Source organism: Mycobacterium sp. NGS54 (genome assembly GCF_059812465.1).
On record NZ_JCALCS010000001.1, the window covers coordinates 1 to 453,234 of the forward strand.

Sequence of the window (453,234 nt, forward strand, 5' to 3'; positions counted from 1 at the left end):
GCAGCCGGGAGACCGCGACATGGGTGTAGAGCTGCGTGGTCGCCAGGCTGGAATGACCCAGCAACTCCTGGACAACCCGCAGGTCGGCCCCGCCTTCGAGCAGGTGGGTTGCCGCGCTGTGGCGCAGGCCGTGCGGTCCCATGTCGGGCGCGCCTTCCACCGCCGCGACGGTTTGGTGCACGACGGTGCGCGCCTGGCGCACGTCGAGCCGCCGGCCGCGCGCGCCCAGCAGCAGCGCCGGCCCGGACTCCGCGGTCGCCAGGGCCGGGCGTCCGTCGGTCAGCCACGCGTCCAGCGCGCCGGCGGCCGGCGCCCCGAACGGCACGGTGCGCTGCTTATTTCCCTTGCCGAGGACCCGGACCAGCCGATCGCCGGCGTGCACGTCGTCGACGTCCAGGCCGCACAGCTCGCTGACCCGGATCCCGGTGGCGTAAAGCATCTCGACGATCAGCCGGTCCCGCAACGCCAGCGGGTCCCCTTGTTGGGCACCCGATTTCGCGGCAGCCATGGCCTGCAGCGCCTGGTCCTGGCGCAGCACCGAGGGCAGGGTGCGGTGCGCCTTGGGCACCTGCAGGCGCGCGCCCGGGTCCCCGTCGAGCAGGCCGCGCCGTGCCGCCCACGCGGTGAACGCCTTGACCGACGAGGTGCGGCGGGCCAGCGTGGTGCGGGCCGCGCCCGCCCCGGCGGCCGATGCCAGCCACGCCCGCAGCACCGGCAGGGTCAGGGCCTCGAGACCCCGGCCGTCGAGGAACGCGAACAGCGAGCGCAGGTCGCCCAGGTACGCGCGGCGGGTGTGCGCCGACCGCCCGCACTGCAGCGCCAGGTACTCGTCGAACTCCTCGAGGATGGCCTCCACGCCCTTACGGTCGCAGGCGCGGTCGGTTCGGCTCAGCTGACGCGCCGAAGCGTGTCCGGGGTGAGATCTTTGCGCGTCGGATACCCGTCGACCGCCATGATCAGGTCGGCCTCGGCAAGCATCGTGCGCAGCACGTGCACGAGGCCGTCGATGCCGCCGAGGGCCAGCCCGTAGGCGTACGGACGGCCGATCCCCACCGCGGTGGCTCCCAGCGCGAGGGCCTTGATGACGTCGGCGCCGCTGCGGATGCCGGAGTCGAAGAGCACGGGCAGCCCGCCGGCCGCCTCGACCACCCCGGGCAGGCAGTCGATCGCGGGCAGGCCGCCATTGGCCTGCCGGCCGCCGTGGTTGGAGCAGTAGATGCCGTCGACGCCGCCGTCCCGGGCGCGCCTGGCGTCGTCGGGGTGGCAGATGCCCTTGACGAGCAGCGGCAGGTCGGTCAGCGAGCGCAGCCAAGGCAGGTCATCCCAGGTCAGGGGGTTTGCGGAAATTGGCTCCCAAAAAATAACCGCTGGTAGATGGCCTGAGAGATCTCCCCCCGGCCCACTGAGCAGCTGCTTTAGATCTCCTGCGTGATCGCGCAGGTCTTTTGTTTGCATCCCACAAAACAGCTGATAGGAGGCTGGAATTGACCACGCTTGCATTTCAATGGTCGGTCCCTAATCGTTGCGGCGGAACCGATCTGAACCCGGCGCTCATTCCCTACCTCGACGTTGCGGCGGTGATGCTCGTCGTGCTGCTGGCGGCTTACCTGGCATGGGTCCGCTGGCGCGGATGAGCCTGCGGATAGTGCCTATCACCTTCCGCGTAGCCAAAGAGTTTGTCGCCCAGGTCCACCGCCATCACAAACCTCCGGTCGGTCACAAGTTCAGCATCGGGCTGCAGAAGGACGGGCAGTTGGTCGGCGTGGCAATGACCGGTCGGCCGGTGGCGCGCAACTACGACGACGGGTTCACCTTGGAGGTGACCCGCACGGCTACGGACGGCACCGACAACGCCAACTCCATGCTGTACGGAGCGGTGCGGCGTGCCGCGAAGGCGATGGGGTATCGAAGGGTGATCACCTACACCCGCGAGGATGAATCCGGCGCCTCGCTGCGGGGGGCCGGCTGGGTCAACATCGCCACGCGTCGGGCACGGAGGGGATGGGACACGCCATCCCGGCCGAGGGACGACGACAGCACCGACCACGGCATCGGCCGAGAGCTATGGGAGGTCCGGTTTGAGGCCGCGTAACCGCTGGTTGTGGATAACTTGTGTAAACAACTGTTAATGATGATGCAAATGTGACCGTGTCCCTACGTGACGACTTTGGGATTTCCCACTACAGTTCACAGTGCGCCGGGCTATAACATTTCTATAAGAATGCTGTAGGTCTGCGCGCCTTGCCGGGGTGCGGAAGGGGCCGGAATCGAACCGAAAACCTTGCGACGGATTTCAGCCGTTTATCAGACGGCGCCGACCGACCAGGTCGGAACCCCTTCCGTTACTCCCGGCAAGACCGCATAGTCAGGCGGACGCTCCAATGGGGCGCCCGCCTGACGCAGGTCATGCCAAGCAGATCCTATCTGGCGCGTAGACCAAATTGGGCTCTAAGACGTGTCGTGTCGCAATTTCTAAAGCGGTAGTTCCCCCCGCCCCAGTTCGACCCACTGCCGCATACCCTCCTCGTCCAGCAGGGCCGCGTGTTCTGGTGGCAGGTGTCCGAAGGCGATTTGCAGGACTAGCGCATCCAGTTTGAAGTGCTCAGCGAATCGGCCCAGCTCCTCAAAGGTGGGGAAGTCGTCGGCCTGCTTGCGGCGGCTGTAACTGCTCGTGGGTATGCCGAGGGCTGCGGCGAGGTCGCCGTCGAGGAGGTGCTGGTTGGTCAACCAGCTGAGTACCAGCTTGATCTCCCTGCCGTCTGCCATGCGTGGCACGACTGGCAGCGTAGGTCTTGCATCCCCTTGAGATATGCCTTTCGTCCATCTTCGGGTTTCCGAAGACCTGAATCCAGCGCAGGGTCGCCGCTTGGCGGTCCTCCTCCGGCGGGCGTTGCAGGCTCGCGCGGAAGACCGGATCGCTGAAGTAGTTGGCCAGGCAGTGCCCGCGCAGCTGGGGGAAGTTCGACGTGCTCAGGTCGCGCGGGCGCCACCCCGTGACCCAGGTGTCGAGCGTGACGACGATGCCCTTGAAGCCGGCCGCCTCGGCGCGCTGCACCAGGCTGGCGGCCAGGTCGCGGTCGGTCGGTGTGTACAGCTGGAAGAACCCGGGCGTCTCGCCGAGGGCGGCGGCGACGTCTTCCATCGGGTCGACGGTCAGCGTCGAGGCCACCATCGGCACGCCGGTTCGGGCGGCCGCGCGGGCGGTGGCCAGGTCGCCGTGGCCGTCCTGGGCGCACAGGCCGATCACCCCGATGGGCGCCATGAACAGCGGCGACGGCAGCGTCATGCCGAACACGTCGACGGAAAGGTCCCGCTTCGCGGCGCCGACGAACATGCGCGGGATCAGGCCCCAGCCTTCGAAGGCCGTGCAGTTGGCGCGCTGGGTGCGCTCGTCGCCGGCCCCGCCCGCGACGTAGGACCACACCGACGGCGGCAGGGCGGTTGCGGCCTTGGCTTCCAGCTCGGCGAACGCCATCGGCAGCGGCGGCACGATTCCGGCCAGTCCCTGCAGGTAGATCTCGTTCTGGTAGTCCCCGAAATGCGCCATGCCCGTCTTAAGCCCCCGCCTCCGCCTCGGCCAGCTCCTTCTTCCACTGCCGGAACGTCTCCTCGGTGCGGCCGCGCCGCCAGTACCCCGAGATCGACGACGCCCACTTCGCGTCCACGCCGCGCTCCTGGCGGATGTAGGGCCGCAGGTTGTGCATGACGGTCTGCGCCTCGCCGTGGATGAACACGTGCACCTGCCCGGGCAGCCACTGGGCGGTGGTGACCGCCTCGATCAGCGGCGCGAAGTCACCGGCGCGGTCCTCGGGCACCAGGTCGGCGCGCCCGCCGCGGTAGACCCAGCTCACCTCGACGTTGTCCGGCGCGGTCAGCGGGAGCTCGTCTTCCTGGCCGGCGACCTCGATGAACGCCTTGCCAACGGCGTTGGGGGGCAAGGCTTCCAGGGCGGTCGCGATGGCCGGAAGCGCCGACTCGTCGCCGGCCAACAGGTGCCAGTCGGCGGCCGGGTCGGGGGTGTAGGCGCCGCCGGGTCCCATCAGATAGATCGGCTGGCCGGGTTGGGCCGACGCCGCCCAGGCGCCCGCCACCCCGTGCTCGCCGTGCACGACGATGTCGACCGTGAGCTCGCCGGCCGCGACGTCGACGCCGCGCACGGTCATGGTTCGCACCGACGGCTTCTTCTCCGGGGGCAGGTCGGCGAAGCTGTCCAGGGTCAGCGGCTGCGGCAACCGCGCCACGTCGACGTCCTCGGGAACGAAGGCCAACTTGACGTACGAGTCGGTGAACTTGCTGGGCGCGAACGTGTCGAAGTGATTGCTGCCCAGCACGACCCGAACCATGTGCCGGGTGAGCTGCTCGGTGCGGATTACTCCGAAGCTTTGTAGAGGTCGACCTGCCACTTATCCTCCTGTCGGGGACCCGACCCCCCGTCGACTATACGAGCCGCGCCGTCGAACCCCGGGCCGCGCCGGCGCGGACGATTCGCCACCGCCCGTCGTCGCGGCGCGCCAAACCGGCCATCTCGAGCATCGCCAGCGGCCCGAGTACCTGCTCGGGCGGCAGCGCCGACGCGACGGCGATCTCGTCGACCGTGGCGGCGCCGCGACCGGGCAACGCCTCGTACACCCGGCGCTCGGCGTCGCCCAGCCCGTCGAGCGGCGTGGTGGGGTGCGGTTCTTCGGACGCCAGCTCACCGATGCGGCCGACGAGCTCGACGACGTCGTCGGCGCGGGTGACCAACTGGGCGCCGTTGCGCAGCAGCGCATGGCAACCCGACGACGCCGACGAGGTCACGGGGCCGGGCACCGCGGCTACCACCCGGCCCAGCACCCGCGCCCAGGCCGCGGTGTTCGCCGCGCCGCTGCGCAGGCCGGCTTCGACCACGACCGCGGCACCCGACACCGCGGCGACCAGGCGGTTGCGGGTGAGGAACCGGTGCCGGGCCGGGCGGACACCCGGCGGGTATTCGGTGAACACCAGCCCCTGCTGACCGATCCGGTGCAGCAGTCCGGAATGACCTGACGGATAAGGGATGTCGAGCCCGCCGGCAAGCGCGGCCACGGTGATTCCGTCGCCGTTCAGTGCCGCGCGGTGCGCCGCGCCGTCGATGCCGTAGGCGCCGCCGGAGACCACCGCCACGTCGCGCTCGACCAGCCCGGCGGCCAGGTCGTCGGCGACCTGCTCGCCGTATCCGGTCGACGCCCGGGTTCCGACCACGGCCGCCGCGCGTTGGGCCACCTCGTCGAGGCGCGCCGGACCCATCGCCCACAACACCATCGGCGGCCCGCCGCGGGCCCTGACCTCGGCATTGCCGAAGGCGGCGAACGCGAGCAGCGGCCACTCGTCGCAGTCGGGTGTGATCAGCCGGCCGCCGCGGTCGTCGAGAAGCACGAGATCCGCCGCGGCGCGGTCTATTTCGCGCCTGGCCTCGGTGTGGCGTGCCAGCTCGGCGTCGACCGATCCGCGCCGGACCCGTTCGGCGGCCTCGACCGGGCCCACGCGTCGCACCAGGGCGGCGAGCGGCGCGCAGGGCGGTTCGGCCACCCGGGACAGGTAAGCCCACGCCAGCGACACGTGATCGGTCATCGCTGCGCCCCCGGTTGGCGGAAGCTGAGCGCGGCCGCGACTTCCTCGAGGCCCGGCATCGGCCGGCCGGCCAGGTCGGCCAGGCTCCACGCGACCCGGAGCGTGCGGTCCAGGCCGCGGATGCTGAGCAGCCCACGGTCCAGCGCCTTGCGCAGCGGCTCCATCGCGGCGTTGCTGGGACGGAACTTCCGCCGCAGCAGGGTCCCACTGACCTCGGCATTGGTGCGGAATCCATGTGGCCGCCAACGCTCGGCGGCCGCGTCGCGCGCCGCCGCCACCCGCCGGCGAACCTGCGCGGTCGTTTCGCCGTCGGTGACCGAGATTGCCCCGGCGCGCACCGGATTCATCTGCACTCGCAGGTCGACGCGGTCCATCAGCGGCCCGGACAGCTTGCCCAGGTAGCGGCGTTTGGCCGCGGCCGCGCAGACACAGTCGCGCGGATCGGCCGGCGCGCACGGGCAGGGGTTGGCGGCCAGCACCAGCTGGAAGCGGGCGGGGTAACACGCCACTCCGTCGCGGCGGGCGAGGCGAATCTCCCCGTCTTCCAACGGCGTTCGCAGCGCTTCCAGCGCGCTGACGCTGATCTCGGCGCATTCGTCCAGAAACAACACCCCGCGGTGCGCCCGGCTGACGGCGCCCGGGCGGGCCATCCCCGATCCCCCGCCGACGAGCGCGGCGACGGTCGAGCTGTGGTGCGGCGCCACGAACGGCGGCCGGGTGATCAGCGGCGTGTCCGCCGACAGCAGCCCGACCACCGAGTGAATCGCGGTGACCTCCAGCGACTCGTCCTCCGACAGCGGCGGCAGCAGCCCCGGAAGGCGTTGCGCCAGCATCGTTTTGCCGATTCCCGGGGGCCCCGTCAGCATGAGGTGGTGCGCCCCGGCGGCCGCAACCTCCACGGCGAACCGCGCCTGCGCCTGCCCGACGACGTCGGCCAGGTCGGCCGCCGGCTCCGGCTCGGTGACTCCCCCGCTGATCCGGCGGTCCAGGCCGCCCGAGCCGCCGAGCCAGCGCTGCAGTTGCCGCAGCGTGCGTACGCCCCAGACCTCGATCCCGTCGATCAGGCTGGCCTCGGCCAGGTTGTCGGACGGGACGACGACGGCCGGCCAGCCGTCGCGTTTGGCGGCCAGCACGGCGGGCAGCACCCCGCGCACCGGCCGCACCCGGCCGTCCAGCGACAGCTCACCCAGCAGCACCGTCTTCTCCAGGCGCTCCCACGGATGCTTGCGCTGCGCCGAAAGCACCGCGGCCGCAAGCGCGATGTCGTAGACGGAGCCCATCTTCGGCAGCGTGGCCGGCGACAGCGCCAGCGTGAGCCGGGCCTGCGGCCAGTCGTTTCCGCAGTTGGTGACGGCCGCCCGGACCCGGTCGCGCGACTCCTGCAGGGCGGCGTCGGGCAGCCCGACCAGGTGCACGCCCGGCAGGCCGTTGGTGATGAATGCCTCGATTTCCACCGTGGCGCCGTCCAATCCGCGCACCGCTACCGAGAACGCACGCCCCAGCGCCATCAGCCGATTCCCTGCAGGTGGGTGATCTCCGGGGTGCGGCCTGAATTTTTAGGCCCGACCCGCACGCCGATCACGTCGATCCGGAGAGCCGCCCAGCGCGCGTCCTGGCCGGCCAGCCAGAGCCCGGCCAGCCGGCGCAGCCGCCACACCTTGCGCGGGGTCACCGCGTACGCCAGCCCGCCGTAGCCGTCCCCCGTGCGGGTCTTCACCTCGACGAAAACCGCGGTGCCGGTGGCTTCGTCGGCCGCGATCACGTCCAGCTCGCCATAGCGGCAGCGCCAGTTGCGGGCCAGGATCCGCAACCCCATCCGCGTCAGGTGATCCACCGCGAGCGCCTCGCCCATCGCGCCCAGCTGCACCCGGGTCATGCTCTGTTCGGTCGTCATGGGGCCAAGGTGCCCGGCGGCGCTGACACGCGCAGTCCCGTCGGCGGCCTGGAGCTCGGTGCGGCGGCGAGTTATCCCCAGTCAGGCGTCCATCCACAGCCGCGCACGGGAAGCTAGCTCCAGTGCGGCGGCGCGTCGTTGCCCGGGCAGTCGGCGGACCGGCAGTGCACGTCGCGCACCCGCCGGCTGGTGACGTTGCCGTCGCTGTCGTAGGTGTACTCGACCGTGGCCTCGGCCTCGCGCCGGCAGGCGGGGCAGGTCGCCATTTCCGTCTTGAACCGCGACATCGCCCTACCGGATCCGGTCGGCCCGGGTGTAGACGTTCATCGAGTCCTCCCGCAGGAACGCGACCAGCGTGACGCCGGACTCCTCGGCCAGCGACGCCGCCAGCGACGACGGCGCCGACACCGCGGCCAGCACGGGAATGCCCGCCAGCACGGCCTTTTGCGTCAACTCGAACGACGCCCGCCCGCTGACCAGCAGCACGCACCCCTGCAGCGGAACGCGCCCGTGTTCCAGTGCCCAGCCGACGACCTTGTCGACCGCGTTGTGCCGGCCGATGTCCTCGCGCACCACCAGCGGCGCGCCGTCGACCCCGAACAGCGCCGCGGCGTGCAGCCCACCGGTGCTGTCGAAAACCTTTTGCGCGGAACGCAATTGGCCCGGCATCGCCTGGAGCGTGGCCGCGGAGACGGTCGCCGGATCCGAGCCGGGCGAGAAGCGCCCGATCAACCGCACCGCGTCCAGCGACGCCTTGCCGCAGACCCCGCACGACGACGTGGTGTAGAAGTTGCGGGTGACGTCGAGGTCCGGTGGCGCGACATCGGGCGCCAAGGTGACGTCCAGGACGTTGTAGGTGTTCGGCTCAACGCCCGCGCCGCAGTAGCGGATGGTGTGCACGTCGTCGCGCCCGCCGATGACTCCCTCGGTGAGCAGAAAGCCTTGCGCCAGTTCGAAATCGGAGCCGGGCGTGCGCATGGTCACCGTGACCGGCGCGCCGTTGACGCGGATCTCCAGCGGCTCCTCGACGGCCAGGGTCTCGGGCCGGGTGACGGCACGGCCGGCGGTGAGATGCCGCGCGCGCCGGCGCGCCGTTACTTGGCCCACGCACTCAAACTACCTCGGCCAGCGCCGCCAGGGTCTCCTCCGCGGAGTGGACCGGCCGCCACCCCAGCTGGGTCCGCGCCTTGGTGGTGTCCATCACCACCGACGTCCGCGCGGAGTGCAGCCATTCCAGCATGGACGGGACGAACGGCACCTTGGAAATCGCCGCCGAGGCCGCCGAGGCGGCGATCGCGGGCACCCGCACCGGCCGGCCACCGAGCGCCTTGGCCACCTCCGACACCGTGACCACCCCGTCACCGGCGATGTTGTAGGCCCCCGGCGGGGCGGGAGCCGTCGCCGCCAGGGCGATCGCCTCGGCGACGTCGTCGTGGTGGACGAGCTGCAACGGGATCCCCGGATCCGGGACGATGGGCTTCAGTACCGGCGCCACCTTGGTGACGGCGCGCACCGGCGCGGGCAGCTGGTTCCAGGGCATCGCGTCGGCCAACGCCGTCGCCCGGGGCCCGGCGACGATGCACGGCCGCAGGACGAACACCTCGAGCGACGAGCCCTCGGTGATGTCGGCGAGCAGCGCCTCGCACGCGGCCTTCTGCGCCGAGTAGTAGTGCTCGGCGGTCCCCCGCGCCGGCACGTCCTCGGTCAGCGGGACGGGATTGTCGGAGTGGTAGCCGTAGGCCGCCACCGACGACGTGTACACCAGGCGCCGCGGCCGCTGCGCGGCGACGGTCGCCTCGAACACGTTTCGGGCGCCTTCCAGGTTGATGCGTTGGCTCTCGTCGCGCGAGCCCATGATGATGAACGCCAGGTGGACCACTACGTCAGCCTCGGCGACCAGGGCGTCGACGGCCCCCCGGTCGGTGATGTCGCCCTGCTGGTAGCTGGTTTTCACCCAGCCACACGACGCCGGGTCGAACGGCCGGCGCGCCATCCCGATAATCGTCTCCACCGCGGGCTCGCGCTCGAGCGCCGTCACCGCCGAGACACCGATCTCCCCGGTTGGCCCGGTCACCGCCACAGTCAGCCCCATGCCAGAGGTCCTTCCCTCCCCCACAGGTCTGAAACCCGAGATGACAAACCCCTGGATCGATACGCTCGCAGAAGGGCCAGCTAGCGTGGTTTCGACACCGACACCGCGGGAATGAGGCAAAGCGTGGTAGAACACTCGCGTTCACCAACGGGCGGGGAGAAGGCCGACCCGGCGACGGTCTTCGCCGCCCTCGCGGAGATCATCTACCAAGGCTCGGACGTCAAACAGATGTACGCCGCCATCTGCATCGCCGCGACCCTGACCGTGCGCGGCTGTGACCACGCCAGCCTGCTGGTGCGCGAAGGCGACCGCTATGTCACCGTCGGCGCAAGCGACCAGATCGCGCAGCAAATCGACGAGATGGAACGGCGATCCGGCGACGGCCCGTGCATCGACGCGATCGAGGAGGAGACCCCCCAGATCGACACGGACCTGACCTCGCCGTCGCTGTGGCCCAGGCTCGCCAAGGTCCTCGTCGAGGAGACGCCGGTGCGCGGCGCCATGGGCTTTCGGCTCCTGGTCGACAAGCGCAAGGGGGCCGCGCTGAACCTGTTCAGCGACACCCCCAACCTGTTCGACGCCGAATCCGCCGGCCGGGCCGCGGTGCTGGCGTCGTTCGCCAGCGTGGCCATCAACGCGGTCGCCAAGGGGGAAGACGCCGCGAGCCTGCGCCGGGGGCTGATGAGCAACCGGGAGACCGGCAAGGCGGTCGGCATGTTGATGCTGCTGCACGACATCACCGAAGACCAGGCATTCGACCTGCTGCGCCGGCACTCCCAGGCGCTGAATATCAAGCTGGCCGACGTGGCGCGCGCCGTCATCGACAATCGTGGCCAGCTGCCGGCCGGCGGCGACGATCAGGTTCCGCCCAGCGCATAGCGACGCCGGCAGCTACTCCGGCAGCCGCAACTCGGGTTTCTCGACCTCTTCGATGTTGACGTCCTTGAAGGTGACCACACGCACCTGCTTGACGAAGCGGGCCGGCCGGTACATGTCCCACACCCAGGCGTCGGACAGCCGCAGCTCGAAGTACACCTCGCCGTCGGCGTTGCGGGGCGTCATCTCCACGCTGTTGGCCAGGTAGAAGCGCCGCTCGGTTTCCACGACGTAGCTGAACTGGCCGACGATGTCCTTGTATTCGCGGTACAGCGAGAGCTCCATCTCGGTTTCGTACTTTTCGAGATCTTCTGCACTCATCTGCTCAGACGTCCTTCTGCATGACGTGGGAACCTGGTCCCATCTTTCCTCACTGGTCTTCGCCAGGCTCGGCCGGAGGGTCCGGTTTGCACTCCGCGACCACGCGCGCACCGGATCCGGTCGCCACGCGCCGGACGTTGATGAACGAATAGCGGTGCTGAGCGCAGGGGCCGAGCTCGGTCAGCGCCGTCGAATGCGCCGGGGTGCTGTAGCCCTTGTGGTCGGCGAAGCCGTAGCCGGGGTGATCGGCGTCCATCGCGACCATCAGCCGGTCGCGGCTGACTTTGGCCAGCACGCTGGCCGCGGCGATGCACGCGGCGACGGCGTCCCCACCGATCACCGGCAGCGACGGCATCGGCAGGCCGGGCACGCGAAACCCGTCGCTGAGCACGTAACCGGGGCGCACCGCGAGCCCGGCAACCGCGCGCCGCATGCCCTCGATGTTGGCGACGTGCACCCCGCGCCGGTCGACCTCCTCCGACGAGATGAAGACGACGTGGTACGCCAGGGCATAACGGCGGATCAAGGGGAACAGCTTCTCCCGCATCTTTTCGGTGAGCTTCTTCGAGTCATCAAGGGCCGCAAGGCTTTCCAGTCGGCTCGGGCCGAGCACGCAGGCCGCCACCACCAGCGGGCCGGCGCAGGCGCCGCGGCCCACCTCGTCCACCCCGGCCACCGGACCCAGGCCGCTGCGATACAGGGCCGACTCCAGGGTGCGCAACCCGGACGATTTGCGGATGACGGTCCGCGGCGGCCACGTGGTGGCCATGGCTACTGACTCTGCTGGGGGTTCACCGACCTGACGCCGCCCCACCTCGACGGCGGCCACACGATGAACTGGGCCTTGCCGATGACGTTGGCGACCGGGACGGTTCCCGAATTGGGGTCGCCGGTGCACAGGATGCCCTTGAGGGCTTCGATCGGGACGCTGGTGCAATGGGCCCGGGAATCGGCCGAGTGGGTCCGGTTGTCCCCCATCACCCACAGCCGCCCCGCCGGAACGGCGACGGGCCCGAACTCGCTGCCCAGGCAGGGGTACTTCGACGGGTCGGCCATCATCGTGTTCGGATCCAGATACGGCTCCTTGAGCGGCTTGCCGTCGACGGTCAACCCCGTCTCGGCCCGGCAAGCCACCGTCTGCCCTCCCACCGCGATGACCCGCTTGACCAGGTCGTTCTCGTCGGGGGGCACGAAACCGATGAACGACAGCGCGTTCTGCACCCAGCGCAGCGCGGTGTTGTTCGACCGGATCGACTTGTAGCCGGCGTTCCACGACGGCGGCCCTTTGAAGACGATCACGTCGCCGGGGTGCGGCTGGCCGAACCGGTAACTCAGCTTGTCGACCATGATCCGGTCGCCGACGCAGCCGGTGCAGCCGTGCAGCGTGGGCTCCATGGATTCCGACGGAATCAGGTAGGGGCGGGCGACGAACGTCAGCATGACGTAGTAGAGGACCACGGCGATCACCGCGAGAAGCGCGAGCTCGCGCAGCGTGGACTTCTTCTTGGGCTCCGGCTCGGCCGCCTCGGGCGAGGCTTCGGAGGGAGCGCCGGGGTCGGCTGTGGAGACCTTCGGCTCTGGCTGACCAGCGTCGGGCTGGCGCTCGGGTGAGTCCGGGGTATCGGTCACGAGATCAGCGTAGCCAGCGTGGTTTGTGGGCCGATAAACCGCGCCCGGTCAGCGCTTTTCCTTGATCTTGGCCTTCTTGCCGCGGAGTTCACGCAGGTAGTACAGCTTGGCGCGGCGGACGTCGCCACGGGTCACCACCTCGATGTGGTCGATGTTCGGCGAATGCACCGGGAAGGTCCGCTCGACGCCGACGCCGTAACTCTCCTTGCGCACGGTGAACGTCTCGCGGATGCCTCCGCCCTGTCGGCGGATCACCACGCCCTTGAACACCTGGATACGCTCCTTGGCGCCCTCGATGACCTTGACGTGCACATTGATGGTGTCGCCCGGGCTAAAGGCCGGGATGTCGTCGCGCAGCGACGTCTGGTCGACGAAGTCCAGCCGGTTCATCGTAGGAACACTCTTCCTTGCGGTCGCGGCCTGCGACGGCTGCCCACACGCGGGCGCGTGGGCGGTCATCAAGCCGATGGTTTTCGGGCTTTTAGTGCTTATCTCGCAGCCGCCGGGAAACGGCAAGGCCCGCTGACGGGTTCGAGACAACTGAACAATTGTGCCAGACGGCCCGCGTGCATTGAAAATCACATGTAAACGTCGCGGTTTGAACCGCCCCGAAAGAGCCAGTGAGTGGTACACATAATTCGGGTCAAAACGGCCCCGCCACGTGCGCGTTTAACGTTCGCGCAAACCAAGGAGACCGACACATGCGCACCCGCCCGCTCGCCGTGCTCGCCGCCGTGGCGGCGGTGACGCTGGTGCTGGCCGGGTGCGACGAGGCGTTGGTGGAGCCGCAAAGCCAATCGAAGCCGTCCGGCCACCCCGAACGCACCGAGCCCGTTCGGCTGTCGCAAACGCAGCCGGAGACGGTTCAGCTGCTGCTGGACACCCTGCCGATGCACGGGCCCCCGCAGGCGCTGTCCGGCACGGTGTTCGGCGGCCTGCCGGCGCGCATCCAGCAGGCCATCGACGAGGCGGCCGGCGCCGGGGCCGCCCTATCGGTCGCCGTCCTGGACCGCAAGACGCATGAGCTGGTCTCCAACGGCAACAGCCAGGTCGTCGGCACCGCGTCGGTGGCCAAGCTCTTCATCGCCGACGATCTGTTGCTGGCAGAGTCCCAGGGCCGCACCACCCTGTCCCCCGGCGACCGCCAGGCCCTGGACGTCATGTTGCAGTCGTCCGACGACGGCGCGGCCGAGAAGTTCTGGGGTCAGGGCGGCGGCGACAACATCATCACCCAGGTCGCGAGCCGGTACGGGCTGTCCTCCACCACTCCGCCCAGCGACGGGCGCTGGTGGAACACCATGAGCTCGCTGACCGACCTGATCCACTACTACGACGCGCTGCTCGACGGGTCGGGCGGCCTGCCGACCGAGCGGGCCGCGATCATCGTCAACGATCTGGCCCGGTCCACGCCGACCGGCCTCGATGGCTACCCGCAGCGGTTCGGCATCCCCGACGGCCTGTTCGCCGAGCCGGTGGCGGTCAAGCAGGGCTGGATGTGCTGCATCGGCGCCGACTGGGTGCACTTGTCGACCGGTGTGATCGGCGCCGACCACCGCTACGTGATGGTGGTGCAATCGTTGCAGCCGTCCGACGACGCCACCGCGCGACAGACGATCACCCAGGCCGTCAAGACGATATTTCCCAACGGCCGGATCTAGCTCTCTGCAGTGTTCGCCGGGCCCTGTCCGGTCACCAGGTCGGGACGGCGCTCGCGGGTGCGCTGAAGCGAAACCTCGCGGCGCCAGGCCGCGATGCGCGCATGATCACCGGACAGCAGCACCTCGGGCACGTCGAGGCCACGCCAGCTCGGTGGGCGGGTGTAGCTGGGGCCCTCCAGCAGCCGGTCCAGGGCGGGCGAGTGCGAATCGTCCTGCAGTGACGCGGGATTGCCCAGCACCCCGGCGAGCATCCGTAGCACGGCTTCGATCATCACCACGGTCGCCGACTCCCCGCCGGGCAGCACGTAGTCCCCGATCGAGACCTCCTCGACCCGCATCCGTCGGGCGGCGTCCTCGATGACCCGTTGGTCGATGCCCTCGTAGCGGCCGCACGCGAACACCAGGTGTTTTTCGGCGCTCCAGCGCTGGGCGGTCGCCTGCGTGAACAACTTGCCGGCCGGCGTGGGAACCACCAAAAGCGTTTCACCCGAACAGGTTTCGTCTAGTGCCTCGCCCCAGACCGGGGCCTTCATCACCATCCCGGGTCCGCCGCCGTAGGGTGCATCGTCGACCGAGTGGTGGACGTCGTAGGTCCACCGGCGCAGGTCGTGCACCTGCAGATCGACCAGGCCCGACGCAATCGCCCTGCCCGGCAATGACTCTCGCAGGGGATCCAGGTACGCCGGGAAAATCGTTATGACGTCGATTCGCACTTTTGTCCGGCACCCCTCCCTACAATTCCAGCAGGCCCTGGGGCGGATCGATCTCGATCAGCCCGTCGTCCAACGACACCGACGTGACGATCGCGCTGACGAACGGCACCAGCACCTCACCGGATTCGCGCCGCACCGCCAGCAGCTCACCGGCCGCGGTGTGCAGCACCTCGGCGACCATTCCGACGTCGAGCCCCGCCGTCGTCCGGACAGCAAGTCCTTCGAGCTGGTGGTCGTAGTAGGTGTCCGGCTCGTCGATCGGCGGCAGCTCGTGGGAGTCCACGACGAACAGGCTGCCCCGCAGCGCGTCGGCGGCGTCGCGGTCGTTCACCCCGGCAAATCGCACCAGCAGCCGGCCGCCATGCTCACGGACTTGGTCGACGACGACGGTGCGCTCCTCGCCGCTACGGGAGTTCTTGGCGCGCAACGCATTACCCGGAGCGAATCGCGCTGCGGGATCGTCGGTGCGGATTTCCACGACCACCTCGCCGCCGATGCCGTGCGCCTTGACCACGCGCCCGACCGTTAACTCCAAGGGGCGCTCCGCTACTGGTCGGTGTCCACCACGTCGACGCGAATGCCGCGGCCACCGATGCCGGCGACCAGCGTGCGCAACGCGGTCGCGGTGCGTCCCCCGCGACCGATCACCTTGCCCAGGTCGTCGGGATGGACGTGCACCTCCACGGTGCGCCCACGCCGACTGGTGACCATGTCCACCCGGACATCGTCGGGATTGTCGACGATCCCGCGGACCAGGTGCTCGACAGCGTCAACGACGACGGTGCTCACCTCGGTCAGCCTTCCTGGGCCGGCTCGGACTGCTCGGGCTGCTCACCGCTCTCGGCCGGCGCGGCCTCGGCGGCCGGCTCGGCGGCGGCTTCGGCGGCCTCGGGCGCCTCGGCCGCCTTGGCGGCCTTCTTGGCCGGGGCCTTCTTCTTCGGCTTGGCCGCCTCGGTGGTGGGCGCGCCGTCCGCCTCGGCCAGCGCGGCGTTGAACAGCTCCAGCTTGGACGGCTTGGGCGCGGCGGTCTGCAGGCTGCCCTCGGCGCCGGGCAGCCCCTTGAACTTCTGCCAGTCGCCGGTGATCTTCAACAGCTTGAGGACCGGCTCGGTCGGCTGGGCGCCCACCGAAAGCCAGTACTGGGCGCGCTCGGAGTTGATCTCGATCAGGCTCGGGTCTTCTTTGGGGTGGTACCGGCCGATGACCTCGATCGAGCGGCCGTCGCGGCGGGTCCGAGCGTCGGCGACGGCGATGCGGTATTGCGGATTGCGGATCTTGCCAAGCCGGGTCAGCTTGATCTTCACAGCCATGGTTAAGCGACTTCTCCTGTGTGTGTCACGCTGCAATTCAGCGATCCGGGCGGGATGCCGGGGTCCGGTTTTGCCTCGCGTGTGTGACCCCCGAGCAGCCGTAGTTGCGCGGCGGACAGCCGCCCATTGTGCCAGAACGGGGCGATCAGCCGGAAATTCGCCTACATCACCTTCTGGAAGGTCTTGGTCTCCACGCGCCGCGTCATCCGCCAGCCCTCGGGGGTGCGGACGAACTCGTCGTCGTACCACAGGCCGCAGAACAGGATCTGGTCTTGTTTCGCTTGGGGGTCGCCGCCCAGCACCATCGGGTTGAAGCAGATCACCCGTGATGAGGCCTTATCCCCGTCGATGGTCACCGAAAAATTGCCGAGCATGTGCGCGTACACCGGGAAGTTCGGCAACACTTCCGACAGCCATTTCTTGACCTCCGGATAGTGGCCCTCGATGCCGCCGAGGGCGGTGTAGTCGATGTAGGCGTCGGGCGTGAAGACCTTGTCCAGGTCGTCGAAGCGGCGGTTGTCGATGGCGGTGGAGTAGTCCACCAGCAACTGCTGGATCTCTAGTCGGTCGGATATTTCTGCCAGGCTCAACATGCATCGATTGAACACCGCGGGTTGGGATCGGTAGCGACGCGGGCGTTGTCCACTTGCCGCAGGACCGCCAGCAACGAAGGAGCCCGACATGAGCCAAGCGCCGCGATTCTCCCGTTTTCGCAGGACACCAGTGGCCGCCGAGGGGAATAATCCCCTGGGTATGAGAGCAGCAATCGCGGGATTAGCAACGGCGCTGTTGATGTTCGGCGGCGCGGGGCTGGCCGCGCCCTCCGCCCAGGCCGCGCCGTGCCCGGCCGGGAAATCCTGCCAGCACTGGTGCCCCGGCGACGTCCTCCCGGCGGGCCGGCCCGTCCCGTGGGACGGCAACATCTGCCACGACTACTACTGGGACTACTACGGCGTGCACGACATCGGCGACGGCGCGAACTACTCCTGGCGCGACATGCCGTGGCACTAGGCCGCTAACAAGCCCGGAAGTTAAACTCTGCGGCCATGCGGAAGCTCATGGCCGCAGTCGCGGCCCTGCTGACGGTCGCGGCCGCCCTCGGCGCCAACACGGCCGCGGCCGACAGCACGCAGCCGATCGGCTCGGTGCCCATCCCGGACGGTCCCGCGCAGACCTGGATCGTGGCCGACCTGGACAACGGTCAGGTGCTGGCCGCCCGCGACGCGAACGTCGCCCACCCGCCCGCGAGCACCATCAAGGTGCTGTTGGCGCTGGTGGCGCTGGACCAGGTGAGCCTGGACTCCACCGTCGTCGCCGACGTCGCCGACACCCAGGTCGAGTGCAACTGCGTCGGCATCAAGCCCGGCCGCACCTACACCGCGCGCCAATTGCTGGACGGGCTGCTGCTGGTTTCCGGCAACGACGCGGCCAACACCCTGGCTCACCTGCTGGGCGGCCCCGACGCCACCGTGGCCAAGATGAACGCCAAGGCCGCGTCCCTGGGGGCGACGAGCACCTTTGCCGCGACCCCGTCCGGGCTGGACGGACCCGCCGGCTCCGGGGCGTCGACGGCGCACGACCTGGCCGTCATCTTCCGGGCCGCCATGGCCAACCCGGTGTTCGCGCAGATCACCGCCGAGCCGTCGGCGATGTTCCCCGGCGACCACGGGAACGAACCGATCACCAACCAGGACGAGCTCTTAGCGCGCTATCCCGGCGCCATCGGCGGCAAGACGGGCTTCACCGACGCCGCGCGCAAGACCTTCGTCGGCGCCGCCGCCCGCGGTGGGCGCCGGCTCGTGATCGCGATGATGTACGGGCTGGTGAAACAGGGCGGACCCACGTATTGGGATCAGGCCGGCAGCCTGTTCGACTGGGGTTTCGCGCTCAACCCCGAGACGGGGGTGGGCTCGCTGTAACCGCGTTCAGCAGCGCGGTCAGCACGGGTATCCGCCGCTCCGCGATCGCCGGCTGCGGCAGCACCCCCTCCACAACGGCGGCCCCATCGAACACGTTCGTCATCAGCGCGACGACGACCGGGAACGTCTCCTCCGGGAAGCCCTCGGCGCCCGGCAGCGCCCGCGCGGCGTCGACGATCTTCGCCGAGTACTGCCCGAGCTCGTGTTGCAAAGTGTCCCTGAGCTTTTCGTCGGTGCGCGCGGCGATCAGCAGTTCGTAGACCACCGCGTTGGTCGGGGCGCTGGTGATGTCGCGCAATATCGCCAGCGCGGCTTCGAGCGCCGGCCGGTCGGACGGAATTTCGGCGACGCGCTTGGTGAACGACTCCAGCTGACGGCGCAACACCTCGGATGCGGTGGCCGCCATGAAATCGCCCATGGTCTCGAAGTGGCGGAACAGGGCGCCGACGGAGACCCCCGCGCGCTTGGTGATCACCGCGGCCGACGCCCGCGCGTAGCCGACCTCGATGATGGTGTCGATGCACGCCTCGAGGAGCCGCCCGACGGTCTCCTCCCGGCGCTCCTGCTGAGTCCTGGCCATCTCAGGCCCCGACCTTCTCCACGCTGCGGCCGCGGCTGCGCTCGCCCGCCCGCAGGTAGCGGCCGGACTTCACGGTGCGTCCGTAGCCCTCGCGGAATTCGCCCTTTCCGAAGACGACGGCGCCACCGACGCCGGTCGCGATGACGGTGGCGTCGTTGCGATTGACCATGCGCCGCAGGCCGCCGTAGAACGGCACCTCTTCCTCGTGGTAGCCGTCCACCGATTCGTTGAGGCCGGCGGGGTCGATCACGACGAAGTCCGCGCGATCACCCTCGCGCAGCGTGCCGGCGTCAATGCCGAACCACTCCGCCAGTTCGCCGGTCAGCCGGTGCACCGCGTGTTCGGTGGACATGAACGGCGCGCCGGCGCGGTGGGCGTCGCGGGTGCGCTTGAGCATCTTGAGCGGAAAGTTGTAGAACGCCATGTTGCGCAGGTGCGCCCCCGCATCGGAGAAGCCCATGTGGATGCTGGGGTCGGCGGCAAGCCTGTTGAGCTGCTTGGGCCGATGGTTGGCCACGACGGTCGTCCACCGGACGTTGCGCTCACCGTTTTCGACCAGCACGTCGAGGAACGCGTCGAGCGGGTGCAGCCCGCGTTCGTCGGCGATCGCACCAAAACTCTTGCCGATCAACGACTTATCGGGGCATTCGACGATGACCGCGTCGTGGAAGTCCCGGTGCCACAACGAGGGCCCCAGCTTGATGCGGTCGAACTCGCGCCGGAACTTGCGGCGGTATTCCTTGTCGGCCAGCAGCTCGTTGCGCTCCAGTTGGTCACGCAGGTGCAGAGCGGCCGTCCCGGCGCCGAACTCCTCGAAGACCGGCAGGTCGATGCCGTCCGAGTACAGCTCGAACGGCACCGGCAGGTGCTGGAACCGCACGCTCGAGCCCAGGAACTTGTTCAGCAGCCGAGTGCCGAGCCCGAAGGTGTACACGGCGAGCGGCATGGACTTAGCGTCCGCGGACACCAGCATACTCATCCGAACTCCCTTGCCCCGGCCGAAGATTCGGCTGCTGGTGAGGAAGAACATCAGCCCGGACGCCGGCCTCTCGACGTCGGGCGCGCTCTGCAGCATCCGCCCGCGCTTGCGCAACACCTTGATCAGCCGGCGCCGCTCCCGCCACGTCGCGAACGTCGACGGCAGGGCGCGTGACCGGAAGCGGTCGCCGTCGAGTTTGTCGATGGCCGCGTCCATGCCGGACATGCCGAGCATCCCGGCGTCGAGCGCCTCGGAAAGCAGCGCCGACATCTTGTCCAGCTCGGCCTCGGTGGGCTTGACGGTCTCGTCGGTGGCGCGATCCAGCCCCAGCACCGCGGTCCGCAGGTCCGAATGACCAAGCAGCGAGCCGACATTGGGACCCAACGGCAGCGCGTCGAGCGCCCGGACGTAGTCCGCGGCCGTCGACCACGTCTTGTTGGAATGCAAAGCGCCGTAGACGTATTCGCGGGGCACGGCCTCGACCCGGCTGAACAGGTCGGCGGCGTCCTGGGAATCGGCGTACACCGTCGACAGCGAGCAGTTGCCCAGCAGCACGGTCGTGACGCCGTGTCGCACCGACTCCCGCAGCCCGGGGTCCAGCAGCACCTCGGCGTCGTAGTGGGTGTGCACGTCGATGAAGCCCGGCACGACCCACTTGCCCGCGGCGTCGATCACCTCGGGGCAACCGGTCTCGTCCAGGGGCGTGCGGGACACGGTGGCCACCACGCCGTCGCGGATGCCGAGCGTGCGAGTCTGCGGCGCGCGGCCCGTGCCGTCGAACCACAGTCCGTCGCGAATGATCACGTCGTAGGTCACCGTTGCCTCCAAGCTGGTCGGGTTGCCACGCACCGTAACATAGATAGCAAGTACTCGCAATCTTTTCTGCAGGCGTGCCTGGTAGCGAGAAAGTGCCTGGTCAAGTCAGCGAGGGGGGTCGGGCACCGTCACACCGGGCGGCACGTCGCCGCCGCGGGTCGCCTGCACGGGCGCCCGAAGCACGGCGCCCTGCTGGCCGCACTCGTTGCTGCGCACGATGACGGTCATCCCGCCGGCGAACCCGCCCTGCGGGCGCGGCCGCAGCGCGAGCAGCTGCGTAGTCGCCTGCGTCCGTTCGGCGCCGTTCGGCCCGACGCACGGGAATGTCGAATGTTCCGGGCGCGACAGCCAACGGCCGTCGCGGAATTCCAACACGGCCGGCTCCCCGCCCGGCGACTTCGCGTGCGTGTGGTCGCCGTCGTCCAGCGGCATTCCGACGGCCGTGCAAGAGGCGGGCGAGCAGGACGAACGGAAGGCCCACCACGTGGTCACGTCGGGTGGTTGGGGGTCGGGGGTGGCGTTGAACGTCTGCCGGGTGCGCAGCACCTTGAGGCGGTACGTGCCGTTGAGCGGGACCGGCGCGCTCGTGGTCGGGGCGCTCGTCGTCGGGGCGCTCGTCGTCGTGCGGGCCGCCGGGGCGACGGTCGCGCTGGTCTTGCGCCCGGCGACGAAGCCAACCGCGAGCAGCGCCGCGACGAGCACGACCGCCGCGGCGCCCAGGACGAGCTTGCGGCGGCGGTTGCGCTTCGGTGCGGACACCGCGGGCGCGCCAGCGGCGGGTGCGGGCGCCTCGGCGGATTCCCCGGCAAAGTCGTCGGGGCGATCGGCCAGCGGCGCCGCCGCGGGCGGGAGGGGACGAGCGTAGGCCGGGTACTCGGCCACCAGGACGGCCTCGGGGCTGGGATCGCGGCTACGGACGCCCGCCTCTTCGTTCAACGCCGCGGCGAACTCGAGGCAGGTCTCGAACCGGTCGGCGGCGCTCGAGGCGAGCGCCCGGGTGAACACGCCGTCCAGGCGCGCGAGTTCCGGGCGCTGATCGCTGAGCCGGGGCGGCGCGGTGCCGGATGGGGGCGGCGCCCCGGCCAGCAGGTGGAACGCGGTGGCCGCCAGCGCGTACTGGTCGGCACGCCCGTCGGCGCCGGCGCCCGCCAGTTCGGGCGCGCCATAGCCGGCCGTGCCGAGACGGCCGGCTATGCCGAAGTCGGTCAACAGGGTCCGCTGCTCGCCCTCCCCGCGGCCCGTCAGCAAGACGTTGGCGGGCTTGACGTCGCGGTGCAGCAGCCCGCGCTCGTGCGCGTAGTCCAGGGCGCCGGCGACGGCGGTCACGATGGAGCACACCTCGCCCGCGGGCGAGACGGCCGGGAATCGATCGGCGATGAGCCGCGCGGCGTTGATGCCCTCGACGTACTCCATCGCGACGTACAACTCGTCGTCGAACTCGCCCCGGTCGCGGACCTCGACGATGTTCGGGTGATAGAGGTTCGTCGCGATCGGGTTCTCCGCCCAAAATCGCCGGCGAAACTCGCCGTCCGTCGACAGCGGCGCCAGCACCTTCAACGCCTGCCAGCGCGACGAACGGGGGTCCTGGACGAGATAGACCACACCAGTCGCTCCAGAACCCAGCCTCCGCGCGACCTGGTAACCGGCGAAGGTCGCGCCGCTGGCCAACGCCATCACGCGATCCTAACCACGATCGCGGTGCCGCGCGCGCCTAGCCACGTGGCCGAAAGGCCTTGCCGCGCAATATCACCAGGCCCGGCCGGTTCAGCACGCCGGGGCCTTGTCTCGGGTCCTCGGAGTAACACAACAGGTCGGCCGACGCCCCGTGTTCGAGTCCGGAGCGGCCCAGCCAGCGACGGGCGTCCCAGCACGCCGCGCCCAACGCCTCGGTGGGGCTCATCCCGACGCTCTTGAGGGCCTCGACCTCGTCGGCGATCCGCCCGTGCGCGATCATGCTGCCGGCATCGGTGCCGGCGTACACCGGCACGCCGGCCTCGCGCGCCGCGGCGATCCGTCCGCGGCACCGGGCGTGCAGGTCGCGCATGTGCGCGGCGTAGGCCGGGTAGCGGGCCGCGGAGTCGGCGATGCCCGGGAAGTTCTCGAGGGTGTTGATCAGCGTGGGGACGAGCGCGGTCCCCTGCTCGAGCATCAGGGCGATGGTCTCGTCGGTGAGACCGGTGCCGTGTTCGATGCAGTCGATGCCGGCGTTGATCAGGCCGGGCAGCGCGTCCTCGCTGAAGACGTGCGCGGTGACCCGCGCGCCGTGGGCGTGCGCGGCGTCGATCGCGGCCTTGAGCACGTCGTCGGACCACAGCGGGGCGAGGTCGCCGACGCCGCGGTCGATCCAGTCGCCGACCAGCTTGACCCAGCCGTCGCCGCGCCTGGCCTCCCGGGCCACCGCGTCCGGCAGCTGGGATTCGTCTTCGAGTTCGTCGGCGAAGCCCCGCGAGTAGCGCTTGGGCCTGGCCAGGTGCTTGCCGGCGCGGATGATGCGGGGCAAGTCGTCGCGGTCGTCGAGGCTGCGGGTGTCGGTCGGTGAGCCGGCGTCCCGCAACAGCAGCGCGCCGGCGTCGCGTTCGGTCTCGGCCTGGCCGATGGCCTCCTCGAGCGGGATCTCGCCGTCATCGCCGAGCCCGACGTGACAGTGCGCGTCCACCAGACCGGGCACGATCCAGCCGCCGTCGAACAGGGTGTCGGCTCCCGCGACCGGTTCGGTGCTGATGCGGCCGTCGACGACCCACAGCTGGATCTCGGTCTCGCCGGGCAGCTCGAGGCCCCGAAGGCGCATCCGCACGGCGGGGTTTAGTTCTTGCCCGGGTTGCCGGGGAACTTGAGCTTGGACAGGTCGAAGTCGGCCAGGCCGGGTGGCAGCTCGTCGAGGCCCTTGGGCATCTGCGACAGGTCGGGGAAGCCGGCGGGCATGCCCTGCATCAGCGGGTTGCGGGCCTTGGGCGGCGTCGGGCCCCGTCCGCCCTTCTTGCCCTTCTTCCCCTTCGCGCCCTTGGCCTTCCGGGTCGAGGATTTGCGGCCCAGGCCGGGGATGCCCATGCCGCCGAGCATGGACGACATCATCTTGCGGGCCTCGAAGAAGCGGTCGACCAGCTGGTTGACCTCCGACACCGTCACGCCCGAGCCGTTGGCGATGCGCAGCCGCCGCGACGCGTTGATGATCTTCGGGTCGGCGCGCTCCTGCGGCGTCATCCCCCGAATGATCGCCTGCAGGCGGTCGAGTTGCTTGTCGTCGACCTCGGCCAGCGCGTCCTTCATCTGGCCGGCTCCGGGCAGCATGCCCAACAGGTTGCCGATCGGGCCCATCTTGCGGATGGCCAGCATCTGTTCGAGGAAGTCCTCCAGCGTCAGCTCGCCCGTGCCGATCTTGGCGGCGGCCTCCTCGGCGCGCTGCGCGTCGAAGACCTGCTCGGCCTGCTCGATCAGGGTCAGCACGTCGCCCATGCCCAGGATGCGGCTGGCCATCCGGTCCGGGTGGAAGATGTCGAAGTCCTCGAGCTTCTCGCCGCTGGAGGCGAAAAGGATTGGGACGCCGGTGACCTCGCGGACGGACAGCGCGGCGCCGCCGCGGGCGTCGCCGTCGAGCTTGGTCAGCACCACCCCGGTGAAGCCGACGCCCGCGCCGAACGCCTCGGCGGTGGCGACGGCGTCCTGGCCGACCATCGCGTCCAGGACGAACAGCACCTCGTCGGGGTCGACGGCGTCCCGGATGGCCGCGGCCTGCGCCATCAGCTCGTCGTCGATGCCGAGGCGCCCTGCGGTGTCGACGATGACCACGTCGAAGTGCTTGGCGCGGGCCTCCGCCAGCCCCGCCGCCGCGACGGCGACCGGGTCACCGGGCCCGGACTCCGGCGACTCTCCGGGATGCGGCGCGAACACCGGCACCCCGGCGCGCTCACCGGTGACCTGCAGCTGGTTCACCGCGGCCGGGCGCTGCAGGTCGCAGGCCACCAGCAGCGGCGTGTGCCCCTGGCCGCGCAGCCAGGCGGCCAGCTTGCCGGCCAGCGTGGTCTTACCGGAACCCTGCAGACCGGCGAGCATGATCACCGTCGGCGGCGTCTTCGCGAACGCCAGCTGGCGAGTCTCGCCGCCCAGGATGCCGATCAGTTCCTCGTTGACGATCTTGACGACCTGCTGCGCCGGGTTCAGCGCGCCGGAGACCTCGGCGCCCTTGGCGCGCTCCTTGATCCGGCCGACGAACGCCCGCACCACGGGCAGCGACACGTCCGCTTCCAGCAGCGCCAGCCGGATCTCGCGGGTGGTGGCCTCGATGTCGGCGTCGGTCAGACGACCCTTGCCCCGCAGCCCCTGCAGGGCACCGGTCAATCGGTCGGACAGCGATTCAAACACCCCGCCAGCCTAATGGTTGCGTCGTGAATGCCGAGCGTGCGGCTGGCCGCACGCTCGTCGGGCCGCAGGGGCTTGACGCCGCGACGCGGGCAAAGAAAAGTCGGCTCATGCTCGAGGTGATCGACAAGGGGTCCTGCACCGACGCGCACCCGGTGCCGCTGCTCTTCGTGCACGGCGGCTGGCACGGCGCGTGGTGCTGGGACGACGGTTTCCTGGACTTCTTCGCCGACGCGGGCTATCGCGCGGTCGCGATGAGCCTGCGCGGGCACGGCACCAGCCCCACCGACAAGCCACTGCCAAAGGTCTCCATCGAGGACTACATCGACGACGTCCGTTCGGTGGCCGACGACCTGGGCGGCGCGCCGGTGCTGATCGGCCATTCCCTGGGCGGCTACACGATCCAGCGCTACCTGGAAGACCGGGCGGCGCCGGCCGCGGTGCTGGTCGGCTCCCTGCCGCCGTCGGGCGTGCTCGGGGCGGCGCTGCGCGTCTGGCGCCGGCGGCCGTGGATGACCGTGCACTCGTTCAACGACCCCACGCTGGTCAAGTTCCTCCGCACGTCGGGACTGGCCCGCGCGTACCTGTTCTGCGCGGACACGCCCGAGCACATCGTCCAATCCTGCTGGCACCGCGCCGGGCCCGAGAGCATCCGCGCCGCGATGACCGACCCGATGTTCCGCCGGGTCAAAACCCAGCGCGTCACCACCCCGATGCTGGTGCTCGGCGCCGTGCACGACGGCTTCGTCAGCGTGGGCGCGGTGCGCGCCACGGCGCGCGCCTACCGGACCGAGCCGGAGTTCTTCCCGATGGGCCACAACATGATGCTCGAACCGGGATGGGCCGACGTCGCCAAGCGCATCCACACCTGGCTCGACGCCCGCGACCTGGCGGGCCAAGCCGGCTAACGACGGGAGTGGCGCCCCGGAACCGAAACCGCGCCGGTTCGCACGCGCCACGCACCGAACGAGACCACGGCGATGACGATGAAGCCGGGCATACCGAAGGCGAAATAAAGCAATCCAGAGCTAGCCGTATACGCGCCGCCGCCACGTACGTGGACGTTCACCACGGTGCCTCTGGGATAACCGCCGAAATGTCCCGAGATCGTGCCGGTGTGTGACTCTCCGCCGTCGCTCCACGTGGCCGTGCAGGTTGGGATAACGCTGCGGGTGCCCTCCTTGTGGCAGCGAATGATCGTCGCAGTCGTCGGTGTGCCGGAGACGTACATGTACATGATGTGCGCGCCGATGCCGAACGGTATAAGCCCCACCACGATAAAGACTGTGGCTGCGGCGCGCCGAAATCCGTCGCGCCACCGTTGACGGCCTGACCGGGCGTGGGGCGGTTGCGGTCCAATATCGGCTGGGTCGCCCATCGCGGGCTTCACGTGATCTTGGACAAAGCCGTTGGTCCGGATCAGCTGTTGTCCGACCCGCTCGAGGAATTCGTCGACTTCATCCTGGTCGTAGCCGCGTTTTCCGATGGCTGGCTTCGAGAAAGTCACCCTGCCGACCTCGGCGGCTGTCAATCCGCCCACCGCGTCCGGGTTTCTGAGCCGTTGTTCGACGTTGTCGCGGAACGCCTCGACTTCATCTTCGTTGTAACCACGTCTTCCCCCAGCCGCTTTCGAGAAGGCTATGTTGTGGACGTCATCGGCTGTCAGGTCACCTGGCCGGGACTGCGGCCAACCCTGCTGACGTCGCAAATCAGCGATACGTTGCTCGGCTTCGTCCACCAGCAAATGGTGCCGACAATCGCTTTCGGGGTGCAAGTGGTTGTCCATCGCGGTTCCTGTCGCCGTTGTCGGGCCGTAGGTTAATGCCAACCATTTGCGAAATCCTTGCGTCTGCTTCGCTATCAGGTCCCGTCCCACATGCCCGGCGCCTGAGGGCCTTCCCGTCCTGCGATTGGGTCGCCACGCCGGGTAGTTCGCGTCGCTGCTGCGCCGAAAAGCGTTGGCATGCTACATTTCACACCCGCCGCCGAACCGAGCCGGCCGTGTCGAGGATGCAACTTTGGGGGGAGCTGTTTCGGTGCAGGCGGGCAGCGACACCGGCTTGGCATTGCGTGGCTGGCAGCGGCGGGCGCTGGTCAAATACCTCGCCGCCCAGCCGCGCGACTTCCTGGCCGTCGCCACTCCCGGCTCGGGCAAGACGACGTTCGCGCTTCGGGTGGCGGGCGAGCTGCTCGCCCAGCGCGCCGTCGAGCAGGTCACGGTCGTGGTGCCCACCGAGCACCTCAAGGTGCAGTGGGCACTGGCGGCGCAGCGCCACGGCCTCGCCCTGGACCCGCGGTTCTCCAACACCAGCCCGCAGACCTCGCCGGAGTACCACGGCGTGATGGTCACCTACGCACAGGTCGCCGCGCACCCGACGCTGCACCGGGTGCGCACCGAGCAGCGCAAGACGCTGGTCATCTTCGACGAGATCCATCACGGCGGCGACGCCAAGACCTGGGGCGAGGCCATCCGGGAGGCCTTCAGCGATGCGACCCGCCGACTCGCGTTGACGGGCACGCCCTTTCGCAGCGACGACAGCCCCATCCCGTTCGTCAGCTATACGTCCGGCGCCGACGGGGTGCTGCGGTCGCAGGCCGACCACACCTACGGCTACACCGAGGCCCTCGCCGACGGCGTGGTGCGGCCGGTGGTGTTCCTCGCCTATTCCGGGCAGGCCCGCTGGCGGGACAGCGCCGGCGAGGAGCACGCCGCGCGACTGGGCGAGCCGCTGTCCGCAGAGCAGACCGCGCGGGCGTGGCGCACGGCGCTCGACCCCGCCGGCGAATGGATGCCGGCGGTGATCGCGGCCGCCGACGAGCGGCTGCGCCAGAAGCGGGTCCACGTCCCCGATGCGGGCGGCATGATCATCGCCTCCGATCGCACGGCGGCCCGCGCGTACGCCGCCCTGCTGACGAAGCTGACCGCGGAGGCGCCGACCGTCGTGCTGTCAGACGACCCCGGATCGTCGGCCCGCATCACCGAATTCGCCGAGAGCACCAGCCGCTGGCTGGTCGCGGTGCGCATGGTCTCCGAAGGGGTCGACGTGCCCCGGCTGTCGGTCGGGATCTACGCGACCAGCGCCTCGACACCGCTGTTCTTCGCCCAGGCCATCGGCCGGTTCGTGCGGTCGCGCCGGGCCGGCGAAACCGCGAGCATCTTCGTGCCGTCGGTGCCCAACCTGCTGCAGCTGGCCAGCGAGCTGGAGGCCCAGCGCAACCACGTGCTCGGCCAACCGCACCGCGAGGACGACGATCCCCTCGACGGTGACCCCGCCGCGCGGACACAAACCGAAAAGACGGAAACGGAAAAGGGTTTCACCTCGCTGGGCGCCGATGCCGAGCTGGACCAGGTCATCTTCGACGGGTCTTCCTTCGGCACCGCCGCCCCGGCCGGCAGCGAGGAGGAGGCCGACTATCTCGGCATCCCCGGGTTGCTCGACGCCGAGCAGATGCGCGCCCTGCTGCACCGGCGCCAGGACGAGCAGCTCAAGAAGCGGGCCGCCAACGGGCCGCTGGCCCCGGTGCCGTCGATGCACGGCCAGCTACGCGACCTGCGTCGCGAGCTGAACACCCTTGTCTCGGCCACCCACCACCGCACCGGCAAACCGCACGGCTGGATCCACAACGAACTGCGCCGCCGCTGCGGGGGGCCACCGATCGCCGCGGCGACGCGCGAGCAGATCCAGGACCGCATCCAGGCGCTGAGGCAGCTGAACTCCGAGCACTCGTGAGGACTTGTCCACAGTTGCGGTTTTATCCACAGATTGGCCTCGGGCTGGCCTGATTCGCACGTTTGTTCGATAGATTCGTGGTGTGGGTTTCATCGGCGGCGAGGCGGCACAGCAGCGAATCAGCGCTGCTCTGGACGCGATCGACGCCGCCCACGATGTCCTACGTAGCACTTCGACAGACCTCGTCGGCAATGACTTTCGGGTTGAGGTGGCCGAGCGTTTGGAGACCCAGGGGCGGGTGAACCGGGGTTTGATGTATCGGGTGTTCGGGGAGATCGCCGAGCCCCCCGACGGCGCCGAATCCACCCCGGGTCTGCGGGGCCGGGTGTGTGCGCGGCTACGTATCACGCCGGGGGAGTTGACGCGCCGGTTCAAGTTGGCCGCCCGGATCCGCCCGCGGCGCTCGCTGACCGGACCACCGCTGCCGCCCGGGCTGGCGGAGGTGGCGGCGGCCATGGAGGCCGGCGCGCTCGGGGAGGACCACCTCCGGGTGATCTGTCACGCCCTCGATGTGCTGCCCGCCGCCGTGTCCGCGCCCGACGTCGAGGAGGCCGAACGCGTCCTGGTCGAACACGCCACCAAACTCGACTCCGCGGTCCTCACCCGGTTAGGGCAACGCATCGCCGACTACCTCAACCCCGACGGGCATTTCACCGACGCCGACCGGGCGCGGCGCCGCTCGGTGCGGCTGGGCCCGCAAGGCCCCGACGGCATGTCACGGCTGTCCGGGCTGCTCGACCCCGAGGCCCGCGCCTACTTCGAAGCCATCGAGGCCGCGGTCCGCCCCGGACGCCACCACCCCGACACCACCGACCCCGAGGAGCGCGACACCCGCAGCGCCGCCCAACGCGCCCACGACGCCCTCAAACTCGCGATGAAAACCGCCATCGGCTCCGGGGACCTCGGCACCCATCGCGGCCACCCGGTCACCGTGGTGGCCACCACCACCCTGGCCGAACTCAACCAAGCCGCCCACGCCGCCGTCGACCCCGCGGTGCCGATGCCGGCGCCGGCGCGCACCGGCGGCGGCTCACGATTGCCCATGTCGGATCTGATCCGCATGGCCGCCGACGCGATTCACTACCTGGCCGTGTTCGACGACCACATCGGCCGCCCGTTGTATCTGGGCCGGCAAAAACGCATCGCCACCGCCGACCAACGCCTCATCTGCTACGCCCGCGACCGCGGCTGCACCCGCCCCCACTGCCTGGTGCCCGGCTACTACTGCGAAGTGCACCACGCCCCCGACTGGGCCCATGGGGGACAAACCGACGCCGACAAACTCTTCTTCGCCTGCGGCCCCCACCACGCCGACGCCAGCCGCGGCGACCAACACACCACCGCCACCGACACCGGACGCCTCGCCTGGACCGACGGCACCGGCCCCCCACAAACCAACCACGCCCACCACCCCGACGAACTGCTCCACAGCGATCCCGACCCACCCGATGAAGAGCGACCGTGAGCGCGCCTAGGCCTCCAGGCCGCCCAGCACCGCCAGCAGCTGCTTCTCCACCGCCGCCTGCGCGTCCGGCTCGTCGGGCAGCTCCACGCAGAACACGTCGGCCGCCGTCGACCCGAACGTGTGAACCTTCGCCCACGCGATGTCAGCGCCCGCGCGCTCCAGCGCCCGGGCCAGCAACGCGAGCAGGCCCAATCGATCCATGGCACGGACCTCGACAAGAGGCTGCCCGGACGCGGCGGGGTCGAGCCACTGGATGTGGGGCGGGGCGGTCGACCGCGTCACGGGAACGCCGACCTGGATCTCGCCGGCCCGTTCCGTCGCCGCGCCGGCGGCGTCGCTGTCGCGCTTCTCCAGCGTGCCCAGGACGTCGACGTCGCCGCCCAGAGCGTTGGTGAACTGCTGGCGCAGCAGGCCCGCCTCGGGTGGCGAACCGAACAGGGGCGACACCACGAATTCGATGACCGCCACGCCCTCGTGCGTGTTGACCGACGCCGAATGGATGCGCAGCGAGTTCAGGGCGAGCACGGCGGCGGCGTTCGACACCAACCCACGCTGGTCGGGCGCGATCATCACCATGTTCAGGCGCTCGCCACCGCCCGGCTCGATCTGCACATGCACCCCGCGGTCGGCCGCCAGCGAAAGATATTGCGGCGCAGTCGGTTCCGCCTCCGGCAGTGGCTCGCCCGCCATCACCAGCCGGCAGCGGCGCACCAGCTCCTCGATCAGCGAAGCCTTCCAGTCGCTCCACACCCCGGGCCCCGTCGCCTTCGAGTCCGCCTCGGTCAGCGCGTGCAACACCTCCAGCAGAAGCGGATCCCCGTCCAGCGCCTCGGATACGGCCTCGATCGTCTTCGGGTCGTTGAGGTCGTTTCGGGTGGCCGCAACCGGCAGCAGCAGGTGGTGGCGGACCAGCTTCGACAGAAACTCGGAGTCTTTGGGCGAAACCCCGAGCCGCGGACCGATTTCGAGGGCCATCTCGGCCCCGAGCACGCTGTGGTCGACTCCCCTGCCCTTGCCGATGTCGTGCAGCAGCGCACCCAACGCGAGCAGGTCGGGCCGTGACACGCGGGTGGCCAGCGGCGCCGCGTTGACGGTGGTCTCGACGACGTGGCGGTCCACCGTCCACTTGTGCGCCACGTCTCGGGGCGGAAGGTCGCGGATCGCAGCCCATTCCGGCACCAACCGCTCCCACAGCCCGGTGCGGTCGAGCGCCTCGACCGTCGCCACCGCGGTGGGCCCCGCGGAGAGAACGACCAGCAAATCGTCCAATGCCGTACTGGGCCAAGGGATTGGCATCTCGGGCGCGGCTACGGCCAGGCGACTCAGCGTGGCCGCGCCGATCGGCAGCCCGGTGTCGGCCGAGGCGGCGGCCACCCGCAGCACCAGCCCCGCATCGGTTTCGGGAGCGGCGTCGCGGGCGAGCACGATCTCACCGGCGTACTCGACGACGCCCTCGTCCAGCGGGCGGCGCTTGGGCCGCCGCACCAGGGCCGACACGCCGCGGCGCGGCAACGCGTTCTCCGCGGTCCGCAGCCCCGTCTCGGCGTGGTAGGCGATGGTGCGACCGGCGTCGGACAGCTTGCGGGACAAGTCGAATCGGTCACCGATGTGCAGGGCGGCGCTGATCTCGTCGGCGTACTGGGCCAGCAGTTGATCGCGGCCACGCCCGGAGACCCGGTGCAACTCGGTGCGCACGTCGAGGAGCGTCAGGTAGGCCTCGTCGAGCGAACCGCCCGGCGTTTCCGGGCGCGCCATGCCGTGGCGGTCGATGAGCTGGGCCACCCCGAGCGCGTCGAGCAGTTGCACGTCGCGAAGGCCGCCGCGACCCGATTTCAGGTCCGGTTCGGCGCGCTGCGAAATGCGGCCACAGCGCTGCCAGCGGGCCTGGGTGATTTCGACCAGCTCACCCATTCGGGAGCGAATCGCGCTGCGCCACTGCTTTCTTGCGCCCGCGATCAATTCCTCGGACAGGCGCGCGTCGCCGGCGATGTGGCGGGCGTCCAGCATGCCCAGGGCGGCGATCATGTCGGTGTTGGCGACGCCCAGCGCCCCGGAAACCGTTCGCACGCTGTGGTCGAGCCGAACGTTGGCGTCCCACAACGGATACCACAGCTTGTCGGCGACTTCTTGCAGCACCTCGGCGGGCTTGTCGTCGTGCAACAACATCAGGTCCAGATCGGAATACGGCAGCAGCTCGTGGCGGCCCAGTCCGCCGATCCCGACGATCGCGAAGCCACTGGCGTCGGTGATGCCGATCTCGTCCGCCTTGGCGGTCAGCCACGACTCGTGCAGATCCTGCCACGCGTGCCGCAACTCGGCCGCCCCCAACTCGCGACCATCCGACAGCAACCGGCGCCGCGCGGCAACCAAATCGCTTGCCCCGCCGGCTTTTTCCGTGCCCGGTCCAGATGACCCGGACGGGCCGGGTGGGTCCTCTTTCATACCCTCCCGGCCCGTCCGGCCTGAATCAGCAAGCTACGGTCAAGGTCAGAGGGCATCGGTCCCGCGTTCACCCGTGCGCACCCGCACGATGGTTTCCACGGGGCTCACCCAGACTTTGCCGTCCCCGATCTTGCCGGTGCGGGCCGCCCGGACGATGCTGTCGACGACCTTGTCGACGATGGAGTCGTCGACGACGACCTCGATCCGCACCTTGGGCACGAAGTCGACCGAGTATTCCGCACCCCGGTAGACCTCGGTGTGGCCCTTCTGCCGTCCGTAGCCCTGGATTTCGCTCACCGTCATCCCCAGGACGCCCGCCTCCTCGAGGGCGGTCTTGACGTCGTCGAGGGTGAACGGCTTTACGATCGCGGTGACTAGCTTCATGAAGTCTCTGCCTCCACTTTCTTGGCTGCGTCGTCCTGTCCGTTGGGGCTTTCCTCCGCGCCGCCGATCCGGTGCGGAATGGACGAGGCCCCGACAGCTGCGAACTCGTAAGCGGTTTCTGCGTGCTCCGACTCGTCGATGCCGCCAGCCTCGGCTTCCGCACCCAGCCTAATCCCGATGGTGTACTTCAGGATAAGGGCCAGGATAAGCGTCACGATGAACGAGTAGAACAGGACGCTGAACGCGCCGACCGCCTGCCGCTCGAGCTGAGACCAGCCACCGCCGTAGAAGAGGCCCTTCGAAACCCCAGTCACGCCGTTGATGGCCGTGCTCTCCGGGGCCGCGACCAGACCGACCAGCAGCGTGCCCGTCAAACCGCCGACCATGTGGACACCGACCACGTCCAGCGAGTCGTCGAAGCCGAACCTGAACTTCAGCCCCACCGCCAGCGCGCACACCGCGCCGCCGACGAAGCCGATCACGATCGCGCCGAGCACGTTGACCGACGAGCACGACGGCGTGATGGCCACCAGCCCGGCGACGATGCCCGAGGCCGCGCCCAGCGTGGTGGGATGCCCGTCCCGGATGCGCTCGACCAGCAGCCAGGCCAGCATGGCCGTCGCGGTTGCGATCGTCGTCGTCATGAAGGTCGACCCGGCGGAGCCGTTGGAGCTGGTCGCCGATCCGGCGTTGAACCCGAACCAGCCAAACCACAGCAACCCGGCGCCGAGCATGACGAACGGCAGGTTGTGCGGGCGGAACAGCGTCGTGGGCCAGCCTTTGCGCTTACCCAAGACAATCGCCAGCGCCAGGCCCGCCGCACCGGAGTTGATATGGACCGCCGTTCCACCTGCGAAGTCGATCGCATGCAGCTTGGTGTTGATCCAGCCGCCGTGCTCGGACGCGAAGCCGTCGGCCGCGAACACCCAGTGCGCCACCGGGAAGTAAACCAGCGTCGCCCACAGCCCGGCGAACACCAGCCAGGCGGTGAACTTCAGCCGGTCCGCCACCGCGCCCGAGATCAGGGCGACGGTGATGATCGCGAACATCAGCTGGAAGGCCACGAACACCGTGGCGGGCATGGTGCCGGCCAGCGGGATGTCCACGGCCGCCTGCGCCTTGCTCGGGTCGGCCTTGACCGCGTTACCACCGATCAGGCCCTTCAAGCCCCAGTAGTCACCCGGGTTACCGACGACGCCACCCTTGCTGTCGCCGAACGACATCGAGTAGCCGTAGAGCACCCACAGCACGGTGACGACGCCCATCGCGCTGATGCTCATCATGATCATGTTGAGCACGCTTCGGGTACGGACCATGCCGCCATAGAAGAAGGCAAGGCCCGGCGTCATTAACAGCACCAGAGCAGAACTCGCCAACATCCAGGCGGTGTCGCCCGTATCGGGTTGGCCCAATTGCGGGAATGCCACGCGCTATCACCTCCGGTCGCACAGGAAAGGCCGTCAGACGTCCGTCCGTGGCCTGCGAGAACCATGCGCAATTGTTGTTTCGGCGATGGTGCCGCCATGTTTCGGCGGTATTAACGTCGCGAGTGGCGTGTAAGCGACTTCAGCCGAGCAGGGCGTCCACGAATGCGGCGGGTTGGAACGGCGCCAGATCGTCGGGGCCTTCGCCGAGTCCGACCAGCTTCACCGGCACCCCGAGTTCTTGTTGGACGCGGAAAACGATGCCGCCCTTCGCCGTTCCGTCCAGCTTGGTCAGCACCGCGCCGGAGATGTCGACGACGTCGGCGAACACGCGCGCCTGCGCCAGCCCGTTCTGCCCGATGGTGGCGTCGAGCACCAGCAGCACCTCGTCGACCGCGGCGCGCCGGGTCACCACGCGCTTGACCTTGTCGAGCTCGTCCATCAGCCCGACCTTGGTGTGCAGCCGCCCGGCGGTGTCGATGACGACGACGTCGGCGCCGGCCGCGATGCCCTTGTCGACCGCGTCGTAGGCCACCGACGCCGGGTCGGCGCCCTCGGCACCGCGCACCACGTCCGCGCCCACCCGGGCGGCCCAGGTTTGCAGCTGATCGGCGGCCGCGGCCCGGAAGGTGTCGGCCGCGCCGAGCACGACGCGGCGCCCGTCGGCCACCAACACCCGCGCCAGCTTGCCGACGGTGGTGGTTTTTCCGGTGCCGTTCACGCCGACGACGAGCAGCACCGAGGGATGGTCGGCGTGTGGCAGCGCCCGGATCGAGCGGTCCATGTCGGGTTGCAACTCGTTGATCAACACGTCGCGCAGCACGGCCTTCGCGTCGGCTTCGGTGCGCACGCTGCCGCTGGCCAGCCGGCTGCGCAGCTGCGTGATCACCGACTGGGTGACCACCGGGCCCAGGTCGGCGACCAGCAGCGTGTCCTCGACGTCCTGCCAGGATTCCTCGTCCAGGTCGCCGCCGCCGATCAGGCCCAGCACGCTGCGGCCGAGCGCGTTCTGCGAGCGGGCCAGCCGGCCGCGGAGTCGCTCCAGCCGCCCTTCGGGTGGGGCGATGGCCTCGATCTCCGCGGCCTCGGCCGACGGCGCGGCCTCCCGGGCCGGCGCGGCGGGCGGTGGCGCGTCCTCGGGCGGTGGCGCGGCCTCGGGGGCCGGCGCGGCGGGCGGTGGCGCGAACGTCTCGGGCTCGGGCAGTTCTACGTCGGAGATCGCGCGCCGCGGCGCGTCGCGGGGCACGGTCGCGTCGTCGCCTACCGCGGGCAGGCCGGTGGTGTCGAGGGTGGGGGTCCGGCTGAACGTGATCCCCGAGGACGCGGTGTAGCCGCCGGAGCGGTCGAGCGCCCCGGGCTCGGGCCGCGCGATGCTGATCCTGCGGCGGCGGTACCGCACCAGGCCTGCGACCAGCGCGGCGATGACGACCAGGGTGGCGGCGACCGCGATCGCGATCCAAAGACCTTGGGACACGCTGGCATTCTTTCAGGGACCCTCCGGCCCACCGAACACAGCCGGACAACCGGGGCGCATTACGGCAAGGCCGTCAGCCGCCGAGTCCCTTCTTGACGGCCGCGTCCTGCTTCTGGCCGACGTCGACGACGAAGTCGGGCGGCGGGAGCGGGTCCACCGGGCCGATGAACTCCAGCGTGACGAAGGCTCGGCCCTCGGTGAACAGCAAGACCGTCACACCCTTTGAACCATCCGGAGACTTGCCCGACATCGTGGTTCCCCCGGTGCCGACATGTGCTGGGGCCGTTTCGGGATTCGTGACCATGCCCTGTCCCGCCTTCGCCGAGTTCAGCGCGCTCGTGGCAGCGGCCGCATCCGGCAGGACCTGGATGGTGTCGCGGATATGGACCTCCTTGACCGTGACGCCGTCCTGATCCGCGGGGTGGGGTTGGGTGCTGAAGGTGATCGCAGCGCCCGGTTGGCCGTTGGGGTTCGTTGTCGGCTGGCCGGCGACGAAGGGAATCGGCGCATCGATATCTGCCGTCTGGATCAACAACCGGGTGTAATCGCTGGGCTGTGCCGGCGGCGACGAAGTCGGAGCCGGGATCGCGGTTGAGGGGGCCACGGTTGTGCTCATCAGGGCGGCCGATGCTGACGTCGCCGTGGGCGACGACGAAGTGCCGCTGCAGCCGGCCAGCGTCGCCGCCAGCGCCGCCGCCGCCATGGCACCGGCGGCGATGCGGTTGGTCTCCATTGGGGGACTTCCTTTCTGCCCGCCCGGCGGACCCCCCGAGTTCACAAGCGTCGGCTCGCTACCGATCCCAACAAAACACTGTGCTCAGGACGGGTTGCCGACCAGCTGCTCCACCTGCTGGCCGCGCATCCGCTGGGAGATCACCGCGGTGATGCCGTCGCCCTGCATGGTCACGCCGTACAGGGCGTCGGCGACCTCCATGGTGGGCTTCTGGTGGGTGATGATGATGATCTGCGAGCGGGCCCGCAGCAGTTCGAACAGGCTGATCAGCCGGCGCAGGTTCGTGTCGTCGAGCGCCGCCTCGACCTCGTCCATGATGTAGAACGGCGACGGGCGGGCCCGGAAGATCGCCACCAGCATGGCGACCGCCGTCAGCGCCTTCTCACCGCCCGACAGCAAAGACAGCCGGGTGATCTTCTTGCCGGGCGGACGCGCCTCCACCTCGATGCCGGTGGTGAGCATGTCGCCCGGATCGGTCAGCCGCAGCCGGCCCTCGCCCCCCGGGAACAGCACGGCGAAGACCTCCCGGAATTCGCGTTCGACGTCGACGAACGCGTCGTTGAAGACCTGCAGGATGCGCGCGTCGACGTCGGCGATGACGTCGAGCAGGTCCTTGCGGGCGGCCTTGACGTCCTCGAGCTGGGTGGACAGGAAGTTGTAGCGCTCCTCCAGCGCGGCGAACTCCTCCAGCGCCAGCGGGTTGACCCGGCCGAGCTCGGCCAGTTCCTTCTCGGCCCGCTTGGCCCGGCGCTCCTGGGTGGCCCGGTCGTACGGGATCGGGGCGGGCGCGAACACCTGCTCGCCGCGCTCCTTGGCCTGCTCGTACTCGGCCATCTCCAGATCCGTCGGCGGCAGCTGATTCTCCGGCCCGTACTCGGCGATCAGGTCGTCGGGCGACATGCCGAACTGCTCGAGCACCATCTGCTCGAGCTGCTCGATGCGCATCGCCGCCTGGGCGTTGGCCACCTCGTCGCGGTGCAGCGAGTCGGTGAGCTTGGCCAGCCGCGCCCCCAGCGCGTTGACCTCGTCGCGCACCGTCGCCATCGCGGCCGTGCGCTGCTGGCGCTCGGCGACCAGCGCGTCGCGCATCGCCGATGCCGCGTCGACCACCCGGTCCAGCCGTGACGCCAGCAGCCGCCCCGCGTCGGCGACCGCGCCCGCCACGGCGGCGGCGTGCAGCCGCGCCGCGCGCGCCTGCTGGGCCCGCAGCCGCGCCTCGCGTTCGGCCGCGGCCGCGCGCCGCAGGGAGTCCGCCCGCCCGCGCACCGCGTTGGCGCGCTCCTCGGCGGTCCGCACCGCCAGCCTGGCCTCCACTTCCACGCCGCGGGCGCTTTCGGCGGCGGCGGCGATCTGCAGGCGGTTGGCGGGTTCGGCGGCCTGCACGTGCTGGGTCTCCTGGGCGTTGCGCAGCCGGGTCTCCAGCGCGGTGACCTCTTCGACGGTCTGCGCGCGCCCGGCCTCGGCCTCCTCGCGCTGGCGCAGCAACCGGCTCCACTCCTCCTCGGCGGCCCGGGCTTCCTGCCCGAGCCGACCCAGCTGCTCGTACATCGCCGAGATGGCGGTGTCGGACTCGTTGAGCGCGGCCAGCGCCTGCTCGGCGGAATCCTGCCGCGCGATCTGCTCGGTCAGCGCGCCGGACAGGGCCGCGCTGAGCTGCGCCACCTGGGCTTCGGCCGCCGTCAGCTCAGCGCCGGCCTTGTCGATCTCCGAGGTGAGCTCCAGCGTGGACAGCTTGCGGTCGGATCCCCCGCTCACCCAGCCCGCGCCCACCAGGTCGCCGTCGAGCGTGACCGCGCGCAGCTGTGGGCGGGCCGCGACCAGGTCCAGTGCGTCGCCGAGTTCGCCGACGACCGCGACGCCGGACAGCATGGCCGTCATCGCCCCGCGCAGCCGTTGCGGCGTCTCGACCAGATCGAGCGCCCAGAGGGCGCCGCCGGGCAGCGCGCCGGCGGGCGGGTGCTGATCGGCCGGCCAGTCGCCCAACACCAGGGCCGCGCGGCCGCCGTCGGCCTGCTTGAGGGCGGCGACCGCGGAACGCGCGGCACCGAAGCTGTCGGCGGCCAGCGCGTCGGCCGCCGAGCCGAGCACCGCGGCCAGCGCCGTCTCGTAGCCGGACCGCACCTTGACCAGCTTGGCGATCGGGCCGAAAAGCCCTGTGCCGGCGTGGTTTTGCGTGAGCCACGCCGCGCCGTCCTTGCGCTCCAGCCCGACCGAGAGCGCGTCGATGCGGGCCCGCAGCGACGCGACTTCCCGTTCGGCGCCGCGCTCGGCGGCCTGCAGCTCGGAGACGCGTTCGTCGGCCGACCGCAACGCGGCCACGGTCCGCTCGTGGTGCTCGTCGAGGCCCACCTCGCCCTGGTCCAGCTCGCCGACGCGCGCCTGCACCGTCTCGAACTCCGCGCGGGTCTGCTGCGCGCGGGTGGCGGCCTCTTCGATGCGCTCGGAGAGCTTCGCGACGCTGTCGTCGATCGATTCGACGCGCGCCCGCATGGTCTCCACCTGGCCGGCCAACCGCGCCAGGCCCTCGCGCCGGTCCGCCTCGGCGCGCACGGCCGCCAGGTGGGCGCGGTCGGCCTCGGCGGCCTGCGCCTCGCGCTCGGCCAATTCGGTGCGGGCGGCGTCCAGGCGGGTGCGCGCGCCGGCCAGCTCGGCCAGCAGCCGCTGCTCGGTCACCTCCACCTGCTGGGCCTCGGCCTCCAGCGCCTCGGGATCGGTGTCCCCGGTCGCCACGGGCTCGACGTCGAGATGCTGCGCGCGTTCGCTGGCGATGCGCACCGTGGCGGCGACGCGCTCGGCGAGCGCGGACAGCCCGAACCAGGTGTGCTGGACCGATTCGGCCCGCCCCGAGAGCTCGGCGAGCGCCGTCTCGTGCGCGGTCAGCTCCTGCGAGGCCACCTCCAGGCGGGCGGCGGCCTCGTCGTGTTCGCGGCGCATCAGGGCCTCGGCCTCGAAAATCGCGTCGCGCTCCACCTGGCGGCTGACCAGGTCGTCGGCGGCCAGCCGCAGCTTCGCGTCGCGCAGGTCCGCCTGGATGGTCTGGGCGCGACGGGCCACCTCGGCCTGGCGGCCGAGCGGTTTGAGCTGGCGGCGCAGCTCGGTGGTCAGGTCGGACAGCCGCGCCAGGTTCGCCTGCATCGCGTCGAGCTTGCGCAGCGCCTTCTCCTTGCGCTTGCGGTGCTTGAGCACGCCCGCGGCCTCCTCGATGAAGGCGCGGCGGTCCTCGGGTCGCGACTGCAGGATCTCGTCGAGCTTGCCCTGCCCGACGATGACGTGCATCTCGCGGCCGATCCCGGAGTCGCTCAGCAGCTCCTGGACGTCCATCAAACGGCAACTGCTGCCGTTGATTTCGTATTCGCTGGCGCCGTCGCGGAACATCCGCCGGGTGATCGACACCTCGGAGTATTCGATGGGCAGCGCGTTGTCGGAGTTGTCGATGGTGACGGTGACCTCGGCGCGCCCCAGCGGGGCCCGCGACGAGGTGCCGGCGAAGATGACGTCCTCCATCTTCCCGCCGCGCAGCGTCTTCGCGCCCTGCTCCCCCATCACCCACGCCAGGGCGTCGACGACGTTGGACTTGCCCGAGCCGTTGGGCCCGACCACGGCGGTGATGCCCGGCTCGAAGCGCAGAGTCGTCGGCGAAGCGAAGGACTTGAAGCCCTTCAGCGTCAGACTCTTGAGGTACACAGCGCGCCAGACTACCGCTCAAATCGCCGGCGCCAGGCTTCCCCGAGGGGTGTCGGTGCGCTTCAAATTCGCCTGACGTTCACACTCCGACGCACTGGCCACAGTGGTCACACCAGTCACTACGGGGCCGCGTCAGCGCTCGACGAAACCGACGAAACGCTGCGCGGGTTCCGACCAGTCGGCGACGACCTTGTCCACCCGTCCCGGCCTGGTAGGCCACGCGGTTCCGCCTTCCAGCAGCCGCAACAACTCCTCGGCGGCCGCGCGCGGACCCTGCGCCACCACCAGCACCCGGCCGTCGGGCTGGTTGGCCGCGTACCCGGTGAGCCCGAGCTCCAGCGCCCGGGACCGCGTCCACCAGCGGAAACCGACCCCCTGGACGCTGCCGTGCACCCAGGCGGTGAGCCGGGCGTCAGGCTGGGGCATCTGAGGCATCGGCGATCTCGAAGTTGACGGTGGTACCGGACTTCAGCGTGCGCCCGACGGTGCAGACCAGGTCGACCGCCCGGCTGGCCACCGCCAGCACGCGTTGCTTCTCCTCGTCGGAGAGCCCGGACAGGTCGAGCTCGAGGGTCTCCTCCAGCAGCGGATAGCGCTCCTGCTCGCGGTCGGCGGGGCCGGAGACCTTGATCACGGCCTGGTAGTCGTCGCCGAGCCGGCGGGCCAGCGGCTCGTCCGTGGACATGCCGCTGCAGGCGGCCAGCGCGATTTTGAGCAGCTCGCCCGGGGTGAACACGCCCTCGACGTCCTCCGAACCGACGAGCACCTGAGCGCCGCGCGAGCTGTGCCCGGTGTAGCGGCGCGTCCCGGTGCGTTCGACCCACAGTTCCGTCATGGCTTCTTTTCTACCGGGCGGCCTTTGCGGCCGGGCGGGCATACTGCGTTGCATGGCGACCGTCGTCGCATTCCACGCCCACCCGGACGACGAGGTGATTCTCACCGGCGGCACGCTCGCTCGGGCTGCGGCGGCCGGGCATCGCGTTGTCCTCGTCACCGCGACCGACGGCCGTGTGCACAATGACGACGGCGATCTCCGGTTGAACGAATTGCGTGCGAGCGCAAGCATTCTCGGCGTACACCGGTTCGAGTGCCTTGGCTATGCTGACAGCGGCTACGGCCCCGTTTTCTACCCCGATCCGCCCGGGCGGGTCAGGTTCGGCCGGGCCGACGTCGACCAGGCGGCGGGGCGGCTCGTGGAAATACTGCGCGATGAAGCCGCGGATGTGCTGCTCAGCTACGAGCGCAACGGCGGCTACGGCCACCGCGATCATGTCCAGGTGCACCACGTAGGCAAGCGCGCCGCCGAACTCGCAGCGACGCCGCGAGTGCTCGAGGCGACGATGCCGCGCGAATTGCTGGTGCGCATCGGCGATCTCGCCCGCCTGCTCCGACTGCCGGCGCCCTACGAACCGGAAGTCGCCCGCACTGCCTACACGCCGACGGGCAGCATCACCCACCGCGTCAACGTCTTCGGTTTCGCGCGGCACAAGCGCGACGCGATGGCCGCCCATCGCTCCCAAATCGGCGACTCCGGCCTCGCGGCACGCGCGTTCGACGTGCTCCTTGCGCTGCCGCCGCAGGCGTTTGGCCTGCTATTCCCTCGTGAATGGTTCGTCGACCCCGCGCTACCGCCGGGAACCACGCACCGCGACATCTTCGACTGACTCGCCGGCGGCTTTTCAGTGTGAGCCCACGGCCGCGACACGCCCGTCAGCGCACAGTCGAAACCCGCGGGCGCGGTTGGCATCTCGGGCAGTAGAACGAGGAGCGGTTCATGAACTTCTCCCGGCGTATCACCGCGCCGCAGCGCCGGCAGGGTTCGCCTTCGCGGCCATAGGCGTCCAGCGATCGGTCGAAGTATCCCGACTCGCCGTTGACGTTGACGTAGAGCGAGTCGAACGAGGTGCCGCCCTTGCCCAACGCGTCTCGCATCACGTCGGCGGCGGCGTCCAGCACGGCGGTCAGCTGGCGACGGCTCAGCGTGTCGGCGATGCGCGCGCCGTGCACCTTGGCCCGCCACAACGCCTCGTCGGCGTAGATGTTGCCGATCCCCGAGACAACGGTCTGATCGAGGAGCTGCCGCTTGATCTCGGAATGCTTGCGCCGCAAGACGTTTACCACCGCGTCGCGGTCGAAAAGCGGGTCAAGCGGGTCGCGCGCCAAGTGCGCGACGGGCTGCGGAACCACGCTGCCGTCGACACTGACCAGGTCGGCGAGCATCCACCCCCCGAACGTCCGCTGGTCGGCGAAGCTCAGCACGGTCCCGTCGTCGAGCAGCGCGGAGATGCGTACATGGTCGGCGCGGGGCACCTTGCCGAGCAACATCTGCCCGCTCATGCCGAGGTGAACGACGAGCGCCGCGTCGGGGTCGTCCAGCAGCAGCCACAGGTACTTGCCGCGCCGGTCGGTCCCGGTGATCTTCGCCTCGAGCAGCCGGGCGGTGAGGTCGGCCGGCCCGGCCTCGTGGCGGCGCACCGCGCGGGGATGATGCACCCGGACCGCGGTGATCGTCTTGCCCACGACATGGGCCTGCAAGCCGCGGCGCACCACCTCGACTTCGGGCAGTTCGGGCATTCAGCGGGTCATCAAACTACGCGGAGGTCTTGCCCGCGGTGTCCAGCGTCTCGAGCACTTTCCAGGTTGCCGCCGCGGCCTTCTGCTCGGCCTCCTTCTTGGAGCGGCCGACACCCGACCCGTATTCGGTCTCCATCACGACGACCACCGCGGTGAACTCCTTGTCGTGGTCCGGTCCGGTGGAGGTGACCACGTAGGACGGCGCCCCCATGCCGCGCGCGGCGGTGAGCTCCTGCAGGCTGGTCTTCCAGTCCAGCCCGGCGCCCAGCGTCGGCGCGGCGTCCAGCAGCGCGCCGAACAGCCGCAGGATCACCTCACGCGCCGTGTCGATTCCGTGCTGCAGGTAGATCGCGCCCAGCAGCGATTCCATGCCGTCGGCCAGGATGCTCGACTTGTCGGCCCCGCCGGTGTTCGCCTCGCCGCGGCCGAGCAGCAGGTACACGCCGAGACCGTCGTCGGACAGCTTGCGCGCGACGTCGGCCAGCGCCTGGGTGTTGACCACGCTGGCCCGCAGCTTGGCGAGGTCGCCCTCGGACCGGTCGGGATGGCGGTGGTAGAGCTCGTCGGTGATGGTCAGGCCCAGCACGGCGTCGCCCAGGAACTCCAGGCGCTCGTTGGTGGGCAGGCCGCCGTGCTCGTAGGCGTAGCTGCGATGCGTGAGGGCCAGCGACAGCAGCTCGTCGGGCAGCCCGACGCCGAGCGCCTCGAGCAGGGCTTGCCGCGACGTCACCGCTGGTCCCCCGCGGTGTCGTCCGGGTCGGGCGGCTCGGGCAACATCTCGGCCAACTTGGACCACCGCGGGTCGATGCGGTCGTGGTGATGGCCGGGCTCCGCCGCGAGCGCGACACCGCAATCGGGGCACAACCCCGGGCAGTCCGGGCTGCACAGTGGCGCGAAGGGCAGCTCCAGCCCGACGGCGTCGATGATGGGCTGCTCCAGGTCGATGGTGTCGTCGACGATGTGACCGACCTCATCTTCCTCGGTGGTCGCCTCGGTCGTGCTGTCCGGATAGGCGAACAGTTCGGTCAGCCGGACCTGCACCCGCCCGGTGACCGGCGTCAGGCAACGGGAGCATTCGCCGACGGTGGGCGCGTCCACGGTTCCGGTAACCAGCACGCCCTCGGACACCGACTGCACCTGCAGGTCCAGCTCCAACGGGGCGCCCCGGTCGATCGCGATCATGTCCAGTCCGATGCGCGCCGGGCTGGGCACGGTCTCGCGCAGGGTGACCATCGCGCCCGGGCGCCGACCCAGCCGGGTGATGTCGACCGTCATCGGCGACGTCGAACGGCGCTGCGTGGTGCTGCTATGCCGCGTCATAGAGGAAATCCTACGGCGCCGTGCGCGTAATGAACGTAATGAAAGGGCGCGAACGGGCGGCTAGCCCGGATGGCGGCGACCCGCTTCCCCCGGTCCCCCGCAAGCGGGTGGCCCCCAACGCGCGCTCGCGATCGCCGCTACCGGGTCGGCGGCGACCCGCTTCCCCCGGCTGGCGCCGCGCTCGCGATCGCCGCTACCGGGTGGCGTAGTCGTGGGTGCCGGCGGCCGTGCGCAGCTGGTGGCGACCCCGGCCGACCGACCGCAGCGTGCCGTTGAGGAATTCCTCGAACTCGGCGAGCTTGTTGTCGACGTAGACGTCGCACTCGCCGCGCAGCCGGTCGGCCTCGGCGTGCGCGGTGTCGATGAGGCGGGTGGCCTCGGCATTCGCCGCCTCGACCACGCTGTTCTGCGAAACCAGGCGCTGCTGCTCCTTGATGCCCTCTTGCACGGCCTTCTCGTAGGAGATGTTGCCGTTCTCGATCAGCCGGTCGGCCTCGGCCTGGGCGCGGCTGACGCTGGCCTCGTACTCGCGTTTGGCCGCCGTGGCGATGCGAATCGACTCCTCGCGGGCCTCCCCGACCATCCGCTCGCTGTGCTGGCGCGCCTCGTTGACCATCCGGTCGGCCTGCGCCTTCGCGTCGGATAGGAGCCGGTCCGCCTCGGCACGGGCGTGGTTGAGCATCGACTCCGATTCGGTGGTCGCTGAGGAAACCATGGATTCGGCGTGCGACTTGGCGTCATGCAGCATGGAATCGCGCGCGTCGAGCACGTCCTGGGCGTCGTCCAGTTCGCCGGGGATCGCATCCTTGATGTCGTCGATCAGCTCCAGCACGTCACCGCGGGGCACGACGCAGCCGGCCGTCATGGGCACGCCACGCGCCTCTTCGACGATGGCGCCCAGTTCGTCCAGCGCTTCAAAAACTCGGTACACGGCCATACCCTCCTGGCGTCTTGCCAAAAAATCTCGTTGTTACCAGTGTGCCTGTTGTTACGTCTGTGACAGCGGTGGCGACGCGGTGTGTCGGGCATTTGCCCTCCGCGCCCGCTCGCCGCCTGGGAAATCCATAGAAAATGCCCGTTCACGCCGTTTCCGCGGGCCCGACCGCCGCGCGAGGTTGCTCCGTCCATATTCTTTGCCGGCCCCCGCACCGATTTGCAGCCATTCTAGGGATCGCGGCCGTTCCCGCGCGCAAACGGCCTTCGCTCACGTTGACAGATACCCCCTAGGGGTATAGTCTGAGCGCCGGAAATCACCGGATCACGCAAACCGAAGCGGAGGCCTCGATGAGAGCGCTGGCAGCGGTCGGTCACGCCCTGGGCTTGGCGGGGTCGATGACATGGGAAATCCTCTGGGCACTGATCCTGGGCTTCGCCCTGTCGGCGGTGGTGCAGGCCGTCGTGCGCCGATCGACCATCGTGACCCTGATGGGCGACGACCGGCCGCGCACGCTGGCGGTGGCGGCCGGGCTGGGGGCCGCGTCGTCGTCGTGCTCCTACGCCGCGGTGGCCCTGGCCCGCTCGCTGTTCCGCAAGGGCGCCAACTTCACCGCCGCGATGGCGTTCGAGATCGGTTCGACGAACCTCGTGGTCGAGCTGGGCATCATCCTGGCCCTCCTGATGGGCTGGCAGTTCACCGCCGCGGAATTCGTGGGCGGCCCGCTGATGATCGTGGTGCTCGCCGTCCTGTTCCGGCTGTTCGTGCGCTCCCGGCTCGTCGATGCGGCCCGGGAGCAGGCCGAGCGTGGCATCGCGGGCTCGATGGAAGGCCATGCCGCCATGGACATGTCGATCCAGAAGGAGGGCTCGTTTGGCCGACGGCTCTTCTCCCCGCAGGGCTTCACCTCGGTCTCGCACGTGTTCGTGATGGAGTGGATGGCGATCCTGCGCGACCTCGTCCTGGGCCTGCTGATCGCCGGTGCGATCGCGGCGTGGGTGCCCGAAAGCTTTTGGCGAATCTTCTTTTTGACCGATCACCCGACCTGGTCGGCGGTGTGGGGCCCGCTGGTGGGGCCGATCGTCGCGATCGTGTCGTTCGTCTGCTCGATCGGCAACGTGCCGCTGGCCGCGGTGCTGTGGAACGGGGGCATCAGCTTCGGCGGCGTCATCGCGTTCATCTATGCCGACCTGCTGATCCTGCCGATCCTGAACATCTACCGGAAGTACTACGGCACCAGGATGATGCTGACGCTGCTCGGCACCTTCTACGCCGCGATGGTCGCCGCCGGTTATCTGGTCGAATTGCTGTTCGGCACAACGGGTCTCATTCCAAGGCAGCGTAACGCCACGGTGATGGAGGCGTCGATCTCCTGGAACTACACCACCTGGCTCAACATCGCCTTCCTCGTCATCTCGGCGGTCCTCATCGTGCGATTCGTCACCTCGGGCGGAGTCCCGATGCTACGGATGATGGGCGGCTCCCCCGCCGCGAGCGAGGGTCACCACGATCACAGCCATCACTGCGACTGAGGGCTGTGGCGCTGGGTTGAGCGGGCCGCCATCCATTCGTCGGCGCTGATCGTGCTTCGCCAGTCCACCGGGAGACCGTCCAGGGCGTCTTCGATGCAATCCCAGATCGACTCGAGGGGGGATGCGCCCGGGGCCGCGGCGGCAATCCGGTCCTCCACAGCGTAATTCGGCTCGTGCGACGCGTCGCTGAACGGCGCGAGCGCGTTGATGGCATCCATGACACGGCGCCGGCGATCGGCGTAGGGCCAGCCGGCCACCTCGTCGGGCATGATCGGCCGGCCGAAGATGTAGTCCTGCGCCGCATGCCGATAGGGCACCTCGAGCTTGTGATCCACCGGTTCCTCGGGCAGGCCCCCGGCGAAGTACACCGGCACGATCGGCAGCGACGTGGCGATCGACAGGTCCAGCAGCGTGGAGGTCAGCCGCTCGACGCGCTGGCCGGAGCGCACCGCTCGGGTGCCGTCGGCGTGCACCATGGTGGACACCCCGTGGGCGGCGACGTCGCGTTTGATCTCGTCGATCAGGCTCAAGAACTGTTCGGGGTTGCGCTGGTCGAAATACCGGGTGCTGCCCGGCTTTCCGTTCATCGCGACATCGGCCAGCCGGGTGAGAGCACCGACCCAACGGGTTTCGTGCTTGGCGTGCGCGATCGTCACGACCTTCGTGTCGGTCAGCCACGACGCGATGGACGTGCCCAGGATCGATTCGACCTGCACCTGGTGGTTGCCCAGCAGCAACACGGGACGGCCCCGAACCGCCGCCATCGCCACGGGATCCGTGACAATGACGTGCCGGACATAGCGCGACAGCAGGGCCCAGTGGACAAGGTCGGCGAACCCGCCCGGCTGAATCCCCAGCCGGTCGGTCGACCAGCTGCGCACCGGTTGCCAGTCCGTTTGCAACGACGCGTTCGCCCGGCATTCGCCCGTCCCCGTTTGCTCGAGTTCGACGGAGATCCGCTCCAGCGGCAGTGCGGGGCAGCCCACCTCCCCCTCGACGATGCGCACCTGTGCCGGGTGGATCGCGCCGTGGGCGGCGTCCGCGACGGCCTCCTTGACGGCGATGTCGGCGATCAGCGAATCGCCTTGGCTTTCGGTGTCATACACCGCCCGCAAGGTGCCCTTGAACCAGTCCTGTGTTGCCGCGCGCGCCGGATCGAGGGTCACCGTGCCGGCGCCGACCCGGTCGCTCAACGACATCCCGGGCACCGCGCGCAGCTCGGCAATGAACGCGCGCCGCTTTGCGCCGCCGACCTGGACGAGATGCCCCTTGTCCAGAAGGAATTCGACGACGCGCAGGTAGGCCCAGGGCTTGCCCGCGACGCTGAGCCAGAGATCGACGATCGGCAGTCGGTCGTCGGCGTCGTCGAACCCGACGAACCGGGTCTGCACGTCGACGGTCCCCTGCAGCGGGGCGTCGCTGTAGAAGCGCGCCCAGATCACGCGGCGCGGGAATCCGACGGTCGTGTCCGCGGCGTCCGCGTAGGACGCGACATCCGAACCGTCCGTGGTCCATACGCTCATCGCGGTGTGGGGAACGATGTGGAACGCGCCGTCGAGCAGCCCGGGGTGTTGCTGACTCGCGGGGACCTTGCAGCGGTCGACCGCGAGCGTCCCCGACGAGCCGTTGCGGCCGATTCGGGCGCCGCCCATCAGCGTCTGGAAGGCGGGACCGTGGAACACCGTGCCGTCGTACGGGCTGGTGTAGGGCACCGCGTCCCGCAACGGGGCGGGCGTCACGGGTTGGCCCGAATAACGGGCCGCGGTGAAGATCACGGCCTCCGCGTGGGTCTCCCAGCGCGACAACTCCGCTCTGGGCGCGTCGCGCCACACCTGTAGGCGTCCGTCGAAGCGGCCCGGGTCGACGGGCTCGACCAGCACGCGTAGCCGCGTCGGCGCGTCGACGACCACCCAGCGCATCAGGCGCAGGTCGCTGATTTCGACCACCTTGGCCCCGGCGGTCGCCCGGCTGGCCGCCTGCGCGAACAGGTCCAGCACCGACATCATTGGCAGGGACGGGATCACGTAGGTCGGGCAGTGATCGAGGACCCAAGCGTCCCGCGCGGGATCGATGGTGATCTCCATCGTGGTGGCCGAGCCGGCGTCGAGCGCGGGTCGACCGTCCGGGGCACCGGGTGCGATGCGCATGGCCAGATTTGTTGCGCTGTATATCCGTATCCCGTCGCACCACAGGGAGGCGTCGGCCACCGCCAGGATGCCGGCATCGCCGCGCCCGACGCGGGTGATTTCGATCTCCGCGGTGATCTGCGTGTTCGTGGGCACGATCTGCCCGCGGTATCGCCAGGTGATCGCTTCTCCGATGGCCACCGGTTCGAAGCGTGCCGAGGGGCCCATTTCCGCGCCGAAGCCGAGATCGAGCATCGCGAATTGCAGGAGCTGGAGCAGCATTTCGATGCCCAGCGATCCGGGCTGCACCGGGTCGCGGTAGAAGTGCGCCTTGAAGTACCACTCGGCGGGGTTGATGTCCTTGACGGCACGCCACCGGCCCAGGCCGGCGCCGCCGGCGGTGGGCCAGCGGCCCGTGACCCGGTCGATCATCAGCAGCATCGGGTCGGCGAGCCGCGCTCCCGGGCCGAAGAATGCCGCCGGGCGCGCGCCCAGGTCGACGACCGGTGCCTCGCAGGGCAGCTCCAGCAGGGCGCGCTGTTCCCCGCTGACCGGGAGCCCGACCTGCTGCTGCAACGCTTCGAGCCGGAAGTAACCGAACACCGTGTCGAACGTGTAGACGATGCCGTCGTCCGCGGAGATTTCGCCGTCGAAGGTCACGATGATGGTCCCGCCCGCCTGGGCGACGTTCTTCAGCACGGCCTTGATCCGTAGCGTCCCGGTCGAGGGTGTGATCTCCCGGTGCTGGATGCCGGTTCCGTCGAGGTTGCGGAAGAACAGGTCCACGTCGAAGTCCAGCGGGCAGCCGGCGTAGGCCCCCAGCCAGCCGCAGGGCTGCAGCGCGATTTCCATGAGGACCGCGTTGGGCATCGTCGGTGTCGCGTTCGCACCCTTGTTCTCGGCGAAATACCAAGCATCGCTGGGGATGTCGTATTCCGCGACGACCTGCGCGCCGGGTTTCGCGACGCCGAGCTCGCCGACGACCTCGGTGACCCGCGACATGAAGTGGTAAGGCGGCCCCGGCAGCCGCGCGACCCTGCGGTGGGTGTCGAATTTCTCGTAGAGCGGACCGAGCGCCAGGGAGGGCTTGGCGATGGCGCAGGCCAGCATCGCGGCGTAGTCGAACTTGACCCCGTGGCCTTCGGCGACGGGTTTGGGTTCGACGTAGCCGTCCAGTTCCTTGACGCCCATGTCCATCGGGCAGCCGGGTGAGAGCCGCAGCCCCATCCGGCGGCAGTGGAAGGCCGGCAAACCGTCGACGGTGCACAGCAGGTCGGCGAACAGTGTCGGCTCGGGCCCGGCGACGACCTCGCGCACGAACACCTCGTAGACCAGCTCGCGCGATCGGGGCGTGACCTGGCCGCGGCAGACCAGTTTGTACGTCTCGAACGGCACCGGTTCGAAGCGCCACCCGTCGCACTCCAGCGTCATGCCGAGGGCGGTCATGTAGATGGCCATCGTCTGCATCGTGGCCTCGTACATCAGCGTGCCGGGCATGCAGGGATCGTTCTTGAAATGGCCCGCGAAATACCAGGTTTCGGGCGTCACGCGCGCGACCGCGCGCAGATAGCCGCGGCCCCACGGCCCGCCGGCGAAGTCCAAATGGGTCACCTCGTCGACGAACAGCATGTCGCCGGCCGAAATGCTCGGCGTGCGGGTGTGGCTGGCCCCACGCTCGAAGCCGGGTCCCAGCGTGTGCCAGATCTCACCCGCGGCCAACGCTTCCAGGTCGGCGCGCTGCAGCGACGCGCGCGATGTTCGCGCCGGTGTCGATTCCATTGGCCCGCTGACGGTCTCGTCCTCGGGGCGCCAGAGGATCCCGCCCGACGCCGCCAGCTCCTCGTCGGAGAAGAACCCGGCCTGGCCGTTGCGCATGGACATCCGCTCGACACCGTCGATCGTGCAGTCGTAGTGGAAGAAGAACATGCGGATGTCGCCCTGCCTGGCGTGGCCGTCCACATGGATGTCGAAGCGCAGCGTGTCGCCGATCTCGGGCAGGCCGCCCAGGTAGGTCACCTCGCAGCCCAGCAGGCGATACACCCGCTCGCCCTTGTTGGCGAAGTCCGCGCCCATCCAGGAGATGAGCATCAGGTCCGCCTGCCCGGCCTCGATCATGATTCCGGCCGGCATCCGGCCCTGGTGCAACCACCAGGCGTCGGCGGTGACATCGGTTTCGGTCCACAGCGTTCCGGTCCCGTCCTTGCCCGGCTCGGCGTCGATGCCCAGCAGCCGATCCGCCAGCAGCAGCGGCGGTTCCGGCATCCGTACCTGCCGCGCGTGGTCGTCCTGCACGGTGAACGCCGGGCCGAAGATCTCGGATATCTTGCCCGACGCATGCTTTCGCAGGCCATCCTTGTCCAGCGTGAGGCCCACCGGGGCGCGCTTGACCGTGGGCTTGGGCGGCTCCTTGCCGGGCGGCGGGGACGGCTGGGTCGCCCGGTAGGCGCCCGCGTCGGGCCGCTGGCCGACACCGTTGTGGGTCAACGGTTTTGGTTCGTCCGTCGACGGTTGGGGCGACGGCGCCCGGTTGACGCCGATCGACAGCGGCTCGGGCGGCGTCTGCCCGAGCAGGTGCGCGCCCAGCGGTACCCGCGCCGCTGCGTCCGCGGCCTTGGGCAGAGCCGGCGGGACGGGCAGGTGTGTTGTCATGGGCCGCTCCAGTCGAGAGATGGCATGGCGAGTGGGGATGCGAGTCGGCAGCCGGGCGTCGGGCAGGTGGGCGGGAAACCGCAGCAGTGCGTGTTTCCCCGGGTGTGGCGGGGACGACAGCTCCCCGGGTGCCGTTGGCGCGAGCACGATTTGCTGCTGTTGGCCGCCGAGGGCCGTCAGCGCGACGACGACCGACCGCTCTTCGGCCGTCCATGGCGTGCCGTCGGGACACACGCCCAGAACGCCGTAGAGCGCGCCGGCCGCGACGTGCAACAGACCCGACGCGGCGTGCGCGTGACCCAGTACCGACGACAGGTTCAACGCGCCGGACGCGGTGCCGAGGTGAAGGCACTCGCCGCGTGGCTGCTGATCCGCGGGCAGGGTGGCCAGGACCGTGTCGCCGGCACGGCGCGCGTCGCCGGCCCGCTTGAGCACGACGACGACGGCGGCGTCGCCGGGCGTCTGCTCGCCGGGTCCGAGCAGCGCACGCGCCGCGGCCTCGTGCACCGGCTCGCAGCTGAGGTCCACCGCGCCGACGACGGCCGCGTCGATCTCGCCCCGCCGCAGGGCGCGGGCGGCCATCTCCAGCGCCGTGGTGCCGGAGAGTTCTTCCCTGGACACCGTGAAACTCGGGCCCCGCAGGTCGAATTGCCGATTCAGGCGGTTGGCGACGATGTTGGGCATGGCCCCGACGACGCCGGCGGCCGTCCACCCTGGCGCGACGGCGTCGCGCGCCGCCGCCAGTTCGGCCGGGTCATCGATCTCGTCGGCCAACCGCCATCGCACCCCCAGCCGCGTGATCTCGGTGTCGCAACCCATCCCGACGATGACGCTGGTCCGGTCCGGCGGCAGGCCGGCGATCAACGTCTCGATGTTGACGGCCGCACCGAGCAGGGCCAGCTGCTGGGGCAACGTCTGTTTGAGATCGGCAGGGGGAAAGCGTGTTTGCGCGACGTCCAGGCGGACCTCGGTCGCCCGGGCCCTGCGGGTGCCGTCGGTCTCGCGAGTGGGAATCGGTTCGGAGGCCTTGAGATGCTCCGCCACCGAGGCGGTTTCGTCGTCTCCGACCAGCAGGCTGACGCCCACGATCGCGATGTCGTCCTCCGCGCGGGAGACGACGACCCGCGGCCGGTCGGGGCGGCCGTCGACGGGCCGGACCCATTCCTCGAGCAGCAGGTGGGCGTTGTTGCCGCCGAAACCGAAGTTGTTGACCGCGGCGCGGCGCGGCCCGCTGCACACCCAGGGTTCTGCCTGGGTGAGCAGGCGGAACGGCGACTCGGCGAGGAACGGCAACGGGTCGTCGGCGTGCAGCGTCGGGGGCCGGATGCCCGCCCGCATCGCCGCGAGCACCTTGATCGCCCCCGCGGCGCCCGACGCCGTGATGGAGTGTCCCAGATTGGATTTCAGCGATCCGATGGGTAGCTCCGACATGCCCCCGAAGATGCACGCCATGCTCATCAGCTCGGTCAGGTCGCCCCGCGAGGTTCCGGTGGCGTGGCACTCGACGAGCGAGATGTCCCGCGGCTGCAGCTCGGCCATCTCGTAGGCGAGCCGCATGGCCCGCTCCTGCCCCTCCTGCGACGGTACGAGCGGGCCCTGTCCCCGGCCGTCGTTGCTGAGCCCGACCGCGCGGATGACGCCCAGGATGGGGCCGGCGCCGGCGATCGCGTCGTCGAGCCTTTTGAGCACCAAAAATGCCGCGCCCTCGGCGGGCACCAATCCGTCGGCCCCGCGGTGGAAGGGGCGCGACCTGCCGGTGCGACTCAGCGCCTGCAGCGCGCTGAAGCCGACGTGCAGCAGCAGGTCGCTGGCGCCGTTCACGCCGCCCGCCACCATCACGTCGGCGGTGCCGTCGTGGAGTCGGTCGCACGCCAGCTTGATCGCGTACAGCGACGACGCGCACGCGGCGTCGAGGGCGGTGGCGCCCCCGGCCAATCCCAGCGCGTTGGCGATGAGGTGGGCCGGCAGGCCGGACATGAAGCGGTTGCGCCAGTCGATTCCGTGTTCTTCTCCGCGCCAGACCTTTTCGGCCAGGTCGATCATCGATTTCGTCGGGTAGCTCAGATTGCCCAGGACGACCCCGGCCCGACCGGGGACTGCACCCGGGCGCCAGCCGGCGCTTTCCAGCGCTTGCCGGGCGGCCTCGACGGCCCACAGGTACAGCGGGTCGAGACCGCGGAATTCGTCGGCGTCGAGCAGGAATCGGCGGGGGTCGAAGATCTCGTCGAAGCCGCGCACGTATCCGCCGCGGTCCGACCAGGCGTGGTCGAGGAAGGGGGCGCTCTTCTCGTCGCGGACGATCCGCTCCGCCGATACCCTCCAATAGCCGGGCCGCGGTGAGCCGAGCGCGTCTCGGCCCTCGCGCACGGTCTGCCATAACTCGTCGGGGCTCAGGCCGCCGGGCAGCACGCAGCCCTGGCCCACGATCGCGATGGGCTCAAACATCAGCCGCCGTAGGGGTACAACTCGAGTCGTTTCAGGCTGGCCACCACCCGGTTCTGGGCGTCGACAAGGTCCAGGTCGCAGACGGCCCCACGGTTCTTGGCGTCGCCGTTGGAGAGCACACAGCGCAATCCGTCGCCCAGCGCCCCGGCGCGGTAACGCACGATCTCGCCCACCCGCAGCGGCAGCACGGTGCGCCCGAGCTGTTCGTAACTCCACACCAACGCCAATTGCAGGCAGCCGTCGAACGCGGCGGAATCCGTGGCCCAACCTTCGCCCTGCCAGCCCGCGGTGGTCAGGCCGTGCAGCGCTGCCGTTGCGCTCGTGGCCTGGCATTCGACGTCCTCGAGGACCTGGAACGCGGGCCCGTGGAAGAGCGCGCCGTTGCCGTAACAGGCCTCGCGGTTCAGCCGGTGACCACCGACCGGCGCCGTCGGTCCGGTGGGTGCAACGGTTGGGGCCGAATCCATTTCGGCCGTCGCGCAGTAATAGGCGGTCGCTCCCGAGATGTCGGACAGCGTGCAGGCGAGCCGATCCGGCCGATCGTCCGCCGGCGCGGCGCGCACCAGCATCGGGTCGCCCTGTTGGTCGAAGTCGTGCAGGGTCACACCGCGCAGCACCTTGAGGTCGAGAAGACGCTGCACGAGTTGTCCGGGCCGGCACGCCTCGGCCATCCGCACGAACCACTCCAGGACCTGCACCACCGGCAGCACGACGTTGCCGCGGACGCGGTGATCCGCCAACTGCGGCTGCCGTCGCACATGGGCCAGCACGCGCGCGATCCGGCCTTCGGCGGGCAGCGCGCCGGCCGACACGCCGTCTCCGAGGGTGACCTCGGGATCGTCGGTCTTCCCGTCCAGCACGTCGGAGACGAATGCCTGCGCGCCGTCGGCGAGCGGGATCAACCCGATGCCCCGGGACTCGAACATCGCCTTCAGGCCGGGCGTCACCATGCCGGAATCCCAAGGGCCCCAACCCAAGGCGCGGACGAGGCAGGCCGGGCCGCGTCGGGCCTGCTCCGCCAGGGCCACCTTGTTCAGGATCTCGTTGGCCATGGCGTAGTCGCTTTGGCCGGTGTTGCCGCTGCGCGCCGCCACCGATGAAAACAGGCAGATGACCTTCAGCGGATCGCCGGCCGTGGCGTCCAGCAGCGCGCACAGGCCGCCGACCTTCGTCTCGAAGACCCGGTCGAACCCGTCGAGGGTCTTCTTGTGCAAGGGCGCGTCGGCCAATACGCCGGCGCCGTGCACCAATCCGGTGATCGGCCCGAATTCGGCTCGCACACTTTGCAGGAGGGCGCCGAGCGCAGACGCGTCGCGCACATCGGTCGCGGCATAACGGACCCGGGAGCCCGCGGCGGTCAGGGCGGCGACGGTCGCCCGCACCTCGCGATCCGCGAGGATGCGCCGCACCTGCTGTTCCAACTCTCGGGGGGTGGGCTTGAGCCCCCGCGTCACGGCGGCGCTGAGCAGCGCCCGCTTGAGTTCGGCGTCGGTCGTCAGCCCCTGCGCCTCCGGCGGTTCGTCGGAAAGTTCTGTGCGTCCGAGCAGGACGAAGCGGGCCTGGGTCTCCTGCGCCAGCGCGATCACCGACGCCGCGGTGACGCCGCGGCCCCCGCCCGACACGACGATCACGTCGCGATGGTCGATGCGGCGCGCGCGGGAAGTCACCTGGCTGGCGTCGGCGACGACCGTGACGCGGCCGTGCCCGCTGCCCAGGCCGACTTCCAGCTCGGCCCCGCCGGCAAGCAGCTCCTGCGCGAGCTGTTCGGCGACCGCGAGCGGCGACTGCCGTTCGACCGCGATATCGATCGCTTTGACCTGCGCCTGGGGCCACTCTTGCGCGGCCGTCTTGGCGAGGGCGGCGACACCGCCGGTCCAGGCGCGCGGGCCGGGGTCGGCGAGCAGGCCGAAGGTGCCACCGGTGTCCTGGACGGTGACGAAGACGCCGCCGTGTTCGGCGAACCTCGCCGCGACGCGCTGGGCGTGCGCGAAGACCGTTCGGTTGATAGCCAGCGTGTCTTCGCGGGTGGCGGTTCGCCGCAGGCCGCCGAGGAGGATCACCGCCTCGGCATTCGCGCCCGGCTCGGACACGATCGTCGCGTTGATGCCGTGCGTGCGCAGGATCGCGGCCAGGGCGTCGGCGGTGGCGTCGTCCGGCGCGGTGACGATCTCCACACTGGTGGCGGTGTAGAGGCCGGGCATCCCCATCCCACTAGCCGGAGCAGGAATCGCACGCACCGCATAGCGCGCGATCCCCGCTCCGGCTAAGTCAAAAGGGAGGCGATCACCGGCCTCGGTCGGGGCCGTCAGGCCGTGTAGGTAGTCGATGATCTCCTGCAGGGTGCCCAACGTCGCCATCGTGGCGGCCTCCACCTCGGGCAACGCCGGCACCCGCTGCTGCACCGCCGACAAAATCTCGACCCGCTTGATCGAATCAATACCCAGGTCGGCCTCCAACGCCATCGACAAATCCAGCATCTCCACCGGATAACCCGTCTTGTCCGCCACCACCTCGAGCATCTGCGTCACCAACTCACCACCGGCAACCGAAACAGCCACCGGCGCAACCGCACTCACCGGCGCGCCATTACCGACGGCCAGACCCGTCAAGCCCTGCAGGTAGTCGATGATCTCCTGCAGGGTGCCCAACGTCGCCATCGTCGAGGCCTCCACCTCGGGCAACGCCGGCACCCGCTGCTGCACCGCCGACAAAATCTCGACCCGCTTGATCGAATCAATACCCAGGTCGGCCTCCAACGCCATCGACAAATCCAGCATCTCCACCGGATAACCCGTCTTATCGGCCACCACCTCGAGCATCTGGGTCACCAGCTCACCACCGGCAACCGAAACAGCCACCGGCGCAAGCGTGCTCACCGGGGCCGCCGTCCCGTTGTGGCCCGCCGCGGTGCCGTTGTGGGCGGCCGGGACGGCCGGGGCCACCGGTGCCGCCGGCATCGACGGCCCGCCGTTGCGGATGGCCGGGGCCGGCGGCGGGGTGGGCATCACCGGTTTCCCGTTGGGGATGACGGGGGGCGCGGGGGACGGCGACGCGACGGCCTGCTCCGGCACGAGAGCTTTGAGGAGACGTTGTATTTGGCCGATCCCCTCCTGCACGGTTCCCACCGCGGCGATCAGCTCCGTCACCACGTCGGCGCCGAGGTGGAGCGCCGGCACGGGAGAGGCGACGGGCGCGTGGGCGCCGGCGCCATTGGTCGGGATTGCGGTCGTGTACGACTCGGGTGGCGCCAATTTGTGCTCCGATTCGGTCCGGTGTCCGTTGCTTCGAACACTGTGGTCGCTGGGGGTTTCGGTGGACCGTTGGACAGGCTCGTCGCTCGTCTGCGGGCGTCCATAGTTGGATCCGTTGATCTTGAGGGTCAGCTTCGGCCGCTCACGGGTGCGCGGGTCGTCGACGACGCGGTAGTCGGCCCAGAGGGCGTCGAAATTCATCGGGACGCCGGCGGCCGCGAGTTGCGCGAGCCCCAGCCACAGCGAGCGAATGCCGTTGCGGCCCTTGATATCCAAGGACACCGCGGAGTGTTCCTCGCCGGCCAGACACTTACCGACCAGACCCGTCAGCACGCTGCCGGGACCGACCTCGACGAAGGTGCGCGCGCCGGCCTGCCACATCGCCTGAACCTGTTCGGCGAACCGCACGGGCTGCGCGATCTGGTTGGCAAGCGTGTTCCGCATCTGGTGGGCGTCGCTGGCGTACGGCTGTGCCGTCGCGTTCGCGTAGACCGGCACCTCGGGCACCCCGAAGGGGATCTCCGCGAGGAACGAGGCGAACGGAACCGCGGCCGGGGTGACGATGTCGGAGTGGAAGGCGGTGGCGACGTCCAGGAGCCGCGCGTTGATGCCGACCGCGCTAAAGCGTTGGGCGGTATGGTTGATCGCCGTGCTGTCGCCCGACAGCACAATCTGGCTGGGCGCGTTGTGGTTGGCGATGACGACCGGGAGCCCCCAGTCTTCGATCAGGTGGCGGACCTGCTCGACGGGTGCGGTCACCGCGCACATCGCCCCGTCGCTGTTGGTCGCGGCTTCGGCCATTAGCGCGCCACGCGCGCGTGCGATCAAAAGGGCGATTTCGGCGTCGAAAACGCCGGCCGCACACAGCGCGGTGACCTCGCCGAAGCTGTGTCCGCCGACGGCCACGGGCGCGATGCCGAGCGCGCGGATGACCGACAGCAGGCTCAGGCTGTGCGCGCCGATGCCCGGTTGCGCCCACTCGGTCCTGGTCAACTCGCCCGCCTGCAGCGCGCGCTCGTCGTCGCTGAACGCCGTTCTGGGCCAGACAACCTGGTGCAGGTCGCGGTCGGCGTTCAACCGTTCGGCGCGGGCCAGCTCCCACGGAGACAGCGCCGGCTCGTAGAGCTGCGGCAGGTCGGCGCCCATGCCGACGTACTGGCTGCCCTGCCCCGGGAACAGCAGCGCGACCGGGCCCGGGCATTGCGCCGAGTAGTAATAGCCCCGTGGCGAGCTGAACGACGCTGCCAGGTCCGGGGTTTGGAGTTTCGCCGCGGCTTCGTCGAGCATCGTGCGTAAGTCGGCCACGCCGTCGGCGACGACGGCCAGGCGGTGCGGCGCCGTTGCGTCATAGGCGGATTGGGTGCTGCGTGCGAGGTAGCCGAGCATGTCGGGATCGTCGACCAGTGACGCGCACAGCCCAGCGGCCTGCTCGGAAAGCGCTGCGGCCGAGGGCGCGCCGAGCACCACCAGTTCCGCGTCCCAGGACCGGTAGCGCCATGCGCGCTTTCCGGTGCCGGTGTACTCCTCGACCGCGACGTGAAAGTTGGTGCCGCCGAAGCCGAACGAGCTGACGGACGCGCGCCTCGGGACGCCGTCGGCGGCCACCCACGGCTTCGCCCGCGTCGAGAGGTAGAACGGCGACTGCTCGATTTCGAGGGCGGGGTTGGGCCGGTCGACCTTGATGGTTGGTGGCAACGTCTTGTGGTGCAGCGCCAGCACGGTCTTGAACAGGCCGCAGGCCCCGGCCGCGCCCTTGGTGTGGCCGACTTGAGACTTGACGGAGCCGAGCGCGCACCATTGCCGGTCCGCGCGCCCCGAGGAGTCGAAGACCTCACGCAGCGCGGTGAACTCGGCGACGTCGCCGGCTTTGGTCCCGGTGCCGTGCGCCTCCACGAGCCCGACCGTTTCGGGCCCGTAGCCGGCGGCGGCATAGGCGCGGCGAAGGGCCTTGGCCTGGCCGGCCGGGCTGGGCGCATAAATGCTCTTGGCCCGGCCGTCCGAAGACGTACCGATGCCGCGAATCACGGCGTAGATCCGGTCACCGTCGCGTTCGGCGTCGTCGAGACGCTTGAGCGCCAGCATCGCCAGCCCCTCGCCCAGCATGGTGCCGTCCGATTGGTCGGAGAAGGGGCGGCAGTCCCCGGTGGGCGACAGCGCGGTGACTTTGGCGAAGCACATGAACATCAAGATGTCGTTGAAGGCGTCGACCCCACCGGCGATCACCATGTCCGACTCGCCGAGATACAGCTCGTGCAGCCCGACCTCCAGCGCGGCCAGCGAGCTCGCGCACGCGGCGTCGATCACGCAGTTCGTCCCGCCGAGGTCGAAGCGGTTGGCGATTCGCCCGGCGATGACGTTGCCGAGAAGGCCCGGGAACGTGTTTTCCTGCCACGGCGTGTACCCGGACGCGACGCTCTCGCTGAACGCGGTGATCTCAGCCTCGGCGAGCCCGGCGGCGCGCAGCCCGCGCTCCCAGACCGGCCGGTGCAGGCTGCCCGCCATGTAGTTGGTCATTTCGGTGCCGCCGGACGCACCCAAAATCACGCTGACGCGCTCGCGATCCAGCGCGGAAAAATCACCGCCCGCGACATCCTCTAATACCTGCTGCGCGACCCGCAGACCAAGCAATTGGGCGGTATCCGTCGCGGGCACGACATTCGGCGGAATTCCGAAATCCATCGGCGAGAAATCGATATCGGGTAAGAATCCGCCGCGGCGGGCGTAAACCTTGTCCGGCGCACTCGCAGAGGGGTCGTAATAGTCGTCAACACTCCAGTGCGACGCCGGAACGTCGGAGAACAGGTCGGCGCCCCCGACGATGTTGCGCCAGAAGCGCTCGGCCTCGGGAGACCCGGGGAACAGCGCGCTCACCCCGACCACGGCAACGGGGGGATGCTTGGATACCACCGGTCTCCTTCGCGTCGATAACACGTACCGCACCGCCTGTCAACCCGGTTCGCGAAGACTGACCGTTAGGTTTTACCGGATTGATCAGCCAAGACGGGTCGAACGCTCGCCGGACGATACCAGAGCATAGGCGGTCGTATTGACGGAATGTCAATAACCTCTGGTTGTCCTCGGGGCGAGCGGATGCCCGCCCAGACGGGAGCCACCGGGCCCCGCGGTGCGCGCGGGCAAGCTGGCCGGACGCGGGCGGGAAAAACTACCAGTAAGTAATATTTGCCGCGCGGTCACCATTCCGCGGCGGCGAATTCTCCCGCCCCGGCAATTCGAGCCGAGTAAGGCGGGACGGTCAGGTGGACACCGCACCGTCGCGCGCAATGGATAATGGCTGCGGAATATAGCGGAATGCACTTACTCCGACGGGCACACCGCACGTTCGGGCCTGCTGCGCGCGGCTGATTCGGGCGGCTCCCTCGAGCAGATTTAGCGCCACTTGGTCGACGTTGCGGTGAGCGCAGTCCTCCAGGTAACTGCCCGCCACCCAGCTGTTGAACGCGCCCATGGATGGGCCGCACCAGATCTGGTAGTCCAGGACACGCTCGGGATCACCGTCGATCGCCCACCGGCTTGATTTGCCCAGATACCAGCGGAACACCAGCGCCATCCGATACTTCGGGTCTCGGGCCGCGAGTTCGAGCACCGCCGGCTCCCGCTGCTCCCAATACTGCTTTGTTTCGGCCCAGACGTCGTCGACGCTATTGCCAAGGATCTTCTCCAGCTCCGCGCCGTGTTCGCCCGTCACCGCCGCCAGGTCCGGGTAGCCGGCGTACCACCCGTAGAGCTTCCTCGCCCGCGGGCCGAACATCGTGCCGCGCTTGAGCACCTGCAGGTTCACGCCCATCTCGAACATGTCGGAAGCGGGGGCCATCATCACGTCCGCCACCGACGCCTTGGCGAGCATTTCGCGCGCCCGTGCTGACAGCCCCGACTCGACGCACGACTGGTTGACCGAGCCGGTGACGACGTACGCGGCCCCCATCGCGAACGCGCCGGCAACGGACTGCGGCGTGCTGATGCCGCCGCCGGCGCCCACCCGCACTCGGCCGTCCAAGCCGTGCTGTTGCGCCAGCTCGTCGCGCAGCAGCACGATCTCGGAGAAGAGCGACGCCAGCGGGCGGTTGTCGGTGTGCCCGCCGCTGTCGGCTTCGACCGTGATGTCTTCCGCCACCGGCACGTGCCGGGCAAGTTCGGCTTCTCGCGCCGTCAGCTTGCCGGCCGATTCGAGCGCCGACACCATCGCCGCCGGCGCGGGTTCCATGAACATGCGGGCGACCTCGGGCCGCGAGATCTTCGCCATCACATGGTTTTTCCGGACGATCGCCCCGGCCGGATCGGTCGTCAGACCGGACAGCGCGTAGTGGACCACCGCGGGGGTCAGTTTCATGAACGCCGACGCCTCGACGACGCGGACGTCCTGCGCGATGAACAGCTCCGCCACCCGCGCCTCGAGGGCGGGCTCGGTAGGTGAGTGGATCAGGTTCGCGCCCCACGCGAGTCCGGGCCGGCCCGCCAGCCGCGCCCGGATGTCGGCCACCCCGCGCTCCACCGCGGCGTACGCGAGGCCGCCCGCGCCGAAGAAGCCCAGCATGCCGGCCTGCGCCATCGCCACCACGAGTTCCGGTGTCGCGATGCCGTTGGCCATCGCGCCGGTGACGTACGGGAAACGGGTCCCGTGGGCCTCGCAGAACTCACGGTCGCCGAGCCACTCCGGGTATATCGGAGGCAACGTCGCGACCAGCGATATCTCCGACGCGCCGACGCCCACCAGCTCGCCGCCCATGGCCAGGCCCAGCTGCCCCGTCGCCGCCTCACGGACCACGTGCACCGGGTGGCGAACGAATTCAAGGATGCGAGCGATGTCCGGCGGCGCAAACGCCGGCGGCGCAGTGGTCGGGCGCCACCCACCCAGCACCGGGGTCACCCCGGCGTCGGTGCGAGGCTCCAATACGACGGCAGGTCGCTCCTCCACTGCCAATTCCCTTCAATATGTGTGCCGGGGAAATCCAGCATGGAGTTTCTCACGGACGACGGTTATGGGCGTCAAAACTTCGAGTTTCCGAGTTCTGATTCCGTCCGCGCTACCCGGCGCGCTCTAGGTCCGCTGCGAAAGCTTTTCGCGCAAGCGGCGATTCACCGGTTCGGGCAGCAGCTCCGCCACGTTTCCGCCCAGCATCGCGACCTCTTTGGCCAGCGACGAGGACACGAACGAATAGCGCGGCGTGGTGGCGACGAAAAACGTGTCCACACCGGCGATGTGCTTGTTCATCTGCGCCATCTGGAGCTCGTATTCGAAGTCGGTACCGGTGCGCAGGCCCTTCACGATCGCGGTCATGCCGCGCGCCCTGACGAAGTCGACCACCAGGCCCTGCCCGGCCTCCACCCGCAGGTTGGGCAGGTGCGTCGTCGACTCCTCGATCATGGCGATCCGCTCGTCGAGTTCGAACATGCCTTTCTTGGCGGGGTTGACCAGGATCGCGACGACCACCTCGTCGAATTGGGCCGAGGCGCGTTCGAAGACATCGATGTGGCCCAATGTCACCGGGTCGAAGGAGCCGGGGCAAACCGCGCCGCTCATGTGGAACGACGCTACACGGCCGGCTCACCCAAATTCGGCCAGCTCGAGGCGGGTGTCGCCGTAAACGCGCTCGGGCCACACCGACCAACCCGCGGGCCACGTCAGCGCCGCGCCGCCGGCCGCACGCTCCACCGCGGCGACGGTTCCGTCGCGCACCCAGCCGTGCGCGGTCAGCGCCGCCACCACGCCGTTCACCTCCGCGGCGTCGACGTCGTACGGCGGGTCGGCCAGGACCAGGTCCACCGGGGACGCGGCCCCGGTCGCCAGGACGGACGCCACGGCGCCCCGGCGCACGGTCGCGCCGGGCAGTCCCAGGGCGTCGATGTTGCGCGCGATGACCGCCGCGGTGCGCTGGTCGGATTCCACGAACAGCGCGGAGGCCGCCCCGCGCGACAGCGCCTCCAGCCCGAGCGCGCCCGACCCGGCGTACAGGTCGAGCACCGCCAGCCCGGCCAGGTCGCGGCGCGCGGTGACGATGTTGAAGAGCGATTCGCGCACCCGGTCGGTGGTCGGCCGGGTTCCGCGCGGCGGGACGGCGATGCGCCGTCCCCCGGCGACGCCGCCGATGATCCGGGTCACGCGCAGGCGTTCACAACAGCGTCGACCAGTAGTCCCAGAACCGCGCCATGATCAGCAGAAACACCGCCGTGAACCACAGCGCGGCGATCGACCACCGCCACTGGTAGACCACCCACACCGGACCGCCCTGCCGCCGTTGCAGGGCCGGACGAAACGCGATCGACGCGGCCACCACCAGCAGCGCGATGGTGACCACCCAGACCACCATGCAGTACGGGCACAACGCCCCGATGCGATACAGGCTCTGAAAGATCAGCCAGTGCACGAACGCCGAACCGAGCAGCACCCCGACCGTCAGACCAACCCAATACCATTGCGGCAGAGGAACTTTCGCGACGGCCAACACGCCGGTGACGATCACCACGGAAAAGCCCACCAGCCCGAGCAACGGGTTGGGGAATCCCAGCACCGACGCCTGCGGCGTCACCATCACCGACCCGCACGACACGATCGGGTTGATGTTGCACGTCGGCACGTACGCCGGGTTGAGCAGCAGCTGGATCTTCTCCACCGTCAGCGTCATCGACGCGGCCAGGCCGATCACCCCGGCGATGAGGACCCACCACGCGCTGGGCGCGGGCACCCGGCTCGGCGAATCCGGCGTCGTCTCGCCGCCATCCTCGGCGGGTTGCGCGGACACCGGGGCGGTCGTCACGCCGCGGGAGCGACGGCGGAGTCCAGGCCCGGCACGTCGCCGACTATCGACTTGATCTTGGCGACCAGCGCGTCGGGCGTCGACGGCTCGTAGTCCTCGCCGTTGATCTTGATGGTCGGCGTGGCGTTGATCTTGGCGGCTGCCGCCTCGCCGGTGACCTTGGAAAGGTACTTGCCGCTGTTGATGCAGTCGGGAACCTTGCCGACGACGCCGGCTTCGCGGGCCAGCTCGATGAGCCGCGCGTTGTCGGGAAAACTGGTGCCGCGCTCGTTGGGCTGGATGTCGGTGCTGTAGAGCGCGCTATGGAAACGGCGGAACGCGTCCATGGATTCGTCGGCGACGCACAGGGCCGCCGCCCCCGCCCGCGACGAGTAATTCTGGTTCCGCTGGCTGTCGAGAATCGCCACCATGGAGTAATCGGCCGCGATGGCGCCCACGTCGATCAGCTTGGAAACGGTGGGCCCGAAGTTGCGCTCGAAATTACCGCAGGCCGGGCACAGGAAGTCCTCGTAGAACGTCACCACGGCCTTGGGGTTGCTGGTCCCCGGCTGGGTGACCAGCTTGCTGGACGTCACCCGCACCGTGTCGCCCTCGCCGGTGGCGCCGCCCTTCTTGTGCTGCGACGTCACGATGTAGAAGACGATGCCGACCAACAGGAGTACGACGAACGCGGTGCCGCCGATCTGGAAGAGGCGACCGGATTTCCCGTTGCCGGACTTCAGGTCGTAGCGCGGGGGGCGTTTGGGTTTGTCGGCCACGGGTTCGCTGATCCTTCGGGACGGTGATGACGCTTGAGAGGCGCCTCTAGCGTACCGGCGTGCCGCCCGATGACTCAGGCGCGGCTCAGATGGGCGCGCAACGCCGAAATCAGTTCGCTGGTCGCGACGGCGCTGTCGCCGCCGAGCTGGAACAGGTTCACGAAGCCGTGGGTCAGCGAGCCGAGGTAACGCAGGTCCACCGCGGTCCCGGCCGCCTGCAGCGCCGCGGCGTACGCCTCGCCCTCGTCGCGCAGCGGGTCGAAGCCGCCGACCGCGATCAGCGCCGGCGCCAGACCCGACAGCGACTCGGCGAGCAGCGGCGAGAGCCGCGGATCCGTTTGATCGACCCCCGAATCCCTCAGGTACTGCGCCTGGAACCAATCGATGTCGCGCCTGGTCAAAAGGAAGCCGCGGGCGAACAGGCTCATCGACCGGGTTCGTGCCGTGAAGTCGGTCCGCGGGTAGATCAGCCACTGCAGCACCGGGCCGGGGCCGCCCTCGTTTCGCGCCAGCTGGGCGACGACGGCGGCCAGGTTGCCGCCGGCGCTGTCGCCGCCGACCGCGACCCGCCCGGGCGCCGCGCCGAGTTCGGCGGCGTGCTCGTGTGCCCACCGGAAGGCGGCGTAGGCATCCTCGACCGCGGCGGGCGCCGGGTGCTCGGGAGCCAGCCGGTAGTCGATCGACAACACGTGGATGCCCGCGTCACGGCACGTCAGCCGGCACAGCGGGTCGTAGGTGTCCAGGTCGCCGATCACCCATCCGCCGCCGTGGTAGAAGACCAGCAACGGCGCCTCGGCCCCGTCGGCCGGGCGGTAATGGCGGGCGCGGATCTCGCCCGCCGGTCCGGGCAGCGAGATCTCGTCCACCTCGACGTGAACCTGAGGTCCAGGCAAGGCCGCCGTCGTCTCGCGCAGCTGGGCCCGGGAGGCGGCCGCGTCGTCGTCGACGACCAGGCCGTCGATGCCGACGGCGTGCAGCCCGGACAGCATCAGCTGCAGCGTCGGGTCCAGCGTGTTGCCGTCGATGATGACCGAGCGCCCGCCGAACAGCGCCCGCTTGGCGGGGGTCGGAATCCACGGAATGACCTTGACGCCGATGGTGGAAACGGCGCCCTGCACGCGGCTCGTCCACCGCATCGATGCGCGTTTGGCTCCGAGGTCGAGCTCCGCCGCGAGACTCTTGGCCATCACTTTCTCCTGCTCCCCTAGTCACGCTGACAACGGTTGTCCGATACCCGTCTGCACCCGGCGCGCCGTGCGACCAACTTTACGGGCGTCGCCGAGGCGTGCGGGCCAGGGGATGCCCGCGCGGGCATTGCTTACGTGGCGTTTGCGGCTGGGTAATATCGTGATCCCCAAGTCGGTGAACCCATACGGATTGCGAGTAATTCCGCGGCGGATCCGGATCCACGAACTTCAATTTCACAGGTAGGTGAATGACGTTGACTCGCGAGTCGGGCGCCGCAGTACCGTCAATAGCTCTCAATGACGAAAACACCATCCCGGTGCTCGGCCTCGGAGTCGCCGAATTGTCGGAGGAGGACACCGAGCGCGCGGTGTCGGCCGCGCTGGAAATCGGCTGCCGGCTCATCGACACCGCCGCCGCCTACGGGAACGAAGCCGCCGTGGGCCGCGCGATCGCCGCTTCCGGGATTCCACGCGCGGAGCTTTTCGTCACCACAAAGCTGGCCACCGCGGACCAGAGTATTTCCAAGGCCCCGCTGGCCTGCAGCGCCAGCCTGGAGCGTCTCGGCCTGGACTACATCGACCTCTACCTGATTCATTGGCCGGCGCCGGCGCAGGGCCAGTACGTCGACGCCTTCGGCGGCTTGATCCAATGCCGCGCCGAGGGCCAGGCCCGCTCGATCGGGGTCTCCAACTTCACCGAGGACCAGCTCTCCACGGTGATCGACCTGACGTTCGTCACGCCGGCGGTCAACCAGATCGAGCTGCACCCGCTGCTCAACCAGGACGATATGCGCAAGGCCAACGCGCAGCACAACGTCGTCACCCAGTCCTACACGCCGCTCGCGCTGGGCAAGCTGACCGATAACCCGACAGTGACCTCGGTGGCCGCCGAATACGGCAAGACGCCGGCCCAGGTGCTGCTCCGCTGGAACGTGCAGCTGGGCAATTCGGTCGTTTTCCGCTCGAGCAACCCCGAGCGGATCGCCGGCAATTTGGACATCTTCGATTTCGAATTGGCCGGCGAGCACATGGACACGATCAACGCCCTCAACGACGGCACCCGGCTGCGCCCGGACCCGGACACCTACGACGGCGCTTAACCGGCGGGCTATCCCGCCGGGCAGGTGGCCGCGGCCTGACGCAGCACCGCCGCCGACGGCTGGTCGACGGGCAACTGGTAACCGCGCAGCACGGCGATGAACTGCATCGCGTACTGGCAAGCGAACGCGGTGTTGGGCGGCATCCACTGGGCCGGCGGCGAATCGCCCTTGTCCTGATTGGCCTGCCCCTCGACGGCCAGCAGGTTGGCCGGATCGTTGGCGAAGCGCAGCCGCTCGGGGTTCGGCCAGGCGTAGGCCCCCATGTCCCAGGCGTAGGCCAGCGGGACGATGTGGTCGATCTGCACCGCCTCGCCGACCTTGGCGCCGCGCGCAAACGTCACCGTGGTGTTGGTGTACGGGTCGTGCAGGGTTCCGGTGGCCACCGCGTTCGGGCACCGCTTGATCGACACGTAGGTCTTGTCGACGAGGTCGCGGTCGAGGATGTCGTCGCGGGTGTCGCACCCGTTGTGCCCCAGCGGGGCGTCGTTGTCGTCGTCCCACGCGTCGCCGAACGCCGGGCGGCGGTAGTCGTAGCGGTGGACCCGCTCCGGCAGCACCCCCACGCCCGCGAGCACATCGGCGCCGGGTTGCACCGTGGGCACGTCGGCGCGGGCGGCGACTTCGGCGTGCTTGGACGAGACCGATCCCAGCGTCTGGTAGGCGACCAGCACCGCGAGCGCCGCGGCCGCCGCCAACCACAGCAGCAGCTTCTTGTTCAAGCCTTGTCCAGGTATTCGATCCGGTCGGTGTCGGTGAAACGCGCCGCAAGCAAACGCAATTCGGGGTTGGCGGGATCGCGCGCGTAGGTCCGCACGCAGAAGTCGCGGGCGGCTTCGATGTACGTCCCGTGGTCGGCCAGCGACAGCAGCCGCAACGTGACGGCCCGGCCGGATTGGTTGCGGCCCAGCACGTCTCCCTCGCGCCGCTCCTTGAGGTCCAGGTCGGCGAGGGCGAAGCCGTCCATGGTCTCGGCGACGGCGCGCAGCCGCCGCCCGGCCTGCGATTCCGGGGGGACCCAGCTGGCCAGCAGGCACAGGCTCGGATGCTCGCCCCGGCCGATGCGCCCGCGCAGCTGATGCAGCTGGCTGATGCCGAACCGGTCGGCGTCCATCACCAGCATGATCGTGGCGTTGGGGACGTCGACTCCCACCTCGATGACCGTGGTGCACACCAGCACATCGACGTCACCGGCGCGGAAGGCGGCCATCGCGGCGTCCTTCTCGTCGGCCGACAACCGCCCGTGCATCAGGGCCAGCCGCAGGTCCGCCAGCTCCCGGGAGCGCAATCGCTCGAACATCCCCACCGCGGTCGACGAGGGACGACGGCCCTCCTCTTTTTCCTTTTTTTCTTTTTCCGGGTCGTCGGTCTCGTCGATTCGGGGCGCCACCACATAAACCTGGCGCCCCGCGGAGACCTCCTCGATGATGCGGTGCCAGGCACGCTCGAGCCACGTGGGCTTGTCGTCGACGAAGATGACACTGGTGCTGATCGGCTGGCGTCCGCGCGGAAGTTCGCGCAGCGTGGAGGTCTCCAGGTCGCCGTACACCGTGAGCGCGACGGTCCGCGGTATCGGCGTCGCGGTCATCACCAGCAGGTGCGGCGTGATGCCCTCGGGAGCCTTGGCGCGCAGTTGATCTCGCTGCTCGACGCCGAACCGGTGCTGTTCGTCGACCACCACCATGCCCAGGTTGTGGAAGTTCACCGCGTCCTGCAGCAGCGCGTGGGTGCCGATGACGATGCCGGCGTGACCGCCGACGACCTCGTCGCGGACCTGCTTCTTCTGCGCGGCCGTCATCGAGCCGGTGAGCAGCGCCACCCGCGTCGCGTTGTCCGCCCCGCCCAGCTGGCCCGCCATCGCCAACTCGCCGAGGACGTCGCGGATCGACCGGAGATGTTGTGCAGCAAGGACTTCCGTGGGCGCCAACAGCGCGCACTGGTAGCCCGCGTCGACCATCTGCAGCATCGCCAGCACCGAGACGATCGTCTTGCCGGAGCCGACCTCGCCCTGCAGCAGGCGGTTCATCGGGCGATTCGCGGCCAGGCCCTCGGACAACACGCCGAGCACCTCGCGCTGACCCGCCGTCAGCTCGAAGGGCAACCGCCGCAACAACTCCGCCGCCAGGCCGTCGTCTCGCCGCGGCGCAGCGGGCCCGGATTGCGACAACTCGCCGTGTCGGCGGGCGACCAGCGCCCACTGCAGGCCGACGGCCTCGTCGAACGTCAATCGCTCACGCGCCCTTTGGCGTTCGCGCTCGTCCTCGGAGAGGTGGATCGCTCGTAGCGCCTCGTCCTCGGAGATCAGGCCGAGTTGGGCGCGCAGGTCTTCCGGCAGCGGATCGGGCACCGGGTCGAGGACGTCCAGCACTTGGCGCACGCAGCCGAAGATGTCCCAGCTCTGCATCTTCGTGCTGGCCGGATAGATCGCGAAGAAGCGGCCCTCGTACGCCGACGTCACCTCTTCGCTGCTGACGGCCTGCGAGGCGACGGCGATCTTCTTCAGCGACCGGGTGCCGTAATTGCTTCCGCCCGGCGACTCGATGATGAGAAACGCCGGATGGGTCAGCTGCATGGCGCCTCTGAAATAGCCGATCTCTCCCGACAGCATCACCTTCGTGTCTTTGACGAGGTCCTTCTTGAGATAGTTCGCGTTGAAGAAGGTGGCGGTCACTTTGCCGCGGCCGGAGCCGACGGTGATGCGGTGACACAACCGGCGGGGGGTCTTCTTCATCGGAAACGTTTCCGTCGCCGTGATCGTGTCCACGATGGTGATGTGCTGGCCCTCTTCCGGCCGCTCGTCGCCGGCGCCCCACCGGGCCGCGCCTTCGGTGTAGCTGCGCGGGTAGTGGCGGAGCAGGTCGTCGACGGTCCGGATGCCGAATATCTCGTCGAGCAGCTTGACCGCCTTGCCGCCCACCACGAAGGTCAACCGGTCGGACAGCGACGCCACGGCTACTCGACCCCGACCAGCAGGACGTCGCCGCGGTGGCCGGTGCGGTAGGTCATCAGCTCGGTCCCCGGATGGTTGTCGTGCACGTGGTCCTGCAGGACCTCGCCGACGGTAAGGCCGTCGGCCTCCGTCATGCCGGCGCCGATCAGCACGGTCACCAGGTCGCCGCCGGATGCCAGCAGCAGGTCGAGCAGGCCGATCGCCGCCGCGGCCACGTCGGCGGCCACGATGAGCACCTCGTCGCCCGCGATGCCCAGGCCGTCGCCCGGCTGGCAGCGACCGGCCCACGTCAACGCGCTCTCGGTCGCGACACGCACCGACCCGTGCCGGGCCGCACCGGCGGCGCGGGCCATCGTGAAGCCGTCGTCGACCGCCTGCCGGTCCGTCTCGTGCACGGCCAGCGCGGCCAGCCCCTGCACCATCGACCCCGCGGGTATCGGCACCACGTCGATCCCCCACCCGATGGCCGCCGTGCAGCCGGCCACCAGCTCCTCGGCGGCCACATACCCGTTGGGCAGCACCATCACCTGGGCGGCGCCGGTGTCGACCACGGCCCGCACCAGCTGGTGGGCGCTGATGTCGCCGATGTCCGGATCGGGCCGCAGCACGCAGGCGCCCTCGCCGGAGAACAGCTCGGCGGCGCCGTCGCCGTCCACGACGGCCAGCACCGCGCGTTCGCGCGTCCAGCCGCCGGCGGGCATCCCGGTGGCACCGGAGGTCAGCGCCGAGATGACGATGCGGCTGAGGCGCCCGGCCGCCAGCCCGGCCTCGACGGCCGCCCCGGCGTCGTCGGTGTGCACGTGCACCGAGTAGCTGTCCAGCGTGGTGGCTTCCTGCGCGGCCGCCGCGGCGATGGCCACGGATTCCCCGAGGCCCTCGAGCCGATTCCGCAGCGCGTCCGCGGCCTCGGAATCGCAGCCGTCCAGCCGGTACATCACCTCGAACTGCGGTGCCGGCTGTTCGGTGGCCGTTTCGGGCCAGTGCGCGCGCGGCGACGGCGCGTACACCGCGCGGCGGGGCGCCTGACCCGTGACGGCGCAGCGCAGCGCGTCCAGCAGGACGAGCAGGCCGCGCCCGCCGGCGTCCACCGCGCCGGCGTGGGCGAGGACATCGAGCTGCTCGGGGGTCTTTTCCAGCGCGATCACCGCCGCATCGCCGGCGGCGGTGATCGCGGCGGGCAGCCCTTCGGCGGCGCACTCCCCGACGGCCTCGGCGGCGGCCCGCAACACCGAGACGATGGTCCCCGGGACTTCGGCGCCGCCCATCGACTCGATGACCAGCTCCACGCCGCGCCGCAACGCGTCCCCGAGGACGGCGGCGTCCATGTGGGCCAGCTCGCCGCCGGACTCAGCGGCCGCGGTCGCGGCGACATCGGCGATGCCACGCAGGATCTGCGACAGTATCACCCCGGAATTGCCGCGGGCGCCGTTCAGCGCACCGGTCGACAGGGCCGCGGCCACCCGGGCCACGCACCCGTCGCCGCCGGCCCCGCCCGCTCCTGCAGAGGCCTCCGCCAGCGCGGAACGCATGGTGAACAGCATGTTGGCGCCGGTGTCGGAATCGGCGACCGGGAAGACGTTGAGCCGATTGATCTCGTCGATGTGGGTGATCAGGTCGCTGACGGCGGTGTGGGCCCAGTGCCGCAGGGTCGCGGCGTCCAGTAGCGCCTCTGACGTGCCCAAGCGACCCACCTCCCTCGGAGCCTCTCAGCGGCCAGCCAGGACGGCGCGCCCACTGCCTGAGTGCGCCGACCCATCGAGCCTAGCCAGCGCGGGCGACAATGCCGGGTCTGCGTCGCCGGACGGGTGTTGATCGTTTTGGTGGTTGCCCATGTCAGTCGGTATCCTGGGCTGGCCCGAGTCATTGCGGGCTGTCCCGGCCCTTGCCAGACCGCCGAGCCGGACCCCTGAACATTTGAGGAGTTTGAACAATGGCCGCTGTGTGCGATATCTGCGGGAAAGGCCCCGGCTTCGGCAAGTCGGTGTCGCACTCCCACCGCCGCACCAGCCGCCGGTGGGACCCCAACGTTCAGACCGTGCACGTCGTGACCCGTCCGGGTGGCAACAAGAAGCGGCTGAACGTCTGCACGTCCTGCATCAAGGCCGGCAAGGTCGTCCGCGGCTAATCCCGCACGACGAGGACGGTCTTTCCCGCGCGCCTGCCGGGACGCTGACCGCTCTCGAACGCTTCGCGCCCCCTGTCGAGCGGGAAGGTCGCCGCGATTTCCACCTGCAGCCGGCCCGTGTCGACGAGGTCGGCTAGCTCGGCGAGCTGAACCCGATCGGGCGTCACGATAAAGAAGGTGGCGCTCACGCCGTAGTCGTCGGCCTTCCCCGCCGGCGGTGGTGCCGAGAGGGTGATCAGCCGTCCCCCCGGACGCAGCACTGCGAACGACCGGTCCAGCGTCTCGCCGCCGACGGTGTCGATGACGACGTCGTACGCGGGACCGTCGTCGTCGAACGCCTCGGTGCGCACATCGATGACCCGTTGCGCGCCGAAGCCGGCGACGAGCTCGCGCGCGTCGCTGCGGACGGTGGCGGTGACCCGCGCGCCGAGGATGGCGGCGAGCTGAACCGTCAACGCGCCGACCCCGCCCGCCCCGCCGTGCACCAGGACCTCTTCCCCCGGCCGGACGGCGGCATGGTCGACCAGGGCCTGCAGTGCGGTGAGCCCGGCGAGCGGCAGCGCGGCGGCGGCGACGTGCGACGCCGTCGACGGCTTGGCGGCCAGGTCGGCCGCCGGCACCGCGACATATTCGGCGGCAGCGCCGTCGCGGTCGAATTGGATCAGGCCGTACACCTCGTCGCCGGCAGCGAAAGCGGCCACGCCCGAACCGATTTCGGAGATCACGCCGGACACCTCGTGGGACGGGATCACCGGGGTCCGGTCGGCGCCGCCGCGGGTCCAGGTCTCCTCCCACGTCAGCTCGTCGAACGTGATGGCCGCCGCGTGCACCGCGATCAGCACTTCCCCGGGCGCCGGCACCGGGACGGGCGCGCGCTCGACGACCAACACCTCGGGGCCGCCCCGCCGATGTGCGCGCAGGGCGGTCATCTCGGTCACGGCAGCCGCCAATCGATCGGGTCGGCGCCCATCCCCGCCAGCAGCTCGTTGGCGCGGCTGAACGGGCGCGAGCCGAAAAAGCCGCGAGACGCCGACAGCGGCGACGGGTGCGGCGACTCGATCGCCACGCAATTGCCTTCGGCCAGCATGGGTTTCAGCGTCGACGCGTCGCGGCCCCACAGGATGGCCACCAGCGGCAGCGAGCGCTCGGCCAGCGCGCGTATCGCGCACTCGGTCACCGCCTCCCACCCCTTGCCCCGGTGCGACGCCGGGTTGTTGGGCCGCACGGTCAGCACCCTGTTCAGCAGCATCACGCCGCGCTGCGCCCAGGGCGTCAGGTCGCCGCACGCCGGCTGGGGGTGGCCCAGGTCGGCGGCGTACTCGTCGAAGATGTTGGCCAGGCTGCGGGGCAGCGGACGCACGTCGGGCGCCACCGAAAAACTCAGGCCCACGGCGTGCCCGGGCGTCGGATAGGGGTCCTGACCGACGATCAGCACCTTGACGTCGTCGAACGGATAGGTGAAGGCGCGCAACACGTTTGGCCCGGCCGGCAGGTACCGGCGACCCGCGGCGATCTCGGCCCGCAGAAACTCCCCCATCTGGGCGACCTGGTCGGTGACGGGCTTGAGCGCGGTGGCCCAGCCCGGTTCGACGAGCTCGCTCAGCGGGCGCGCGGTCATTGCAGCCCCTTGACGAGCAGCACCACCGTGTCGGCGCCGGCGCGCCGGTCCTTCGAGATCTCCCGATATTCCGGTGATTGCGCCCAACCGCGGAACGCGGCCTCGTCGGGAAATGACATCAGCACCAGCTTCTCGCGGTCCCAGTCGCCCTCGACGACCTCGGGCGACTCGTCGGCGGCGAGCAGCGTTCCGGGGTGATGACGGAAGACCTCCATGAACCTCGCCTGGTACCGGTCGTAGGCTGCCCGGTCGGTGAACCTGAGTTGGGCGATCGCGTAGACGGTCACCGCGTCACACTAATACGACTGCCAGCCCGCGTAACCGCTCCACTCCGAGCCGTCGACGAGCACGCGGGCCGGGCCGTCGAGCACGCGGCCGATCACACGCCAGCCGGCCGGCGCCGGGCCGGCGAAACAGGCCGCCAGGGCGTGGTCCTCACCGCCGGAGAGGACCCACGCCAATGGGTCGGCGCCGACGACGTGACCGGCGGCAGCAAGCGCATCGCGGTCCGCGCCCAGCGCCGCGGCGGACAAGTCGATGCCGACCCCGGACGCCTCGGCGACGTGCCGCAAGTCGGCGATCAGCCCGTCGGATACGTCGATCATCGCCTCCGCGCACGCGGCCGCGGCGACGGCGCCCTGGCCATAGGGCGGTTCCGGCACCAGGTGGCGGCGCCGCAGCTCGTCGAAACCCTCAATCCCGTTCTGCCACAGGGAATATCCGGCAGCGGAGCGGCCCAGTTCACCGGCGACGGCGATCACCGAGCCGGCCTTCGCCCCGGACCGCAGCACGGGGGCGCGGCCGTCGAGGTCACCCAGCACCGTCACCGACAGCACCCATTGCGGGCAGCTGACCAGGTCGCCGCCGGCGATGCCGGCGCCCATCCGCCCCGCCTCGTCCCACATCCCGTCGACCAGCGCGTCCACCTGCGCGGCCGGTGTGTCGCCGGGCGCCGCGAACCCGACGACGAAGGCCGTGGCCCGCCCGCCCATCGCCTCGATGTCGGCGGCGTTCTGCGCGATCGCCTTGCGGCCGACGTCGTGGGGCGTCGACCAATCCAGCCGAAAGTGCCGGTCCTGCACCAGCACATCGGTCGAGACCAGGGTGCGGCCGTCGCCCGCCGACACCAGCGCCGCGTCGTCCCCGGGCCCGACCAGTACCGCGTCGGGTTGCCGACGGCCGCGCACCGCCCGATCGATGACGGCGAACTCGCCGAGCCGCGCCAGCGTGGGGGACTCCCCCGATGTGTCGTCGCGCACGCCACCTCCTCCGGCCCTCTGCGGTCGCCCCGACCTGCGGTAAGTTGGGTCTCTGCCCGATCGCGCCAGTGTAAGAGAAGGAGGTGCGCGGGCGGTGAACGCCGAACCCGATACCCGTTCCGCAACCGACGCCGGACCACCGCGTGCCGTGATGATCGCGGCGATCGCGCTGGCCGTCGTGGCGATCGGGGTGATCCTGGGCATCGCGGCGACCCGCCAGACGCCGCCTCAGCCGGTTACGGTCGCGGCCTTCCCGGCGCCGCAGGCGACCAGCGCCGCCTGCCGGGCGCTGGCCGACGCGCTGCCGCAGCGGCTCGGCGATTACCAGCGCGCGCAGCTGGCGCAGCCGGCGCCCGACGGCGCGGCGGCCTGGCGGACCTCGCCCGACAGCCAGCCGGTGGTGTTGCGCTGCGGGCTCGACCGCCCCGCCGAGTTCGTGGTGGGGTCCCCGATTCAGATCGTCGATCGGGTGCAGTGGTTCGAGGTGGCCGCCGGCCAGCAATCCGCGGGCGAGGCCGGCAGGGCCACGTGGTACACGGTCGACCGGCCGGTGTACGTGGCGCTCACGCTGCCCGCGGGATCGGGACCGACGCCCATCCAGCAGCTCTCCGACGCGATCGACCACACCATCGCGGCCGTGCCGATCGACCCGGCACCCGCACGGTCCTAGGCCGATAGTGGCGACCCGCCGCGCCCGGCTACGCCGCGCTTGCGATCGCCACTAGCGCAGGCCCACGCCCCGCGCCAGGGCCGTCTCCACCATGATCGCGAGCAGGGCGGGATAGTCGACTCCGCTGGCCGCCCACATCCTCGGATACATCGAGGTGGTCGTGAAGCCCGGCATCGTGTTGATTTCGTTGATGATTGGCCCGTTGTCGGTGAGGAAAAAGTCGACCCGGGCCAGGCCCTGGCAGTCGATGGCCTTGAACGCCCGGATCGCCAATTGGCGCACCGCGTCGGCGATGTCGTCCTCGACCTTCGCGGGCACGTCCAATTCGGCCGCGTCCTCGAGGTATTTCGTCGCGAAGTCGTAGAACGAGTCCTCGCGGCCCCGCACCCCGGCCACCCGGATCTCGCCCACGGTGCTGGCTTGCACTGTGCCGTCGGGCATTTCGAGGACGCCGCACTCCAGCTCGCGACCGTTGATCGCCGCCTCGACGATCACCTTCGGATCGTGCCGACGGGCGTTGGCGACCGCGGCGGGCAGCTCGTCCCAGCTCGCGGCCCGGCCCACGCCGATCGAGGAGCCGCCGCGCGCGGGCTTCACGAACACCGGCAGGCCCAGGCGCTCGCGCTCGCCGAGGCTCAGCTCCGCCAGCGGCGGGCGCAGCACCGTGTGCGGACCGACCGGAAGTCCCTCGGCGGCAAGGAGCTTCTTCATGAACTCCTTGTCCATGCCCGCGGCGCTGGCCAGCACCCCGGCGCCCACGTAGGGCACGCCGGCGAGCTCCAGCAGCCCCTGGATCGTGCCGTCCTCGCCGTAGGGGCCGTGCAGCACCGGGAACACCACGTCGACGGACGTCAAAACTTCACCGGCCCCTGGCGACAGCGAGACCAGCTCGCCGCCGCGCCGGGGATCCGCCGGCAGGGCCAGCTCGGTGCCCGATTCGGCGGTCACCTCGGGCAACTGCCGATCGGTGATCGCCAGGGCATCCGGGTCGCCCTCGGTGAGCACCCACGAACCCTGCGGGGTGATGCCGATCGGGATCACCTCGAAACGCCGGGGGTCGAGGTTGCGCAGAATGCTGCCCGCCGACACGCACGAGATGGCGTGCTCGTTGCTGCGACCGCCGAAGACGACGGCGACGCGCACGCGCTGGCTGGCATTCACAACCTGGAGAGGCTACCGGTTGAGGGGCCCCGGGGTCGGGCACCGGACCGCCAGCTGGGCTTTCGCTAGCCGGAGCGCCTCATTCGGGCTTGGTGCTGCGGCCCAGCAGCAACGCCATCGCCTCGTCCACCGACAGCCCCTTGTGGCAGACCCGGTGCACGGCCTCGGTCAGGGGCATCTCGACGTCGTAGCTGGCCGCCAGCGCGAGCACGGCCTCGCACGACGTCACGCCCTCGACCACGTGTCCCTCCCCCGCCTGCGTGGCCGACTCCATGGTCCCGCCGCGGCCCAGGCATTCGCCGAACGACCGGTTGCGCGAATGCGGCGAGGTGCAGGTGGCCACCAGGTCTCCGACGCCGGCCAGCCCGGCCAGCGTCGCCCCCTTGGCGCCGAGGGCTATGCCCAACCGCATGATCTCCGCGAGGCCCCGCGTGATGATCGCCGCGGCCGTGTTTTCGCCGAGCCCGACGCCGGCCGCCATTCCGCAGGCGAGCGCGATGACGTTCTTGCAAGCCCCGCCGACCTCGGTGCCGACCACGTCGCTATTGGTATAAGGACGGAAGTAGCCGCTGTTCAGCATGCGCTGCACGGCAACCGCGCGGCCGGAGTCGCTGCACGCGACGACCGTGGCGGTGGGCTGGCACTGCGCGATCTCACTGGCCAGGTTCGGCCCCGAGATCACCGCGACCTGAGTCGGGTCCACGCCGGTCACCGAGATGATCACCTGGCTCATCCGCATGAGCGTGCCCAGTTCGATGCCCTTGGCGAGGCTGACGAGGGTGGCGCCGTCGGCCACCAAGGGCGCCCACCGCTCGAGGTTGCCGCGCATCGTCTGCGCCGGCACCCCCAGCAGCACCGTCGTCGCGCCGGCCAGCGCCTCGCTCGCGTCGGCGGTGGCACGGATGCCCGGCGGCAACAGCGTGCCGGGCAGATAGGCGGGGTTGTAACGAGTGGCGTTGATCTGGTCGGCGACGTCGGAGCGCCGCGCCCACAGCGCGACTTCTACTTCCGGCCCTCCCGCGTCGGCCAGCACCTTGGCCAGCGCCGTCCCCCAGGCACCGGCACCCATCACCGCGACGGCGCCCTCCGAACCGGCAACCGTGCTGGCCATGTGATCCCCAATCTGTGACGCGACGGTGTTCCGTCACGCTACCGCGACGCCGGGCCGCACCGATCGCGCTGGCAGGATGGCGGGATGAGCGGCACACGGGCCGACGGGGCGGACGACGGCGCGGGTGACGTCGCGTTGATCATCGCCGTCAAGCGGCTGGCCGCCGCCAAGACCCGCCTGGCCCCGGTCTTCTCGGCGCCCACGCGGGAGAAGGTGGTGCTGGCCATGTTGGTCGACACCCTGACCGCCGCGTCGGGCGTCGAGGCGCTGGGCTCGATCACAGTCGTCACGCCCGACGACGCCGCGGCGGCCGCGGCGGCCGAGCTCGGCGCCGGCGTGCTGGCCGACCCGACACCCGATGGCGACCGCGACCCACTGAACAGCGCGATCGCCGCCGCCGAACGAGCGGTAGCCGCGGCATTCACCAATATCGTTGTGCTGCAAGGCGATTTGCCCGCGCTGCAAACCCAGGAGTTGGCCGAGGCCATTACCGCCGCCCGCCAGCACCGGCGCAGCTTCGTCGCCGACCGGCTGGCCACGGGAACCGCCGCGCTCTGCGCGTTCGGCGCCCCGCTGGATCCGCAGTTCGGCCCGGATTCGTGCGCGCGGCACCGGCATTCGGGCGCGATCGAGCTCACCGGCGCCTGGCCCGGCCTGCGATGCGACGTCGACACCCCCGCGGACCTGGCGGCCGCGCGTCGCCTCGGGGTGGGGACGGCGACCGCCCGGGCCATCAAATAGCACGAGCGCAGCACTAACCGAACCGCGCAACAGCAAACTTGTACAGCTGATGAACGGCGCGCCAACTGCGAATGGATGTCCGCCGAGCGCTAGCAGCACCAGCGGGTGATGAGCGATGATCGCAGGGTGACCGAAACCGAAGCCGAGGCGCGGCCCGACGAGACCACATGGCATTCAGGCGAGGCCAACGTGGCGGCCCCACCCGCGGCCACCCCCGCCGCGATCTCCGACGAGCTGCCCGAGGACCGTTACCTCAACCGGGAACTGAGCTGGTTGGACTTCAACGCGCGCGTGCTGGCGCTCGCCGCCGACAACTCGCTGCCGCTGCTGGAGCGCGCGAAGTTCCTGGCGATCTTCGCGTCCAACCTCGACGAGTTCTACATGGTGCGGGTGGCCGGCCTCAAGCGCCGCGACGAGATGGGCCTGTCCGTCCGGTCGGCCGACGGCCTGACCCCGCGCGAGCAACTGGCCCGCATCGGCGAGCAGACCCAGCGAATCGCCACCCGGCACGCGCGGGTGTTTCTCGATTCGGTGCGACCGGCGCTGGCCGAGGAGGGCATCCACATCGTCACGTGGGCGGATCTCGATCAGGCGGAGCGCGACGAATTGTCGACCTATTTCACCGAACAAGTCTTTCCCGTCCTGACCCCGCTGGCGGTCGATCCCGCTCACCCGTTCCCGTTCGTCAGCGGGTTGAGCCTGAACCTGGCGGTCATGGTGCGCCAGCCCGAGGACGGTGGCCAGCACTTCGCCCGGGTCAAGGTGCCCAACAACGTCGATCGCTTCGTCGAGCTCGACGCCCGCGGTGTTTCCGACGACGGCCCGGGAATCGTCCGCTATCTACCGATGGAAGAACTGATCGCGGCCTTCCTGCCCGAGCTGTTCCCGGGTATGGAAATCGTTGAGCATCACGCCTTCCGCATCACCCGCAACGCGGACTACGAGGTTGAAGAGGACCGCGACGAGGATCTGCTGCAGGCGCTGGAACGGGAGCTCGCACGCCGGCGGTTCGGTTCGCCGGTGCGGCTCGAGATCGCCGACGACATGACCGAAAGCATGCTGGAACTGCTGCTGCGCGAACTCGACGTGCATCCCGGTGACGTCATCGAAGTGCCCGGCCTCCTCGACCTTTCGTCGTTGTGGCAGATCTACGGGATCGAGCGGCCCGCGCTCAAGGATCCGACATTCGTTCCGGACACCCACCCCGCCTTCGCCGACCGCGAAACACCGCGCAGCATCTTCGCGACGCTGCGCGAAGGCGATGTGCTGCTTCATCATCCGTACGACTCGTTCTCGACCAGCGTGCAGCGCTTCATCGAGCAGGCCGCCGCCGACCCCAACGTGCTGGCGATCAAGCAGACGTTGTACCGCACCTCTGGTGATTCACCGATCGTCCGGGCGCTGATCTCCGCGGCCGAGGCCGGAAAGCAAGTGGTGGCCATGGTGGAGATCAAGGCGCGCTTCGACGAGCAGGCCAACATCCGCTGGGCGCGCGCACTTGAGCAGGCGGGCGTGCACGTCGTCTACGGGTACGTCGGGCTGAAGACACACTGCAAGACCTGCCTCGTGGTGCGCCGCGAGGGTTCGGCGATCCGTCGGTACTGCCACATCGGGACCGGCAATTACAACGGGAAGACGGCGCGGCTGTACGAGGACGTCGGTCTGCTCACGGCGTCCCCCGAAATCGGCGCCGATCTGACCGATTTGTTCAATTCGCTTACCGGCTACTCGCGCAAGGTTTCGTATCGCAATCTCTTGGTCGCCCCGCACGGTATTCGCACGGGCATCATCGAACGCGTCGAGCGCGAGATCGCCGCCCACCGCGAACACGGGGGCGGCCGGATCCGGATGAAGATGAACGCTCTGGTCGACGAGCAGGTGATCGACGCGTTGTATCGCGCGTCGCGGGCCGGTGTGCGGGTCGAGGTGGTGGTCCGCGGTATCTGCGCGCTGCGCCCGGGCGCGGAGGGCTTCTCGGAGAACATCTCGGTCCGTTCGATCCTCGGCCGCTTCCTGGAGCACTCGCGGATCATGCATTTCAACCGCATCAACGAGTTCTGGATCGGCAGCGCCGACATGATGCACCGCAACCTCGACCGGCGGGTCGAGGCGCTGGTTCAGGTCAAGGATCCGCGGCTCACCGCATATCTGGACGACTTGTTCACCTCCGCGCTGGACCCGTCGACCCGGTGCTGGGAACTAGGTCCCGACGGGCAGTGGACCGCGTCGCCCCAGGAGGGTCAGACCGTGCGCGACCATCAGGTATGGCTGATGGAGCGGCACCGCAGCCCCTGACGCCGTGTGGTAGCTTCCAGGTCGCATCCACGACCGCGAGCGAATTGACCTGCAGGAGTTTAGGTGTCGAACCAGACCTCATCGGCGGGTCGGCGGTCGGGAAGCCGGATCGTGTACGCCGGGGGCGCGGTGCTGTGGCGGACCGGCGGCGACGATCCGGCGGGCGCCAGCCTCGAGGTCGCGGTGATCCACCGCCCCCGTTACGACGACTGGTCGCTGCCGAAGGGCAAGGTGGATCCCGGCGAGACGGCCCCCGTGGCGGCGGTCCGCGAGGTGTTCGAGGAGACGGGCCACCGCGCCATCCTCGGCCGGCGGCTCGACATGGTGAGCTATCCGATCGAGCAGGGCGTCAAGAAGGTCTACTACTGGGCGGCGCGCGACACCGGCGGCGAATTCACGCCGGGACGCGAGGTCGACGAGTTGGTGTGGCTGCCGGTCGCCGCGGCGAAGGACAGACTCACCTACCCGCACGATCGAAAGATGTTGCGCCACTTCGCGAAACAGCCCGAAGACACGCGAACCGTGCTGGTGGTCCGGCACGGCACCGCCGGCCGGAAATCCCGTTTCAAAGGCGACGACACCAAGCGCCCGCTCGACAAGCGGGGACGCGCGCAGGCGGAGGCACTGGTTCCCCAGCTGCTGGCTTTCGGCGCCACCGAGGTGTACGCCGCGGACCGGCTCCGCTGTCACCAGACCGTCGAACCGCTCGCCGAGGAACTCGGTGTGACGATCCACAACGAGCCCGCCCTCACCGAGGAGTCATACGCAAAGAGTCCCAAGCGGGCCCGCCACCGGATGCTGCGCATCGCCGAGGAGGCGGCCGGCACTCCCGTGATTTGCACGCAGGGCAAGGTGATTCCGGACCTCATCGCCTGGTGGTGCGAACGCGACGGGGTGCGCGCCGATAAGTCGCGCAACCACAAGGGCAGTACGTGGGTGCTGTCGCTGTCAGGCGGCCGTCTGGTGGCGGCCGACCACATCGGTGGTGCGCTGGCCGCGAACGTGCGGGCCTGACACACAAATACCCTCCGGGTGGCATTGCGCCACCCCGAAGGGTATTCGCGTGTGGAACTTCCTACCGGCGACCGCGCCGAGCGGCGGCCTTCTTGGCAGGAGCCTTCCGGGCCGGAGCCTTGCTCGCCGCCTTCTTCGCCGGGGCCCTCTTCACCGCGGCCTTCTTGGCCGGAGCCTTCTTAACCGCGGCCTTCTTGGCGGGAGCCTTCTTCACGACCTTCTTGGCCGGAGCCTTGGTCGCGACCTTCTTGGCCGGGGCCTTCTTAACGGCGGCCTTCTTGGCCGGGGCCTTCTTGGCCGCAGCCTTCTTGGCCGGAGCCTTGCTCGCCGCCTTCTTCGCCGGAGCCTTCTTCGCCGCCTTCTTGGCTGCGCCGGCTGCTACCACACCACGTTTCACTGCAGGTCCTTCCGCCGGGAGGCGCTGTGCGCCAGACACAACCGCTTTGAATTGAGCACCGGGCCGGAACGCTGGGACCGATGTCGGCTTTACCTTTACCGTCTCGCCCGTGCGCGGATTGCGGGCCACCCGCGCCGCGCGCCGGCGCTGTTCGAAGACACCGAACCCGGTAATGGTCACACTGTCGCCCTTGTGCACCGCGCGCACAATGGTGTCGACAACATTCTCGACGGCGGCGGTTGCCTGCCGACGGTCCGAGCCCAATTTCTGTGTGAGCACATCTATGAGCTCTGCTTTGTTCATCCAAACCCTCCGAAGCCAGTGGTCCCATTTTTGGGAACCGACTTCGAACACGGTAAACCCTCACCCAGCAAATTTCCAAGAGCCACGCGCAATTTCAGGACCGAACGAACGAATTTTTCGCAATCCGGTTGCCGCCCTTGACCGGTGGCGCGGGGGCAAATTAAGACGGGCTACCTAAACCGTCGGTGGCGAAATCACCCTCCCGATCGACCCGTCAGGAGGCGGACAGAGTGCGCGGTTTCCAGTCCGGACGCGCCGCCTCGAAGGCCTCGATCTTGTCGAGTTTCCGCAGCGTAAGGCCTATATCGTCGAGACCCTCGAGCAATCGCCAAGCGGTGTGGTCGTCAATCTTGAACGGCAGCACCGTCGTTCCGGCGGTGATATTTCGATCTTGAAGATTGGCAGTGATTTCCAAGCCCGGGCTGCCCTCGATGAGCTTCCAAAGCAGTTCCACGCCGTCTTGAGAAACTTCCGCCGCCAGCAGGCCCGCCTTGCCGGCGTTGCCCCGAAAAATGTCACCGAATCGAGACGAGATGACCACCCGGAACCCGTAGTCCATGAGGGCCCACACCGCATGCTCGCGCGACGAGCCGGTGCCGAAATCGGGTCCGGCCACCAGAACCGAGCCGCGGTCAAAGGGGCTGAGATTGAGCACGAATGACGGATCGGAACGCCACGTGGCGAACAAGCCGTCCTCGAAACCGGTTCGGGTTACCCGCTTCAAGAACACCGCCGGAATGATCTGGTCGGTGTCGACATTGGACCGCCGCAGGGGCACACCGATGCCCGTGTGGGTGCGAAAGGCTTCCATTTCGTCCTCGATTCAAAATCAGTTGGAGTTCAAGTCGGCCGGCGCGGACAGCGTGCCCCGCACCGCCGTCGCCGCGGCGACCGCCGGGGATACCAGGTGGGTGCGGCCGCCTTTGCCCTGCCGCCCTTCGAAGTTGCGGTTGGACGTCGCGGCGCACCGCTCCCCCGGGGACAGCTGATCGGGGTTCATGCCCAGGCACATCGAGCATCCCGCCTGGCGCCACTCGGCGCCCGCGGCGGTGAAAACCTCGCCCAGCCCTTCGGCTTCGGCCTGCGCGCGCACCCGCATGGAGCCCGGCACGACGAGCATCCGCACCCCCGGTGCGACCTTCCGTCCCCGCAACACGTCGGCCACCGCCCGCAGGTCTTCGATACGGCCGTTGGTACAAGAGCCGACGAACACGGCGTCGACGCCGATCTCGCGCATCGGCGTGCCGGGTCGAAGGTCCATGTACGCCAAGGCTTTCTCGGCGGCCTGCCGCTCGGCGTCATCGGCCATCAGTTCGGGGTCAGGCACCGCCGCGCCCAGGGGGACCCCCTGTCCGGGGTTGGTGCCCCACGTGACGAACGGGCTCAACGAGGCCGCGTCGAGGTAGACCTCGGTGTCGAAGACGGCGCCGGCGTCGGTGCGCAGCTGCCGCCAGTAGGCCACCGCGGCGTCCCACTGCGCGCCGGTCGGCGCGTGCGGGCGGCCACGCAAGAACTCATACGTGGTCTCGTCCGGCGCCACCATGCCCGCCCTGGCTCCCGCTTCGATGCTCATGTTGCAGACCGTCATCCGGCCTTCCATCGACAGCGATTCGATGGCGCTGCCCCGGTATTCGATGACGTGACCCTGCCCCCCGCCGGTGCCGATCTTCGCGATCAGCGCGAGGATGATGTCCTTGGCGGTCACGCCGGCGGGCGACTGCCCGTCGACATTGACCGCCATCGTCTTGAACGGCCGCAGCGGCAGCGTCTGGGTGGCCAGCACGTGCTCCACCTCCGAGGTGCCAATCCCCATGGCCAGCGCCCCAAATGCGCCGTGCGTGGACGTGTGACTATCGCCACACACGATCGTCATCCCCGGTTGGGTGAGGCCCAACTGCGGCCCGACGACGTGCACGATGCCCTGTTCGATGTCGCCCATCGGATAGAGCCGGACGCCGAATTCCGCGCAGTTGCGCCGCAACGTCTCGACCTGGGTGCGCGACACCGGGTCGGCGATCGGCTTGTCGATGTCGACGGTGGGCACGTTGTGGTCCTCGGTGGCCAGCGTCAGGTCGGGGCGCCGCACTCCGCGGCCGGCCAGGCGCAGGCCGTCGAACGCCTGCGGGCTGGTCACCTCGTGCACCAAATGCAGGTCGATGTAGATCAGGTCGGGGGCCCCGGCCCGTTCGGAACCGCCCCCGGGCGCCACAACATGGTCGTCCCAAACCTTTTCGGCCAGGGTGCGCGGCTTGGCTTCGGATCCCATATCGAATTAGCCCCTATCCGGTCTTTCGGCTGGTCATCTCAGAATGCGAGACGCTAGTATCTCCTTGTGAGACAGCATAGCGGCATCGGCGTCCTCGACAAAGCGGTGGGCGTGCTGCATACGATCGCGGAATCCCCGTGCGGCCTGGCCGAACTCTGCGAGCGGACCGGGTTGCCGAGGGCCACCGCCTACCGGCTGGCGGCCGCCCTGGAAGTTCATCGGCTGCTGGCGCGCGACGACGAAGGGCGTTGGCGGCTCGGTCCGGCGGTCACCGAACTCGCCGCCCGCGTCAACGATCCGCTGCTGGCCGCCAGCGCGGCGGTGCTGCCCGGCCTGCGCGAGACCACCGGCGAAAGCGTCCAGTTGTATCGCCGCGAGGGCACCTCACGGGTCTGCGTGGCCGCCCTGGAACCGGCTGCGGGTCTTCGCGATACGGTCCCGGTCGGCGCGCGCCTGCCGATGACGGCGGGGTCGGGGGCCAAGGTGCTGCTCGCCTACGCCGATGCCGCCACTCAGAAGGCCGTGCTGCCGACGGCGAAATTCACCGACCGGACGCTGGCCGAAGTGCGCCGGCGCGGTTGGGCGCAAAGCGTGGCCGAGCGCGAGCCCGGGGTGGCGAGCGTGTCGGCGCCGGTGCGCGACGGCCGCGGTGCCGTCGTCGCCGCGATTTCGGTGTCCGGACCCGTCGATCGCATCGGGCGCCGCCCGGGGGCCCGTTGGGCCGCCGATCTGCTGTCCGCCGCGGAGGCCCTCGCCCGCCGGCTCTAGATAGCGCGGCGAGTGTGACGTCAGGGCGCAGATTGTGCGTACCGGGCGCCCTGCACGCACACCGAAAAGCGACCTGACAAACTGACGGCCATGGGAACCAATCAGCGCGCGAGCATCGTCATGTCGGAGGACGAGATCGCCGATTTCGTCGTCAAGAGCCGCACCGGAACGCTCGCCACCGTCGGCCCCGACGGCCAACCGCACCTGACCGCAATGTGGTACGCCGTCGTCGACGGCGAGGTGTGGCTCGAGACCAAGGCCAAGTCGCAAAAGGCGGTGAACCTCACCCGCGACCCGCGGGTGAGCTTTCTGATCGAGGACGGCGACACCTACGACACACTGCGCGGGGTGTCGTTCGAGGGCGTCGCGGAGATCGTCGACGATCCCGACGTCGCGCACCGGGTGGGCGTCAGCGTGTTCGAGCGCTATACCGGCCCCTACACCGACGACATGAAGCCCTTCGTCGAGCAGATGATGAACAAGCGGGTGTGCGTGCGCATCGTGGCGAGCCGCGCGCGTTCGTGGGATCACCGCAAGCTGGGCTTGCCGGCCATGCCGGTGGGCGGATCGACAGCCCCGGCGGTACTGCGGACCGGCCAGTAGTTGTTTGTAGCCCCGATGGGATTCGAACCCACGCTACCGCCGTGAGAGGGCGGCGTCCTAGGCCGCTAGACGACGGGGCCTGAACCGATCCGAGCTGCCAGCATAGCTCACCGGAGAAGGGCGACCTAATCGCAAGCCGTGCCGCGATTTTGCTGGGGTACCAGGACTCGAACCTAGAATGGCTGAACCAGAATCAGCTGTGTTGCCAATTACACCATACCCCATTGGCTGCCTAAAACCGCTGGTCACAACGGTTCTGCGGTTTCCCGCGCCGCCATGGCCGGCCGTCGTCGGCCTTTGTCAAACCGCTGTGCAGACTACCAAAAAGTTAGACCGCCCCGTCGCGCGCGGCCCGCAACCGCGCCAGGCTGCGCTCGCGGCCCAGCAGCTCGAGCGATTCGAACAGCGGCGGGCTGATCGTTGTTCCGGTCGCGGCGACGCGGATCGGGCCGAACGCCTTGCGCGGTTTGAGGGCCAGCCCGTCGATGAGCGCGGACTTGAGCGCGCCCTCGATGCGCTCCGTTGTCCAGTCCGTCACACCGTCCAGCGCGGCCAGCGCGGCCTCCAAGACCGCCATGCCGTCCGGGCCGAGCTCCTTGGCGGCGGCCCTCTCCTCGATCGCGTATTCGTCGTCGTTGAGGAACTTCAGCAGCTCCCACGCGTCGCTCAGCACCACGATGCGCGTCTGCACCAGCTCGGCGGCCTCGGCGAATCCGGCGTCATCCAGCCCGGTGTCGTGGCCGTGCGCGTCGAAGTAGTCGCGCAGCCGGGCGGTGAAGTCGGCGGCGTCCAGCATCCGGATGTGCTCGGCGTTGAGCGCGTCCGCCTTCTTCTGGTCGAATCGGGCCGGGTTGGAATTGACGTCGACGACGTCGAAGGCGGCCACCATTTCGTCGAGGCTGAACAAGTCGTGGTCGTCGGCGATCGCCCAGCCCAGCAGCGCAAGGTAATTCAGCAGACCCTCGGGGATGAAGCCGCGGTCGCGGTGGGCGAACAGGTTCGACTGCGGGTCGCGCTTGGACAGCTTCTTGGTTCCCTCGCCCAACACGGTTGGCAGGTGCGCGAATTGCGGTGTGCGCTCCGCCACACCAATCCGCATCAGCGCCCGATACAGCGCCAGCTGGCGCGGGGTCGACGGCAGCAGGTCCTCGCCCCGCAGCACGTGGGTGATCTTCATCAGCGCGTCGTCGACCGGGTTGACCAAGGTGTACAACGGATCTCCGCTCGCGCGGGTCAGCGCGAAATCGGGCACGCTGCCCGCCGCGAAGGTGGTCGTGCCGCGCACCAGGTCGTCCCACGCGAGGTCGTCGTCGGGCATCCGCAACCGCACCACCGGCTGCCGGCCTTCCGCCAGGAACGCCGCGCGCTGCGAATCGGTCAGCTGCCGGTCGAAGTTGTCGTAGCCCAGCTTGGGGTTGCGGCCCGCGGCGATGTGCCGCGCCTCGACCTCTTCCGGCGTCGAGAAGGCGTAGTAGGCCTCGCCGGCCTCGAGCAGCTGCGCCACCACGTCGCGGTAGATCTCGCCGCGCTGCGACTGCCGGTACGGCCCATAGGGTCCGCCGACCTCCGGCCCCTCGTCCCAATCCAGGCCGAGCCAGCGCAGCGCGTCGAGCAGGGCCAGATAGCTTTCCTCGGTGTCGCGCGCCGCGTCGGTGTCCTCGATGCGAAAGACGAAGGTGCCGCCGGTGTGTCGGGCGTAGGCCCAGTTGAACAGCGCGGTGCGCACCATCCCGACGTGCGGGGTGCCGGTGGGCGACGGGCAGAACCGGACTCGGACGGTCACGACTTTCCTTTTCGGACAACTGGATTGACGAGGCTGCCGATGCCCTCGATGGTGATGGATACCGTGTCGCCGTCCTCGATCGGTCCGACGCCGGCCGGCGTGCCGGTCAGGATGAGATCGCCGGGCAGCAGCGTCATCACGGCCGAGATCCACTCGATGATGGCGCCGACGTCGTGGATCATCAGCGAGGTGCGGCTGTGTTGCTTCACTTCGCCGTTGACCTCGGTGCGCAGTTCGAGATCCGCCGGGTCGACATCGGTGACGATCCAGGGCCCGACGGGGCAGAAGCTGTCGTGGCCCTTGGCGCGGGTCCATTGGCCGTCGGCCTTTTGTTGATCGCGCGCCGACACGTCGTTGGCGATGGTGTAGCCGAGGATGTTCTCGGCGGCCCGGGCGGCCGAAACGTCCTTGCAGGGCCGGCCGATGACCGCCGCCAACTCGCCCTCGAAGTGCACCGGTGATGCGTTGGCGGGCAGTCGAATCGGCACGTTGGGCCCGATGATCGCGGTGTTGGGCTTGAGGAATATCACCGGGTCCGCCGGGGCCGGGCCGGTTTCGAAGCCGCCCATTTCCGCGATGTGGTCGGCGTAGTTCTTGCCGACGCAGACCACCTTGCCGGCCAGCATCGGCGCCAGCAGCCGGACGTCGGCCAGCGGCCACGACCGGCCGGTGAACGTCGGGGTGCCGAACGGGTGCTCGGCGATCTCGCGGGCGATCATCGCGGCGGGATCGTCGAGTTCGCCCTCGATGCTGACGAAGGCGACACCGTCCGGGCTGGCGATTCGACCGAGGCGCATTCGCCCGAGCCTAGTGATGGTCGCGAGCGGCTCCCGCAACCGGTGCCGTGCTTGTGCAAGCATGGACGGATGCCCGAGGGGCGCCCTGCCGTCGTCGGCGCCGGCAAGCGGTGGTCGATCATGATCGTGTCGCTGTTCGTGACGACCAGTTCTTTCCTATTCATCAACGGCGTCGCCTTCCTGATCCCGTCGCTGGAGGCCACGCGCGGCACCCCGCTGGCCGAGGCCGGCTTGCTGTCGTCGATGCCGAGCTGGGGCATGGTGGTCACGCTGATCGCGTGGGGCTATGTGCTCGATCGCGTCGGCGAGCGGCTGGTGCTGACTTTGGGCTCGGGGCTCACCGCGGCGGCCGCCTACGCCGCGGCGTCGGTGCACTCGATGGTGTGGGTCGGCGTCTACCTGTTCCTCGGGGGCATGGCGGCCGCGAGTTGCAACACCGCCGGCGGCCGGCTGGTGTCCGCGTGGTTTCCCCCGCAGCAGCGCGGCCTCGCGATGGGGATCCGGCAGACCGCGCAGCCGTTGGGGATCGCGGCGGGCGCACTGGTCATGCCCGAGCTGGCCGAGCACGGCGTGCACGCGGGGCTGATGTTTCCCGCGCTGGCGTGCACGGCGGCCGCGGTGGCCAGCGCCCTCGGCATCGTCAACCCGGTGCGCAAGCCCCGGGAGACGGCGACCAAGGAGGAGCTGGCCAGCCCCTATCGCGCGTCACCGGTGCTGTGGCGGATCCACGCCGTCGCGGGCCTGCTGATGATGCCGCAAACGGTGACCGTGACGTTCATGCTGGTCTGGCTGATGAACCACCACCACTGGTCGGTCGCCGCGGCCGGCGGCCTGGTCACCCTGTCGCAGCTGCTCGGCGCGGTGGGCCGCGTCGCGGTGGGCCGCTGGTCCGATCGCATCGGCTCGCGCATGCAACCGGTCGCCATCATCGCCGCCGCCGCCGCGCTGACCCTGTTCCTGCTGGCACTTTCGGACCATCTCGATTCGCGGTTCGACATCCCGCTGATGGTCACCATCTCGGTGTTGGCCGTGCTCGACAACGGGCTGGAGGCGACCGCCATCACCGAATTCGCCGGGCCGTTCTGGAGCGGGCGCGCCCTGGGCATCCAGAACACCACCCAGCGCGTGATGGCCGCCGTCGGCCCCCCGTTGTTCGGTGTGCTGATCGGCGCGGCCCGATACCCGTCGGCGTGGCTGCTGTGCGGGTTGTTCCCGCTGGCGGCGGTGCCGCTGGTGCCGGTGCGGCTGCTGCCGCCCGGCCTGGAAACTACAGCGCGGCTGCGATCCGTTCGCCGACTTCGGTGGTGGCGCGCCGTTCGCTCCCACGAGTCGCCAGATAGGTCTCGACGGCCCCGTCCACCCGGGCCGCCGCAGCGTCCTCGCCGAGATGGGAAAGCAGCAGCGCCACCGACATGATCGCCGCGGTCGGGTCCGCGACGCCCTGACCGGCGATGTCGGGGGCGCTGCCGTGCACCGGCTCGAACATCGAGGGGTTGGCCCGGGTGGCGTCGATATTTCCGCTGGCGGCCAAGCCAATTCCGCCGCACACCGCGGCGGACAGGTCGGTGATGATGTCGCCGAACAGGTTGTCGGTGACGATCACGTCGAACCGTCCGGGGTCGGTGACCATGAAGATGGTGGCGGCGTCGACGTGTTGGTAGGCGACCTCGACGTCGGGATATTCCGCGCCGACCTCGGCGACGATCCGCGTCCACAGCTTCCCGGCGAACGTCAGCACGTTGTTCTTGTGCACCAGCGTCAGGTGGTTGCGGCGCAGCCGGGCCCGCTCGAACGCGTAGCGCACCACGCGCCGCACCCCGAACGCGGTGTTCACGCTGACCTCGGTGGCCACCTCGTTGGGCGTTCCGGCGCGGATCGCGCCGCCGTTGCCCGTGTAGGGGCCCTCGGTGCCCTCGCGCACCACCACGAAGTCGATCTCGGGGTTTCCGGCGAGCGGACTGCTCACCCCCTTGTACAGCCGGCCCGGCCGCAGGTTGACGTGGTGGTCGAGCTCAAAGCGCAGGCGCAGCAACAGACCTCGCTCCAGGACGCCGCTGGGCACCGACGGGTCGCCGACCGCCCCGAGCAGGATGGCGTCGTGCTCGCGCAATTCGGCGAGCACCGAGTCCGGCAGCAGCTCGCCGGTGGCGTGGAAACGCCGGGCGCCCAGGTCGTAACTGGTCTTTTCGACGTTCGGCACGACCGCGTCGAGGACTTTGACGGCCTCGGTCACCACCTCGGGCCCGATCCCGTCGCCACCAATGAGCGCGAGCTTCACGACAGGTCGACCACTTCCAGCTTGTTGGCGCCCACGGCCGCCGAGATCGCCGCGCGCACGTCCTTGGGCACGTCCTGGTCCAGCCGCAGCAGCACCGTCGCGCCCGGGCCCTCCGCGTCCTCGGACAGCTGCGCCGCCTGGATGTTCACGCCGGCCGCGCCCAGCAGGGTGCCGATCTTGCCCAGCGCGCCGGGCTGGTCGGCGTAGTTGATCACCAGGTTGGTGCCTTGGGCGCGCAGGTCGAAGTTGCGGCCGTTGATCTGGACGATCTTCTCCACCAGCTGCGGCCCGGACAGCGTGCCCGCGACGTTCACGCAGGACCCGTCGTGCGCGACGGCCCGCACGTCGACGACGCTGCGGTGGTTGGGGCTTTCCGAAGCGGTGCTGATCTCGGCGGAAACGCCGCGCTCGGCGGCCAGCGCCGGCGCGTTGACGAACGTCACCGGCTCGTCGATGACCGCCGAGAAAAGGCCGCGCAGCGCCGAAAGCCGCAGCACCTCAACGTCTTCGGAGGCCAGCTCGCCGCGCACCTGCACCGACAGCGACACCGGCACCTCGCCGGACAGCGCGGCGGCCAGCAGGCCGAGCTTGCGCACCAGGTCCAGCCAGGGCGCCACCTCCTCGCTGACCACTCCCCCGCCGACGTTGACGGCGTCGGGAACGAACTCCCCAGCCAGCGCCAGCCGCACGCTCTCCGCGACGTCGGTGCCGGCCCGGTCCTGCGCCTCGGCGGTCGACGCCCCGAGATGCGGTGTCACCACCACCTGCGGCAGCTCGAAAAGCGGGCTGTCCGTGCACGGTTCGGTGGAGAAGACGTCGAGGCCGGCGGCGCGGACGTGGCCGCTGTTGATCGCGTCGGCCAGCGCCGCCTCGTCGACCAGGCCGCCGCGCGCGGCATTGACGATGATGACGCCGGGCTTGGTCTTGGCCAGCGCCTCCTTGTCGATCAGGCCCGCGGTCTCCGGGGTTTTCGGCAGGTGCACCGAGATGAAGTCGGCGCGGGCCAGCAGGTCGTCCAGGGAGAGCAGTTCGATGCCGAGCTGCGCGGCACGGGCCGGCGCCAGGTACGGGTCGTAGGCGACGACGTGGGTGCCGAAGGCCGCGATCCGTTGCGCGAACAACTGGCCGATCCGGCCCAGCCCGACGACACCGACGGTCTTGCCGAAGATTTCGGTGCCCGAGAACTTCGACCGTTTCCAGGTGTGCTCCCGCAGGGTGGCGTCGGCCGCCGCGATCTGGCGAGACGCCGCCAGCAGCAGCGCCATCGCGTGTTCGGCGGCGCTGTGGATGTTCGACGTGGGGGCGTTGACCACCAGCACACCGCGCGCGGTCGCGGCGTCCACGTCGACGTTGTCCAGACCGACCCCGGCGCGGGCGACGATCTTCAGCTTGGGGGCGGCCGCCAGCACCTCGGCGTCGACGGTGGTGGCCGAGCGCACCAGCAGCGCGTCCGCCTCGGGGACGGCGGCCAGCAGCTTGGGCCGGTCGGGGCCATCCACCCAGCGCACCTCGACCTGGTCCCCCAGCGCGGCGACGGTTGATTCGGCGAGTTTGTCGGCAATAAGTACAACAGGCAGATTCACCCGGACAGCCTATCGGCTGTAATTGACGGGTGGACGTCACCGTCATCGGCAGCGGACCCAACGGGCTGACCGCGGCGGTCATCTGCGCCCGCGCGGGGCTGAAAGTGCAGGTCATCGAGGCCCAGCCCACCTTCGGCGGCGGCGCCCGCACGGCGCCCGACCCAGATTCTCCGGGAGTCTTACACGACGTGTGCTCGGCGGTTCACCCGCTGGCGCTGGCGTCGCCGTTTTTCGCGGCGTTCGACCTGCCCGCGCGCGGCGTGCGACTGGCGGTCCCGGAGATCTCCTACGCGAACCCGCTGCCGGGCCGCCCGGCGGTGATCGCCTACCGGGATCTCGAGCGCACCTGCGCGGAACTGGAGCACGGCGCGTCCTGGCGGCGCCTGCTGGGCCCGTTCGTCGAGGATCCCGCCGGCGTGGTCGACTTCGTGTTGAGCGACAAGCGCTCCGTGCCCAGGCATCCCGTCACCGCCCTGCGAGTGGTGGTGCGGATGCTCGAACAGGGCACGCCGCTCTGGGGAATGCTGCGGGGCGAGGACGCCCGCGCTGCTCAGCGGCGTGGCTGTCCACGCGGTTGCGCCGATGCCGTCCGTAACCACCTCTGCGCTCGGCATGATGCTGGCAATCCTGGGCCACGCCGGCGGCTGGCCGGTCCCGGTCGGTGGCAGCCAGGCGATCGCAGACGCGCTGTTGCACGACTTCACCTCCCACGGTGGCGAATTGGTGCTCGGCGAGCCGGTCACAAGCCCCCCGCCAGGAGTGGTGATCTACGACACGCCGGCCAGGGCGTTGCTGGACATCTACCGCGATGCGCTGCCCCCGAGGTATGTAAAGTCGTTGCGACGCTTGCGAACCGGCGCCGGAGTGACCAAGGTCGACTTTGTGCTGTCCGACGAGATCCCGTGGACGGACGATCGCTTGCGCAGGACAGCGTCGTTCCATCTCGGCGGGACGCGTGGTCAGATGGCGTTTGGCGAAGCGGAGGTCGCGGCGGGGCGGCACGCCGAATGGCCGATGATCCTGGCGGCGACTCCGCATGTGGCGGACCCGAATCGAGTTGACGCACAAGGCCGTAGACCGTTCTGGACATACGTGCACGTGCCTCACGGCTCGCCGCGGGACCAGACCGAGACGGTGCTGGAGATCGTGGAGCGATCCGCGCCCGGGTTCCGCGATGTCGTGTCGGCTGTGCGGTGCGTGCCCGCCGTCCGATTGGCCGAGCACAACGCCAATCTGGTCGGCGGCGACATTACCGGCGGTGGCAACAGCGCCTGGCGGGCCCTGGCGGGGCCGACGCTGCGGTTGAATCCGTGGAGCACCCCGATCCCGAAGGCCTACCTGTGCTCGGCAGCGACCCCACCCAACGGCGGCGTGCACGGCATGTGCGGCTACTACGCCGCGCGCACGGTGCTACGCCGCGAGTTCGGCATCACCGAGATGCCTAAGCTGGCACCGTGACGAAACTCGCGATCATCTACTACTCGGCCACCGGTCACGGCACCGCGATGGCCAAGCGCGTCGCCACGACGGCCGAGTCGGCGGGCGCCGAAGTGCGCGTGCGGCACGTCGCCGAGACCAACGACCCGGAATCGTTCGCGCACAACCCGGCGTGGACCGCGAACTACCAAGCGACCAAGGACCTCCCCGCGGCCACCGGTGACGACATCGTGTGGGCCGACGCGGTGATCTTCGGCTCGCCGACCCGCTTCGGTTCCCCCGCAGCGCAATTGCGCGCGTTCCTGGACTCGCTGGGCGGACTGTGGGCAGAGGGCAAGCTCGCGGACAAGGTCTACGCGGCCTTCACGTCGTCCAACACGCTGCATGGCGGCCAGGAGACCACGCTCGTCGCGCTCTACTACACGCTGATGCATTTCGGCGGCATCATCGTGCCGCCGGGTTACACCGACCCGATCAAGTTCGTCGACGGCAACCCGTACGGGGTGAGCCTGGTGTCCACGCACGACAACATCGACGAATTCGACGAGGCCACGAACAATGCCCTCGACCATTTGGCCCGCCGGGTAGTTGCCGTCGCCGGGCGGCTCCGCGCGCCGAGCGTCACGCCAGAGTGACCACCGTCGTCGAGCGCCACTCTGGTGTGACGCTCGACGCGGAAGCTATGCCGTCTCGGTGATCGGGCGGTCGACCCAGCTCATCAGGTCGCGCAGCTTCTTGCCGGTGACCTCGATGGGGTGCTCGGCGTTCTCCTTGCGCAACTGCTCGAGCTGCTTGTTGCCGCCCTCGATGTTGGCCACGAGCTTCTTGACGAAGGTACCGTCCTGAATCTCGCGCAGGATGTCGCGCATCCGGTCCCGGGTGCCGGCGTCGATGACGCGCGGGCCGGACAGGTATCCGCCGAACTCCGCGGTGTCGGACACCGAGTAGTTCATCCGGGCGATGCCGCCCTCATACATCAGGTCGACGATCAGCTTGAGCTCGTGCAGCACCTCGAAGTAGGCCATCTCCGGCGGATAGCCCGCCTCGACCATCACGTCGAAGCCGGCTTTCACCAATTCCTCTGTGCCGCCGCACAACACGGCCTGCTCACCGAACAGGTCGGTCTCGGTCTCGTCCTTGAAGGTCGTCTTGATGACGCCGGCCCGGGTGCCGCCGATGGCCTTGGCGTACGACAGGGCCAGCGCCTCGCCCTGACCGGTCGGGTCCTGGTCGACGGCGATCAGGCACGGCACGCCCTTGCCGTCGACGAACTGGCGGCGCACCAGATGGCCGGGCCCCTTGGGGGCGACCATCGCGACGGTGACGTCGGCGGGCGGCTTGATCAGGTCGAAGTGGATGTTGAGCCCGTGACCGAAAAACAAAGCGTCGCCGGCCTTCAGGTTGGGCTCGATGTCGTTCTTGAAGATGTCGGCCTGAGCGGTGTCGGGGGCCAGCAGCATGATGACGTCTGCCCACTTGGCGACCTCGGCCGGGGTGTCGACGTCCAGGCCCTGCTCGGAAACCTTGGCCCGGGACTTCGACCCCTCCTTGAGCCCGACGCGCACCTGCACGCCCGAGTCGCGCAGGCTCAGCGAGTGCGCGTGCCCCTGGCTGCCGTATCCGATGACGCCGACCTTGCGGCCCTGGACGATCGTCAGGTCTGCGTCGTCGTCGTAGAACATCTCTAGTGCCACGGTGAACTTTCTCCTTGTTTGCTATTTGGCTGTGCCGATACCGCGCGGACCGCGGGATAGCGACACCATTCCGGATTGAGCGATTTCGCGGATGCCGAACGGCTCCAGCACGCGCAGGAACGCCTCGATCTTGCCGCGGTCACCGGTCGCCTCGATGGTCAGCGATTCCGGTGACACGTCAATCACCTTGGCGCGGAACAGGTTCACCGCCTCGATGACCTGGCTGCGGGTGCCGGCGTCGGCCCGCACCTTGATCAGCGACAACTCCCGGGACACCGAGTTGTCGTCGTCCTGCTCGATGATCTTGATCACGTTGATCAGCTTGTTGAGCTGCTTGGTGATCTGCTCGAGCGGGGTCTCCTCGGCGGAGACCACGATGGTCATCCGCGACATGTCCTTCTGCTCGGTGGCGCCGACGGCCAGCGACTCGATGTTGAAACCGCGCCGCGAGAACAGCGCGGCCACACGGGCGAGCACACCGGGTTTGTCCTCCACCAGCACCGAGAGCGTGTGCGTGTGCATCAGGCGTGCCCTTCGCTTTCGTCGTCGAACAGCGGGCGGATCCCGCGGGCGGCCTGGATCTCGTCGTTGCTGGTGCCGGCGGCAACCATCGGCCACACTTGCGCGTCGGCGCCGACGATGAAGTCGATCACCACCGGGCGGTCGTTGATCGCCCGCGCCTGGTTGATCACGTCGACGACGTCTTCCTCACGCTCGCAACGCAATCCGACGCAGCCCAGCGCCTCGGCCAGCTTCACGAAGTCCGGGATCCGGTGCGAGTGCGTGGCCAGGTCGGTCTGCGAGTAGCGCTCCTGATAGAACAGCGTCTGCCACTGGCGCACCATGCCCAGGTTGCCGTTGTTGATCAGCGCCACCTTGATCGGCGCGCCCTCGATCGCGCAGGTGGCCAGCTCCTGGTTGGTCATCTGGAAACACCCGTCGCCGTCGATGGCCCAGACCTCCGCGTCCGGGCGGGCGAGCTTGGCGCCCATGGCCGCCGGGATGGCGAAGCCCATGGTGCCCAGCCCGCCGGAATTGAGCCAGGTGCGCGGCTTTTCGTAGGAGATGAACTGCGCGGCCCACATCTGGTGCTGGCCGACGCCGGCGACGTACACCGCGTCGGGGCCGGCGATCTCGCCCAGCTTCTCGATCACGTATTCCGGGCTCAGGCTGCCGTCGCTCTGCGGTCCGTAGCTCAGCGGGTAGGTCGACTGGACGCTGCGCAGGTAGGCCCACCAGTCGGTCATCTCGATGTTGCCGGGGATGTCGTGGTGCGCCAGCATCGCGATGAGGTCGGTGATGACGGCCTTCACGTCGCCGACGATCGGCACGTCGGCGTGGCGGTTCTTGCCGATCTCGGCCGGGTCGATGTCGGCGTGGATGACCTTCGCCTCGGGAGCGAAGGAGTCGAGCTTGCCGGTCACCCGGTCGTCGAAGCGGGTGCCCAGCGCGATCAGCAGGTCGCTGCGCTGCAGCGCCGCCACCGCTGCCACGGTGCCGTGCATGCCGGGCATGCCCAGGTTCTGCGGGTGGCTGTCCGGGAACGCGCCGCGCGCCATCAGCGTGGTGACCAGCGGGATACCGGTCAGCTCCGCCAACTCGCGCAGCTGCTCGGTCGCCTCGCCGCGGATGACGCCGCCGCCCACGTACAGCACCGGTTTGCGCGCGGCCGCGATCAGCTTGGCGGCCTCGCGAACCTGCCGGTTGTGCGGCTTGGTGTTCGGCTTGTAGCCGGGCAGATCCATCCGCGGCGGCCAGCTGAACGTGCACTGACCCTGCAGCACGTCCTTGGGGATGTCGACCAGCACCGCGCCCGGACGTCCCGAGCGGGCGATGTGGAAGGCCTCGGCCAGCACCCGGGGAATGTCGTCGCCGGAGCGGACCAGGAAATTGTGCTTGGTGATCGGCATCGTGATGCCCGAGATGTCGGCCTCCTGGAAGGCGTCGGTGCCGATCAACCCGCGCCCGACCTGCCCGGTGATGGCGACGACGGGGATCGAGTCCATCTGCGCGTCGGCCAGCGGGGTGACCAGGTTGGTGGCGCCGGGACCCGAGGTCGCCATCATCACACCGACCTTGCCGGTGGCGTGCGCGTAGCCGCTGGCGGCGTGGCCGGCGCCCTGCTCGTGGCGAACCAGCACGTGCCGCAGCTTTTTCGAGTCGAACAGCGGGTCGTAGACCGGCAGCACGGCGCCGCCGGGAATCCCGAAGATGACCTCGACGTCGAGTTCCTCCAGCGACCGGATCACCGACTGTGCACCGGTAAGTTGCTCCGGGGCAACGCGTTTCGGTTGTGCGGCGGGGGTTTTCGCGGCGGGTTTCACGGCGTCGGTGGCGACGCTGGCCGCATCCTGCGCCTGCGTGGCGGGTGGCCTGGTGGGAGCGCTCACTGTCCTTGGGTCCTATTCACTCTTGAAAGTTTCGTTGCTGCGCAAGAAAAAACCCCCGTCAGCTCATCGGCTGAACGAGGGTTGCGCGTTGGTGCTGGATCGCTTCAAATGCTGAAGGGCTCAGTCACGCACCAACGCGCTGACTAAGTACTACGAGCATCCCGGGCTTTCCGGCGGTTTCCATAACGTCCGACGGTAGCCTTCGCACAGCTCAACAGTCAAATCCGGTCGCGCCGTGGACCGGCGCGGGGCGATGCGATGATGCCAGGGTGGTTACCGATTCGCCCGTCGTGATCAAAGTGTCCCCGATGGCCCACTTCGCCGTCGGGTTCTTCGCCCTCGGCCTGCTGATACCGGTGCTGGCCTGGCCGGTGAGCGCGCCGCTGCTGGTCATCCCGGTGCTGTTGTCCGCGTTGATCATCCGGCTGCGCACGGTCGCCGACGAGAATGGCGTGACCGTTCGGACGCTGCTGGGCAGCCGGACGGTGCGCTGGGAAGAGATCGACGGGCTGCGCTTCAACCGCGGGTCCTGGGCGCGGGCCCGCCTGAAAAGCGGCGCCGAACTGCGCCTGCCCGCGGTGACTTTCGCCACGCTGCCGCAGCTGACCGAGGCCAGCGCGGGGCGGGTCCCCAACCCCTACCGGTGAGGGTCAGGCGATCGGGTTGACCCCGTTGAGCATGACCCAGACCGCGACTCCGGCGGCGATGCCGGCCAGCAGGGCCACGAACGACCCGATGAAGGGGCGGTGGGCCCAGCCTCGGCCGGCGTCCAGGCCGTAGCGGCCCGGTCCGCACAGGATGACCGCCACGGCCATCACGATCAGGGTGATCTGGTATTCGTGCCCGTCGGGCAGGAAGTACGCGAAGGTGTTCGAATGCGGCCGGGCGGAGATGGTCGCGAGCAGGCCGTTGATCAAAAACGCCAGCGCGCCCGCCGCGGCGATCGGGGTGAACAGCCCCAGCACCAGCAGCACGGCGGCCACGGTCTCGCCCCCGGCGCTCACGTAGGCCAGCACGTCGGCGTGGTGGTAGCCGACGTCGGACAGCGAGTTCTTGAAACCCGTCACCCCCGAGCCGCCCCACCAGCCGAACAGCTTCTGCAGGCCGTGGGCCCCCAGCACCACGCCCAGCCCAATCCGCAGCACCAGCAAACCCAGGTGCTGCGTGCCGCGCTTGCCGACCTCGCGGTGCCGCTCGTCGTCGCTGTCCCCGTCGATCTGGGCCGGCTCGGTGGCGTTGATCGGCGTCGGCTGCGCCACCGACGCCGGCTGCACGTACGGAAGCGGCTCCTGCTGGTCGAGCAGGTGATATCCGCCGGCCCCCGGGGCGCCGGAGGCGGCGGGGTCGACATACGGGATGACGGTGGTGTTTCCGAAGTCGCCCGGGTACCCGACCGGCGTCAGGTCATCCTCGGGGTCGACCAAGCGCGCCGAGGCTGGGCGCCCCGCGACCGGCTCCGCGGATTCGCCGGACCGGCTCCAATGTGCGTCATTCGATTGACTGGTCACGGGTGTCAGGGTAAGGGCAAAAGCGCCCGAATCGGGGATTTGAGCGGCGCTTTCGCCGGTTAGTCCGCCAAAACGCCCCGGATTCGCCCCAAATCGCCGTTTCCGCCCCTCCCGGAGGCCCAAAAGCGTGAAATCGGGGCCCGACCGGCGGGGCTTCCGCGGACGGACCCGGGCAGGCGTGTGGCGGCGGTGCCCGGGCAGTCCGTAGCCTGTCGGTCATGCGGATACGGGGCTCGGTTCGCGGCGCGCTCGCCGCCCTCTCCGCGGTGGTACTGGTCGCCAGCGGGTGCGCGCGATTCAATGACGCCCAATCCCAGCCCTTCACGACCGCCCCCGAACTCAAGCCGCAGCCCAGCTCGACGCCTCCCCCGCCGCCGCCGCTGCCGCCCACGCCCTTCCCCAAGGCCTGCCCGGCGCCGGGCGTCATGCAGGGCTGCCTGGAGAGCACCAGCGGCCTGATCATGGGCCCGGACAGCAAAACCGCCCTGGTGGCCGAGCGCACCACCGGCGCCGTCAAGGACATCTCGGTCAGCGCCGAGCCGAAGGTCAAGATGGTCATCCCGGTCGACCCGTCCGGCGACGGCGGGCTGATGGACATCGTGCTGTCGCCCACCTATCAGCAGGACCGCCTGATGTACGCCTACATCAGCACGCCCACCGACAACCGGGTGATCCGCGTGGCCGACGGCGACATCCCGAAGGACATCCTGACCGGGATCCCCAAGGGTGCCACCGGCAACACCGGGGCGTTGATCTTCACCAGCCCGACCACGCTCGTCGTGATGACCGGCGACGCGGGCAACCCGGCGATGGCCGCCGACCCCAAGTCCCTGGCGGGCAAGGTGCTGCGCATCGAGCAGCCGACCACCATCGGTCAGGCGCCGCCGACGACCGCGCTGTCCGGCGTGGGCTCCGGCGGCGGCATGTGCATCGACCCCGTCGACGGCTCGCTGTACGTCGCCGACCGCACCCCGACCGCGGACCGCCTGCAGCGCATCACCAAGACCTCCGAGGTCTCCACGGTCTGGACGTGGCCGGACAAGCCCGGCGTGGCCGGGTGCGCGGCGATGGACGGGACCGTGCTGGTGAACCTGATCAACACCAAGCTGACCGTGGCGGTGCGGCTCGCGCCGAAGACGGGCGCGGTCACCGGCGAACCCGACGTCGTGCGCAAGGACACCCACGCCCACGCCTGGGCGCTGCGGATGTCGCCGGACGGAAACGTTTGGGGCGCAACGGTTAACAAGACGGCCGGGGACGCCGAGAAGCTCGACGACGTGGTGTTCCCGCTGTTCCCGCAGGGCGGCGGCTTCCCGCGCAACAACGACGACAAGACCTAGACGGGTCCCTCGAGGGTGAACCTCAGGCCGTATTTGCGCGGCTCGGCGGCCGGTTTGTGCAGGACGAACCGCTCCGGGGCCTCGGTGCCGGGTTCGATCTCGTCGAGATCGGACAGGTAGAGCACGTCGTCGTAGGAGTCCGGAACCCATCCGGCGACGGGCTCCACGATGTAGGCGACGTGATCCCCGATGTCGATCCAATGCGCGGTCCTGCCGACGAACCAGGCGATCGCCTCATCGAGGATCGGCATCCCGTGCGGGCCGACCCGCCACGAGCAGCGGCCGAATTTGTCGGCCTGGTCGTCCGTTTCGCCGTCGAACAGCTCGGCCAGCGCGAGGTGGCGTTGCGACAGGACGTGCACCGCCAGGTGCTCGGATTGGCGGGCCGCCTCGCAGGTGGCGCTGCTGCGGGGCACCACGACCATGAAACTCGGCGGCGCCACGCTGGTTTGGGTGGCGAAACTGATCAGGCAACCCGACGGTTGAGCATCGGTCTGAGTGGTCACGACGAACACCGGGCTGTCCAGCATGGCCATCAAGTCGTCGAACACGGCGTGGCGGCCCGCGGTCAGCCCTGACCGCAGGCGGCCAGCACGAGTTCGCGCACCCGGGCCGCGTCGGCCTGCCCGCGGGTGGCCTTCATCACCGCGCCGACGATCGCGCCGGCCGCGGCCACCTTGCCGCCCCGAATCTTCTCGGCGACATCCGGATTGGCGGCCAGCGCGTCGTCGACGGCGGCCTGCGTCACCGAATCGTCGCGCACCAGCGCCAGGCCGCGGGCGGTCATCACCTGTTCGGGTTCGCCCTCCCCGGCCAGCACGCCCTCCACCACCTGGCGGGCCAGCTTGTTGGACAGCTTGCCCTCGTCGACCAGAGCGATCACCGCTGCGACCTGCGCGGGGGTGATGGCCAGCTCGTCCAATTCGATGTTGGCCTCGTTGGCCTTCTGCACCAAGAAGTTTCCCCACCAGGCGCGGGCCTGTTCGCTCGCCGCCCCGTGCTCGACGGTCTCGGTGACCAATTCGACGGCCCCGGCGTTGACCAGATCCCGCATCACCTCGTCGGAGACGCCCCACTCCTCTTGAATTCGCTTGCGGCTCAACCACGGTAGCTCGGGGATGGTTTGGCGCAGCCGCTCGACCAGATCGCGGCTGGGCGCGACCGGCTCGAGGTCGGGCTCGGGGAAGTAGCGGTAGTCCTCGGCGGTTTCCTTGGTGCGGCCGGGGCTGGTGTAGCCGGACTCGTGAAAGTGCCTGGTTTCCTGGGTGATCCGCCCGCCGGACGACAGCACGGCGGCCTGGCGCTGCATTTCGTAGCGCACGGCGACCTCGACGCTCTTGAGCGAGTTGACGTTCTTGGTTTCGGTGCGCGTCCCGAACTCGGTTGCCCCGGTCGGCATCAGCGACACGTTGGCGTCACAGCGCATCGAGCCCTGGTCCATCCGGACGTCGGATACGCCCAAGGCGCGCAACAGGTCCCGCAGTGCGGTGACGTAGGCGCGGGCGATCTGCGGGGCCCGCTCGCCGGCGCCCACGATCGGTTTGGTCACGATTTCGATCAGCGGCACGCCGGCCCGGTTGTAGTCGATCAGCGACGTCGTAGCGCCGTGGATGCGGCCGGTCTCGCTGCCCAGGTGGGTGAGCTTGCCGGTGTCTTCCTCCATGTGCGCCCGCTCGATCGCCACCCGCCAGGTGGAGCCGTCTTCCAACGGCGCGTCCAGGTAGCCGTTGATGGCGATCGGCTCGTCGTACTGCGAAATCTGGTAGTTCTTGGGCATGTCCGGGTAGAAGTAGTTCTTCCGGGCGAACCGGCACCACGGCACGATCTCGCAATTCAGCGCCAGCCCGATCCGAATCGCCGCCTGGACCGCGGCCTGGTTGAGCACCGGCAGCGAGCCCGGCAGCCCGAGGCACACCGGGCACACCTGGGTGTTGGGTTCGGCGCCGAATGTGGTGGAGCAGCCGCAGAACATCTTCGTCGCGGTGGACAGCTCGACGTGCACCTCGAGGCCGAGGACGGGGTCGAAACGCGCGATGACCTCGTCGTAATCCAGCAGCTCGGACCCGGCGGCAATACTCATGCCGTCGATCCTAACGAGGGCCGCGGGTCAGGGCCCGGGCGGCGGTCGGCGGTCCCCGAGCCGGAGCTCCCGCTCCATGCCCGCGCCGGGAAACATGTCGGCCAGCGCGGCCGCCATCTCCAGATAGCTGCGCCGGCTCTCCTTGCTCAGCCGATCCAGGCCGATCTCCTTGCCGTCATGCACGTGCCGATCGAACGGCAGCACGACGGTGGCGCCGACCCGCGCCGACAACTGGTCGAGCTCCTTGGCGGCGACGACGGCGACCTTGCCCGCCTCGACGTGGTTGATCGCCAGCACGGTCCGCTTCATCAGGCGCTGATATCCCTTGTTGCGCAACAGGTCCAGGGTGGTCCTGGTCTTGCGTATCGCATCGATCGAGGTGCTGGTGACCACGACCAGGGCGCGTGACTCCGGCAGGACGGCATCCATCACGGCCGAATTGACCGCCTTCACACAGTCCACCAACACCACCGAATAGTGTTTACGCAGAATCGAAAAAGCCCTGACGACGTCGTGCCGCTCCAGCCGCCAGTCGGTGCGCGCGTAGTCCGGCAGTCCGAGCACCTCCAGATTGAAGCTGTTCATGTAGGTGTGCGCCCGCACATCCGAATAGTGGGTGGCCGCGCCGTCGCGCAGCAGGTCGGCGATGCTCAGGGGATTGCGGCGGCCGTGGCGCTCGGCCAGGTCGCCGGCGTCGATGTCCACGGCGATCACCCGGTCGTCGCGGACGGCGGCGAAGGTCGAGCCGAGCGCCTCGACCACGACGGTCTTGCCGACGCCGCCCTTGAGGTTGAGGACCGCGATGGGGAACGCGCCGCCCACGGGCGTGCGGATGCGGTCGCGTAGCTCCTGCTCGTACGCCGAGCCTTTGCCCGGGCCGAGGTCGATTCCGGTGAGGCGCCGGACCAGGTCTCGCCAGCTGAACCCGGCCGAGTCCTCGACGTCCTGCGGCTCGAGGCTGTCGAGGGCCGTCCCGCCGACGGTCAGCTCCGGGCGGGACCGCGCGGGAACCCGCCGCGCCGGTGCGGGCGCGGTGGGTGGGGGCTGCGGCGGGCGCGGCACGGTGGCGGATGTCCAATTGGGGTCGTCGCGCGCACGCGGCGGCGGCCGCTGACGGTCTCGTGGGCCCGACCCCGGCTGGTGAACGACTCCGCGAATTGACCCGCGGTTGCTCATGAGAGTGGGTATAACCGCTTCGAGCTGGCAGAAAACCACCAATATCGAGGCGACCTCGCCTGAGCTGCCGGCGGAGGCGGCAAATTCAGCCGGTGGTCAGGTCGGTGCCACCCGCTGTTCGCCACCGCTTAGCCGAAGAAAGCCGCCGCGTCGTCGTAGCGGCTCTCGGGCACCAGCTTGAGGTGGCGCGTGGCGTCCGCCAGCGACACCCGGCCGATGTCCTGGCCGCGCAGCGAGACCATCTGGCCGTACTCGCCCGCGTGCGCGGCGTCGGCGGCGTTGACGCCGAAACGGGTCGCCAGCACCCGGTCGTAGGCCGTCGGGGTGCCGCCGCGCTGGACGTGGCCCAGCACGGTCACCCGGACCTCCTTGTTGATCCGCTTTTCGACCTCGGCGCCGAGTTGCTGGGCGACGCCGGTGAACCGCTCGTGACCGAACTCGTCAATCCCTCCCTCGCGCAACGTGATTGAGTCGGCGATCGGTTTGGCGCCCTCGGCGACCACGCAGATGAAGTGCGAATCCCCGCGCTGGAAGCGCCGTTTGACGAGCCGGCACACGTCCTCGACGTCGAACGGCTGCTCGGGGATCAGCGTCATGTGCGCTCCGGACGCCAGCCCGGCGTTCAGCGCGATCCATCCGGCGTGGCGGCCCATCACCTCCACCAGCATCACGCGTTGGTGGGATTCGGCCGTGGAATGCAACCGGTCGATGGCGTCGGTGGCCACCGTCAGCGCGGTGTCATGCCCGAAGGTCACGTCGGTGCAATCGATGTCGTTGTCGATGGTCTTCGGCACGCCGACGACGGGAACGTTCTCCTCGGACAGCCAGTGCGCGGCCGTCAGCGTGCCCTCGCCGCCGATGGGGATCAACACGTCGATGCCGTTGTCGTCCAGGGTCTGTTTGATCTGGTTCAGCCCGGCCCGAAGTTTGTCGGGATGCACGCGGGCGGTGCCCAGCATCGTTCCGCCCTTGGCGAGCAGCCGGTCGTTGCGGTCGTCGTTTTGCAGCTGGATGCGCCGGTTCTCCAGCAGCCCGCGCCACCCGTCCTGGAATCCGACCACCGACGAGCCGTACCGCGAGTCGCAGGTACGCACCACCGCCCGGATGACGGCGTTGAGCCCGGGACAGTCGCCGCCCCCGGTGAGAATTCCGATCCGCATCTGTTTATCTTGCCCGCACGGGGCACGAATGGCGCGACCTGGCGCAAATTCGCGCGCTAAACGGTGGCCGCGCTCGGCAGCGGCCCGCGGGCCGCCTCGTAGGCGGCGCCGACCCGATACAGGCGGTCGTCGGCCAGCGCGGGGGCCATGATCTGCAGCCCGACCGGCAGGCCGTCGTCGGGGGACAGCCCGGACGGCACCGACATGCCGCAGTGGCCGGCCAGGTTCAGCGGCAGCGTGCACAGGTCGAACAGGTACATGGCCAGCGGGTCGTCGACCTTCTCCCCCAGCGGGAACGCCGTGGTCGGGGTGGCCGGCGATACCACCACGTCGACGGATTCGTAGGCCCGGTCGAGGTCGCGCGCGATCAGCGTGCGGACCTTCTGCGCCTGGTTGTAGTAGGCGTCGTAATAGCCCGCGGACAGCGCGTAGGTGCCGATCATGATGCGCCGCTTGACCTCCGGGCCGAAGCCGGCGGCGCGGGTCATGGCCATGACTTCCTCGGCGCTGTGGGTGCCGTCGTCGCCGACCCGCAGCCCGTAGCGCATCGCGTCGAAGCGGGCCAGGTTGCTGGACACCTCGGACGGCAGGATCAGGTAGTAGGCGGCCAGCGCGTGATCGAAGTGCGGGCAGTCGACTTCGCTGACCTCGGCGCCCAGCTCGGTCAGCTGCTCGACGGCGGCCTCGAACGACGCCAGCACCCCGGGCTGGTAACCCTCGCCGCGCAGCTGGGAAACCACGCCGACGCGCACGCCGCGCAGATCGCCGCCCGCGCCCGCCCTGGCGGCGCCGACCACGTCGGGCACCGCGGCGTCGACGGACGTCGAGTCGCGCACGTCATGCCCGGCGATCACCTGGTGCAGCAGGGCGGTGTCCAGCACGGTGCGCGCGCAGGGGCCGCCCTGATCCAGCGACGACGCGCAGGCGATCAGCCCGTAGCGGGACACCGTGCCGTAGGTGGGTTTGACGCCGACGGTCGCGGTCAGTGCCGCCGGCTGGCGGATGGAACCGCCGGTGTCGGAGCCGATGGCGAGCGGGGCCTGGAACGCGGCCAGCGCCGCCGCGCTGCCGCCGCCGGAGCCGCCGGGCACCCGGTCGAGGTTCCACGGGTTGCGGGTGGGGCCGTAGGCGGAGTTCTCCGTCGAGCTGCCCATCGCGAACTCGTCCATGTTGGTCTTGCCCAGGATCGGGATGCCGGCCGCGCGCAGGCGGGCGGTGACCGTCGCGTCGTAGGGGGAACGCCAGCCCTCGAGGATCTTGGAGCCGCAGGTGGTGGGCATGTCGAGGGTGGTGAACACGTCCTTGAGCGCCAGCGGGACCCCCGCCAGGGCCGACGGCAGCGGCTCGCCGGCGGCCACCGCGTCGTCGACAGCGGCCGCGGCCGCCAGCGCCTCGTCGGCCGCCACGTGCAAAAACGCGTGGTAGCGGTCGTCGGTCGCCTCGATCTGGTCCAGGCAGGCCCGGGTGATTTCCGTGGACGACAGCTCCCCGGCGGCGACCTGGGCGGCCAGCGTCGCCGCGTCGGCTCGGACGATGTCGCTCACTCGGCGTCCCCAAGGATCTGCGGCACGGCGAAGCGGCCGTCGACGGCCTCGGGCGCCGCGGCCAGCGCCTCGGCCTGTGTCAGGCACGGTGTCATCTCGTCCGGGCGGGTGACGTTGACGTCTTTCAGCGGGTTGTCGGTCGGTTCGACGCCGGTGACGTCGACCGATTGGACCTGGCTGACGTGGGTGAGGATGGCGTCGAGCTGGCCGGCGAAGCTGTCCAGCTCGGCATCCGTCAGCGCCAGCCGGGCCAGCCTGGCGAGGTGCGCCACGTCGTCGCGGGAGATCTGGGACACGACTGGCAAGCCTAGTCGGGCGACCGAGACCGCTCGGCACTCAGGGCTCGCCGAAATGCTGTGGATACATCGCTGTGTAAAAGTGTTGGCCGTGCCGTCGTATCTGTTGCGCATCGAGCTGGCCGACCGCCCGGGCAGCCTGGGCTCGCTGGCCGTGGCGCTCGGTTCGGCGGGCGCCGACATCCTGTCGCTCGACGTGGTGGAGCGCAGCTCGGGTTATGCGATCGACGACCTGGTCATCGAGCTGCCGCCGGGGGCGATGCCGGACCGGCTGATCACGGCCGCGGAGTCACTGCCCGACGTCCGCGTCGACAGCGTGCGCCCGCATACCGGGCTGCTGGAGGCGCACCGCGAGCTGGAACTTCTCGACCACGTCGCCGCCGCCGGCGACAACGACTCGCGGCTGAAAGTCCTGGTCAACGAGGCGCCCAAGGTGCTGCGGGTCAGTTGGTGCGCGGTGCTGCGCAGTTCGGAGGGCCAGCTGGAGCGCCTCGCCGGCAGCCCGGGGTGTCCGGAAACCCGGGCGGATTCCGCACCATGGCTGCCGATCGAGCGCGCGACGGCGCTGGACCACACCGGCGAGTGGGTGCCGCAGGCGTGGCGCGACATGGACACCACGATGGTCGCGGCGCCGCTGGGCGACCCGCACACGGCGGTGGTCCTGGGTCGCCCCGGCCCGGAGTTCCGGCCGTCGGAGATCGCCCGGCTCGGCTACCTGGCCGGCATCGTGGCCACGATGCTGCGCTGACACGTTCAGGTCAGCTCGAGGTGAGGGCCTGCTCCATGTCTGCGACCAGATCGTCGGTGTCCTCGATCCCCAGCGAGAGGCGCGCGAATCCGTCCGCGACGGGGTCGCCCCAACGTGCCCGCCGGTCCACCGAGCTGTGGATGCCGCCGAAGCTGGTCGACGCGATGAGCAGCTCACTGCGCTCCACGAGTGCGTGCACCGCGGCGGCGTCGGCCAACTCGAATGACACCAGGGCCCCGAACCGGCGCATCTGGGCGACGGCCACGGGGTGCGCCGGGTCCTCGACCAACCCCGGGTAGCGCACGGCTCGCACCGCCGGATGGCCGGCCAGTATCGTCGCCGCAGCCTGCGCGTTTTGGCACTGCCGGTCGAATCGCAGCCCGGCGCTGCCCAGGCTGCGCAGCAGCAGCCAGGCCTCGAATCCGCCCAGGATCGCACCGGCGAGCAGGCGTTGACGCTCCACGGCGGCGATCAACTCGGGATGGTTGGTCGCCACGTAACCGGCCAGCAGGTCACCGTGCCCCGAGATCCCCTTGGTGGCGCTGGCCACCACCACGTCGGCCCCCAACGCCAGGGGGCACTGACCGAACGGGGTGGCGGCGGTGTTGTCGACAACCAACCGCGCCCCGCGAGACCGGCAGATGGCAGCCAGCCGCCGGAGGTCGATCACATCCAGCGCGGGGTTGGTGGGGGTTTCGGCCAGCACGACGTCGGCGCCGGCCGCGGCGTCGTAGATTTGCGAAATCGACGCCTCGATCACCGAAACACCCGCGGGCGCAAGGTGTTCCGCCGCATAGCGGCGCACCTGGTAGTAGCCGTCGGACGGCACCACCAAAGCCGAACCGGGCCCGGTCAGCGCGCGCAGTGACGCGCTGATGGCCGCCATGCCCGAGCTGAAGACCACCGCGCCGGTCGCTCCCTCCAGCGCCGCGACCGCCGATTCCACCTGCCGCCAGGTCGCATTGGAGCTGCGGCCATAGGTGTCCAAATCTGGGGCTTCGTCGGCCGACAGGTGATACGTGGAGGCCAGCACCGCCGGCGGCGTCACCGGCTGACCGGGGACGGCCGGCGGGCTTACAGCCCTGACGCTACGCGTCGAATCGCCGAACCGACCCCTCACTCTTCGGCCTCGGAAGGCCCGTCGGCCAACAGCTTTCGGAATCCGTCCTCGTCGAGGATCGGCACGCCGAGTTCCACCGCCTTGTCGTACTTGGAGCCCGGCGCGTCGCCGGCGACGACGTAATCGGTCTTCTTCGACACCGATCCCGCGGCCTTGCCGCCGCGCGACACGATCGCCTCCTTGGCGTCGTCGCGCGAAAAACCCGCCAGCGAACCGGTGACCACGATGGTCAGCCCCTCGAGGGTGCGCGGCGTGCTCGCGTCGCGTTCGTCGGCCATCCGCACCCCGGCCGCCCGCCACTTGTCGACGATCGCGCGGTGCCAGTCCACGGTGAACCATTCGGTGACCGCGGCGGCGATCGTCGGGCCGACGCCCTCGACCGCGGCCAGCTGCTCGGTGGACGCGTCCTCGATCGCCTGCAGGTCACCGAATTCGGTGGCCAGCGCGCGGGCGGCCGTCGGGCCCACGTGCCGGATCGACAACGCCACCAGCACCCGCCACAGGGGCTGCGACTTGGCCTTGTCGAGGTTGGCCAGCAGCCGCTTGCCGTTGGCCGACACCGCGCCGCTCTTGGTAGTGAACAACTCGGTGCGCAACAGGTCGTCCTCGGTGATCGAGAACAGGTCTCCCTCGTCGGAGATCACCCCGGCCTGCAGCAGCGCGATAGCGGCCTCGTAGCCCAGCGCCTCGATGTCGAACGCGCCGCGGCCGGCGACGTGAAACACCCGCTCCCGCAACTGCGCCGGGCAGGACCGGGCGTTGGGGCAGCGGATGTCGGCGTCGCCCTCCTTGGCGGGGGCGAGCGGGGTTCCGCATTCGGGACACGTTGTGGGCATGACGAATTCGCGTTCCGTGCCGTCGCGCAGGTCGACGATCGGCCCGAGCACCTCGGGGATGACGTCGCCGGCCTTGCGGATCACCACGGTGTCGCCGATCAACACGCCCTTGCGCTTGACCTCGGCCGCGTTGTGCAGGGTGGCCAGCCCCACCGTCGAACCGGCCACCTTGACCGGTGTCATGAACGCGAACGGCGTGACGCGCCCGGTCCGCCCGACGTTGACGCGGATGTCCAGGAGCTCGGTCTGCACCTCCTGGGGCGGGTACTTGTACGCGATCGCCCAGCGCGGCGCGCGCGAGGTGGAGCCCAGGCGGCGCTGCAGCGCCACGTCGTCGACTTTGACCACCACGCCGTCGATCTCGTGATCGACGTCGTGGCGGTGCTCGCCCCAGTAGGTGATGCGATCGAGCGCGCCGGTCACGTTTTCCACCCGGGTGGTGTGCTCGGAGACGGGCAGACCCCACGCGCCCAGCGCCAGGTAGGCGTCGTGCAGGGTGGCCGGCCGGAAGCCCTCGGTGTGTCCCACCCCGTGGCAGATCATCCGCAGCCTGCGGCGCGCGGTGACGGCGGGGTCTTTTTGGCGGAGCGATCCCGCGGCGCTGTTGCGGGGGTTGGCGAAGGGCGTCTTGCCGTCCTCGACCAGCGCGGCGTTGAGCGCCTCGAAGTCGGCGAGCCGGAAGAACACCTCGCCGCGTACCTCGAGCACCTTCGGTACGGGGTAGTCCTCGCCGGACGTCAGCCGTTCGGGGACGTCGTCGATGGTTCGGGCGTTCAGCGTGACGTCCTCGCCGGTGCGGCCGTCCCCCCGCGTCGCCGCCCGGACCAGCCGACCGTCGCGATACACCAGCGACAGGGCGACGCCGTCGATCTTGAGCTCACATAGGTAGGGCACGTCGTCGCCGACCTCGGCGCGCACCCGCGCGGCCCACAACTCGAACTCGTCGGCGCTGAAGACGTTGTCCAGGGACAACATTCGCTCGAGATGCTCGGCCTCGGTGAAATCGGTGGCGAAGCCGGCCCCGCCGACGAGCTGGGTCGGCGAATCGGGCGTGCGCAGCTCGGGGTGCTGCTCCTCGAGCGCTTCGAGCCGCTTCAGGAGCTCGTCGAACTCCGCGTCGGAGATGATCGGCGCGTCGCGCACGTAGTAACGGAACTGGTGTTCGCGCACCTCGTCGGCCAGTTCCCGCCACTGCCGCCGAACGTCGGGCGCAACGGGGTCAGCCTCTGCTGAAGTCACCTTGGCAGGTTATCGAAGGGCACCGACGGGCTGGATCGTGCGCCGAGATTGCCATGGTGGTTGCGCTGAGCCTTCGCGGCGCAGACATAATGGCAGTCTCGGCGACGAGCTCACTCGTCTTCCACGAATGCACGCAACCGCTCCACCGCCGCGTCCCAGCGCCGCGACAGCTGGTCGAGGTAGTCGCTGGCCTGGGCCAGCGGTTCGGTCCGCACCGTCCAGACGCGCTCGCGTCCGCGCCGCGCGCTGGTGACCAGTCCGGCGGATTCGAGCAGCGCCAGGTGCTTGCTGGCCGCCTGCCGGGTGACCGGAATGGCCTGGGTGACTTGCGATGTCGAGCACGGCCCGGCGTCGCAGAGCCGGACGATGATGCGCAGCCGATTCGCATCCCCGAGCGCGTCGAAGAGCGGCGCGCCGACGGCGCTCATACCCGGGTGCCCTCCAGATACCGGCGCACAAGGTCGGTCTGGATGGCCCAGCCCTCGGAGTTGGCCTCGAACGAGGACGCGCGACGCGCCGCGGGGATGGCGTCGAAACCGGATTCGGTGATCGTGAGCAGCACACCGTCGGGCGTCTCGGCGAGCGTGAACTCGACCAGCGTGGTCGGCTCATCGTCCGCATCCAGCTCGCCGGCGCACGGCTGCCAGCGGTAGGCGAACCGCCGCTTGGGCTCGATCGCGACGATCTGCCAGGTGCTCTGCACACCCGCGTGCGGCTCCTGGCGCTTGGCGACCTCCTCGTCGACGGTGGTCGGTGTGATGGTCGCGGCGACGGGCTTACCGGCGACGAACGGCCCGTCGAAGCGGACCCCGAACCACTGCCCGAACTGCTCGGCGTCCGTGATGGCCCGCCACACCCGGTCCAGCGGCGCGCGCAACACGACTTGTTTCTGAATGCGATCAGTGCTCATATGCAACCTCCTGGTTGCATTTCAGGCTGCCACAACCAACCCCGAAGCGCAACCGTTTAGTTGCGTATGGCGTCTGCTAGGTCAAACCGTCCGAACCGTTCGCGCCGAAGATGCCCGACGGTCCGCCGGTGCCGGCGGTGCCGGTGCCCCCGGGGCCAATGCCCGCGTTGCCGCCGTTGCCGCCGACACCGATCCCCGCGGCGCCGCCGCCGTTACCGCCGACGCCGCCGACACCAGTGACGCTGCCGGAGAAGCCGCCAGTCCCGCCCGTTCCGCCCGACCCGCCGGCCCCACCGTCGCCGATCAACCACCCGCCGGCCCCGCCGGGCGCGCCGGTCCCCGGCACCCCGTTCGCGCCGTTGCCGATCAGCGGGCGCCCCGTGAACTGAACGAATGGCGCGTTGATCTGGTTGAGGATGTCCTGCGCCGTCGGAACGGCGGCGGCGTTGGCGGCCTCGGCGCTGAGATATGTCGCCGCGCCGCCGTTCAACAAGCCGACGAACTCGTCGTGAAACGCCGCGACCTGGTTGCCGAGCGCCTGGAAATCCAGGGCGTGCGCGTTGAAAAGTGCCGCGATGGCGCCCGATACGTCGTCGGCGGCCGCCGCGGTGATCCCGGTGGTCGACGCGGCGGCCGCGGACCGCGCCGCACCCAGCGTCGAGCCGATATTCGCCAGATCCCCGGCCGCCGCCGTCACGTACTCCGGCGCCACAACAACAAACGACATGCCCGTGTCCCCCTTCAAGTCGACTCACCCGGTGCCGGCCCCCCAAACCGATCGGGACACAGGCGCGCGTCAAGATTAACGGGCGCGTCAATTAATCAAAGGGCTTTTGGATAAAGCTCTTTAGGCGAGCTAAATGGCGTCCGGGTCCTCGGCGAACGCCTCGGCAGCCTTGCGGGCGAGCTCGATCGCGGTCCGCGCCCACGCCGGCGTGGCGCCCGCCAGGCCGCACGCCGGGGTCACGCCGATGCGCTCGCGCAGCGCCGAGCGGGCGAATCCGAGCCGATCGGTCACCGCGACGACGGCGGTGGCGATCTCTTCGGCCGACGGCCGCTGTGGCGGCGCCGTCGCCGGGACCACGCCCAGCGCGACGGTGCGACCGGATTCGACGAAGGCCGCGATGCCGTCCAGGTCCTCGGCGCGCAGCGTGCTGGCGTCCACAGATACGCCACCAATCCCGCTGCGCCCCAAGAGATCCCACGGCAACTCCGAAGCGCAGCTGTGGACCAACACGTCGGCGCCGACGGTCGCGGCGCACGCGTCGAGCAGTCCCAGGGCGACCGCCTCGTCGAGCGCGGCGACCGGGCTCAGCGCCGTCACCCCGCTCAGTTGCCCACCCAACGCCGCCGGCAGCGACGGCTCGTCGAATTGCACCACCACCGGCGTATCGAGGCGGCGGGCGAGCGACGCACGGTGCGCCGCAACGCCTTCCGCCAGCGACGCCGCCAGGTCGCGCACGGCACCGGAGTCGGTGATGGCGCGGTGGCCGTTGGCGAGTTCGAGCCCGGCGGCCAGCGTGATCGGCCCGGGAGCCTGCACCTTGACCACCCGCCCGGCGCCGCGCAGCCCCGCCGTCTCCCAGGCCTCCTCCAGCGCGTCCATGTCTTCGTCGAGGAGGCTGACGGCGCGGCGCGTCACGGCGCCGGGCCGGGCGGCGATGCGGTAGCCGCGCGGGACCGTGTCGATGGCCACGTCGACCAGCAGCGCGCCGGCGCGGCCGAACAGATCGGCGCCCACTCCCCTGGCGGGCAGTTCGACGAGGTGGGCCAGCGCGCCCGCCAGCTCGCCGACCACCACCTCGGCGGCCGCGCGCGGCGCGGTGCCGGGCCACGATCCGACGCCGCTGGCCCTCGCGAACGGATGCGCGAAAACACTCACCGGCCAACCGTATTCGACGCCGCGATCGGCTCCGGTCGCGAGGGGTGTTCGGGGCGGAGTAGGTTCATGCCGAGAAGGGTGCAAAACGGTGGGGCACAGGGCGAGACTGGCACGGACACGGCCGCTGCTGTTTGTTGGCGCGGTGTTGCTGACGGCGGCGTGCACCCGGGTGGTGGGCGGCACCCCCCTGGCGGGATTCGGGCCCGCCGCCAAGGGCGTTCAGGGCGTCAACGTCGACACCATCCTGCTGGACCAGTCACGGATGCGCGCCATCACCGGCGCCGGTGAGCACCTCACGATCATCCCGTCGATGGACGGCACCCGCCCGGTCGACATCGACGCCCTCGCCGAGGCCACGCCGGCCGAGTGCCGGTTCCTCTACGCCGAGACGGCCACGTTCGGCCCCGACATCGAGGAATTTCACAAGACCACCTTCCAGGACCCGCCCGACGGGGCCCTGATCTCCGAGGGCGCCGCCGCCTACCAGGACGCCGACACCGCGCGCCGGGCATTCAGTGCGCTGGTGGGCGCCGTCGGCGGCTGCGCGGGCGGCTCGGCGGGCCAGTCGCTGGTCGGCGAGTGGAACGCGAACGCGAACTCGCTGCACCTGGGGCCCGGCGGGTGCGGACGCGACTACCGGGTGCTGAAGGTGGCCATGGTGGAAGTCACGTTCTGCGGCTTCGCGCAGTCGGTGTCCGACATCGTGATGACGAACATCGCCGCCAACATTCCCGGATAGCTCACCAGTGCGCCGTCGCCAGCAGCTCGAAGTTCGGGTGGCCGTACTTGACCCACATCGCCACGTGTAGGGCGGTCATGGCTGCCGAGACCGCCAGAGCCGCGATCGCCAGCCCGAAGCCGTTCTCCCCACGCCGCCTCACCTGGTGCAGCGCGACGACGGCGAAGATGGTGCTCAGCAGCGGGCTGCCGTACATGCCCATCAGGCTGAGCACGAAGGCCGCGATGGCCCAGGCGTTGGTCTGAACGGTCCGCACCTCACGCGCCGCGGCTTGCTGGGTGGTCATCTCGGCTCCTTTCCTGCTGTCAGGGAAAGGGTCGGAAACCGCCCTTGGCGGATCCTCAAGGAATTCTTGGCGCGGGCTCAGCGCGAGGTGGCGGCGATGGTGGCGCTGCCGAGCACCTCGTCGCCGTCGGGGTCCGGGCGGTAAAGCACCAGCGTCTGCCCGGGCGCGACGCCGCGCAGCGGGTTGCGCAGCCGAACGACGAGCTCGTCGCCGACCAGTTCGGCCACCGCGCCCACCGTCTCGCCGTGCGCCCGCACCTGCACCGCGCACTCGACGGGGCCCTGCGGCGGGGCCCCGGCGGTGAACACCGGTGACCGCCCGACCAGGCCGTGCACATCGAGGTCCGACGACTCCCCCACCTCGACCGTTCCCGTCTCGGCGTCGATCGACGTCACGTAGCGCGGACGGCCGGTCGGCCCCGGGCCGGCGATGCCCAGCCCCTTGCGCTGCCCGACGGTGAACCCGTGCACCCCGTCGTGGGTGGCCAGCACGGCGCCGTCGGTGGTCACGACGGCGCCGCGGCGCACCCCGATGCGCTCCCCCAGGAAGGCCCGGGTGTCGCCGGACGGGATGAAGCAGATGTCGTGGCTGTCCGGCTTGTCGGCGACGGCCAGGCCGCGACGGGCCGCCTCGGCCCGGATGTCGGGCTTCGGGGTGTCCCCTATCGGGAACGCCGCGTGCCGCAACTGCCCAGCGGTCAGCACGGCCAGCACGTAGGACTGGTCCTTGTCCCGGTCGACGGCGCGGCGCAGCCGCCCACCGGACAGCCGGGCGTAGTGGCCGGTGGCCACCGTGTCGAAGCCAAGCGCAACGGCTTTCGCCGACAGCGCCGAGAACTTGATTCGCTGATTGCACCGCACGCAGGGGTTCGGGGTCTCGCCGCGGGCGTAGGACTCGACGAAGTCGTCGATCACGTCCGCCTTGAACCTCTCCGCGAAATCCCATACGTAGAACGGGATTCCGAGCACGTCGGCGACGCGGCGCGCGTCGGACGCGTCCTCTTTGGAACAGCAGCCCCGCGAGCCGGTGCGGAACGTGCCCGGCGCCGACGACAGCGCCAGGTGCACCCCGACCACGTCGTGCCCGGCGTCGACCATGCGGGCGGCGGCGACGGACGAATCGACGCCGCCGCTCATCGCGGCGAGGACCTTCACTTACGGCGCCCCCGCGGCGGCCAGCGCGGCCCGCCGGGCGCGGTCCACCGCGGCAGGCAGCACCCGCAGCACGGCATCCACGTCGGCGTCAACGCTGGTGTGCCCCAACGAGAGTCGCAACGACCCTCGGGCGCTGGCCGGGTCGGCGCCCATCGCGACCAGGACGTGCGACGGCTGCGCCACGCCGGCGGTGCAGGCCGAGCCGGTCGAGCACTCGATCCCGTTGGCGTCCAACAGCATCAGCAGCGCATCGCCCTCGCAGCCGCGGAACGTGAAGTGCGCGTTGCCGGGCAGCCGCTGCGGGTCGCGGGCGCCGTTGAGGCTGACGTCGTCGATGCCGGCCAGGACGCCCTCGACCAGCCGATCGCGCAACACCCGCAGCCGAGCGCTGTTCGGCTCGAGCGCGTCCACCGCGATCCGGGCCGCCGCCGCCATTCCGACGGCGCCGGCGACATCCGGTGTACCGGAACGGATGTCGCGCTCCTGCCCGCCGCCGTGGGACAGCGGCACGCAGGCGACGTCGCGGCGCAGCAGCAGCGCGCCCACGGCGGGCGGACCGCCGAACTTGTGCGCGGTCACGCTCATCGCCGACAGGCCGCTGGCCGCGAAGTCGACGGGCAACTGCCCCACCGCCTGAACGGCGTCGCTGTGCACCGGGACGCCGAATTCGGCTGCGACGGCCGCGAGTTCGGCGACCGGCATCACGGTGCCCACCTCGTTGTTGGCCCACATCACCGAGACCAGCGCGACGTCGTCGTGGCTTTGCAGCGCCTCGCGCAGCGCGGCCGCCGACACCGAGCCGTCGGCGGCGGTGGGCAGCCAGGTCACCTCGGCGCCTTCGTGCTCGACGAGCCAGTTCACCGAGTCCAGCACGGCGTGGTGCTCGACCTCGCTGGCGACGATGCGCCGCCGCGACGGGTCGGCGCCGCGGCGAGCCCAGTAGATGCCCTTGACGGCGAGGTTGTCGCTCTCGGTGCCGCCCGCGGTGAAGATGACCTCCGACGGGCGCGCGCCCAGTTTGTCGGCGATGAGCTCGCGGGATTCCTCGATGCGCCGCCGCGCCGCGCGCCCGCTGGTGTGCAGCGAGGACGCGTTGCCGACCGCGCCGAGCGCGGCCGTCATCGCCTCGATGGCGGCGGGGTGCATCGGGGTGGTGGCGGCGTGGTCGAGGTAAACCATGACGGGCCCCACGATACCTGCAGGTCCGGTTAGCTAACCCACCAGCACGTGGCGCCGGCCTCGGCGCTGCGGCACCCCCACGCCCACCGCGGACTCGCACCGGCGGGCCAGCGCCCGCCGGTCGGTGCCCGGCAGCTGCAGGGATTCCACGTGAACGTGCGCCACGGTGCGGCGCACGGCCAGCAACCTGCACATCGACCGCCACAGGGTGTCGTCGCCGACGAACGCCGGAACGGTCGAAACGCCGCCGTCGACGTGGCGGTAGGTCAACCGCAGTGGCTGCACCGGGCGGCCGGCGTCGATCGCGGCCTGGAACATCGCCGGATAGAACGACCCGCAGGCCAGCCCGCACCAGGTGGTGCCCTCCGGGAACGCCACCACGGTCTGACCCGCGCGCAGCCGGTGCGCGACGGTCTCGACCACCCACGGCAGCCGCCGCAGGTTGGCCCGCTCGATGGGAATGATCTTGAACAGGCGCACCGAGAGAGCACCGAACAGGTCGGCGCGGGCCACGAACGACCCGGGCAGCACCGAACCGATGGCGAACACGTCCAGCCAGGACATGTGGGGACTGACCACCAGGACGCCACGCAGGTTCCGGATCGGGCTGCCCGACACGCTGATCCGCACGCCGAAGCAGCGCAGCACCACCCGGCAGTAGAACCGTTGCACCCGCATCTGTCCCGGCAGCGGCACCAGCGCCAGCGGCACCGCCGGCACCAACAGCAGCGCCAGCATGACGCGAAGCGTCACCCGCAGCACCACCCGCCACCGTGTCGAGGCGGGACCGACCCGCACGCAGCTGCTGTCGCACGTCGCGCGTGGCAGCCAAGCGTGGGCGCCGGGAGCGTTCACCGCGCGCCGCCCACCAATTCCGAAGCGGCCGAAACCGACCGCAGCCTCTTGAGATATCGGGTATCGGCGCGCCGTTTGTCCAGCAACACGCAGAAGTCGCCCACACCGAAGTCCGGGTCGTGCGCGGGCTCGCCGCAGACCTGGGCGCCCAGCCGCAGGTAGCCGCGCATCAGCGGCGGGACCGTGGGCCGCGCCGGCGCGGGGATGTCGTCGAGCGCCCGCCCGGCCACCCGGACGGGGCGGTGGGGGCGCACCCGGTACTGCGGCGGGGCGGCGTGGCGGTTGAGGATGAAGTCGCGCACGCCGCGCAGCTGGCTGCCCGGCGTGTCCCCGTCAGATTCGTCGCCGATGGGCACCGACACGCAGCCGGTCACGTAGTCGTAGTCGTAGCGGTCCAGGTAGGCCAGGATGCCCGCCCACATCAGCAGCACGACCCCACCGTTGCGGTGACCGTCGCGGACCACCGCGCGCCCCATCTCGACCAACGAGGGCCGCAGCGGGTCGAAAGCGCGAACATCGAATTCCGTTGCGGTATAAAGGCCCCCGACCGCGATGGCGCCGGCCGGCGCCAGCATCCGATAACAACCCACCAGCTCGCCGGTGTCGTCGTCGCGGACCAGTAGGTGGTCGCAGAATTCGTCGAACCTGTCGATGTCGAGGCGCTGCGTTCCGGCGGTCGGCAAGGCGAATCCGGGTGTGCTGGTGAATACGTCGTACCGGAGCCGCTGCGCCGCCTCGATCAAGCTGGGATCGGTGGACAGCAACAGTGAATAGTGCGGCCCGGCCGAGCCCGTCGCCGCGCCCGCCGGCTTGTCGCTGGCGATCAGGACAGAAGCAATGCTCATGGGAACAACGTGGCGTAACCGATGAGCTAATCGGCATCGACGCTATGACGTGTCGGTGCACGCCAGATGACGAAATATCGCGAAAATTCGCGCTAATTGACCGTGCGGTTAACGGACGCAGGACCGCCGGTGCTGCGGACGGCGGCGAATTTAGGTGAACCGCAACCGAAGCGGCGGCAGGCTTTGCGAGAACGCTTGCCGTGCTTCGGCACTCGGGCTGGCGGTGGCCAGACCCGCGCGAAACTCAGCCCTTGCGGGCCTTGATCGCGTCGGTCAGCTGCGGGGCGACCTTGAACAGGTCGCCGACCACGCCGTAGTCGGCGATCTCGAAGATCGGCGCCTCTTCGTCCTTGTTGACCGCGACGATGGTCTTCGAGGTCTGCATGCCCGCCCGGTGCTGGATCGCCCCGGAGATGCCCAGCGCGATGTAGAGCTGCGGCGACACCGTCTTGCCGGTCTGGCCGACCTGGAACTGGCCCGGGTAGTAGCCGGAGTCGACCGCGGCGCGCGACGCACCGACGGCGGCACCCAGCGAGTCGGCCAGCGCCTCGACCACGCTGAAGTTCTCCGCGCTGCCCACGCCGCGACCACCGGAGACCACGATGGTGGCCTCGGTCAGCTCCGGGCGGTCACCGGCGACCGCGGGCTCGCGGGCGGTGACCTTGGTGGCGTTCTCGGCGGCGGCCGGGACCTCCACGCTGACCTGCTCCCCGGCGCCGGCGGCCGGCTCGGCGTCGACGGCACCGGCGCGGACCGTGATCACCGGGGTGTCGCCGTTGGCCTGCGCCTCGACGGTGAACGCGCCACCGAAGATGGAGTGGATGCCCTTGTTGCCCTCTTTGACCTCGACCACGTCGACCAGCAGGCCCGAGCCGAGCCGCGCCGCGAGCCGGCCCGCGATCTCCTTGCCGTCGGCGCTGGCGGCCAGCAGCACGGCGGCGGGCGAACTGGATTCGGCCACCGACGCCAGGACGTCGACAACCGGGGTGATCAGGTAGGAGTCCACCTCGTCGGACTCGGCGACGTAGATCTTGGCGGCGCCGGCCTCCTTCAGCCCGTCGACCAACGGCGCGGCCGTGCCGGGCGCGCCGACGACGACGGCGGACGGCTCGCCCAGCGCCCGCGCGGCGGTGATCAGTTCGGAGGTGACCTTCTTCAGCGCGCCTTCGGCGTGCTCGACCAACACCAGTACTTCAGCCATGGGTTATTTCGCTCTTCTCGTCTGTGGTTTCGTGCTCGTTAGATGATCTTCTGGGCGACCAGGTACTGCGCGACCTGGTTGCCGCCCTCGCCTTCGTCGGTGACCTTCTCGCCCGCGGTCTTGGGCGGCTTCGGCGTCGACGACAGCACGGTGGAGCCGGCGTTGGCGAGCCCGACCTCGTCGGCCTCGACCCCGATCTCGGCCAGGGTCAGCACCGTGACCTCTTTCTTCTTGGCGGCCATGATCCCCTTGAACGACGGGAAGCGCGGTTCGTTGATCTTCTCGGTGACGCTGACCACCGCGGGCAGGGTGGCTTCGAGCGTGAACACGCCGTCGTCGGTCTCCCGCTCGCCGGTGACCTTGCCGCCGTCGAGGGACAGCTTGCGCAGGTGGGTCAGCTGCGGCAGGCCCAGGTACTCGGCGATGATGGCCGGCACCGCACCGCCGACGCCGTCGGTGGCCTCGTTGCCGGCGATGACCAGCTCGGTGCCCTCGATGGTGCCGAGCGCGCGGGCCAGGGCCCACGCGGTCTGGATGACGTCCGAGCCGTGCATGCCGTCGTCCTTGAGGTGGACGGCCTTATCGGCGCCCATCGACAGGGCCTTGCGGATCGCCTCGGTGGCCCGCTCGGGTCCGGCGGTCAGCACGGTCACCGACCCGTCGACGCCGTCGGCGGCTTCCTTCTCGCGGATCTGCAGCGCCTCTTCCACGGCGCGCTCGTTGATCTCGTCCAGCACCGCGTCGGCGGCCTCGCGGTCCAGCGTGTAATCGCCGTCGGTGAGCTTGCGCTCCGACCAGGTGTCTGGGACCTGCTTGATCAGGACCACGATGTTCGTCATGAGTCTGGTTCGTCCTCCTCGAAGGGGTCGCGCAGCGGTCGCTTGCGGACCTCGGTCACGCACTTTAAGACTGCACGGCGTGTTACTAGCGGGTAACTTTGTGCGGTCTGCTCTCACACCATAGCGGGTAGTACTGCAGGTTCTTTCGCCCTGTCTGCCCGTCCCGGCAGGGGTGCCCCGCTCGCGGTTCGCGAATCGGACACTTCGCGTTAGCCTGCCTATTCAATGAGCGCATTCCTCCCCGAGATCCCCTCGGACGTGCCGAGCCCCCAGCCGTCGGCCCCGCCGGGGGTCGACGCGGTGTTGACGCTGACGGGCGAGCGCACCATCCCGGACCTGGACATCGAGAACTACTGGTTTCGCCGCCATCAGGTCGTTTACCAGCGGCTTGCGCCGCGCTGCGCGGGCCGCGAGGTCCTCGAGGCCGGCTGCGGCGAGGGTTACGGCGCCGACTTGATCGCGGGCGTCGCGCGCCGCGTCGTCGCGGTGGACTACGACGCGGCCGCGGTGGCCCACGTCCGCAACCGCTACCCCCGGGTCGAGGTCATGCAGGCCAACCTCGCGCAGCTGCCGCTGCCCGAGGCGTCGATGGACGTTGTGGTGAACTTCCAGGTCATCGAGCACCTGTGGGATCAGCCACAATTCGTTGCCGAGTGCGCCCGGGTGCTGCGGCCCTCGGGCCTGCTGATGGTGTCCACCCCGAACCGGATCACCTTCTCACCCGGCCGCGACACCCCGGTCAACCCGTTCCACACCCGCGAGCTCAACGCCGCCGAGCTGACCGAGCTGCTGGTCGACGCGGGCTTTTCCGAGGTGACCGTCTGCGGGCTGTTTCACGGCCCGCGCTTGCGCGAGATGGACGCCCGCCACGGTGGGTCGATCATCGACGCCCAAATCGTGCGGGCGGTCGCGGATGCGCCGTGGCCGCCCGAACTGGCCGCCGACGTCGCCGCAGTCACGTGCGACGACTTCGACCTGGTCGACGCCGGCGACCGTGACATAGATGAAAGCCTGGATCTGATCGCGATCGCGGTGCGGCCGTGAGCACCCCGCACGTTCCCGGCATGTTCACCCTGGTGCTGCACACCCACCTGCCGTGGCTGGCCCACCACGGCCGCTGGCCGGTCGGCGAGGAATGGCTGTATCAGTCCTGGGCGGCGGCCTACCTGCCGCTGCTGCGGGTGCTGCGCACGCTGGCCGACGAGGATCGGCACCGCCTCGTCACGCTGGGCGTCACCCCGGTGGTCAACGCCCAGCTCGACGACCCGTACTGCCTCGACGGCATGCACCACTGGCTGGCCAACTGGCGGCTGCGGGCCACCGAAGCGGCCAGCGTGCGCTCGGCGCGCGGCTCGAAGTCGGCGGACTACCAGTCCTGCACGCCGGAAGCGTTGCGGGCCTTCGGAATTCGTGAGGAAGCGGAGGCGCACAGGGCCCTTGAAGACTACGCCACCCTGTGGCGGCACGGCGCCAGCCCGCTGCTGCGCGCCCTGATCGACGCGGGAACGGTGGAGTTGCTGGGCGGCCCCCTGGCCCACCCGTTCCAGCCGCTGCTGAACCCGCGGCTGCGCGAGTTCGCGTTGCGCGAGGGCCTGGCCGACGCGCAGCAGCGGCTGGCACACCGCCCCACCGGGATCTGGGCGCCCGAATGTGCTTACGCCCCAGGCATGGAACACGACTACGCCGGCGCCGGGGTCACGCACTTCATGGTCGACGGCCCGTCGCTGCACGGCGACACCGCCCTGGGCCGGCCCGTCGGCGACACCGACGTGGTCGCGTTCGGGCGCGACCTGCAGGTCAGCTACCGGGTGTGGTCGCCGAAATCCGGCTACCCCGGCCACGCCGCCTACCGCGACTTCCACACCTACGACCACCTGACCGGCCTCAAGCCGGCCCGCGTGACCGGGCGCAACGTGTCCTCGGAGGGCAAGGCGCCCTACGATCCCGAGCGCGCCGACCGCGCGGTCGACGCCCACGTCGCCGACTTCGTCGACGTGGTCCGCGGCCGGTTGACGAGCGAGTCGGAGCGCATCGGGCGCCCCGCCCACGTCGTGGCCGCGTTCGACACGGAGCTGTTCGGCCACTGGTGGTACGAGGGCCCGACGTGGCTGCAGAGAGTGCTGCGCGCCCTGCCCGAAGCCGGCGTGCGCGTCGGCACGCTGCGCGACGCGATCGACGCCGGATTCGTCGGCGACGCGGTCGCGCTGCCGCCCAGCTCGTGGGGCTCCGGCAAGGACTGGCAGGTGTGGGCCGGCGAGCAGGTGGCCGACCTGGTCCAGCTCAACACCGAGGTGGTCGACACGGCGCTGAGCACGGTCGACAAGGCGCTGTCGCAGACGGCGTCGCTCGACGGGCCGATCCCCCGCGACCACATCGCCGACCAGATCCTGCGCGAAACCCTGCTCACCGTGTCCAGCGACTGGCCGTTCATGGTGAGCAAGGACTCGGCCGCCGATTACGCCCGCTACCGCGCCCATCTGCACGCGCACGCCACCCGCGAGATCGCCGGGGCGCTGGCCTCGGGCCGGCGTGACGCCGCGCACCGGCTGGCCGACGGCTGGAACCGCGCCGACGGCCTGTTCGGTGCCCTGGATGCGCGTAGGCTGCCCCGGTGAAGGTCTCCCCTCGCCGCGAGGGTCCCCAAACGTACGGCGACACGCCGGTGTGTGCGGCATTTTGGGGCCCCTCGCGCCACCGAATGGGGGCCCACGCGTGAAGATCCTGATGGTGTCGTGGGAATACCCGCCGGTGGTCATCGGCGGGCTGGGCCGCCACGTCCATCACCTCTCGACCGCGCTGGCCGCCGCCGGCCACGACGTCGTCGTCCTGTCGCGCCGACCGTCGGGCACCGATCCCAGCACACACCCGTCGTGCGACGAGATCAGCGAGGGCGTCCGGGTGATCGCGGCCGCACACGATCCGCACGAATTCACGTTCAGCAACGACATGATGGCCTGGACCCTGGCGATGGGTCACTCGATGATCCGCGCCGGGCTCTCGCTGAAGAAGCACGGCAGCGACCGGTCGTGGCGCCCCGACGTGGTGCACGCGCACGACTGGCTGGTCGCCCACCCGGCCATCGCCCTCGCCCAGTTCTACGACGCGCCAGTCGTTTCCACGATCCACGCGACCGAAGCCGGCCGGCACTCCGGATGGGTCAGCGGGCCCATCAGCCGGCAGGTGCACGCGGTCGAGTCGTGGCTGGTGCGCGAATCCGATTCGCTGATCACGTGTTCGGCGTCGATGGCCGACGAGATCACCGAGCTGTTCGGCCCGGGCCTGGCCGGGATCACGGTGATCCGCAACGGCATCGACGCGGCGCGCTGGCCCTTCGCACGCCGCCGGCCGCGCACCGGCCCGGCCGAGCTGCTCTATCTCGGGCGCCTCGAGTACGAGAAGGGCGTGCACGACGCCATCGCCGCGCTGCCGCGGATCCGGCGCAGCCACCCGGGCACCACCCTGACCATCGCCGGGGAGGGCACCCAGCAGGATTGGCTCGTCGAACAGGCACGTAAACACCGGGTGCTCAAGGCGATTCGGTTCGTCGGGCACCTCGAGCACACCGAGTTGCTGGCGCTGCTGCATCGGGCCGACGCCGCGGTGCTGCCCAGCCACTACGAGCCGTTCGGGCTGGTGGCCCTGGAGGCCGCCGCGGCCGGCACCCCGCTGGTGACCTCGAACATCGGCGGCCTGGGCGAGGCCGTGATCAACGGGCGGACCGGGGTGTCGTTCCCGCCCCGCGACGTGGCGGCGCTGGCCGCGGCGGTGCGCACCGTGCTCGACGATCCGGACGCCGCGCAGCGGCGTGCCCGCGCGGCCCGCGAACGGCTCACCTCCGACTTCGATTGGCGGACCGTGGCCATCCAGACCGCGCAGGTCTACCTGGCGGCCAAGCGCGGCGAGCGGCAGCCGCGGCCGCGGCTGCCCATCGTGGAGCACGCGCTGCCCGACCGCTAACGTCGAAAGATGGGCCTGGAATATTCGAGCGTGGTCGAAGCACCGCGCGACGAGGTCTTCGCCTGGCATGCCAGGCCGGGCGCCTTCCACCGGCTGTCGCCGCCGTGGCAACCCATGCGGCTGGTCAGCGAGGCCGCCTCGCTCGAGGACGGCCGCGCCACGCTGGCGCTGCCCGGCGGGCTGCGGTGGGTGGCCGAGCACCAAGCCGATTCCTACGATCCGCCGAAGCGATTCGCCGACGCCATCGGCGGCGCGGGACTGGCGTCGCTCCCGGCGCGAATGGTGGTGCGGTGGAAGCACACCCACGAATTTGAGGACCTCGGCGGCGGCCGGACCCGGGTGATCGACCGGGTGGAAACGCCGGTCCCCGGGTCGCTGTTGCGCCCCATGTTCGCCTACCGCCACCGTCAGCTGGCCGACGACCTGGCCGCACACCGGCTGGCCGCCGCAAACGGCCTGACGCCGAAGACCGTCGCCGTCACCGGATCGTCGGGACTGGTCGGCTCGGCGCTGACGGCATTCCTGCGCACCGGCGGGCACCGCGTCATCGCGCTGGTTCGCCGAAGCGCCACCGGCGACGACGAGCGTCGGTGGGATCCCGATGACCCCGACCCGGAGCTGCTCGCCGGGGTCGACGCGGTGATCCACCTGGCCGGCGCCTCGATCGCCGGCCGGTTCACCGATGCGCACCGGAATGCGATCCGCGACAGCAGGATCGGCCCGACCCGCCGTCTGGCCGAACTCGCGGGCCGAACCGCGCCCGCGCCCGCCGCACTCATCTCGGCTTCGGCGATCGGCTACTACGGCTACGACCGCGGCGACGAATCCCTCACCGAGGAGAGCGGTCGCGGCGGCGGGTTCCTGGCCGACGTCGTCGCCGAGTGGGAGGATGCGACGGCGCCCGCGGCGGCGGCCGGGGTGCGGGTGGCCCGGGTGCGCACCGGCATCGTGCAATCGCCTCGCGGCGGCACCCTGCGGTTGATGCGTCCGCTGTTCGGCGCGGGCTTGGGCGGGCGCCTCGGCGACGGCCGGCAATGGCTGTCGTGGATCGCCATCGACGACCTGGTCGACGTCTACCACCGCGCGCTGTGGGACACTCTGTCAGGCGCGGTGAACGCCGTTGCGCCGCAACCGGTTCGCAACTCCGAGTACACCCGCACCCTCGCCCGGGTGCTGCGCCGGCCCGCAGTCTTGCCGGTGCCGGCGCTCGGTCCCCGGCTGCTGCTCGGCGACCAGGGCGCCCGCGAACTCGCCTGCGCCAGCCAACGCGTGATTCCTGAGAAACTCGCCGCGGCCGGGCACCGGTTTCGCCAGCCCGACCTCGACGCGGCCCTGCGTCACCTGCTCGGGCGTTAGCCCGCGGCCCTGCCCTCGCGGCTGCGGCGGTAGGCGCGGGCCCGCAGATCGGCGAGCCATTCCGGGTAGAGGCTCACCCCCGGCGCGGTGTTGGCGACCGGATCGAACGACACGTCCGGATCGGGGTCGCGGACGCCGGTCAACCTCAGCCGCGCCAGCGGCGCGAAATCGGACCTGCCGCAGGCCTGGTCGATCGCAAAGTCGACGCCGCCGGCGCCGATCGCTTGCTCGACGCTGCCCAGCGCCAGCCCAAAACCGTTGACATCGATCATGCTTCGGGCCCTCAGCCACCACACGCTGCCCTGGTAGGAGAACGGCATCAGGCTGGTGAGCGTCTGCCCGGCCCACGACGTGGTCGGCCGCAGCGCCACGGCCCGCGCCAGCACACCCGAACCCGCGGAGACGAGCAGGATGTCCCACGGCGTCGCCGCCACCTGCCGGGGTGCGACGCGGATCGCCAGGCCGATGAAGTCGGGCAGCGCTGCGGGCATGCCGGCGGCCTTGGAGATTCGGGCGACAACGTCGGACGACGGGATCGGCAGCCCCTCGGCCGCCGGCGCAACGCGTTCCAGCGAGCCTTCCGCGAGGACGCCGACCGGATGGAAAAATCTGCGGCCGCGCAGAGCGGATCCCCAGTGAAAGGGCTTGGCCAGGAGGTCGGAAACGTTCACCGGCGGCGGGTTCCCGTTCTGCGCCGGCAGAAACACCGACCCAGGAGGCCGAAAAACGAACGGGCGACGGGCGCGGCACAGCCGGAAAACGAAGAGTCGGCCGCGCCGGCGGGGCTCGGACCCGGCCGGCCGCGCGGACCGGCCCCGAAATACGTGGTCGCATTCGGCCACCTCCGCGCGGCATCGGCGCTAGCATCTAAAGTAGGTTGAGTTCACAGCTTCTTTTCTTGGAGCGGTGCGTAGCACACGTGTCGTCCCTTCACCACAGCCGATTGGCGCACACATGACTGCTCACCAGTCCACGGATTCACCGGACAAACAACAACCCGCCAGCTGCCGCTACATGACCGATTTCAACGGCGCGCGGCTCTATGTCTATGCGCGCAGCCTGGGCACCGTCCTGCGTGTCGATGGCGAGATCGACGCATCGAACGCCGACCAGTTCGCCCACGCGATCCGTCGTTTCTCCCGCCTGAAAACCCCGTTGATCCTCGACATGAGCCAGCTGGACTTCATCAGCCTTGACGGTTTCCGGGCGCTGCTGGCACTCAATCACGAGCATCAGCAGGCGCGGGTGCACTGCAGCGTCGTCGCCGGCGCCGCGATGCGCCCGATGCTTCACATCGTCAACGACCACGGTTTGCCCCTGGTGGGATCGGTGGCCGAAGCCCTCCAGCTCATCGACGACCTCGTAAAAGCCAGGCGCCAGTTGCTCTCGGGAATAGTCCGGGACCGGCGATACCGGCACGAACCGCCGTGGCCCGCCGCCATCCCATCCTGACGCCATAGGGCGTCCGGCGACGCATACCTCACCCCACCGGCGACCGGCGGGCAGTCAATGGCGCCTTGGCACTGGCGAACCGGCCGATCATTCAGTAAGTTAATGTTTCAATAACTTAAACTAGCGGGCATCGACCGGGCGGCCCGCCCGCGCATGTTCGCCGTCGCCCAGTGTTTTGTTTCGTCACCAAAGGGGTACCGCGCGTGAATCCGAGCCGTTCAAGCCGGCGGCTGACCGACCCTGCGAGGGAGCCTTCGGTCGGAGCCGTCCGCGATTTTCCGGGGGTGCGTCGTGCCGAAGTCGTCCCGACAGACCCGCCGCCCAAGGGAGACCAGTTGAACACCTGGCGCATTGGTTTGCGGCGGGCTGTGCTGGCGCACGTCGCGAGATTTGTCGCGGACCGATGCGCCGACACCTTGGGCGCCTGCGGAGTGGAAGTGGCCGGCGACATCCTGCTGGAGTTCGTCAACGGCGGCAAGTGCCTGCGGTCGACGTTCATGTACCTGGGCTGGTTGTGCGGCGCGCCGGGCAGCGACGCGGCGCTGTCGGCGACCGCCAGCCTCGAGCTCCTGCACGCGTTTGCGCTACTGCAGGACGATGTCATGGACAATTCGGCGTCGCGGCGGGGACGCCCGGCCGCGCACGTGCAGTTCGCCGCCTGGCATCGCCGGCGCGGTCTGTCCGGCTGCTCTCAGCGGTTCGGCGAATCGGCCGCGGTCCTGCTCGGGGATCTGTGCTTGATCTGGGCCGAGCAGATGCTGCGCGACAGCGGCCTTCAGCGCCACCACCTGCTGAAGGCGTGGCCGCGCTACGACGCCATGCGTATCGAGCTCGCGGTGGGCCAATTCGCCGATCTGGCAACGGATATGCGCGATCTGCCGACGATGGAGGCGGTGCTGGAGGTGGCCCGGCGGAAGTCGGGGAACTATACGGTGCGCCGTCCCCTGGAGATCGGCGCCGCAATGGCCGGCTGCGACGTCCGGGTCCTGGACGCGCTCGGCGACTACGGCACCGCCATCGGCGAAGCGTTCCAACTGCGCGACGACATCATCGGCATCTTCGGGTCGCCCGAGGTGACCGGGAAACCCAACGGCGGGGACCTGATCGAGCGCAAGGCCACCAGCGTCGTGGTGGCCGCGCACCAGTTGGCCGACGCGTCGACCCGCCGGCAGTTTCGCCAGTTCATGACCGACGACCGGCTCGACGACTCCGCGCTCGAGCGCTGGCGCACGCTGATCCTGCGCACAGGGGCGGTGCAGCGGATCGAAGAACTGATCGCCGATCGTGTCGAGGCGGCGCTGAAGGCATTGGACGGCAACATCATCGATGACCGGCTCACCGCCGCGCTGGTCGACATGGCGGGCCTGTGCACGCGGCGCGCGGCATGAGCGCCCGCACCGTGCCCGGGCGAACCGGCCACGTCGTCGTGGTCGGCGCGGGATTCGCGGGGCTGGCCGCCGCGCTGCACCTGGCCGGGCGGGGCCGTGAAGTGACCGTGGTGGAGCGCCAACCCTGGCCGGGCGGGCGGGCGGGCCGCCGCGACGTCGACGGCTACCGCATCGACACCGGCCCGACTGTGCTCACCATGCCGGACCTCATCGACGAGGCCTTCGCCGCCGTGGGCGAAACCTCCACGGACAGGCTCGAATTGTTGCCCGTGGATCCGGCCTACCGGGCGCGGTTCGCCGACGGCAGCACCATCGACGTCCACAGCGACGCCGAGGAGATGGCCGCCGCGGTGCGCGAGTTCGCCGGGCCGCAACAGGCCGACGGCTACCGGCGGTTACGCGACTGGCTGACCCGGTTGTACCGGACGGAATTCGACGGCTTCATCGCCGCCAACTTCGACTCCCCGCTGTCGCTGCTGAATCCTCAGCTGGCTCGGCTGGCCGCGCTCGGCGGCTTCCGCCGATGGGACACGATGGTCAAGCGCCACATCAGGGACCCCCGGCTGCGCCGGGTGTTCACCTTCCAGTCGCTGTACGCCGGCGTCGCACCGCAGCATGCCCTGGCGGTCTACGCGGTGATCGCCTACATGGACACGGTCGCCGGCGTGTTCTTTCCGCGCGGTGGCGTGCGGGCGCTGCCCGACGCCCTGGCGGCGGCGGCCGCCGACGCCGGAGTGCGGTTCCGCTACGGGTCAACGGTCACCAAGCTGGAACGCAGCGGCCAGCGGATCACCGCCGTCCACACCGACCGGGATCTACGCATCGCCTGCGACGCGGTGGTGCTGACGACGGAGCTGCCGCAGACCTACCGGCTGCTCGGCCGCCAACCACGCCGGTTGCTTCCGCTGCGCGCGGCGCCCTCGGCGGTGGTGCTGCACGTGGGGTGCCCCGCCGTGGCCGCGCAAACCGCGCACCACACAATCCTTTTCGGCGCGGCGTGGGAGCGGACGTTCACCGACATCATTCGCGACGGCCGGCTCATGGCCGACCCGTCACTGCTGGTCACCCGGCCGACGACCACCGACCCCAGCCTGGCACCCACCGGCCGGGACCTGCTCTACGTGCTGGCCCCCGCCCCCAACCTGTCGCGCCGCCACATCGACTGGTCGGCCACCGGCGACGCGTACGGGGACTCCCTCCTCGAGGTCGTGCAGGACCGGCTGCTGCCCGGATTGCGCGACGACGCCCGGCTGCTGCATGTCGACACCCCGGCCGACTGGGCCCGCCAGGGCATGGCGGCCGGCACGCCGTTCGCGCTGGCCCACACGTTCGCCCAGACCGGCCCCTTCCGGCCGGCCAACACGGTGCGCGGCATCGAGAACGCGGTGCTGGCCGGGTCGTCGACCCTGCCCGGCGTGGGCGTGCCGACCACGCTGATCTCCGGGCGACTGGCCGCCGACCGCATCACCGGCCCGGCCGACCGGACGACGACCCGCACACTGGACCTGAAAGCCGGATCCCGATGATCCGCACCGAGCTGGACGCCGCCGGGATCGACGAAGACCGCCTGCGCGCGGCGTATCGGCGGTGCCGGCGGATCGCCGCCGAACACGGTCGCACTTACTTCCTCGCCACCCGATTGCTTGCCCCCGACCAGCGCCCTGCCGTCCATGCGTTGTACGGCTTCGCCCGCCACGCCGACGACATCCTCGACGAGCTCAACCCGGCCGTGGACGTCTCCGAGCGGGCGGACCGGCTGCAGCGGCTCTCGGATCGCTTCTTCGACGGCGGTGAGCACCACGACGAGCCCATCCTGGCCGCCGTCGGCCACACCGCGCGCCGCTACGGGATCCCCGCCGAGCTGTTCGCCGACTTTCTGGACTCCATGCGGATGGATCTCACCGTCACCGACTATCCAGACCGGGGCGCGCTCAACCGCTACATGCGCGGCTCCGCGGAAGTCATTGGGCTGCAGATGCTTCCGATCCTGGGGACGGTGTGCCCCGTCGACGAGGCCGCCCCGTACGCCGCGGCGCTGGGCCGTGCGTTTCAGCTCACCAACTTCCTGCGCGACGTCGACGAGGACCTGGCGCGGGGCAGGGTCTACCTGCCCGCCGACGAACTCGCGGCCTTCGGCGCGGACCGGGAGCTGCTGGCGTGGTGTCACGTTCACCGGCGCACCGATCCCCGCGTCCGGTCCGCGTTGGAGGCCCAGCACCAGATCACCCGCGAGATCTACCGTTTCGCCACCGATGGCATCGCCCTGCTGGCGCCGCGTTCCCGGCCGTGCGTGGCGACCGCCCTGACGCTCTACTCCGAGATCCTCGATTGCATTGAAGCCAGCGATTTCTCGGTGTTCACGCGGCGCGCCACCGTCGGCACGACGCGTCGGCTTCAGGTCGCCGGCGGCGCCCTGGTGCGGTCGTGGCGGGCCCGGATGAGGGGCGCGTCGTGAGCGATCGGTGGCAGTACCTGATCGTGCTCGGCCTGTGCCTGGCGATCACGGCGCCGCTGGAGCTGTTCGGCGCCGGCGTGTATCGCCAGCCGCGCCGGCTCGCGCGCGCGGTGCTTCCGGTCGCGGCGGTGTTCCTCGTCTGGGACGCGGTGGCGATCGGCGCCGGGGTGTGGACGTACTGCGACAGCTACATCGCCGGCATCCACATCCCGTTCGGGGTGCCGATCGAGGAAGTGTTGTTCTTCCTGGTGATTCCGGTGTGCGCCCTGCTGACCTACAACGCGGTGACCGCCATCCTCGAAAGAGTCAGGCACCGATGACCGGCCTCGGCTACACGGTGCCGGCCGTCGCGGCCGTCCTGGTCGTCGTCGCGCTGGAGCTCGCGCTGTTGCACACGGGGTTGTTCCGGCGGCCGGCCTACTGGTTGTCGATGGTGATCGTGCTCGGCTTTCAGGTGCCCGTCGATGGCTGGCTGACCAAACGCAGCGCGCCGATCGTGATCTACAACGAGCGGCAGACCAGCGGCGTGCGGTTCCCGTTCGACATTCCCGTCGAGGACTTCCTGTTCGGCTTCGCGCTGGTCACCGCCGTGCTGCTGTTGTGGGAGCGACAACGTGCGAGTCGATAAGGCGGGCCTGCCCCGCGGCGAGGTGCCCGGGGCCTTCGACGTCGGCGCCGCGGCGTACGACCGGCTGGTCGGCGCCAACCCGTACTACCACGCGAACCTGGCGCGCTCGGCGCGCCGCATGCGGCTGCCCGGACGGGGACGGGGACTGCGCCTGCTCGACGCGGGCTGCGGCACCGGCGCGTCGACGGCCGCGCTGCTGGCGGCGGCTCCCGAGGCGGAGATCGTCGCCGTCGACGCCGCCAACGGAATGCTCGATGCCGCACGGGCAAAAGCGTGGCCACCGTCGGTCCGGTTCGTGCACGCCCGCATCGAAGAACTCGACGAGCACGGCGTCACCGGACCGTTCGACGGCATCCTGGCCGCCTATCTGCTGCGCAATCTCGCGGACCCGGACCGTCAACTGCGGGAGTTTCGCACGCTCCTTGCGCCCGGCGGCGTCCTGGCGGCGCACGAGTACTCGGTGCGCGATTCGGTTGCCGCAACCCTGATTTGGCACGCGGTGTGTTGGGGCATCATCATCCCCGCCGGCTGGTGGCGCACCCGCGACAGCACGCTGTACCGGCATCTGTGGCGCAGCGTCCTCGCGTTCGACGGGGCGTCGCGACTGCGCCAACGGGTGCGCGACGCCGGATTCACCCGGGTGCGAAGCCTCACCATGCCCGGCTGGGAACACGACGTCGTACACACCTTCCTCGGGGAGGCGCCCCAATGACCGACCGCCGCCGCCACATTCACCCCGCCCCGCCGGGGCTGCCCGACGCGGGCGCGCTCGCGTCGCGGCCGCGCGCCGTTGTCGTCGGGGCGGGCATCGCCGGCCTGACGGCCGCCACCGCGCTCGCCGAACGCGGCGTGGCCGTGGACGTGGTGGAACGCGAGGGATACCTGGGCGGCCGGGTGGGCGGCTGGACCGAGCACGTCGACGGCGCCGAACTCGCGATGAACCGCGGGTTCCACGCCTTCTTCCGGCAGTACTACAACCTGCGGGCCCTGCTGCGCCGCGTCGACCCGCAGCTGGGGATGCTCGCCGCCGTCGAGGATTACCCGCTGATCGACGGCGCCGGCCGACGGGACACGTTCCGCGGGCTGCCCCGCACCCCACCGTGGAACGCGCTGGCGTTCGCGCTGCGCAGCCCCACGTTTTCTCTGCGCGACCTGGCGCGCATCAACGCGCGGGCCGCCGCACCGCTGGCCGCGGTGTCGGTGCCAGACATCTACCGGCGGTTCGACCACATCGACGCCGAAACCTTCTTGAAGAGCATCAACTTTCCCCAATCCGCGCGCCACCTCGCGTTCGAGGTGTTTTCGCGCAGCTTCTTCGCCGAGCCGGCGCAACTGTCCGCCGCCGAACTGGCGACCATGTTCCACATTTACTTCCTGGGCTCCAGTGAGGGCCTGGTCTTCGACGTCGCCACCGCGAACTTCGATGTGGGCCTGTGGAATCCGCTGGCGGACTATCTGCGGGAGCGGGGCGTTCGGATGCACCTGGGCGCGCACGTGTCCAGCGTCACCCCCGGCGGCGCGAAAACGCTTCGCGTCCAAGCCGATTCGGGTGAACGCTTCGACGCCGACGCCGTCGTCCTGGCCCTCGACGTGGGTGGCCTGCAGCGGCTGGTGGGCGCGTCGCCCGGGCTGGGCGGCGATCCGTGGCGCGCCCGGATCCGCCGGCTGCGCACCGCGCCGTCCTTTGTGGTGCAGCGGCTCTGGCTCGACCGGCCCGTCGACCGCGGCCGGCCCGCGTTCCTCGGAACCGCCGGCCATGAGCCCATCGACAACATCAGCGTGCTCGAGCGCTACGAACGCGAGGCCGCCGCGTGGGCACGTCGGCACGGCGGATCCGTCGTCGAATTGCACTCGTACGCGGCCGGTGCCGACGCGCCCGGCGAGGCCGCGATCGCGCGTCTGCACCAGCTGTATCCCGAGACCGCCCCGGCACGTGTCCGTTACGAACGCGAACTGCGCCGCAGCGATTGCCCGCTGTTCGCCCCCGGAACGTACGCGCTGCGGCCGACCGTGGCCACGCCGCAGCCCGGGCTGGTACTGGCCGGCGACGGCATCCGGGTCGACCTGCCGGTGGCGCTGATGGAGCGCGCGGCCACCACCGGGTGGTCGGCCGCCAACCGGCTGCTGGCGTCGTGGGGGCTGGCCGGTCACCAACTGTGCACGGTTCCCGTCCGCGGACGGTCGACGGTGCTGCGCTCGCTGGCCGAGCGCCGGGGACCCCGTCGATGAGCGTCGGGGACCGCCTGCGCCGCCGGTGGAAAGACTGGCCCGTCGGCGTGATACGGCCTGTGCCGTGGACACAGCAGCGCCCGACCTACCGGGACGCGCGGCCGGCGATCATCGACGCCGCCTTGGAACGGTCGGGGCGCCGGCCGACGGGAAACTGGTTTGTGTTCGCGGCCAGCCGCGAGGTGGTCGCCGGTCGCGCCTACGGCGCGCGGGTGGCCGGCATCGACCTGGTGGCCTGGCGCGACAAGCGCGGCAGCCTGCGGGTCGGACCCGCAACCTGCCCCCACCTGGGCGCCGACCTCGCGACGGGCCTGGTGCGCGGGGGCGTCCTGTATTGCCGATGGCACGGGCTGGCCCTCGACGGCGATGCGTGCGAACTGCGCTGGACGCCGTTTCCCAGCCACGACGACGGCGTGCTGGCGTGGGTGCGACTGGATTCGGCGGGCGCGGAGGCTCCGATGGACGATCCGGTGGTCGTGCCGAGACCCGCCACCGACACGTTGGCGGCGGTCACCCGCATGGTCGGACACTGCGAACCGATCGACGTCGTCGCCAACCGGCTCGACCCGTGGCACGGCGCGTGGTTTCACCCGTATTCGTTCACCCGGCTGGAGGTGCTCGCCACGCCCACCGAGGAGGATGACCGCTTCCTGGTCTCGGTAATCTTCCGGATGGGTCGCTTCGGGGTCCCGGTCATCGCCGAATTCACCGCCCCCGAGGCGCGCACGGTGGTCATGCGCATCATCGAGGGCGAGGGAACGGGCAGCGTGGTCGAAACACACGCAACGCCAATGGGTTCGGGGCGCGACGGCCGGCCACGCGTCGCCGTGATCGAGGCCATCGTCGCGACTTCGCGGCGCCCCGGTTTCAAGACGGCGCGCCGCGCCGGCCCGTTGATCACGCCGCTGATGCGCCATGCCGCGACCCGGCTGTGGCGCGACGATCTGGCCTATGCCGAACGCCGCTACCAACGACGCACCGGTGGCTAACATGGACCTACCGCAGCACGTGCCAACAGCGGAAGTCCGAACCAGCGATGAAGAAAGCGCACTTCGCCTTCTTTAAAAACCTCGTGATCGTCAGCGTCGGCGCGCACTTCGCCTACCTGTGCTACCTGCCCAGCGGCGGATTTTTGGCGCTGCGCTGGCCGCGCACCATCTGGCTGCACCTGGCGAGCGTGGCCTGGGGTCTGCTGGTCGTGACGCTGCCGGTGCCGTGTCCGCTGACGTCGCTGGAAGATTGGGCGCGCGCGAGAGCCGGGATGGAACCGCTGCCGAACACCGGGTTCGTCGACCGCTACGTCGCGGGTGTGCTCTATCCGCCGGGCCGGACCGGCACCGCGCAGGCCGTCGCCTTTCTCGCCGCCGCGACGTCATGGATCGCCCTGGCGAGGAAGGCGCGGGCCACCTCGCTCTCCGCCGGGAATGATTCGTGAAAGCCTTGCGCCCACGGGTCGGACATCGAGAAGTGGCGCGGGACCGTCAGGTTCGATCCGGGCGCGCGGCAGGTCGCGCTAGGTCCTGGGTGAGCGCACCGATACGCTGGTTGGCCTGATGAAGGATGCGGGTAGGTGAGCAAGCGCCGCGCACAGGATCCACCGGCGGCCCGGGCCGAGCTGGAGCGGCAGTTGTCGGCCGATATGCGGTCGATCACGGCGCAATCGGATCGCATCGGCCGCCACTTCGCGCGCACGAACGAGGTCGGCAGCAGCGATTTCCACGCGCTGCTGCACATCATGGTCAGCGAGACCGCGGGAAAGCCGTTGACCCTGGCCCAGCTGAGGCAGCGCATGGACGTGTCGCCCGCGGCCATTACATATCTCGTCGATCGGATGATCGAGGCGGGCCACATCCGGCGGGAGCCTGACCCCGCGGACAGGCGAAAGTGGCTGCTGCGCTACGAGGAAAGCGGCATGACGTTGGCGCACGCCTTCTTCCGGCCGCTCGGGATTCACCTCAGCAAGGCGATGGCAGATTTGAGCGACAAGGACCTCGTTGCCGCCCATCGGGTTTTCACGGCGATGATCACCGCGATGGCCACGTTCGAGGACGAGCTCGCCGGCGAGCCGTCCAGACCGTCACCCCGGCGGCAAAAGACCGCGCCGTAGGACCCCTTGCAGCAGCCGCTGCTCGATCAGGTCGGCGCCACGGGCCACACCGCCGGTCGCGGCGAAGCCGGCGGCCACTCGGCGGGCACCCTCGGCCATCGTCGTCGCCCGGCAGATGGCGGCGCGCAGGCGCGCCACGGTCAGCCTCTTGGCCGGCAGCCGGGTGCCGCATCGCGCCATCTGCACGCGGCGCGCCACTTCGGCCTGATCGCGCGCAAACGGCACCGCGCAGACCGGGACACCGCGGTCAAGCGCCTTCACGATGGTTCCCATCCCGCCGTGGGTGACGGCACAGATCGCGCGGTCGAGGACCGCGCCGTGGGGCACGAAACGGCACACAGTGGCGTTCGGCGTGCGTGGCAGGCCGTCGGGCACGCCGGCCGGGAACGTCGCGACGACGTGGACCGGTTCATCGGCCAACGCCTGCAGGGCGATTCGGCCGAGCCACGCGTCGGCCTGCGGGATCGAGGAGGTGCTGACCAATACGATGGGCCGGTCGATGTCGGCCACCCAATCGGGGAGATCCGCGGGGGCCGTGTCGAATTCACACGCACCGATGAAGTGCACGTCGCGCCAATCGGGATGCGGGTACTCGAACGGCTCGCCGCCGACCGCCAGCAGCAGCGGCGCGCGGCGCATCAGACCATCCACTGATTTCACTTTCGGCACACCCAATTCCGCGCGGACGGCGTTGACCCGCGGGACTACCCGGCGGTCGAAGAGGTGGCTCACAAACGGGCGCATCGACGCGTCGCGGACCATGCCGACCACTCCCGGCAGCGGCCGCAAGCCCGGACCGAACGGCGGCGCCGCGCGGGACCGTAGATAGGGGGTGAACGGGGAGAACACCAGCCACGGAACATTGCTGGCCTCCGCCATCGACATCGCTCCCCAGCAGTTCGCGTCGACGATGACCACGTCGGGCCGCACCCGCTCCAGCTCGCTGCGCAGGTCGTCGACCTCGATCACCGCGCGACGGCACAAGACGTCGATCGTCTCCGTGAGGACGCCTAACGCGTTGGGCGCCAGCCAATCCCGTCCGGCGATGGTCTCGATCCGCACGTCGACCGGCTCGGCGTCGATGCCGACCGCCCGCATGGCGTGCACCTCGCCGGCCAGGGTGAGCAGGTGAACCCGGTGGCCGCGCCGCACCAGTTCCCGCAGCAGCGCGCCGAGGGGATAGAGGTGGCCCAGCGCGGGCGACCCGTAAGCCAGAATCACTGCCATGGGCCGTCGCTCTTACGAAACGGCCCTCACGCCAACGTCTCGCAGTGCGTCCGGGTCGGCCGCCCCGCACCCGTGCAGGCAGATGCGCAGCTCGTCGATGAATCGCTGCAGCCAAGCCGCCGACGCGGCTGCCGATTCGATCGCCGCGGGCAACAGCGGCCGCGCCACGGCCACCACGTCGGCGCCCAGGGCCAGCGCCTTGGCCGCGTCCATGCCGGTCCGGATCCCACCCGAGGCGACCAGCGGGATGTCCGGCAGCGCCGTGCGCACCTCGGCGATCGCCTGCGCGGTGGGTACGCCCCAGTCCGCCAGGTCCGGGTAGCGCACTTCGCCGTAGCGGACCAACTGCTCGACGCGTGACCACGAGGTTCCGCCCGCGCCGGCCACATCGACGGCCGCCACCGGCGGCTCGGAGCACAAGCGCAGCAATTGGCCGATCGCGGCGGCGCCGATCCCGTGACCGACCTCCTTCAGCAGCACCGGGTAGCCCAGCATGCCGGCCACGTCATGCAGCCGGTCCAGCGATCCCGCGAAGTCGGTGTCGCCGCCGTGCTGGATGGCCTCCTGCAGCGGATTAGTATGCACCGCAAGCGCATCCGCCCCCACGCGATCGAGCGCTTGAACGATGTCCGGCACCGCATCCTTGGTCAGCTGGGACAGGCCGATGTTGCCCAGCAACAGCACGTCCGGTGCCACGTCGCGCACGGTAAAGCTGGAGGCGGCCCCCTCCCCCAGGACGCTGTCGAGCATCACCCGCTGCGAGCCCAGCATCATTCCGATGCCGAGCCGCTGTGCCGCCGCGGCCAGGTTCCGGTTGATGGTGCCCGACAGCTTCGCCCCGCCGGTCATGGCGCCGATCAGGATCGGCGCCCGCAACCGCGCCCCGAGGAATTCGGTGCGCAGGTCGACGTCGTCGAGGTTGGTCTGGGTCAGGGCGTTGTAGGGCAGCGCGTAGCGTTCCAGGCCGGTCGTCACGCCGTGGTAACCCACGTCGCCGTCGAGGCACACGTCGATGTGTCGCCGCTTGCGGGTGGTCATCTCGCCGCGGTCGGCGGTCATGACGCGTCGACCCCGCGCCGACGGTTCAGCAGCCAGATGTGGGCGGACAGCACGTTGATCAAGCCGGCTCGACCGGCACGGCAATCTCGTTGCGACGCAGGGCCGGGACGGTCCAAGGCGGATCGTAGAACCAGGCCGCCGGCGTATCGACGGCCTGGAATCCGCACTCGCGCAAGGTGGTCATCAATTTATCGGTGTGCGCCGCGACGGCACGGCGACTGCGGCTGCCCGTGAAGCGGTGCACCGCGACCGTCTCCGCCGGCACGGCCGCCAGCCTGACTTCGCCGTCGTCGGGCTCGGGCAACGAATCCAGCGTCTTTTCGGCGGGCATGAAAAACCGGATCACCCATTTGCGGTCGTCCGCCGCCTCCTGGGCCACCGGGGCGGTCATCGCGATCTTCTCGTGACCGCCGTTGCCGCCGAAGATGTAACCGGCGAGCCGGCGAAACCCGGTATAGCGGGCGGCCTCCTCGTCCGCCACGACGGTCGTCTCCGCGGCGATGCGGGCGCCGTAGTGCCGGATCTCGACGTCCCGGGTCAGCTGCTCCGCACGGTAGTCCGGCTCCTTGGTGCCGTGGCGGTAGCCGACCACCGTGCCGGCCGCATCGATTACCTCGCCGAGCAACGCTCCCATCGACCCGAACACATCCCTCACCTCTTCCTGCCATATGTCCTTAGTTGGTACCCCGCCAGCAGGCAGCCTAACGGAATTTGCACATTTAGTTAAGTGCTTGAATGTTTAAGAATCTTAACATAATCTCGGAGGGACGTCAGCCCACACCACCGGCCGCGGCCGGCCGGTGCACCGCGGATCACCCTAAGGGCGGTACATGCTAGCGAGAATGGCCCGACTCGCCGTCGCCGCGCCACGACGCATCGTCGCCATCACCGCCCTGTTCATGATCGCCGCCGCCGTCTTCGGCATACCCGTCGCGACCAGGCTGTCCGCCGGGGGATTTCTCGACCCGGCATCCGAATCGGCTCGCGCCGCCGCGACGCTGTCCGAGAAGTTCGATCAGGGTGGCATGGATTTGGTGCTGCTGGTGAATTCGGCGGGCGGCGCCGGAGGCGGGCCCGCACAAGCCGTCGGCAGCGACATCGCCCGACAGCTTTCCCAATCGCCTTACGTGGCGCGGGTGATCTCACCCTGGGACGCGCAAGCCAGCCCCGGCTTGTTCAGCGCCGACGGAAAGACCGCGATGATTCTCGTCGCACTCACCGGCGACGAAAACAGCGCGCCCCGGCATGCCCGGACGCTGGCGGAGCGGTACGCGCACGACCATCAGGGCGTCACGGTGCAAGCGGGAGGGTCGGCGCTGGTCTACGAACAGATCAACCGGCAGACCGAGAAAGACCTGCTGCGGATGGAAATGATCGCGATACCGCTGAGTTTCATCGCGCTGGTGTGGGTCTTCGGCGGGCTGCTCGCGGCGGCACTGCCCGTAGCGGTCGGCGGAGTCGCGATCCTGGGTTCGCTCGCCGTGTTGCGGCTGATCGCGTCGATCACCAACGTGTCGAGCTTTGCCCTCAACGTCACGGTGGCATTGGGATTCGCCCTGGCCGTCGACTACAGCCTGCTGATCGTCAGCCGGTACCGCGACGAACTGGCCGCCGGTGCCGGACGGGACGAGGCGCTGGTGAAGGCCCTGACGACCGCCGGCCGAACCGTGGTGTTCTCGGCGATCACGGTGGCGCTGGCGCTGGCCGCGACCGCGCTGTTTCCGATGTACTTCCTCAAGTCCTTCGCCTATGCCGGGACGGCGGTGGTGGGGTTCGCCGCCTTGGCCGCGGCGGTCGTCGCGCCGGCCGCGATCGCATTGCTCGGAGAACGCCTCGACGCCTTCAACGTGTGGGCGCTGGGCCGCAGGCTCTTTCGGCGGCCGGCACCGCAGGGGCGGACGTTGGAAGCCGGCTTCTGGTACCGCACGGCGAAAGTGGTCATACGGCAGGCGATCCCGGCCGGGTTGGCGGTCACCGCCGTCCTCTCGCGCTGGGCGCACCCTTCCTCGGCGTCAGGTGGGGCTATCCTGACGACCGGGTACTGCCGACGTCATCGTCGGCGCGGGCCGTGGGCGACCGAATCCGCGGCGACTTCCGCACGACATCCGAGATCAAGGTCGTCATCCCCGAAACCGCCGGCCTCACAACCGCGGACCTGGACGACTACGCCATGCGCCTATCCCTCGTTGCCGACGTGGCGGCGGTGTCCGCGCCCACCGGCACCTTCGTCGCCGGCCAGCCCCAAGGGCCGCCTTCGGCCGCGGCCGGAATGGCGCGCGGCAGCGCCTATCTGACCGTGGCCAGCCTCGCCCCCCTTTACGGTCGGGCGTCCGAGGCACAGTTGGCCCGCCTGCACGAGATCGCGCCGCCGGGGCACCGACCGGCGCAGTTCACCGGCCTGGCACAGACGAATCGTGATTGCGTGAACGGGATTACGAGCCGCTTGCCGATCGTGTTCGGTTTCATCGCGGTCGTGACGCTGGTGCTGCTGTTCCTGCTCACCGGCAGCGTGCTGCTCCCGATCAAGGCGGTGCTGCTCAACATGCTCTCGCTGACCGCCGCGTTCGGCGCCCTGGTATGGATCTTTCAGGACGGCCACCTGGGCGCGGCGGGCACCACGCCGACAGGCACGCTGGCCGCGAACGTCCCGGTGCTGATGTTCTGCATCGCGTTCGGCCTGTCGATGGATTACGAATTCTTCCTGCTTTCCCGGATCCGCGAGTACTGGCTGGACTCGGGCCGAACGCGCGCGGACAACGACGAAAGCATCGCGCTCGGCATCGCCCGCACCGGCAGGGTGATCACCGCCGCGGCGCTGCTGATGTCGATCTCTTTCGCGGCCCTGATTTCCGCGGGGGTGTCCTTCATGCGGATGTTCGGGCTGGGCCTGACCATTGCCGTGTTGGTGGACGCGACGCTGGTGCGGATGCTGCTCGTGCCGGCGTTCATGCACGTGCTCGGCGACCTGAACTGGTGGGCGCCCGAACCGCTGGCGAGATGGCATCAGCGCACCTTCAACCGCGCGAGCCCAATTCGCCCTGGAAGTGGCGCATTGCGCTGATCAGCGCGGCGAAGACCCGGTGCGCCGCGGCCAAATCCGCGTCGGGTAAGTCGTCGAGCGCGGCGCGGGTGTGCACCCCCAGCGGGGTGAAGAACGAGCGCGCGGTGTCCAGCCCGGGATCCGAGTAGCGCAGAATGACCTTTCGCCGGTCCTCGGCGTGGGTGTCGCGCCGGATGTGGCCGGAATCGATCATCCGCTCGACGAGATAGGTGATGGCCGCCGCGGACAGGCCCATCTTCTGACGTAACTCCCCCGATGTCAGCGGAGCACCGGCCGTTTCGGCCACCAGGATATGCAGCAGGGCGCGAAAGTCGCTGGTGCCCAACCGATGCGCCGCGGCGAAGACCCGACCCATTTGGTCGGACTCGGCGGTCAGGGCGCGCGCGTCGGCCGCGATCAGCGCCTCGAGCCGAACACGGTCGGTGGTGGCTTCCATCAGAATCGCAGCATACCGCGCCAAAACGCGTTTGTTAACTTGATTAATGGTTAAGCGATTGAAATAATTGCCGTCGTGGGCTGGGACGCTGTCGCCGCTGCCGTGACGGGCCGGCGTTCGTGGCTGCCCGGATTCGGCGCACTACTGCTGGTGGCCCACCGATCCCCCCCAACCGGAAGGAAGCAGAGCGTGAAACCCTCGATTCTGGCCGCGACCACCGTCGCCGTCGCCGTAGCCGCCGGCACCGGAAGCATCGCCAGCCCAAAGCGCGTGCCCGCCTGGTACTCCCGGCTCCGCAAGCCGCCCTATCAGCCGCCCGGCATCGCGTTCCCCCTCGTCTGGACCACGCTCTACACCGACATCGCGGCGACGTCCGCGGTAGCCATCGACCGGTTGCAGGCTGCGGGACAGATCGGTGCCGCCCGCCGCTACGCCGCGGCGCTCGGCGTGAACCTGGCGCTGAACGCCGGCTGGAGCTGGCTGTTCTTCCGCTATCACAAGCTCGGCGCTTCCGCGCTGGGCGCCGCGGCACTGACGGCCAGCAGCGCCGACCTGACGCGGCGGGCCGCGCAGGCCGACCCGCGGGCCGGCCTGGCGCTGTCCCCCTACGCGCTGTGGTGCGCATTCGCCACCGTCCTGGCCACCCACGTGTGGCGGCTCAACCGCTGAATCATGCCGACGCTGTTGTGGTTTCGCCGAGACCTGCGGTTGCGCGATCACCCCGCCCTGGCCGCGGCCGCCGAAAACGGCGCGGAAGTGCTCGCCTGTTTCGTCCTCGATCCGCGGCTGGAGGCCTCGTCGGGCGCGCGCCGGCTGCAATTCCTGGGCGACTCGCTGCGCGGGCTGCGCGAGGACCTCGACGGCCGGCTGCTGGTGGCCCGCGGGCGGCCCGAGACGCTGATCCCGCGCATTGCCGAGGAAATCGGCGCGTCGTCGGTGCACGTCTCACAGGACTTCGCGCCGTACGGAAGGCGCCGCGACGAACGGGTGGGCGCGGCGCTGAATTGCGTGCCGCTGGTGGCGACGGGGTCGCCGTACCTGGTTTCACCCGGCCGCGTCACGAAGGCCGACGGCTCCCCGTATCAGGTGTTCACGCCGTTTCTGCGCCGGTGGCGCGACGTCGGCTGGCGGGCGCCGGCGAAATCGAGCGCCGCCTCCGCGCGCTGGCTCGATCCGGCGCAGGTCGGGATCGAGCGGTGCGAGATCCCCGACCCCGGCGCCGCGCTCGACGTGGCGGCCGGTGAGGGCGCGGCGCGCACGGCCTGGAAGTCGTTCGTGGACAACGGCTTACAACGCTACGACCGCGACCGGCCCGACCTGGCGGGCACCAGCCGGATGTCGGCGCACCTGAAGTTCGGGTGCATCCATCCCCGCACCATGGTCGCCGACCTCGACCTGCGTGGCGCCGGGGCGCAAGCCTTTCTGCGGGAGTTGGCATTTCGCGACTTCTACGCCGACGCGCTGTACCACCGGCCGGCCAGCGCGTGGCGCAACTGGAACAGCCGGTTCGACGACATCCCGACCGACACGGGGCCCGAAGCCAGGCGGCGCTTCGAGGCGTGGAAAGCCGGCCAGACCGGGTTTCCCTTCGTCGACGCCGGGATGCGTCAGCTTCGCGAGACCGGCTTCATGCACAACCGGGTGCGGATGATCGTCGCGTCGTTTCTGGTCAAGGACCTTCATCTGCCGTGGCAGTGGGGCGCGGAATGGTTCCTCGATCAGCTCGTCGACGGCGACATGGCCAACAACCAGCATGGCTGGCAGTGGTGCGCCGGATCGGGCACCGACGCCGCGCCGTACTTCCGGATCTTCAACCCGCGCGCGCAGGGCGAGAAGTTCGATCCGGCGGGCGACTACATCCGGCGCTGGGTTCCCGAATTGCGCGGGGTCGACGACGCGCACCTGAGGAAAGGCGAACGGCCGCACGGATACCCGGCGCCGATCGTCGACCACGGCGCCGAGCGCGCCGAGGCGCTGCGCCGCTACCAGAGCATCTGAGCGATTTCTTGGACCCGAAGCTGGTTGGCATGCAATTATCAGCCGACTCACAGTTCTCGTCGATCTCGCCCACGGGAGGCGCCATGGCTCGCTCGGTCGTTCGGACGTTGTTGGTTGCGGGTGCTGCCGCGGGGCTGATGGCCAGCGCCGGCGCCTGTTCGTGCTCGGTCTCATCGAAGCACGCGGTGAGCAAGGGCGACGTCGCCAACCAGATCACCTCCAAGCTGACCGACGCCGCCGGCAACAAGCCCGAATCGGTGGACTGCCCGAACGACCTGCCGGCCGCGGTCGGGGCGCAGCTGAACTGCACGATGAAGGTCAAGGACCAGACGTTCAACGTCAATGTGACCGTGACCAGTGTCAACGGCAACGACGTCAAGTTCGACATGGTCGAGACGGTCGACAAGAACCAGGTCGCCAAGATCCTCAGCAACAAGCTCACCCAGCAGGTGGGCCGCAAGCCCGACTCGGTGACGTGCCCGGACAACCTCAAGGGCGTCGAGGGCGCGACGCTGCGGTGCGAGCTCACCGACGGCGGGCAGAAGTACGGCATCGCCGTCACCGTCACCAGCGTCGACGCGGGCGACGTCAGCTTCGACTACAAGGTCGACGACCACGCCGAATAAGGCGAACTAACGGGCCGCCTTCTTGCGTTCGATGTCGGCCAGCGCGGCGGCCAGCTCGGCGCGCTGCGCGGCCGAGCTCTCCCAGGACAGCTGCCGGTTCTTGACCACCTTGGCCGGCGCACCGACCGCGATCGAATAGTCGGGGATGACACCGCGCACCACCGCGTGCGACCCCAGCACGCAGCCGCGCCCGACGGACGTGCCGCGCAGCACGGTGACCTTGACCCCGACCCACGTGTCCGGCCCGATCCGGACCGGGGACTTGACGATGCCCTGATCCTTGATCGGCATGTTGATGTCGTCCATGCGGTGGTCGAAATCGCAGACGTAGCACCAGTCGGCCATCAACACCGAATCGCCCAACTCGATGTCGAGGTAGGTGTTGATGACGTTGTCGCGGCCGAGCACCACCTTGTCGCCGAACCGCAGCGAGCCCTCGTGTGCGCGGATGGTGTTCTTGTCCCCGATGTGCACCCAGCGGCCGATCTCCATCTCGGAGAGTTCCGGCGTCGCGTGGATCTCCACGCCCTTGCCCAGGAACACCATGCCGCGGGTGATGATGTGCGGGTTGGCGAGCTTGAACTTCAGCAGCCGCCAGTAGCGCACCAGGTACCACGGGGTGTAGGCGCGGTTGGCCAGCACCCACTTCAGCGAGGCCAGCGTGAGGAACTTGGCCTGGCGAGGGTCCCGCAGGTTCGATCCACGCCAACGGCGGTGAAGCGGAGCATTCCACATGCTCGTCATGGCCGGAAAGCCTATCGGAGCCGCCACGCGTTACCCTCACGTGGACTCGACCGTCGCCCCCGCGTAGAAGGATTTGGAAACCCGAGGTGCTTGCCCGACATCTCCTGCGTGGGCTTCGGCGCGGCTCGTGCGCGGCGCTGGCGGTCGCGCTCGCGGTGGGGCTGGGCGGCTGCGGCAACACCGACTCGTGGGTGGACGCCTCGGCCGCGCAGGGCTGGCCGGCGCAATACGGCGACGCCGCCAACAGCAGCTACACCGCGACCGGCGGGGCCACCAAGCTGTCGCTGCAGTGGACCCGGTCGGTGAAGGGCGCCCTGGGCTCCGGCGCGGCGCTGAGCGCACGCAGCTATCTCGCGCTGAATGCTCAGACCCCGGCCGGGTGTTCGCTGATGGAGTGGGAGGCCGACGACAACGGCCGCCAGCGCTGGTGTGTGCGGCTGGTCCAGGGCGGCGGCTTCGCGGGCCCGTTGTTCGACGGCTTCGACAACCTCTACGTCGGCCAGCCGGGCACGTTCTTCTCGTTTCCGGTCACCCAGTGGACGCGGTGGCGTCAGCCGGTGATCGGGATGCCCACCACCCCAAGGTTTTTGGGGCACGGCCAGCTGCTCGTCACCACGCACCTGGGGCAGGTGCTGGTTTTCGACTCGCACCGCGGCGAGGTGGTCGGCAGCCCGCTCGATCTGGTGGAGGGCGTCGACCCCACCGACGCGGGGCGCGGGCTGGCCGACTGCGCGCCCGCCCGGCAGGGCTGCCCGGTCGCCGCGGCGCCGGCCTTCTCACCGGTCAACGGGACCGCGGTGGTGGGTGTCTGGCAGCCGGGCGCACCGGCCGCGGGGCTGGTCGGTCTGAAGTACCACCCGGGCCAGACACCGCTGATCACCCGGGACTGGACCAGCGACGCCGTCGGCGCCGGCGTCATCGCCAGCCCGGTGCTGTCCGCGGACGGGTCGACGGTCTACGTGAACGGCCGCGACCAGCGGCTGTGGGCGCTGCACGCCGCCGACGGGAAACCGAAATGGTCTGCGCCGCTGGGCTTTTTGGCCCAGACGCCGCCCTCGGTCACCCCGCAGGGGCTGATCGTCTCGGGCGGCGGCCCCGACACGCGGCTGGCGGCGTTCAAGGACGCCGGCGACCACGCCGACGCGGTCTGGCGCCGCGACGACGTCACCCCGCTGTCGTCGTCGAGCCTGGCGGGCGCTGGCGCCGGATACGCCGTCGTCGGCGGTCCGCCCGCGGGCGGCGCACCCGGGATGTCGGTGCTGGTCTTCGATCCGGGCAACGGACACACGCTGGGCAGCTATCCCCTCCCGGCCGCCAGCGGGTATCCCGTCGGGGTGTCGGTCGGCAACGATCGCCGGGTGATCGCCGCCACCAGCGACGGCCAGGTTTACGGTTTCGGGCCCGCATGAATACGCGCAGCCGCCCGGCGAACGTCGTCGCGACCGTCGTCCTGCTGATCGTCCATGGCTTCCTGCTGGCGGCGACGGTTGTGTTGCTCGGCCTGTTCGTCATGGGGACCGACCCGTGCGGGGCCGTGAAGTGTGGCGATCCCGCCTGGATCGACCGCGCCATGATGCTGGGCATTTGGGGCGGCGCCGCCGTCCTGGTCGTCGACGTCGCGGTCGCGGTGTTCCTGCTCATCCGGCGCCGAACGACCTTCTTCGTCCCGCTCATCGGGTGTGTGGTGCAGGTCGGGCTGACGATCGGCGCCGCGGCGATGGAGTCGCTGGCCGGCCCGGTGTGAGCCCGGCTAGATCGCCAGCGGCGGGATGGCGCTGCGAGGCACCTGCGCCTGGGTCGGGCCGCCGAACGCCGGCAGCATCTCGCCCGGGGCGAAGTAGAAGATCAGTTGGTCGTCGGTGATCGCGAAGTTCTGATAGTGCGACGGGTCGAGCCCGGTCGACGGCAATATCACCGCCCCCAGCGGGTTTTGCCGGTTCAGGTCGCGCTGGACGATGGGAAAGATGCTGTCCAGCGGCGGCGGGCCGGGCGCGAACAGATTGTCGAAGGTGATGGGCTGTTTGGTCCCGAGGTTGTAGTTGAACGCCTTGTACCAGGTGGTCGGCCGGGAGCCGCCCAGGTCCTGGAAGAACTTCAACACGACGCTGCGGGTGTTGTGGGGCGGCTGGCCGGCGGTGTGTTGCTCGGTGGTGGCCTCCATCTGGTAGGGCTGGTCGCGTGTCCCGGATCCCTGCGCGACGTTGACGAACCCGTCGCGGTTCTGCGTGATGTAGTCGGCCAAGGCCTGCTCGTCGGGGTAGTCGGCGGGGAACGTCATGTTGAGCGTGTAGGTGGGGCCGGTGGCGCGCACCTGGCACAGCTGCCCGGCCTCGACGGTGCCGCCCAGGCTGCCACACGACGCCGGCTCTGAGACCGCCCGAGGGGCGGCCGGCAAGCCCAACATGACCGGGGCAGCCAGCACCGCGGCAGCTATCAGGAAACGCATCGTCGAATTGTCCTCGCAGATCAAGGGCGGGGCGCCTACCAGGGGTGACCCCGTCAGCCTACCGGGACGCCCGGCAGACGAAGGCCGTCGCACGACCGGCGGCCCCGGAGCCGATGCGGGTGATGACCACCGACAGCGGCCGGTCACCGCGCGGCCGCAAGCGCCGCCGCAGCGCGTCGGGGTCGACGCGCACGCCGCGGACCAGGATCTCGAGCGCGCCGCAGCCCAGCGCCGCCAGGGAGTGGCGCAGCCGGCGCTCGTCGAACGCGACCTGCTCGAGCACCTCGAAGCCCCGCACCCCCGGCGGCAGCCGATCCCCGGACAGGTACGCGATGTCGGGGTCGAGTTGCCACAGCCCGTGCCGGGCGCCGTAGTGGCGCACCAAACCGGCCCGCACCACCGCCCCGTCGGGGTCGACGATCCAGCGCCCGGGCGGGGCCACCGGGCACTCGTCCGGTTCGGCGTCGGTGATCTGTTCCCCGCGATCGAGGACGCTCGCCCGGCGGCGCACCCCCGGTCGCGACAGCCCGGCCGACCACAGGCACGCTTCCCGGACCGATCCGTGATACGACGTCACCTCGATCTCGCCGTCGAAACCGAGGCGACTCAATTCGTCGAAATCGATTCCGGGAGCGCACTTTACGACGAGGTCGCGGTCGGAGTAGGTGTCCAGCACCCGGCCCAGGGCGGGCGCGTAGTCATCGATGCGCAACCGCCGCCGCCCCCCGAGGCGGCGCGCCGGGTCTAGGAGGACCACCGCGTCGCGGGTAACCGGGTGCAGCGCGTCGGCCCGGCACAGATAGGCCGTCGCGCCCAGGTTGTGGCGGGCCATCGCCAGGCGCACCGCGTCGATGTCGCTGCCCACCGCCCGCACGCCGGCGCGGCGCAGCGCGGCCAGCTCGGTGCCGATCGAACAGGTCGCGTCGTGCACGAGACGGCCAACAAGCCGCCCGGCCCGGTGCACGGCCACCGGCGCGGCGGTGGCCTGCTGCAGCGCCTCGTCGGTGAACAGCCAGCCGGAGACGTCCAGCTCGCCCAGCTTCTCTGCGGCGCGGCGGCGCAGCAGCGTCGTCTCCACCAGCACCGGCGCCCGATCCCCGAACCGGGCGCGGGCAGCCGCGATGTCCGCGACCCGCGTCGCGTCGGTCAGCGCGAATTCGGCGACGGCGGCCAGCGCCGCGGCACCCGGTTCCGACCGCAGGTAGGCGACGTCGTCGGTGCCGAAGGCCAGCCCGGCACTCAGGAGGGTTTGACCCCGGTGACCATCACGTTGTAGAACCAGCCCTTCGGCACCACATGCCGCCACATGTTGGCGTCCACCCAGCTCAGCGTCTTCCAGCCGGTGAAGGCGAATTTCGCCCAGCCCCAGCCCAGCCGCCCAGGCGGGACCGCGCACTCGAACGTGCGCAGCGGCCAGCCCAGCATCGCGGCGGTGAACTCGACGGTGGCGGTCTGCACGTCGATCGCGCCGGCGCTCTCCGCCATCCGCTCCAGGTCTTCCGGCGCGAAGGTGTGCAGGTCGACGAGGGCCTCCAGCGCCGCCGCGCGCGACGACTCGTCCAGCTCGGCCTGCGGGCGCCGCCAGCCGCCCAGGCCCGGCAGCCGGGTGACGTTGGTGACGACGCGCCAGGTCAGCGTCGAGAGGGCGCGCGCATACACCTCCCCGGCGTTGCTCGGCTCCCCGGCGAAGACGAACCGGCCGCCCGGGCGCAGCACGCGGACCACTTCGCGCAGCGACAGCTCGACGTCGGGGATGTGGTGCAGCACCGCGTGGCCGACCACCAGGTCGAAGGTGTTGTCCTCGTACGGGATGCCCTCGGCGTCGGCGACCCGGCCGTCGATGTCCAGACCCAGCGATTGGCCGTTTCGGGTGGCGACCTTGACCATGCCCGGCGACAGGTCGGTCACCGACCCGCGCCGCGCGACCCCGGACTGGATCAGGTTGAGTAGGAAAAAGCCTGTCCCGCAACCCAATTCGAGCGCACGGTCGTAGGGCAGCTCCCGGAGCACCTGCTCCGGGACGGTGGCGTCGAAGCAGTCCCGGGCGTACTCGACGCATCGCTGATCGTAGGAGATCGACCATTTCTCGTCGTAGTTCTCCGCCTCCCAGTCGTGGTAGAGCACCTGGGCCAGCTTGCTGTCATGCCGCGCCGCCTCCACCTGCTCGGCGGTCGCATGCGGGTTGGGAACGGCGTCGGTCGAACTCGTCGTCATGCAGGGCAGCCTAATCGGCGTCCGGTGGCCGATCGAAAACGGCGTTGATTCTGGCCTTGGCGGTGGCCAGCGCCTGGGCCGGCCCGTCGAGGAAGCGGCGCGCCCACGCCGCCGCCGCGTCGTAGACGTCGTCGGGGGCCACCATCTCGTCGATCAGGCCCAGCTCCAGGGCCTCCTCGGCGTCGAAGAAGCGCCCGCTGAACACCAGCTCCTTGGCCCGGCTCGCGCCGATGGCCCGGGCCAGCCGGGCCATCGCCCCGCCGCCGGGGACCAGGCCGGCCAGTATCTCGGTGGCGCCGAACTTGACGTTGTCGCCGCTGACGCGCCAGTCGGCGGCCAGCGCGAGGGCGAGGCCGGCGCCCAGCGCGTAACCGGTGATCGCGGCCACGGTCGGCTTGGGGATCGCCGCGACGGCGTCCAGGGCTTCCTGCCGCACCCGGGCCGCGGCATCGGCCTCGCCCGCGCTCAGCGTCTCGAGCTCGGGCGCGTCGTCGCCGGCGGAGAAGATCTCGTGGCCGCCGAACAGGATCACGGCGGCGACGTCGTCGCGGCGCCCCAGCTCGTCGGCCGCGGACACGATCTCGCGGTAGACCTGCCGGGTCATCGCGTTGGTGGGAGGCCTCGACAGCAGCAACATGGCCAGGCCGGCGTCGCGCGACCCGTCGCTGACCACGACGCTGACGAACTCCCTCAAAGCGGCCACTCCATGGCCCCGCCCGATTCGCGCGCCCGGTGGTAACGGTCGGAGTCGAAGAACTCGAAAACCCAATTGTCGCCCCGCTTTTCGAGCAAAGGCTGCACGGTCACGATCTGGCGTTCGACGGCCAGCACGTCGGCGACGCTGCGGCCGGCCAGCGAGTCCAGCTGCGTCCAGGTCGGCGGGAGCAGGATGTTCCGGCCGGCCTCGAAGTCGTCGATGGCGTCCCGCGGCAGCGCCCAGCCCGAACGGTCGGATTCGGTGTTCTGGCCATCGGCCCGTTGGCCCTCGGGGAGGGCGGCCACGAAGAAGTAGGTGTCGTAGCGGCGGGTGCGCTCGGCTTCCGGGGTGACCCAGTTGGCCCACGGCCGCAGCAGGTCGGAGCGCAGCACCAGGTTTTCGGTCCGCAGGAAGTCGGCGAACGACAGCGTCCGCTCGTCCAGCGCGCGGCGCGCGTCGGCGTAGACCGAGGCGTCCCTGACGATGCTGTCCGGATCGTCGGCCGGTCCGGCGAACAACACGCCGGACTCCTCGAATGTCTCCCGGGCCGCCGCGCACACCAGCGCCTCGGCCAGGTCGGTCTCGATGCCGAACCGCTGCGCCCACCACTCGGGCGGCGGGCCGGCCCACGCGATGTCGGCGTTGCGGTCGCGGTCGTCGACGCCGCCGCCCGGGAACACGATCACGCCCGGGGCGAACTCCATCTTGGAATGGCGGCGCATCAGAAAGACCTTCACGCCGCCGGGTGCGTCGCGGATCAGCATCACGGTGGCCGCCGGACGCGTCGGCAGGGGTTCGGGGCGTTCACTCATAAGAGCCTCCGGTGGGCCGCGCGGGTGCGAACGCGTCGGGCGAAATAGCGCCCGTCGACGACGTCGAGGGCGATCGACTGGCCGAATGCCGCGGACAGGTTCTCGGCGGTCAGCACGTCGGACAACAAACCCGCGGCGACCACCTTGGCCTCCGACAGCAGCATGCAGTGGCTGAAGCCCGGCGGCACCTCCTCCACGTGGTGGGTGACCAGCACCAGCGCGGGCGCGTCGGGGTCCGCGGCCAGGTCGGCCAGCCGGGCCACCAGCTCCTCGCGGCCGCCCAGGTCCAGGCCGGCGGCCGGCTCGTCGAGCAGCAGCAGCTCCGGGTCGGTCATCAGGGCGCGCGCGATCAGCACCCGTTTGCGCTCCCCCTCCGACAGCGTGCCGTAGGTGCGGTCCGCGAGGTGCTCGGCGCCAAGGCTTTCCAGCATGTCGATCGCCCGGCGGTAGTCGACGTCCTCGTAGCGCTCCCGCCAACGGCCCAACACCGCATAGCCCGCCGAGACGACGAGATCGCACACCAGTTCGTCGGTGGGGATCCGCTGCGCCAGCGCCGACGAGCTGAGTCCGATCCGCGACCGCAGCTCCGACATGTCGACCCGGCCCAGCCGCTCGCCGAGCACGAACGCGACGCCCGACGACGGGTGCTCGCTGGCGGCGGCGATGCGCAGCAACGACGTCTTGCCGGCGCCGTTGGGCCCGATGATCACCCAGCGCTCGTCGAGTTCCACGGCCCAATCCAGCGGCCCGACCAGGGTGCGTCCGTCGCGCTGCAGCGACACGTTTCTGAAGTCGATCAGCAGATCGGGGTCGGCTGCCTCACTTCCGTTCTCGGGCACCCGCCCATCGTGCCGCACCGCGATCGCCACTAGTCCGGCGGGATCTCCACCCGGCGCACCTGGCCGTCGACCGCGTCGGCGGCCTCGATCTCGCTGCGGGTCACGCCCAGCAGGAACAGCACGGTGTCCAGGTAGGGGTGGCTCAACGACGCGTCGGCGACCTCGCGCAGCGCCGGCTTGGCGTTGAACGCGACGCCGAGCCCGGCCGCGGCCAGCATGTCGATGTCGTTGGCGCCGTCGCCGACGGCGACGGTCTGCTCCATCGGCACCCCGGCCTGCTCCGCGAATTCCCGCAGGGCCTCCGCCTTGCCGGCCCGGTCGATGATCGGGCCGACGACCCGGCCGGTGAGGGTCCCGTCGACGATCTCCAGCTCGTTGGCGGCGACGTAGTCCAGCGCCAGCTCGTCGGCCAGTGGCTCGATGATCCGCCGGAACCCTCCGGAGACCACGCCGCAGCGAAAACCCAAGCGCCGCAACGTGCGCAGCGTCGTGCGGGCCCCGGGCATCAGCTCCAGCTGGGCGGCGACCTCGTCGATCACCGTGGCGGGCAGGCCTTTGAGGGTCGCCACCCGCTGCTCGAGTGACTCCGCGAAGTCGAGCTCGCCGCGCATCGCGGCCTCGGTGATCGCGGCGACGGCGCCCTGCGCGCCCGCCCGCGCCGCCAGCATCTCGATGACCTCGCCCTGAACCAGCGTCGAGTCGACGTCGAAGACGATGAGCCGCTTGCCGCGCCGTTCCAGGGTGTAGCCCTCGACGGCGATGTCGACGCCCTCTTCACCGGCCACCCGCGACAGCGTGTTGCGCAGCGGCCCGTCGGCGCCGGGCGGCACCGACACCCGCAACTCCAGGCCGGTCACCGGATAGTCGGAGACGCCGCGAATGAGGTCGATGTTGACGCCCAGCGCCGCCGCCTCCCGGGCGACCGCGCCGAACGCCCGGGCCGTAATCGGCCGCCCGAGCACGAAGATGGTGTGCGTGGACGGATCCCGGATGATCGGCACGTCTTCGCTGGGTTCGATGCTGACATCGAGACCCTTTGCGCGGACGGCGGATTCGACGTCACGGCGCAGCGCGGGGCCGTCGGCGACCTCGGGCGGGCAACACAGCAGGACCCCGAGCGTCAGGCGCCCGCGGATCACCACCTGTTCGACGTTGAGTAGCTCGACCCCGTGCCGCGACAGCACCTCGAACAGCGCCGACGTCACGCCTGGCTGATCCACGCCGGTGACGGTGATCAGCACCGACACCTTGAGTGGTGAGTTCACTCCCGGCTGCCGCCGCTACTGCTCAGCAGTGGAGCGATCCGCTTCGGTGCGTGGGCCGAATCCCTTCGGCGACTCCAGCGCCGTGGCGTGACGGCCCACGTGCGCCTCGGCGCGCAGCCGTTCCACCATGTGCGGATAGTGCAGCTCGAATGCCGGGCGCTCCGAACGGATCCGGGGCAGCTCGGTGAAGTTGTGCCGCGGCGGCGGGCAGCTGGTCGCCCACTCCAGCGAGTTGCCGTAACCCCACGGGTCGTCGACGGTCACGACCTCGCCGTAGCGCCAGCTCTTGAACACGTTCCACACGAACGGGAACATCGACGCGCCCAGGATGAAGGCCCCGATCGTCGAGACCACGTTGAGCGTCGTGAAACCGTCGGTGGGCAGGTAGTCGGCGTAGCGGCGTGGCATGCCCGCGTCGCCCAGCCAGTGCTGCACCAGGAACGTGGTGTGGAATCCGATGAACGTCAGCCAGAAGTGCAACTTGCCCAGCCGCTCGTCCAGCAGCCGGCCGGTCATCTTCGGGAACCAGAAATAGATGCCGGCGAAGGTGGAGAACACGATGGTGCCGAACAGCACGTAGTGGAAGTGCGCGACCACGAAGTAGCTGTCGCTGACGTGGAAGTCCAGCGGCGGGCTGGCCAGCAGGACGCCCGTCAGGCCGCCCAGCAGGAAGGTGACCATGAAGCCCATCGAGAACAGCATCGGCGTCTCAAAGGTCAACTGGCCCTTCCACATCGTGCCGACCCAGTTGAAGAACTTGATCCCCGTCGGCACCGCGATCAAATACGTCATGAACGAAAAGAACGGCAGCAGAACGGCTCCGGTGGCGAACATGTGGTGCGCCCACACCGCGACCGACAGCGCCGCGATCGACAGCGTCGCGTACACCAGCGTGGTGTAACCGAAGATCGGCTTGCGGGAGAACACCGGAATGATTTCGCTGACGATGCCGAAGAATGGCAACGCGATGATGTACACCTCGGGGTGGCCGAAGAACCAGAACAGGTGCTGCCACAAGATGACACCACCGTTGGCCGGGTCGTAGACGTGCGCGCCCAGGTGACGATCGGCGGCCAGCCCGAACAGCGCCGCCGTCAGCAACGGGAAGGCGATCAAAATCAGGATCGACGTCACCAGGATGTTCCAGGTCATGATCGGCATCCGGAACATCGTCATTCCCGGTGCGCGCATGCAGACCACCGTGGTGATCATGTTGACCGCGCCCAGGATGGTGCCCAGGCCGGCGACCGCGAGGCCCATGATCCACAGGTCACCGCCGGCGCCGGGCGAATGGATCGCGTCCGACAGCGGGGTGTAGGCGGTCCAGCCGAAGTCCGCCGCCCCGCCCGGCGTGATGAAACCGGCCATCCCGATCGTGGCGCCGAACAGGAACAGCCAGAACGAGAACGCGTTCAGCCGCGGGAAGGCGACGTCCGGCGCGCCGATCTGCAGCGGCAGCACCAGGTTGGCGAAGCCGAACACGATCGGGGTGGCATAGAACAGCAGCATGATCGTGCCGTGCATGGTGAACAGCTGGTTGAACTGTTCGTTCGAGAAGAACTGCAGGCCCGGCGTCGCCAGCTCGGTGCGCATCAGCAGCGCCAGGAACCCGCCCAGGAAGAAGAAGATGAAGCAGGCGACGCAGTACATGATGCCGATCATCTTGTGATCGGTGGTGGTGATCAGCTTGTAGACGAGGCTCCCTTTGGGACCCGTCCGGGCCGGGTAGGGACGGACGGCCTCGAGTTCTCCCAACGGCGGGGCTTCGGCTGTCAACAGCTCCTCCAAACATCGTCGGACAGGGCCCGAACCCAGTATTGACTCCGAATCTTAGCCCCCGGAGAACCGCCCGTCAGGGGCAGTCCTACAAACTGTCGTAATAAGGTTCCGAACTCGCCGGATGTTAGCGTCGGACCCGTGCTGGAAAGGCGATCGATCACGGCCACAGCCGTTCTGGCCGTGGCCGTCCTGGCCTGCGGTGGATGCGGTTCCGGCGGCTCCGGCACCAACGCGTCGAGCCGATCGCTGGTCACGCCCACCACCCAGATCGCGGGCGCCGGCGTGTTGGGAAATGATCGCAAGCCCGACGAGTCGTGCGCGCGCGACGCCGCCGCGGCCGATCCCGGGCCGCCCACCCGGCAGGCCCGCAACGCCGCGGGCGTCACCCCCGACACGGTCGCCGTCCCCGCGGAGGCACGGCGCATCGTGGTGCTCTCCGGTGACCAGCTCGACGCCCTGTGCGCGCTCGGCCTGCAATCGCGGGTGGTCGCCGCCGCGCTCCCGGACGGGTCGTCGGGCCAGCCGTCGTATCTGGGCCGTGCGGTGCACGGCCTGCCCGCCGTCGGCACCCGCACCAATCCCGACCTGGCCGGCATCGCCGCGGCCCACCCCGACCTGATCCTGGGATCGCAGGGCCTGACCCCCAAGCTGTACCCGCAGCTCGCCGCCATCGCCCCGACCGTGTTCACGGCGGCGCCGGGCGCGGCCTGGGAGGACAACCTGCGTGGCGTGGGCGCCGCCACCGCGCGCGGCGCCGCCGTCGACGCCCTGATCGGCGGCTTCACGCAGCGGGCCACCCAGATCGGCGCGGCGCACGACGCGTCCCACTTCCAGGCGTCGATCGTGCAACTGACCGCAACCACAATCCGGGTATACGGGGCCAACAACTTCCCGGCCAGCGTGCTCGGGGCCGTCGGGGTGGACCGGCCGGCCGCACAGCGGTTCACCGACAAGCCCTACATCGAGATCGGCGCCACGGACGCCGACCTCGCGAAAAACCCGGACCTGTCCGCCGCGGACGCCGACGTCGTGTATCTGTCGTGCGCCACCCCGGCCGCCGCGGACCGCGCCGCCACCGTGCTGGACAGCAATCCGTGGCGCAAACTGTCGGCCAATCACGACAACCGGGTGTACGTCGTCAACGACGAGGTGTGGCAGGCCGGCGAGGGCCTGATCGCGGCCCGTGGCATCGTCGACGACCTGCGCCTGCTCAACGCCCCGATCAACTAGCCAAGTGGCCCCGAAATATTACCTTAGCTAAACTTCTCTAAGACGAATCGAAAGCAAAGAGGGACATTCATGAGCACAGTTTCGGCGTACGCCGCCACGTCGGCGACCGAACCGCTGGTCAAGACCACCATCGAACGTCGCGACCCCGGCGCGCACGACGTCGTCATCGACATCAAGTTCGCCGGGATCTGCCACTCGGACATCCACACCGCCAAAGGCGAATGGGGCCAACCGAATTACCCCGTGGTCGTCGGTCACGAGATCGCCGGCGTCGTGACCGAGGTGGGCGCCGAGGTCACCAAGCACAAGGTGGGCGACCACGTCGGCGTGGGCTGCATGGTGAACTCCTGCGGTCAGTGCAGCAGCTGCAAGGCCGGGCTCGAGCAGTACTGCAAGCCGGGCGCGACGTTCACGTACAACTCCACCGACAAGGACGGCACGCCCACGCAGGGCGGGTACAGCCAGGCGATCGTCGTCGACGAAAACTTCGTGCTGCGCATCCCCGACTCGCTGCCGCTGGACAAGGCCGCGCCGCTGCTGTGCGCCGGCATCACGCTGTTCTCGCCGCTGCGGCACTGGAAGGCCGGGCCGGACACGCGGCTGGCGATCGTCGGGCTGGGCGGCCTGGGGCACATGGGCGTCAAGCTCGGCGCCGCGATGGGCGCCGAGGTCAGCGTGCTGTCCCAGTCGCTGAAGAAGATGGAAGACGGCCTGCGCCTGGGCGCCAGCCACTACTACGCGACGGCCGACCCGGACACCTTCAAGAAGCTGCGCGGAAGCTTCGATCTGATCCTGAACACCGTGTCGGCGAACCTGCCGCTCGACGACTACGTGAGCCTGCTCGACGTCGACGGCACCCTGGTCGAGTTGGGCATCCCCGAGCACCCCATGCAGGTGCACGCCTTCCCGTTGGCGCTGGCGCGGCGCAGCCTGTCCGGCTCCAACATCGGCGGGATCGCCGAGACGCAGGAGATGCTGGACTTCTGCGCCGCGCACGACGTGACGCCCGAGATCGAGGTCATCGAGGCCGACTACGTCAACGAGGCCTACGAGCGCGTGCTGGCCAGCGACGTGCGCTACCGCTTCGTCATCGACATCTCGACCCTGTAGGGGTTAGGAGACGCCCTCCGCCACGTCGTCGCGCCGGCACGCGATCTCCTCGGCGGCTTCACCGTGCTCGTCACCGGGGATAACCTCGCTGACGTCGATGCCGGCCAGCGGCCAACCGGCGGCGGCCAGCGTGGCGGCCACCCGGATGATGTTCTCGCGGCCGGGGTCGTGGTGGGTGGTCTGGGTGATGAACTCGGAGATCTCGTCTTTGCTGATCGGCCCGTCGCCTTCGGCGCGGTGCTTCGCGATGACGTTGTGCACCACTTCTTCGAGCTGATCCTGGGTCAGCGGCGTGCTTCTGAGCAGGGCGAACAAGGCCACCTGGTCCGGCCCGGGGACGCCCTGGGGGTACCCGACGTCCAGCCAACGGATCACTGACTTGAGAAACTTGGCGTGCTTGTGGTTCTCGTGGGTTGAAGTCACCTAATAAGTCTCACGTTGGCGCGCTTGCGGGGCCCCGCACCGGACCCACTATTCATGCGCCGTTCATCAACCGCTTTAGAAATCCTGGCGCACGATGCCGTGCGGATTCGGCCCACGACGTTTGCGGACCAGGCATACGATTTCGGAGTCACTGGTGGCGGCAAACAGCCGGGTTTTCCTGGCTGGCTGGGGGTGCGAAATGTCGTTTGTGATCGCGGGGCCGGAGCTGATGACGGCGGCGGCATCGGATTTGGCCGGAATCGAATCCGCGCTCAGCGCGGCCCATGCGGCGGCGGCAACCCAGACGACGGCGATGGCCGCCGCCGGCGCGGACGAGGTGTCGGCGGCCATCGCGGCAGTGTTTTCCACGCACGCGCAGGGGTATCAGGCGCTCCGTGCGCAGGCGGCGGCGTTTCATGACGGATTTGTGCGGGCGTTAGCCGCGGGCGCGGGCTCGTATGCCGGAGCCGAGGCCGCCGCCGCCACGCCCCTGCAGGGCCTGCTCGACCTGATCAACGGCCCCTTCGTGACGGCGACCGGGCGCCCGCTGATCGGCAACGGCGCCAACGCGGCCCCGGGGAGCGGGGCCAATGGCGGGGCCGGCGGGTGGTTGATCGGCAACGGCGGCGCCGGCGGGTCCGGCGCGGCCGGCGGCAAGGCCGGCGGTAACGGCGGGCCCGCCGGGCTGATCGGCAACGGCGGGGCCGGCGGGGCCGGCGGCGCCTCAGGTGTCAGCGCCGGCGGGGCCGGCGGCCGCGGCGGCGACGCCATGCTGTTCGGCACCGGTGGCCCGGGCGGGTTCGGCGGGTTGTCAAATGCCGCCGGCCAACCCGGTGGGGCCGGGGGGGCCGGCGGCAACGCAGGCATGCTCTTCGGCGCCGCCGGGACCGGCGGCGCCGGCGGGATGTCAGCGCTCGGCAACCAAGGCGGGGCCGGCGGGGCCGGCGGGACCGGCGGGCTGTTCACGAGAGGCGGGGCCGGCGGGGTCGGCGGGTCCGGCAGCGGGGGGGCCGGCGCCGGGGTCGGCGGGGCTGGCGGGTCCGGCGGGACCGGCGGGCTGTTCAGCGGCGGCGGTGCTGGCGGGGCCGGCGGGGACGGGAGCACCACCGGCGGCGCCGGCGGGGCCGGCGGCAATGCCGGCATGCTCGCCATCGCTGCGGCCGGCGGCGCCGGCGGCAGCGGTGGGTCCGCATCACCAAGCGCCCTCAGCGCCGGCGGGGCCGGCGGGGCCGGCGGGAGCGGCGGCTTGGTCTTCGGCTCCGGCGGCACGGGCGGCGCCGGAGGGTTCGGCCTCAACGCCGGCGGCGCCGGAGGCGCCGGCGGCAAGGCCGGGCTGGTCGGCAACGGCGGTGACGGCGGCGCCGGAGGCGGCTCCACCTTCTCCTTCAGCGCCGGCACAGGAGGGACCGGCGGGAACGCCGCGCTGATCGGTAACGGAGGTAACGGGGGCAATGGCGGAACCCCTGGCGGCGATCACGGCGAAGGGGGCAGCGGCGGGCTGCTGTTCGGAGTCAGCGGGTTGAACGGGTTGCCGTAGCTAAGGTCGGTCACCCGTTCTCGTCGCGCAAAGCTTGCATCGCCAAGTCGTTGAGCAACTGCCGGCCGGCGTCGGTGCGTAACACAGGCAGCATCGCGGAGACAACACCAGCGGCGGTGAGCGCCAGGCGTAGCAGACCGTCGGGCGCCGTAGCCGCGTCGCCGAGCACCTCATACTCGGCCCTGGGATCTCCCGAATGTTGTGCCATGGCTATCCGGGCCACGAGCCGGTTGTCGCGGTCGAGACCGGTCTCGTCGTCGCTAGACGCCAAGGTCAGGGTTTCGCCGATCTCCGCGACTTCGTCCGGTTCGCACAGCTGAGCCATCAGTTGCCACAGGATCGAAATGGTGGCGCGGATCAGCTGTGGCAGCCGGCCGGCCGGGATCACTTCATCGTCGACGATGACGTGCATGCCCGCTTCGTCTCCGCGCTCGCCGTGCTGAATCAGCGCCAACGCGCGACGGAAGTCCGCCGCGCCCACACTGTCGTCACTACCCACGCTGTTCATCCTGCCCGGCCTGCAACGCCGATCATGTACGACGACGGAACTCGGCCGGCTCAGAGGGCCTGGAAGGTCAGAGCGACGCCGTTCATGCAGTACCGGAGACCGGTCGGCTGCGGTCCGTCGTTGAACACGTGGCCGAGGTGGCCGCCGCATTGGCTGCAGAGAACTTCGGTGCGCATCACGCCCAGGCTGGCGTCCGGGCGTTGGAGCACCGCGTTATCCAGGGCCTTCCAGAAGCTCGGCCAACCGGTGCCGCTGTCGAACTTCGTGTCCGAGGAGTAGAGGTGCAGCCCGCAGCCCGCGCAGCCATACACGCCGCGACGGTGTTCGTCATCGAGTGGGCTGGTGAACGGAGTCTCGGTGCCCGCGTTACGCAACACGTTGTATTGGGCCGGGGTCAGCAGTCTTTGCCACTCGGCGTCGCTGTGGGTCACGGCGAAGCCGGTATCAGGCGATGCCGACGACGTACCCTCGGCGATCGCCCCGACCGTGACCATCGACATCACGCCTGCGCTTGCCCCGGTGAGAAATCGCCGTCTCGTCACGTCCATAGCATCAGTGTGGCGAGTTGACCGGGCGACGTCGAACTGTCTAGAAGTCCCAGTCCTCGTCCTCGGTGACAACGGCCTTGCCGATCACGTACGACGACCCGGATCCGGAAAAGAAGTCGTGGTTCTCGTCGGCGTTGGGTGACAGCGCCGAGAGGATCGCCGGGTTCACGTCGGTCTCGTCGCGCGGGAACATCGCCTCGTAGCCGAGGTTCATCAGCGCCTTGTTGGCGTTGTACCGGATGAACTTTTTGACGTCCTCGGTCAGCCCGACCTCGTCGTAGAGGTCCTGCGTGTATTCCACCTCGTTGTCGTAGAGCTCGAAGAGCAGTTCGTAGGTGTAGTCCTTGATGTCGGCGCGCCTGGCGTCGTCGGCCAAGGCCAACCCACGCTGGAACTTGTAGCCGATGTAGTAGCCGTGCACGGCCTCGTCGCGGATGATCAGCCGGATCAGGTCCGCGGTGTTGGTCAGCTTGGCCCGGCTCGACCAGTACATCGGCAGGTAGAAACCGGAATAGAAGAGGAAGCTTTCCAGCAGCACCGAGGCCACCTTGCGCTTGAGCGCGTCGTCGCCCCGGTAGTAGTCGATCACGATCTGGGCCTTGCGCTGCAGGTTGACGTTCTCTTCCGACCAGCGGAAGGCGTCGTCGATCTCGGTGGTCGAGCACAGCGTGGAGAAGATCGAGCTGTAGCTCTTGGCGTGCACCGACTCCATGAACGCGAAGTTGGTGAGGACGGCCTCCTCGTGCGGCGTCAGGGCATCCGGAATCATGCTGACCGCGCCGACCGTGCTCTGAACGGTGTCCAGCAGCGTCAGGCCCGTGAACACCCGCATCGTCAGCTGCTTTTCACTGTCGGTGAGCGTGCCCCACGACGGCAGGTCGTTGGACACCGGCACCTTCTCGGGTAACCAGAAATTTCCGGTCACCCGCTCCCAGACCTCGGCGTCCTTGTCGTCTTGCACCCGGTTCCAGTTGATCGCCGAGGTCCGGTCAATCAGCTTCATGTTCGTCACCAGAACCCTTCTTCACCTGCCGGTTTTGCCTTCGATGCCTAGGGCACAAACACTACCCCTGGGGTACGACAAGGCGGTGGAACACAACAACTTGTGTTTGCGTGTCGCGGCGTCAGTCCAATCCGACCTCTCGCAAGGTGTGCGTCAACCCGTCCTCGAGGGTGCGCAGCGCGATGTCGGTGAGGCGGCTGAGTTCGTCGATGTCCTCCCCACCCTTGCTCATCCAGGCCTCCAGCGACGCGAACACGGCGGTCGCCAGGCTGTTGGCCGCGATGTCGGCGATCATGGCCCCGTCGGCGGTGGGTGCCGATCGTTCGTGGATGAAGCGGGCGATCTCGTCGGCCACCTGATCGCGCATCCGGCGAATGTGCGTGGTGATGATGTCCTGGTCGAGGTCGCGCGACCGGATGGTGGCCGCCTCGCGGACCATCGCGAAGTCAAAAGGGAACGCGTCCACGGCTTTTCGCACCGACGCCGTGATGGGCTCGCCGTGCGGGCGCAACGCCAGCGCGCGGGCGAACCATTCGAAGCCGATGTCGTAGTCGGCGAAGATCACCGCGTGCTTGGACGGGAAGTGCCGATAGAAGGTCCGCTCGGTCACCCCGACGTCGGCGGCGATGTCCGAGACGCTCGTTTGGTGCACGCCGTCGGCGACGAAGCGCTTCATCGCCGCCTGTTGCAGCGCCTGGCGGGTGCGCTGGCTACGAGATTCCACGCTGTAAGGAGACACCAAATGTCACCATTGACGCAAATATGTCATATGTGACATTGTGCCTTCAGTCGGGCGGATCATCACCGGAGGAGTCACCATGGCTGACTACGACGCGATCATCATCGGGGCCGGCCACAACGGCCTGGTCGCCGCCAACGTGCTGGCGAAGGGCGGCGCGAAAGTGCTTGTCGCCGAACGGGCGCACTTCCTCGGCGGGATGGCCGCCACCCGCGAACTGTTCGATGGATACAAGCACAGCGTCGGCGCGTGGGCCGTGCTGATCTGGCGCCAGGAGATGACCGAACGGCTCGAGCTGACCAAATGGGGCTTCGAGCTGATGGATCAGTGGACGTCGACGTGCACGTTCGGCGACGCCGCCGACACCCCGTTCGTGATGTACAACGACCTCGAGCGCATGGCGCGCCACCTGCTCGACGACCACGGCGCCGACACCGCGGCGGCCCTGGGCGGCCTGTTCGCCCACATCGGCCGCTTCGCACCGTATTTCGTCGACTCGGCGTTCGGCCCGCCGCTGGACATCATCGAGGTGATCGCCTCCCAGCCCACGCCCGCGGACCGCCACGATTTCGCCCAGATGTGGTACGGCAGCACGATGGACACCGTCCGGCGCTTCCTCGCGCCCGACCAGGCCCGCTGCATCCAGGGCTCGCTGGCGGCGATGTCGATCGACGCGTTCGACGGCGGACCCTGGACCCCCGGCTCGAACGCATCGACCTTGTACCACTACCTGATTGGCGGCGGCAACGTCGAATACATCATGCCGCGCGGGGGCATCGGCGCCCTGAGCGCGGCGCTGTGCCGGCGCGCCGAATCGCTGGGCGCCGAGGTGCAGATGAAACAGCACGTCAAGGACATCCTGGTCACCGACGGACGCGCCACGGGCGTCCAATTACGGGATGGCACAACGATTTCGGCCGACGCGGTGCTCTCGTCGCTCGACCCCTACACCACGTTCGTGAACCTGGCCGGGGCGCAGAACTTTCCGCCCGACTACATCCGCAAGATCAAGGAGATCAACTTCAACCTGGGCTACATCCAGGCGCACCTCACCATTGACCAAGCGCCCCAATGGATCGAGCGCCTGCAACCCTACATGCACGACAACGGCCAGTGGTGTCCCACGGTCGCGTACGCGCCGTCGCCGGAGTACATCAGCGACGCGTGGGAGCAGTACCGCAAGGGGCAGCTTCCGGACGCGCCGCCCACCTACCTGTACATCCCCAGCATGGTCGACTCGTCGTTGGCGCCGGCCGGCAAGCACAGCGCGACCATCTTCACCCCGTACTTCCCCACCGGGCTGGACGCCGACGAAAACCGTAGCTGGAAGGAGCAATACGCCGACACCTGCGTGCGCATCTTCGACAGCTTCGCCCCCGGGTTCGCCGACTCCGTCACCAATCGCGTCGTGTTCTCCAACCGCTACTTCGGCAGCACCTTCAGCGCGCACGCCGGCGACTACTCGCACGGACTGTTGCAGCCCAACCAGCTGTGGACCGGCCGCGTCGTCGAGGGCGCCGACAAGTTCGCCACCCCGGTGGACGGGCTCTTCCTGTGCGGCCAGTGCACGCACCCCGGCCCGGGCGTGACCGGGATCCCCGGCTGGAACGGCGCGGAGGCGGCCCTCAAGCACCTCAACGCGCGCGTCGCGTAGGGGCATTGCAAAGCCCGAATTTGGATGTACCATTTGGTACATGTTTACCGAAGACGGCATCGAGATCGACGCGCCGCCCCAGGTCGTGTGGGACGTCTTCAGCGACGTCGAGCGCTGGCCCGAGTGGACCGCGTCGGTCACCTCCCTGGCCGGGCGGGACGGTTCCGCCCTGGCCGTGGGCAGGCGGTTCGCGATCAAGCAACCCGGCCTGCAGAAGCTGACCTGGAAGGTCACCGAGATCGAAACCGGCAGCTCCTGGACGTGGGTGACCCGTTCCCCCGGCGTGAATGTGATCGCTCGCCACTACGTCACCGGCCTGCCCGGCGGACGCACCCTGGTGCGCCAGGAACTCGACCAGCGGGGCGCCCTCGGCGCGCTGGTCGGGCGGGTCACGGTCAAGCGGACCAAGCGCTTCCTCGCGATGGAGGCCCGGGGCCTCAAGGCCCGGTCTGAGCAGGTCAGCCGCGCCAATGGCCCGCACGCCTGACCTGGCGCGGCGCCGCGAGCTACTGGATGCGCTGTTCGACGAGTTCGCCGCGAACGGCATCGGCGACCGGTCGCTTCGTGATGTCGCCGCCGCGGTCGGCACCAGCCACCGGATGCTGTTGCACCACTTCGGTTCTCGCGAAGACCTGTTGATCGCGATCGTCGAGGAGGCCGAGCGCCGCCAGATGGCGCTCGTGCCCGACCTGCCGCAGAGCCCGGCCGACGGTTTCGCGGAGATGTGGGCCGACCTTCGCCGCCCCGAACTGCGCCAGCTGGAGCGGCTCTTCTTCGAGTGCTACTCGCGCGCGGCCCAGGGCGAAAAGCCGTTCACGCGAATGGTTCCCGGCGCCGTCGACGGCTGGCTGCGCGAGGTCGAATCGGCCGCGGCCGGCGTTGAATACGACGGCGCGATGGCGCGGCTCGGGCTGGCCGTCACCCGTGGCCTGCTGCTGGACCTGGTGGCCACCGACGACGAGGCCGGCGTGGATGCGGCCGCGCAGGCGTTCGTCAGGCTTTTGGAGCGCTGGTCCAGCGCACGCGTCTCATAGACTCGGCGACGCCGACCGCTCGCGGCGTCGCCCCGCGACCACGGAGTTGACGACGCTCCAGCTGATCAGGGTGCCCAGCGCGATCGAGAACACCGTCGCGACCGCGCTGATCAGCGTTCGGAGATCGGCGGGTCCGCCGGTGGCGGCTTGCGACAGGGTCTCGAAGCTCAACGCCCCGGGCACCAGCGACCAAAACGCCGCCAGCACCATCACGATGGCCGGCGGTGCGTGTTTGAGGCGCCCGGCGATCAGCGCAACCGGTAGGACGAGGGCGGCCCCGAGCGCGCCCGCGTGCGCGGGGGTCAGAAACAGACTGCCGAGCTTCTGTCCGATCAGCGCGGCCGCGACGGCCAGGGTCAACCAGACCAGCGATCCGCGCGGCGCGGACAGATAGATGTACAGCCCCACGCCGATCACCAGGATCGCGAGGTAGAACCCCCAGGGTCCGATTTGCGGCGAGGGTTGCTGGGGTGCGACTTTGCCGGCCAGCGCCATGCCGAGCGCCACCCCGAACACCAGCAGCATCAACTGGACGACGCCGTAGATGAGGCGGCTCGCGCCGGCGATGATCTCCGACCCGGCCAGCTCCATCGCACCGACCGTCAGCGCCAGCCCGGGCAGCATCGCCACCAACGACGGTGCGATCACCCGCATCAGGCCGTCGTTGGCGGCGTCGGCGACGAACCAGGTCGCCAACACCGTCACGGCCATCGCCGCCAGTGTGGGCGCGATGGCGTTCAACGCCGGAATCCACCGCGACGCAAGCAGAATCACGCCGACGACCGCGCCGAGAAACGCGTGCCCCCACAGCGACGCCCAGGTCGGGTTGATGATCATGCCGAAGCCCAGTGTGGTGATCACGTAACCGGCCACCGTCAGCAGCGGGTTGAAGCGCGGTGGCATCGCGCGGGCCTCGGCCAGCTCCGCAACCGCGTCCGCGGGGGCGATGGCGCCGAGTGTGGCCAGGCGGGTGATCTCGTCGATGCGTCCGGCCAGGTCCAGTCGGAAGCCCGCCGGCCTCGTCACGTCGAGCTCGTAACTCTCGGTGCCCAACTGGATGAGCATCACCGTCGGCAACACCACGATCCGCACGTCTTTGGTGGTGTAACGGGCGATGATGCGCCGCAAGCGCTCGCGCACCAGATGCGTGGGATGCATCATCTCGATCATCGCAAGGCCGAGTTCGCGCAGCATCGCGGCGATCTCGCCATCGTCGAACGTGTCGGGCGGCGCGATCGGCGGGGGCGATTGTTCGCCGCGTGCGAGCATCTTCCGGACGGCCTGATTTCTCCACATAGCGCTCTGATTGTGTCGCATCGGCGCCTCAGCTTGCGGTACCACGCCCCCGGATTGCGGGCGAGGCGGTCAGGTCGCGACGGCTGGCGCCGATCGGTCGCTGCGCTTGCCGACCCCGAAGAAGCGGTACTCCTCCGGCTTCACCCCGCGGGTGGCCCGCCAGTACTCCCAGGTGTAGCCGCCCCACAGCACGGTGTTCTTGCCGTGCTCGTCGAGGTACCAGCTGCTGCAGCCGCCGCTGTTCCACACCGACTGCGAAAGCCGTTGTTGCAGTTCGTCGTTGAAGGCGTCCTGCGCCTCGCGGGTGGGCGCCAGCGCCTGCGCGCCCATCGTGTCGCATTTCGCGATCGCGTCGGCGACGTAGTGGATCTGGGATTCGATCATGAACACCACGGAGTTGTGACCGAGCCCCGTGTTGGGTCCCAGCAGGAAGAACAGGTTGGGCACGTCGGCGACGGTGATGCCCCGATGCGCACCGATGCCCTCGCGGTTCCAGCGGTCGACCAGGTCCTCGCCGTGTCGCCCCTTGATCTGGACGTAGGTGTAGGAGTCGGTGACGTGGAAGCCGGTGCCGTAGACGATCACATCCACCTTGCGCTCCCGGCCGTCGGCCGTGACGATCCCGTCGCGCGTGATCCGGGTGATGCCGTCGGTGACCAGTTCGGTCTTCGGGTCGGCGACTGCGCCGTAATACGTGGAGGAGTTCAGGATTCGCTTGCAACCGATGCGGTAGTGCGGGGTTAGCTTGCGGCGCAGCTCGCGGTCCTTGACCGAGCGCCGGATATTGTATTTCGCGTAGGCCTCGATGATCTTCAGCGTGTTCGGCCGCTTCGTCATGCCGAAGGCCAGCGCCTCCTGGCCCCAGTAGATCGCCATGCGCACCGCCGCGCGCAGGCCGGGAACGTTCTCCATGGCCCGGCGCAGGGCCACGGGCAGCTCGGGGTTGGACCGCGGCACCACCCAGGGCGGGGTGCGCTGGTAGAGCTGCAGCTCGGCCACCTGCCCGACGATCTCGGGCACGATCTGGATCGCGCTGGCGCCGGTGCCGATCACGGCTACCCGCTTGCCGGTCAGGTCGACGCTGTGGTCCCACTCCGCGGAATGGAAAGCGGGACCGGCGAATTCGTCGCGGCCCTCGATGTCGGGGAACGACGGGACGTGCAACGCGCCGGCACCGGAGATGAGGAACTGCGCTACGTACTCACGTCCGTCGGTGGTGAACACGTGCCAGCGGTTCTCGTCGTCGTCCCAGTGGCCCCGGTCGACCAGTGAGTTGAACACGATGTAGCGGCGCAGCCCGTATTTCTCGGTGACGCCCTTGAGGTAGTCCCAGATCTCGGGCTGATACGAGAACGGGTTCTTCCAGTCGGGCTTGGGCTCGAAGGAGAACGAGTAGAGGTGCGACGGGATGTCGCAGGCGCAGCCGGGATAGCTGTTGTCGCGCCACGTGCCGCCGACGTCGCCGGCCTTCTCCAGGATGACGAAGTCCACGCCCTGTTGCTGCAGCCGGATGCCCATGCCCAGGCCGGAGAAACCGGTCCCGATGATCAGGGCGCGGGTGTGCACCGGCTCCTGCGCCTGTGGCGTCGGCTCGGCTTGTGTCATGGCATCGGTCACGGCGGATCGGTCTTCCTGTTGGCTCACGCAAATACCCAGTACCCAGGGTATCGGATAAGGCGAGTGTTGACGATCGCCGGGACGATGTCAACGTGCCGAAGGTCCTCAGCTGGCGGCGGGACGGCTGGGCACCACGCTGTGAATCGGCTGGTCGGGATTCATCGCGATGCCCAGCGCGTCGGCAGTGCCGACGATGACGCCCATCATGATGGTGGTCAGGTGGGCGACGAATCGCTCGCGCGGCATGCGCCGCGGGCTGTCGGCCTCGGGGCCCAGCCACCACTCGGTGGCCGAGGCGGCCGAGCCGAAGGCGGCGTTACCGGCCAGTTCGATCGCCGCGTGGTCCAGCTCCATCTCCCGCAGCTCGTTGTCGAACATGTCGGCCACGGCCAGGGTGATGCCGCGGCCCTCCTCCAGGATCTTGGGGCTCGCGGCCGAACGGCCCTGGATGAACACCCGCAGCACGTTGGGGTGCTGGTCGACCAGGTTGACGTACTCCTCGACGGCGCGCCGGATCACCTCGCGCGCCGAATCGGTCTTCAGGTCGATCGACGGGAAGATCGCCCCCCACAGCATGTCGCGCAGGCGCTCGCCGATCGCCTGGAACAGGTCGGACTTGTCGTGGAAGTGCCGGTAGATCTTGGGCTTGGCGGTGCCGGCCTCCTCGGCGATCTCCCGCACGCTCAGCTCGGGCCCCAGGCGGTCGATCGCCCGGAACGCCGCGTCCACGATCTCGCCGCGCACCTTCTTGCGGTGTTCGCGCCACCGCTCGCTGCGCGCGTCGACCTTCACCCCGGGCTTCACGCTCGGATGGGGAGGTCGAGGAATTCTCACCACATCAAGCACCATACCGCGCAGGAGCCGCTGACCTGGGCAGACCGGCGCCGCCGCGACGCGCGCGGCGCCCTACAGCATGCAGCTGACGCAACCCTCCACCTCGGTGCCCTCCAGGGCCATCTGGCGCAGCCGGATGTAATACAGCGTCTTGATCCCCTTGCGCCAGGCGTAAATCTGCGCCTTGTTCACGTCGCGGGTGGTGGCGGTGTCCTTGAAGAACAGCGTCAGCGAGAGCCCCTGGTCCACGTGCTGGGTGGCCGCGGCGTAGGTGTCGATGATCTTCTCGTAGCCGATCTCGTAGGCGTCCTGGTAGTACTCCAGGTTCTCGTTGGTCATGTAGGGCGCCGGGTAGTAGACCCGCCCGATCTTGCCCTCCTTGCGGATCTCGACCTTGGAGACGATGGGGTGGATCGACGACGTGGAGTGGTTGATGTAGGAGATCGACCCGGTCGGCGGCACCGCCTGCAGGTTCTGGTTGTAGATGCCGTTGGCCTGGACCGACTCCTTCAGCCGCTTCCAATCGTCCTGGGTGGGGATGCGGATCTCGGCGTCGGCGAACAGTTGGCGCACCTTGTCGGTCGCCGGCTCCCACACCTGCTCGGTGTACTTGTCGAAGAACTCCCCCGACGCGTACTTGGAGCGCTCGAAACCCTTGAAGTGGGTGCCGCGTTCGATCGCGATGCGGTTCGACGCCCGCAGCGCGTGATACAGCACGGTGTAGAAGTAGATGTTGGTGAAGTCGATGCCTTCCTCGGACCCGTAGAAGATGCCCTCGCGGGCCAGGTAGCCGTGCAGGTTCATCTGCCCGAGGCCGATCGCGTGGGAATCGTTGTTGCCCTGCTCGATTGAGGGCACCGACGTGATGTGCGTCTGGTCGCTGACCGCGGTGAGCGCGCGGATGGACACCTCGATCGTCTGGGCGAAGTCCGGAGAATCCATCGTCTTGGCGATGTTCAGCGACCCCAGGTTGCACGAAATGTCCTTGCCGACCTTGGCATACGACAAGTCGTCGTTGAACAACGACGGCGTGGACACCTGCAGGATCTCCGAGCACAGGTTCGAATGCGTGATCTTGCCCTCGATGGGGTTGGCCCGGTTCACCGTGTCCTCGAACATGATGTACGGGTAGCCCGACTCGAACTGCAGCTCGGCCAGCGTCTGGAAGAACTCGCGCGCCTTGATCTTGGTCTTGCGGATGCGCGCGTCGTCGACCATCTCGTAGTACTTCTCAGTCACCGAGATGTCGGCGAACGGCACGCCGTAGACGCGCTCGACGTCGTACGGCGAGAACAGGTACATGTCCTCGTTCTTCTTCGCCAGCTCGAAGGTGATGTCGGGGATCACCACCCCCAGGCTCAGGGTCTTGATGCGGATCTTCTCGTCGGCGTTTTCCCGCTTGGTGTCCAGGAAGCGATAGATGTCGGGGTGATGCGCCTGCAGGTACACCGCGCCGGCGCCCTGGCGTGCCCCCAGCTGATTGGCGTAGGAGAACGAGTCCTCCAGCAGTTTCATGATCGGGATGACACCCGAGGACTGGTTCTCGATGTTCTTGATCGGCGCGCCGTGCTCGCGAATGTTGGAGAGCAGCAACGCAACTCCCCCGCCGCGCTTGGACAGCTGCAGGGCGGAGTTGATCGATCGCCCGATCGACTCCATGTTGTCCTCGATGCGGAGGAGGAAGCAGTTGTGTACTACCGTGCCGCGAATCGTGTACGTATGCGTGTCCTCGACGTGGAGGTTGTACACCTTGGAGGGAACCTCATCTGTGCGCCTCAATTCGCGAATGCCGTAGACGTGCCTTCCGTATACGACCCGATAGGTCGTGCGCGAGGTCCCCTTCTGGCCGACGTAGTTGTGAAGGTTCTTGCCGACGTCGAAGATGAAGTCTTCGTTGGCGCCGGGCAGACCGGGCACGAACACCTGTCCCGTCGCATTGCCCGATTGGTTGGTGTATTGACGGACCCTGGACACGATCCCGTTGCGGCGCAACAGTAGCTGCACCTGATCGATCAGCTCCGGATTCACCAGGTCGAGCACCATGCCGCCAGCGGTGCTGCACCCGTCTCCGCGGAACAAACCGGCCAGCAATCCACGCTGAAACTCTTCGTCGGCCGTTAAGACGTCGTGGGACAACCGCTTTGAGTGATATCCCGTGCCGACCAGGGAGAGGAACAGCGACGCAACGACCTTGCTGTTGCAAATCATGCGCACCGACTGGTCGGACACACTCTGGTGGACGGCGAGGTCGGCTGCAAAGACTCGCTTGAATGCCGCCGCCAACTCCTGCTGGTACAACAGTTCGTGCGTGCCGATCGTGAAGTGGATACCGTTGGGAGTCCTGCCCGTAGGCCCCGATCGCTTAGAGATATGGCCTTCGGCGACGTACCAGCCAAGGAGAAGGCCGAGGTCGTACGACTCTTCAACATAGCGATTGACCGACACGAAGCGCATATGGTGACGCTGCTTGTTGCGGTGTTTGCGATCGGTGTTGACCTTGCGTATCAGCCCGTCGACCTCTTCATACTCGCCTGCGCCGGCGTACTCCATCAGGTCGTAGACACGCCGCGACCGTTCCTCCAGCGGTGCTGCCGTCACGATGAAGTCGGTGGGACGAATGTCTTTGGCAGCCAACCAAACGAATCCGTTGAAGGAGTCGGCTCCGTCGCCATCGATAAGTGTCTGCACATCACGCGTGGTCCACACCAGGATCGGATGCTCGGGAGTGCACAGGATTGGCTCCTTGTGCCCGAAGTGTGAAATCGAGATGAGTGCTTGGTCGTTGGGGTTCTCGATTACGGACTCGACGACGGAGAAGGATCCGTCGTGCGAAAGCACCCGGTCACCTGCGCGCAAAGTCTCGATGGCCTGCGGGCCCTCTGGGGTGTCCACGGGGGTTCCGGCAGGAAAACACGAAACCGGCTCACCGCGCTGCTTCTTGCCCGAGTTCAGGAACGTCGGGGTGGCCGGCTGGAACCGTCCTTCGATGATCTCGTCGACCAGCTTCTCGGCCAGCCCGGTGTCGCCGGACGCCAACGTCAGCGCCACCATGACGACGCGGTCCTCGAAGCGCTCCAGATAGCGCTTCCCGTCGAACGTCTTCAGCGTGTAGGAGGTGTAGTACTTGAACGCGCCGAGAAACGTCGGAAAGCGGAACTTCTTGGCGTACGCGCGGTCCAGCAGCTCCTTGACGAAGTTGCGCGAGTACTGGTCGAGAACCTCACGCTCGTAATAGTTCTCGCGGATCAGGTAGTCGAGCTTCTCGTCCTGATTGTGGAAGAAGACGGTGTTCTGGTTGACGTGCTCCAGGAAGTACTGGCGCGCCGCGAGCACGTCCTTGTCGAACTGAATCCTGCCGTCCTTGTCGTACAGGTTCAGCATCGCGTTCAGAGCGTGGTAGTCCGTTTCGTCGGTCGACGCATGCGTGCCGGCGGCTACAGGCTCTGAAGTGACGGTTGGTGGCACGTCTGTTCCTTCCAGAAATCGGCGAGACCGGCGCGGACGGCATCCACGTCGTCGGGGGTCCCCATCAGTTCGAAGCGGTAAAGGTAGGGAACGCCGCACTTGCGCGAGATGATGTTGCCCGCGTACGCGAATGCGATCCCGTAGTCGTTGTTGCCCGCGGCGATGACGCCGCGGATCAACGACCGGTTGAGCTCATTGTTCAAGAAGGCGATGACCTGTTTAGGGACATACCCCGCAGCGTTGGTGTCCAAGTCGTGCCGTCCGCCGCCGTACGTCGGCACTATCAGCACATACGGCTCGCCGACCTCGATGCGCCCGTGCAGCGGTATCCGTGTGGCGGGAACACCCAGCTTCTGCACGAAGCGGTGGGTGCTCTCCGACACGGAAGAGAAATAGACCAGGTTGCGCCCTGCGATGTCCATGCCACCGCAACCCTTCCTTACCTAACGCTTTGCCTACGCGCTCAGCGCCGACTCCGCGAGCGCCTTGATGCGATCGGGCCGGAAACCCGACCAGTGGTCGTTGTCCGCAACCACCACGGGAGCCTGCAGGTAGCCCAGCGCCATCACGTAGTCCCGCGACTCGGAGTCCAGCGTGATGTCGACCTTCTGGTAGGCAATGCCCTGCTTGTCCAGGGCCTTGAAGGTGGCGCTGCACTGCACGCACGCGGGCTTGGTGTAGACGGTGATGCTCATGGATGCCGCTCCTTTGCGGAAGGTGGGGAACCTGTAACGGACTGGCAACTACTTGGGTATTGCAACGAACTCGGTCTTCGCTGTGTTTCAGCGGCCCGTCAGGACCCCAGATTCCCGTCTTGCGGCGCTGGACGGCGAAGGCGCCGCCTTCGACATCTTCGAGCCGATTCGGGGAGGTCCCCAAGCCCGGCCAGCGTGGGGATCCTGGGATCTGCCGGTGCCTCGAAACACTACACCTAGTGGCCGACAAGTTGTCTAGATACAAGATGTTCTGAATAACAATTCTGAAATTCCCTGGTCGTAAGGCCTCCCGGCGCGACTCGCCCGGCGTGTCGCAGATCACAGACTGGTCTCGGGTCGGCATGCGAACCGGTATATCAGCCGCCACCGACAGAAGCGGCCCGATCGCCGGGCCGTGGCCGCCCCGGCCCCGATCACCAGCAAAGCCGCCAGCGCGGGCTGGCGGCTTCGGCTATTCGACTAACGAAACGTCGCTGGTGGCCGGGGAGCGGCTTGTTCGTTCCCGCCAAATTCAGCCGACTTCGGCGGCCAGCTTGCCGACGACGTCGCGCACGTTGGCCGAGAGCTCCGCGTGCTCGGCGGGCGCCTTGCCGTCCAGGGTTTTGAACGGCACCGACAGCTTGATCGCGTCGACCACCCGGGCGCCGGCGATCCCGAACGACTTGCGGGTCTCGTCGTGCGCCCACACCGCGCCGTACCGACCGAAGCCACCCCCGATGACCGCCAGGGGCTTGCCCTTCAGCGCGCCGTCGCCGAAGGGACGGGACAACCAGTCGATCGCGTTCTTGATGACCGCCGGGATGCTGCCGTTGTATTCGGGGGTGACGATCAACGCGGCGTCCGCCTCGGCCGCGGCGGCGCGCAGCGCGGTCACCGGGGCCAGCGGCGGGGCGTCGGTGGTCATCGCGTCGTCGATCTCCTCGTTGTAGAACGGCACCTCGCCGAGTCCCTCGAAGATCGTGACGGTCACGCCGTCGGAAGCGACCGCCCCCGCCAGTTCGGCGATCTGGCGGTTGATCGACGCCGCGCGCAAACTGCCCACTAACGCCAAGATCTTGATCTCTGCCACTGTTCGTCCCTTCGGCTGTTGGTGTACATCCTCGCACGCCCCAACCGGACCATAGTCCGATTTATTCCGGCGGCGCTAAAGTGCGGGTGTGAGCAGTGTCGAGCGGTCGCGCGAGTTGCCCGTGTCGGTTCCCCAGGAACGGGGCGACGCGGCGCGCAACCGTGCGCTCCTGCTTCAGGCCGCCCGCAGGCTGGTCGCAGAGCGCGGCGCGGAAGCGGTCACCATGGACGACGTCGCCGCCGCCGCGGGCGTCGGCAAGGGCACGCTGTTCCGCCGCTTCGGCAGCCGCGCGGGCCTGATGATGGTGCTGCTCGACGAGGACGAGCGGGCCAGCCAGCAGGCTTTCCTGTTTGGGCCGCCACCGCTCGGGCCCGACGCCCCACCGCTGGATCGCCTGGTCGCCTTCGGCCGCGAACGGATGCGCTTCGTCCACACCCACCACGCGCTGCTGTCGGCGGCCAACCGCGACCCGCAGCTGCGCCACGCCGGGGCGGGCGCCGTGCAGCGCACGCACGTGCGGGTGCTGCTGTCCTCGGCGGGCACCACCGGCGATCTCGACGTCCAGACCGACGCGCTGCTGGCCCTGCTCGACGCCGATTACGTCGAACACCAACTCACCGGCGGGCACACGATGGACACGCTGTGCGACGCGTGGGAAAGCCTGGCGCGCAAGCTCTGCGGGCGGTGACGGCCGCGTGAGCTGGGTCCTGCACGTCGACCTCGACCAGTTTCTGGCGTCGGTCGAGCTGCGCCGCCACCCCGAACTGGCCGGGCTGCCGGTCATCGTCGGCGGCAGCGGTGATCCGACCGAACCGCGCAAGGTGGTCACCTGCGCCTCGTACGAGGCCCGCGAATTCGGCGTGCACGCCGGCATGCCGTTGCGCACCGCCGCCCGCCGCTGCCCCGACGCGACGTTCCTGCCGTCGGACCCGGCCGCCTACGACGCGGCCTCCGACCAGGTGATGGGCCTGCTGCGCGACCTCGGGCACCCGGTCGAGGTGTGGGGCTGGGACGAGGCGTACGTCGGCGTCGACGGCGGGGATCCGACCGAGGTGGCAGAACAGATCCGAACGGTCGTCGCGTCGGAAACCGGGCTGTCCTGCTCGGTCGGAATCAGCGACAACAAGCAGCGGGCCAAGGTCGCCACCGGCTTCGCGAAACCGGCCGGCATCTTCGCGCTCACCGACGCGAACTGGATGACGGTGATGGCGGACCGCCCGGTCGACGCGCTGTGGGGCGTGGGTCCCAAGACGGCGAAAAAGCTTGCCGTCCTTGATATCACCACGGTGCGCCAGCTCGCGCACGCCGACGCCGAGCTGCTGACGTCGACATTCGGCCCGCGCACCGGCCTGTGGCTGCTGCTGCTGGCCAAGGGTGGCGGCGACACCCACGTCAGCGCCGAACCGTGGATACCCCGCTCGCGCAGCCACGTCGTCACCTTTCCGCGCGACCTCACCGATCGGGCCGAAATGGATGCGGCCATAACGGGATTGGCGCGCCACGCTTTGGACGACGTGCTGGCGGGCGGACGGATCGTCACCCGCGTGGCCATCACCGTGCGGACCGCGACGTTTTACACCCGCACCAAGATCCGCAAGCTGCCCGTCCCCACCACCGACGCCGACACCATCACGCAAGCGGCCCTGCGCGTGCTGGACCTTTTCGAGCTGGACCGCCCGATTCGGTTACTCGGCGTGCGACTCGAGCTGGCGATGGGCGACTAGCGGCGCCGGGGCGGGACGCAGTGCGCGCGTGAAGATCACGTTCACCTGACGCATCGCCACGCTGTAGGGCCACCAGGCCAGCCGCTTGAACGCGTACAGCGCACGGATGTCGCCCGACGTGTAGATCAGGTAGCGGTTCTTCGCGACCCCGGCCAGGATCTTCTCGGCGGCCCGTTCCGGCGACACCGCGTGACCGCTGAAGCGGTCCACCCAGCGGGCGACCCGGGGATCCTCGCGGTCGACTCCGGCGATCTCGACCGTGTCGACCAACGGGGTCTTCACCGCGCCCGGCACCACCACCGACACCCCGATGCCCTGTCGCGCCAGGTCGAAACGCAACACCTCCGACAGGCCGCGCAAGCCGAACTTGCTCGCGCTGTAGGCCGCGTGCCACGGCAGGGCCACCAGCCCCGCGGCCGACGACACGTTGACCACATGCCCGCCCCGGCCGGCCGCCAGCATCGGGGGAACGAACGCCTCGATGACGTGGATCGGACCCATCAGGTTGATCGCGATCATCTTGCGCCACTGCTCGTGGGTCAGCCGGTCGACCGTGCCCCATGCCGACACGCCGGCGATGTTCAGCACGACGTCCATGGGCGAATGCCCGGCGTGGATGTCGGCGGCGAACGCCGCCACCTGGTCGTAGTCGGCGATGTCGAGCGTGCGGTGCACGGGCACTGCGGCGCCCAGCGCGCGGGCGTCGGCCACGGTCGATTCCAGGCCGTCCGAATTGCGGTCGGTCAGATAAAGTTCGGCGCCCTGTGCGGCCAATCGCAGCGCGGTCGCGCGCCCGATTCCGCTGGCCGCGCCGGTGACCAGGCACCGCTTCCCGGCGAAGTACCGCCCCGTCGTCCTCGGAAGCCCTAGCCCCATGGCCGTGACCCTACCGCGTTACTTCGGGCCGCCACCCCAGAGCGAATTGAGCCACAGCTGCTCGAGCACCCGCACCCGTCGCTCCATGTCGTCCTGGTGACCCTGGCGTCCGGCGAGCAGCGGGTCGCCGCTCAGGGTCAGGGAAGTGGTGCCGGCCAGGGTGCGCACCAGCGCCGGGACGTCGTCGCTGATCGGGCTGGCGGTCCCCGCCTTGATCTCCGCCTCGACGATCGCGGTGATCTGGCCCAGCACGCCCTCGAACTGCCGCTCGAGAAGCTCGCGAATCTGAATGTCGGTGTGGCGGGCCAAGTTACAGGCCGCCATCACCGGGTCGTTGTGCGCGTAGACCGCAGCGGCGCTGCGGACCATCCGCTTGGCGAACTGCTCCGGCGACTCCCCGGGCTGGCGGGGGGCGAAGTACTGGGTGAGCTCTTCGAGTTCCTCGGCGGCCTCGGCCATGATCTGGGCGAGCACCGCGTACTTGGAGTCGAAGTAGAAGTAGAAGCCGGATCGGGCCACCCCCGCGCGCAGGCTGATGGTGCTGACCGACAATTCCGCGAACGGCTTCTCCTCGAGCAGGTCGCGTACCGCCTGCATGATCGCCTGCCGGTGCTTGTCGCCGCGCCGGCGAATGGCCGGTTCACCCGGGTCCGCGTCGGCGTGGCTGCTCACGTCATCGACCTTGCACCACGCCGCGGCAAAAGCAAACTTGACAGCCGTCAAGTTTTTCCCGAAGGTTATGACTCAGTGACCGCTGTCACCCGCCCCGGGCCCGCAAAGGAGCGTCTATGGCCGCCACTGTCAGCACCCCGCACTACCTGCTCGATCAGGCGCGGCGCCGGTTGACCCCGTCGTTCAACAACTTCCCGGGCATGGGCCTCGTCGAACGCAGGCTGCTGAACACCCAGTTCCCGGAGCACAAGCTCGCCGATCCGCCACCGGACAGCGGGCTCAAGCCGGTGCTCGGCGACGCGGGCCTGCCGGTCCTCGGGCACATCATCGAGATGTTGCGCGGCGGACCGGACTATCTGATGTTCCTGTACCAGACCAAGGGCCCGGTCGTCTTCGGCGACTCACCGGTCCTGCCGGGCGTCGCGGCGCTGGGCCCCGACGCGGCGCAGGTCATCTACTCCAACCGCAACAAGGACTACTCGCAGCAGGGCTGGGTGCCGGTGATCGGACCGTTCTTCCACCGCGGGCTGATGCTGCTCGACTTCGAAGAGCACATGTTCCACCGGCGGATCATGCAGGAGGCGTTCGTCCGGTCGCGGCTGGTCTCCTACGTCGAGCAGATGGACAAGGTGATAACCCAGACAGTCGCCGACGACTGGGTGGTCAACGACGCGCGCTTCCTGCTCTACCCCGCGATGAAGGAGCTGACGCTCGACATCGCCTCGATGGTGTTCATGGGGCATGAGCCGGGCACCGACCGCGAGCTGGTGACCAAGGTGAACAGGGCGTTCACGGTCACCACCCGCGCCGGGAACGCGATCATCCGCACCGGTGTCCCGCCGTTCACCTGGTGGCGCGGCCTGAAGGCGCGCGAACTGCTGGAGAACTACTTCCGCGAGCGCGTCAAGGAACAGCGCGGGAAGGACGGCAACGACCTGCTGTCCGTGCTGTGCCAGACCGAGGACGAGGACGGCAACAAGTTCTCCGACGAGGACATCGTCAACCACATGATCTTTCTGATGATGGCCGCGCACGACACGTCGACGTCGACCGCCACGACGATGGTCTACCAGCTGGCCGCCCACCCGGAGTGGCAGGAGCGCTGCCGCGACGAGTCGGACCGCCTGATCGGCGACGGGCCGCTCGACATCGACTCCCTGGAGAAGCTCGAGTCGCTGGACCTGGTGATGAACGAGTCGATCCGGCTGGTGACTCCGGTGCAGTGGGCCATGCGTCAGACCGTGCGCGACACCGACCTGCTGGGCTACTACATCCCCAAGGGCACCAACGTCATCGCCTATCCCGGGATGAACCACCGGCTGCCGGAACTGTGGACGGACCCGCTGAAGTTCGACCCGGACCGGTTCACCGAGCCGCGCAGCGAGCACAAGCGGCACCGCTATGGATGGACGCCGTTCGGCGGCGGCGCGCACAAGTGCATCGGAATGGTGTTCGGGCAGTTGGAGATCAAGTCGATCCTGCACCGCCTGCTGCGTCGCTACCGGCTCGAGCTGCCCCGCCCGGGATACCAGGCCGAGTGGGACTACGGCGGCATGCCGGTGCCCAAGGACGGCATGCCGATCGTGCTGCGCCCGCTCTAGTCCTCTCTGCCCGGCCACCAGACGCAGAATCGCACTGCGCACGCCGCAAACGTGCGATTCTGCGTCTGCTCGGCACAGTCAGGCCAGGAGCCGGTTCGCGCACGCGATCACCGCGCGCAGCGCCGACTGGGTCGGATCCTCCGAGAGGCCCATCGCCCACTCGGCGCGAATCCCGTCGCTGCCGCGGATGAACGTGGCCGTGTCCGCGCCGCAACCGATCTGGTGAAACCGCAGCATCTCCACCGTGATCCCGCGCTGGTGCAGCATCTCGGTGAGGGCGGCGATCGGACCGCTGGCGGCGGCGGTGGACGCGCTGATGTGGTCGCCGACGGCGATCATCGCCCGGAAATTGCGGGCCTGTGGGCCGAGCCGCCCCGCGGGTCGCTCGGCGTCGGTGCAGGCCCAGTGCCCCAGTCGCAGCGGGCCGGCGGTGCGACCGTAGGTGGCGACGAAGGCCTCCCACGACATCGCCTCGGCCTCCTCGCGCAGCCCGCGCGGCAAGGCTGCGCCGAAGTGGGCGCCTGAGGGGGCGAGGGATTTGGTGAGAGCCACGGTTTCGGTCTTCTCTGATCAGCAGGAGCGACCGACGGTAGTAGCTTCCGACCCACAGCGGGGGGTCGGTCTGGGATCAGACCCCGCTGCGGGTGCTGGCTACTACGGCACGATGAAGACGCACGAGCGCCGACATTAGACGCCTCCGGCGCGCAATTGCAAATCTATTTCGCGCGGCGGGCTAAGGCCTTGCCGCACAAGTGCTTCCTATCCGTTCGACCCGGACGACGCGTCGACCCGCAGATAGGCCTGGATCGTCGTCCCGGCCGGCGTGGTGTGCGTGCGGACCAGGTCGGATATGGCGTTGACCAGATACAGCCCGCGACTGGCCGGGCCGCTCGGGCCGGGGTCCAGGCGCCCCACCAGCGGGTCGCCCAGCCGTCCGGTGTCGCGCGCCTCGCAGACCAGATGCTCGTCCTCGCGCCAGAAGGCCAGGCGGCAGGCCCCGTCGGTGTACATCAGGCTGTTGCTGGCCAGCTCCGTGGCGATCAGCTGCAAGTCCTCGATGCCGTCCGGCGACATCCCCACCCAGCCGGCGTAGTCGACGGCGAACGAGCGGGCGGGCCGCAGGTCCGCCGACTTCCTGACCATGTACGTGACGGCGCCCGGATTGACGGCGAGCGGTTGGTTGCACCGATCCAGGACGTCGTCGGGCGCGTATTCGGCGCTGCGCTGCAGCGCGCCGCCGCTCCACAGCAAGGGGTGCGTCGCGCGGGCGTCCGCCAGCACCTCGTCACCCAGCACGCTCGCGTCGTACAGGCACAATCCGGTCGCCGGGTATCCCTCGAGGGCTGAGTTGACCAGCGCCTCGTGTTCGGAGCAGGCGACGATTTCCTCGTCGGTGCGTTCCGGCCAGGCCAGCTCGCTCACGATTCGCACCCGCCGACCCCGGTGCTCGTCGATGAAGGAACCCTCCATGGCCATGAATCGGCTCGGGTTTCGGCCGATCTCGGCGATGTCGACCATCCGCAGTTCCGCGGCGAAGCCGCCGTCGGGTCCGGGCAACGCCTCGCTCAGCGCGTCCAGCTTGTCGCCGGGCACCGCCACCAGAACGGCCTCGCCCAGCGCCAACCCGTCGACGATGAAGCGAACCACAAAGTCGCGGCACTCCCCTTGCGAACGGTAAAGCAGCCCGGAATGAACGAAACCCGATTGAGCGGCTTGCGTTCCCCCCACGCCCCCCGTCACCCTTGCGCGCTCGCTTTCGATCACAAGTGCCAACCCCCTGCTGGACCGGCCGTACGTCACTTCCCACTTCAGTACCCCAGAAGGCCGTTCGGTATGCCGACGACCGCGTCACACCCGGGCGGCTACAGCCACCAGGAGGCGGCGGCGTCCAGGTGCCGACGGATGCGGTAGCGGGCGAGGCTGTCGTCGCCGTCTTCGATCGCCTGCAGAATCCGCAGATGAGCGTGCTCGACGGCGTCGACGTCGGTCCAGGACGGCTCCGTCGGCGCGGTACTGGTCCAGTGCCGACGAAACAGCTCGATGATGATGCGCAGGAACAGGTCCAGCAGCGCGTTGCCGGCCAGCTGCGCCAATCCGAGGTGGAACCGGACCTCCTCGGCGACCGCCTTTCGCACGTCGCCGGCGTGCGGGCCCGGTCGGGTTGCCAAAAACGCCGCCACCCCGGACTCGCTGCGCCGCTTGACGATTCTGGCGACGTTGTCGATCTCGATGGCATCGCGGACGCAGCGCAAGTCTTCCCGCGTCGGCCCGCGGTATTGCAGGTACAGCGCGATGGTGTCGATGCTGGCCTCGGCATGCGGTTCGGTGACGATCAACCCGCCGCCGGGCCCGCGACGCATCCGCGCCACCGAGTGATATTCGAGCAGCCGCACCGCTTCCCGGAACACCGCGCGGCTGACGCGGTAGCGCTCCAGCAGGGCGGTCTCCGTTCCGAATACCGAGCCGACCTGCCAGCCGTCGGCCGCGATCTCGTCGCCGATGGTGGCGGCCAGCATCTCGGCGAGCTTGCCGTGCGGCGCGTCACCGTCGACGGCCCGCAGCCGGCGCGCCCCCCGCGCCCGGGTCCCCTCGCCGGGGTAATGCCGCTGCAGCCAGGCGGTCACCGCTTCGACGTGTCGTTCGGAGAGCGTCTTGGCCCGCGCCGCGTCGCCGGCGGTGACGGCCCCGACGAGCCGGGAGTGGTCCCTGTTCATGTGCTCGACGGCCTCGATGGCCTCGGTCGCCGAGCCGGCCCGCGACTGCAGGGCGTATCGCGTGGTGAGCCGCATCAGGATGTCGATGAACAATTGCAGGACCGGGCTTTTCGATTGCTCCGCCAGCGCGATGTGGAACTCGTCGCGCGGCGCCGGCAGGCCCGGCCGCCACTGCTCCTCCGCCCGCAACACCGCGCGTAGCCGGTCGATGCCGGCTTCGTCGATGCGTTCCGCCGCCAGGGACGCCGCCAGCGGCTCGAGCACCAGACGCGCGTTGAGCAGGTCGACCAGCGTGATGCCGAGGTACTCGAGGTAGATCACCACGGCGCGGGTCGCGGGGCCGGCGTCCGGCCGGCAGATCAGCAACCCGCCGCCCGGTCCGCGGCGCATCCGGGCGACCTGGTGGTGTTCGACCAGGCGAACCGCCTCCCGCAGCACCGATCGACTCACGCCATACCGCTGTTGCAGGGCGTGTTCGGAACCCAGCGATTCGCCGACGGTCCAGCCGCGGCGGACTATGTCCGCCTCGATGTGGCGGGCAATCTGCGCGGCGAGTTTGTCCGCCGGACCGGAATCGCGCTGTGCCACGAGCTATCTCAGCAAGTGAGCAACATGCATCCGGCGACGGGTCCACCGCCCACGGAAACCACGCCGACCTCGGGGCGTTTCGACACCTGACGCTCCCCCGCTTCGCCGCGCAGCTGCAGGCACCCTTCGTGCAAAGCCCAGTAGCCGTGCATGCGCCCCGCCGACAGCTGGCCGCCGTAGGTGTTCAGCGGCAGTTGGCCGTCGCGGGCGATCCGCGCTCCGCCCTCGACGAACGGCCCGGCCTCGCCGTCGCCGCATACCCCCAGCGCCTCCAGCCACGCGAGGGTGAGAAACGTGAAACCGTCGTACAACTCGGCCAGCTCCAGGTCGGCGGGCGTCAACTGGGTTCGCGACCACATCTGCGCGGTCGCGTCGGACATCGCCATCTTCGGGTAGTCGTCGCGGTGGAACCAGCCGCCGGCGCCGTCGGATCCGCCGATCGCCTCCACCGCCACCGCGCGGTGCGGGCAGTCGCGGGCATAGTCCGCGTTCGACACCACCACCGCGATCGAGCCGTCGATGGGGACGTCGCAGTCCAGCAGGCCGAACGGCGTCGACACCGGCCGCGCCCCCAGGTAGTCGGCCATGGTCATCGGTTCGCGGTAGACCGCAAGGGGATTCAGCGCGGCGTTGCGTCTGCCGTTGAGCGCCAGCCAGCCCAGCTGTTCCTTGGTGGTCCCGTACAGCTCCATGTGGCGGCGGCAGTTCAGCGCCAGCCAGTTCGCGGCGGAATAGGCGTGGGCCGCAACCAGGTCGTTGACATCGTCCATCGCACCGACGGCCGGCTTCGGTGCGCCTTCGGGCGTCTCGAACATCCGCGCGAGCGCGGGCGCCGGCGCGTTTTCCTCGCGCTTGACCGGGACCGTTCCGCCGAGCATTTGTATCGTCCGGTAGACGACGACGTGGCGTGCGCGTCGTTCGGCGACCGCACGGCAAGCCGACATCACCGGGCTCAGCAGGCCGCCGGTGCCGAAGCCGGCCCCGCAGTCCGCCGCCTCGATCCGCAGTTCGGCGTTGACGTCGGCGGCCGGCGTGTCGCCGAGGGTGGCGATCCCGTCGACGTCGGCCGGCGCGAGGCCGGCGTCCGCGATGGCGGCGCGCACCGCCTCCATGGTCAGCTCCAGGCCCGGGATCCCGGTGCGACGGCCGATTCGCGAGATGCCGAGCCCGGAAATGATCGCGTCTTTTTCGAAGTAGGTCATGTGCACCATCCGTCCAACCAACCTGCCGCCCACGCCGAACCAATAGAGTGTACTGTATTGGCCGTGTCAGGCGAGTTGCTCATCGAACACTGCGACGCTTGCGCGCGCTGGGTCCACCCGGCGGCCGGCGAATGCCGGGATTGCGGCGGACCGCTGGTGGCGCGGCCGGTTTCGGGGCGCGGCACGGTGTTCACCTACACGGTGAACCACCACCCGTATAACCCGGAGATCCCGACGCCCTACGTGATCGCGATCGTCGAGCTCGCCGAACAGAGCGGGCTGCGGCTGGCCGCCAACATCGTTGGCTGCGAGCCGGATTCAGTGACGTGCGGGATGCCCGTCGCCGTCCAGCCCGAGAAGGGCAGCGGCGGGGCGCCGCAATTCGCGCCGGCCCCATGACCGCGAGCAGACGCAGAATCGCACAAATTTCGGGTTTTCAGTGCGATTCTGCGTCTGCTCGGCGACAGAACCCAGCTAGTTGATCAGCGGGTCGCGCGGCATGCCCAGGATCCGCTCGGCGATCTGATTGCGGGTCACCTCGGAGGTGCCGCCGGCGATCGACATGCCGCGCGCGCCCATGATCATGCGGGCCGCCAGCGCTCCCGGCCCGTCGGCCAGCGCGACCTCGGAACCCAGCAGAGCGGCCGAGATCGCGGCGCCCTCGACCATGTGCTCGGCCAGCTTCAGCTTGGTGACGTTGCCCTCCGGGCCCGGGCCCGCCCCCTCGACGCTGCGGGCGACGCGGCGCAGGTTCAGCAGCCGCAGTGCGTGATCGTCGGCCAGGTAGTTGCCCACGCGAATCTTGGCCCCCGCCAACTGATCCGGCCGCTGCTTGGCCAAATCGATCAGCATCTCCGCCAGACCCTCGTAGAACGACCCACTGCCGCCGATGCTGACGCGTTCGTTGCCGAGCGTGGCCCGGGCGACGGTCCATCCGGTGTTGGGCGCCCCGACGACGTCCTCGTCGGGGACGAACAGGTCGTTGAAGAACACCTCGTTGAAATCCGAGCCGCCGGTGATCTGCCGCAGCGGCCGCACCTCGACCTCCGGGGCGTTCATGTCGACGATCACCGTGGTGATCCCGGCATGCTTGGGTGCGTCGGGGTCGGTGCGCACGGTGGCCAGGCCCCGCGCGCAGTAGTGCGCGCCGCTGGTCCACACCTTCTGCCCGTTGATCTTCCAGCCGCCGTCGACCCGGGTGGCGCGGGTCTTGATGGACGCCGCGTCCGATCCCGCGTCCGGCTCGGAGAACAGCTGACACCAGACCTCGTCCTTGCGCAGCGCCTTCTCCACGAATCGTTCGATCTGCCAAGGCGTCCCGTGCTGAATCAGGGTCAGGATCACCCAGCTTGTGATCCCGTAGTCCGGCCGCTTGATGCCCGCGGCGCCGAACTCCTCCTCGATCACCAGCTGCTCCACCGCGTCGGCGCCGCGCCCCCACGGCTTGGGCCAGTGCGGCATCACGTAGCCCGTCTCGATCAGCCTGTCGCGCTGCGCCTGCTTGTCCAAAGCCGCGATCTCGGCGGCGTCGGCGTGGATCCGGGTGCGCAGCTGCTCGGCCTCGGGCGGCAGGTCCAGGCTGTTCTCCCGCACGGCGCCGGCCGCGGTGCGCTCGAACGCATCGGCGGCCGGCGCGTCCCCGCCGAACAGCGCCGTGGTCACCAGCGCCCGGCGCAGGTGCAGGTGCGCGTCGTGCTCCCAGGTGAAGCCAATGCCCCCGTGCACCTGAATGTTCAGTTCGGCGTTGCGCGCATACGCCGGGAAGGCCAGCGCGCCGGCCACCGCGGCGGCAAGGCGGAACTGGGCTTCGTCCTCTGAGGAGTCCTCTTCCGCAGCGCGCGACGCGTCCCACACCGCGGCGGTCGCCGACTCGGCGGCCACCAGCATGTTCGCGCAGTGATGCTTGACCGCCTGGAAGGTCGCGATGGTCCGGCCGAACTGCTGGCGCACCTTGGCATAGGCGACGGCGGCCTCGACGCAATCCGACGATCCGCCGACGGCCTCCGCCGCGAGCAACGTCCGAGCCCGGGCCAGCGCCGACGGCCGCGCGCCCGCCACGATGTCGTCGGCGGTGACGCGCACGCCGTTCAGGCGCACGCGCCCGGAGCGCCGGGTGGGATCGAGGTTCTCCGGCACCTCCACCGACACGCCGTCGCGGGTCCGGTCCAGCAGCAGCACGTCGTCACCGGCGGCGACGACCAGCAGCTCGGCGAGCCCGGCACCCAGCACGATTCCGGCGTCGCCGTCCGCCACGCCGTCGCTGACCCGCACCTCGCCGTCCAGGCCGATCCCCCCGGTGACGGTGCCGTCTATCAGCCCGGGAAGCAGCCGCGACTTCTGCTCTGGGGTGCCGTCTTTCGCGAGCACCGCCGAGGCGATCACGGTCGGCACGAACGGCCCCGGCGCCACCGCGCGGCCGAGTTCCTCGACGACCACGACGAGCTCGGGCAGCCCATAGCCCGAGCCGCCGTGTTCCTCGTCGACGTGCAACCCGAGCCAGCCGAGCTCCACCAGGTCGTGCCAGAACGGGGGCCGGGATTCGTCGGCCGCATCGAGCAGGGAGCGGGCCGCCCAGCGCGCCTTCTGTGCGGTCAAAAACGCGCGGGCCACCTCGGCGAGTTCGCGATGGTCGTCGGTCAGGGCGATACCCATGAGGGGCCTCCTCGCTATCGGGCTGACTGCCTGCCCCGCTCCGAGGGGAGCGGGGCGGCTGCCTAAAGAGTGTACTTATTCCCCGGGGCGGCCCCGCGCCGGGGGTGGCTACTTAGGCGCGAAGCGCTGCCCGGCGTCCAGCCGCAGGCACTGGCCGTTGAGCATCGGGTTGTCCACGATGGCCGCCGCCAGCTTGGCGTACTCGATGGGCCGGCCCAGGCGCTTGGGGAAGGCCGCGTCCTTGGTCAGCGCGGCTGCGAATTCGTCCGGGATGCCCTGGGTCAGCCCGGTGGCGAACAGGCTCGGCGCGATCGCCAGCACCCGGATCCCCAGCGAGCCCAGGTCACGCGCCATGGTCAGGCACATGCCCGCGATACCCGCCTTGGCGGCGGTGTAGGCGACCTGCCCGATCTGGCCCTCGAACGCCGCGATCGAGGCCGTGTTGATGATGACGCCGCGCTCTTCGTCCTCGGGTTCGTTCTTGGCCATGTGGGCGGCCGCCAGCCGGCTGATGTTGAAGGTGGCGATGAGGTTGAGGTCGATGACCGACTGGAAGGACTCCAGGTCGTGCGGGCCGGACTTGGTCATCGTCCGCTTGGCGATGCCGCCGCCGGCGGTGGTGATGATGACGTGCAGGCCGCCTAGCTCGTCGACCGCGGTCTGCAGCGTCTCCTCGGTGCCGGCGAAGTCGGTCACGTCGACCGGGTGGAACGAACCGCCGACGGCCTCGGCGACGGTCTTGCCGTCGGAGCCCTCGCGGTCGAGGATGGCGACGTCCGCGCCACGCTCGTGCAGCAGTTCGGCGCTGGCGCGACCCATCCCCGACGCGCCGCCGATGACGACGACCTTCTTCCCGTTGATCTCCATCCGGGCCTCCTTTTCCAGGCTTGTCAGAATCCATCAAATTTGTAACGTTTCCTAGGCACGCTAGCGTGTCGGCCCGGCGGGGTTGACCCCGCCTTGTTCAAGAGCCATGCCAAGCTCGGTTGCGTGCTCCTTCTCGACGTCGCAAGCACCTCGCTTAATGTCGGCGGGACGTCGTCGCGGCTGACCAAGGTCGCCCACATCGCCGAGCTGCTGCGCCGCGCCGCCGCCGACCCGCAGGCGGTGGCGACCATCGTCTCGTGGCTGTCCGGTGAGCTGCGCCAGCGCCAGATCGGCGTCGGCTGGGCGGCGCTGCGCTCCCGGCCGCCGCCGGCGGCCGAACCGGTGCTGACGGTCCCCGGCGTCGACGCCGCCTTCACCGAGATCGGGGCGGTGTCGGGCAAGGGGTCGCAGGCGCGGCGCGCCGAACTCCTGCGCGCGTTGTTCGCCGCGGCGACCGAAACCGAGCAGGCGTTCCTGGCGCGGCTGCTCGGCGGCGAGCTGCGCCAGGGGGCGCTGGCCGGGATCATGGCCGACGCCGTCGCCAGGGCCGCCGGAATCCCCCTCGCGGCGGTGCAGCGCGCCGCGATGCTGGGCGGCGATCTGCCGGCCGTCGCGGCCGCCGCCCTGTCCGGCCAAGCCGCGGCCCTGGACGCGTTCACCCTGCGGGTGGGCCGGCCGGTCAGCCCGATGCTGGCCCAGGCCGCGACCGGCGTGGCCGACGCGATCGAGCGCCACGACGGCACAACGATTTTCGAGGCGAAGCTGGACGGCGCGCGCGTGCAGATTCACCGGGCCGGCGACGATGTCACGGTGTACACCCGCAGCCTTGACGACGTCACGGCGCGGCTCCCCGAGGTCGTCGAGGCGACGCTGGCGCTGCCGGTGACCGACCTGATCGCCGACGCCGAGGCGATCGCGCTGCGGCCGGACAACTCACCGCACCGCTTCCAGGTCACGGCGTCGCGGTTCGGCCGGTCCGTCGATGTGGCTAAAGCCCGTGCGGCGCAGCCGCTCTCGGTGTTCTTCTTCGACGTCTTGCACCGCGACGGCGTCGACCTGCTGGATGCGCCGACCACCGACCGGCTGGCCGCCCTGGACACGCTGGTGCCGCCCGCGCAGCGGGTCGACCGGTTGACGACGTCGGATCCCGCGGCGGCCGCCGGCTTCCTGGCCGCCACGCTGGCCGCCGGCCACGAGGGGGTGATGGCCAAGGCGCCCGGCGCCGCCTACCTCGCGGGCCGGCGCGGGGCGGGCTGGCTCAAGGTGAAGCCGGTGCACACGCTGGACCTGGTGGTGCTCGCCGTGGAGTGGGGTTCCGGGCGCCGGCGCGGCAAGCTCTCCAACATCCACCTGGGCGCCCGCGACCCGGCCACCGGCGAATTCGTCATGGTGGGAAAGACTTTCAAAGGGATGACCGACGCCATGCTGGACTGGCAGACCGCCCGGTTCAGCGAGCTCGCGATAACCGGCATCGACTCCTATGTCGTGCAGCTGCGTCCCGAGCAGGTGGTCGAGATCGCCCTGGACGGGGTGCAGAAGTCGTCGCGCTACCCGGGCGGGCTGGCGCTGCGGTTCGCCCGGGTGGTGCGCTACCGCGACGACAAGGGCCCGGCCGAGGCGGACACCATCGACGCGGTGCGGGCGCTGTATTAAAACGCGCGTTGTCCATTTTGCGCGCGTAGGGTTTTTCGCCGTGGCAGTCAAAGAGCACGACAAAGGCGTCAGCTTCATCCGCACCCACGAGCACCTCCCACCGGTCGCGATCATCGACCGCTCCCCCATCACCACCCGGCACAAGATCGTCTTCGCCGCCATCGCCGTGATCGGCGCCGTCGCGTGGGCGATCATCGCGTCCGCCCGCGGCGAGACGGTCAACGCCGTCTGGTTCGTGATCGCCGCGAGCTGCACGTACATCGTCGGCTACCGGTTCTACGCGCGGCTGATCGAGATGAAGATCGTCCGCCCGCGCGACGACCACGCCAGTCCCGCCGAGGTTCTCGACGACGGCACCGACTACGTGCCGACCGACCGGCGCGTGCTGTTCGGCCATCACTTCGCCGCCATCGCCGGGGCGGGACCCCTGGTGGGGCCGGTGCTGGCCACCCAGATGGGCTACCTGCCCGGGGCGATCTGGATCGTCCTCGGCGCGGTGTTCGGCGGCTGCGTGCAGGACTACCTGGTGCTGTGGATCTCCACCCGGCGCCGCGGCCGCTCCCTGGGCCAGATGGCCCGCGACGAGCTGGGCGCGGTGGGCGGGGTCGCCGCGCTCGCCGGTGTCCTCGTCATCATGGTGATCCTGATCGCGGTGCTGGCGATGATCGTGGTGAAGGCGCTGGCCGAAAGCCCATGGGGCGTCTTCTCCATCGCCATGACCATCCCCATCGCCCTGTTCATGGGCGCCTACCTGCGGTTCCTGCGTCCCGGGCGGGTGTCCGAAGTGTCGCTGATCGGGTTCGCGCTCCTGATGCTCGCCGTGGTGTCCGGCAACTGGGTCGCCGAGACTCCTTGGGGCGCAGCCTGGTTCACCCTGTCTCCGGTGACCCTGTGCTGGTGCCTGATCGGCTACGGCCTCGCCGCCTCGGTGCTGCCGGTCTGGTTGCTGCTCGCGCCCCGCGACTACCTGTCGACGTTCATGAAGGTCGGCGCCGTCGGGCTGATCGCCGTCGGCATCCTCATCGCCCGGCCGGAGATGCAGGCCCCCGCGATCTCGCAGTTCGCCACGCGGGGTAACGGCCCGGTGTTCGCCGGCTCGCTCTTCCCCTTCCTGTTCATCACCATCGCGTGCGGCGCGCTGTCCGGGTTTCACTCGCTGATCTCGTCCGGGACGACGCCGAAGCTGCTGGAGAAGGAAGGTCAGATGCGGGTGATCGGCTACGGCGGGATGATCACCGAGTCGTTCGTCGCCGTCATGGCGCTGATCACCGCGTCGATCCTCAACCAGCACCTGTATTTCGCCCTCAACGCGCCGGCCGCGCAGACCGGCGGCACCGCGGCCACCGCCGCGCAGTACGTCAACAAGCTCGGCCTGCCGGGCGCGCCGGCCACCGCCGACCAGATCGCCCAGGCCGCCGGCAGCGTCGGCGAGAAGACCATCGTGTCGCGCACCGGCGGGGCGCCCACGCTCGCGTTCGGCATGTCCGAGGTGCTGCAGCGAGTGTTCGGCGGCACCGGCCTCAAGGCGTTCTGGTATCACTTCGCGATCATGTTCGAGGCGCTGTTCATCCTGACCACCGTCGACGCGGGGACCCGGGTCAACCGCTTCATGCTGTCCGACGCGCTGAGCAACTTCGGCGGACCGCTGGCCAAACTGCGCAACCCGAGCTGGCGCCCCGGGGTCTGGCTCTGCAGCCTGGTCGTCGTCGCCGCGTGGGGCGGCACCCTGCTGATGGGCGTGACCGACCCGCTGGGCGGCATCAACACCCTTTTCCCGCTGTTCGGCATCGCCAACCAGCTGCTGGCGGGGATCGCGCTGACCGTCGTCACCGTGGTCGTCATCAAGAAGGGCCTGCTGAGGTGGGCCTGGATTCCCGGAGTTCCGCTGCTGTGGGACCTGACCGTCACGCTGACCGCGTCCTGGCAGAAGATCTTCTCCGGCGATCCCGCGGTCGGCTACTGGACACAGCACTCCCAGTACCTGGCGGCGAAACACGCCGGCAAGACCGCGTTCGGTGCGGCGAAGAACGCCCGCCAGCTCGACGAGGTCATCAGGAACACCTGGATTCAGGGCACCCTGTCCGTCGCCTTCGCGTTGGTCGTCGTCATCGTGTTCGCCGCAGGAATCGCCGTCGCGCTCAGGGCGATTCGCGGCGGCGGACGGCCGTTGACCGAGGACGAACCGGTGCCGTCGGAAAGGTTCGCGCCCGCCGGGCTGATTCCCACCCCCGCGGAGCGGGACGTGCAGCGACAATGGGACGCGGTCCCGATCCCCGCCGCGAAATCCTCAGGTGCTCAACATGTTTAGAACGGGTCGAACCCCGATATCAGCCGGCGCCCGTCGACCGCGCTTGGTAGGCGCGTAATCCCAACCAACCGACAGGGCGGCATCCGGTGGGGGCGCGTCGTCCTTGGCGGTGTCGTCAGCCTCGCCGGTCGACTCGCTCAATTCGGGGGCAAAAGCATCGACTGCCATGTGCGCTCCTTCCCGCCATTGGCGGCCAGGTCGGATTGTGTGTAGAGGTGCCCGTCGGGGCCGAGGTAAGTCCCGGTCGCGGGGTCATATTCCGCACCCGGTATCGGAAGCGGCGCGGCAGCGGGTGGAGCTGCCGGGGCCGGCGCGCCAGGCGGCAGTTGCGGGACGGGCTGACCCGACAGCGTGGCGTTCGGGTCACCTTTCCAGTTGTAGCCGTCGTTGAGAGGGACGTAATTTTCGTCGCTCTCGCACATCTGGACCGTCGGGGCGCGCTTGCCGGGCTGGCCGACGCACGGCATGTTGCGGACGCCGCGGACGTTTTGTGGCGAATCCTGGGGCACGCGGCAGTACAAGTCACCTTCGGGTCGATCCGGGTAGTCCTCCCAGGAAGGCACCCGTCGCTGTTGGGGCGGCAAGAAGCCGGTAGCGCACGGCGGCGGCAGGTTGAGGCGCAGGTTGAAGCTCAAGAAGACACCCTTGTATCCCTGCTTGGTGTTCCGGTTCGGCACACCGATCGCCTGGAGGGTGGCCACCGCCTGGGGCAGCAACACCAACAGTTGCTCGAGGCCGGGGTGATAGGTCACCGCGACCTGCCCGACGCTGATCAAGTTGGCGAGCAAGACCGGCACCGCCGGGTTCACCCGATCGAACAGTTGACGGACTTCCCGAGCGGCGGCGCCTCCCCGCTGCAGCACTCCGCCGACGGCGGAGTTGTTCGTCTTCAGACCTTGGGTGATGTCGGCGAGGTGACCGGCCCACGCCTGCACCGCATCACGCGAGTCGGCCTGGCTGTCCAGCACCGGCTTGGACTGGTCTATCAAGGTAAGCAGTGCGCCCAGATTCTTGCGGGCGTCGGTGGACAGTGCGGTGCTACCCACCACGAGCCGCGAAATTTCCGGCCCCAGCCCACCGAAACCCGTATACGCCTCGTCGACCGCCGTCTTGAGGTTCTCGCGCGGGATCGACTCCATTCCCCTGTTCACCGCATCCAACAGCGTATCGAGATCCGGAGGCACCGAGACTCGATCGAGTGGAATCACATCTCCATCTTTGAGCGGCGGCGAGTCTCTGCGCGGAAGCAACGTGACGTACTGCTCACCCACCGCCGACTGGCTGTGCACCTGGGCCTCGACATCCGATGGAACGTCGATACCGGACTTCAGCGAAAGGACAGCCGCAACACCGTCTTTGGTGAGGCTCACTCTCTCCACCCGGCCGATCTCGGTTCCGCGATAGGTCACGTTCCCACTGACATACAGACCAGCGGCCTGAGGCAGCTCAACGGTGACCCGGTAACGCCCGATCCCGAACATGGCCGGCAGCTGAATGTAGCCGAACACCATGACCGAGCCACCCACCAGCGCGACAATCCCAAAGATGGCCAGCTGGATGAGGATTCGTCGCGTCAAGGGTGGCATGTCAACGCCCCTGGTCCCAATGATAAGGCGCAACAAGCGGATTGCCGGACGTGTAGGGACTCGGCATTTGTCCGATCGTGCGTCCCCACTGCAGCTCCAGCTCGGTCAGGTTGCCTTCCCAGCGGGTGCCGGTGAAGAAGGAGGCATCGAGCCGGCTCAGTGTCAAATCGATTATTGCCGTCAGATTGGCATAATCGCCGCGCGCCCATTTGCTGATGGTGTCCTTGGGAAACGGGTAAGTGGGAAGCAAGCCCAGCGCGCGAGTCAGGGCTGGACCGGCATCGGCGAGCGACTCCAGCACCGGCGCCAGATCCTTCAGTTCCTTGACCAAGGCCTCCTTCGTCTGATTCGTGGAGTCGGCCGCCAGCGCGCTGAACTTGCCGAACTGATCGAGCGCATCCACCAGCTGCTGCCGCTCGTCCTTGAGCGTGGCAAGCGCATCGGGGACGGTCTGCAACGCCCGGTCCACCACGGGGGTCTGGTCGGCGAACTGGCCGACCAGATTGTTCAGGCTCTCGGTCGCAGCGATGATGTCACCGGTCTGGTCGCTGACGCGGCCGGTGAAGATGTCAAGTTGCTCGATCAGGCTCCGCAGGTCATCGGCACGCCCGGCCAATGCCGTGCTCAGCGACTCCGTGATGTCCTGAATCTGGCCGATACCACCACCATTGAGCAGCAACGAGATCGCGGCGAGCGTCTGCTCGGTCGACGGGTAACTGCCCGCCGAGGCCAGCGGGATCAGCGATCCCTCTCTCAGCTTCCCCCGGGGTGGCACGCCGGTAGGCGGGGCCAGCTCGATATGCAGCGAACCAAGCAGGCTGGTTTGGCCGATCGTTGCGGCCGCATTGGCCGGCAGGTCGACGTCGCCGTTGAGCCTGATCGTCAGCAGGGCATGCCAGCCCTGGCGCTCGATCCGGGTGACGTTACCGACCGTGACGTCCCCTACTTGTACACGGGAGTTCTGCTCGAGGGTGCCGACATCGGGCATCTGGGCCTGGATCGTGAACGCGCCCGGGCCTCGGCCCGCGGTGCCCGGCAGGGCGACCGAATTGAGGCCCCGCCAGCCGCAGCCGGCCAGCCCGGCCACGGCCAGCGCCAGTAACACGCCAGCCGCGCCGCGGTAAACCCGCCGCGATCTGGCCATCATGAGCCACCCCCGTCGGGCAACAGCAACCCGCGCAGGCCATCCGCGGGGTCGCTCGCATGAACCTCATTAGGTTGCGGTGGAACGTAATCGGGCCGCATCCAGTCTTCGCTGTAGGTAACCTCGTTGGGCCGTGCGGCGGCACCAGCGATCAGGTTCTCTCCCAGCGGCGGGAAGTTGTACTGACGGTTCTTCATGATCGGCGCGAGATACTGCACGCACAATTTCGCCGATTGGTCCCAGCCCAGGCGCGACGCCGCCTGAATCGCCCCGCAGAGGAACGAGACCGGGTTGGCGAAGTTGTTGAACGCCGGTGCACCACTCAATGTGCCCTGGGCGGGCTGATAGATATTCATGAAGTTCTGCAGCTCGGTCGGTGCGATGTGGAGCGCCTGCTTGATGTCGTCGAGACTGTTTGTCAGCGCCGTGGATAACGACGTCAGCTTGTCCGACGTCGTACCCAACGCTTCGCGGTTGTCGGCCACGAAGGCCGCGACGTCGCCGACCACCTCGTTGAGGGCCGCGACGGCACTGCCGACCTCGTCCGGCTCGTTGGCGAGCACCCCGGTCACCGAGGCCAGGTTCTGGTTGAGCTGCCGCATGAGGTCGGAGCTGCTTTGCAGCGCAGAAACCAAGACTGACAGGTTCTTCACGGCGCTAAATGCGTCGTTGCTGTGATCGCCGAGCGCCGAAACCGCCTGTGAGAGCTTGATCAGGGTGTCCCTGATGGTCGCTCCCTGGCCGCGCAGGTTGTTCGCGGCGGTGTTCACCAGCGCACCCAGCGCACTGACACCGCCGGGCTGGGTTGGCTGCAGCATCTGGGTGAGTTTTTCGAGGTCCTTGCGCAGGTCGTCCCATTCCACCGGAACGGCGGTGCGCTGCAACGGAATTACGGTGTCGTTTTGCATCTGCGGTCCACCGGTGTAGGCCGGTGTCAGCTGAATGGCCCGCGAGGTCACCAAGGACGGTGACAGGATCACGGCCTTGGCATCGGCGGGCACCTGATACTTGCTGTCGTACCAGAAGGTGATCTTCACCCGCTGGGCTTGCGGCTCGATCCTGTCGATCTTCCCGACAGCTACTCCGAGGATGCGCACTTCGTCGCCGACGAAGATGCCGTTGCTGTTCGTGAAGTAGCCGACGATCGTCGTTCTGCGGGCCGTCGCGGACGAGTGCCACGCGACCGCGAGGCCCGAGATGAAGGTGAGCACCAGGAGGGCGGCTAAACCGATACGAGCGTTGGCGCGGTTCATCATTGGCCTGCCTTGGGCGGTGGCGGCGCTTCGCCGGGGGCCGGCGGCGGCGGTCCGGGCGGCGGTCCACCGGGGGGCGGCGCAGGCGGCGGCTCGCGGTATGGATAGCGGGGATCACCCGGGTTTCCGGTGATCGCGTCGGGAAGATTCAGCCTCGGCTCGCCGCCCTGGCCGGTGCGTGGGAAGGGCACGGGCAGGGCGGGTGTACCCGGCTGGCCTACCTGCGGATCGGTGAGCTGCGACGGCAGCAGCACGTTGGGGTCCAGACCCAGATCCTTGAATGCGGCATCGACGAACGGCTGAATGAACTGCCCGGGGATCAGGTTAGCGATGTAGAAGTTGAACCATGGACCCGAGGACATCGACTCGCCCAGAGACAGCGCGTAGGTCTTGAACTTCTTGATCGCCAACTGCACCCGCTCTTTGCGGTTGTCGACGATCGCCATGACCTCGTTGAGTTTGTCCAGTGCCGGCTTAAGCGTCTGCCGATTGTCCGCGATGAATCCTTTGAGCTGCCTGCTCATGGCGGAGATGTTGCCCGAAATCTGGTCCAGAGCACGGCTTTGGCTTTCCAACTGGGCGAGCAGCGCGTTGCTGTCGGCGACCAGGCGGACTATTTGGTCGGTGCGCTCCGACAGCACGGTGGTGGCTTTGTTGGCGTTGGCCAGAAGATTTCGCAGTTGCGCATCGCGGTCGTTCAGCGTTTTCGCGAATCGTGCGACACCGGCCATCGCGATTCTCAGGTCGTCCGGGGTATCGGAAAAGGTGCCCGCCAACACGTTGAGCGATTGGGACAGCCTGTTGGTGTCCAGCCCGCTGATGGTGGAGGCGAGATCGCCGAGCGCATCGGGCAATTGGTAGGGCGCGGTCGTGCGTTCGAGCGGGATCGGCCGGGACAACCTGCCGTCGCCGCGCGGTGTGACCTCGAGGATCTTGGCGCCCAGCAGGCTCTTGGTCTTGATCGCCGCCTCGGTGCGGTCGCCGAGGCGGATGTGTTTATCGACCTCGAATTCGACCAGCACCCGGGGTCCGTCCAACGAGATGCTATTGACCTTGCCGGCTTTGAAGCCCGAAACTTGCACCGCAGTACCGGTTAACAGGCCACCGGCCTCGGCGAAATATGCCGAATAGTCCCTGCCGTTGTCGAAGAACGGCAGCTTGGTGTACGTGAGCGAGGCCACCACCAATCCGGCGACCACCACAACGCCGACCGCGCCGACGGTGACCGGGTTGCGTTCCGAAAAGTACTTCATCGCGGCGTGCACCTCCCCGAGGGCTGGCCGATCACCTTGACGTAAACCGGTTGGCCGCCTTTGCCGTTCACCTTGAAGAGCAGCTCGCACAAATAGAAGCTGAAGAAGTCGCCGTAGAGACCCTGCCGGTTGAGCATCTGATAGGCGTCGGGAAGAGTATTGAGCAGGTTGTCGAAGTAGTCGCGATCGGCCAATATCAGACCCGCTATCCGGTCCGATTCTCCGACGATCTTTGCCAGCGGGGCGCGCCCCTGCGCGAGCAGGTCTGCGACCGAACCGGCTGCGGCGTTGGCGTAGGCGATCCCGGTGCTGATGTCCTGCCTGCGCTCACCCAGGGTCGCCAGCAATCGGGACAACGAGTCGACGGTCTTTGCGAACTGCGTGCTTTGGTCACCGAGTGAGCCGAGAACTGTATTCAGATTGACCACGACCTGTCCGATCAGCCGGTCCCGATCCGCGAGCGTGTTGGTCAGGGCGGCGGTCTTCACCAGCAACGAGCTGATCGTTGCGCCCTCGCCCTGGAACGCCTTGAGCAGCTCACTCGACAACGAGTTGATCTGGTCGGGATTCAGCGCGTGGAACAACGGACGGAAGCCGCCGATAAGCGCGTCCAAATCCAAAGCCGGCGCCGTTCGGCCCAGCGGAATGGTGCCACCGGGTCGCAGTTGTCTGATGCTACCGGCACCTTCCTCGAGCGCCAGATAGCGTCCACCGATCAGGTTTTGGTAGCGGATCACCGCCTTGCTGCCCTCTGTCAAGACCACCGAGGTGTCCACGCTGAATTCGACCAGTGCGGTGCCGTCGTCCTGAATTGAGATCTTCCGGACGTGGCCGACTTCGACCCCCGCTATGCGAACGAAGTTGCCGCTCTCTAGTCCCGACACGTTGGCAAACATCGCCGCGTAACCCGTTTCTTCTCCGAACCGCAGCTGCGCGAATATCGCCAACATCGCAAAGAGACCCAGCCCGCACACCACCATGAAGGTGGCCAGGCGCCAGATGGCGCCCCGCAGGTTTTCTCTCATCCTGGTTTCTCCTGTGTCGGCGGTTGAAATCAGGGCGCCGGTGTCGCCTGGTTGGGGGTCGGTGGGGTCGGCGTGGGTTGCATTTGTGCCGGTGCCGGGACGACGAACGGCTCGGATCCCGGTGGCGGAGGGCCTGATTCGCGTGGCCCGCCCGGCGGTGGGGCAGGCGGCAGACCGGGGTAGAGCGGGCTTCCGTCCGGTGCGTACTGCGTTGCACCGTAGGGCGGTGCGCCGGGGTACGGGATGGGTCCTGGCGCCGGGCCGCCCGGATATCTGATGCTGGGCGGTTCGGGTATCCCCCGAGTGACCGGAAGGTAGTTCGCGTAGCCCGGGAAGGCGATCCCGGGATTGGGCCGCAGATCCAGCCCGGTTCCCCAGCCGGTGTTCGTAATCAGTTGGCGCAGTGGCCAGTTCGCTGCGACATCGGGCAGCGATCCGCAGCCCGGTTTGCCGCCGGGTCCGCCCTTGGCCCCGACGACGGGCAGGTTCTGCGGGTAGCGGTACTGGTCGGCGCCGAACAGCGGGGTGCTGTCGATGATCAGCGAGTACCCGTTGGCGCCGCCGGTTGCGTCGAGATAGCCGGTATCGAGCGCGGTCTTGGCGCCGACCAGCATGCAGGTCAGCCCGGGGTTGTACTTCATCAGCAGACTGGTCGTCGGGTCGAGCAGGCTGGCGGCCTTGATGAGGTTGTCCTTGTTCGGGCCGATGAGCCGGATACCGCTGCGGGAGAGGCCGATGATCTCGGCGAGCAACGCGCCCAACGCCTGTGAATCGTCGGTGATGGTCGCACTGGTGACGGCCGAGGAGTCGAGTACCTTCAGGATGTCTCGCGCGGCAGCGCCGTAAGTATCGGCGAACCCCTTGACGGCCCGCGCGTCCGCCCGGATGGCCTCGGTGCGCGGATTGACCTCGCGCAGCACCTGGTCGGCGTCGGTGATGCTTTGCCCGATGATGGCGCCTCGGCCGCGCAGGCCTTCGGCGAGAGCGGACAGCACACCGTTAAGCTTCGCCGGGTCAATCTGATCCAAGATCTTGACCAGGTTGGCGAACATGTTGTTGACCTCGGTGCCGACACTCTCGGCCTTGATCACCGTCCCGGCGGCCAGGGGCTTGCGGCTGGGATCGCTCGGATAGACCAGGTCGACATATTTGGCGCTGAACAACGTCGTGGCCCGGATGCGGGCCCGCACGTTTGCCGGGATGTACCTGACTTCATCCGGGAAAATCTCCAGCTCGAGGCGCACCTGATCCTTCGCGGAGGTGATCTCGCTGACGCGGCCCACCTGCACGCCGCGCATCTTGACCTTGCTGCCGTGGTCCATCACCAGGCCCGCCCGGTCAGAGATCAGCGTCACCGAGACATACGACTTGAACGAGCCGCTGAACAGCCCGGCTGTCAGGGCGACGATTCCACCGATCGCGACCACCAAAATGAGCGTCCACCATGCGGGATGCATTCCCTGCGAGCGTGATTCCGACATCGTTATCCCTACCGGGCTATCCCGAGAGGTTGAAGTGTCCGGACTGGCCATGCACGGAAAGCGAGATCGCCAGCACTATGAGCGTCAACACGATGAGGGAGGTCCGCACCGAGTGGCCGACCGCCTCGCCCACCCCGGCGGGCCCTCCCCTGGCGTGGTAGCCGTAGTAGGTGTGCACCAGCATGATGGCGACCGCTGCGGTAATCACGGTGACAAACGACCACAGCAAATCCGTCGAGTTGAGGAAGGTGTGGAAGTAGTGGTCGTAGACGCCGGTGGACTGGCCGTAAATCCCCGTCGTGCCGAATCGGGCGGCCTGAAAAGCGCATACCACGGCCACGCAGTAGAGCGGAATTACCACCACCACGCCCGCCACGACGCGGGTGGAGACCAGGTAGGCGACAGACCGCACGGCCATCACCTCGAGCGCGTCGATCTCGTCGGCGATCCGCATCGCACCCAGTTGCGCGGTTGCTCCCGCGCCGATGGTGGCGGCCAGGCCGACGCCGGCCACCGCCGGTGAGATGATGCGCACGTTGACGTAGGCGGAGATGAAGCCGGTCATCGCCTCAACGCCGATGCCGGACAGCTGGTTATAGCCCTGCACAGCGATGACCGCGCCGGTCGACAAGGTGAGAAAGCCGACGATCACCACCGTGCCCCCGATCACCGCCAGCGCGCCGGTACCCAGGCTCATTTGGGCGATCAGCCGGAGGATTTCCTTGCCGTAGCGACCGAATGCGGTCCGCATCTCGGACAAGGTCTTCGCGTAGAAGGCCACTTGCGTGCCAACGTGATTCCAGCTGCCGGCAACGCCGCTCGCCGCGCGCGCCAACCACGCGAATCGCCGATCCACCACGCTGGTCATTGGGGCCCGGTATAGAAGACGGCCGTCGCGATGATGTTGATCACGAACAGGGCGATGAACGAGTAGACGACGGTTTCGTTGACGGCATTGCCGACACCTTGCGGGCCCCGGCGGACCGAGATGCCTTTGTAGCAGGCGATAAGGGCGGCCGCCATACCGAACAGCGCGCCCTTGACCAGACCCAGCATCAGATCGGGCAGGCGGGTCAGCAGCGTCAGGCTGGCCGCAAAAGCGCCGGGCGTCACATGCTGGACGAACACCGAAAAGACGAATGAGCCGGCCAGACCGACCAGCGTCACCAGCGACACCAATGACACCGCAACCACGGTGGCCGCCAGCACCCTTGGCGCAGCAAGCCGACGAACGGGGTCGACACCGAGGACCCGCAACGCATCGAGTTCGTCGTGGATGGCGCGGGAGCCGAGGTCGGCACACATCGCTGTCGCTCCCGTGCCGGCGACGACGAGGACCGTGACCACCGGCCCGATCTGGGTGACCGAGGCCGTCGCCGCCCCAGTGCCGGAGAAGTCCGCGGCGCCGAACTCGACCAGGAGGATATTCATGGTGAACACGACGAGCACGGTGAAAGGAATCGCGAGCAACAACGTCGGAATCACGGATACTCGCGCCACAAACCAGGTCTGCAACAGAAACTCCCGCCACGGGAAGGGCAGCTTGAACATCGCCACGAAGGTGTCCAATGACATGGCGAAGAATTCACCTATGGAGCGGAGGGGCTTGACGGCCGCGTCATAAGACATCACGGCCTTGACCTCCCGCGCTCATCATGTGACCAGCGAGCAAATACGAAATGCGTTTTTTCAGAACGCCATTCACCAGCCGATAATGGGCTCGGGCTTTCGAAGAGTGTCATCAGAATCCAATCGTTCATCTCGACGCCCGACCGGCTGGCGCCCCGTACATGGCAACGACCACGCTGCGGTCAAGGCTGTTCTGCGACCACACGCCCATCTGCGTGTAGGCGCAGTTCCGCATGATCGCCAGGTAGGCGGGGTTGTAGTACCACTGGTTGATGACCTCGATGTTGTTGATGGCCAGCGCAGGGTTGATCGCGACGGTCTCGGCGACACCGCCTTCATAGCCGGCCGCGTTTGCCCGCTGCTGTGGAGTCGAACCATCGGAGCCGATGTCGCCGTCCAGAGAGCGGTTGCCGAGTACGTCATCGGTGTGCCATTGCGCCGCCAGTTGCAGCTGTGGGTTGATTTTCACATCATTGGTGCAACCGGCATTGTGTTGGACGGTGTAGACGTTAGCGACGACGCCGTCGTTGAGCCGCTTGTTGTCCGCCTTCGCAATTGGTGTGCCGCCGAGGGATTGACCCATGACAACGACGGTCAGTATTGGCAGCCAAGCGTCGTGAGGTTTCATTCGCCATCGCGCTTGCCGTGGGGTTGCACGATCCATTGGCGCGCATCATCGGCTTTCGCCTCGTCAAACGTGCGGTACCTCCCGGGCCACAGAAATCCGAACAGCTCACTGAATTTGGCCATCTGCTTGACCCATTCCACGTCGCTGACGATCGCGCAGCGATCCCAGTCAAAGTAGTGGCCGATACCGAACTTGGAATCCGCCCAGACGGCTCCCGGACCGAAACTGGCGAAGTCGGGCGCGATCTCGAGATAGATCCCCACCCTGTCGTGCCGAGTCAGCTTGTCTTCGAAGCCGGGTATGAGAACACCGTCGTAATCCGCCTTGGTCACGTGCCCGTGGAAAGCAAACGCGGCGACGTCGTCGGGGAAACCCTCGAGCATCTCGATCACGCCGCCTCCTCACCGAACAAAATCGCAGGTGGGGACATCGTCTCTGGGCCGGACGTGACCGCCTAGGGGCCAAAGTCATCGGAAGATGCGACCGGTGGCAGCTATTTCGAAGCCCGCAGTTGGACATCGGCGGCCCGCGCGCGCCGCGCGCGGTTGAGGTAGTCAACTACGCATGCCACGAAGCGATCGCCGACCTTACGGTGGTAGCGCCAAAGACCCGCCCGGTCAGGGCGCCGCATCGGAAAGGAGGTGGACGATGTTGGTATCACCAACGGGACTCGACGAGCCCATCAGTCAACAGCCCTCGGCTGCTCCGTCGGTGGAGGTGACATCCGCCGAGGTTCTGATCAGCACCCAGCAGGTGGTGTTCAGCACCGCGGCCGCTCTGGGCGCGCGCCGCGACAGCGCCGGCCCGCCGCGAAGGCACTACCCGAAGCATTACGGGTTCCTCGAGAGCGCCCTGATGTCTCGCGAAATGGAACGACTATGAACGTCGTCGTCACTCTCGCGTCCGCGGTCGTGATGGTGATGATCGCGAAGGGCACCTACAGCCTGCAATGGCGGCTCGAGCGCGCCGACTACAACCGCCATTTCGAGGATTGACCGCCCACGCCGGGAAAGGATGGTGCCGGAAAGCGTGGCGCAGTCGTAAAATTGCGCGATGAGAGTCGGCATCGACTTCGGCACCACCCACACCGTCGTTGCGGCCGTCGACCGGGGAAACTATCCGGTCATCTCGTTCGACGGCCTGGACGCGTGGCCTTCGCTCATCGCCGCCAACACCGACGGGCAGTTGCGGTTCGGGGTCGATGCCGCCGCCGCGCGCCACGAGCCTGGCTGGTCGGTGCTGCGATCGTTCAAACGCCTCCTCAACGACGCCGGCCCGCAGACCGAGGTGAACCTGGCGGGCCGCAACCACCGGCTGGCCGACCTGCTCACCGGGTTTCTGGCCGCGCTGAAGACCGACCTGCAAAGCCGCTCGAATGCCACCCTCGCGCCCGGCGAGACCGTCGAGGCCGCGATCAGCGTGCCCGCCAACGCCTCCAGCGCCCAGCGCCTGCTGACCCTGGACGCCTTCGTCGCGGCGGGTTTCCACGTCGTCGCGCTGCTGAACGAGCCGTCGGCCGCCAGCCTCGAGTACGCGCACCGGTACCGCTCCACCATCACCGCCAAGCGCGAGCATGTCCTCATCTACGACCTCGGCGGCGGCACCTTCGACGCGTCGCTGCTGCGGATGACCGGGCACGAGAACGAGGTCGTGGTCAGCGAGGGCATCCAGCGCCTCGGCGGTGACGACTTCGACGAGGCGATCGTCGACCTGGTCCTCGACCGGCTGAACCTGCGCGGGGTGGATCCCGCCAGGCGCGAGCTGCTCAAGGACGAGTGCGCCGCCCGCAAGGAGGCCGTCGGGCCGCAGACGCGCCGCTTCCTGGTGGACCTCACCGGAATCGACGCGGTCGACCGGCCCCCGTTCTCCTGCGGCATCGACGACGTCTACTCCGTGTGTGCGCCGCTCGTCGACCGGACGACCGAACTGCTGCACCGGGTCCTCCACGATCCCGCGCGGGGCGGCAAGGACGTGGCCTGGTCGGAGGTGGCGGGCATCTACGTGGTGGGCGGGGCCGGGGGCTTCCCGCTGGTCGCCCGGATGCTGCGCACGGCCTTCGGCGAGAAGCGGGTGAAACGCTCCCCGCACCCGTTCGCGGCGACGGCCATCGGCCTGGCGGTCTTCCTGGACAAGGAAGCGGGTTTCGCATTGTCCGAACGCTTTTCGCGGCACTTCGGGGTCTTCCGGGAGGCGCAGGCGGGGACCGACGTCGTCTTCGATCCGATCGTGCCCAAGGACGCGTCGCTTCCGGCCGACGGGCGCACCCCGCTGGTGATCCGGCGGACCTACCGGGCGGCGCACAACATCGGCCACTTCCGGTTCGTGGAGTGCAGCCGCCTGGTCAACGGGCGGCCCGACGGCGACGTCACGCCGTATGACCCGGTGCTCTTCCCGTTCGACCCGGCCCTGCGCGACCGGGACGACCTCGGGCGCCAGCCGGTCGGGCGGTGGAGCGAGGGCCCGGATGTCGAGGAGCGCTACGTCGTCGCCCCCAGCGGCGCGGTGCAGGTGACGCTGACGACGCGGCCGGCCGGCTTCGAGCGCACCTTCCGGCTGGAGCGCTGCGCCGCTGCGGGCGGGTGATCATTCGATGGCGTCGGCGTAAATGTCCAAGAGCCGGAACCGGGTCGCGTCGAGATGCTCGCCGAGAATCGCGATAACCCGCTTCTGCAACTCGTAACCGAGTTCGTGATCCTCCTCGCACTTCCGGCGCAGGCACTTGCCGTCGAAGACGATCGCTCGCGTCGGCTCCGCCGCGCGCGCATCGAACCGTGAATTGTATGGCGGCACCAGCCATGACCAGCCGAGGATCTCGCCGTCTCCGAGGGTCTGCACCGTCACAGGGCCGCGACCCGGAAGGTGGGTTTCGAGCGCGATCCTGCCGCTGCGAATGAGGTAGAAATGATCGGCCGGGCTGCCCTGCCGGAAGATCAACTCACCTGCGGCGAAGCGCACGTTGGCCGCGCACCCGACCGCCAGCTCCAAATAGCGCGGTTCGATCCCGCCGAAGAACGGGTGCCCGGCCAGAACGCCTTCCAGCGTCCTCATCACGTCATCCCTTCGCTGGTGGCAGTCAGCGCTGCACACTGACCCCTGATGACTATTAGGGCACCGTCGCCTTCAGGCCACAAGGCCTGCGGCCTGCTCCAAGTGGTCCGCAGCAACGACAAGAAGCGGGCCCGGATCAACGCCATGCGCTACGTTCTCGCCAAGTCCGACTACGACGACAAGGACCATGAGGTCGTGGGCGAGCCGGACCCGCAGATCGTGGGACGCGCTTTGATGGACTGAGCCGCGCCCGACCGGAAGGAGACACGCCATGTCCACCTGGCTCATCACCGGCTGCTCGACCGGGCTCGGCCGCGCGCTGGCCGAGGCCGTCATCGCGGCCGGGCACAACGCCGTCGTCACCGCGCGTGACGTCGCGAAGGTGTCCGACCTGGGCCCGACGGAGCGGGTGCTCGCCGTCGCGCTCGACGTCACCGATCCCGCGCAGGTCGCCGCCGCGGTGCGGCAGGCCGACGAGCGGTTCGGCGGTGTGGACGTTCTGGTCAACAACGCCGGCTACGGCTATCGCGCCGCGGTGGAGGAAGGCGACGACGCGGAGGTGCGCGAGTTGTTCGAGACGCACTTCTTCGGCAGCGTCGCGATGATCAAGGCCGTCCTGCCGGGGATGCGCGCACGCCGCAGCGGCGCGATCGTGAACATCTCCTCGATCGGCGCAACCGTCACCCCGGTGGGATCCGGGTACTACGCGGCCACCAAGGCCGCCATCGAGGGGATGAGCGGGGCCCTGCGCGGTGAGCTGGCGCCGCTGGGCATCTCGGTGACGGTCGTGGAGCCCGGCGCGTTCCGCACCGACTTCGCCGGCCGCTCGCTCGCGCAGACGGCCACGGTCATCGACGACTACGCGGGCACCGCGGGGCAGCGCCGCAAGGAAAACGACACGATGCACGGCAACCAGGCCGGCGACCCCGCCAAGGCGGCCACCGCGATCATCGCGGCGGTCGAGTCGAGCGAGCCGCCCGGATTCCTGCTCCTCGGCCCGGACGCCCTGGGCCTCTACCGCTACGTCGCCGATGCCCGTGCGGCCGAGATCGCGAAATGGGAACCGCTGACTACGGGAACTAACCTGGGACCGTAACCTTTTGCCGCAGCTTGCTTTTGACGAGCTTGCCGGTCGGGGTTCGGGGTAGGTCATCGACGAAGTCGACCGTGCGGGGCGCCTTGTAGTGCGCGATCCGATCGCGGACGTAGTCGATGAGTTCTTTTGCGAGGGAACCCGATCCGCGCACACCGGGCGCGAGCTGGACGAGCGCTTTCACTTCCTCGCCCATCTCGGGATGCGGTACGCCGATGACGGCGACATCGAACACCGCGGGGTGCAAGGCGAGGGCATTCTCTACCTCCTGTGGGTAGATGTTGACCCCGCCGGAGATGATCATGAAGGACTTTCGGTCGGTCAGGTACAGGAAGCCCTCATCGTCGAGATAGCCGAGGTCGCCGACGGTCGTCCAGAACGGATGTTTCGGGTGGCAGGCTGCGGCCGTCTTTTCGGGGTCGTTGTGGTATTCGAAGGGCAAATGATCGCGTTCGAAGTACACCGTGCCGACCGCACCCGCGGGCAGCTCGCCACCGTTGTCGTCGCAGATGTGCAACACGCCGAGCACACTTCGGCCGACCGACCCGGGGTGGGTGAGCCATTGCCGAGAATCGATGAACGTAAGGCCGTGCGCCTCGGTGGAGCCGTAGAACTCGTAAAGGACTGGGCCGAGCCACTCGATCATCGCCCGTTTGACGTCGATGGGGCAGGGCGCGGCCGAATGCATGAGCATCCGCAGGCTCGACAGGTCGTAACGGGCCCGGGTGGTCTCGCCGAGTTTGAGCAGGCGCACGAACATGGTGGGAACCAGCTGCGCGACGGTGACCCCATACCGCTCGATGTAACGCAGGGTGGCCTCGGCGTCGAACTTCTTCGCCAGTACCACCGTCCCACCGAGCGCCTGCACCATGCCGCACCAGCGCAGGGGCGCGGCGTGGTAGACCGGCGCCGGAGAGAGGTATACGTCGGTGGCTTGGATACCGTAAAAATGGCTCGCCATCGCCACGATCGGATCCCCCGGTTCGTCGACTCGCCGGTCCGGTAGCCGGGGCTTGACGCCCTTGGGGAATCCCGTGGTGCCAGAGGAGTACAGCATGACGGCGCCGGATGGTTCGCCGTCCAAGCGGGGACCGGCCTCGGCGAGGGCGGTTTCGTAAGAGGCGTAACCGGGCACATCGCCGGCGAAAGCCAACCGCAGTCCGGGGTTGTCGGCCTGCGCGGCGACTTGGGCCGCCAGGTCGGCCAGCGCGGCCGAGACAATCAGGGCGCGCGCCCCAGAGTCGCGCACGATGTACGCGGCCTCCTGTGCTGTCAGATGGTGATTGACGGCCGTGATGTACAGGCCCGATCGTTGTGTCGCCCAATACACCTCGAAGACCTGGGCGGCGTTGTCGGACAGCAGGGCGACGACATCGCCACGGCGGAGCCCGGCGTCGTGCAGCACCCGCGCCAGCGCGGCGGAGTTGTCGTCGAGTTGCCGGTAGGTCAGGACTTCTCCGGACTCCGCCAGAATGACCGCGGGGCGCTCAGGGTCATTACCCGCGTGGGTACCCGGGTACATCGATCAGTTCGCCGCGACGGCCGAAACGACAACGGGATACACCCGCTTGGCACGGTCGTTCGTCAAATCCATATGCACGAACTTCTGCTCGGTGTACTCGTCGAGCGCGTGGGGCCCGAGCTCGCGCCCCAAACCGCTTTGCTTCATACCGCCGAAGGGGAACATCGCATTGACCATGTGCCAGTCGTTGATCCACACCGTGCCCGATTCCAACTGGCGGGCGATACCCAGCGCGCGTTCATTGTCCGTGCTCCACACGCCCGCGGACAATCCGTACTCGCTGTCGTTGGCGATGGCGACCGCCTCTGCGTCGTCGGCGTACTTGATCACCACCAGCACCGGCCCGAAGATCTCCTCGCGCGCCACCCGCATGTCGTTTGTCGCGTCGCTCAGAATGGTCGGCGCGACCCAATGGCCATCCGCGAGTTCGGCTTCGGCAGGCACCGCGCCCTGGAACGCGAGCTTGCATCCCGCCTCTTGTCCGAGCGCGATGTACTTCTCCACGCGCGCTTTCTGTTTGGCGGATATCAGCGGGCCGATGTCGGTGGCCGGGTCCATCGGATTACCCACGACAAGGGTGGATGCGCGAGCGACCAGCCGTCGCATGAACTCGTCGTGAATCGATTCGTGCACCAGCAGCCGGGTTCCGGACTCGCAGGCCTGACCACACATCAGCAAGAATCCGAACAGCGTTCCGTCGACCGCCAAATCCAGGTCGGCGTCGTCGCAGACAATGTTGGCACCCTTGCCGCCCAACTCGAGGGTGACCTTCTTGACGTTGTCGGCGGCGGCACGCATCACGGTCTTGCCGACTTCGGTTGAGCCGGTGAAAGCCACCTTGCGCACGTCGGGGTGTTCGGCGAGCCGGGCGCCGACGACCGGCCCGGGCCCGGTGACGATGTTCAGCACCCCCGCCGGCAGTCCGACTTCGTCGGCGGCCCTGGCTAATTCGAGCAGCGTCAGCGGAGTCTGGTCGTCGGGTTTCAGCACGATCGTGTTGCCGGCCGCCAAAGCGGGGCCCAGCTTCCACACCGCCAGCAGCAACGGGAAGTTCCACGGCACGATGCCGGCGCAGACCCCCACGGGCTCGCGACGAAGCAGGCCGGCGGCCAGCGTGGGCGCTTCCATGAAGGGCCCGGTTTCCTCGAACACATACGACCGCGCCAGCGAGGCAAAGTATTTCAGATGGGCGATCGAGAAGCCCAACAGAAAAGCACCCGCCGACCGTGCCGTTGCGCCGTTTTCGCGAACCTGCAGCGCGGTCAACTCGTCGAACCGCGCGGCGAGGTTGTCGGCGATCGCATCGAGGATCCGGGCCCGCTCGGTCGGGGGCGTCAGTCGCCAGACACCGGAGGCATGTGCCGCCTTTGCCGCTGCGACGGCCTCGTCGGCCGCGGCGACATCGCCCCGGGCCACGGTCGCGACCAACTCATCCGTAGCGGGATCGCGCACCTCCAAGCTGCTTGACGTGTCGCGCCACCGCCCGTCGATGTACATCGGATAGTGCGGAATGCCGGTCATGTCGTCCTCGCTCTTGTTCATCGGATCGGTCGGCGCCATCGTGCGAAGCTTCTGAATCGGTCGGCGGCGTGGTGCGCTGCGCTGACCCCGGCCGGGATGCCCAGCGGGGCAGCGAAAATGACGATAATTATGACGAGGCTCATGAACGGTTCAGAACCGGATCAGCCCGCGGAGATTGACCCCGGCGTGCAGGTCGGCGTAGCCCGTGTTGATCTCCTCGAGGGTGTACTCACGGGTGACGAGTTCGTCGAGCTTCAGCCGGCCGGCGCGGTAGAGGTCGAGCATCCGGGGTATGTCGTGCCGGGGATTGGACGATCCGAAAAGCGAACCGCGAACCTGCTTCTCGTACAGAGTCAAATCGAACAGCGACAGGTCGACGCTGGTGTCGGTGGGGTGCGGAATCGCGGTCATCACCACTCTCCCGCGCTTGCCGACCAGGCTCAGGGCCTGCGCCACATAGGCCCCCTCGGCCGAGTCGGTGCTGACCACGCAGACGTCGGCCAGCTGTCCGCGCGTCAGATCGGTGATCAAGGCTTGGGCCTCCGCGACGGTCGCCGCGGTGTGGGTGGCGCCGAACTCGAGGGAGCGGGACCGTTTGTACTCCACGGGATCGAGGGCGACGATGACGCGTGCCCCGGCGATCCGCGCGCCCTGCACCGCGTTCATGCCGATCCCGCCAACTCCCATGACCACCACGGTGTCGCCGTCCCGCGCTTCGCCCGTACGCACCATGCTGCCGTAACCGGTGGTGACCCCGCATCCGACCAGAGCGGCGGTGTCCAGCGCGGTGGACGGGTCCACCTTGATCACCGAGGCCAGTGGCACCACCGTGTACTCGGAGAACGTTCCCAGCACGCACATTTGGCCCAGCCCTTGGCCTTTGGCGTGGAACCGGAAAGTGCCGTCGAGTTGCGGCCCCGCGATGATGGCCGCGCCGAGCACACACAGATTGCTCATGCCGCGCGAACACGGTTCGCAGCGACCGCAGGCCGGAATGAAACTCAGCGCCACCGAATCTCCTGGGGAGACTTCGGTGACACCCGGTCCGACATCGACGACGACGCCGGCGCCCTCATGCCCACCGACCACCGGTAGCTGCATCGGCATGTCGCCGGTGATCAGGTGGTCATCGGAGTGGCACAGCCCGGCCGCGGCCATTTTGACCAGGACCTCGTTCTCCTTGGGCCCGTCGAGGTCGACCTCTTCGACCTCCCACTTCTGGTGCAACCCCCACAGCACCGCTGCTTTGGTTTTCATCGTTCCGGCGTCCAGGTCGCGGGCAGGCTGTTTACGCCGTTGATGAAGTTGGCCAGGGCGTAGTTGGGCTCCGGCGCCGAGATGTCCGGGATGCGCGTATAGACCTCGGTCAGCAACGCCTTGAGCATGGTGCGGGCCAGCGCAGCGCCCAGGCAGAAGTGCGGACCACCCCCACCGAAGGCAATATGCGGGTTCGGGTTTCGCAGGACGTTGAACGAATGCGGATCCTCGAAGACGTCCTCGTCCCGGTTGCCCGAGTAGTACCACAGCACGACCTTGTCGCCGGCCTTGATGTCCGAGCCCCGCACGGTGATGTCCTGGGTCGCGGTGCGGCGCATGTGCAGCAGCGGCGATCCCCAGCGCAAGACCTCCTCGACGGCGGTGCCAACCCGGCCCTCGACGTCCTCGACGAGCAGCGCGCGCTGGTCGGGGAACTTCGAAAGTGCGGCGATGGCATGGGCCGAGGCGTGCCGCGTGGTGTCGTTGGACGCGACGCCCATCAACACGAAGAACGCCTTCAGCTCGTCGTCGGTCATCTTCTTGCCGTCGAACTCGGCCTGCACCATCCAGGTCATCAGGTCATCACCGGGGTTGGCCCGCCGCTGGGGGATCAGCACCGTCGCCACCTCGTGCAGGTCCATCACGGCGCCCATGAACAGTTCGAGTTCGCTCTGCTCGCCGCGGATGTTCGGGTCTGTCCATCCGACGAGCCGCTGGGCGGCGGTCACTGCCTTGTCCCGCAGTTCGCCTTCGGGCAGCCCGAAGAAGCTGCCGAAGATGCGGCCGGGCAGCTTGACGGACACGAGCTGAACGAAGTCGCCCTCGCCGAGGTGGGCCATCTCGCTGACGAGGTCGTGGGCGTGACCGCGGATCCAGCCCTCCAGCCGGCGCACGTTCTTGGGCTTGAACGCCTCCGTGGTGATGCCGCGCAGCTGGGTGTGCCGGGGGGCGTCCATCGCGATGAACGACTGTGCGATCTCGACGGCTTCGGGGGCGAAGTCCTCCATCGTGATGCCTTGCGCCGAGGAGAAGATCTCCGGGTGGCGGCTGGCCATCCGGATGTCCTCTTGCTTGGTCAGCGACCAGAAGCCCTTGGTGTTGAGCTCGGGGGGCAGCAGATCCGACTCCGCCGGGCGGCTCCACGGCACGGGGTTCTCCGCGCGCAGGACGGCGAACGCGGCGTCCCGCTCTTCCGGGGGTTTCGCCCAGAACGCGCGGGCGCTCAGATCGATGTCCTTATGGGTGGGGGCCGTTGTGGGTGCGGTCATGTGGCCATGCTGACCAGCGCGGCGGCGGCGCGGCACAGCCCCGAGTGCCAATCACTGGCCTGTACGGGCCAGCGGGTGGAACCCGCGATCAGGCGAGGGGTGCGCGGAAGGTGGCGACGAGGCCGCCGCCGTCGCGCGCGGCGAAGTCCACCCGTCCGCCCATCGCTTCGGCGATCTGCTGCACGATCCACAGGCCGAGCCCGGCGGTGCCACGTTGGCCGCCGACGCTGACGTACTTGGTGGTCAGCTCGCCGAAGCTTTCGGCCGGGACACCCGGCCCCCGGTCGGCCACCGTGAAGACCAACTCGCCACCTTCCCGCGAGCACGTGACGTCGACCGGCTCACGTCGGCCGTGCCGCGAGGCGTTCTCCAGCAGGTTGGTCAGCACCCGGCGCAGCCCCTGAGCGTTCACGGCCACGGCGTCGACGTCGCCGCTGACGCTCAGCCGCAACCGCGGTGCCGCCAGCCCTACGGCGTCGGCGGCGGCAACGATGAGATCGGCCACGTCGACGCGGCGAACCCGGCCCGCCGAGAACGTCGGCCGGCGGCTCAGCGCGACGTCGGACAGGGCGTCGAGCATGTCGGCCAGGTGGCGCACGTGCCGGGCCACCAGCTGCAGACTTGTGTCCCGGTCGACATCCGACATTGGTTGCGTTGAAGTCAGCGCCTCGGTCAGCGCCTCCAAGGACGTCACAGGGGTGCGGAATTCGTGCACCAGCACCTGCAATCCATCCTGCTGCGACTGGTAGGACCGCAGCAGGCGCGCCCTCAGGTCGCGTTCCTCCTCGGCGGCGGCGTGCTCGGCCTCGGCCTCGACCAGCGCATGCAGCCGGGAGCGGTGTTCGCGTTCGGCCAGCGCGGACAGCCCCGCGGTGATGATCGCGACGAAGATCAGAAACACCGCCGACCAGCCCGCCTGTAGTCCCGGAGCCGCCGTCACCGGAAGCCTCGGCGACGACGTCAGCGCCACGGGGATGTAGGCGGTGCCCAAAAGCACCGCGACCAGCAGGGTTTCGCCGAACGACAGCCGCGCCGCCGAGGCGATCACCGCCAGCGCCAACACCGGGACCACCGGGCTGTACACGCCGCCGCTCAAGGCGATGAGCGCAAGCGTAAACGCGGAGTCGAAGCCGGTGACCAGCCACGAATACCGGGTGCGCCGGACCTCCAGCTGCGGGTAGGCCATCACTACGCCCGAGTAGACGATCGCGGCGCCCAACACCGCCAAGGTGGCCGCGGTGTGCTGACGGAGCCACTGGGGTCCGATCGCCAGCAGCACGCCGATTGATATGACCACGGCGACCCGCACCGCGACGACGGTGCGGGCCAGCCCGTAGTCCTCGCCGTCGAAGTCCACCGTGGTTCTGAGCTGATCGAGCGGTCTCACCCGGCTGACCATAGAGTTGGGGCTAGCATCGCGGCAATGACTCGCACGCCGTATGTCGTGGTGATCGTGGACGACCATGAGCTGTTTGCGCAGGGCCTGGCCCTGCTGCTCACCCGCGAATGGGGCGAACTCTTCACGGTCGGCGGCCAGACGACATACGTGGAAGAGGCCGCCGACCTGGCGGCCCGCTGTGACGCCGATGTCGCGATCATCGACCTCTCGATGCCGCCCCTGGGCGGGGTGGCCGCCATCCGCCACATCAAGGCGCGCCGGCCAACGACCCGGATCCTGGCGCTGTCGGGGACCGACGACCTGGCGTTGGCCGAGGAGGCGTTGCGGGCCGGCGCCGACGGCTTTCTACCCAAAACCGCACGGCCCGAGGCGCTGGCGGGGCCACTATGGACGGTCGCGGAGGGCCTGCGGGTCATCGACGGCGCGCTGCTCGATGCGCTGCTGAGCAACATCCGCAAGCCGCCGCCCGAGCTGCTCGACAACCTCAGCGCCCAGGACCTCCAACTGTGGACCCTTCTCGCTACCGGCATGGAAACCGGCGACATCGCCGACCGGATGCTGGTGTCCGAGCGCACCGCCAAACGCATGGTGGCGACGCTGCTGCACAAACTCGGGGTCAGCAACCGCGTTGCCGCCGCCGCGTTGGCCGGGCGCTACCGGTTGCTCGACGACGTTGCGGAAACGGGCCGGATCAGTTAAGGATCCGGATCGCTTGGGCCGGGCACATCGCGGCTGCCCGAATCACCCGTTCGCGGTCCGCTTCGGGCGGGTCCGGCTGGAGTACCACCACTTGTTCGGCGCCGTCGGGAATGTCGAAAACATCGGGAGCCCCCAGTAGGCACTGCCCGTGTCCCTCGCACAGGTCGTAGTCGACGGTGATGTGCATGAGAGCCAGTATCAGCCCCGGCCGGCCACCGCCGTCGGTCCGTAAGCGCCAGATATGGCCCGTTCGGGCCAGAGAATAGCTTCGCGCTTTTGGAGAAGGTTATTCTCCTGAGCCGAGAGACGCTTTACGATCGGTGGGTGCCACACACGCTCGAACTCGACCGGCCGGCCGACGGCGTCGTCGTCGTGCGGCTGAACCGCCCGGAGCGGCTGAACGCGATCAACGAGGCCATGCAATTCGAATTGGCCGCGGCGCTGGGTGATTTGGCGAGCGACCGGTCGGTGCGTGCGGTCGTCCTCACGGGCGCCGGTCGCGGCTTTTGCGCCGGGATCGACATGCGCGACTTCGGGCCCAATGTGCCCGAGGCGAGCGCCCCCGCCCTGGACCGCATGCGCTTCCAGGAGGGCATGGCCGCGCTCGCCGAGGGCGTGCGCACCCTCCCGCAGCCGGTCATCGCCGCCGTCAACGGCCCGTGCGTCGGCGCGGGGTTCGCGCTGTGCCTGGCCGCCGACATCCGGATCTGTTCGGCCGACGCCTCGTTCGGCAACGCCGCCATCCTGCTCGGGCTTTCCGGCGCCGAGATGGGCATGAGCTACCACCTCCCCCGCATCGTCGGCACCAGCGTCGCGGCCGACTGGATGCTGACCGGACGCACGGTCTCGGCCGCCGAGGCGGATCGGCGCGGGCTGGTCAGCGAGATCGTCGAACCGGATCGGTTGCTCGAGCGCGCGACGGAGTTGGCAGAGCTGATCGCCGGCCTGGCCCCGCTCGGCGTGCAGCTGACAAAGCGTGCGCTGCAGGTGAATACCGACGCGGCGAGCCTGTCGTCGGCCCTGGAGCTGGAGAACCGCAACCAGGTGCTCTCGCACGCGACCGAGGAAGCGGCCGAACGCCGAAAGAAGTGGTCCGGGTGACCGAACCAAGGAAGGACGACGGATGTCGTGGGACTTCTCCACCGACCCGCAGTGGGCCGAGCAGCTGAACTGGGTCGAGGAGTTCGTGCGCAGCGAGTGCGAACCGATCGACCTGATCGTCAAGGAGTCTCATGACCTGAACGACCCGGTGCGCCAGGCGCTGATCCCGCCGCTGCAGCAGATCGTGAAGGAGCGCGGGCTGTGGGCCACCCACCTCGGTCCGCACCTGGGCGGGCCGGGCTACGGTCAGGTGAAACTGGCGCTGCTGAACGAGATTCTGGGTCGTTCGGAAAGCGCGCCGATCGTGTTCGGCTCGCAGGCGCCAGACTCGGGCAACAGCGAGATCCTCGCGCACTACGGCACCCCTGAGCTCAAAGCGCGCTACCTCGAGCCGCTGCTGGACAACCGCATCGTGTCCTGCTTCTCGATGACCGAGCCGCAGGGCGGCGCGGACCCCAAGGTGTTCCGCACCACCGCGGTGCCCGACGGTGACCACTGGATCATCAACGGGGAGAAATGGTTTTCGTCGTTCGCGTCGATGGCGTCGTTCCTCATCGTGATGGCGATGACCGACCCCGACGCGCCACCGTACCAGCGCTACTCGATGTTCGTCGTGCCCGGCGACACCCCGGGCATCAACGTGATGCGCGACGTCGGGCTGGGGTATCAGCCGATGGGCGGCGGTCGCGAAGGGTACGTCCGTTACGAAAACGTGCGCGTGCCCGCCGATCACATGCTGGGCCCGCGCGGCGGGGCGTTCGTCGTCGCACAAACGCGCCTGGGCGGCGGGCGAATTCATCACGCCATGCGCACGGTGGGCCTGGTCCGCCGCATCTTCGACATGATCTGTGAGCGCGCGGTGTCGCGCTACACCCAGGGCGAGGTGCTGGCCAACAAGCAACTGGTCCAGGAGATGGTCGCCGACTCGTGGATGGAGATCGAGGCCTTCCGGCTGCTGACCCTCCAAACCGCTTGGAAGATCGACCAACTCAACGATTACAAGGCGGTGCGGGCGGACATCTCGGCGGTGAAGGCGATGATGCAGAAGGTGTTACACGACGTGTCGTCGCGGGCGCTTCAGCTGCACGGATCGCTGGGCACCACGCACGAGATGCCCTTCGTGCAGTACCTGGTCGAGTCGTTCGTGCTCGGCCTTGCCGACGGTCCCACCGAAGTGCACAAGGTGACGCTGGCCCGCCTGTTACTCAAGGACCGCCCGCCGGCGCCCGACCTTTTCCCCTCCGAGCACCTGCTCCGGTTGCGCGCGGCCGCCGAAGCGAAGTTCGCCGACAAGCTGGCGGGCATCCCCCGCGGCGTGGCGATCGCTAGCGCGGCGGAGCCGGGCGAAGCGGGTCGCCACCATCGGCCCTAGACGGCTTTGGTGGTGCCGACGTAGGACAAAATCACGTCGGACTGGTCGGTGATCCGCGTCAGCGTCGCATACGAGCGGATGAACGACTGTCCCACGCAGCCGTCGATCTTGACGTGGAAGTTGCTGATCATCACCCAGGGACTCGCGCCCTTGAACTCCTTCTTGATCACCGGCACCACGATCACCAGGCCGGGCTTGAGACCGACGCTGAGCACACCGTTAACGGGTGTAGAGATCAACGGCAGAATGCCCGTCGTCACACCGGGGATCAGGGCCGTGGCCCCGAGCGACGGCGTGACGCCCGCGCTACCCGCCATCGTGACGCCGTTGGAGGTGCTCATGTCGATGCCACAGCCGATCTCGTAACCCACCTCCAGCTCGCCCCGCGGCTGTTCCGGGCCGATCAGCGAGCCGACGAAGATTCCGCTCGACAGGTATTCGCGGGACGACGCCGCGGTTGTCAACGGCGCCACCGGAACCTGCGACTCGTCCTTCGCGCCGAGGCCCAGTGTCCAGCCATCGGGGGTTTGGAGGGTTGCTGGAGGGTTCGAAGGGACCAGCCCGTCGGCCGGCGGCGCCGTGGCGGCGGCCGGGTCGACTTCGGGATCGGCGCCGGCCTGGGCCGCGCTCGTCCCGAGCATGACAAGGCAGACCGCGACAGCCGCGGCGCGGCGGACGACCACGGCGATGGGCCTCACGGACGACACCGTAGGCAGTGCCGAATTCACCTGGGGGCATTTGCTGGTCGAACCGCCGCAGTTGTTTTGCATTCGTGATTGAAATGCGACTTCGGGCCGTAATGCTGGGGGGCAACCGTTTCCTTCGCCGGAGCGCTAGGATTGCCAGCTATGAAACGTCACCCGTTCGCCCTGGGCCTGCTGGCCGGTGGGATGACGGTCATGGCGGTCGCGCTCGGCGCCGGCGTCGCACACTCGGACCCGGTGGATCCCTTCACGCCGGGGCCGGGGGTTATCGATCGAATAATCACGGAGACGCCCGATCTGTACGCGTCGCCGCGCGACGAGGTCGGCCCGTCAAAGCGTTCGGATCGGGTGGGGATGATTTGCCAAAATCTGTATGCGCGGTGCCGCTGAGCCGCTGCTAGTCCAGCAGTGACCGGGCGCGTTTCAGCAATCTCGGCAGGCTCGCCGCCATCGCTTCCAATTCGGTTCGCGGGGAGCGCCTTCGGCGGTTGTGCTTGACGATCAGCGACCAGGTCGCCGCCGACTTGAAGCATGCCAACGCGGTGAACCAGCCCAGGTCGCTGACGTGGCAACCCAATTCGTGTCGATAGATGTCGGCGAGCTCGCCGGTCGGGGGCGCGATGCCGGACGATCCGACGCGCCGGTAGGTGTCGGGGTCACTGTTGATCAGGAACCAGCCCACGTCGATCCGCGGGTCGCCGATCGCCCAGATCTCCCAGTCGATCACCGCATTGATGCGGTCCCCCGCGGCCAGCAGGTTGCCCAGCCGGAAGTCACCGTGGACCACGCTGGGGCCCATGGCTGCCGGGGCGCACGCCAGCAACGCGTCCCGCACCCCCGGCCAGCCGGGCACCAGCGCCGCGTCGACGGTCTGCAGCGTGTCGGACCAGCGCCGCACTTCCGCGGCCGGTTCCATCAGCGGTTCATCGCCCAGGCCGAGGTCGGCCGGTGCCAACCGGTGCAGGGCGGCCAGGACGCGAGATGCGTTGCGGTAGCGCCCGGCCAGCTCGGCGGCCGGCGGGCAACCATCGAAAAGCGGCTCCACGCAGTCGCCTTCGACCCACGACATCGCGAAGAGCGGCGGGCTGGCCGCGTCTTCCCACACCACCTCGGGAACCGGAACCCGGCTCCCCGCAAGCGCTTTCATGACGCGCGCCTGACGCAGCACATCGCGGTGCGCGACCGGCTCCACACCGGGCGGCGCAACCTTGATCACCACCGCCCGCCCGCTGCGCGCACCGGAGAACGTGAGGCTGGACGCCCCACCCGCGAGCGGCACGACGTCGGCGACGCCCGCCGCCGCGAGTCGCGCCCGGAGCTCCTCCAGGTCGAGCTCGGTCACTCAGCCGGCCGGCTTCGACCAGCCGACTTCGGCCAGGAAGGGTTGGGTGTGCGCGATGCGCCCGGTCATGGCCCTGGGATCGCACGTACACAACCGCAGGGCGGTCTCGGTGATCAATTCGATGTCCTCGGTGTCGGTCTTGGCCAGGTCCAGGGTGCCGGCCCCGGGGGTTGCGACCGGGTTGGACGGGGCGGCGGCGTTGACGGCGATGCCGTCGTCGTACAGTTCGGCGGCAAGGCTTTTGGTGAGCCGGTTGAGCGCGGCCTTGGCGGTTCCGTAGATGCCGAACCCCGCGGTCCGGTCGAATTCGGAGAACGGCGGTCCCGGTGGCAGGTCGCCGCCCACCGACGTCAGGTTCAGGATCCAGCCCCGCCCGCGCTCCCGCATCGCCGGGATCGCCAACTGGCTCAGATGCAACGGGCCGAGCACATGCATCTCGATCATCAGCCGGGCGCGCCGCTCGGGGAACCCGTCGAGTGGCCGCAGGAACGTGACGGCGGCGTTGTTGACCAGGATGTCCGGGGCGCCGACGGCGCTCACCACCTCCGCGAAAAGCCGTTCGCGCTCGTCCGATTGGGAAAGGTCCGCCGGGACCGCGATGGCGCGGCCACCGGCGGCCGCGATCTCGTCGCGGGTCTGGCTCAGCGACCCCTGGTATTTGGCGTCGGGTTCCATCGTGCGCGCGGTGAGCGCGACGGTGGCGCCGTGCGCGGCGAGCCGCGCGGCGATCGCCTTGCCCAGGCCGCGGCTGCTTCCCGTGACGAGCGCGACCATTCCGTCGCATCGTCGGTCTGCACCCATTCGAATGTCCTCCAGTCCCGCACCAAGTATGGAAATGGCTTCTCCAATACAGAGAATGCCATTTTCACCGGTGGAGCGGAAGCACGGGCCGGATCGAAGAACCTGTCGGTGACAAGATTCCCAGGTCATCCGAAGGGGAACCTGATGCGGCATGGCCACACCCCGCGAGGTCATCGAACTGATCGACGCGCTCGCCGAAGACATCCACGACGCCTACGACAACCCCCGCCTCTACCCCGCGCCCGAGAAAGCCAAGGCGCTGACGGCGTCGCGCTACCTGGCCAGAAAGCTGGTCAGGAAAGGCTGGCGCAAGGGCGGCGGCATCTACCTGCCCCGCTGCCCGTACGGAACCGTCACGTGCTTTGACCCCGAACCGCACCGCCACTGCGAAACGTAGGCCGCCCGGCGCGTGCGTCGATCGAATAGCTCCCACCGCCCAGGAAGACGAGCAGGAAGAAGGCGAAGCAGAACAGGATCGCCAACAGTCCACCGTTGCCCGCCGGTGGATCCCCCACGGGCCAGAGCGCTTTGGGTTGATGCATCCAGAAATAAGCGACCGCCATTTGCCCCGACGCGATGAAAGCCGCGGCGCGGGTGAACAATCCGGCCGCGATCAGAAGCCCGGTGACAACCTCGATCACGCCGGCGTACCAGCCGGGCCAGGATCCGGCCGCGACCGCATACGTCGGATGGACGGGCCAGGCGAACACGATATTCGAGCCACACGCGGCGAAGAGCAAGCCGTACACGAGACGGAAGAGGCTCAGCACGGCGGGCGAATACTGGTCGAGAGTTTTCGTCATGCCCCCGAGGTTACGTTCGCCGCCCAATCGAGCACGCGCCTCCACAGCCGCTGCCGGCTGGACGCCATGTTGTGGCAGTGCGCGCTGTCGGGCAGCACGACGGTCGTGAGGTCGGGGCTGCGGCGATACAGGCCGGCCTCCGCGCGGGGATCCGGTGAGACGTCGACGACCCCGAAGCCGACGAGCACCGGAACGTCGATCTGTGCGGCGTGCTCGGCGACCACGCCGGGGATCATCGCGGTGCCGAATACCCGCGGTACCACCGACTTTGCCGTGACGCAGTCCGCCGCCACGACGTCGGCGGGCACGTCGGCCAGGTGGAACCAGCTCTGCAGGTACTCGCGCGGGCCCTCGGCGTAGGGCTCGGGAAGGGCGGCGAGGATCTGGCGGGCCAGTTCGGCGCGGCCCTCGGCGGTCCCCGCCCGGGCGATGAAGGCGGCATCCAGGTTCAGCGGCGCGACGTGTTGATTGGTGCAGCCGAGGACCGCCAGTCCCGCGTAGCTGGAAAACAGGGACTGCTGAACGATGGCGAGATACCCGCCCAGCGAATGCGCCACGGCGAGGGTGGGGACGCGCTCGCCGGTTTCCCCCGGCAGCGCGCAGACGGCCCGCGCGAGCGCGGCGGCGATGTCGGTGAAGTCGAAATCGCTTGCCGGCTTGGAACTTTCGCCGGTGCCCAGCGGATCGATGGTCACCACGCCGTAGCCGTTCCCGGTGGCGAAGTCGGCGAAGCTGTAGCCGCTGCGGCCCGGGAACTTCAGGTCCCAGTATTCGCGGCTGTAGGTGCCGCCCGGCAGGCAGACGAGCAGGGCGTCGCCGCCACGGGGCGCGGGGTAATAGGTCGCCGCCAACCATGCCTGTTCGCCGATGACGTGGCTGACGTCGAAGCGCATGGGACGCGGCACCTCAACAAAGTAACGCCGCGACGCTCCTTTCAGACATTCACGGCATGATCGGCAACCGCACCGCGACCGCGGCCCGGGCCGCCGGCGTCGCCATGCTGGTCGGCGCCACCGCGCTGGGCTTGGCGGTGGGCAGCGCGCACGCAACGCCCGACCCGCCGCGCGGCGAGGGCACGCTTTACGGCAACCCGGCGGCGGCCGCCCCGTTCTGGCGCTACCAGGGATACGACGACGACTGCGTGGAGATGGCCGTCGCCGATGTCGTCGGTGAGCTGACCGGCAAGCCGCCCTCCGAGCAGGCCATCGTCAAGCTGGCCCAGTCCACCCCGAGCACCGTCCACTCCGGGCCGATCTACACCAAGCCGAAGAAGCGCAAGCCCGGCAGCGGCACGTCGTTCGACGACGAGCCGGCGCTGCTGGCGCACTACGGCATCCACTCGACCTCGACCGACGAGCAAAGCGCCGCGAAAAGCGGTGTCGCAACGGGGATGTCGGCGCTGGAGCAGGATCTGGCCAAGGGCCGCAAGGTGATCGTCGGAGTCAACTCCGAAGTCATCTGGGGCGAGCCCGTCGAGGACAAGACCCCGGACGGCCAGCCGGAGGCCAACCACGCCGTGGTGGTCACCGGCGTCGACACCGCGGCCGGCATCGTGCACCTCAACGACAGCGGCAGCGAGGAGGGCCGCGACGAGCAGGTGCCGATCGACGTCTTCGCCAGGTCGTGGGCCAGCAGCGACGACCAGATGACCGTCACCGGTTAGCGACGGGAGCCGCATTCAGCAGGCCGACCAGCGCCTCGGTCACCTCGCGGGGGCGCTCCTCCATGACGTAGTGGTCGGCATCGGGCAAGTGGACCAGCCTGGCATTGGGAATGCGGTCGGCGAGTTCGCGCGCCGTGTCGAACGGGATGTAGGGGTCGCGCTCACCCCAGATCACCGCGGTCGGGCACCGGACGGTCGCAAGCCCGTCCGCCAGCCAACCAACGGCGGGAACCGGGTAGTGGGCGAAGAATTCCCAAAACGTGCGCCGGCCTTGCGGTGTCCTCATCCAGCCCAGGTATTCGGCTTGCAGCGCGGTGTCGAAGCAGCCGAGTTTTCGGTAACGGGCCAGGGCCACGTGGTGTATCGCGGCCAACGGCAGCCGCCGCGCGGCCGCGGACAGCACGGGGTTGGTCGCGATCCGGTGCTCCGCCGACGAAAACCGGTAGAACCACGGCCGGAAGATCCCATGCGCCCGGGTGTTCAGCAGCGCGAGCCGTCGCACCCGGTCGGGGTGGCGAATGGCGTAGCCGAGCCCGATGAAGCCGCCGTAGTCGTGGGCGCACAGGTTGAATCGCTGCCACCCCAGCCGCTCCACGAGCCGCTCGAGGCGGTCGACCTCGTTGTCGTACGTGGGCGGCGTCGACGGCGGGTCGGACCGGCCGAATCCCGGCCAGTCGGGTGCCACGACGTGGTGGGTGCCGGCCAGCGCCGCGATCTGGTGGCGCCAGCAGGATGCGCTCTGCGGATAGCCGTGCAGCAGCAGCACCGGCTCGCCGCCGTCGGCGGCCACGCCAAACACCTTGCGCCCGTCGACATCCCACGTCGTCGCCGTCATGCCCGGAAATCTATTGGAAATTCACCGGGCGCCGCCCCACGTTTCGAGACGAACGCCGCTCGATTACGGCCGGCGTCTGGTGCACGGGTCCTGGCAGGGGTGGTTGATGCCGGGCAGCATCTGGTGCGCGAAGTCCGCGCCGGTGCGGACGGTCAGCGCCGCGACGACGGCTCCCACCAGGCATGCGGCGGCGGCGATGAACATCGCCACCGAGAACCCCGGACCGAGCGGCTGCCCCGGGCCGGCGCTGATGCCGGCCGCAGCCGGCAGCACGGCGACGGCGAGCAACCCGGCGAGCCGCGCGATGGCGTTGTTGACCCCGGATGCGGTGCCCGCGTAACCATCCGGCACGGCGGACAGGACGGCCGCGGTCAACGGCGCCACGGTGATCGCCAGCCCGACGCCGAACACGACGACAGCGGGCAGCACCGCACCGAGGTAGGTCGCCCCGGGCACGACGCGCGCCATCAACGCCAACCCCGCCGCGGCGATCACCGCGCCCACCGTCATGGGCAGCCGCGGCCCGGCCCGCTGCCCGAGCGCGCCGGCCCAGGGCGAGCCGATCAGCATGATGACCGTCATCGGCAGCATCGCCAATCCCGTAGCGAGCGCCGAGTAGTGCAGGCTTTGTTGCAGTTGCAGGGCCAACAGGAACAACGCGCCGCCGATCGCGGTGTAGACGGCCAGGGTGGTGAGGTTGGCGCCGGTGAATTGCCGGGATCGCAACAGCTGCAACGGCAGCAGCGGCGATTGCGCGCGCCGTTCGATCACCGGAAAAACCAGCAGCGCCGCCGCGCCGACGACGGCGGCCGTCGTCGTGACGAATGTCCAACCGCGCAAAGGCGCCTCGATGAGCGCGTAGATCACCCCGGACAGCCCGACGCTGACGGCGGCGGTCCCCAGGACGTCCGGACCGCCCCGCGCGGTCGGGTCGCGCGATTCGGGGATGTGCCGGGCGGCGATCCACAGCACCGCCACCGCCAGCGGAAGGTTCAAGAAGAACACCCAGCGCCACGACGCCGCGTCGACGAGCCAGCCGCCGACGAACGGACCGAGCGCGGTCGTCACGCCCGACATGCCCGCCCAGATCCCGACGGCCCGGCCCCGGTCGTCGTCGACGATGCCGGCGTCGATCAACGCCAGGCTGCCCGGAACCAGCGCCGCCGCGCCGACACCCTGCGCCAGCCGGGCGGCCACCAGCCAACCCACCGTCGGCGAAAGACCGCAGACCGCCGAAGCCGCCGTGAACACGACCAGCCCGGCGACGAAAACCCGCCGGCGGCCGTAGCGGTCGCCCGCCGCGCCGCCGGTGAGCAGCAGCGCACTCAGCGTCAGCAGGTAGCCGTCGAGGACCCACTGCTGACCGGTCAAACCGCCGCCGAGGTCGCGCCCGATCGCCGGCAGCGCCACATTGACGACGGTGCCGTCCAGCAGCGCGATGCCCGAACCGAGGACGGCCGCGGCGATCAGCCAGCGCGCACCGGCCGAGGCCAACGGCAATTGGTCCATGATTGAGGATTCTGGCCTACGATCTCCCGCATGCCGATCCTCGGAGACGCCACGGCCGTCGCCGCGAAAGTGTCTCGGGCGACGTCCAACGCGTTGCGAGTTGAGCTCACCACCCCCGACGGCGCCGAAGTGGCGCGCGCTCAACAGAAGGGCGGGGTCGGCGTCCTGCTCGGATTCAAGAACGGCGGCAAGAGCGACTACACCCTGTCCAGCCCCGCCGGCGAGGAACTCAGGCTATCGGTGGCCGCAACGACCACCGTCACGAACCAGAACACACCCGTGGGAAAGATCGTCCCGTCCGACGGCGCGGCGCGGTTGGAAGACGGCGGCGGCACCGTCCTGGCGGCGATCCGGCCGCACACCGGGGCCAACGGCGACAGCGCCTGGCATCACGCGATCGTGTCCCCCACCGGCGACCAGCTGGGCGTGCTCACGCTGATGAGGGTCCACACCGGTTGGCGCGACATCGAATTCGAGGCCGTCCAACTGCTGGCCAACACCAACATCGCCACCCTGAAAGCGCCGTCGGCCGGTGCGATGCTCGAACTCCGCGCGCCGGTCCATCCGGTGCTGGGCGACATGCTGGCCGCGGCGTGTGTCGACTTCGCCGTGCTGCCACGCGGATACATCGCATAACCCCGGAACGCCGTTTCGTCGCTCGCGCGTGGGCTGGCGTTCATTTCGCCGACGTCAGTTGCGCGCCTGATGTGCAAACACCGCTGCCACACTGACTCACCTGCCACCCATCCCTAGCGAGTAGGTATCCACGATGACCGATGTCGAGCAGACGCCCTCCGACGGCCTTTCCGCCAGCCCCACGCGGGCCGACCTGGCCGAGCACTCCCGCACCGGGATGGGAGCCGCGGCGCTGCAACGGGCGATCACCGATCACCTTCGCTACTCGGTCGGCCGTCCGGCCGCGGCGCTGCGCCCGGAGCATTACTACCGGGCGCTGGCCCTCGCGGTGCGCGACCGCATGCAGGACCGCCGGGTGGCCTCGACGCAAACCTCGCTGGACCTCGGCCGCAAGGTGACGTGCTATCTGTCGGCCGAATTCCTGATGGGCCCGCAGCTGGGCAACAACCTGCTGAACCTCGACATGGAGCTGGCGGCAAAGACGGCGCTGGCGGCGATGGGCCAGAATCTCGAGACAGTCCTGGCGTGCGAGGAGGAACCCGGACTGGGCAACGGCGGCCTGGGCCGGCTCGCGGCGTGCTACCTCGACTCGCTGGCCACGCTCGAGCGGCCGGCGATCGGCTACGGCATCCGCTACGAATTCGGCATCTTCGACCAGGAGATCCGCGACGGCTGGCAGGTCGAACAGACCGACAACTGGCTGGACCACGGAAACCCTTGGGAAATACCGAAACCCGACGTCAACTACCTGGTCAAGTGGGGCGGCTACGCCGCGCACTACACCGACGATGCCGGCCATGATCGCGTCCGGTGGGTGCCCGGGCGCGTTCTCAAGGGCGTCGCCTATGACACGCCCATCCAGGGTTACGGCGTCAACACCTGCAACGTGCTGACGCTGTGGAGCGCGCGGGCCGTCAAGTCGTTCGCGTTGGATGCCTTCAACACCGGCGATTATTACGGCGCGGTCGAGGACGAGGTCATGTCCGAGACCGTCACCAAGGTGTTGTACCCCAACGACGAGCCGGAGGCGGGCAAGCAGCTGCGCCTGCTGCAGCAGTACTTCTTCGTGTCCTGCTCGCTGCAGCACGTGCTGCACATCATGGACGATCTCGCCGACGCCGGCGTGCGGGAACTCCCCCAGCGATTCGCCCTGCAGCTCAACGACACTCACCCCTCGATCGGGGTCGCCGAGCTGATGCGGTTGCTGGTCGACGAGCGGCGGCTGGACTGGGACGAGGCGTGGGACATCACGGTCGCGACGTTCGGGTACACCAACCACACCCTGCTGCCCGAGGCGCTGGAGACCTGGCCGCTGGACATGTTCTCCGAGGCGCTGCCGCGCCATATCGAGATCATTTACGAGATCAACCGCCGATTCCTCGACGAGGTCCGCGTCCGCTTCCCCGGCGACGAGGACCGGCTGCGCCGGATGTCGCTGATCGGCGAGGACGGCGGCAAGAACGTTCGGATGGCCCACCTCGCCACGGTGGGCAGCCACGCCATCAACGGAGTCGCCGCGCTGCACTCCGAGCTGCTGAAAAGCAGCGTGCTCAAGGACTTTTACGAGTTGTGGCCGGAGCGGTTCAGCAACAAGACGAACGGCGTGACGCCGCGCCGTTTCCTCGCGCTGGCCAACCCCGGGCTGCGGGAACTGCTGGACCGCACCGTCGGTGACGGCTGGCTCACCGACCTGAGCCGCCTGCGCGGGCTGGAGCCGTTCGTCGACGACGCGGCCTTCCGCCGGGAATGGCACGACATCAAACGCACCAACAAGGCGCGCCTGGCCAAGTACATCCGCTCGGTGGCGGGCGTCGAGCTGAGCCCGGACTGGATGTTCGACGTCCAGGTCAAGCGCATCCACGAGTACAAACGCCAGCACCTCAACGTCCTGCACATCGTCGCGCTGTATCACCGGCTCAAGCAGGACCCCGGGCTGTCAATCCCGCAGCGGGCCTTCATCTTCGGCGGCAAGGCCGCTCCGGGCTACTTCATGGCCAAGCGGATCATCAAGCTGATCAACGCCGTCGGCGAGACCGTCAACGCGGACCCGGACGTGAACCGCTTCATCAGGGTGGCGTTCGTGCCGAACTTCAACGTGCAGAACGCGCACATGATCTACCCCGCCGCCGACCTGTCGGAGCAGATCTCCACCGCGGGCAAGGAAGCCTCGGGCACGGGGAACATGAAGTTCATGATCAACGGCGCCCTGACCATCGGGACGCTCGACGGCGCCAACGTCGAGATGCGCGACGAGGTCGGTCCGGAGAACTTCTTCCTGTTCGGCCTGACCGAGCAGGAGGTCGCGGCGGTCAAGGCGAACGGGTACCGGCCCGCTGATTACATCGACGGCCCCCAAGCTGGAAATGACGAGCTGCGCGCCGTGCTGGATCTGATTGCGAGCGGGACGTTTTCGCACGGGGACACCGAGGTGTTCCGGCCGCTGGTGGACAACCTGCGCCACGACGACCCCTTTCTGGTGTGCGCCGACTTCGCGTCCTACCTGAGGTGCCAGGATCAAGTGAGCGCGGCGTGGCGGGACACCGAGTCGTGGACGAAGATGTCCATCCTGAATACCGCGCGCAGCGGCAAGTTCTCGTCGGATCGTGCCATCGCGGAGTACTGCGACGAGATCTGGAACGTCTGGCCGCTGACCGTCAAGATGTAGCCTCGGGCAAGCTGGCGCAATACCAGCCTGCGTGACGATTGTGCCGTCCGCGACCGTGCGAGACGGAAGATCCGCCTCCGCTCCGACGCGGAAACAGCCAAATGGTTGCCCCTACCCCGTCCGAAAAATCTGCATCAGACTGAAACTGTGACATCCTCGGCCCCCACGGACGGAGGCCATGACGACGGCCTGAAATCAGCCAAAGGAGAGCACCCGTATGACCTCCCTGGAATTGCCCGCCGGCGAAACAGCTGATTTCGCCGCGGGCGAAGTGTATTTCATCGGTAACGCCACCACGCTGATCCGTTTCGGCGGGCTGACAATCCTGACTGATCCGGCCTTCCTCCATAAGGGAGAGCACGTGTACCTCGGGCATGGCATTTGGGCCCGACGCGAGGTCGAACCGGCTTGCCAGATCCCCGATCTGCCACCGATAGATCTGATCGTCTTATCGCATTACCACGGTGATCATTTCGATGATGTCGCCGCGCGGGAACTCGACAAAACACTGCCCATCGTCTCGACGGCCGATGCCGTGGACAAGCTCAGCGCTCTCGGTTTCGAGCGGGGCTACCCCCTGGACACCTGGGAATCCCTAGTGGTGCGCAAGGGCGAGGCGACGCTGAACATCACCGCCATGCCGGGCAAGCACTCCACGGATGACGCGGTCAACGACCTGCTGATGCCTGTCAACGGGCATCTGCTTGACTTCAGCCGAAACGCAGATCACCTCTACCGGCTCTACATAACCGGGGACACGATGCTCATCGATGCCCTCGACGAGATCCCGCGCCGCTACCCCGACATCGACCTCGGTCTGATTCACACGGGTGGCACGACGTTCCTGGTCACGGTCGTCACCATGACGGGCGAACAGGCAGTCAGGGCGGTTGAAATCACCAAACCTCGCACCGCCATCCCGATCCACTACAACGACTTCTCGGTATTCCTCTCGGGCCTCGACGACTTCAAGAAGGCGGCAAAGGCCTCGGCGACAACCACGAAATTCGTCTACCTGGCGCACGGCGAGACCTACGAATTCAAGCCCATTGGGTGATCATCGGTAGCCCGGCAGATCCGGCACCCCGTTGGCGGTCAACCAACCGCCGCCGTCGACGACCACGACGGCTCCCGTCACGTAGGACGCCGCATCGCTGGCCAAAAACAGCACCGCTTCGGCGACCTCGGTGGTGGAACCGGGGCGTCGCAGCGGGTTCTGGGTGGTGCGGTGCTGGGCATCGCCGGTGATTCTCTTGACTCCCTCGGTGCCCGACATCGCACCGGGGGCAACGACATTCACCCGCACGCCGTCGGGGCCCCATTCGATCGCACAGGCGCGGCTGAACGCGTCGACGCCGGCCTTGGCCGAAACGACGTGCGCCTGCAGGGCCATGCCGCGGTACTGGATCGCGGCGCTGATGTTCACCACCGCGCCGCCGTGCTCGCGCAGCCAAAGCTCGTACGCGGCCTTCGACACGTTGAAGGTTCCCAGCAGGTCGATATCGACGACGGCCTTGAATCCCTTTGGGCTGAGGTCGCTGATCGGCACGGGGAAGTTTCCGGCGGCGTTATTGACGACGATGTCGAGCCGGCCGAACGTTCTCAGCACCTGCTCGACGACGGCCGTCACCTCGTCGTCCCGACGGACGTCGCAGACGCCGTAGCAGGCCTCGATGCCATCTTCCCGCAACGCCGCAACGGCCGCTTCGAGATTGGGTTCCTTGCGGCTGCAGATCGCGACGCAGGCCCCGTGGTTGCCGAGAACGCGGGCGACCTCCAGGCCGAGCCCGGTGGCGCCGCCGGTGACCAACGCGACCTTGCCTTGCAGGAGGTCGGTCCGGAACGGACTGCGGCGGGTGGTCACGGTCACGGCAACCGCTATTCGGTGTTAACCGCTCTCCCGCGAGACATAGACCGCGACGTACCCGATCGGGATGCCGGTGCGGTTCGCGATGCACTTGCGCGCCCCGAGCTCGACCGCGGCCCGTCGGCTCACGCGGGTGACCCCACCGATCTCGGGGATCCGGATGATCCATCCGTCCGTGACGCGGCTGACCTCGATGTCGAAGCACTGGCCGACCGTCGGGCACTGCAGGCGGCGAGCGACCCGGCGCGTAGCGCTGGTGCGCATCAGGTTTGGCCGCCGCAAAGTGGGCTGTATGGGCATGGCTGCTTTCCCGAGTCGAAGAGGAACCGCGCGCAAGAGTAATGCGACTCGGGCCCAAAAACCTAATCGGCCGAGGCCGCGTCAGCTCTCCCAGCTCGGGATCAGACCCATCGCGCGCATCAGCTGGCCCTCGAAGCCGGTGAGCAGCGAGACGCCGGTCACCGACGACTGGGGCAGGGGGAAGTTCAGGCCGGGATCGAGCACCGGATTGAACGGGTAGCCGGTGGGCATCATCGACGGCGGCAGGAACCCGAGATCCACCAGCGCCGCCTGCGGGCCCTGGACCGAGCCGTGCACCAGATCCGGGACGATCGTGAACGGGTTCGGCAGTTCGAACAGGCTCGCGGGAGTGGGGATGTCGGCGTACTCCCCGGACCCGTAACCCATGTCGACGATCACCCGCAGGTCGGGCTGCAGCAGGTCGGCCAGCGCGTTGCCGAACGGCTGCGGCAGGGCCAAGCGCAGCGGCGCGACCAGCGGCAGGTTCTGCGTCAGCAGCTCGTAGTACCTGGTTTCACCGGCATAACCCGGCGACGTCGGCAGTTGGATCGCGTTGGCGATCTGCCCGGGCGTCGGGTCGACGTAGTCGTGCGTGCCGTGGAAGAGCGCGAACCCCATGAACGCGTTGAGATCGCTGACCGGGTTGAGCACGTACCGCGGCAAGTTGGTCACCATGTCGTACTGATTGCTGAAGATCACGGTGGGATACGGCGAGTTGGGCGGCGTCGCGCCGTTCATCAGTACGTCGAACAACGGGATGTACAGGCCGGGGAAGCGTTCGAAGAACCCGCCGTTGGGGTTGCCCGGGTCGCCGGTCAAAAAGAACGACAGGTTGCTTGGGTCCGGCGGGTTGGCCATCGCCATCAGGTTGCGGATCTCGTTGGTGGCGATCAGCGAACTTTGTGAGGTTCCGTAGACGACCACCTTGTTGCCCGCCGCGAGTTCAGTGTTGATGGCGGTGTTGAGCAACTGCACGCCCTGTGCCACCGACTGGCCCAGCGTCAGGTTTCCCAGTTGCGGGGTGAACGGCCAGAACTGCTCCGGCGTGTAAAGCGCCTGCCCCGACGCCCCTAGAAGTGGCGACAACGTGGGGTTGTCGAGGAAGTTGGCCATGATCGAGCTGACGTACTTGCCGTCCGGCAGGGGGAAGGTGGTGCCGCCGACGATCAGTGCCACCGAGCTGTTCGACGGCACGCTCAGCGGCGGGATGCTCGTGGGGGCAGGGTTCTCGGCCAGCGCGGCGAACGGGGCGAGGGGCGCTTCCAGCTCGCCGATCGCGTCGCGCAGCGCTTGCAGCGCGGCCTGCTCGGCCTGGGTGTATGCCAGGCCGGCCTCAGCCAGCAGTTGCATGAACCGCTGCTCGAACGCTTGGGCCTCCGCGGCCAATTCCCGATAGATCCTCGATTGGTCGATGAACAACGGAGTGATCGCCGCGCTGACCTCATCGGCCCCGCCGGGCGGGATGCTGCTCGTCCGCAGCGCCGCGAGGGCGTTGGCCTCTTGGACCGCGGCACCGATCTTGCCGACGTCCTCCGCCGCCCATACCAGCCCCTCAGGAACGACCTGCACCCGACCATTCTGGTCAACGGCGGCGGCGGCCGAGACGTCTTCGATGAATTCCTGCCGACGCCGCGCCTTACACTGGGCCGTCGGAAGCGCGACCGAAGGTGATGAACCGGTGAGGACCCTGACGAAGATCGCCGCCGGCGGGCTGGTTGCCCCGGCGTTACTGGTCGGCGCGGGCGTCGCCCGCGCCGATAGCTTCCAGGAAAAAGAAAAACAGGCCTGCCAGCTGATGGACGATCCGGCCGGCCCCGAATCGGGTTATGCGCCAGCCGAATATGCATTCATGACGCTGCGAGCCAAAATGTCGGCCGAGGACGCGCGGAATGCCATGTCGCAGGGCGCCCAGGACTTTTGCCCGAACCACATAATCGACCTGCCGGCGAGCTGGCGGTAATAGCCGATTAACTCCAACCATTGCCGCTGCTAGCACGCGGCAATCAAGATCGGCGATCTTATTTTTTCGCAGTTCAGCCCTATCTTTACTCAGTCGAAATTCATAGGGTTCACCAGAGATAGTCACCGAAACCGCAAAGGTGGCTGGATATGCACAGTTCGCGTGGTCCGCCCAGAACTCGAATAAGCGGTCATCGCCCGGTAACCCGGGCTGTGGTACCAATTTGTCCGATATCACCCGGCGCGCTTCGTGTTGCGCCGTCACAACAAGGGGGGTTTGCCACCGAAGTCAAGCTAAGGAGATGTGACACAATGGATTTCGCGATACTACCCCCGGAGATCAACTCCGCCCGGATGTACACCGGCCCGGGGTCGGGTTCGCTTCTAGCCGCCGCCGGCAGCTGGGACTCCCTGGCCGCCGAATTGACCACCACGGCCGAGACCTACCAATCGGTGGTCTCGGGCCTGACCACCTTGAACTGGCACGGCCCCGCGTCCGAGTCGATGACGGCCACCGCCACCCCCTACATAGGTTGGCTCTACACGACCGCCGAGCAGACGAAACAGACGGCCATGCAGGCCAGGGCCGCCGCGGCGGCCTTCGAGCAGGCGTTCGCGATGACCGTGCCCCCGCCGGTGATCGCGGCCAACCGCACCCAACTGGCTTCGCTGATCGCGACGAACTTCTTCGGCCAAAACACCGCGGCGATCGCGGCTACCGAGGCGCAGTACTCCGAGATGTGGGCCCAGGACGCCGCCGCGATGTACGGCTACTCCACAGCCTCCGCCGCCGCCGCGACGTTGGTGCCGTTCAGCCAGCCGAACCAGACCACCAACCCCGCCGGCGTGGCGATCCTGTCCGACTGGGTCAACCATGCTGTTGCGTCGGTATCCCACATAATGCAAAGACTCGTAACCGGGAACACCCCTCAATGGCTCCAAAACTTATGGGGCAATTCCGGTATTGGGCCCGACGCGCCCATCTGGGGCGACCTAATTTCGACTGGCGTATTCCAACTGCCGACCAACATCGACATAGCCAGCATCGCAAACAACGCGTTCGAGGGCGCTAAGGCAGGTGGCACTGCGGCTGCGGAGGCAGCTAGCGCGATGGACATTCCCATGACCACTGCGCCTGAGGTTATCGGCGGCGCACGTGCGGTGTCCGCAGTTCTTACCAGCGCCAAGTCGATCGGGCCGATGTCGGTGCCGGCGAGCTGGTCCACCCCGGCGGTCAGCCACATATCGGCACTGTCAGGCACCGGTTTAACCACGCTGCCGGGAACCGAGGAGGCAGTCGGGGCGGGAATACCCGGCGTGCCCGGAATGCCGGCGGCGACGCGGGCCTCGGGCGTCATACCCCGATACGGCACCCGGCTGACAGTGATGCCACGCCCTCCGGCCGCGGGCTGACACCCCTCAGCTCTCCACGAGGTCGGGGATAGGCTCCGCGTCGGTCAGCCAGTGGCGCCCAACGAGGCGGGCCGCCTCCCACTTGGGGACGCTCACCGCGTCGTCCTGTCCCAGGTCCTCGGGGGTCGGGCCGATGCGCTCGACCAGGTCCGCGAGCGCACCCACGTCGAAGTTGTACACCTCGGCTGCGGTAAGCCCGAGGATTTGTCGCGTCTCCTCTATTGGAATGTCCCAGAACGAGCGGCGCAACCAATCGCGGGTATGCGGCCATGTTCCTTCCGGGTGAGGATAATCGTTACCCCACAGCATGTTTGGAACACCGATCTCGTAGCGACGGGCCAGTTCCCGGCGCTCGGTCGTGGTGGCACCGATGAAGCAGTTCCGGTCGAAGTACGCCGAGGGTGGCATCGTCAGATCGCCCTCCAGCAGACGGCTCATCTTCTTGGCCGAGTGCTCACGCATGAACCGGGTGTCCATCAGCCACAGCAGGTCGTTAGCCCAGTAGGCACCGCACTCGGTGGCCCCCCAGCGCAGGTTCGGGAAGCGCTCGAACACGCCGGCCCACAACGCGAACCACAGCGGCCGGACTCCCCACCAGCGCACCTCGGTCGTATAGATGCCCAGGTGTGGGCCGTACTGCTCACTCGGTGCGGGACCGACGTGGGTGTGAACCGGCATCCGCAGGTCCTGGCAGGCGGCCCACACCTTGTCGTAACGCCGGTCATGGTAGGGCGGATAGTCACCCCAGAGCACCGGGATCATGATGCCGCCGCGCAACCCGGCCTCGGCCGCTCGAGCGATCTCGGCCACCGCCGCGTCGACGTCCGCCAGTATCGGCACGACGGCGACGCCGGCCCGCCGCTCGGGGCTGTGGCTGCACAGCTCGGCGAGCCAGCGGTTGTGGGCCCGTGCCCCGGCCATCGCACGTCCCGGGTCCAGGTCGCCAGACTGCCCCAGGCCCGCACCGAACGGAGCCCCGGCGACACCGGTGACGGCGTCCGCGTCGGGAAAGATGACCTCACCGGCGACGCCGTCGCCGTCGAGTTCGCGGTCGCGCTGGGCGACGTCCCAGCCACCCGCGATGCCGTCTCCGTGTTCGTCGAACCACTGCTCGGCGAACTCCTCGTCGATGAATCCGCCCGCCTGGGCCGCGGCGGTCTTCTCGGCCAGATAGACCTCGAAGTCCTCCCGGTATTCGGGGTCGACGTACTCGCGGTACTGCTCAGTGGGCAGCTCGGCGTGGGTGTCCGCCGAGATGATCAGATAGGGCTCCACGGTGATCCTTTCGCTACCACGCACGGATGGGGTCGGGCTCGAAGACGGTGCTGCTGGCGCCGGCGGGCACGGCCGCCAGCGGCTCGGCAACCTCGGCCACGGTCGGGCCGATCCGGTCGACCAGGGGCGCGAGGGCGTCGAGGTCGAAGCCGTAGACGGCGGCCGCATTGCCGCCGACCATGGCCGCCACCTCGTCAGGCGCGACACCGCTGAAGGTGTGGCGCAACGCTTCTCGGGTGTAGGGGGCGGTGCCCTCCATGTGCGGGTAGTCGCTTCCCCACATGACCTTCTCGATGCCGATCCGGTGGCGCTCGGCGCACTCGACGGGCCGCATGAAGCTGGCGCCGACGTAACACTGGCGGGCCCAAAATTCGCTTGGCCGCAGCGTCAACGAGCCCGCGGTGGGCCCGGCGAATCGGGCGATCGCCGAGTTCGCTCTCCCGTAACGGGCCGCAGCTACGTCGAGCGAGTCGAGGGTCGCCGGTATCCATCCGGCGCCCTGCTCGGTGAAGACGACGGTGAGGTCCGGGTGGCGATCCAGTGCGCCGCTGAAGATCAGGTGCCACAGCGCCCGGTGCGCAAACCAATGCGTCTCGTAGACCCAGATCGCGAACGAGCTGCCCCATCCGTCCGTCGGGTTCGGTCCGGCGTTACCGCCGTGGTGGTTGACCACCAGGCCCGCCTCCGCGCACGCCGCCCACAGCGGCTCCCAGTGCTCGGCGTAGAGCTGGGGAATGCCTGCGCCCGGCGGGATCCCGGGCAGCAGGACCCCGCCGCGCAGACCCAACTTGGCGATCTGCGCCACCTCGGCGACGGCCTCGTCGAGGTCCCCGAGCAGAATCTGGCCCACCCCGGCGCGCCGCTCGGGCGACGACGAGCAGAAGTCGGAAAGCCAACGATTGTGCGCACGCAGCCCGGCCCAGCGCAGCTCGAGCTCGCGGGTGTCCACCGGTTGGGGGGCGGCCAGACTGGCCTGCGGAAAGAACGGTGGCACGGTATTGGGGAAGATGACCTCCCCCGCGACGCCTTCGGCATCCAGATCCGAGTTTCGTCGATCGCTGTTCCAGTTGCGCTCGGCATCGGCCTCGGTGAGGTCGCCGAACGGGTTGACGTATGCCTTTGCCCAGCTGTCGAACTCGTCCCGGTACTGCGGATCGAGGTAGTCGCGGTAGTCGAGCAGGTCCGCGCCGGCGTGGCAGTCGGCCGAGATGACCGTGTACCGGTCCATGGCGCTAGGCCCGGGCCGGCTCGGGCCTGGGGGCCGCGAGCAGGGCCACGTCGTCGTAGCGCTGATGCACGTACGGCAGCAGCCATTCCTGCGGCACCCGTTCCGCGATGCGCCCCACCTGGATGGTGCGCCGTCGACACCAGGTGATCGAGGCGATCTGGCGGATCACGATGTCGGCAACCGGGTCCAGCGGCGACTCACCCAATTCCACTGTGCCGTCGATGTTTTCCAGCAGCTCGTAGTGCCGGTGGTATTCGCCGTAGACCAGGTGGGGGTCGGTGATGCCGCCGCCGTCGGGGGCCCGCAGGAACTTGAAGTAGAACTCGGTGTTCACCTGGTCGGGCGGCAACTCCGCCGGGCCGGTGATCCGCCCGTTCACTCGGATGAGCTGATAGCCCAGCCGGTCGACGGCGGCGCTGACGCGATCGCCGTCGCGCTGCACCTCGATGTTTGCCAGTTTCTTTGGCTCGCCGAATGTTTCGCGCCCGCCGGTGACCGACTGTTCGGTGGACTGGGGCATGAACAGCGGATAATCGCCCGCCCGGTCGCCGTGCCGGGCGGTCACCGAGAACACCGCCGATCCGAACGGCGGCCTACCCTCTATCTGCACCCGCTGAAGCTGAAGACGCACCAGCGGTTCGGCGGCCGGCTCCAGTGGCTTGGGCAGCACCGCCGCCACGATCTCCGGATCGGTGAGGTACGTGACGGTGATCGCCTCGGTGGCAATGGGCGCCTTGGTGGCGTCGATCTCGTGGTCGACTTGCGCCTCGGGTGCGCGAGGGCCGTAGCGAATTTCGTTGGCACTCACCGTGTTCCTCCTTCGGTTTTTTCGGCATGCTGGCCCAGGACGTCAACCAGGTAGTCGGGCTCGCCGCGGGCGAGGATCGACGCCGCCTTCCTGCTCACGACTTGATCGCCAGGTGTGGGCGGCCCCATCATCCAGAAACGGTCGGCCCGAAGCCCTTCCACGACGAGGTCGGCGACCGTCTCGAGCGGGGTGAACTCGACATGTGCGCCGGCGGCCTCGAAGCGGGCCACCACCTTTTCCAGCGTCTGGTCGGGCGTGCGGCGTTGCTGCGTCGCGGCATACTGCTCCGGTCGGTGCCGCCAGGACTCCCAGATGCCGGTGTTCAAGAAGCCACCGGGGAAAAGGACGTGTGCCCGCACCCGCGTCCCGGTCATCTGCAGGTGGGTGTAGAGGCTTTCGGTCAGGCAGAGCACCGCGGCCTTGGTCATCGGATAGACGGCCGTGGCCGGTCCGCCCATGGCCCCCCGGGCAATCGGCGCGAACCCGCCGTTGCCCGAGCAGGTGTTGACCACGTGTCCGTCGCCCTGCTCGAGCAGGATGGGCACGAAGGCCTTGATGCCGTGGATGACGCCCAGCACGTTGACGTCGATCCCCCAGCGCCAGTCCGCCAGGTCGTGTTCCCACATGTAACCCTCGGAGACCCCGCCGGTGCCGGCGTTGTTGCACACCACGTGCACCGCGCCGAAGCGATCGAGCGCCTCCTTGGCAAGCGACTCGACGGAGGAATAGTCGGTGACGTCGGTGACCACGCCGACGGCGTCGATGCCCTCGTCCACCAGAGCCCGGGTCGCCTTGTCCAGCGGTTCGGGCAGGACGTCGGCCAGCACCACCTTCATGCCCTCTCGGCCGAAACGCCTGCCCATGGCCTGGCCAATGCCCCCGGCTCCCCCGGTTACGACGGCCGCCTTGCCTCGAAGGTCTGTCATTGTGGCAATGGTCACATGGTCGCGCATGTCACCGCAAGAAGTCGCATTATGCGACCATTGACCGATGGCTCCGCGCCCCTCCCCGCAGACCGAAAGGGTCGTGAACCTGTTCGAGCACCTGGCGGGTGACGGCAGCCCGGGGATGACGTTGGCCGAGGTGTCGCGGCACTTGAGCGTTCACAAGGCCAGCTGCCACTCGATGCTGTCCGAGCTGCTCCGGGCCGGCTGGCTCCTGCGCGACCCGGTTCGCAAGACCTACCACCTCGGTCCCGCTCTGGTCCGCCTCGGCCGAGAGGCGGCGGGCCGCTACCCGGCCCTGGTGTTGGCCCGCTCCGCGATGGCCGAGCTGTCGGCCGCGACCGGCGCGCACTGCGTTGCCTTTTCGGTGAGCGACGACTGCTCCACCGTCGTCGATCAGGTCCGAAGCCGTCGCGGCGGCGGCCACCCGATGCCCATCGGCACCCAGTTCCCGCACCGCCCGCCGTATGGGGCGTCGACCGTGGCCTGGGCCGGCCCGGAGGCGCGGGAGCGCTGGCTGGCCACCCTGCCCGAAGACGCGCGCGATCGGTATCGCCAGGCCATCGCCGCCGCCAAGGAGCGTGGCTACGCGGTGGGCCTGCACATCCTGCCAGACCTGCGCCTGCGGGAACTGGCGCAGATCGTGCGCAGCGCCGAGGTGCGTTCCACCCGGCTGAGCCAGCTGGCACAGGAATTGACCGATGAGCTGATCCATCAGGAGGAGTGGTTCCCGATCCGCCTGGAGCCGGACCGCACTTACGAGGTGAGCCACATCGACTCGCCGATCTTGGAGGCCGAATCCCGCATCGCCCTGATGCTCAGCCTGGTGCCCAGCGCCGAGCCGATGAGCGGCGCGGCGGTCACCCACCTGGGAGCCCAACTCTCCTCTGCGACACGGCGACTCAGCGCCGCCTTGGCCGAAAAGTCCGGTTAGCTTCACGACGAGGACCAGCGAGTGGCATTGCCGCGCGAGCGTGGCGCGAACCTTGTCAGCGGCCCGTTTTTGGTGGAAAGTCATGCTCGAACGCGGAATGCATGGAGTTCGCCGATGGAAGTCGTGCCGTTGGGTCCAGGCTTTGCCGCCGAACTTCGCGGAGTGACCATCCACGATGTTGCGGCAAGCGAGTCGGCCTACGCGGCGGTGCGCGCCGCATTCGAGGAGTACTCGGTTCTCGTCCTTCGGGATCAGGACGTCACCGATGAAGCGCAACTCGGTTTCTCACGCCGCTTTGGCCCGCTCGAGTTCACCAAGGTGGGCGCGGCGGGCTATGGCAGCAACCTCGTGATCCTCAAGACCCTCGACGAGAACGGCAACGTGGTTCCGGAAGATCACCGGATCTCCTTGGAAAACAAGGCAAATCAGCTCTGGCATACCGACAGCACGTTCAAGCGGGTGCCGGCGCTCGCTTCGGTGCTGTCGTCGCGCGTCATTCCGGGCCGGGGAGGCGAGACCGAGTACGTCTCCACGCGGATCGCGTTCGAGCGTCTCGATTCGGTGTTGCAATCGCGGCTGGAAAATTCCTTCGCGTGGCACGAATACGCCTATTCGCGCGGGAAGATTGCGCCCGACCTCGCCAGCCCGGCGGAGCGAGCGGCGTTGCCGCCGCAGTGCTGGCGTCTCGTTTGGCAGAACCCTGTCAATGGCCGGAAGTCGGTATACGTCGCCTCGCACGCCTACGCGATCGAGGGCATGGAGCGAAAGGCCGCGCAGGAACTGCTCGCCCAGCTGATCGACGCGGCGACCGCGCCCGGTGCAAGCTACCTGCACTCGTGGCGCGCGGGGGACGTGGTGATGTGGGACAACCGCGCGACCATGCATCGCGGCCGGCCCTGGCCGGCGTCGGAGCCGCGCTACATGGTGCGCACCACCATTTCCGCGACAGAATCCGACGGGCTCGAAACGATGCGTCGACGCGCCGCAGAAACCAGCAGCTAACCATGTCTAGCGTGCGCCGCACATTCGACGAGGGTCCTATGCCTCAGGACGAGAACCCTCGACCACCCAGCCACAGCGGCGGCTCCTGGTCGTTGTACATGCTCTTGGGCTGCCAGCGCTGTCTGCGCAAGAGTCGACCGGCGTGGTGTTCGGCAACGTCCTTCAGGTACTCGACGTCGTCGCTGGTCCACGGGTGCTGGCCGGTCCCGTCCAACCACCACCTCGGTTGGCCGTCCTGCTCATACCGGGTTATCCGGTAACGCCAGGCGACGTGCCTACCCTTGGCGTCAATCTCCCAGTCCAGTAGCCGAGGGCGGACGGCCTCGGGCGTCGACCGGAGAGATTCCCAGGGAAGCGTTATGCGGATCTCGACGAACTCGCCACCCATGAATCAACCCTAATCGAGTTGATCGAGGCCGCATCGGATCAAATTCGAAGCGTCTGGTGTTGAAGGGCTTATGCCCAGGCGCCTGTGTGTCAACGAAGCTTTAGCCGCCAGGTTGCGCTGATGTTTAGGTTGGAACCATGAGCGACCTCCAGTCGCAATTTTCGGCCCTGAAGCGAACCGCCGATTCGGACGTCGCGGACGCTATCGCGCGGCTGACCGAGGACGGCGAAGATCATGAGCTCAATCGAATCAACGCCCTGGACTTTTCCAAGCGCACCGGCCTCGACGAAGAGAAGGTGATTTCCGGCTTCCTGCATGCCTCGCGGCTTGGCCTGTTCGATCTCACTTGGAACGTGCTTTGTCCCGGTTGCAGCGGCGTGCTGGACGCGCATGACACGCTGAAATCGCTGCGTGATGACGACTATCGCTGTGGACTATGCGCCTGCGGTTATGAGCCTTCCGTCGATGAGCAGGTCGAGGTGGCGTTTACGGTCAGCCCCAAGGTCAGGCGAATTGCCGCCCACGATCCCAACACGCTCCCGCTATGGGACTACTACACGCAGGTGTTCTGGAGTTCGGGCATCGATCTCGGCGAGGATTCTTTTGCTTTGCTGACCGGCGAAGCGACGTTGGATGCCATGGAGCTGGCCGCCGGCGAAAAGGCTGTGCTGTCGTTGGAGCTTCCGCCGCAATTCATCATCGTTTTCGAGCCGGTGACACATACCGCACACTTCATCGACGTACAGGGCGAGCCGACCGAGGAAGGTCAGCAGCTCGGGCTGACCTTCGACAAAGGCCATCCGCCGACCGAGTCGATCACCTTGCGGCCAGGCCCGTTGCGGCTCGCACTCGACAATCGGTGCAGCGTGCGGACACTGCCCACCGTCTTTGTCGCCGACGAGCTCCACAATGTGCTGGCCAAGCGCCGGCCGTTCCTCACCGCCAAGCGGATGCTGTCGAATCAGACGTTTCGCGATGTGTTCAAAGCTGACAACCTCACCATCGATCAGCGTCTCAAAATCACCTCGTTGACCTTTTTGTTCACCGACCTCAAGGGGTCGACCGCGCTTTACGAGCGGGTCGGTGACCTCGCCGCTTTTGACTTGGTGCGCGCGCACTTTCATGCGCTCCTGGAAATCATCGCGGCCGAAAAGGGCGCCGTGGTCAAGACCATCGGGGACGCGGTGATGGCGACCTTTGTCCAGCCGGACCACGCGCTCGCCGCGGCCTTGCGGATGCGGGCCGCGATGGACAAGCTCAATGCCGAGCGCGGCAGGACCGACCTGATCGTAAAGATCGGCATCCATGAGGGGCCGTGTCTCGCGGTGATGCTGAACGAGCGGCAGGACTATTTCGGCCAGACCGTCAACATCGCGGCGCGGGTGCAGAGCCTGTCCACCGCGCAGGAGATCCACATCACCGGTCCCGTGATCGACGCGCCCGGCGTCGCCGCGATCCTGGAGAAGGAGTCGATCCGACCGGTTCGGAAGGAGGCCGCCCTGCGCGGCATCGCCGACAAAATGGTCGTGTACGAGATTCCATAAGAACCTCGGTGGCACGTTCGGAGACTTCTGCGTCGCTGTGATCGAAGAGGCCCTCGGCCTATCGTGGGGCGATGTCGATAGCCCAGCGCGAACGTTCCGCCATCGTCGGAATCATGCGGGCGGTGGGACCGGATGCTCCCACCCTGTGCGAAGGCTGGACCACCCGCGACCTTGCCGCGCACCTGGTCGTGCGCGAACGCCGCCCTGATGCGTTGCCCGGCCTCGTGTTCGGGCCGCTGGCGTCACACACCGCGCGCGTGCAAAACCGGTTGGCCGCCTCCACGACGTACGAGGACCTGGTCGAGCTGCTTGCCTCCGGCCCGCCGGTTCTTTCGCTGTTCAAGGTGCTCGACCCGCTGGCAAGTATCCACGAGATGTTCGTCCATCACGAGGACCTCCGCCGTGCGCAAACCGGCTGGAAGCCAAGGGAACTCGATGCGAGGACCACTACAGCGGTGAGGCGGCGCATCCCCTGGGTCAGCCGGGTCGGGTTGTCGAAATCAATGGCAGCGCTGCCCGCTCGACTGACGCTGAACACCCCCGACGGTCGGACGGTGGCGGCGGTCGGTAGCGGTTCGCCGGTAACCGTGACTGGCGAACCGCAAGAACTGTTGCTCTTCGCGTTCGGCCGCAACGCTGTTCACGTCGACTTCAGCGGGGACGACGACGTAATTGCCGCGGTGCGGGCCGCCAAGCGGGGCTTTTGAGCGGTGCCCGCGTGACGTCTTGCGATGCTAGCCGCTGTCCGGTCAACGACACGGACGCGGTTTGATATCACTTCAAACACGCCATCTTTTAACAGCAGTCACGTTGTTAACATCACGCGATGGACTTGTCGGCGTGTCTAAACCTCCGGCCGCGCCCAATTTCCCGGCGTGACGTATTGCGCTACACCATCGCTATGTCCGCACTGCCAGGATTGTCCGCGGCATCGGCCATGGCATCTGCCGCCGCCCCGGCGGCGGCCGCTGCGACTCCCAAACTGATCGACTTCGCCATGAGCCAAATTCCAGCGGAGCACATCCGAGCTGCCGGCTATTCCGGCGTCATCAACTACGTATCGCTATCGCGTCCCGGCTCGTCCTTTGGCGCCAAACCGATCACCCGGCCCTACGCCGACCAACTGAAAGCAGCTGGGCTGATGATCGTCAGCAACTACCAATACGGCAAGCCAGGCGGGACAGCATCATCGGACTTCAAGCGCGGGTTCGACGGCGGGGTCGCGGACGCTCGCACCGCCTGGCAGCTGCATACCGCGGCGGGCGGCGGTCAAAGTGCCCCGATCTTCTTTACCATCGACGAGGACATCAACCACGACACGTGGAACAATTTGGCGCTCAAGTGGTTTCGCGGAATTAATTCGGTATTGGGAGTGCAGCGCACCGGCGTCTACGGCGGTCTCGATGTCTGCCAGTGGGCCGCCGCCGACGGCGTGATCGGAAGTTCGCGCACCCCGGGACACCGGTGGGCCTGGCAGACCAAGGCCTGGTCGCGCGGGCAGATCGACCCCGCCGCAGTTCTCTACCAACGCGTGGTGAGTACGCCGTCGAATCCAGGTCCAGTCGTCGGGGGACAACAAGTCGACGTCAACGACGTCCTTGCCCAGGATTTTGGTCAGTGGAGCCTACATCCCTGAGCCTAGGGCGTCGTCGTCGCTCGTCAGCACCCTTGACTGACGATATGGTCGTATGTGACGATTTCGTCACCTGAGGGTCGAAGCGCACAGTGCGTTGAGCGCAGCACCCTCGTCCTGTCCATGCACGCGGGCGGGAATCGAGCTCAACGATTAAGGCGATCTTGTGGTGCACCGACCTCGCGACATTCCGTCGTACCGGCCTGACGTCTACAGCACATCGGCCATCCTCGACCCTTACCCGCACTACCGGACTCTGCGACGCCTTGGCCCCCTCGTCTGGCTGCCTCGCCGCCGGATGGTCGCCCTCCCCCGGTACGCCGAGTGCAAAGCCACCCTGCGAGCCGACGACTCGTACCTCTCCGGACATGGTGTCGCCGCCAACGCTGCCGCCAACCGGTTGTCCCGCGGCACCACGCTCAACAGCGACGGGGCCGACCACGACCGGCGTCGCAAGCTCGTTGCCCACCGTCTGATGCCCAGGGCGCTGCGTGGAGTAACCGCCTCCGTGGAGGACGCGGCGGGCGACATCGTCGACGTCGCGCTCGCCAGGGGCCGGGTCGACGGTGTCGCCGATCTGGCGACCGCGCTGCCGCTGGCTGTGGTCCCGGATCTGGTCGGCTGGCCCCAGGACCAACGCGAGCACCTGATTCCTTGGGCCGCAGCGACCTTCGACCTCCTCGGACCGCTTAACCGTCAGGCGATCCGGGCCATCCCGCGCAGCATGCAGATGCTGCGCTTCGCTCGTGCTGTGGTGCGTGACCGAAACGTCCTGCCCGGCAGCATGGCTCACGAACTCTTGGCTGCCGTCGATGAAGGCAATTTGTCGTTCGAGGACGTGCCGCCGCTGATAGTCGACTACATTGCACCGTCGTTGGACACCACCATCAGCGCCATCTCCAGCGCGATCCACCTATTCGCGACCCACCCCGATCAGTGGGAAATGCTCAGAACAGAGCCAGAATTGCTGTCGAATGCGATCAACGAGGTGGTGCGGTACGAATCGCCGGTGCGGGCGTTCACGCGGAAGACCGCCCGCAATACCTCGATAGCCGGAACGAACATCCCCGCCGGAACCCGATTACTGGTGCTGTTCGCCTCGGCCAACCGCGACGAACGCGAATGGGAGACCTCTGAGGTGTTCGACATCCGCCGGGACGCTGGACGGCACATCGGGTTCGGCAACGGCGCGCATGCCTGCGCCGGCCAGGGTCTGGCCAGGATGGAGACCGCCGCCATCCTCTCCGCGATGCTCGAACGGGTTAAGCGCATCGAGGTCGGCGGGACTCCAAAGTGGGGAGTCAACAACGTGATTCGGCGCCTCGAACGGCTGCCGGTGAGGCTGATTGCGGCGTGACCATTGCCGGGCAGCTCCCGGCATCGCCTTTGTCGGCCGCCAGACAACGGCCTAATGACGACCTCACTTCAGCTCGAGATACCGCGCAGCAGAGCGTCTATCACTCCGCGGTAACGCGCGGTCGTTTCTCGCGCGGATGCCGTCACGCTGAGCGTTCGGTAGAGCGTCGCTCCGATCAACGCGTCGGTGGCAGCTTCGATGTCGGCGTCGGCGCGGATCTGGCCCGCCGAGACACCGACGCGCAAGCGGTGCGACACGGCTTCGTGGACGCGGCCAGTCAGTTGTCGGTACAGGGTGTCACGATCGCGTAGGTCTTCGGCCGCCGCGGCGGCAAGCGAGCGAATGAGTGCGACATTCTCTGCGGACGAACCGATTTTGGCGTACGCAAGCATCCACGCCGTCAGGTCCGCGATCGTGTCTCCCGTATCGGGAAGCGTGAAGTCGGCTTGGTCGTAAGCCTGCATAACCGCCTCGGCTACCAAAGGAGCCTTCGACGGCCAACGGCGGTACACCGTTTGAACGGCCACCCCCGCGATCGCGGCGACCTTGTCCATCGACACTCCGCGATAGCCCGATTCGACGAGCAGCGTGCGCGTTGCGTCGAGGATCGCGTCGTGCACGGCCGCGCTCCGCGGTCGCCCTCGCCGGGGTTGGCTCACACGAACAAGGTAGAGCAAGGGTTTCATGCCACCCCTAGGCAGCGACGCAAAAGTGTGTCACCATTTACGAGAAAATTTCTCTCGTAATTGAGTGAGACGTGCAGATGGACCCATCGCCATGATCAACAGCGACAATGTGGGCTCGCGACAATGCTTGGGCCTGTCGGTCAGCATGATCGGTTTGGCTCACTTCGTCGCGCCGCGTTACTTCGACCCCATCAACGGCCTCGGCTTCCCCAACCACGCCCGTACGTTCACCTACGTCAATGGTGCACTCGAAACGCTGATAGGACTCCTCATGGCGAGTCCCGGGACGCGTCGGCAGTACACGGTCGTATCCACCTGCTACGCCATCTATCTCACGACTGCCATCCTGCTCACCCAACACAGAACCCTTCACGCCCGGGGCGACGTCGTCGCGCAATCCAGTTAGCAACCACGATGTCGATCACCAAGAAGGCCAAAAGGATTCGCAACGCCATCGAACCGGTGGGCCGTGCGGTCCGAATGAACGTCGCGGCGGCAATCCGGACGCGCCGACGGGGCTACGACGGTTGGACCGGCGCGATCAACACCGATTACGACCCACAGGATCCCGTCACCGCCGCCCAGCCCTTCGAGGCGTACCGCGCCCTGCACCGAGGCGGCCGCGTGCATTACAACCCGCGGCGCGCCACCTTCATCGTCAGCCGTCTGGACGACGTGCGGGCGGCGCTGCGCGACACCGACCAGGTCACCAGCACCCAAGGAGTTACGCGCCTGCGCATGTCCGCTCCGTTGGCGGTCCTCACCGACGGCGACGAACACACCCGGCTGCGCAAACAAGTCCAGCCGGGATTCAGCAAGGGCGCCATGAACTCCTGGCGGGAGATGACCGAGGGGCTGGCCGTCGAACTCGTCAGCGACGTCATCAATAACCCCGGATGCGATGTCGTGCAACGCTTGACGATACCGATGCCGATACGTCTGATCGCCCGAATTCTGGGCGTGCCCGACTCCGACATCGACGACTTTCGCCGATGGTCAGAACGCGGCGTTGGAATCATGGAATTCACGCCGACGCCTTTGGGTGTTGTCAACGCCGGCAAGTCGATGATGGCCATGGTGGCGCTACAGCATTACTTCAGAACACAATTCGCGACGGGCGGACTCAAGGGGTCGAATACCGTTCTCGGGCGGCTCATTGAGCACAACACCGACGGCAGCCTCACCGACCAACAGCTCCTGCTCATCGCCATCCACCTGCTGATAGCCGGCAACGAGACCACCACGAACCTGCTCGGCGGAATGTTCGACACCCTCGCACGTCACCCCGACCAGTACGACGTCATTCGCGCCAAACCCGACCTGATTCCCCTCGCCGTGGAGGAACAGCTACGGATCACGACACCCATCCAGAACCTCTACCGCTACACCCGAGCCGACTACCGCATCGGCGACGTCACCATTCCCACCGGATCGCGCGTGCTGCTGTCCTTCGGCGCGGCGAACCGGGATCCCACCGCGTTCGACGAGCCCGATGAGTACCGCGCCGACCGCGACCCGAGAAAACACATCGCGTTCGGCTACGGCGCGCACATGTGCCTGGGAGCGCCACTGGCCCGCATGGAAGCCCAGGCAGTTCTGCACCAACTCGTCACTCGCGTCGCCCGAATCACCGCGGACGGCCCGACGCGATGGTCGAGCCACAGCTCCCTGCGCGGACCAACCCACCTACCGATTCGCCTCACCCCGGTCTGATGAGCCGGCTGGACGCTTCGAGGTGGGAACGCGGGCGCGAAGGGCCACCCCCTCAGTCAACGAGCGCCCGAATGAATGCTGTCTTGCTTGGGGACGGGCTCAGTCGCGTCAACAAAATGAATTCGACGCGGTGCGGAGTCAGCCCGGATATCAGCGTCGGCCAGATATGTCCTTTTTCATCCAGGCTGGCCATCGCTATCACTCGGCGCCCACGAGCGAGCGATGTGATCGAGTAGGTGTCGACACCGGTCTTGACCTGTCTTGCTGTGTGCGGTGAAGTTGGTAATTGGCGTTCGCCCTACACGGCCGGCGTCGGATGGCTGTTCCGCCCCATAACGGAGGAGTTCATGCCCGAATCACGAAATTTGGGTCTCGTATCCATGTACTTGCAGCAGCCTGTATTAGAGGCGCACGGTATTTCGCTTCGGCTCGAACAAGGTTCTGCGGCGGGCCATATGAAGGGGCATGTGACGCTGGACCCAAACACCTGCGGGCTCAACCAATGGGGTGACAGAGAGGTATGCACCCTAATTGCGCCCGACGACCGAGAAGCGGCGGCGACGGCGATGAAGATTCGCGATCCGCTTGGCCTGAATCGGGTCCTGTGGAAGCTCGACGTTGATGGAGTATCGGGGGTGACAGTTCATCTCATCGAGTATCCCGACGGAGATCTGTGGTATCTGACGGTGGAGAGCGAGACGGAGGGCACATCGGTGGTGCCGCTCTTCGAGCCAAGCTCACCTCCGCAAGACTCTCAACACTTTGGCAGGGGGATCGGAAGCCCTGGCTAATGGCTGAAACGAGAATCTGCCCGCGATCAGCCCACTAGGTCTTTCAGATGACGGAGGAATCTCGTGACCGAAGCCGAGTCGACGACCACTGTCGAGGTCTCCTATGACGAGGTTGTCCGGGAGACGGTGATCAACCGTGACATTGCTGTATGTGTCGGTGGGGCGCTGACGCTGATCGTCGGATCGAACGCCAGCACTGGTTACGGTTGGACGGCTTACGCGCGAATCGGTGATCCCGCCGTGGTGCAGCAGCTAAGTCACGAATACCTAACTTCGTCGGAGCAACCGGTGGGCGCCCCCGGTACCGAGGTGTGGACGTTCAAGGCGTTGACAGCTGGTACCACCACGATCGCGACGGACTACCGCGGGCCGAGGACTGGCGGAGAAATAGCATGTAGTCTCAAGGCGAACGTTACCGTGTACTGATTGCTGCCCGCCTAGGTCTCGATGGCCAATCTTGGAAAGATTTCCGACACCAATTCATTTAATCGCCGAAAGCATTTCTCACTGCATCCACCCCGTTTTGAATTTCCCTCACTTTATCCGGCGTTTCTTTCTTAATAGCCTCCATCTTTTTAGTCCACTCGCTTATGCGCACGAATAGCTCGTTACTCTTCGCCAGCGCCGCGTCGAACTTGTCCGACTCACCCTGCAATCTGTTCGCTAACAAATTAAATTTATCTGCCTCACTTTCCCAGCGCGATTTTTCTCCCACAAGATGGTCCCGGCGTTGTCCCAATTCGTTGTCACGTCCAGTGTAATCGAGTATCATTGCATTTTTTTCATTCACATAGCGTGTAGTCAGCTCAGTATGCGAACAGTTCTCAAAAGAATCTCCGTCCGGGCAGTATGTGTACCGGAAATTCTCAATTTTGTCTCGAAATCTCTTGAGGTCCACAACATCGCTATTATATGCTTCTATTCCGGCCTTCCATTCGGATTGCCATTTTCTTAATTCAGCTTCTTTACTCTTTAGCTCATCTTCTTCAGAAAGAAGACGTCGCTGCTCCTCCTCGAGCCCGTCTCTTTCCGTTCTCCACTTTGGATACTCTTCCGCAACTTTCTTTTTAAACTCAAACCCATCCGAGACAAGCTTACCAAGTTGCTCGGATAATTTTCCTATCTCGGCTTTTGCCGCTTGAATTCTGCTCCAAGACATAATAGAACTAGCGTCGAAATGCCAACCTTCGTCTTCAATATTGTTGGTCCAGCCTGCCGCAATTAGCGCCTTTCGAAGACGTTCGCCGTCTCCCCCCCTTATGATATCGATCGCCAGACCGAATTCATGGTTCGATGTTCCTGGTTTATTGGCATTGTTGGCTTGCGGACCTCCATAATACTCATGCTCTATAAACGCAATATACAAATTCGCCTGTTGGGTGCTGTCTCTAAGACCTGACTCAATTTCTATGTAGGGGAATAGCTTATTTTCCATTTCCAAGTATAGTTCGTTAGCCTTATCGTAAAGCGCAGTTGCCTCTGGATGGAGGGAATCTGCTGCGCTATCCCGATTAGCGTTTCGCAGACCCTCCACTTCGAATTTTCCCGTTATGTTCGGGGCGACCCGAGGTATGTCAGTGCCAAACAAATTTTGCGCTGCAGGTCGACAGAGGTAAGTCACTTCACCCAAATCGGAATGCGCATCAGTGATCTCGAAATGCTTAGTAGTCGCCAAGTCGCCCTCGATGCCGACGGCATCATCTCCTAGAATCGGAAGTCCATGTTCTTCAACTTCGTCTAGGCGATATTCTTCTGCGATAAACGACGGCTGATCAGGGACGCTTGAACCGTTCGATGTTTCATTCATGATGCACTCCTCCCATCAGGCGGTGGCCATTTGGTCGCGGCACCAGATCCTATGGCTATCGCTCAGCCGACCACCTTGGCCTCGACCACGTGGTGTCGATGCGAACCTTGTTGGTGCGCAACAGTTTCGCGTCAACACCACCTTTGCCAACAGCGCCTGATTGAGCCCCACCATCGCATCCTCACCACAACGCGTGCTCAGTTTCATTAGCCCGACGAGGCCGGCGACACTGTGCCTGCCGTTCGACGTGCCGCGGTCTTTGACACGGCGCGGGAGTGACCCTTGCGGGCTGTGACGCGTGTCGTGCCCTTCGTCGGTGCTTGTCTTTCCACGCCCTTCGCCGCTGCGGCCCCTTCGACCACTTTCTTCGGGGCGCTGCGCTTCATGGGGTTTCGCGCCGGGCCTCCGTCACCGGTCCGCCGCTGACGGTGGCCGTTACCGAGCTGTCGTGACGGTGTGCTGTCGGCGGCGATCATGGGCGCCGCCGCGGTCAGTTCTTTGGCGAATCCCTCGTGAAGTTCGCCCTGAGCACAGAGAGTGTCTCGGACTAGATAGACGCGGTAGTTGTCGTCGTGCCACTGGCTGACGAAGAAGGCCATGCCGTCTGGTTCATTGAGGCGGCTCAGCGGTGAAATGTAGCCCCCGTACAGCTGCTCGATCGCAGGTTTGCCGGGAATGCGCCCATCCGAGGCGTACACGACGCGGCTCTGGGTGCCGCGCCAGTCATCCTGAGGGGTTCGCACGGTCCTGGCCTCTTGCCAGCCGTTGGCGGCGTCGAAATAGGACAGCACGCAGTTGCCTTCGATGTAGCGGAAGCACAGTTCCCCGTAGGCGCCTTGGAGTATGGCGGAGTCCTCCGTGTCATTCGGGATGCCCCATCCCCAGCGGGTGCCATCCCATCCCCAAGGCTCCCAATAGCCGAGCGGAAACTGGCTGGCCCGGTTTCTCCACATCCAAATGCCATACTTTCGCTCAATTCCCCCGGTCCCGAAGATGTAGATGTAGTCGTCGATCCGGTCGAACGTCAGCATGGTGTTGCCGGGGTGCGTGGTCAGCACGCCGGCGCCCGGATGCACACGTAGGCCATCCCCGACGTGATCGAGCTTTAACAGCGGCTGCCCGCCTGAGGCCTGCCACCAGTCGACCAAGTCATGTGAGCGCCAGAATTCTGTCCGAAACTGCGCACCGTGTGCGTCCAGTTTCCCTTGGCTCACCATCACCGCGACATACCACCAGTCACCGACCCGGATGAAGTCGCAGGGCAAGACGGTGTCGTAGTCGGGGTTCTTATGAGCGTAGTCCCACAGTTGCCGGCGCGGAGCCATGGCAATGCCGTTGCCAGGCGTGGGAATGCCCCGCACGTTGAAGTCACTGTCGTACATGACAATTGACGGCGACTGCCAGTCTTGGCCCCAACCGAAGCTGAAGTTGTCGCCGAACATCGTCGCGATCGCATTGCGGGCAGGGTCCCACCGCATGATGCCCAGATCCGCGGCATCCATGCCAACACACGAGGTGATGCCCGGCCCGGTCACCCACCGTGGCCCTGCGAAGTCTGCCCTCGCTGGGACAAGCTGCTCGCCCTCGGATGGGGGTGCAGCTGTGGTGCGAGCCGCCACGGCGGGGGGCCGCGGCGCGATCTCCGGCACGGCGGGTGGCTGGCGGGCAACCAACTCTTCAGCACGTACCGCCGTTGCCTGCAGGGCTCCTTCGGCGTATGTGTAGCCCTTCGGCGGAATGAGAGTTGCGACCTGGTGAAACGAACACCAATACCCGAAGGGTTGAAATCCTGAGTCTGCAATCCATACCGCCTCCGCGCCCGGTGTGTTGTCGTAGCCCATCGCGGCGACGTAGTGATAGACAGTGCCACCTTGATACAGTGGCGACCTGCTGCCTTTCGTGCCCTGCGGATAATTGGATGGCGGAGCAACCCAGTTCATGATTACACCCCAACCGGCGTCGATGCTGCGGACGAGATCGCGCCACAGCCGGTCGCGTTGGGCCGCGGTCGGCGGGTCGTTCGGCAAGTAGATCGACATATAGCCGGCCTCTGGCGCCCGCTGGTCAAGGTCCTTCTCGATCAGCCCGACGTAATCCGTCCCCCCTAGGTGTGTGCCGATCGAGAGGGCCAACTCTTGCTCGGAGACGATGATCCCGCGGGCGTTGAGCACGACCTGTGTGGCGGCCGGGCCGCACCAGAAGCCGGTTTCCTGCGGGACGATGCTGTGGTCGTAGGGCAGTATCTTCTCCACGCCAGTGACACCAGCCCGCACGCCGCACATCTCCTGCGTCGCGTTCGACCTCAGCCCATCCGGCGTCACCGGCCCCGACGGATATGTCAGCTCATGCCACGTCATCGGAGTCGACGGGGGCATCCGGCCGCCCGTCGGCATCGAGGCGCGGGTTAGTGGCGCCGCTACAATCGGCTTCGCTGCCGGCTGCAATCCCACAACGGGGACATCGGATTTGGCGAAATCCAGCCGGATTTCGCCCGCTTCCTGAAGCCGCTTCAGCAGCACCATAGCGCCGCACTGCTGGCTGACGGCTGTTTCCGACCATTGGCCGTCACCGACGTACTTCCCGCTCGTGTATTGATTGCTGTAGCTCCACAGGTACGGGGACTTCACGTGCGGGTGGTACAAGCGATATCCGAAGCCGTTGAACTTCTCAAACAAGTACGCCAGGTGCTCGACTGACCAGTCCGTGACCTGTGCGAGCCCGTCGTATGCCATTGCGTCAGAGGCGCTTTCCTCCCACGTGAATGGCGGATCGCCGCAGGGGGGCCGCCCCGCCGGCACGTGCACCGTGCGCCCGGTCAGCGGGTCACCATTGTGCAGATGCCTGGTGAAGTCCCCACCGGCTTCGAGATTATGAATGATCGCAATCGCAAACCAAGGGACTTTGGTCAGCCCCTCGACCGTGCGGTACCGTTCCTTCTCGGCAACGATGCGTTGAACGATCGAATCAATTTCGGGCAACTTGCTCTGGCGAATTGCCATCGACGCCCACAGGTCCGAGTATTCGGCCTTCAGGTCGCAGAAGTCTGACCCGCCTGGAGTTCCTTTCGTGCCGGCTGCGAAGCTGCGGTAGTCCAGATCAGCTGGCGTGAAGGTGTATTCCTGTTTGAATTCCTCGATTTCGCGGTTCTTATCGGCCAGGAACCCGTCGATCGGGGATGGCGTGTCGCTTTCCTTCCCGGACGCAGACGCTTTCGTCGCGTTGGCGGTGCTTGTGGTCGCCATTGTGGATCTTACCTTTCTTGCCCTGCCGCTGAATGTGATGCAATTTCAGCGCTGTGTTTTTCGAGCAAGGCGCTAGCGGAGCGTACGACCGCTTGAATGTGCTATCTATCCCCCGCAGAACGCGATGCGGTTTGTGCTCTTCCATTCGACGCCATCCACCGGCAGGCTAGTAGGGCCGAAAGTCTCTAGGGGACAAGCCTTCAAGATCAGGCGAGCCGGCCCGGCAGAGTCGGGTCCGGTTGTGCATCACCCGGTTGAAGGGCACCCCCCGGTCGGCAGCGTGTTAGCGCGGAAAGCTCAGCAGCCCCGCGCCGATCATGACCGAAGGAAAGCTGGAAGCTCCCGCATCGTGCCCGTGATTCTCGACGTGACAAGTCTGTGAAAACGTGACTGCCCTTAATAGCTCCTTGTCCGAGCGTCTCGGCGCCGTGGTAATCAATGCTAGAGCGTCGAGAGTGGGCCGACGGAGGCAGTTGCATCAGCGGGCATGCAACTGCGGCCTCACGATCGTGTTCGTGACTTTCCAGCCGTTACCCTGCCGTCGCCTGAATCAGCCACTGAGACAGGATGTCTTGTCCAAGCCCCGGCTCATCACGCCGAATTATCATACCGGCAAATGAAATTAGGTTCCTGCCGGTCTGGACGTTCCTCCACCTCATGGCCACCGGAGGGCGGCCGCGAAATCGAAAATCAGCCGGCTCTTGGTCAGGATTCCTCGAAGTCGTCAGGCATCGGGATTTCCCCTAGGTCCCAACGTATATGGGCGAGCAGCTTCTCATGCGTCCCAGGCTCCGACCACATCGCGCTGCCGCCGGACTTCGCAAACTCTGGGATGTCGCCGGGGTCGAGAGCGTCAGGATCGCCGCCCGCGGAGAACACGGCAGTATGCACCGCGTCATAGCCGACGGGGATGAACTTGACTGGGAGCTTCTCAAACAGCTTCTGTTCCCATCCTGGCCCTTTGTCAGGACCCCAGAAGAACGTCGCGTCGTGCGCGCCGAAATACGCCGCATACACCCCTGCAGAACCTGGACCAGATGGCTCCTGAAGATCCCAAAGCTTTGCCAATTGACCCTTGTTGTTCCGCTTCGGCTGGGGCAGCACAGTGGCGTACGCGGTGGCGTCGTGGGCAAGTTGCCCCGCCACCTGCAACAATCGTGCGGGTGAGCCAGCGTCGATGTCCGTGATGTCCATGTTTGGTTCCACGCGGTACTCGTGGCCGAAACAGTCCTCGTCGCCGACGCCAGGATACAAATGCAGGCCAAACACCCGTTTGCGATTGGTCCACCGCTCTCGCAAGCAGTCCTCGCCACTTCTGGGGTGGAGCAGGTCAGCATGCCATGTAAATTCAGTCTCGGACCAGGCAAATTCGTCGGCAGCGGCTTTACTTTGATGGATTAGCATCGGCAAAGCCGTCTCGTCCAATACGGTGCCAGGCAGGACCACTTTATGTAATCGGTGCTCGTTGTCTCGGTGGTCTGGGAGGCCCCATTCCGGTCTGTACGAGGAGTGTTCTCTGGGCTCGGGGAAGAACGACAGTAATCCGCTGTGTCTGAAGACTTCATCTTCGTAGTCGCCCTTGAGTGGGGAGGGTGCCCCGACCCAGGCGAAGTGCGGTTCGCCGGTGACGGTGGTCGAAATGATCGGATACAAGCGGTAGGCGTTAGCGATTAGCAAGTCCGCTGCCGCCAGGCTTGTCGCCGGAGCGCACCCGTCTGGCCGCGTGGTGTGCCGCATCGCATTATTCGGGTAAGGATTTTCCTGATAGTAGTACTGCGGATTCTGTTGCCCGCCGCGTTCGACCACAGCTACCACGCCGAAGGGAGCTTCCTTGAGCCACTCGTAATTGTCGATCCAAAACCGGTAGTGCTCGTACATCCCGAAGTCGTAACGCTCAAACTGCGCTTTCAGCTTGCGTTCTAGGGCTTGCAGCAAGCTGAGGCCGGGCTTTGTGCCCTGGTCCGTCAGCGTGTCGGTGAGAAATGCCCTCACCGCATCCAGCGCCAGCCGGAATGAGGCGGCTTTCGTTTTAATATTTACTTCGTTGCCGAGTTTATCGCGAACCACGCCTTGGAAATTGGCACAGAACTCCAGGTACTGCGCGAAGATACCTCGGATCGAAAGCCACACCAGAGACTGGCCGAACACAAGCTGGGAGGTCGTGCGTGCCAGACTTATTCCAAGCCCATCGAATACTTTTTCCCACGGCCAGTACTCGTAGCCGCTGGGCATATAGCCGCCCAACGGTAGCGGTTCTTCACCAGTTCCATCCCCGCCGCTGCTGTCCCCACCACCGCTGTTCTCCTCGGCACTGGCATAGAAGCCGCCTACTCCGCGCAGGGAAGCGGATGCCTCATCATCGACCGACAACCGTGACTTGGCAGCCGACCGCGGAATAGTCTCGGAAACTTGATCCTCGACGTGAACCTCACCGAAGGCCGCTTTATTGATCTGCTCCTCGGTGGTGTCCGCCGCGAGTTTCTTCAGCGTGTCCAGTTCCTTGTCGACCGCCTCTTTGGTCTTCTCAGGATCCGCCGGGGGGGCTGCAGCGTCGCCGAATAGAGTCTTGAATTGCAAGGCTTTGATCGCTTGCCCGAGGATACCGGGGAGTTTCGGCACAGTAATATCGACGGGCTTGGCGGAATACTCCAGTTTCGGATTGTCCGGTGCATCCACCACTTCGGGTGCCTCTTTTGACCACGCCTCACCACTGGTGAACTGGTCAAAGCTTTTGGTGTTGAGGTCATTCGCCACTTTTTGCGCCCACTTCGCAGGCGAGGATTGACCGGGCTGGCCGAACGCTCCCGCCCTGAAACGCGTCGTGACGTTTTGCTCTGCGTGCGTTTTGACGTACTGACCCGCAGCCTCGGCGCCCACAAAGGGAAGGGACGCCGCGATTCCCCCGCCCATAGTGAAAACATTCTCAGTGTTGCCGGTGTCCATTTGGAAAGCACCTTCAAAAACCCCGTAGGCCACCAGATCGAGCCTGCGAACGAAGCCCGTGCCGAACGTTTCGTAGAAGGAGTTCAGAGCACGATCTAACGCTAAGTAATCGGCGGCGGTCGCGTCTTTTGACGCCGCGTCGACGGCGGCTTTCTGGACGGCCTCGAACTTGTCCCGGAAGCCTTTCGTCGTGCAGCTGTAAAGCTGATCTGGCGTGGCGCTCTTGTCCAATTCGACGAAACTCATCGCCTTGCTAACACCGACAATCGCCGCTTTCGATGATCGACGACACGCATTATCTGTCTGCTTCGCGTAAAACTTCGCAGAAAAATCGACGATTCCGAGGTTCAATTGCATCGATGCAGACGCGTTCCAGCCCCATGTATCTTGCGACTTGCTGTCGGTGCCCCCGACTCGTATTTCGGTTTTTAACTTACCGCCAGGCCTAACAATCAATAGCTCGCTCGCAGCCAGTTTTTTCCAGAGGAACGCCCGCGTTGACCGCATTACTCTATTCGTGTCGGTATTAATGGGCGTGCCAATGGTAAGCTCGGCCAACTCTTCGGGATAATCGTCTTGCAGCCAGTCTTTATCATCTTTGGCAGACATTAAAGTTCCCCTTATCCTCAATTCGCCGCAGTGTCGACGCAAGGCTACGACACGCGACGCTACGCCGCCCCGAAAAGCAGGCAAGGGCCAAAAGTCCCCAGCCCGAGTCTCAAGACTGGATTGGGGGCAGGAAACCGATTGGCGCGTACAGGCCAAGTCGATACATCTGTGGAACTGAACTGCATTGGCACACAACAGAATTCAACTAACATAATTCTCAGTGCTGGGGCCCGCCGTAGGCCGGCTCGCCTCTGCGTTTCGGGCGCCGCGACCAGTGCCGATTTGTCGGCGCCGTGAACACTCAATTGACCTCGGAAATCAATGCCAGGGCGGTCGCGATGGGCCGACGGAGGCAATTGCATCAGCGGTCCTGCAACTGCGACCTCACGGTTGTGTTCGCGACTTTCGAGCCGCTACCCAGCCGCCGTCTGAATCGACCGCCGGGACAGGACGATTCGTCCAAGCCCCGGCTCATCACCCCGAATCATCACAGCGGCAAGTGAAATTAGGTTCCTACTGCTAGAAGCCTCATGATCACGATATCCACGACGATTTGACACGCTTCACTGCGATGCACAGACAACGCGATCACCAATGCCGACAGTGGGCCGCCGGGTGGTCAGGGGCTTCCTCCCAGTCAGCACCGTGCCCAACACGAGCCTGCGACAACGTGTCCGAGGACGCAGTCTGCGTTGGTGCCGTCGGCAGTGGCGAACCATCCCGGGTTTCATGCGCACCTGGTTACGCGTGACCGGTGCGAGGTTCGACGTTGAAGTCAACACCGATTTAAGACGAAATGGTCAATTTGTGCCGATTTCACCGCCCTGCTGATGACGCTGTGCGTTTATCAGCGTGACCTGTTTGACGGCGTCTGCGCCGAAGTAGCCGCCAACGACCACTCCGACTAACACCGTGAAGTTTGCGACAAGGTCTTTGGCCAATTGTGTCTGGTCTTGGCCGAGGTGGGAAAAGGTCGCCCAACCGACAATGACGAGGTATGTGGCAACGAAGGCGGCCGCAATGGCGTCGCGCATCGAGTTCCTATCATAACGGCCCGCCCCGCGGTGGCGCTGCAGAAGCCAGACGCCCAGGAACGTGGCTACCGCAATTACCGCACCGCCGGCCTCTAGCGGCCCGTTCCAACCTTCGAAGCGCTTATTCAAGAACGGGGCGCCTGCGGCAACGACCACATCTCCCACCACAAGCGCCGCGGCGCCCCACCGGGCTAAGCGTTGCTGTTGTATTTGGAATGATTGTCCAGTGATTTCGCCCCTGCGCAGGAGCGGTTGCTCGGTGCTGGCAACGGTCTGTCCGCGGACACCATCACCTGGTAAGCGGTTAGGATTAGCCTCATCGATCCCGCCCGCAACGACGTCAGTCATGACTAACTCCCCTATCGAAATCCGGCAGAGGTCACCAGCGTCCCTCGCTGGGGCGCGCCGATATAGGGCCGAATGTCTATCGACGCTGCTGACGGGTAAGTGTCGTCACGGTTGTACACAAAGCACGCAATCTGGTTAATAGGGTTGTGTTCCCAAATCCGTTCCCAATGCAGGCGTTGCTCCGCTTCCTGCACGCACCTCCTGGACGCGTCCTCGGCAGCCACCACATCGACCCCGACCACAGCTACTGGCGTAACCAAAACAAAACCCCGGCCGATGGCCGGGGAACCTGTAAGCAATGACTCATCTGTCACCTATGACTCGACTCATCACATCAGTGGAGCTAAGGGGACTCGAACCCCTGACCCCCACACTGCCAGTGTGGTGCGCTACCAGCTGCGCCATAGCCCCAAGTCGTGCCCATCGAAGCTACACCACCCGCTACCGTCCTTCAAAGTTGCTGGTCAGGCGGGCTCGAGGGCCGTCCGCGTCTCCGGCGCCGGCACCCAGGCGACGGCGGCGACCAACAGGACAACCCCACTGATCGCGAACGCCCAGCCGTAGCTCAGGTGCTCGGCGACCCAGCCGACCGCTATCGAGCCGACGATCGCGCCCAGATCCGACGCCATCTGCACCGCGGCCACCGGAGTGCCCGCGCGCGCCTCTCTGCCGAGGATGTCGGCGACGGCGGCCTGCATGGGCGACATGAAGATCCCCGTCGTCACGCCGGACACAAACCCCACGACCATGAACGCGGGCAGCGACGCCACGACGCCCAGGCCGGCGGTGGCCACACCGGACGCGGCCAGGCCGACGATCAACAACGTGCGCCGTCCCATCCGGTCGGACAGGTAGCCGCTCGGAATGACGGCCACCGCATTGCCGGCCGCGAACGCCGCGAGCACCACGCCGATGACGCCGACGCTCCGCCCCATGACGTCGGAAATGAACAGCGGGACCAGCGCGACGCGGAGCCCGAACGCCGACCAGCCCATCGCAAAATTGGACAACAGCGCCGACCGATACGCGCGGAACCCCAACGCTTCTCGGATCGTCACCGTTGATCGTGTCGGCGGCAGGGGCGCGGCCAACGTCGAATTCCGCAGTCCGTAGAACAGCACCACGGCCACCCCCAGCATTGCGGCGCCGTAGACGATGAAGGGAGCCGTCAACCCCCAGCCCGCCACCAGGGCGCCGACCGCCGGCCCGCCGACCGCGCCGATCATGAACGAACTGGTAAAAATGCCCGCGATTCGCCCACGCGCGTCGGGCGGGCTGATATGGATCATCAGCCCCAAGGCCGCGACGTAGAACAGCGTCGAACCCAAGCCGCTGAGGGCGCGGAAGAACAGCAGTTGCCAGTACGCATGGGAGAACGCGCACGCGGCGGTGGCCAACCCAACGATCAGCAAACCGCCGATGTAGATCCGCCGTTCACCCAACCGTTGCGCCAACAGTCCGCTTATCGGTGCGAAACACAGTCGGGTCAACGAGAAGACGGTGACCAAGAAAGTCACCGCCTCGATGCTGACCCCGAAGGTACGGGCGAAGGCGGGCATTGCCGGCGAAATGACGCCGTAGCCCAGTGCCACCATGATGTTGGCCCAGCTGAGGATCCAGACTTCGCGCGGAAGCCGCGCAGAAGAAGAGCCGCGTCCCCCCGGGCGGGCGAGTCGGAGGGAACAAGTCACCCAATGACTTTATTAACTACCTCGCGCGCGGTTTCCTGCACCTCCACCAAATGCTCGGGTCCGTTGAAAGACTCGGCATAAATCTTGTAGACGTCCTCGGTGCCCGACGGCCGCGCAGCAAACCACGCGTTGGCGGTCGTCACCTTCAATCCACCCAGTGGCGCACCGTTGCCGGGAGCGGTGGTGAGTTTCGCGGTGATCGGCTCCCCCGCCAATTCGGTGGCGGTCACCTGCTCGGGTGAGAGCTTGGAAAGCCGCGCCTTCTGGTCGCGGTCGGTCGGCGCGTCGACGCGGGCGTAGAACGGGGTGCCGTACTCGGCGGTCAGCTCCCGATAGCGCTGCGACGGGCTCAGGCCGGTGACGGCCAGGATCTCCGAGGCCAGCAGCGCGAGGATGATGCCGTCCTTGTCGGTGGTCCACACCGAGCCGTCGCACCGCAGGAACGACGCCCCCGCGGACTCCTCGCCGCCGAAACCGATGGTGCCGCCGATGAGTCCGTCGACGAACCACTTGAACCCGACCGGCACCTCGACGAGCTTGCGGCCGATGCCGGCGACCACGCGGTCGATGATCGACGAACTGACCGCCGTCTTGCCGACGGCGATGCCGTCCGGCCACGAGGGCCGGTGCGTGTAGAGGTAGTCGATGGCCACCGCCAGGTAGTGATTCGGGTTCAGCAGTCCCTCGTCGGGCGTGACGATGCCGTGCCGGTCGGAGTCGGCGTCGTTGCCCGTGGCGATCTGGTAGTGGTCGCGGTTGGCGATCAACGAGGCCATCGCGTCCGGCGAGCTGCAGTCCATCCGGATCTTGCCATCGTGGTCGAGCGTCATGAACCGCCACGTCGCGTCCACCAATGGATTGACGACGGTCAGGTCCAGGCCATGGCGCTGGGCGATCTCGCCCCAATAGTCCACGCTGGCGCCGCCGAGCGGGTCGGCGCCGATCCGCACCCCGGCCTCCCGGATGGCGGCGACGTCGACCACGTTGGGCAGGTCGTCGACGTAGGTGCCCAGATAGTCGTAGCGCTCGACGCTGTCCAGCGCGCGGGCCAGCGGGACCCGCTGCACGCCCGAGCCGGTGCGCAGAATCTCGTTGGCGCGCTTGGCGATTGCGTTGGTGGCGTCGGTGTCCGCGGGACCCCCGTTGGGCGGGTTGTACTTGAAGCCGCCATCGGGCGGCGGGTTGTGCGACGGCGTGACCACGATCCCGTCCGCCAGGCCCTCGGTGCGCCCACGGTTGTAGGTCAGGATGGCGTGGCTGACCGCCGGCGTTGGCGTGTAGCGGTCGCGCGAGTCGATCATCGCGACCACGTCGTTGGCGGCCAGCACCTCGAGGGCCGAGACCCACGCCGGCTCCGAGAGGCCGTGGGTGTCGCGGCCGATGAACAAGGGACCCGTGGTGCCGTGAGCGGCGCGGTATTCGACGATGGCCTGGGTGATGGCCAGGATGTGCGCCTCGTTGAATGCACCGTTGAGCGCCGACCCGCGGTGACCCGAGGTGCCGAACACCACCTGCTGAGCGACGTCGTCCGGGTCGGGCTCGATCGAGTAGTACGAGGTGACCAGGTGGGGCAGGTCGACGAGGTCTTCGGGCTGGGCCGGCTGACCGGCGCGCGGGTGGGCCATGGTTACCAATTCTGCGCGTTGCTGTAGTCGCGTGTCCCTCTATGCTGCGAAGCGTTCATCCGCTGGAAAGGAAGCGATTCGTGGCCCGACCCGACTATCGCGAGCTGGCCGCGGTTTTCGTCGGCGGCGCGATCGGCGCCCTGGCCCGTACGGCGCTGCAAGCCGTCGCCGTCCGCGACCCGGAGCACTGGCCGTGGGTCACATTCACCGTCAACATCGTCGGCGCCGCGCTGGTCGGTTACTTCACCACCCGGCTGCTGGAACGGCTGCCGGTCTCGAGTTACCGCCGCCCGCTGCTCGGCACCGGATTCTGTGGTGGCTTAACGACTTTCTCGACGATGCAGGTCGAAACCGTGCGGATGATCGAGCACGGCCACTGGGCGGTGGCCGCCGCCTACAGCGTCAGCAGCATCGTGCTGGGGTTCGTGGCCGTCTATCTCGCCACGGCTTTCGTGCGTCGGGTCCGGGTGCGCCGATGACGACAGTCTTGGTGTGGTCCGGCGTGGCGCTGGTCGGCGGCATCGGGTCGGTGCTGCGCTTGGTGATCGACCGCGCGGTGGCCCGGCGCGTGGCCCGGTCGTTTCCGTTCGGAACGCTGGCGGTCAACATCAGCGGCGCCTTTCTGCTGGGATTCCTCGGGGGGCTGGCGCTGAGCAAGGACGCCGCGCTGGTCGTGGGAACCGGTTTCGTGGGCGCCTACACCACCTTTTCCACCTGGATGCTGGAAACGCATCGCCTCGGCGAGGAACGGCAGACGTGGACGGCGCTGGCCAACGTCGTCGTGAGCGTCGCCCTCGGCATCGCCGCGGTGGTCCTCGGGCAGTGGGTGGCGTCGCAGGTTTGAGCCTGGCGCTCAGGCCTCGCGGAGCTTGGGCACGTCGTCAGGGGTGCGGGGCAGCGCATACAGCGCCATTCGCCGGTTCGACATGTCGTGCTCGCCCAGGAACACGCAACCGGCGCGCTCACAGAATCGCCGCGCCGTCTTGTTCCGGTAATCGGGATCGAACATGATCCGGCGACACCGTGGATCCTGGTCGAGCACGCTCGCGACGAAGTAGGGCAGTACGTATCCGGCGATACCCCGATTCACGAACTCTTCGTCGGCGATGGCGGCATGTATCCCCAAGTCGTAGGGGTCGGCCTCGTACCGGGTCGCGATGGAATCCTTTGCGGCCCGGTACAATTCGATGTAAGCGTGGTCTTGCCCATCCTGGCTGGCAAAAAACGGTCGCGAATAACTGCCGTCGAGTTGCGCGCTGAGGTATCGGTGCCAGCGCTCGGGCGGCCAGGCGTATTCCCATGATTCGGCGAGGGCGGGCCGGTTCATCCACTCCGAGATCATCTCGGCATCGGCGTCCGGGTCGGCAAGCCGGAATGCATACGGATCGGGAACCTCGGCGACACCGGGCGGCGGCGGCACGCGACGCACCTCGTCGTCGATTTCGGTCAGTTCCCGCGGCAGGATCACTTCGGGTTCGCTCATATCAAACGCGCAGCCTACTTGCCGGCTCACAGGAGCGTCGCCAGCACCGCCGCGTGGCTGCCGTCCACCTCGCGGACGGCGGTCACCAGGGTCACGACGCCGCGCTTCGCCAGCCTGCGCAGCTCCGCCAGGGCCGCATTGCCATGCAACTCCTCGGTGTAGCGCGCCTTGAATTCGTCGAACCGTTCGGGGTCATGGTGGTACCACTCGCGCAGCTCCTTCGACGGCGCGACGTCTTTGCACCAGATGCCCACCCGCGGGTCGTCCTTGCGGACCCCGCGCGGCCAGATGCGATCGGCCAGCACGCGCTGGCCGTCGTCAGGATCGACGTCGTCATACACGCGCCCCACCCGGATTCGGCTTTTGGCGCTCACACCGACCACGGTAGCCATGTCGGCGGCATCGGTTAGTATCGAAAGTATGTTCGAATGCAGTGGCGACGAGGCCGCCCTCATCGAGGGGATTGCCGAGTTGGAGCGGGAGAAGTCCGCGGCGGCCGCCGGCCAGGCGCGGTTGGCAGCGGCGCTGGATGCGCTGCGCCGCTCGAACGAGGCCGAGGCCGGGGTGCCTGCCGCCCAGCGCGGCCGTGGGCTGGCCAGCGAGATCGCCTTGGCGCGACGCGATTCCCCGGCCAGGGGCGGCCGGCACCTGGGCTTCGCCAAGGCCCTGGTCCACGAGATGCCGCACACGCTGGCGGCCCTGGAATGCGGCGCGCTGTCCGAATGGCGGGCCACGCTGATCGTGCGCGAGAGCGCGTGTTTGGACGTCGAGGATCGCCGCACGCTGGACGCCGAGTTGTGCGCCGACCCGGACGACCTCGACGGCATGGGCGACGCGCGGGTGGCCGCCGCCGCCAAGGCGATCGCCTACCGACTCGACCCGCACGCCGTGGTCGAACGGGCGGCCAAGGCCGAGAACGAGCGCACCGTCACCATCCGGCCGGCGCCCGACACGATGACGTATGTGACTGCGCTGCTGCCGGTGACCCAGGGAGTTTCGGTGTACGCGGCGCTGCGGCGCGAGGCGGACATCCGCTGTGACGGGCGCTCCCGCGGGCAGGTCATGGCGGACACCCTGGTGGAGCGGGTCACCGGACGCGACGCGGCGGTCCCCACCCCGCTCGCGGTCAACTTGGTGCTGTCGGACGCGACGCTGCTGGGCGGCGACAGCGCACCGGCCGAGATCTGCGGCTACGGCCCCATTCCGGCGGCGGTCGCCCGGGCGATGGTCGCAAGCACGCTCGCCGACCGGCGGTCCCGGGCGACGCTGCGCAGGCTCTACGCGCATCCGCGTTCGGGGGCGCTGGTGGCGATGGAGTCACGGGCGCGCCTGTTCCCACGCGGCCTGGCGGCCTTCATCGAGCTGCGCGATCAACGTTGCCGCACGCCCTACTGCGACGCGCCGATCCGGCAGCGCGACCACGCGCGGCCATGGGCCGCGGACGGGCCGACCACCGCGGACAACGGTTTGGGCTGCTGCGAGCGGTGCAACTACGCCAAGGAGGCCGCGGGCTGGCGGGTCCGCACCAGTACCGACGAAAACCACACGCACACAGCCGAATTCACCACGCCGACGGGTAAGACATACCGGTCGACGGCCCCGCCGCGCGCACCCACGATCGAATACACCGAGGTCGAATTACGAATCGGCGTCGCCCTGGCTCGACACGCCGCTTAGGCGTTCGACGTCGATTACCTCGCCGCGATTGATGCTGACCCAGTCACGCCCATCGAGATAGGGCTGCAGGCTCCGGCCGATGAGTTCGAGATCGGCCGGCGCCTTGGGCCGCTGCAATTCGTAGACGTGCGGCAGCTCGGCCATCCCTGCCACGACGTTCCACAGCGTCACGGCGGGCGGGCCGGTCGGCGGATCCACCAACACGGGCCCAAACAGGCACTGCCCCAACAAGAACAGGGTCGGCACGCCGAACCCGCCCGCGTCGACGACGCGCTGATGGTCTTCGCGGATCTCGTCGTGGGTGGTGGGGTCGGCCAGGGCCTCGTCCAAGACTGCCGCGTCAACCCCGATGTCGCCCAGCAGCTTTCGCGCCACTGCAGGATCGTGCGGCTTGCCGCCCAGGGTGTGCAGTTCGCGTCCGATTCCGCCGTACCAGCGGTCCAGCAACGCCATGTCCGTCCGGCGCAGCAGCGCCCCGATCCGCATCAGCGACCAGCCGTAGGACCAGTCCCGCTCCCACGGGTGCTTTTGGCCCTCCGACCGGTTGATCTCCTCGAGGCTGAAGAACCGCCAATTGACGGTTATGCCGAGCTGCTCACGAACGTCGCGGATCCACAACGACGTCTGGTAGGCGAACGGGCACATGGGGTCGAAGTGAAAGTCCACGGTCCCGCTCATCGGAATCGCTCCTTGGCCTAGTAGTGATAGGTATCCGACGGCGCGGGCGAGTGAACCCTTTCCTCGTCGTCGAACTCCGACACCTCGATGCCGTACGCGCGGCCCAGCTCGAGGATCTTCGTGGCCCGCGCGATCCGCGGCAGGTCGGAGCCGTTGCGGATCTCTCCCCCGTCACGTTCGAACTCGGCGAAAAACTCCTTGGCCCAGGAGATTTCGTCCTGCGATGGCGACAGCCCCTCGTTCACCACCGCGCACTGATCCGGCGTCAGGCAGATCTTGCCGGTCATCCCGAATTCGACGGAAACGGCCGTGGCCTCGATGAGCTTCAACGCGTTGGAGCCGATCGTCGGCCCATCGATCGCGCTCGGCAGGTTGGCGGCCTTCGCGGCGATGGTGAAGCGCGAGCGGGCGTACGCCAGGGTGCTCGGGTCCTCCCCAAAGCCGGTGTCGCGGCGGAAATCACCGATCCCGAACGCGAGCCGGAAGGTGCCTTTGGCCGCGGCGATCTCGGTGATGCGCTCCAGGCCCCGGGCCGTCTCGACCAGCGCCACGATGGGCACGTTCGGCAAGCGTTGGGCGGTCTCGGTGACGTGGTCCACCGATTCGACCATCGCCAACATCACCCCGCCGACGGGCGTACCGGCCAGCGCCGCGAGATCGTCGGCCCACCATGGGGTGCCGAAACCGTTGATGCGGACCCAGTCGGTGTTGCCGGCGCCGAGCCAGCGCACGACGTTGTCGCGGGCGGCCTGCTTGTCCTTGGGTGCCACCGCGTCCTCGATGTCGAGGACGACGATGTCGGCGCGGGAATGCGCCGCGGACTGGAACCGGTCGGCGTGCGCGCCGTTGACCAGCAGCCAACTGCGGGCAAGCACGGGATCGATGCGCCAGCCGATGTCGGCGGGATCCGGCGCCTGGTCGTCGACCTGTTCATACATCTGATCTGTCGCCATGTTCATTCCGTTGGGTGAAATTCGTGTTTCTTACCGTAGTCGCCGGGCGAACCGACGATCACCCGGGCTTGTGCGAGCGCCGCCAGAGCAAGCCACCCACCGCCAGGACGGCGAACACCAGGAACGCGGCCAGCAACGACTGCAGCGCAAAGACCGCGAAGTCGTTGACGTCGTAGGAGTCACCGTCGGAGGCACACTGGAAGCTCACGCTGGTCCCCGACTGGCCCGGCTTGTAGCTGTAGTGCGAGGTGTTGTACGTCATCTCGTATCCGCCGCGGCACACGATGGGGCTCATCCACAGCGCGCTGGACGGGATGAGGGCGGTGGCCGCCGCCGCGATGCCGACGCAGAGGCCGATCCCCCCGCCCAGCAGCGCGACGATCGGCCCGATCCAACCGGCCCCGGATAGCTTGCGCCGCGGCGCGGCGAAGCCCTGACCGCCATCCGCTCCCCGCCGGCCCGGTGCCAGGAAAACCGGATCGGAGGGGTCGCAACGCTGGAAAACGACCTGTCCCCCGACTTTGATGCTGCCGCCGGCGCGCAGGCCCGCGCGGTCCAGGGCGTCCCTGTACTGCTGCTGCGACAGGCCCGCATCGACGACGGCGCGTTTAAGGGCCTCCCGCGGTGGCGTAGCACCCGGTCCCCCGAAGGGTTGCCCGCGATCGGCCTGCAGGGCCTGCGCCAGCCGGCGCGCGTGCTCGTCGATGGCGGCCATCTGCGCGGCGGAGACCTCGGCCGGCTCCTCGACGGGTTGGACTGCACCCGCGGCCGCCCTGGCGTCGGCCAGCTGACGCTCCAGATCCGCGATGCGCTTCTGCTGGGCGAGCTGAAGCTCCAGCTCGGCGATGCGCTGTTGCGGGTCCTGCTGATCCATCAGCAAATGATCGCACTTCGCAAAAATCCTCGGGCGACGCTTCGGGCCTTGTTCTCGCGTCGCTTTTCGTTGGGCTAGAAGCGACTGGTCCCAAACTCTTTCTCACTCATTCGCTCGATCGAGCAGAACGAATTCAGGAGCAAACATGCGTAAGACAATTGCCGTCATTTCTGCCACCGGGGCGCTGCTATTCGGCGGTGCGGGCGTCGCCAATGCCACCATTCAGGGTGCTCCGGCGCCGTCGTCGACCACAACGACGTTGGCGGACAACAACAATGGCCAGAACACCGACCGACACAGCGACAACAACGGCTTGTGGGGGCTGCTCGGCCTGCTCGGCCTCGGTGGACTCGTGGGGCTGAAGCGCCGCAAGGACACCGACGCGGTCACCGGCGTCGCGACACCCACGACCCCCGGGCGTGGCGTCTAACCGTTTCCGCCGAAGCCCCCGTCAGGCACCACGTCTGGCGGGGGCCGGCGTTTACGCATTTCCCCACCGGGTATTTCTTCAACTCCCCTATCACTGGAGGTATCGGCGATGGCCGAGATGATTGTCCAATCACCCGAGGAGGTTGTCGCGTTCCTCAAAGCGCAGCACAACCTCATCGAGGACATGTTCGACGAAGTGCTGCACGCGTCAGATCCCAAGGCGCGTGAGAAGCCGTTCGTGGAGTTGCGCCAATTGCTGGCCGTGCACGAGACGGCCGAGGAGATGGTGGTGCATCCGCGGATGCGCCGCGAGGGCAACGACGGCGACGCGATCGTCGACGCCCGGCTGAAAGAAGAGCACGACGCCAAGGAGCTGCTGTCGCGGATCGAAAAGCTCGATACCACCTCACAGGAGTTCGTCGACGAGCTGACCAAGCTGCGCGACGCGGTGCTCGACCACGCCCGGCACGAGGAGGACGAGGAGTTCCCCGTGCTGCAGCGCGAAGTCGACCACAACGACCTCAAGCGGATGGGCTCGGCGGTGCGCGCGGCCGAGGCCATCGCGCCCACGCGCCCGCATCCGGGCGTGGAATCGGCGAAGCTGAATTTCGCCGTCGGGCCGTTCGCCTCGATGCTCGACCGCGCCCGGGACCTGATCGGCAAGGCCGTCGGATAGCGCACGGCTTTTCCGTAGTCTCGGTGAAGTGAGCGCTGCGCCGGACACCACCGTTGCTTTGCAGGACCGGTTCTTTCGCCAGCTGCCGGAAATGGCCGTGCGCTGGCAGGCCGAAGCGGCCCCCGACTTGCGGCTGCTCGCGATCAACGAGCCACTGGCCACGGAGCTCGGCATCGACGACGGCTGGCTGCGCAGGCCCGACGGGCTGCGGTTCCTGGCGGGCAACCTCGTCCCCAGCGGCGCCACCCCGGTGGCCCAGGCCTACTCGGGCCACCAGTTCGGCGGGTACGTCCCGCGGCTGGGCGACGGGCGCGCCCTGCTGCTGGGCGAGCTCGTCGACGACCGGGGCCGCCTGCGCGACATCCACCTGAAGGGTTCCGGCGCGACGCCGTTCGCGCGCGGCGGCGACGGCCTGGCCGCGGTGGGCCCGATGCTGCGCGAGTACATCGTCAGCGAGGCGATGCACGCGCTGGGTGTCCCCACGACACGATCGCTGGCCGTGGTCGCGACCGGACGGCCGGTGCAGCGCGAGACGGTGCTCCCCGGCGCGGTGCTCGCCCGCGTCGCCAGCAGCCACCTGCGGGTGGGCAGCTTCCAATACGCGTCCGCCACCGGCGACATCGATCTGCTGCGGCGCCTGGCCGACCATGCGATCGCGCGCCACCATCCCGGCGCGGCGGAGGCCGGGCGGCCCTACCTGGCCCTGTTCGAAGCGGTGGTCGCAGTCCAAGCATCGCTGGTCGCCCAATGGATGCTGATCGGTTTCGTGCACGGGGTGATGAACACCGACAACATGACGATCTCCGGCGAAACCATCGACTACGGACCGTGCGCCTTCATGGAGGCCTACGACCCGGACACGGTCTTCAGCTCGATCGATTTCTGGGGGCGCTACGCGTACGGCAACCAGCCGGTCGTCGCCGGATGGAACCTCGCCCGGTTCGCGGAGTCACTTATTCCGTTGCTCGCCAACGACGTTGAGGAGGCGGTGGCGCTCGCCGAGGAGGCGTTCGGAATCTTTAGACCCAGCTACGACGCGGAGTGGTCGGCCGGGATGCGCGCCAAGCTGGGCTTGTCCGACGACGTCGACGCCGAGGTCCTCGGGCCACTGGTCGACGAGTTGCTCGCGCTGCTGAACGAGAGCAACGTCGACTACACGTCGTTCTTTCGCCACCTCGGACGGGCGGCGCGAGGTGAATCCGAAGGCGCGCGCGGGCTTTTCATCAACCTCGCCGGGTTCGACGACTGGCTGTCACGGTGGCGAGCCCTGCGCCCTGACGCCGAATCGATGGACCGCATCAACCCCGTCTACATTCCCCGCAATCACCTCGTCGAGGAGGCGCTCACCGCGGCGACGGCCGGCGATCTCGGTCCGCTGACGCGCCTGCTCGCCGCCGTCACCGCCCCGTATGACGAACGGCCGGGCCTCGAGCGCTACGCCAGCCCCGCGCCGGAGGATTTCGGCGCGTACCAAACGTTTTGCGGCACTTGAACTATTGCGCGACGGCGCGGGACGTCCCAGAAGACGAAGATGAACCTTGTTGCCGTGGCGTTCGCCCGGGCCGCCAGGGTCGAGCCGAACCCGGATGATTGGCCGCAGCTGCGGCGCGCCCTGCTGTTCGGTCCGCTGGCACCGAGTTGTTTCCGGCTCGAAGGCCCGGACGCGCTGCCCGACGCGCCGGCCCGGTTCGCGTGCGACGCCGCCACATTTGGCGCGATCACGTCCAACGAGCTGACCGAGCGGGAGCGCAAGCATTTGTCACTGCTGCAAACGGCCGGTTAGGTCAACCGTTTACGCCAGTTGCGCGAACTCGGCGCGCAGCTCGTCCAACAGGCGAAGCGTCTCGTCGCGAGGCTCGGTGGGCAGCTCCACCAAAACCTGCTCGACCCCCAATTGGAGGTAGCCCGCGAGTTCCTTCGCCGAGTGCGTGCCCATGTGAGTGTTGATCACCGGCACGTCGTGGTCGGCGATGGCGCGCAGCTCCTCAAGCTGGCCGGAGAGCGCCTGCGCCGACGGAGCCATCGCGAGCCAGCCGGCGTTGAGCCGGGCGATGCGCTTGAAGCCCGCCGGCCCGCCACCGAGATACAGCGGCGGATATGGCTTTGTCATCGGCTTGGGCCAACTGTAGATCGGATCGAAGTCCACGAATTCGCCGTGGAACTCGGCTTTCTCCTGCGTCCAGATCTCGATCATCGCGCGCAGCCGTTCCTCGACCACGCGGCCGCGCACCGCCGGATCGACGCCGTGGTTGGCAATCTCTTCGCGCAGCCAGCCGACGCCCACGCCGAAGCGGAATCGCCCACCCGACACCAGATCAAGCGAGACCACCTCCTTGGCCGTCAGGATCGGGTCTCGCTGCGGGACCAACGCGATCCCGGTGCCCACGACCAGTTTCTGGGTCGCCACCGCCGCCGCCGTCAACGCCACGAAGGGATCCAGCGTGCGGTAGTACTTCGGCGGAATCGGACCGCCCATCGGATACGGCGTCTTGGCGTCGACCGGGATGTGCGAGTGCTCGGCCAGGAACAGGGAGGCGAACCCGCGCTCCTCGAGCGCCCGGCCCAACTCTACCGGGCCGATCCCTTCGTCGGTGATGAAAGTCAGGACGCCGATTCGCATGTGCGCTCCCCCTTCACCCCACCCGGGGCCCGTCGAGTCGCGCCCCAAAGCCCAACGCCGATACCGACGATGGCGCCCCCGAGCCCGATGAGCCGCTGAGACGGCTTCAACTTGTCGTGCACGCTCATCCCGCCGAGCAGGTCGGCCGCGTCGGCGCCGCCGGAGGCCAGGAACCAGCCGCGGGTCCCCTTGCCGCGCAGCGCCGCCGCGGTGAGCAGCCCGCCGATCAACGCATCGCGATAGCCCATGGAACGCAGCAACAGTCGCGCCGTCGGCGTCGGCTCCTCGGGATCTCCCCACAACCGGTTCGCCCCGAGGGGGTCGACAAGGAACGAGATGCCCGACGCCAGTCGTATGCTGCCCGCGAGGAGCGCAGCCCGGTCAATAGCCATGGCCCGCAGCCTAGAGCCAATCGCTCCGGTTCACGAGGATGGGGGTTCGCCCGGCGGTGAACCACAGTTCACTGAAATCGCCGTTTTCAAATTAGTAATTTGTCCAACGGGGGTCACGAAAAAGTTGTGGCTCGCTGGCCGACATCAGCAAACCCGTTCCTGTGAAACGCAATTGAGTTACCGCCGTTAACAACATGCGCGCGGCCCCGCCAAAATCCCCGAGACCAGCCACAAGTCCACAAGTTCAATATTGAGCGAAACAATTGTGCATTCGTCTAATAATGGTCTCGGCCAACATTTCTCCGACACACACGCAAACTCACCCGAGACGGGGTTCCCGAAAGTGCCGTGCACGGGCGATCAGCAGATTATTTTTACTACCTATGACGGGACAGGGGGATCCGCGGGCGCGTCCGCAGCAATATGGCGGTCACACGGTCACGCCACGGCGCAGGAAGCTTGCGCCCGACCCCGACGTGCGCCGCGCGATCGTCGACGCCGCCTCGAAATCGGTTCGCGAGCAGGGGGTTCGGGGGCTCAGCGTCGCCACGGTGCTGGAACGCGCGCAGCTGAGCACACGGGCGTTCTACCGGCACTTCGAATCGAAGGACCAGTTGGTTGCGGCGGTCTTTCTGGAGATGACACGCAGCGAGGTGTCGCGGCTGCGGGCCAAGATGTCGGACGCCACCGACCCGATCAAGGCGGTGGCCGCTTGGATCGACGGGCGGCTCGACCTCGCGTTCGACGAGGACATCCGGTCGGAGCTGCGGCAGGTGTCGCTGGAGGCCCAATCGAAAGCGTTCTCCACGCCCGAGACGGTCACGCCCGCGTATAGCGCCATCCTCGAGCCGCTCGTCGAGCAGCTCCAGCGGGGCCTGGAACTCGGCGTGTTCAAGGACATCGTCCCGACCGTCGCGGCCAAATCGATTCACGGCGTCGTATGGGCCGGCACACAGCGGCAGTGGGCGACCAACCATTGGGACCGCGACGACGTCCGCGACCGCGCGGTGCGGTTCTGCCTGCGCGGGCTGGGCGTGGCGCCCCAGACGATCGAACAAGTCACCGCCGCGAGTTAGGCGACGCGGAGTGAAACCAACAATTTTCACTCGGTTGACATTGACAGGTTTCCGGCACCGGATCGGCGGGGTACCTAGGCACCTATGAAACGTCTGTATAACCGGGCCACCCTCGTCTGACCTCATGACCAGCTCGTTAACGCAACGACGCAACAAGCTCGCCCCCGATCCCGACGTGCGGGGCGCCATCGTGGACGCGGCCGCCCAGTCGATGCACGATCACGGCGTCCGGGGGCTCAGCGTTGCTGCCGTGCTGGAGCGCGCGCAGCTGAGCACCCGCGCCTTCTACCGCCACTTCGACTCGAAGGATCAATTGGTCGCGGCGGTCTTCCTGGAGCTGGCCCTCCTGGAGACGCAACGGTTGAGAGGCAGGATGGCGCTTACCGCCAACCCGGTCGAAGCGGTGGTCGCCTGGGTCGACGGGCGACTCGAGCTCGCATTCGGCGAGAACGGCGACTCCGGTGCTCGCCGCCTGTCGCTGGAGGCTCATTCGAAGGCGTTCTCCTCCCCGGAGATGGCCGCGCCCGCATACGGCGCGATACTCGAGCCGCTCATCGAGCAGCTCGAGCGCGGCCTCGAACTCGGCGTGTTCGAGGACATCGTTCCGTCGACCGCCGCGAAATCGATTCACGGCGTGGTGTGGGCGGGCACCCAGCGGCAGTGGGCCACGCATCGTTGGGACCGCGCCGTCGTTCGCGAACGCGCGCTGCGGTTCTGCCTGCGCGGGCTGGGCGTGGCGCCCCACACGATCGAACGGGTCACCGCGGCCTAGTCACTTGGCCGGGCACCCCTCGGCGATTTGGATCGAAGCGGGCCACAGCGCGGCCGTCAGGCCGAAGGCCGCCACGTCGGACGCCGTCGGGAGCACGTTCTCCAGCTACGATGGCCGTCATGGCCGAGCCGTCTCCGGCTGCCGACGAAACGTTCGGGCTCAACCGCGCCGAGACGGTTGCCGTACCCAATCACGGGGCTTCGGATGAAGCCGATCGCACGTCCGCGCGCGACTACGACGACGTCGCGGCCGAACCGCCGGCCGAGCGCGAATCATGGAGCGCCACTTGGCGTAAAGCCGGCGCGCTACTGATGGGCGGTCTGGGGCTGGCCGGCGTGATCGTCCTGGGCTTCTGGCTCTTCAGCCCGCCCCCCAAAAGTCCGCAACCGGCCGCGCCCAACTCCGGCTCGACCGCATCCGCGGCGCCGTCGGCCTCGGCGACGGGACCATCGTCAATCGTGTCCACGCCGGATCAGGACAACAAGTACGTGCAGAACCTGAACGACCACGGCATCTCGTTCGCCAATCCCGAGGCCGCCATCCACAACGGCAAGGTGGTGTGCGACGACATCCGCCAAGGGATGACGGTGCCGCAGATCGTCGGGGCGTTTCGGACGAGCAATCCGGGCCTCGATGCCGACACCTACGTGAGCATCTCCGTCCACGCGTACTGCCCGCAGAACGCCAACCTGCTTGGCCCGGCGTCCTAGCGCGCACTGTACGGACCGCCGCCGCCGTGACAGACTGCGACATCGGCCATTGACGTGTCGTTGAACTCCGGAGCGCAAACGGTGCGATATTGATTGGACTTGGGGTTGCCTGGGGAGCCCGGGCGAGGGGTCGGCGTAGTCCACGAAGCGCGCGCGCCCTTGGCGACCATCCGGGAGTCGGAGGAGGCCGGGCATGACGGGAGGCCAAACCAGGCAGACGCCGGTTGGGGTCCTCATCGGAGGGGCGGCGCTCGCGGTGGCCGCCCTGGCGGGTCTCATCTCCGTGGGCGTGTACCTGTCGCGAGACAAAACGGCGATGTCGCCGGGGCCCGCAACGGTGACCGTCAGTGCCTCGAGCGCGGCCAACGCCCCGGCCGACGGGGCGGACGCTCAATTCCTGTCCACGCTCGACAGTTACGGGATCGGCGATAGCGGCAAGGAGGCCATCCGTCAGCGGTTCATGGAGCTCGGACACCACACCTGCTTCCTGATGTTGCCGCCGCGGCCGGAGCCGCTCGAGTCCACGGTAAACAACATCCTGGCCGCACAGAATCAGGACAGAGCCGCGGGCAATCCGTGGCCGAAGCGGTTCAGTAACGACGACGCCCTGCATTTGGCGCAGGCCGCGGTTGCTGCGTACTGCCCGGGCGCGGCGAAGTAGGAGCATCGGCCATGAACCGCCGTCAGCTGCTCCGGCTGGCCGGCGGCGTCGGCATGGCCTCCGCGGTCGGCGCGGGTGCGGCACGGATGGACGTTGCCTCGGCGGACCCAGCCGCCAGGTCGGCGCAATTGCTCTGCCGAGACGCATGGGGCGCGCGGCCCGCCCGCGCCGGCGGGAAGCCCCACACCATCACCCGGATGACGCTGCACCACGAGGCGGTGGTCCTCGGCGACAACCGTAATGCCCCGAGCCACCTGCGCCAGGACCAGCGGTATCACCAAGACGACAAGGGATGGATCGACATCGCGTATCACGTCGGCGTAGATCGCAACGGCAACATCTACGAGCTGCGAAGCACCGAATTCGCAGGCGACACCGCGACCGACTACAACACGACTGGCCATTTCCTGGTCCTCTGCGAAGGCGACTTCGATCAAGAGTCCGTGTCGGAGGCCCAGCTTCAGGCAGCCGCCCTAGCGTTCGCCTGGGCCGCCCAGAACTTTCACGTCGCCAGCAGCACATTGGCGGGCCATCGCGATCTGGCCGCGACTTCGTGCCCGGGCGCGAACCTCTACGCCCATCTCTCGTCGGGTGACCTCAAGCGGCGCATTGACGACCTGCTGGCCGCAGGCCCGGTGGACCTCCAGCGGTTTTGCGGACCCGACGCGGCCGCGAAAGTCGCGGCCATCGAGGCGGGGAATTGACCACGCTTCACACGTCGTAATACAGGGCGAACTCGTACGGGGTCACCCGGAGGTTGAACGGCGCGATCTCGTAATCGCGCTTGTAGTTGATCCACGTCTCGATCAGATCGGGAGTGAAAACGCCTCCGTCGGTTAGGTATTCGCTGTCCTCCTCGAGACGGTCGATCACTGTGGACAGCTGGGTGGGGGCCTGCACGATCTCGGCGGCCTCCTCGGGCGGCAGCTCGTAGAGGTCCTTGTCGATCGGGGGTGGCGGCTCGATCTTGTTCTTGATGCCGTCCAGGCCGGCCATCAGCATGGCCGAAAACGCCAGGTATGGGTTGCCCGACGAGTCGGGGCAACGGAATTCCAGCCGCTTGGCCTTCGGGTTGTTGCCGGTGATCGGGATGCGCACGCAGGCCGAGCGGTTGCGCTGGCTGTAGACCAGGTTGATGGGGGCCTCATAGCCGGGAACGAGGCGCTTGTAGGAGTTGACGGTGGGATTGGTGAACGCGAGCAGCGACGGAGCGTGGTACAGCAGACCGCCGATGTAGTGTCGCGCGGTGTCCGACAGGCCGGCGTAGCCCTCCTCGTCGTACATCAGCGGGACCCCGTCCTTCCACAGCGACTGGTGGCAGTGCATGCCGGAGCCGTTGTCGCCGAACAGCGGCTTGGGCATGAACGTCACGGTCTTGCCGGCCTGCCACGCGGTTTGCTTGACGATGTACTTGTACATCTGCAGGTCGTCGGCCGCGTGCAGCAGCGTGTTGAACTTGTAGTTGATCTCGGTCTGGCCGCCGCTGCCCACCTCGTGGTGGCCCTTCTCCAGCGAGAAGCCGGCGTTGGTCAGGTTGGTGAGGATCCTGTCGCGCAGGTCGACGTAGTGGTCGGTGGGGGCGACGGGGAAGTAGCCGCCCTTGGGGCGGACCTTGTAGCCGCGGTTGGGGCTGCCGTCGGACTCGGTCTCTTCGCCGGTGTTCCACCACCCAGATGTCGCGTCCACCTTGTAGAACGAGCTGTTGATGTTGGAGTCGAACTTGACCGAGTCGAAGATGTAGAACTCGGCCTCCGGACCGAAGTAGGCGGTGTCCGCAATGCCGGAGCTGATCAGGTAGTTCTCGGCCTTGCGGGCGACGTTGCGCGGGTCGCGAGAGTACAACTCAAGCGTGAAGGGGTCGTGCACGAAGAAGTTGACGTTCAGCGTCTTGGCTTCGCGGAACGGATCCAGGGTCGCGGTTTCCGGGTCGGGCAGCAGCAGCATGTCGGACTCGTGGATCGACTGAAACCCCCGAATCGAGGATCCGTCGAAGGCCAGGCCCTCCTCGAACACGTTCTCGTCGAACACGTAGATCGGAATCGTGAAGTGCTGCATGGTGCCCGGCAGGTCGCAGAAGCGGACGTCGACGTACTCGATGTTCTCGTCCCTGACGAGTTTGAAGATGTCGTCGGGCGTGGGTTCTGACACGGCGTCCTCCTTCGCTTTGACGGGGCGCCCGGCGGACCTCGCCAGCGTTTTGTACACCTCGACTATTTCGTCAACGTGACGAGCGCGAGTCGAACCTGTTGCACCGCAGGACTTTCTGCATCCGCGCTCCTCCGGTGGCACTACCCCGACCGGTGGCCGATAGTCGTATGAACGAAAAGCGAAAGGCCGAACCATGAAGACGATGTCATCGGCTCCCCGGCTTAGGGCACAGATCGACCTTATCGACGAGCGCATGGGGCAGCCCGCTTCCCACCCGACGCGCGAGATCATGCATCGCGAAATCATCGTCGCCGGTGACGACGCGCTGTCGAGAACGATCGCCGAGGAGCTGCGGGGCGCCGGCGCGCGGATAATCAAGATCAACACCGCCGCCGATCTGCTTGGCGCCGGGGTACATCGCGCTCGCGCCGTCGTCTGCGCCGGGCCCAATGACGCGATAAACCTCGAAATCGCCTTGCTGGCAAGGCAATACAGCCCAAACGTCCGCGTCGTGGCCCGTCTGGCCAACGACGTGCTGCGCGAAGCGGTGTCCACCGTCAACGGCCCCGGCGCGATCCTGGACGTCGCCGAGCTCGCGACGCCGTCCCTCGTCGAGGCGGTCCTGTCGCGCAACGCGCACCAGTTCGACACGGCCGGCATCGAATTCGTCGTCTGGGGCGCCGAGGCGCCGCACGGCGGGACGCTGCGGGAGATCTACGGCGACCTGGCGCCGGTGGCGGTGGTCCACGGCAAGCAGTCACCCTCCCCCGGCGAGGTGGTGCCGTGCCCGGGACGGGATCAGCGGGTCTACACCGGCGACTGGACCTCGATGATCGGCGTCAAGGACGAGTTGGAGGCCCGCGGGATCACCGTGCCCCCACCGACCGCGACGCGCGCCCGCCATTCCCGGGTGCGCCACGCCATCGACGCCTTCCGCGCCATGCGCGACGACATCAACCCGATGCTCTATCCCTCGCTGGCGTTCGCGCTGTTCCTCACGCTCGCCGCGACGGCCGTGGTGCACTACACCTACCGGAACCCGCGGATGTCGTGGATCGACGCCCTCTACTTCACCTCCGAGACGATCACGACCGTCGGCTACGGGGACTTCAGCTTCGCCCAGCAAGCCCCTTGGCTGCGGCTGTTCGGGGTGGGGCTGATGTTCGGCGGTGCGATCGTCACCGCGATCCTGGTCGCGTTCCTCGCGGACCTGCTGCTGTCGCGCCGCTTCGTCCAGGGCGCCGGGCTCCGGCGGGCCCGCCACATGCGCGATCACGTCGTCGTCGTCGGCCTGGGTTCCGTCGGCATCCGGGTGGTGAGTGACCTGGCCGCGGCCGGATATGAAGTCGTGGTGATCGAGAGCGACGAGAACAACCGCTTCCTGTCGACCGCGGCAGAACTCGACGTCCCCGTGATCTTCGGGGATCCGGCGATGCGCCAGACGCTGGAGTCGGCCCGCGTCGATCGCGCCCGCGGGGTGGCGGTGGTGACCAGCGATGACATGGAGAACATCGAGACCGGGATCGTGTTGCTCGAGATCTTGGGATCCGATACCAAGAAGCCGATCGTCATGCGCGTGCAAGGCCGTGCGCTGAGCACCGCGGTGAATCAGCGGTTCGGTTTCGAAAACGTGCGGTCGATCGTCGACCTGGCGGCGCCCTGGTTCATCGGCGCCGCGATGGGTCTGCAGGTGCTGGGGACGTTTTGGGTGGGGCAGCGCTCGTTCATGGTCGGCGGGATGCTCGTGGCGGAGGGCAGCGAGTTGGACGGGCTGCGCATGGTCGACATGTCCACCCAAACGCGCGTGATCGCGATCATCCGGCCGGAGGGGCCGGTCAGGCTGCGCCCCCGCCGCGACGCCCGCCTGCAAGCGGGAGACACCGTCTACCTCATCGGCCCATACCGCGAGCTGATCGCGACGCTGCGCAAGGGCCAGCCCCCGCCGCTGACCGCGATCAACGGTGGCAGCGCGGCCTCACTGGCCGCGGCGCGTTCGCCGCATGCCCGACAAGCGCGCCGGCCCAGATGGGCGCAAGACACCGAGGTTTGAGGAAGTGGGCGGTAGCGTAGGGACGATGCCCTTCCAGCGGCCGGGTGCAGTGCTGGCGGAAGTGCTCGCAGCCGGCGTCGTGCTGGTGCAATGCACTGCCGCGCCACCGCACGCGGCCGCGCCGTCGCCGTCCGCCGCACCGTCATGGTCGGCCGCCGCGTCGTCGTCGGCGAGTCCACCGCCGGCACCCGCCGGTGCGATCGTGGAGCCGGTCAGCGCCGCCGAACTCGGCGCGACCTGGCGGCCGGGCTGTCCCGTCGAGCCGGAACAGCTGCGACGGGTCGACGTCAACTTCGTCGGCTTCGACGGCCAGACCCACCGCGGCCAGTTGATCGTGCACGAAGACCTGGTGCCCGACGTCGTCGCGATCTTCGAGCAGCTTTACCGCCTGGGCTATCCCGTCGAAAAGATGCAAACGGTCGACCATTACGCGGACGCGGACGACGAGTTGTCGATGGAGGACAACAACACGTCGGCGTTCAATTGCCGACTCATCCCCGGCACCGACGAGTGGTCGCCGCACGCCTACGGGCGCGCGATCGATATCAATACGCGTCTCAACCCCTGCCTCTACGCCAGTGGATATTTCGAACCACGCAACGCCGCGGCCTACCTGGACCGCACCCGCACCGACCCGGGGCTCCTGCATATCGGCGACCCCGCGGTGCACGCCTTCACCGATCGCGGCTGGCGTTGGGGCGGCGAGTGGACGGCGCCCCTGGACTACCAGCACTTCGAGCGGGTCTAAAGACCTAGGGCTCGTGCCGCCGCCGTCGCCACTTCCCCGCGCAAATCGGAGATCGGCTCGCTGCCCCGCGTATGGATCGAGTTCGTCAGCAGGACCACGTAGGTGTCCGAGCGCGGGTCTATCCAGACCGAGGTCCCGGTGAAGCCGGTGTGGCCGAAGCTGCCGATCGGAAAGCTCGCGCCGCGCGCCATGGACAGGGGCGTGTCGATGTCCCAGCCGAAGCCGCGCAGGTTCTGCCCCGGTATCGCCGGATAGTGCGGGGCGAGCAGCGAACGTGTCGCGTTTGGCCTCGTCGCGACCGCCTCCCGGATGGCGTCGTTGGCCGCCTGCAGTTGCCGAGGCGTGGCGCCCGGCTGCTGGGGAGCCGTCATCGCCTCCAAAGTCGTTTGGGTCAACGGGAATTCGCTCGGGCGGCCGGCAAGCCGATCGAGCAACGCCTGTGCATAGACGCCGATGTCGTGCGCCGTCGAGAACACACCGGCGTGCCCGGCCACCCCACCCATGCGCCGCGCCGTCGTGTCCTGCACCGTGCCCCGCAGCAGGTAGTCAAGGTCGGGATTCCTGGGCGGATCGGCCCTGCCCTCTTCATCGCGCGCCGTCGGCGCGATGCGCGGCAAGAGATCCGTGCTCCACGCGCCCGCGGGACACGCCTCCCCCGTTGACGCGGGAGCCCAGCCGATCGCGGCTCCCCGCACGGTGTGCGCACCGCAGGCCTTTGCGGCAGGGAGATAGCGGGTGTCTTCCAGTCCGAGCGGCCCGAATACGTGTTCGGCGACGTATTCGTCTTCGGGCTCGCCGGTGAGTCTCTCGATCAGCGCCCCAAGCAGAATGAAGTTGATATCGGAGTAGCGGAAACCCTCACCGGGCTCGGACTCCAGCGGCGTCGTGAGCGCGCGATGAACGCCTTCCGCTTTGTCCGCCCCGTCCAGTCCCCATGGATCTTTGAGTTCGACGTCGCCCGTCTCGCCGGACGTGTGGGTCAGCAACATGCGAACGGTCACCTTCGCGCGCCGCGGATCGTTCGCCTCGTTGAAGCCAGGTAAATACTGCTGCACGGGATCGTCGAACTGAACCTTGCCCTGCTCGTAGAGCTGCATGACGGCCGGCGCGGTGGCGAGGATCTTCGTCAGGGACGCCATGTCGAAGATCGTGTCCTCGGTCATCGGCTCGGCCGGCGCGGGCGACCCGTCCAGCCCGGGTTCGCCGGCGAGCTTGCGCGAGCCATAGGCCTGGTGGAAGGCGATCTGGCCGGCGTGGCCGATCACGACGACGGCACCCGGCAGCCTGTTCGCGGCAATCGCATCGTTGATCAGCTTGGAGACCGTGGCGAAGTCAGCGGCGGGGGCCACTTCGGGGGGCTTGGCGATTGTTGGTGGGCTGGGCGCAGGCGCAGGAGCGGGAGCGGGAGCGGCGGCGGCAGCCGGCGACGGCGTCGGCTGCGAACTGTCGCTCACCGCCGTGTTCGACGCCTGGCCGCGTGAGCAACCCGCCACGAGCGCAAGCACGGCAACTCCAACGGCGATGGCCTTCCGCTTACCGAAGGCGTAGCCGCTGAGCGAGCTGTCGACGTTCACGTGATTCCCCTGTGTCGGCCGGTGCCCATTATCGTGCCCTCCCGATAACTGCGTCACGCACGCGTCCCCGCGCCCGGTCGAGCCGCGCCGCGGCCTCGGCCGCGTCGACGGCGGCCAGCAGCGCCACAATCGCGGTCTTGGCGTGACCGCCCGCGGCGGCGAGCGCGGCGGCCGCGGACTCTTCGTCGACGCCGGCCGCTTCGCGGACGATCCGCACGGCGCGGCGGCGCAGCTTGGCGTTGGTGGCGCGGACGTCGACCATCCGCGGCCCGTAGGCCTTGCCGAGCCCGATCATCACGCTCGTCGAGAGCGCGTTGAGGACCACCTTCTGCGCCGTCCCCGCGGTCAGCCGTGTTGAGCCGGCGAGCACCTCCGGCCCGGTCGGCAGCTCGATCACGATGTCGGCGGATGCCTCGCTGCCCGGGTTGTTGACGATCGCGACCGTCAGCGCGCCCACCGCGCGCGCATGCGCGAGCGCCCCGAGCACGTACGGCGTTCGGCCGGACGCCGTGATCCCGACGAGCGCGTCGGCAACGGTCAGATCGGCGAGATCCGCGGCGTCGAACGCGTCCTCCGCGCCGTCGATCGCCTCGGTCAATGCCGCACGGCCCCCGGCGATTACGGCCCGCACCAAGTCGGTGCCGAACGTCGGTCCGCACTCGGCCGCGTCGAGCACTCCCAGCCGCCCGGGCGTGCCCGCGCCGGCATAGATCAACCGGCCTCCCCGCTCGAGCCGCGCGACGATGGCCTCGGCCGCCGCCGCGATCCGCGGAATCGCCGCCGCGACCGCGCCGTGCGCCTCGCCCTCGGCGGCGACGAGCAGCGCCACGATTTCGCCGATGGGCCTCAGGTCGAGGTCGTCGAGGCCGGGCCGGGAGGCCTCGGTGGCGAGCGCGTCGAGACCATGGCGGGGAGCCGCCGACCGCACCCGGATCACGTGCGGCTCGTGAATCGCGCCGAGCCGCAGCGCGCCGTCGAGCGCGTCGCCGGCGGCCGGGATCACGTCGAGCCGTTTGCGCAGGGCCGCCACCCCCGCCAGGCCGCCGACGATCGCGACCGGACCGTCCCCGGCCGCGCGGGCGGTCGCGGCGAGTGCCTCGGCGGCGGCGCCGACGATCGCCGACGCCACCGGATCATCTTCCGCGGCGAGGACGGCGGGCGCGAACGACGCCAGCGCCGCGGCGTCGCCGAGCTGCGCCGGCCAGGTCTTCGGCGCACCGAATCGGGCGCGGGCCGCGTCGAGCAGCGCGGTGGACGGGCCGCGGCCGTCGTGGGCGCGCAGCGCGGCGCGCAGGCCCGCGGCGCCGATCCACGCGCCGCCACCCTCGTCGCCCAGCCACGGGCCCCAGCCGTCGGCGGTACGCAGCGCGCCGTCGGCGTCGATGGCGAGCGCCACGACCCCGGTGCCAGCGACCAGCACGACACCCGGCTCCCCGTCCAGCGCGCCCGCGTGCGCGATCACGCCGTCGCTGGTCACCGCGACCCGCTCGGCCCGCAGCGACGCCAACAACGCCTCGCCCAGCGCGCGCGCCGCGTCCGGCGCCGCCAGCGCCCCGGCCGCGCCCACGATCACCTCGTCGACCGGCCCGAAATCGCGCGCGACGGCCAGGATCGCCGCCTGCGCTTCCCGCATTCCGCTGGGCGCCGCGAGGCCCAGCGCGCCCGGCCCCTCGGCCCTGCGGCCGCCCGCGGACGCCCGGCACGACGTCTTGCCCAAATCGATGGCGAGGATCACCGGATCACCCGCCTCAGTGCACGAGACCAAGTTCCTGGTCGATCTGCGCCCAGTACCGAGGGCCAGTCGGGGTTAGGAGAATCCAGTCGTGAACTTGGCCCTGCGCCAGCACGAAGCCCATCGGGGCGCCGTCGGCCAGGGCCGCCTGCTGGAGGGCGAGCGTCTCGTTATAGAGCGAATCGAGCGAGCCCGAGTAGACATAGGTCGGCGGAAGCCCGCTGAGCGACCCATACAGCGGGCTCACCTGATAGTTGGTCACCGGAAGGTTGTTCGCCCACACCCTGCCGATCTGCCCCCCGTCGTGCGCCAGGTCCAGCCAGGGGGACAGCAACACAATCGACGAGGGCACGGTTTGGCCGTGGGCCACCAGGTATTCGGCGGCCGCCAGGGCGAGGTTGCCGCCCGCGGAGTCACCGATCACGCTGACGTGCGAGGCTCCGTGCAGCCCGATCTGCGAGGAGATGAGGCCGGCAATGTTGGGAACCACCGTGCCCGCGGTGCCGCCCTGCTGCAGCAACGGGTAGATCGGCACCTCGATGGTCGCGCCGGTCTGGTAGGCCATCACCGTGTAATCGATCCAATGGAAGATCGACGGCGGCAGGATGAACGCGCCCCCATGGATGGCCACCACGTAGTCGCCGTTGGGATGAGCCGGCGTGATCTGTACGACGGGCATCCCGTTATAGCTGGTGTGCTGCACCGTTTCCCCGAGGAGCAGCGGCAACAACGGCGGCGGGTTGTTGGTCCCGACGATGCCGGTTAGCGGATTGTCGCCGGTAAGCAACGCCAGGAGCGGTGACTGTGGGTCCGCGAATAGAACATTGAATTCCTGGTTGAATCCGGCCGCCAGCGTCGTGGGGATCTGCTGGATTTCCTGCGGCACACCGAGCAGCGCCTGCTCGAGGGCCGCCAAAGGAGATGCGTTGGCCGCCTCGGCGGCGGTGTACGCGCCGGACGCACCGGTCAGCGCCTGCACGAACCAGTTGTGATAGGCCGCCGCCTGCGAGCTAAGCGCCTGATAGCCCAGGCCGTGGGCCGAGAACAACGCGGCGATCGCCTCGGAGACCTCGTCCTCGGCCGCGGCCAAGACCCGAGTGGTGGCGGCCGCCACGCCTTGGTCCGCCGTCGCCACCGTCGAGCCGATCGACGCGACGTTCGTGGCCGCGGCGGACATCATCTCTGGCAACGCAAGAACAAAGGACACCGCGCCGCTCCCATTACCCTCTGCGATCGCCGAACAGCCAGAGCTTATGCCCGCCGCGCGGAGTCAGGTAGGTGTTTGAAAGGACTGACCACGGCGATCATTGAATGCCGAAGGCAAAGACAGTTGTCGAGTCGTAGGTCTGGCCCTGCGGGAAATGACGCGAAATGACCTGCCGATACGCCGGAAGCGTTGATGGCATCAACAGCAGGCCGCAACCGCGGACAGCGCGTCATACAGCGACGCCGCCGTCGACGGTCATCAGTGATCCAGTGGTGTAGCTCGAGGCATCGGACAGCAGATAGACCACGGCGCCGACGATTTCGTCAGGACGTCCTATCCGATCCAGTGCGATGGGTCGCAGGATGTCAGGCAGGAGTGCAGGGTCCCGCACGAAGCCCGAAGCCGCGTCGGTGTCGAAGGTTCCGCAGATGATTCCGTTGACTCGAACACCCACTTGCGCGTATTCGATGGCGGTCGCGGTGGTCAGCGCATTCAACCCCGCCTTGGCCGCGGCGTAGACCGTGGTGACGGGCGTGGGTCTTACCGACGCAAGCGAGCTGACGTTGACGATCGATCCCCCGCCGGTGCGGGCCATGGCCGTTGCGGCCAGCGCCGTCAGGCGCGTCGGCCCCTTGAGATTGACGCCGATCACCTTGTCGAACAACGTCTCTGAGGTCTCCAGCAGCGACGGAGCCAATGGACTCATCCCGGCATTGTTCACCAGGCCGTCGAGCCGACCCCACCGTGCGGCGGCGGCATCGACGACGGCGTCCAGCGTGTCCCAGTGACCGACATGACAGGCCAGCGGATGAGCTTGACCGCCCGCATCGGTGATCCGGGCGGCGAGTTCTTGGCACGCCGACAGATTTCGACTCGCGACGATCACCCGCGCCCCGCGCTGCGCGAGGCCGAGGCTCATCGCCGCGCCGAGGCCCCGGCTGCCACCGGTGATCAGGACCACGCGGTCGCTGAGGTCGAACAGTGGATCGGTCATCGCGCGAACCTCCCGGCGCGCAGGAGGAGTTGGTCGGCGATAGGCCCGAAAACCTCGTGCAGTGGGTTGCGGGATTCACCGCGAAGGAACGTTGCGTAGGAACCTTCGAGCACGATGGCGAGCTTCCACGCGCTGAAGGCCTGATACCACCCGAATCGGGACAGGTCGCGTCCCGTGGCATCCGCGTAGCGGTTCACCAATTCCGAAGGCGGCTGGCAGGATTCGGACGCCATGCCGTTTGGCGTGCCCGGGGCGGCCAAGGCGATGGAGTTGCCCTCTTCGGGCCAGAAGATCATGGCCCATGCCAGGTCGATGAGCGGGTCGCCGACGGTGGTCATTTCGAAGTCGAGGACGCAGGCGACCCTCGGTGGCGCAGCTGGCGCCCAGATCAGGTTGTCCACCTTGTAGTCGCCGTGCATGACGGTCAGTTCGCCATGTTCGGGCATGTTCGTCTGCAGCCAGCGCGCGATGTCGTCGACGCCGACGAGGTCGCGGAGCCGGTAGCTGTCGAGTTGGGCCATCCAGCGATCGATCTGCCGGTCCAAAAAGCCTTCCGGGCGGGATATCTCGGCAAGCACGGTCTTGGTCCAGTCCACGGCATGGAGGTCGACGAGCGTGTCGATGAGTTGCTCGCCGATCAGCCGCTGCGAGCCGGGGTCGTCGCGCAGCGGCGGCGGCAACCCGTTACGGCGGATCACGCCACCCTCGACAAAGGACATCACGAAGAACGGGGCCCCGAGTATGGTGGCATCTTCACTCCACGCCAGCACGTGAGGCACCGAAACCCGCTGTGCCGCCAGCGACTCCATGATGCGCGCCTCGCGAACGACTTGGTGGGCCGTATCGGACACCGCGGTCCGCGGGGCGCGCCGCACCACCCACGATTCACCGAGCCGGCCGACGCGGAACATCTCGCAGCTACCGCCGCCGCCAATCGCGCTCACCTCGAGGTCGGCATCTTCGCCAGTTTCTTCAGCCAACCATGCGGCGAAGCGGCGCACATCGAAATCGACCGCAGCCGCGCTCATCGCATGTCTTCCTCGCGTGCGATGCCCTCGATGAGGTAGTCGATGTGGGTCGTGAACAATTCGTCGATCTCTTCGGCAGTCACGCCCTCCGGGTCACTGCCGGCCAGTCGGTTCCGGCGTCGAGACGATGCCGCCGACGGCGGGTGATCCATCGCGACGAAGCCCACGGTCGCCCACGTCAGCAGGCGGCACGCGCGAACCGCCGCGTCCGTCGACATTCCGTCGCGGCGCAGGCATTTCAACAGCGGTCTGGTCGCCTCCACATATGTCGGCCGCTTCACCTGCAGAAAGAGCCTGCTATCGGCGGCCGCGGTGAGGCGCCGGCGCATCTGCTGCGTCCACCGTCGGGCGTAGTCCGGCCAGGGTTCGTCGGGCTTCACGGCAGGCGCGACGTCGGAGAGGAAGTGCTCGGCGATCGCGCCCAAAAGGGCATCCTTGTTGCCGATCCGCGCGTACACCGGAGGCGGAGTCACCCCCAAACGCCCGGCCACGCTACGCATGCTGACCGCATCGAGCCCGCCCTCGTGCAGGATCTCCACCGCGGCGGCCACGATCTGCCCCGCGTCGAGGTCTATCTCATTGGGCACGGACACCCGCTTGCTCGCACAGTTGAGACCATTTCCGTTGCGCGGCGGGCCGACGCGAGGGCAGGTGCTCGGTTGGCCACCCCTCGACGGGCCGGTACTTCTTCAGCACGTGGCGCGCGAGCATCGACTTGTGCAACTCGTCGGGCCCGTCCCCAATCGGGCCGAATCGGGTCATGCGATACCACTGCTCGACGGGCAGATCGCCGGAATATCCCAACGCACCGCAGACTTGGATGGTCCGGTCGAGCACCGCCAGCACCACCTTGGACACGTGGGCCTTGACCATGCCCAGTTCGGCACGCACCGCGCTGGCCCCGTCACGATCCATCTTCCATGCCGTCTGGAATGTCAGCAGGCGCGCGGCTTGAATCTCCATGTGGGATAGAGCGATATAGTCCTGCACCATCTGGTGCTCGCCGAGCAGCCGGCCGTGCGATCGCCGAGACACCGCCCGCTCCCCCATGATGTCCAGGGCACGCTGGGCTTGACCGAGCCAGCGCATCGCATGATGAATGCGGCCGCCGCCGAGCCGCTGTTGCGCCAACCGGAACCCGTCGCCGCGGGTCCCGATCAGATGATCGCCGGGCACGCGGCAATCGTCGAACACCACCTCGGCGTGGTTGCCGCGACGGCCAAACTCGGGATCCGGGTGGGCCATCGTGGGAATCTCGCGCAGGATCTGCAACCCGGGCGTACCCGCCGGCACCACGAAGATCGACGCGTGCCGATGTGGACGACCGGCCGGATCGGTCTCGGCGACAACCAAAATGATATCGGCGCAGGATGCATTGGTGGTGAACCACTTGTGCCCGTTGATAACCCAGTCGTTGCCGTCGAGCACCGCCGTGGTGTCGATCACCGTCGGATCGGCACCAGCGAGGAAAGGCTCGGTCAAGGCGAACGCGCTGGAGATCTCCCCCCGCAGATTCGGATACAGCCACCGCTGCTTCTGGGCTTCGTCGGCGCCATGCGCGAGCAACTCCATGTTGCCGCTGTCGGGTGCCTGCACGCCGAACAACTCCATCGAGACCATGCAGCGGCCGATGATCTCTGACATCAGCGCGAGTTTGAGCTGACCGGAGCCCGAACCGCCGAGGCTGGGATCGAGAAACATCCCCCACAGGCCCTGGGACTTCACGCGGTCCTGCAGCATGCGCTTGACCGCCGCCCATTCCGCGGTCGGCAGCTCCGACAGGATGGGCTCCAGGGGGATGACTTCGGTGTCGATGAATTCGCGCATCCACGTGAGCTTCTCGTCGAACTCAGGGTCGGTCTCGAAGTCCCACGCCATTCTCGACCCCTTCCAATCGATCAAATCACAGTGTAATCATGGTGTGATCGTCATTGGCAATGCCGTCGACCAAAGGACTCCGATGAGAGCGTGGCAGGTGCACGGGGCCGGCGAGCCCGCGGACGTCATGCGGCTGGTGGAGCGGCAACTTCCCGATCCGGGACCGGGCCAGGTGAAAATCGAGGTATCCGCGGCAGGAATCGGATTGCCGGATGTCCTGATGTGCCGCGGCACCTACCCGCTCACTCCCCCGGTGCCGTTCACGCCCGGTCAGGAGCTGGCCGGCACGGTGATTGCGGTCGGTGAAGGCGTTGCCCTGTCCGTCGGCATGCGCGTCATGGGCGTCAGCGACTTCATGAATGGAAACGGTTCCTTCGCCGACGAAACACTCGCGCTGGTGTCCACCGTCCTTTCCGTCCCCGAGGCCATGGATGATGTTGCGGCCGCGGGCTTTTGGATTCCCAACATGACCGCGTGGATCGGACTGGTCGACCGAGGCCAGCTTCGGGCCGGCCAACGGCTCGCAGTCCTCGGCGCCGCAGGAGGCACTGGAATCGCCGCCGTTCAGCTGGGCAAGGCCCTCGGCGCCGAGGTCGTGGCCGTCGCCGGCGACGAGTCCCGGGCCGAATTCTGCCGGTCTTACGGTGCCGACCATGCGGTGGTGTGCAGGGGCGACACCGCCGCCGATGGCCGGCCGCTCGCCCAGGTAGTGCGCGAGCTCACCGATTGGCACGGTGTCGACATGATTTTCGACCCCGTCGGCGGCGCGCAAGGAACAAACGCGATGGGCGCACTCGCCCGCGACGGCAAGCACCTCGCCGTCGGATTTGCAAGCGGCACATGGGCGACGGTCAACGTGCAGATGATGACGCTAACCAACACGTCACTGGTCGGGGTCCTCGCCGCCGGCTATTCGCGCGAGCACATTGAGGGCATTCTGCACCGCCTGACGGCCATGGTGAACCGCGGCGAACTTCGCCGAACCATCCTAGAGACGGTGCCTTTCGGCGAGGTCCCCGAGGCGCTGACGCGGGTCGCGGCCCGAACGACGCTAGGGAAATGCGTTGTTGAAATCGGCAGGTGAGTTGCATCCAGGCAGGCGCCATCGGTCGCAACGGCCTAGGGGTCGTTCGCGCCATGACGCAGACCGCCTGAACCACTGCTAACAAAACAGAAAACTAGCCAGGCCTTTTGGCACTGACTAGTTTTTCTTCTGTTGTGGAGCTGCCGGGAATCGAACCCGGGTCCTACGGCATTCCCTCAAGGCTTCTCCGTGCGCAGTTCGCTATGCCTCTGCTCGGATCTCCTGGTCACGCGAACCAGCCAGGATGACGATCCCAGTCGCTGTGTATGTCCCGATGAGTCCCGCGACCGGACTCACCGGTGGATCCCTCTAGCTGACGCCAGGCTCCGGGTCGAGGGCGTTCCCGGTCTGACGGACTAGCTGTCGCTTAGGCAGCGAGAGCGTAGTCGCGCTGATGTGAATCGGCGCTTATATGGTTGCAACGACGCTTACGGTGGTCTCTTGCCTGCACCGGCACGCTTCCCTTGATTCGATGCGCGAAGTCGAAGCCGTTCAGCCCCTCGCATCCCCGCCGACTTTCGGCAGGACTATCAATGGTACGCCGCTCCCAACGAGCGGCTACGGAATTATGTTCCCGGCCAGGTGGCGGTCAGATCACAAAATTCAGGTTCTCGACGACCCGGTTGGCCACGTCTTGGTCGCCGCCGAGCTCGACGTCCTGCGCGCGGGCCGGGCACATCGGCCGCCCGCCGGACAGCCTGGTGAACTGCAGGCCGTCCAGCCGGATCGTCGCCGTCGGTTCCCGGCCGCCGAAGTCGTCGACGAGCTGCGCGCGTCCGTCGACGTTGACGCGGATGTCGCGGGCCACCGGGCCGGTCAGCTCGAACAGGATGCGCGAGCCGTCGGGCGCCTTGCCGCGCTTGCCCACCACGTAACCCATGGTGGCCGCGATCTCGTCGAGGGAAAGTTCCGCCGCCATCGAGTCGAGCTCGGCGTCGGACGACGGCCGCGCCAGCGCCTCCCGGATGTCCTGCTCGTGCATCCAGCAGTCGAACGCGCGCACCCGCATGAACCGGCCGTAGCTTTCCGGGCCCACCGGCGTGACCGTCACGGCGTTCCACTCCTCGTCCGACATGCTGGTCAGCACCTTGCGCCGGTCGGCGGTGATGTCCCTGAACCGTGCCAGCACTTCGGCGCCCGACTCCCCGCGCAGGTGGCGCACCCAGCACTCGTTCATCACGCCGATGTCGTTGCGCACGTGGTCGAGCGCCGAGACGTCGATGTCGGGCGGCGGGGCGGCAATGCCGGCGAGGAACGACTCGGTGCCGATGATGTGTGACACCACGGCCTTGACGTCCCATCCCGGCAGCGGCGTCGGCACCAGCCAATCGCCCTCGGGCAGCCCGTCGAGCAGCCCGTCGATGGAGTCCCACACGGCGAAGAGCCCGGACAGGACGTCGGATTTATCCAGCAGTGTGACGGGGCGGTCGGCCATGGTCGGATAGTAGGCCGACCGCGGGCCGATCCGTTAGCTTGCGGCGATCATCGCCACGGAACCCATGGCCAGCACCATGCCGACGCCCTGGCATCGGCTCACCCGCTCGCGCAGCACCACCATCGCCAGCACTACCGTCGCCGCCGGATACAGCGAGATCAGGATGCTGGCCAGCGAGAGCAGCCAGGTGTGCAGCGCCAGCAGCATGGTCACGTTCGCGCAGATGTCCAGCACGGCCACGCCCAGCGCCAGCTTCAGCGGCTTGCCGGCCGGCATTTTCAGGTTCTTGCTCATCGCGGACATGGCGAACACCACGGCGCTGGCGGACAGCCGGGCGAACACCAGCGGCCAGAGTTTGGTCTCGTGCGGCGCCTGGTGAAGAAACACCAGGTTCAGCCCCATCGCCGAGCCCGCCACGACCGTGAGCCAGGCGACCTTCGGGGTGAACCGGTACGGCGTGGTGCCCTCGACAGCGGCCTCGCGGCTGACCAGCATCACCGCGACCAGGGCCAGCACGACGCCCACCGAGGCGGCCGGGCCGGGCCGCTCCCCCAGCGCCACACCCGCCGCGACCGGCACGGCGGCGTTGAGCACGGCGGCCAAGGGCGAGACCACCGATATCGGCCCGGCACCCAGCGCGGCGAAGAACGCCCACATGCCGAACGCCATCCCGATGCCGTACAGGCCGCCCCAAATGACCGCGCCGGACTGAATGGGTCCGCCCACCACGACGGCCAGCAGACCCAGCAACACCGCCTCGATCGGGTAGGCCACGAGCATCACCCGCAGCGCCGCTACCCGTCGAGCGGCCACACCGCCCACGAAATCGCTGACGCCGTACGTAACGGCAGACAGCTGGGCGTAAGCCGCCCCGATCAGCTCATGCCCTTGGCTCGCCGGCCCAGTTCGCGAAGCACTTCGCGCTGGGCATCGCGCTGGGCCATGTCCTGACGTTTATCGTGAGCCCGCTTGCCTCGTGCTAGCGCGAGCTCGACCTTGACCTTGCCCTCGGAGAAGTAAAGTGACAGTGGCATCAGGGCGAGGTTACCATCTCGTATCTTGCCGACCAGTCTGTCGATTTGTTGCCTATGTAACAACAACTTTCGGTTGCGACGCGGGTCATGGTTGGTCCAGCTACCGTGCTCGTACTCCGGAATGTGCAAGTTACGCAACCACACTTCGCCGTCGTCAACGGTTGCGTAGGCATCGGCTAGAGAGGCGTGCCCTTGCCGCAGGCTCTTTACTTCGGTGCCCTGCAAAGCGACTCCCGCCTCGAAAATCTCGAGGATCGAATAGTTGTGCCGCGCTTTGCGATTGGTGGCGATGATCTGTTTGCTGCCGCGCTTGCCGCCCGCCGCCTTGGCCCGACTGGAATCGTTGGCCACAGCTACCGCCGTACGTACAGGCGCAACGTCACGTAGGCGGTCAACGCGGCCATCGACACGCCGAGCAGGAACAGCCACGGGGAAATGTAGATGATGTCGGCATAGTCGACCCGGGCGATCAGGTTGGCTTGGTAGAACTGGTTCAGCGCGTTGTCCAAAAACGTTGCCCGGACCAGGATTAACCCCGCGACCGCGATGGCGACACCGACCGCCGCGGCGACCATCGCCTCAACCAGGAACGGCAATTGGGTGTACCAGCGGCTGGCGCCGACCAGGCGCATGATCCCGATCTCCGTGCGGCGCGTATACGCCGCGACCTGGACCATGTTGGCGATCAACAGGATCGCGCCGACGGCCTGCACCAGGGCGACGGCGAACGCGGCCTTGCTCAAGCCGTCCAGGACCGCGAACAGCCGATCGATCAGGTCCTTCTGGTTGAGCACCGATAGCACCCCGGGCTGCCCCTGCATGGCGGAGTCAAAGTCCTTGTGCTGTTCGGGATTATCCAGCTTGACGATGAACGAGGCTGGGAAGGAATCCTTTCCGGCAACGTCCTTGTACTGCGGGAACTTCCGGATGGCGTCGTCGTAGGCGTCCTGGCGGTTGAGGAACCGCACGGATTTGACGTCTTGTCGGGCTTCGATCTTCTCGCGCAGCGCCTTGCATGGGTTGGTGCCGCAGGACGGGTCGTTGGCCGATACGTCCTCGGTGAGGAAGACCTGCGTCTCGACCCGGTCGAGGTAGATGGCCCGCGAGTGGTCGGCCAACAGGACGACCAGCAGACCCCCGCCGAACAGGCCGATCGAAATGGCGGTCGTCAGGATCATCGCGGTCGTCATGGTGACGTTACGACGAAGGCCGGTCAGGACCTCGTTGAGCAGGAAGCCGAAGCGCACTAGCGATCCATCCCGTAGATGCCGCGCTGCTCGTCGCGAACGAGCCGGCCCAGCGACAGCTCGACGACCCGCTGCCGCATGGAGTCGACGATGTGGTGGTCGTGCGTGGCCATCAGGACCGTGGTGCCCGTGCGGTTGATCCGCTCCAACAAATCCATGATGTCCTTACTGGTGTCCGGGTCGAGGTTGCCGGTCGGCTCGTCGGCCAGCAGCACCAGCGGGCGGTTGACGAACGCGCGGGCGATAGCGACCCGTTGCTGCTCGCCACCCGACAACTCGCCGGGCAGCCGGCTGGCCTTGCCGGACAGGCCGACCGTTTCAAGCACCTCGGGCACGGTCCGGTTGATCGCCTCCCGGCGCTTGCCGATGACCTCCAGCGCGAACGCGACGTTCTCGTACACGGTCTTTTGCTGCAGCAGCCGAAAATCCTGAAACACGCAGCCGATGACCTGACGCAGCTTCGGGACGTGGCGTCCCGGGAGCTTGTTGACGTGAAACTTCGAGACCCGAATGTCGCCGGTGTTCGGGCTCTCCTCGGCCAGCAGCAGCCGCATGAACGTCGACTTGCCGGAACCCGAAGGGCCGATCAGAAAGACGAATTCACCCTTGTCGATCTTGACGTTGATGTCGTCCAGCGCCGGCCGAGCCGACGCTTTGTACTTCTTGCTGACGTTGTCAAGGGTGATCATCACGGCACGCCAGTGTAGCCGTGAATTTCGCTGGCGAGCCAAGTCAGCCGGCCGGTGGCGGGGAACTCGGCGCCGGACCCGGCCCCGGCTGGGGCAGCTGCGGCGGCGGTGGCGTCGGGCTGGTGCTGGGCGGGCAGAACGGCGGCGGCAGCAGGCACGGCGGCGTGGGCAGCTGGAACGGCGGCGGCGTGGTCGTCGTCGTGGTCGGCGGCGTGGTGGTCGGCGGCACGGTCGTCGTCGGCGTGGGCGTGAACGTCACGGTGGCCGGCGGCTGCTGCACGCGGCTGCGTGGCACCCAGGTGTAGTTCGGGTCGGGCACGAACCCCGGCGGCACCACCTGCGGGGCCGGCGGCTTGGGTGCCGTTTCCGGACGGTAGGTGTCGTAGACCCACCACACGGCGAAGAACGCGACGATCAAAACCAGCGTAGACGTGCGCATCCGGCCGCCGAACAGGTGGCTCCAGCGCCGTCGTTGCTTGTCCTCGCTGCGCCTCTCGAGGATGCTCACGGTGAACTTCACCGCCGTTGCACCGCATCTTCGGCTTTGCCGTCGGTGGACTTCTCGGCGGCCTGGGCGGCCGGCACCGAGGGGTCGTCCTCAACCAGGCCTATCGTCGCGTCCGCCGCGGTCACGATGCCCACCCGGGCCAGCGCCCGAATGACCAGGACACGCAACTGCCGCCCGACCTCGAACTGTTTGCCGGGCAGGGTGCGGGCCACCACACGCAGGGTGACGGTGTCGACCTCGATGCTTTCCACGCCCATCACGGTCGGCGGGTCCAACAGCAATTCCCCGAGCACCGGGTTCTCCATCGCGCGGTCGCACTCCTGGTGCAAGACCTCGTTGACCCGGTTCAGGTCGGCGCTGGTCGACACCGGGATGTCCACCACCGCGCGCGCCCAATCCTTGGACAGGTTGACCACCTTGACGATCTGCCCATTGGGAATGGTCAGCACCTCGCCATCCGGCGAACGCAGTCGCGTCACCCGCAATGTCACGTTCTCGACGGTGCCGGTGGCTTCCGTAGAGGAAACGACGGTCAGGGTGACCAGGTCACCGAACCCATACTGCTTCTCCACCAGGATGAAGAAGCCGGAAAGCAGATCCCGCACCAACTGCTGGGCGCCGAAACCCAGCGCGGCGCCGACCACGGTGGCGGGCGCGACCAGTCCCCCCACGGAAAACTGCAGCACGTCGGCGATCTCCATGATGACCCAGATGCCGATGATGACGACCGACACCCAGGAGATCACCGACGCCAGCGCCTGACGGTGCTTGGACGTTTCCGAGCGCACCAGCGCGTCGCTCTCGGCGAAGCCCTCGGTGAGCTGACGGGTCACCTGTTGCGCCACCCAGTTGACGAACCGGGCCATAAGCACCGCCGCGATCAGCACCATGACGATGCGCAGGCCGCGGGTGATGATCCATTGGCCGGCTTCGCCGCGCCAGAACTCGTGCCAGCCCAGCGCCTTTAGCGAAGCGGTCGATGCAAGAACGGTTGTGTTAGTCGTCATCTTTTCGGTTGCGCCACCGGATTCCCGCTTCCAGGAACCCGTCGATGTCTCCGTCCAGTACGGCGGCCGGATTGCCCACCTCGTATTCGGTTCGCAAATCCTTGACCATCTGATACGGGTGCAGTACGTAGGAGCGCATCTGGTTACCCCAGGAGCTGCCGCCCTCACCCTTCAACGCATCCAGCTCAGCGCGCTCTTCTAATCGCTTGCGCTCCAATAGCTTTGCCTGAAGCACTCGCATTGCCGAGATCTTGTTCTGCAGTTGCGATTTTTCGTTCTGGCAAGTCACGACGATACCCGTTGGGATGTGGGTTAAACGAACCGCCGAGTCGGTGGTGTTCACCGATTGACCGCCCGGACCGCTGGAACGGTAGACGTCCACCCGCACGTCGCCGTCGGGGATGTCGATGTGGTCGGTGGTCTCCACCACCGGAAGCACCTCGACTTCGGCAAAGGACGTCTGGCGCCGGCTCTGGTTGTCGAACGGGCTGATCCGGACCAGCCGGTGCGTGCCCTGCTCGACCGACAGCGTGCCGTAGGCGTACGGCGCGTGCACCGCGAACGTCGCGCTCTTGATCCCGGCTTCTTCGGCGTAGGAGGTGTCGAAGACCTCGACGCCGTACTTGTGTTGCTCGGCCCAGCGGATGTACATCCGCATCAGCATCTCGGCCCAGTCGGCGGCGTCCACCCCGCCGGCGCCGGAGCGGATGGTGACCAGCGCCTCGCGCTCGTCGTACTCGCCCGACAGCAGCGTGCGCACCTCGGCGGCCTCTATATCGGCGCGCAGCGCCTTGAGTTCGGCGTCGGCCTCGGCCAGGGCGTCCGCCGCATCCTCCTCGGCCGCCAGCTCGTACATCACCGGGAGATCGTCGAGGCGCTGCCGCAGCTCCTCGATGCGGCGCAGCTCCCCCTGGGCGTGGGATAACTGGCTGGTCACCCGCTGCGCGTTGGCCTGGTCATCCCACAGTTTGGGATCGGACGCCTCGTGCTCCAGCTTTTGGATGCGGCTGCGCAGACCCTCCACATCGAGCACCCGCTCCACCGTGGTCAGGGCGGAGTCCAGGGCGGCGATATCGGCTTGACGGTCGGGTTCCACAGCCGCCCACGTTACCGGCGACGAATGCACAGCTCGTCGTCCGGGCCGCAGCGTTTAGCATCAGGTGACCAGTACGTGCAGCCCGGACCGCGACGCTCAGCCCCCTTCGCGCGTGGCCCGGCACGACCCAGAAGGCTGGAGCATGCGGCCATATCACATAGCGATCGTCGGCTCCGGGCCGTCGGGGTTCTTCGCAGCGGCGTCCCTGCTCAAGGCGGCCGACGCGGCGGAGGAAGTCGACGTGACCGTCGACATGCTCGAAATGCTGCCGACGCCCTGGGGGCTGGTCCGCTCCGGCGTCGCGCCCGACCACCCGAAGATCAAGTCGATCAGCAAACAATTCGAGAAGACCGCCGAAGACCCCCGGCTGCGCTTCTTCGGCAACGTGGTGGTCGGCGAGCACGTGAGTGCCGCCGAACTCGCCGAGCGCTACCACGCGGTGATCTATGCCATCGGGGCGCAGTCGGATCGGTCGTTGAAGATCCCGGGCGAGGACCTGCCGGGCAGCATGGCCGCCGTCGAATTCGTGGGCTGGTACAACGCGCACCCGCACTTCGAGCAGGCGACCCCGGATCTGTCGGGTGCCCGGGCCGTGGTCATCGGCAACGGCAACGTGGCGCTCGACGTCGCCCGCATCCTGGTGACCGATCCCGACGCGCTCGCCCGCACCGACATCGCCGACCACGCCCTGGAGTCGCTGCGCCCGTGTGGCGTCGAGGAGGTGGTGGTCGTCGGCAGGCGCGGGCCGCTGCAGACCGCGTTCACCACGCTGGAGTTGCGCGAGCTGGCGGACCTCGAAGGCGTCGACGTGATCGTCGACCCGGCGCAATTCGAAGGCATCAGCGAGGAGGACGCGGCCGCGGCCGGCAAGACGACCAAGCAGAACATCAAGGTGTTGCGGGACTACGCGGCGCGCGAGCCGCGGCCCGGGCACCGTCGCATCGTCTTCCGCTTCCTGACGTCGCCGATCGAGATCAAGGGCGACGGCAAGGTCGAGAGCATCGTGCTGGGCCGCAACGAACTGGTCAGCGACGAGAGCGGGCGGGTGGCGGCCAAGGACACCGGCGAGCGCGAGGAACTGCCGGCCCAGCTGGTGGTGCGGTCCGTCGGATACCGCGGGATGCCCACGGCGGGGCTGCCTTTCGACGACGCCAGCGCCACGATCCCCAACACCGACGGCCGCGTGCATGGCAGCCGCAACGAATACGTCGTCGGGTGGATCAAGCGCGGGCCGACCGGTGTGATCGGTACCAACAAGAAGGACTCCCAGGACACCGTCGACACCCTGCTGAACGATCTGGCCGGCTCCAAACAACAAGGGGCGCTCGCGGCGTTCCCCGCCGACCACGCCGACACGCTGGCCAATTGGCTGGCGTCCCGACAGCCGAAGGTGGTGACGTCGGCTCACTGGGAGGTCATCGATCGCCACGAGCGAGCGGCCGGCGAGCCGCACGGGCGTCCGCGCGTCAAGCTGCCGAGCGTGGCCGAGATGCTACGAATCAGCCACGGCTGACGGGGCGCCTCAAAACCATTGGCGGTAAGTGCGATTGGGCTGGCGCGCCAGACCCAATTTGACCAGCAGGCGCGACACGTGGTTTTTGACGGCGTCTTCGGCAAGCAACGTCCGGTCGGCGATTTGCCGGTTGGTCAGGCCGTCGCCGAGCAATTTCAATAACGTCCGTTCCCGTTCGTTGAAGGCCCACAGCCTGTCGCTGTTCTCGATGGTCCACCACAGTCTCGCCATCAGTGCCGCCGCGGCCTGGGTGTCGAGCAGCGAGCGTCCGGCGCCCACTTGTTTGATGGCGGACACCAATTCCATGCCCTTGACGTCTTTGACGACATAGCCGCTGGCGCCGGCCAGGATCGCGTTCAGCATCGCCTCGTCGGAGGTGTGTGACGTCAGGATCAAGCAGCGCAGATCCAGCATGCACGACAACAGTTCGCGGCACAGTTCGACGCCATTGCCGTCCGGCAACCAGTCGTCGAGCACCGCGACGTCCGGGCTGATCGCGGGAATCGCGCTCATTGCTTCGGCGACGGATCCGGCCTCGCCCACGCAGTCGAGTTCGGGGTCCGCACAAAGCAAATCGACCAGGCCGCGCCGCACCGGCTCGTGATCGTCGACCAGAAACACCCTCAACGTTGTCCGGCCGGAGCCCAACAGACTTCCCACCCGCACGCCCTACAGGTTGCTCGAACGCGTGGCGAGAACGGAGGTTCCCGGGTTGTGCGCGCCGCACAAGTCGTGACAGGCGCGCACGTCGGTGACCAACAACTGGTCCCGCTCGCCATCGGCGGCCAGGTATTCCTCGAGGGTCCCGCGAACGACCGCGGACTCGACGCGCACCTTGGGATACGCGCGGGTCCAGCGTGCGAGGCGTCGCCTCAGTTGGGCCGCCGCCGAACGTTTCGTGTCGGCATCGCCCTCCGCCGCGACCACCACGATTGCCAGCAGCGGCGCTTGCCGCAGTGTCGCTTCCTCGAAGGCGTGACCCAACGCTACGGCGTTGTCCGCCTGCACGATGACACGACTGACCTTGGCGGTTACCGGCCCGCCCGCCGGGCGGCGGACGACCGCCACCGGGCAGAGCGCCGATGCGGCCAGGCTCGCCGAAGTGGAGCCGACCCCGTGCGCGGCGTGGTTGAGTCCGATGGAGCCGACACAGATCATCGCCGCCGACCTCGACTCTTCCATCAGCTTGGCAACTGGGCTGCCCCAAAGGATTTCGGCTTCGATCTTCACCTGTTCCCCGGTCGCCTCGACCACCCGACGGGCGTCGTGCAACACGCCGCGCGCGGCGGCCAGTCGGCGGTCGTGGGCCCAGCGCGGCTGAGAATCCGGGCGGGCGACCACGTACACCAGTCGCAGCGGGATGTCGCGGCTGACCGCCTCGTCGACCGCCCAGCGCGCCGCATCGGTGGCCGCTTTCGACCCGTCGACACCGACGACGACAGTCGGGGCTGGCTGAAGCATCGCGGTCTCCTATTCGTCCCCCTCGACGCTATTGAGAAAAGACCGGCGCGACCCAGGGGCCTTCGGTCCACAAATGGGTGCCATTGGTCCCTATCGATGACCGCGTGAACGGTCACCTTCGTCGCGATGGCGCTCACGTGGCGACGCCCAGGAACATGAGCGAATTTGGCCGTTTTCAGGCGTCGGAAATTGGGACGGTCTTTATCGCCGTGACCCACTTGCCTTTTCGTCCTAAAACTCCAGTACAAACGCGGATTGGCGCCTACATTCTTATGACCACCGCCAATGGGACGGCGGAGGAGAAAGTGCCGATTCGGGTTCGGCACGGTTCACCAGGCACACCCATAAGGGAGATCTGACAATGGATTACGCCTTTTTTCCGCCCGAAATCAATTCCTCGAGAATGTACAGCGGCCCCGGTTCCGGGTCGCTCATGGCCGCGGCGGGAAGTTGGGACTCGCTGTCCGCCGAATTGGGCACCACGGCCGAGACCTATGGCTCGGTGCTCTCGACCCTGACCACCCTGCACTGGCACGGCCCGGCGTCGGCGGCGATGACCGCCGCGGCGACCCCGTACGTGGAGTGGCTGATCACGACCGCCCAGCAAACCAAGCAGACGGCCATGCAGGCCAGGGCCGCGGCCGCGGCGTTCGACCAGGCGTTTGCCATGACGGTGCCGCCGCCGGTGATAGCGATCAACCGCGCGCAGCTGCAGGCGCTGATCGCGACGAACTTCTTCGGCCAGAACACCGCGGCGATCGCCGCCACCGAGGCCCACTACGCCGAGATGTGGGCCCAGGACGCCACGGCGATGAACGGCTACGCCGTCAGCTCGGCGGCCGCTTCCCGGTTGACGTCGTTTGCGTCCCCGCAGCAGAACACGAATTCCGACGGCGTGGCGGCGCAGAACGCCGCGGCCAATCAGGCGGCCGCGAACCCGTTTTCCGATTTGTACTCGACACTGCAGGCGTGGAGCGATGAGATTTACGACAACCTGAACGCCCTGCTGAAACTCAGCCCCATTCCCATCACCGCCAACGGCCTGGACAGCCTTAACGTGCTCGACGGCATCCTTGCCACGAACACGGCGACGAGCTCGCTGGCCAACATCGAGGGCATTCCGGTTTCGCTGATCGGCGCCCAAAGCAACCTGACGTATCTGGCCGGCGTGGCCGGGCCCGCGCCCGCGCTCGGGCCGATAGGGCTCGGGCAATTGCAGGGTGCAGCCAGCGCGACGGGGGCCGGCGGACTACCCAACGCGATCACGGTGAGCATGGCCCGGGCGAACGCGATCGGGCCGATGTCGGTGCCGGCCAGCTGGTCCGCGCCGTCGACCAGCAGCATCTCTGCGCTGCAGCCGGCCGGCCTGACCACGCTTGCGGGCACCGACGAGTTGGCCGGTTCGGGCTACCCGGGTGTTCCCGGGATGCCGGCGGGGACGTTGGCCCGGGCCTCGGGCGTCCTGCCGCGCTACGGAACCCGGCTCACCGTGATGACGCGCCCGCCCGCGGGAGGCTAGGCGGCCGGCGGCTGGGCCGGGGCGAACCTCCAGTTGTCCGGGTTCTTCGGCGAATACACGACCGGGAGCAACTGGCCTACGGCCGGCCAGTGGTCGACGTCGACCGCCATGCGCTGATACACCTCGTGCTCGTTGACCGTTGGTCCGTTGATGACGCCGGCGACGGTGACGTATTGCTCGCCGGCCGCATCCGGCCGCGGGCTGACGCCGGTCACCAGCAGGGTGCCGCTCGCGAGCTCACCGCGGGGGCCACGCGGGGCGAACCGCTGGGCAAGCGCCACCCCGAGGACCGCCACGAGCAGGATCAGCACACCGTATTCCCACATCCGGCCATGGTAGGACTGCTCCATGAGCCGCGCCTGCGACGATGCAGAACGTAGTGATGAGAAGGAGCGGCGCCAATGACCGAGGACGATCTGGCGCTGGCGCTCGCGCTGGCCGACCGCGCCGACGCGCTGACCTCCGCGCGGTTCGGCGCGCTTGACCTGCGCATCGACACAAAACCCGATCTCACGCCGGTCACGGACGCCGATCGCGCGGTCGAAACCGAACTGCGCGGCGTGCTGGGCCGCGAACGGCCCCAGGACAGCATCGTCGGCGAGGAGTTCGGCGGGACCGCCACCTTCAGTGGGCGGCAATGGATCATCGATCCGATCGACGGCACCAAGAACTTCGTGCGCGGGGTGCCGGTGTGGGCCACTTTGATCGCGTTGCTCGAGGACGGCGTTTCGTCGGTCGGCGTCGTGAGCGCGCCGGCGCTGCACCGGCGCTGGTGGGCGGCGCGTGGCCGCGGCGCGTTCGCCTCCGTCGACGGCGGCCACCCGCGATCGCTATCGGTTTCCTCAGTGGGACAACTGGATTCGGCCAGCCTGTCGTTCTCCAGCCTATCGGGGTGGGCGCAACGCGGACTGCGCGATCGCTTCGTCGGGCTGACGGATGCGGTGTGGCGGGTACGAGCCTACGGCGACTTCCTGTCCTACTGCCTGGTCGCCGAGGGGGCGGTCGACATCGCCGCCGAGCCCGAGGTGTCGGTGTGGGATCTGGCGGCGCTCGACATCCTGGTGCGCGAGGCGGGCGGGACGTTCACCGGCCTGGACGGGACCGCGGGCCCGCACGCCGGCAGCGCCGTGGCGACCAACGGCCTGTTGCATGAGCAGGTGCTTTCGCGCCTGCGGGCCTACTCTTTGTGAATTAGTTAACACGCGGTCGCTTCTATCTTACTCCGGAGTAAGATAAGTTCCATCCGCGACGCCCATCGACAGAGGCTGAAATGACCGACACCCGTTCCGGTTCAAAGCAGACTTCAGAAAACAACCGCTCACGGTCCAAGCGGCACGGCCGCAAGACCGGCGTCGGGCTGCAACCGCACAAGCGGACCGGCATCGACATCACCCTGGCGCTGCTCACCCCGCTGGTCGGCCAGGAGTTTCTGGACAAATACCACCTGCGTGACCCGCTCAACCGGGGCCTGCGCTACGGCACGAAGACCATCTTCTCCACCGCCGCCGCCACGTCCCGCCAGTTCAAGCGGGCCCAAAACCTGCGCGGCGGACCGGCCCGGCTGAAGTCCAGCGGCAAGGACTACTTCGACCTGACCCCCGACGACGAGCAGAAGATGATCGTCGAGACCCTCGACGAGTTCGCCGCGGAAGTCCTGCGTCCCGCGGCGCACGACGCCGACGAGGCCGCGACCTACCCGCCCGATCTGATCGCGAAGGCCGCCGAGCTGGGCATCACCGCGATCAACATCCCCGAGGATTTCGACGGCATCGCCGCGCACCGCTCCAGCGTGACCAACGTGCTGGCGGCCGAGGCGCTCGCCTACGGCGACATGGGCCTGGCGCTGCCGATCCTGGCGCCGGGCGGCGTCGCCGCCGCGCTGACCCATTGGGGCAGCGCCGACCAGCAGGCCACCTACCTTCACGAGTTCGCCGGCGAGAACGTCCCGCAGGCCTGCGTGGCGATCGCCGAACCGCAACCGCTGTTCGACCCCACCCGGTTGAAGACCACCGCGGTGCGCACCCCGAGCGGCTACCGGCTCGACGGCGTGAAGTCGCTGGTTCCGGCCGCGGCCGAGGCCGAGCTGTTCGTCGTCGGCGCCCAGCTGAACGGGAAGCCGGCGCTGTTCATCGTCGAGTCGTCCGCCAAAGGCCTTACCGTCAAAGCGGATCCGAGCATGGGAATCCGCGCCGCGGCCCTGGGCCAGGTCGAGCTGTCCGGGGTGTCGGTGCCGCTGAGCGCCCGGCTGGGCGAAAACGACGCTTCCGACGAGGACTACTCCGAGGCGATCGCGCTGTCCCGGCTCGGTTGGGCGGCGCTCGCGGTCGGCACCTCGCACGCGGTGCTCGACTACGTCGTCCCATACGTCAAGGAACGCCAGGCCTTTGGCGAGCCGATCGCGCATCGCCAGGCCGTGGCCTTCATGTGCGCCAACATCGCCATCGAGTTGGACGGGCTGCGGCTCATCACGTGGCGCGGCGCGGCCCGCGCCGAGCAAGGGCTGCCGTTCACCCGGGAGGCGGCGCTGGCCAAGCGGCTCGGCACCGACAAGGGCATGCAGATCGGCCTGGACGGCGTGCAGCTGCTCGGCGGCCACGGCTTCACCAAGGAGCACCCGGTAGAGCGCTGGTACCGCGACCTGCGGGCCATCGGCGTCGCCGAGGGCGTTGTCGTTATCTGAGTCGTCATCTAGGTCGTCATCTAACTCGAGCCGAAAGACCAATCATGGCAATCAATCTGGAACTGCCCCGCAAGCTGCAGTCGGTGATCGTCAAGACCCACCAGGGCGCCGCCGAGATGATGCGGCCGATCGCACGCAAGTACGACCTCAAGGAGCACGCGTACCCGGTCGAGCTCGACACCCTGATCAGTCTTTTCGAGGGGGCCTCCGAATCGGTGGCGTTCGCCGGGGCCGACGCGCTGCGGGACGAGGACGAGGACAGGGACCGAAACCACAACGGCGCCAACATGGCCGCACTGCTGCAGACCATGGAAGCCTGCTGGGGCGACGTCGCGATGATGCTGTCGGTCCCCTACCAGGGGCTGGGTAACGCCGCCATCTCCGCGGTCGCCACCGACGAACAGCTGGAACGACTGGGCAAGGTATGGGCGGCGATGGCCATCACCGAACCCGGCTTCGGATCCGACTCGGCGGCGGTGTCCACCACCGCCAAGCTCGACGGCGACGAGTACGTCATCAACGGAGAGAAGATCTTCGTCACGGCGGGCTCGCGCGCCACCCACATCGTGGTGTGGGCCACGCTGGACAAATCACAGGGCCGCGCCGCGATCAAGTCATTCATCGTGCCGCGCGACCATCCCGGCGTCACCGTCGAACGCCTCGAACACAAGCTCGGCATCAAAGGTTCGGACACCGCGGCGATCCGGTTCGACAACGTCCGGATTCCCAAGGACAACCTGCTGGGCAATCCCGAAATCGAGGTCGGCAAGGGCTTTTCGGGGGTGATGGAGACCTTCGACAACACCCGTCCGATCGTCGCCGCCATGGCCATCGGGGTCGGCCGCGCCGCGCTGGAGGAAATTCGCAAGATCCTCACCGAGGCGGGTGTTGAGATCTGTTACGACCGGCCGTCCCACGCCCAGAGCGCCGCGGCGGCCGAGTTCCTGCGGATGGAGGCCGACTGGGAGGCCAGCTACCTGTTGTCGCTGCGGGCGGCGTGGCAGGCCGACAACAAGATCCCCAACTCCAAAGAGGCGTCGATGAGCAAGGCCAAGGCCGGCCGGATGGCCAGCGACGTCACCCTCACCTCCGTCGAATTGGCAGGCACCGCAGGGTATTCCGAGCAATCACTGCTGGAGAAGTGGGCGCGCGACTCCAAGATCCTGGACATCTTCGAGGGCACCCAACAGATTCAGCAGCTGGTGGTCGCCCGCCGCCTGCTGGGCCTGTCGTCGGCGCAGCTCAAGTAGCGACGCCGTTCAGCCCCTCGCGGGCAACGGAAAAGCCACCGAGTGGAAAGGATTCCATCCGGTGCGGTTAGCGTCGTCGGTATGGAAACGTTTCAAGCGCTGGTGGCGCGCCAAGACGGTGACCGGATAACCACGTCGGTCGAGACGCTGAGCGCGTCCGACCTGCCGCCCGGCGAGGTGACGATCCGCGTGGAGTATTCGAGCGTCAACTTCAAGGACGCGCTGGCGGTGACGCCCGGTGGCGGCGTGGTGCGCAACTACCCGGTCGTCCCGGGCATCGACCTGACCGGCGAGGTCGTCGAGTCGCACTCCCCCGACTTCGCCGTCGGCGACAAGGTGCTGGCGCACGGCTATGCGATCGGCACCGGCCACCACGGCGGCTACGCGGAGTACGCCCGGCTGCCTTCCGACCAGGTGGTGGCCCTCGGCGACCTGAGCCCGTATGAGGGCGCCGCGATCGGGACGGCCGGCTTCACCGCCGCCATGAGCGTGCAGGCGCTGATCGACTGGGGTGTCGAACCCGGCGCCGGGTCGGTGGTCGTCACCGGCGCCTCCGGCGGCGTCGGCTCGGTCAGCGTGGACCTGTTGGCGGCCGCCGGCTACCGGGTGGTGGCCTCGACCGGCAAGGAGACGGCGGCCGATCTGCTGAAAGGGCTTGGCGCCGCGGAGGTTATCGGACGGCTGCCGGAAGACCCCGAGGCCAAGCCGCGGCCGCTGGCCAAGGCGCGCTGGGCGGCGGGGGTGGATTGCGTGGGCGGCGCGACGCTGGCCGATGTGCTGAGTGCCGTGGACTACGGCGGGGCGGTGGCCTGTAGCGGGCTGACGGGTGGTCCGGCGTTGCATACCACGGTGATGCCGTTCATCCTGCGCGGCATCGCGCTGCTCGGCATGGACTCGGTGCTGCTGCCGATCGGCCGGCGCCGGAAGTTGTGGGCGCGGCTGGGCGATTCGTTGCGGCCGCGTCACCTTGATTCGCTCACCAGCGACGTCGACGTCAAAGACGTGGTCGGTGTGCTCGACCAGCTGCGCGCGGGCGCCTTCACCGGCCGGGCGGTGGTGCGGGTCGCCGGCGGCTTCTGAGTCGGCGTTAGGCTGACCGACCATGCGGGCGGCACGCGTGACTCGGCTGGATGGTCCGGATGCGATCGAGGTGTCGGAGGTAGACGAACCCTCCGGTGACGGCGTGGTGGTCGAGGTGCACGCCGCCGGCGCGGCCTTCCCCGACGCGCTGCTGACCCGCGGTCTGTATCAGTACCGGCCCGAGCCGCCCTTCGTGCTCGGCGCCGAGATCGCCGGCGTGGTGCGGTCGGCGCCGGACGGCGCCCATGTGAAAGCCGGTGACCGGGTCGTCGCGTTGACGATGCTGTCCGGCGGCATGGCCGAGGTGGCCGTCGTGCAGCCCGACCGGGTGTTCAAGCTGCCGGACAACGTGAGCTTCGAGGCCGGCGCCGGCCTGCTCTTCAACGACCTCACGGTGTACTTCGCGCTGACCGTGCGGGGCCGCCTGGCCGCCGGCGAGACCGTGCTGGTGCACGGCGCGGCCGGCGGGATCGGGACCTCGACGCTGCGGCTGGCGTCGCTGCTCGGGGCGTCGCGCACCATCGCGGTCGTCAGCACCGAAGACAAGGCCGAGGTCGCGACGGCGGCCGGGGCCACCGACGTGGTGCTCGCCGAGGGGTTCAAGGACGCGGTCAAGGAGCTCACCGGCGGCCGCGGCGTCGATGTGGTGGTCGACCCGGTCGGCGGTGACCGGTTCACCGATTCGCTGCGCTCACTCGCCCCGGGCGGGCGGCTGCTGGTCATCGGGTTCACCGGCGGGGAGATCCCGACCGTCAAGGTGAACCGGTTGCTGCTCAACAACATTGACGTCGTCGGCGTGGGCTGGGGAGCCTGGACGGCGACGCACCCGGACGCGCTGGCCGAGCAGTGGGCCGGGCTGGAGGCCCTGCTCAGCTCGGGCCGGCTGGCCGCCCCGACGCCCGAGGTCTACCCGCTGGAGCAGGCGGGCGCGGCGGTCGCCTCTCTCGAGAACCGCACCGCCAAGGGGAAAGTCGTGGTGCGCGTCCGCGACTGAGCGTCTGTTGGTGCGCGTTAAGTCCGGCGGAGTCCCGATCGGCTCTTGTGCGCGGCGAAAACAAAAAGTAATGTCACTTTCAGTTTTCTGCCGATCGCCGGAGCCCGGGAGTCAGCCATGGAATCCTTCGTTCACTTGCGAAAAGGCAAGACGCCGCGCCGGCTTCATGCCGATCTCGACGGGCTCAAGGACGACGAGCTCGGCCGGGGCGGATTCACCGGCCGGACCGCCAACATGTACCGGCGCCACGACCCCACCGCCTATCGGGCGGTCGGCCCGCTGCGCCCCGTCGACGTGCTCGCCGGCGAGCTGAAGCCCAGCGACGCGACCGACGCCGGCGGCGGCCCCCTGCTGATGTTCAGCAACGACGACTGCCGAATCTCGTTGAGCCGCCGCCACGAGGCGATGCCGTTCTACACCCGACACGTCGACGGGGACCTGCTGTGCTTCGTGCATCGCGGCGCGGGCCTGCTGGAGACCGAGTTCGGGCCGCTGCGCTACCGGGAGGGCGACTGGGTCTACCTCCCGAAGGCGTGCACCTGGCGCCAGGCGCCCGACAGCGAGACCACGCTGTTGATGATCGAGGCCAGCGACGAGTTCCGGGTGCCGCCGCCGGGCGCGCTGGGCCGCCACTTCCCGTTCGACCCGTCGCAGGCCACCATCCCCGAACCCGCCCCGATCGCCGACGACGAACGCGACGAGTACGAAGTCCGGCTCATCCACACGGGCGGCCCGACAACGCTGTACTACCAACACAATCCGATCGACGTCGAGGGCTGGCGCGGCGACAACTTCGCGTTCACCTTCAACATCGCCGACTACAACGTGGTCACGTCGGACAGCGTTCACCTGCCGCCCACCGTCCATCTGTTCATGCAGGCCACCGGCGTCTACGTGATGAACTTCCTGCCCAAGCCGGCCGAAAGCGTGCCCGGCACCGAGCGCACGCCCTGGTATCACCGCAACGTCGACTACGACGAGATCGCCTTCTTCCACGGCGGGTCGCTCTACGGCATCCCGATGCCGCCGGGCCTGATCACCCATGCGCCGCAAGGGGTTCACCACGGCGCACCCGAGAAGGCTCGGGAACGGGCGCGCCGCAAGTTCGAGGAGCATTCGCGGGTGGACTGGCAAGTCATCGCGGTCGACACCCGCCTGCGGCTGACACCGTCCCCCGAGGTGCTGGCGCACGACCTCGGGCAGCACTGATGAAACACGAATACGACCGCATCCCCTATCTCGTTGCGTTCCAGAACAATTCCGGGGTCCGCGACGTGTACGGCGGGCTGGCGGAGATCACCGTGCTGGAGAGCTATCTGCTCAAGCCCAGGGACAAGCCGTCCGACACCGTGCTGGTGTTCATGCATCCGATCGGCGGTGGCGCGTACCTGCCGATGATCAATGCGCTGGCCCGCGCCGGCCACCACGTCATCTACTGCAACAGCCGGTTCCGCGGCACGGATTCGGCGCTGCTGATGGAGAAGGTGGTCGAGGACCTCGGCGAGTGCATCAAGGACGCCAAGAACCGCCTGGGCTACGCGAGGGTGGTGCTGGCCGGATGGAGCGGCGGCGGCTCGCTGTCGATGTTCTACCAGCAGCAGGCCCAGCACGCGACGATCACGGCGAGCCCGTCCGGGGACGGCCCCGACCTGACGCGGCTCGACCTGCCCGCAGCCGATGGCGTGATGCTGCTCGCCGCGCACATCAGCCGGCACGGCACCCTGACCGAATGGCTGGACGCGTCGATCGTCGACGAATCCGACCCGACCAAGCGCGATCCCGAGCTGGACCTCTACAACCCGGACAACCCCAACCAACCGCCCTACACCTCAGAATTTCTGGCGCGGTACCGGCAGGCGCAGATCGACCGCAACCGGCGCATCACCGCGTGGGTCAAGGAAAAGCTCGCCGAGTTGAAGGCCGCCGGACGCCCCGATGAGGAATTCTGCTTCGTCGTGCATGGCACCATGGCCGACCCGCGCTGGCTGGATCCGGCCGTCGATCCCAACGAACGCACCCCGGGGACCTGCTATCTGGGCGATCCTCGAGTGGTGAACATGAGCCCGGTCGGGTTGGCCCGGTTTTCGACGCTGCGCGGCTGGCTGTCGCAATGGAGTTACGACGACGCCCGCGGCGACGGGGTGGCCTGCGGGCGCGACCTCGCGGTCCCGGCGCTGGTGATCGGTAACCTGGCCGATGACGCCTGCACGCCCAGCCACACCCGACGGCTCTACGAGGCGATCGGGCACCCGGACAAGGAGATACACGAAATTCCCGGCGCCACCCACTATTACGCGGGCCCCGACCAACGGGACAAGCTGCGCCACGCCGTCGACGTCGTCACCGACTGGCTGGTCCGGCACGACTTCGCGAGCGCCGAATGACGGGTGCGCTGGACGGCATCCGGGTGCTCGAGCTGGGCACCCTGATCGCCGGGCCGTTCGCCGGCCGGCTGCTCGGTGACATGGGCGCCGACGTCATCAAGGTGGAACCGCCCGGCGCGCCGGACCCGCTGCGCACCTGGGGCCAGGCCGAACTGGACGGGAACCACGTCTTCTGGACCGTGCACGCGCGCAACAAGCGGGCCATCACGCTCGACCTGCGCAAGCCGCGCGGCCGCGGGCTGTTCCTCGACCTCGTCGCGAAATCCGACATCGTCGTGGAGAACTTCCGCCCGGGCACCTTGGAGAAATGGGAGCTGGGCTACGAAGTGCTGTCCGAGCGCAACCCGGGCATCATCCTGGTCCGGGTGTCGGGCTACGGGCAGACCGGGCCCGAGGCGCACAAGGCCGGCTACGCGTCGGTGGCCGAGGCCGCCAGCGGGCTGCGGCACCTCAACGGCTTTCCGGGCGGCCCGCCGCCCCGGCTGGCGCTCTCCCTCGGCGACAGCCTGGCCGGCATGTTCGGCGCCCAGGGCGCGCTGGCCGCGCTGTATCGCCGCTGCCTCACCGGGCGCGGACAGGTGGTCGACGTCGCGCTGACCGAATCCTGCTTGGCCGTGCAGGAATCCACGATCCCCGACTACGACGTCGGTGGCGTGGTGCGCGGGCCGTCGGGCACCCGGCTGGAGGGCATCGCGCCGTCGAACATCTACCGCAGCGCCGACGGCTCCTGGGTAGTGATCGCCGCCAACCAGGACACCGTGTTCGCCCGCCTGTGCAAGGCGATGGGACGCCCGGAACTGGCCACCGACGACCGCTTCGCCAACCACGGCGCCCGCGGCCGCAACCAGGACGAGCTCGACGAGATCATCGGCGCATGGGCCGCCGACCGCCAACCCGGCGAGATCATCGAAACCCTTTCCGCCGCCGGCGTGATCACGGGCCCCATCAACACCGTCGCCGAGGTGGTCGACGACCCGCAGCTGCGGGCGCGCGGCATGCTGGTCGAGCACTACGACGAACGGGTCGGCCGCAACGTGCTGGGGCCGGGCGTCGTCCCGGTGCTCTCGGAGTCCCCCGGTGGCGTCCGCACTGCCGGCCCCGCCCGCCCGGGCCAACACAACGACGACGTGTACATCGGGCTGCTCGGCAAGACCGCCGGCGAGCTCGACGAGCTGAGGGCGCAGGGGGTGCTATGACGCACGTGGAATTTCCAACGAGGGTTGACATTCGCGAGGTGTCGCTGCGCGACGGCCTGCAGATCGAAAAACCAATCCCGTTGGCCGCCAAACTGGAACTGCTGGCGGCGGTGGCCGCCACCGGGGTGCGGGAGGTCGAGGCCACGGCGTTCGTGTCGCCGTCGAAGGTGCCGTCGATGGCCGACGCCGCCGAGCTCGCCGCGCACCTGCACGACTACCCGGACATCGAGTTCTCCGCGCTGGTGGCCAGCCCCAACGGCGCCCGGCGCGCCGTCGCCGCGGGGCTGCGCTCGGTCGAATACGTGGTGGCCGCCAGCGACGCGTTCAGCGAGGCCAACGTCGGGCGCGACAGCGCCGAGGCCACCAAACAGATCGAGGAGATCGTCGCCATCGCGCACGACGCCGGCGTCACCGTCGAGGTCATCGTCGCCACCGCGTGGGACTGCCCGTTCGAGGGGCCGACCCCGCCCGAGCGGGTGCTCGAGATCGCCGCGGCCGCGAAGGATCAACGCGTCGACCGGTTCTCGATCGCCGACACCATCGGCACCACCACCCCGCGCCGGGTGAGTTCGCTGGTCGCCCAACTGCGTCCGGTGATCGGCGACATGCCGCTGGGCGGGCACTTCCACAACACCCGCGGCACCGGGCTGGCCAGCGCCTACGCGGCCGTCGAATCCGGGGTCACCCGGTTGGACGCGTCGGTCGGCGGGCTGGGCGGCTGCCCGTTCGCGCCGGGGGCCACCGGCAACATCGCCACCGAGGACCTCGTCTACCTGCTGACCGACAGCGGCGTCGGCGTCGACGTGGACCTGCGGGCCGCGATCGCCGCCGCCGGGGTCGCCAAATCCCTTGTCGGCCATGATCTGCCGAGCGCCCTGTTGCGCGCCGGTGACCGGATCCGGAACTGATGCCGACCGAAACGCTGACCGCAAAGGGCCGCCAGACCAGGCAGGCCATCGAAGCGGCCGCGCGAAAACTGTTCGCCGAACGCGGCTTTCACGGCACCACGCTGGCCGACATCACGTCGGCCGCTGGCAAGTCGCCGGCGGTGTTCTACCGGTATTTCGCCGACAAGGAAGACCTGCTGGCCGCGCTGGCCGAGTCGTTTCTGCACGAGGTGGTGGCGCCGCCCGGGCTGCGGCTCGAGCTGCCCGAATCTCCAGATGACGACGCGTTCTTCACGTCAGTGGTCACCGGATACTGGAACATGTTCAAGCAGAACATCGGCATCATGATCGCCGTGGCGCAGTTGGCCGCCACCCAGCGACGGTTCGCGGGCGTGCAGAACGAATTCCGGCGCTTCGGCATGGACATTGTCGCCGCGTCGGTGCGCCGCGCGCAGGAGCAGGGCTACGGGACCGAGCTCAACCCCCAACACACGGCGGCCGCGATCGCGCTGCTGTTCGAGAACTTCACCACCGTCTTCGCCGGCCCCTCCGGCTTGGGCCTTCAGATCAGCGACCAGGACGCCATCGCCACCCTGTCCACGGTCTGGAAGAAAACCCTCTACGGCGCGTAAGGAGTTCGCATGGATTTCACTCTGCCAGAGCATCTTCCGGGACTGCTCGCCGAGATGGACGCGTTCATCGAGTCGGAGATCAAGCCGCTGGAACGCGACCACATCCAGTACTTCGACCATCGCCGCGAGCATGCCCGCACCGACTGGGACAACGACGGCATCCCGACGCGCGAGTGGGAGGACCTGCTCGCCGAGATGCGCAGGCGGGCCGACAAGGCCGGCTGGCTGCGCTACGGCCTGCCGGCATCGCTGGGCGGTCGCGACGGCACCAACCTCGACATGGCCGTCATTCGGGAGCACTTGGCGCACAAGGGCCTTGGCCTGCACAACGACCTGCAGAACGAGTCGTCGATAATCGGGAACTTCCCGCAGGTGATCATGATGGAGCGCTTCGGCACCGACGAGCAGCGCCGCGACTGGTCGGAGGCGCTGATCACCGGGGAACGGTCGATGGCGTTCGGGCTGACGGAGCCGCGGCACGGGTCCGACGCGACGTGGCTGGAAACCCGCGCCGAACGCGACGGGGACGGCTGGGTGCTCAACGGCTCCAAGCGATTCAACACCGGGGTGCACCGGGCGACGCATGACCTGATCTTCGCGCGCACCTCCGGCGAACCGGGGGCCGCGCTGGGCATCACCGCGTTCCTCGTCCCGACCGATACGCCCGGATTCCGCGTCCCCTACTACTGGTGGACGTTCAACATGCCCACCGACCACGGCGAGGTCGAGCTGACCGACGTGCGGGTGTCCGCCGACGGGGTGCTCGGCGAAGTGGACCGCGGCCTGGAGGTCGCGCAAACCTTCCTGCACGAGAACCGGATCCGGCAGGCGGCGAGTAGCCTGGGCGCCGCCCAATACTGCATCGACCGCGCCGCGGAATACGCCGGCAGGCGCACGGTCTTCGGCAAGCCGCTGGCGGTCAACCAGGCCGTGCAATGGCCGCTGGCCGAGCTGCAGACCGAGGCCCAGATGGTGCGGCTGCTGGTGCAATACGCGGCCTGGCATCTGGACCGCAACCACCACATGGAGGTCTCCGACAAGGTGTCGATGGCCAACTACCGCGCCAACCGGCTGGTCTGCGACGCGGCCGACCGGGCCATGCAGGTCTATGGCGGCCTCGGCTACAGCCGCCACGAGCAGTTCGAGCACATCTACCGCCATCACCGCCGCTACCGCATCACCGAGGGCGCCGAGGAGATCCAGATCCGCCGGGTGGCGCAGCGGCTGTTCAAGTTTGGCCACAAGTGACCGACACCGGTGAGCTGGCCGGCAAGCTGGCCCGCGTGCTGGCGCCGGCGCTGGGTGCGACCCCCGCGATCGAGAACCTGCGGGCGCTGACCGGCGGCGCCAGCCGCACCACGTGGGCGTTCGACGCCGTCACGGGCGAGCAGCGCCGTTCGCTGGTCCTGCGCACCGGCCCGCCCGACGACGTGCACGCCGGCATGGAGCTGGAAGCCCGCGCCCAGGCCGCGGCCGCCGCGGCCGGCGCTCCGGTCCCCCACATCCTGGTGGCCGAGGATTCGGTTGCCGCACTGGGCAATCCGTTCCTGATCTGCGACGAGATCAAGGGCGAGACCATCGTCCGGCGCATCCAGCGTCAGCTGGACGCCGGCGACGGGCACGCGGGCCGCACGCGCCTGATGCACCAGTGCGCGCAGGCGCTGGCCGCCATCCACCGCGCCGACGCCAAGATTCCCGGACTGGTACGGGAGGACCAGCTCGCGCACTGGCGCGAGCGGCTCGACGCCATGGGCGACACCACCGCCACCTTCGAGTGGGCGTTTCGCTGGCTCGAGGCGAACCGACCACAAGGACCCGGGCCGTCGAGCCCCGTCCTGGTGCACGGGGACTACCGGATGGGAAACCTCATCGTCGACGGGTCCGAGCTGGCGGCCGTCCTCGACTGGGAGCTGGTCCACCTCGGCGAGGCGTACGAGGACCTGGCGTGGTTCTGCATCCGGGCCTGGCGGTTTGGCGCTCCAGCCGGCCTGGCGGCCGGGGGCCTCGGCAGCATCGAGGCCTTCATCCGGGCCTACGAGGACGCCGGCGCCACTAGCGTCGACCGGGTGGCGTTTCACTGGTGGCTGGTGCTGGCCACCCTGCGCTGGGGTGTCATCTGCCGCTACCAGGCGGAGCGGCACCTCAGCGGCGAGTTCCGCTCGGTGGAGTTGGCGACGATCGGCCGCCGCGTCTGCGAGACCGAGTGGGACCTGCTCGACCTGTTGGAGCTGGGTCGGTGATCGGCGCGTACGGGCGCCCGCTCGCGGCCGAACTGGTGGCCGCGGTGGCCGAGTTCCTGGAAACCGATGTCCGCGCGGCGACCAGCGGGCAGGTCAACTTCCACGCCAGGGTGGCCGCCAACGCGTTGCGCATCGTCGAGCGCGAACTGCTCGACGAAAGCGACGCCGAAGCGGGCGCGGCGCTGGCCGGCCTGGGCTTCGCCGACGAGGAGGAGCTCGCCGCCGCGATCCGGGCCGGCGAGCTGGATGGCCGCGCCAACGACGTCACCGCCTGCCTGCGCACCCTGGTTCGGCGTCGCCTGGCCATCGCCCATCCCGGATACGAGCAATCGGACTAGGAGCCCCCATGCCCGCTGCCACCGCCCAGACCATCGTCGAGGTGGCCGACCGCCTGTTCGCGGCCATCGAGAACGGCGACGCGGCCGCGGTCGATCGGCTGTGGAGCAACGACATCGCGGTCTGGCGCACGGGTGCACGCCGCGATGACGACAAGTCCCGCGCGATGCGGGTCATCGACTGGTTCATCAGCGCGACCACCGAGCGTCACTACGAGATCCTCGACCGGCGGCTCTTCGACGATGGCCTCGTCGCCGGCTTCGTTCAGCAGCACATCCTGCACGCCACCGGCCATGCCGGCCAATCGATCTCCATGCGGGTCTGCATCGTGATCAGGGTGGGCGCCGACGGGCTCATCGATCGGATCGACGAATACTTCGACCCCGCCGAGATCGCGCCATTGCTCGCCTAACGGCTAAATTCACCACGAGTCACGGGGGAGGACGATGACGACTCTGGAAATACTGCTGAGCGATCCCGACCTGGCCGGCGTGTGGAACCTGGTTCCCGATCGCTCGGCCATCACCTTCAAGGTCAGGAACTTCTGGGGCCTGCTGAACGTCAAGGGCCGCTTCGGCGAGTTCACCGGCGACGGGCAGCTCACCGGCAAGGGCGCGATCTTCGGCCGCGTCGACATCCGCGCCGCCTCGCTGTCCACCGGCATCGGCCGTCGCGACAAGCACCTGCGCTCGGCCGACTTCTTCGACGTCGAGCGTTTCGGTGAGATCAGCGTCGTCGTCACCGCGGTAAACCCGACCAAAGGCAGCGCCGCCGACCTTCGGGCCAGCCTCACCATCAAGGGCGTCACCGCGCCGCTGCCCCTGCCCGTCACGATCACCGAGCTGGACGACGGGTCGATTTGGGTCTCCGGCGAAACCAAGGTCGATCTCACCCGATTCGACCTGGGCTGGAACAGGTTCGGCATGATCGGCCGGACGGCGACGGCGGCCGCGCAAGCGGTCTTCGTTCGGGCGCCCCGGTAGGGTTTGCGCGCCACCAGTACCATCTGAGCGTGCCCGACTCCAGCAGCCCCCTGCGGATCCTCGTCTACAGCAGCAACGTCGAAACCCGCGAACGGGTGATGCGCGCATTGGGCACGCACCTGCACCCGGACCTACCCGAGTTGACCTACGTCGAGGTGGCGACCGGCCCCATGGTGGTCCGCACGATGGACGAGGGCGGCATCGACTTGGCCATCCTCGACGGCGAGGCGACCCCCACCGGCGGCATGGGCATCGCCAAACAGCTCAGGGACGAACTCGAGACCTGCCCGCCGATCCTGGTTCTCACCGGCCGCCGCGACGACGAGTGGCTGGCCACCTGGTCGCGCGCCGACGCGGCCGTGCCGCATCCCCTGGACCCCATCGTGCTGGGCCGCACGGTGCTCGGGTTGCTCCGCGCCCCCGCTCACTAGCGATTACCCCTCTCACCTGCGCCGACACGGAAACTTAGCCCGTGTGGGCGGGTGCTCAGCACCCCCGCGGCGACTCGCCCGGATGCGGGGACGTTAAAACCGGGCAAATAGCACCACCCCGAGCACGTGCGCCGACGCCAACGACGCTATGTTGAAAGTCACTGTGACGGGCCACAGACCCGGTTCGTCACAGCAGCCCGGTCACCGCCTGGCCGCCCGCTCAATTGAGAAGGCGGCCACATTACGACGGATCATGGAGCGAGTTGAACGTCTACATACCCATCCTGGTGCTCGGCGGGATAGCCGCCGCCTTTGCCGTGGGCTCGGTCGCGATCGCGAGCATCGCCGGCCCGAAGCGCTACAACAAGTCGAAACTGGCGGCCTACGAATGCGGCATCGAACCCACGGAAACCCCGGTGAGCGGCCCGCACGCGACGGCCGGGCAGCGATTCCCGGTGAAGTATTACCTGACCGCAATGCTGTTTATCGTCTTCGACATCGAAATCGTGTTCTTGTATCCCTGGGCCGTTAGCTACGACGCGCTGGGAACCTTCGCGTTGGTCGAGATGGTGGTGTTCATGCTGACGGTGTTCGTGGCCTACGCCTACGTGTGGCGCCGCGGCGGCCTGACATGGGATTGAGGTAGAAGTGGGCCTGGAAGAACAGTTGCCCGGTGGCATTCTGCTGTCCACCGTCGAGAAGGTGGCCGGCTACGTGCGCAAGAACTCGCTGTGGCCGGCGACGTTCGGGCTGGCGTGCTGCGCGATCGAGATGATGGCAACCGCCGGACCGAGGTTCGACATCGCGCGCTTCGGCATGGAGCGGTTCTCGGCCACGCCCCGGCAGGCCGACCTGATGATCGTGGCCGGGCGGGTCAGCCAGAAGATGGCCCCGGTGCTGCGCCAGATCTACGACCAGATGGGCGAGCCGAAATGGGTGCTGGCCATGGGCGTGTGCGCATCGTCGGGCGGGATGTTCAACAACTACGCGATCGTGCAGGGCGTCGACCACGTCGTGCCGGTCGACATCTACCTGCCCGGCTGCCCGCCCCGCCCCGAGATGCTGCTGCACGCAATCCTGAAGCTGCACGAGAAGATTCAGGAAATGCCGCTGGGCGTCAACCGCGAAGAAGCCATCGCCGAGGCCGAGCAGGCCGCGCTGGCCGCCACGCCCACCATCGAGATGCGCGGACTGCTGCGATGAGCTCTCCCGACCACGACCCGACGGTGGCGGCCAGCGAAGCGGGGGACTCCGTTCCCACCGCCGACGAGGAAGTCATCGACGTTCGCCGCGGCATGTTCGGGGTGCGCGGCAGCGGCGACACCTCCGGCTACGGACGGCTGGTGCGCGAGATCACGCTGCCCGGCGGCAGCCCCCGGCCCTACGGCGGCTACTTCGACGACATCGCCGACCGGCTGGCGGAAGCGCTGGGCCGCAACGACATCGAATTCGACGACGCGATCGAGAAGGTCGTCGTCGACCGCAACGAGCTGACGCTGCACGTGCGCCGCGAACTGCTGCCGCAGGTCGCGCAGCGGCTTCGCGACGAACCCGAGCTGCGCTTCGAGATGTGCCTGGGCGTCAACGGGGTGCACTACCCGCACGAAACGGGACGCGAGCTGCACGCCGTCTACCCGCTGCAGTCGATCACCCACAACCGTCGGCTGCGGCTGGAAGTGGCTGCACCGGACAGTGATCCGCACATCCCGTCGCTGTACGGCGTCTACCCGACCAACGACTGGCACGAGCGCGAGACCTACGACTTCTTCGGGATCATCTTCGACGGGCACCCGTCGCTCACCAGGATCGAGATGCCCGACGACTGGCACGGGCACCCGCAACGCAAGGACTATCCGCTGGGCGGCATCCCGGTCGAGTACAAGGGCGCGCAGATACCTCCGCCCGACGAACGCAGGGGTTACAACTAATGACTCAAGCTGAAACGGTCCTGGTCGCCGGCGGCCAGGACTGGGACCAGATCGTCGACGCCGCCCGCAACGCGGACCCCGGCGAGCGCATCGTCGTCAACATGGGCCCGCAGCACCCGTCCACGCACGGCGTGCTGCGGCTGATCCTCGAGATCGAGGGCGAGACCGTCACGCAGGCCCGGTGCGGAATCGGCTACCTGCACACCGGGATCGAGAAGAACCTCGAATACCGTTACTGGACCCAGGGCGTCACCTTCGTGACCCGAATGGACTACCTGTCACCGTTTTTCAACGAGACCGCCTACTGCCTGGGCGTGGAGAAGCTGCTCGGCATCACCGACGAGATCCCGGAGCGGGTCAACGTCATCCGGGTGATGATGATGGAGCTCAACCGCATCTCGTCGCATCTGGTCGCGCTCGCGACCGGCGGCATGGAACTGGGCGCAATGACCCCGATGTTCGTCGGCTTCCGGGGCCGCGAGATCGTCCTGAAGCTGTTCGAATCGATCACCGGTCTGCGGATGAACAGCGCCTACATCCGGCCGGGCGGCGTCGCGCAGGATCTGCCGTCGGGCGCGGAAACCGAGATCGCCGACGCCCTCAAAGAACTGAAGCAACCGCTGCGCGAAATGGGCGAGCTGCTCAACGAAAACGCGATCTGGAAGGCGCGCACCGAGGGCGTGGGCTACCTGGACCTGACCGGCTGCATGGCGCTGGGCATCACCGGACCGATCCTGCGTTCCACCGGGCTGCCGCACGACCTGCGCAAGAGCGAGCCCTACTGCGGCTACGAGAACTACGAGTTCGACGTGATCACCGACGACGGCTGTGATGCGTACGGGCGCTACATCATTCGCGTCAAGGAGATGTGGGAGTCGATCAAGATCGTGGAGCAGTGTCTGGACAAGTTGCGGCCGGGGCCGACGATGGTCGAGAACCGCAAGATCGCCTGGCCCGCCGACCTGAAGGTCGGCCCGGACGGCATGGGCAACTCGCCCGAGCACATCGCGAAGATCATGGGCAGCTCCATGGAGGCGCTGATCCACCACTTCAAGCTCGTCACCGAGGGCATTCGCGTTCCGGCCGGCCAGGTTTACACAGCGGTGGAATCGCCCCGCGGCGAGCTCGGCGTGCACATGGTCAGCGACGGCGGCACCCGGCCCTACCGGGTGCACTACCGGGACCCGTCCTTCACCAACCTGCAGTCCGTCGCCGCGATGTGCGAGGGCGGGATGGTCGCGGACCTGATCGCCGCGGTCGCCAGCATCGACCCGGTGATGGGCGGGGTGGACCGATGACCGGGCCGCAGGGTCAGCCGGTGTTCATCCGGCTCGGACCGCCGCCCGAGGAGCCCAACGCGTTCGTGACCGAGGGTGCGCCGCAGTCGTATTCGCCCGAGGTGCGGGCCCGCCTCGAGGTCGACGCCAAGGAGATCATCGGCCGCTACCCCAACAAGCGCTCGGCGCTGCTGCCGTTGCTGCACCTGGTCCAAGCCGAGGATTCCTACCTGACACCGGCGGGACTCGAATTCTGCGGCGAGCAAATCGGATTGACCGGTGCCGAGGTGTCGGCGGTCGGCAGCTTCTACACGATGTACCGCCGCGGCCCCACCGGCGATTACCTGGTCGGCGTCTGCACCAACACGCTGTGTGCGGTCATGGGCGGCGACGCGGTATTCGACGCGCTCAAAGAACATCTCGGCATCGGCAATGATGAGACCACCGACGACGGCTCGGTCACGTTGCAGCACATCGAATGCAACGCGGCGTGCGACTTCGCCCCGGTGGTGATGGTCAACTGGGAGTTCTACGACAACCAGACCCCGGAGTCGGCACGCGAACTCGTCGATTCGCTGCGGTCCGGAAATCCCAAGGCTCCCACCCGCGGTGCGCTGTGCAAGTTCCGCGAAACCTCGCGCATCCTGGCCGGCCTGCCCGACGAGCGCCCCGACGAAGGCCAGGGCGGCGCCGGTGCGGCCACTTTGGCCGGGCTGCAGGTGGCGAAGGAGAAGGGCATGGAAGCCCCGCCGGCTCCCGGAGGCGAGTCATGACCACCCCGCTGACCCCGGTCATCAGCGCCTACTGGGACGACCCGAAGTCGTTCACGCTGGAGACCTACCAGCGCCACGACGGTTACCAGGCGCTGAAGAAGGCCCTGAAGATGGAGCCCGACGCGGTGATTGGGGCCGTGAAGGACTCGGGTCTGCGCGGTCGCGGCGGCGCCGGCTTCTCGACCGGAACCAAGTGGTCGTTCATCCCGCAGGGCGACTCGGGTCCGGCCGCCAAGCCGCACTACCTGGTGGTCAACGCGGACGAATCCGAACCCGGTACGTGCAAAGACATTCCGCTGATGCTGGCGACGCCCCACCTGTTGGTGGAGGGCGCCATCATCGCCTCCTACGCGATCCGGGCCAGCCATGCCTTCATCTACGTGCGCGGCGAAGTGGTGCCGGTAATACGCCGGCTGCAGAACGCGGTCGCCGAGGCTTACGCCGCCGGCTATCTGGGCCGCGACATCGAAGGATCCGGCTACGACCTGGAGCTGGTGGTGCACGCCGGCGCGGGCGCTTACATCTGCGGCGAGGAAACCGCGCTGCTGGAGGGTCTGGAGGGCCGGCGCGGCCAGCCCCGGCTGCGGCCACCGTTCCCCGCGGTGGCCGGGCTTTACGGTTGCCCCACGGTGATCAACAACGTCGAGACGATCGCCAGCGTGCCGCCGATCATTCTCAACGGCGTCGAATGGTTCCGATCGATGGGCAGCGAGAAATCGCCTGGCTTCACGCTGTATTCGCTGTCCGGACACGTCACCCGCCCGGGCCAATACGAGGCCCCGCTCGGCATCACGCTGCGCGAATTGCTCGACTACGCCGGCGGGGTCCGCGCCGGGCATCGCCTGAAGTTCTGGACCCCGGGCGGGTCGTCGACGCCGCTGCTCACCGACGAACATCTGGACGTGCCACTGGATTACGAGGGCGTCGGTGCCGCCGGCTCGATGCTGGGCACCAAGGCGCTGGAGATCTTCGACGAGACCACCTGCGTGGTGCGCGCCGTGCAGCGCTGGACGTACTTCTACAAGCACGAGTCGTGCGGGAAGTGCACCCCGTGTCGCGAGGGCACGTTCTGGCTGGACCAGATCTACACCCGGCTCGAGACCGGCAAGGGCACTCACGAGGATCTCGACAAGTTGCTCGACATCTCCGACGCGATCCTCGGAAAGTCGTTCTGCGCGTTGGGCGATGGCGCCGCCAGCCCGGTGATGTCGTCGATCAAGTACTTCCGCGACGAATACGTCGCCCACGTCGAGGGGGGCGGCTGCCCGTTCGACCCGCGCGACTCGATGCTCGTGCCCAACGGAGGTGGTAAGTGACCCAGGCGGCCAAGCCTCAGACCGGCGACGGGGTTAGCCAGCCGGAGATGGTGACATTGACCATCGACGGCAACCAGATCTCGGTTCCCAAGGGAACTCTGGTGATCCGCGCGGCCGAGCTGATGGGCATCCAGATCCCGCGGTTCTGTGACCACCCGCTGCTCGACCCGGTCGGCGCGTGCCGGCAGTGCATGGTCGAGGTCGAGGGACAACGCAAGCCGATGGCGTCGTGCACCATCGTGTGCACCGACGACATGGTGGTGCGCACCCAGCTGACCTCCGAGGCCGCGGACAAGGCCCAGCACGGCGTCATGGAGCTGCTGCTGATCAACCATCCGCTGGACTGCCCGATGTGCGACAAGGGCGGCGAATGCCCGCTGCAGAACCAGGCAATGTCCAACGGGCGGGCCGATTCCCGCTTCGCCGATGTCAAGCGCACGTTCGCCAAGCCGATCAACATCTCCTCGCAGGTGCTGCTGGATCGCGAGCGCTGCATCCTGTGCGCCCGCTGCACGCGGTTCTCCGAGCAGATCGCCGGCGACCCCTTCATCGACATGCAGGAGCGCGGCGCCCTGCAGCAGGTCGGCATCTACGCAAACGAGCCGTTCGACTCGTACTTTTCGGGCAACGCGGTGCAGATCTGCCCGGTGGGCGCGCTGACCGGGACCGCGTACCGCTTCCGGGCCCGCCCCTTCGACCTGGTCTCCAGCCCGAGCGTCTGCGAGCACTGCGCCTCGGGCTGCGCGCAGCGCACCGACCACCGCCGCGGCAAGGTGCTGCGCCGGCTGGCCGGCGACGACCCCGAGGTCAACGAGGAGTGGAACTGCGACAAGGGCCGGTGGGCGTTCAACTACGCGACCCAGCAGGACGTCATCACCACTCCCCTGCTCCGCGACGCCGACGGGACGCTGCAGCCGGTGTCGTGGTCGCACGCGATCGCGGCGGCGACCCAGGGACTCGAGGCCGCCCGCGGGCGCACCGGCGTCCTGGTCGGCGGCCGGGTGACCTGGGAAGACGCCTACGCATACAGCAAGTTCGCTCGAATCACGCTGGACACCAACGACATCGACTTCCGCGCCCGCCCGCACTCCGCGGAGGAGGCCGACTTCCTGGCCGCCCGCGTCGCGGGCCGGCCGGTGACCGTGAGCTACTCCGACCTCGAGTCGGCGCCCGTGGTGGTGCTGGTCGGCTTCGAGCCGGAGGACGAGTCGCCCATCGTGTTCCTGCGGTTGCGCAAGGCCGCCCGCAAGCACCGATTGCCGGTGTACGCGATCGCGCCGTTCGCCACCCGGGCGCTGACGAAGATGTCGGGCCGGTTGGTCAAGACCGTTCCCGGCGCCGAAGCCGCCGCGCTGGACGGGCTGGCCACCGGCGAGGCCGGTGAACTGCTCGCGAAACCGGGCGCGGTCATCATGGTCGGCGAGCGCCTGGCCACGGTGCCCGGCGGGCTGTCCGCCGCGGCGCGCCTGGCCGACGCCACCGGCGCCCGGCTGGCGTGGGTGCCGCGCCGCGCCGGCGAGCGCGGCGCGCTGGAAGCCGGCGCGCTTCCCACGCTGCTGCCGGGCGGTCGCCCGGTCGCCGACGACTCCGCCCGCGCACAGGTCGCGAAGGCATGGAACGTCGACGAATTGCCTTCCGCGCCTGGGCGCGACGCCGACGGCATCCTCGCCGCCGCCGCCGACGGGTCCCTGGGGGCGCTGCTGGTCGGCGGCATCGAACCCAACGACTTCGCCGATCCGGAGGCGGTGCTGGCCGCGCTGGATGCCGCCGGCTTCGTCGTCAGCCTCGAGCTGCGGCACAGCCCCGTCACCGAACGCGCCGACGTGGTATTCCCGGTCGCGCCGACGACGCAGAAGTCCGGTGCCTTCGTCAACTGGGAAGGCCGCTACCGGGCGTTCGCGCCCGCGCTGCGCGGCACCACCGGGGAGGCCGGCCAGTCCGACCACAAGGTGCTCGACACGCTGGCCGACGAGATGGGTATCTACCTGAACACCAGCACCGTCGAGAAGGCCCGCGAGGAACTCGCCGCCCTCGGCACCTGGGACGGCGGACACGCCGACGACCCGCAGGTCGCGGCGCCGGAACCGGCCACCCCCGAGCAAGGGCAGGCCGTGCTGGCCGGATGGCGGCTGCTGCTCGACGAGGGCCGAATGCAGGACGGCGAACCGCATTTGGCGGGCACCGCGCGCAAGCCCGTCGTCCGGCTGTCGGCCGAAACGGCCGCCGAGATCGGCGCCGCCGACGGTGACAACGTCACGGTCAGCACGCCACGCGGCTCGATCATGCTGCCGCTGGCCATCACGGACATGCCCGACCGGGTGGTGTGGCTTCCGTTGAACTCGCCGGGTTCGGCGGTGCACCGGAAATTGGGCGTAACCCCCGGCAGCGTCGTCGCGATCGGAGCGGGAACATGACCGTCCCCTTGTCCGCCTTCGGGCACGATCCCTGGTGGTTGGTGCTCGGCAAGGCACTGGCCATCTTCGTCTTCCTGATGCTGAACGTGCTGGTCGCGATCCTGCTGGAACGCAAGATCCTCGGCTGGATGCAGCTGCGGCCCGGCCCCAACCGGGCCGGCCCGTGGGGCGCGCTGCAGAGCCTGGCCGACGGGATCAAGTTGGCGCTGAAGGAGAGCATCACCCCCGGCGGCATCGATAAGTTCGTTTACTTTGCGGCGCCGGTGATTTCGACGATTCCGGCGTTCACCGCGTTCGCGTTCATCCCGTTCGGTCCGGTGGTGTCGGTGTTCGGCCACCGCACGCCGTTGCAGCTGACCGATCTTCCGGTCGCGGTGCTGTTCATCCTCGGCCTGTCGGCGATCGGGGTGTACGGCATCGTGCTGGGCGGCTGGGCGTCGGGGTCCACCTACCCGCTGCTCGGCGGGGTGCGCTCCACCGCGCAGGTCATCTCCTACGAGGTGGCGATGGGGCTGTCCTTCGCCGCGGTGTTCCTCTATGCGGGCTCCATGTCGACCTCTCAGATCGTCGGCGCGCAGGACCGGGTCTGGTACGGCTTTTTGCTGTTGCCGTCGTTCGTGATCTACCTCATCTCGATGGTCGGTGAAACCAACAGGGCGCCATTCGATTTGCCCGAGGCCGAGGGCGAGCTGGTCGCGGGATTCCACACCGAGTACTCGTCGCTGAAGTTCGCGATGTTCATGCTGGCGGAGTACGTCAACATGATGACGGTCTCGTCGCTCGCCACCGCCATGTTCTTCGGCGGCTGGCACGCGCCGTGGCCACTGAACATGTGGGCGGGCGCCAACACCGGGTGGTGGCCGGTGCTCTGGTTCACCGCCAAAATGTGGACCTTCCTGTTCATCTACTTCTGGCTGCGGGCCAGCCTGCCCCGGCTGCGCTACGACCAGTTCATGGCGCTGGGCTGGAAGCTGCTGATTCCGGCCTCGCTGGTGTGGGTCTTGATCGCGGCGGTGATCCGCACCGCGCGCAACCAGGGGTACGCGCACTGGACGCCGGTCCTGGTGGTCAGCAGCCTGGTCTTCGCCGTGGTGCTGGTGCTGCTGTTGCGAAAACCGTTCAGCACGCCGACGATTCGCGCGATGGAGCGCGAGCTGCGCCGCCAGGGCGGGTCGATCCCCGCCCCGGAAACAACCGGGCCGGCGTTCCCGACACCGCCGCTGCCGGCGCAGAAAGTCGGCGCGAGCAAGGAGAAAGCACGTGCCTAATTTCTTCGACGCCGTAGCAGGTTTCGGCGTGACGTTCGCGTCGATGTTCAAAAAGAGGGTCACCGAGGAGTATCCCGAAAAGCCGGGCCCGGTCGCGCCGCGCTATCACGGGCGCCACCAACTCAACCGGTATCCCGACGGGCTGGAGAAGTGCATCGGGTGCGAGCTGTGCGCCTGGGCGTGTCCCGCCGACGCCATCTACGTCGAGGGCGCCGACAACACCGAGGAGCTGCGGTATTCGCCGGGGGAACGCTACGGCCGGGTGTACCAGATCAACTACCTGCGCTGCATCGGCTGCGGCCTGTGCATCGAGGCCTGCCCGACCAGGGCGCTGACGATGACCAACGACTACGAGATGGCCGACGACAACCGCGCCGACCTCATCTACGAGAAGGACCGGCTGCTCGCCCCGCTGCTGCAGGACATGCTCGCGCCGCCGCACCCCAGGGCGCCCGGCGCCACCGACAAGGACTACTACCTGGGCAACGTGACCGCGCAGGGGTTACGCCAGCGCGAGAACGCCGGGGAGACAAGATGATCGCAACGCTCGCCTCGGAGACCATCGTTCGCACCTCGACCGGCGAGGCGGTCACGTTCTGGGTGCTGGGCGCGGTGGCGCTGATCGGCGCGCTCGGGGTGGTGCTCGCGGTCAACGCCGTGTACTCGGCGATGTTCCTGGCGATGACCATGATCATCCTGGCGGTGTTCTACATGATCCAGGACGCGCTGTTTCTCGGCGTCGTTCAGGTCGTGGTCTATACCGGCGCGGTGATGATGCTGTTCCTGTTCGTCCTGATGCTCATCGGCGTGGACAGCGCGGAATCGCTGAAGGAGACGCTGCGCGGGCAGCGCGTCGCGGCCGTGTTGACGGGCGTCGGGTTCGGCGTGCTGCTGCTGGCCGGCATCGGCAACGTGGCGACCGGTGGTTTTGTGGGACTCACCACCGCCAACGCCAACGGCAACGTGGAAGGCCTGGCGGCGCTGATCTTTTCGCGCTACCTGTGGGCCTTCGAGCTGACCAGCGCCCTGCTGATCACGGCGGCGGTCGGCGCGATGGTGCTGGCGCACCGGGAGCGCTTCGAGCGGCGCAAGACCCAGCGTGAGCTTTCCGAAGAGCGCTTCCGGGCCGGCGGGCGCCCCACGCCCCTGCCGAATCCGGGCGTCTACGCGCGCCAGAACGCGGTCGACGTCGCCGCGCTGCTGCCCGACGGCTCGTACTCGGAGTTGTCGGTGTCGCCCATCTTGCGGATCCGCGGCGCGGACGGCGGCGAGGTCCGGGAGACACGCCCCACGGTGAAAGGTGGTGCGTCGTGAATCCGGCCAACTACCTGTACCTTTCGGCCCTGCTGTTCACCATCGGGGCCTCGGGCGTGCTGTTGCGCCGCAACGCCATCGTGATGTTCATGTGCGTCGAGCTGATGCTGAACGCCGTCAACCTGGCGTTCGTCACGTTCGCGCGCATGCACGGCCACCTCGACGGCCAGATGATCGCCTTCTTCACGATGGTGGTGGCCGCCTGCGAGGTCGTCGTCGGCCTGGCCATCATCATGACGATTTTCCGTGCCCGCAAATCCGCGTCGGTCGACGACGCGAACCTACTCAAAGGCTAAAAGAACGCCGAGATGACTGACTACACCTGGCTGCTGGTGGCGCTGCCGCTGGCGGGTGCCGCGATCTTGTTGTTCGGGGGCAGGCTCACCGACGCGTGGGGCCACCTGCTGGGCTGCGCCACCGCGCTGGCGGCGTTCGCGGTGGGCGCGACGCTGCTCGCCGACATGCTCGGCCGCGGCGAGGCCGATCGCACCATCCACCAGAAGCTGTTCACCTGGATTCCGGTCGGGCAACTGCAGGTGGACTTCGGGCTGCAGCTCGACCAGTTGTCGATGTGCTTCGTGCTGCTGATCTCCGGCGTCGGATCGCTGATCCACATCTATTCGGTCGGCTACATGGCCGAAGACCCCGACCGCCGAAGGTTTTTCGGCTACCTCAACCTGTTCCTGGCCTCGATGCTGCTGCTGGTGGTCGCCGACAACTACCTGGTGCTCTACGTCGGCTGGGAGGGCGTCGGCCTGGCCTCCTACCTGCTCATCGGTTTCTGGTACCACAAGCCGTCGGCGGCCACCGCGGCCAAGAAGGCCTTCGTCATGAACCGGGTCGGTGACGCCGGCCTGGCGGTGGGAATGTTCTTGATGTTCGGCACCTTCGGCACGCTGTCCTACGCTGGGGTATTCGCCGGTGCGCCTTCGGCTTCGAGCGGCGTGGTGACCGCGATGGGATTGCTGCTGCTGCTGGGCGCCTGCGCCAAGTCCGCGCAGGTTCCGCTGCAGGCGTGGCTGGGCGACGCGATGGAGGGCCCGACGCCGGTGTCCGCCCTGATCCACGCCGCCACCATGGTGACCGCCGGCGTGTACCTGATCGTGCGGTCCAACCCGCTCTACAACCTCTCGCCCGGCGCGCAACTGGGCGTCGTCATCGTCGGCACCGTCACCCTGCTGTTCGGGGCGTTCATCGGCTGCGCCAAGGACGACATCAAGCGCGCCCTGGCCGCATCGACGATGAGCCAGATCGGCTACATGGTGCTGGCCGCCGGCCTCGGCCCGGCCGGCTACGCCTTCGCGATCATGCACCTGCTGACCCACGGCTTCTTCAAGGCCGGCTTGTTCCTCGGGTCCGGGTCGATCATCCACGCGATGCACGAGGAACAGGACATGCGCCGCTACGGCGGCCTGCGCAAAGCCCTGCCGGTCACGTTCGCCACGTTCGGGCTGGGATATCTGGCGATCATCGGCGTGCCGCCGTTCGCGGGCTTCTTCTCCAAGGACAAGATCATCGAGGCGGCGCTGTCGACCGGGGACACCCGGGGCTACGTGCTGGGGGGCGCGGCTCTGCTCGGTGCCGGTGTCACCGCGTTCTACATGACGCGGGTCATGCTGATGACGTTCTTCGGTGAAAAGCGTTGGGCCCCAGGCGCCCATCCGCACGAGGCGCCCGCCGTGATGGCGTGGCCGATGATCCTGCTGGCCGTCGGCTCGGTGTTCTCGGGCTTCCTGTTGTGGTGGGGCGGCGCCCTACAGCACTGGCTCGAGCCCGTCGTCGGGGTGCACGAAGAGGCGGCGCACGCGCTGCCTGCCTGGGTCACCACCGTCGTCGCGTTGGGCGTCGTCGCCGTCGGTATCGCGGTGGCCTACCGCATGTACGCCGCCGCGCCCATCCCGCGGGTCGCCCCCGTACGGGTGTCGGCGCTCACGACCGCCGCGCGCGCCGACCTCTACGGCGACGCGTTCAACGAGGAGGTGTTCATGCGCCCCGGCGCGCAGCTGACCGACGCACTGGTCGAAGTCGACAACGCGGGCGTCGACGGCTCGGTCAACGCCCTGGCGGCACTGGTGAGCCGGACGTCAAACGGCCTGCGGCGCTTCCAAACCGGCTTTGCCCGCAACTACGCGTTGTCGATGCTGGCGGGCGCCGTGCTGGTGGCCGCTCTGATCCTGGCGGTGAGGGTGTGGTGAGTAACGTGCCGTGGCTGAGCGTCCTGTGGCTGCTGCCGCTGGCGGGCTCCCTGCTGATCATCCTGCTGCCCCCGGGGCTGCGGCAGCTCGCCAAGTGGACCGGCCTGGTCGTCGGCGTGCTGACGCTGGCCGTGGCGATCGTGGTGACCGTCGGCTTCAAGGCCGGCGGCCCCACCTACCAGTTCGTCGAAAGCCACCAGTGGATACCGGCGTTCGGCGCGGGCTACTCCCTCGGCGTCGACGGCATCGCGGTGGTGCTGGTGCTGCTGACCGCGGTGCTGATCCCGGTGCTGCAAGTGGCCGGCTGGAACGACGGCGGCAAGGGCACCCGGGGCGTGCATGCCTACGTCGCGCTGACGCTGGCCATCGAGTCGATGGTGCTGATCTCGGTTGTCGCCCTGGATGTGCTGCTGTTCTACGTGTTCTTCGAGGCCATGCTGGTGCCGATGTACTTCCTGATCGGCGGCTTCGGGCCGGGTCCCGGCAGGTCGCGCGCGGCGGTGAAGTTCTTGCTGTACAACCTGTTCGGCGGGCTGATCATGCTGGCGGCGGTCATCGGGCTGTACGTGGTCACGGCGCAGCACGGCTCGGGCACGTTCGACTTCCGCGACATCGTGGCGGGCGTCGCGTCGGGCCGCTACGGCGCCGACCCGGCGGTGTTCAAGGCGCTGTTCCTGGGCTTCATGTTCGCCTTCGCGATCAAGGCCCCGCTGTGGCCGCTGCACCGCTGGCTGCCCGATGCCTGCGTCGAGGCCACCCCGGCGACGGCGGTGCTGATCACGGCCGTGATGGACAAGGTCGGCACCTTCGGCATGCTGCGCTACTGCCTGCAGCTGTTCCCCGACGCCTCAACGTATTTCCGTCCGGCGATCGTGACGCTGGCGATCATCGGCGTGATCTACGGCGCGATCGTGGCGATCGGCCAGGCCGACATGATGCGCCTGATCGCCTACACGTCGATCTCACACTTCGGGTTCATCATCGCCGGCATCTTCGTCATGACCAGCCAGGGGCAGAGCGGGTCGACGCTCTACATGCTCAACCACGGCATCTCCACCGCCGCGGTGTTCCTGATCGCCGGATTCCTGGTGACGCGGCGCGGCAGCCGGGCGATCGCCGACTACGGCGGCGTCCAGAAGGTCGCACCAATCCTGGCCGGCACCTTCCTGGTTTCGGCCATGGCCACCCTGTCGCTGCCCGGGCTGGCGCCATTCGTCAGCGAATTCCTGGTCCTGCTGGGCACTTTCAACCGGTACTGGCTGGCCGGTGCCTTCGGGGTGACCGCCCTGGTGCTCGCGGCCATCTACATGCTGTGGCTCTACCAGCGGGTGATGACGGGCCCGGTGGCCGAGGGCAACGACCGGATCACCGACCTGCGGGCGCGCGAATTGGTCGTCGTGGCACCGTTGCTCGCGCTGCTGTTCGTGCTGGGCGTCTATCCCAAGCCGGTGCTCGACATCATCAATCCCGCCGTCGAGAACACCATGACCACCATCGGCCAGCATGACCCAGCGCCGAGTGTGCCGCCCCGGACTGCCGAAGGACCGCACCGATGACCCTGCCCACCCCAAGCGTCGAGTACTTCCTGCTGTGCCCGATGCTCATCGTCTTTTCCGTCGCGGTCGTCGGCATGCTCGTCGAGGCATTCGCACCCAGGCGGATTCGCTACGCCACCCAAATGACGCTGGCCCTGGGCGGCCTGCTCGCGGCGCTTTTCGCGGACATCGAAGTGGCCGAGTCGGTTCCGTCGTCCGGCCGCGCCGCGGTGCTGGGCGCGGTGGCCATCGACCGGCCGACGCTGTACCTGCAGGGCACCGTGCTGCTGGTCGCGGTGCTCGCGGTCATCTTCATCGGCGAACGGGCACAGGCCAAGGCGGAAGCCAAGGTCGCCGTGGGCGCCAAGGCCGTCGGGTCGGGCGGGCTGGATTCCTTTACGCCGCAGGCGTCCGCGGTTCCCGGCAGCGAGCCCGAGCGCGAGGCCGAGCGGGCCGGCGCCGCGCAGACCGAACTCTTCCCGCTGGTGATGCTGTCCGTCGGCGGCATGATGGTGTTCCCCGCCTCCAACGATCTGTTGACGATGTTCGTAGCGCTGGAAGTCCTGTCGCTGCCCCTGTACCTGATGTGCGGCCTGGCCCGTCATCGCCGCCTGCTGTCCCAGGAAGCGTCGATGAAGTACTTCCTGCTGGGCGCGTTCTCCTCGGCGTTCTTCCTCTACGGCGTCGCGCTGCTCTACGGCGCGACGGGCACGCTGCTGCTGCCCGGGATCCGGGATGCCCTTGCCGCCCATGGCGATAGCTCGATGGCGCTGATCGGCGTCGCGCTGCTGTCGGTCGGCCTGCTGTTCAAGGTGGGCGCAGTCCCGTTCCACTCCTGGATCCCCGACGTCTACCAGGGCGCGCCCACCCCGATCACGGGGTTCATGGCGGCGGCCACCAAGGTGGCGGCGTTCGGAGCGCTGCTGCGCGTCGTCTACGTCGCGCTGCCGCCGCTGCACCACGAGTGGCGCCCGGTGCTGTGGGCGATTGCCATCCTGACCATGGCCGTCGGCACCGTCACGGCGGTGAACCAGACCGACGTCAAGAGGATGCTGGCGTATTCCTCGGTCGCACACGTGGGCTTCATCCTCACCGGCGTGATCGCCGACAACACCGCGGGGCTGTCCGCCACGCTGTTCTATCTGGTCGCCTACAGCTTCAGCACCGTCGGCGCGTTCGCCATCGTGAGCCTGATCCGCAACGCCGACGGCGTCGAAGACGCCAAGATTTCCCACTGGGCCGGGCTCGGGCAGCGCTCCCCCATTGTGGGCGTGATGTTCTCGATGTTCCTGTTGGCCTTCGCCGGCATCCCCCTGACGAGCGGATTCGTCAGCAAGCTCGCGGTGTTCAAGGCCGCCGCCCAGGGCGGCGCCGTGCCCCTGGTCATCATCGGCGTCATCGCCAGCGGTGTCGCCGCGTACTTCTACGTGCGCGTCATCGTGTCCATGTTCTTCACCGAAGCGACCGACGACACCCCGCACGTCGTGACGCCCGGCATCCTGAGCAAGATCGCGATCGCGATATGCGCCGCGGTCACAATACTTTTGGGGATCTTCCCGCAGCCGCTGCTCGACCTGGCCGATCAGGCGGCCCAGCTGCTGCACTGAGTCAGCTCACGAACGGGCGGGTGGCCAGGACGTAGATCGCCAGGACCCCCAGCGGCGCGGCGAGCGGCAACCACGGCAGCTGCAGCGGGAACGACGTCGCGACCAGGCCGACGCAGGAAAAACCCACCGCCGCAACGGCGGTCGGCCAGCTCCACACGACGCCGCCGACGGGCGTCCCGACCGCGTGGCGGCACACCAGGTAGGCGACCGCGCACAGTCCGGACCAGGCGGCGAAGACGAGCGAGGGGTCCGACGCCAGGATCGTGGCCGCCGATGCCAGCACGGCGATCGTCGCCGCCGGGCGGTAAATCACCCCGGCGCCCACCGCGATCAGCGCGGCCGCCCCCGCGGCAACCGCCACGCCGTGCGACCCGGCGGCGGCCAAGCCCACCATCACAACGCCGATGATGGTTGAGACGACCAGTGCGATCCACTTCATGCCCGCAGCCGTCCCCGCACACGATGGCGGTGGTCGGGCAGGACGGCCATCGACTGATCCAGCGTGCTGTCCCCGCGCCACGCCACGATGTCCACGCCGACGGTCGCCATGTCGCGGTACATGGCCGAGCGCTGCAGCGCCCACATCCGATCGATCAGCGGATCCTGCTGACTCTCGAAGGGCGAGCTGTCGAGGATGTCGACGGCGATCACGACGTGGCCGCGCTTGCGCAGGTCGATCAGCGCCAGCGCGAATTCCGTGTCGAGCAGCGTGGAGAACGCGATGACGATCGAGCCGACGGGGACCGCCGCGCGGGGCGCCAGTGTGCCGGTGGTGTTTTCGAATCGGTCGCCGGCGCCGAGCACGGTGTCGAGCACCCGGTAGAACTGGCGCTGTCCGATGTCGGCACCGAGCCAGCGCGGGCGGTTGCCGCCGAGGGCGACGATCCCGGCGCGGTCGCCGTGCCGCAGGGCGGTCTGCACCACCTGCGCGGCGCCGCGCACGACGCGTTCGGTGGCCTCGCTTGCCGGGCCCGCCGGCTGCCGGTACGTGTCGATCAGCACCACCACGTCGGCGGCGCGGTCGGTCAATCGCTGGGTCACGTGCAGCTGGCGCCGGCGCGCGCTCACCGGCCAGTTCACCGCCCGCAGCTGGTCGCCGGGCACGTAGGGGCGGATGTCGGCGTACTCGACGCCCGGGCCGATATGCCGGGTCAGGTGGGCGCCCAACCGGTCGAGCAACTCGATCTGCGGGATCGGCGTCGGCTGCGGGGGCGTCAGCGGGAACACGATGACGTCGGCGGCGTCGACGGCGCCCGTCCCCGTCAGCAACCCGCCCCGCGCCAGCACGTCGACGCACGCCCGGACGGGGTAGCGGCCCCAGCGCCGTGCCGTCACCGCAACGGTTTTCGCGTCGCGGGACTCCGCGTCGAGCGCCTCGAGCTGCATGCCCGCGACGGGACGCACCGTCAGCTCCACCGCCGAGGCCGCGGTGTCGCCCTCTTCGCTCAGCCACACGCGGACCCGCGCCTGCTCGTTTTCGAAGCACCGCTGCGATTCGGGCTTTCCGTGCACCCGGATCTTCGGCACCGGAGGTTGCCAGCTGACCGAACACAGCACGCCGAGCAGCGGCGCCGCGAAGGCAAGCAGCTGCCAGCGCGCGCCGATCACGGCGGCGGCCAGCGCGACCCCGGCACAGGTCGCGACCGACCGGGCCAACGGCGATGCGCGCCAACGAAACTCGACTTCGGTACCCATCGGAGATCAGCCCGTCCCGCCGCCCGTACGGGGCACCGGCAAGCGCCGCAACAATTCTGCGACGACGTCGGCGCCCTGGATCTTGCGCACCCACATCTCCGGCCGCAGGGTGATGCGATGAGCGACGGCCGCGACGGCGAGGGCCTTGACGTCCTCGGGGATCACGTAGTCGCGGCCGAGCAGCAACGCCCGGGCGCGCGCGAGTTGAACGAGGTCGAGTTCGGCGCGTGGGCTGGCGCCGACCGCGACCTGCGGGTGGTGCCGCGTGGCGGTGGCCAGCGACACCACGTAGTGCAGCACGTCCTCGTGCACGGTCACCTGTTCGACCGATTCGCGCATCGCGAGCAGATCGTGCCCGTCCACCACCTGGTTGACCGTCGGCTCGGCCGACCCGCGTTCGAGGCGGCGGCGCAGCATCGAGGTCTCGTCCCGCTCCGAGAGGTATCGCAGTTCCAGCCGGATCGCGAACCGATCCAGTTGCGCCTCGGGCAACGGATACGTGCCCTCGTACTCGATCGGATTGTCGGTCGCCAGCACGATGAACGGCGTTGGCAACTTGTGGGTTTCGCCGTCGATGCTGACCTGGCCCTCGGCCATCGCCTCCAGCAGGGCCGCCTGCGTCTTCGGCGGCGTGCGGTTGATCTCGTCGGCCAGCAACAGGTTGGTGAAGATGGGACCGGACCGGAACGCGAAGTTGCCGGACTGCATGTCGTAGATCGTCGAACCGAGCAGGTCGGCGGGCAGCAGGTCCGGGGTGAACTGGACCCGGGTGAATCGGAGCCCCAGCGCGGCGGCGAAGGATCGCGCGATCAGCGTCTTGCCGAGGCCGGGCAGGTCCTCGATGAGCACGTGGCCGCGCGCGAGGACCGCGGTCAGGATGAGTGTCAGCGCCGATCGCTTCCCCACCACCGCGCGTTCGATTTCGTCGAGGACCGCGTCGCAGCGTGCGGTGGTGGTGGCGACCGGCAGCGTCATATTTGCTCCAACCTTCGCAGAATCTCTTCGAGCACCCCGCGGCCCGGCCCGGGTTCGCGGTCACCGGTGCGGGTGATGTTGTTGGGATTGACCCATTCCCACAGTTCCGGTCCGAAAAGCATTCGGCCGCTTGCGTGATAGGCGCCTGCGTCCTTGGATTGCTTGTGCCCCGTCGTCATTTCGTAGCGTCGCGCGAGCATGGGACGCAGGTGCCGGTCCCAGTCCGCCCGCGTGGAGTCCGAGCGCCGGATCGTCGCCTCGGTGGTGGAAAGCCAGCGGCGCAACGAGTCCCCCAGCTCGTCGTAGTCCGGCTCGGCCGCGGGTTCGTTGCCGTGCCCCACGTAGCGACGAACGTTGAGCAACACCAATGCCAGGGCCACGCCCGAGGCGGCCAGCAGGAACCGGCGCCCGTGCAGTGTCAACGCCAGCAGCTCTATCCCCACGACGAGGCAAACACCCAGCACGATAAGCCTTTTCATACGGGGCTCCGCAACTCCGCCAGGACCAGCCGCAGGACATTGACCGCCACCTCGCGATGCCCCTCGTTCATCACGTGCGGGGAGAACCGCGCCTCCTCGAACAGGTTGACCAACCGCTCGGCGTTATCGGCGTGCAGCGCATGGTGTTCGACGGCCCGGACCAGCACCTCGGTCGGCGTATCGAAGTCCTGGGGGGCGGCCCCGGGCACCCGGGCGAGCTCGCGTTCCATCGCGGCGTAGCACGCGATGATCGCCTCCCGCGGTTCGCGGTTGAGGTCGCCGATCTCGGCCAGTCCGACTTCGGCCGCGCGGGCCAGCGATTCCGAACGCTGCTCGGGGGCCGGCGGCGCGAGGCGGCCGTCGGCCGCAATGACCGGGCCGGCGGCGCGCCACCGCCGGCGCGCCATGATCAACGACCCGGCGACGATCACCAGCATCATCGGGATCGTGCCGGCGAGCAGGACGCCGAACATGTCCCCCGAACCGTTGCCCGGATGCCGCTGGGTCGCCGAGCCGCTGTTCTGCCCCGGCGGCCGCGCGGTGGGGACTCCGGTGGGGGCCGAGGGGTTGGCGTCGTGCGGCATCAGGTGGCGGACCAACAGGGTCACGATCAGCAGCCAGGCCACGATGAGCGCGAGCCCGATCAGCAGCACGCGCCAGCTCGGCCGGCCCGTGCCGGTGCCGAGCAGGTCGGACAGATCCGCCTGCTTCGGTGCCGCCGCCCGCGGATCCCGCAACCGGGCGATGACCGCGATCGCCAGCAGCGCGAGCGTCCCGCTCAGCGCCGCGACGACAAAAAGCAGAGCCGCCCGGCCACCGCCCGGCTCGGCACGCACCGCATGACCCTGGGCCGGGAAGTACCCGCGGAGGGCGGCGGCGACAAGGATCAAGAGGACGATCAGGGCAACCACGCGCCCCGTCGGCTTGTCGATACCGGGCTTCATAACGGGCATGGGCACCACCCGACCGGTTGCATACGCCGTTGCGGCTCTGTCTTGGTTCATACTGGCACGTCAGGCGGCCATCCCGCCAGGAACGACGCCCGCGCCCGGGCGCGGCGCCGATCCCGCGCCGGTCCGCAGGTGCGGCTCTATCCACAGGCCAGGAGCGCCGCCGCCCGCGGTGCGGAGTTCTACGGATTGTGGCGTACGTCACACTCAACTGCTTCTGGGTAGAACACCCGTACTCGATGCCACTATTGAACGCACGTCGACCAAGCTCCCAATCTTTGATTGGCTGAGAACCCGTGGCAGCGATTAAGGAGGGACCCGCCGTTGACCGCTGTATACAACGCGACAGCGGCTGAACCACCGGGTGAGACCGCAGGCGAACCAGTCGCCTGCGTCGACGCCGGCGCGGGCACCATCACGAACGGCGCGGACGTCACGAGTCCCGTCGTCGCCAGTCCCGTCGTCACTAGTCCCGTCTCGCCGCCCGCCGAGCCGGACGAGCACCACGCCGTCGCCGAGGCGCCGACCCGCGGCCGAACCGCCGCGGTGCTGGGCAAGCCGTTTCGGTACAGCGCCAGGCAGCTCGATTCCTCGTTGCAGACGCTGGGCCGCTTCTTCGAGCTGGCCGCCCAGTCCTTCAGGTACCTGATCACCGATTTGATCAAGTTGCGCCACCCCTGGCGGGACACGGTCAACCAGGCCTGGTTCATCATCAGCGTCACGGCGATACCCGCGTTGCTGGTGTCCATCCCGTTCGGGGTCATCGTGGCGGTGCAGGTGGGCAACTTCATCCAGCAGGTCGGCGCATCGTCGGTCTCGGGCGCGGCCGGCGGCCTCGGGGTGATCCGGCAGGGAGCGCCGGTCGTGGCCGCGCTGCTGCTGGGCGGTGCGGCCGGTTCGGCGGTGGCGACCGATCTCGGCGCCCGCACCATCCGCGAAGAGGTCGACGCGCTGCGCGTGATGGGCATCAACCCCGTGCAGCGGCTGGTCACCCCCCGGCTGGCCGCGATCGTCATCGTGGCGCCGGTGCTGTGCTCCTTCATCATCTTTATGGGGCTGGCGGCCGGCTACGCGATCAACGTGGGCTTCCAGTCCGGCACCCCGGGTAGCTACATCGCGTCCTTCGCGTCCTTCGCCAGCGTCAACGACGTCGTGGTCGCCGTCCTGAAGACCTGGCTCTTCGGCGTGGTGGTGATCCTGGTGGCCTGCCAGCGCGGCCTGGAGGCCAAAGGCGGCGCACGCGGCGTGGCCGACGCGGTCAACGCCTCCGTCGTCATCGGCATTGTCGCGGTGTTCGTGCTCAACCTGCTGATCACCCAGGGACTGTCGATGTCCATGCCGCTGAGGGTGGGCTGATGGCCCGGATGTCGGTGCCGGCACGCTACGTACCCACGCCGCTGCGGGCGTCGCGATGGGTCGCCGAGCGGGGTGACTCGCTGATCCAGCGCCTCGGCCACCAGGTCACCTTCGGCTCGCAGGTGCTCGGCGCGATTCCGCACACGCTGAAGCGCTACCGGCACCAGACCGGGGTGCTGCTGGTCGACATGATCTGGGGGAACGGCTCGCTCATCGTCGGCGGCGGCACCATCGGCGTGCTGGTGTTCATGGGCGCGGCGGTCGGCGGTTCGGTGGGGATCGAGGGATACGGGGCCCTCGACATGGTCGGGATGGGCCCGCTGACCGGTTTCGTCTCCGCCTATGCGAACACCCGCGAGATGGCGCCGATGATCGCGGGGATCGGGTTCGCGGCCCAGGCCGGGTGCCGGATGACCGCCGAGATCGGTGCCATGCGGATCTCGGAGGAGATCGACGCGCTGGAAGCCCTTGCCATTCAGTCGATCCCGTTCGTGGTCACGACCCGGGTGATCGCCGGGATGATCACCATCGTTCCGCTGTACGTGGTGACGCTCGCGTTGAGCTACGTGTCGTGCGCGACGGTGGTCAACGTGCTGCACGGGCAGTCGTCGGGCACCTACTACCACTATTTCGACTCGTTCATCCAGCCGTCCGACGTGGTGTTCTCGGTGCTCAAGGCCGCGATTTTCGTGACGCTGATCATCGCGATCCACTGCTATCAGGGCTATTACGCCAGCGGTGGGCCCGAAGGCGTCGGGCGGGCATCGGGGCGGGCCATCCGGGCCAGCATCGTGACCGTGGTCGCCGCCGATATGGTGCTGACGCTGTTGTTCTGGGGCAACAACCCCGGCATCCGGATATCGGGGTAGCCCATGGGAGTATCTCCAGACCACGGAGCGCGCGCGCCGAGTGCGCGCTCGTTGCGGATCCGGGGCGTGATCGCCGCGGCGGTGCTGGGCATCGCGGGCACGCTTCTGTATCAGCTGGGCAACGGCGGCTACACCGACACGTTCCGGCTGACCGTGGTTGCCGATTCGATCGGCGAGGGTCTGACGCCGGGCGCGGAGGTCAAGTTCCGCGGCCTGACGATCGGATCGGTGAAAACGCTGCAATCGGTCGGATACAACAGGCAGAAGATAACGGTGGAGCTGGAGCCGCGACAGGCGCGGGCCCTCGCGTCGGACACCACGGCTAACTTCATGTCGTCCAACACCTTTGGGCTCGCGGCCGTCGAACTGGTCAGCAGCGGCACCGGCCCCCGGTTGCGGCCGAACCAGACGCTGTTGATCGGCGCCAACGCTCGGTCGGCGTCCATCACCGGGCTGCTGCGTCAGGGCCAGAAGCTCGGCCGGCTCGCAGATTCGCCCGATGTCGACCGCATCATCGAGGTGGTGCGCCGGCACGCCGACCTGACCGAGCCGGTGACCCGGTCCTACTTCGATCTGGTCAAGATGCTCGTCGACTCCCAGAAAGTGCCGTTCTCCCATTCGCTTTCGGTGTTCGCCTCGGTGGTCAACGGGGCCAGCGACTCCGTCCCCCTGATCGGGCTGGCGTATGACCTGCTGAACGGGATGGAATTCCTGGCCCATCCCGACGGAGTCGAGCGGATGAATGTCATCCTGGACCAGACCGCGAAGCTGCTCTTCACCAGCGACCAGATGTTCGCGCGGAACGTCGGATGGCTCGCCCCGTTCATGGGCTCGGTGATGAACGTCTTGCTGCCGATCTCATACCTACAGGGCAGCATGGCGCCGGTCTACGACCGGCTCTCGGGCCTGCTGGACCGCACCAGCGCGGCGTTCCCCATCGTCGACGGCAAGGTGCGCATGCAGATCGAGGTGACGCTGGACGCGATGCCGGGGCTGGCCGCGGCCCTGCCGTCCCAGCCGGCCCCGCCGCCCGCACCCGCACCGCAACCACAGGCGGGTGGGCGATGAGGAGCGTCACGAAATCGGTTGTGTGGCTGACCATTTTCACCGCGGTCGCGGTGGTGTGCACGCTGATCGTGCTGACCGCCCTGCGCAGCCCGGTCACCGGGGCGCTCTCCCGCTACACCGCCGCGTTCTCCGATGTGTCGGGGCTCTACGTCGGTGACGACGTTCGCATTTCCGGCGTGCAGGTCGGCAAGGTGCAAACCATCCGGCTCGACGGGCGGACCGCCAAGGTGGATTTCACCGCGCAAGACGATCACCCGGTGTTCGCCAACACCGTCGCCGCGGTGCGCTACCAAACCCTGCTCGGCCAGCGCTACGTGGAGCTCGTCCAGCCGGCCAAGCCGGACCGGCGGTTGCGGCCAGGGGACACCATTGGCCTGGGGCAGACGATTCCGTCGTTCGATGTGGCGAAGCTGTTCAACGGGTTTCGGCCGATATTCCAAACCCTCGACCCGGCCCAGTTCAACCTGCTGGGCGAGAACCTGCTTCGGCTGATTCAGGGCGACGAAAACGGCATCGGCCCGTTCCTGCACGAACTGGACGTCATTTCCAAGCTGGCGGTGAAGCGCCAGGCGGTCATCGCCGTCGTGCTGCGCAACCTCAGTGCGATCTCGGCGGACCTGGGCGGCAAGTCACAACAGCTGTTTCACCTCATCGCCACGCTCACCGATGTGGTGACGAAGTTCGGTTCCAAAGCCGAGGAGTTCCGCGAGGCGATGGAAACCGGACTGCCCGTCCTGCGCGACACCACCCACATCCTGCAATACAACGAGCGCATTTTTGACGGGACGACGGTCCCGCTCTACGACTTGTTCAACCGGATGTGGCCGCAGAGCGCGACGATCATCGCGGGCATGTCGCTGGCCCCGTCGTTGATCCAGGGCATGCGGGACTGGCTGGCCGACGACCAGCCCGCCGCACCGACGTTCTCCTGCTCGCGCGGCGAGGTCACCCTGCCGGGGATCGGGCAGGTGTCCTTCGCGCAACAGAACCTGGTGGTGTGCCGGTAATGGCGTTCGGCGACAAGCTGTTCGGACGACGGCGCGCCGTGCTCGATGAGCACGCGGCCGCCGGCCGCAATCGGCGGCACGGCATCGTCGGCGTCGTCGTCATCGTGTCGGCATTGGCCGCCACCGCGATGGCCTACCTGAATCCGACCGGTCAGACCGGCTACACCGCGCACCTGCCCAACTCCGGCGGCGTGCGCGCCGGCGACCAGGTTCGCATCGCCGGCATCCCGGTCGGGAAGGTGACCGGCGTCCGGCTCGACGGCGCGGTCGTCGAGATGAAATTCGACGTCGAGCGCTCGGTGGTGGTCGGTTCGGAATCCACCCTGGACGTCAAGCTGCTGACCCCGCTCGGCGGCCACTATGTGGCGCTCGACCCGAAGGGCCCGCTACCGCTGGGCCGCAACGTGATCCCGCCGCAACGCGTGGGGTTGCCCTTCGAGGTCAACGACATAATCCAGGCGGCGACGCCGCTGATCAAGGAAGTCGACGGCCAAGTCATCCACGACACCTTCACCGAGGTGGCCAACGCGGCCAACAGATACCCCGACGCGGTGCGCGACCTGCTGCGGTCGGCCAACGCGTTGACGGCTTCGTTGAGCAAGTCCACCGCCGATTTCCATCGCGGCCTGGACTTCGCCAACAACGGCCTGCGGGCCACCGTCGCGCAGCGTAAGCTGCTCGTCACGCTGTTCGAGCAGCTCGACATCCTCGGCAGGTCGTACACCTCGAGGTCGGTCGACATCGTCGAGTTCTTCAGCCTGCTGAGCGAATTGGCCCGCATCATGGACCGCATAGTCGCGTTTTACGGCAGGGAGGTCGAGCCGATCGTCGACGGACTCGACGACATCACCACCACGCTGGCCGTCCATCCCGAGCGCTGGGGCCAGGCGCTCGACGGCCTGGGGCAAACCCTGGGCATCGTGGGGCCGATGCTCAGCGGGAACGGCGTCGTCTTCGACAAGCACAACCGGCTGGTTCCCGGGCAGGATCTGTGCCTGCCCAACATCATGAGGAACTGTTGACATGGCCAGGATGTCGGCGCCCGGCTCGCGGCTGCGTTCCCCGGCGGGCATCGCCACGGTGCTGGCCGTCGTCGCGGCCGTCGCGGCGGCCGTCGTCATCGGCGCCAAGCTCGTCATGCCCAAACCCACCAGGGCGATGTGCGCCGAATTCACCGACGCGGTGGGGCTTTACCCCGGCAACAAGGTGGCCCTGCTGGGCATCGAGGTCGGCTCGACGACCGCGATTGTGAACAAGCCCGACCACGTCGAGGTGGACTTCACCGTGCCCCCCGACCTCGACCTGCCCGCGGACGTCGGCGCGGTCACCTACTCGCAATCGATTGTCACCGACCGGCATATCGAGCTGACCAAGCCCTACACGTCGGGCCCGAAATTCACCGGGCCGGGATGCATCAAGCTGAAGTCCACCAGGACGCCGATCAGCGTCAGTGAAACCTTCTCCGCCATAGGCAAACTCGCCGACACGATCATGGGCCCCCCACCCGGCCAGGACCTGTCTCGCGCGCCCGGCGTTCAGGCCATCAACGACAGCGTGCGCGCGTTCAGCCGTTCCCTCGACGGCACCGGCCCCGCCCTCAACGAGACGCTGGGCAATTTGGTCACCATGCTCGCCGACCCCTACAAGGCCGACGCCGACTACCGGCAGCTGTTCGAGAACACCGAGATCCTCAGCTCCGAATTTCTCAGGAACTGGAACAGCTTCGCCTCGGTGATCCAGACGCTGCCGGCCACCACCCAGCTGATCGAGGGCCTGTCGGACAACTTCGGTGCGGCCCTGAGCCATATGTCGCATCTGCTGCCGATCTTGGTCGAGGCGCTGAACCGGTGGGGGCCACGGCTCTACCAAAAACTGGACAAGGGCATCACCTGGCTGCGGGACATGCTGAACCGCCACACCCCGGCGATCATCGCGATGATCAACTCGTGGCCGCAGTTCAGCCACTGGATCAGCGACATCTACGAACCGGCGTGGGGAACCCACAACGTCACCTATATCCCACCGCAAGTGGCGATTTCGCCGTCGCATGCCGGCGCCATCTGCGAGGGGTTGCGGCAGCGCAACGTCCCCGGCGCCGCGGCGGCGTGCGCGTCGGGCACCGCGTCGGATCCGGTCACCCTCGGCCTGACCAACCTCATCCTTGGGGCCGCGCTGTCATGATCCGACGACCGATGCGCGTACTGCCGGCCGTGCTGGCGATCGTCCTCACGGCGGCGTGTTCGCTGGATCCGACCCGGCTGCCGGTCCCGGGCGCCTACAGCCCGCACGACGCCTACCGCATCAAGATCCAGTTCTCCAGCGTGCTCAACCTGCCCGCCCGGGCCAAGGTGGACTCCGGCGGGGTGCAGATCGGCGTGCTCGACCACGTCCAACTCGACGGCACGACGGCGGTCGCCTACGTCGACATCGCCGGGGGCAGCAGGCTTCCCGACAACACCCGCGCCGAACTGCGCCAGGCCACCCCCCTCGGCGACATCTACATCGCGCTGGTGCCGCCGGACGGCCGAACGGGGGATCTGTCGGGTGCGCTGTTGCACGACGGCGACACCATTCCGTTGCGCAACACCGCCCCGGCCGACAACGTCGAAGACCTCCTGCGGTCGGTGTCGAACCTGGTGGCCGGCGGGGTAATCGGCACGTTGCAAAGCACCGTGGTCAACCTCAACAAGGCGTTCCCCAAGGACCCCGCCGAACTGACCCGGACGCAGCAGACCGTCGCCGGCGTGCTCAACGACCTGGCGGCCAACCAGGACACCATCGACGGCATCCTGTCCAGCATGGAGAACATCACCACCAACGTGGCGGCCAACACCGGGGTGTTCAACCGGCTGGTCACCGAGGGCCCGCCGAAACTCGAAGGGCTATCGGCGATCACGGTGGCCATCCTCAACGTCGTCGGGGACTCCCGAGACATCGGCACCCTCGGCGGGCAGGTCGTCGAACCGATCGTCGGCGACATGATGCAGATCCTGTCGTACCTCACGCCAATGGTCGGAACCATCGCCACCGCCGACACCACCATTCCGGTGCTCGCCGACAAGCTGATCGCGTTCCTGCACTACAAGCTCCTCGGGTGGTTCCGCAACGGAGGCCCGAAATACATTGTCTCCGAACTTCATCCCCCGACCGGGCATGAGGGCGTCGATCCCGCCGACAAGGCCGACGCGGCGGTGAAGGCGATGGAGAGCATGGGGATGGTGCCATGAAGTTCAACGCCCGCGTGACGCTGATCATCCTGGCGGTGATGACGCTGCTGGGCGCGGCCTACATGTCGATCGGCGTCCTCGACATCAGCCCGACCAAACAGGTCACCCGACTCACCCTGATGCTCAACACTTCCGGCGGCCTGATGCCCACCTCCGAGGTGACGATGCGCGGCATCAAGGTCGGCCGGGTGACGGGCATCCAGACCACGACGACCGGGCTGGCGGTCTCGATCGACCTTGACCGCGCGCACCCGGTGCCCGCCGACAGCGCGATCAGCGTGGAGAACCTCTCCGCGGCCGGCGAGCAGTACATCGACTTCAAACCGAAACTGATCGCGCCGCCTTACTTCGCCGACGGCGCGGTGATCCCCGCGGCCCGGGTCGCGCCGATGGTTACCGGCGCCGACTTGCTCACCAAGGCCAACGCCCTGGTCTCGGCGCTCAACCTCGACCAGGTGCACACGATCATCGTCAACGCCTCCGCGGCGCTCGGCAACAACGACGACACCGTCGATTCGTTGGCCACCACCGCCGGGTTGACCGCCAAAGTGATCCGGGACGACAAGCAATTGCTGGCCACCCTGTTCAACAACGTCTCCACGATGACCACGAACCTGGGCGACATCAACGCCGGCGAAGTGATCAGTGAGACGGGCAAATTGCTGCCGCGCTCGGTGCCGGCGTTCCTGAAGATGATCCACGAGATCGAGACGCTTTCGCACAGTGGCGTGGGGGTGGTCGGTCCGGACGATCCGGCCGGGATCCTGGTGGCCAAGATCAGCCAGTACCTCGACATGCTGGCCGGCCCGCTCAGCACCTTCACCACCGTCCTGCAACCCGCGCTCGCCCCGCTACACGACGTCAAGGTGGACGCCGGGCACTGGCTCGACTTCTGGGAATCGACCTTCAACGACACCGGCGGCATGCGGGTTCAACTCAACGTTCCCGAATGGCATCAATGATCGAGAAAGAAAGAACCGACGTGACCAACTCAACTGTCAGCGAAGATGAAAAAGTGGACGACACCGAGGGCAAGGCGGTGGACGCCGCCCCCGTCGACGAGGACCCACGGCCGTCGCTGAAGGCGCGGCTGCGGCCCATCGGCCGGAAGCAATGGGGCGCAGCCGTTCTCGCCGCGGCGGTGCTCGCCGCCGGGGTGTTCGGGTTCGTCAAATACCACCAGGTGACCGGCCAGCTCGCGCAGCTACGCCAACAGCAGGCCGATCGTGACGCCGTGGCGCAGCTGGCCAAGGAGTATGCGCTGAAGTCGCTGACCTACAGCTTCGAAGACCCGGACGCGTTCTTCCGCTCGGTCGAAGACGGTGTGTCGCAACAACTTAAGGACAAGTACGTCAACGCCAGCGACCTGCTGAAAAGCATCATGCTGCAGGCGCAGGTCACGTCCACCGGCGAGGTGCTGGCCACCGACCCCATCGCTTCACCCGGCGGGGTCTATCAGGTGGTGGTGTCGGCCCATCAAACGACGCGCAATCTGCAAAACCCGACGCCGAAGGTGTCGATCATCCTGCTGCAGGTCACGGTGAACAAGGTGGGCAATGCGTGGCAGGTGTCCGATATCGGCCCCAAGACCGGCTCCCGCCCACCGATCGAGGAGCAGCTGCCACCGGCCGGGCCCCCGCCGCCCGCCGCTCCGGCTCCGGCTCCCGTCAAGCCGGCACCGAGACGCTAGGCGCGCACCCGTGCAGCGGCTGCCAGTGCTGATCGCCGTCGCGGCGATGGCCACCGCGGGTGCCGTCGGGCCCGTAGCATCCGCCGACACGTCGTTGCCGCCGTGCCCGCAGACGGCCGCGCTGATCAGCCCGACGGCAACGTCGCCGCATACCGACTGCCGAATGCATTCCGGCGCTTTGGATTTCGCGGTCACCTACTGGAGCGCGCCCGAGCTGACCGGGCCCGCGGCGGTGAAGATCGTCGTGACCGACCCGTCGGGCGAGGTGGTGCAAACGATCGATGAGCTGCTGGAACCCTCGAGCCCGGGCGGAGTCGGGTGGCAGGATGTCGACGGCGACGGCCGCGACGAGCTGATCATCCCGATCGCCCGGCACCCGTTCAACGGCAGCCCGAACACCCGGTTCACGGTGTGGCGCACGCCGGGCGACCGCAACCATTTCGAACGCACCCAGATGGTCGGACAGGCCCTCTATCCCAGCGGCGACGGCTATCTGGTCACCAACGGTGGGGCGCTGGACAGCCGAGACCTCACCTTCTATCTGCCAACGGGAGCCGGCTACACGCTGGTGGTGGTGCTGACCATCGAAGCCGAGCAGGTGGACCCGGACACCCACCGGGTTATGACGGTCATCTGCCGCGCCCACCAGGAAGACGGCCTCCATGCGGTCGACATGAGCCTGCGCCAGGCCGAGGAAACCTTCTGCGCATCACCGGCCGCCAAAGCCATCTGGCCGGACGCCGAGCGACTCGACATCAGGCGCTGGCGCCGAGGGCAGCAATAGCTCTACGGAGCGCAGTAGGCGCGGGCCGCGGCCAGCTGCTGTCTCGCCTTGGCGAGATCGCTCGCGAGTCGTTCCGGGCTCGCGGGCCGGTAGGGGTCGCTGGCGTCGATCTGCGAGGCCAGCATGTCCGACCGAAGCCGGAGGTCGAGCGCGGCCGGACTGCGTAAGCCCTGCAAGGGAGACAGGGCGTTGCGGATCTGGCCCGCCAGATAAGGCGGCGCGCCGGACGGCGAAACCAGGTTGAACACGTTCTCCAGCCGATCGGCCGCCGGCAGGATGACGGCGCAGTCCCCGTCACTGGCCGCCGCCGTCGGCGCGGCCGTCAGGCACATCGCGGCCGCGGCAACCGCCAGCGGCACACCGAGAATTCGTCGCGAAGGTTCGAGCATTGGCCCTACCTTTATCCACAGTTGCGGTTTTATCCACAGATTGGTCGTCGGCGGGATCGATTCGCACGTTTGTTCGATAGGTTGGGGACGTGGGATTCGTTAGCGGCGAGGCGGCACAACAGCGGATCAGCGCTGCTCTGGACGCCATCGACGCCGCCCACGAGGTGCTGCGGCAGACCAGCTCGGATCTGGTCGGCAACGACTTTCGGGTTGAGGTGGCCGAGCGTTTGGAGACCCAGGGGCGGGTGAACCGGGGGTTGATGTATCGGGTATTCGGTGAGATCGCCGAGCCGCCCGATGGCCGCGAAGTTCTGCCGGCGGTGCGGGGCCGGTTGTGCGCGCGGCTGCGGATCACGCCCGGGGAGCTAACGCGCCGGTTTCGGCTGGCGGCCCGGATTCGGCCGCGGCGCTCGCTGACCGGGCCCCCGCTGAGCCCGCAGCTGGCCGAGGTGGCGGCGGCAGTCGACGCCGGCGCGTTGGGCGAGGACCACATCCGCGCCATCTGCCACGCCCTCGACGCGCTGCCCGCCGCCACGGCACCGGCCGACGCGGATGAGGCCGAACGCGTCCTGGTCGAACACGCCACAAAACTGGACTCCGGGGTCGTGACCCGGTTAGGGCAGCGCATCGCCGACTACCTCAACCCCGACGGGCATTTCACCGACGAAGACCGCGCGCGGCGCCGCGGGGTGCGGCTGGGTCCACAAGGCCCCGACGGCATGTCCCGACTCACGGGGCTGCTCGATCCCGAGGCCCGCGCCTACTTCGAAGCCATCGAGGCCGCGGTCCGCCCCGGACGCCACCAACCCGACGGCGCCGAACCCGAGGAGCGCGACACCCGCAGCGCCGCCCAACGCGGCCACGACGCCCTCAAACTCGCGCTGCAGACCGCCATCGGCTCCGGCCAGCTCGGCACCCACCGCGGCCATCCGGTCACCGTGGTGATCACCACCACCCTGGGCGAACTCGACCAAGCCGCCCACGCCGCCGTCAACCCCTCGATCCCGATGCCGCCGCCGGCGCGCACCGGCGGCGGCTCCCGGCTGCCCATGTCGGATCTGATCCGCATGGCCGCCAACGCCATCCACTACCTAGCGGTGTTCGACGACCACACCGCCCGCCCGCTCTACCTAGGCCGGCAAAAACGCATCGCCACCGCCGACCAACGCCTCATCTGCCACGCCCGCGACCACGGCTGCACCCACCCCCACTGCCACGTACCGGGCTACTACTGCGAAGTCCACCACACCCCCGACTGGGCAACCGACGGACGAACCGACGCCGACAAACTCTTCTTCGCCTGCGGCCCCCACCACGCCGACGCCAGCCGCGGCGACCAACACACCACCGTCACCGACACCGGACGCCTCGCCTGGACCGACGGCACCCAACCCCCACAAACCAACCACGCCCACCACCCCGACGAACTCCTGCACGGAGACCCCGACCCACCCGAGTCCGACGAGAGCCAAGAGTGAACCGGCGCCTCTAGCCCAGGGTGAATGGGGAGAAGCTGCCGTCGAGCACGTTCAGGTGACCGATCGTGCGCCCGGTGACCACGGCCGGGTCCACCAGCGCCAGTTCGACTGCCGCGCGCGCGAATTCGTCGGCGGGAGCGGTGTCCACGAATTCGCGGGCGTAGTAGGCCAGGCCCGGCGTGAGGATCGGTTTCGACGGCGATAGCGCGTTCACCGCGATGTTGTGGTCGGCCAGGTCGTACGCCGCGCACTGGGTGAGATGCTCGAGCGCCGCCTTGGATCCGCCGTAACCGGGCAGGACCCCGCCGCTGCGGTCGGCGTAGGGCCCGTCACCGGGCATCCGCGACGCGACGGACGTGATGTTGATGATCGAGCCGCTGCCCGCGTCGAACATGTCGGGACACACCAGCTGCATCAGCTCGTAGGCGGCGAACACCGCGATGTCGAAATGCCGGCGAAACGCCTGCAGCGGCGTGCTGACGAACCCCGGCCAGGCGGGCTTGCCGCCACCATCTGCGGCCTTGGGGGGCTTTGCGCGCGGCTGCGCGCCGGGCACCGGCGGCCGGCCGGGCGCGGTGAAGGCGGCGTTGTTGACCAGGATCGTGATGGGCCCCAACGCTTCTCGGGCCTCGCCCACCAACCGGGCGACGTCGTCGCGGTCGGTCAGGTCGGCGCGGATCGGCACGGCCCGCCCGCCCGCCGCCTCGATCTCGGCGACCGTGTCGCCGATGGTCCCGGGCAGGCGGTCGTCCCAGACCTGTTCGGTGCGCCCGGCGACGGCCACCGCCGCGCCGTCGGCCGCGAGGGCCAGCGCGATCGCCCGGCCCAGGCCGCGGCTGCCGCCGGTGACGATCGCGGCCCGGCCCGCCAGTCGGCCCGTCATCCCGTCACCCCGTGCACGACGATGGCGGTCGTCTGCTCCACCCAGGTGTCGTCCAGCTTCTCCTCTGGGCGCAGCAACATCCGCAGCATGGTCGCTCCCCCCATCAACTCGATCAACCGGTCGGGGTCCACGTCGGGGTGCGCCTCGCCCCGGTCGATGGCCTCGCGCAGCCGCACCCGCACCGCGGTGAACACGCCGGCGAAGCGCGACATCACCCGTGCGTTGAGGGCGGGATCGGCTGTCATGTCGGCCACCAGGCCGGGCAGCGCCGCGCGCACCACCGGCGTGGTGAACACGTCGCGGGTGGCCTCGATCATCATCCGCACGTCGGCGGCGATGTCGCCGGCCGGGGCCTGCAGGGCGGTGGGCGCCGTCGGGAACGCGGCCTCGTGCACCAGTTCCGCCTTGCTCGACCACCGGCGATAGAGCGCCGATTTGGTGGTCCCGGCGCGCTCGGCCACCGCGGCCAGGCTGAGGTTCGAATAGCCGATCTCCACAAGCAGTTCCGCGGTCGCCGACAGGATGGCCGAGTCGATGCGCGGATCCCGGGGCCGCCCGGCGCCCGGGGCCTTGTCAAGGTAGGACGGGTCTGCTTTCATAACGCTACCTACCGTATCGTAATTGCCTCACTGAAGTCTCTAAGAACTGAAGTCTCTAAGAATGGAGGCACCTGATGTCGACACCGAGGTCGAACGAACCGGTGCTGGATCAAGTCGACCGACTTCAGCGCTCCAGCCGGGACGTCACCACGCTGCCCGCGGTGATGTCGCAGTGGCTGTCGACCGTGTTGCCAGGCGGGGTCAAGCCACAGGTGACGGTGGAAAGCGGCGTGGACGCCACCGGGATGTCGTCGGAAACCATCATCCTGACCGCGCGCTGGGAACAGGACGGCGAGCCGATCGAGCAGAAGCTGGTGGCCCGGGTCGCGCCGACCGCCGAGGACGTGCAGGTCTTCCCGACGTATCGGCTCGACCACCAATTCGAGGTGATCCGAAAGGTCGGCGAAATCACCGACGTCCCCGTCCCGCGGGTGCGCTGGCTCGAGCCCACCGGCGACGTCCTGGGCACACCCTTTTTCGTCATGGATTACGTCGACGGCGAGGTGCCGCCGGACGTCATGCCCTACACCTTCGGCGGCAACTGGTTCGCCGACGCGCCCGCCGAGCGCCAGCGCGAACTGCAGGACGCCACGGTGGGCGTGCTGGCCAAGCTGCACTCAATCCCGGACGCGCAGCACACCTTTGGGTTCCTCTCCACGCACGACGGCGACACCGCGCTGCGCCGGCATTTCAACTGGGTCCGCGAGTGGTACGACTTCGCGGTGCCCGACATCGGCCGATCACCGTTGCTGGAGCGGAGCTTCGCATGGCTGGAGGACAACTGGCCGGAGGAGGCCGCCGCGCGCGAGCCCGTCCTGCTCTGGGGTGACGCGCGGGTGGGCAACGTGTTGTACCGCGACTTCGCGCCGGTGGCGGTGCTGGATTGGGAAATGGTGACGCTGGGGCCGCGGGAGCTCGATATCGCCTGGATGATCTACGCGCACATGGTCTTTCAAGAACTCGCCGGCCTGGCGACCCTGCCGGGGCTGCCCGGCGTGATGCGCGAGGACGACGTCCGCGCCACCTACCGGCAACTCACCGGCATCGACGTGGGCGACCTGCGCTGGTTCTACGCCTACTCCGGCGTGATGTGGGCATGCGTGTTCATGCGCACCGGCGCGCGCCGGGTGCACTTCGGCGAGACCGAGAAACCCGAAGACGTCGAATCGCTTTTCTACCACGCCGGATTGATGAGGCGTTTGATTGGAGAGGACAACTAATGCTTGGCCCGCTCGACGAGTTCCCGGTACATCAGGTTCCCCAGCCGATCGCGTGGGCGGGTTCCTCGGACCGCAACTTCTACGACCGCTCCTACTTCAACGCCCACGACCGCACCGGCAACATCTTCGTGATCAGCGGCATCGGCTACTACCCCAACCTCGGAGTCAAGGACGCGTTCTTCCTCGTCCGGCGCGGCGACACCCAGACGGCGGTGCACCTGTCCGACGCCATCGACCAGGACCGGCTCAACCAGAACGTCAACGGTTATCGCATCGAGGTCATCGAACCGCTGCGCAAGCTGCGGCTGATCCTCGACGAAACCGAGGGCATCGCAGCCGATCTCACGTGGCAGGGCCTGTTCGACGTCGTCCAGGAGCAGCCGCACCTGATGCGCTCCGGCAACCGGGTGACGCTGGACGCCCAGCGATTCGCCCAGCTCGGCAGCTGGAGCGGACGCATCGCCATCGACGGCGACGAGATCGCCGTCGACCCCGCGACCTGGCTCGGCAGCCGCGACCGGTCCTGGGGCATCCGGCCCATCGGCGAGCCCGAGCCCGCCGGCCGGCCCGCCGACCCGCCGTTCGAGGGCATGTGGTGGCTCTACGTGCCGATGGCCTTCGACGAGTTCGCGATCGTGCTGATCATCCAGGAGGCGCCCAACGGCTTCCGCTCGCTCAACGACTGCACGCGGGTGTGGCGCGACGGCCGCGTCGAACAGCTCGGCTGGCCCCGCGTGAAGATCCACTACCGGTCCGGCACCCGCATCCCGACCGGCGCGACCATCGACGCGACCGCCCCCGACGGCACCCCGGTCCACTTCGACGTCGAGTCCAAGTTGCCCGTCCCCATCCACGTCGGCGGCGGCTACGGCGGCGACTCGGACTGGCTGCACGGCATGTGGAAGGGCGAAAAGTTCGTCGAGCGACTGACTTACGACATGACCGACCCGGCCATCATCGGGCGGTCCGGCTTCGGCGTGATCGACCACGTCGGCCGCGCGGTGTGCCGCGACGGTGACGGCGATCCGGTGGAGGGCTGGGGGCTCTACGAGCACGGCGCGCTCGGCCGCCATGACCCGTCGGGCTTCAAGGACTGGTTAACCGTCGCGCCGTAAGCGTTTACCGCAACTCGTCCACGATCTCCGCCAGCGTCTGCACGTCGATCGGTGACGGCTGATACAGGCACACGGTGTCGGAGACGCCGTCCACGCGATCGCGGATGTGGGCCGCGATCTCCTTCGGCGTCCCACAGGCGGCGACGGTGTGCAGTATCTCGTCGTCGATGAGCCCGCCCATCTCCTCCCAGCGGCCCTGCTTGGACATCGCGTTGAGTTCGGGCTGCAGGTCCCCCCAGCCGTGCGCGGCCAGCACCGGCCGGTACGCCGGGGTCGACCCGTAGAAGGCCAGCAGCCGCCGGGTGCTCGCGTCGGCTCCCGGGTCCGGCCCCCCGTCAGAGCCCGAAGACACGATGATCTCGGGAATGACGGCGAACTCCTCGGGCCGCCGGCCGGCCGCCCGCAGGCCGTCGCGCACCGCGGGCATCGTGTGCTCGTGCAGAAAACGCTTGGTGCCGAACGGCATCACCAGCAGGCCGTCGGCGTGCTCGGCGGTGGCACGGGTCAGCCGCGGCCCCAGCGCGCCGACGTAGATCGGCGGCGGGCCGTGGGGATTCGGGCCGGGGCTGAACGTCGGGGTCATCAGGGTGTGGCGGTAGTAGTCGCCGCGAAAGTCCAAGCGACCGCCGGTATTCCAGGCCTCGAAGATCGCGCGCAGGGCCGCGATCAACTCGGTCATGCGGGCCACCGGGTGCTCGAACTGCGCGCCGAATCGCTTCTCGATCTGCGGACGAATCTGGGTGCCCAGGCCGAGAAAGAACCGCCCCCCGCTCAGCAACTGGTGATCGTTGGCCTGATGCGCCAGGTGGATGGGATTGCGCGGAAACGCGATGGCCACATTGGTCATCAGGTCCAGGCCGCCCACCGTGGCCGCCAGCGTCAGCGGGGCGAACACGTCGTGCTGACCCTCGAAGGTGGCGACACCGCTGGCCCCGGCGTCGCGCAGTGCCCGCGCGCGTTCGGCCGCGTCCATGGGCCCGTACAACGCCGTAAAGACCTTCATCTGCCCACCTTGAGCACGTACTTAGACCGGCAATGGAAATTTATCCTACGAAATCGTCAAAATGCTGTTGACTAGACGGCGTGACAAAGCCGCCGCCGGTCGTCGACGTCGTCGTGGTCGGTGCCGGATTTGCCGGGCTGTCCGCCGCGCGCGAGCTGACGCGGCAGGGGCATGATGTTCTGGTCTTCGAGGGCCGTGACCGGGTGGGCGGCCGCTCGTTCACCGGCAGCGTCGCCGGGCTGCCCGCCGACCTGGGCGGCACCTTCGTCGGCCCGACCCAAACCGCGGTCCTGGCGCTGGCGGCCGAACTCGAGGTCCCGACCACGCCCACGCACCACGACGGCAAGAACGTGATCCACTGGCGCGGCTGGGCCCGCCCCTACCGCGGCACCATCCCGCGCGTGTCGCTGACGGGACTGCTCGACATCGGCCGGCTGCGTTGGCAATTCGAGCGGATCGCGCGCAGCGTGCCGGTGGCGGCGCCCTGGGACGCCCGCCGCGCCCGCGAGCTGGACGGCATGTCGCTGGGCGGGTGGTTGCGCTCGGTGCGGGCGTCCGCGTCGTCGCACGACCTGATGGCCATCGTGGCCCGGGTGACGTGGGGGTGCGAACCGGACGAGGTGTCGATGCTGCACGCCGCGCGCTACGTGCACGCGGCCGGCGGCCTGGACCCGCTGCTCGACGTCGAAAACGGCGCCCAGCAGGACCATTTCCCCGGCGGCACCCAGCAGATCGCCGAGGCCGCGGCCGCCGAGCTCGGCGGGCGCGTGGTGCTGGGCGCGCCGGTGCGGCGCATCGAGCGGCACGGCGCGGGGGTCACCGTCACGACCGACGCCGGCTCGGCCGAGGCCGGGTTCGTCATCGTCGCGATCCCGCCGGCCCACCGCGCGTCGATCGAGTTCGCTCCCCCGCTGCCCGCCGAATACGAGCAACTCGCCCGGCACTGGCCGCAGGGCCGACTCAGCAAGGCGTACGCGGCCTACGAGACGCCGTTCTGGCGGTCCGACGGGTTTTCCGGGCAGGCGCTGTCCGACACGGGCCCGGTGTTCATCACCTTCGACGTCAGCCCGCACCCCGACGGCCCGGGCATCCTGATGGGCTTCGTCGACGCCCGCGCCTTCGACTCGCTGTCCAGCGAGCAGCGCCGCCAAGACACGTTGCGCTGCTTCGCGTCGCTGTTCGGCGACGACGCGCTCAAGCCCCTCGACTACGTCGACCAGCGTTGGGGCGCAGAGGATTTCGCTCCCGGCGGCCCCACCGCGGCGGTACCGCCGGGCTCGTGGACACGGTTCGGCCCGTTGTTGCGTGCGCCGGTCGGGCCGATTCACTGGGCCGGCACGGAGACGGCGGACGAGTGGACCGGGTTTCTCGACGGCGCCGTGCGGTCCGGGCAGCGGGCGGCCGCCGAGATCGCCGCCCTGCTATGAGCTGATCCGCTGCACCCGCGCGTCGTGGGTCATCCGGCCCACCGATTCCACCAGGCCCCGCAGGTGGCGGTTTACCTCGCGCGGCTGTTCCAGCATCGAGCAGTGGCCGCCGGGCAGCTCGACCAGGCCGACGACGTTGGGCGCGGTGTGCGCGATCCTGCGGGATTGGCCGATCGGTGTGAGGCGGTCGCGCTCGCTGCCGATCACCAAGGTCGGCACCGTCAGCCCGTCCAATTCGAGATGCCGCGACCCCAGCGCGTCGACGAGCATCTTGGCGCAGCCGCCGCGCCCGGCCGGCGAGGTCTGCGCGAACAGCTCGTAGACGACCCGCGCCGCGCCGGGGTCGGCGTCCTTGCCGACCGCCAGCATCGCGACCACATAGCGGCTCGGGATCCGCGCCGCGGCCGGCACGGGAAACCCGCCGAACGCGGTGATCAGACCCCGGGCCGCCAGGACCCGCGCCCCCGATAACCCAGAGAGCTCGCGCGGCACCGACAGCAGCTTCACCTCTCGCACCAGGTCCCCGGTGGTGGTGTTGATCAGCGCGACGGCGTCCGCGCGCCGGCGGACCTTGTCGCGGTAGTGCGCCGACCACGCGGCGATGGCGATGCCGCCCATCGAATGCCCGGCCAGCACCGCGCGCTCGCGCGGCGCCAACGTTGCCTCGAGCACCGAATCCAGGTCTGCCGCAAGGTGTTCGAGGCTGTAGCCGCCGCGCCGGGGCACGCCGCTACGCCCGTGGCCGCGATGATCGAACGCGATGACCCGGTAGTCGGTGGCCAGGTCCGAGATCTGGTGGGCCCAGGCGCGGATCGCGCAGGTGATCCCGTGTGTGAACACGATCGGATAGCCGTCGGGCGGGCCGAACACCTCGGCGTGCAGCGCGGTCCCGTCGGCCGCTCGCACGGTCAGGGTGCGGCTTGGTGGCAGCTCGGCACTCATCGCCGTTCCCCCTTCGAACACGGCCCCATCGCCAGTTCCGGACGTAGGCGAAGTGTAGCCCCGCCTCAACGAGGAACGGGTGAAAATGGCCCATTACACGCGGCGATTTCGGGCACGATCGTGCAACAACTTGTGAGACGCTGACTGCCGTGTACCCGATGTCCCGTCGGGAGTTCTTCGCGGCCACGACCACCCTCGTGGGCGGCGGGCTGGCGGCCGGCTGCGCCTCGGGCCCGCCGCCCGCGCCGGACACCAAGGCGGTGCTCGTCGTGGGCGCCGGCATGGCCGGCCTGTCCGCCGCCCGCAGCCTGGCCGACGCGGGATGGCCCGTGCGCGTCATCGAGGCCCGCGACCGCATTGGCGGGAGGGTGTACACCGACCGGGGCTGGGGCGCGCCGCTGGAGATGGGCGCGTCGTGGATCCATGGCACGACCGACAATCCGCTGATGGAGCTGGCGCAACGGGCACGCGCGCAGCTCGCCACGACCGACTACTACGGGTGGGCGAAGCTGGCCGTCGATCCGCGGCTCCCGCCGCTCGCCTACGACCCCCACACCTGGCGCACCTTCGTGAAACGGGCGCGCGGCCGCGTCGACGACGGGAGCCTCGGTGCCGCCGTCGACGCCGCGGCGACCCGCGCCGAACTCGCCGATTCCGAGCGCGCCCAATTGGCCTTCTACCTCACCTCCGAGATCGAGAACGAGTACGCCGCCGACGTGGATCAACTGTCCGCCAAGACCTTTGACCGCGGCGAGTACGCCGATGGCGACCAGGACGTGATCACCAACGGCTACGACGCCCTGCCCCGGCTGCTCGCCGAGGGTCTGCCGATCCAGCTCAAGACGCCGGTCACCGCGATCGCGCGCCGCGACAGCTCCGTCGTGGTGCGGGCCGGCGACCGATCGTTCGAGGGTCCCGCCGCGATCGTCACCGTTCCCGTGGGGGTGCTCAAATCCGGCGCGATCGCCTTCGACCCGCCGCTCCCGGACGAACATCGAAAAGCCGTGCAGGCGCTGGGCTTCGGCGTGCTGTCCAAGAGCTACTTTCGCTTCCCCCGGCGCACGTGGGACGTGGAGAACGCCTTCTACCAGTACATCGGCAGCCAGCCGGGCGCGCGGTCACAACTCTGGTCACAATGGTTCACGTTGCCGAGCGAGGCGGGCCCAATCGTGTTGGCGTTCAACGCCGGTGAGCGTGGCCGGTGGGCGGAGTCGGCCGCGCCGGGCGACCTGATCGCGAGCGCGCTGCCCATCGCGCGCCAGCTGTTCGCCGGCGCCGGCGCCGTCGACGTGCGAACGTCGAACTGGACGGTGGACCCCTACGCGCTCGGTTCGTACTCGTTTCACGCGCCCGGTTCCGGCCTGGCCGACCGGCGCCGGCTGGCCGAGCCGATCGGCGACCGGCTCTACCTGGCGGGTGAGGCCGTCGGCGTCAACAATCCGGCCACCGTCACCGGCGCCATGGCCAGTGGCCGATACGCCGCGGGCCAAGTCATGCACCGGCTGAGCGGGTGAAACGCCGCTACCTCGCCTGTTTGAGCGTGGCGTGGGGGCTCTGGCCGTAGGTCTGCCGATACAGCACCGCGAACCGGCCGGTGTGCGCGAAGCCCCAACGCTGGGCGACTTCGGTGACGGTGGTGCCGGCACGCTCACCGGCGAGCAGCTCCTGGTGCGCGCGATGCAGCCGGACGCGACGCATGTACTCGGTGGGAGTGGTGTCGAGATGACGCCGGAACAGGTATTGGACCGCCCTGGGTGTCAGGTGCACGGCCGCGGCGATGTCGTTGATGCTCACGTCGCCGGCGGCGTGCCGGTGGATGAAGGCCAACACTTCCTTCAGCGTTGCGGGCAGCGACGGGTCACCCGCCGGGTCCTGCTCGGTCACGTCGGAGGGGTAGCACTCGAGCAGCGCGCCGGCCAGCAGCGGTGCCATCGCCGCCACGATCATCGGCTGCTGGGCGGTGTCCGGCGCGGCCAGCGCGGCGGTCACGTATTCGAGTGCCCGATGCCACGCGCGCACGGCGGCCCGCGACCGTGGGCGCCAGTTGAGGAACCGGATGCGTTGCGACAGCGGCGCGTTCCAGTCCATGGTGATCTTGTGCAACGCGTCGGGCGCGATGGTCACCACATCGAAACGCGCGCCGTTCACCTGCATCGCACACGACATACCGTGGGCGACCAGGACGGGGCAGTCGACGTTCGGGAACAGTCCACCCGTCACGGTCAACGATCCGGCCCGGGGGTGAATCACAAGAACGGTATCGGCGGGCGGGATTTCGAAGTTGGCCGGCCCGTGAATCAGCACTTCGTCGATCGTCAGCGAATCCGCCCCGCAACGCCGATGGGTGACGGCCGATCGGGTCGTGAGGCCGCCGACGCGCCAGCCCGGCCTGTACGCGCCGGCAAAGTAACGGCGCATCGCGTCGGGCTGGGCGGTGCGGAATTGCTGGTACCGGATCGCCGCCGCACTCTGGGGCGGCGCCGGGTCGCGCGCGCCGGCGAGCCGCAGGCCGACCTGGATCTCGTCGGGTTCGCCCGCTATACCGACGGCGCCGGGCGCCGCGCCGTCGACGGTGGTCGTCACGGTCCGGCGGCCGATCGCCTCACCGACGCCCCCTGGCCCGCGAGTGCGACGGGAGCCGAAGTTTGCGTGCCGAGTTGTCGATAGATGTTGAGCGCGTCGAGCCCGATCCTGTCCCAGGAGAAGCGGGATACCGCGCGGCTTCTTCCCGCCGCGCCCATGCTGTCGCACTGAAAGCTTTGGGCCAGAATGCTTCTCAACGCCGCGGCCACCGCGGCGGGGCTGCGTCGCGACACCACCAGACCCGTGACGCCGTCCACCACCGCGTCGGTCAGGACACCGACCGGCAGCGCGACGACGGCCACCCCGCTGGCCATGGCCTGCAGTACCGGCGTCGCCCGCGGTGGCACTCGGGGTGTGCACGCAACCACGTCGGCGGATCGCAGCAGCGCTGGCATTTCATCGTCGCCGACCGTGCCCGCGAAGCGGACCCGGTCGGCGACGCCCGATTCGGCGGCGAAACGTTGCAGCTGGGCCCGCGCCCGGTCGTGGCCGGGCTCGCTCGCGGCGGTCTCGGCGATGACGAGCTCCGCGCCGACCACCTTGGGCAGTGCCCGAATGGCGACGTCGAACCCGTTGCTCGACAACGGATTCGGCGCCACAGAAAGAATGCGGCGACTGGCATGGCGGGCGGCCGCGGGGCCGACCGGGCCGTATCGCTCGACGTCGACGCCGCCGCACAGGATGGAGACTCGAGCCCGCCCGTGCCGCAACCGGGCCAGCACGTCGGCGTCGGCGCTGCATTCACCCGTCGCCCACGCCGCACCGCGCGCCAGCAACGGCTCGATGCGTTCTCGTTCACGCCAATGGTGCGGGGTGGCGGCACCGCTGGTGCGTGACGTCACCGCCAAGCCCCGGAAGCTCTGCACCGGGGGTATCCGCAGCCGTCGCGCGGCCAGCTGGGCGGCCAATCCGCCCAGCCAGCCGTACGCGTGCACGACCTCCGGGCGGTCCGCGGTCCACAGGCGCTCGAGCGCGGCCGCCCATTCTCCGACATACGGCAGCACTTCGCGGGCGGGGGCCGCGCCGAGGCCGAGGACGCCGCGCTGGCCTCTGACATAGGGCGTCGCCTGATGCCCCCGGGCCTCAAGAGCGGCGCAAAGTTGCTGAGGGTCATCGCCGACGATGTCGTCACCCGTGACGATTGCGATCTTCACCAAGGCGGCTCCCCTCGAAATCGGGCTACATCGGCCAAAGAGTCCTACCCGGAACGACAGAAACGAAACGCCACCTTCGCCCCCTTCGTCCGGTGTCCCATGTTGCGCACAGCGGATCGCCCGCGGGTGAACACCAGGGGCATGACGTCCGACGAGCAGCGTCCCTGCGGGCGGAATTTTCCGCCGCCGTCGTCGTGCAGCAGCACCTCGGCGGCCTGAGCAGCGTGCTGCCGACGATCCAGGACGTCGTACTCCTCGAAGGAACCAGATCCGGTTTGATCCATCCGGTGCCGGACGCGCCGCATCAGAGACGAGCGCTTATAGCCGGTGAAATCGAACCCCCGCGCGCCGCGCATATAGCGCGGCAAGGCCTCGAGAGGCCTCGTCGGTCGTGCTGTCCATCAATGTCGCATTCACAAGAGCATCGCTGAAGGACCTTGAACATTACTCGGAGCGATGGAGGAGATTCTCGCGCCCGACCATCGCCCACACCGTCTTCCCCGACGAGGTCGGGGTGGTGCCCCACGCCCGGCACAGTGCGGACACGATGGCGAGGCCGGACACGATTTCGGCACCGCGATCGGGGTCTTCGTGCCGACCCGGCAAGCGGTCGCTGCGATCCTCCACGGCGACGGTGACGGTATTCCGATAGCTTTCGACAATCAGCACCGGCGCGCTATCCGTGTGATCGAGGACGTTTTCGACGAAGACGGTCGCCACGGTCGACGCGACCGGAATCAGCTCACGCGCGTCCCAACGGGTGAGCCACTCGTTGACCATCGTGCGGGCCATACCGACGCCCATCCTCGTGGCGGGAAGTTTGGCGCGCGACCGGCGCCGGACGCACAACGACTGGCAGCGAACGGCGTCCAGCGCTTCCCGCCGGCTGGGATGCACCGGAACGTACCGGGTCACGCCGACGCCGGCGATCGCCCGGCGCACCTGCGGCCGCGTGCACACCAGCAGAATCGGCACGTCCGGCCAGACGCTGACGTGCCACCGGGCGCTGGTTAACACCGTCCAGGCCGAGGAGGACGGGACGGACAGCCCGTCGACATCGACGATGACCGCGGGCGGCTCGTCGAGCGCGGCCTTGATCACGGTGTCACGCACGGTCCGGTACGTGGAGCTGTCCAGCACCCCGTCCATCACCAGGATCGGCACTTCGTGCTCGGGTGCGGCGTCGACACGGATCGTCGACCGCGGCTCAGCCACCGGAATCACCGCGATGAAGAGCGTGGGCCGCCAGCCGTTCGCCGAGCACGCCCAGCGCCCGTTCGCTTTCGTCGGCCAGGGCGCCGCAGTGCCGGGAAAGCGGGCCCGGGCCGGCTTTTCCGGCACCCAGGTCCTGCGGGTACGGCAAATCGGCCGACAGGCCGGCGGCCAGGCGCGAAAGGGCTTCGATTCCCCCGGACGAGGCGCCGACCGCGACCACTCCGTGCAACTCGTCGCCACCACTGGTCGCGTCAATCACCACCCTCGACTACCCCCCACCACGGTACGTAACCGCGTAGGCGGTTGGTAGATGCTTCGTCGCACCGGTTTACGACGGAGGAGCGGTGGTAATCGAACGCCATGGGAACCGACCACGCATCAGATCCGAAGCAGCGCGCACTCGATCCGTCGCGAGTCCGCCGCGACACCGGCTACCTGACCACCCAGCAGGGCGTCCGAGTCGACCACACCGACGACTCCCTGACCGCCGGCGAGCGGGGACCCACGCTGCTGGAGGACTTTCACGCCCGAGAAAAGATCACCCACTTCGACCACGAGCGAATTCCGGAGCGCGTCGTTCACGCGCGCGGCGCCGGCGCGTACGGGTTTTTCGAACCGTATGACGACTGGCTGGCCGAATACACCGCGGCGAAATTCCTGACCACGCCGGGCGCCCGGACCCCCGTGTTCGTGCGGTTCTCCACGGTGGCGGGATCGCGCGGCTCGGCCGACACCGTGCGCGACGTGCGCGGCTTTGCCACGAAGTTCTACACCGAGCAGGGCAATTACGACTTGGTGGGCAACAACTTTCCGGTCTTCTTCATCCAGGACGGCATCAAGTTCCCCGACTTCGTCCACGCGGTGAAACCCGAGCCGCACAACGAGATTCCGCAGGCGGCCTCCGCGCACGACACGCTGTGGGACTTCGTCTCGCTGCAGCCCGAGACGTTGCACACCATCATGTGGCTGATGTCGGATCGCGCGCTGCCGCGCAGCTACCGCATGATGCAGGGGTTCGGCGTGCACACCTTCCGGCTGGTAAACGCGGGCGGTGAAGGAACTTTCGTGAAATTCCACTGGAAGCCCCGCCTCGGTGTGCACTCACTGATCTGGGACGAATGCCAGAAGATCGCCGGCAAGGACCCTGATTACAACCGCCGCGATCTGTGGGAGGCCATCGAGGCGGGCCAGTACCCCGAGTGGGAACTCGGGGTGCAGCTCATCGCCGAGGCCGACGAGTTCAACTTCGATTTCGATCTCCTCGACGCCACGAAACTGATTCCCGAGGAACAGGTTCCGGTCCGGCCCGTGGGCAAGATGGTGCTCAACCGCAACCCCGACAACTTCTTCGCCGAAACGGAGCAGGTGGCATTTCACACGGCCAACGTGGTGCCGGGGATCGACTTCACCAACGACCCGCTGCTGCAGTTCCGCAACTTCTCCTACCTCGACACCCAGCTGATCCGCCTGGGCGGCCCCAACTTCGCGCAGCTGCCGATCAACCGGCCGGTGGCCGACGTCCGTAACAACCAGCAGGACGGCTACTCCCAGCACGCCATCCCGCAGGGGCGGTCCAGCTACTACAAGAACACCCTCGGCAGCGGATGCCCGGCATTGGCCAACGACGACGTGTTCCGCCACTACACCCAGCGCATCGACGGCGCCGCGATGCGCAAGCGCGCCAAGTCCTTCGAGAATCACTACAGCCAGGCGCGGATGTTCTGGAAGAGCATGTCGGCGGTCGACGCCGAACACATCGTCGCCGCGTTCGCGTTCGAACTGGGCAAGGTGGAAGTGCCCGACATCCGTTCGGCCGTGGTCGCCCAACTGGGTCGCGTCGACCACGGGCTGGCCACCCGGGTGGCGGCGAAGCTGGGGCTGCCCGCGCCGCCCGACGAGGCGGTCGACGGCGAGGTGGCCTCGTCGCCGGCGCTGTCCCAACTCGGGATCAGCGACTCCATCGAGTCGCGCAAGATCGCCGTGCTGGCCGCCGACGGCGTGGATGTCGTTGGAACGCAACGCTTCAAGGAGCTGATGGCCCAGCGCGGCGCGATGGTCGAGGTCCTGGCCCCCGTCGCCGGCGGCACCCTGCGCGGCGGGTCCGGTGGGGAGCTCCCCGTCGACCGGGCGTTCACGACGATGGCGTCGGTCCTCTACGACGCGGTGGTGGTGGCGTGCGGGCCGGATTCGGTGGCGACGCTGTCCGAAGACGGTTACGCGGTGCACTTCGTGGTCGAGGCCTACAAGCACCTCAAACCGATCGGCGCGTACGGCGCCGGCATCCGCCTGCTGCGCGCCGCGAACATCGACGCACGCCTCGCCGCCGACAGCGACGCGGACGCCGACGTGGTCAGCGACCGTGCGGTGGTGACAACCAAGGCGGCCGCCGACGACTTCCCCGACCAATTCGCCGAGGAATTCGCCGAGGCGCTGGCCCGCCACCGCTGCTGGGAGCGCCAGACCGACCCGGTGCCCGCATAACCGAGATAGGCATAACCGAGATTAGGAGGGATGAGCGATGCCACGGTCGTCGATCAAGAACGAGAAGATGTACCAGGAACTGCGCAAACAGGGTGATTCCAAGGAAAAGGCCGCGCGGATTTCGAATGCGGCCGCGAGCCGGGGTAAGTCGTCGGTCAGCCGCAAGGGCGGCAAGTCCGGATCCTATGCGGACTGGACGGTTCCGCAGTTGAGGAAGCGGGCCAAAGAGCTTGGCATGTCGGGGTATTCGGGTCTGACCAAGGACAAGCTGGTCGCCAAGCTGCGCAACCACTGACCGACGCCGTCAGCCGGCCAGGCCGAGCCGGTCCGCGAGCACCAGAAACGCTGCCGCGTAATCGTTGTCGGCGGTCCGGTCCCTGATGCGCTCCCAGTCCAGCCGTTCGCGGACCGCCCGCACCGGCGGCAGCAGCTTGGCGAAGTCGCAGCGATGTTCGTTCAGGGAACGTAGCTTCTGGATGACCACCATGGTCGGCGGCAGCACCGGCATCGCGATGGCCAACACGTCGCGCTGCTCGGCGCAGTCCAGCGTGGCCGGCTCCACCCGCTCACCGTTGATGCGGTGTAGGACGTCGACGACGGTATCGCCGGTGCGCGCCTTGAACAGCCAGTCCTCCGGGGGGTGCTCGACGGTGAATCCGGCGCCGGCGAGCGTGGCCTCGGCGCTCGCCACGTCGGTCTCGGCCACGACGAGATCGACGTCGTGGCTGGGTTCGGGCGCACCGAAGGCCCACAACGCGTAGGTGCCGGCCAACGCGAATCGCGGCCCGTTTTCCTTGAGTGCCGATGCCGCACCGCGCAACGCCTCCCGCAGCTGGCTGCAGGACACATCCGCGGGCGTCTGCGTGGGTGTCATCGTGCATAGGTGATACCCCGCCTCCAGGGAGGGCAACCCGGCCGAAACTGCGTGACGTCGTTTGTCATCCGTTTAAGCGGCGGTCAGACGGGGCAAATCTTGAGTTATGTCAGCCCCGGTGTCCCGTGCCCGCCATGCCTATGGCCGGGCGGCCGTCGTGATACCCGCCCACAACGAGGGAGCGAAGCTGCCGGATTGCCTGCGCGCGGTGCTGACCGCGGCGCTCTGCGCGCCGATGCCGGTCGCGATAGTTGTGGTCCTGGACGCCAGCTGTGACGACAGCTCCAAGTTGGCCGGCCAATACGGGCCGGACGTGCACTTCATTCGCGTCGACGCGGGCAACGTGGGCGCGGCGCGGGCGGTCGGGTTCGACTATGCGCGGGCGTTGTTCGCCGACGGCGACGAATGCTGGTATGCCACCACCGACGCCGACAGTCGGGTCGACGCCGGCTGGCTCGTGCATCAGCTCGAGCGCCGTGCGGACATGGTTCTGGGCGTGGTGCGGGTCGCCGACTGGCGCCCCCGCTCCGCCGGGGTGGCCGACAATTTCGAGCGCGCCTACCAGGCCGGCTTGCTCAATGAGGACGGGCACGACCACGTTCACGGCGCCAACATGGGCTTTTCCGCCCGGGCGTACTGGCGGGTCGGCGGCTTCCGCGCGCTGGCGTGCGGCGAGGATGTCGACCTGGTGCGGCGTTTCGAGGCCGCCGGTTACACCGTTCACCGCGATACCCAATTGTCCGTCATCACGTCGGCGCGGACCCAGGCCCGGGCCCCACACGGGTTCGCCGAATACCTCGGGCAATTGGAGAGATCGGCGGCGGGTGATTGCGCGTGACGGCGGGGTTGGTAAAGCACTGGCTGGACTCGGGACGGCTCGAGTTGCCGTTGCCCGCCGCGGGACGCACCGCCGAGCGCTGGCAACGCCTGGCGCGGCTCGCGGAGGACGACATCGTGGCGGCCCGGATCGCCGAGGCCCACGTCGACGCCGTCGCGATACTGCACGAGCTGGGCGGCAAGCCCCCCGATTCCGATCAGCTGTGGGGCGTATGGGCGGCCGAGTCGTCCGACTCCGCGTTGATCGCCACCAAGATCAACGGCGGCGCAATCATTCTCAACGGCACCAAGGTGTGGTGCTCGGGCGCCGGGTTCTGCACCCACGCGCTGGTGACCGCCCGGCTCGACGACACGCGGCGCGGCCTGTTCGCGGTACCGGTCACCGAGCCCGCCGTCAAAGCGTTGCCGACCACGTGGTGGAACGTCGGGATGGCCGGCAGCGACACCAGGGCGGTGCAGTTCACCAACGCGCATGCCGTCGCCGTGGGCGACCCCGACGACTACCTGACGCGGCCGGGCTTCTGGCACGGCGCGATCGGCGTCGCCGCCTGCTGGCTGGGCGGAGCGCGCAGGGTCGCCGAGCCGCTATACCGCTGCGCCACAAGCAAATCGGCCGACGCGTACTCGCTGGCGCACCTCGGCGCCGTGGACGCCGCGCTTGCTGCGGGCGATGCCGTCCTCGCCGCGGCGGCGGCGCAGATCGACTCGGATCCATTCGACCGGTCAGATACCGCTCAGCTGCTGGCCCGCCGCGTGCGAACGGTCGTGGAGCACGCTGCCGACGAAGCCATCACGCGCACCGGCCGCGCGCTCGGGCCGGGCCCGCTGTGCCAGGACGGCCGGCACGCTCAGCGGGTCGCCGACCTGACCATCTACATACGACAGAGCCACGCCGAGCGGGACCTGGCCGAGCTCGGGCGACTCGCGGGGCGGCAGGCATGAAAACCCTCCCGGTAAGCAATTGCGCCAAGTTCGCCGCCAAGCCGCTGACCCGCGGCGGCACCCCGGCACCGATGTGGCTGGCCGCCCTCGCCGACCAACCGCTGCCCGCGCTGGACCTGAGCGCGTGCCCGGGGCTGGTCGTCGTCGCGGCCCACCCCGACGACGAGACGCTCGGACTCGGCGCGGCGACCGCACAACTGGTCGCCTCGGGCGTCGACGTCCAGGTGATCTCGGTGAGCGACGGCGGCGCCGCCAAGCCCGGTGCGACGCCGCGGGAGCGGACGCGTTGGGAGATCACGCGCAGATATGAATTGAGCAGGGCGGCAAGCATTTTGGGGATCACGGAGCCCATGTCGCTGGGCCTGCCCGACGGGCAGTTGGCCGACCACGAGGACACGGTCGCCGAGCTGCTCGCGGGCGTGCTCGACGCCGCCGCGCCGGGCACCTGGTGCGCCGCCACCTGGCGGGGTGACGGGCATCCCGATCACGAAGCCGTGGGGCGTGCGGCGGCGAAGGCGTGCGGGCGCACCGGCGCCACATTGCTGGAATATCCGGTATGGATGTGGCATTGGGCCAGCCCGGCCGATCCGGCGGTGCCCTGGTACCGCGCCCAGTCGGTCCGCGTGCCGGGTCGGGCGCTCGCCCGCAAACGCCTTGCCGCCCATTGCTTTCGCAGCCAGCTGGAGCCGGACGCCGCCGGCGCCGCGCCCGTGGTGCCGCCGTTCGTGCTGCAGCGGCTGCTGGCGGTGGGAGAAGTGGTATTCCGGTGACCACCCGGCTGCCGGATGCGTACTTCGACCGGATGTATGCCGGCGCCGAGGATCCGTGGCGGCTCTCGACGCGGTGGTACGAGCGGCGCAAGTACGCCATCACCCTGGCGCTGCTGCCCGACCGGCGGTATCGGCACGCTTTCGAACCGGGCTGCTCGATCGGGACGCTGACCGTGCAGCTGGCCGGGCGCTGCGATCACGTGACCGCGACGGACATCGCCGACGCGCCGCTGCGAAGCGCGGACGCGCGGCTGCGGCGGGCCGGCTGCCGGGATCGGGTGACCCTATACCTGTCTTCCCTGGACGCGGCGTGGCCGCCCGGGCCCTTCGACCTGTTGGTGCTTAGCGAGGTCGCGTACTACTTGGAGGCCGACGCGCTGGCCACGGTCTTGGCCCGGGAATGCCCACGGCTGCAACGGGGCGCGAAAGTCGTTGCCGCACACTGGCGCCACCCCGTCGCCGACTATCCGCTCACCGGCGACGCGGCCCACGCCGTGATCGCGGAAACGCCCGGGCTGACGTCCGTCGCCCGTTACGGGGACCGCGATGTCGTCATCGAGGTTTTCGACACCGGAGACGGCCGCTCGGTGGCGGCGCGCGAAGGGGTGCCCGGCGCGTGAGTGCACGCTCGGGAGTGGGTATCGAAAAGGGTATGCGCGTAGCGACCTTCAACATCCTGCACGGCCGCACCGTCGGGAACGGGGTGGATCCCGCGCGGCTGCGCGACTGCGTGCGCCGCCTGGACCCCGACATCCTCGGGTTGCAGGAGGTGGACTGCGAACAACCGCGATCCGATCGCGCGGACCTCACCGCGGTCGCGGCCGAAGCCATGGGGGCCGTGGAGCACCGGTTCGTGGCCGCGATCTCCGGCACGCCCGGCGCGACCTGGATGGCGGCCACCGGCCGCGAACAACCCGGCACGGCGGCCTACGGGATCGCGCTGCTGTCCCGGTTCCCGGTGGCCAGTTGGCAGGTGGTGCGGCTGCCGCGGATTCCCATGCGGTTTCCCATGTATCTGCCCGGACCGAACCGGGTGATGGTCGTCGACGAGGAGCCGCGCGCGGCGGTGATCGCGCAGCTGCACACGCCGTGGGGCGGGCTCACGGTGGCCAACACGCATCTGTCCTTCGTGCCCGGCTGGAATCGCCGCCAGCTGCGCCGGCTGGTCAGCGACCTGCACGGCTTCCCGGGCCCGCGGCTGCTCACCGGCGACCTGAACATGACGCCGCAGGCGGTGCGCCGCTGGTCCGGCATGCGGCCCCTGGCGGTGGCCGCAACCTTTCCCGCGCAAGCTCCCTACCGCCAGCTCGACCACATCCTGACCGACGACCCCGGCCTCCGCGGCGGCGCCGTGCGGTCCGACGTGATGCCTATCTCCGATCACCGGCCGCTGGTGGTCGACCTGGAACACGCGTGAGCGGCGCGGCCTACCCGCCGGCCCATCCCATCGTGTCGAGCCGCCGGTGGACCCGATCGATGTCGTCGGGTGAGGGCAGCTCGTCGGTGACCCGGAGGATCTCCACCCCGACGTCGGCGTCGGGGATCGACTGGCGCTCGCGCCCGGCGAGGGTGGTCACGATCGTGATGACCTCGTCGTCGCACATCCGCCGCGGCAGCAGCGCCAGCACCGGCGCGTAGCCGAAGCGCGGCGCGCCGCTCGGGTAACCCGCGCGCAGGAACGCGATGATGCTCGACACAGTGTCGCGCAAGACCATCTCTCACCTCTCCCGCCGGTTCTTGCCAGGAATAACCCGGCGTGCCGGTTTGAAACAACACGGGGCCCGGTCCGGCTGCCGGACCGGGCCCCAGTGAAATCGGCCTACTGGTTTTCCTTCTGGCGCTCTTCGGCGGCCTTCGCGCCGGCGCGCGCCGATTCGGCTTCGGCTTCCTTCTTGCCCGCGTCGCGCTGGGCGTCGGCCTTGTCCTGCTGCGCCTGGCCCTCTTCGACCAGGTCGTCGCGACCGGTGATGGTTCCGCCGACTTCCTTGACCTTGCCCTTGACCCCTTCAACGGTGCCCCGCACGGCCTCTTGGGGTCCGCTCTTGTGATCGCCCATGGCTCGACCTCCCTCTCGTGGTTACGTCTTGGTTCGCACCTACCGGCTTCCCGCCCGGCGCGGGGCCAAACACGGCCGCCCGATCGGGGGCCGGGCGATTCGCCGTGCGAACCAACGCGTTTGAAGGCGATATTTCCGGGTAGTTCCAGCCCCCGATTGCTCAAGGGGGTGGAGTCGCTGAGCACCATTGCTGTCATAGGGGCGACCGGCACGGGCGGGTCCCGCGTCGCCGCCAGGCTGAAGGCCCGCGACGTCGAGGTCGTGGAGATCTGCCGCGCACACGGCGTCGACGTGATCTCGGGACGAGGGTTATTCCAGGCGCTGGCCGGGGTCGACGTCGTGATCGACGTCTGCAACCCGATGCCCGCCGACGGGCGGTCGAACGTGACCCAGACGGTGGCCACCGCGACCCGCAACGTCGTCGGCGCCTGCGCGGCGCGCGACGTGCGGCGACTGGTGGTGCTGACGATCGCCGGAATCGAAGACCCGTCGTTCGACGGCTTTCCGTACTACGAGGCCAAAAGGGTGGCCAAGGAGATCGTGCTGGACCGCCCGGTGCCGGTGACCCTGGTGAGGTCAACGCAGTGGTACGAGTTCGCCACCAACCCCGCCGCGGTGAGTTCCCGCGACGGCGAGGTGGTGGTCCAGGACTGGCTGATCCAGCCCATCGCCGCCGACACCGTCGCCGACGTGCTGGTCGAGGCGGCCCTGGGGCAGACGCATCGGCCGCGCACGATCACCGGCCCACAGGCCGTTCGCCTGCCGGAACTCACGTCGAAACTGCTCGCCCGGCGGGGCGACAACCGTCGGGTGCGCGCCGTGCAGCCCGCGCTCGGCGCGCTCGGGACCGGGGCGCTGCTGGCGACCGACGGCGCCATCGTCCTCGGCCCCGACGTCGACACCTGGCTGCACACGCTTGCGCCCGCGGAGATGGATGGCGAGTCGGCCGCGGACGGCAGCAATCCACCGACAAGGCTTCAAACGCGGGATTTTTCGGACACGAGCCGTTAAGGCCCGGCCGGGAGCGTCAAAGTCACGGTTACGTCACGATCGGCGTCACGATTGCTTAAGAACCGGGTCCGTTCTCTAAGAGTTCTCAACATTGCCGCGCAAATTTGTTTGCTCGCATAGCGAAAATGGGGCTGGTGAGGCGAACGAGCCGGGCGTGGTGCGTGGTGCTTCGTTTCCGGCGAAGCCCACCATTTTTAGCTTCCGCTACTTTGGTTTTCGAGGATCGGGAGCCTCTCTGAACGAAATCAATTGATCAATTTCGAAGGACAACACTGATCATGAAAAACAGCAGTATCGTCGCGCGCCGGAAAGTTGCCGGCATCAGCGCGGGCTTCCTGCTCGGGGGATTGACCCTGGGCGTCATCGGCGCCCCGTCGGCGGCCGCGGCACCCGACTGCAGCCCCGCCGGCGTGAACGCCACCGTGTCGTCGGCGCAGGGCGCGGCGCAGCAGTACCTGGCCGCTCACCCGGACGCCAACCAGGTGGTCACGGCCGCCTACGGCCAGCCGCGCCCGGAAGCCGCGTCGAACCTGCGCGGCTACTTCACCGCGCACCCGCAGCAGTACTACGACCTGCGCGGCATCCTGGCGCCGATCGGCGACACGGAACGGCAGTGCAACGTCACGGCCCTGCCGCCGTTCCTGGAGTCGGCCTACCAGGAGTTCATGGCCGGCTGATCCCGCCCAGAGACGACCCGCCACAACGCCGTGGCGGGTCGTTTCGCGTGTCCGGCCGACGGGTACTGAGCGGGTAACTGAGCGCGGTAATTGTGAAGTCGGCCAATGCGACTGGAGGCAACGATGCGGCTGCGTCGCAGCGATCTGGGCAAGCCGGGGATCGCACGCAAGCGCCGGGGCAAGGGCTTCGCCTACTACGACCCAGAGGGCAGGCTGCTGTCCGATCCGGACACCGTCGCGCGCATCAAGGACCTGGTCATCCCGCCCGCCTGGAAGAAGGTGTGGATTTCCCCCGATCCGAAGGGCCACATCCAGGCCGTCGGCACCGACGCGGCCGGGCGCCGGCAGTACCTCTACCACACCGCCTGGCAGCAGGAGCGCGCCGAGGAGAAGTTCGACCGTGTGCTGGAGCTCTCGGTGCAGTTGCCGATGTGGCGCGCGCGCATCGCGAAAGACCTGGCACGGCGGGGCTTGACGCGCGAGCGCGTGCTTGCGGTCGCGCTGCGCCTGCTCGACCGCGGCTACTTTCGCGCCGGCGGTGAGCAGTACGCCGAGGAGCACGAGTCCTACGGACTGGCCACCCTGTTGTGCAACCACGTGACGGTGCGCCGCGACGCGGTCGAATTCGACTTTCCGGCCAAGAGCGGGGTGCGGCGCACGGTGGAGATCGAGGACGCCGAGATCGTTCGCGCGGTGCGCGCCCTGACCCGGCGCCCGCAGCGCACGGACCGACTGCTGGTGTGCCGTAACGGATCCGGGTGGGTCGACGTCCGGTCCGACGACCTCAACGCCCGGTTCAAGGAGATGGTCGGCGACGAGTACACGGTCAAGGACCTGCGCACCTGGCATGGCACGGTGCTGGCCGCGGCCGCGTTCGCGGACGCGGACCCGCCCGTGTCGCAGCGGGTGATCAAGCGCGTCGAGTCCGCCGTCATGAAGGAGGTCGCCGAGGAGCTCGGCAACACCCCGGCGGTGGCTCGCGGATCGTACGTGGACCCGCGCGTCGTCCGCGGCTACGAGCAGGGCCTGACGATCGAAACGGCGGTGCGTCGCGCCGAACGCCTCCGTCGGCCCGAGGCCAAGCAGGAAACGCTGGAGAAGGCGACCCGCATGCTCATTCGCCGAGTCGCCACGCGTCACAGCGGATCTGGCGCGTCCCCGCTGCCCAGGAGCGCGTGACCCGACGACGCATAAGGCTCGCGAATTCGGGTATGCGGAGACTCGTGCGCCGAAGCACGCGCGTAAGCGCTGCTCGGAAAGCCGCCCGGAAAGTCGAACCCATGGCGATCCGGTCCCGTTCGGCGCGGCGGACAAGCCGACGCGGGCAAAGATTCGCGCGCCCAACGACACCCAATCTGTCGAGGAGGGCATTGAAATGTCTAAGCAAGAGGTCTCGGACTATCTGTTGGAGCGGCTGCGGACGTGGGGCGTCGAGCACGTGTTCGGCTATCCCGGCGACGGCATCAACGGGATCCTGGCCGCATTCGGGCGCGCCGATAACCGGCCGACGTTCATCCAGTCGCGCCACGAGGAGATGAGCGCCTTCGAGGCGGTGGGGTACGCCAAGTTCACCGACCGCGTCGGGGTGTGCATGGCCACCTCGGGCCCCGGCGCCATCCACCTGCTCAACGGCCTGTACGACGCCAAACTCGACCACGTTCCGGTGGTGGCCATCGTCGGCCAGACCAACCGCAGCGCGATGGGCGGGTCGTATCAGCAGGAGGTCGACCTGCTGAGCCTGTTCAAGGACGTCGCCAGCGACTACGTCCAAATGGTCACCGTCCCAGAGCAATTGCCCAACGTGCTGGACCGCGCGATCCGGGTGGCCATGGCGCAGCGGGCGCCGACGGCGCTGATCATCCCGGCGGACGTGCAGGAGCTGCCGTACTCGTCGCCCACCCACGCCTTCAAGATGGTGCCCTCCAGCCTGGGCATCGCGTGGCCGGCGGTCTCTCCCGGCGACGCGGCGATCCGGCGCGCGGCCGAAGTGCTCAACGCCGGGAAACGGGTCGCCATGCTCGTCGGCAACGGCGCCCGCGGGGCACGCGAGGAGCTGGCCGAAGTCGCGGATCTGCTCGGCGCCGGGGCAGCCAAGGCGCTGCTGGGCAAGGACGTGTTGAGCGACGAATTGCCCTGGGTCACCGGATCGATCGGCCTGCTGGGCACCCGGCCGAGCTACGAGCTGATGCGCGACTGCGACACCCTGCTGACCGTGGGGTCCAGTTTCCCGTACACGCAGTTCCTGCCGGAGTTCGGGCAGTGTCGCGCGGTGCAGATCGACATCGACGGCCGGTTCATCGGCATGCGCTACCCCTACGAGGTCAACCTGGTGTCGGACGCGAAGGCCGCGCTGCGGGCCCTGATTCCACACCTGCGCCGCAAGGAGGACCGCGGCTGGCGCGACACCATCGAGGCCAACGTGTCTCGCTGGTGGGAAACCATGGACATGGAGGCGAAGGTCAGCGCCGACCCGATCAACCCCATGCGGTTGTTCTCCGAGCTGTCCCCGCAGCTTCCCGACGACGCGATCGTGACCGCCGATTCCGGTTCGGCGGCCAACTGGTACGCGCGAAACCTGCGGTTCCGCGGCAACATTCGCGGCTCGCTGTCGGGCACCCTGGCGACCATGGGCCCGGGCGTCCCGTACGGCATCGGCGCGAAATTCGCCCACCCGCAGAGGCCGGTCATCGTGTTCAGCGGTGACGGCGCCATGCAGATGAACGGCATGGCCGAACTCATCACGATCAAGCGGTACTGGCAGGAGTGGGACGACCCGCGCCTGATCGTCGCGATCCTGCACAACAACGACCTGAACCAGGTCACCTGGGAGATGCGGGCGATGGCCGGCGCGCCGAAATTCGCGGAATCCCAGAACCTTCCCGACATCGACTTCGCCGGGTTCGCGGCCAGCCTGGGCCTGAACGCGATGGCCATCAAGGACGGCGACGAGCTCGCCGACGCCTGGCGCAACGCGTTGTCCGCGGATCGTCCCACCGTGTTGGACGTCTACACCGACCCCGACATGCCGCCGATTCCGCCGCACGCCACCTGGGATCAGTTCAAGGCGGCCACCGCCGCGGTGCTGTCCGGCGACAAGGACCGCGTCGGCTTCGTCAAAGTGGGCCTGAAGACGAAGGCTCAGGAGTTCCTGCCGCACAAGAAGAATTGAGGGGCGGCAAAGCGATGAGCGGGACCCGAACGCCCAAGTTGTTCGAAGCGCTGGCCGCCGACCTGCGCGCCGAGGTCGACGGCGAAGTCCGGTTCGATCCGGGGTCGCGCGCGGCTTACTCCACCGACGCCTCGAACTACCGGCAGGTGCCGATCGGGGTGGTCGTGCCGCGCAACCCGTCGGCCGCCGCCGACGCCATCGGCGTGTGCCGCCGCCACGACGTGCCGGTGCTCTCGCGCGGCGGGGGCACCAGCCTGGCCGGGCAGTGCTGCAACGCCGGAGTGGTCATCGACTGGAGCAAGTACTGCACGCGGATCGGCTCCGTCGACACCGAAACGGGAATCGCCGTGGTGGAGCCGGGCATCAAGCTCGACGTGCTCAACGACCGGTTGAAGTCGGCGAATTGGATGGTGGGCCCGAAACCGTCCACCCACGTCAGCTGCGCCATCGGCGGGATGGTCGGCAACAACTCCTGCGGTTCCAGCGCCCAGGCGTACGGCAAGATGGTCGATTCGGTGCGCCGCCTCGAGGTGGTCACCTACGACGGCCTGCGGATGTGGGTCGGGCCCACGGGCGAGGACCAGTTCCACCGGATCCTTGATGAGGGCGGCCGGAGAGCCGAGATCTACCGCGGCCTCAAGGCGATCGCGGACAGGTACGCCGACGACATCCGGTCCCGCTATCCGAACATCCCGAGGCGGGTCTCGGGGTACAACCTGGATTCGTTGTTGCCCGAGAACGGCTTTCACGTCGCGAAGGCCCTGGTGGGCTCGGAGAGCACGCTGGTCACCGTGCTGCGCGCGGAGCTGCAGCTTGTCCGGCCGCCGGCGGCGACCGCGCTGGTGGTCCTGGGCTTCGACGACATCGGCGCCGCGGCCGATGCCGTGCCGGCGGTGCTCGAGCACGACCCGGCAGCGCTCGAGGGCCTGGATCATCGCCTGGTCGAACTCGAGCATTCGCGACGGCTGGCCGAAAAGGCGCTGCGCCAGCTGCCCGACGGCAACGCCTGGCTGATGGTTCAGCTCGACGGCGACGACCAGGACGAGGCCGACCACTTGGCCAAGTCGATGATTCACACCCTGCAAAAGCACGTGCACACCGAGGCCACGGTGCTGGACGACCCGCAACGCAAGCAGGAGGTCTGGGCGGCCCGCGAAGCCGGGCTGGGCGCCACCGCGTATCCGCCCAACGAGCCCGAAACCCACGAAGGCTGGGAGGACGCGGCGGTGCCGCCGGACCGGCTCGGCGATTACCTGCGCGACTTCCGCAAACTGCTCGAGCGCTACGACTACGAAACCGCCTCGCTGTACGGCCATTTCGGCCAGGGCTGCGTGCACACCCGCATCCCGTTCGTGCTGCGGACCGCCGAGGGCATCGCCAAATACCGTTCCTTCGTGGAGGAGTCGGCGCGACTGGTGGTGGACTACGGCGGCTCGCTGTCCGGCGAGCACGGCGACGGCCAATCGCGTGGCGAGCTGCTGCCGATCATGTTCGGCGAGAACGTGGTCAAGGCGTTCGAGCAGACCAAGGCGCTGTTCGATCCGGACAACCGGATGAATCCCGGCAAGGTGGTGCACCCGTACCGGCTCGACGAGAACCTGCGCTTCGGCGTGGATTACCGCCCGGCCGAACCGGACGTCATGTTCGCCTATCCCGACGACGACCACCGCTTCTCGCGGGCGGCCGCCCGTTGCGTCGGCGTCGGAAAGTGTCGCGGCCACGAGTCGGGGGTGATGTGCCCCAGCTACCGGGCCACCGGCGAAGAGGAGCACTCCACCCGGGGGCGGGCGCGCCTGCTGTTCGAAATGGTGCAGGGTGACGTCATCACCGACGGTTGGCGCTCCACCGAGGTGCACGACGCGCTGGACCTCTGCCTGGCGTGCAAGGGCTGCCGCAGCGACTGCCCCGTCGACGTCGACATGGCGACCTACAAGGCGGAGTTCCTGTTCCACCACTACCGGGGCCGGTTCCGGCCGATGGCGCACTACTCGATGGGCTGGATCCCGTTGTGGGCCCGCCTGGCCGCGGTCGCGCCGCGCGCGCTCAACACCGTGGCGCACGCGCCCGGGTCGTCGACGATGCTGAAAAAGGTCGGCGGCATCGACCCGCAACGCGAACTGCCCCGCTTCGCCGACGAGAGGTTCACCGCCTGGTTCCGGCACCGCTCCGCGGCCGCCGCCGCGCCGTCACGCGGACGGGTGGTGCTGTGGCCGGACAGCTTCGTCAACAACTTCGAACCCGACGTTGGGAAGGCCGCGGTGGCCGTGCTCGAGGCGGCCGGTTTCGAGGTCGAGGTGCCGCGGCGCACCGTGTGCTGCGGGCTGACGTGGATCTCCACCGGTCAGCTCAAGGTCGCCAAACGCGTTCTGCGGCGCACCCTTACGGCGTTGCGCCCGGCGCTGCGGACGAGCACACCGGTGGTGGTGCTGGAGCCCAGCTGCGCCGCGGTCTTTCGGTCCGACCTGCCCGAGCTGCTTTTCGGCGACGAGGATGCGCACCGGCTGGCCAAGCAAACCCGCACCCTCGGAGAGCTTTTGGCGGAGAAGGCACCGGACTGGGAGCTGCCCCGAATCGCCGCCCACGCGGTGGTTCAGCAGCATTGCCACCAGCATGCGATCCTGGGCTATGGGAAGGACCGGCAACTGCTCGTCGACGCCGGGATCGACGTGGACGTCCTCGACGCCGGATGTTGCGGACTGGCAGGCAATTTCGGCTTCGAGAAAGGCCACTACGAAGTGTCGGTGGCGTGCGCGGAGGACAAGCTGATGCCGGCCCTGCGCGACGCCGACGCCGACGCGCTGGTGCTGGCCGACGGATTCAGTTGCCGCACCCAGATTCGCGCCCTCGCCTCAGACCGGCGTCCGGTGCACGTCGCGCAGGTCCTTGCGGACGCCTTAGCGTCGGAGACGCCTCAGCCGAGCCCCGAGCGCGCGCTGCGCAGGTCGTCGACGAATAGCGCGTAGGCCTCGCCGTGGGACTCGCTGCGATCGCGCAGCACCGCCGACGGGTGTACGGTCGCCACCACGATCGGTTCGGGGTCTAGCTCGACATCGACCGCGGCGGGGAGCTCGACGGCCTCGCCGCGCTGGGCGGACACCCGAAAGGCCGCTCCGAGAAGCGATTGCGCGGCCGTCGCGCCCAGGCAGACGATCACGCGCGGTGCCACCGCCTCAATCTCGGCGATCAGCCACGGGCGGCACGCGACGACCTCGGTGCGGCTCGGTCTCTGGTGGATCCGGCGCTGGCCGCCTTTACGGGTGAACTTGAAATGCTTGACGGCGTTGGTCTGATACGTCAGCGTCGGATCGATCTGGGCGTCGTCGAGTGCGCGCGCCAGCAACCGGCCCGCGGGCCCGACGAACGGCAGGCCGGCGCGGTCCTCCTGGTCCCCCGGTTGCTCGCCGACCAACATCAGGGGCGCGCCACGGTGCCCGTGGCCGAACACCGTCTGGGTGGCGTCGGCGAACAGCGGGCAACCGTGGCAGCGCTCGGCCGCATTTTTCAGTGAATCCAGCCCGCGGTCCTGCGGCAGGTAACGCGCGGCGCTGGTCTTGGGTGCGGCCATGATTCAGGCCATGATCAGCCCTTGCCCATGATGGCGTCACGGGCCCGGTCCATCATCGCGGCGAACGGGCCCGCGGTCAGGTTGGCCGCCTGGGACTCGACGCCGGCGTGCGGCCGGGTGGGCGCGATCGCTTCGGCGAGCTTGGCGGCGCGGCCCATCCGGACCAGCTCGTCGTCGCTCAATTCCTCGCCCAGCTTGGCGAACTCGTCGGACTCCTCGTGCTCGGCGTGGTCGATGACGGCGTCCCGGAGTTCCGTGAGGCGCCGCGTGAACTCCTCGCTGTCGACGTCGAACTTCTGAAGCTTCTGCAGGACCGTCTTGGCCTCGTGCTCCTCCTCCAGGCGCTGGCCCACCACCGCGGCGCCGTCGGCGATCTTCCGCTTGGCGCGCGGGTGAACGATCTCCTCTTCGGCGGTCTCGTGCACCGCGAGCAGTCGCCGCAGCCCGACGAAGGCTTTCTCCCGTTCTTCCCCCGAGGCCGAGAGGGTTTCGGCGAACATCGACTTGATCTGCTGGTGCTGGCTGACCAGAAAGTCGACCACGTCGGAGCGCGACTTGATGGCGGTGTCTGCCATGGTGTCTCTCCCATCTGGATATACGTCGGCGCGCGGGCTGTTGCGCGCTGCCTAGCGGCTACCCGACCGGCGTGGCCACCAAACGGCGTGTGAATCGCCCACGTCCGGGTACTTCTTGTCCAAACCTATGTGGTCGGCGTCGTCAACCCGCGGCCGTGACGCAGAGGAGAAAACGATGAGCGCAACGCGAAATCCCGCGAGGGCGGTCGACATCGACAATGACGTCGAATTGATCACCGGACAAATCAGGGCGCTCAAGGACCTCGCGAAGCAGGACGACGAGGCGCCGATCAGCGAAGGCCAGCGCTACGACTTCAGCATCAGGTGGGGCACGGTGCTGGCCGGCCGCCTGCGACGGCTGGTGCACTACAGTTCGCTGGGCAGGCTCGACGATGCGGGTGAGCGCACACTTGACGCGTTGCGCAACGAGCTGCGCGCGCTGTCACATCTGATCGATCGATTCCGGCTCGCTCAACCGAACTTCACGGAGACCCCGCACGTGACGGCGAAGCGCCTCCCTCTCCGGATCCTTCACTGAAAGTCCTTCGCAGACAGGCCGATTGCGCTGCGCGCCGACCCGTGTAGTGCGAGGTAGGCGCCCGCCAATGCGAACGATGCCGGCGCGAAATCCCAGCGCCCGGTCATCCCCGTCAGGGCGGGCAGATAGGCCACCCGGGTGACGACGTCGGCGCCGATCACGACGACCGAGAGCAGGCTGCCGAAATACCAACCCGCTTGTGCCACATTGGGATTGCGGCCCATAGGCAGCGCGTCCGCGGCCAGTAGGCAACCGGCGACCACCGCCGCGGCGTACGCGCCGAAAAACCAGGGCAGCGTCCCTCGGGTGGCTTGGGTGGCCACCGCGTAGGCGTGCGTGACCCCGATGCACGCCCGATCCCGTGACCACCCGGGGCAGGTTGAAGGCCGGGGTGCCAGTTTTCTGGCCACGTCTCGACGAGGAAACCCACGCTGCGCACGTACCCGGGCGCGGGTTTCTCAAACGCGAACTTAGAGGAATTGCCGCTTCGACGGCGCGCCGCCGCTCGGCTACATTCGGGTCAGGATGCCGGGCTAAGGAGGCCACTGGCGTGAATCCTCAGGATCCCTACGGGTACGGCCCGCTCAGTTACGACCCGCTCGGTCGCATGCCCCCCGCCGGCCCGCCGGTGCAACCGCCCGTCCTGCCGCAGCCGCCCGCCGAGCCGTACCGCCCGCCGACCAACGCGATGGCCACCCAGTCGCTGGTGTTCGCCTTCGCGTCCCCGCCCGTCGGCGCCGTGCTGGGACACCTGGCGCTGGCACAGATCCGCCGCACCGGTGAGCTCGGCCGAAACCGTGCGCTCGCCGCGGTGGCGCTGTCCTACGCCGTCATCGGCCTTGTGGTCCTCGCCCTGGTCGCGTGGGCCACCGTGGCCGCGTTCACGTCCGCCCCGAATCGCCCGGCGCCACCGGCCACCACCGTGGCGGCGCCGCCGGGCCCCACGGTCGCGCCAGACACCGTCGCCACCGTCCTGCCCGGCCTGGGTGACCTGAAGACGATCACCGACGACCAGAACCTCGAGTCCGGCCAGACATGGGACCATCCCTCCCGGTCCGACCAGGAGGGAACCATCGACCGTCCGGAGTGCTGGAGCAGCATCGCCCCCGGGACCCCGGACGCCTACGACGTCGACGCCATCACCGGCTACCGCGCGGCGGAATTCTCCGACACCCGCAGCCTGCTCAAGTCGGTCCAGGTCATCGAGGCCGTCGCGGCGTTTCGCGACGCGCCGGCCGCGCAGGCGCAGCTGGCGAAGCTGCTGGACGGGTGGCACCGATGCGGCGGCACGACCGTAAGCGTGACGATCCCCGAGGCGGGGGCGATCCCGTTCTCGCTGAGCGCGCCCGCCGACGCCGGCAACGGCGTCACCACGATGGACCTGACGCCCAAGGGCCTCCAGGTGCGTTCCACCCGCGCGGTCGCGGCCAAGGCCAACGTCGTCGTCGACCTGTACGTGTCCTGCAGCGGCACCACCGACGGCACGCGGGCGCGGCAAGCGGCCGCGAGCGTCGCCAACGCGGCGCTGAACAAGATTCCGGGGTAGGGATCTCCTAGGGTGGGCAACATGAAATATCTCGACGTCGACGGGGTCGGGCGGGTCAGCCGAATCGGCCTGGGCACCTGGCAGTTCGGGTCGCGCGAGTGGGGCTACGGCGAGGGCTACGCCTCCGGCGCCGCGCGCGACATCGTGCAGCGCGCCCGCGCGTTGGGGGTGACACTCTTCGACACCGCCGAGGTGTATGGGCTGGGCAAGAGCGAGCGGATCCTCGGCGAGGCGCTCGGCGACGAGCGCGCCGAGGTCGCGGTGGCCAGCAAGGTCTTCCCGGTGGCCCCCTTCCCCGCCGTCATCAAGCAGCGCGAGCGCGAGAGCGCGCGGCGGCTGGGACTCGAGCGCATCCCGCTCTACCAGATCCACCAGCCCAACCCGGTGGTCCCCGACTCGGTGATCATGCCGGGCATGCGCGACCTGCTCGACGACGGCAAGATCGGCGCGGCGGGCGTCTCCAACTACTCGCTGGCGCGGTGGAAGAAGGCCGACGCCGCGCTCGGCCGGCCGGTGATCAGCAACCAGGTGCATTTCTCGCTCGCCCACGCCGGCGCGCTGGAGGACCTGGTGCCGTTCGCCGAGCGCGAGAACCGCATCGTGATCGCCTGGAGCCCGCTCGAGCAGGGGCTGCTGGGCGGCAAGTACGGCGTGGACAACCGTCCCGGCGGTATCCGCGCGGTGAACCGCTACTTCGGCACCGAGAACCTGCGCCGCATCGAGCCGCTGCTGCAGACGCTGCGCGATGTCGCCGCGCAGGTCGGCGCCAAGCCCGCGCAGGTGGCGCTGGCCTGGCTGATCAGCCTGCCGGGCGTCGTGGCCATTCCCGGCGCGTCCAGCCTCGAGCAGCTCGAGTTCAACGTCGGCGCCGCCGACATCGAGCTGCCCCCGGAGTCCCGCGACGCCCTCACCGACGCGGCGCGCGCGTTCCGGCCGGTGTCCAACGGGCGATTCCTGGTCGACAAGGTTCGCGAACAGTTGGGCGTTTAGGTCTCCGCGAACGCCGGTGGGTTCGCCGGGGCGCCCCGCGCCACCACCAGCGGCATCGACGTCGACGCATTGGTGCGCAGAATCGTGTGGACCACGTCGATCAGGTCCTCGACCGGCATTAGCTTGCCGGGCATGCAGCCGCGCGACGCCCACAATGGGGCGGCCTTCATCGCCAGGTCCATGTCCCAGCCGGTGGTCATCCCGGTCGCCGCGTCGCCCTCTCCGCCCCCGCACTCCCCCACGATCAGGTTGGTGAAGCCGATGTCGGGATGTTCGGCCCGCCAGGCCTCGACGAGCCGCTCGAGGGCCGCCTTGCTGACGCCGTAGGCGCCGAGGCCCGGCCAGGGCGGCCCGAAGGTACCGGCATCGGAGGCGAGGTAGACCACCTTGCCCGCCGACTCGGTCAGGTGCGGCACGGCGGCCGCCGTGACCAGCGCCGCGCCGATCACGTTGGTGTCGAAGACGCGCCGCCAGGTGTCGGCATCGGTGTCCACCAGCCGCGCGAGCGGGCCGATGGCCGGGGTGTAGACGAGGTTGTCGATGCCGCCGAAGGCGTCGGCCACACCGGCGATCGCCGACCGGCAGGACCCCTCGTCGGTGACGTCGCATTCGATGGCGATCGCACCCGGGCCCGCCTCCCTCGCCGCGGCCTCGATGCGCTCGCGGCGCCGCGCGAGCAGCGCCACCTGATCGCCGCGCTGCGCCAGGCCGACGCCGATGCAGCGCCCGAGTCCGCTCGACGCGCCCACCACCACTGTCCTTGACATATTTGCCCTCTCCTGTAACGAGCTGCCGTCGGCCAAAACCTACCGGATATCGCCCGTCGCATGGCAAGAGCTCGGCTGATCAGTTGCTTACGACGGTGTTCCGGTGCCCCAACTTGGCCTGGTACATGGCAGCGTCCGCGCGGGCCGTGATCGTGTCCTCGGAGTCCCCGGGAAGGGCAAGCGTGGCGCCGATGCTCAGGGTCGCGGAGAAGGTCTTGCCGGATACGTGGATGGGTTCGGCGGCACTACAGCGAATCTTCTCCGCGATCTGGGCAAGCTCGTCGACGCTGCCGACGCCGGGCAGCAGGACGAGGATCTCGTCACCGCCCGTGCGGCCGACGGTATCCCCGCGGCGAACGCTCGCTCGAATCCGTTCCGCCAGGGTTGCGAGCACGAAGTCGCCGATGCCGTGTCCCCACGTGTCGTTGATGTCCTTGAAATGGTCCACGTCGCAGAACAACACCCCGACGTGCGTTCCGGCAGGTCGCGTTTGCTCCAGCGCGGAGGCGAGCCGGTCCATGGCCTCCGCCCGGTTCACCAGGCCGGTGAGGGTGTCGAACCGCGCCAACCGTTCGAGCCGCTGCTCTGCCTCGACCTGATCGTCGACGATGCGCACCGCGGCGATCAGACCGTCGGTCTTGCCCTCGGCGTCGACGTAGGGTTTCCCGTGGCCCTCGACCCAGTGGTAGTGGCCGTCGTCGGAGCGAACCCGGAACCGTTGCAGGACCGATTCGCCGGCCGCGACTCGCCGCAGCGCGGCGATGACCGTCTCGAGGTCCCGCGGGTGGATGTGGCGGTTGAAGTCCGAGCCGGTCCAGGCTTGCGGTGGCCGGCCCAGCGCGGCCTCCACGGACGGTGAGATCCACGCGATCTCGCCCTCGCGGAGGTGCACGATGATGTCGACCGCGTTCTCCGCGAGGATGCGATAGCGCATCTCGGCATCGGCGCGTTCCTTGCTGACCAGTTCCTTCTCTATCAGCAGTTTCTGCTCGCGCTGGCTGAGGTAGAACGTCACCGCCCCGACGACGAGGGTCCCCAGCAGTACGGAAAAGGTCCACTCCGCGTGCTCGCCCAGCCCGAGCCCCAGGAAGACCGGCCGCGATAGTGCGACGACGACCGGAAAACCGGCGAGGATCCCCACCAACCTGAGCAATGACGTCCGGTCGGGCCGGGCGAGCAGCCATGCGACCGGAAACCGGTCGGGGCGCGCCAGCGACGTCGCGGCGGCAAGCAGCAGGAGCGCCAATGCGGTCATGAACGCCTGGCCGGTCGAAGGCGTGTAGCCCACCAGCGCCAAAGCGCCGAACAGGTACGCCCCGACCGTGACCAACGGGATGGCCGCACCCGCCGCCATGCAGGCGGGCCACACCACGCGGGTCCACCGATCCGCTCGGATCAGCGCCGCAGCGGCCGCCAGGAGCAGGGCCGATGCCGCCGTCTGCGGGCTCGGGCGACCTGGCCAGGTCTGTTGCGACGCGCGCACGGCGTCGCCGAACCACACCTGGTCCAGGGCCGACGACGACCCACCCGTCGCATACTCCGCAAGGATGATGGCGGCGAGGCCACCGACCACCAGGGCGAACCCGCGCCCCGCCCAGACGCGACCCCGCGACGGGTAGCCCGACTGAGCCAGGATCGCCGCACTCAGCGACGCCAGCCACAACGCGGTCCACGGCATCATCTGCGGCCAGCTCGGATCGACCCGGGTCAGCCGGTCGACACCGGTCGCCCACCCCACCCACGTCGCGGCGGCGAGGGTGAACCCCACCAGCAGGGCAACCCGTCGGCACCAGGCCACATCATTCAGGCATGCGTCGGATCCCGGCCCGTCCGTCGGCTGCCTTTTCCTCTCCCGCAGCGGCACAACCGAGATTGTGAGCGGGCAGCTAACCCATGTCTGGGGGAAAAGGTAATAAATCCCGGGGCGAAGGTCACCGATGCGTGACCGAGCAATCGTCCGGGCTCGTCAGCCGCCGTCGGGGGCCCGAAGCACCACGGCGGTGTGGGCGTCCACCGCGAGCGTGCCCCCGCCGGGCACCTCCTCGGCGGGCGTCTCCTCCTCGGGCCCGGTGAACACCACCAGGGTCCAGGAGGCGCCGAATTCCTTTGGCGGAAGCGTGAATTCGATCAGCTCGTGGTGGGCGTTAAAGCACAACAGGAACGAGTCGTCGAGCACCCGCTGCCCCCGCGCGTCGCTGTCGGGGATGCCGTGGCCGTTGAGGAACACCGCGACGGACTTGGCGAATCCCGCGCCCCAGTCCTCCTCGGTCATCTCCGTGCCCTCTGGCGTGAACCAGGCGATGTCGGGCAGCCCCTCCGGGCCGCGCCGGCCCAGCGGCTTGCCGGAGAAGAACCGGCGCCGGCGGAACACCGGGTGCTGGGCCCGCAGCTCCGAGACCATGCGGGTGAACTCCAGCAGGCCCGCGTCGGCGTGGGCCCAGTCGATCCAGGTGAGCTCGTTGTCCTGGCAGTACCCGTTGTTGTTGCCGTCCTGGGTGCGGCCGAGCTCGTCGCCGTGGCAGATCATCGGCACGCCCTGGGACAGCAGCAGGGTCGTCAGGAAGTTGCGCTGCTGACGGGCGCGCAGCGCGTTGACGTCAACGTCGTCGGTCGGGCCCTCCACACCGCAGTTCCACGACCGGTTGTGGCTCTCGCCGTCGTTGTTGTCCTCGCCGTTGGCCTCGTTGTGCTTTTCGTTGTAGGACACCAGGTCGCGCAGCGTGAACCCGTCGTGGGCGGTGACGAAGTTGATCGAGGCCACCGGCCGGCGCGAGGTGTGTTCGTAGAGGTCGGCCGATCCGGACAGCCGGTAGGCGAACTCGTCGAGCGTGGCGGGTTCGCCCCGCCAGAAGTCGCGGACGGTGTCGCGGTACTTGCCGTTCCACTCGGTCCACTGCGGCGGGAAGTTGCCCACCTGGTAGCCGCCCGGCCCGACGTCCCACGGTTCGGCGATGAGCTTGACCTGGCTGACCGTCGGATCCTGTTGCACGAGTTCGAAAAACGTCGCCAGCCGGTCGACGTCGTAGAACTCGCGGGCCAGCGTCGCGGCCAGGTCGAAGCGGAAGCCGTCGACGTGCATCTCGGTCACCCAGTAGCGCAGCGAGTCCATGATCAGCTGCAGCGCGTGCGGGTGCCCGGCGTTGAGGCTGTTGCCGGTGCCGGTGTAGTCCATGTAGTAGCGCTTGTCGTCGTCGACCAGCCGGTAGTACGCGGCGTTGTCGATCCCGCGCATGCACAGCGTGGGGCCCAGATGGTTGCCCTCGGCGGTGTGGTTGTAGACCACGTCGAGGATGACCTCGATGCCGGCCTCGTGCAGTGCGCGCACCATCGCCTTGAACTCCGGCACCTGTCCGCCGGGGGACGTGGCGCTGGAGTACTTGAAGTCGGGCGCGAGGAACCCGATTGTGTTGTAGCCCCAGTAATTTGACAGGCCCTTGTCGACGAGGGTCGAGTCGTTGGCGAAGTGATGCACCGGCATCAACTCGATTGCGGTCACGCCGATGCTCTTCAGATGGTCGATGATGACGGGGTGCGCCACGGCCGCGTAGGTTCCGCGGATCTGCTCGGGGATGTCGGGATGGGTCTGGGTGAGGCCCTTGACGTGCGCCTCGTAGATGACGGTGTCGGCGTACTGGCGGTCCGGCGGCCGGTCGTTGCCCCAGTCGAAGTAGGGGCTGATGACCACCGACTTCGGCATGCTGGGGGCCGAGTCCTCGTCGTTGCGGCTGTCCGGGTCGCCGAAGTTGTAGCCGAACAGGGACTGGTTCCATTCGAAGCTGCCGTCGATGGCCTTCGAATACGGGTCCACCAGCAGCTTGTTCGGGTTGCACCGCAGGCCGTGCTCCGGCTCGTAAGGCCCGTGCACGCGGTAGCCGTAGCGCTGGCCGGGTTCGATGCTGGGGATGTAGGCGTGCCAGACGAATCCGTCGACCTCGGGCAAGGCGATCCGGCTCTCGGTGCCGTCGGCGTCGAACAGGCACAGCTCGACGCGCTCGGCCACCTCGCTGAACACCGCGAAGTTGGTGCCCGCGCCGTCGTACGTCGCGCCGAGCGGGTAGGCCCTACCCGGCCAGACTTCACCGGTGGGTGTGGGCGCGCGGAGTCCGGGGCCGGTCATGGCGCACTTGATACCCCGCTGACACCGGGGTCAAACACCCGTTCGAAATCGGCTGTCTTACAAGGTGATTAGGGCCTCAGCATGACCTTTACGGCCCCGTCCTGCTTCTTCTGGAAGATCTCGTAGGCGTGCGGGGCCTCGTCGAACGTGTCGACGCCCAGCGGATCGTCGTCGGTCAGCAGTCCCGTGATGTCGTCGACCCACCTCTTCACGTTGGCCGGCCCCATCCGCAGGGTCACCTGCTTGTCGAAGAGGGTGAGCATCGGCAGGGGGTCGGCCATCCCGCCGGAGACCCCGATCAGCGAGATAGTTCCCATCACCCCCTCGAGGGCTTTCGGCCGGGGCGCCGCGGTGGCGGATCCAAGGCGTCGAGCCATGAAACGTGGCCTGCGGGCCAAACAACGAAGTGCAAACAGGGGAAACGAACGCCCTGAAGGCGCCGGCCCGCCGATCGTCGCACGGCTCGGTAACACCGTTGGTGGCCAACGGACTTCGCGGGTCAGTTCGCATTCTTCCCGGCCCCCGCGCCCTTGGCCGCATTGCGCAGAGTGCGGTTCGAGGACCGCAGATCGGTGTTGACCGCCGACAGCTCGGCGTTGTGGTCTTCCAGGCTCAGGATGCGAGCGATGCCGGCGAGGTTGACCCCGGCGTCGACCAGGGCACTGATGCGCTGCAGCCGGGCCAGGTCGTCGGCGCTGTAGCGCCGGGTACCGCCGTCGCTGCGGGCCGGCCTCAACAGCCCGTGCCGTTCGTAGAGGCGCAGCGACTGCACCGGGATGCCGGAAAGTTCGGCAGCCACCGAGATTCCGTACACCCCGCGATCCGGCGCCGGCGCGCCGGGGTCGCCAGTGCTCTCGGTCATCGGACATCTCCCCAGGTGGTTCACCAAGGAAATCTGTTTATCACACTTGCGCTCTTCTGTCGACAGTGCTATATCAAATCTATGTCTTCCGACATAGAAAAACACGGAAATACGCCACTTCAGAACCACAGATTGGAGTGAGAGGTGACCGCCATGCTGATGCGTACCGACCCCTTCCGTGACCTCGACCGATTCGCCCAGCAGGTGCTGGGCACGGCGGCACGGCCGGCGGTGATGCCGATGGACGCCTGGCGCGAGGGAGAGCAGTTCGTCGTCGAGTTCGACCTGCCGGGCATCGACGCCGACACGCTCGACATCGACATCGAGCGCAATGTCGTGACAGTGCGCGCCGAGCGCCCCGGCGTCGATCCCAACCGCGAGATGCTGGCCACCGAACGGCCGCGCGGGGTGTTCAGCCGCCAGCTCGTGCTCGGCGAGAACCTGGACACCGACAGGATCGACGCGTCCTATTCCGAGGGCGTCCTGCGCCTGCGCATCCCGGTGGCCGAGAAGGCCAAACCGCGCAAGATTTCCGTCGCGCGCGGCAACGGGCACAAGGCCATCAACGACGACGCCAAGAGGGAGGTGATCGACGCCTGACGACCGGCGGGTGGGGCGGCGTGCGCCGCCGCCCCACCCTTGCCCAGTGAGGCGAGGTCCCACGATGAAATGGCATCTGGACGGGCAAGCGCCCGACATCGAAGCGGCGCTGGCGGGCGGCGTTCCGCAGCGCGTTGGCTGGTTCCGGTTCCACTTCGCCGACCAGCGCTGGGAGTGGTCCGACCAGGTGCAGCGGATGCACGGCTACGAGCCGGGCAGCGTCACGCCGACCACCGAGCTGGTGCTCGCGCACAAGCACCCCGACGACCGCGGACAGGTCGCGGCCACGATCGACCAGATCCTGAACACCCGCCAGGCGTTCAGCACCCGCCACCGGATCATCGACACCGCCGGCAACGTGCGCCACATCGTCGTCGTCGGCGATCAGCTCTTCGACGATCACGGCGACGTGATCGGGACATACGGGTTCTACGTCGACGTCTCGCCGTCCCGGGAACGGGCGCAGGAGGAGCTGGTCACCGCGCGGCTGGCGGAGATCAGCGAACACCGCGCCAGCATCGAACAGGCCAAGGGCATGCTGATGCTGGTCTACCGGATCAACGACGACGCCGCGTTCAATCTGCTCAAATGGCTGTCCCAGGAGGCGAACGTCAAGCTGCGGCTGCTGGCCGAGCAGGTCGCCGAAGACTTCCTCGGCGCCGGCCTGCCGCTCAACTCGCAGGCATTCGACCACCTGCTGCTGACCGCGCACCGGCGCATCAGCCGCTCCGACGATCGGCCCGTCAAGGGCTGACGGAATCGCGGGCGGCGGCCACCAGCTGCGCGACGCCCTTCTCGATCCCGGCGGCGAGCGCCTCGATGTCGGGCGCGGTGTCGTAGTCGGCGGTGATGCCGAAGATGAACGTGTCCGCGTAGCTGAGCATCGCGATGCCGGTGCGCAATTGCAGGGCGATCGGCGGGATCGGAAAGATCTCCAGCACGCGCCGGCCCATCAGTTTCTGTTGCTTGCGTGGACCGGGAACGTTCGTCGCCAGGGCGACCACCGCCCGCTGCGGAAGCCGCGCCAACAGGCGAATCGCCCACGCGGAGAACGCGAACGGCACGTTCTTGGCCGCCGAGATCAGCGCGGTGCCACCCTCGCGCTGGCCGCTGGCCTTCGCCCGGGTGAGCCGGCCGTGCACCAGCCGCAGCTGCTCGACCGGGTCGCCCTCGTCGACCGGCAACAGCGGCAGCATCGCCGAGACCTGGTTGTCGGTCATGTCGAAGTTGTTGGTCGGGCGGACCGAGACCGGAACGAGCGTGCGCAACGAGTTGCGCGCCGGCTGTTCGCCACGATCGATCAGCATCGCGCGGTAGCTGTCGGTGATGGCCGCCAACGCCACGTCGTTGAGGGTCACGCCGAACGCCGTCGCGACCTCCTGCAGATCGGCCAGGCGGACCCGGGCGACGCTGAAGCGGCGCATCGCCGTGACCGGACCGTTCAACGAGGATCCCGGCGCGGGGCTGAACAGGCTGGCCGTCAGTTCGGCGGCGCCCACCGCGACCTGTTCGGCCGTCGCCGCCGCGGCGAGCGCGCTTCGCGCGATCCCACTCACCCAGCTCAGCGGGTTGAAGCTGAACTTGGGCAGGCCCAGCCCGGGCGTCGCGGGCTCCTTGGCGGCGCGGATCTCGGTGGCGAACGTGTTGGGCTCGCCGTGTTCGTCGCGGTCGTCGCTGAACCTGGCCAACATCTGCGTCGTCGCGATGCCGTCGGCGATGCAGTGGTGGATCTTGGTCAGCACGGCCCACCGGTCGTCGCTCAGCCCCTCGATGACATAGCACTCCCACAACGGGCGCTCGCGGTCGAGCCGGCGCTCCATCACGGCCGCGATCGTCTCGAACAGCTCGGCGTCGCCGCCCGGGTGCGGCAGCGCGAGCCGGTGCACGTGGCGCGCGATGTCGAAGTGCGGGTCGTCCACCCATTCGGGTGCGCCGAGATCGAGCGGGTGCGTCCGCAGGATCTGCGTGCACCGCGGGATGGTCGGCGCGCGTTTGGCGAAGGCGGCGACGAACTCGTCGTAGGCGGGAGCGGGACCCTCCATGATCGATACGCCGCCGACCGCCAGGCTCACGTGCGGGTCCGAGTCCTCCACTTCGAGGAAGGTGGCATCGAGGGCGGTCAATTGCTTCATCTCGCCACTTTCCGCCCCCGGGCGGCCCCGCGGTCAGAGTCAGAAGTCCCCAACATTCGGGGCCTAATGACGGCAGCGCGGCGGCATACCCCGGTCATATCGTGAGCACCATGATGGCCGGGCGGTCCAGCAGCGATTTCAACGGTTTCGGTGCCGTTGTCCGCGGCGACGCGACCGCCCTGCCCGACTTGCTGCACGGCAGCCCGCGCGCCGGCCCCGTCCGCGATCGCCGCCCGGTCTACGTCGACCTGAGGCCGCCGTGCAACGCCGGGTGCCCCGCCGGCGAGAACATCCAGGCATGGCTCGCGCATGCTCGCGCCGGGCGCGCCGAGGACGCGTGGCGTCAGCTCACCCTCGACAACCCCTTCGCCTCGATCCACGGCCGCGTCTGCTACCACCCGTGCGAATCCGTATGCAACCGTGCACATCTCGATTCGTCGGTGTCGATCCACGCTGTAGAGCGGTTCCTCGGGGACACCGCCCGCGAACGGGGTTGGCTCTTCGGGCCGGCACCGCAACCGACGGGCAAGCGCGTTCTCGTCGTCGGGGCCGGCCCCAGCGGGCTGTCCGCCGCCTACCACCTGACGCGGCTCGGCCACCAGGTGGAGGTCCGCGACTCCGGCGCCGAGCCGGGCGGAATGATGCGCTACGGCATCCCGAACTATCGGCTGCCCCGCGACGTGCTCGACGCCGAGATCGACAGGATCGCCGCGCTCGGCGTGCAGCTGACGTGCGGGCACCGGGTTGACGACCTCGCCGCCGAGCGGCATGCCGGACGCTTCGACGCGGTATTCGTCGCGGTCGGCGCCCATCTCGCCAAACGCGTCGACATCCCGTCCCGCGACGCGGGATCGCTCCTGGACGCCGTGTCGTTCCTACGCGGCGTCGCCTCCGGCGAGCGACCTGACCTTGGCCGCCGCGTCGCCGTCTACGGCGGCGGCGACACCGCGGTGGATGCCGCCCGCGTCGCCCGCCGCCTGGGCGCCGAGGACACCGTCATCATCTACCGCCGTACGGCGGCCCAAATGCCCGCCCACCAGAACGAGGTCGACGAGGCCGAGCGCGAGGGCGTGCGGATCACCTGGTTGCGCACGATCACCGCCTTCGAGGGCCCCGAGCTGCGAGTGGAGCTGATGCGCCTCGACGAGTCCGGACGCCCGTCGCCGACCGGACAATTCGAGACGCTCGCTGCCGACACCGTGATCATGGCGCTGGGCCAGGAGACGGAGTCGGCGTTCATGCGCAGCCTGCCCGGCGTGGAGTTCGAGGACGACGGGTCTGTGCGGGTGTCGTCGTCGCTGATGACGGGCTGCCCCGGCGTGTTCGCCGGCGGTGACATGGTGCCCTGCGAACGCACCGTCACGGTCGGCGTGGGGCACGGCAAGAAGGCGGCCCACCACATCGACGCGTGGCTGCGCGGCGGCTCCTGGGAGCGCCCGCCGAAGCACCCGACCGCGGAGTTCGACGGGCTGCACCTGTGGTACTTCGGTGATGCGCACCGGCGCTCGCAGCCGGAACTCGCTCCCGCGCAACGGGTCACGGGGTTCGATGAGATCGTCGGCGGCCTGTCGGCGCAGGCCGCGGTATTCGAGGCCGGCCGGTGCCTGTCCTGCGGCAACTGCTTCGAGTGCGACGGCTGCCTGGGCGCCTGCCCGGAGGACGCGGTGATCAAGCTCGGGCCCGGTAACCGCTACCGCTTCGATTACGACAGGTGCACCGGCTGCGCCACCTGCTACGAGCAGTGCCCGGTGCACGCCATCGAGATGACGCCGGAGCCGAGATGACGCGTATCACGGTGGACGGCAACGAGGCCGCGGCCTCGGTGGCCTACCGGCTCAACGAGGTGTGCTGCATCTACCCGATCACGCCGTCCTCGCCGATGGCCGAGCTGGCCGACTCCTGGTCGAGCCAACGGCGGCCGAACGTGTGGGGCACGGTGCCGACGGTGGTGGAGATGCAAAGCGAGGGCGGGGCGGCGGGCGCCCTGCACGGCGCGTTGCAGGGCGGCGCGTTGGCGACGACGTTCACCTCGTCGCAGGGCCTGCTGTTGATGATCCCGAACATGTACAAGATAGCCGGTGAGCTGACCGCGGCGGTGATCCATGTCGCCGCGCGATCCATTGCCGCACAGGGCCTTTCGATATTCGGCGACCACCAGGACGTGATGGCGGTGCGCCAGACCGGCTTCGCTCTGCTGTCGTCGGCCTCGGTGCAGGAAGCCCACGACCTGGCGCTGGTCGCCCAGGCGGCGACGCTGCGCACCCGGGTGCCGTTCGTGCATTTCTTCGACGGCTTTCGCACCTCGCACGAGCTCAACACCATCGACTCCCTCGGCGACGACGACCTGCGCGCCCTGGTCCCCGAGCCGTTGATCCTGGCCCACCGCGACCGCGCGCTGTCGCCGGACCGGCCGTTCATCCGCGGCACCGCGCAGAATCCCGACACCTACTTTCAGGCCCGCGAGACCGTCAACCCGTTCTATGCCCGGGTGCCCGGGGTGGTCGAGGAACTGATGGACGAGCTCGGTCGGCGCACCGGCCGGCCGATGCGCATCGTCGAGTACACCGGGCATCCCGAAGCCGAGCGGGTGCTGGTGCTGATGGGATCCGGCGGGGAGACCGCGGCCGAGACCGTGTCGGCCCTGGGCGCACGCGGCGAACGCGTCGGGGTCGTGCAGGTGCGGCTGTATCGGCCGTTTCCCGCGAAGGCGCTGCTGACGGCGCTGCCCGCCACCGTCCGCGTCGTCGGGGTGCTGGACCGCACCAAGGAACCGGGTTCGCTGGGCGAACCGCTGTACCTGGATGTCGTTGCCGCACTGGCCGAGGCGTACAACGGCGGCGACCGGTCGTCGCTGCCGCGGGTGTGCGCCGGGCGGTACGGCCTGTCCTCCAAGGAATTCACCCCCGGAATGGTGGCGGGCGTGTTCGACGAGCTGGGCCAGGAGCGGCCGCGGCCGCGATTCACCGTCGGCATCGACGACGACGTCAGCGGCACGAGCATCGACTACGACGCCCGCTTCGACATCGAATCCGCCGACACCGTGCGCGCGGTGTTCTTCGGGATGGGCTCGGACGGCACGGTCGGCGCCAACAAGAACACCATCAAGATCCTCGGCGCCGAGCAGAATCTGTACGCGCAGGGCTACTTCGTCTACGACTCCAAAAAGTCTGGTTCGCAGACCGTTTCGCATTTGCGGTTCGGGCCCGAGCCGATCCACGCGCCCTACCTGGTGCAGCGCGCCGACTTCGTCGGCTGCCATCACGAACGGTTCATGCACCAGGTCGACGTGCTGGGTCGCGCCGCCCAGGGCGCCGCACTGTTGCTCAACAGCAGGCATGCACCCGAGCGGGTGTGGGACAGCCTGCCGGGCACCGTGCAAAAGGAGATCATCGACAAACAGATCCGGCTGTATGCCGTCGACGCCAGCGCCATCGCCCGCGAGGTCGGGCTGGCCGGGCGGATCAACATCGTCCTGCAGACCTGCTTTTTCGCGATCTCCGGCGTACTGCCCTCCGACGAGGCGCTCGCCCGGATCAAGGACAGTGTCGCCAAGTCCTACGCCGGGCAGGGCGCCGACGTGGTGGCCCGCGAAGTCGACGCGGTGGATCGCACCCTGCAGCGACTGCACCGGGTCGACGTCCCCGACCGGATCAGCTCCAGCTACGAGCCCGAGCCCCTCATCCCCGCCGGCGCACCGGATTTCGTGCGCAGAGTGACCGGTGAAATGATCGCGGGCCGCGGGGATGCCGTGCCGGTGAGCGCCCTGCCGGTGGACGGCAGCTATCCCAGCGGCACCGCCGCCTACGAGAAACGCAACATCTCCGACCTCGTCGCGGTGTGGGATCCCGACACCTGCATCCAGTGCGGCAATTGCGCATTTGTCTGCCCGCACAGCGTCATTCGCACCACCTTCTACGACCGGGAGCGACTGCGCGACGCGCCGGAGACGTTTCCCTCAGCGCCGCTCAACGCGGTGGGTGTGCCCGAGACCCGCTACACGCTGCAGGTCTATGTCGAGGACTGCACCGGATGCAATCTGTGCGTGGAGGCCTGCCCGGCCGTCGTCCCAGGCTCGCCGGTCACCAAGGCGATCAACCTGGCGCCGCGCGAACCGCTGGTCGCCGCGGGACGCGAGAACATCGCGTTCTTCGAAACGCTGCCGGTGGCCAACCGCTCGATGGTGGACTTCGGGACCGTGCGCGGCGCGCAGTTCCTGCAGCCGCTTTTCGAATTCCCCGGCGCGTGCGCTGGTTGCGGGGAGACCCCCTACCTGAAACTGCTTTCGCAGCTGTTCGGCGACCGGTTGATGATCGCCAACGCCACCGGCTGCTCGTCGATCTACGGCGGCAACCTGCCGACCACGCCCTGGACGACCAACTCCGAGGGGCGCGGCCCCTCCTGGTCCAATTCGCTTTTCGAAGACAACGCAGAATTCGGCCTCGGCCTTCGGCTGGCCGCCGACGCTCACCTGCACCAGGCCCGTCAGCTGCTGACCGCACAACGCGAGGTCCTGGGCGCCGACCTCGTCGACGCCATCCTGGCCGCCCCGCAGCAGCGCGAGTCGGAGCTGCACGCCCAGCGCCAGCGCGTGGCCGAACTGGCCGACCGGTTCGACAGGCTTCCGCCCGCGCTCGGCGACGAGTTGCGCAGCGTCATCGATCACCTGATCCGCCGCAGCGTGTGGATCGTCGGCGGCGACGGCTGGGCCTACGACATCGGCGCCGGTGGCCTCGACCACGTGCTGGCCAGCGGGCGCAACGTCAATGTGCTGGTACTCGACACCGAGGTGTACTCCAACACCGGCGGGCAGATGTCCAAGAGCACACCGCTGGGCGCGGTGGCCAAGTTCGCCGCCGCCGGCAAGACCGTACCGCGCAAAGATCTTGCGCTACAGGCCATTTCGTACGGCAACGTCTACGTCGCACGCGTCGCAATGGGCGCCGACCCGCAACAGACCCTGCTGGCCTTCCGTGAGGCCGAGGCCTACGACGGCCCGTCGATCGTCATCGCCTACAGCCACTGCATCGCTCACGGCTTCGAGTTGCGTTACGGACTCGACCAGCAATACCGTGCGGTGGCCAGCGGACACTGGCCGTTGATCCGGTACAACCCGGTGCTTCGTGCCACCGGCACACCTCCGTTCCTGCTCGATTCCCACCGCCCCCGTCTCCCGCTTGCCGACTACCGCTACCGGGAACTGCGCTACCGCAGCCTGGCCAACTCCGATCCCGATGAGGCCGAACGGCTCCTGGAGCTGGCGCAGGAGTCAATCGACCAGCGCTGGAGCACCTACGAGGACATGGCTTCCCTTGCCCCGCACCACTTTCCATCCGACGCACGGAGGACGGACTGATGGACCTGTCCACCCGCTACCTCGGTCTGAACCTGCGCAACCCGCTGGTGGCCTCCGCGTCACCCCTTTCCGCCACGGTCGATGACGTGCGCCGGCTCGCAACCGCCGGGGTCGGCGCGGTGGTGCTGTACTCGCTGTTCGAGGAACAAGTGCGCCGCGAGGCCGCACACAACGAGCGGATGGTGCTCCAAGGCAGCGAAAGCTACGCCGAGTCGCTCAGTTACTTTCCGGACACCGTCGACGACGGTCGCAGCGGTCACCGGTATCTGCGGCTTGTCGAGCGCGCGGCCGCCGCGATCGACATCCCCCTGATCGGCAGCCTGAACGCGTCGACGCCCGGCGGCTGGGCGCGCTACGCCCAGGCGATACAGGACGCCGGTGCGGCGGCGATCGAGCTGAACATCTATTACCTGCCCGGCGACACCGGCGTCGACGGCGCCGAGGTCGAGCAGCGCCACCTCGACGTGCTGGCCGAGGTCAAAAGCGCGGCAACGATTCCGGTCGCCGTCAAGCTCAGCCCGTACTTCAGTGCGACCGCCGACATGGCGCATCGGCTGGACGCCGCGGGCGCCGACGGATTGGTGTTGTTCAACCGTTTTCTGCAGCCCGACATCGACCCCGAGACGCTCAGCACGGTGCGCACCATCACCCTGTCGACGCCCGCGGACACGCGATTGCCGCTGACTTGGATCGCGTTGCTGCACGGGCGGATACGCGCCTCGCTGGCCGCCAGCAGCGGCGTCGAGCACGCCGGCGACATCGCCAAGTATCTGCTCGCCGGGGCGGACGTCGTCCAGTGCGCGTCGGCTCTGTTGCGCCACGGCCCCGAGTACGCGGGTGTCCTGCTGCGGGAATTGGGGGACTGGATGAACCGCAAGCGTTTTCATGACCTCGACCAGGTGCGCGGGCTCCTGGCATCCCCCGATGCCCAGGACTCCGACGCCCAGGAACGCGCGGACTACGTCTGGGCTTTGCGCAAGGCCAACAGCGGTATCTACGACAGGTATTGAACGCAGCAACCATGGAGGAACAGGTTATGAGCGGGTCCAACTACATTCGCTTCTTCGACGAGATCGGCATCGGCGACGTGCCGCTGGTCGGCGGCAAGAACGCCTCGCTCGGCGAGATGTTCCAGAAGCTGTCCGGGCAGGGCGTCCGCGTCCCGAACGGATTCGCCACCACCGCCGACGCCTACCGGCACATGCTGGACCGGGCCGGCGCCTGGGACGCGCTGCACGCCGAGCTCGACAACATCGACCCGGACGACGTCGCCGCGCTGGCACGCAAGGGCAAACGCGCTCGTGAAATCGTCTACGGCGCGGGGCTTCCCGACGACCTGGCCGCCGAGATCTCCGATGCCTACCGCAAGCTGCAGGAGGAGTACGGCGAAGACGTCAGCCTGGCCGTGCGGAGCTCGGCGACCGCCGAGGACCTGCCGACGGCGAGCTTCGCCGGCCAGCAGGAAACCTACCTCAACATCAAGGGCCGCGAGAGCCTGCTCGACGCGTGCCGTCGCTGCTTCGCCAGCCTGTTCACCGACCGGGCCATCCACTACCGAATCGACCAGGGCTTCGACCATTTCAAGGTCTCGCTGTCGATCGGTATCATGAAGATGGTGCGCTCCGACCTCGCGTCGTCGGGCGTGATGTTCACCATCGACACCGAGTCCGGCTTCAACGACGTCGTGTTCGTGACGGGCGCCTACGGCCTCGGCGAGAACGTGGTGCAGGGCGCCGTCGACCCCGACGAGTTCTACGTCCACAAGCCAACTTACGCCGCCGGCCACCGCGCCGTGCTGCGCCGACTGGTCGGCGACAAGGCGGTGAAGATGATCTTCGTCGAGGGCGAGACGAAGAACACGGTCCGCAACGTCCCCACCCCGAAGGCCGACCGCGCCCGATTCTGCCTCAACGATGCCGACGTGCTCGAGCTGGCCGGCTACGCGTGCGCCATCGAGCGGCACTACGGGCGGCCGATGGACATCGAGTGGGCCAAAGACGGCCTCGACGGGCAGCTCTACATCGTGCAGGCGCGCCCCGAAACGGTGGCCTCCCAGCGCAGCCTCACGACGGTCGAGACCTATGTCCTGGAGGGCAGAGGCGAGGTGCTCACCGAGGGCCGCTCGGTCGGCGAGAGGATCGCCTCGGGCGTGGCGAGAAAGATAGAGAACCTCGAGCATCTCTCGGATTTCAAGCCCGGCGAGGTACTGGTGTCCGACATCACGACGCCCGACTGGGAGCCGGTCATGAAGACTGCCGCCGCGATCGTCACCAACCGCGGCGGGCGCACCTGCCACGCGGCGATCATCGCACGCGAACTCGGCATCCCGGCCGTGGTGGGCGCGGGCGACGCCACGACCAGCGTGCCGAACGGCGAGGTCGTCACGGTGTCGTGTGTGGAGGGCGACACCGGGCGCGTGTACCGCGGCGACGTGGGCTTCCACGTCGATCGCACCGAGGTGTCCGGCCTGGCGCGGCCGCGGACCCAGATCATGGTCAACCTCGGCAATCCCGATCTCGCCTTCAAGACGTCGTTCCTGCCGAACGACGGCGTGGGGCTCGCTCGGATGGAGTTCATCATCAGCGAGTACATCCGGGTGCACCCCCTGGCCCTGCTCCACCCGGAAAAGGTCGCCGACCCGGAAGCGCGGCGGACCATCGAGCGCCTGACGTACGCCTACTCGGACGGCGCGGACTTCTTCGTGGAACGCCTGTCCGAGGGTATCGGCACGATCGCCGCCGCCTTCTGGCCGAAGCCCGTGGTGGTCCGGATGTCGGACTTCAAGACGAACGAATACGCCAGCCTGATCGGGGGCAGCGCGTTCGAGCCGGTTGAGAGCAATCCGATGATCGGGTTCCGCGGCGCCTCGCGCTACGCCCACCCGGCCTACGCCGAGGGATTCGCGCTGGAATGCCGCGCGATGAAACGGGTCCGCGAGGAGATGGGACTGACGAACGTCATCATCATGCTGCCGTTCGTGCGCCGGGTGACCGAGGCGGACCTGGTGCTGAAGACCATGGCCGAACTCGGCCTGCAGCGCGGCCAGAACGGGCTCGAGGTGTACGCGATGTGCGAGATCCCGAACAACGTGATCCTGCTCGATCAGTTCGCCAAGCGCTTCGACGGCTTCTCCATCGGCTCGAACGACCTGACCCAGCTCACCCTCGGCGTCGACCGCGACAGCGAGATCGTGGCCTTCGACTACGACGAGCGCGACGAGGGCGTCAAGGAGATGATTCGCCTGGCCGTGGAGGGCTGCCGCCGCAACGGGATTCACTCGGGGCTGTGTGGGCAGGCGCCGTCGGACTACCCGGACATGGCCGAGTTCCTGGTCCGCATCGGCATCGACTCGATAAGCCTGAATCCCGACGTGGTGGTGAAGACCACCCGGCAGATCCTCGAGCTGGAGCGCCAGGCGGTGCCGCTGCAGTGACGGGGCGCGGTCGCTAGGCCGAGCGTCACGCTGGCGTGGCGCTCGAGCTCCAGCGTCACGCTAGCGCGGATCTCGGCGGCTACGGCTGGCGATACAGCGCCGCACCGGCGGTGATGCCAGCGCCCGCCGCGACGAACAGCACGCGGGCGCCCGCCGGAAGCCGCTCGGCCTCGGGCTCGAAAGCCGCCGCCAGGGCGGCCGTGTGCATGCGGTGATCGGCTGCGACGCAGATCTTTTCGGCCGGCACGCCGAGCACGCGGCTGAGCGCCGCGCGGTACTCGGGCCGGGCCGGGGCGGCGACGATCAGGTCGACGTCTTCCAGGTCCACGGATTGCGCGTCCAGGCACGCCCGCGCGGCCGCGGCGGCCGCCGCGGCGAACCGCTCGTCCATGTCGGCCGAACGATTGAATCGCAACACATTTCGCGCGTCGGCGAATCCGACCGTCGCCGAGAACGCCTCGGTGTCGTCGGTGTTCACCCAGGACACCCGGCTCAGGCCGGAGTCGTCGTCGGTCCAGCGGCACAGCAGGGCCGCGCCGGCGGCCGAGAACGGGAAGTGCTCGCTCATCCCGTGACCCGGATCGGCGTCGCTGGCCACGACGAGCGCGCGGTCGATGCTGCGTGACCGCAAGAACCCGTCGACGATCTGTAGCCCGGTCAGGACCCCGCAGGCCCCGTTGGCGATGTCGAACGAAAAGGTGCCGTGCGCGCCGGCGTGCGGATCCTCCGGGTTGGCCCCGATGTCGTCCTGGATGAGCGCGGCCAGCGCCGGCTCCCCCAGGTTGCGGTCGCGGTAAATCCCCGCGTTGACGACCAGATCCAGGTCGTCGGGGTCACACCCGGCCCGGTGCAGGCAGTCCTTGGCGGCGGATACCGCAAGATGCAGCGCGCTGTGCCGGCCCCGCAACCGCGGGTGTGCGACGTCGACTCGATCAATCACCGTGCCCATAGCGCTTCACCAAATCCTCATCCAGGGTCAACAGGACAACGCCGATCTCCAGGCCGGAGGCCAGCGCGAGCAGGGCGACCCGTTCCCCGGGCCGGATGTTTCCGGCCTCGAGCTCCTCGACCAGGGCCACCGTGTGGGTCGTTGACGCGGTGTTGCCGTACCGGTCGACGGTGATCACCGCGTCGTGGCGCGGGCTGTCACCGAACGTCTCCGACATGCGCGCCATGCCCTTGCGGATCGCCCGCGCCGAGGTCTGGTGGGTGATCACGTGGTCGATGTCGTGAATCGAAAGGCCCACCGCGTCAAGCACTTCGCTCAACAACAGCGGGGTGTTGGAGATCGCGGCCTTCTGGATGGCGCGCGAGTTGGTGAACATCCGTGCGCCCGGGTCGTGGCCCTCGGGATAGGCCAGGCAGAGCCGGCTGTAATCGGCGACGGTGGTGAACCCGGCCAGGCCGATCCCGGCGGATCCCGCGGGGGCCCGCTCGAGCAGCAGCGCCGCACCGGCGTCGCCGAGGGTCAGGCAGGCGAGTTCCTTGCTCATGATGTTGCGGATGTGGCGGGCGGCGTTGTGGCTCAGCTGCGAGATGTACTCGCCGCTGACGACGAGCCCACGTTCGACGATGCCCTGCCGGATCCAGTTGTTCAAAATGGTTACCCCGGTGAGCATCCCGGCGCACGCATTGGAGACGTCGAAGGTCATCGCCTGCGGCGCACCGATGGCGCGGGCCACCGCGCTGCTCATCGTCGGCTCGAGCCACTGGGTGAGCCCGCCGCGAAATTTCGTGATGCTGCAGCTGATCACCACGTCAAGCGCGGAAGGGTCCTGTTGCGCGGTGGCCAGGCAGTTCAGCGCCGCCGACGTGGCGAGGCTGTAGGAGTCCTCGTCGCCCACCGATACGCGGCGCTCGCGGATCCCGGTGAGGCGCTCCAGGTCGATGTGGGTGTGGTGGCGCGTGGTCGCCATCAGTTCGTCCGTGGTGAGCCGGGTTTCCGGCAGCTGCCGGCCGGCCCCGGCCAGCCGGGCGACGAACGGGGCCGGGACGCCCTCCCCGGCGGTTTCCATCACCAGCCAGTGCCGAGCCATCGGCGCCACCTCCTTTCACTCCCCTCGCGGGTCGCTGCGAAACTTGAGGACCTCCGTCACCAGCCGCCGGGCGGTGGGCTCGACGTGGTGGCCGTTCGGCGCGGACGTGCCGACCCGGATCAGCAGCTGGGGCTGCCCGGCGGTCCCGGTGATCTGCGCGATGATGTGGCGGCTCATCGCCATTTCGGTCATGTGGGTCAGCGTGCAGGTGGCCAGGCCGGCCATCGTGCACTCGAGCAGCACCGCGGACAGCGCCTCGCCGCAGCGCAGGACGTCCAGCCGGTCGTCCTCGTGGTGAGTGGACAGCACGACGATCTTCGAGTGGTCGCGATCGAGGGCGGCACCGCGGTGGCCCCCGCCCGCCGGCGGGAAGGTCCGGGCCACGTCGACCTGGGCGGCCTCCGCACTCGACACCAGGGAACTTTCCGGCACGTGGGTGGCATCCGACTCGAAAGGCGAGGTCCACCAGCGCAATTCGGACAGGTAGGCGGTGTCGTTACGCCGCAGCTGCTCGGTGACCGCGGACGCCTCCGCCAGGGTCGGCCGGTCATTGTCGGCGACCACGTCGAGCAGCACGTCATGTGGATGGACCGCGAGGCGTAGCTGCGCCTCCACCACCGGCCAGCCGGCGGGAGCGGCGAACGGCAGCCGGTCGGTACGACGGTTATGGATCGCGGCGGCGCGCAGGCGCTGCGACTCCGTCACGGTGTCGGCGGGCCGGAACTCGAGCGTCGCGAGGTGGTCCGGCTCGGCGGGATCCGGGAGGCGCTCGGTGGAGCTGTCCCAGCCGGCGGCGGCCATGGCGACCCGAAGATGGTCGAGGACCGCGCCGCAGCTCAGCGTCAGTTCCCGGCCGGAGCGGTCGGTGGCGTACATCAGCCGGCGGGGGTCGGCCCACAGCTGCAGCCGCGCGCCCTCGACCACCCACCGCCACGGCTGGCTGTTGTGCAGCGACGGGGCCCGGCTCGCCAGCATAACGGCGTCGCGGATGACTTCGGAATCCGGCGCTTTCAACAGCATCTCAACCACTCCACTCGGGTCTCTCGAACTGACCATAAGGAGCTGGTTCGCCGTGCTGACAGGGCCGTTGGTCCCCTACGACCGGGGCGTTCGACTCCTGGGATCGGACCTAAATCGCCCGGCGCCAGGCGTCGAGGGCCGCGCGCGCCGAGTCCTCGACGGCCCCCGAGGTGTCGATCCGGTGGGCGGTGTCCCAACCGGCGCGTTCGGCGGCCATCGCCGCGGCGATCTCGGGGGTCACCTCCGAATTGCCCGGCCGCCGGGTGGTGATTCGGCCGGCCGCCGTGTCGGCGGCCGACGCGCACATGAGTTCCACCGTCGCCGAATGTGTTTCGGAGGCGAGGTCACGGGCCCGCGCGCGGGTCCGGGGATCGCGCCAGGTGCCGTCGAGGATCACCGACTGCCCGTCGCCCAGCAGCGGGCGGGCCCGGCGCAGGGCGGCCTCGTACACCACCGCGACGTTGTCCGGGCTGTACAGTCCCTGGTCCAGGACGCCGGCGTCGCCGGCGATCGCGCCGGAGTCCCGCAGTTCGCGGCGCACGTCGTCGGTCGAGATGACCTGGGCCCCAGTCCGTTCCGCGAGTGCACGGGCGACCGTGGACTTGCCGGTGCCGGGGTTTCCGCCGACGAGGGCCAAGCGCACGGCGCCGCCGCGCAGGTGTTCGTCGGCGATCGCGAGGTGCCGGGCGGCGGCGTCGGCGGCCTGCGGCTTGCCCTGCGACAGCCGCACGCAGTCGGTCTTCGCCCGAACTCCGGCGCGATAGGCGACGTAGAAGTGGGCGAGCGCCGGCGGCGCCGTCCGCGCCGAGTGCGCCGAGTAGCGGTGCAGGAAGTGCTCGCCGAGATCCTTGCGGCCGAGGAACTCGAGGTCCATGGCGAGGAACGCGGCGTCATCGACGCAGTCGACGTAGCGAAGTTGGTCGTCGAACTCCAGGCAATCGAGCAGCGCCGGTTCGTCCTGGCCGCAGAAGATGTCGTCGGCGAGCAGATCGCCGTGGCCGTCGACGACGAGCCCGTCGGCGATGCGGCGCCGGAACAGGGGTCCGCGGCCGGCGATGAATTCGGTGACGAGCCGCCGGATTCGCGACAGCGTCTCGCTCGGCAGGGTGCCCGCGTAGCGGTCGAGCTCCGCCAGGTTGTCATTCCAGCGTTTCTCGATCGCCGCGGCCTCGCCCTGCGCGTCGATCGCCGGGCCGCGCTCGGCGCGCTCGTGAAAGCGGGCCAGCACGGCGGCGATGGTGTCCAGCAGCCCGCGCACCGAGCCGTCGGCGTCGCGGCCGACGATGGCCGCCAGCCGGTCCTCGTCGCGGTAGCGCCGCATCACGACGATCGGTTCGGCCGGCCCGCCGCCCGGGTCGGACAGGTGGGCGACCCCGAGGTAGCTGTCGGGTGCGAGCCGGCGGTTCAGCTCGACCTCGCGGCGGCACACGTGCTCGCGCCGCTCCGGCGTGCGAAAGTCCAGAAAGTCGGTCAGCACCGGCTTCTTCGCCTTGAACGCCCGATCACCGGCGAGCACCACCACGCCCGTGTGGGTTTCGTGCACAGCTGCATAGGGCACGAAGGGCACGTCGGGCACCGAATTATTGTGCCAAGCCTTACTCAGGCCGCGCCACGATCACCGGCATCCGGACCGAGTGCACGACGGCGTTGCTGACCGAACCCAGCAGCGTCCGGGCGATGCCGCCCCGGCCGTGACTGCCGACGACGACCAGTTGCGCGGCCTCCGATTTCTCGATCAACTGGCGGGCCGGCTGATCGCACACCAGGAGTCGGTGCACGGTGACGTCCGGATAGCGTTCCTGCCAGCCCGCGAGCCGTTCGGCGAGGCTGCGCTCGGCTTCGGCCTTCACCACCTCCCAATCGAACCCGGGCAGCTCGAGCACCTGAACGTCGCTCCACGCGTGCAGCGCATTCAGGTCGACCCCGCGCCGCGATGCCTCGTCGAACGCGATCGCCGTCGCGAGCTCGGAGGCCGGCGAGCCGTCGATGCCCAGCAGCACGGGAGCCTGCTGCGGGTGCGCCATCAACATGTCCTCGTCCCGGACGACGGCGACAGGGCACTTCGCGTGCCGGACGACGCCGGAACTGACCGAACCCAACAACGCCCGGCCCAAGGCCCCGCGCCCGTTGCTGCCGACGACGATCATCTCGGCCCCTTCGGACAGGTCGATCAGCGTCGGCACCGGCGGCGAGCACTTCAGTTCACTGGTCATGGCAAGCCGTTGGTGACCCTGAACGGCCTCCTCGGCGATCTTGAGCGCCTGCTCGAGCACCTGCTGTCCGTCCTCCTCCTGCCACACCGTGACGCCGGCCGGAAGTGGTATCTGGGGGAAGGTCGGCACGTACGTGCTGTACATGTGAACCAGCTTCAGCGGCACGTTGCGCATCGCCGCATCGCGGGCCGCCCAGCAGACGGCGGCATTGGAAGCGGGCGATCCGTCGACTCCGACGACGATGCCGTCGCGGTTCATGGGTGTAGACATCTTTTCCTCCCTTAGTCAGGAAAAACGCTATTGGCCGTACGGTGGCCGAGCATGAGGCTTTAGTCCCCAAAGCCATGGCCATCAGGCCCCGTTGACCCGGGCCGCGAAGTGGCATCGTCACAGGCGTGACCGAATGGCCCGCCACCGTCGACAAGCGCTACCACGATGCGGTGATCCTCGGCCTGGACAGCGTCGTGACGGAGACCGCGACGGGTGGCGTCGAGGCGCAGGATTCGACCGTCCCGTTGCTGCGGCGGCTGCGGGATGCCGGCGTCGCGACGGCCGTTTACGCGCCCGAGCGGGACTGCGTGCCCGTCCTGCGCAGCGCGGGAATCGACGACCTGGTGGGCGTCGCCAACGGCGACGTGGCCCAGACGGCGCACCAGCTGGGGGTGCACCCCGTCCGGTGCGTAGTCATCGGCCACGACCCGGCCGGCGTCAAGGCCGGCAGGGAGTCCGGCTTCGGCCTCGTCATCGGCCTTACTCGCAACGGAGACGCCGACGAGCTGCTGTCCTGCGGGGCCGACACCGTGATCGCCGACCTCGGCGGGATATCGGTGCGCAGCGGTGAAGCGACCCTGTCCACGATCATCGACGCCCTGCAGGCGTACAGCCAGGTGAAAGAACTGGTAGCGAACCGGCAACCGGTCATCTTCCTCGACTTCGACGGCACGCTGTCCGAAATCGCCGAACAGCCGGACTCGGCGTCTCTCGTCGAGGGCGCCGGCGACGCGCTGCGCGCGCTGGCCGCCCACTGTCCCGTGGCCGTGGTCAGCGGCCGCGATGTCAGCGACGTCCGAGACCGGGTCAACGTCGACGGGGTCTGGTACGCCGGCAGCCACGGGTTCGAATTGGTGGCGCCGGATGGCACTACCCACCAGAATGCCGCCGCCGGCGTCGCCGACGCCCTGGCCCGTGCCGCCAATCTCCTCACCGAGACGCTGAGCGCTATCCCGGGAATAGTGCTGGAACGCAAGCGCTTCAGCATCGCAGTTCACTATCGCCATGCCGATCCCTTTAACGTCGACCGGGTGATCAGGACCGCCCGTGAACTCGGCCGCTCCGAGGGCCTCCGGGTCACCCCCGGTCGCAAGGTGATCGAACTGCGCCCGAGCACGGACACGGGCTCGACGCTCACTTGGCTGCTCGAGCGCATCATCGGCGCCGATCCGGGTGCCGTGTTGCCGATCTATATCGGCGACGACATCACCGACGAGGATGCTTTCGACGCGGTCCAGTTCGACGGCGTGGGAATCGTGGTGCGGCACGAAGAGCATGGTGATCGCGCGTCCGCCGCGCTGTTAAGCCTCGAAAGCCCCGCCGCAGTAGCCGAGTTCGTAGGCAGGTTGGCTCAGGACCTGGCATCCGCCGCGCCGAGAGCCGACGACGCGTGGGAACTCGTGTACGAGGGCTATGACCCGCAGTACGAGCGGTTGCGCGAGGCGCTGTGCACCGTCGGCAACGGCTACGTAGCGACCCGGGGCTGCGCACCCGAGGCGGCCGCGTCCGACTCCCATTACCCCGGCACCTACGCCGCCGGCGTGTACAACATGCTGGCGGATCGGGTCGCGGGCCGGACCATCGAGAACGAGAGCCTGGTCAACCTGCCGAACTGGCTGTCGCTGACGTTCCGGGTCAACGGCGGCCCGTGGTTCCATGTCGATGATGCCGAACTGCTTTCCTATCGACAGACATTCGACCTGCGTAGCGCGACGCTGACCCGCAGTCTGCGATTCCGGGACGGATCCGGCCAGATCACAACGCTCGACCAGCAGCGCTTCGCGTCCATGCACCAGCCGCACCTGCTCGCCATGCGGACCACCGTCAGCGCCGAGAACTGGTCGGGCACAATCGAGTTCAGCTCCCTGCTGGACGGAAGCGTGCAAAACACCATGGTCGAGCGCTACCGGTCGTTGTCCAGCGCACACCTCACCGGAACGGTGATCGACGAAATAGGGCCCGACTCCGTGCTGTTGCGCACGGAAACGTCGCAGTCGCGCATCGCGATCGCGGTCGCCGCCCGCACCACCCTGTGGTGCGGGGACGGCCGGGCCGATGCCGAGTACACCGTCGTGGCCGACGGCGACCGCGGCGGTCACAACATCGCGGTCGCCCTCTCGGCGGGCCAGTCGGTCACCTGTGAGAAGGTCGCGACGATCTTCACCGGCCGCGACACCGCCATCTCCGAATCGGCAAGCGCCGCCCAGCAATACCTCGACGCCGCCGGCCGGTACGCCGACCTGCGCCGGCAGCACGCCCGGGCGTGGGACCGGCTGTGGGAGCAGTGCAACATCGGCATAGCCGACAACACGCTGATGCTGCGGGTCCTCCGGTTGCATCTGGTGCATGTGCTGCAGACGATTTCGCCGCACACCGCCGAACTCGACGCCGGGGTGCCGGCGCGGGGGCTGCACGGCGAGGCCTACCGCGGGCACGTGTTCTGGGACGCGCTGTTCGTCTCGCCGGTGCTGAGTCTGCGTATGCCCAACGTCGCCCGCTCGCTGTTGCTCTATCGATACCGCCGGCTTCCCGAGGCGCGCCGCGCTGCGCGGCGGGCCGGGTATCGCGGCGCGATGTACCCCTGGCAATCGGGCAGCGACGGGCGCGAGGTGAGTCAGGAAGTGCACCTCAATCCGCAGTCCGGCCGGTGGAACCCAGACGCCAGTGCGCGCGCGCATCACGTCGGCCTCGCGATCGCGTACAACGCGTGGCAGCACTACCAGGTGACCGGTGACCGTCAGTGGCTTGGCGACTACGGCGCCGAGATGCTGGTCGAGATCGCACGCTTCTGGGTAGGCCTGGCGACGTTCGACGACACCCGCGACCGCTACACGATCCGCGGAATCATCGGCCCCGACGAGTTCCATTCGGGTTACCCCGGCAAGGAGTACGACGGGATCGACAACAACGCGTACACCAACGTGATGGCGGTCTGGGTGATCATGCGGGCCATGGACGCGCTGGACCTGCTGCCGCTGCGCGACAGGCTCGATCTGGTCGGAAAGGTCGACCTGACGGCCGACGAGCTGGACCGGTGGGATCACGTGACGCGGCGCATGTTTGTGCCCTTCCACGACGGGGTGATCAGCCAGTTCGAGGGCTATTCGGAACTGGGCGAACTGGATTGGGAGGGCTACCGACAGCGCTACGGGAACATCCAAAGACTCGACCGCATCCTGGAGGCCGAGGATGACAGCGTGAACAACTACAGGGCGTCCAAGCAGGCCGACGCGCTGATGCTCTTCTACCTGCTGTCCTCGGAGGAGTTGCTGGGCCTGTTCGGCCGGCTCGGCTACCGGTTCTCGGCCGAGCAGATTCCCAAGACGATTGAGTACTACCTGTCCCGGACCTCAGACGGATCGACGCTGTCCGCGATCGTCCATTCGTGGGTGCTCACCCGTGCCCACCGGCACCACGCCATGCGCTACTTCGTCCAGGTGCTGAGCTCCGATGTCATCGATATCCAGGGTGGCACCACTTCGGAAGGAATACACCTCGCGGCGATGGCGGGCAGCGTCGATCTGCTGCAACGATGCTTCACCGGGCTGGAAACGCGTGACGATCGGCTGGTGCTCGGCCCGCACTGGCCCGAGGCGCTCGGCCCCATCGAGTTCCCATTCGTCTACCGGGGTCAGCGGGTTCATCTGCGGATCAGTGGACGGACCGGCGTTCTGACGTCCGAGGCGGGCAATGCCGGCCCGATCATGGTCGAATGCCGCGGCCGCGTGCAGCGTCTCTCGCCCGGGCAGAGCATCGAGGTCGCGTGAAGCCCTAATGCTCCGGAATGTGGGTCGAACGACCCTGCCGAAAAGGTAGGTCGCGCAATAACGTCTGCGATTGGCGGCCCGGCCGCCGGATCGGGAGGAATCATGGACCAGACGCAAACACCGGCCAAGATCGTGGTAGGCATCGACGGCTCAGAAGCCGCCGTCAACGCCGCGAAATGGGCCCTTACGGAGGCGATAGGCCGCAACATCGCGCTGCGGCTGGTCCAGGCCGTGCCCGATCGATCCGGCGATTCGACAAGCATGGAGGTCCAGTACGCGCAGGGGGCGCTGCGCGACGCCGATGCAGCGCTGCAGGCCATGGGCAAGCCGGTCAAGGTCGAATGCGACATCGTGCGCGGGTCGCCGGAGGGCGTCCTGATCGACGAATCACGAAGCGCTGCCATGGTTTGCGCGGGTTCCGTGGGGATCGGACGCGTCGCTCGCAAGCTGCTCGGCTCGACCGTCGACGCCGTCGCCCGAAAGGCCCAATGCCCGGTCGCGGTCGTACGGGCCGACGGCCAGGAGGCGGAACCGGGATGGGTGGCCGTCGTCGTCGACGATTCGCCGGCCAACGATGCCGTGCTCGAGCTCGGCTTCCACGAGGCGCGGCTGCGTGGAGCACCGATCCTCGCGCTCGGGGTTTGGCGGTGGGGCCTGGGCGAGATCCCCTACCGCCAGCTCGAGCAGCGGCTTCGCCAGTGGGTATCCCGCTATCCCGAAGTGCATGTCATGCCGGCCGCCGCGAGGCGCGGGCCCGCCGAATTCCTCGCTCACACGCAGGAATCCGTCCAGCTGGCGGTGGTGGGCAGCGAGGACGCCGACAAGGTGTCGCAGATGATCGGCCCGCCGGGACAATCCGGAGCCGCCGGGTGTTCGGTGCTGGTGGTGCGCGACTGAGGCCAGCGCCTCGCGAAAACTGCACGGCGTCAAACGGGTTCGTCGTCGTCGGTGTCGCGGAGGAATCGTTCGGGGTGGTGAAAGCTGTTGGTGCGGGGTTGTCCGCGTCGTGGGGGTACCTCCCGCTTGCGGGGGAGTGTGGTGGGGGTAGCCATTCGGTTTCGCCGCGGGCGTTGGTGCGGGTGGTCCAGCCTTGTTCGGCGAGGCGGTTGTCGGGTCCGCAGGCCAGGGTGAGGTCGTCGATGTCGGTGCGGCGGGTGGTGTTCCAGCCGGTGACGTGGTGGACCTGGCTGTGATAGGCCGGGGCGTCACAGCCCGGTTTGGTGCAGCCGCGGTCCCTGGCGTGGAGCATGATTCGCTGTGCCGGGCTGGCCAGGCGTTTGGTGTGATAGAGCGCCAAGGGCTTGGCCTGGTCGAAGATGGCGAGGTAGTGGTGGGCGTGGCCGGCCCAGCGGATCACGTCCGACATCGGCACCAGGCTGCCGCCGCCGGTCAGCGCCTTGCCGGTGGCTGCCTCCAGCTCCTGCAGCGTGGTGGTCACGATGATGGACACCGGTAACCCGTTGTGGGTGCCCAGCTTGCCGGAGGCGAACAGGGCAAGCAGCCCTGCGAGGAAGGCGTCGTGGTTGCGCTGGGCGCCGGTTCGGGTGTCGCGGCGCACCGCCTGTTCGTCGGGTGTCTCGTCGACGACCGGGTTTTCATCGTCGGGGTTGCACGCGCCGGGGGCGGCCAGCTTAGCCAACATCGCCTCGATCGCGGCCCGCAATTCGGGAGTCACCAGCCCGCTGATACGTGACATGCCGTCGAATTCCTGGTTGCCCAGCACGATGCCGCGTTTACGGGCCCGCTCGGCGTCGCTGAACTCGCCGTCGGGGTGCAGCCAGTCCATGATCCGGCGGGCGTACTTGGCCAACTCGTCGGGACGGTAGTGGCGGGCCTTGTCGGCCAGGTCGGCCTCGGCGGCTTCCCGGGTGCCCGGGTCGACCTCGGCGGGCAGGTGACCGAAAAAACTGCGGATCACCCGCACATGCCCGTCGCCGATCAGCCCCTCGCGTTGGGCGGTGGCGGTCGCGGGCATGAGCGGCGGCAACGACTCACCCGTGAGGGCGCGGCGTTCACCTAAAGTTCTTCGGCGCTGGCTTGGACGCCGACCTGATTGATCAGCGTGTGCTGCGGGGCGCGCAGCCCGCGCGCGAAGGATTCCAGTTGTTCTAGGGCCGAAAGTCGTTCCGGGGTGGTCAACACGTCAAAGGACAAATCGCGCAGCCGTTTCAGATTCCCCTTGAGATCGTCGAACACCTCGACGATCTCCTCACGACTGCCCGAACCCATACCCCAAGATTAGGAACACCCACCGACAAGAATCCCAGATTTGTGACGCCTGAAACCACGGTGACACAAGGGATTACGAATAGACCGCCTAGGCGGCGGCCCACTCCTTGGCGCGGTCAAGTTCGTCGAGCCCGAACACGGCGAGCTCGCCGGGCATCATCCAAGCGACCGCGTGCATCACATGGCCGACCCAGTCCTTGTCGGACACCACGGCGATCCGCTTGAAGTCCGAGTAATGCGTGAAAAGCATGCCGAACCCGAGCTTGAGGTCCTCGGCGAACCCGCCCGGCCCGAAGCCCTCGTAATCGGGCGCGATGACCTCCACGATCCTGATCTCGCCTTTTTTGAGCATCTCTTCCATCTCGGGCTTGAAGTGGCGTAGCTCGTCACCACGCAGCCGGCCCGACACACGGATGCCGGTCACCCCTTCCGGCATGTCCTCCAGCTGTTCGATCATCGATTCTCCTCACGGACAACAATCACGGGAACCTTCGCCGATTGCGCGACGGCCGAGCCCACCGACCCGAGCAGCATCCCGGGAAACCCGCCGCGCCCGCGGCTGCCGACCACCACCAGCTGGGCCCGCTCGGACTCCTTGAGCAGCCAGTGGGATGGCTTGTCGCAGAAGAGCAATCGCTCGACCTGCACATCCGGATACTGTTCCTGCCAGCCCGCCAGGCGTTCGGCGAGGATCTCCTGGCCCTCCCGCTCGCGGTCGTGCCAGTCCATCCCCAGCACCGGGAACACCGCGACGTCGCTCCACACGTGCAGCGCGCGCAGCCCGACGCCGCGGCGCGACGCCTCGTCGAAGGCCAGGGCGGTCGCCGCTTCCGACGCGGGCGATCCGTCGATGCCCAGCAGCACCGGCGCGTCGGCGTCCGCGGGGACATCGGAGTGGATGACCGCGACCGGGCAGTGGGCGTAGTGCACCAGCCCCGTCGTGACCGAGCCCAACAGCAAGCGGCCCATCGCGCCCAGGCCCTGGCTGCCGGCGACGATCATCAACGCGTCTTTCGAAGCCTCGATCAATGCCGGCACGACGCCGGAATAGACCGTCTCGGTGCGTGTTTCGGGTGGCTGTGCGCCCGCCAGGGCCGCGCTCAGCGTCTTGCGGGCCTGATCGATGACGTGCCGTGCGTCGTCTCGCTGCCACTCGGGCATCTCGTCGTACAACTGGCCCACCGGCCAGCCGACCACCACCGGTGCCACCGCGTGCATCAACGTGAGGGGCAGCTTGCGCATGATGGCCTCGCGCGACGCCCAGGCGACGGCGGCATCGGATGCCGGCGAACCGTCGACGGAGACCAGGATCCCGAATTTTTTTGTCACGCCAGACATTTCGCGTCCTCGTCGTCGAAGTCGGGCAGTTCGATCTCGAGGTGCCGGACGGATCCGTACTCCGCGGGCTCGCACCGCCAGCCGAGGTCGAACACGACCATCAGCATCAGGTGGTTCTCGCTCAGCACGTCGGCGACAAAGTGCCCGATTCGCCGGCCCCGCGCGATCCGGGCCAGGTGTTTGAGCAGGGCCGTTCCCACACCGAGCGAATGATCTTCGTGCGCGACCACGATCGCGAACTCGGCGGCCTTCGGGTGCTCGCGCACGACGGTGTAGTTGGCCACGCCGATCAGCCGGCCCGCGTCGAACGCCCCAAGCGCGTACCGGCCGGGGGCGGGTGTGGTCAGCTCGTCGACGACCTCGTCGAGCTGGACCGGCTGGAGCGTGAAGAAGCGGTAGTAGCGGTCGTGATCGCTGAGGTGTTGATGCAGATCCATGACGGCCTCCGCGTCCCCGGCGCCGAGTGGCCGCAACGACACGACACGTCCGTCGAGCAGTTGGACCGTGTCCGCGGCTTCCACCGCCCGATCGCTCATGATCCATGACGCTATTCGGATCTGGCGCCGCTCGGCAGGGCCGTTAGACCCCAGCCCGTTAGCCGTCGGTCAGCGGGGCGATCCAGTGGACGCGGGCGCCACCCTCCGGTGGATTGGTGACCTCGCAGGTGCCGCCGAGTTGTTCGGCGCGGTATTTCATATTGGCCAGCCCGCTGTTGCGGACGTTGTCGGCGGGGATGCCGCAGCCGTTGTCGCTGACGTCGAGGATGAACATGTCGGCGACGTCGACCTCGACGGTCAGCCGCGACGCACCCGAGTGGCGAAGGCAGTTGCTGACCGCCTCCGCGGTCACCGCCTCAGCGTGCTCGGCGAGTTCGCCGTCGACCGCGGTCATCGGCCCGTGCAGGCGCATCGTCGTGACGATCTCCCGATTTTGGGTGAGGTCGGCAACCACCTGCTGGATCCGCTGCCGGAAGTCGGCGCCCTTCCCCAACGGCGATTTGAGCTGGAAGATCGTCGTTCGGATCTCCTCGATGATGGTCTGCAGATCGTCCAGGGTGCGGTTCAGGCGCTCGGCCACCTCCGGGGAACGGGACCGGGCCAGCGTGCCCTGCAGGTCCATGCCGGTGGCGAACAGCCGCTGGATGACATGGTCGTGCAGGTCGTGGGCGATGCGCTCGCGTTCGGCGACGATGGTCAGCTGACGCGAGTCGTCCCGCGCCGCCGCCAGGACCAGGGCTATCGCGGCGTGGGTGGCGAAATCGCTGACCAGGTCGAGGTAGCTCTCGTCGAACGGTGGCGCCTCCGCGCCGCGTGCGATCGCGATCACGCCCGCGACTTGGTCGTCGGTGCGCAGCGGCATCAGGATCGCGGGGCGCTGCCCGACATCGGTGAAGGCCTGGATCGGGTAGCGCAACGACTCGGTGATCATCGGTTGGCCGGTCCGGAAGACCTCGCCGCTGGAGGAACCTTCCACCGGGACCTGGCGGCCGATTACCTCGTCGGCGTGAACACCCACCGCGGCGGACACCACCAGCGTGTCGGTTTCGTCGTACGGCAGGTCCGCGTCGGCCGGGACGAGGACGATCGCCTGTTCGGCGTCGGTCAGCCTGCGCGCGCTCTCGGCGATCAACTGCAGAGGGCGGCGGTGCGGCTCGGTGGTGGACAGCAGCGCGGTCGTGATCTCGCGGCTCGCATCCATCCACTTCACCGACAGCCGCTCGCGCTCGAAGAGTTGGGCGTTGTCGATGCTGGCCGCGGCCGCGAACGCGAGCGCGCGGGCGGCCACCTCGTCGGACTCGGAGAACACCCGCGTCGGATCGACGTGGGTCAGGTAGATGTTGCCGAAGACGATCCCGCGGATGGTGATGGGCACCGCGAGGAAGGCGCGCATGGGCGGGTGGTGCGCGGGGAACCCGGCGGCGGCCGGGTGTGCGCTCATGTCGTCCACGCGCAGGGCCGGGGTGTCGAGGAGCGACAGGCTAAGCAGGCCCTTGCCCACCGGCAGGGGTCCGATGCGTTCGACGGTGTCGGCGTCCATGCCCTCGTGGATGAACCTGAGCAACGTGCCGTCGGGATCGCGGATGGCGAGCGCGCCGTAGGGGGCGGAGGTCAGCTCCCTGGCCGCGCCGATGACCCGGTGCAACGTGGCGTCGAGGTTATCGACGTTCGTGCCGATCTCGACGAACACGCGCAGCAGGTGCTCCATTTGATCGCGCGCCGCCAGCAACTCGTCCAGCTGCGCGTGCATCCTGGTCACCAGCCCACGCCGGCCTAGCCCGGCTAACGCCGAGCTGCGATCGTCGCCGTCGGCCACCCGACCTCATACCTCCACGACAACTCAGCCATGAGGCAGCTCTGCGTTGGCAAACAGCCAGTATCCGCGAAACGCGAAGATGCCACAGTCAGCTTAACCCCAAGAGGTCGGGCACCCAAGGTGAGCGGCCGGGTGGGTGTCGGGCCAGCCCGCGAACCGGGCGGCGACTGTGTCGAGCTGTCGGCTATCCCCGCGGGGCGTCCGGCGGCGCGGGCGGCCGCCCGGACCGTTGGTCCAGCTTGGAGGCGAACACGGCCGCCTGCGTCCGGCGCTCCATGCCCAATTTGGCCAACAACCGCGACACGTAGTTCTTCACCGTCTTTTCGGCAAGGAACATCCGGGCGGCGATCTGCCTGTTGGTCAAGCCCTCACTGAGCAGCCCGAGCAGCGTTCGCTCCTGTTCGGTCAGCCCGGAGAGCGGGTCTTCGTGTTCCGTCGTCCCACGAAGCTTTGCCATCAAAGCAGCGGCGGCCCGGTTGTCCAGCAACGACTTGCCGGCGCCGACCTCTTTGATCGCGTGGGCCAGCTCCATGCCCTTGATGTCCTTGACGACGTATCCGCTGGCGCCGGCCAGGATCGCCTCCAGCATCGCCTCGTCGGAGGTGAACGACGTCAACATCAGGCACCGCAGATCCGGATGGTCGGAGACCAGGTCGCGGCATAGTTCGATGCCGTTTCCGTCGGGAAGGCGGACGTCGAGGACCGCAACATCTGGCCGCAGAGCCGGAATTCTCGCTTTGGCCTCCGATACGGAACCGGCCTCGCCCACGATCTCCAGTTCGGGGTCCGACGCGAGCAGATCGGCAAGACCGCGGCGGACGACCTCGTGGTCATCGACGAGGAACACCTTGACCATTAAGAGCCCTTTCTGCAGCGACCGACTCTCAATATCGCACGTTTTCATTATCGCCCGCCTCACAAATGCTGTTGGTTGACGACCAACAGCGAGCAGTCGGCTTCTTGCAGCACCGCACTGCCGGCCGGCCCGAGGAGCTCCCTGAGCCGCCGACGGTCGCGGGCGCCGGCGATCACCAGCCCCACCGACCGCCGGTTGCAGGCCAGGTACTCGAGCAGGCCGCCGTGCACGGCCACCGACTCCACCCGCAGGTCCGGATACTGCCGCGTCCAACGGGCCAGCCGGCGATCCAGGTCGGCGAGGGCTCGGCGATCGCCCTCGGCCCCGCCCGGCCCCGTTTCTTCCGTCGTCCTTCGGCAGGTGATCGCCCGGATGGCGGCGTTGCGCAGCCGCGCCTCCGCGGCGGCGGCGCCCAGCAGGACGCCGTTGTCGGGCGACCCGTCCAGCTCGACGACGATGCCGTCCGGGCGGTGCGGGTGGTCGTCGCGGGCGCGAATTATCGCCACCGGGCAGTGTGCCGACATCGCCACGGCCGCGGCGGTGGAACCCACCCGGCCCGGCCGGAAGTGACGCAAGCCGACCGCGCCGACGCACACCATGGCCGCCGACGCCGACGCGCTGATCAGGCAGCCGATCGCCGGACCGTGGACCACCTCGGTTTCGATCTTTACCGGCTTGCCCGCGGCCTCAATTGCCTTGACCGCCTGGCGAATTGCCGCCTGGCCGGCGGCCTGCCCGCGCTCCTGCTCGGACTGCTCGGTCGCGCAGACCAGGCGCAGGGGGGCAGCACGACTCACCGTCTCGTCGATGGCCCAGAGCGCCGCCCGTATCGCCGCCTTCGAGCCGTCGATGCCGACCACGATCGACCGCGGCGTAGCCAATTCGTTCACGGACTGGCCCTCTAATGGCGGACCACGAGCACGGAGCAGTCCGGATAGCCCACGATCGGGTGGCAGTTCGGCGTGGACAGACCGGCGATCTCGGCGGCGTCGGCGCTCCCCACCACTGCCAAACTGACGGCGCCGCCCTGCCTCTCGCCGGTTCTCACGCCGGTGCCCGCGGCGACGGTCTGGACCTGCACGTCAGGGTAGCGCCGGACCCAGCTGTTCAGCCGCCGATCGATCTGTCGCACGGTCGCGTGGCGGCGCCGCCCCTGTTCCATTGCCTGATGTACGACCTCGTCGTTGTCCGGCTCGTCGTTGAGCACGACGGCGATCACGCCGAGATCGGTCGGCGACCCGTCGGGGTTGGTGCGGATGATCGCCACCGGGCATTTCGCTTCCGCGACCAACGCGGTGGCGGTCGGCCCCAGCAGGCCGTCGGACGCCCACCCGCGCCGGGAGGTGCCCACACAGATCAGCGCCGCGTCCCGCGATTCGTCGACCAACACTTTCCCGGGATCGCCCGAGAGGATTGCCGTTTCGACCTCGACCGGCTTTTTCGCCTGTTGGATGGCGCACTCCGCCTGGGACAGCGCCATCTCGGCGCGCTCCAGCTCCCACTCGGAGACGGGGTGGGCGCCCGTTTGCCCGTCCCGGCGAGGCACGACATACACGAGGCGCATGGGCAGCTGCCGGCTCAGCGCCTCGTCGATCGTCCACTTGGCGGCGTTGACCGCGGCTTGTGATCCGTTGACGCCCACCACCACCGACTTGGCGTCCAGCTCGTTCATGTCGGCTCCTGAAACGTTCGAGTCCTCAAATTCAGGCTCTCAAATAGGCTATTGCCGCGCCGCTCGTTACAGAGGGGTCGTTAGGCCTCACCTGGGTAGCCGTTCGTCATCTGCGAGGTCGCACGGTTCCGCCGATTGGGCGAACAACTTCTCCACGTCCGCCCGAAGGCAGGCGGCCGTGCCGGGCGTCATCAGCATCGCCGCCCCCGCCGCGATGCCCAGCCGAACGGACTTGACCAGCGGCCAGCCACGGGTGAGCCCGACCGTGATCGCCGCGACCATCGCGTCGCCGGCCCCCACACCGCTGCCGCCGGGCATCGGAATCGCCGAAAAGCGCTGGCTGGCATGCGCTGTCGCGAGGAGCGCGCCTTTCGATCCCAGGGACACCAGCACCGCTTCCGCGCGACCGTCGTCGACGAGTTCGTGTGCGGCGGCGAGTTGTTCGGCCTCGGTTTCTAGCGGGCGCCCGACGCATTCCCGCAGCTCTCGCACGCTGGCCTTGAGGAGGAACACGCCGGAGGAGACGTGTCGCAGGCCGCCGCCGGAGGTGTCGAGGATGAGGCGGGCGCCCACGTGCCGGCACATGTCGGCGACCCGCTGGTAGAAGTCGGTGGTCACGCCCGGCGGCAGGCTGCCGCTGGCCACCACGTATTCGGCCGACTTCGCCGTCATGCGCAGCTGCTCGAGGCAGTGCGCCTGTTCGCGCAGCGTCAGTTGCGGCCCCGGCAGGACGAAGCGGTACTGCTTACCGCTGCTGCCCTCGTTCACGGTGAAGCTCTCGCGCGTGGCCGCCCCGATGGGAACCTGCCAGAACGGCACGCCCTCGTCGGCAAGCAGCTTTGCGATCAAGCCACCGGTCGTGCCGCCCGCGGGGAAAACCGCCAGCACCGAGCCGCCCAGCTCGTGCGCGACGTGCGCGACGTTGATGCCGCCACCGCCCGGGTCGTAACGGGTTTCGGCGCAGCGCAATTTGTCGGTCGGGCGCACGACGTCGACGCTCGTGGTGATGTCGAGCGCCGGGTTCATGGTCAGCGTGACGATTTGCGGTCGGCTCGCAGGCGGTCGTGCCGGCGTCTGCATGTTCGTTGGCTCCGCTCGTCGTCAGTTATAGGCCGGAGGGGTACGTTTCCGGGGTTTCGCCGGCGATCCACAGGCTCGTCACCTCGAGGGGTTCGAGCGCCGTGGTGGTGTCGATGTGGATCATCGCGTCGAATTGGTCGGCCGGACGCACGTGGAAGTAATGGCTTTGCCGTTCCGTCTCGGGCCGGTAGATCACGCCGATGGCGCGTCCCAATCGAACCGTGCTGAGCGGATCCGCGGCCGCGGGACTGATGGCCGCCGACACCAAGAACGCGCCCCTGCCGGTCTCGTGCAGCAGTTCCTCGATGCTGCCATTGAGCGCCGGGCGCACCGCCTTTCGCTCGGCAACGCCGCCCCATTCGCTGGCGGCGGTCACCGTGCCGGAGTAGGTGCTGAACCCGATGAGGCGCGAATCCTCGCCGTATCGCTGACGGGCGAGTTGGCCGAGCGTGAGTTGCCCGTCGGCCCACACTTCGGTGGCCCGGGCGTCCCCGACGTGAGAGTTGTGGGCCCACACCACGATTCGGGCGGGGGGCACATCCTGTGCGTCCTGGTGGCGGTCCAGGTGATTCAACAGCGCCTCGAGGGTCTGCGCCATGTGCTTGTCGCGCAGGTTCCACGAGTTGACACGCCCACTGAACATCGCGCGGTAGTACACCTCCGCGTTGCGCACCGTTTGCGCGTTCTGCTGGGCGTAGAACAGCTCGTCCTCGGCCAGCAGCCCGTCCCTGCGCGCGTAGGCCAGCGCGTTGCGCTGGATCTCCACCAGCTGCTCGATCGCCTGATTTTCACAGGACGGGCCCGCACCGTACGCCGCCGCAAAGCCATACGCCTGACCGTCGTCGGCCGACGCGTGGTCGAAGCAGGCGTAGCGCTCGCGTGCCCGCGCCGCCGCCTTGGGGTCGATCTTGTCAAGGTAGGCGATCACCTCGTGCATCGACCGGTGCAGGCTGTAGAGGTCCAGGCCGTAGAAGCCGGCCTGCCGGCCGTTCGACTCGTGGAGTTTGTTGTGCGCGCGCAGCCAGTCGACGAACTCGCACACGACGGTGTTGCGCCACATCCAGGCGGGAAAGCGCTCGAACCCGCTCAGCGCGTCGTCGGCGCTCTTGTCGTCGCCCAGGCCGCGAACGTAGCGGTTGACCCGGTACGCGTCGGGCCAGTCCGCCTCGGCGGCGACGGCACAGAAACCCTTTTCCTCGATCAGCCACTTCGTGATGACCGCCCGAGCCTCGTAGAACTCGTGGGTCCCGTGCGAACTCTCGCCGATCAGCACGATCCGCGCGTCGCCGATCAGCTCCTCCAGCGTTTCGCGCGACGGGATGCCCTGCGGCGCATCGATGGCCACGCTGCCGATTACCTCGGCCGGTGTCCGGGCCGCTGCTTTGTTTGTCGATGCCCCGGTGGTCGGGGTGGCGAGCAGCCGCCGAACCTCGTCGTCGGTGACCTGGCGGAAATCCCAGAACGACTCGCCCACCGCATGGAAGGGGGTGGGCATCGACGCGCACACGACATCGTCGACCTGGCCGGCGAGTTCCCGGCAGGTGGATTCCGGCGCCGCCGGCACGGCGACCACGATGTGTGCGGGCTCGGCCTCGCGCAGCGCCTGCACGGCCGCGAACATGCTTGCGCCGGTGGCCAAGCCGTCATCGACGAGGATGACCGTCTTGCCGGTCACGTCGACGGGCGGCCGACCGTCGCGATAGGCCGCCTCGCGCCGGACGAGCTCGCGGCCTTCGCGCTCGGCGACGGCGCGCAGTTCCTGCGGTGTCATCCGCAGTCCCCGCACGACGTCGTCGTTGAGCACGACGCGGCCGCCGCTCGCCAGCGCCCCGACCGCAAACTCTTCGTGGCCGGGGGCCCCGAGTTTGCGCACGATGAAGGCGTCCAGCGGGGCATTTAGCGCGGCCGCCACCTCCCAGGCAACCGGGAGGCCGCCCCGCGCCAGGCCCAGCACGATCACGCCCGGCCGGTCGCGATAGGCGCCGAGGAGGCTCGCCAGTACCCGGCCCGCCTCGGCGCGGTCACGGAACACGCGCCGCGGGGCGCGGCGGGTGGCATCAGCTGCTCTGGTCATGGCGTCAGTCGGCCGTTCGTACCTGGACGCGCCGCTCGGTCGGCTTCGGCTCCGAAATGCCCACGGAGACAGTCAGGATGCCCTTGTCGTAGGTGGCCTCGATGCTGTCTTCGTCTGCGCCGGCCGGCAGGGACACGGTGCGGGTGAACGAGCCGTAGGAGAATTCCGAGCGGCCGTCGAAGTCCTTCTTCTCGCTGCGCTCGGCCTTGATGGTGAGCTGTCCGTCGCGCACCGTGATCTCGACGTCCTTGGCCGGATCCACCCCCGGCATCTCGGCGCGCACCACGTAGCGGCCGTCCTTCATCTCGTCTTCGAGCCGCATCACGCGGGCCTCGTAGACGGGGCGGAGTCCGGCCAACGGGGGGAAGCCGGCGAACAGCTCAGAGAACTCAGGGAAGAGCGACCTTGGCTGACGCCTAACAGAAAGGGTGCTCATGATGTCTCCTAGAACTCGACATTTGTGGCAGTTACGAGTCCATCCGACCAGTCCGGCGCGACCGCCGGTAGGGACGGAAGTCCCGGCGTCGCGGGCCGTTCGTCGGCTCCGTCCCCGTCAGTCGGAAAGCCGGGCCCGGGCGGCGATGTAGGCCATCACGCGATCGAGAATCAGGTCGTACGTGTCGCCGTCCTCGACGAGGCGGGCCAGCCCCTCACGACGAAGGAAGCCGTCGAGGCGTCGGTCCAGCGGCCAGTCGGCGTAGCTGTCGTCCGCGTACGGCGAACGCAGGAACTGCCAAGCGAGCGTATCGACGTCACCGTCGGTCAGCAGCGGCGGACCGCCTGGCAGAAGGGACATTTCAGTGGCCCTTAGCCTGGCCCGCTATGGCCGCCTGCATCGCGGCGAACCGCGACCGCGCTCTCTCGTCGGCGGCCCGCTGCTCGGCCGCCGTGACGACGATCGCGTCCGGGCCCGGGAACACGGTCGCCCGTTCGCCGGTGTCCAGCCACCGAACCAGGAACGGCGGCTCGCCGTCCTTCGAGGGCACCGCGGTGATCAGCCCACGCAGGTCCCGACGCCCGACCGTGCCGCCCTTGATCACCAGCCAGTCCCCGACTTCGGCCTTCATCGCCGGATCTCCAACACGTCGCTCATGGGCCGCCGCGGCGTCGGGCCGGGCGTCAGCCCGCCCTCGGGTTCGATGCCGACCCGGATCAAAACCTGGGGTACCGCGGCGGGATCGGCCGTGAGATCGGAAATGACGTCGCGACTGGATTGCAGCTCCGTGAGATGCGTTACCGGGCAGGTGGCCAGGCCGGCCATCGTGCACTCCAGCAGGATCGCCGAAAGCGCCTCGCCGCAATTGAGCGCATCGACCCGCGCGTCCCGGGGTGTGGACAACACCAGGATCTTCGCCTGGTCGTAGGTGCCGGCGGAACTGTGCTCGTCGGCCGGGTCGATGGGGAACCGGCGGTTGACGTCGACACGGCGGGCGTCCGATTCCGAGGTGAGCGCGCTGTCGGGGATGCCCTCGGCCTCCCGCAACGGCGATGTCCACCAAAGCAATTCATTCTGATAGGAATCGTCGTAGCGGCGCAGCGCATCGGTGAGCCGCGACGCCTCGGCCAACCGCGGGCGCGCATCGTCGGTCAGCACGTCGAGGGTCACCAACTCGTTGTCGAACGAGCTGCGCAACACCGCTTCCAGCGACGGCCAGCGACTCGGCGCGCGAAACGGCAGCCGGTTGGTCCGGCGACGCGGTATCGCGTCGGCGCGATCGCGCCTCGCCTGCGTCACACAGTCCAGGGAAGTGAAGTCGGCCGAGGCGAGGTGGTCGAGGTTGTTTGGGTTGGGGAACTGATCGACGTTGGTTTCCCAACCGGCCGCGGCCATCGCGACGCGAAAGTGATCGAGCGCCGCGCCGCAGCTGATGATCGCCTCGCGACCCGACCTGTCGGTCGCGGTGACCGTCCGGTGCGGGTCGACGAACAGATCGACGCTCGCGCTGCCCGCCACCCATCGCCACGGCTGAATGTTGTGCAGCGAGGGAGCCCGGCACGCCAGCTCCACCGCACTGGTGATCACACCGATATCCACCATCGTCTGGGTCATTGCGCACTCTCACTTCCTGTCCCACGTCGACCCTCGGGCATGCGCGCCTTTGGCCGCCAGGGTCCTTGGTCCCCGGGTCGTGAGTTGATGACTTTTGTCTCTATTGCGGCATCGCGGGCCGGGCAAACGATGAACATGCCCAGGCGACAGCGCAGGCCATACCGCAAGGATCCCTTATGGATGTCATCCACAAAACCCTCGAGGACTGCACCGTCCGCCCCAACCTCACCGAATACGAACGGGCGCGCGCGCGGTTCCACTGGTCCGACGTGCCGCCCTTGTGCGAGGGCATGGGGCCCGGCCGGTGCAACATCGCCTACGCCGCCGTGGACCGTCACGCCGAGGGCCCGACCGCGACGCGCACGGCGTTGCGATTCGCCACCGACGGGGGCTGTGACGGCGCGATCACCACCCGCGACCTCAGCTACGCGGACCTCGGCCGGTTCACCAAACGATTCACCAGCGCGCTGCGCTCGCTCCGCATCGGCAAGGGCGACCGCGTTTTCACGATGATGAACCGCTCGCCCGAGCTGTACATCGCGATGTTGGGCGCGCTGCGCAACGGCAGCGTCGTTTCGCCGTTGTTCTCGGCTTTCGGGCCCGAGCCGATCGCGACCCGGGTGAACATCGGGCAGGCCGACGTCCTGGTCACCACCGCGACGCTCTACCGGCGCAAGATCGCCAAGATCCGCGATCGGCTGCCGTCGGTGCGGCACATCTTCGTCGTCGACCAGGACGAGACCGCCGATCCCCCACCCGGAACGCTCAACTTCTGGAACTGGGTGGACGCCGCCGACGAGAACGCGCCGATCGCGCCGACCACCGCCGAAGACCCCTCGCTGCTGCACTTCACCAGCGGCACCACCGGGACCCCGAAGGGCGCCGTCCACGTGCACGGCGCCGTGGCGATGCACTATGTCACCGGCCTGTACGCGCTCGACCTGCATCCCGACGACACCTATTGGTGCACAGCGGATCCCGGCTGGGTGACGGGAACGTCCTACGGCATCATCAGCCCGCTGCTGCACGGGGTCACCTCGATCGTCGACGAGGCCGAATTCGACGCCCAGCGGTGGTATCAGATCCTGCAGGACCAGGGCGTGTCGGTGTGGTACACGGCGCCGACCGCGATCCGGATGCTGATCAAAGCGGGTCCGGAGCTGCCCGCGCAGTATCGCTTTCCGCGCCTGCGTTTCATCGCCAGCGTGGGCGAGCCGCTCAACCCCGAAGCCGTCTGGTGGGGAAAGCGGGTGCTGGGCTTGCCGATTCACGACAACTGGTGGCAGACCGAGACGGGCGGCATCATGATCGCCAACACGCCGGCGTTCGACATCAAGCCCGGCTCCATGGGGCGGCCGCTGCCCGGCGTGGACGCGTTCATCGTGCGCCACAACGACGACGGATCGACCACGGTCCTCGACGAACCCGACGTCGAGGGCGAGCTCGCGCTCAAGCCGGGCTGGCCGTCGATGTTCCGCGGCTATCTCAACGCGGAGGAGCGCTACCGCAACGCCTTCGTCGACGGCCTCTACCTGAGCGGGGATCTCGCGAAAAAAGACGCCGACGGCTACTTCTGGTTCGTCGGGCGCAAGGACGACGTGATCAAGTCCGCGGGGCATCTGATCGGCCCGTTCGAGGTCGAAAGCGCGCTCACCGACCACCCGGCGGTTGCCGAGGCGGCGGTCATCGGCATCCCCGACCCGACGGTCGGCGAAATGGTGAAAGCCTTTGTCACGCTTAAGAACGGCGTGGTCGGCGACGAGGACCTGCGCCTGGAATTGATCGGCCACGCGCGCAAGCGGCTGGGGGCCACCGTGGCGCCCAAGGAGCTCGAGTTCGTCGACGCGTTGCCGCACACCAGCAGCGGCAAGATCATGCGCCGGCTGCTGAAGGCCCGCGAACTCGGGCTGCCCGAGGGCGACACCTCCACCATCGAAAGACAACCCGACCACCACGCCGAGGGGGTGCCGTCATGACGCGCGCCAGTGACGATGCAGAGCGAAGCGATGAGGAGGAGCGGCGCCCGATGGACGGTGTGAAGCTGGCCCATGAACTGTTGTCGGACATGGTTCGGGTGCGCCGCATGGAGGAAAAATGCGCGGAGCTGTACAGCGCGGCCAAGATTCGCGGGTTCCTGCATCTCTACGTCGGCGAGGAGGCCGTCGCCGCCGGGTCGCTGCGCGCGTTGGCCGACGATGACGCGGTGGTCGCGACGTACCGCGAGCACGCACACGCGCTGCTGCGCGGGATCCCGATGACCTCGATCATGGCCGAGATGTTCGGCAAGCGGGAGGGCTGCTCGCGTGGCCGCGGCGGGTCGATGCACCTGTTCGACGCGGCCAAGCGGTTCTACGGCGGCAACGCGATCGTCGCCGGCGGCCTGCCGCTCGCGGTGGGCATCGCCCTGGCCGACTCAATGCTGCAGCAGAAGCGGGTGACGGCCTGCTACTTCGGTGACGGCGCGGTGGCCGAGGGCGCGTTTCACGAGTCGTTGAACATGGCCGCGCTGTGGCACCTGCCGGTGCTGTTCTGTTGCGAGAACAACCTTTACGCGATGGGCACCGCGCTGGACCGGGCGCAGTCGCAGACCGACCTCACCGTCAAGGCGGCGTCGTACCGCGTCCCCACCGTGGCCGTCGACGGAATGGACGTCGAGGCGTGCCATGTCGCCGCGCAGCAGGGCGTCGACCACGTCCGCGACACCGGCGGCCCGTTCTTCATCGAGTTCCGCACCTACCGGTTCCGGGCGCATTCGATGTTCGACCCGGAGCTCTACCGGGACAAGGGCGAGGTCGAACGCTGGCGCCAGCGCGACCCGATCCGGTCGTTCACCGACCGATGCCTGGGCGACGGCACACTGTCCGCCGACGACGTTCGGGAAATCGAGGATTCGGCCGTCGCCGAGATCGAGGCCGCGGTGGCGTTCGCCGAGGCGGGTACGTGGGAGGACGTGGCGGATCTCGAACGCGACGTGCTCACACCCACTGCGGAGGAGGCACGATGAAGACGGCGAAGACGACCTACCGGGCCGCCGTTCACGACGCGATTCGCGACGCGCTGCGCGACGACCCGCGCGTGGTGCTGATGGGCGAGGACGTCGGCCGGTACGGCGGGACATACGCGGCGTCCAAGGGTCTGCTGGACGAATTCGGACCGGAGCGGGTGCGTGACACGCCGCTGTCGGAACTCGGATTCGTCGGCATCGGCATCGGGGCCGCCCTCAACGGATTGCGCCCGATCGTCGAAGTCATGACCGTGAACTTCAGCCTGCTGGCGCTCGATCAGATCGTCAATACCGCTGCGGCCCTTCGCCATATGTCGGGCGGGCAGTTCTCGGTCCCGCTGGTCGTGCGCATGGCCACGGGCGCCGGACGCCAGCTCGCCGCGCAGCACTCGCACAGCCTGGAGCCGTGGTATGCGCACATCCCCGGCATCAAGGTGCTGGCGCCGGCGACCGTCGAGGATGCCTACGGCATGCTGGGCCCGGCACTGGCCGACCCGGACCCGGTGGTGATCTTCGAGCACGTCCAGCTCTACAACACCTCGTCGGACATCGAGGCCCTCGGCCCCACCGACATCTCCGGGGCGGCCATCCGGCGCGGCGGCACCGATGCCACCGTGGTGGCCTACGGCGGCTCGCTGTGGAAGGCGCTCGACGCGGCAAATGAGCTGTCGCTGGCCGGAATCGATTGCGAGGTAATCGATCTGCGGGTCCTGCGACCGCTCGACGAGGACACCATCCTGGAATCGGTGCGCAAGACGCATCGGCTGGTCGTCATCGACGAGGCGTGGCGCAGCGGCAGCCTGGCCGCCGAGATCACCGCGCGGGTGGTGGAGGGCGCGTTCTATGACCTCGACGCCCCCATCGCGCGGGTGTGCAGCGCCGAGGTCCCGATGCCGTACGCGAAGCACCTGGAGCAGGCGGCGCTGCCGCAAACCGCCCAGATCGTGGCCGCGGTCCAGAACCTGTTCGGCGAGCCGCAGCAATGATCGAGTTCAAGATGCCCGCTCTGGGCGCCGACATGGATGAGGGCACGCTCAACGAGTGGCTGGTGAAGCCCGGCGACAAGGTGACGCGCGGCCAGATCGTGGCGGTCGTCGAAACCACCAAGGCGGCGGTGGAAATCGAATGCTGGCAGGAGGGCACCGTCGGCGAGCTGCTCGTACCGGTCGGTGAAACCGTCCAAGTGGGAACCACTTTGGCGACTCTGCTGGCCGAGGGCGAGCGCGCCGAAAAGCGAAAGAAACAGCGGGCCCCGGTGAGCGACGAGAAACCGGCGGCGGCACCGGCCAAGACGCCCGTCGCCGTCCCCGCCGCCCCACAGCATCGTCGGTGGGTATCCCCGGCGGCTCGTCGCCTCGCGACGAGCCTGCACGTCGACATCGACGCGCTCGACGGCACCGGTCCGCAGGGCGCCGTCATCATCAGCGACGTCGAGCACGCCGCCGCCACAATCCAGCACGCCGCCGCGGTCCAGAAAGCGAAAGAACCGAAAGGCGGCGCGCCGAGCAAGAGCACGGCGGCCGACCGCGCGGCCGCGATGCGAAAGTCGATCGCCGCCGCGATGAGCCGGTCGAAGCGGGAGATCCCGCACTACTACCTCGCCGACGAGATCGTGCTGGAGAAGTCGCTGACGTGGCTGACCACCCGAAACGCGCAACGATCGATCGACGAACGCGTGTTGCCGGCCGTCCTGCTGTTGAAGGCCGTCGGCCTCGCCGCGCAGCGATTCGGCGAGTTCAACGGATTTTGGCGGGACGACGGGTTCGAGCCCGCGAACGGGGTCCATGTCGGCGTCGGGATCTCGCTGCGCGGCGGCGGCCTGGTCGCGCCGGCCATCCATGACGTCCCGGAGAAGAAGCTCGACGAGTTGATGGAAGACCTCACCGATCTCGTGGCGCGGGCGCGCTCCTTCTCGCTGCGAAGCTCGGAAATGTCGGACCCGACGATTACCGTCACCAACCTCGGCGACAAGGGCGTCGACACGGTCTTCGGCGTCATCTACCCACCCCAGCTGGCGATCGTCGGTTTCGGTCAGCCGGCCCAGCGGGTCTGCGTCATCGACGGCGGAATCCGGGTCGTGAGCACCGTCCAGGCGACGCTCGCCGCCGACCATCGCGCGAGCGACGGCCACCGGGGTGCCCTGTTCCTCACCGCGATCAACGAGCTGCTCCAGCAGCCCGACCTCTTGGAGAAGTGAGTGCAAATGACGACAACGAACGAAGACACCCGGGCGGCAGTCCTTTCCGTGCTGACCAGCATCGCCCCCGAGGTCGAGCCGGACGACATCAGCGACGACGTCCTGCTGCGCGATCAGGTCGACCTCGATTCAATGGACTGGCTGAGCTTTCTGCGCGGCATCCACCGGCAGCTGCACGTGGACATCCCCGAATCGGACTACGGATCGCTTCGCACGCTGGCCGACGTCGTCGGTTACGTCGAAAAGAACTCTTCTGCGTAGGCCTTTCGGCACCCGACCTGCCCCGCCGCCCGGGACAAATGACCCTGGCCACCAGCCGGGTTGCAGCCTACCGTGATGGCGAAGCGAAACTTCGGCAAGGAATTGGCGGCCATGAAAACGACCGTGGACACCCAGACTCTCAGCAAAGCGGTGCAGCTCGCGTGTAGGGCCCCGTCAGTGCACAACAGCCAGCCGTGGCGGTGGGTCGCCGAGGGCGGGGCTTTGCGACTGTTCGTCGACCGCGACCGGACGGTGCCGGGCACGGACCGCTCCGGCCGGGAAGCGATCCTCAGCTGTGGCGCCGCCCTGGATCACCTTCGGGTCGCCATGCTGGCCTCGGGTTGGGGCGCGGACGTCGAACGGTTTCCCAATCCCAATGACCCCGACCATCTGGCGACCGTCGAATTCCATCCCGTCGAGCACGTCACGCGCGCCCAGCGCGACCGCGCCAACGCGATCCTGCACCGCCGAACCGACCGGCTGCCGATGGGCGAGCCCACGTACTGGGACCTCTTCGAACCCGTGCTGCGCAGCACGGTCGACGAGGACCTGGTGACCCTCGACGTGCTCGGCGACCACGAGCGGCCCACGCTGGCCAAGGCCTCACAACTCACCGAAGCGCTGCGCCGCGACGACGCGACGTATCACGCCGAACTCGAATGGTGGACTTCGCCGTTCGCGGCGAACGCGGGCGTCCCGCCGAGCGCGCTGTTGTCCGGCAAGGAAATTGGCCGCGTGGACGTGGCGCGGGAATTCCCGGCGCGGACCGAGCAGGATCGGCGTCCCGAGGTCGCGGTGGACTGGTCGAAGATTCTGGTGCTGTCCACCCCCGAGGACACCAGGGCGGACGTGCTGCGGTGCGGCGAAGCGTTGTCGACCGTGCTGCTGGAATGCACGATGGCGTTCCTGGCGACCTGCACGCTGACCCACCTGATCGAGCTGGACGAAAGCCGCGACGTCGTGCGCGGCCTGCTGGACCACGACGGCCAGCCGCAGGTGCTGATCCGCGCCGGCATAGCGCCGCCGATGGAGGCGGTTCCGGCGCCGACTCCGAGACGAGCGCCGAAGGACGTGCTGCGGATTCGCTAGCTACACTTGCACGAACGGCCAAGCGGTTGAATGACTTTGACCTATCGCAGAAGGGTGGCTGATGTCCATAACCGATGACGGCGTGACGATCCTGCCGGAACACGAATGCTGGGACCTGATGTCCGGGGTCGCCCTGGGACGACTGGTCACCAGCGTCGACGGCCTGCCCGAGATCTTCCCCGTCAACTTCGTCGTCCAGCACAAGTCCATCCTGTTTCGCACCTCGGAAGGCACCAAGCTGGTCAGCACCGCGATCAACAACCGCGTGCTGTTCGAGGTCGACGAGCACAACGTCGCCGAGGGATGGAGCGTGATCGTCAAAGGCCGGGCGCGCTCGCTGCGCACCGACGAACAGATCCAGGAAGCCGAACGCGCGCAGCTACTGCCGTGGCTGTCCTCCGAGAAGACGCATTACGTGCGGGTGCTTCCCGACGCGGTCACCGGGCGCCGGTTCCGGTTCGGCCCGCCGCTGCTGGGCAGCCGCGACCGCGCCTGAGTCATCTCACCAGCCGGTGACGGCGCGGGCGCGGCAGGAACTCCAGCGACAGCAACACGGCCAGCGCGGCCGGGATGTGGTGGGCACACAAGACCACGTAGCGCCGCTCGGCCACGCAATGGAACTTGTAGAGGTAGCGGTACAGCGACTCGAGGCGGATCAACGGGTCCAGCAGGTGGATCAACCGGTACGCGGCCCGTTGCAGCGGCGTCGGGTCCGTTGCGTCGAAGATCTCTGGGAACGCGGCGAAAGCCAGCGAAAGACGCAGCGCCCCGGCGGCTTTCGCGTCGCTGATCATGTCCACGCTGAGCCGCTCGTCGACACCGTTCGGCGCGTCGGGGCGGCGAAACGGCGCGTCGAGGCTGACCTCCAGACCCGCGTCGGCGGTCGTGTAGCGGTGAAACGCCACCACCCGCCCGAACCGATCGCGCGCGATGGCCAGCTTGATACCCGGATAGCGGCCCTGCAGCGCGCCGTCGAGGTTCATGCAGAAGCCGCGTTCGGTGCGCGCCGCGCGATGCGCGGCGTACAGCACGTCGGTCAGCTCGGCGCTCAGCGCACTGTCGAGCTGTTGCTCGTCGACGATCCGCGTGGTGACGCCGCTGTTGCGGGTGCGCTGCACCGCCTGGCGCAGGTTGCGAAAGCGGCGCCCCGCCAACGTGAAGTGGGGGACGTCGACGACGACGTCGCGGCCGATCGGCACCGCGAGCATCCGCTGACCGACGACCTCGTTGCGCCACAGGCTCACGTGCCGCTCCCCGGCGGCCAGCACGATGACCTGCCATCCCCGGCTTCGGCATATCCGGACGAAATCTGCCACCAGCTCGTCGAATTGGGTGGCGTCGCCGATCGGGTCGCCGCTGACGACCGCGAACCCCAGCCGGGTGCGGTATGCGATCGCCGCGGAGTCGTCGGCGTTGAAGTGGTAACTCTTGCTCGAGTGCATGGCGAAGGGCGACAACGGATCCTCGCGGGTGGCGTCGACGAGCGGCCACACCCGGTCCAGCAGCTCCGGTTGCGGCTTCGCCGTCGTCGGCACGACGAGCGCGAGCCCACTGCCGGCGATGAGGAAGTTCCCGAGCACGCCGTACGAAAGGAAGTGAGCAAACACTCCGGCGCCTATCGCGGCGGCGGCGATCGTCGCATGTCCGGCGGTGACCGGCCGGCCAAGAAACACGCCGCGCGCGATAAATGCGGCCGAGGCGAGCAACGCCACCGACCAGCCGAACCTGCCGGGCGCCGCCCGATAGAAGCCCAGGTGTTCGCGCACCTCCAGCAGTATCAACCAGCCCAGGGCGCAGAGCAGGATCACGACGCTGCCGATGCGGGCCGCCGGAATATCGGCTCTGACCAGGACCCGTTCGCGACTGCGTGCCGCCACGCCGCTGCCGCTTCCCTGGTTAGTTCTCACGGCGTGCTCGCGCCACGTTCACTGCAGGGTCGCGGCATGGACCAGCTTGTCGTCGGCCAGTTCGACGGCTTGCCGGGTGGACCTCGAGGCGTCCGACTCACGGGTCAGGAAGGCGGTGAGTTCTCCGATCGCGGTCATCAGCGGGGCGGGGAAGACGATGGTCGTGTTCTTCTCCACCCCGAGTTCGAGCAGGGTCTGCAGGTTGCGCAGTTGCAACGCCAGCGGGTGCCTCATCATGGTGTCGGACGCATCGCCGAGGGCGGCCGCTGCCCGGGCTTCCCCTTCCGCGGCAATGATTTTGGCCCGCTTCTCCCGTTCCGCTTCGGCTTCGCGGGCCATCGCGCGCTTCATGCTGTCCGGCAGCTGGATGTCCTTGAGTTCAACCAATGTGACCTCGACGCCCCATTCCACGGTCGTGGTGTCCAGGATCTGACGAATGCTGCCGTTGATCTTCTCGGTCTGGGCGAGCACCTCATCGAGGGAATGCTGTCCGACAACGTTCCGCAGGGTCGTTTGCGCGATCTGGTCGATAGCGGCGTTGACGTTTTCGATCACGACGACTGCCTTGCGGGCATCGACGACGCGGAAGTAAGCCACCGCGGCGATGTCGACACTGACGTTGTCGCGGGTGATGATGCCCTGCGACTGGATCGGCATCGTGACGATGCGCATCGAAATCCGCCACAGGCGGTCGATGATCGGGATGATGAACCGCAAACCGGGTTCGCGCACCGCGATAACCCGGCCGAGCCGAAAGTGCACGCCACGCTGATACTGCTGCACCACCCTGATCGACGCGAGCGCCAGCAGCAGCACCACCACCAACCCGGAAACCGTCCAAATCGCTGCGATCTGGCTCATGACGACCACCTCTCCATCGCACCAACCAACGCTGCGGCGACAACGCCGTGTCACCAACGCTAGGGCCGCGGCCGGCGTCGGTCAGCGGCCAAAAGTCCCCGCCCGTCCGACCGAACGGCCCTTCCTGCTCGCCCCCGGTTGATTTCGGCCACCGTCATGCCCACGACCTCGGGGACGGCGCGAGCAACCTGGGGGGTCAAACCCGTCCCGTGATCGGTGTCGGCGACTTCCACCGTGAGCAGGACCAGTTCGGCGGGTACCCGGCCAAGCGCCTCACCCAGCGCGTGCGTGCGAACCACGTCGACGCTGTGCGAACTCAATCCGTCGCCCGCCGCCACGTCGCCCAGGCCGCACCGGCGGATGCGGCCCGGCGTCGGTGGCGTGCCGACCGCGGCGTCGATCACCACGGCGAGCGTGGCGCCCGACCACGCCTCGAGCAGGCTCGTCGGTTCCGCGATGTCGGTCACCACGCGAACCCCGGGCAGCGCCATCCGGTCCAGCTCGGCGGCCGCGGCGACACCGACGCCGTCATCGCCGCGATAGCGATTGCCGAGGCCGACAACGACGACGGGTGCGGTCATCCCCGTTGCACCGTCAGCGTCAGGAAGTGCGCGGAACACGAGATGCACGGGTCGTAGCTGCGAATCAGCTGCTCGCACAACGCGGTCAGCGCGGCGTCGTCGAGGGCGAGGTTTCCGGAAACCAGGTTGGCCAGGTCGGCTTCGATGGCCGCCTGGTTCTGCGAGGTCGGCGGGACGATGGTCGCCGCCGAAATCAGCCCGTCCTCGCCGATGCGGTAGCCGTGGTAGAGCAGGCCGCGGGGTGCCTCGCTGACCCCGTGGCCGACGCCGGCGCGCGCCGGGACGTCGACGAACGGGCGCGCCGGGCGCTGGTATTCGTCGATGATGCGCAGGGCCTCTTCGATCGCGTAGACCACCTCGACGGCGCGGACGATGATGCTGCGAAACGGGTTTCGGCATTCGCCCGACAGGCCGGCCTGCGCGGCGGCCTGCGCCGCGACGGGTGAAAGCGCCGCGGAATTCAGCGAGTACCGGGCCAAGGGCCCGGTCAGGTGGCGGCCGCCGTCGAGCGTCGCGTGCAGGGCGGTGGAGTGGGGCACCTGGGACTCGACGACGTGCTCGGTGAACTCGGCCACCGGAAACGGCGGCCCGGCACTGCGCGCGATGGTTCCGTTCTCGATCGCGTACCGGCCGGGCGCCGTGAGCGCCAGGAACTCGTGGTCCAGCTCGAGGTCGGGGAACTCGAAGCGCGACACCCACTCGACGGTCGCGAGCGCGTCGTCCAGGGCGCGGCGCAACTTCTCGGCGAGCGGCGCGAAGTCGGATCGCGTTGGCACCGAATAGAATCCCCCGAGTCGCACGTTGACCGGGTGGATCGCGCGCCCGCCGACGAACTCCATCAGCTGGTTGCCCGCCTTCTTCAGCGACAGCCCGCGTTCGACTTCCGGCGCGTGGTCGCGCGCCATCCCGATGATGTCGGGGTAGCCCAGGAAATCCGGTGCGTGCAGCAGGTAGACGTGCAGGATGTGGCTGTGGATCCATTCGCCGCAGTACAGCAGGCGACGCAGCGCGACGATCTCCTCGTCGACTTCGACACCGCAGGCGTCTTCGATCGCGTTGCACGCGCTGACCTGATAGGCGACCGGGCAGATGCCGCAGACCCGTGCCGTCAGGTCGGGCGGCTCGGTGTGGGCGCGGCCGCGCAGGAACGCCTCGAAGAACCGCGGCGGCTCATAGATGTTCAGCTCGACGCTTTCCAGCCGCCCGTCCTTCAACGCGACGTGCAGCGCGCCCTCGCCCTCGACACGGGTCAGCGTGCCCACGCTCAGCGTGCGGGTGGACGGGTTCACTGGTCGCTCCGCTCGGCGGCGAACGACGCGACGTTGAACGTCGAGAACACCCGGTCGACGTCGCCACCGGACATGCCGTCGCGGCGCAGCAGCGGGATCAACGTCGCCGTCTGGGGCGCCGCCGACGGCCCGAAACAGCCGAAGCAGCCGCGGTGGTGCCGGGGGCACAGCGCCCCGCAGCCGGCGTGGGTGACCGGCCCGAGGCACGGAATGCCTTCCGAGACAACAACACACGTGACGCCGCGGAGCTTGCACTCGGTGCACACCGTCTTGGCCGGGATCCGTGGCTTGCGCCCGATCAGCAGGGCCGCGAGGGTGTCGAGCAGTTGCCCGCGGTCGATCGGGCAGCCGGGCAGCTGGTAGTCGACCTTGACGTGCGCCGACGCCGGCGTGGAGGTGGCCAGCGTGTCGACGTACTCCGGTTTGGCGTAGACGACGGAGGCGAACTCGGCGACGTCGGCGAAGTTGCGCAGCGCCTGCACTCCCCCGGCCGTGGCGCACGCACCGATGGTGACGAGAACCTTTGACTGCTTCCGGATTTCACGAATGCGTTGCTCGTCGTGGTGGGTGGTGACCGAACCCTCGACCAGCGACACGTCGTACGGTCCGCCGACCATCGCGCTGGAGGCCTCGGCGAACGTGGCGATCTGCACCTGGTCGGCCAGGGTGAGCAGCTCGTCCTCGCAGTCCAGCAGGGTGAGCTGACAGCCGTCGCAGGACGCGAACTTCCACACGGCCAGTGTGGTCGGGCTCATCTAAAGCTCCTTCACGGAAAGCAGTGGGCCGGCGACGTCGTAGCCGACGACCGGGCCGTCGCGGCACAACAGCAGCGGTCCCAGCTGGCAGTGGCCGCACCACCCGATTCCGCATTGCATGTTGCGTTCCAGCGAGACCCGAATGTCCTGGGCGGCCAGGCCTTTCGCCAGCAGGGCCTCCGCGCCGAATCGCAGCATGGGCTCGGGCCCGCACAGGAAGGCGGTGGTGCGGTCGGGGTCGATCGTGAGCCGACGCAGCGGCTCGGTGACCAGGCCGACCTCGCCGCGCCAGCCCTGGACCGGGACGTCGACCGTGACGTGCAGTTCGATTTGCGGGTCCGCGGCCCACTTTTCGAGCTGTTCGGCGAACACGAAATCCGCCCGCGAGCGCGCGCCCACGATCAGCGTCACCTTGCCGTAGCGCGATCGCCCGGCCAGCGCGCCCAGCACCGCCGGGCGCAACGGGCACAGGCCCACGCCCCCGGCGACCATGACCAGGTCGCGGCCGGCCGCCTCCTCCAGACCCCACGTGGTGCCGAAGGGACCGCGGACGCCGATGACGCTGCCGGGCTCGGCGTCGTGCAGCGCGCGGCTCACCGCCCCGACCGCGCGGATGGTGTGGGTGATCGAGCCGTCGGTCACGGTGGGGTCGCCGCTGATCGAGATCGCGGCCTCACCCACGCCGAACGCGTAGAGCATCATGAACTCCCCGGGCTGCGGGGGCCGCAGGGATTCGCCGACGGGTTCCAGGCACAGCGTCGCCGAATCGGGGCTCTCCACAATGCGGCTGCGTACCCGGTACGGCACCGGCGCCATGGCCGATGCGAGCTCGCCGCGTTCGGCCCGTTCACTCATCGCCGGCCATCTTGTTCATCTCCGCGGTGATGTCGATTCCGGTGGGGCACCAGGCGATGCACCGGCCGCAGCCGACGCAGCCCGAGGTGCCGAACTGGTCGTGCCAGGTGCTCAGCTTGTGGGTCAGCCAGTGCCGGTAGCGCGAGGCGCCGGACTGGCGCACGCTTCCGGCGCCGTGGACGTAGGTGAAGTCGAACTCGAAGCACGACGCCCAGTGGCGCCAGCGCTCGGCGTGCTCGCCGGTGAGGTCGCTGACGTCCTCGGTGGTGGTGCAAAAGCAGGTCGGGCACACCATCGTGCAGTTGCCGCAGGTCAGGCAGCGGCTGGCGACCTCGTCCCACTGCGGTGATTCGCGCGAGGCGATCAGCAGCTCGCGCAGGTCGGTGTCCGGCATGTGCCGCCCCATGTGATGCGCTGCTTCCTCGACATCGGCGCGCGCGGAAGCGATTTCGTCATCGCCGGCCGCCCGGTGCGCCACCGCCGCGAGCACGTCGGCGCCCTCCTCGCTGCCGACGTCGACGAGGTACGACGGCGCGTCCCCGTCGAGGCGCTCCGTCAGGGCCAGGTCGTAGCCCGGTCCGGCCGCGGGGCCGGTGCCCATCGACGCGCAGAAGCACAGCCCGCCGGGCTCGGTGCAATTCACCGCGACCACGAAGGCCCGCCGCCGGCGGCCCACGAAGGAGCTGTCCGGGTACTCGGAGCGGCCGAGCACCCCGCCGAGGGTCGCGATCGCGGCCAGGTCGCACCCGCGCACCCCGAGGAACGCGTAAGCCGGAACCGGGTCGTCGGGCAGGGCCTCGCCGGCCCCGTCCCGGGTGCCGGCCCACAGCCGCTGCCGCGGGGGATGCAGGAATTGTTTCCACGACTGCGGCCCGGCCGAGTGCCCGAACGCGGCGTCGTCGTCGCGGCGGCGTACCCGATAATGCCCCGGCCCGACGTCGACGCCCCAGCCGCGCGGCAGGTCGTCCGCGGACTGCAGTTCGGCCAGCACGATCGCGTTATCCCGCAACGTCGGGCCGACCACGCGGTAGCCCCGCTCGATCAGCACCTCGACCAGCCGCTGCAGCCCGGCCGCGTCGAACGACGCGACCTGATGGTGTTCGCCGTCTGCGTTCACCGACACATCATCCATCCAAATCGCGTGCGCTGCTTGCCTTCTTTATTCGTTCACCCAGTCGACGAAATCGGTTAGTTCGCGCCGCGGTGTCGCGGGCAACGGGTCGGCGTTGATGGGCGCCCAGCCCACCCGGAGCAGCATCTGCGGGTAGTTGCCCCCGCCGAAGATGTCGGAGCGAACCAGCTCGCGGGTGTCGGCGATCTCCAGTGGCTCGGTGACCGGGCAACTGGCCAGCCCCATCGACGTCGCGGTCAGCAGCACGACGCTGGTGGCCTCGCCGGCACGCAGCCGCGCCAGCCGGTCGTCGGCCCGCGTCCCCAGCGCGAGCACCACGGCGTTGTCCTCCGCGGACGACGCTTCGGGCGCCTGGTGCAGCGTGGGGCCGGCGAAGAACCGGCCCGGGATCTTCGCCGCGGGGTCCGAGGCCGGCGTGCTGTGCGCGGGAACGCCCGCCACCGACGCGTAGCGCCCGCTCCAGGCCGTCAGCTCGGCGAGGTAGTCGCGATTGAAGTGTTCCGCGACGGATTCGGCGACGATCTCGTTCAGCTTGTCGAGGTCCTCGACCTGGCACAGGGTCACGCCGTTTCGGGCGGCCCGCGCGGCCATCAGGGCGATGTCCCCGACCGGCACCGGCCACGCGCTGTAGTGGCGACGGTCGGTGCGGCGCCGCGGTATCGCCGCGGCGAGCGCGATGTCGACGGCGTCGGCGGGGTATGGCGACAACTCGATCGCGGCAAGGTGATTGGGGTCGTCGGGATTCGGCAGCCGGGTCACCTTGGACAGCCACCCGACGGCGGCGAAGGCGATGACGCAGTGATGCAGCGCCGTGCCGCAACTCAAGATCAGGTCCCGCCCGTCGGGGTCGGTGTTGGGCAGTTGGCGTTCCGCATCCGCGTACAGGTGCAGACTGGTGTCGTCGACCCGCCACCGCCACGGTTGCGTGTTGTGCACCGAGGGTGCGCGGCCCGCCAGGGTTAGGACAGTCCGGACTGTGCCGGCATCCGGAAAGCGCGCGTTCATCGCTCTGGTTCCCTTCGGTAAAGCTTCGTCACGTTCACGATGGCGTAATCACGTGCGGCGATGCGAGAGCAGGACGGCACTAGGCAAAAGGACTTTGGGCCAATTGCGGAGCTCGACATGACAAGTCCTAGGCCGCGATGACGGCCACGTCGACGGATAACTGGTCACCGACCATGCGGGCCGCCGCCCAGTCGCCGACGCGCACCGCCCGCTCGAGATCGTCCGCCAGTGGGCTGTCCGCGCCCAACTCGGCGAGCCAGCCCGACACCACGTGTGCGATCTCGTGACCGGGCACCGCGACGGTGCGGCCCTGGTGCAGGCGATCGGAGACCCGATACAAACGATCCCTCATGGTTGCCCCCTAGATCGGCCGAAGGTTTCATCCGACCACTGGGTCGAAGGCGGCCCGTAGGGCCGAATGGACCCGGATGGGAGTTCTTCGGTCCCTTCCTCACACGGCGGGGGCCGGCCGACCGCGAGCAGCCAGCGCGCCCGCGAGCGAGGTGCCGGCGATCGTCAGCAAGGCGCCGAACATCAGCGCCGATGCCTCGCCCGGGACGAGAAGGTGTTCCTCGTTGCCGATGGTGGCCGCGGCCACCGGCACGCCCAGCTGCGCGGCGGACAGCGCCGCGAGCGTCAGCGGCTGGCCGAGCAGCCGTCCCACGCAATGCGCCAGCACGGCACCCAGCCCCAGGCCCAGCCCCAGCAGGATGAGCTTGGGGTGCGCGCCCAACTCGCGCACCTGCAGCGAGGCGCCCAACCACACGAAGAACAGCGGGCTGAAAAACCCCTCGGTGATGCCGAACAGCTGACGCGCCAGCCGTCGCGGTTCGCCGACCATCGCGATCACCAGACCCAGGGCGAAGCCCGCCAGCATGATCGACACGTGGGTGCTGGAGGCCAGCGCCGCCAGGGCGAACAGCACGGCCAGGTTGGTGCGCAGTTCCAGCGCGAAGCGCTGCTTCTCGGAGTACTTGTGCAGGCGCTGACGCCAGCCCTTGCGGTCGGCAGCGTGCAGGAGGGCGAAGAACACCGCCGCGCAGGCCGCGACCGCAAGCCCGCCGAGCGCCGCGATCGGCGCGCGTTTCAGGTCAATTACTAACGGCAGCAACACAATACACGCGGCATCGGCGATGGCGATCTGCACGGTCACCGACAACACGTCGGGCCCCTGCAACCGCAGCGAATCGATCACCGGCAGCGCCAGCGCCGCCGACGACGACGCCATCAGCACCGCGTAGAGCGCGGCGTGGCCGGTGCCGAACGCCTCGCCCAGCCCGACACCGATCACCGCCGCGACCGCGCCGATCACGACCGCGCGCAGCAGCGCGCGCGGCGCCGCCGAGCGCAGCGCGGGATCGCGAATCGGGACGTGGGTGCCCACCACGAACATCACCAGCGCGAAGCCGATGTTCGCGAGCAACTGAAGGGTCGGGTTGGCGTCGTCGATGATGCCGAGGCCGGTCTTGCCGACGACGAGCCCCGCGGCCAGCTCGCCGATGATGATCGGGATTCGCAGCCGCGGCACGGACGCCAGCAGCGGCCCGGCGAAACCGATCGCGGTCAGCAGCGCCAGGGTGTGAAAACCGAATGTGCTCATGAGAAGTCGCAGCCGGGGTTGGCCGCGCTGTCGGAGGTCGGCGCGCCCGCCGGATCTATGTAGGTCACATCGAGGACCAGCGGCGTCGTTCCGAGGTTGCGGGCGAGGTGAACGTGCTCCGGGCCCGTGGGATCGGTGATGGCGGCCCCCGGGCCGTAGACGCCGTCTTCCCGGCAGTCCGACCCGTAGTGGGTCAGCATGCCGGACTTGATGACGCCGTAGATCTCACCTTGGTGGGTGTGCCAGCCGGTGCTCCCGTTCGGCGCGACCGTGATCTCGCTGACGATGTAATCCTTGCCGTCAATGGTTTGCTTCGACAGGGTCACCGCGGTGATCCCGATGGGCGGCGTCGCGTGTGCCGTCGCGGGCACCACAATGGCGGCGCACAGCCCTACGGCGGTTGCCACGGACGCGAATCCGGCGGCCCGCGGATGCAATCGGTTCATTGCGGTCCTTCCTGTCGGCCTTTGGACACTAACGGAACTTGGCGGCGATCAGCCTGGTCTTGGCTGCTCGCGACCCTTCCGCATCCGGCGACGTTGGCAGAAGATGGTCTATGCGCAGGAAGGGGCTCGCCATGTTTCTCCCAACCACCTCCATTCGGCGCCGGGTTGTCGTCGGTGCGATCGGTGCCGGCGCGGTCACCGGCACACTGCTGTTTGCCGCCGCGGGAACCGCCGCGGCCGATCCGCCACCACGGCCCGCCAACTGCACTGCCGGGGACGTGGCGGGTGTCGCCGCCGGTGTCGCGGCGTCGCTCTCGACCTATTTGTTCACCCACCCGGACGTCAATGGGTTCTACACCGGCCTTCAGGATCGGCCCAAAGATCTGATCCGCGACGACGTGCAGAACTACTTCAACGCCAACCCGCAAGAGCAGGCCGACCTGGAGAACATCCGTCAGCCGCTCGTCGACATCAGGCAGCGTTGCCAGTGGACTCCGCTGCTCGGCGACAGCGGCGCCACCCCGTAGGAAAGGAGATCGCGATGAATCTGTGGGCGCGGTCGTGGACCGTCGCGGGAGCCACGGTGCTGGCCCTTACCGCGATCCCGGAAATCTATGCCGTCGTGCAGCCCCCCGGCGTGGCCAACGCCGACGTCTGCGCGAGCGTCGGCCGGCGCGTTTCGGTGAGCGGGTGCACCAACGTCGCCGACACCGTCAACACCTACGCCCCGCCGCCGGGCGACTATGCGCCACTGCCGCAAGACTTCACGCCGAACGTGAACGTCTGCGCCGGGGTGGGCCGGCGAGTTCATGTGAGCGGGTGCTTCTAACAGCGCGACGGCACTAGTCCTCGGACTTGTCGGAGTCCTCTGACTTATCGGACTCGTCTGACTTGTCGGAGTCGTCGGACTCGTCCTCCGACTTATCCGCTTCGTCGGAGTCCTCAGACTTGTCGGAGTCGTCGGACTTCTCGGACTTATCCGAGTCCTCGGACTTCTCCGCTTCGTCGGCCTTGTCGGCGTACTTGGTCAGGAGCCCGGCTAGCTTGCGGGCCTCCTCGGGTGCCAACGTATCTTCGAATAACTGCTTGTCGCCGTCAGAGATGCGCTCAAGGCAAACCGCGTTGCTCTTGACGCTGACATCCCACCGGCCCTCCTCCTGACGAACCATGCGATTCGGTTACCCATTTCTGCGGCAGGACAACGGCTCAGCGGCGTCGTGTCAGTGCAACGCGCGGTCGGCCAGGGCCGCTATCGCCGGCGCCAGCAGCCGGGAGTATTCGAGCGTCAGGTGGCCCGCGTCGACATAGACCAGGGTGTTTCCGACGACGACGGGGCAGCGCTTCGCGGTGCAGAACAGCTCGGACAGGTCGGCGTACTGTCCGCCACCGGCCTTGACCGCGGCGGCCTCGGCCGCCATGCCGGGCCGGTCGAAGGCGTACGACATGGGCGGCGAGCAGGCCGTCGCGTCATCGAGGTGCTCGGACAGGCAGCCCGGCACCGAGGTCGTCAGGTGCGGGAGCGGCCCGAGCACCAGCACCTTGGCGCCGGTTTCGCGCAGTTGACGCACCAGGCGGGTCAGGCCGTCGTTCCATGCCTGGTCGTATGACGAGAACCCCGACAGGAATCCGTTGCTGTGGGTGGCCGTGTACCCGCGAAACACGCTCACCATGACGAGCGCCGGGTGCTCGGCGCGTAGCCGGTCCATGATCTGACCGCGCCATTGCCCGCATTTCTGCAGGTATTCGACCAGCGGACTGACGATCGGGTTGGCGACGGGCAGGTCCATCATCGGGCAGGCCGCCTTCGCCATGGCTTCGAGCCGCCACGGCCGCTGCTTGCCGATCTGCTGGAACGCCGGAATCCACATCGAGGAATGCGAGTCGCCGACCATGGCCACCGTCGTCTTGGAGGCGGTGTCACCCATCGCGCATTCGGGTTGTCCGCTCTGGAAGGGCGCGCGCAGGCAGCCGTTGAACAACATCGCCCCGATTTCGCCCGCCGCGTCGCCGAGCGTCGGGCTCATGTTCGACGGCACGGCCTTCACATCGGCGGACGACGCGACCGCGGCCTGCACCTGTGAGAACACGTCCTGCACCGCCGCGTCATAGGCCTCGATGCTGTCCCCGGTCGGGCGGGCAGGCGCGGTGATCGTCAGCGGCGTGGCCTGCGCGCCGCGCGCAACCGCGACGGGCATCGGCATGGACGACACCCACATCAGCAAGGCGACGCCGACACAGGCCGCGGCCGACGTGGCGACACCGCCGACCGCCAGGCTTTTCATCGGGGACTTGCGCAGCACAGCGGCGTATCGCAACGGGTTCTCGATGAACCGCAGCGTGAGCCACCCCAGCCCGCCAGAGACGACGACCGCCGCCACGAACCTGCCGGCCAGCCCCAGCGGGTGACCCACCAGGATCGGCGCGAACACCAGCACCGGCCAGTGCCACAGATACCACGAGTAGGACAGCCGCCCGATAAACCGCATCGGTGACCAGCCGAGGACGCGCCCCGCGCCCCGCGACGGGGTCGAACACCCGGCGCCGAGCACCAGCGCGGTGCCCACCACGGGCAACAGCGCGGCGGTGCCCGGATAGGGAACGTCCGGGGTCAAGAAGACGCAGGCCCACAGGACCATGGCCATCCCGCCCCATCCCGTGATCACCGCCGCTCGCGCCGGGAGCCGTCGCCAGTACTCGGCCGTGAGGGCCACCAAGGCGCCGGCGGCCAACTGCCAGGCCCGCGTGAACAGCGAGAAGTACGCCGCCAGCGGCATCACGTAGGTGATCAGCAGCGACAGCGCGAACGACACGGCCGCGATCACCGTCACGAGGACCAGGTACGGGCTTCTCGATGGACTCGGTGCAGGGGCCTCACCGGCCTTCGCGCGCCGCGGCAACCGCCGGATCAGCCACGCCGTGCCGACGATCATGGGCGGCCACAACAGGTAGAACTGTTCCTCCACGCCCAATGTCCAGTAGTGCTGGAACGGCGAGGGCGTGCCGCCGGAGAAATAGTCGACCTGCTGGACGATGAACCAGAAGTTCGGGACGTACAGCGCGCACGCGATCGCGTCCTTCAAGGCGCTTTGCGCCTGCACCAGGGGCAGCAGCAGGGCCGCGGCGATCGCGGTGGCGACGCCGACCGTGGCCGACACCGGCAGCAGCCGGCGGGCGCGGGCCCCATAGAACTTGCGCAGCCCGATGGTGCCGGTAGTGCTCACCTGGCGCCAGAGCTGCCCCGTGATGACGAAGCCCGAGATCTCGAAGAAGATGTCGGGACCGACGAAGCCACCGCTGACGCCGGGCATGGAGATGTGGAAGCCGAGAATGGCCAGCAGCGTGAAGCCGCGCAAGCCCTCGATATCGTCGCGGAACCCGGGCTCCGCCGGCCGCTGGGCCGACCCCCCTTGAGCATGGCTTACGACGCCGCGAGCGGTGCTTACGGCGTCGGCTTGGCGCACAGTCACGCGCTAATGGTCCCAGAGGTGTCCCCGTTGGGCAGGAAAATGGCCCCCGCAGTCACTCCGAGGGCCATTTCCGCTAGTGGCTGTCAAATGGACTTGGTCACACGCCGAGGAAGTGGAGTGAAAGCCACGAAGCCCGGTTGCGCTAACCGGCGGCGCCCCAAACCAGCAGTGACTGCGGATCTGCGGGATCCACCTTGACGTTGATCCGAGCCCCCTCGGAGATTCCGTTGAGGGTTACATCGTGCATCGACTGCGATACCCGCACCTGGTAGTCAGCACCGCTAGCCGGGTGCACTGTGAGCTCGAAATCGATTTGGTGCCCACCGCCGAGCTGAGTGCCCGTTTCACGCATCGAGTCCACCGTGGCCGGCGTCAGCACACCTGACTGGTTCAGCCTCATGATCTTGTCGCGCGTGGCCGCCTGGCCCACCGGGTTCATCGCCTGCATGGCGGTGCCCTTCAGCTTGTCCATAAATCCCATGTCGCCTGCTCCTTGTCTCGGGAAGCCTGTTCGTTCCTTGCAGTACGACTAGACGCCGCTCGCGCAGCTACCGATCCCAACGTGGCGCCGAGCACGGAAATGGCCCCCGGGCGGGTCTTAGGGGCCGACCGGCGTTATGGCCATTGCGATCACATCATCGGGGGAAACGGCAGCAGCCAGATCACCGATGGGTCGACAGAGCCTCGATATTGGGGGCAATATGCTGCCACCGAAGCGCCGACGAAGAACCCGGCGTCCCGCCTCGACGAGATGTCGAGCTTCGAGTCGTTCATCAGCTTGAGCGCAATGACGCTTGAGTCTTGGCCCTTGTCGAGTGCGGCGCACACCCCATGGCCGTGCGCAATCACGGTGTCGCGGTTGTCGGTGTTGATTCCGTAGTTCGACAGCGCCCCGATGAACGCATCATCGTTGGGGTCTGCCGACGCCGACGCTGCGGGAACCAGCGCGGTCGTGCATAGCAGCGCCGCGCAGACTCTCCACCACTTCACGGGACCGGCGTTCATGCGGGTCGCGGCCTCCTGTCTGTGCGGGCGATCGCATTCCAGTCAACGACGACCCAAATGAACGAGCGCTGCTCTATCAACCCGATTTTGACAGCGGCACTTGCGGCGGGCTCGCGCCTTGCTTGCTTTGCCCGTTTGTTTCAGGTGCGGTCACCTCGTGCAGCTTGACGGGCTGCGAGCGCCAGCCCAGGTACCCGAGGGCCACGCTGATGGCGGTGTAGACAATGGCCTCAGTCCACATGAATCCGACGCCCCACTTCCGCCCCAGGAAGATCGGCTCATCGATGATGCCGTTGGATGCGGCTATGGCGTAGCCTGCGTGGGCGTAGGCAATTCCACCGAAGGCTCCACTGAAGAATTTGCTCACTTCGCGGTTCATTTTTCTCTCCTGTCCGACCAAGCCAGCAGGTCGTGCGATCTCACTGTCGGCCCTCCACTTCCATTGGAAGTAGGGGCCAAAGTCCTTCGACGTCGGACCCTTTGTCGCATTCCGGTTGCCGCCGGCAGGGCGAGGAGGCCGCGATTCCCGGCGACCGGGATCTCCCCCGAAATTGGGAAACTCGAATACCGTTACGGAATATGGAGTTTCGCATCCCCGACGTGTCGCGTAGTAGTCGAGCGGGGCAACCCTTTCGAGCGACTAACGCTTAGGAATCCGGAATCAGCGGACCCAGCGGGATGGAGGGAGCGTCAACGATGCCAGGCGGGAGGTCGGGCCCCGGCGGCTTGGAGGGTTTGGTCGGGCGCGTGGGCGTGGGCACCGGAGACGACGGGTCGCTTTGTGCCACGCCCGCACCCAGTCCCACGGTGGCCAAACTCAGTCCGCCGGACACCACCGCCATAGCGACGAGTTGCTTAAGCTTCAGTTCCCAACTCCCGGTCCCGTTTTTCGTCCATGACCCAGTTTCTGCTCAACACTCGTTGAGCGCCTAGGGCCAAACGGCTCCACGTTTGACGGCAACACGCAGCCGGTCAGCGTGCGCGCCGCGCGCGTGCGGCGGAACGGGGTGGCCGAGAACGCATGTGGTCGCGGGCGCGGCCCATCATCTCGCCGAGGGTGCGGACGTCCCGATCGGAGAGCGAGTCGAACAGCGCGTCGCGCACGACGTCGATGTGGCCGGGTAGGACCTGGGCGACGCGGGCTCGGCCGTCGTCGGTGATGCTGACGACGGTGGCGCGCTGGTCGTCGGGCGAAGCGGCCCGCGTGATCAGGCCCTCCTTTTCCAATAGCCCGGCCTGATGGGTCAGGCCGGAGCGGCTGTACACCACGCCGTCGGCCAGGTCGGTCATGGTGAGTGGGCGCCCCGCGTCGGCAAGCTTGGCGAGGATCTCGAATTGCACGTAACTCAGGCCGCCGTCGGCCTGTAGCTGCTCGCGCACCGCGTACTGCAGCAGGCTGACGGCCTCCATCAGGGCGAAGTACGTCCGCAGCTGGACGGGGTTGAGGGCCTTGGCCACGGTTCGAGCGTAGTGCTTCGACATCGAAGCGCCATCGGTTCAGCCGGCGGTGTTCGAAAGATCCGCGACCACGGTTCGGACCTTCACCTCGAGGTGCGCGTCGGCGAATTGCGCCAACCGCTCAGCGCGCCTGCCGACGATCACCAGGTCGTAGCCTTCGGCGGCGAGGCGTTCGGCGTATGCGCGACCGATTCCCGAGGTGGCCCCGGTGACGAGTGCGAGCTTGCCCATGATGCTGTTCCTTTCGGGTGGGGCCGTCGCGGGCGACGGCCCCATCTCACTGAATGTGGTTGTGGCAGTGCGTTACTCGGCCGGAATGAGGATGGTCTTGCCGTGCAGGTGGCCGGCGTCGGAGTCGGCGTGCACGGCCGCGGCCCGCTCGAGCGGGCGGCGATCGGCGACCTCGATCCGCAGTTGACCGTCGTCGACGCGACTGACCAGGGCGGCGAGCTGGGCGGCATCGCTGCGGACGAAGACCCGCTGCGAGCGCACTCCCCGGCCCGGGTTTTCTGGTCCGAAAACCATTGTGCCGACGTGGAATCCGCCGTCGGTGACCACGCCGATGAGGGCTTCGGTCTGCTCGTCGGTGGTGCTGACCAGGTTGAGCACCACGTCGAACGGCCCACCCTCGACGTCGATCGGCGAGTGGGTGTAGTCGATGTAGTCGACGATGCGGTCGGCACCCAGGCCGCGCAGCCGCTCGGCGTCGCGCGCCTTGGCGGTCGCGGTCACCACTGCGCCGGCCTGCTTGGCCAACTGAACGGCGTAGCCGCCGACCGCACCCGAGGCCCCGTTGATCAGCACCGACTGCCCGGCGGTGAGCCCGGCGATCTCGAACAGGGCCTGCCATGCGGTCAGCGCCGGTTCGGGCAGGGCCGCCGCATCGGCCAGCGGGACCGACATCGGGGCGGCGGCCAGCGAGTCGGCCGGCACCAGCGCGTACTGGGCGGCGGCGCCGTCGGCGTCCAGGGGCAGGAACGCCACCACCGCGTCGCCGGCCTTCCAGCCCGTCACGCCCTCGCCGAGCTCGGCTACGGTCCCCGCCACGTCGACGCCGGGAGTGTGCGGGAAGCTGACCTGGTACACCTCGGCCAGATAGCCCCCGCGGATGCCGGCGTCGACCGGGTTTAACGAGGTGGCAGCGACCTTCACCAGCACTTGCTGCGGGCCCGGCACCGGGCGCGGGGCCTCCTCGTATCGCAGAACGTCGCTACCGCCGTACTCGTGGTACCGCACAGCCTTCATGGTGTCCCTCCTTGGTCGGTTGCTTCGAGTTCGAAGCAGTTACGCCGCTTACAACTCGCTTCGATATCGAAGCAATTCCCCGGGTGTTATGTGATCGTCGCCATACCGGCGTCGTCGCTCAGGACACCAACAGGAGCGCGGTCGTGACGAGCATGACGGCGGCGGTCCCGCCGTGGACACCCCAGGCGACCGACTTGGAGCCGCCGTTGCGCAGCACGATGGCGGCGTCGGCAACCGGAATGATCGTGGCGGCCAACATCACCCAGCCGACGAGGTGGGTCGCGCCCGCGATCATCAGGATGATGACGAACAGCCCCGAGGCGATGTCGCGCACACCCTTGACGCTGAGGTAGGCGCCCGCACCCGGTTGGTCCAGATCGGGTACCACGCCGTAGCCGGCGGCCGCGACGCGCGGCGCGACGAGGAAGCGGGCGCCGATGAAGATGATGGCCGCGGCGAGGGTTGCGGCGAGGACGTAGCCGATGGTGGCGATGATGGTCATGTCGAGCACTCCTAGGATTTCGTCAGCGAATCGGTGAAAACGGTGTCGGGTCAAGCAGTCTCGTCTGGACGTCGACGATGTCGTCGACGTCGAAGCCGGCCATGTCGGCGGCGAACTCCGGGCTGGCGATGATGTGCCGCGTGAGTTGGTCGGGATTGGCGCCCGCCGGGTAGCCGATCAGCGCGACGAGCCGGTTGGCGTCGCGCTCGGTCCACACGCCGTGCGTGGTGACCCCGAACGTCTCGAACGTGGGCAGGTGCCGCGCCCAGTGCACCGTCGCATATTGGTGCAGAGCCTCCGGCGATCGCAGCGTGTAGATCCTGAGCTGAAACATCGGAATCGGTTTCCTCGCAGTCGAATTCGGTTGGCGTCAGAGCACCAGCGCCGCGCACAGGGCGGCCACCGCCAGACCTTGCAGCGTCGCGCGGGCGGTGATGATCGAGTCCCACTTCGCCTGCAGCGCAATGCCGTTGGGGAGTTTCCGACCCGTGTCGCTGGCCGCCGTCATTTGCCTGTTGATCGGCGCGCTGATCCGGGTGTAGAGCACGAGCCATACCACCAGCAGGACCAGCGCGGCGCCCGCCGCGATCGCCTGCACCCAGGGCGCCGAGACCGCGGCCAGTGCCGCGCTCAACGCCGCGGCCACGACCCCGAGCACCCCGGGCACCGGCATGCGCCGGTCTCCGTATCGGTGCACCCGGCCCATGACCGTGATCAGGGCATCGTTGTCCAGCGACGCCAGGGCCGGTCGCATCACGATGGCGCAAAACACGTCGGTGCCATAGACCACGCCGGTGCCCAGCACCGCGATCAACGCCGCGGCCCGGGTGATGTCGTCCACGTTCATTTCGTAGCTCCGTTCGGTGGTAGGTGTTAGCAACGCTAACCCTTCGGTCGGGTCTGCGTCAATAGCGTTGATAGTTTTTATAGCTATGATATCGTCAGGTCATGCCCATCGAGGATCGTCGTGAGCGTGAACGGACCGCCCGCCGGCGGCTGATCATCGGAACCGCGCGCAGGCTGGCCGAGGCCGAGGGCTGGGATGCCGTCACCACACGTCGGCTGTCCACCGAGATCGAGTACAGCCAGCCGGTGCTGTACAAGCACTTCGCCGGCATGGAACAGATCGCCGACGCCGTCGCCCTCGACGGGTTCGCCGAACTCGCCGAAGTGATCCGGGCCGCGCACTCTGCCACCGGCGCGGCGGGTGACACCCTGACCCGGGTGGCACACGCCTACCTGGATTTCGCCCGTGACAACCCGGCGGTCTACGACGCCATGTTCACCCGCACGACCGCTTTGCAATTCGCCGCCCAGGACACACCGCTCCAGCTTTCGGAGTCCTTCGCCGCGTTGCATCAAGCGGTTGGCGCGGTCGCCGGCGAACAGGACGCGGACACGCTCACCGAGGTGTTCTGGGCCGCGCTGCACGGGCTGGTCATGCTCGGCCGGACCGGACGACTGCGTCCCGAGTACGAGGCGGACCGCGTCCAACTGCTCGTCAGTGAGTTCACCCGCGGACGAGAAACGACGGCATGAAAGGTGGCTCCCGGAAAGCCTTCCGGGAGAAGGCTGCCGGCGTGACGGTCAGCCACGCTGCGCCAGCCGATTGGCGCACTGTTTGGCAAAAGGAAACCTATGGCGAGCTCAGGAAATCCGTTTATTGTGGAACGGTCGTGTTCGCCGCGCGAAGGAGCCGCCGACGGTCAACAGAGGCAAGACCCCACCGACCGAGCCGCTCACGCCTGGCGAACGCCGTGCGATGCGGATAGCGGTCGTCGTTTTCGTCGGGGCTATTGCCGCCGGCTCGACAGCATGGGTTTTGACCGACCACTCGTCGGACCCCTACGACCGATCCGGTGATGGCTGCGTGAATGTCACGTTCGCGAGTTCGATGGGCGGCGCACTCCAGCACGCATGTGGTACCGCCGCGCGTGACTGGTGTCGCGCCGTCTACGCGCAACATGACGCCCACGCTGAAGCGGTTCAGGCTCAATGTCGCGTCGCGGGGATTCTGCCGTAGGGCGGTGCCGGCTCGTGACCAGCGAGCCTGCCCCACTCGGAAAAACCCCGAACCTAAGTTAGGTTCGGGACTATTCCGATGTCCTGAGACATCACATCGGCCGAATTGCGTTGTCTTCTAATAGCTCTCGGAGTCATCTGACCAGCGAGGACCGTCGCTGGCCGTCCCCTGCCGACTCCCCGCATTCTCACTAGTTGAGACACGTCCGTGACAACGTTTGCTTTCGCGCGCTGATCAGGGCGTCTTTGTCGGCGAAGTAATGATAGAGCTGCGACCTGCTGGTTTTACAGTGCCGCAGAAGATTTCTGCTTTCGGTCGACCCTCAACAATCGCCGGCGGATTCCCGCGCGGGCGACCGGTGGTATCCGATTCATAACCACTAAGTAAACGATGATCGGGATGAATAAAGACATAACCAAATGCTGGGGTTCGCGGGACGTTGACCGTGTAGACGCAACCTCCTCGACACACCCTTGGTGCGCGTGAGTTGCGCATCCGAGCCAGCAATGGCGCACGAGTTGTAACCGCTCCCCTCGCATCCGTCCGCCCCATTGCGTTCCGATATGCCGACGGCGGTCGAAAATTGACCCCTTTTCGTCGGGCGGGTTCTAACGACACGGGGTTAGTTTTCAGGCGACGCCGACACGATACGAACGCCTGCAGTAGCCATTGCGCGGAGAGGTCGGAGACTAACTGGCCCGAGAGGCCGCTGCGACAGCGGCCGCGCCGAGACGGCGACCAGAAAGGCTGATTGAGATCGTCTTCCCGCGCCTCACCCCGGGCGGAATCCTCAGTCCTCCGGGCACCGGAGATAGTCGACCGAGCCACGGCCACATACTGTTCCGTCGGATTCAGTCCGTCGTGGGTCCACCGCTGCAAAACGCGGGACCGTGTGGCGTTCTCCGGTTCGCGCCGAATGCCGTCAGAGACTCGATGGCCGGACGCTCTGGCCCCTGGTTAGGAATGTCGCGACAGGGCACTTTCGCAGGGCCATCGTTCGCCGCATTTAGCACAAACCAAAGGTTCGAGGCCCGGATCATTTCCCCACGCGAGCTGGCTGAGGACTTCGAATAGCTCGACGCCCGCTCCGACCAGATTGCTGTAATAGGCTGGCTGATGTGTCACATTCGGCGCCACGTCGCAATCAGGGCACTCGTCTGACTTCCGCTGGGTCTCAGGAACTAGCCGCGACTCGCTGACACCGAGCCGGCGCGCCACTTCAACCCCTACCTGTTCCTCGTGGACTTCACAGCAGCCAACAACAAGGCGGGGCATGAAATGGCGCTCAGCGAGCTGTCTTTGAGCAGCACAGCGAGGTCCCACGCCCGCACCTACGGCCACTGCCACGACATGCGTAGCGGGCCGATCACAGAAGCTGCACCAGTCTCCGACTTCGTAACCGAGAATCTCCATCAGGCAGTGTCCTCGCTCTCTTCAGATGCGCTAAGGCTTTACGACCGATTTATCTTCCTAGAGGATCACCTCGCGATGCCGCGCACGTCCCGCGAATGGCAGGGCGCGCCGCCTCTGCGCGCCGACTAATGGCTGGACGCCATCGTCGGAATTTGACGACCCACCACGACTTTTACCCGGCGACTTGGCACGCCGCACGGACGTCGGCGACGGCGTCGGATGTTCGGCAGGCCACCGCAGCCGGTCCTACATCGAAATAGTCGGAACCTTCCACTACCGTGAGCACTAGCCTCACAGCGAGGCGAGACGGGAAAAGGACGTGAACACGCATACGTGCAGTCTGCAGGCGGGCCCTCAGGCAAGCGTCGAACTCGTGGACTTCACGTCGGCTCACGCCGACGCGGTGACCGCGCTGTTCTGCGACGTGCCTCGGCTGTACCCGGATGGCGATCGGTGGCTCCGGTCACGACTGCGCGACGCGAGCGACGGTCGCGCGAGGTGCACTCTCGTGACTCGCGGAGGCATCCTGGCTGCTGGGGCGATCGAGACATTCAAGAGCAGCGGCCGAGTAAAGCTCAGCACCTTCTTAGTCGACCCGCGATTCAGAAATGCCAGCATTGGAGCCTACCTCCTGAACCGGCTAGCCAATCGATGGGCGGCGGAGGACGTCGACGAGGTCTACGTGACGATCGCGGATAAGGTGTTTCCCACCGCGCGGTCGACGTTCGAGCGCGGTGGCTTCACCACGACCGCCCTCGAACGGAATCGCTATGGCGCTGAACGCCACGAATATGTGATGGCGGCATTGCCCAAAATCTCATATTAGTTATGACATCCAATGACGCCAGCTGCGCAGGCCCGCGACTGTCCGACCGTGGTCGATCCATGACCGTACGCACGAGCGGGTTGTCGGTCGGTCACCCCCCCTCGAACGGGTGGTGAAGTGGGATATTTCGCAGTACTCAAAAGCTCGGACACCGACCAATTCAAGATCGGGCGCTGCCACCTGAACGTATGGGTTGTGTCGGGTCTTGTGCCCGGGCGGCACCTCCTCTACTTCGACGTCGGTGTCGAGGTACAGGCATCCGGCAGCAATCCTGTGAGCTCCTTTCAACTGCTGCTGCCGTTCCGCGTCGAGGTTGGGATGACGCGAGACGCATTCATCACATGCCAGGACCTCTTTCCCAACATCGTCGAACAGTCGACCGCGGAACTCATCTTCGGCGGACCGGTGAGCGTCACGACCGCTGGTCCGAACGGGCGCGATTATCAACTCACATCTGCTACTGCGCCTCCCCTCACGGTCGCCCGTATGGATGTGACGCGCGCGAAGGCCGTGGCTGACTTTAAGGAAGACGATGACTGCTCGCTGTACGAGTTGTACCCTCAGGCACCCGTCGCCGTTGGCGAGGCAAAGTACTTCAGGATGCGCTTCCGCGTCTTTCAGACCGAGCCAATATGGAATCCCAAGCACTACTTGGGTGGCGTCGTGGTTGACCTGCGCATGTGTGACGTTCGCGAGAGCAGGCATGTCGACCACGAAGCTCAACTACGACCTCGCATCGTCGAAATTCAGCGATCGGATATTTTTCTCATGGCCCCGGAGAACTATCAGCTGGCGCATTGCAGTCCCGAGACCAAGTACATACGAGTACTGGAACCATACGCCTGGCGCGCCTACCTCGCGGGAGCCGCATTCAGGCCTGGACCCACGCGCTACCTGGTGTATTCGTGGCGCAGTCGCGCCGATGCGCGCGGCAATGACGTTCCAATCGACCAAGACGCACCGTACAGAGTATTCGCTGATTTCAACCGAAGTCGTTTTTCCTCCACGTGGTCGTCAATCATTGGCATCATCTTGGCGGCGGCACTGCTGCTCGGCTGCGTCAAACTTGGCCAATTCTGTCTGAGTGAATATCGCGCCCATCACATCCGGGTGACCGCGCTGCTCACCATCTTCGGCCTCACCACGCTCGCCGGCGTTACTGGACTACTGAAACGCGTAGTCAACTGGGCCGTCACGCGAGCCATCGGGCCACGCCGATACATCCGGTTCGCCGAACGAATGGGCCTGCAGACGATGCTGACTTGGAGCAAGAAGTAGCGATGGAACGAGTCCGAATCCGATGGTTCCTAGCACGTACGAACGCAAGCGAGGGCGGGAAGTGCTCATAATCTTGACGGGGCCTTCACACAGCGGAAAGTCCACTGTCGCAGAGGCGTTGACACGTCGCATAGCCTCGCTGGCCGTCGTCAAGTACGACCAATTCTTCTTCGAAACCCTTGGAGCCCTGCACAACAAAGAGCCTGGGATCGACGACTTTGCGATCGCCTATGACCTTATGCTCAGCACCGTTCGCAGGTTGATCGCCCGACGGCGTCCGACCGTCCTGGAATCGACATTCACAAGGGTGACCCGTCTGAATGAGACGTCAATCCACGAAATCGAATTCGCCGATGCACTGGCAATTGAACCGGGTGCGCAAGCTTTCCAACTCTTCACATCGTGGAACGTGATCGAGAGACGGTCGAAAGAAACTAATCGGCTCAGCGAGTGGGTGGTCAGGGGAACGTGGGAGGCTCACGCCAAACCGTGGGCCAACTGCGTCAGGCTCGATGGCTCAGACGATGCCTCGTCATTGGCAAACGACATCCTCGTAAAAATCAAGCATGCGGACGATATCAAGGACGACCAGTGTCACTGAAAGACGACCGTGAGCGACCAACCAACGTCGTCGTTCATTCGACGGCAATTACCGTCTCCGAATTCGTTAACTGGGCCGACCGTCAGGCAGATGTTGTCGCGAAGTTTGTTGGACTGGATCGAGACAGCCCGACACTGCTTCTGGCGCAAGCCGTCAAGCTCAGCGAGGAAGTTGGTGAGCTACACGCGAAGATCCTTGGCCATATTGGCATGCAGCGCCCCCACTCAGAACGATCTTTCGACATCGACGCCGTGGGAGCGGAAGTGGCCGATGTGACAATCTGCGCTGTGGTGCTCTCGCAATTGTTAGGTCTCAACTTCGAGGCGGCACTTGCGAACAAATTGGACGTCGTGAACCACCGGTCCGCGAGCCCGCCGAGCGACGACGGCTGACCATGACGCGGACGTTGATCGGGTCGCGTTTGGGCTTTGCGGCTGTGACCGAGTTCTTTGATATCGACGGCCTGAGCCTGCTGCGGCATCTGCAGCGAGAAATCGGCTGCCTGGCGCGCCAGGAAGTCCTGTTTCCCTATGGCGGCCAGTCCCTGACCATCGAGTAAAGGGTGTGCACAACCGAACAACCACCGGCCGAGGTTGACCGCATCCGTTGCCGGGTGCCAAGTGATGCTCGGTTCGTGGCCGGTGTGCATCGGTAGTGACCTTCTCCGGTCTGACAAGATCGAGTTCACCCTGCTGCCCGCGCCGATAATCGCCGAGTCCTACGGCGCCGGGGTGGCTGTCAAGGCTCGGCGCGCGGGTGTGAATCCGAAGGTGATCAGCGAGCGCATCGGGCACGCCAATGTCGGTTTCTTCCTGGAGACCTACGCGCACGTCTTAGCCAACGACGATCGCGACGCGGCCGAGCAGGCCGCTGGGTTCTTGCTCGGTGACGCGTGCGAGTCCGACGACGCCGACTCCGACGATCAACCCGCAATCTCCGATCTGGACTAATATAACTCTGAGGTTATACTAGTGTCGACCACCTGGGACGTGATTCTGCTGGACGAGGTCGAACGCTGGTTTCTTCGCACTGAATGACGACGAGATGACTGCCGTGACTGGCGCCATCGATCTTCTCGAAATCGAAGGCCCGGCGTTAGGCCGACCGACGGTGGACAGAGTGAAGGGATCGAAGTTTCACAGCATGAAGGAGCTGCGGCCGGCGGGCACCAGCATCCGGATACTGTTCATCTTCGATTGTCGAAGGCAGGCGATTCTGCTGCTCGGCGGCAACAAAGCCGGGCGCTGGAAAAGCTGGTAAGACAAGAACATTCCGATCGCCGACAAGCGATACGAGAACTGGCTGGCGGGAGGCGAGGGCGATGGCACGACAGTGGCGTGAAATCCGCTCTGAGGCAGTCGCATCGGGGCGCGTCGACCCCGCACGCGCAGATGCCGCACGCGAGGCGATGCACGACGCCGTCCAGGCCCAGCGCCTGACCGATATTCGTAAAGCACATCACGCTCGTCAATCCGATGTTGCTGCACTGATGGGTGTTTCGCAGGCGTGGGTGTCGAAGCTGGAGAGCGGAGATCTGTCACACACCGAACTGGGGACGTTGCAGTCGTACGTGGCTGCGCTTGGCGGGAGTCTCCGGGTCGTCGCCGAGTTTGGCGAGGGGTCCGTGGAGTTGACCAGCTGACGACAGCCACTCTGCTTTGCGGTGGTGCTGCTCGACTTCAGGACCTGAACGAATTCTCGGTGCACGGCGTAGGTTCCCGATTCCCCTATCCGTCAACTCGACCGTGACCCACCGCAACGTGCGGTGTCCCGAAACTTGTCATGCGCAATTCGTCCATGGATCTATCAACCATGGATCTGTCAATTTTCGAACGCTGATATTCTCAGGCGCCGACGGTGACGCCAACCTCGCCGAGGTCATTGACTTCTCACAGCTGGTCGACCCGCGGCGTGTAACACCGACGACTACGGAGGCGCCGCAATGTGCGGTCAGCTGGAGGAAGTCTAGAGCGCGCGACCCGCGCTGCGGCCAGAATTTGTCGGCAGCTCGGGCTAGTTTTGTGACCGTGGCAGCACGACGCAACTACGTGGGATCCAGGCCCGAGGCTGGAATCCTGTGTCACCTGTGTCGCGCATCGACGGCCCTGACGAAAGCTCACATTCCGCCCCAATGCTCGGGCAACTCGGGTAATCGGGTAGTCCGGATGCGCCCCTATATTCGCGACGGTGTCATGCGGCACGAAACCCCGTTGGACGGAGGATTGTGGCTCAGAACGCTATGCCATCAATGCAATCGGCTTGCCAGCTTGTATGACGATGCGTACCGCGACTTCACAGTCGGTGTCTCTAGACACAATCGAATGACAACCGCTTCCTGGTCGTTGCCTATCACCTCGGGAGGAGTTCCGGCTGTTCACATCTCGCCTGGCCGGGTCGCTCGTTCGGTAATGCTCGCGATGGTCGCGCTTGCACCATCGATGAACATCGTTCACAGCTCGTTCCTTGACGAATTGCATCAGGATGGCGATGACTTATGCCTCCCAGCCGGTACTCAGCTACGCGTGGCCCGCGTAACACACCTTGCGTGCAGAATCTCCAGCGCATATTCCATGATGCGGGTGGCAGGCGCCCGACAAAACTATGACGTATTTGCCGAGATCTGTTTCTCTCCGCTTATTTGGGCGCTGTGCACACCTGCGCCGACCTCACTAGGTCCGGCGCTCATCGACCAAGAGGGTTGGGGCGACGCGACGGATTGGATCAGATATGGCCGGACCGTAGAGCGAGCAGACCTGCGCAGCGTTCTCAAACGCCTGCCTCTGACAACCCACCCAACGCTGCGAAATCGAGACGAATGGGTCGAGCTTTCGGCCAGTGGCACATCCTACGTTCTTGAGGGGCGAATTCGAGCGTGAAGACACGGCGTGTGTCCGCAAGAACTGGCCGATAAATCGGCCATGATTGGTTTGTGCGATTCGGCGACGTTGAGATACCCAGAGATCTGGTCAACGCGCATAAAGCGAACAACTTAGTCATCTTCGTAGGCGCCGGCGCCTCCATGGGAAGACCGTCGAACCTGCCGAGCTTCTTGGGGCTGACCGAGATCATCCGCGACGAAAGCCAATTGGCTGACGTCATTGGACGAGTCCATGACGAGCCACTTGACGAGGTCATGGGCGAAATGGAAAACAAGCACGACGTGGACGTTCACCTCCGGGCAGCGATGCACACGGCCAGGCGGTCTTCGCTGCCGAACGCCCTCCACGATGCCATCTGCCAATTGAGTCGCTCCAGCGGCGTTCGCATCGTTACCACGAATTACGACACGCACTTGTCGGCCAAGTTGAGCTCCGTGGTCGAATCGTATTTGCCGCCGGCCCTACCACTTGGCAACGACTTCACCGGCCTTGTCTACCTGCACGGCTCAGTCACCCAACACCCCAAGAACCTGGTCGTTACCGCAGGCGACTTCGGCCGCGCGTACCTCACCGAAGCGTGGGCAACTAGATTTCTTGAACGCATGTTCGCCACTTACACAACAGTATTCGTCGGATACAGCCACAACGACGTCATTATGAAGTATCTCGCGCGGGGGCTAGGTCCGCATACCAAACCGCGCTTTGCTTTTACCCACCAACCCGATTCAGGTATGTGGAACCAACTGGGCATCACACCGGTGGGATACTCGCCGGTCAACAACCATAGTGCCCTCACAACCGCCCTGCGCGGCTGGGCGCAGCGAGCGTCCAATGGCCTTCTTGACCACCAGCGCCAGATCAGATCCATCATTGAGGGGAAGAAGCCTCAGGATCTAACTCCTGACGAAGCGTCGTATCTTGACTCCGTCCTCGCAGATGAAAATACGGTCCAGTTCTTCTGCGGTTACGCTCAAGATGCCGCGTGGCTGGACTGGATCGTGGACCAGCCTGAGTTTCGGATTCTGTTTGACGACAAGGCAACAGCTACCACATCCGCCACCTGGAGACTAGCGAGTTGGTTTGCGAAGACATTCATTGCACCGGGTACATCTGCGAAAGCGTTGGCAGTATGTCGCCATTTCAACTCTCACTTCAGTCAGATTCTTTGGGAGGCGATCGCCCGGCGCTTAACTTCGCTTCGGCGAGCCGAGTCCCATAGCGTAGATAGTGGGCCTTGGCTCGTTGCGCTGACCCGTTCTGCGCCCACGCACTCAATGGTCTTTCTCGGCATGCTCCTATCTCAATGCCAGCTACCCGACGAATTAGAATCCGCAACACTGTTATTCGCCTACCTGTCGGATCCACAGATCGTCACCGTCACAACGATTTTTGGAGGTATGCGTGGTGAAGTTCGCTTGCGCGGGGACCGACGCCAGCTCCACGACGCCTGGGACGACATCTTCAAGCCGGCATTGGAGATTTCCGCAAGTGAGCTGCTGCCGATCGTCGATCAACACCTCAGGAAAGCCCAACGAAGTGCCAACCTAAACGATGAGGCAAAGGAGCGCCATGCACTCGGCACGTCAATCCACCCAATCGCGACGGTTTCGAGTGGCGGCTACGCTGAGGATCTCGATCTTCTTGTCGAGGTAGCACGCGACTGCATGGAATCACTCCTCAACGTGCATCCTGAAGAAGCGACTGCGCAGCTCTCGACTTGGGCCTCGTCCGACGTTGTGCTACTCAAGCGCCTGGCCATCCACGGGTGGACCATCAGGGAGGACGTAAACGCAAGGGCAAAGGCAAGTTGGCTCGCGAAGCTAGAGGTCATTCTGGACCACGACTACGTCAGCGAGGTAACGCCACTACTGCT

Annotated in this window: 425 protein-coding genes, 4 tRNA genes, 1 other RNA gene and 19 pseudogenes (1 of these 449 only partly in view); 189 read left to right on the forward strand and 260 right to left on the reverse strand. The window is 68.2% G+C overall.

The genetic code is table 11. The features are described 5' to 3' along the window. Both AC5Y5E_RS00005 and AC5Y5E_RS00010 read right to left on the reverse strand, forming a co-directional pair. Positions 1–856 (reverse strand): tyrosine recombinase XerC (locus AC5Y5E_RS00005; protein ID WP_499900990.1); only part of this gene is annotated, 856 nt, incomplete at its 3' end. 32 nt (positions 857–888) lie between these two features. Further along, positions 889–1,341, reverse strand: a pseudogene (locus AC5Y5E_RS00010) (alpha-hydroxy-acid oxidizing protein); the annotation flags it as partial. Between the two features lie 143 nt (positions 1,342–1,484). Between AC5Y5E_RS00010 and AC5Y5E_RS00015 the strand changes: the two are divergent. Then, positions 1,485–1,634, forward strand: a complete 150-nt coding sequence (locus AC5Y5E_RS00015) for a hypothetical protein (protein WP_499900991.1) — start codon at positions 1,485–1,487, stop codon at positions 1,632–1,634. Next, positions 1,631–2,092, forward strand: a complete 462-nt coding sequence (locus AC5Y5E_RS00020; protein WP_499900992.1) for an XF1762 family protein — start codon at positions 1,631–1,633, stop codon at positions 2,090–2,092. The genes AC5Y5E_RS00015 and AC5Y5E_RS00020 overlap by 4 nt, the downstream gene beginning before the upstream one ends. Before the next feature lie 160 nt (positions 2,093–2,252). On the opposite strand, the gene AC5Y5E_RS00025 is transcribed toward AC5Y5E_RS00020, so the two are convergent. The 9 genes from AC5Y5E_RS00025 to AC5Y5E_RS00065 all read right to left on the reverse strand — a co-directional run bounded on the left by AC5Y5E_RS00025 (position 2,253) and on the right by AC5Y5E_RS00065 (position 9,575). Beyond that, positions 2,253–2,341, reverse strand: a tRNA-Ile gene (locus tag AC5Y5E_RS00025). Between the two features lie 282 nt (positions 2,342–2,623). Continuing rightward, a complete protein-coding gene (locus tag AC5Y5E_RS00030; protein ID WP_499900993.1) occupies positions 2,624–3,547 on the reverse strand; it encodes an alpha-hydroxy-acid oxidizing protein in 924 nt (307 codons plus the stop codon). 7 nt (positions 3,548–3,554) lie between these two features. After that, on the reverse strand, positions 3,555–4,403 hold the full coding sequence (locus AC5Y5E_RS00035; RefSeq protein WP_499900994.1) for a siderophore-interacting protein: 849 nt from the start codon (positions 4,401–4,403) through the stop codon (positions 3,555–3,557). A gap of 34 nt (positions 4,404–4,437) precedes the next feature. Then, on the reverse strand, positions 4,438–5,589 hold the full coding sequence (gene dprA / locus AC5Y5E_RS00040; RefSeq protein ID WP_499900995.1) for a DNA-processing protein DprA: 1,152 nt from the start codon (positions 5,587–5,589) through the stop codon (positions 4,438–4,440). Next, a complete protein-coding gene (locus AC5Y5E_RS00045; protein WP_499900996.1) occupies positions 5,586–7,097 on the reverse strand; it encodes a YifB family Mg chelatase-like AAA ATPase in 1,512 nt (503 codons plus the stop codon). Before AC5Y5E_RS00045 ends, dprA begins: the two co-directional genes overlap by 4 nt. Further along, a complete protein-coding gene (locus tag AC5Y5E_RS00050) occupies positions 7,097–7,483 on the reverse strand; it encodes a YraN family protein (RefSeq protein ID WP_499900997.1) in 387 nt (128 codons plus the stop codon). The genes AC5Y5E_RS00045 and AC5Y5E_RS00050 overlap by 1 nt, the downstream gene beginning before the upstream one ends. 113 nt (positions 7,484–7,596) lie before the next feature. Further along, on the reverse strand, positions 7,597–7,770 hold the full coding sequence (locus tag AC5Y5E_RS00055) for a 5'-phosphate oxidase (RefSeq protein ID WP_499900998.1): 174 nt from the start codon (positions 7,768–7,770) through the stop codon (positions 7,597–7,599). A gap of 4 nt (positions 7,771–7,774) precedes the next feature. Further along, positions 7,775–8,590: a formate dehydrogenase accessory sulfurtransferase FdhD gene (gene fdhD / locus AC5Y5E_RS00060; RefSeq protein ID WP_499900999.1), complete on the reverse strand. Its 816-nt coding sequence runs from the start codon at positions 8,588–8,590 to the stop codon at positions 7,775–7,777. A gap of 4 nt (positions 8,591–8,594) precedes the next feature. After that, entirely contained in the window at positions 8,595–9,575 is a 981-nt protein-coding gene (locus AC5Y5E_RS00065) for an NAD-dependent epimerase/dehydratase family protein (RefSeq protein ID WP_499901000.1), read from the reverse strand. A gap of 123 nt (positions 9,576–9,698) precedes the next feature. On the opposite strand from AC5Y5E_RS00065, the gene AC5Y5E_RS00070 reads away from it, so the two are divergent. Beyond that, entirely contained in the window at positions 9,699–10,454 is a 756-nt protein-coding gene (locus AC5Y5E_RS00070) for a GAF and ANTAR domain-containing protein (protein ID WP_499901001.1), read from the forward strand. A 12-nt stretch (positions 10,455–10,466) separates the two neighbouring features. Here AC5Y5E_RS00070 and AC5Y5E_RS00075 read toward each other — a convergent pair whose 3' ends face one another. The 4 genes and pseudogenes from AC5Y5E_RS00075 to rplS all read right to left on the reverse strand — a co-directional run bounded on the left by AC5Y5E_RS00075 (position 10,467) and on the right by rplS (position 12,791). Further along, entirely contained in the window at positions 10,467–10,772 is a 306-nt protein-coding gene (locus AC5Y5E_RS00075) for a DUF2469 domain-containing protein (RefSeq protein WP_003875077.1), read from the reverse strand. Positions 10,773–10,781: 9 nt separating this feature from the next. Continuing rightward, positions 10,782–11,541 (reverse strand): annotated as a pseudogene (locus AC5Y5E_RS00080) (ribonuclease HII); the annotation flags it as partial. Between the two features lie 2 nt (positions 11,542–11,543). Then, the gene (gene lepB / locus AC5Y5E_RS00085) at positions 11,544–12,401 is read right to left on the reverse strand and encodes a signal peptidase I (RefSeq protein ID WP_499901002.1); all 858 of its coding nucleotides are present in this window, start codon (positions 12,399–12,401) and stop codon (positions 11,544–11,546) included. Between the two features lie 48 nt (positions 12,402–12,449). After that, the gene (gene rplS, locus AC5Y5E_RS00090; protein WP_066930268.1) at positions 12,450–12,791 is read right to left on the reverse strand and encodes a 50S ribosomal protein L19; all 342 of its coding nucleotides are present in this window, start codon (positions 12,789–12,791) and stop codon (positions 12,450–12,452) included. A gap of 311 nt (positions 12,792–13,102) precedes the next feature. Between rplS and AC5Y5E_RS00095 the strand changes: the two genes are divergently transcribed. Next, positions 13,103–14,059, forward strand: coding sequence for a serine hydrolase (locus AC5Y5E_RS00095; RefSeq protein WP_499901003.1), 957 nt, complete (start codon positions 13,103–13,105; stop codon positions 14,057–14,059). Here AC5Y5E_RS00095 and trmD read toward each other — a convergent pair. From trmD to AC5Y5E_RS00120, 5 genes are all read right to left on the reverse strand, one after another. Continuing rightward, the gene (gene trmD, locus AC5Y5E_RS00100; RefSeq protein WP_499901004.1) at positions 14,056–14,772 is read right to left on the reverse strand and encodes a tRNA (guanosine(37)-N1)-methyltransferase TrmD; all 717 of its coding nucleotides are present in this window, start codon (positions 14,770–14,772) and stop codon (positions 14,056–14,058) included. The two genes, AC5Y5E_RS00095 and trmD, sit on opposite strands and share 4 nt — an antisense overlap. Positions 14,773–14,791: 19 nt before the next feature. Then, a complete protein-coding gene (rimM, locus tag AC5Y5E_RS00105; RefSeq protein ID WP_499901005.1) occupies positions 14,792–15,307 on the reverse strand; it encodes a ribosome maturation factor RimM in 516 nt (171 codons plus the stop codon). 11 nt (positions 15,308–15,318) lie between these two features. Then, positions 15,319–15,561: an RNA-binding protein gene (locus AC5Y5E_RS00110; protein WP_003878715.1), complete on the reverse strand. Its 243-nt coding sequence runs from the start codon at positions 15,559–15,561 to the stop codon at positions 15,319–15,321. A gap of 5 nt (positions 15,562–15,566) precedes the next feature. Then, positions 15,567–16,082, reverse strand: coding sequence for a 30S ribosomal protein S16 (rpsP, locus tag AC5Y5E_RS00115; RefSeq protein ID WP_499901006.1), 516 nt, complete (start codon positions 16,080–16,082; stop codon positions 15,567–15,569). Positions 16,083–16,243: 161 nt separating this feature from the next. Continuing rightward, positions 16,244–16,675 carry a nuclear transport factor 2 family protein gene (locus AC5Y5E_RS00120; protein ID WP_499901007.1) on the reverse strand — a complete coding sequence of 144 codons (432 nt, stop codon included), beginning with the start codon at positions 16,673–16,675 and terminating at the stop codon, positions 16,244–16,246. A 160-nt stretch (positions 16,676–16,835) separates the two neighbouring features. On the opposite strand from AC5Y5E_RS00120, the gene AC5Y5E_RS00125 reads away from it, so the two are divergent. Together AC5Y5E_RS00125 and AC5Y5E_RS00130 are read left to right on the forward strand one after the other, a co-directional pair. Then, complete coding sequence (locus tag AC5Y5E_RS00125) at positions 16,836–17,093, forward strand: hypothetical protein (RefSeq protein ID WP_499901008.1); 258 nt, start codon at positions 16,836–16,838, stop codon at positions 17,091–17,093. 35 nt (positions 17,094–17,128) lie between these two features. Further along, positions 17,129–18,001 carry a D-alanyl-D-alanine carboxypeptidase family protein gene (locus tag AC5Y5E_RS00130; protein ID WP_499901009.1) on the forward strand — a complete coding sequence of 291 codons (873 nt, stop codon included), beginning with the start codon at positions 17,129–17,131 and terminating at the stop codon, positions 17,999–18,001. On the opposite strand, the gene AC5Y5E_RS00135 is transcribed toward AC5Y5E_RS00130, so the two are convergent. The 5 genes from AC5Y5E_RS00135 to ffh form a co-directional block, all read right to left on the reverse strand. Beyond that, a complete protein-coding gene (locus AC5Y5E_RS00135) occupies positions 17,970–18,581 on the reverse strand; it encodes a TetR/AcrR family transcriptional regulator (RefSeq protein WP_499901010.1) in 612 nt (203 codons plus the stop codon). The genes AC5Y5E_RS00130 and AC5Y5E_RS00135 overlap by 32 nt on opposite strands. A gap of 1 nt (position 18,582) precedes the next feature. Next, a complete protein-coding gene (locus tag AC5Y5E_RS00140) occupies positions 18,583–20,409 on the reverse strand; it encodes an N-acyl-D-amino-acid deacylase family protein (protein ID WP_499901011.1) in 1,827 nt (608 codons plus the stop codon). Positions 20,410–20,481: 72 nt separating this feature from the next. After that, positions 20,482–22,050, reverse strand: coding sequence for a serine/threonine-protein kinase (locus AC5Y5E_RS00145; RefSeq protein WP_499901012.1), 1,569 nt, complete (start codon positions 22,048–22,050; stop codon positions 20,482–20,484). Positions 22,051–22,087: 37 nt separating this feature from the next. Then, positions 22,088–23,164 carry a metal-dependent hydrolase family protein gene (locus AC5Y5E_RS00150; RefSeq protein ID WP_499901806.1) on the reverse strand — a complete coding sequence of 359 codons (1,077 nt, stop codon included), beginning with the start codon at positions 23,162–23,164 and terminating at the stop codon, positions 22,088–22,090. Positions 23,165–23,178: 14 nt separating this feature from the next. Then, entirely contained in the window at positions 23,179–24,735 is a 1,557-nt protein-coding gene (ffh, locus tag AC5Y5E_RS00155; protein ID WP_499901013.1) for a signal recognition particle protein, read from the reverse strand. A 107-nt stretch (positions 24,736–24,842) separates the two neighbouring features. On the opposite strand from ffh, the gene AC5Y5E_RS00160 reads away from it, so the two are divergent. After that, a complete protein-coding gene (locus tag AC5Y5E_RS00160; protein ID WP_499901014.1) occupies positions 24,843–25,640 on the forward strand; it encodes an alpha/beta hydrolase in 798 nt (265 codons plus the stop codon). On the opposite strand, the gene AC5Y5E_RS00165 is transcribed toward AC5Y5E_RS00160, so the two are convergent. Beyond that, complete coding sequence (locus AC5Y5E_RS00165; protein ID WP_499901015.1) at positions 25,637–26,518, reverse strand: DivIVA domain-containing protein; 882 nt, start codon at positions 26,516–26,518, stop codon at positions 25,637–25,639. The two genes, AC5Y5E_RS00160 and AC5Y5E_RS00165, sit on opposite strands and share 4 nt — an antisense overlap. A 232-nt stretch (positions 26,519–26,750) precedes the next feature. Here AC5Y5E_RS00165 and AC5Y5E_RS00170 point away from each other — a divergent pair, with 232 nt between their 5' ends. Together AC5Y5E_RS00170 and AC5Y5E_RS00175 are read left to right on the forward strand one after the other, a co-directional pair. Beyond that, positions 26,751–28,463, forward strand: coding sequence for a DEAD/DEAH box helicase (locus tag AC5Y5E_RS00170; protein ID WP_499901016.1), 1,713 nt, complete (start codon positions 26,751–26,753; stop codon positions 28,461–28,463). An 82-nt stretch (positions 28,464–28,545) separates the two neighbouring features. Continuing rightward, entirely contained in the window at positions 28,546–29,928 is a 1,383-nt protein-coding gene (locus AC5Y5E_RS00175; protein WP_499901017.1) for an HNH endonuclease signature motif containing protein, read from the forward strand. A gap of 6 nt (positions 29,929–29,934) precedes the next feature. Here the strand turns inward: AC5Y5E_RS00175 and AC5Y5E_RS00180 are convergent, their stop codons facing one another. The 8 genes from AC5Y5E_RS00180 to AC5Y5E_RS00215 all read right to left on the reverse strand — a co-directional run bounded on the left by AC5Y5E_RS00180 (position 29,935) and on the right by AC5Y5E_RS00215 (position 40,904). Continuing rightward, positions 29,935–32,370: a [protein-PII] uridylyltransferase gene (locus tag AC5Y5E_RS00180; RefSeq protein WP_499901018.1), complete on the reverse strand. Its 2,436-nt coding sequence runs from the start codon at positions 32,368–32,370 to the stop codon at positions 29,935–29,937. A 45-nt stretch (positions 32,371–32,415) separates the two neighbouring features. Then, positions 32,416–32,754, reverse strand: coding sequence for a nitrogen regulatory protein P-II (gene glnB, locus AC5Y5E_RS00185; protein ID WP_067880293.1), 339 nt, complete (start codon positions 32,752–32,754; stop codon positions 32,416–32,418). Further along, positions 32,751–34,133, reverse strand: a complete 1,383-nt coding sequence (locus AC5Y5E_RS00190; RefSeq protein WP_499901808.1) for an ammonium transporter — start codon at positions 34,131–34,133, stop codon at positions 32,751–32,753. The genes glnB and AC5Y5E_RS00190 overlap by 4 nt, the downstream gene beginning before the upstream one ends. Before the next feature lie 187 nt (positions 34,134–34,320). Then, positions 34,321–35,652 (reverse strand): signal recognition particle-docking protein FtsY, encoded by a 1,332-nt coding sequence (gene ftsY / locus AC5Y5E_RS00195; protein ID WP_499901019.1) that lies wholly within the window; start codon positions 35,650–35,652, stop codon positions 34,321–34,323. Positions 35,653–35,725: 73 nt separating this feature from the next. Then, positions 35,726–36,385 (reverse strand): hypothetical protein, encoded by a 660-nt coding sequence (locus tag AC5Y5E_RS00200; protein ID WP_499901020.1) that lies wholly within the window; start codon positions 36,383–36,385, stop codon positions 35,726–35,728. Between the two features lie 84 nt (positions 36,386–36,469). Next, the gene (smc, locus tag AC5Y5E_RS00205) at positions 36,470–40,069 is read right to left on the reverse strand and encodes a chromosome segregation protein SMC (RefSeq protein WP_499901021.1); all 3,600 of its coding nucleotides are present in this window, start codon (positions 40,067–40,069) and stop codon (positions 36,470–36,472) included. A gap of 132 nt (positions 40,070–40,201) precedes the next feature. Further along, positions 40,202–40,495, reverse strand: a complete 294-nt coding sequence (locus AC5Y5E_RS00210) for an acylphosphatase (protein ID WP_499901022.1) — start codon at positions 40,493–40,495, stop codon at positions 40,202–40,204. Next, positions 40,482–40,904, reverse strand: coding sequence for an OsmC family protein (locus tag AC5Y5E_RS00215; protein ID WP_499901023.1), 423 nt, complete (start codon positions 40,902–40,904; stop codon positions 40,482–40,484). The genes AC5Y5E_RS00210 and AC5Y5E_RS00215 overlap by 14 nt, the downstream gene beginning before the upstream one ends. Positions 40,905–40,956: 52 nt before the next feature. Here AC5Y5E_RS00215 and AC5Y5E_RS00220 point away from each other — a divergent pair, with 52 nt between their 5' ends. Next, on the forward strand, positions 40,957–41,733 hold the full coding sequence (locus AC5Y5E_RS00220) for a PIG-L deacetylase family protein (RefSeq protein WP_499901024.1): 777 nt from the start codon (positions 40,957–40,959) through the stop codon (positions 41,731–41,733). Between the two features lie 46 nt (positions 41,734–41,779). Here the strand turns inward: AC5Y5E_RS00220 and mutM are convergent, their stop codons facing one another. The 4 genes from mutM to sepIVA all read right to left on the reverse strand — a co-directional run bounded on the left by mutM (position 41,780) and on the right by sepIVA (position 44,894). Then, positions 41,780–42,643, reverse strand: a complete 864-nt coding sequence (gene mutM, locus AC5Y5E_RS00225) for a DNA-formamidopyrimidine glycosylase (protein WP_499901025.1) — start codon at positions 42,641–42,643, stop codon at positions 41,780–41,782. 16 nt (positions 42,644–42,659) lie between these two features. After that, positions 42,660–43,373 carry a ribonuclease III gene (gene rnc, locus AC5Y5E_RS00230; RefSeq protein ID WP_499901026.1) on the reverse strand — a complete coding sequence of 238 codons (714 nt, stop codon included), beginning with the start codon at positions 43,371–43,373 and terminating at the stop codon, positions 42,660–42,662. Then, positions 43,370–43,963: a YceD family protein gene (locus tag AC5Y5E_RS00235; protein ID WP_499901027.1), complete on the reverse strand. Its 594-nt coding sequence runs from the start codon at positions 43,961–43,963 to the stop codon at positions 43,370–43,372. Before AC5Y5E_RS00235 ends, rnc begins: the two co-directional genes overlap by 4 nt. 193 nt (positions 43,964–44,156) lie before the next feature. Continuing rightward, positions 44,157–44,894: a cell division protein SepIVA gene (gene sepIVA, locus AC5Y5E_RS00240; RefSeq protein ID WP_499901028.1), complete on the reverse strand. Its 738-nt coding sequence runs from the start codon at positions 44,892–44,894 to the stop codon at positions 44,157–44,159. A 353-nt stretch (positions 44,895–45,247) separates the two neighbouring features. Here sepIVA and AC5Y5E_RS00245 point away from each other — a divergent pair, with 353 nt between their 5' ends. After that, a complete protein-coding gene (locus AC5Y5E_RS00245; protein WP_499901029.1) occupies positions 45,248–46,429 on the forward strand; it encodes a permease in 1,182 nt (393 codons plus the stop codon). Here the strand turns inward: AC5Y5E_RS00245 and AC5Y5E_RS00250 are convergent. The 8 genes from AC5Y5E_RS00250 to AC5Y5E_RS00285 form a co-directional block, all read right to left on the reverse strand. After that, positions 46,417–53,649: a beta-ketoacyl synthase N-terminal-like domain-containing protein gene (locus AC5Y5E_RS00250; RefSeq protein WP_499901030.1), complete on the reverse strand. Its 7,233-nt coding sequence runs from the start codon at positions 53,647–53,649 to the stop codon at positions 46,417–46,419. The two genes, AC5Y5E_RS00245 and AC5Y5E_RS00250, sit on opposite strands and share 13 nt — an antisense overlap. After that, positions 53,649–59,807, reverse strand: coding sequence for an SDR family NAD(P)-dependent oxidoreductase (locus AC5Y5E_RS00255; RefSeq protein ID WP_499901031.1), 6,159 nt, complete (start codon positions 59,805–59,807; stop codon positions 53,649–53,651). The genes AC5Y5E_RS00250 and AC5Y5E_RS00255 overlap by 1 nt, the downstream gene beginning before the upstream one ends. Positions 59,808–60,153: 346 nt before the next feature. Then, positions 60,154–61,833 (reverse strand): PfaD family polyunsaturated fatty acid/polyketide biosynthesis protein, encoded by a 1,680-nt coding sequence (locus AC5Y5E_RS00260; protein WP_499901032.1) that lies wholly within the window; start codon positions 61,831–61,833, stop codon positions 60,154–60,156. A 123-nt stretch (positions 61,834–61,956) separates the two neighbouring features. Further along, positions 61,957–62,439 (reverse strand): pantetheine-phosphate adenylyltransferase, encoded by a 483-nt coding sequence (coaD, locus tag AC5Y5E_RS00265; RefSeq protein WP_499901033.1) that lies wholly within the window; start codon positions 62,437–62,439, stop codon positions 61,957–61,959. A gap of 24 nt (positions 62,440–62,463) precedes the next feature. Then, the gene (gene rsmD / locus AC5Y5E_RS00270) at positions 62,464–63,018 is read right to left on the reverse strand and encodes a 16S rRNA (guanine(966)-N(2))-methyltransferase RsmD (protein ID WP_499901034.1); all 555 of its coding nucleotides are present in this window, start codon (positions 63,016–63,018) and stop codon (positions 62,464–62,466) included. 10 nt (positions 63,019–63,028) lie between these two features. After that, positions 63,029–63,658, reverse strand: coding sequence for a vitamin K epoxide reductase family protein (locus AC5Y5E_RS00275; RefSeq protein ID WP_499901809.1), 630 nt, complete (start codon positions 63,656–63,658; stop codon positions 63,029–63,031). A gap of 11 nt (positions 63,659–63,669) precedes the next feature. Continuing rightward, positions 63,670–64,431 (reverse strand): DsbA family protein, encoded by a 762-nt coding sequence (locus tag AC5Y5E_RS00280; protein WP_499901035.1) that lies wholly within the window; start codon positions 64,429–64,431, stop codon positions 63,670–63,672. A 74-nt stretch (positions 64,432–64,505) separates the two neighbouring features. Next, positions 64,506–65,618 carry an alpha/beta hydrolase gene (locus AC5Y5E_RS00285; RefSeq protein ID WP_499901036.1) on the reverse strand — a complete coding sequence of 371 codons (1,113 nt, stop codon included), beginning with the start codon at positions 65,616–65,618 and terminating at the stop codon, positions 64,506–64,508. 254 nt (positions 65,619–65,872) lie between these two features. On the opposite strand from AC5Y5E_RS00285, the gene AC5Y5E_RS00290 reads away from it, so the two are divergent. Further along, positions 65,873–66,718, forward strand: a complete 846-nt coding sequence (locus AC5Y5E_RS00290; protein WP_499901810.1) for an aldo/keto reductase — start codon at positions 65,873–65,875, stop codon at positions 66,716–66,718. Positions 66,719–66,726: 8 nt separating this feature from the next. Here AC5Y5E_RS00290 and AC5Y5E_RS00295 read toward each other — a convergent pair whose 3' ends face one another. From AC5Y5E_RS00295 to AC5Y5E_RS00305, 3 genes are read right to left on the reverse strand one after another with little or no spacing between them, the layout of a single operon-like run. After that, entirely contained in the window at positions 66,727–67,437 is a 711-nt protein-coding gene (locus AC5Y5E_RS00295; RefSeq protein WP_499901037.1) for an HNH endonuclease family protein, read from the reverse strand. Continuing rightward, positions 67,434–69,665 (reverse strand): ATP-dependent DNA helicase RecG, encoded by a 2,232-nt coding sequence (gene recG, locus AC5Y5E_RS00300; RefSeq protein WP_499901038.1) that lies wholly within the window; start codon positions 69,663–69,665, stop codon positions 67,434–67,436. The genes AC5Y5E_RS00295 and recG overlap by 4 nt, the downstream gene beginning before the upstream one ends. Positions 69,666–69,667: 2 nt before the next feature. Further along, the gene (locus tag AC5Y5E_RS00305) at positions 69,668–71,347 is read right to left on the reverse strand and encodes a DAK2 domain-containing protein (protein ID WP_499901039.1); all 1,680 of its coding nucleotides are present in this window, start codon (positions 71,345–71,347) and stop codon (positions 69,668–69,670) included. A gap of 248 nt (positions 71,348–71,595) precedes the next feature. Here AC5Y5E_RS00305 and rpmB point away from each other — a divergent pair, with 248 nt between their 5' ends. Further along, positions 71,596–71,790 carry a 50S ribosomal protein L28 gene (gene rpmB / locus AC5Y5E_RS00310; RefSeq protein WP_066930307.1) on the forward strand — a complete coding sequence of 65 codons (195 nt, stop codon included), beginning with the start codon at positions 71,596–71,598 and terminating at the stop codon, positions 71,788–71,790. Here the strand turns inward: rpmB and AC5Y5E_RS00315 are convergent. The 4 genes from AC5Y5E_RS00315 to AC5Y5E_RS00330 are packed head-to-tail and all read right to left on the reverse strand — an operon-like array spanning position 71,787 to position 74,667. Continuing rightward, entirely contained in the window at positions 71,787–72,719 is a 933-nt protein-coding gene (locus AC5Y5E_RS00315; protein WP_499901811.1) for an NADP-dependent oxidoreductase, read from the reverse strand. The genes rpmB and AC5Y5E_RS00315 overlap by 4 nt on opposite strands. Before the next feature lie 5 nt (positions 72,720–72,724). Then, on the reverse strand, positions 72,725–73,408 hold the full coding sequence (locus AC5Y5E_RS00320) for a uracil-DNA glycosylase (protein WP_499901040.1): 684 nt from the start codon (positions 73,406–73,408) through the stop codon (positions 72,725–72,727). After that, entirely contained in the window at positions 73,405–73,695 is a 291-nt protein-coding gene (locus AC5Y5E_RS00325; protein WP_499901041.1) for a DUF1330 domain-containing protein, read from the reverse strand. The genes AC5Y5E_RS00320 and AC5Y5E_RS00325 overlap by 4 nt, the downstream gene beginning before the upstream one ends. Positions 73,696–73,704: 9 nt before the next feature. Continuing rightward, positions 73,705–74,667 carry a thiamine-phosphate kinase gene (locus AC5Y5E_RS00330; protein WP_499901042.1) on the reverse strand — a complete coding sequence of 321 codons (963 nt, stop codon included), beginning with the start codon at positions 74,665–74,667 and terminating at the stop codon, positions 73,705–73,707. Between the two features lie 151 nt (positions 74,668–74,818). Between AC5Y5E_RS00330 and AC5Y5E_RS00335 the strand changes: the two genes are divergently transcribed. Continuing rightward, positions 74,819–75,337 carry a DUF3515 domain-containing protein gene (locus AC5Y5E_RS00335; protein WP_499901812.1) on the forward strand — a complete coding sequence of 173 codons (519 nt, stop codon included), beginning with the start codon at positions 74,819–74,821 and terminating at the stop codon, positions 75,335–75,337. A gap of 51 nt (positions 75,338–75,388) precedes the next feature. Here the strand turns inward: AC5Y5E_RS00335 and AC5Y5E_RS00340 are convergent, their stop codons facing one another. Next, entirely contained in the window at positions 75,389–76,498 is a 1,110-nt protein-coding gene (locus AC5Y5E_RS00340; protein WP_499901043.1) for a D-alanine--D-alanine ligase family protein, read from the reverse strand. 79 nt (positions 76,499–76,577) lie between these two features. Then, a complete protein-coding gene (locus tag AC5Y5E_RS00345) occupies positions 76,578–77,609 on the reverse strand; it encodes an NAD(P)H-dependent glycerol-3-phosphate dehydrogenase (RefSeq protein ID WP_499901044.1) in 1,032 nt (343 codons plus the stop codon). Between the two features lie 84 nt (positions 77,610–77,693). Between AC5Y5E_RS00345 and cofC the strand changes: the two genes are divergently transcribed. The 3 genes from cofC to mutT1 all read left to right on the forward strand — a co-directional run bounded on the left by cofC (position 77,694) and on the right by mutT1 (position 81,659). Next, entirely contained in the window at positions 77,694–78,350 is a 657-nt protein-coding gene (gene cofC, locus AC5Y5E_RS00350; RefSeq protein WP_499901045.1) for a 2-phospho-L-lactate guanylyltransferase, read from the forward strand. A 105-nt stretch (positions 78,351–78,455) separates the two neighbouring features. Further along, positions 78,456–80,645: an RNA degradosome polyphosphate kinase gene (locus AC5Y5E_RS00355; RefSeq protein ID WP_499901046.1), complete on the forward strand. Its 2,190-nt coding sequence runs from the start codon at positions 78,456–78,458 to the stop codon at positions 80,643–80,645. A 63-nt stretch (positions 80,646–80,708) separates the two neighbouring features. After that, positions 80,709–81,659: an 8-oxo-(d)GTP phosphatase MutT1 gene (gene mutT1 / locus AC5Y5E_RS00360; RefSeq protein ID WP_499901047.1), complete on the forward strand. Its 951-nt coding sequence runs from the start codon at positions 80,709–80,711 to the stop codon at positions 81,657–81,659. A 61-nt stretch (positions 81,660–81,720) separates the two neighbouring features. Here mutT1 and AC5Y5E_RS00365 read toward each other — a convergent pair whose 3' ends face one another. From AC5Y5E_RS00365 to leuC, 3 genes are all read right to left on the reverse strand, one after another. Then, the gene (locus AC5Y5E_RS00365) at positions 81,721–82,359 is read right to left on the reverse strand and encodes an HU family DNA-binding protein (RefSeq protein ID WP_499901048.1); all 639 of its coding nucleotides are present in this window, start codon (positions 82,357–82,359) and stop codon (positions 81,721–81,723) included. 214 nt (positions 82,360–82,573) lie between these two features. Then, entirely contained in the window at positions 82,574–83,170 is a 597-nt protein-coding gene (gene leuD, locus AC5Y5E_RS00370; RefSeq protein WP_499901049.1) for a 3-isopropylmalate dehydratase small subunit, read from the reverse strand. 18 nt (positions 83,171–83,188) lie between these two features. Next, the gene (gene leuC / locus AC5Y5E_RS00375) at positions 83,189–84,625 is read right to left on the reverse strand and encodes a 3-isopropylmalate dehydratase large subunit (protein ID WP_499901050.1); all 1,437 of its coding nucleotides are present in this window, start codon (positions 84,623–84,625) and stop codon (positions 83,189–83,191) included. Positions 84,626–84,691: 66 nt separating this feature from the next. On the opposite strand from leuC, the gene AC5Y5E_RS00380 reads away from it, so the two are divergent. Together AC5Y5E_RS00380 and AC5Y5E_RS00385 are read left to right on the forward strand one after the other, a co-directional pair. Beyond that, the gene (locus AC5Y5E_RS00380) at positions 84,692–85,393 is read left to right on the forward strand and encodes an IclR family transcriptional regulator (RefSeq protein ID WP_499901051.1); all 702 of its coding nucleotides are present in this window, start codon (positions 84,692–84,694) and stop codon (positions 85,391–85,393) included. Positions 85,394–85,483: 90 nt separating this feature from the next. Further along, the gene (locus AC5Y5E_RS00385; RefSeq protein ID WP_499901052.1) at positions 85,484–85,996 is read left to right on the forward strand and encodes a pyridoxamine 5'-phosphate oxidase family protein; all 513 of its coding nucleotides are present in this window, start codon (positions 85,484–85,486) and stop codon (positions 85,994–85,996) included. 7 nt (positions 85,997–86,003) lie between these two features. Here AC5Y5E_RS00385 and AC5Y5E_RS00390 read toward each other — a convergent pair. From AC5Y5E_RS00390 to AC5Y5E_RS00405, 4 genes are all read right to left on the reverse strand, one after another. Then, positions 86,004–86,076, reverse strand: a tRNA-Glu gene (locus AC5Y5E_RS00390). A gap of 72 nt (positions 86,077–86,148) precedes the next feature. Continuing rightward, positions 86,149–86,220: transfer RNA gene (locus AC5Y5E_RS00395), tRNA-Gln, on the reverse strand. Positions 86,221–86,324: 104 nt separating this feature from the next. Beyond that, positions 86,325–87,779: a glutamate--tRNA ligase gene (gltX, locus tag AC5Y5E_RS00400; protein ID WP_499901053.1), complete on the reverse strand. Its 1,455-nt coding sequence runs from the start codon at positions 87,777–87,779 to the stop codon at positions 86,325–86,327. Then, positions 87,776–88,576 carry a fumarylacetoacetate hydrolase family protein gene (locus AC5Y5E_RS00405; protein WP_499901054.1) on the reverse strand — a complete coding sequence of 267 codons (801 nt, stop codon included), beginning with the start codon at positions 88,574–88,576 and terminating at the stop codon, positions 87,776–87,778. The genes gltX and AC5Y5E_RS00405 overlap by 4 nt, the downstream gene beginning before the upstream one ends. A gap of 120 nt (positions 88,577–88,696) precedes the next feature. On the opposite strand from AC5Y5E_RS00405, the pseudogene AC5Y5E_RS00410 reads away from it, so the two are divergent. Beyond that, positions 88,697–89,710: pseudogene (locus AC5Y5E_RS00410) on the forward strand (MFS transporter); the annotation flags it as partial. Between the two features lie 133 nt (positions 89,711–89,843). Here AC5Y5E_RS00410 and AC5Y5E_RS00415 read toward each other — a convergent pair. Beyond that, positions 89,844–90,854, reverse strand: coding sequence for a 3-isopropylmalate dehydrogenase (locus AC5Y5E_RS00415; RefSeq protein ID WP_499901055.1), 1,011 nt, complete (start codon positions 90,852–90,854; stop codon positions 89,844–89,846). Then, positions 90,851–92,437, reverse strand: coding sequence for a phosphoglycerate dehydrogenase (gene serA, locus AC5Y5E_RS00420; RefSeq protein WP_499879953.1), 1,587 nt, complete (start codon positions 92,435–92,437; stop codon positions 90,851–90,853). Before serA ends, AC5Y5E_RS00415 begins: the two co-directional genes overlap by 4 nt. 29 nt (positions 92,438–92,466) lie before the next feature. On the opposite strand from serA, the pseudogene AC5Y5E_RS00425 reads away from it, so the two are divergent. Together AC5Y5E_RS00425 and wrbA are read left to right on the forward strand one after the other, a co-directional pair. Next, positions 92,467–93,895 (forward strand): annotated as a pseudogene (locus tag AC5Y5E_RS00425) (phytoene desaturase family protein). After that, positions 93,892–94,509, forward strand: coding sequence for an NAD(P)H:quinone oxidoreductase (gene wrbA / locus AC5Y5E_RS00430; RefSeq protein WP_499901056.1), 618 nt, complete (start codon positions 93,892–93,894; stop codon positions 94,507–94,509). Before AC5Y5E_RS00425 ends, wrbA begins: the two are co-directional and overlap by 4 nt. A 45-nt stretch (positions 94,510–94,554) precedes the next feature. On the opposite strand, the gene ilvC is transcribed toward wrbA, so the two are convergent. Genes ilvC through AC5Y5E_RS00445 form a run of 3 tightly spaced genes read right to left on the reverse strand, consistent with a single transcriptional unit; the run spans position 94,555 to position 97,958 of the window. Continuing rightward, positions 94,555–95,556 carry a ketol-acid reductoisomerase gene (gene ilvC / locus AC5Y5E_RS00435; RefSeq protein WP_499901813.1) on the reverse strand — a complete coding sequence of 334 codons (1,002 nt, stop codon included), beginning with the start codon at positions 95,554–95,556 and terminating at the stop codon, positions 94,555–94,557. 33 nt (positions 95,557–95,589) lie between these two features. Further along, positions 95,590–96,090: an acetolactate synthase small subunit gene (gene ilvN / locus AC5Y5E_RS00440; RefSeq protein WP_067009364.1), complete on the reverse strand. Its 501-nt coding sequence runs from the start codon at positions 96,088–96,090 to the stop codon at positions 95,590–95,592. Then, a complete protein-coding gene (locus AC5Y5E_RS00445) occupies positions 96,090–97,958 on the reverse strand; it encodes an acetolactate synthase large subunit (RefSeq protein ID WP_499901057.1) in 1,869 nt (622 codons plus the stop codon). The genes ilvN and AC5Y5E_RS00445 overlap by 1 nt, the downstream gene beginning before the upstream one ends. A 308-nt stretch (positions 97,959–98,266) precedes the next feature. Here AC5Y5E_RS00445 and AC5Y5E_RS00450 point away from each other — a divergent pair, with 308 nt between their 5' ends. Next, positions 98,267–98,605 (forward strand): PH domain-containing protein, encoded by a 339-nt coding sequence (locus AC5Y5E_RS00450; RefSeq protein WP_499901814.1) that lies wholly within the window; start codon positions 98,267–98,269, stop codon positions 98,603–98,605. Between the two features lie 3 nt (positions 98,606–98,608). Here AC5Y5E_RS00450 and AC5Y5E_RS00455 read toward each other — a convergent pair whose 3' ends face one another. Beyond that, entirely contained in the window at positions 98,609–99,466 is an 858-nt protein-coding gene (locus AC5Y5E_RS00455) for a DoxX family protein (RefSeq protein ID WP_499901058.1), read from the reverse strand. Between the two features lie 218 nt (positions 99,467–99,684). On the opposite strand from AC5Y5E_RS00455, the gene AC5Y5E_RS00460 reads away from it, so the two are divergent. Next, complete coding sequence (locus AC5Y5E_RS00460; RefSeq protein ID WP_499901059.1) at positions 99,685–100,806, forward strand: PQQ-dependent sugar dehydrogenase; 1,122 nt, start codon at positions 99,685–99,687, stop codon at positions 100,804–100,806. On the opposite strand, the gene AC5Y5E_RS00465 is transcribed toward AC5Y5E_RS00460, so the two are convergent. From AC5Y5E_RS00465 to gatC, 6 genes are all read right to left on the reverse strand, one after another. Next, the gene (locus tag AC5Y5E_RS00465; RefSeq protein ID WP_499901815.1) at positions 100,803–101,342 is read right to left on the reverse strand and encodes a flavin reductase family protein; all 540 of its coding nucleotides are present in this window, start codon (positions 101,340–101,342) and stop codon (positions 100,803–100,805) included. The genes AC5Y5E_RS00460 and AC5Y5E_RS00465 overlap by 4 nt on opposite strands. Before the next feature lie 32 nt (positions 101,343–101,374). Beyond that, the gene (gene gatB, locus AC5Y5E_RS00470) at positions 101,375–102,886 is read right to left on the reverse strand and encodes an Asp-tRNA(Asn)/Glu-tRNA(Gln) amidotransferase subunit GatB (protein WP_499901060.1); all 1,512 of its coding nucleotides are present in this window, start codon (positions 102,884–102,886) and stop codon (positions 101,375–101,377) included. A gap of 27 nt (positions 102,887–102,913) precedes the next feature. Next, the gene (locus AC5Y5E_RS00475; protein WP_499901061.1) at positions 102,914–104,062 is read right to left on the reverse strand and encodes a MinD/ParA family ATP-binding protein; all 1,149 of its coding nucleotides are present in this window, start codon (positions 104,060–104,062) and stop codon (positions 102,914–102,916) included. A gap of 128 nt (positions 104,063–104,190) precedes the next feature. After that, positions 104,191–105,222: an ATP-dependent 6-phosphofructokinase gene (locus AC5Y5E_RS00480; protein WP_499901062.1), complete on the reverse strand. Its 1,032-nt coding sequence runs from the start codon at positions 105,220–105,222 to the stop codon at positions 104,191–104,193. Positions 105,223–105,278: 56 nt separating this feature from the next. Further along, positions 105,279–106,766 carry an Asp-tRNA(Asn)/Glu-tRNA(Gln) amidotransferase subunit GatA gene (gene gatA, locus AC5Y5E_RS00485; RefSeq protein ID WP_499901063.1) on the reverse strand — a complete coding sequence of 496 codons (1,488 nt, stop codon included), beginning with the start codon at positions 106,764–106,766 and terminating at the stop codon, positions 105,279–105,281. Next, complete coding sequence (gatC, locus tag AC5Y5E_RS00490; RefSeq protein ID WP_499901064.1) at positions 106,763–107,062, reverse strand: Asp-tRNA(Asn)/Glu-tRNA(Gln) amidotransferase subunit GatC; 300 nt, start codon at positions 107,060–107,062, stop codon at positions 106,763–106,765. The genes gatA and gatC overlap by 4 nt, the downstream gene beginning before the upstream one ends. 91 nt (positions 107,063–107,153) lie before the next feature. On the opposite strand from gatC, the gene AC5Y5E_RS00495 reads away from it, so the two are divergent. After that, positions 107,154–107,810, forward strand: coding sequence for an ACT domain-containing protein (locus AC5Y5E_RS00495; protein ID WP_499901065.1), 657 nt, complete (start codon positions 107,154–107,156; stop codon positions 107,808–107,810). A 10-nt stretch (positions 107,811–107,820) separates the two neighbouring features. Here AC5Y5E_RS00495 and AC5Y5E_RS00500 read toward each other — a convergent pair whose 3' ends face one another. The 6 genes from AC5Y5E_RS00500 to AC5Y5E_RS00525 form a co-directional block, all read right to left on the reverse strand. Next, complete coding sequence (locus AC5Y5E_RS00500; RefSeq protein WP_499901066.1) at positions 107,821–108,930, reverse strand: cystathionine gamma-lyase; 1,110 nt, start codon at positions 108,928–108,930, stop codon at positions 107,821–107,823. Continuing rightward, positions 108,927–111,005, reverse strand: a complete 2,079-nt coding sequence (gene ligA / locus AC5Y5E_RS00505) for an NAD-dependent DNA ligase LigA (RefSeq protein WP_499901067.1) — start codon at positions 111,003–111,005, stop codon at positions 108,927–108,929. Before ligA ends, AC5Y5E_RS00500 begins: the two co-directional genes overlap by 4 nt. 110 nt (positions 111,006–111,115) lie before the next feature. Next, positions 111,116–111,433 (reverse strand): ArsR/SmtB family transcription factor, encoded by a 318-nt coding sequence (locus tag AC5Y5E_RS00510; RefSeq protein WP_499901068.1) that lies wholly within the window; start codon positions 111,431–111,433, stop codon positions 111,116–111,118. Further along, positions 111,430–111,915, reverse strand: a complete 486-nt coding sequence (locus AC5Y5E_RS00515; RefSeq protein ID WP_499901069.1) for an SRPBCC family protein — start codon at positions 111,913–111,915, stop codon at positions 111,430–111,432. The genes AC5Y5E_RS00510 and AC5Y5E_RS00515 overlap by 4 nt, the downstream gene beginning before the upstream one ends. A 76-nt stretch (positions 111,916–111,991) precedes the next feature. Continuing rightward, positions 111,992–112,642, reverse strand: coding sequence for a PE family protein (locus tag AC5Y5E_RS00520; protein ID WP_499901070.1), 651 nt, complete (start codon positions 112,640–112,642; stop codon positions 111,992–111,994). A gap of 129 nt (positions 112,643–112,771) precedes the next feature. Next, on the reverse strand, positions 112,772–113,797 hold the full coding sequence (locus tag AC5Y5E_RS00525; protein WP_499901071.1) for a uroporphyrinogen decarboxylase/cobalamine-independent methonine synthase family protein: 1,026 nt from the start codon (positions 113,795–113,797) through the stop codon (positions 112,772–112,774). Positions 113,798–113,903: 106 nt separating this feature from the next. On the opposite strand from AC5Y5E_RS00525, the gene AC5Y5E_RS00530 reads away from it, so the two are divergent. After that, positions 113,904–114,536, forward strand: a complete 633-nt coding sequence (locus tag AC5Y5E_RS00530) for a sensor domain-containing protein (protein WP_499901816.1) — start codon at positions 113,904–113,906, stop codon at positions 114,534–114,536. A 1-nt stretch (position 114,537) separates the two neighbouring features. Here the strand turns inward: AC5Y5E_RS00530 and AC5Y5E_RS00535 are convergent, their stop codons facing one another. The 7 genes from AC5Y5E_RS00535 to AC5Y5E_RS00565 all read right to left on the reverse strand — a co-directional run bounded on the left by AC5Y5E_RS00535 (position 114,538) and on the right by AC5Y5E_RS00565 (position 120,895). Further along, on the reverse strand, positions 114,538–114,822 hold the full coding sequence (locus AC5Y5E_RS00535) for a DUF4190 domain-containing protein (protein ID WP_499901072.1): 285 nt from the start codon (positions 114,820–114,822) through the stop codon (positions 114,538–114,540). A 77-nt stretch (positions 114,823–114,899) separates the two neighbouring features. After that, positions 114,900–115,976, reverse strand: a complete 1,077-nt coding sequence (gene mnmA, locus AC5Y5E_RS00540; RefSeq protein WP_499901073.1) for a tRNA 2-thiouridine(34) synthase MnmA — start codon at positions 115,974–115,976, stop codon at positions 114,900–114,902. Beyond that, complete coding sequence (locus AC5Y5E_RS00545) at positions 115,977–117,155, reverse strand: cysteine desulfurase family protein (protein ID WP_499901074.1); 1,179 nt, start codon at positions 117,153–117,155, stop codon at positions 115,977–115,979. Between the two features lie 33 nt (positions 117,156–117,188). Next, complete coding sequence (locus AC5Y5E_RS00550; protein WP_499901075.1) at positions 117,189–118,010, reverse strand: lysophospholipid acyltransferase family protein; 822 nt, start codon at positions 118,008–118,010, stop codon at positions 117,189–117,191. After that, positions 118,007–118,855: a GNAT family N-acetyltransferase gene (locus AC5Y5E_RS00555; protein WP_499901076.1), complete on the reverse strand. Its 849-nt coding sequence runs from the start codon at positions 118,853–118,855 to the stop codon at positions 118,007–118,009. Before AC5Y5E_RS00555 ends, AC5Y5E_RS00550 begins: the two co-directional genes overlap by 4 nt. 244 nt (positions 118,856–119,099) lie before the next feature. Beyond that, the gene (locus AC5Y5E_RS00560) at positions 119,100–120,056 is read right to left on the reverse strand and encodes an electron transfer flavoprotein subunit alpha/FixB family protein (RefSeq protein ID WP_499901077.1); all 957 of its coding nucleotides are present in this window, start codon (positions 120,054–120,056) and stop codon (positions 119,100–119,102) included. A gap of 38 nt (positions 120,057–120,094) precedes the next feature. Then, on the reverse strand, positions 120,095–120,895 hold the full coding sequence (locus tag AC5Y5E_RS00565; RefSeq protein WP_499901078.1) for an electron transfer flavoprotein subunit beta/FixA family protein: 801 nt from the start codon (positions 120,893–120,895) through the stop codon (positions 120,095–120,097). A 225-nt stretch (positions 120,896–121,120) separates the two neighbouring features. Between AC5Y5E_RS00565 and AC5Y5E_RS00570 the strand changes: the two genes are divergently transcribed. From AC5Y5E_RS00570 to AC5Y5E_RS00585, 4 genes are all read left to right on the forward strand, one after another. After that, entirely contained in the window at positions 121,121–121,939 is an 819-nt protein-coding gene (locus AC5Y5E_RS00570; RefSeq protein WP_499901079.1) for a class I SAM-dependent methyltransferase, read from the forward strand. Between the two features lie 20 nt (positions 121,940–121,959). Continuing rightward, positions 121,960–123,510 carry a 1,4-alpha-glucan branching protein domain-containing protein gene (locus AC5Y5E_RS00575; protein WP_499901817.1) on the forward strand — a complete coding sequence of 517 codons (1,551 nt, stop codon included), beginning with the start codon at positions 121,960–121,962 and terminating at the stop codon, positions 123,508–123,510. A 97-nt stretch (positions 123,511–123,607) separates the two neighbouring features. Beyond that, positions 123,608–124,852, forward strand: a complete 1,245-nt coding sequence (locus AC5Y5E_RS00580) for a glycosyltransferase family 4 protein (protein ID WP_499901080.1) — start codon at positions 123,608–123,610, stop codon at positions 124,850–124,852. 9 nt (positions 124,853–124,861) lie between these two features. Then, a complete protein-coding gene (locus AC5Y5E_RS00585; protein ID WP_499901081.1) occupies positions 124,862–126,208 on the forward strand; it encodes a TIGR01777 family oxidoreductase in 1,347 nt (448 codons plus the stop codon). Here the strand turns inward: AC5Y5E_RS00585 and AC5Y5E_RS00590 are convergent. Further along, positions 126,205–126,879, reverse strand: a complete 675-nt coding sequence (locus AC5Y5E_RS00590; RefSeq protein WP_499901082.1) for a phosphodiesterase — start codon at positions 126,877–126,879, stop codon at positions 126,205–126,207. The two genes, AC5Y5E_RS00585 and AC5Y5E_RS00590, sit on opposite strands and share 4 nt — an antisense overlap. A gap of 343 nt (positions 126,880–127,222) precedes the next feature. On the opposite strand from AC5Y5E_RS00590, the gene AC5Y5E_RS00595 reads away from it, so the two are divergent. The 11 genes from AC5Y5E_RS00595 (at position 127,223) to AC5Y5E_RS00645 (ending at position 136,467) form a co-directional block, all read left to right on the forward strand. Continuing rightward, the gene (locus AC5Y5E_RS00595) at positions 127,223–127,660 is read left to right on the forward strand and encodes an STAS domain-containing protein (RefSeq protein WP_499901083.1); all 438 of its coding nucleotides are present in this window, start codon (positions 127,223–127,225) and stop codon (positions 127,658–127,660) included. A 284-nt stretch (positions 127,661–127,944) separates the two neighbouring features. Further along, entirely contained in the window at positions 127,945–129,048 is a 1,104-nt protein-coding gene (locus tag AC5Y5E_RS00600) for a polyprenyl synthetase family protein (protein ID WP_499901084.1), read from the forward strand. Then, the gene (gene crtI, locus AC5Y5E_RS00605) at positions 129,045–130,574 is read left to right on the forward strand and encodes a phytoene desaturase family protein (RefSeq protein ID WP_499901085.1); all 1,530 of its coding nucleotides are present in this window, start codon (positions 129,045–129,047) and stop codon (positions 130,572–130,574) included. The genes AC5Y5E_RS00600 and crtI overlap by 4 nt, the downstream gene beginning before the upstream one ends. Further along, complete coding sequence (locus tag AC5Y5E_RS00610) at positions 130,571–131,503, forward strand: phytoene/squalene synthase family protein (RefSeq protein ID WP_499901086.1); 933 nt, start codon at positions 130,571–130,573, stop codon at positions 131,501–131,503. Before crtI ends, AC5Y5E_RS00610 begins: the two co-directional genes overlap by 4 nt. After that, positions 131,500–131,823: a lycopene cyclase domain-containing protein gene (locus tag AC5Y5E_RS00615; RefSeq protein ID WP_499901087.1), complete on the forward strand. Its 324-nt coding sequence runs from the start codon at positions 131,500–131,502 to the stop codon at positions 131,821–131,823. Before AC5Y5E_RS00610 ends, AC5Y5E_RS00615 begins: the two co-directional genes overlap by 4 nt. After that, positions 131,820–132,131: a lycopene cyclase domain-containing protein gene (locus AC5Y5E_RS00620; protein WP_499901088.1), complete on the forward strand. Its 312-nt coding sequence runs from the start codon at positions 131,820–131,822 to the stop codon at positions 132,129–132,131. The genes AC5Y5E_RS00615 and AC5Y5E_RS00620 overlap by 4 nt, the downstream gene beginning before the upstream one ends. Continuing rightward, entirely contained in the window at positions 132,118–132,843 is a 726-nt protein-coding gene (locus AC5Y5E_RS00625) for a class I SAM-dependent methyltransferase (protein WP_499901089.1), read from the forward strand. Before AC5Y5E_RS00620 ends, AC5Y5E_RS00625 begins: the two co-directional genes overlap by 14 nt. After that, complete coding sequence (locus AC5Y5E_RS00630) at positions 132,840–134,360, forward strand: FAD-dependent oxidoreductase (protein ID WP_499901090.1); 1,521 nt, start codon at positions 132,840–132,842, stop codon at positions 134,358–134,360. The genes AC5Y5E_RS00625 and AC5Y5E_RS00630 overlap by 4 nt, the downstream gene beginning before the upstream one ends. Then, entirely contained in the window at positions 134,357–135,349 is a 993-nt protein-coding gene (locus AC5Y5E_RS00635) for a Rieske (2Fe-2S) protein (RefSeq protein WP_499901091.1), read from the forward strand. The genes AC5Y5E_RS00630 and AC5Y5E_RS00635 overlap by 4 nt, the downstream gene beginning before the upstream one ends. A gap of 47 nt (positions 135,350–135,396) precedes the next feature. Further along, the gene (locus AC5Y5E_RS00640) at positions 135,397–135,795 is read left to right on the forward strand and encodes a DUF2784 domain-containing protein (RefSeq protein ID WP_499901092.1); all 399 of its coding nucleotides are present in this window, start codon (positions 135,397–135,399) and stop codon (positions 135,793–135,795) included. A 135-nt stretch (positions 135,796–135,930) separates the two neighbouring features. Further along, entirely contained in the window at positions 135,931–136,467 is a 537-nt protein-coding gene (locus tag AC5Y5E_RS00645; protein WP_499901093.1) for a MarR family winged helix-turn-helix transcriptional regulator, read from the forward strand. On the opposite strand, the gene AC5Y5E_RS00650 is transcribed toward AC5Y5E_RS00645, so the two are convergent. From AC5Y5E_RS00650 to AC5Y5E_RS00660, 3 genes are read right to left on the reverse strand one after another with little or no spacing between them, the layout of a single operon-like run. Next, on the reverse strand, positions 136,438–137,694 hold the full coding sequence (locus AC5Y5E_RS00650; RefSeq protein WP_499901094.1) for a glycosyltransferase: 1,257 nt from the start codon (positions 137,692–137,694) through the stop codon (positions 136,438–136,440). The two genes, AC5Y5E_RS00645 and AC5Y5E_RS00650, sit on opposite strands and share 30 nt — an antisense overlap. Before the next feature lie 12 nt (positions 137,695–137,706). After that, entirely contained in the window at positions 137,707–138,753 is a 1,047-nt protein-coding gene (gene fni / locus AC5Y5E_RS00655; protein WP_499901095.1) for a type 2 isopentenyl-diphosphate Delta-isomerase, read from the reverse strand. A gap of 58 nt (positions 138,754–138,811) precedes the next feature. Then, positions 138,812–139,387: an SOUL family heme-binding protein gene (locus AC5Y5E_RS00660; protein ID WP_499901818.1), complete on the reverse strand. Its 576-nt coding sequence runs from the start codon at positions 139,385–139,387 to the stop codon at positions 138,812–138,814. A gap of 196 nt (positions 139,388–139,583) precedes the next feature. Here AC5Y5E_RS00660 and AC5Y5E_RS00665 point away from each other — a divergent pair. Continuing rightward, positions 139,584–141,814, forward strand: a pseudogene (locus AC5Y5E_RS00665) (MMPL family transporter). On the opposite strand, the gene AC5Y5E_RS00670 reads toward AC5Y5E_RS00665, so the two are convergent. After that, positions 141,768–142,250, reverse strand: coding sequence for a MarR family winged helix-turn-helix transcriptional regulator (locus AC5Y5E_RS00670; RefSeq protein ID WP_499901096.1), 483 nt, complete (start codon positions 142,248–142,250; stop codon positions 141,768–141,770). The pseudogene AC5Y5E_RS00665 and the gene AC5Y5E_RS00670 sit on opposite strands and share 47 nt — an antisense overlap. A gap of 189 nt (positions 142,251–142,439) precedes the next feature. On the opposite strand from AC5Y5E_RS00670, the gene AC5Y5E_RS00675 reads away from it, so the two are divergent. From AC5Y5E_RS00675 to AC5Y5E_RS00685, 3 genes are all read left to right on the forward strand, one after another. Continuing rightward, a complete protein-coding gene (locus AC5Y5E_RS00675; protein WP_499901097.1) occupies positions 142,440–142,919 on the forward strand; it encodes a TspO/MBR family protein in 480 nt (159 codons plus the stop codon). Positions 142,920–142,922: 3 nt separating this feature from the next. Then, positions 142,923–144,248 (forward strand): cryptochrome/photolyase family protein, encoded by a 1,326-nt coding sequence (locus AC5Y5E_RS00680; RefSeq protein WP_499901098.1) that lies wholly within the window; start codon positions 142,923–142,925, stop codon positions 144,246–144,248. Between the two features lie 83 nt (positions 144,249–144,331). Next, a complete protein-coding gene (locus tag AC5Y5E_RS00685; protein ID WP_499901099.1) occupies positions 144,332–144,874 on the forward strand; it encodes an anti-apoptotic protein in 543 nt (180 codons plus the stop codon). Between the two features lie 6 nt (positions 144,875–144,880). Here the strand turns inward: AC5Y5E_RS00685 and AC5Y5E_RS00690 are convergent, their stop codons facing one another. Next, complete coding sequence (locus AC5Y5E_RS00690; protein WP_068100214.1) at positions 144,881–145,618, reverse strand: acyltransferase; 738 nt, start codon at positions 145,616–145,618, stop codon at positions 144,881–144,883. A 566-nt stretch (positions 145,619–146,184) separates the two neighbouring features. Here AC5Y5E_RS00690 and AC5Y5E_RS00695 point away from each other — a divergent pair. Both AC5Y5E_RS00695 and AC5Y5E_RS00700 read left to right on the forward strand, forming a co-directional pair. Continuing rightward, a pseudogene (locus tag AC5Y5E_RS00695) lies at positions 146,185–146,877 on the forward strand (outer membrane protein assembly factor BamB family protein); the annotation flags it as partial. After that, positions 146,826–147,362: a hypothetical protein gene (locus AC5Y5E_RS00700; protein WP_499901819.1), complete on the forward strand. Its 537-nt coding sequence runs from the start codon at positions 146,826–146,828 to the stop codon at positions 147,360–147,362. The pseudogene AC5Y5E_RS00695 and the gene AC5Y5E_RS00700, both read left to right, overlap by 52 nt. A 6-nt stretch (positions 147,363–147,368) precedes the next feature. Here AC5Y5E_RS00700 and AC5Y5E_RS00705 read toward each other — a convergent pair whose 3' ends face one another. From AC5Y5E_RS00705 to ctaD, 8 genes and pseudogenes are all read right to left on the reverse strand, one after another. Beyond that, positions 147,369–148,064 carry an esterase gene (locus AC5Y5E_RS00705; RefSeq protein ID WP_499901100.1) on the reverse strand — a complete coding sequence of 232 codons (696 nt, stop codon included), beginning with the start codon at positions 148,062–148,064 and terminating at the stop codon, positions 147,369–147,371. Between the two features lie 58 nt (positions 148,065–148,122). Beyond that, entirely contained in the window at positions 148,123–149,346 is a 1,224-nt protein-coding gene (locus AC5Y5E_RS00710) for a class I SAM-dependent methyltransferase (protein WP_499901820.1), read from the reverse strand. Beyond that, positions 149,304–150,278, reverse strand: coding sequence for a methyltransferase domain-containing protein (locus tag AC5Y5E_RS00715; RefSeq protein WP_499901101.1), 975 nt, complete (start codon positions 150,276–150,278; stop codon positions 149,304–149,306). Before AC5Y5E_RS00715 ends, AC5Y5E_RS00710 begins: the two co-directional genes overlap by 43 nt. 22 nt (positions 150,279–150,300) lie before the next feature. After that, positions 150,301–150,972, reverse strand: a pseudogene (locus AC5Y5E_RS00720) (enoyl-CoA hydratase); the annotation flags it as partial. Then, entirely contained in the window at positions 150,969–151,787 is an 819-nt protein-coding gene (locus tag AC5Y5E_RS00725; protein WP_499901102.1) for an NUDIX hydrolase, read from the reverse strand. The pseudogene AC5Y5E_RS00720 and the gene AC5Y5E_RS00725, both read right to left, overlap by 4 nt. Continuing rightward, positions 151,784–152,644 (reverse strand): ABC transporter ATP-binding protein, encoded by an 861-nt coding sequence (locus AC5Y5E_RS00730; RefSeq protein WP_499901821.1) that lies wholly within the window; start codon positions 152,642–152,644, stop codon positions 151,784–151,786. Before AC5Y5E_RS00730 ends, AC5Y5E_RS00725 begins: the two co-directional genes overlap by 4 nt. Positions 152,645–152,655: 11 nt before the next feature. After that, a complete protein-coding gene (gene serB, locus AC5Y5E_RS00735; RefSeq protein WP_499901103.1) occupies positions 152,656–153,891 on the reverse strand; it encodes a phosphoserine phosphatase SerB in 1,236 nt (411 codons plus the stop codon). Between the two features lie 15 nt (positions 153,892–153,906). Continuing rightward, the gene (ctaD, locus tag AC5Y5E_RS00740; protein ID WP_499901104.1) at positions 153,907–155,667 is read right to left on the reverse strand and encodes an aa3-type cytochrome oxidase subunit I; all 1,761 of its coding nucleotides are present in this window, start codon (positions 155,665–155,667) and stop codon (positions 153,907–153,909) included. A gap of 144 nt (positions 155,668–155,811) precedes the next feature. Between ctaD and AC5Y5E_RS00745 the strand changes: the two genes are divergently transcribed. After that, positions 155,812–156,900 (forward strand): iron-siderophore ABC transporter substrate-binding protein, encoded by a 1,089-nt coding sequence (locus tag AC5Y5E_RS00745; protein ID WP_499901822.1) that lies wholly within the window; start codon positions 155,812–155,814, stop codon positions 156,898–156,900. Positions 156,901–156,969: 69 nt separating this feature from the next. Beyond that, a complete protein-coding gene (locus AC5Y5E_RS00750) occupies positions 156,970–158,010 on the forward strand; it encodes an NAD(P)-dependent alcohol dehydrogenase (RefSeq protein ID WP_499901105.1) in 1,041 nt (346 codons plus the stop codon). Positions 158,011–158,013: 3 nt separating this feature from the next. Here AC5Y5E_RS00750 and AC5Y5E_RS00755 read toward each other — a convergent pair whose 3' ends face one another. Then, positions 158,014–158,433, reverse strand: a complete 420-nt coding sequence (locus tag AC5Y5E_RS00755) for a DUF3349 domain-containing protein (protein ID WP_499901106.1) — start codon at positions 158,431–158,433, stop codon at positions 158,014–158,016. A 199-nt stretch (positions 158,434–158,632) separates the two neighbouring features. Between AC5Y5E_RS00755 and AC5Y5E_RS00760 the strand changes: the two genes are divergently transcribed. Further along, on the forward strand, positions 158,633–159,970 hold the full coding sequence (locus AC5Y5E_RS00760) for a PE family protein (protein WP_499901107.1): 1,338 nt from the start codon (positions 158,633–158,635) through the stop codon (positions 159,968–159,970). Positions 159,971–159,980: 10 nt separating this feature from the next. Here AC5Y5E_RS00760 and AC5Y5E_RS00765 read toward each other — a convergent pair whose 3' ends face one another. The 4 genes from AC5Y5E_RS00765 to AC5Y5E_RS00780 form a co-directional block, all read right to left on the reverse strand. Beyond that, positions 159,981–160,451 carry a hypothetical protein gene (locus tag AC5Y5E_RS00765; RefSeq protein ID WP_499901108.1) on the reverse strand — a complete coding sequence of 157 codons (471 nt, stop codon included), beginning with the start codon at positions 160,449–160,451 and terminating at the stop codon, positions 159,981–159,983. Between the two features lie 77 nt (positions 160,452–160,528). After that, the gene (msrB, locus tag AC5Y5E_RS00770; RefSeq protein WP_499901109.1) at positions 160,529–161,026 is read right to left on the reverse strand and encodes a peptide-methionine (R)-S-oxide reductase MsrB; all 498 of its coding nucleotides are present in this window, start codon (positions 161,024–161,026) and stop codon (positions 160,529–160,531) included. Between the two features lie 40 nt (positions 161,027–161,066). Continuing rightward, the gene (nrdF, locus tag AC5Y5E_RS00775; RefSeq protein WP_499901823.1) at positions 161,067–162,041 is read right to left on the reverse strand and encodes a class 1b ribonucleoside-diphosphate reductase subunit beta; all 975 of its coding nucleotides are present in this window, start codon (positions 162,039–162,041) and stop codon (positions 161,067–161,069) included. Positions 162,042–162,150: 109 nt separating this feature from the next. After that, on the reverse strand, positions 162,151–162,753 hold the full coding sequence (locus AC5Y5E_RS00780; RefSeq protein WP_499901110.1) for a TetR/AcrR family transcriptional regulator: 603 nt from the start codon (positions 162,751–162,753) through the stop codon (positions 162,151–162,153). Between the two features lie 94 nt (positions 162,754–162,847). On the opposite strand from AC5Y5E_RS00780, the gene AC5Y5E_RS00785 reads away from it, so the two are divergent. From AC5Y5E_RS00785 to AC5Y5E_RS00795, 3 genes are read left to right on the forward strand one after another with little or no spacing between them, the layout of a single operon-like run. After that, the gene (locus tag AC5Y5E_RS00785; protein ID WP_499901111.1) at positions 162,848–164,422 is read left to right on the forward strand and encodes a phytoene desaturase family protein; all 1,575 of its coding nucleotides are present in this window, start codon (positions 162,848–162,850) and stop codon (positions 164,420–164,422) included. Positions 164,423–164,462: 40 nt separating this feature from the next. Then, positions 164,463–164,909 (forward strand): SRPBCC family protein, encoded by a 447-nt coding sequence (locus AC5Y5E_RS00790; protein ID WP_499901112.1) that lies wholly within the window; start codon positions 164,463–164,465, stop codon positions 164,907–164,909. Beyond that, on the forward strand, positions 164,893–165,456 hold the full coding sequence (locus AC5Y5E_RS00795) for a TetR family transcriptional regulator (protein WP_499901113.1): 564 nt from the start codon (positions 164,893–164,895) through the stop codon (positions 165,454–165,456). The genes AC5Y5E_RS00790 and AC5Y5E_RS00795 overlap by 17 nt, the downstream gene beginning before the upstream one ends. On the opposite strand, the gene AC5Y5E_RS00800 is transcribed toward AC5Y5E_RS00795, so the two are convergent. From AC5Y5E_RS00800 to AC5Y5E_RS00840, 9 genes and pseudogenes are all read right to left on the reverse strand, one after another. Continuing rightward, the gene (locus AC5Y5E_RS00800) at positions 165,451–166,752 is read right to left on the reverse strand and encodes a threonine/serine exporter family protein (RefSeq protein ID WP_499901114.1); all 1,302 of its coding nucleotides are present in this window, start codon (positions 166,750–166,752) and stop codon (positions 165,451–165,453) included. The two genes, AC5Y5E_RS00795 and AC5Y5E_RS00800, sit on opposite strands and share 6 nt — an antisense overlap. A gap of 69 nt (positions 166,753–166,821) precedes the next feature. Further along, positions 166,822–168,357: a flavin-containing monooxygenase gene (locus AC5Y5E_RS00805; protein ID WP_499901824.1), complete on the reverse strand. Its 1,536-nt coding sequence runs from the start codon at positions 168,355–168,357 to the stop codon at positions 166,822–166,824. Between the two features lie 117 nt (positions 168,358–168,474). Next, positions 168,475–169,206 carry a TetR/AcrR family transcriptional regulator gene (locus AC5Y5E_RS00810; RefSeq protein ID WP_499901115.1) on the reverse strand — a complete coding sequence of 244 codons (732 nt, stop codon included), beginning with the start codon at positions 169,204–169,206 and terminating at the stop codon, positions 168,475–168,477. A gap of 69 nt (positions 169,207–169,275) precedes the next feature. Next, positions 169,276–170,892: pseudogene (gene nrdE / locus AC5Y5E_RS00815) on the reverse strand (class 1b ribonucleoside-diphosphate reductase subunit alpha); the annotation flags it as partial. 24 nt (positions 170,893–170,916) lie between these two features. After that, positions 170,917–172,104: pseudogene (locus AC5Y5E_RS00820) on the reverse strand (LAGLIDADG family homing endonuclease); the annotation flags it as partial. A 6-nt stretch (positions 172,105–172,110) separates the two neighbouring features. After that, a pseudogene (locus AC5Y5E_RS00825) lies at positions 172,111–172,668 on the reverse strand (ribonucleotide reductase N-terminal alpha domain-containing protein); the annotation flags it as partial. Continuing rightward, positions 172,638–173,090 carry a class Ib ribonucleoside-diphosphate reductase assembly flavoprotein NrdI gene (gene nrdI, locus AC5Y5E_RS00830; protein ID WP_499901116.1) on the reverse strand — a complete coding sequence of 151 codons (453 nt, stop codon included), beginning with the start codon at positions 173,088–173,090 and terminating at the stop codon, positions 172,638–172,640. The pseudogene AC5Y5E_RS00825 and the gene nrdI, both read right to left, overlap by 31 nt. A gap of 33 nt (positions 173,091–173,123) precedes the next feature. After that, positions 173,124–173,363 carry a redoxin NrdH gene (locus AC5Y5E_RS00835; RefSeq protein WP_499901117.1) on the reverse strand — a complete coding sequence of 80 codons (240 nt, stop codon included), beginning with the start codon at positions 173,361–173,363 and terminating at the stop codon, positions 173,124–173,126. Positions 173,364–173,895: 532 nt separating this feature from the next. Beyond that, positions 173,896–174,453, reverse strand: coding sequence for an NAD(P)H-dependent oxidoreductase (locus AC5Y5E_RS00840; protein ID WP_499901118.1), 558 nt, complete (start codon positions 174,451–174,453; stop codon positions 173,896–173,898). 88 nt (positions 174,454–174,541) lie between these two features. On the opposite strand from AC5Y5E_RS00840, the gene AC5Y5E_RS00845 reads away from it, so the two are divergent. Beyond that, positions 174,542–175,141, forward strand: coding sequence for a TetR/AcrR family transcriptional regulator (locus AC5Y5E_RS00845; protein WP_499901119.1), 600 nt, complete (start codon positions 174,542–174,544; stop codon positions 175,139–175,141). 7 nt (positions 175,142–175,148) lie between these two features. Continuing rightward, entirely contained in the window at positions 175,149–176,177 is a 1,029-nt protein-coding gene (locus AC5Y5E_RS00850; protein ID WP_499901120.1) for a DNA polymerase IV, read from the forward strand. Here AC5Y5E_RS00850 and AC5Y5E_RS00855 read toward each other — a convergent pair. Next, positions 176,139–177,053 (reverse strand): SDR family oxidoreductase, encoded by a 915-nt coding sequence (locus tag AC5Y5E_RS00855; protein WP_499901121.1) that lies wholly within the window; start codon positions 177,051–177,053, stop codon positions 176,139–176,141. The two genes, AC5Y5E_RS00850 and AC5Y5E_RS00855, sit on opposite strands and share 39 nt — an antisense overlap. An 18-nt stretch (positions 177,054–177,071) precedes the next feature. After that, entirely contained in the window at positions 177,072–177,725 is a 654-nt protein-coding gene (locus tag AC5Y5E_RS00860; protein WP_499901122.1) for a TetR/AcrR family transcriptional regulator, read from the reverse strand. A gap of 116 nt (positions 177,726–177,841) precedes the next feature. On the opposite strand from AC5Y5E_RS00860, the gene AC5Y5E_RS00865 reads away from it, so the two are divergent. Next, positions 177,842–179,326: a cytochrome P450 gene (locus AC5Y5E_RS00865; RefSeq protein WP_499901123.1), complete on the forward strand. Its 1,485-nt coding sequence runs from the start codon at positions 177,842–177,844 to the stop codon at positions 179,324–179,326. A gap of 78 nt (positions 179,327–179,404) precedes the next feature. Here the strand turns inward: AC5Y5E_RS00865 and AC5Y5E_RS00870 are convergent, their stop codons facing one another. The 4 genes from AC5Y5E_RS00870 to AC5Y5E_RS00885 all read right to left on the reverse strand — a co-directional run bounded on the left by AC5Y5E_RS00870 (position 179,405) and on the right by AC5Y5E_RS00885 (position 183,830). Continuing rightward, positions 179,405–179,878 carry a homocitrate synthase gene (locus tag AC5Y5E_RS00870; RefSeq protein ID WP_499901124.1) on the reverse strand — a complete coding sequence of 158 codons (474 nt, stop codon included), beginning with the start codon at positions 179,876–179,878 and terminating at the stop codon, positions 179,405–179,407. A gap of 207 nt (positions 179,879–180,085) precedes the next feature. Continuing rightward, positions 180,086–181,090 carry an anti-sigma factor RsbA family regulatory protein gene (locus AC5Y5E_RS00875; RefSeq protein ID WP_499901125.1) on the reverse strand — a complete coding sequence of 335 codons (1,005 nt, stop codon included), beginning with the start codon at positions 181,088–181,090 and terminating at the stop codon, positions 180,086–180,088. Positions 181,091–181,188: 98 nt separating this feature from the next. Further along, positions 181,189–182,628, reverse strand: coding sequence for a FadR/GntR family transcriptional regulator (locus AC5Y5E_RS00880; protein WP_499901126.1), 1,440 nt, complete (start codon positions 182,626–182,628; stop codon positions 181,189–181,191). 8 nt (positions 182,629–182,636) lie between these two features. Then, complete coding sequence (locus AC5Y5E_RS00885) at positions 182,637–183,830, reverse strand: thiolase family protein (protein ID WP_499901127.1); 1,194 nt, start codon at positions 183,828–183,830, stop codon at positions 182,637–182,639. A gap of 63 nt (positions 183,831–183,893) precedes the next feature. On the opposite strand from AC5Y5E_RS00885, the gene AC5Y5E_RS00890 reads away from it, so the two are divergent. Continuing rightward, on the forward strand, positions 183,894–184,229 hold the full coding sequence (locus AC5Y5E_RS00890; protein ID WP_499901128.1) for a Zn-ribbon domain-containing OB-fold protein: 336 nt from the start codon (positions 183,894–183,896) through the stop codon (positions 184,227–184,229). A gap of 75 nt (positions 184,230–184,304) precedes the next feature. On the opposite strand, the gene AC5Y5E_RS00895 is transcribed toward AC5Y5E_RS00890, so the two are convergent. Both AC5Y5E_RS00895 and AC5Y5E_RS00900 read right to left on the reverse strand, forming a co-directional pair. Then, a complete protein-coding gene (locus tag AC5Y5E_RS00895) occupies positions 184,305–186,482 on the reverse strand; it encodes an acyl-CoA dehydrogenase family protein (RefSeq protein WP_499901129.1) in 2,178 nt (725 codons plus the stop codon). 108 nt (positions 186,483–186,590) lie between these two features. After that, positions 186,591–187,349 carry an SDR family NAD(P)-dependent oxidoreductase gene (locus tag AC5Y5E_RS00900; protein WP_499901130.1) on the reverse strand — a complete coding sequence of 253 codons (759 nt, stop codon included), beginning with the start codon at positions 187,347–187,349 and terminating at the stop codon, positions 186,591–186,593. A 123-nt stretch (positions 187,350–187,472) separates the two neighbouring features. Here AC5Y5E_RS00900 and AC5Y5E_RS00905 point away from each other — a divergent pair, with 123 nt between their 5' ends. Together AC5Y5E_RS00905 and AC5Y5E_RS00910 are read left to right on the forward strand one after the other, a co-directional pair. After that, positions 187,473–189,002: an ATP-dependent DNA ligase gene (locus AC5Y5E_RS00905; protein WP_499901131.1), complete on the forward strand. Its 1,530-nt coding sequence runs from the start codon at positions 187,473–187,475 to the stop codon at positions 189,000–189,002. Positions 189,003–189,042: 40 nt separating this feature from the next. Further along, positions 189,043–191,310 carry a carbon starvation CstA family protein gene (locus tag AC5Y5E_RS00910; protein WP_499901132.1) on the forward strand — a complete coding sequence of 756 codons (2,268 nt, stop codon included), beginning with the start codon at positions 189,043–189,045 and terminating at the stop codon, positions 191,308–191,310. A 137-nt stretch (positions 191,311–191,447) separates the two neighbouring features. Here AC5Y5E_RS00910 and AC5Y5E_RS00915 read toward each other — a convergent pair whose 3' ends face one another. From AC5Y5E_RS00915 to AC5Y5E_RS00960, 10 genes and pseudogenes are all read right to left on the reverse strand, one after another. Then, positions 191,448–192,896, reverse strand: a complete 1,449-nt coding sequence (locus tag AC5Y5E_RS00915; protein WP_499901133.1) for an MCE family protein — start codon at positions 192,894–192,896, stop codon at positions 191,448–191,450. A 1-nt stretch (position 192,897) separates the two neighbouring features. Further along, on the reverse strand, positions 192,898–194,040 hold the full coding sequence (locus AC5Y5E_RS00920) for a virulence factor Mce family protein (RefSeq protein WP_499901134.1): 1,143 nt from the start codon (positions 194,038–194,040) through the stop codon (positions 192,898–192,900). Continuing rightward, positions 194,040–195,293 carry a virulence factor Mce family protein gene (locus tag AC5Y5E_RS00925; protein WP_499901135.1) on the reverse strand — a complete coding sequence of 418 codons (1,254 nt, stop codon included), beginning with the start codon at positions 195,291–195,293 and terminating at the stop codon, positions 194,040–194,042. Before AC5Y5E_RS00925 ends, AC5Y5E_RS00920 begins: the two co-directional genes overlap by 1 nt. Further along, positions 195,293–196,546, reverse strand: a complete 1,254-nt coding sequence (locus AC5Y5E_RS00930; RefSeq protein WP_499901136.1) for an MCE family protein — start codon at positions 196,544–196,546, stop codon at positions 195,293–195,295. The genes AC5Y5E_RS00925 and AC5Y5E_RS00930 overlap by 1 nt, the downstream gene beginning before the upstream one ends. Continuing rightward, positions 196,543–197,571 (reverse strand): MCE family protein, encoded by a 1,029-nt coding sequence (locus AC5Y5E_RS00935; protein ID WP_499901137.1) that lies wholly within the window; start codon positions 197,569–197,571, stop codon positions 196,543–196,545. Before AC5Y5E_RS00935 ends, AC5Y5E_RS00930 begins: the two co-directional genes overlap by 4 nt. A gap of 29 nt (positions 197,572–197,600) precedes the next feature. Continuing rightward, positions 197,601–199,052 carry an MCE family protein gene (locus AC5Y5E_RS00940; RefSeq protein WP_499901138.1) on the reverse strand — a complete coding sequence of 484 codons (1,452 nt, stop codon included), beginning with the start codon at positions 199,050–199,052 and terminating at the stop codon, positions 197,601–197,603. A 16-nt stretch (positions 199,053–199,068) separates the two neighbouring features. Continuing rightward, on the reverse strand, positions 199,069–199,920 hold the full coding sequence (locus AC5Y5E_RS00945; RefSeq protein WP_499901139.1) for an ABC transporter permease: 852 nt from the start codon (positions 199,918–199,920) through the stop codon (positions 199,069–199,071). Continuing rightward, positions 199,917–200,627, reverse strand: coding sequence for an MlaE family ABC transporter permease (locus AC5Y5E_RS00950; RefSeq protein ID WP_499901140.1), 711 nt, complete (start codon positions 200,625–200,627; stop codon positions 199,917–199,919). Before AC5Y5E_RS00950 ends, AC5Y5E_RS00945 begins: the two co-directional genes overlap by 4 nt. Positions 200,628–200,829: 202 nt before the next feature. Then, positions 200,830–201,264: pseudogene (locus AC5Y5E_RS00955) on the reverse strand (CAP domain-containing protein); the annotation flags it as partial. A gap of 41 nt (positions 201,265–201,305) precedes the next feature. After that, the gene (locus AC5Y5E_RS00960) at positions 201,306–201,692 is read right to left on the reverse strand and encodes a SpoIIAA family protein (RefSeq protein WP_499901825.1); all 387 of its coding nucleotides are present in this window, start codon (positions 201,690–201,692) and stop codon (positions 201,306–201,308) included. A 265-nt stretch (positions 201,693–201,957) separates the two neighbouring features. Here AC5Y5E_RS00960 and AC5Y5E_RS00965 point away from each other — a divergent pair, with 265 nt between their 5' ends. Together AC5Y5E_RS00965 and AC5Y5E_RS00970 are read left to right on the forward strand one after the other, a co-directional pair. Next, on the forward strand, positions 201,958–202,191 hold the full coding sequence (locus tag AC5Y5E_RS00965; RefSeq protein ID WP_499901141.1) for a hypothetical protein: 234 nt from the start codon (positions 201,958–201,960) through the stop codon (positions 202,189–202,191). A 171-nt stretch (positions 202,192–202,362) separates the two neighbouring features. Continuing rightward, entirely contained in the window at positions 202,363–203,892 is a 1,530-nt protein-coding gene (locus tag AC5Y5E_RS00970) for an Hsp70 family protein (protein ID WP_499901142.1), read from the forward strand. Here AC5Y5E_RS00970 and AC5Y5E_RS00975 read toward each other — a convergent pair whose 3' ends face one another. After that, positions 203,893–204,357, reverse strand: coding sequence for a cyclic nucleotide-binding domain-containing protein (locus tag AC5Y5E_RS00975; RefSeq protein WP_499901143.1), 465 nt, complete (start codon positions 204,355–204,357; stop codon positions 203,893–203,895). A gap of 102 nt (positions 204,358–204,459) precedes the next feature. On the opposite strand from AC5Y5E_RS00975, the pseudogene AC5Y5E_RS00980 reads away from it, so the two are divergent. Next, positions 204,460–204,600: pseudogene (locus tag AC5Y5E_RS00980) on the forward strand (polyphosphate kinase 2); the annotation flags it as partial. Between the two features lie 28 nt (positions 204,601–204,628). Next, positions 204,629–205,453 carry an oxidoreductase gene (locus AC5Y5E_RS00985; RefSeq protein ID WP_499901144.1) on the forward strand — a complete coding sequence of 275 codons (825 nt, stop codon included), beginning with the start codon at positions 204,629–204,631 and terminating at the stop codon, positions 205,451–205,453. Here the strand turns inward: AC5Y5E_RS00985 and AC5Y5E_RS00990 are convergent. The 5 genes from AC5Y5E_RS00990 to AC5Y5E_RS01010 all read right to left on the reverse strand — a co-directional run bounded on the left by AC5Y5E_RS00990 (position 205,437) and on the right by AC5Y5E_RS01010 (position 212,405). Further along, the gene (locus AC5Y5E_RS00990; RefSeq protein ID WP_499901145.1) at positions 205,437–206,972 is read right to left on the reverse strand and encodes an AMP-binding protein; all 1,536 of its coding nucleotides are present in this window, start codon (positions 206,970–206,972) and stop codon (positions 205,437–205,439) included. The two genes, AC5Y5E_RS00985 and AC5Y5E_RS00990, sit on opposite strands and share 17 nt — an antisense overlap. A gap of 3 nt (positions 206,973–206,975) precedes the next feature. Further along, complete coding sequence (locus AC5Y5E_RS00995) at positions 206,976–208,493, reverse strand: aldehyde dehydrogenase family protein (RefSeq protein WP_499901826.1); 1,518 nt, start codon at positions 208,491–208,493, stop codon at positions 206,976–206,978. Between the two features lie 150 nt (positions 208,494–208,643). Beyond that, positions 208,644–209,750: an NDMA-dependent alcohol dehydrogenase gene (locus AC5Y5E_RS01000; RefSeq protein WP_499901146.1), complete on the reverse strand. Its 1,107-nt coding sequence runs from the start codon at positions 209,748–209,750 to the stop codon at positions 208,644–208,646. Beyond that, positions 209,747–211,018 carry a cytochrome P450 gene (locus AC5Y5E_RS01005; protein WP_499901147.1) on the reverse strand — a complete coding sequence of 424 codons (1,272 nt, stop codon included), beginning with the start codon at positions 211,016–211,018 and terminating at the stop codon, positions 209,747–209,749. Before AC5Y5E_RS01005 ends, AC5Y5E_RS01000 begins: the two co-directional genes overlap by 4 nt. An 88-nt stretch (positions 211,019–211,106) precedes the next feature. Beyond that, positions 211,107–212,405, reverse strand: a complete 1,299-nt coding sequence (locus AC5Y5E_RS01010) for a sensor histidine kinase (RefSeq protein ID WP_499901148.1) — start codon at positions 212,403–212,405, stop codon at positions 211,107–211,109. Between the two features lie 36 nt (positions 212,406–212,441). Between AC5Y5E_RS01010 and AC5Y5E_RS01015 the strand changes: the two genes are divergently transcribed. Then, a complete protein-coding gene (locus tag AC5Y5E_RS01015; RefSeq protein WP_499901149.1) occupies positions 212,442–213,116 on the forward strand; it encodes a response regulator in 675 nt (224 codons plus the stop codon). On the opposite strand, the gene AC5Y5E_RS01020 is transcribed toward AC5Y5E_RS01015, so the two are convergent. Continuing rightward, entirely contained in the window at positions 213,109–213,303 is a 195-nt protein-coding gene (locus AC5Y5E_RS01020; protein ID WP_499880043.1) for a ferredoxin, read from the reverse strand. The two genes, AC5Y5E_RS01015 and AC5Y5E_RS01020, sit on opposite strands and share 8 nt — an antisense overlap. 137 nt (positions 213,304–213,440) lie before the next feature. Between AC5Y5E_RS01020 and AC5Y5E_RS01025 the strand changes: the two genes are divergently transcribed. Both AC5Y5E_RS01025 and AC5Y5E_RS01030 read left to right on the forward strand, forming a co-directional pair. After that, positions 213,441–214,217, forward strand: coding sequence for an enoyl-CoA hydratase/isomerase family protein (locus tag AC5Y5E_RS01025; protein ID WP_499901150.1), 777 nt, complete (start codon positions 213,441–213,443; stop codon positions 214,215–214,217). 22 nt (positions 214,218–214,239) lie between these two features. Continuing rightward, the gene (locus AC5Y5E_RS01030) at positions 214,240–215,589 is read left to right on the forward strand and encodes an acyl-CoA dehydrogenase family protein (RefSeq protein WP_499901151.1); all 1,350 of its coding nucleotides are present in this window, start codon (positions 214,240–214,242) and stop codon (positions 215,587–215,589) included. Here AC5Y5E_RS01030 and AC5Y5E_RS01035 read toward each other — a convergent pair. Beyond that, positions 215,586–216,272 carry an MspA family porin gene (locus AC5Y5E_RS01035; protein ID WP_499901827.1) on the reverse strand — a complete coding sequence of 229 codons (687 nt, stop codon included), beginning with the start codon at positions 216,270–216,272 and terminating at the stop codon, positions 215,586–215,588. The genes AC5Y5E_RS01030 and AC5Y5E_RS01035 overlap by 4 nt on opposite strands. 165 nt (positions 216,273–216,437) lie before the next feature. On the opposite strand from AC5Y5E_RS01035, the gene AC5Y5E_RS01040 reads away from it, so the two are divergent. Continuing rightward, a complete protein-coding gene (locus tag AC5Y5E_RS01040; RefSeq protein ID WP_499901152.1) occupies positions 216,438–216,683 on the forward strand; it encodes a hypothetical protein in 246 nt (81 codons plus the stop codon). A gap of 7 nt (positions 216,684–216,690) precedes the next feature. Here the strand turns inward: AC5Y5E_RS01040 and AC5Y5E_RS01045 are convergent, their stop codons facing one another. Then, a complete protein-coding gene (locus AC5Y5E_RS01045; protein ID WP_499901153.1) occupies positions 216,691–217,635 on the reverse strand; it encodes a phosphotransferase family protein in 945 nt (314 codons plus the stop codon). Continuing rightward, on the reverse strand, positions 217,636–218,436 hold the full coding sequence (locus tag AC5Y5E_RS01050; protein WP_499901154.1) for an SDR family NAD(P)-dependent oxidoreductase: 801 nt from the start codon (positions 218,434–218,436) through the stop codon (positions 217,636–217,638). A gap of 151 nt (positions 218,437–218,587) precedes the next feature. Here AC5Y5E_RS01050 and AC5Y5E_RS01055 point away from each other — a divergent pair, with 151 nt between their 5' ends. After that, positions 218,588–218,833 (forward strand): hypothetical protein, encoded by a 246-nt coding sequence (locus AC5Y5E_RS01055; protein ID WP_499901155.1) that lies wholly within the window; start codon positions 218,588–218,590, stop codon positions 218,831–218,833. Here the strand turns inward: AC5Y5E_RS01055 and AC5Y5E_RS01060 are convergent. Then, complete coding sequence (locus AC5Y5E_RS01060) at positions 218,790–219,239, reverse strand: DoxX family protein (protein ID WP_499901156.1); 450 nt, start codon at positions 219,237–219,239, stop codon at positions 218,790–218,792. The two genes, AC5Y5E_RS01055 and AC5Y5E_RS01060, sit on opposite strands and share 44 nt — an antisense overlap. Next, positions 219,236–220,132, reverse strand: coding sequence for an alpha/beta hydrolase (locus tag AC5Y5E_RS01065; protein ID WP_499901828.1), 897 nt, complete (start codon positions 220,130–220,132; stop codon positions 219,236–219,238). Before AC5Y5E_RS01065 ends, AC5Y5E_RS01060 begins: the two co-directional genes overlap by 4 nt. 56 nt (positions 220,133–220,188) lie before the next feature. Between AC5Y5E_RS01065 and AC5Y5E_RS01070 the strand changes: the two genes are divergently transcribed. Next, a complete protein-coding gene (locus tag AC5Y5E_RS01070; protein ID WP_499901157.1) occupies positions 220,189–220,902 on the forward strand; it encodes a C39 family peptidase in 714 nt (237 codons plus the stop codon). Here the strand turns inward: AC5Y5E_RS01070 and AC5Y5E_RS01075 are convergent. Then, a complete protein-coding gene (locus AC5Y5E_RS01075; RefSeq protein ID WP_499901158.1) occupies positions 220,892–221,737 on the reverse strand; it encodes an alpha/beta fold hydrolase in 846 nt (281 codons plus the stop codon). The genes AC5Y5E_RS01070 and AC5Y5E_RS01075 overlap by 11 nt on opposite strands. 63 nt (positions 221,738–221,800) lie before the next feature. Beyond that, positions 221,801–223,246 carry an MFS transporter gene (locus AC5Y5E_RS01080; protein ID WP_499901159.1) on the reverse strand — a complete coding sequence of 482 codons (1,446 nt, stop codon included), beginning with the start codon at positions 223,244–223,246 and terminating at the stop codon, positions 221,801–221,803. Positions 223,247–223,276: 30 nt separating this feature from the next. Between AC5Y5E_RS01080 and AC5Y5E_RS01085 the strand changes: the two genes are divergently transcribed. The 3 genes from AC5Y5E_RS01085 (at position 223,277) to AC5Y5E_RS01095 (ending at position 227,604) form a co-directional block, all read left to right on the forward strand. Continuing rightward, complete coding sequence (locus AC5Y5E_RS01085; RefSeq protein ID WP_499901160.1) at positions 223,277–223,882, forward strand: hypothetical protein; 606 nt, start codon at positions 223,277–223,279, stop codon at positions 223,880–223,882. Between the two features lie 217 nt (positions 223,883–224,099). Continuing rightward, on the forward strand, positions 224,100–226,547 hold the full coding sequence (locus AC5Y5E_RS01090; protein ID WP_499901829.1) for a glycogen/starch/alpha-glucan phosphorylase: 2,448 nt from the start codon (positions 224,100–224,102) through the stop codon (positions 226,545–226,547). Between the two features lie 217 nt (positions 226,548–226,764). Beyond that, complete coding sequence (locus AC5Y5E_RS01095; protein WP_499901161.1) at positions 226,765–227,604, forward strand: MBL fold metallo-hydrolase; 840 nt, start codon at positions 226,765–226,767, stop codon at positions 227,602–227,604. Here the strand turns inward: AC5Y5E_RS01095 and AC5Y5E_RS01100 are convergent, their stop codons facing one another. The 3 genes from AC5Y5E_RS01100 to AC5Y5E_RS01110 form a co-directional block, all read right to left on the reverse strand. Beyond that, the gene (locus tag AC5Y5E_RS01100) at positions 227,605–228,417 is read right to left on the reverse strand and encodes an SDR family oxidoreductase (protein ID WP_499901162.1); all 813 of its coding nucleotides are present in this window, start codon (positions 228,415–228,417) and stop codon (positions 227,605–227,607) included. It lies immediately after the preceding gene. An 18-nt stretch (positions 228,418–228,435) separates the two neighbouring features. Further along, positions 228,436–228,678: a long chain fatty acid-CoA synthetase Faa4p gene (locus AC5Y5E_RS01105; RefSeq protein WP_499880186.1), complete on the reverse strand. Its 243-nt coding sequence runs from the start codon at positions 228,676–228,678 to the stop codon at positions 228,436–228,438. Between the two features lie 117 nt (positions 228,679–228,795). After that, a complete protein-coding gene (locus AC5Y5E_RS01110; protein ID WP_499901163.1) occupies positions 228,796–230,283 on the reverse strand; it encodes a PE family protein in 1,488 nt (495 codons plus the stop codon). Between the two features lie 109 nt (positions 230,284–230,392). Here AC5Y5E_RS01110 and AC5Y5E_RS01115 point away from each other — a divergent pair, with 109 nt between their 5' ends. After that, complete coding sequence (locus AC5Y5E_RS01115) at positions 230,393–230,674, forward strand: hypothetical protein (RefSeq protein WP_499901164.1); 282 nt, start codon at positions 230,393–230,395, stop codon at positions 230,672–230,674. Between the two features lie 311 nt (positions 230,675–230,985). Beyond that, on the forward strand, positions 230,986–232,086 hold the full coding sequence (locus AC5Y5E_RS01120; protein WP_499901165.1) for a PPE family protein: 1,101 nt from the start codon (positions 230,986–230,988) through the stop codon (positions 232,084–232,086). A 6-nt stretch (positions 232,087–232,092) separates the two neighbouring features. On the opposite strand, the gene AC5Y5E_RS01125 is transcribed toward AC5Y5E_RS01120, so the two are convergent. From AC5Y5E_RS01125 to AC5Y5E_RS01140, 4 genes are read right to left on the reverse strand one after another with little or no spacing between them, the layout of a single operon-like run. Continuing rightward, entirely contained in the window at positions 232,093–233,361 is a 1,269-nt protein-coding gene (locus AC5Y5E_RS01125; RefSeq protein ID WP_499901166.1) for an amidohydrolase family protein, read from the reverse strand. Positions 233,362–233,374: 13 nt separating this feature from the next. Next, the gene (locus AC5Y5E_RS01130) at positions 233,375–234,589 is read right to left on the reverse strand and encodes an amidohydrolase family protein (protein WP_499901167.1); all 1,215 of its coding nucleotides are present in this window, start codon (positions 234,587–234,589) and stop codon (positions 233,375–233,377) included. A 4-nt stretch (positions 234,590–234,593) separates the two neighbouring features. Continuing rightward, the gene (locus AC5Y5E_RS01135; RefSeq protein ID WP_499901168.1) at positions 234,594–235,397 is read right to left on the reverse strand and encodes an acetoacetate decarboxylase family protein; all 804 of its coding nucleotides are present in this window, start codon (positions 235,395–235,397) and stop codon (positions 234,594–234,596) included. Further along, a complete protein-coding gene (locus tag AC5Y5E_RS01140) occupies positions 235,394–236,323 on the reverse strand; it encodes an SDR family NAD(P)-dependent oxidoreductase (protein WP_499901169.1) in 930 nt (309 codons plus the stop codon). The genes AC5Y5E_RS01135 and AC5Y5E_RS01140 overlap by 4 nt, the downstream gene beginning before the upstream one ends. Positions 236,324–236,387: 64 nt before the next feature. Here AC5Y5E_RS01140 and AC5Y5E_RS01145 point away from each other — a divergent pair, with 64 nt between their 5' ends. Beyond that, entirely contained in the window at positions 236,388–237,275 is an 888-nt protein-coding gene (locus tag AC5Y5E_RS01145) for an IclR family transcriptional regulator (protein WP_499901170.1), read from the forward strand. 114 nt (positions 237,276–237,389) lie between these two features. After that, the gene (locus tag AC5Y5E_RS01150) at positions 237,390–238,277 is read left to right on the forward strand and encodes a TauD/TfdA dioxygenase family protein (protein ID WP_499901171.1); all 888 of its coding nucleotides are present in this window, start codon (positions 237,390–237,392) and stop codon (positions 238,275–238,277) included. Positions 238,278–238,320: 43 nt separating this feature from the next. Here the strand turns inward: AC5Y5E_RS01150 and AC5Y5E_RS01155 are convergent, their stop codons facing one another. After that, positions 238,321–238,665, reverse strand: a complete 345-nt coding sequence (locus AC5Y5E_RS01155; RefSeq protein ID WP_499901172.1) for a hypothetical protein — start codon at positions 238,663–238,665, stop codon at positions 238,321–238,323. Positions 238,666–238,802: 137 nt separating this feature from the next. Here AC5Y5E_RS01155 and AC5Y5E_RS01160 point away from each other — a divergent pair, with 137 nt between their 5' ends. From AC5Y5E_RS01160 to AC5Y5E_RS01175, 4 genes are all read left to right on the forward strand, one after another. Further along, the gene (locus tag AC5Y5E_RS01160) at positions 238,803–240,209 is read left to right on the forward strand and encodes an adenylate/guanylate cyclase domain-containing protein (protein WP_499901173.1); all 1,407 of its coding nucleotides are present in this window, start codon (positions 238,803–238,805) and stop codon (positions 240,207–240,209) included. Between the two features lie 71 nt (positions 240,210–240,280). Next, positions 240,281–240,916: a TIGR03085 family metal-binding protein gene (locus AC5Y5E_RS01165; RefSeq protein ID WP_499901174.1), complete on the forward strand. Its 636-nt coding sequence runs from the start codon at positions 240,281–240,283 to the stop codon at positions 240,914–240,916. Positions 240,917–241,035: 119 nt separating this feature from the next. Beyond that, complete coding sequence (locus tag AC5Y5E_RS01170) at positions 241,036–241,845, forward strand: DUF1906 domain-containing protein (RefSeq protein ID WP_499901175.1); 810 nt, start codon at positions 241,036–241,038, stop codon at positions 241,843–241,845. 163 nt (positions 241,846–242,008) lie between these two features. Continuing rightward, complete coding sequence (locus AC5Y5E_RS01175) at positions 242,009–243,199, forward strand: cytochrome P450 (protein WP_499901176.1); 1,191 nt, start codon at positions 242,009–242,011, stop codon at positions 243,197–243,199. Between the two features lie 68 nt (positions 243,200–243,267). On the opposite strand, the gene AC5Y5E_RS01180 is transcribed toward AC5Y5E_RS01175, so the two are convergent. Next, positions 243,268–243,819 carry a TetR/AcrR family transcriptional regulator gene (locus AC5Y5E_RS01180; protein ID WP_499901177.1) on the reverse strand — a complete coding sequence of 184 codons (552 nt, stop codon included), beginning with the start codon at positions 243,817–243,819 and terminating at the stop codon, positions 243,268–243,270. Between the two features lie 157 nt (positions 243,820–243,976). Between AC5Y5E_RS01180 and AC5Y5E_RS01185 the strand changes: the two genes are divergently transcribed. The 4 genes from AC5Y5E_RS01185 (at position 243,977) to AC5Y5E_RS01200 (ending at position 246,815) form a co-directional block, all read left to right on the forward strand. Then, a complete protein-coding gene (locus tag AC5Y5E_RS01185) occupies positions 243,977–244,291 on the forward strand; it encodes a DoxX-related protein (protein WP_499901178.1) in 315 nt (104 codons plus the stop codon). A gap of 8 nt (positions 244,292–244,299) precedes the next feature. Further along, a complete protein-coding gene (locus tag AC5Y5E_RS01190; RefSeq protein ID WP_499901179.1) occupies positions 244,300–245,598 on the forward strand; it encodes a cytochrome P450 in 1,299 nt (432 codons plus the stop codon). 236 nt (positions 245,599–245,834) lie between these two features. Continuing rightward, on the forward strand, positions 245,835–246,389 hold the full coding sequence (locus tag AC5Y5E_RS01195) for a hypothetical protein (RefSeq protein WP_499901180.1): 555 nt from the start codon (positions 245,835–245,837) through the stop codon (positions 246,387–246,389). Positions 246,390–246,452: 63 nt separating this feature from the next. Next, complete coding sequence (locus tag AC5Y5E_RS01200; protein ID WP_499901181.1) at positions 246,453–246,815, forward strand: protease inhibitor I42 family protein; 363 nt, start codon at positions 246,453–246,455, stop codon at positions 246,813–246,815. A 58-nt stretch (positions 246,816–246,873) separates the two neighbouring features. Here AC5Y5E_RS01200 and AC5Y5E_RS01205 read toward each other — a convergent pair whose 3' ends face one another. The 7 genes from AC5Y5E_RS01205 to pgm all read right to left on the reverse strand — a co-directional run bounded on the left by AC5Y5E_RS01205 (position 246,874) and on the right by pgm (position 259,688). Beyond that, positions 246,874–248,196: a D-alanyl-D-alanine carboxypeptidase family protein gene (locus tag AC5Y5E_RS01205; protein ID WP_499901182.1), complete on the reverse strand. Its 1,323-nt coding sequence runs from the start codon at positions 248,194–248,196 to the stop codon at positions 246,874–246,876. Between the two features lie 206 nt (positions 248,197–248,402). Beyond that, positions 248,403–251,438: a DUF4185 domain-containing protein gene (locus AC5Y5E_RS01210; protein ID WP_499901183.1), complete on the reverse strand. Its 3,036-nt coding sequence runs from the start codon at positions 251,436–251,438 to the stop codon at positions 248,403–248,405. A gap of 705 nt (positions 251,439–252,143) precedes the next feature. Further along, positions 252,144–254,990 carry a hypothetical protein gene (locus AC5Y5E_RS01215; RefSeq protein ID WP_499901184.1) on the reverse strand — a complete coding sequence of 949 codons (2,847 nt, stop codon included), beginning with the start codon at positions 254,988–254,990 and terminating at the stop codon, positions 252,144–252,146. 800 nt (positions 254,991–255,790) lie between these two features. Beyond that, positions 255,791–256,372 carry a hypothetical protein gene (locus tag AC5Y5E_RS01220; RefSeq protein WP_499901185.1) on the reverse strand — a complete coding sequence of 194 codons (582 nt, stop codon included), beginning with the start codon at positions 256,370–256,372 and terminating at the stop codon, positions 255,791–255,793. Between the two features lie 338 nt (positions 256,373–256,710). After that, positions 256,711–256,783, reverse strand: a tRNA-Ala gene (locus AC5Y5E_RS01225). A gap of 53 nt (positions 256,784–256,836) precedes the next feature. Then, on the reverse strand, positions 256,837–257,988 hold the full coding sequence (locus AC5Y5E_RS01230; RefSeq protein WP_499901830.1) for an MFS transporter: 1,152 nt from the start codon (positions 257,986–257,988) through the stop codon (positions 256,837–256,839). A gap of 71 nt (positions 257,989–258,059) precedes the next feature. Continuing rightward, the gene (gene pgm / locus AC5Y5E_RS01235; protein ID WP_499901186.1) at positions 258,060–259,688 is read right to left on the reverse strand and encodes a phosphoglucomutase (alpha-D-glucose-1,6-bisphosphate-dependent); all 1,629 of its coding nucleotides are present in this window, start codon (positions 259,686–259,688) and stop codon (positions 258,060–258,062) included. Between the two features lie 80 nt (positions 259,689–259,768). Between pgm and crcB (AC5Y5E_RS01240) the strand changes: the two genes are divergently transcribed. Together crcB (AC5Y5E_RS01240) and crcB (AC5Y5E_RS01245) are read left to right on the forward strand one after the other, a co-directional pair. Further along, on the forward strand, positions 259,769–260,167 hold the full coding sequence (gene crcB / locus AC5Y5E_RS01240; protein ID WP_499901187.1) for a fluoride efflux transporter CrcB: 399 nt from the start codon (positions 259,769–259,771) through the stop codon (positions 260,165–260,167). After that, positions 260,164–260,532, forward strand: a complete 369-nt coding sequence (gene crcB, locus AC5Y5E_RS01245; protein ID WP_499901188.1) for a fluoride efflux transporter CrcB — start codon at positions 260,164–260,166, stop codon at positions 260,530–260,532. Before crcB (AC5Y5E_RS01240) ends, crcB (AC5Y5E_RS01245) begins: the two co-directional genes overlap by 4 nt. A 9-nt stretch (positions 260,533–260,541) precedes the next feature. On the opposite strand, the gene AC5Y5E_RS01250 is transcribed toward crcB (AC5Y5E_RS01245), so the two are convergent. Both AC5Y5E_RS01250 and AC5Y5E_RS01255 read right to left on the reverse strand, forming a co-directional pair. Next, positions 260,542–261,171 carry a GNAT family N-acetyltransferase gene (locus AC5Y5E_RS01250; protein WP_499901189.1) on the reverse strand — a complete coding sequence of 210 codons (630 nt, stop codon included), beginning with the start codon at positions 261,169–261,171 and terminating at the stop codon, positions 260,542–260,544. Between the two features lie 26 nt (positions 261,172–261,197). Further along, positions 261,198–261,563 carry a DUF488 domain-containing protein gene (locus AC5Y5E_RS01255; protein ID WP_499901190.1) on the reverse strand — a complete coding sequence of 122 codons (366 nt, stop codon included), beginning with the start codon at positions 261,561–261,563 and terminating at the stop codon, positions 261,198–261,200. Between the two features lie 28 nt (positions 261,564–261,591). Here AC5Y5E_RS01255 and AC5Y5E_RS01260 point away from each other — a divergent pair, with 28 nt between their 5' ends. After that, entirely contained in the window at positions 261,592–262,848 is a 1,257-nt protein-coding gene (locus AC5Y5E_RS01260) for an HNH endonuclease (RefSeq protein ID WP_499901191.1), read from the forward strand. Here AC5Y5E_RS01260 and AC5Y5E_RS01265 read toward each other — a convergent pair. From AC5Y5E_RS01265 to AC5Y5E_RS01275, 3 genes are all read right to left on the reverse strand, one after another. After that, positions 262,810–263,526, reverse strand: a complete 717-nt coding sequence (locus AC5Y5E_RS01265; RefSeq protein ID WP_499901192.1) for a mycothiol-dependent nitroreductase Rv2466c family protein — start codon at positions 263,524–263,526, stop codon at positions 262,810–262,812. The genes AC5Y5E_RS01260 and AC5Y5E_RS01265 overlap by 39 nt on opposite strands. Positions 263,527–263,543: 17 nt before the next feature. Beyond that, positions 263,544–264,464 (reverse strand): HpcH/HpaI aldolase/citrate lyase family protein, encoded by a 921-nt coding sequence (locus AC5Y5E_RS01270; RefSeq protein ID WP_499901831.1) that lies wholly within the window; start codon positions 264,462–264,464, stop codon positions 263,544–263,546. Between the two features lie 73 nt (positions 264,465–264,537). Next, the gene (locus tag AC5Y5E_RS01275) at positions 264,538–265,353 is read right to left on the reverse strand and encodes a hypothetical protein (protein ID WP_499901193.1); all 816 of its coding nucleotides are present in this window, start codon (positions 265,351–265,353) and stop codon (positions 264,538–264,540) included. A gap of 145 nt (positions 265,354–265,498) precedes the next feature. Between AC5Y5E_RS01275 and AC5Y5E_RS01280 the strand changes: the two genes are divergently transcribed. From AC5Y5E_RS01280 to AC5Y5E_RS01295, 4 genes are all read left to right on the forward strand, one after another. Then, a complete protein-coding gene (locus AC5Y5E_RS01280; RefSeq protein WP_499901194.1) occupies positions 265,499–265,783 on the forward strand; it encodes a WGxxGxxG family protein in 285 nt (94 codons plus the stop codon). A gap of 108 nt (positions 265,784–265,891) precedes the next feature. After that, on the forward strand, positions 265,892–266,458 hold the full coding sequence (locus AC5Y5E_RS01285; RefSeq protein ID WP_499901195.1) for a hemerythrin domain-containing protein: 567 nt from the start codon (positions 265,892–265,894) through the stop codon (positions 266,456–266,458). 28 nt (positions 266,459–266,486) lie between these two features. Next, a complete protein-coding gene (locus tag AC5Y5E_RS01290) occupies positions 266,487–267,950 on the forward strand; it encodes a protein adenylyltransferase SelO (protein ID WP_499901196.1) in 1,464 nt (487 codons plus the stop codon). Between the two features lie 39 nt (positions 267,951–267,989). Further along, positions 267,990–268,241 (forward strand): hypothetical protein, encoded by a 252-nt coding sequence (locus AC5Y5E_RS01295; protein WP_499901197.1) that lies wholly within the window; start codon positions 267,990–267,992, stop codon positions 268,239–268,241. 9 nt (positions 268,242–268,250) lie between these two features. Here the strand turns inward: AC5Y5E_RS01295 and AC5Y5E_RS01300 are convergent, their stop codons facing one another. Together AC5Y5E_RS01300 and AC5Y5E_RS01305 are read right to left on the reverse strand one after the other, a co-directional pair. Further along, positions 268,251–269,078 (reverse strand): LLM class F420-dependent oxidoreductase, encoded by an 828-nt coding sequence (locus AC5Y5E_RS01300; RefSeq protein WP_499901198.1) that lies wholly within the window; start codon positions 269,076–269,078, stop codon positions 268,251–268,253. After that, complete coding sequence (locus AC5Y5E_RS01305) at positions 269,060–269,470, reverse strand: DUF4267 domain-containing protein (RefSeq protein WP_499901199.1); 411 nt, start codon at positions 269,468–269,470, stop codon at positions 269,060–269,062. Before AC5Y5E_RS01305 ends, AC5Y5E_RS01300 begins: the two co-directional genes overlap by 19 nt. A 383-nt stretch (positions 269,471–269,853) precedes the next feature. Between AC5Y5E_RS01305 and AC5Y5E_RS01310 the strand changes: the two genes are divergently transcribed. The 5 genes from AC5Y5E_RS01310 (at position 269,854) to AC5Y5E_RS01330 (ending at position 273,393) form a co-directional block, all read left to right on the forward strand. Beyond that, complete coding sequence (locus AC5Y5E_RS01310; protein WP_499901200.1) at positions 269,854–270,546, forward strand: TetR/AcrR family transcriptional regulator; 693 nt, start codon at positions 269,854–269,856, stop codon at positions 270,544–270,546. A gap of 124 nt (positions 270,547–270,670) precedes the next feature. Beyond that, positions 270,671–271,318 (forward strand): TetR/AcrR family transcriptional regulator, encoded by a 648-nt coding sequence (locus AC5Y5E_RS01315; RefSeq protein ID WP_499901201.1) that lies wholly within the window; start codon positions 270,671–270,673, stop codon positions 271,316–271,318. 119 nt (positions 271,319–271,437) lie between these two features. Next, positions 271,438–272,028: a DUF732 domain-containing protein gene (locus tag AC5Y5E_RS01320; protein WP_499901202.1), complete on the forward strand. Its 591-nt coding sequence runs from the start codon at positions 271,438–271,440 to the stop codon at positions 272,026–272,028. A 193-nt stretch (positions 272,029–272,221) separates the two neighbouring features. After that, positions 272,222–272,689 (forward strand): DUF732 domain-containing protein, encoded by a 468-nt coding sequence (locus tag AC5Y5E_RS01325; protein WP_499901203.1) that lies wholly within the window; start codon positions 272,222–272,224, stop codon positions 272,687–272,689. A gap of 11 nt (positions 272,690–272,700) precedes the next feature. Beyond that, complete coding sequence (locus tag AC5Y5E_RS01330) at positions 272,701–273,393, forward strand: N-acetylmuramoyl-L-alanine amidase (protein ID WP_499901204.1); 693 nt, start codon at positions 272,701–272,703, stop codon at positions 273,391–273,393. Between the two features lie 7 nt (positions 273,394–273,400). On the opposite strand, the gene glnA is transcribed toward AC5Y5E_RS01330, so the two are convergent. Beyond that, positions 273,401–274,837, reverse strand: coding sequence for a type I glutamate--ammonia ligase (gene glnA, locus AC5Y5E_RS01335; RefSeq protein ID WP_499901205.1), 1,437 nt, complete (start codon positions 274,835–274,837; stop codon positions 273,401–273,403). 289 nt (positions 274,838–275,126) lie between these two features. On the opposite strand from glnA, the gene AC5Y5E_RS01340 reads away from it, so the two are divergent. Continuing rightward, the gene (locus AC5Y5E_RS01340) at positions 275,127–276,887 is read left to right on the forward strand and encodes an NAD-binding protein (protein ID WP_499901832.1); all 1,761 of its coding nucleotides are present in this window, start codon (positions 275,127–275,129) and stop codon (positions 276,885–276,887) included. Between the two features lie 25 nt (positions 276,888–276,912). Further along, the gene (locus AC5Y5E_RS01345; RefSeq protein ID WP_499901206.1) at positions 276,913–277,635 is read left to right on the forward strand and encodes a M15 family metallopeptidase; all 723 of its coding nucleotides are present in this window, start codon (positions 276,913–276,915) and stop codon (positions 277,633–277,635) included. Here the strand turns inward: AC5Y5E_RS01345 and AC5Y5E_RS01350 are convergent. From AC5Y5E_RS01350 to AC5Y5E_RS01385, 8 genes and pseudogenes are all read right to left on the reverse strand, one after another. Beyond that, complete coding sequence (locus AC5Y5E_RS01350) at positions 277,632–279,209, reverse strand: serine hydrolase domain-containing protein (protein WP_499901207.1); 1,578 nt, start codon at positions 279,207–279,209, stop codon at positions 277,632–277,634. The two genes, AC5Y5E_RS01345 and AC5Y5E_RS01350, sit on opposite strands and share 4 nt — an antisense overlap. A gap of 28 nt (positions 279,210–279,237) precedes the next feature. After that, complete coding sequence (locus AC5Y5E_RS01355) at positions 279,238–280,137, reverse strand: N-acetylmuramic acid 6-phosphate etherase (protein ID WP_499901833.1); 900 nt, start codon at positions 280,135–280,137, stop codon at positions 279,238–279,240. A 90-nt stretch (positions 280,138–280,227) separates the two neighbouring features. Beyond that, a pseudogene (locus AC5Y5E_RS01360) lies at positions 280,228–280,842 on the reverse strand (BadF/BadG/BcrA/BcrD ATPase family protein); the annotation flags it as partial. 115 nt (positions 280,843–280,957) lie between these two features. Beyond that, complete coding sequence (gene lipY / locus AC5Y5E_RS01365; RefSeq protein ID WP_499901208.1) at positions 280,958–282,148, reverse strand: triacylglycerol lipase LipY; 1,191 nt, start codon at positions 282,146–282,148, stop codon at positions 280,958–280,960. Between the two features lie 229 nt (positions 282,149–282,377). After that, positions 282,378–283,142, reverse strand: a complete 765-nt coding sequence (locus AC5Y5E_RS01370) for an SDR family NAD(P)-dependent oxidoreductase (protein ID WP_499901209.1) — start codon at positions 283,140–283,142, stop codon at positions 282,378–282,380. After that, positions 283,139–284,170: a phosphotransferase family protein gene (locus AC5Y5E_RS01375; protein WP_499901210.1), complete on the reverse strand. Its 1,032-nt coding sequence runs from the start codon at positions 284,168–284,170 to the stop codon at positions 283,139–283,141. The genes AC5Y5E_RS01370 and AC5Y5E_RS01375 overlap by 4 nt, the downstream gene beginning before the upstream one ends. Beyond that, positions 284,167–284,757: a TetR family transcriptional regulator gene (locus AC5Y5E_RS01380; RefSeq protein WP_499901211.1), complete on the reverse strand. Its 591-nt coding sequence runs from the start codon at positions 284,755–284,757 to the stop codon at positions 284,167–284,169. Before AC5Y5E_RS01380 ends, AC5Y5E_RS01375 begins: the two co-directional genes overlap by 4 nt. Next, entirely contained in the window at positions 284,747–286,048 is a 1,302-nt protein-coding gene (locus AC5Y5E_RS01385) for an acyl-CoA dehydrogenase family protein (RefSeq protein WP_499901212.1), read from the reverse strand. The genes AC5Y5E_RS01380 and AC5Y5E_RS01385 overlap by 11 nt, the downstream gene beginning before the upstream one ends. Between AC5Y5E_RS01385 and AC5Y5E_RS01390 the strand changes: the two genes are divergently transcribed. Further along, complete coding sequence (locus AC5Y5E_RS01390) at positions 286,002–287,132, forward strand: NADPH:quinone oxidoreductase family protein (protein WP_499901213.1); 1,131 nt, start codon at positions 286,002–286,004, stop codon at positions 287,130–287,132. The two genes, AC5Y5E_RS01385 and AC5Y5E_RS01390, sit on opposite strands and share 47 nt — an antisense overlap. Positions 287,133–287,264: 132 nt before the next feature. Here AC5Y5E_RS01390 and ssrA read toward each other — a convergent pair. The 9 genes from ssrA to prfB form a co-directional block, all read right to left on the reverse strand. Further along, positions 287,265–287,632, reverse strand: a transfer-messenger RNA (tmRNA) gene (gene ssrA, locus AC5Y5E_RS01395). A gap of 89 nt (positions 287,633–287,721) precedes the next feature. Beyond that, a complete protein-coding gene (locus AC5Y5E_RS01400; protein WP_499901214.1) occupies positions 287,722–288,567 on the reverse strand; it encodes a maleylpyruvate isomerase family mycothiol-dependent enzyme in 846 nt (281 codons plus the stop codon). Positions 288,568–288,600: 33 nt separating this feature from the next. Beyond that, entirely contained in the window at positions 288,601–289,446 is an 846-nt protein-coding gene (locus tag AC5Y5E_RS01405; protein WP_499901834.1) for an EamA family transporter, read from the reverse strand. After that, positions 289,443–289,952: an SsrA-binding protein SmpB gene (smpB, locus tag AC5Y5E_RS01410; RefSeq protein WP_499901215.1), complete on the reverse strand. Its 510-nt coding sequence runs from the start codon at positions 289,950–289,952 to the stop codon at positions 289,443–289,445. The genes AC5Y5E_RS01405 and smpB overlap by 4 nt, the downstream gene beginning before the upstream one ends. Before the next feature lie 2 nt (positions 289,953–289,954). Further along, complete coding sequence (ftsX, locus tag AC5Y5E_RS01415; RefSeq protein ID WP_499880121.1) at positions 289,955–290,848, reverse strand: permease-like cell division protein FtsX; 894 nt, start codon at positions 290,846–290,848, stop codon at positions 289,955–289,957. After that, entirely contained in the window at positions 290,848–291,537 is a 690-nt protein-coding gene (gene ftsE, locus AC5Y5E_RS01420; protein WP_499901835.1) for a cell division ATP-binding protein FtsE, read from the reverse strand. The genes ftsX and ftsE overlap by 1 nt, the downstream gene beginning before the upstream one ends. A 43-nt stretch (positions 291,538–291,580) precedes the next feature. Next, on the reverse strand, positions 291,581–292,057 hold the full coding sequence (locus tag AC5Y5E_RS01425; protein ID WP_499901216.1) for an Rv3103c family proline-rich protein: 477 nt from the start codon (positions 292,055–292,057) through the stop codon (positions 291,581–291,583). Further along, positions 292,054–293,052 carry a mechanosensitive ion channel family protein gene (locus AC5Y5E_RS01430; protein ID WP_499901217.1) on the reverse strand — a complete coding sequence of 333 codons (999 nt, stop codon included), beginning with the start codon at positions 293,050–293,052 and terminating at the stop codon, positions 292,054–292,056. Before AC5Y5E_RS01430 ends, AC5Y5E_RS01425 begins: the two co-directional genes overlap by 4 nt. Beyond that, on the reverse strand, positions 293,042–294,148 hold the full coding sequence (prfB, locus tag AC5Y5E_RS01435) for a peptide chain release factor 2 (RefSeq protein ID WP_499901218.1): 1,107 nt from the start codon (positions 294,146–294,148) through the stop codon (positions 293,042–293,044). The genes AC5Y5E_RS01430 and prfB overlap by 11 nt, the downstream gene beginning before the upstream one ends. A 142-nt stretch (positions 294,149–294,290) precedes the next feature. On the opposite strand from prfB, the gene AC5Y5E_RS01440 reads away from it, so the two are divergent. Continuing rightward, positions 294,291–295,661: an FAD-dependent oxidoreductase gene (locus AC5Y5E_RS01440; RefSeq protein WP_499901219.1), complete on the forward strand. Its 1,371-nt coding sequence runs from the start codon at positions 294,291–294,293 to the stop codon at positions 295,659–295,661. Positions 295,662–295,670: 9 nt separating this feature from the next. Here AC5Y5E_RS01440 and AC5Y5E_RS01445 read toward each other — a convergent pair whose 3' ends face one another. Together AC5Y5E_RS01445 and AC5Y5E_RS01450 are read right to left on the reverse strand one after the other, a co-directional pair. Then, complete coding sequence (locus AC5Y5E_RS01445) at positions 295,671–296,288, reverse strand: response regulator (RefSeq protein ID WP_499901836.1); 618 nt, start codon at positions 296,286–296,288, stop codon at positions 295,671–295,673. 42 nt (positions 296,289–296,330) lie between these two features. Beyond that, entirely contained in the window at positions 296,331–297,122 is a 792-nt protein-coding gene (locus AC5Y5E_RS01450; protein WP_499901220.1) for a universal stress protein, read from the reverse strand. 361 nt (positions 297,123–297,483) lie between these two features. Here AC5Y5E_RS01450 and AC5Y5E_RS01455 point away from each other — a divergent pair, with 361 nt between their 5' ends. Beyond that, positions 297,484–298,641, forward strand: a complete 1,158-nt coding sequence (locus tag AC5Y5E_RS01455) for a PPE family protein (RefSeq protein WP_499901221.1) — start codon at positions 297,484–297,486, stop codon at positions 298,639–298,641. Here AC5Y5E_RS01455 and AC5Y5E_RS01460 read toward each other — a convergent pair. Continuing rightward, entirely contained in the window at positions 298,638–298,967 is a 330-nt protein-coding gene (locus AC5Y5E_RS01460) for a hypothetical protein (protein ID WP_499901222.1), read from the reverse strand. The two genes, AC5Y5E_RS01455 and AC5Y5E_RS01460, sit on opposite strands and share 4 nt — an antisense overlap. A gap of 75 nt (positions 298,968–299,042) precedes the next feature. Between AC5Y5E_RS01460 and hisN the strand changes: the two genes are divergently transcribed. From hisN to nuoN, 30 genes are all read left to right on the forward strand, one after another. After that, positions 299,043–299,831 (forward strand): histidinol-phosphatase, encoded by a 789-nt coding sequence (hisN, locus tag AC5Y5E_RS01465; protein WP_499901223.1) that lies wholly within the window; start codon positions 299,043–299,045, stop codon positions 299,829–299,831. An 80-nt stretch (positions 299,832–299,911) separates the two neighbouring features. After that, on the forward strand, positions 299,912–301,321 hold the full coding sequence (locus AC5Y5E_RS01470) for an acyl-CoA dehydrogenase family protein (protein ID WP_499901224.1): 1,410 nt from the start codon (positions 299,912–299,914) through the stop codon (positions 301,319–301,321). Between the two features lie 44 nt (positions 301,322–301,365). Beyond that, positions 301,366–302,571 carry an acyl-CoA dehydrogenase family protein gene (locus tag AC5Y5E_RS01475; protein ID WP_499901225.1) on the forward strand — a complete coding sequence of 402 codons (1,206 nt, stop codon included), beginning with the start codon at positions 301,366–301,368 and terminating at the stop codon, positions 302,569–302,571. An 81-nt stretch (positions 302,572–302,652) separates the two neighbouring features. Next, positions 302,653–303,651, forward strand: coding sequence for an acrylyl-CoA reductase family protein (locus tag AC5Y5E_RS01480; RefSeq protein ID WP_499901226.1), 999 nt, complete (start codon positions 302,653–302,655; stop codon positions 303,649–303,651). Between the two features lie 22 nt (positions 303,652–303,673). Further along, the gene (locus tag AC5Y5E_RS01485) at positions 303,674–304,645 is read left to right on the forward strand and encodes an NADPH:quinone oxidoreductase family protein (protein ID WP_499901227.1); all 972 of its coding nucleotides are present in this window, start codon (positions 303,674–303,676) and stop codon (positions 304,643–304,645) included. Between the two features lie 117 nt (positions 304,646–304,762). After that, positions 304,763–305,854: a homogentisate 1,2-dioxygenase gene (locus AC5Y5E_RS01490; RefSeq protein ID WP_499901228.1), complete on the forward strand. Its 1,092-nt coding sequence runs from the start codon at positions 304,763–304,765 to the stop codon at positions 305,852–305,854. Continuing rightward, complete coding sequence (locus AC5Y5E_RS01495; protein WP_499901229.1) at positions 305,854–307,029, forward strand: alpha/beta hydrolase family protein; 1,176 nt, start codon at positions 305,854–305,856, stop codon at positions 307,027–307,029. The genes AC5Y5E_RS01490 and AC5Y5E_RS01495 overlap by 1 nt, the downstream gene beginning before the upstream one ends. Continuing rightward, positions 307,026–308,225 (forward strand): CaiB/BaiF CoA transferase family protein, encoded by a 1,200-nt coding sequence (locus tag AC5Y5E_RS01500; protein ID WP_499901230.1) that lies wholly within the window; start codon positions 307,026–307,028, stop codon positions 308,223–308,225. Before AC5Y5E_RS01495 ends, AC5Y5E_RS01500 begins: the two co-directional genes overlap by 4 nt. A 5-nt stretch (positions 308,226–308,230) precedes the next feature. Further along, positions 308,231–309,133 carry a hydroxymethylglutaryl-CoA lyase gene (locus AC5Y5E_RS01505; protein WP_499901231.1) on the forward strand — a complete coding sequence of 301 codons (903 nt, stop codon included), beginning with the start codon at positions 308,231–308,233 and terminating at the stop codon, positions 309,131–309,133. Beyond that, positions 309,133–309,744 (forward strand): TetR/AcrR family transcriptional regulator, encoded by a 612-nt coding sequence (locus AC5Y5E_RS01510; RefSeq protein ID WP_499901232.1) that lies wholly within the window; start codon positions 309,133–309,135, stop codon positions 309,742–309,744. Before AC5Y5E_RS01505 ends, AC5Y5E_RS01510 begins: the two co-directional genes overlap by 1 nt. 9 nt (positions 309,745–309,753) lie before the next feature. After that, positions 309,754–310,992 (forward strand): acyl-CoA dehydrogenase family protein, encoded by a 1,239-nt coding sequence (locus AC5Y5E_RS01515; RefSeq protein WP_499901233.1) that lies wholly within the window; start codon positions 309,754–309,756, stop codon positions 310,990–310,992. Continuing rightward, positions 310,989–311,984 (forward strand): phosphotransferase family protein, encoded by a 996-nt coding sequence (locus tag AC5Y5E_RS01520; protein ID WP_499901234.1) that lies wholly within the window; start codon positions 310,989–310,991, stop codon positions 311,982–311,984. The genes AC5Y5E_RS01515 and AC5Y5E_RS01520 overlap by 4 nt, the downstream gene beginning before the upstream one ends. Beyond that, positions 311,981–312,322 (forward strand): DUF6285 domain-containing protein, encoded by a 342-nt coding sequence (locus tag AC5Y5E_RS01525; protein ID WP_499901235.1) that lies wholly within the window; start codon positions 311,981–311,983, stop codon positions 312,320–312,322. Before AC5Y5E_RS01520 ends, AC5Y5E_RS01525 begins: the two co-directional genes overlap by 4 nt. An 8-nt stretch (positions 312,323–312,330) precedes the next feature. Further along, positions 312,331–312,732, forward strand: coding sequence for a nuclear transport factor 2 family protein (locus tag AC5Y5E_RS01530; protein WP_499901236.1), 402 nt, complete (start codon positions 312,331–312,333; stop codon positions 312,730–312,732). A 34-nt stretch (positions 312,733–312,766) separates the two neighbouring features. Beyond that, positions 312,767–313,303: a YceI family protein gene (locus AC5Y5E_RS01535; RefSeq protein ID WP_499901237.1), complete on the forward strand. Its 537-nt coding sequence runs from the start codon at positions 312,767–312,769 to the stop codon at positions 313,301–313,303. 29 nt (positions 313,304–313,332) lie between these two features. Further along, positions 313,333–313,734, forward strand: a complete 402-nt coding sequence (locus AC5Y5E_RS01540) for an Rv3143 family two-component system response regulator (RefSeq protein WP_499901238.1) — start codon at positions 313,333–313,335, stop codon at positions 313,732–313,734. A gap of 263 nt (positions 313,735–313,997) precedes the next feature. Further along, positions 313,998–314,375 carry an NADH-quinone oxidoreductase subunit A gene (locus AC5Y5E_RS01545; RefSeq protein WP_499880145.1) on the forward strand — a complete coding sequence of 126 codons (378 nt, stop codon included), beginning with the start codon at positions 313,998–314,000 and terminating at the stop codon, positions 314,373–314,375. Positions 314,376–314,382: 7 nt separating this feature from the next. Beyond that, on the forward strand, positions 314,383–314,937 hold the full coding sequence (locus AC5Y5E_RS01550) for a NuoB/complex I 20 kDa subunit family protein (protein ID WP_499880146.1): 555 nt from the start codon (positions 314,383–314,385) through the stop codon (positions 314,935–314,937). Further along, the gene (locus tag AC5Y5E_RS01555) at positions 314,934–315,662 is read left to right on the forward strand and encodes an NADH-quinone oxidoreductase subunit C (protein ID WP_499901239.1); all 729 of its coding nucleotides are present in this window, start codon (positions 314,934–314,936) and stop codon (positions 315,660–315,662) included. The genes AC5Y5E_RS01550 and AC5Y5E_RS01555 overlap by 4 nt, the downstream gene beginning before the upstream one ends. Next, the gene (gene nuoD, locus AC5Y5E_RS01560; protein WP_499901240.1) at positions 315,662–316,960 is read left to right on the forward strand and encodes an NADH dehydrogenase (quinone) subunit D; all 1,299 of its coding nucleotides are present in this window, start codon (positions 315,662–315,664) and stop codon (positions 316,958–316,960) included. Before AC5Y5E_RS01555 ends, nuoD begins: the two co-directional genes overlap by 1 nt. After that, the gene (gene nuoE / locus AC5Y5E_RS01565) at positions 316,957–317,712 is read left to right on the forward strand and encodes an NADH-quinone oxidoreductase subunit NuoE (protein ID WP_499901241.1); all 756 of its coding nucleotides are present in this window, start codon (positions 316,957–316,959) and stop codon (positions 317,710–317,712) included. The genes nuoD and nuoE overlap by 4 nt, the downstream gene beginning before the upstream one ends. After that, complete coding sequence (gene nuoF / locus AC5Y5E_RS01570; RefSeq protein ID WP_499901242.1) at positions 317,709–319,028, forward strand: NADH-quinone oxidoreductase subunit NuoF; 1,320 nt, start codon at positions 317,709–317,711, stop codon at positions 319,026–319,028. The genes nuoE and nuoF overlap by 4 nt, the downstream gene beginning before the upstream one ends. Next, positions 319,025–321,442: an NADH-quinone oxidoreductase subunit G gene (locus tag AC5Y5E_RS01575; protein ID WP_499901243.1), complete on the forward strand. Its 2,418-nt coding sequence runs from the start codon at positions 319,025–319,027 to the stop codon at positions 321,440–321,442. Before nuoF ends, AC5Y5E_RS01575 begins: the two co-directional genes overlap by 4 nt. A gap of 8 nt (positions 321,443–321,450) precedes the next feature. Further along, entirely contained in the window at positions 321,451–322,710 is a 1,260-nt protein-coding gene (gene nuoH / locus AC5Y5E_RS01580) for an NADH-quinone oxidoreductase subunit NuoH (RefSeq protein ID WP_499901837.1), read from the forward strand. Continuing rightward, positions 322,703–323,248, forward strand: a complete 546-nt coding sequence (gene nuoI / locus AC5Y5E_RS01585) for an NADH-quinone oxidoreductase subunit NuoI (protein ID WP_499901244.1) — start codon at positions 322,703–322,705, stop codon at positions 323,246–323,248. Before nuoH ends, nuoI begins: the two co-directional genes overlap by 8 nt. Continuing rightward, entirely contained in the window at positions 323,245–324,024 is a 780-nt protein-coding gene (locus tag AC5Y5E_RS01590) for an NADH-quinone oxidoreductase subunit J (RefSeq protein ID WP_499901245.1), read from the forward strand. Before nuoI ends, AC5Y5E_RS01590 begins: the two co-directional genes overlap by 4 nt. Then, entirely contained in the window at positions 324,021–324,320 is a 300-nt protein-coding gene (gene nuoK / locus AC5Y5E_RS01595; protein ID WP_007168303.1) for an NADH-quinone oxidoreductase subunit NuoK, read from the forward strand. Before AC5Y5E_RS01590 ends, nuoK begins: the two co-directional genes overlap by 4 nt. Before the next feature lie 12 nt (positions 324,321–324,332). After that, positions 324,333–326,219 carry an NADH-quinone oxidoreductase subunit L gene (gene nuoL / locus AC5Y5E_RS01600; protein WP_499901246.1) on the forward strand — a complete coding sequence of 629 codons (1,887 nt, stop codon included), beginning with the start codon at positions 324,333–324,335 and terminating at the stop codon, positions 326,217–326,219. After that, positions 326,216–327,775, forward strand: a complete 1,560-nt coding sequence (locus AC5Y5E_RS01605) for an NADH-quinone oxidoreductase subunit M (protein ID WP_499901247.1) — start codon at positions 326,216–326,218, stop codon at positions 327,773–327,775. Before nuoL ends, AC5Y5E_RS01605 begins: the two co-directional genes overlap by 4 nt. Next, on the forward strand, positions 327,772–329,361 hold the full coding sequence (gene nuoN, locus AC5Y5E_RS01610) for an NADH-quinone oxidoreductase subunit NuoN (protein ID WP_499901248.1): 1,590 nt from the start codon (positions 327,772–327,774) through the stop codon (positions 329,359–329,361). The genes AC5Y5E_RS01605 and nuoN overlap by 4 nt, the downstream gene beginning before the upstream one ends. 1 nt (position 329,362) lies before the next feature. On the opposite strand, the gene AC5Y5E_RS01615 is transcribed toward nuoN, so the two are convergent. Genes AC5Y5E_RS01615 through AC5Y5E_RS01635 form a run of 5 tightly spaced genes read right to left on the reverse strand, consistent with a single transcriptional unit; the run spans position 329,363 to position 333,463 of the window. Beyond that, a complete protein-coding gene (locus AC5Y5E_RS01615; protein ID WP_499901249.1) occupies positions 329,363–329,800 on the reverse strand; it encodes a hypothetical protein in 438 nt (145 codons plus the stop codon). Beyond that, positions 329,797–331,056, reverse strand: a complete 1,260-nt coding sequence (locus tag AC5Y5E_RS01620; protein ID WP_499901250.1) for a DUF58 domain-containing protein — start codon at positions 331,054–331,056, stop codon at positions 329,797–329,799. The genes AC5Y5E_RS01615 and AC5Y5E_RS01620 overlap by 4 nt, the downstream gene beginning before the upstream one ends. Before the next feature lie 6 nt (positions 331,057–331,062). Next, on the reverse strand, positions 331,063–332,031 hold the full coding sequence (locus AC5Y5E_RS01625) for an AAA family ATPase (protein ID WP_499901251.1): 969 nt from the start codon (positions 332,029–332,031) through the stop codon (positions 331,063–331,065). After that, positions 332,028–332,510, reverse strand: a complete 483-nt coding sequence (locus AC5Y5E_RS01630) for a hypothetical protein (protein ID WP_499901252.1) — start codon at positions 332,508–332,510, stop codon at positions 332,028–332,030. Before AC5Y5E_RS01630 ends, AC5Y5E_RS01625 begins: the two co-directional genes overlap by 4 nt. Continuing rightward, positions 332,507–333,463 carry a DUF4129 domain-containing protein gene (locus tag AC5Y5E_RS01635; RefSeq protein WP_499901253.1) on the reverse strand — a complete coding sequence of 319 codons (957 nt, stop codon included), beginning with the start codon at positions 333,461–333,463 and terminating at the stop codon, positions 332,507–332,509. Before AC5Y5E_RS01635 ends, AC5Y5E_RS01630 begins: the two co-directional genes overlap by 4 nt. Before the next feature lie 543 nt (positions 333,464–334,006). On the opposite strand from AC5Y5E_RS01635, the gene AC5Y5E_RS01640 reads away from it, so the two are divergent. The 10 genes from AC5Y5E_RS01640 to AC5Y5E_RS01685 are packed head-to-tail and all read left to right on the forward strand — an operon-like array spanning position 334,007 to position 343,461. Further along, positions 334,007–334,816 (forward strand): MlaE family ABC transporter permease, encoded by an 810-nt coding sequence (locus tag AC5Y5E_RS01640; RefSeq protein ID WP_499901838.1) that lies wholly within the window; start codon positions 334,007–334,009, stop codon positions 334,814–334,816. A gap of 8 nt (positions 334,817–334,824) precedes the next feature. Next, entirely contained in the window at positions 334,825–335,685 is an 861-nt protein-coding gene (locus AC5Y5E_RS01645) for an MlaE family ABC transporter permease (RefSeq protein WP_499901839.1), read from the forward strand. 3 nt (positions 335,686–335,688) lie between these two features. Continuing rightward, entirely contained in the window at positions 335,689–336,753 is a 1,065-nt protein-coding gene (locus AC5Y5E_RS01650) for an MlaD family protein (protein WP_499901254.1), read from the forward strand. Then, positions 336,750–337,760: an MlaD family protein gene (locus AC5Y5E_RS01655; RefSeq protein WP_499901255.1), complete on the forward strand. Its 1,011-nt coding sequence runs from the start codon at positions 336,750–336,752 to the stop codon at positions 337,758–337,760. Before AC5Y5E_RS01650 ends, AC5Y5E_RS01655 begins: the two co-directional genes overlap by 4 nt. Further along, positions 337,760–338,782, forward strand: a complete 1,023-nt coding sequence (locus AC5Y5E_RS01660) for an MlaD family protein (protein WP_499901840.1) — start codon at positions 337,760–337,762, stop codon at positions 338,780–338,782. The genes AC5Y5E_RS01655 and AC5Y5E_RS01660 overlap by 1 nt, the downstream gene beginning before the upstream one ends. A gap of 1 nt (position 338,783) precedes the next feature. Beyond that, on the forward strand, positions 338,784–339,941 hold the full coding sequence (locus AC5Y5E_RS01665) for an MlaD family protein (RefSeq protein ID WP_499901256.1): 1,158 nt from the start codon (positions 338,784–338,786) through the stop codon (positions 339,939–339,941). Then, positions 339,938–340,987, forward strand: coding sequence for an MlaD family protein (locus tag AC5Y5E_RS01670; RefSeq protein WP_499901257.1), 1,050 nt, complete (start codon positions 339,938–339,940; stop codon positions 340,985–340,987). Before AC5Y5E_RS01665 ends, AC5Y5E_RS01670 begins: the two co-directional genes overlap by 4 nt. Next, positions 340,984–341,949 carry an MlaD family protein gene (locus tag AC5Y5E_RS01675; RefSeq protein WP_499901258.1) on the forward strand — a complete coding sequence of 322 codons (966 nt, stop codon included), beginning with the start codon at positions 340,984–340,986 and terminating at the stop codon, positions 341,947–341,949. The genes AC5Y5E_RS01670 and AC5Y5E_RS01675 overlap by 4 nt, the downstream gene beginning before the upstream one ends. Positions 341,950–342,002: 53 nt before the next feature. Next, positions 342,003–342,677, forward strand: coding sequence for a hypothetical protein (locus AC5Y5E_RS01680; protein WP_499901259.1), 675 nt, complete (start codon positions 342,003–342,005; stop codon positions 342,675–342,677). 46 nt (positions 342,678–342,723) lie between these two features. Further along, on the forward strand, positions 342,724–343,461 hold the full coding sequence (locus AC5Y5E_RS01685; RefSeq protein WP_499901841.1) for a hypothetical protein: 738 nt from the start codon (positions 342,724–342,726) through the stop codon (positions 343,459–343,461). A 2-nt stretch (positions 343,462–343,463) separates the two neighbouring features. Here the strand turns inward: AC5Y5E_RS01685 and AC5Y5E_RS01690 are convergent, their stop codons facing one another. Further along, positions 343,464–343,850, reverse strand: a complete 387-nt coding sequence (locus AC5Y5E_RS01690) for a hypothetical protein (RefSeq protein ID WP_499901260.1) — start codon at positions 343,848–343,850, stop codon at positions 343,464–343,466. Positions 343,851–343,939: 89 nt separating this feature from the next. On the opposite strand from AC5Y5E_RS01690, the gene AC5Y5E_RS01695 reads away from it, so the two are divergent. Then, complete coding sequence (locus AC5Y5E_RS01695; protein ID WP_499901261.1) at positions 343,940–345,328, forward strand: HNH endonuclease signature motif containing protein; 1,389 nt, start codon at positions 343,940–343,942, stop codon at positions 345,326–345,328. Positions 345,329–345,338: 10 nt separating this feature from the next. On the opposite strand, the gene AC5Y5E_RS01700 is transcribed toward AC5Y5E_RS01695, so the two are convergent. Then, the gene (locus AC5Y5E_RS01700) at positions 345,339–346,211 is read right to left on the reverse strand and encodes an SDR family NAD(P)-dependent oxidoreductase (RefSeq protein ID WP_499901262.1); all 873 of its coding nucleotides are present in this window, start codon (positions 346,209–346,211) and stop codon (positions 345,339–345,341) included. Next, positions 346,208–346,810 (reverse strand): TetR/AcrR family transcriptional regulator, encoded by a 603-nt coding sequence (locus AC5Y5E_RS01705; RefSeq protein ID WP_499901263.1) that lies wholly within the window; start codon positions 346,808–346,810, stop codon positions 346,208–346,210. Before AC5Y5E_RS01705 ends, AC5Y5E_RS01700 begins: the two co-directional genes overlap by 4 nt. Positions 346,811–346,884: 74 nt before the next feature. Here AC5Y5E_RS01705 and AC5Y5E_RS01710 point away from each other — a divergent pair, with 74 nt between their 5' ends. After that, positions 346,885–348,030 (forward strand): phosphotransferase family protein, encoded by a 1,146-nt coding sequence (locus AC5Y5E_RS01710; RefSeq protein ID WP_499901264.1) that lies wholly within the window; start codon positions 346,885–346,887, stop codon positions 348,028–348,030. Continuing rightward, positions 348,030–349,145 carry an Rv3169 family protein gene (locus AC5Y5E_RS01715; protein ID WP_499901265.1) on the forward strand — a complete coding sequence of 372 codons (1,116 nt, stop codon included), beginning with the start codon at positions 348,030–348,032 and terminating at the stop codon, positions 349,143–349,145. Before AC5Y5E_RS01710 ends, AC5Y5E_RS01715 begins: the two co-directional genes overlap by 1 nt. Positions 349,146–349,149: 4 nt before the next feature. Here the strand turns inward: AC5Y5E_RS01715 and AC5Y5E_RS01720 are convergent, their stop codons facing one another. Next, positions 349,150–350,148 (reverse strand): TIGR03617 family F420-dependent LLM class oxidoreductase, encoded by a 999-nt coding sequence (locus tag AC5Y5E_RS01720; RefSeq protein ID WP_499901266.1) that lies wholly within the window; start codon positions 350,146–350,148, stop codon positions 349,150–349,152. 80 nt (positions 350,149–350,228) lie between these two features. Between AC5Y5E_RS01720 and AC5Y5E_RS01725 the strand changes: the two genes are divergently transcribed. Continuing rightward, the gene (locus tag AC5Y5E_RS01725; protein WP_499901267.1) at positions 350,229–351,575 is read left to right on the forward strand and encodes a flavin monoamine oxidase family protein; all 1,347 of its coding nucleotides are present in this window, start codon (positions 350,229–350,231) and stop codon (positions 351,573–351,575) included. Here AC5Y5E_RS01725 and AC5Y5E_RS01730 read toward each other — a convergent pair. Then, positions 351,570–352,517: an alpha/beta fold hydrolase gene (locus tag AC5Y5E_RS01730; RefSeq protein ID WP_499901268.1), complete on the reverse strand. Its 948-nt coding sequence runs from the start codon at positions 352,515–352,517 to the stop codon at positions 351,570–351,572. The genes AC5Y5E_RS01725 and AC5Y5E_RS01730 overlap by 6 nt on opposite strands. Before the next feature lie 158 nt (positions 352,518–352,675). On the opposite strand from AC5Y5E_RS01730, the gene AC5Y5E_RS01735 reads away from it, so the two are divergent. Then, positions 352,676–354,031 (forward strand): flavin monoamine oxidase family protein, encoded by a 1,356-nt coding sequence (locus AC5Y5E_RS01735; protein ID WP_499901269.1) that lies wholly within the window; start codon positions 352,676–352,678, stop codon positions 354,029–354,031. 7 nt (positions 354,032–354,038) lie between these two features. Here AC5Y5E_RS01735 and AC5Y5E_RS01740 read toward each other — a convergent pair whose 3' ends face one another. The 5 genes and pseudogenes from AC5Y5E_RS01740 to AC5Y5E_RS01760 form a co-directional block, all read right to left on the reverse strand. After that, positions 354,039–355,115, reverse strand: a complete 1,077-nt coding sequence (locus AC5Y5E_RS01740; protein WP_499901842.1) for a helix-turn-helix transcriptional regulator — start codon at positions 355,113–355,115, stop codon at positions 354,039–354,041. Next, entirely contained in the window at positions 355,097–356,254 is a 1,158-nt protein-coding gene (locus AC5Y5E_RS01745) for a glycosyltransferase (protein WP_499901270.1), read from the reverse strand. Before AC5Y5E_RS01745 ends, AC5Y5E_RS01740 begins: the two co-directional genes overlap by 19 nt. Positions 356,255–356,502: 248 nt before the next feature. After that, positions 356,503–356,656, reverse strand: a pseudogene (locus AC5Y5E_RS01750) (CheR family methyltransferase); the annotation flags it as partial. A 42-nt stretch (positions 356,657–356,698) separates the two neighbouring features. Further along, the gene (locus AC5Y5E_RS01755; RefSeq protein ID WP_499901271.1) at positions 356,699–357,469 is read right to left on the reverse strand and encodes an STAS domain-containing protein; all 771 of its coding nucleotides are present in this window, start codon (positions 357,467–357,469) and stop codon (positions 356,699–356,701) included. Between the two features lie 139 nt (positions 357,470–357,608). Next, a pseudogene (locus AC5Y5E_RS01760) lies at positions 357,609–357,731 on the reverse strand (chemotaxis protein CheB); the annotation flags it as partial. A gap of 98 nt (positions 357,732–357,829) precedes the next feature. Between AC5Y5E_RS01760 and AC5Y5E_RS01765 the strand changes: the two are divergent. Both AC5Y5E_RS01765 and AC5Y5E_RS01770 read left to right on the forward strand, forming a co-directional pair. Then, a complete protein-coding gene (locus AC5Y5E_RS01765) occupies positions 357,830–359,950 on the forward strand; it encodes a catalase (protein ID WP_499901272.1) in 2,121 nt (706 codons plus the stop codon). Between the two features lie 37 nt (positions 359,951–359,987). Continuing rightward, positions 359,988–360,245, forward strand: a complete 258-nt coding sequence (locus tag AC5Y5E_RS01770; protein WP_499901273.1) for a DUF7218 family protein — start codon at positions 359,988–359,990, stop codon at positions 360,243–360,245. Between the two features lie 9 nt (positions 360,246–360,254). Here AC5Y5E_RS01770 and AC5Y5E_RS01775 read toward each other — a convergent pair whose 3' ends face one another. Then, complete coding sequence (locus AC5Y5E_RS01775) at positions 360,255–360,824, reverse strand: nucleotidyltransferase (protein WP_499901274.1); 570 nt, start codon at positions 360,822–360,824, stop codon at positions 360,255–360,257. Positions 360,825–360,930: 106 nt separating this feature from the next. On the opposite strand from AC5Y5E_RS01775, the gene AC5Y5E_RS01780 reads away from it, so the two are divergent. From AC5Y5E_RS01780 to AC5Y5E_RS01800, 5 genes are read left to right on the forward strand one after another with little or no spacing between them, the layout of a single operon-like run. Then, positions 360,931–361,662, forward strand: coding sequence for a glycosyltransferase family 2 protein (locus AC5Y5E_RS01780; protein ID WP_499901275.1), 732 nt, complete (start codon positions 360,931–360,933; stop codon positions 361,660–361,662). Further along, complete coding sequence (locus tag AC5Y5E_RS01785; RefSeq protein WP_499901276.1) at positions 361,659–362,603, forward strand: acyl-CoA dehydrogenase family protein; 945 nt, start codon at positions 361,659–361,661, stop codon at positions 362,601–362,603. The genes AC5Y5E_RS01780 and AC5Y5E_RS01785 overlap by 4 nt, the downstream gene beginning before the upstream one ends. Then, positions 362,600–363,373 (forward strand): PIG-L deacetylase family protein, encoded by a 774-nt coding sequence (locus tag AC5Y5E_RS01790; protein WP_499879577.1) that lies wholly within the window; start codon positions 362,600–362,602, stop codon positions 363,371–363,373. The genes AC5Y5E_RS01785 and AC5Y5E_RS01790 overlap by 4 nt, the downstream gene beginning before the upstream one ends. After that, positions 363,370–363,993, forward strand: coding sequence for an SAM-dependent methyltransferase (locus AC5Y5E_RS01795; protein ID WP_499901277.1), 624 nt, complete (start codon positions 363,370–363,372; stop codon positions 363,991–363,993). Before AC5Y5E_RS01790 ends, AC5Y5E_RS01795 begins: the two co-directional genes overlap by 4 nt. Positions 363,994–364,025: 32 nt before the next feature. Beyond that, positions 364,026–364,790, forward strand: a complete 765-nt coding sequence (locus AC5Y5E_RS01800; protein ID WP_499901278.1) for an endonuclease/exonuclease/phosphatase family protein — start codon at positions 364,026–364,028, stop codon at positions 364,788–364,790. A gap of 10 nt (positions 364,791–364,800) precedes the next feature. Here AC5Y5E_RS01800 and AC5Y5E_RS01805 read toward each other — a convergent pair whose 3' ends face one another. Together AC5Y5E_RS01805 and mbp1 are read right to left on the reverse strand one after the other, a co-directional pair. Beyond that, entirely contained in the window at positions 364,801–365,088 is a 288-nt protein-coding gene (locus tag AC5Y5E_RS01805) for a DUF3349 domain-containing protein (protein ID WP_499901279.1), read from the reverse strand. Between the two features lie 104 nt (positions 365,089–365,192). Continuing rightward, the gene (gene mbp1, locus AC5Y5E_RS01810; RefSeq protein ID WP_499901280.1) at positions 365,193–365,429 is read right to left on the reverse strand and encodes a microaggregate-binding protein 1; all 237 of its coding nucleotides are present in this window, start codon (positions 365,427–365,429) and stop codon (positions 365,193–365,195) included. Between the two features lie 168 nt (positions 365,430–365,597). On the opposite strand from mbp1, the gene AC5Y5E_RS01815 reads away from it, so the two are divergent. The 5 genes from AC5Y5E_RS01815 (at position 365,598) to AC5Y5E_RS01835 (ending at position 373,249) form a co-directional block, all read left to right on the forward strand. Next, positions 365,598–366,440 (forward strand): SDR family oxidoreductase, encoded by an 843-nt coding sequence (locus AC5Y5E_RS01815; protein WP_499901281.1) that lies wholly within the window; start codon positions 365,598–365,600, stop codon positions 366,438–366,440. Between the two features lie 278 nt (positions 366,441–366,718). Beyond that, entirely contained in the window at positions 366,719–367,117 is a 399-nt protein-coding gene (locus tag AC5Y5E_RS01820; protein WP_499901282.1) for a heme-binding protein, read from the forward strand. 123 nt (positions 367,118–367,240) lie between these two features. Further along, positions 367,241–368,296, forward strand: coding sequence for a DNA topoisomerase IB (locus tag AC5Y5E_RS01825; RefSeq protein ID WP_499901843.1), 1,056 nt, complete (start codon positions 367,241–367,243; stop codon positions 368,294–368,296). Positions 368,297–368,492: 196 nt separating this feature from the next. Further along, positions 368,493–370,286 carry a thiamine pyrophosphate-requiring protein gene (locus AC5Y5E_RS01830; protein ID WP_499901283.1) on the forward strand — a complete coding sequence of 598 codons (1,794 nt, stop codon included), beginning with the start codon at positions 368,493–368,495 and terminating at the stop codon, positions 370,284–370,286. 14 nt (positions 370,287–370,300) lie between these two features. Beyond that, positions 370,301–373,249, forward strand: a complete 2,949-nt coding sequence (locus tag AC5Y5E_RS01835) for an FAD-binding and (Fe-S)-binding domain-containing protein (protein ID WP_499901284.1) — start codon at positions 370,301–370,303, stop codon at positions 373,247–373,249. Here the strand turns inward: AC5Y5E_RS01835 and AC5Y5E_RS01840 are convergent. Both AC5Y5E_RS01840 and AC5Y5E_RS01845 read right to left on the reverse strand, forming a co-directional pair. Then, complete coding sequence (locus AC5Y5E_RS01840) at positions 373,198–373,851, reverse strand: UdgX family uracil-DNA binding protein (RefSeq protein WP_499901285.1); 654 nt, start codon at positions 373,849–373,851, stop codon at positions 373,198–373,200. The genes AC5Y5E_RS01835 and AC5Y5E_RS01840 overlap by 52 nt on opposite strands. 14 nt (positions 373,852–373,865) lie before the next feature. Beyond that, a complete protein-coding gene (locus AC5Y5E_RS01845; RefSeq protein ID WP_499901286.1) occupies positions 373,866–374,426 on the reverse strand; it encodes a hemerythrin domain-containing protein in 561 nt (186 codons plus the stop codon). 175 nt (positions 374,427–374,601) lie between these two features. Here AC5Y5E_RS01845 and AC5Y5E_RS01850 point away from each other — a divergent pair, with 175 nt between their 5' ends. After that, positions 374,602–374,964 carry a hypothetical protein gene (locus AC5Y5E_RS01850; protein WP_499901287.1) on the forward strand — a complete coding sequence of 121 codons (363 nt, stop codon included), beginning with the start codon at positions 374,602–374,604 and terminating at the stop codon, positions 374,962–374,964. Here AC5Y5E_RS01850 and AC5Y5E_RS01855 read toward each other — a convergent pair. Continuing rightward, positions 374,958–375,287, reverse strand: coding sequence for an oxidoreductase (locus AC5Y5E_RS01855; RefSeq protein WP_499901288.1), 330 nt, complete (start codon positions 375,285–375,287; stop codon positions 374,958–374,960). The two genes, AC5Y5E_RS01850 and AC5Y5E_RS01855, sit on opposite strands and share 7 nt — an antisense overlap. 284 nt (positions 375,288–375,571) lie before the next feature. On the opposite strand from AC5Y5E_RS01855, the gene AC5Y5E_RS01860 reads away from it, so the two are divergent. Both AC5Y5E_RS01860 and AC5Y5E_RS01865 read left to right on the forward strand, forming a co-directional pair. Further along, a complete protein-coding gene (locus AC5Y5E_RS01860) occupies positions 375,572–376,510 on the forward strand; it encodes a sensor domain-containing protein (protein WP_499901844.1) in 939 nt (312 codons plus the stop codon). A gap of 21 nt (positions 376,511–376,531) precedes the next feature. Beyond that, entirely contained in the window at positions 376,532–377,500 is a 969-nt protein-coding gene (locus AC5Y5E_RS01865) for an aldo/keto reductase (protein WP_499901289.1), read from the forward strand. Here the strand turns inward: AC5Y5E_RS01865 and AC5Y5E_RS01870 are convergent. The 5 genes and pseudogenes from AC5Y5E_RS01870 to AC5Y5E_RS01890 all read right to left on the reverse strand — a co-directional run bounded on the left by AC5Y5E_RS01870 (position 377,497) and on the right by AC5Y5E_RS01890 (position 383,246). Then, on the reverse strand, positions 377,497–378,255 hold the full coding sequence (locus AC5Y5E_RS01870) for an SDR family oxidoreductase (protein WP_499901845.1): 759 nt from the start codon (positions 378,253–378,255) through the stop codon (positions 377,497–377,499). The genes AC5Y5E_RS01865 and AC5Y5E_RS01870 overlap by 4 nt on opposite strands. A 91-nt stretch (positions 378,256–378,346) precedes the next feature. Continuing rightward, entirely contained in the window at positions 378,347–380,131 is a 1,785-nt protein-coding gene (locus AC5Y5E_RS01875; protein WP_499901290.1) for a diguanylate cyclase domain-containing protein, read from the reverse strand. 102 nt (positions 380,132–380,233) lie between these two features. Then, positions 380,234–382,384, reverse strand: coding sequence for a glycogen debranching protein GlgX (gene glgX, locus AC5Y5E_RS01880; protein WP_499901291.1), 2,151 nt, complete (start codon positions 382,382–382,384; stop codon positions 380,234–380,236). A gap of 68 nt (positions 382,385–382,452) precedes the next feature. Further along, positions 382,453–382,698: pseudogene (locus AC5Y5E_RS01885) on the reverse strand (glutathione-dependent formaldehyde dehydrogenase); the annotation flags it as partial. Between the two features lie 185 nt (positions 382,699–382,883). Further along, positions 382,884–383,246 carry a MerR family transcriptional regulator gene (locus tag AC5Y5E_RS01890; protein ID WP_499901292.1) on the reverse strand — a complete coding sequence of 121 codons (363 nt, stop codon included), beginning with the start codon at positions 383,244–383,246 and terminating at the stop codon, positions 382,884–382,886. A 153-nt stretch (positions 383,247–383,399) separates the two neighbouring features. On the opposite strand from AC5Y5E_RS01890, the gene AC5Y5E_RS01895 reads away from it, so the two are divergent. Together AC5Y5E_RS01895 and AC5Y5E_RS01900 are read left to right on the forward strand one after the other, a co-directional pair. Then, positions 383,400–383,846 carry an Hsp20/alpha crystallin family protein gene (locus tag AC5Y5E_RS01895; protein ID WP_499901846.1) on the forward strand — a complete coding sequence of 149 codons (447 nt, stop codon included), beginning with the start codon at positions 383,400–383,402 and terminating at the stop codon, positions 383,844–383,846. A gap of 64 nt (positions 383,847–383,910) precedes the next feature. Next, positions 383,911–384,600, forward strand: a complete 690-nt coding sequence (locus AC5Y5E_RS01900) for a PAS and ANTAR domain-containing protein (protein WP_499901293.1) — start codon at positions 383,911–383,913, stop codon at positions 384,598–384,600. Here AC5Y5E_RS01900 and AC5Y5E_RS01905 read toward each other — a convergent pair. Further along, positions 384,590–385,978: a WS/DGAT/MGAT family O-acyltransferase gene (locus AC5Y5E_RS01905; protein WP_499901294.1), complete on the reverse strand. Its 1,389-nt coding sequence runs from the start codon at positions 385,976–385,978 to the stop codon at positions 384,590–384,592. The genes AC5Y5E_RS01900 and AC5Y5E_RS01905 overlap by 11 nt on opposite strands. A 113-nt stretch (positions 385,979–386,091) precedes the next feature. On the opposite strand from AC5Y5E_RS01905, the gene AC5Y5E_RS01910 reads away from it, so the two are divergent. Genes AC5Y5E_RS01910 through ppsA form a run of 4 tightly spaced genes read left to right on the forward strand, consistent with a single transcriptional unit; the run spans position 386,092 to position 394,764 of the window. Next, a complete protein-coding gene (locus tag AC5Y5E_RS01910; RefSeq protein ID WP_499901847.1) occupies positions 386,092–387,762 on the forward strand; it encodes an NAD(P)-binding protein in 1,671 nt (556 codons plus the stop codon). Next, a complete protein-coding gene (gene nifJ / locus AC5Y5E_RS01915; protein ID WP_499901295.1) occupies positions 387,759–391,331 on the forward strand; it encodes a pyruvate:ferredoxin (flavodoxin) oxidoreductase in 3,573 nt (1,190 codons plus the stop codon). Before AC5Y5E_RS01910 ends, nifJ begins: the two co-directional genes overlap by 4 nt. Then, entirely contained in the window at positions 391,331–392,341 is a 1,011-nt protein-coding gene (locus AC5Y5E_RS01920) for a dihydroorotate dehydrogenase-like protein (RefSeq protein WP_499901296.1), read from the forward strand. Before nifJ ends, AC5Y5E_RS01920 begins: the two co-directional genes overlap by 1 nt. 26 nt (positions 392,342–392,367) lie before the next feature. Further along, complete coding sequence (ppsA, locus tag AC5Y5E_RS01925; RefSeq protein WP_499901297.1) at positions 392,368–394,764, forward strand: phosphoenolpyruvate synthase; 2,397 nt, start codon at positions 392,368–392,370, stop codon at positions 394,762–394,764. A gap of 79 nt (positions 394,765–394,843) precedes the next feature. Here ppsA and AC5Y5E_RS01930 read toward each other — a convergent pair whose 3' ends face one another. From AC5Y5E_RS01930 to AC5Y5E_RS01950, 5 genes are all read right to left on the reverse strand, one after another. Further along, positions 394,844–395,713: a 3-oxoacyl-[acyl-carrier-protein] synthase III C-terminal domain-containing protein gene (locus AC5Y5E_RS01930; RefSeq protein WP_499901298.1), complete on the reverse strand. Its 870-nt coding sequence runs from the start codon at positions 395,711–395,713 to the stop codon at positions 394,844–394,846. Then, positions 395,697–396,800, reverse strand: a complete 1,104-nt coding sequence (locus AC5Y5E_RS01935; protein WP_499901299.1) for a 3-oxoacyl-ACP synthase III family protein — start codon at positions 396,798–396,800, stop codon at positions 395,697–395,699. Before AC5Y5E_RS01935 ends, AC5Y5E_RS01930 begins: the two co-directional genes overlap by 17 nt. Before the next feature lie 15 nt (positions 396,801–396,815). Further along, positions 396,816–397,820 (reverse strand): Acg family FMN-binding oxidoreductase, encoded by a 1,005-nt coding sequence (locus AC5Y5E_RS01940; protein ID WP_499901300.1) that lies wholly within the window; start codon positions 397,818–397,820, stop codon positions 396,816–396,818. Between the two features lie 109 nt (positions 397,821–397,929). Beyond that, positions 397,930–399,396 (reverse strand): bifunctional aminoglycoside phosphotransferase/ATP-binding protein, encoded by a 1,467-nt coding sequence (locus AC5Y5E_RS01945; RefSeq protein ID WP_499901301.1) that lies wholly within the window; start codon positions 399,394–399,396, stop codon positions 397,930–397,932. Between the two features lie 19 nt (positions 399,397–399,415). Further along, complete coding sequence (locus AC5Y5E_RS01950) at positions 399,416–400,303, reverse strand: universal stress protein (RefSeq protein WP_499901302.1); 888 nt, start codon at positions 400,301–400,303, stop codon at positions 399,416–399,418. A gap of 125 nt (positions 400,304–400,428) precedes the next feature. Here AC5Y5E_RS01950 and otsB point away from each other — a divergent pair, with 125 nt between their 5' ends. Next, positions 400,429–404,070, forward strand: coding sequence for a trehalose-phosphatase (gene otsB / locus AC5Y5E_RS01955; RefSeq protein WP_499901303.1), 3,642 nt, complete (start codon positions 400,429–400,431; stop codon positions 404,068–404,070). A gap of 102 nt (positions 404,071–404,172) precedes the next feature. Then, positions 404,173–404,967 (forward strand): universal stress protein, encoded by a 795-nt coding sequence (locus tag AC5Y5E_RS01960; protein WP_499901304.1) that lies wholly within the window; start codon positions 404,173–404,175, stop codon positions 404,965–404,967. Positions 404,968–404,996: 29 nt separating this feature from the next. Here AC5Y5E_RS01960 and AC5Y5E_RS01965 read toward each other — a convergent pair. The 14 genes and pseudogenes from AC5Y5E_RS01965 to AC5Y5E_RS02030 all read right to left on the reverse strand — a co-directional run bounded on the left by AC5Y5E_RS01965 (position 404,997) and on the right by AC5Y5E_RS02030 (position 417,682). Continuing rightward, a pseudogene (locus tag AC5Y5E_RS01965) lies at positions 404,997–406,299 on the reverse strand (HNH endonuclease signature motif containing protein). Between the two features lie 88 nt (positions 406,300–406,387). Beyond that, positions 406,388–406,756, reverse strand: a complete 369-nt coding sequence (locus AC5Y5E_RS01970; RefSeq protein WP_499901305.1) for a SpoIIAA family protein — start codon at positions 406,754–406,756, stop codon at positions 406,388–406,390. Continuing rightward, complete coding sequence (locus AC5Y5E_RS01975; protein WP_499901306.1) at positions 406,753–407,637, reverse strand: universal stress protein; 885 nt, start codon at positions 407,635–407,637, stop codon at positions 406,753–406,755. The genes AC5Y5E_RS01970 and AC5Y5E_RS01975 overlap by 4 nt, the downstream gene beginning before the upstream one ends. Next, on the reverse strand, positions 407,625–408,173 hold the full coding sequence (locus AC5Y5E_RS01980; protein WP_499901307.1) for a GNAT family N-acetyltransferase: 549 nt from the start codon (positions 408,171–408,173) through the stop codon (positions 407,625–407,627). The genes AC5Y5E_RS01975 and AC5Y5E_RS01980 overlap by 13 nt, the downstream gene beginning before the upstream one ends. Positions 408,174–408,231: 58 nt before the next feature. Next, positions 408,232–409,884, reverse strand: a complete 1,653-nt coding sequence (locus AC5Y5E_RS01985) for a sensor histidine kinase (protein WP_499901848.1) — start codon at positions 409,882–409,884, stop codon at positions 408,232–408,234. A 250-nt stretch (positions 409,885–410,134) separates the two neighbouring features. Beyond that, on the reverse strand, positions 410,135–410,806 hold the full coding sequence (locus AC5Y5E_RS01990; protein ID WP_499901308.1) for a response regulator: 672 nt from the start codon (positions 410,804–410,806) through the stop codon (positions 410,135–410,137). A gap of 59 nt (positions 410,807–410,865) precedes the next feature. After that, positions 410,866–411,696: a universal stress protein gene (locus AC5Y5E_RS01995; RefSeq protein WP_499901309.1), complete on the reverse strand. Its 831-nt coding sequence runs from the start codon at positions 411,694–411,696 to the stop codon at positions 410,866–410,868. Between the two features lie 11 nt (positions 411,697–411,707). Beyond that, positions 411,708–412,478 carry a universal stress protein gene (locus AC5Y5E_RS02000; protein ID WP_499901310.1) on the reverse strand — a complete coding sequence of 257 codons (771 nt, stop codon included), beginning with the start codon at positions 412,476–412,478 and terminating at the stop codon, positions 411,708–411,710. 87 nt (positions 412,479–412,565) lie between these two features. Then, positions 412,566–413,558: a 1-phosphofructokinase family hexose kinase gene (locus AC5Y5E_RS02005; protein ID WP_499901311.1), complete on the reverse strand. Its 993-nt coding sequence runs from the start codon at positions 413,556–413,558 to the stop codon at positions 412,566–412,568. Between the two features lie 25 nt (positions 413,559–413,583). Further along, positions 413,584–415,632, reverse strand: coding sequence for an erythromycin esterase family protein (locus AC5Y5E_RS02010; RefSeq protein WP_499901312.1), 2,049 nt, complete (start codon positions 415,630–415,632; stop codon positions 413,584–413,586). A gap of 4 nt (positions 415,633–415,636) precedes the next feature. Beyond that, on the reverse strand, positions 415,637–416,071 hold the full coding sequence (locus AC5Y5E_RS02015; RefSeq protein WP_499901849.1) for an Hsp20/alpha crystallin family protein: 435 nt from the start codon (positions 416,069–416,071) through the stop codon (positions 415,637–415,639). Between the two features lie 114 nt (positions 416,072–416,185). Then, complete coding sequence (locus AC5Y5E_RS02020) at positions 416,186–416,428, reverse strand: hypothetical protein (protein ID WP_499901313.1); 243 nt, start codon at positions 416,426–416,428, stop codon at positions 416,186–416,188. Position 416,429: 1 nt separating this feature from the next. Beyond that, entirely contained in the window at positions 416,430–416,699 is a 270-nt protein-coding gene (locus AC5Y5E_RS02025) for a DUF1918 domain-containing protein (RefSeq protein WP_499901314.1), read from the reverse strand. Then, positions 416,696–417,682, reverse strand: coding sequence for an Acg family FMN-binding oxidoreductase (locus AC5Y5E_RS02030; RefSeq protein WP_499901315.1), 987 nt, complete (start codon positions 417,680–417,682; stop codon positions 416,696–416,698). The genes AC5Y5E_RS02025 and AC5Y5E_RS02030 overlap by 4 nt, the downstream gene beginning before the upstream one ends. Positions 417,683–417,858: 176 nt before the next feature. Here AC5Y5E_RS02030 and acsA point away from each other — a divergent pair, with 176 nt between their 5' ends. The 7 genes from acsA to AC5Y5E_RS02065 all read left to right on the forward strand — a co-directional run bounded on the left by acsA (position 417,859) and on the right by AC5Y5E_RS02065 (position 424,729). Continuing rightward, on the forward strand, positions 417,859–419,658 hold the full coding sequence (gene acsA, locus AC5Y5E_RS02035) for an acetate--CoA ligase (protein WP_499901316.1): 1,800 nt from the start codon (positions 417,859–417,861) through the stop codon (positions 419,656–419,658). A gap of 50 nt (positions 419,659–419,708) precedes the next feature. Next, positions 419,709–420,686: a pyruvate dehydrogenase (acetyl-transferring) E1 component subunit alpha gene (gene pdhA / locus AC5Y5E_RS02040; protein WP_499901317.1), complete on the forward strand. Its 978-nt coding sequence runs from the start codon at positions 419,709–419,711 to the stop codon at positions 420,684–420,686. Continuing rightward, positions 420,683–421,672, forward strand: a complete 990-nt coding sequence (locus AC5Y5E_RS02045) for an alpha-ketoacid dehydrogenase subunit beta (protein WP_499901318.1) — start codon at positions 420,683–420,685, stop codon at positions 421,670–421,672. The genes pdhA and AC5Y5E_RS02045 overlap by 4 nt, the downstream gene beginning before the upstream one ends. Then, positions 421,669–422,883 (forward strand): dihydrolipoamide acetyltransferase family protein, encoded by a 1,215-nt coding sequence (locus AC5Y5E_RS02050; protein ID WP_499901319.1) that lies wholly within the window; start codon positions 421,669–421,671, stop codon positions 422,881–422,883. The genes AC5Y5E_RS02045 and AC5Y5E_RS02050 overlap by 4 nt, the downstream gene beginning before the upstream one ends. A gap of 6 nt (positions 422,884–422,889) precedes the next feature. Then, positions 422,890–423,144, forward strand: coding sequence for an acyl carrier protein (locus AC5Y5E_RS02055; RefSeq protein ID WP_499901320.1), 255 nt, complete (start codon positions 422,890–422,892; stop codon positions 423,142–423,144). Positions 423,145–423,255: 111 nt separating this feature from the next. Further along, positions 423,256–424,233, forward strand: a complete 978-nt coding sequence (locus tag AC5Y5E_RS02060; RefSeq protein WP_499901850.1) for an Acg family FMN-binding oxidoreductase — start codon at positions 423,256–423,258, stop codon at positions 424,231–424,233. A 61-nt stretch (positions 424,234–424,294) separates the two neighbouring features. After that, positions 424,295–424,729, forward strand: coding sequence for a pyridoxamine 5'-phosphate oxidase family protein (locus tag AC5Y5E_RS02065; protein WP_499901321.1), 435 nt, complete (start codon positions 424,295–424,297; stop codon positions 424,727–424,729). A gap of 1 nt (position 424,730) precedes the next feature. Here AC5Y5E_RS02065 and AC5Y5E_RS02070 read toward each other — a convergent pair whose 3' ends face one another. The 11 genes from AC5Y5E_RS02070 to AC5Y5E_RS02120 all read right to left on the reverse strand — a co-directional run bounded on the left by AC5Y5E_RS02070 (position 424,731) and on the right by AC5Y5E_RS02120 (position 434,664). Continuing rightward, positions 424,731–426,110, reverse strand: a complete 1,380-nt coding sequence (locus AC5Y5E_RS02070) for a bifunctional lysylphosphatidylglycerol flippase/synthetase MprF (RefSeq protein ID WP_499901322.1) — start codon at positions 426,108–426,110, stop codon at positions 424,731–424,733. Between the two features lie 48 nt (positions 426,111–426,158). Then, positions 426,159–427,001, reverse strand: a complete 843-nt coding sequence (locus AC5Y5E_RS02075) for a slipin family protein (protein WP_499901323.1) — start codon at positions 426,999–427,001, stop codon at positions 426,159–426,161. A 59-nt stretch (positions 427,002–427,060) separates the two neighbouring features. Next, a complete protein-coding gene (locus AC5Y5E_RS02080; protein ID WP_499901324.1) occupies positions 427,061–427,582 on the reverse strand; it encodes a hydrogenase maturation protease in 522 nt (173 codons plus the stop codon). After that, positions 427,579–428,871: a Ni/Fe hydrogenase subunit alpha gene (locus AC5Y5E_RS02085; protein WP_499901325.1), complete on the reverse strand. Its 1,293-nt coding sequence runs from the start codon at positions 428,869–428,871 to the stop codon at positions 427,579–427,581. The genes AC5Y5E_RS02080 and AC5Y5E_RS02085 overlap by 4 nt, the downstream gene beginning before the upstream one ends. Next, positions 428,868–429,626 (reverse strand): NADH-quinone oxidoreductase subunit B family protein, encoded by a 759-nt coding sequence (locus AC5Y5E_RS02090; RefSeq protein ID WP_499901326.1) that lies wholly within the window; start codon positions 429,624–429,626, stop codon positions 428,868–428,870. Before AC5Y5E_RS02090 ends, AC5Y5E_RS02085 begins: the two co-directional genes overlap by 4 nt. After that, entirely contained in the window at positions 429,627–430,481 is an 855-nt protein-coding gene (locus tag AC5Y5E_RS02095) for an FAD/NAD(P)-binding protein (protein ID WP_499901327.1), read from the reverse strand. Further along, on the reverse strand, positions 430,474–431,598 hold the full coding sequence (locus tag AC5Y5E_RS02100; RefSeq protein ID WP_499901328.1) for a 4Fe-4S dicluster domain-containing protein: 1,125 nt from the start codon (positions 431,596–431,598) through the stop codon (positions 430,474–430,476). Before AC5Y5E_RS02100 ends, AC5Y5E_RS02095 begins: the two co-directional genes overlap by 8 nt. Positions 431,599–431,640: 42 nt before the next feature. Further along, a complete protein-coding gene (locus tag AC5Y5E_RS02105) occupies positions 431,641–432,618 on the reverse strand; it encodes an Acg family FMN-binding oxidoreductase (protein ID WP_499901329.1) in 978 nt (325 codons plus the stop codon). A 127-nt stretch (positions 432,619–432,745) separates the two neighbouring features. After that, a complete protein-coding gene (locus AC5Y5E_RS02110; RefSeq protein ID WP_499901330.1) occupies positions 432,746–432,970 on the reverse strand; it encodes an Rv2628 protein family in 225 nt (74 codons plus the stop codon). A gap of 99 nt (positions 432,971–433,069) precedes the next feature. Beyond that, positions 433,070–434,218 (reverse strand): cation:proton antiporter, encoded by a 1,149-nt coding sequence (locus AC5Y5E_RS02115; protein WP_499901331.1) that lies wholly within the window; start codon positions 434,216–434,218, stop codon positions 433,070–433,072. Beyond that, on the reverse strand, positions 434,215–434,664 hold the full coding sequence (locus AC5Y5E_RS02120) for a cupin domain-containing protein (protein WP_499901332.1): 450 nt from the start codon (positions 434,662–434,664) through the stop codon (positions 434,215–434,217). Before AC5Y5E_RS02120 ends, AC5Y5E_RS02115 begins: the two co-directional genes overlap by 4 nt. A 131-nt stretch (positions 434,665–434,795) precedes the next feature. On the opposite strand from AC5Y5E_RS02120, the gene AC5Y5E_RS02125 reads away from it, so the two are divergent. Both AC5Y5E_RS02125 and AC5Y5E_RS02130 read left to right on the forward strand, forming a co-directional pair. Then, positions 434,796–435,191, forward strand: coding sequence for a hemophore-related protein (locus AC5Y5E_RS02125; protein WP_499901333.1), 396 nt, complete (start codon positions 434,796–434,798; stop codon positions 435,189–435,191). Positions 435,192–435,205: 14 nt separating this feature from the next. After that, positions 435,206–435,493: a hypothetical protein gene (locus AC5Y5E_RS02130; RefSeq protein ID WP_499901334.1), complete on the forward strand. Its 288-nt coding sequence runs from the start codon at positions 435,206–435,208 to the stop codon at positions 435,491–435,493. 13 nt (positions 435,494–435,506) lie between these two features. Here the strand turns inward: AC5Y5E_RS02130 and AC5Y5E_RS02135 are convergent, their stop codons facing one another. The 11 genes from AC5Y5E_RS02135 to AC5Y5E_RS02185 form a co-directional block, all read right to left on the reverse strand. Beyond that, positions 435,507–435,833 carry a hypothetical protein gene (locus tag AC5Y5E_RS02135; protein WP_499901335.1) on the reverse strand — a complete coding sequence of 109 codons (327 nt, stop codon included), beginning with the start codon at positions 435,831–435,833 and terminating at the stop codon, positions 435,507–435,509. A gap of 51 nt (positions 435,834–435,884) precedes the next feature. Then, positions 435,885–438,131, reverse strand: a complete 2,247-nt coding sequence (locus AC5Y5E_RS02140) for an acyltransferase family protein (protein WP_499901336.1) — start codon at positions 438,129–438,131, stop codon at positions 435,885–435,887. Positions 438,132–438,273: 142 nt separating this feature from the next. Next, on the reverse strand, positions 438,274–438,612 hold the full coding sequence (locus tag AC5Y5E_RS02145) for a hypothetical protein (protein ID WP_499901337.1): 339 nt from the start codon (positions 438,610–438,612) through the stop codon (positions 438,274–438,276). Positions 438,613–438,761: 149 nt separating this feature from the next. After that, complete coding sequence (locus tag AC5Y5E_RS02150; RefSeq protein ID WP_499901338.1) at positions 438,762–439,136, reverse strand: DUF732 domain-containing protein; 375 nt, start codon at positions 439,134–439,136, stop codon at positions 438,762–438,764. A 76-nt stretch (positions 439,137–439,212) separates the two neighbouring features. Then, positions 439,213–439,515, reverse strand: coding sequence for a hypothetical protein (locus AC5Y5E_RS02155; RefSeq protein ID WP_499901339.1), 303 nt, complete (start codon positions 439,513–439,515; stop codon positions 439,213–439,215). A gap of 593 nt (positions 439,516–440,108) precedes the next feature. Next, positions 440,109–440,594: a MarR family winged helix-turn-helix transcriptional regulator gene (locus AC5Y5E_RS02160; RefSeq protein WP_499901340.1), complete on the reverse strand. Its 486-nt coding sequence runs from the start codon at positions 440,592–440,594 to the stop codon at positions 440,109–440,111. A 39-nt stretch (positions 440,595–440,633) separates the two neighbouring features. Beyond that, positions 440,634–440,825: an SDR family NAD(P)-dependent oxidoreductase gene (locus AC5Y5E_RS02165; protein WP_499901341.1), complete on the reverse strand. Its 192-nt coding sequence runs from the start codon at positions 440,823–440,825 to the stop codon at positions 440,634–440,636. 72 nt (positions 440,826–440,897) lie between these two features. Then, positions 440,898–441,839, reverse strand: a complete 942-nt coding sequence (locus tag AC5Y5E_RS02170; RefSeq protein ID WP_499901342.1) for an NADP-dependent oxidoreductase — start codon at positions 441,837–441,839, stop codon at positions 440,898–440,900. Between the two features lie 118 nt (positions 441,840–441,957). Further along, positions 441,958–442,341, reverse strand: a complete 384-nt coding sequence (locus tag AC5Y5E_RS02175) for a DUF4267 domain-containing protein (RefSeq protein ID WP_499901343.1) — start codon at positions 442,339–442,341, stop codon at positions 441,958–441,960. Positions 442,342–442,363: 22 nt separating this feature from the next. After that, complete coding sequence (locus AC5Y5E_RS02180; protein WP_499901344.1) at positions 442,364–442,675, reverse strand: NIPSNAP family protein; 312 nt, start codon at positions 442,673–442,675, stop codon at positions 442,364–442,366. A 36-nt stretch (positions 442,676–442,711) separates the two neighbouring features. Next, positions 442,712–443,188: a DUF1772 domain-containing protein gene (locus AC5Y5E_RS02185; protein ID WP_499901345.1), complete on the reverse strand. Its 477-nt coding sequence runs from the start codon at positions 443,186–443,188 to the stop codon at positions 442,712–442,714. A gap of 101 nt (positions 443,189–443,289) precedes the next feature. Between AC5Y5E_RS02185 and AC5Y5E_RS02190 the strand changes: the two genes are divergently transcribed. Continuing rightward, a complete protein-coding gene (locus AC5Y5E_RS02190; RefSeq protein WP_499901346.1) occupies positions 443,290–443,880 on the forward strand; it encodes a TetR/AcrR family transcriptional regulator in 591 nt (196 codons plus the stop codon). Between the two features lie 674 nt (positions 443,881–444,554). On the opposite strand, the pseudogene AC5Y5E_RS02195 reads toward AC5Y5E_RS02190, so the two are convergent. Further along, positions 444,555–444,668 (reverse strand): annotated as a pseudogene (locus tag AC5Y5E_RS02195) (hypothetical protein); the annotation flags it as partial. A 935-nt stretch (positions 444,669–445,603) separates the two neighbouring features. Between AC5Y5E_RS02195 and AC5Y5E_RS02200 the strand changes: the two are divergent. The 10 genes and pseudogenes from AC5Y5E_RS02200 to AC5Y5E_RS02245 all read left to right on the forward strand — a co-directional run. After that, positions 445,604–445,906 carry a hypothetical protein gene (locus tag AC5Y5E_RS02200; RefSeq protein WP_499901347.1) on the forward strand — a complete coding sequence of 101 codons (303 nt, stop codon included), beginning with the start codon at positions 445,604–445,606 and terminating at the stop codon, positions 445,904–445,906. A gap of 244 nt (positions 445,907–446,150) precedes the next feature. Continuing rightward, a complete protein-coding gene (locus tag AC5Y5E_RS02205) occupies positions 446,151–446,603 on the forward strand; it encodes a GNAT family N-acetyltransferase (protein WP_499901348.1) in 453 nt (150 codons plus the stop codon). Between the two features lie 117 nt (positions 446,604–446,720). Continuing rightward, positions 446,721–447,881, forward strand: coding sequence for a hypothetical protein (locus AC5Y5E_RS02210; protein ID WP_499901349.1), 1,161 nt, complete (start codon positions 446,721–446,723; stop codon positions 447,879–447,881). A 22-nt stretch (positions 447,882–447,903) separates the two neighbouring features. Beyond that, positions 447,904–448,482, forward strand: coding sequence for an AAA family ATPase (locus tag AC5Y5E_RS02215; RefSeq protein ID WP_499901350.1), 579 nt, complete (start codon positions 447,904–447,906; stop codon positions 448,480–448,482). After that, complete coding sequence (locus AC5Y5E_RS02220) at positions 448,473–448,874, forward strand: hypothetical protein (protein ID WP_499901351.1); 402 nt, start codon at positions 448,473–448,475, stop codon at positions 448,872–448,874. The genes AC5Y5E_RS02215 and AC5Y5E_RS02220 overlap by 10 nt, the downstream gene beginning before the upstream one ends. A 2-nt stretch (positions 448,875–448,876) precedes the next feature. Further along, positions 448,877–449,041 (forward strand): hypothetical protein, encoded by a 165-nt coding sequence (locus AC5Y5E_RS02225; RefSeq protein ID WP_499901352.1) that lies wholly within the window; start codon positions 448,877–448,879, stop codon positions 449,039–449,041. Positions 449,042–449,105: 64 nt separating this feature from the next. Then, on the forward strand, positions 449,106–449,432 hold the full coding sequence (locus AC5Y5E_RS02230; protein WP_499901353.1) for a hypothetical protein: 327 nt from the start codon (positions 449,106–449,108) through the stop codon (positions 449,430–449,432). A gap of 39 nt (positions 449,433–449,471) precedes the next feature. Then, positions 449,472–449,823 (forward strand): annotated as a pseudogene (locus AC5Y5E_RS02235) (type II toxin-antitoxin system RelE/ParE family toxin). Next, positions 449,804–450,124: a helix-turn-helix domain-containing protein gene (locus tag AC5Y5E_RS02240; RefSeq protein ID WP_499901354.1), complete on the forward strand. Its 321-nt coding sequence runs from the start codon at positions 449,804–449,806 to the stop codon at positions 450,122–450,124. The pseudogene AC5Y5E_RS02235 and the gene AC5Y5E_RS02240 overlap by 20 nt, the downstream one beginning before the upstream one ends. A 1,287-nt stretch (positions 450,125–451,411) precedes the next feature. Further along, a protein-coding gene (locus AC5Y5E_RS02245) for a DUF4020 domain-containing protein (RefSeq protein WP_499901355.1) crosses the window boundary here: on the forward strand, positions 451,412–453,234 show its 5' portion. The gene runs 1,630 nt beyond the window's last position; the window shows 1,823 of its 3,453 coding nt (coding positions 1–1,823); its start codon is at positions 451,412–451,414; the stop codon falls past the right edge of the window.

What these genes read in the sequence shown, in the direction of transcription:
- AC5Y5E_RS00020 (WP_499900992.1), top strand. Translation starts at nt 1,631, where the DNA reads ATGAGCCTGCGGATAGTGCCTATCACCTTCCGCGTAGCCAAAGAGTTT.
- AC5Y5E_RS00030 (WP_499900993.1), bottom strand. Translation starts at nt 3,547, where the DNA reads ATGGCGCATTTCGGGGACTACCAGAACGAGATCTACCTGCAGGGACTG.
- dprA (WP_499900995.1), bottom strand. Translation starts at nt 5,589, where the DNA reads ATGACCGATCACGTGTCGCTGGCGTGGGCTTACCTGTCCCGGGTGGCC.
- AC5Y5E_RS00045 (WP_499900996.1), bottom strand. Translation starts at nt 7,097, where the DNA reads ATGGCGCTGGGGCGTGCGTTCTCGGTAGCGGTGCGCGGATTGGACGGC.
- AC5Y5E_RS00050 (WP_499900997.1), bottom strand. Translation starts at nt 7,483, where the DNA reads ATGACGACCGAACAGAGCATGACCCGGGTGCAGCTGGGCGCGATGGGC.
- AC5Y5E_RS00055 (WP_499900998.1), bottom strand. Translation starts at nt 7,770, where the DNA reads ATGTCGCGGTTCAAGACGGAAATGGCGACCTGCCCCGCCTGCCGGCGC.
- AC5Y5E_RS00065 (WP_499901000.1), bottom strand. Translation starts at nt 9,575, where the DNA reads ATGGGGCTGACTGTGGCGGTGACCGGGCCAACCGGGGAGATCGGTGTC.
- AC5Y5E_RS00075 (WP_003875077.1), bottom strand. Translation starts at nt 10,772, where the DNA reads ATGAGTGCAGAAGATCTCGAAAAGTACGAAACCGAGATGGAGCTCTCG.
- rplS (WP_066930268.1), bottom strand. Translation starts at nt 12,791, where the DNA reads ATGAACCGGCTGGACTTCGTCGACCAGACGTCGCTGCGCGACGACATC.
- AC5Y5E_RS00095 (WP_499901003.1), top strand. Translation starts at nt 13,103, where the DNA reads ATGCGCACCCGCCCGCTCGCCGTGCTCGCCGCCGTGGCGGCGGTGACG.
- rpsP (WP_499901006.1), bottom strand. Translation starts at nt 16,082, where the DNA reads ATGGCTGTGAAGATCAAGCTGACCCGGCTTGGCAAGATCCGCAATCCG.
- AC5Y5E_RS00120 (WP_499901007.1), bottom strand. Translation starts at nt 16,675, where the DNA reads ATGTTGAGCCTGGCAGAAATATCCGACCGACTAGAGATCCAGCAGTTG.
- AC5Y5E_RS00125 (WP_499901008.1), top strand. Translation starts at nt 16,836, where the DNA reads ATGAGAGCAGCAATCGCGGGATTAGCAACGGCGCTGTTGATGTTCGGC.
- AC5Y5E_RS00130 (WP_499901009.1), top strand. Translation starts at nt 17,129, where the DNA reads ATGCGGAAGCTCATGGCCGCAGTCGCGGCCCTGCTGACGGTCGCGGCC.
- AC5Y5E_RS00135 (WP_499901010.1), bottom strand. Translation starts at nt 18,581, where the DNA reads ATGGCCAGGACTCAGCAGGAGCGCCGGGAGGAGACCGTCGGGCGGCTC.
- AC5Y5E_RS00145 (WP_499901012.1), bottom strand. Translation starts at nt 22,050, where the DNA reads ATGGCGTTGGCCAGCGGCGCGACCTTCGCCGGTTACCAGGTCGCGCGG.
- AC5Y5E_RS00150 (WP_499901806.1), bottom strand. Translation starts at nt 23,164, where the DNA reads ATGCGCCTTCGGGGCCTCGAGCTGCCCGGCGAGACCGAGATCCAGCTG.
- AC5Y5E_RS00160 (WP_499901014.1), top strand. Translation starts at nt 24,843, where the DNA reads ATGCTCGAGGTGATCGACAAGGGGTCCTGCACCGACGCGCACCCGGTG.
- AC5Y5E_RS00165 (WP_499901015.1), bottom strand. Translation starts at nt 26,518, where the DNA reads ATGGACAACCACTTGCACCCCGAAAGCGATTGTCGGCACCATTTGCTG.
- AC5Y5E_RS00180 (WP_499901018.1), bottom strand. Translation starts at nt 32,370, where the DNA reads ATGAAAGAGGACCCACCCGGCCCGTCCGGGTCATCTGGACCGGGCACG.
- glnB (WP_067880293.1), bottom strand. Translation starts at nt 32,754, where the DNA reads ATGAAGCTAGTCACCGCGATCGTAAAGCCGTTCACCCTCGACGACGTC.
- AC5Y5E_RS00190 (WP_499901808.1), bottom strand. Translation starts at nt 34,133, where the DNA reads ATGTTGGCGAGTTCTGCTCTGGTGCTGTTAATGACGCCGGGCCTTGCC.
- AC5Y5E_RS00200 (WP_499901020.1), bottom strand. Translation starts at nt 36,385, where the DNA reads ATGGAGACCAACCGCATCGCCGCCGGTGCCATGGCGGCGGCGGCGCTG.
- AC5Y5E_RS00210 (WP_499901022.1), bottom strand. Translation starts at nt 40,495, where the DNA reads ATGCCCCAGCCTGACGCCCGGCTCACCGCCTGGGTGCACGGCAGCGTC.
- AC5Y5E_RS00215 (WP_499901023.1), bottom strand. Translation starts at nt 40,904, where the DNA reads ATGACGGAACTGTGGGTCGAACGCACCGGGACGCGCCGCTACACCGGG.
- AC5Y5E_RS00220 (WP_499901024.1), top strand. Translation starts at nt 40,957, where the DNA reads ATGGCGACCGTCGTCGCATTCCACGCCCACCCGGACGACGAGGTGATT.
- mutM (WP_499901025.1), bottom strand. Translation starts at nt 42,643, where the DNA reads ATGCCCGAACTGCCCGAAGTCGAGGTGGTGCGCCGCGGCTTGCAGGCC.
- AC5Y5E_RS00235 (WP_499901027.1), bottom strand. Translation starts at nt 43,963, where the DNA reads ATGACGCGGCATAGCAGCACCACGCAGCGCCGTTCGACGTCGCCGATG.
- AC5Y5E_RS00245 (WP_499901029.1), top strand. Translation starts at nt 45,248, where the DNA reads ATGAGAGCGCTGGCAGCGGTCGGTCACGCCCTGGGCTTGGCGGGGTCG.
- AC5Y5E_RS00250 (WP_499901030.1), bottom strand. Translation starts at nt 53,649, where the DNA reads ATGTTTGAGCCCATCGCGATCGTGGGCCAGGGCTGCGTGCTGCCCGGC.
- coaD (WP_499901033.1), bottom strand. Translation starts at nt 62,439, where the DNA reads ATGAGCGGCGCGGTTTGCCCCGGCTCCTTCGACCCGGTGACATTGGGC.
- AC5Y5E_RS00285 (WP_499901036.1), bottom strand. Translation starts at nt 65,618, where the DNA reads ATGGCCAAGAGTCTCGCGGCGGAGCTCGACCTCGGAGCCAAACGCGCA.
- rpmB (WP_066930307.1), top strand. Translation starts at nt 71,596, where the DNA reads ATGGCCGCTGTGTGCGATATCTGCGGGAAAGGCCCCGGCTTCGGCAAG.
- AC5Y5E_RS00315 (WP_499901811.1), bottom strand. Translation starts at nt 72,719, where the DNA reads ATGACCGCCCTGCGCGCACATCGGCGGGGCGGCCCCGAGGTGTTGGTC.
- AC5Y5E_RS00320 (WP_499901040.1), bottom strand. Translation starts at nt 73,408, where the DNA reads ATGACCGCGCGCCCGCTGAGCGAGCTCGTCGAACCGGGCTGGGCCACC.
- AC5Y5E_RS00335 (WP_499901812.1), top strand. Translation starts at nt 74,819, where the DNA reads ATGATCGCGGCGATCGCGCTGGCCGTCGTGGCGATCGGGGTGATCCTG.
- AC5Y5E_RS00345 (WP_499901044.1), bottom strand. Translation starts at nt 77,609, where the DNA reads ATGGCCAGCACGGTTGCCGGTTCGGAGGGCGCCGTCGCGGTGATGGGT.
- cofC (WP_499901045.1), top strand. Translation starts at nt 77,694, where the DNA reads ATGAGCGGCACACGGGCCGACGGGGCGGACGACGGCGCGGGTGACGTC.
- AC5Y5E_RS00365 (WP_499901048.1), bottom strand. Translation starts at nt 82,359, where the DNA reads ATGAACAAAGCAGAGCTCATAGATGTGCTCACACAGAAATTGGGCTCG.
- leuD (WP_499901049.1), bottom strand. Translation starts at nt 83,170, where the DNA reads ATGGAAGCCTTTCGCACCCACACGGGCATCGGTGTGCCCCTGCGGCGG.
- leuC (WP_499901050.1), bottom strand. Translation starts at nt 84,625, where the DNA reads ATGGGATCCGAAGCCAAGCCGCGCACCCTGGCCGAAAAGGTTTGGGAC.
- AC5Y5E_RS00385 (WP_499901052.1), top strand. Translation starts at nt 85,484, where the DNA reads ATGGGAACCAATCAGCGCGCGAGCATCGTCATGTCGGAGGACGAGATC.
- AC5Y5E_RS00405 (WP_499901054.1), bottom strand. Translation starts at nt 88,576, where the DNA reads ATGCGCCTCGGTCGAATCGCCAGCCCGGACGGTGTCGCCTTCGTCAGC.
- ilvC (WP_499901813.1), bottom strand. Translation starts at nt 95,556, where the DNA reads ATGTTCTACGACGACGACGCAGACCTGACGATCGTCCAGGGCCGCAAG.
- ilvN (WP_067009364.1), bottom strand. Translation starts at nt 96,090, where the DNA reads ATGCACACGCACACGCTCTCGGTGCTGGTGGAGGACAAACCCGGTGTG.
- AC5Y5E_RS00450 (WP_499901814.1), top strand. Translation starts at nt 98,267, where the DNA reads ATGGCCCACTTCGCCGTCGGGTTCTTCGCCCTCGGCCTGCTGATACCG.
- AC5Y5E_RS00460 (WP_499901059.1), top strand. Translation starts at nt 99,685, where the DNA reads ATGCGGATACGGGGCTCGGTTCGCGGCGCGCTCGCCGCCCTCTCCGCG.
- AC5Y5E_RS00465 (WP_499901815.1), bottom strand. Translation starts at nt 101,342, where the DNA reads ATGGCCATGCTGGACAGCCCGGTGTTCGTCGTGACCACTCAGACCGAT.
- gatB (WP_499901060.1), bottom strand. Translation starts at nt 102,886, where the DNA reads ATGAGTATTGCCGCCGGGTCCGAGCTGCTGGATTACGACGAGGTCATC.
- AC5Y5E_RS00475 (WP_499901061.1), bottom strand. Translation starts at nt 104,062, where the DNA reads ATGAGCAACCGCGGGTCAATTCGCGGAGTCGTTCACCAGCCGGGGTCG.
- AC5Y5E_RS00480 (WP_499901062.1), bottom strand. Translation starts at nt 105,222, where the DNA reads ATGCGGATCGGAATTCTCACCGGGGGCGGCGACTGTCCCGGGCTCAAC.
- AC5Y5E_RS00510 (WP_499901068.1), bottom strand. Translation starts at nt 111,433, where the DNA reads ATGAGCGCCGTCGGCGCGCCGCTCTTCGACGCGCTCGGGGATGCGAAT.
- AC5Y5E_RS00515 (WP_499901069.1), bottom strand. Translation starts at nt 111,915, where the DNA reads ATGAGCACTGATCGCATTCAGAAACAAGTCGTGTTGCGCGCGCCGCTG.
- AC5Y5E_RS00520 (WP_499901070.1), bottom strand. Translation starts at nt 112,642, where the DNA reads ATGTCGTTTGTTGTTGTGGCGCCGGAGTACGTGACGGCGGCGGCCGGG.
- AC5Y5E_RS00535 (WP_499901072.1), bottom strand. Translation starts at nt 114,822, where the DNA reads ATGACCACCCAGCAAGCCGCGGCGCGTGAGGTGCGGACCGTTCAGACC.
- AC5Y5E_RS00545 (WP_499901074.1), bottom strand. Translation starts at nt 117,155, where the DNA reads ATGGTTTACCTCGACCACGCCGCCACCACCCCGATGCACCCCGCCGCC.
- AC5Y5E_RS00555 (WP_499901076.1), bottom strand. Translation starts at nt 118,855, where the DNA reads ATGAGCATTGCTTCTGTCCTGATCGCCAGCGACAAGCCGGCGGGCGCG.
- AC5Y5E_RS00560 (WP_499901077.1), bottom strand. Translation starts at nt 120,056, where the DNA reads ATGGCTGAAGTACTGGTGTTGGTCGAGCACGCCGAAGGCGCGCTGAAG.
- AC5Y5E_RS00565 (WP_499901078.1), bottom strand. Translation starts at nt 120,895, where the DNA reads ATGACGAACATCGTGGTCCTGATCAAGCAGGTCCCAGACACCTGGTCG.
- AC5Y5E_RS00570 (WP_499901079.1), top strand. Translation starts at nt 121,121, where the DNA reads ATGAGCGCATTCCTCCCCGAGATCCCCTCGGACGTGCCGAGCCCCCAG.
- AC5Y5E_RS00575 (WP_499901817.1), top strand. Translation starts at nt 121,960, where the DNA reads ATGTTCACCCTGGTGCTGCACACCCACCTGCCGTGGCTGGCCCACCAC.
- AC5Y5E_RS00585 (WP_499901081.1), top strand. Translation starts at nt 124,862, where the DNA reads ATGGGCCTGGAATATTCGAGCGTGGTCGAAGCACCGCGCGACGAGGTC.
- AC5Y5E_RS00595 (WP_499901083.1), top strand. Translation starts at nt 127,223, where the DNA reads ATGACCGATTTCAACGGCGCGCGGCTCTATGTCTATGCGCGCAGCCTG.
- crtI (WP_499901085.1), top strand. Translation starts at nt 129,045, where the DNA reads ATGAGCGCCCGCACCGTGCCCGGGCGAACCGGCCACGTCGTCGTGGTC.
- AC5Y5E_RS00610 (WP_499901086.1), top strand. Translation starts at nt 130,571, where the DNA reads ATGATCCGCACCGAGCTGGACGCCGCCGGGATCGACGAAGACCGCCTG.
- AC5Y5E_RS00620 (WP_499901088.1), top strand. Translation starts at nt 131,820, where the DNA reads ATGACCGGCCTCGGCTACACGGTGCCGGCCGTCGCGGCCGTCCTGGTC.
- AC5Y5E_RS00630 (WP_499901090.1), top strand. Translation starts at nt 132,840, where the DNA reads ATGACCGACCGCCGCCGCCACATTCACCCCGCCCCGCCGGGGCTGCCC.
- AC5Y5E_RS00635 (WP_499901091.1), top strand. Translation starts at nt 134,357, where the DNA reads ATGAGCGTCGGGGACCGCCTGCGCCGCCGGTGGAAAGACTGGCCCGTC.
- AC5Y5E_RS00640 (WP_499901092.1), top strand. Translation starts at nt 135,397, where the DNA reads ATGAAGAAAGCGCACTTCGCCTTCTTTAAAAACCTCGTGATCGTCAGC.
- AC5Y5E_RS00650 (WP_499901094.1), bottom strand. Translation starts at nt 137,694, where the DNA reads ATGGCAGTGATTCTGGCTTACGGGTCGCCCGCGCTGGGCCACCTCTAT.
- fni (WP_499901095.1), bottom strand. Translation starts at nt 138,753, where the DNA reads ATGACCGCCGACCGCGGCGAGATGACCACCCGCAAGCGGCGACACATC.
- AC5Y5E_RS00660 (WP_499901818.1), bottom strand. Translation starts at nt 139,387, where the DNA reads ATGGGAGCGTTGCTCGGCGAGGTAATCGATGCGGCCGGCACGGTGGTC.
- AC5Y5E_RS00670 (WP_499901096.1), bottom strand. Translation starts at nt 142,250, where the DNA reads ATGGAAGCCACCACCGACCGTGTTCGGCTCGAGGCGCTGATCGCGGCC.
- AC5Y5E_RS00680 (WP_499901098.1), top strand. Translation starts at nt 142,923, where the DNA reads ATGCCGACGCTGTTGTGGTTTCGCCGAGACCTGCGGTTGCGCGATCAC.
- AC5Y5E_RS00685 (WP_499901099.1), top strand. Translation starts at nt 144,332, where the DNA reads ATGGCTCGCTCGGTCGTTCGGACGTTGTTGGTTGCGGGTGCTGCCGCG.
- AC5Y5E_RS00690 (WP_068100214.1), bottom strand. Translation starts at nt 145,618, where the DNA reads ATGACGAGCATGTGGAATGCTCCGCTTCACCGCCGTTGGCGTGGATCG.
- AC5Y5E_RS00705 (WP_499901100.1), bottom strand. Translation starts at nt 148,064, where the DNA reads ATGCGTTTCCTGATAGCTGCCGCGGTGCTGGCTGCCCCGGTCATGTTG.
- AC5Y5E_RS00715 (WP_499901101.1), bottom strand. Translation starts at nt 150,278, where the DNA reads ATGACGACGAGTTCGACCGACGCCGTTCCCAACCCGCATGCGACCGCC.
- AC5Y5E_RS00725 (WP_499901102.1), bottom strand. Translation starts at nt 151,787, where the DNA reads ATGAGTGAACGCCCCGAACCCCTGCCGACGCGTCCGGCGGCCACCGTG.
- AC5Y5E_RS00750 (WP_499901105.1), top strand. Translation starts at nt 156,970, where the DNA reads ATGAGCACAGTTTCGGCGTACGCCGCCACGTCGGCGACCGAACCGCTG.
- AC5Y5E_RS00760 (WP_499901107.1), top strand. Translation starts at nt 158,633, where the DNA reads ATGTCGTTTGTGATCGCGGGGCCGGAGCTGATGACGGCGGCGGCATCG.
- msrB (WP_499901109.1), bottom strand. Translation starts at nt 161,026, where the DNA reads ATGGACGTGACGAGACGGCGATTTCTCACCGGGGCAAGCGCAGGCGTG.
- AC5Y5E_RS00785 (WP_499901111.1), top strand. Translation starts at nt 162,848, where the DNA reads ATGGCTGACTACGACGCGATCATCATCGGGGCCGGCCACAACGGCCTG.
- AC5Y5E_RS00790 (WP_499901112.1), top strand. Translation starts at nt 164,463, where the DNA reads ATGTTTACCGAAGACGGCATCGAGATCGACGCGCCGCCCCAGGTCGTG.
- AC5Y5E_RS00795 (WP_499901113.1), top strand. Translation starts at nt 164,893, where the DNA reads ATGGCCCGCACGCCTGACCTGGCGCGGCGCCGCGAGCTACTGGATGCG.
- AC5Y5E_RS00800 (WP_499901114.1), bottom strand. Translation starts at nt 166,752, where the DNA reads ATGTGGAGAAATCAGGCCGTCCGGAAGATGCTCGCACGCGGCGAACAA.
- AC5Y5E_RS00805 (WP_499901824.1), bottom strand. Translation starts at nt 168,357, where the DNA reads ATGACACAAGCCGAGCCGACGCCACAGGCGCAGGAGCCGGTGCACACC.
- nrdI (WP_499901116.1), bottom strand. Translation starts at nt 173,090, where the DNA reads ATGGACATCGCAGGGCGCAACCTGGTCTATTTCTCTTCCGTGTCGGAG.
- AC5Y5E_RS00835 (WP_499901117.1), bottom strand. Translation starts at nt 173,363, where the DNA reads ATGAGCATCACCGTCTACACCAAGCCCGCGTGCGTGCAGTGCAGCGCC.
- AC5Y5E_RS00855 (WP_499901121.1), bottom strand. Translation starts at nt 177,053, where the DNA reads ATGGGGCTAGGGCTTCCGAGGACGACGGGGCGGTACTTCGCCGGGAAG.
- AC5Y5E_RS00865 (WP_499901123.1), top strand. Translation starts at nt 177,842, where the DNA reads ATGGCCGCCACTGTCAGCACCCCGCACTACCTGCTCGATCAGGCGCGG.
- AC5Y5E_RS00885 (WP_499901127.1), bottom strand. Translation starts at nt 183,830, where the DNA reads ATGACCTACTTCGAAAAAGACGCGATCATTTCCGGGCTCGGCATCTCG.
- AC5Y5E_RS00895 (WP_499901129.1), bottom strand. Translation starts at nt 186,482, where the DNA reads ATGGGTATCGCCCTGACCGACGACCATCGCGAACTCGCCGAGGTGGCC.
- AC5Y5E_RS00900 (WP_499901130.1), bottom strand. Translation starts at nt 187,349, where the DNA reads ATGGAGATCAACGGGAAGAAGGTCGTCGTCATCGGCGGCGCGTCGGGG.
- AC5Y5E_RS00915 (WP_499901133.1), bottom strand. Translation starts at nt 192,896, where the DNA reads ATGCCACCCTTGACGCGACGAATCCTCATCCAGCTGGCCATCTTTGGG.
- AC5Y5E_RS00920 (WP_499901134.1), bottom strand. Translation starts at nt 194,040, where the DNA reads ATGGCCAGATCGCGGCGGGTTTACCGCGGCGCGGCTGGCGTGTTACTG.
- AC5Y5E_RS00925 (WP_499901135.1), bottom strand. Translation starts at nt 195,293, where the DNA reads ATGAACCGCGCCAACGCTCGTATCGGTTTAGCCGCCCTCCTGGTGCTC.
- AC5Y5E_RS00930 (WP_499901136.1), bottom strand. Translation starts at nt 196,546, where the DNA reads ATGAAGTACTTTTCGGAACGCAACCCGGTCACCGTCGGCGCGGTCGGC.
- AC5Y5E_RS00935 (WP_499901137.1), bottom strand. Translation starts at nt 197,571, where the DNA reads ATGAGAGAAAACCTGCGGGGCGCCATCTGGCGCCTGGCCACCTTCATG.
- AC5Y5E_RS00940 (WP_499901138.1), bottom strand. Translation starts at nt 199,052, where the DNA reads ATGTCGGAATCACGCTCGCAGGGAATGCATCCCGCATGGTGGACGCTC.
- AC5Y5E_RS00945 (WP_499901139.1), bottom strand. Translation starts at nt 199,920, where the DNA reads ATGACCAGCGTGGTGGATCGGCGATTCGCGTGGTTGGCGCGCGCGGCG.
- AC5Y5E_RS00950 (WP_499901140.1), bottom strand. Translation starts at nt 200,627, where the DNA reads ATGTCATTGGACACCTTCGTGGCGATGTTCAAGCTGCCCTTCCCGTGG.
- AC5Y5E_RS00960 (WP_499901825.1), bottom strand. Translation starts at nt 201,692, where the DNA reads ATGCTCGAGGGTTTCCCCGACGACGTCGCCGCGTTTGCTTTCCACGGG.
- AC5Y5E_RS00965 (WP_499901141.1), top strand. Translation starts at nt 201,958, where the DNA reads ATGTTGGTATCACCAACGGGACTCGACGAGCCCATCAGTCAACAGCCC.
- AC5Y5E_RS00970 (WP_499901142.1), top strand. Translation starts at nt 202,363, where the DNA reads ATGAGAGTCGGCATCGACTTCGGCACCACCCACACCGTCGTTGCGGCC.
- AC5Y5E_RS00975 (WP_499901143.1), bottom strand. Translation starts at nt 204,357, where the DNA reads ATGAGGACGCTGGAAGGCGTTCTGGCCGGGCACCCGTTCTTCGGCGGG.
- AC5Y5E_RS00985 (WP_499901144.1), top strand. Translation starts at nt 204,629, where the DNA reads ATGTCCACCTGGCTCATCACCGGCTGCTCGACCGGGCTCGGCCGCGCG.
- AC5Y5E_RS00990 (WP_499901145.1), bottom strand. Translation starts at nt 206,972, where the DNA reads ATGTACCCGGGTACCCACGCGGGTAATGACCCTGAGCGCCCCGCGGTC.
- AC5Y5E_RS00995 (WP_499901826.1), bottom strand. Translation starts at nt 208,493, where the DNA reads ATGACCGGCATTCCGCACTATCCGATGTACATCGACGGGCGGTGGCGC.
- AC5Y5E_RS01000 (WP_499901146.1), bottom strand. Translation starts at nt 209,750, where the DNA reads ATGAAAACCAAAGCAGCGGTGCTGTGGGGGTTGCACCAGAAGTGGGAG.
- AC5Y5E_RS01005 (WP_499901147.1), bottom strand. Translation starts at nt 211,018, where the DNA reads ATGACCGCACCCACAACGGCCCCCACCCATAAGGACATCGATCTGAGC.
- AC5Y5E_RS01015 (WP_499901149.1), top strand. Translation starts at nt 212,442, where the DNA reads ATGACTCGCACGCCGTATGTCGTGGTGATCGTGGACGACCATGAGCTG.
- AC5Y5E_RS01020 (WP_499880043.1), bottom strand. Translation starts at nt 213,303, where the DNA reads ATGCACATCACCGTCGACTACGACCTGTGCGAGGGACACGGGCAGTGC.
- AC5Y5E_RS01030 (WP_499901151.1), top strand. Translation starts at nt 214,240, where the DNA reads ATGTCGTGGGACTTCTCCACCGACCCGCAGTGGGCCGAGCAGCTGAAC.
- AC5Y5E_RS01040 (WP_499901152.1), top strand. Translation starts at nt 216,438, where the DNA reads ATGAAACGTCACCCGTTCGCCCTGGGCCTGCTGGCCGGTGGGATGACG.
- AC5Y5E_RS01050 (WP_499901154.1), bottom strand. Translation starts at nt 218,436, where the DNA reads ATGGGTGCAGACCGACGATGCGACGGAATGGTCGCGCTCGTCACGGGA.
- AC5Y5E_RS01055 (WP_499901155.1), top strand. Translation starts at nt 218,588, where the DNA reads ATGGCCACACCCCGCGAGGTCATCGAACTGATCGACGCGCTCGCCGAA.
- AC5Y5E_RS01060 (WP_499901156.1), bottom strand. Translation starts at nt 219,239, where the DNA reads ATGACGAAAACTCTCGACCAGTATTCGCCCGCCGTGCTGAGCCTCTTC.
- AC5Y5E_RS01065 (WP_499901828.1), bottom strand. Translation starts at nt 220,132, where the DNA reads ATGCGCTTCGACGTCAGCCACGTCATCGGCGAACAGGCATGGTTGGCG.
- AC5Y5E_RS01070 (WP_499901157.1), top strand. Translation starts at nt 220,189, where the DNA reads ATGATCGGCAACCGCACCGCGACCGCGGCCCGGGCCGCCGGCGTCGCC.
- AC5Y5E_RS01075 (WP_499901158.1), bottom strand. Translation starts at nt 221,737, where the DNA reads ATGACGGCGACGACGTGGGATGTCGACGGGCGCAAGGTGTTTGGCGTG.
- AC5Y5E_RS01080 (WP_499901159.1), bottom strand. Translation starts at nt 223,246, where the DNA reads ATGGACCAATTGCCGTTGGCCTCGGCCGGTGCGCGCTGGCTGATCGCC.
- AC5Y5E_RS01085 (WP_499901160.1), top strand. Translation starts at nt 223,277, where the DNA reads ATGCCGATCCTCGGAGACGCCACGGCCGTCGCCGCGAAAGTGTCTCGG.
- AC5Y5E_RS01090 (WP_499901829.1), top strand. Translation starts at nt 224,100, where the DNA reads ATGGGAGCCGCGGCGCTGCAACGGGCGATCACCGATCACCTTCGCTAC.
- AC5Y5E_RS01095 (WP_499901161.1), top strand. Translation starts at nt 226,765, where the DNA reads ATGACCTCCCTGGAATTGCCCGCCGGCGAAACAGCTGATTTCGCCGCG.
- AC5Y5E_RS01105 (WP_499880186.1), bottom strand. Translation starts at nt 228,678, where the DNA reads ATGCGCACCAGCGCTACGCGCCGGGTCGCTCGCCGCCTGCAGTGCCCG.
- AC5Y5E_RS01120 (WP_499901165.1), top strand. Translation starts at nt 230,986, where the DNA reads ATGGATTTCGCGATACTACCCCCGGAGATCAACTCCGCCCGGATGTAC.
- AC5Y5E_RS01130 (WP_499901167.1), bottom strand. Translation starts at nt 234,589, where the DNA reads ATGGACCGGTACACGGTCATCTCGGCCGACTGCCACGCCGGCGCGGAC.
- AC5Y5E_RS01140 (WP_499901169.1), bottom strand. Translation starts at nt 236,323, where the DNA reads ATGACAGACCTTCGAGGCAAGGCGGCCGTCGTAACCGGGGGAGCCGGG.
- AC5Y5E_RS01145 (WP_499901170.1), top strand. Translation starts at nt 236,388, where the DNA reads ATGGCTCCGCGCCCCTCCCCGCAGACCGAAAGGGTCGTGAACCTGTTC.
- AC5Y5E_RS01150 (WP_499901171.1), top strand. Translation starts at nt 237,390, where the DNA reads ATGGAAGTCGTGCCGTTGGGTCCAGGCTTTGCCGCCGAACTTCGCGGA.
- AC5Y5E_RS01155 (WP_499901172.1), bottom strand. Translation starts at nt 238,665, where the DNA reads ATGGGTGGCGAGTTCGTCGAGATCCGCATAACGCTTCCCTGGGAATCT.
- AC5Y5E_RS01160 (WP_499901173.1), top strand. Translation starts at nt 238,803, where the DNA reads ATGAGCGACCTCCAGTCGCAATTTTCGGCCCTGAAGCGAACCGCCGAT.
- AC5Y5E_RS01165 (WP_499901174.1), top strand. Translation starts at nt 240,281, where the DNA reads ATGTCGATAGCCCAGCGCGAACGTTCCGCCATCGTCGGAATCATGCGG.
- AC5Y5E_RS01170 (WP_499901175.1), top strand. Translation starts at nt 241,036, where the DNA reads ATGGACTTGTCGGCGTGTCTAAACCTCCGGCCGCGCCCAATTTCCCGG.
- AC5Y5E_RS01185 (WP_499901178.1), top strand. Translation starts at nt 243,977, where the DNA reads ATGATCAACAGCGACAATGTGGGCTCGCGACAATGCTTGGGCCTGTCG.
- AC5Y5E_RS01190 (WP_499901179.1), top strand. Translation starts at nt 244,300, where the DNA reads ATGTCGATCACCAAGAAGGCCAAAAGGATTCGCAACGCCATCGAACCG.
- AC5Y5E_RS01205 (WP_499901182.1), bottom strand. Translation starts at nt 248,196, where the DNA reads ATGAATGAAACATCGAACGGTTCAAGCGTCCCTGATCAGCCGTCGTTT.
- AC5Y5E_RS01210 (WP_499901183.1), bottom strand. Translation starts at nt 251,438, where the DNA reads ATGGCGACCACAAGCACCGCCAACGCGACGAAAGCGTCTGCGTCCGGG.
- AC5Y5E_RS01215 (WP_499901184.1), bottom strand. Translation starts at nt 254,990, where the DNA reads ATGTCTGCCAAAGATGATAAAGACTGGCTGCAAGACGATTATCCCGAA.
- AC5Y5E_RS01220 (WP_499901185.1), bottom strand. Translation starts at nt 256,372, where the DNA reads ATGACTGACGTCGTTGCGGGCGGGATCGATGAGGCTAATCCTAACCGC.
- pgm (WP_499901186.1), bottom strand. Translation starts at nt 259,688, where the DNA reads ATGGCCCACCCGCGCGCCGGTCAGCCGGCCCAGCCCGAAGACCTCGTC.
- crcB (WP_499901188.1), top strand. Translation starts at nt 260,164, where the DNA reads ATGACGACAGTCTTGGTGTGGTCCGGCGTGGCGCTGGTCGGCGGCATC.
- AC5Y5E_RS01250 (WP_499901189.1), bottom strand. Translation starts at nt 261,171, where the DNA reads ATGAGCGAACCCGAAGTGATCCTGCCGCGGGAACTGACCGAAATCGAC.
- AC5Y5E_RS01255 (WP_499901190.1), bottom strand. Translation starts at nt 261,563, where the DNA reads ATGGCTACCGTGGTCGGTGTGAGCGCCAAAAGCCGAATCCGGGTGGGG.
- AC5Y5E_RS01260 (WP_499901191.1), top strand. Translation starts at nt 261,592, where the DNA reads ATGTTCGAATGCAGTGGCGACGAGGCCGCCCTCATCGAGGGGATTGCC.
- AC5Y5E_RS01265 (WP_499901192.1), bottom strand. Translation starts at nt 263,526, where the DNA reads ATGAGCGGGACCGTGGACTTTCACTTCGACCCCATGTGCCCGTTCGCC.
- AC5Y5E_RS01270 (WP_499901831.1), bottom strand. Translation starts at nt 264,464, where the DNA reads ATGTATGAACAGGTCGACGACCAGGCGCCGGATCCCGCCGACATCGGC.
- AC5Y5E_RS01275 (WP_499901193.1), bottom strand. Translation starts at nt 265,353, where the DNA reads ATGGATCAGCAGGACCCGCAACAGCGCATCGCCGAGCTGGAGCTTCAG.
- AC5Y5E_RS01280 (WP_499901194.1), top strand. Translation starts at nt 265,499, where the DNA reads ATGCGTAAGACAATTGCCGTCATTTCTGCCACCGGGGCGCTGCTATTC.
- AC5Y5E_RS01285 (WP_499901195.1), top strand. Translation starts at nt 265,892, where the DNA reads ATGGCCGAGATGATTGTCCAATCACCCGAGGAGGTTGTCGCGTTCCTC.
- AC5Y5E_RS01295 (WP_499901197.1), top strand. Translation starts at nt 267,990, where the DNA reads ATGAACCTTGTTGCCGTGGCGTTCGCCCGGGCCGCCAGGGTCGAGCCG.
- AC5Y5E_RS01300 (WP_499901198.1), bottom strand. Translation starts at nt 269,078, where the DNA reads ATGCGAATCGGCGTCCTGACTTTCATCACCGACGAAGGGATCGGCCCG.
- AC5Y5E_RS01305 (WP_499901199.1), bottom strand. Translation starts at nt 269,470, where the DNA reads ATGGCTATTGACCGGGCTGCGCTCCTCGCGGGCAGCATACGACTGGCG.
- AC5Y5E_RS01310 (WP_499901200.1), top strand. Translation starts at nt 269,854, where the DNA reads ATGACGGGACAGGGGGATCCGCGGGCGCGTCCGCAGCAATATGGCGGT.
- AC5Y5E_RS01315 (WP_499901201.1), top strand. Translation starts at nt 270,671, where the DNA reads ATGACCAGCTCGTTAACGCAACGACGCAACAAGCTCGCCCCCGATCCC.
- AC5Y5E_RS01320 (WP_499901202.1), top strand. Translation starts at nt 271,438, where the DNA reads ATGGCCGAGCCGTCTCCGGCTGCCGACGAAACGTTCGGGCTCAACCGC.
- AC5Y5E_RS01325 (WP_499901203.1), top strand. Translation starts at nt 272,222, where the DNA reads ATGACGGGAGGCCAAACCAGGCAGACGCCGGTTGGGGTCCTCATCGGA.
- AC5Y5E_RS01330 (WP_499901204.1), top strand. Translation starts at nt 272,701, where the DNA reads ATGAACCGCCGTCAGCTGCTCCGGCTGGCCGGCGGCGTCGGCATGGCC.
- AC5Y5E_RS01340 (WP_499901832.1), top strand. Translation starts at nt 275,127, where the DNA reads ATGCATCGCGAAATCATCGTCGCCGGTGACGACGCGCTGTCGAGAACG.
- AC5Y5E_RS01345 (WP_499901206.1), top strand. Translation starts at nt 276,913, where the DNA reads ATGCCCTTCCAGCGGCCGGGTGCAGTGCTGGCGGAAGTGCTCGCAGCC.
- AC5Y5E_RS01370 (WP_499901209.1), bottom strand. Translation starts at nt 283,142, where the DNA reads ATGACCGATCCACTGTTCGACCTCAGCGACCGCGTGGTCCTGATCACC.
- AC5Y5E_RS01375 (WP_499901210.1), bottom strand. Translation starts at nt 284,170, where the DNA reads ATGAGCGCGGCTGCGGTCGATTTCGATGTGCGCCGCTTCGCCGCATGG.
- AC5Y5E_RS01385 (WP_499901212.1), bottom strand. Translation starts at nt 286,048, where the DNA reads ATGGCGTGGGACTTCGAGACCGACCCTGAGTTCGACGAGAAGCTCACG.
- AC5Y5E_RS01400 (WP_499901214.1), bottom strand. Translation starts at nt 288,567, where the DNA reads ATGGCCGACCGCCCCGTCACACTGCTGGATAAATCCGACGTCCTGTCC.
- ftsE (WP_499901835.1), bottom strand. Translation starts at nt 291,537, where the DNA reads ATGATCACCCTTGACAACGTCAGCAAGAAGTACAAAGCGTCGGCTCGG.
- AC5Y5E_RS01430 (WP_499901217.1), bottom strand. Translation starts at nt 293,052, where the DNA reads ATGACGACTAACACAACCGTTCTTGCATCGACCGCTTCGCTAAAGGCG.
- AC5Y5E_RS01440 (WP_499901219.1), top strand. Translation starts at nt 294,291, where the DNA reads ATGCGGCCATATCACATAGCGATCGTCGGCTCCGGGCCGTCGGGGTTC.
- AC5Y5E_RS01450 (WP_499901220.1), bottom strand. Translation starts at nt 297,122, where the DNA reads ATGCTTCAGCCAGCCCCGACTGTCGTCGTCGGTGTCGACGGGTCGAAA.
- AC5Y5E_RS01455 (WP_499901221.1), top strand. Translation starts at nt 297,484, where the DNA reads ATGGATTACGCCTTTTTTCCGCCCGAAATCAATTCCTCGAGAATGTAC.
- AC5Y5E_RS01460 (WP_499901222.1), bottom strand. Translation starts at nt 298,967, where the DNA reads ATGTGGGAATACGGTGTGCTGATCCTGCTCGTGGCGGTCCTCGGGGTG.
- hisN (WP_499901223.1), top strand. Translation starts at nt 299,043, where the DNA reads ATGACCGAGGACGATCTGGCGCTGGCGCTCGCGCTGGCCGACCGCGCC.
- AC5Y5E_RS01470 (WP_499901224.1), top strand. Translation starts at nt 299,912, where the DNA reads ATGACCGACACCCGTTCCGGTTCAAAGCAGACTTCAGAAAACAACCGC.
- AC5Y5E_RS01475 (WP_499901225.1), top strand. Translation starts at nt 301,366, where the DNA reads ATGGCAATCAATCTGGAACTGCCCCGCAAGCTGCAGTCGGTGATCGTC.
- AC5Y5E_RS01480 (WP_499901226.1), top strand. Translation starts at nt 302,653, where the DNA reads ATGGAAACGTTTCAAGCGCTGGTGGCGCGCCAAGACGGTGACCGGATA.
- AC5Y5E_RS01485 (WP_499901227.1), top strand. Translation starts at nt 303,674, where the DNA reads ATGCGGGCGGCACGCGTGACTCGGCTGGATGGTCCGGATGCGATCGAG.
- AC5Y5E_RS01490 (WP_499901228.1), top strand. Translation starts at nt 304,763, where the DNA reads ATGGAATCCTTCGTTCACTTGCGAAAAGGCAAGACGCCGCGCCGGCTT.
- AC5Y5E_RS01495 (WP_499901229.1), top strand. Translation starts at nt 305,854, where the DNA reads ATGAAACACGAATACGACCGCATCCCCTATCTCGTTGCGTTCCAGAAC.
- AC5Y5E_RS01500 (WP_499901230.1), top strand. Translation starts at nt 307,026, where the DNA reads ATGACGGGTGCGCTGGACGGCATCCGGGTGCTCGAGCTGGGCACCCTG.
- AC5Y5E_RS01510 (WP_499901232.1), top strand. Translation starts at nt 309,133, where the DNA reads ATGCCGACCGAAACGCTGACCGCAAAGGGCCGCCAGACCAGGCAGGCC.
- AC5Y5E_RS01515 (WP_499901233.1), top strand. Translation starts at nt 309,754, where the DNA reads ATGGATTTCACTCTGCCAGAGCATCTTCCGGGACTGCTCGCCGAGATG.
- AC5Y5E_RS01530 (WP_499901236.1), top strand. Translation starts at nt 312,331, where the DNA reads ATGCCCGCTGCCACCGCCCAGACCATCGTCGAGGTGGCCGACCGCCTG.
- AC5Y5E_RS01535 (WP_499901237.1), top strand. Translation starts at nt 312,767, where the DNA reads ATGACGACTCTGGAAATACTGCTGAGCGATCCCGACCTGGCCGGCGTG.
- AC5Y5E_RS01555 (WP_499901239.1), top strand. Translation starts at nt 314,934, where the DNA reads ATGAGCTCTCCCGACCACGACCCGACGGTGGCGGCCAGCGAAGCGGGG.
- nuoD (WP_499901240.1), top strand. Translation starts at nt 315,662, where the DNA reads ATGACTCAAGCTGAAACGGTCCTGGTCGCCGGCGGCCAGGACTGGGAC.
- nuoE (WP_499901241.1), top strand. Translation starts at nt 316,957, where the DNA reads ATGACCGGGCCGCAGGGTCAGCCGGTGTTCATCCGGCTCGGACCGCCG.
- nuoF (WP_499901242.1), top strand. Translation starts at nt 317,709, where the DNA reads ATGACCACCCCGCTGACCCCGGTCATCAGCGCCTACTGGGACGACCCG.
- AC5Y5E_RS01590 (WP_499901245.1), top strand. Translation starts at nt 323,245, where the DNA reads ATGATCGCAACGCTCGCCTCGGAGACCATCGTTCGCACCTCGACCGGC.
- nuoL (WP_499901246.1), top strand. Translation starts at nt 324,333, where the DNA reads ATGACTGACTACACCTGGCTGCTGGTGGCGCTGCCGCTGGCGGGTGCC.
- nuoN (WP_499901248.1), top strand. Translation starts at nt 327,772, where the DNA reads ATGACCCTGCCCACCCCAAGCGTCGAGTACTTCCTGCTGTGCCCGATG.
- AC5Y5E_RS01615 (WP_499901249.1), bottom strand. Translation starts at nt 329,800, where the DNA reads ATGAAGTGGATCGCACTGGTCGTCTCAACCATCATCGGCGTTGTGATG.
- AC5Y5E_RS01620 (WP_499901250.1), bottom strand. Translation starts at nt 331,056, where the DNA reads ATGGGTACCGAAGTCGAGTTTCGTTGGCGCGCATCGCCGTTGGCCCGG.
- AC5Y5E_RS01625 (WP_499901251.1), bottom strand. Translation starts at nt 332,031, where the DNA reads ATGACGCTGCCGGTCGCCACCACCACCGCACGCTGCGACGCGGTCCTC.
- AC5Y5E_RS01630 (WP_499901252.1), bottom strand. Translation starts at nt 332,510, where the DNA reads ATGAAAAGGCTTATCGTGCTGGGTGTTTGCCTCGTCGTGGGGATAGAG.
- AC5Y5E_RS01635 (WP_499901253.1), bottom strand. Translation starts at nt 333,463, where the DNA reads ATGCCCGTTATGAAGCCCGGTATCGACAAGCCGACGGGGCGCGTGGTT.
- AC5Y5E_RS01645 (WP_499901839.1), top strand. Translation starts at nt 334,825, where the DNA reads ATGTCGGTGCCGGCACGCTACGTACCCACGCCGCTGCGGGCGTCGCGA.
- AC5Y5E_RS01650 (WP_499901254.1), top strand. Translation starts at nt 335,689, where the DNA reads ATGGGAGTATCTCCAGACCACGGAGCGCGCGCGCCGAGTGCGCGCTCG.
- AC5Y5E_RS01655 (WP_499901255.1), top strand. Translation starts at nt 336,750, where the DNA reads ATGAGGAGCGTCACGAAATCGGTTGTGTGGCTGACCATTTTCACCGCG.
- AC5Y5E_RS01660 (WP_499901840.1), top strand. Translation starts at nt 337,760, where the DNA reads ATGGCGTTCGGCGACAAGCTGTTCGGACGACGGCGCGCCGTGCTCGAT.
- AC5Y5E_RS01665 (WP_499901256.1), top strand. Translation starts at nt 338,784, where the DNA reads ATGGCCAGGATGTCGGCGCCCGGCTCGCGGCTGCGTTCCCCGGCGGGC.
- AC5Y5E_RS01670 (WP_499901257.1), top strand. Translation starts at nt 339,938, where the DNA reads ATGATCCGACGACCGATGCGCGTACTGCCGGCCGTGCTGGCGATCGTC.
- AC5Y5E_RS01675 (WP_499901258.1), top strand. Translation starts at nt 340,984, where the DNA reads ATGAAGTTCAACGCCCGCGTGACGCTGATCATCCTGGCGGTGATGACG.
- AC5Y5E_RS01685 (WP_499901841.1), top strand. Translation starts at nt 342,724, where the DNA reads ATGGCCACCGCGGGTGCCGTCGGGCCCGTAGCATCCGCCGACACGTCG.
- AC5Y5E_RS01690 (WP_499901260.1), bottom strand. Translation starts at nt 343,850, where the DNA reads ATGCTCGAACCTTCGCGACGAATTCTCGGTGTGCCGCTGGCGGTTGCC.
- AC5Y5E_RS01700 (WP_499901262.1), bottom strand. Translation starts at nt 346,211, where the DNA reads ATGACGGGCCGACTGGCGGGCCGGGCCGCGATCGTCACCGGCGGCAGC.
- AC5Y5E_RS01705 (WP_499901263.1), bottom strand. Translation starts at nt 346,810, where the DNA reads ATGAAAGCAGACCCGTCCTACCTTGACAAGGCCCCGGGCGCCGGGCGG.
- AC5Y5E_RS01710 (WP_499901264.1), top strand. Translation starts at nt 346,885, where the DNA reads ATGTCGACACCGAGGTCGAACGAACCGGTGCTGGATCAAGTCGACCGA.
- AC5Y5E_RS01715 (WP_499901265.1), top strand. Translation starts at nt 348,030, where the DNA reads ATGCTTGGCCCGCTCGACGAGTTCCCGGTACATCAGGTTCCCCAGCCG.
- AC5Y5E_RS01720 (WP_499901266.1), bottom strand. Translation starts at nt 350,148, where the DNA reads ATGAAGGTCTTTACGGCGTTGTACGGGCCCATGGACGCGGCCGAACGC.
- AC5Y5E_RS01730 (WP_499901268.1), bottom strand. Translation starts at nt 352,517, where the DNA reads ATGAGTGCCGAGCTGCCACCAAGCCGCACCCTGACCGTGCGAGCGGCC.
- AC5Y5E_RS01735 (WP_499901269.1), top strand. Translation starts at nt 352,676, where the DNA reads ATGTCCCGTCGGGAGTTCTTCGCGGCCACGACCACCCTCGTGGGCGGC.
- AC5Y5E_RS01765 (WP_499901272.1), top strand. Translation starts at nt 357,830, where the DNA reads ATGGGAACCGACCACGCATCAGATCCGAAGCAGCGCGCACTCGATCCG.
- AC5Y5E_RS01770 (WP_499901273.1), top strand. Translation starts at nt 359,988, where the DNA reads ATGCCACGGTCGTCGATCAAGAACGAGAAGATGTACCAGGAACTGCGC.
- AC5Y5E_RS01775 (WP_499901274.1), bottom strand. Translation starts at nt 360,824, where the DNA reads ATGACACCCACGCAGACGCCCGCGGATGTGTCCTGCAGCCAGCTGCGG.
- AC5Y5E_RS01780 (WP_499901275.1), top strand. Translation starts at nt 360,931, where the DNA reads ATGTCAGCCCCGGTGTCCCGTGCCCGCCATGCCTATGGCCGGGCGGCC.
- AC5Y5E_RS01790 (WP_499879577.1), top strand. Translation starts at nt 362,600, where the DNA reads ATGAAAACCCTCCCGGTAAGCAATTGCGCCAAGTTCGCCGCCAAGCCG.
- AC5Y5E_RS01800 (WP_499901278.1), top strand. Translation starts at nt 364,026, where the DNA reads ATGCGCGTAGCGACCTTCAACATCCTGCACGGCCGCACCGTCGGGAAC.
- AC5Y5E_RS01805 (WP_499901279.1), bottom strand. Translation starts at nt 365,088, where the DNA reads ATGGTCTTGCGCGACACTGTGTCGAGCATCATCGCGTTCCTGCGCGCG.
- mbp1 (WP_499901280.1), bottom strand. Translation starts at nt 365,429, where the DNA reads ATGGGCGATCACAAGAGCGGACCCCAAGAGGCCGTGCGGGGCACCGTT.
- AC5Y5E_RS01820 (WP_499901282.1), top strand. Translation starts at nt 366,719, where the DNA reads ATGAAAAACAGCAGTATCGTCGCGCGCCGGAAAGTTGCCGGCATCAGC.
- AC5Y5E_RS01825 (WP_499901843.1), top strand. Translation starts at nt 367,241, where the DNA reads ATGCGGCTGCGTCGCAGCGATCTGGGCAAGCCGGGGATCGCACGCAAG.
- AC5Y5E_RS01830 (WP_499901283.1), top strand. Translation starts at nt 368,493, where the DNA reads ATGTCTAAGCAAGAGGTCTCGGACTATCTGTTGGAGCGGCTGCGGACG.
- AC5Y5E_RS01835 (WP_499901284.1), top strand. Translation starts at nt 370,301, where the DNA reads ATGAGCGGGACCCGAACGCCCAAGTTGTTCGAAGCGCTGGCCGCCGAC.
- AC5Y5E_RS01840 (WP_499901285.1), bottom strand. Translation starts at nt 373,851, where the DNA reads ATGGCCGCACCCAAGACCAGCGCCGCGCGTTACCTGCCGCAGGACCGC.
- AC5Y5E_RS01845 (WP_499901286.1), bottom strand. Translation starts at nt 374,426, where the DNA reads ATGGCAGACACCGCCATCAAGTCGCGCTCCGACGTGGTCGACTTTCTG.
- AC5Y5E_RS01850 (WP_499901287.1), top strand. Translation starts at nt 374,602, where the DNA reads ATGAGCGCAACGCGAAATCCCGCGAGGGCGGTCGACATCGACAATGAC.
- AC5Y5E_RS01860 (WP_499901844.1), top strand. Translation starts at nt 375,572, where the DNA reads ATGCCCCCCGCCGGCCCGCCGGTGCAACCGCCCGTCCTGCCGCAGCCG.
- AC5Y5E_RS01865 (WP_499901289.1), top strand. Translation starts at nt 376,532, where the DNA reads ATGAAATATCTCGACGTCGACGGGGTCGGGCGGGTCAGCCGAATCGGC.
- glgX (WP_499901291.1), bottom strand. Translation starts at nt 382,384, where the DNA reads ATGACCGGCCCCGGACTCCGCGCGCCCACACCCACCGGTGAAGTCTGG.
- AC5Y5E_RS01890 (WP_499901292.1), bottom strand. Translation starts at nt 383,246, where the DNA reads ATGACCGAGAGCACTGGCGACCCCGGCGCGCCGGCGCCGGATCGCGGG.
- AC5Y5E_RS01895 (WP_499901846.1), top strand. Translation starts at nt 383,400, where the DNA reads ATGCTGATGCGTACCGACCCCTTCCGTGACCTCGACCGATTCGCCCAG.
- AC5Y5E_RS01900 (WP_499901293.1), top strand. Translation starts at nt 383,911, where the DNA reads ATGAAATGGCATCTGGACGGGCAAGCGCCCGACATCGAAGCGGCGCTG.
- AC5Y5E_RS01905 (WP_499901294.1), bottom strand. Translation starts at nt 385,978, where the DNA reads ATGAAGCAATTGACCGCCCTCGATGCCACCTTCCTCGAAGTGGAGGAC.
- AC5Y5E_RS01910 (WP_499901847.1), top strand. Translation starts at nt 386,092, where the DNA reads ATGGCCGGGCGGTCCAGCAGCGATTTCAACGGTTTCGGTGCCGTTGTC.
- nifJ (WP_499901295.1), top strand. Translation starts at nt 387,759, where the DNA reads ATGACGCGTATCACGGTGGACGGCAACGAGGCCGCGGCCTCGGTGGCC.
- AC5Y5E_RS01920 (WP_499901296.1), top strand. Translation starts at nt 391,331, where the DNA reads ATGGACCTGTCCACCCGCTACCTCGGTCTGAACCTGCGCAACCCGCTG.
- ppsA (WP_499901297.1), top strand. Translation starts at nt 392,368, where the DNA reads ATGAGCGGGTCCAACTACATTCGCTTCTTCGACGAGATCGGCATCGGC.
- AC5Y5E_RS01930 (WP_499901298.1), bottom strand. Translation starts at nt 395,713, where the DNA reads ATGGGCACGGTGATTGATCGAGTCGACGTCGCACACCCGCGGTTGCGG.
- AC5Y5E_RS01935 (WP_499901299.1), bottom strand. Translation starts at nt 396,800, where the DNA reads ATGGCTCGGCACTGGCTGGTGATGGAAACCGCCGGGGAGGGCGTCCCG.
- AC5Y5E_RS01940 (WP_499901300.1), bottom strand. Translation starts at nt 397,820, where the DNA reads ATGCTGTTGAAAGCGCCGGATTCCGAAGTCATCCGCGACGCCGTTATG.
- AC5Y5E_RS01950 (WP_499901302.1), bottom strand. Translation starts at nt 400,303, where the DNA reads ATGTCTACACCCATGAACCGCGACGGCATCGTCGTCGGAGTCGACGGA.
- AC5Y5E_RS01960 (WP_499901304.1), top strand. Translation starts at nt 404,173, where the DNA reads ATGGACCAGACGCAAACACCGGCCAAGATCGTGGTAGGCATCGACGGC.
- AC5Y5E_RS01970 (WP_499901305.1), bottom strand. Translation starts at nt 406,756, where the DNA reads ATGATCGAACAGCTGGAGGACATGCCGGAAGGGGTGACCGGCATCCGT.
- AC5Y5E_RS01975 (WP_499901306.1), bottom strand. Translation starts at nt 407,637, where the DNA reads ATGTCTGGCGTGACAAAAAAATTCGGGATCCTGGTCTCCGTCGACGGT.
- AC5Y5E_RS01980 (WP_499901307.1), bottom strand. Translation starts at nt 408,173, where the DNA reads ATGAGCGATCGGGCGGTGGAAGCCGCGGACACGGTCCAACTGCTCGAC.
- AC5Y5E_RS01985 (WP_499901848.1), bottom strand. Translation starts at nt 409,884, where the DNA reads ATGCACGCGCAGCTGGACGAGTTGCTGGCGGCGCGCGATCAAATGGAG.
- AC5Y5E_RS01990 (WP_499901308.1), bottom strand. Translation starts at nt 410,806, where the DNA reads ATGGTCAAGGTGTTCCTCGTCGATGACCACGAGGTCGTCCGCCGCGGT.
- AC5Y5E_RS02000 (WP_499901310.1), bottom strand. Translation starts at nt 412,478, where the DNA reads ATGAACGAGCTGGACGCCAAGTCGGTGGTGGTGGGCGTCAACGGATCA.
- AC5Y5E_RS02005 (WP_499901311.1), bottom strand. Translation starts at nt 413,558, where the DNA reads ATGCAGACGCCGGCACGACCGCCTGCGAGCCGACCGCAAATCGTCACG.
- AC5Y5E_RS02010 (WP_499901312.1), bottom strand. Translation starts at nt 415,632, where the DNA reads ATGACCAGAGCAGCTGATGCCACCCGCCGCGCCCCGCGGCGCGTGTTC.
- AC5Y5E_RS02020 (WP_499901313.1), bottom strand. Translation starts at nt 416,428, where the DNA reads ATGTCCCTTCTGCCAGGCGGTCCGCCGCTGCTGACCGACGGTGACGTC.
- AC5Y5E_RS02025 (WP_499901314.1), bottom strand. Translation starts at nt 416,699, where the DNA reads ATGAAGGCCGAAGTCGGGGACTGGCTGGTGATCAAGGGCGGCACGGTC.
- AC5Y5E_RS02030 (WP_499901315.1), bottom strand. Translation starts at nt 417,682, where the DNA reads ATGACCCAGACGATGGTGGATATCGGTGTGATCACCAGTGCGGTGGAG.
- acsA (WP_499901316.1), top strand. Translation starts at nt 417,859, where the DNA reads ATGGATGTCATCCACAAAACCCTCGAGGACTGCACCGTCCGCCCCAAC.
- pdhA (WP_499901317.1), top strand. Translation starts at nt 419,709, where the DNA reads ATGGACGGTGTGAAGCTGGCCCATGAACTGTTGTCGGACATGGTTCGG.
- AC5Y5E_RS02045 (WP_499901318.1), top strand. Translation starts at nt 420,683, where the DNA reads ATGAAGACGGCGAAGACGACCTACCGGGCCGCCGTTCACGACGCGATT.
- AC5Y5E_RS02050 (WP_499901319.1), top strand. Translation starts at nt 421,669, where the DNA reads ATGATCGAGTTCAAGATGCCCGCTCTGGGCGCCGACATGGATGAGGGC.
- AC5Y5E_RS02055 (WP_499901320.1), top strand. Translation starts at nt 422,890, where the DNA reads ATGACGACAACGAACGAAGACACCCGGGCGGCAGTCCTTTCCGTGCTG.
- AC5Y5E_RS02060 (WP_499901850.1), top strand. Translation starts at nt 423,256, where the DNA reads ATGAAAACGACCGTGGACACCCAGACTCTCAGCAAAGCGGTGCAGCTC.
- AC5Y5E_RS02065 (WP_499901321.1), top strand. Translation starts at nt 424,295, where the DNA reads ATGTCCATAACCGATGACGGCGTGACGATCCTGCCGGAACACGAATGC.
- AC5Y5E_RS02075 (WP_499901323.1), bottom strand. Translation starts at nt 427,001, where the DNA reads ATGAGCCAGATCGCAGCGATTTGGACGGTTTCCGGGTTGGTGGTGGTG.
- AC5Y5E_RS02080 (WP_499901324.1), bottom strand. Translation starts at nt 427,582, where the DNA reads ATGACCGCACCCGTCGTCGTTGTCGGCCTCGGCAATCGCTATCGCGGC.
- AC5Y5E_RS02090 (WP_499901326.1), bottom strand. Translation starts at nt 429,626, where the DNA reads ATGAGCCCGACCACACTGGCCGTGTGGAAGTTCGCGTCCTGCGACGGC.
- AC5Y5E_RS02095 (WP_499901327.1), bottom strand. Translation starts at nt 430,481, where the DNA reads ATGAGTGAACGGGCCGAACGCGGCGAGCTCGCATCGGCCATGGCGCCG.
- AC5Y5E_RS02105 (WP_499901329.1), bottom strand. Translation starts at nt 432,618, where the DNA reads ATGAACGCGCGCTTTCCGGATGCCGGCACAGTCCGGACTGTCCTAACC.
- AC5Y5E_RS02110 (WP_499901330.1), bottom strand. Translation starts at nt 432,970, where the DNA reads ATGAGGGATCGTTTGTATCGGGTCTCCGATCGCCTGCACCAGGGCCGC.
- AC5Y5E_RS02115 (WP_499901331.1), bottom strand. Translation starts at nt 434,218, where the DNA reads ATGAGCACATTCGGTTTTCACACCCTGGCGCTGCTGACCGCGATCGGT.
- AC5Y5E_RS02120 (WP_499901332.1), bottom strand. Translation starts at nt 434,664, where the DNA reads ATGAACCGATTGCATCCGCGGGCCGCCGGATTCGCGTCCGTGGCAACC.
- AC5Y5E_RS02125 (WP_499901333.1), top strand. Translation starts at nt 434,796, where the DNA reads ATGTTTCTCCCAACCACCTCCATTCGGCGCCGGGTTGTCGTCGGTGCG.
- AC5Y5E_RS02130 (WP_499901334.1), top strand. Translation starts at nt 435,206, where the DNA reads ATGAATCTGTGGGCGCGGTCGTGGACCGTCGCGGGAGCCACGGTGCTG.
- AC5Y5E_RS02135 (WP_499901335.1), bottom strand. Translation starts at nt 435,833, where the DNA reads ATGGTTCGTCAGGAGGAGGGCCGGTGGGATGTCAGCGTCAAGAGCAAC.
- AC5Y5E_RS02145 (WP_499901337.1), bottom strand. Translation starts at nt 438,612, where the DNA reads ATGGGATTTATGGACAAGCTGAAGGGCACCGCCATGCAGGCGATGAAC.
- AC5Y5E_RS02150 (WP_499901338.1), bottom strand. Translation starts at nt 439,136, where the DNA reads ATGAACGCCGGTCCCGTGAAGTGGTGGAGAGTCTGCGCGGCGCTGCTA.
- AC5Y5E_RS02155 (WP_499901339.1), bottom strand. Translation starts at nt 439,515, where the DNA reads ATGAACCGCGAAGTGAGCAAATTCTTCAGTGGAGCCTTCGGTGGAATT.
- AC5Y5E_RS02165 (WP_499901341.1), bottom strand. Translation starts at nt 440,825, where the DNA reads ATGGGCAAGCTCGCACTCGTCACCGGGGCCACCTCGGGAATCGGTCGC.
- AC5Y5E_RS02170 (WP_499901342.1), bottom strand. Translation starts at nt 441,839, where the DNA reads ATGAAGGCTGTGCGGTACCACGAGTACGGCGGTAGCGACGTTCTGCGA.
- AC5Y5E_RS02175 (WP_499901343.1), bottom strand. Translation starts at nt 442,341, where the DNA reads ATGACCATCATCGCCACCATCGGCTACGTCCTCGCCGCAACCCTCGCC.
- AC5Y5E_RS02180 (WP_499901344.1), bottom strand. Translation starts at nt 442,675, where the DNA reads ATGTTTCAGCTCAGGATCTACACGCTGCGATCGCCGGAGGCTCTGCAC.
- AC5Y5E_RS02185 (WP_499901345.1), bottom strand. Translation starts at nt 443,188, where the DNA reads ATGAACGTGGACGACATCACCCGGGCCGCGGCGTTGATCGCGGTGCTG.
- AC5Y5E_RS02190 (WP_499901346.1), top strand. Translation starts at nt 443,290, where the DNA reads ATGCCCATCGAGGATCGTCGTGAGCGTGAACGGACCGCCCGCCGGCGG.
- AC5Y5E_RS02215 (WP_499901350.1), top strand. Translation starts at nt 447,904, where the DNA reads ATGGTTCCTAGCACGTACGAACGCAAGCGAGGGCGGGAAGTGCTCATA.
- AC5Y5E_RS02225 (WP_499901352.1), top strand. Translation starts at nt 448,877, where the DNA reads ATGACGCGGACGTTGATCGGGTCGCGTTTGGGCTTTGCGGCTGTGACC.
- AC5Y5E_RS02230 (WP_499901353.1), top strand. Translation starts at nt 449,106, where the DNA reads ATGCTCGGTTCGTGGCCGGTGTGCATCGGTAGTGACCTTCTCCGGTCT.
- AC5Y5E_RS02240 (WP_499901354.1), top strand. Translation starts at nt 449,804, where the DNA reads ATGGCACGACAGTGGCGTGAAATCCGCTCTGAGGCAGTCGCATCGGGG.